At 55.9% G+C, this 393,856-nt stretch carries 351 protein-coding genes, 3 tRNA genes and 1 other annotated feature; of the genes, 187 read left to right on the top strand and 167 right to left on the bottom strand.

Features of this window, described 5'->3' with window-relative positions:
• The first annotated feature begins 413 nt into the window (after positions 1–413).
• Together PGR29_RS18995 and PGR29_RS19000 are read left to right on the top strand one after the other, a co-directional pair.
• Entirely contained in the window at positions 414–689 is a 276-nt protein-coding gene (locus tag PGR29_RS18995) for a DUF2574 family protein (RefSeq protein WP_020079736.1), read from the top strand.
• 324 nt (positions 690–1,013) lie between these two features.
• Positions 1,014–1,331, top strand: a complete 318-nt coding sequence (locus tag PGR29_RS19000; RefSeq protein WP_020079735.1) for a hypothetical protein — start codon at positions 1,014–1,016, stop codon at positions 1,329–1,331.
• A gap of 28 nt (positions 1,332–1,359) precedes the next feature.
• On the opposite strand, the gene PGR29_RS19005 is transcribed toward PGR29_RS19000, so the two are convergent.
• From PGR29_RS19005 to PGR29_RS19015, 3 genes are read right to left on the bottom strand one after another with little or no spacing between them, the layout of a single operon-like run.
• Positions 1,360–2,484 carry an ABC transporter permease gene (locus tag PGR29_RS19005; RefSeq protein WP_316425111.1) on the bottom strand — a complete coding sequence of 375 codons (1,125 nt, stop codon included), beginning with the start codon at positions 2,482–2,484 and terminating at the stop codon, positions 1,360–1,362.
• A complete protein-coding gene (gene rbbA / locus PGR29_RS19010) occupies positions 2,484–5,243 on the bottom strand; it encodes a ribosome-associated ATPase/putative transporter RbbA (RefSeq protein ID WP_316425112.1) in 2,760 nt (919 codons plus the stop codon). The genes PGR29_RS19005 and rbbA overlap by 1 nt, the downstream gene beginning before the upstream one ends.
• Positions 5,240–6,304: an HlyD family secretion protein gene (locus PGR29_RS19015; protein WP_113374576.1), complete on the bottom strand. Its 1,065-nt coding sequence runs from the start codon at positions 6,302–6,304 to the stop codon at positions 5,240–5,242. The genes rbbA and PGR29_RS19015 overlap by 4 nt, the downstream gene beginning before the upstream one ends.
• 371 nt (positions 6,305–6,675) lie before the next feature.
• Here PGR29_RS19015 and PGR29_RS19020 point away from each other — a divergent pair, with 371 nt between their 5' ends.
• Complete coding sequence (locus PGR29_RS19020; RefSeq protein WP_113374513.1) at positions 6,676–8,070, top strand: diguanylate cyclase; 1,395 nt, start codon at positions 6,676–6,678, stop codon at positions 8,068–8,070.
• 46 nt (positions 8,071–8,116) lie between these two features.
• On the opposite strand, the gene trpS is transcribed toward PGR29_RS19020, so the two are convergent.
• The 24 genes from trpS to dagR all read right to left on the bottom strand — a co-directional run bounded on the left by trpS (position 8,117) and on the right by dagR (position 30,112).
• Entirely contained in the window at positions 8,117–9,124 is a 1,008-nt protein-coding gene (gene trpS, locus PGR29_RS19025) for a tryptophan--tRNA ligase (RefSeq protein ID WP_316425113.1), read from the bottom strand.
• A 200-nt stretch (positions 9,125–9,324) separates the two neighbouring features.
• Positions 9,325–9,654, bottom strand: coding sequence for a DMT family transporter (locus PGR29_RS19030; protein ID WP_004204123.1), 330 nt, complete (start codon positions 9,652–9,654; stop codon positions 9,325–9,327).
• Positions 9,655–9,671: 17 nt separating this feature from the next.
• Positions 9,672–10,085 (bottom strand): DMT family transporter, encoded by a 414-nt coding sequence (locus tag PGR29_RS19035; RefSeq protein ID WP_316425114.1) that lies wholly within the window; start codon positions 10,083–10,085, stop codon positions 9,672–9,674.
• Positions 10,086–10,116: 31 nt separating this feature from the next.
• Positions 10,117–10,785 carry a hypothetical protein gene (locus PGR29_RS19040; RefSeq protein WP_316425115.1) on the bottom strand — a complete coding sequence of 223 codons (669 nt, stop codon included), beginning with the start codon at positions 10,783–10,785 and terminating at the stop codon, positions 10,117–10,119.
• Positions 10,786–10,797: 12 nt separating this feature from the next.
• Positions 10,798–11,418, bottom strand: coding sequence for a phosphate propanoyltransferase (locus PGR29_RS19045; RefSeq protein WP_015368476.1), 621 nt, complete (start codon positions 11,416–11,418; stop codon positions 10,798–10,800).
• Entirely contained in the window at positions 11,415–11,813 is a 399-nt protein-coding gene (locus PGR29_RS19050) for a BMC domain-containing protein (RefSeq protein ID WP_316425116.1), read from the bottom strand. The genes PGR29_RS19045 and PGR29_RS19050 overlap by 4 nt, the downstream gene beginning before the upstream one ends.
• 12 nt (positions 11,814–11,825) lie before the next feature.
• Complete coding sequence (cutD, locus tag PGR29_RS19055) at positions 11,826–12,773, bottom strand: choline TMA-lyase-activating enzyme (RefSeq protein WP_045395444.1); 948 nt, start codon at positions 12,771–12,773, stop codon at positions 11,826–11,828.
• A gap of 85 nt (positions 12,774–12,858) precedes the next feature.
• Complete coding sequence (cutC, locus tag PGR29_RS19060) at positions 12,859–16,245, bottom strand: choline trimethylamine-lyase (protein WP_316425117.1); 3,387 nt, start codon at positions 16,243–16,245, stop codon at positions 12,859–12,861.
• Between the two features lie 25 nt (positions 16,246–16,270).
• Positions 16,271–17,425, bottom strand: coding sequence for a 1-propanol dehydrogenase PduQ (locus PGR29_RS19065; RefSeq protein ID WP_316425118.1), 1,155 nt, complete (start codon positions 17,423–17,425; stop codon positions 16,271–16,273).
• 17 nt (positions 17,426–17,442) lie between these two features.
• Positions 17,443–17,700 carry a EutN/CcmL family microcompartment protein gene (locus tag PGR29_RS19070; RefSeq protein ID WP_015368471.1) on the bottom strand — a complete coding sequence of 86 codons (258 nt, stop codon included), beginning with the start codon at positions 17,698–17,700 and terminating at the stop codon, positions 17,443–17,445.
• Between the two features lie 24 nt (positions 17,701–17,724).
• Positions 17,725–19,326: an acetaldehyde dehydrogenase (acetylating) gene (locus tag PGR29_RS19075; protein ID WP_042896103.1), complete on the bottom strand. Its 1,602-nt coding sequence runs from the start codon at positions 19,324–19,326 to the stop codon at positions 17,725–17,727.
• Between the two features lie 53 nt (positions 19,327–19,379).
• Positions 19,380–19,658, bottom strand: coding sequence for a BMC domain-containing protein (locus PGR29_RS19080; protein WP_004146125.1), 279 nt, complete (start codon positions 19,656–19,658; stop codon positions 19,380–19,382).
• A 12-nt stretch (positions 19,659–19,670) separates the two neighbouring features.
• Entirely contained in the window at positions 19,671–19,955 is a 285-nt protein-coding gene (locus tag PGR29_RS19085; RefSeq protein ID WP_002442227.1) for a BMC domain-containing protein, read from the bottom strand.
• Between the two features lie 17 nt (positions 19,956–19,972).
• The gene (locus tag PGR29_RS19090) at positions 19,973–20,251 is read right to left on the bottom strand and encodes a BMC domain-containing protein (protein ID WP_012542984.1); all 279 of its coding nucleotides are present in this window, start codon (positions 20,249–20,251) and stop codon (positions 19,973–19,975) included.
• 446 nt (positions 20,252–20,697) lie between these two features.
• The gene (locus PGR29_RS19095; RefSeq protein ID WP_015368469.1) at positions 20,698–21,216 is read right to left on the bottom strand and encodes a FidL-like protein; all 519 of its coding nucleotides are present in this window, start codon (positions 21,214–21,216) and stop codon (positions 20,698–20,700) included.
• A complete protein-coding gene (locus PGR29_RS19100) occupies positions 21,213–22,016 on the bottom strand; it encodes a winged helix-turn-helix domain-containing protein (protein WP_015368468.1) in 804 nt (267 codons plus the stop codon). Before PGR29_RS19100 ends, PGR29_RS19095 begins: the two co-directional genes overlap by 4 nt.
• Before the next feature lie 21 nt (positions 22,017–22,037).
• Positions 22,038–22,622: a TetR/AcrR family transcriptional regulator gene (locus PGR29_RS19105; RefSeq protein ID WP_015704263.1), complete on the bottom strand. Its 585-nt coding sequence runs from the start codon at positions 22,620–22,622 to the stop codon at positions 22,038–22,040.
• A gap of 166 nt (positions 22,623–22,788) precedes the next feature.
• On the bottom strand, positions 22,789–23,535 hold the full coding sequence (dagF, locus tag PGR29_RS19110) for a 2-dehydro-3-deoxy-phosphogluconate aldolase (protein ID WP_316425119.1): 747 nt from the start codon (positions 23,533–23,535) through the stop codon (positions 22,789–22,791).
• Positions 23,522–24,631, bottom strand: a complete 1,110-nt coding sequence (gene dgaE / locus PGR29_RS19115) for a D-glucosaminate-6-phosphate ammonia lyase (protein WP_316425120.1) — start codon at positions 24,629–24,631, stop codon at positions 23,522–23,524. The genes dagF and dgaE overlap by 14 nt, the downstream gene beginning before the upstream one ends.
• Positions 24,632–24,634: 3 nt before the next feature.
• Positions 24,635–25,495 (bottom strand): PTS system mannose/fructose/sorbose family transporter subunit IID, encoded by an 861-nt coding sequence (locus PGR29_RS19120; protein ID WP_316425121.1) that lies wholly within the window; start codon positions 25,493–25,495, stop codon positions 24,635–24,637.
• A complete protein-coding gene (locus PGR29_RS19125; protein ID WP_015368463.1) occupies positions 25,492–26,241 on the bottom strand; it encodes a PTS mannose/fructose/sorbose/N-acetylgalactosamine transporter subunit IIC in 750 nt (249 codons plus the stop codon). Before PGR29_RS19125 ends, PGR29_RS19120 begins: the two co-directional genes overlap by 4 nt.
• Positions 26,242–26,266: 25 nt before the next feature.
• Positions 26,267–26,752, bottom strand: coding sequence for a PTS system mannose/fructose/N-acetylgalactosamine-transporter subunit IIB (locus PGR29_RS19130; protein WP_015368462.1), 486 nt, complete (start codon positions 26,750–26,752; stop codon positions 26,267–26,269).
• 10 nt (positions 26,753–26,762) lie between these two features.
• Entirely contained in the window at positions 26,763–27,191 is a 429-nt protein-coding gene (locus PGR29_RS19135; protein ID WP_316425122.1) for a PTS sugar transporter subunit IIA, read from the bottom strand.
• A 119-nt stretch (positions 27,192–27,310) separates the two neighbouring features.
• Positions 27,311–30,112: a transcriptional regulator DagR gene (gene dagR / locus PGR29_RS19140; protein ID WP_316425217.1), complete on the bottom strand. Its 2,802-nt coding sequence runs from the start codon at positions 30,110–30,112 to the stop codon at positions 27,311–27,313.
• 179 nt (positions 30,113–30,291) lie between these two features.
• Here dagR and PGR29_RS19145 point away from each other — a divergent pair, with 179 nt between their 5' ends.
• Positions 30,292–30,714, top strand: a complete 423-nt coding sequence (locus PGR29_RS19145; RefSeq protein ID WP_316425123.1) for a FosA family fosfomycin resistance glutathione transferase — start codon at positions 30,292–30,294, stop codon at positions 30,712–30,714.
• A gap of 226 nt (positions 30,715–30,940) precedes the next feature.
• Positions 30,941–32,794, top strand: a complete 1,854-nt coding sequence (locus tag PGR29_RS19150; protein ID WP_087858270.1) for a GmrSD restriction endonuclease domain-containing protein — start codon at positions 30,941–30,943, stop codon at positions 32,792–32,794.
• 41 nt (positions 32,795–32,835) lie between these two features.
• Here the strand turns inward: PGR29_RS19150 and symE are convergent, their stop codons facing one another.
• The 4 genes from symE to hsdR form a co-directional block, all read right to left on the bottom strand.
• Positions 32,836–33,156 (bottom strand): endoribonuclease SymE, encoded by a 321-nt coding sequence (symE, locus tag PGR29_RS19155; protein ID WP_316425125.1) that lies wholly within the window; start codon positions 33,154–33,156, stop codon positions 32,836–32,838.
• Positions 33,157–33,371: 215 nt separating this feature from the next.
• Positions 33,372–35,105: a restriction endonuclease subunit S gene (locus PGR29_RS19160; protein ID WP_316425126.1), complete on the bottom strand. Its 1,734-nt coding sequence runs from the start codon at positions 35,103–35,105 to the stop codon at positions 33,372–33,374.
• A complete protein-coding gene (locus PGR29_RS19165; RefSeq protein ID WP_316425127.1) occupies positions 35,105–36,574 on the bottom strand; it encodes an N-6 DNA methylase in 1,470 nt (489 codons plus the stop codon). The genes PGR29_RS19160 and PGR29_RS19165 overlap by 1 nt, the downstream gene beginning before the upstream one ends.
• A gap of 74 nt (positions 36,575–36,648) precedes the next feature.
• Entirely contained in the window at positions 36,649–39,072 is a 2,424-nt protein-coding gene (gene hsdR / locus PGR29_RS19170; protein WP_316425128.1) for an EcoAI/FtnUII family type I restriction enzme subunit R, read from the bottom strand.
• A 142-nt stretch (positions 39,073–39,214) separates the two neighbouring features.
• Here hsdR and PGR29_RS19175 point away from each other — a divergent pair, with 142 nt between their 5' ends.
• The gene (locus PGR29_RS19175) at positions 39,215–40,183 is read left to right on the top strand and encodes a hypothetical protein (RefSeq protein WP_316425129.1); all 969 of its coding nucleotides are present in this window, start codon (positions 39,215–39,217) and stop codon (positions 40,181–40,183) included.
• An 80-nt stretch (positions 40,184–40,263) separates the two neighbouring features.
• Here the strand turns inward: PGR29_RS19175 and PGR29_RS19180 are convergent, their stop codons facing one another.
• Positions 40,264–41,676: a PLP-dependent aminotransferase family protein gene (locus PGR29_RS19180; protein WP_047063727.1), complete on the bottom strand. Its 1,413-nt coding sequence runs from the start codon at positions 41,674–41,676 to the stop codon at positions 40,264–40,266.
• 177 nt (positions 41,677–41,853) lie between these two features.
• On the opposite strand from PGR29_RS19180, the gene PGR29_RS19185 reads away from it, so the two are divergent.
• The 4 genes from PGR29_RS19185 (at position 41,854) to PGR29_RS19200 (ending at position 44,759) form a co-directional block, all read left to right on the top strand.
• Positions 41,854–42,018: a DUF1127 domain-containing protein gene (locus tag PGR29_RS19185; protein ID WP_064571553.1), complete on the top strand. Its 165-nt coding sequence runs from the start codon at positions 41,854–41,856 to the stop codon at positions 42,016–42,018.
• Positions 42,019–42,166: 148 nt separating this feature from the next.
• A complete protein-coding gene (locus PGR29_RS19190) occupies positions 42,167–42,631 on the top strand; it encodes a MarR family winged helix-turn-helix transcriptional regulator (RefSeq protein ID WP_049047305.1) in 465 nt (154 codons plus the stop codon).
• Between the two features lie 6 nt (positions 42,632–42,637).
• Positions 42,638–43,705, top strand: coding sequence for an HlyD family secretion protein (locus tag PGR29_RS19195; RefSeq protein WP_015368453.1), 1,068 nt, complete (start codon positions 42,638–42,640; stop codon positions 43,703–43,705).
• Complete coding sequence (locus tag PGR29_RS19200) at positions 43,695–44,759, top strand: DUF2955 domain-containing protein (protein ID WP_213317802.1); 1,065 nt, start codon at positions 43,695–43,697, stop codon at positions 44,757–44,759. Before PGR29_RS19195 ends, PGR29_RS19200 begins: the two co-directional genes overlap by 11 nt.
• Here the strand turns inward: PGR29_RS19200 and PGR29_RS19205 are convergent.
• From PGR29_RS19205 to PGR29_RS19230, 6 genes are all read right to left on the bottom strand, one after another.
• A complete protein-coding gene (locus tag PGR29_RS19205; RefSeq protein WP_049053086.1) occupies positions 44,756–45,010 on the bottom strand; it encodes a DUF3343 domain-containing protein in 255 nt (84 codons plus the stop codon). The genes PGR29_RS19200 and PGR29_RS19205 overlap by 4 nt on opposite strands.
• Positions 45,007–45,774, bottom strand: coding sequence for a putative 2-hydroxyacyl-CoA dehydratase activator YjiL (yjiL, locus tag PGR29_RS19210; protein WP_316425131.1), 768 nt, complete (start codon positions 45,772–45,774; stop codon positions 45,007–45,009). The genes PGR29_RS19205 and yjiL overlap by 4 nt, the downstream gene beginning before the upstream one ends.
• A gap of 9 nt (positions 45,775–45,783) precedes the next feature.
• The gene (locus PGR29_RS19215; protein WP_316425132.1) at positions 45,784–46,935 is read right to left on the bottom strand and encodes a double-cubane-cluster-containing anaerobic reductase; all 1,152 of its coding nucleotides are present in this window, start codon (positions 46,933–46,935) and stop codon (positions 45,784–45,786) included.
• A gap of 97 nt (positions 46,936–47,032) precedes the next feature.
• Positions 47,033–47,272 (bottom strand): DUF2164 domain-containing protein, encoded by a 240-nt coding sequence (locus PGR29_RS19220; RefSeq protein ID WP_015704280.1) that lies wholly within the window; start codon positions 47,270–47,272, stop codon positions 47,033–47,035.
• Positions 47,273–47,296: 24 nt separating this feature from the next.
• Positions 47,297–48,541, bottom strand: coding sequence for a multidrug efflux MFS transporter MdtM (gene mdtM / locus PGR29_RS19225; RefSeq protein ID WP_316425133.1), 1,245 nt, complete (start codon positions 48,539–48,541; stop codon positions 47,297–47,299).
• 56 nt (positions 48,542–48,597) lie between these two features.
• Positions 48,598–49,890, bottom strand: coding sequence for a DUF445 domain-containing protein (locus PGR29_RS19230; protein WP_316425134.1), 1,293 nt, complete (start codon positions 49,888–49,890; stop codon positions 48,598–48,600).
• 205 nt (positions 49,891–50,095) lie between these two features.
• Here PGR29_RS19230 and PGR29_RS19235 point away from each other — a divergent pair, with 205 nt between their 5' ends.
• Positions 50,096–51,046, top strand: a complete 951-nt coding sequence (locus PGR29_RS19235; protein ID WP_316425135.1) for an Rpn family recombination-promoting nuclease/putative transposase — start codon at positions 50,096–50,098, stop codon at positions 51,044–51,046.
• Positions 51,047–51,213: 167 nt separating this feature from the next.
• Complete coding sequence (locus PGR29_RS19240) at positions 51,214–52,584, top strand: NAD-dependent succinate-semialdehyde dehydrogenase (protein WP_316425136.1); 1,371 nt, start codon at positions 51,214–51,216, stop codon at positions 52,582–52,584.
• 57 nt (positions 52,585–52,641) lie between these two features.
• Here PGR29_RS19240 and yjiA read toward each other — a convergent pair whose 3' ends face one another.
• From yjiA to PGR29_RS19310, 14 genes are all read right to left on the bottom strand, one after another.
• Positions 52,642–53,598 (bottom strand): GTPase, encoded by a 957-nt coding sequence (gene yjiA, locus PGR29_RS19245; RefSeq protein WP_087858253.1) that lies wholly within the window; start codon positions 53,596–53,598, stop codon positions 52,642–52,644.
• Positions 53,599–53,609: 11 nt separating this feature from the next.
• Positions 53,610–53,813: a YbdD/YjiX family protein gene (locus tag PGR29_RS19250; RefSeq protein ID WP_002887451.1), complete on the bottom strand. Its 204-nt coding sequence runs from the start codon at positions 53,811–53,813 to the stop codon at positions 53,610–53,612.
• A gap of 109 nt (positions 53,814–53,922) precedes the next feature.
• Positions 53,923–56,073 (bottom strand): carbon starvation CstA family protein, encoded by a 2,151-nt coding sequence (locus tag PGR29_RS19255; protein ID WP_045395482.1) that lies wholly within the window; start codon positions 56,071–56,073, stop codon positions 53,923–53,925.
• 300 nt (positions 56,074–56,373) lie between these two features.
• Positions 56,374–56,886, bottom strand: coding sequence for a 4-hydroxyphenylacetate 3-monooxygenase reductase subunit (locus PGR29_RS19260; protein ID WP_002887467.1), 513 nt, complete (start codon positions 56,884–56,886; stop codon positions 56,374–56,376).
• A 19-nt stretch (positions 56,887–56,905) separates the two neighbouring features.
• Entirely contained in the window at positions 56,906–58,468 is a 1,563-nt protein-coding gene (gene hpaB, locus PGR29_RS19265; RefSeq protein WP_002887473.1) for a 4-hydroxyphenylacetate 3-monooxygenase, oxygenase component, read from the bottom strand.
• 225 nt (positions 58,469–58,693) lie between these two features.
• Positions 58,694–59,584 (bottom strand): 4-hydroxyphenylacetate catabolism regulatory protein HpaA, encoded by an 891-nt coding sequence (gene hpaA / locus PGR29_RS19270; RefSeq protein WP_004182836.1) that lies wholly within the window; start codon positions 59,582–59,584, stop codon positions 58,694–58,696.
• Between the two features lie 9 nt (positions 59,585–59,593).
• Complete coding sequence (gene hpaX, locus PGR29_RS19275) at positions 59,594–60,952, bottom strand: 4-hydroxyphenylacetate permease (protein WP_316425137.1); 1,359 nt, start codon at positions 60,950–60,952, stop codon at positions 59,594–59,596.
• Between the two features lie 21 nt (positions 60,953–60,973).
• Positions 60,974–61,771 (bottom strand): 4-hydroxy-2-oxoheptanedioate aldolase, encoded by a 798-nt coding sequence (hpaI, locus tag PGR29_RS19280; RefSeq protein WP_271031603.1) that lies wholly within the window; start codon positions 61,769–61,771, stop codon positions 60,974–60,976.
• Positions 61,772–61,781: 10 nt separating this feature from the next.
• On the bottom strand, positions 61,782–62,585 hold the full coding sequence (gene hpaH / locus PGR29_RS19285; RefSeq protein ID WP_002887487.1) for a 2-oxo-hept-4-ene-1,7-dioate hydratase: 804 nt from the start codon (positions 62,583–62,585) through the stop codon (positions 61,782–61,784).
• A 108-nt stretch (positions 62,586–62,693) separates the two neighbouring features.
• Entirely contained in the window at positions 62,694–63,074 is a 381-nt protein-coding gene (locus tag PGR29_RS19290) for a 5-carboxymethyl-2-hydroxymuconate Delta-isomerase (protein ID WP_015368431.1), read from the bottom strand.
• A 9-nt stretch (positions 63,075–63,083) separates the two neighbouring features.
• Positions 63,084–63,941: a 3,4-dihydroxyphenylacetate 2,3-dioxygenase gene (gene hpaD / locus PGR29_RS19295; protein ID WP_009485358.1), complete on the bottom strand. Its 858-nt coding sequence runs from the start codon at positions 63,939–63,941 to the stop codon at positions 63,084–63,086.
• Position 63,942: 1 nt separating this feature from the next.
• Positions 63,943–65,409, bottom strand: coding sequence for a 5-carboxymethyl-2-hydroxymuconate semialdehyde dehydrogenase (gene hpaE, locus PGR29_RS19300; protein WP_009485357.1), 1,467 nt, complete (start codon positions 65,407–65,409; stop codon positions 63,943–63,945).
• Positions 65,406–66,170 carry a fumarylacetoacetate hydrolase family protein gene (locus tag PGR29_RS19305; RefSeq protein ID WP_316425139.1) on the bottom strand — a complete coding sequence of 255 codons (765 nt, stop codon included), beginning with the start codon at positions 66,168–66,170 and terminating at the stop codon, positions 65,406–65,408. Before PGR29_RS19305 ends, hpaE begins: the two co-directional genes overlap by 4 nt.
• Positions 66,167–66,799, bottom strand: coding sequence for a fumarylacetoacetate hydrolase family protein (locus tag PGR29_RS19310; protein ID WP_015704295.1), 633 nt, complete (start codon positions 66,797–66,799; stop codon positions 66,167–66,169). Before PGR29_RS19310 ends, PGR29_RS19305 begins: the two co-directional genes overlap by 4 nt.
• A 287-nt stretch (positions 66,800–67,086) precedes the next feature.
• On the opposite strand from PGR29_RS19310, the gene hpaR reads away from it, so the two are divergent.
• Positions 67,087–67,527 carry a homoprotocatechuate degradation operon regulator HpaR gene (hpaR, locus tag PGR29_RS19315; RefSeq protein WP_316425140.1) on the top strand — a complete coding sequence of 147 codons (441 nt, stop codon included), beginning with the start codon at positions 67,087–67,089 and terminating at the stop codon, positions 67,525–67,527.
• Between the two features lie 3 nt (positions 67,528–67,530).
• On the opposite strand, the gene PGR29_RS19320 is transcribed toward hpaR, so the two are convergent.
• From PGR29_RS19320 to PGR29_RS19335, 4 genes are read right to left on the bottom strand one after another with little or no spacing between them, the layout of a single operon-like run.
• Positions 67,531–68,793 (bottom strand): FAD/NAD(P)-binding oxidoreductase, encoded by a 1,263-nt coding sequence (locus tag PGR29_RS19320; protein WP_316425141.1) that lies wholly within the window; start codon positions 68,791–68,793, stop codon positions 67,531–67,533.
• Positions 68,774–69,037: a (2Fe-2S)-binding protein gene (locus tag PGR29_RS19325; protein ID WP_316425142.1), complete on the bottom strand. Its 264-nt coding sequence runs from the start codon at positions 69,035–69,037 to the stop codon at positions 68,774–68,776. The genes PGR29_RS19320 and PGR29_RS19325 overlap by 20 nt, the downstream gene beginning before the upstream one ends.
• On the bottom strand, positions 69,034–70,143 hold the full coding sequence (locus tag PGR29_RS19330; protein ID WP_316425143.1) for an NAD(P)/FAD-dependent oxidoreductase: 1,110 nt from the start codon (positions 70,141–70,143) through the stop codon (positions 69,034–69,036). Before PGR29_RS19330 ends, PGR29_RS19325 begins: the two co-directional genes overlap by 4 nt.
• Positions 70,140–71,087 (bottom strand): 4-hydroxyproline epimerase, encoded by a 948-nt coding sequence (locus tag PGR29_RS19335; RefSeq protein WP_316425144.1) that lies wholly within the window; start codon positions 71,085–71,087, stop codon positions 70,140–70,142. The genes PGR29_RS19330 and PGR29_RS19335 overlap by 4 nt, the downstream gene beginning before the upstream one ends.
• A gap of 310 nt (positions 71,088–71,397) precedes the next feature.
• Here PGR29_RS19335 and PGR29_RS19340 point away from each other — a divergent pair, with 310 nt between their 5' ends.
• The 5 genes from PGR29_RS19340 to PGR29_RS19360 all read left to right on the top strand — a co-directional run bounded on the left by PGR29_RS19340 (position 71,398) and on the right by PGR29_RS19360 (position 77,558).
• Positions 71,398–72,222, top strand: a complete 825-nt coding sequence (locus tag PGR29_RS19340; protein WP_023288209.1) for an AraC family transcriptional regulator — start codon at positions 71,398–71,400, stop codon at positions 72,220–72,222.
• A 151-nt stretch (positions 72,223–72,373) separates the two neighbouring features.
• Complete coding sequence (locus PGR29_RS19345; RefSeq protein WP_008807565.1) at positions 72,374–73,294, top strand: dihydrodipicolinate synthase family protein; 921 nt, start codon at positions 72,374–72,376, stop codon at positions 73,292–73,294.
• 14 nt (positions 73,295–73,308) lie between these two features.
• On the top strand, positions 73,309–74,913 hold the full coding sequence (locus PGR29_RS19350; RefSeq protein WP_316425145.1) for an aldehyde dehydrogenase (NADP(+)): 1,605 nt from the start codon (positions 73,309–73,311) through the stop codon (positions 74,911–74,913).
• A gap of 15 nt (positions 74,914–74,928) precedes the next feature.
• Positions 74,929–76,530 (top strand): APC family permease, encoded by a 1,602-nt coding sequence (locus PGR29_RS19355; RefSeq protein ID WP_316425146.1) that lies wholly within the window; start codon positions 74,929–74,931, stop codon positions 76,528–76,530.
• An 11-nt stretch (positions 76,531–76,541) separates the two neighbouring features.
• Positions 76,542–77,558 (top strand): Ldh family oxidoreductase, encoded by a 1,017-nt coding sequence (locus PGR29_RS19360; protein ID WP_316425147.1) that lies wholly within the window; start codon positions 76,542–76,544, stop codon positions 77,556–77,558.
• A gap of 30 nt (positions 77,559–77,588) precedes the next feature.
• Here the strand turns inward: PGR29_RS19360 and PGR29_RS19365 are convergent, their stop codons facing one another.
• Together PGR29_RS19365 and PGR29_RS19370 are read right to left on the bottom strand one after the other, a co-directional pair.
• Entirely contained in the window at positions 77,589–78,809 is a 1,221-nt protein-coding gene (locus PGR29_RS19365; RefSeq protein ID WP_316425148.1) for an amino acid deaminase, read from the bottom strand.
• A gap of 43 nt (positions 78,810–78,852) precedes the next feature.
• Positions 78,853–79,032, bottom strand: coding sequence for a hypothetical protein (locus tag PGR29_RS19370; protein ID WP_042929906.1), 180 nt, complete (start codon positions 79,030–79,032; stop codon positions 78,853–78,855).
• On the opposite strand from PGR29_RS19370, the gene PGR29_RS19375 reads away from it, so the two are divergent.
• From PGR29_RS19375 to PGR29_RS19395, 5 genes are all read left to right on the top strand, one after another.
• Positions 79,010–80,449 carry an N-acyl-D-amino-acid deacylase family protein gene (locus tag PGR29_RS19375; protein WP_316425149.1) on the top strand — a complete coding sequence of 480 codons (1,440 nt, stop codon included), beginning with the start codon at positions 79,010–79,012 and terminating at the stop codon, positions 80,447–80,449. The genes PGR29_RS19370 and PGR29_RS19375 overlap by 23 nt on opposite strands.
• Before the next feature lie 10 nt (positions 80,450–80,459).
• Positions 80,460–80,852 (top strand): RidA family protein, encoded by a 393-nt coding sequence (locus PGR29_RS19380; RefSeq protein WP_015368415.1) that lies wholly within the window; start codon positions 80,460–80,462, stop codon positions 80,850–80,852.
• Positions 80,853–81,037: 185 nt separating this feature from the next.
• A complete protein-coding gene (locus PGR29_RS19385; protein WP_045358907.1) occupies positions 81,038–82,525 on the top strand; it encodes a sodium:solute symporter family protein in 1,488 nt (495 codons plus the stop codon).
• 9 nt (positions 82,526–82,534) lie between these two features.
• Positions 82,535–83,407, top strand: coding sequence for a 2-dehydro-3-deoxygalactonokinase (locus PGR29_RS19390; RefSeq protein ID WP_087858231.1), 873 nt, complete (start codon positions 82,535–82,537; stop codon positions 83,405–83,407).
• On the top strand, positions 83,394–83,993 hold the full coding sequence (locus PGR29_RS19395) for a 2-dehydro-3-deoxy-6-phosphogalactonate aldolase (RefSeq protein ID WP_032713256.1): 600 nt from the start codon (positions 83,394–83,396) through the stop codon (positions 83,991–83,993). Before PGR29_RS19390 ends, PGR29_RS19395 begins: the two co-directional genes overlap by 14 nt.
• Here PGR29_RS19395 and PGR29_RS19400 read toward each other — a convergent pair.
• Together PGR29_RS19400 and PGR29_RS19405 are read right to left on the bottom strand one after the other, a co-directional pair.
• Positions 83,990–84,853, bottom strand: coding sequence for a MurR/RpiR family transcriptional regulator (locus tag PGR29_RS19400; protein ID WP_015368411.1), 864 nt, complete (start codon positions 84,851–84,853; stop codon positions 83,990–83,992). The two genes, PGR29_RS19395 and PGR29_RS19400, sit on opposite strands and share 4 nt — an antisense overlap.
• Positions 84,854–84,934: 81 nt before the next feature.
• Positions 84,935–85,468, bottom strand: coding sequence for a GNAT family N-acetyltransferase (locus tag PGR29_RS19405; RefSeq protein WP_316425152.1), 534 nt, complete (start codon positions 85,466–85,468; stop codon positions 84,935–84,937).
• 32 nt (positions 85,469–85,500) lie between these two features.
• Here PGR29_RS19405 and PGR29_RS19410 point away from each other — a divergent pair, with 32 nt between their 5' ends.
• Positions 85,501–86,316, top strand: a complete 816-nt coding sequence (locus PGR29_RS19410) for a GNAT family N-acetyltransferase (RefSeq protein ID WP_316425153.1) — start codon at positions 85,501–85,503, stop codon at positions 86,314–86,316.
• Positions 86,317–86,343: 27 nt separating this feature from the next.
• Here PGR29_RS19410 and opgB read toward each other — a convergent pair whose 3' ends face one another.
• The 6 genes from opgB to PGR29_RS19440 all read right to left on the bottom strand — a co-directional run bounded on the left by opgB (position 86,344) and on the right by PGR29_RS19440 (position 92,054).
• Entirely contained in the window at positions 86,344–88,635 is a 2,292-nt protein-coding gene (gene opgB, locus PGR29_RS19415; protein WP_316425154.1) for a phosphatidylglycerol--membrane-oligosaccharide glycerophosphotransferase, read from the bottom strand.
• 256 nt (positions 88,636–88,891) lie between these two features.
• Positions 88,892–89,383, bottom strand: coding sequence for a DUF2501 domain-containing protein (locus PGR29_RS19420; RefSeq protein ID WP_015368407.1), 492 nt, complete (start codon positions 89,381–89,383; stop codon positions 88,892–88,894).
• Between the two features lie 65 nt (positions 89,384–89,448).
• Positions 89,449–90,186, bottom strand: coding sequence for a DNA replication protein DnaC (gene dnaC, locus PGR29_RS19425; RefSeq protein WP_026612409.1), 738 nt, complete (start codon positions 90,184–90,186; stop codon positions 89,449–89,451).
• A 2-nt stretch (positions 90,187–90,188) separates the two neighbouring features.
• On the bottom strand, positions 90,189–90,728 hold the full coding sequence (gene dnaT / locus PGR29_RS19430; protein WP_087858226.1) for a primosomal protein DnaT: 540 nt from the start codon (positions 90,726–90,728) through the stop codon (positions 90,189–90,191).
• An 85-nt stretch (positions 90,729–90,813) separates the two neighbouring features.
• A complete protein-coding gene (locus tag PGR29_RS19435; protein WP_015704312.1) occupies positions 90,814–91,287 on the bottom strand; it encodes a threonine/serine exporter in 474 nt (157 codons plus the stop codon).
• Positions 91,278–92,054 carry a threonine/serine ThrE exporter family protein gene (locus tag PGR29_RS19440; protein ID WP_087858225.1) on the bottom strand — a complete coding sequence of 259 codons (777 nt, stop codon included), beginning with the start codon at positions 92,052–92,054 and terminating at the stop codon, positions 91,278–91,280. The genes PGR29_RS19435 and PGR29_RS19440 overlap by 10 nt, the downstream gene beginning before the upstream one ends.
• Positions 92,055–92,324: 270 nt before the next feature.
• Here PGR29_RS19440 and pobA point away from each other — a divergent pair, with 270 nt between their 5' ends.
• The 4 genes from pobA (at position 92,325) to bglJ (ending at position 96,026) form a co-directional block, all read left to right on the top strand.
• Complete coding sequence (pobA, locus tag PGR29_RS19445) at positions 92,325–93,509, top strand: 4-hydroxybenzoate 3-monooxygenase (RefSeq protein ID WP_316425155.1); 1,185 nt, start codon at positions 92,325–92,327, stop codon at positions 93,507–93,509.
• Positions 93,510–93,533: 24 nt separating this feature from the next.
• Positions 93,534–94,403, top strand: a complete 870-nt coding sequence (locus PGR29_RS19450) for a helix-turn-helix domain-containing protein (protein ID WP_087858223.1) — start codon at positions 93,534–93,536, stop codon at positions 94,401–94,403.
• 259 nt (positions 94,404–94,662) lie between these two features.
• Positions 94,663–95,385: a helix-turn-helix transcriptional regulator gene (locus PGR29_RS19455; RefSeq protein ID WP_271031590.1), complete on the top strand. Its 723-nt coding sequence runs from the start codon at positions 94,663–94,665 to the stop codon at positions 95,383–95,385.
• On the top strand, positions 95,346–96,026 hold the full coding sequence (bglJ, locus tag PGR29_RS19460; RefSeq protein WP_316425156.1) for a DNA-binding transcriptional activator BglJ: 681 nt from the start codon (positions 95,346–95,348) through the stop codon (positions 96,024–96,026). Before PGR29_RS19455 ends, bglJ begins: the two co-directional genes overlap by 40 nt.
• A gap of 8 nt (positions 96,027–96,034) precedes the next feature.
• On the opposite strand, the gene PGR29_RS19465 is transcribed toward bglJ, so the two are convergent.
• Entirely contained in the window at positions 96,035–96,493 is a 459-nt protein-coding gene (locus PGR29_RS19465; RefSeq protein ID WP_087858220.1) for a YbaK/EbsC family protein, read from the bottom strand.
• A 336-nt stretch (positions 96,494–96,829) separates the two neighbouring features.
• On the opposite strand from PGR29_RS19465, the gene PGR29_RS19470 reads away from it, so the two are divergent.
• Positions 96,830–98,173, top strand: a complete 1,344-nt coding sequence (locus PGR29_RS19470) for a PTS sugar transporter subunit IIC (RefSeq protein WP_113374547.1) — start codon at positions 96,830–96,832, stop codon at positions 98,171–98,173.
• Positions 98,174–98,210: 37 nt separating this feature from the next.
• Here PGR29_RS19470 and fhuF read toward each other — a convergent pair whose 3' ends face one another.
• Together fhuF and PGR29_RS19480 are read right to left on the bottom strand one after the other, a co-directional pair.
• The gene (gene fhuF, locus PGR29_RS19475) at positions 98,211–98,999 is read right to left on the bottom strand and encodes a siderophore-iron reductase FhuF (protein WP_316425157.1); all 789 of its coding nucleotides are present in this window, start codon (positions 98,997–98,999) and stop codon (positions 98,211–98,213) included.
• Positions 99,000–99,111: 112 nt separating this feature from the next.
• The gene (locus tag PGR29_RS19480; protein ID WP_113374549.1) at positions 99,112–100,158 is read right to left on the bottom strand and encodes a GGDEF domain-containing protein; all 1,047 of its coding nucleotides are present in this window, start codon (positions 100,156–100,158) and stop codon (positions 99,112–99,114) included.
• Positions 100,159–100,423: 265 nt separating this feature from the next.
• Here PGR29_RS19480 and PGR29_RS19485 point away from each other — a divergent pair, with 265 nt between their 5' ends.
• A complete protein-coding gene (locus tag PGR29_RS19485) occupies positions 100,424–100,663 on the top strand; it encodes a DUF1435 domain-containing protein (RefSeq protein WP_123273287.1) in 240 nt (79 codons plus the stop codon).
• Positions 100,664–100,684: 21 nt separating this feature from the next.
• Here PGR29_RS19485 and PGR29_RS19490 read toward each other — a convergent pair.
• The 4 genes from PGR29_RS19490 to rsmC form a co-directional block, all read right to left on the bottom strand.
• Positions 100,685–100,771: transfer RNA gene (locus PGR29_RS19490), tRNA-Leu, on the bottom strand.
• Between the two features lie 29 nt (positions 100,772–100,800).
• Positions 100,801–100,887 (bottom strand) — tRNA-Leu (locus PGR29_RS19495).
• Positions 100,888–100,915: 28 nt separating this feature from the next.
• Positions 100,916–101,002 (bottom strand) — tRNA-Leu (locus tag PGR29_RS19500).
• A gap of 173 nt (positions 101,003–101,175) precedes the next feature.
• On the bottom strand, positions 101,176–102,204 hold the full coding sequence (gene rsmC / locus PGR29_RS19505) for a 16S rRNA (guanine(1207)-N(2))-methyltransferase RsmC (RefSeq protein WP_045395931.1): 1,029 nt from the start codon (positions 102,202–102,204) through the stop codon (positions 101,176–101,178).
• Between the two features lie 102 nt (positions 102,205–102,306).
• Here rsmC and PGR29_RS19510 point away from each other — a divergent pair, with 102 nt between their 5' ends.
• The 12 genes from PGR29_RS19510 to deoD all read left to right on the top strand — a co-directional run bounded on the left by PGR29_RS19510 (position 102,307) and on the right by deoD (position 113,446).
• The gene (locus PGR29_RS19510; protein ID WP_015368390.1) at positions 102,307–102,720 is read left to right on the top strand and encodes a DNA polymerase III subunit psi; all 414 of its coding nucleotides are present in this window, start codon (positions 102,307–102,309) and stop codon (positions 102,718–102,720) included.
• Entirely contained in the window at positions 102,689–103,135 is a 447-nt protein-coding gene (rimI, locus tag PGR29_RS19515; protein WP_087858214.1) for a ribosomal protein S18-alanine N-acetyltransferase, read from the top strand. The genes PGR29_RS19510 and rimI overlap by 32 nt, the downstream gene beginning before the upstream one ends.
• Before the next feature lie 14 nt (positions 103,136–103,149).
• The gene (gene yjjG / locus PGR29_RS19520; RefSeq protein WP_045395924.1) at positions 103,150–103,827 is read left to right on the top strand and encodes a pyrimidine 5'-nucleotidase; all 678 of its coding nucleotides are present in this window, start codon (positions 103,150–103,152) and stop codon (positions 103,825–103,827) included.
• Between the two features lie 91 nt (positions 103,828–103,918).
• Entirely contained in the window at positions 103,919–105,508 is a 1,590-nt protein-coding gene (gene prfC, locus PGR29_RS19525) for a peptide chain release factor 3 (RefSeq protein WP_045395922.1), read from the top strand.
• 217 nt (positions 105,509–105,725) lie between these two features.
• Positions 105,726–106,337 carry a molecular chaperone OsmY gene (osmY, locus tag PGR29_RS19530; RefSeq protein WP_045395920.1) on the top strand — a complete coding sequence of 204 codons (612 nt, stop codon included), beginning with the start codon at positions 105,726–105,728 and terminating at the stop codon, positions 106,335–106,337.
• A 123-nt stretch (positions 106,338–106,460) separates the two neighbouring features.
• Complete coding sequence (locus PGR29_RS19535) at positions 106,461–106,622, top strand: DUF1328 domain-containing protein (protein ID WP_015368384.1); 162 nt, start codon at positions 106,461–106,463, stop codon at positions 106,620–106,622.
• Positions 106,623–106,773: 151 nt separating this feature from the next.
• Entirely contained in the window at positions 106,774–107,847 is a 1,074-nt protein-coding gene (locus PGR29_RS19540; protein WP_045395919.1) for a patatin-like phospholipase family protein, read from the top strand.
• Positions 107,844–108,629 carry a metal-dependent hydrolase gene (locus PGR29_RS19545; protein ID WP_289578337.1) on the top strand — a complete coding sequence of 262 codons (786 nt, stop codon included), beginning with the start codon at positions 107,844–107,846 and terminating at the stop codon, positions 108,627–108,629. The genes PGR29_RS19540 and PGR29_RS19545 overlap by 4 nt, the downstream gene beginning before the upstream one ends.
• 408 nt (positions 108,630–109,037) lie before the next feature.
• Positions 109,038–109,817, top strand: coding sequence for a deoxyribose-phosphate aldolase (gene deoC / locus PGR29_RS19550; RefSeq protein ID WP_015368381.1), 780 nt, complete (start codon positions 109,038–109,040; stop codon positions 109,815–109,817).
• A 113-nt stretch (positions 109,818–109,930) separates the two neighbouring features.
• The gene (gene deoA, locus PGR29_RS19555; protein ID WP_087858282.1) at positions 109,931–111,253 is read left to right on the top strand and encodes a thymidine phosphorylase; all 1,323 of its coding nucleotides are present in this window, start codon (positions 109,931–109,933) and stop codon (positions 111,251–111,253) included.
• A gap of 52 nt (positions 111,254–111,305) precedes the next feature.
• Positions 111,306–112,529: a phosphopentomutase gene (gene deoB / locus PGR29_RS19560; RefSeq protein ID WP_045395913.1), complete on the top strand. Its 1,224-nt coding sequence runs from the start codon at positions 111,306–111,308 to the stop codon at positions 112,527–112,529.
• A 197-nt stretch (positions 112,530–112,726) separates the two neighbouring features.
• The gene (gene deoD / locus PGR29_RS19565; protein ID WP_002887789.1) at positions 112,727–113,446 is read left to right on the top strand and encodes a purine-nucleoside phosphorylase; all 720 of its coding nucleotides are present in this window, start codon (positions 112,727–112,729) and stop codon (positions 113,444–113,446) included.
• Between the two features lie 79 nt (positions 113,447–113,525).
• On the opposite strand, the gene lplA is transcribed toward deoD, so the two are convergent.
• Positions 113,526–114,542, bottom strand: a complete 1,017-nt coding sequence (lplA, locus tag PGR29_RS19570) for a lipoate--protein ligase LplA (protein WP_316425158.1) — start codon at positions 114,540–114,542, stop codon at positions 113,526–113,528.
• A gap of 17 nt (positions 114,543–114,559) precedes the next feature.
• Entirely contained in the window at positions 114,560–115,192 is a 633-nt protein-coding gene (locus tag PGR29_RS19575) for a YtjB family periplasmic protein (protein WP_015368377.1), read from the bottom strand.
• Positions 115,193–115,296: 104 nt separating this feature from the next.
• Between PGR29_RS19575 and serB the strand changes: the two genes are divergently transcribed.
• The 3 genes from serB to nadR all read left to right on the top strand — a co-directional run bounded on the left by serB (position 115,297) and on the right by nadR (position 118,960).
• Entirely contained in the window at positions 115,297–116,268 is a 972-nt protein-coding gene (gene serB, locus PGR29_RS19580; RefSeq protein WP_316425159.1) for a phosphoserine phosphatase, read from the top strand.
• A gap of 9 nt (positions 116,269–116,277) precedes the next feature.
• On the top strand, positions 116,278–117,660 hold the full coding sequence (gene radA / locus PGR29_RS19585; RefSeq protein WP_015368375.1) for a DNA repair protein RadA: 1,383 nt from the start codon (positions 116,278–116,280) through the stop codon (positions 117,658–117,660).
• 67 nt (positions 117,661–117,727) lie between these two features.
• Entirely contained in the window at positions 117,728–118,960 is a 1,233-nt protein-coding gene (gene nadR, locus PGR29_RS19590) for a multifunctional transcriptional regulator/nicotinamide-nucleotide adenylyltransferase/ribosylnicotinamide kinase NadR (RefSeq protein ID WP_020079664.1), read from the top strand.
• 93 nt (positions 118,961–119,053) lie between these two features.
• On the opposite strand, the gene ettA is transcribed toward nadR, so the two are convergent.
• Positions 119,054–120,721 (bottom strand): energy-dependent translational throttle protein EttA, encoded by a 1,668-nt coding sequence (gene ettA, locus PGR29_RS19595; RefSeq protein WP_113374553.1) that lies wholly within the window; start codon positions 120,719–120,721, stop codon positions 119,054–119,056.
• Positions 120,722–120,940: 219 nt separating this feature from the next.
• Here ettA and sltY point away from each other — a divergent pair, with 219 nt between their 5' ends.
• Positions 120,941–122,878, top strand: coding sequence for a murein transglycosylase (sltY, locus tag PGR29_RS19600; RefSeq protein ID WP_316425160.1), 1,938 nt, complete (start codon positions 120,941–120,943; stop codon positions 122,876–122,878).
• Positions 122,879–122,965: 87 nt separating this feature from the next.
• The gene (trpR, locus tag PGR29_RS19605) at positions 122,966–123,292 is read left to right on the top strand and encodes a trp operon repressor (RefSeq protein ID WP_015368371.1); all 327 of its coding nucleotides are present in this window, start codon (positions 122,966–122,968) and stop codon (positions 123,290–123,292) included.
• Here the strand turns inward: trpR and yjjX are convergent.
• Positions 123,279–123,794, bottom strand: a complete 516-nt coding sequence (gene yjjX, locus PGR29_RS19610; RefSeq protein WP_113374555.1) for an inosine/xanthosine triphosphatase — start codon at positions 123,792–123,794, stop codon at positions 123,279–123,281. The two genes, trpR and yjjX, sit on opposite strands and share 14 nt — an antisense overlap.
• A gap of 113 nt (positions 123,795–123,907) precedes the next feature.
• Between yjjX and gpmB the strand changes: the two genes are divergently transcribed.
• Positions 123,908–124,555 carry a 2,3-diphosphoglycerate-dependent phosphoglycerate mutase GpmB gene (gpmB, locus tag PGR29_RS19615; RefSeq protein WP_015368369.1) on the top strand — a complete coding sequence of 216 codons (648 nt, stop codon included), beginning with the start codon at positions 123,908–123,910 and terminating at the stop codon, positions 124,553–124,555.
• On the opposite strand, the gene robA is transcribed toward gpmB, so the two are convergent.
• Positions 124,552–125,421: an MDR efflux pump AcrAB transcriptional activator RobA gene (robA, locus tag PGR29_RS19620; RefSeq protein ID WP_087858208.1), complete on the bottom strand. Its 870-nt coding sequence runs from the start codon at positions 125,419–125,421 to the stop codon at positions 124,552–124,554. The genes gpmB and robA overlap by 4 nt on opposite strands.
• A 208-nt stretch (positions 125,422–125,629) precedes the next feature.
• Between robA and creA the strand changes: the two genes are divergently transcribed.
• The 4 genes from creA (at position 125,630) to creD (ending at position 129,647) form a co-directional block, all read left to right on the top strand.
• Entirely contained in the window at positions 125,630–126,103 is a 474-nt protein-coding gene (gene creA, locus PGR29_RS19625; protein ID WP_045378970.1) for a protein CreA, read from the top strand.
• A gap of 12 nt (positions 126,104–126,115) precedes the next feature.
• Positions 126,116–126,805: a two-component system response regulator CreB gene (creB, locus tag PGR29_RS19630; RefSeq protein ID WP_316425161.1), complete on the top strand. Its 690-nt coding sequence runs from the start codon at positions 126,116–126,118 to the stop codon at positions 126,803–126,805.
• Positions 126,805–128,229: a two-component system sensor histidine kinase CreC gene (creC, locus tag PGR29_RS19635; protein ID WP_213795013.1), complete on the top strand. Its 1,425-nt coding sequence runs from the start codon at positions 126,805–126,807 to the stop codon at positions 128,227–128,229. The genes creB and creC overlap by 1 nt, the downstream gene beginning before the upstream one ends.
• A 62-nt stretch (positions 128,230–128,291) precedes the next feature.
• Entirely contained in the window at positions 128,292–129,647 is a 1,356-nt protein-coding gene (gene creD, locus PGR29_RS19640; RefSeq protein ID WP_271031583.1) for a cell envelope integrity protein CreD, read from the top strand.
• 64 nt (positions 129,648–129,711) lie between these two features.
• On the opposite strand, the gene arcA is transcribed toward creD, so the two are convergent.
• Positions 129,712–130,428 carry a two-component system response regulator ArcA gene (gene arcA, locus PGR29_RS19645; protein WP_002887843.1) on the bottom strand — a complete coding sequence of 239 codons (717 nt, stop codon included), beginning with the start codon at positions 130,426–130,428 and terminating at the stop codon, positions 129,712–129,714.
• A 95-nt stretch (positions 130,429–130,523) separates the two neighbouring features.
• Between arcA and yjjY the strand changes: the two genes are divergently transcribed.
• From yjjY to PGR29_RS19680, 7 genes are all read left to right on the top strand, one after another.
• On the top strand, positions 130,524–130,664 hold the full coding sequence (yjjY, locus tag PGR29_RS19650; RefSeq protein ID WP_001541509.1) for a protein YjjY: 141 nt from the start codon (positions 130,524–130,526) through the stop codon (positions 130,662–130,664).
• 395 nt (positions 130,665–131,059) lie between these two features.
• Positions 131,060–131,746, top strand: a complete 687-nt coding sequence (locus PGR29_RS19655) for a tRNA/rRNA methyltransferase (protein ID WP_316425162.1) — start codon at positions 131,060–131,062, stop codon at positions 131,744–131,746.
• 210 nt (positions 131,747–131,956) lie between these two features.
• Positions 131,957–132,025 (top strand): thr operon leader peptide, encoded by a 69-nt coding sequence (gene thrL, locus PGR29_RS19660; protein ID WP_004222578.1) that lies wholly within the window; start codon positions 131,957–131,959, stop codon positions 132,023–132,025.
• Positions 131,964–132,082, top strand: a sequence feature (Thr leader region). Its footprint overlaps the gene before it by 62 nt.
• Before the next feature lie 25 nt (positions 132,083–132,107).
• A complete protein-coding gene (gene thrA, locus PGR29_RS19665) occupies positions 132,108–134,570 on the top strand; it encodes a bifunctional aspartate kinase/homoserine dehydrogenase I (protein WP_087858203.1) in 2,463 nt (820 codons plus the stop codon).
• A 1-nt stretch (position 134,571) separates the two neighbouring features.
• Positions 134,572–135,501 carry a homoserine kinase gene (gene thrB, locus PGR29_RS19670; RefSeq protein WP_020079659.1) on the top strand — a complete coding sequence of 310 codons (930 nt, stop codon included), beginning with the start codon at positions 134,572–134,574 and terminating at the stop codon, positions 135,499–135,501.
• 3 nt (positions 135,502–135,504) lie between these two features.
• Positions 135,505–136,785 carry a threonine synthase gene (gene thrC / locus PGR29_RS19675; RefSeq protein WP_113374560.1) on the top strand — a complete coding sequence of 427 codons (1,281 nt, stop codon included), beginning with the start codon at positions 135,505–135,507 and terminating at the stop codon, positions 136,783–136,785.
• A gap of 194 nt (positions 136,786–136,979) precedes the next feature.
• Complete coding sequence (locus PGR29_RS19680; RefSeq protein ID WP_316425163.1) at positions 136,980–137,285, top strand: DUF2502 domain-containing protein; 306 nt, start codon at positions 136,980–136,982, stop codon at positions 137,283–137,285.
• A gap of 39 nt (positions 137,286–137,324) precedes the next feature.
• Here PGR29_RS19680 and yaaA read toward each other — a convergent pair whose 3' ends face one another.
• Both yaaA and PGR29_RS19690 read right to left on the bottom strand, forming a co-directional pair.
• Positions 137,325–138,098, bottom strand: coding sequence for a peroxide stress protein YaaA (gene yaaA / locus PGR29_RS19685; RefSeq protein WP_316425164.1), 774 nt, complete (start codon positions 138,096–138,098; stop codon positions 137,325–137,327).
• 77 nt (positions 138,099–138,175) lie between these two features.
• On the bottom strand, positions 138,176–139,606 hold the full coding sequence (locus tag PGR29_RS19690) for an alanine/glycine:cation symporter family protein (RefSeq protein ID WP_316425165.1): 1,431 nt from the start codon (positions 139,604–139,606) through the stop codon (positions 138,176–138,178).
• A gap of 202 nt (positions 139,607–139,808) precedes the next feature.
• Here PGR29_RS19690 and tal point away from each other — a divergent pair, with 202 nt between their 5' ends.
• From tal to PGR29_RS19705, 3 genes are all read left to right on the top strand, one after another.
• Positions 139,809–140,762, top strand: coding sequence for a transaldolase (gene tal / locus PGR29_RS19695; RefSeq protein WP_316425166.1), 954 nt, complete (start codon positions 139,809–139,811; stop codon positions 140,760–140,762).
• Positions 140,763–140,872: 110 nt separating this feature from the next.
• The gene (gene mog, locus PGR29_RS19700; protein ID WP_047078005.1) at positions 140,873–141,460 is read left to right on the top strand and encodes a molybdopterin adenylyltransferase; all 588 of its coding nucleotides are present in this window, start codon (positions 140,873–140,875) and stop codon (positions 141,458–141,460) included.
• Between the two features lie 113 nt (positions 141,461–141,573).
• Positions 141,574–142,878, top strand: a complete 1,305-nt coding sequence (locus PGR29_RS19705; RefSeq protein WP_087858197.1) for an MFS transporter — start codon at positions 141,574–141,576, stop codon at positions 142,876–142,878.
• A gap of 40 nt (positions 142,879–142,918) precedes the next feature.
• Here the strand turns inward: PGR29_RS19705 and satP are convergent, their stop codons facing one another.
• Positions 142,919–143,485 carry an acetate uptake transporter gene (satP, locus tag PGR29_RS19710; RefSeq protein WP_045395854.1) on the bottom strand — a complete coding sequence of 189 codons (567 nt, stop codon included), beginning with the start codon at positions 143,483–143,485 and terminating at the stop codon, positions 142,919–142,921.
• A gap of 442 nt (positions 143,486–143,927) precedes the next feature.
• On the opposite strand from satP, the gene dnaK reads away from it, so the two are divergent.
• The 4 genes from dnaK (at position 143,928) to PGR29_RS19730 (ending at position 148,657) form a co-directional block, all read left to right on the top strand.
• Complete coding sequence (gene dnaK, locus PGR29_RS19715; protein ID WP_045395850.1) at positions 143,928–145,844, top strand: molecular chaperone DnaK; 1,917 nt, start codon at positions 143,928–143,930, stop codon at positions 145,842–145,844.
• 87 nt (positions 145,845–145,931) lie between these two features.
• Positions 145,932–147,074 (top strand): molecular chaperone DnaJ, encoded by a 1,143-nt coding sequence (gene dnaJ / locus PGR29_RS19720; protein WP_020079653.1) that lies wholly within the window; start codon positions 145,932–145,934, stop codon positions 147,072–147,074.
• A gap of 168 nt (positions 147,075–147,242) precedes the next feature.
• Positions 147,243–148,187 carry a LysR family transcriptional regulator gene (locus tag PGR29_RS19725; protein WP_087858196.1) on the top strand — a complete coding sequence of 315 codons (945 nt, stop codon included), beginning with the start codon at positions 147,243–147,245 and terminating at the stop codon, positions 148,185–148,187.
• Between the two features lie 125 nt (positions 148,188–148,312).
• A complete protein-coding gene (locus PGR29_RS19730) occupies positions 148,313–148,657 on the top strand; it encodes a phage holin family protein (RefSeq protein ID WP_087858195.1) in 345 nt (114 codons plus the stop codon).
• Between the two features lie 60 nt (positions 148,658–148,717).
• Here the strand turns inward: PGR29_RS19730 and PGR29_RS19735 are convergent, their stop codons facing one another.
• A complete protein-coding gene (locus PGR29_RS19735) occupies positions 148,718–149,251 on the bottom strand; it encodes a glycoside hydrolase family 108 protein (protein WP_087858194.1) in 534 nt (177 codons plus the stop codon).
• A gap of 15 nt (positions 149,252–149,266) precedes the next feature.
• Positions 149,267–149,710, bottom strand: a complete 444-nt coding sequence (locus tag PGR29_RS19740; RefSeq protein ID WP_087858193.1) for a winged helix-turn-helix domain-containing protein — start codon at positions 149,708–149,710, stop codon at positions 149,267–149,269.
• Between the two features lie 390 nt (positions 149,711–150,100).
• Between PGR29_RS19740 and PGR29_RS19745 the strand changes: the two genes are divergently transcribed.
• From PGR29_RS19745 to nhaR, 14 genes are all read left to right on the top strand, one after another.
• A complete protein-coding gene (locus PGR29_RS19745) occupies positions 150,101–152,212 on the top strand; it encodes a glycosyl hydrolase family 18 protein (RefSeq protein WP_213795045.1) in 2,112 nt (703 codons plus the stop codon).
• Positions 152,213–152,302: 90 nt separating this feature from the next.
• Complete coding sequence (locus tag PGR29_RS19750) at positions 152,303–155,386, top strand: chitinase (protein ID WP_316425167.1); 3,084 nt, start codon at positions 152,303–152,305, stop codon at positions 155,384–155,386.
• Between the two features lie 319 nt (positions 155,387–155,705).
• Entirely contained in the window at positions 155,706–156,398 is a 693-nt protein-coding gene (locus PGR29_RS19755; RefSeq protein WP_087858190.1) for a winged helix-turn-helix transcriptional regulator, read from the top strand.
• Between the two features lie 316 nt (positions 156,399–156,714).
• Entirely contained in the window at positions 156,715–157,257 is a 543-nt protein-coding gene (locus PGR29_RS19760) for a fimbrial protein BcfA (protein WP_087858189.1), read from the top strand.
• A 71-nt stretch (positions 157,258–157,328) separates the two neighbouring features.
• Positions 157,329–158,015, top strand: a complete 687-nt coding sequence (locus PGR29_RS19765) for a fimbria/pilus periplasmic chaperone (protein ID WP_183269095.1) — start codon at positions 157,329–157,331, stop codon at positions 158,013–158,015.
• Positions 158,016–158,022: 7 nt separating this feature from the next.
• Positions 158,023–160,626 (top strand): fimbrial biogenesis usher protein, encoded by a 2,604-nt coding sequence (locus tag PGR29_RS19770; RefSeq protein ID WP_410477039.1) that lies wholly within the window; start codon positions 158,023–158,025, stop codon positions 160,624–160,626.
• Positions 160,627–161,634, top strand: coding sequence for a fimbrial protein BcfD (locus PGR29_RS19775; RefSeq protein WP_316425168.1), 1,008 nt, complete (start codon positions 160,627–160,629; stop codon positions 161,632–161,634). It abuts the gene before it with no gap.
• A complete protein-coding gene (locus PGR29_RS19780; protein WP_113374567.1) occupies positions 161,634–162,170 on the top strand; it encodes a fimbrial protein BcfE in 537 nt (178 codons plus the stop codon). The genes PGR29_RS19775 and PGR29_RS19780 overlap by 1 nt, the downstream gene beginning before the upstream one ends.
• A 10-nt stretch (positions 162,171–162,180) precedes the next feature.
• A complete protein-coding gene (locus PGR29_RS19785) occupies positions 162,181–162,699 on the top strand; it encodes a fimbrial protein BcfF (RefSeq protein WP_113374579.1) in 519 nt (172 codons plus the stop codon).
• Positions 162,692–163,393, top strand: coding sequence for a pili/flagellar-assembly chaperone (locus PGR29_RS19790; protein ID WP_316425169.1), 702 nt, complete (start codon positions 162,692–162,694; stop codon positions 163,391–163,393). The genes PGR29_RS19785 and PGR29_RS19790 overlap by 8 nt, the downstream gene beginning before the upstream one ends.
• Before the next feature lie 55 nt (positions 163,394–163,448).
• The gene (locus PGR29_RS19795) at positions 163,449–164,288 is read left to right on the top strand and encodes a DsbA family protein (RefSeq protein ID WP_213317887.1); all 840 of its coding nucleotides are present in this window, start codon (positions 163,449–163,451) and stop codon (positions 164,286–164,288) included.
• 60 nt (positions 164,289–164,348) lie between these two features.
• Positions 164,349–164,639 carry a hypothetical protein gene (locus tag PGR29_RS19800; RefSeq protein WP_316425170.1) on the top strand — a complete coding sequence of 97 codons (291 nt, stop codon included), beginning with the start codon at positions 164,349–164,351 and terminating at the stop codon, positions 164,637–164,639.
• Between the two features lie 121 nt (positions 164,640–164,760).
• The gene (gene nhaA / locus PGR29_RS19805; RefSeq protein ID WP_087858182.1) at positions 164,761–165,936 is read left to right on the top strand and encodes a Na+/H+ antiporter NhaA; all 1,176 of its coding nucleotides are present in this window, start codon (positions 164,761–164,763) and stop codon (positions 165,934–165,936) included.
• 50 nt (positions 165,937–165,986) lie between these two features.
• A complete protein-coding gene (gene nhaR / locus PGR29_RS19810) occupies positions 165,987–166,886 on the top strand; it encodes a transcriptional activator NhaR (RefSeq protein WP_045395806.1) in 900 nt (299 codons plus the stop codon).
• Between the two features lie 72 nt (positions 166,887–166,958).
• On the opposite strand, the gene rpsT is transcribed toward nhaR, so the two are convergent.
• Complete coding sequence (gene rpsT, locus PGR29_RS19815) at positions 166,959–167,222, bottom strand: 30S ribosomal protein S20 (RefSeq protein ID WP_001518655.1); 264 nt, start codon at positions 167,220–167,222, stop codon at positions 166,959–166,961.
• Positions 167,223–167,552: 330 nt separating this feature from the next.
• Here rpsT and ribF point away from each other — a divergent pair, with 330 nt between their 5' ends.
• From ribF to rihC, 6 genes are all read left to right on the top strand, one after another.
• On the top strand, positions 167,553–168,491 hold the full coding sequence (gene ribF / locus PGR29_RS19820) for a bifunctional riboflavin kinase/FAD synthetase (protein ID WP_087858180.1): 939 nt from the start codon (positions 167,553–167,555) through the stop codon (positions 168,489–168,491).
• Positions 168,492–168,536: 45 nt separating this feature from the next.
• Positions 168,537–171,353, top strand: a complete 2,817-nt coding sequence (gene ileS / locus PGR29_RS19825) for an isoleucine--tRNA ligase (RefSeq protein ID WP_087858179.1) — start codon at positions 168,537–168,539, stop codon at positions 171,351–171,353.
• Complete coding sequence (lspA, locus tag PGR29_RS19830; RefSeq protein ID WP_087858178.1) at positions 171,353–171,850, top strand: signal peptidase II; 498 nt, start codon at positions 171,353–171,355, stop codon at positions 171,848–171,850. The genes ileS and lspA overlap by 1 nt, the downstream gene beginning before the upstream one ends.
• Positions 171,851–171,974: 124 nt before the next feature.
• Entirely contained in the window at positions 171,975–172,424 is a 450-nt protein-coding gene (fkpB, locus tag PGR29_RS19835; RefSeq protein WP_047043962.1) for an FKBP-type peptidyl-prolyl cis-trans isomerase, read from the top strand.
• A 1-nt stretch (position 172,425) separates the two neighbouring features.
• The gene (ispH, locus tag PGR29_RS19840; protein WP_015368325.1) at positions 172,426–173,376 is read left to right on the top strand and encodes a 4-hydroxy-3-methylbut-2-enyl diphosphate reductase; all 951 of its coding nucleotides are present in this window, start codon (positions 172,426–172,428) and stop codon (positions 173,374–173,376) included.
• A gap of 67 nt (positions 173,377–173,443) precedes the next feature.
• Entirely contained in the window at positions 173,444–174,358 is a 915-nt protein-coding gene (gene rihC / locus PGR29_RS19845) for a ribonucleoside hydrolase RihC (protein ID WP_316425171.1), read from the top strand.
• A gap of 3 nt (positions 174,359–174,361) precedes the next feature.
• Here the strand turns inward: rihC and PGR29_RS19850 are convergent, their stop codons facing one another.
• A complete protein-coding gene (locus PGR29_RS19850) occupies positions 174,362–175,300 on the bottom strand; it encodes a LysR family transcriptional regulator (protein WP_087858176.1) in 939 nt (312 codons plus the stop codon).
• 272 nt (positions 175,301–175,572) lie between these two features.
• On the opposite strand from PGR29_RS19850, the gene PGR29_RS19855 reads away from it, so the two are divergent.
• The 4 genes from PGR29_RS19855 to PGR29_RS19870 all read left to right on the top strand — a co-directional run bounded on the left by PGR29_RS19855 (position 175,573) and on the right by PGR29_RS19870 (position 181,792).
• Entirely contained in the window at positions 175,573–176,628 is a 1,056-nt protein-coding gene (locus tag PGR29_RS19855) for a 4-oxalomesaconate tautomerase (protein ID WP_087858175.1), read from the top strand.
• A 44-nt stretch (positions 176,629–176,672) separates the two neighbouring features.
• Positions 176,673–178,106, top strand: a complete 1,434-nt coding sequence (locus PGR29_RS19860; RefSeq protein ID WP_113374572.1) for an anion permease — start codon at positions 176,673–176,675, stop codon at positions 178,104–178,106.
• An 83-nt stretch (positions 178,107–178,189) separates the two neighbouring features.
• On the top strand, positions 178,190–179,452 hold the full coding sequence (locus PGR29_RS19865; protein WP_087858173.1) for an SLC13 family permease: 1,263 nt from the start codon (positions 178,190–178,192) through the stop codon (positions 179,450–179,452).
• Positions 179,453–179,506: 54 nt separating this feature from the next.
• Entirely contained in the window at positions 179,507–181,792 is a 2,286-nt protein-coding gene (locus tag PGR29_RS19870) for a hydratase (RefSeq protein WP_087858172.1), read from the top strand.
• A gap of 47 nt (positions 181,793–181,839) precedes the next feature.
• Here PGR29_RS19870 and PGR29_RS19875 read toward each other — a convergent pair whose 3' ends face one another.
• Positions 181,840–182,772, bottom strand: coding sequence for a LysR family transcriptional regulator (locus tag PGR29_RS19875; RefSeq protein ID WP_316425173.1), 933 nt, complete (start codon positions 182,770–182,772; stop codon positions 181,840–181,842).
• Between the two features lie 92 nt (positions 182,773–182,864).
• Here PGR29_RS19875 and PGR29_RS19880 point away from each other — a divergent pair, with 92 nt between their 5' ends.
• Positions 182,865–183,494, top strand: a complete 630-nt coding sequence (locus tag PGR29_RS19880) for an alanyl-tRNA editing protein (protein WP_316425174.1) — start codon at positions 182,865–182,867, stop codon at positions 183,492–183,494.
• A gap of 5 nt (positions 183,495–183,499) precedes the next feature.
• Here PGR29_RS19880 and citB read toward each other — a convergent pair whose 3' ends face one another.
• The 6 genes from citB to citS all read right to left on the bottom strand — a co-directional run bounded on the left by citB (position 183,500) and on the right by citS (position 191,005).
• Positions 183,500–184,204 (bottom strand): citrate response regulator transcription factor CitB, encoded by a 705-nt coding sequence (citB, locus tag PGR29_RS19885; protein WP_087858169.1) that lies wholly within the window; start codon positions 184,202–184,204, stop codon positions 183,500–183,502.
• On the bottom strand, positions 184,197–185,825 hold the full coding sequence (citA, locus tag PGR29_RS19890) for a citrate sensor histidine kinase CitA (RefSeq protein ID WP_087858279.1): 1,629 nt from the start codon (positions 185,823–185,825) through the stop codon (positions 184,197–184,199). The genes citB and citA overlap by 8 nt, the downstream gene beginning before the upstream one ends.
• A gap of 340 nt (positions 185,826–186,165) precedes the next feature.
• Positions 186,166–187,467, bottom strand: a complete 1,302-nt coding sequence (locus tag PGR29_RS19895; protein WP_087859668.1) for an oxaloacetate decarboxylase subunit beta — start codon at positions 187,465–187,467, stop codon at positions 186,166–186,168.
• A 15-nt stretch (positions 187,468–187,482) separates the two neighbouring features.
• Positions 187,483–189,243: a sodium-extruding oxaloacetate decarboxylase subunit alpha gene (gene oadA, locus PGR29_RS19900; RefSeq protein ID WP_316425175.1), complete on the bottom strand. Its 1,761-nt coding sequence runs from the start codon at positions 189,241–189,243 to the stop codon at positions 187,483–187,485.
• A 15-nt stretch (positions 189,244–189,258) separates the two neighbouring features.
• Positions 189,259–189,507, bottom strand: coding sequence for an oxaloacetate decarboxylase subunit gamma (locus PGR29_RS19905; protein WP_316425176.1), 249 nt, complete (start codon positions 189,505–189,507; stop codon positions 189,259–189,261).
• 157 nt (positions 189,508–189,664) lie between these two features.
• Positions 189,665–191,005 (bottom strand): citrate/sodium symporter CitS, encoded by a 1,341-nt coding sequence (citS, locus tag PGR29_RS19910; RefSeq protein WP_316425177.1) that lies wholly within the window; start codon positions 191,003–191,005, stop codon positions 189,665–189,667.
• A gap of 256 nt (positions 191,006–191,261) precedes the next feature.
• On the opposite strand from citS, the gene citC reads away from it, so the two are divergent.
• The 9 genes from citC (at position 191,262) to PGR29_RS19955 (ending at position 202,241) form a co-directional block, all read left to right on the top strand.
• Positions 191,262–192,290, top strand: a complete 1,029-nt coding sequence (citC, locus tag PGR29_RS19915; protein ID WP_316425179.1) for a [citrate (pro-3S)-lyase] ligase — start codon at positions 191,262–191,264, stop codon at positions 192,288–192,290.
• A gap of 30 nt (positions 192,291–192,320) precedes the next feature.
• Positions 192,321–192,614 (top strand): citrate lyase acyl carrier protein, encoded by a 294-nt coding sequence (gene citD / locus PGR29_RS19920; protein WP_012542888.1) that lies wholly within the window; start codon positions 192,321–192,323, stop codon positions 192,612–192,614.
• Positions 192,611–193,480 (top strand): citrate (pro-3S)-lyase subunit beta, encoded by an 870-nt coding sequence (gene citE, locus PGR29_RS19925; RefSeq protein WP_015368307.1) that lies wholly within the window; start codon positions 192,611–192,613, stop codon positions 193,478–193,480. Before citD ends, citE begins: the two co-directional genes overlap by 4 nt.
• A 10-nt stretch (positions 193,481–193,490) precedes the next feature.
• Entirely contained in the window at positions 193,491–195,017 is a 1,527-nt protein-coding gene (gene citF / locus PGR29_RS19930; RefSeq protein WP_316425180.1) for a citrate lyase subunit alpha, read from the top strand.
• 19 nt (positions 195,018–195,036) lie between these two features.
• Positions 195,037–195,945 (top strand): triphosphoribosyl-dephospho-CoA synthase CitG, encoded by a 909-nt coding sequence (citG, locus tag PGR29_RS19935; RefSeq protein ID WP_113374393.1) that lies wholly within the window; start codon positions 195,037–195,039, stop codon positions 195,943–195,945.
• Between the two features lie 225 nt (positions 195,946–196,170).
• Complete coding sequence (gene dapB / locus PGR29_RS19940) at positions 196,171–196,992, top strand: 4-hydroxy-tetrahydrodipicolinate reductase (RefSeq protein ID WP_316425181.1); 822 nt, start codon at positions 196,171–196,173, stop codon at positions 196,990–196,992.
• Between the two features lie 456 nt (positions 196,993–197,448).
• Positions 197,449–198,597, top strand: a complete 1,149-nt coding sequence (gene carA, locus PGR29_RS19945; protein WP_087860918.1) for a glutamine-hydrolyzing carbamoyl-phosphate synthase small subunit — start codon at positions 197,449–197,451, stop codon at positions 198,595–198,597.
• A 17-nt stretch (positions 198,598–198,614) separates the two neighbouring features.
• Positions 198,615–201,839 carry a carbamoyl-phosphate synthase large subunit gene (gene carB, locus PGR29_RS19950; protein WP_087860917.1) on the top strand — a complete coding sequence of 1,075 codons (3,225 nt, stop codon included), beginning with the start codon at positions 198,615–198,617 and terminating at the stop codon, positions 201,837–201,839.
• A 168-nt stretch (positions 201,840–202,007) separates the two neighbouring features.
• Positions 202,008–202,241: a YgdI/YgdR family lipoprotein gene (locus PGR29_RS19955; protein ID WP_015704368.1), complete on the top strand. Its 234-nt coding sequence runs from the start codon at positions 202,008–202,010 to the stop codon at positions 202,239–202,241.
• Between the two features lie 50 nt (positions 202,242–202,291).
• Here PGR29_RS19955 and PGR29_RS19960 read toward each other — a convergent pair whose 3' ends face one another.
• A complete protein-coding gene (locus PGR29_RS19960) occupies positions 202,292–205,162 on the bottom strand; it encodes an autotransporter outer membrane beta-barrel domain-containing protein (protein WP_316425182.1) in 2,871 nt (956 codons plus the stop codon).
• Positions 205,163–205,537: 375 nt separating this feature from the next.
• Here PGR29_RS19960 and kefF point away from each other — a divergent pair, with 375 nt between their 5' ends.
• From kefF to folA, 3 genes are all read left to right on the top strand, one after another.
• Positions 205,538–206,071, top strand: coding sequence for a glutathione-regulated potassium-efflux system oxidoreductase KefF (kefF, locus tag PGR29_RS19965; RefSeq protein ID WP_087860915.1), 534 nt, complete (start codon positions 205,538–205,540; stop codon positions 206,069–206,071).
• The gene (gene kefC / locus PGR29_RS19970; protein ID WP_015368295.1) at positions 206,064–207,929 is read left to right on the top strand and encodes a glutathione-regulated potassium-efflux system protein KefC; all 1,866 of its coding nucleotides are present in this window, start codon (positions 206,064–206,066) and stop codon (positions 207,927–207,929) included. Before kefF ends, kefC begins: the two co-directional genes overlap by 8 nt.
• A gap of 197 nt (positions 207,930–208,126) precedes the next feature.
• Entirely contained in the window at positions 208,127–208,606 is a 480-nt protein-coding gene (gene folA, locus PGR29_RS19975) for a type 3 dihydrofolate reductase (protein WP_015368294.1), read from the top strand.
• Positions 208,607–208,731: 125 nt separating this feature from the next.
• Here the strand turns inward: folA and apaH are convergent, their stop codons facing one another.
• The 6 genes from apaH to lptD all read right to left on the bottom strand — a co-directional run bounded on the left by apaH (position 208,732) and on the right by lptD (position 215,562).
• Positions 208,732–209,580 carry a bis(5'-nucleosyl)-tetraphosphatase (symmetrical) ApaH gene (apaH, locus tag PGR29_RS19980; RefSeq protein WP_045397283.1) on the bottom strand — a complete coding sequence of 283 codons (849 nt, stop codon included), beginning with the start codon at positions 209,578–209,580 and terminating at the stop codon, positions 208,732–208,734.
• Positions 209,581–209,584: 4 nt separating this feature from the next.
• Positions 209,585–209,962 (bottom strand): Co2+/Mg2+ efflux protein ApaG, encoded by a 378-nt coding sequence (gene apaG / locus PGR29_RS19985; RefSeq protein ID WP_316425184.1) that lies wholly within the window; start codon positions 209,960–209,962, stop codon positions 209,585–209,587.
• 2 nt (positions 209,963–209,964) lie between these two features.
• Positions 209,965–210,786 carry a 16S rRNA (adenine(1518)-N(6)/adenine(1519)-N(6))-dimethyltransferase RsmA gene (gene rsmA / locus PGR29_RS19990; RefSeq protein ID WP_015368291.1) on the bottom strand — a complete coding sequence of 274 codons (822 nt, stop codon included), beginning with the start codon at positions 210,784–210,786 and terminating at the stop codon, positions 209,965–209,967.
• Positions 210,783–211,763, bottom strand: a complete 981-nt coding sequence (pdxA, locus tag PGR29_RS19995) for a 4-hydroxythreonine-4-phosphate dehydrogenase PdxA (protein ID WP_316425185.1) — start codon at positions 211,761–211,763, stop codon at positions 210,783–210,785. Before pdxA ends, rsmA begins: the two co-directional genes overlap by 4 nt.
• Before the next feature lie 112 nt (positions 211,764–211,875).
• Complete coding sequence (gene surA, locus PGR29_RS20000; RefSeq protein ID WP_045397288.1) at positions 211,876–213,162, bottom strand: peptidylprolyl isomerase SurA; 1,287 nt, start codon at positions 213,160–213,162, stop codon at positions 211,876–211,878.
• Positions 213,163–213,216: 54 nt separating this feature from the next.
• Complete coding sequence (gene lptD / locus PGR29_RS20005) at positions 213,217–215,562, bottom strand: LPS assembly protein LptD (RefSeq protein ID WP_032713339.1); 2,346 nt, start codon at positions 215,560–215,562, stop codon at positions 213,217–213,219.
• 241 nt (positions 215,563–215,803) lie between these two features.
• On the opposite strand from lptD, the gene djlA reads away from it, so the two are divergent.
• The gene (gene djlA / locus PGR29_RS20010; protein ID WP_015704375.1) at positions 215,804–216,631 is read left to right on the top strand and encodes a co-chaperone DjlA; all 828 of its coding nucleotides are present in this window, start codon (positions 215,804–215,806) and stop codon (positions 216,629–216,631) included.
• A 32-nt stretch (positions 216,632–216,663) separates the two neighbouring features.
• Here the strand turns inward: djlA and PGR29_RS20015 are convergent, their stop codons facing one another.
• Positions 216,664–217,362 (bottom strand): response regulator, encoded by a 699-nt coding sequence (locus tag PGR29_RS20015; RefSeq protein WP_045397296.1) that lies wholly within the window; start codon positions 217,360–217,362, stop codon positions 216,664–216,666.
• Entirely contained in the window at positions 217,352–218,977 is a 1,626-nt protein-coding gene (locus PGR29_RS20020) for a sensor histidine kinase (protein ID WP_316425186.1), read from the bottom strand. Before PGR29_RS20020 ends, PGR29_RS20015 begins: the two co-directional genes overlap by 11 nt.
• A gap of 275 nt (positions 218,978–219,252) precedes the next feature.
• On the opposite strand from PGR29_RS20020, the gene PGR29_RS20025 reads away from it, so the two are divergent.
• Together PGR29_RS20025 and citX are read left to right on the top strand one after the other, a co-directional pair.
• Positions 219,253–220,617 carry a 2-hydroxycarboxylate transporter family protein gene (locus PGR29_RS20025; RefSeq protein WP_015368284.1) on the top strand — a complete coding sequence of 455 codons (1,365 nt, stop codon included), beginning with the start codon at positions 219,253–219,255 and terminating at the stop codon, positions 220,615–220,617.
• A gap of 169 nt (positions 220,618–220,786) precedes the next feature.
• Positions 220,787–221,326 carry a citrate lyase holo-[acyl-carrier protein] synthase gene (gene citX, locus PGR29_RS20030; protein ID WP_113374398.1) on the top strand — a complete coding sequence of 180 codons (540 nt, stop codon included), beginning with the start codon at positions 220,787–220,789 and terminating at the stop codon, positions 221,324–221,326.
• 62 nt (positions 221,327–221,388) lie between these two features.
• Here citX and rluA read toward each other — a convergent pair whose 3' ends face one another.
• From rluA to araB, 6 genes are all read right to left on the bottom strand, one after another.
• Entirely contained in the window at positions 221,389–222,048 is a 660-nt protein-coding gene (rluA, locus tag PGR29_RS20035; RefSeq protein ID WP_002888348.1) for a bifunctional tRNA pseudouridine(32) synthase/23S rRNA pseudouridine(746) synthase RluA, read from the bottom strand.
• 12 nt (positions 222,049–222,060) lie between these two features.
• Entirely contained in the window at positions 222,061–224,967 is a 2,907-nt protein-coding gene (gene rapA / locus PGR29_RS20040) for an RNA polymerase-associated protein RapA (protein WP_087860909.1), read from the bottom strand.
• Positions 224,968–225,098: 131 nt separating this feature from the next.
• On the bottom strand, positions 225,099–227,456 hold the full coding sequence (gene polB / locus PGR29_RS20045) for a DNA polymerase II (protein WP_316425187.1): 2,358 nt from the start codon (positions 227,454–227,456) through the stop codon (positions 225,099–225,101).
• 416 nt (positions 227,457–227,872) lie between these two features.
• On the bottom strand, positions 227,873–228,568 hold the full coding sequence (gene araD, locus PGR29_RS20050; protein WP_113374401.1) for an L-ribulose-5-phosphate 4-epimerase: 696 nt from the start codon (positions 228,566–228,568) through the stop codon (positions 227,873–227,875).
• 53 nt (positions 228,569–228,621) lie between these two features.
• The gene (araA, locus tag PGR29_RS20055) at positions 228,622–230,124 is read right to left on the bottom strand and encodes an L-arabinose isomerase (protein WP_047037966.1); all 1,503 of its coding nucleotides are present in this window, start codon (positions 230,122–230,124) and stop codon (positions 228,622–228,624) included.
• A 10-nt stretch (positions 230,125–230,134) separates the two neighbouring features.
• The gene (gene araB, locus PGR29_RS20060) at positions 230,135–231,844 is read right to left on the bottom strand and encodes a ribulokinase (protein ID WP_047740054.1); all 1,710 of its coding nucleotides are present in this window, start codon (positions 231,842–231,844) and stop codon (positions 230,135–230,137) included.
• 336 nt (positions 231,845–232,180) lie between these two features.
• Between araB and araC the strand changes: the two genes are divergently transcribed.
• Together araC and PGR29_RS20070 are read left to right on the top strand one after the other, a co-directional pair.
• Entirely contained in the window at positions 232,181–233,026 is an 846-nt protein-coding gene (gene araC / locus PGR29_RS20065; protein WP_015368277.1) for an arabinose operon transcriptional regulator AraC, read from the top strand.
• A gap of 128 nt (positions 233,027–233,154) precedes the next feature.
• Positions 233,155–233,922, top strand: coding sequence for a DedA family protein (locus PGR29_RS20070; RefSeq protein WP_308957712.1), 768 nt, complete (start codon positions 233,155–233,157; stop codon positions 233,920–233,922).
• Here PGR29_RS20070 and thiQ read toward each other — a convergent pair.
• The 4 genes from thiQ to sgrR form a co-directional block, all read right to left on the bottom strand.
• Positions 233,909–234,610 (bottom strand): thiamine ABC transporter ATP-binding protein ThiQ, encoded by a 702-nt coding sequence (gene thiQ, locus PGR29_RS20075; protein WP_113374404.1) that lies wholly within the window; start codon positions 234,608–234,610, stop codon positions 233,909–233,911. The genes PGR29_RS20070 and thiQ overlap by 14 nt on opposite strands.
• The gene (gene thiP / locus PGR29_RS20080; protein WP_316425189.1) at positions 234,594–236,204 is read right to left on the bottom strand and encodes a thiamine/thiamine pyrophosphate ABC transporter permease ThiP; all 1,611 of its coding nucleotides are present in this window, start codon (positions 236,202–236,204) and stop codon (positions 234,594–234,596) included. Before thiP ends, thiQ begins: the two co-directional genes overlap by 17 nt.
• Positions 236,180–237,163 (bottom strand): thiamine ABC transporter substrate binding subunit, encoded by a 984-nt coding sequence (gene thiB, locus PGR29_RS20085; RefSeq protein ID WP_045411562.1) that lies wholly within the window; start codon positions 237,161–237,163, stop codon positions 236,180–236,182. Before thiB ends, thiP begins: the two co-directional genes overlap by 25 nt.
• Before the next feature lie 288 nt (positions 237,164–237,451).
• Positions 237,452–239,107, bottom strand: coding sequence for an HTH-type transcriptional regulator SgrR (gene sgrR / locus PGR29_RS20090; protein ID WP_316425190.1), 1,656 nt, complete (start codon positions 239,105–239,107; stop codon positions 237,452–237,454).
• A gap of 87 nt (positions 239,108–239,194) precedes the next feature.
• Between sgrR and sgrT the strand changes: the two genes are divergently transcribed.
• Both sgrT and PGR29_RS20100 read left to right on the top strand, forming a co-directional pair.
• Positions 239,195–239,347, top strand: a complete 153-nt coding sequence (gene sgrT, locus PGR29_RS20095) for a glucose uptake inhibitor SgrT (RefSeq protein ID WP_015704385.1) — start codon at positions 239,195–239,197, stop codon at positions 239,345–239,347.
• A gap of 163 nt (positions 239,348–239,510) precedes the next feature.
• Positions 239,511–240,695 (top strand): sugar efflux transporter, encoded by a 1,185-nt coding sequence (locus PGR29_RS20100; protein WP_113374407.1) that lies wholly within the window; start codon positions 239,511–239,513, stop codon positions 240,693–240,695.
• Positions 240,696–240,739: 44 nt separating this feature from the next.
• Here PGR29_RS20100 and PGR29_RS20105 read toward each other — a convergent pair whose 3' ends face one another.
• Complete coding sequence (locus tag PGR29_RS20105; protein WP_113374408.1) at positions 240,740–242,050, bottom strand: MFS transporter; 1,311 nt, start codon at positions 242,048–242,050, stop codon at positions 240,740–240,742.
• A 230-nt stretch (positions 242,051–242,280) separates the two neighbouring features.
• Here PGR29_RS20105 and PGR29_RS20110 point away from each other — a divergent pair, with 230 nt between their 5' ends.
• A complete protein-coding gene (locus PGR29_RS20110; RefSeq protein ID WP_087860899.1) occupies positions 242,281–243,177 on the top strand; it encodes a LysR family transcriptional regulator in 897 nt (298 codons plus the stop codon).
• A 37-nt stretch (positions 243,178–243,214) separates the two neighbouring features.
• Here the strand turns inward: PGR29_RS20110 and aroD are convergent, their stop codons facing one another.
• The 9 genes from aroD to leuL all read right to left on the bottom strand — a co-directional run bounded on the left by aroD (position 243,215) and on the right by leuL (position 253,364).
• A complete protein-coding gene (aroD, locus tag PGR29_RS20115) occupies positions 243,215–243,970 on the bottom strand; it encodes a type I 3-dehydroquinate dehydratase (RefSeq protein WP_087860898.1) in 756 nt (251 codons plus the stop codon).
• A gap of 29 nt (positions 243,971–243,999) precedes the next feature.
• Positions 244,000–245,214, bottom strand: a complete 1,215-nt coding sequence (locus tag PGR29_RS20120) for an MFS transporter (RefSeq protein WP_213794608.1) — start codon at positions 245,212–245,214, stop codon at positions 244,000–244,002.
• Positions 245,215–245,224: 10 nt separating this feature from the next.
• The gene (locus PGR29_RS20125) at positions 245,225–246,088 is read right to left on the bottom strand and encodes a shikimate dehydrogenase (protein ID WP_045376448.1); all 864 of its coding nucleotides are present in this window, start codon (positions 246,086–246,088) and stop codon (positions 245,225–245,227) included.
• Between the two features lie 11 nt (positions 246,089–246,099).
• On the bottom strand, positions 246,100–248,133 hold the full coding sequence (locus PGR29_RS20130; RefSeq protein WP_113374411.1) for an FAD-dependent oxidoreductase: 2,034 nt from the start codon (positions 248,131–248,133) through the stop codon (positions 246,100–246,102).
• A 369-nt stretch (positions 248,134–248,502) separates the two neighbouring features.
• The gene (leuD, locus tag PGR29_RS20135) at positions 248,503–249,108 is read right to left on the bottom strand and encodes a 3-isopropylmalate dehydratase small subunit (RefSeq protein ID WP_087860895.1); all 606 of its coding nucleotides are present in this window, start codon (positions 249,106–249,108) and stop codon (positions 248,503–248,505) included.
• A 10-nt stretch (positions 249,109–249,118) separates the two neighbouring features.
• Entirely contained in the window at positions 249,119–250,519 is a 1,401-nt protein-coding gene (leuC, locus tag PGR29_RS20140) for a 3-isopropylmalate dehydratase large subunit (protein WP_316425191.1), read from the bottom strand.
• A 2-nt stretch (positions 250,520–250,521) separates the two neighbouring features.
• Positions 250,522–251,613, bottom strand: coding sequence for a 3-isopropylmalate dehydrogenase (leuB, locus tag PGR29_RS20145; protein ID WP_015368262.1), 1,092 nt, complete (start codon positions 251,611–251,613; stop codon positions 250,522–250,524).
• Complete coding sequence (gene leuA / locus PGR29_RS20150) at positions 251,613–253,184, bottom strand: 2-isopropylmalate synthase (protein ID WP_087860894.1); 1,572 nt, start codon at positions 253,182–253,184, stop codon at positions 251,613–251,615. The genes leuB and leuA overlap by 1 nt, the downstream gene beginning before the upstream one ends.
• A gap of 93 nt (positions 253,185–253,277) precedes the next feature.
• Complete coding sequence (leuL, locus tag PGR29_RS20155; RefSeq protein WP_020079614.1) at positions 253,278–253,364, bottom strand: leu operon leader peptide; 87 nt, start codon at positions 253,362–253,364, stop codon at positions 253,278–253,280.
• Between the two features lie 604 nt (positions 253,365–253,968).
• Here leuL and leuO point away from each other — a divergent pair.
• From leuO to mutT, 23 genes are all read left to right on the top strand, one after another.
• Positions 253,969–254,937 carry a transcriptional regulator LeuO gene (gene leuO / locus PGR29_RS20160; RefSeq protein ID WP_015368259.1) on the top strand — a complete coding sequence of 323 codons (969 nt, stop codon included), beginning with the start codon at positions 253,969–253,971 and terminating at the stop codon, positions 254,935–254,937.
• A gap of 390 nt (positions 254,938–255,327) precedes the next feature.
• Complete coding sequence (gene ilvI, locus PGR29_RS20165; RefSeq protein WP_087860893.1) at positions 255,328–257,052, top strand: acetolactate synthase 3 large subunit; 1,725 nt, start codon at positions 255,328–255,330, stop codon at positions 257,050–257,052.
• A gap of 2 nt (positions 257,053–257,054) precedes the next feature.
• Positions 257,055–257,546 (top strand): acetolactate synthase small subunit, encoded by a 492-nt coding sequence (ilvN, locus tag PGR29_RS20170; protein WP_015368257.1) that lies wholly within the window; start codon positions 257,055–257,057, stop codon positions 257,544–257,546.
• Between the two features lie 197 nt (positions 257,547–257,743).
• Positions 257,744–258,748, top strand: coding sequence for a catabolite repressor/activator (cra, locus tag PGR29_RS20175; protein ID WP_087860892.1), 1,005 nt, complete (start codon positions 257,744–257,746; stop codon positions 258,746–258,748).
• Positions 258,749–259,386: 638 nt separating this feature from the next.
• Positions 259,387–259,845 (top strand): division/cell wall cluster transcriptional repressor MraZ, encoded by a 459-nt coding sequence (mraZ, locus tag PGR29_RS20180; protein ID WP_015368255.1) that lies wholly within the window; start codon positions 259,387–259,389, stop codon positions 259,843–259,845.
• 1 nt (position 259,846) lies between these two features.
• Positions 259,847–260,788, top strand: a complete 942-nt coding sequence (rsmH, locus tag PGR29_RS20185; RefSeq protein ID WP_113374413.1) for a 16S rRNA (cytosine(1402)-N(4))-methyltransferase RsmH — start codon at positions 259,847–259,849, stop codon at positions 260,786–260,788.
• Entirely contained in the window at positions 260,785–261,150 is a 366-nt protein-coding gene (gene ftsL, locus PGR29_RS20190) for a cell division protein FtsL (protein ID WP_015704398.1), read from the top strand. Before rsmH ends, ftsL begins: the two co-directional genes overlap by 4 nt.
• A gap of 15 nt (positions 261,151–261,165) precedes the next feature.
• Positions 261,166–262,932, top strand: a complete 1,767-nt coding sequence (locus PGR29_RS20195; protein ID WP_087860891.1) for a peptidoglycan glycosyltransferase FtsI — start codon at positions 261,166–261,168, stop codon at positions 262,930–262,932.
• Complete coding sequence (gene murE / locus PGR29_RS20200) at positions 262,919–264,406, top strand: UDP-N-acetylmuramoyl-L-alanyl-D-glutamate--2,6-diaminopimelate ligase (RefSeq protein ID WP_015368250.1); 1,488 nt, start codon at positions 262,919–262,921, stop codon at positions 264,404–264,406. The genes PGR29_RS20195 and murE overlap by 14 nt, the downstream gene beginning before the upstream one ends.
• Entirely contained in the window at positions 264,403–265,761 is a 1,359-nt protein-coding gene (gene murF, locus PGR29_RS20205; protein ID WP_316425194.1) for a UDP-N-acetylmuramoyl-tripeptide--D-alanyl-D-alanine ligase, read from the top strand. The genes murE and murF overlap by 4 nt, the downstream gene beginning before the upstream one ends.
• Positions 265,755–266,837 carry a phospho-N-acetylmuramoyl-pentapeptide-transferase gene (gene mraY, locus PGR29_RS20210; RefSeq protein ID WP_087860888.1) on the top strand — a complete coding sequence of 361 codons (1,083 nt, stop codon included), beginning with the start codon at positions 265,755–265,757 and terminating at the stop codon, positions 266,835–266,837. Before murF ends, mraY begins: the two co-directional genes overlap by 7 nt.
• A 2-nt stretch (positions 266,838–266,839) precedes the next feature.
• Complete coding sequence (gene murD / locus PGR29_RS20215) at positions 266,840–268,156, top strand: UDP-N-acetylmuramoyl-L-alanine--D-glutamate ligase (protein ID WP_308959159.1); 1,317 nt, start codon at positions 266,840–266,842, stop codon at positions 268,154–268,156.
• The gene (gene ftsW, locus PGR29_RS20220; RefSeq protein WP_015368247.1) at positions 268,156–269,430 is read left to right on the top strand and encodes a cell division protein FtsW; all 1,275 of its coding nucleotides are present in this window, start codon (positions 268,156–268,158) and stop codon (positions 269,428–269,430) included. The genes murD and ftsW overlap by 1 nt, the downstream gene beginning before the upstream one ends.
• Positions 269,427–270,497, top strand: a complete 1,071-nt coding sequence (murG, locus tag PGR29_RS20225) for an undecaprenyldiphospho-muramoylpentapeptide beta-N-acetylglucosaminyltransferase (RefSeq protein WP_113374414.1) — start codon at positions 269,427–269,429, stop codon at positions 270,495–270,497. The genes ftsW and murG overlap by 4 nt, the downstream gene beginning before the upstream one ends.
• 47 nt (positions 270,498–270,544) lie before the next feature.
• Positions 270,545–272,020: a UDP-N-acetylmuramate--L-alanine ligase gene (gene murC, locus PGR29_RS20230; RefSeq protein ID WP_020079611.1), complete on the top strand. Its 1,476-nt coding sequence runs from the start codon at positions 270,545–270,547 to the stop codon at positions 272,018–272,020.
• Complete coding sequence (locus PGR29_RS20235; RefSeq protein ID WP_308958949.1) at positions 272,013–272,933, top strand: D-alanine--D-alanine ligase; 921 nt, start codon at positions 272,013–272,015, stop codon at positions 272,931–272,933. Before murC ends, PGR29_RS20235 begins: the two co-directional genes overlap by 8 nt.
• Position 272,934: 1 nt before the next feature.
• Entirely contained in the window at positions 272,935–273,768 is an 834-nt protein-coding gene (gene ftsQ, locus PGR29_RS20240; RefSeq protein WP_316425195.1) for a cell division protein FtsQ, read from the top strand.
• Positions 273,765–275,027, top strand: coding sequence for a cell division protein FtsA (ftsA, locus tag PGR29_RS20245; protein WP_002888625.1), 1,263 nt, complete (start codon positions 273,765–273,767; stop codon positions 275,025–275,027). The genes ftsQ and ftsA overlap by 4 nt, the downstream gene beginning before the upstream one ends.
• A gap of 62 nt (positions 275,028–275,089) precedes the next feature.
• Positions 275,090–276,241, top strand: a complete 1,152-nt coding sequence (gene ftsZ / locus PGR29_RS20250; protein WP_004857884.1) for a cell division protein FtsZ — start codon at positions 275,090–275,092, stop codon at positions 276,239–276,241.
• 100 nt (positions 276,242–276,341) lie between these two features.
• A complete protein-coding gene (gene lpxC / locus PGR29_RS20255; RefSeq protein WP_015368241.1) occupies positions 276,342–277,259 on the top strand; it encodes a UDP-3-O-acyl-N-acetylglucosamine deacetylase in 918 nt (305 codons plus the stop codon).
• Between the two features lie 322 nt (positions 277,260–277,581).
• Positions 277,582–278,079, top strand: coding sequence for a secA translation cis-regulator SecM (gene secM / locus PGR29_RS20260; protein WP_015368240.1), 498 nt, complete (start codon positions 277,582–277,584; stop codon positions 278,077–278,079).
• Between the two features lie 61 nt (positions 278,080–278,140).
• Positions 278,141–280,846, top strand: coding sequence for a preprotein translocase subunit SecA (gene secA, locus PGR29_RS20265; RefSeq protein ID WP_032709883.1), 2,706 nt, complete (start codon positions 278,141–278,143; stop codon positions 280,844–280,846).
• A 60-nt stretch (positions 280,847–280,906) separates the two neighbouring features.
• Positions 280,907–281,299: an 8-oxo-dGTP diphosphatase MutT gene (gene mutT, locus PGR29_RS20270; protein ID WP_213794604.1), complete on the top strand. Its 393-nt coding sequence runs from the start codon at positions 280,907–280,909 to the stop codon at positions 281,297–281,299.
• Between the two features lie 67 nt (positions 281,300–281,366).
• Here mutT and yacG read toward each other — a convergent pair whose 3' ends face one another.
• Genes yacG through coaE form a run of 3 tightly spaced genes read right to left on the bottom strand, consistent with a single transcriptional unit; the run spans position 281,367 to position 282,934 of the window.
• Complete coding sequence (gene yacG / locus PGR29_RS20275; RefSeq protein WP_015368237.1) at positions 281,367–281,561, bottom strand: DNA gyrase inhibitor YacG; 195 nt, start codon at positions 281,559–281,561, stop codon at positions 281,367–281,369.
• A gap of 9 nt (positions 281,562–281,570) precedes the next feature.
• Positions 281,571–282,314 carry a cell division protein ZapD gene (zapD, locus tag PGR29_RS20280; RefSeq protein ID WP_087860882.1) on the bottom strand — a complete coding sequence of 248 codons (744 nt, stop codon included), beginning with the start codon at positions 282,312–282,314 and terminating at the stop codon, positions 281,571–281,573.
• Entirely contained in the window at positions 282,314–282,934 is a 621-nt protein-coding gene (gene coaE, locus PGR29_RS20285; protein WP_087860881.1) for a dephospho-CoA kinase, read from the bottom strand. The genes zapD and coaE overlap by 1 nt, the downstream gene beginning before the upstream one ends.
• 337 nt (positions 282,935–283,271) lie before the next feature.
• Between coaE and PGR29_RS20290 the strand changes: the two genes are divergently transcribed.
• Positions 283,272–284,315 carry a GMP reductase gene (locus tag PGR29_RS20290; RefSeq protein WP_015368234.1) on the top strand — a complete coding sequence of 348 codons (1,044 nt, stop codon included), beginning with the start codon at positions 283,272–283,274 and terminating at the stop codon, positions 284,313–284,315.
• Positions 284,316–284,345: 30 nt separating this feature from the next.
• Here the strand turns inward: PGR29_RS20290 and hofC are convergent, their stop codons facing one another.
• From hofC to nadC, 4 genes are all read right to left on the bottom strand, one after another.
• The gene (hofC, locus tag PGR29_RS20295; protein WP_316425196.1) at positions 284,346–285,551 is read right to left on the bottom strand and encodes a protein transport protein HofC; all 1,206 of its coding nucleotides are present in this window, start codon (positions 285,549–285,551) and stop codon (positions 284,346–284,348) included.
• Positions 285,541–286,926 carry a type II secretion system protein GspE gene (gene gspE / locus PGR29_RS20300; RefSeq protein ID WP_087860879.1) on the bottom strand — a complete coding sequence of 462 codons (1,386 nt, stop codon included), beginning with the start codon at positions 286,924–286,926 and terminating at the stop codon, positions 285,541–285,543. The genes hofC and gspE overlap by 11 nt, the downstream gene beginning before the upstream one ends.
• Before the next feature lie 10 nt (positions 286,927–286,936).
• Positions 286,937–287,368: a prepilin peptidase-dependent pilin gene (gene ppdD, locus PGR29_RS20305; RefSeq protein WP_087860878.1), complete on the bottom strand. Its 432-nt coding sequence runs from the start codon at positions 287,366–287,368 to the stop codon at positions 286,937–286,939.
• A gap of 180 nt (positions 287,369–287,548) precedes the next feature.
• Complete coding sequence (gene nadC / locus PGR29_RS20310; protein WP_015368230.1) at positions 287,549–288,442, bottom strand: carboxylating nicotinate-nucleotide diphosphorylase; 894 nt, start codon at positions 288,440–288,442, stop codon at positions 287,549–287,551.
• Between the two features lie 137 nt (positions 288,443–288,579).
• Between nadC and ampD the strand changes: the two genes are divergently transcribed.
• Together ampD and ampE are read left to right on the top strand one after the other, a co-directional pair.
• Complete coding sequence (gene ampD, locus PGR29_RS20315; RefSeq protein WP_316425197.1) at positions 288,580–289,143, top strand: 1,6-anhydro-N-acetylmuramyl-L-alanine amidase AmpD; 564 nt, start codon at positions 288,580–288,582, stop codon at positions 289,141–289,143.
• Positions 289,140–289,994 (top strand): beta-lactamase regulator AmpE, encoded by an 855-nt coding sequence (gene ampE / locus PGR29_RS20320; protein ID WP_087860876.1) that lies wholly within the window; start codon positions 289,140–289,142, stop codon positions 289,992–289,994. Before ampD ends, ampE begins: the two co-directional genes overlap by 4 nt.
• Before the next feature lie 76 nt (positions 289,995–290,070).
• On the opposite strand, the gene PGR29_RS20325 is transcribed toward ampE, so the two are convergent.
• The 3 genes from PGR29_RS20325 to aroP form a co-directional block, all read right to left on the bottom strand.
• A complete protein-coding gene (locus PGR29_RS20325) occupies positions 290,071–291,027 on the bottom strand; it encodes a glycoside hydrolase family 43 protein (RefSeq protein ID WP_316425198.1) in 957 nt (318 codons plus the stop codon).
• Entirely contained in the window at positions 291,027–292,433 is a 1,407-nt protein-coding gene (locus PGR29_RS20330) for a glycoside-pentoside-hexuronide (GPH):cation symporter (RefSeq protein ID WP_113374420.1), read from the bottom strand. The genes PGR29_RS20325 and PGR29_RS20330 overlap by 1 nt, the downstream gene beginning before the upstream one ends.
• A gap of 171 nt (positions 292,434–292,604) precedes the next feature.
• Positions 292,605–293,978 (bottom strand): aromatic amino acid transporter AroP, encoded by a 1,374-nt coding sequence (aroP, locus tag PGR29_RS20335; RefSeq protein WP_161799840.1) that lies wholly within the window; start codon positions 293,976–293,978, stop codon positions 292,605–292,607.
• A gap of 645 nt (positions 293,979–294,623) precedes the next feature.
• Between aroP and pdhR the strand changes: the two genes are divergently transcribed.
• From pdhR to PGR29_RS20360, 5 genes are all read left to right on the top strand, one after another.
• A complete protein-coding gene (gene pdhR, locus PGR29_RS20340) occupies positions 294,624–295,403 on the top strand; it encodes a pyruvate dehydrogenase complex transcriptional repressor PdhR (RefSeq protein ID WP_015368223.1) in 780 nt (259 codons plus the stop codon).
• A 140-nt stretch (positions 295,404–295,543) separates the two neighbouring features.
• Positions 295,544–298,207 (top strand): pyruvate dehydrogenase (acetyl-transferring), homodimeric type, encoded by a 2,664-nt coding sequence (aceE, locus tag PGR29_RS20345; RefSeq protein WP_015368222.1) that lies wholly within the window; start codon positions 295,544–295,546, stop codon positions 298,205–298,207.
• Between the two features lie 14 nt (positions 298,208–298,221).
• Positions 298,222–300,096 carry a pyruvate dehydrogenase complex dihydrolipoyllysine-residue acetyltransferase gene (aceF, locus tag PGR29_RS20350; RefSeq protein WP_316425199.1) on the top strand — a complete coding sequence of 625 codons (1,875 nt, stop codon included), beginning with the start codon at positions 298,222–298,224 and terminating at the stop codon, positions 300,094–300,096.
• A gap of 206 nt (positions 300,097–300,302) precedes the next feature.
• Positions 300,303–301,727, top strand: a complete 1,425-nt coding sequence (gene lpdA, locus PGR29_RS20355; RefSeq protein WP_015368220.1) for a dihydrolipoyl dehydrogenase — start codon at positions 300,303–300,305, stop codon at positions 301,725–301,727.
• Positions 301,728–301,891: 164 nt separating this feature from the next.
• The gene (locus PGR29_RS20360) at positions 301,892–302,176 is read left to right on the top strand and encodes a hypothetical protein (RefSeq protein WP_087860872.1); all 285 of its coding nucleotides are present in this window, start codon (positions 301,892–301,894) and stop codon (positions 302,174–302,176) included.
• A gap of 44 nt (positions 302,177–302,220) precedes the next feature.
• Here PGR29_RS20360 and PGR29_RS20365 read toward each other — a convergent pair whose 3' ends face one another.
• Both PGR29_RS20365 and PGR29_RS20370 read right to left on the bottom strand, forming a co-directional pair.
• On the bottom strand, positions 302,221–303,027 hold the full coding sequence (locus PGR29_RS20365; RefSeq protein ID WP_087860871.1) for a DUF2950 family protein: 807 nt from the start codon (positions 303,025–303,027) through the stop codon (positions 302,221–302,223).
• Between the two features lie 10 nt (positions 303,028–303,037).
• Positions 303,038–304,687, bottom strand: coding sequence for a DUF3300 domain-containing protein (locus tag PGR29_RS20370; protein WP_316425200.1), 1,650 nt, complete (start codon positions 304,685–304,687; stop codon positions 303,038–303,040).
• Between the two features lie 355 nt (positions 304,688–305,042).
• Between PGR29_RS20370 and acnB the strand changes: the two genes are divergently transcribed.
• Together acnB and yacL are read left to right on the top strand one after the other, a co-directional pair.
• Complete coding sequence (acnB, locus tag PGR29_RS20375; protein WP_316425201.1) at positions 305,043–307,640, top strand: bifunctional aconitate hydratase 2/2-methylisocitrate dehydratase; 2,598 nt, start codon at positions 305,043–305,045, stop codon at positions 307,638–307,640.
• Between the two features lie 186 nt (positions 307,641–307,826).
• Positions 307,827–308,189: a protein YacL gene (gene yacL / locus PGR29_RS20380; RefSeq protein WP_015368214.1), complete on the top strand. Its 363-nt coding sequence runs from the start codon at positions 307,827–307,829 to the stop codon at positions 308,187–308,189.
• 72 nt (positions 308,190–308,261) lie between these two features.
• Here yacL and speD read toward each other — a convergent pair whose 3' ends face one another.
• From speD to PGR29_RS20405, 5 genes are all read right to left on the bottom strand, one after another.
• Positions 308,262–309,056: an adenosylmethionine decarboxylase gene (gene speD, locus PGR29_RS20385; RefSeq protein WP_015368213.1), complete on the bottom strand. Its 795-nt coding sequence runs from the start codon at positions 309,054–309,056 to the stop codon at positions 308,262–308,264.
• Positions 309,057–309,080: 24 nt separating this feature from the next.
• A complete protein-coding gene (gene speE / locus PGR29_RS20390) occupies positions 309,081–309,941 on the bottom strand; it encodes a polyamine aminopropyltransferase (RefSeq protein WP_316425202.1) in 861 nt (286 codons plus the stop codon).
• A 122-nt stretch (positions 309,942–310,063) separates the two neighbouring features.
• On the bottom strand, positions 310,064–311,347 hold the full coding sequence (locus tag PGR29_RS20395) for an FKBP-type peptidyl-prolyl cis-trans isomerase N-terminal domain-containing protein (protein WP_316425203.1): 1,284 nt from the start codon (positions 311,345–311,347) through the stop codon (positions 310,064–310,066).
• Positions 311,348–311,355: 8 nt separating this feature from the next.
• Complete coding sequence (locus tag PGR29_RS20400) at positions 311,356–311,769, bottom strand: hypothetical protein (RefSeq protein ID WP_271031942.1); 414 nt, start codon at positions 311,767–311,769, stop codon at positions 311,356–311,358.
• Positions 311,770–312,033: 264 nt separating this feature from the next.
• A complete protein-coding gene (locus PGR29_RS20405; RefSeq protein ID WP_087860926.1) occupies positions 312,034–312,381 on the bottom strand; it encodes a YacC family pilotin-like protein in 348 nt (115 codons plus the stop codon).
• 145 nt (positions 312,382–312,526) lie between these two features.
• Here PGR29_RS20405 and cueO point away from each other — a divergent pair, with 145 nt between their 5' ends.
• Positions 312,527–314,125, top strand: a complete 1,599-nt coding sequence (gene cueO, locus PGR29_RS20410) for a multicopper oxidase CueO (protein WP_316425204.1) — start codon at positions 312,527–312,529, stop codon at positions 314,123–314,125.
• A gap of 75 nt (positions 314,126–314,200) precedes the next feature.
• On the opposite strand, the gene PGR29_RS20415 is transcribed toward cueO, so the two are convergent.
• Positions 314,201–316,591: a glucose/quinate/shikimate family membrane-bound PQQ-dependent dehydrogenase gene (locus PGR29_RS20415; RefSeq protein ID WP_316425205.1), complete on the bottom strand. Its 2,391-nt coding sequence runs from the start codon at positions 316,589–316,591 to the stop codon at positions 314,201–314,203.
• A gap of 78 nt (positions 316,592–316,669) precedes the next feature.
• On the opposite strand from PGR29_RS20415, the gene PGR29_RS24950 reads away from it, so the two are divergent.
• Both PGR29_RS24950 and hpt read left to right on the top strand, forming a co-directional pair.
• Positions 316,670–316,774, top strand: coding sequence for a hypothetical protein (locus PGR29_RS24950; protein ID WP_370429761.1), 105 nt, complete (start codon positions 316,670–316,672; stop codon positions 316,772–316,774).
• 19 nt (positions 316,775–316,793) lie between these two features.
• The gene (gene hpt / locus PGR29_RS20420) at positions 316,794–317,330 is read left to right on the top strand and encodes a hypoxanthine phosphoribosyltransferase (RefSeq protein WP_015368206.1); all 537 of its coding nucleotides are present in this window, start codon (positions 316,794–316,796) and stop codon (positions 317,328–317,330) included.
• Positions 317,331–317,387: 57 nt separating this feature from the next.
• On the opposite strand, the gene can is transcribed toward hpt, so the two are convergent.
• The gene (gene can, locus PGR29_RS20425) at positions 317,388–318,050 is read right to left on the bottom strand and encodes a carbonate dehydratase (protein ID WP_045390077.1); all 663 of its coding nucleotides are present in this window, start codon (positions 318,048–318,050) and stop codon (positions 317,388–317,390) included.
• A 368-nt stretch (positions 318,051–318,418) separates the two neighbouring features.
• Here can and PGR29_RS20430 point away from each other — a divergent pair, with 368 nt between their 5' ends.
• From PGR29_RS20430 to PGR29_RS20445, 4 genes are all read left to right on the top strand, one after another.
• On the top strand, positions 318,419–319,345 hold the full coding sequence (locus PGR29_RS20430) for an ABC transporter ATP-binding protein (RefSeq protein WP_015368204.1): 927 nt from the start codon (positions 318,419–318,421) through the stop codon (positions 319,343–319,345).
• The gene (locus PGR29_RS20435; RefSeq protein WP_015368203.1) at positions 319,342–320,112 is read left to right on the top strand and encodes an ABC transporter permease; all 771 of its coding nucleotides are present in this window, start codon (positions 319,342–319,344) and stop codon (positions 320,110–320,112) included. Before PGR29_RS20430 ends, PGR29_RS20435 begins: the two co-directional genes overlap by 4 nt.
• A 123-nt stretch (positions 320,113–320,235) precedes the next feature.
• A complete protein-coding gene (locus PGR29_RS20440) occupies positions 320,236–320,676 on the top strand; it encodes a PTS sugar transporter subunit IIA (protein ID WP_015368202.1) in 441 nt (146 codons plus the stop codon).
• 56 nt (positions 320,677–320,732) lie between these two features.
• Positions 320,733–321,986, top strand: coding sequence for a polysaccharide deacetylase family protein (locus tag PGR29_RS20445; protein ID WP_316425206.1), 1,254 nt, complete (start codon positions 320,733–320,735; stop codon positions 321,984–321,986).
• Between the two features lie 34 nt (positions 321,987–322,020).
• Here PGR29_RS20445 and panD read toward each other — a convergent pair whose 3' ends face one another.
• The 9 genes from panD to thpR all read right to left on the bottom strand — a co-directional run bounded on the left by panD (position 322,021) and on the right by thpR (position 329,065).
• The gene (gene panD / locus PGR29_RS20450) at positions 322,021–322,401 is read right to left on the bottom strand and encodes an aspartate 1-decarboxylase (protein WP_087860863.1); all 381 of its coding nucleotides are present in this window, start codon (positions 322,399–322,401) and stop codon (positions 322,021–322,023) included.
• An 80-nt stretch (positions 322,402–322,481) separates the two neighbouring features.
• Entirely contained in the window at positions 322,482–323,336 is an 855-nt protein-coding gene (panC, locus tag PGR29_RS20455) for a pantoate--beta-alanine ligase (RefSeq protein WP_213317269.1), read from the bottom strand.
• An 11-nt stretch (positions 323,337–323,347) separates the two neighbouring features.
• Positions 323,348–324,139, bottom strand: coding sequence for a 3-methyl-2-oxobutanoate hydroxymethyltransferase (gene panB / locus PGR29_RS20460; protein ID WP_087860861.1), 792 nt, complete (start codon positions 324,137–324,139; stop codon positions 323,348–323,350).
• A gap of 120 nt (positions 324,140–324,259) precedes the next feature.
• Positions 324,260–324,739: a 2-amino-4-hydroxy-6-hydroxymethyldihydropteridine diphosphokinase gene (gene folK / locus PGR29_RS20465; protein ID WP_213317270.1), complete on the bottom strand. Its 480-nt coding sequence runs from the start codon at positions 324,737–324,739 to the stop codon at positions 324,260–324,262.
• Positions 324,736–326,133, bottom strand: a complete 1,398-nt coding sequence (pcnB, locus tag PGR29_RS20470; protein ID WP_087860859.1) for a polynucleotide adenylyltransferase PcnB — start codon at positions 326,131–326,133, stop codon at positions 324,736–324,738. Before pcnB ends, folK begins: the two co-directional genes overlap by 4 nt.
• A 119-nt stretch (positions 326,134–326,252) precedes the next feature.
• On the bottom strand, positions 326,253–327,134 hold the full coding sequence (gluQRS, locus tag PGR29_RS20475; RefSeq protein ID WP_087860858.1) for a tRNA glutamyl-Q(34) synthetase GluQRS: 882 nt from the start codon (positions 327,132–327,134) through the stop codon (positions 326,253–326,255).
• Positions 327,135–327,193: 59 nt separating this feature from the next.
• A complete protein-coding gene (gene dksA / locus PGR29_RS20480; RefSeq protein WP_007373199.1) occupies positions 327,194–327,649 on the bottom strand; it encodes an RNA polymerase-binding protein DksA in 456 nt (151 codons plus the stop codon).
• Between the two features lie 163 nt (positions 327,650–327,812).
• Positions 327,813–328,529, bottom strand: a complete 717-nt coding sequence (sfsA, locus tag PGR29_RS20485; RefSeq protein ID WP_045390098.1) for a DNA/RNA nuclease SfsA — start codon at positions 328,527–328,529, stop codon at positions 327,813–327,815.
• Positions 328,529–329,065 (bottom strand): RNA 2',3'-cyclic phosphodiesterase, encoded by a 537-nt coding sequence (gene thpR, locus PGR29_RS20490; protein WP_087860857.1) that lies wholly within the window; start codon positions 329,063–329,065, stop codon positions 328,529–328,531. Before thpR ends, sfsA begins: the two co-directional genes overlap by 1 nt.
• A 72-nt stretch (positions 329,066–329,137) precedes the next feature.
• On the opposite strand from thpR, the gene hrpB reads away from it, so the two are divergent.
• The 6 genes from hrpB to fhuB all read left to right on the top strand — a co-directional run bounded on the left by hrpB (position 329,138) and on the right by fhuB (position 340,655).
• Complete coding sequence (gene hrpB / locus PGR29_RS20495; RefSeq protein WP_113374430.1) at positions 329,138–331,567, top strand: ATP-dependent helicase HrpB; 2,430 nt, start codon at positions 329,138–329,140, stop codon at positions 331,565–331,567.
• 370 nt (positions 331,568–331,937) lie between these two features.
• Positions 331,938–334,490 (top strand): bifunctional glycosyl transferase/transpeptidase, encoded by a 2,553-nt coding sequence (gene mrcB / locus PGR29_RS20500; protein ID WP_113374431.1) that lies wholly within the window; start codon positions 331,938–331,940, stop codon positions 334,488–334,490.
• Positions 334,491–334,732: 242 nt separating this feature from the next.
• Positions 334,733–336,943, top strand: a complete 2,211-nt coding sequence (fhuA, locus tag PGR29_RS20505; RefSeq protein WP_087860853.1) for a ferrichrome porin FhuA — start codon at positions 334,733–334,735, stop codon at positions 336,941–336,943.
• 45 nt (positions 336,944–336,988) lie between these two features.
• Positions 336,989–337,786, top strand: a complete 798-nt coding sequence (fhuC, locus tag PGR29_RS20510) for a Fe3+-hydroxamate ABC transporter ATP-binding protein FhuC (protein WP_113374432.1) — start codon at positions 336,989–336,991, stop codon at positions 337,784–337,786.
• On the top strand, positions 337,786–338,676 hold the full coding sequence (gene fhuD, locus PGR29_RS20515; RefSeq protein ID WP_316425219.1) for a Fe(3+)-hydroxamate ABC transporter substrate-binding protein FhuD: 891 nt from the start codon (positions 337,786–337,788) through the stop codon (positions 338,674–338,676). The genes fhuC and fhuD overlap by 1 nt, the downstream gene beginning before the upstream one ends.
• Positions 338,673–340,655 carry a Fe(3+)-hydroxamate ABC transporter permease FhuB gene (gene fhuB, locus PGR29_RS20520; RefSeq protein WP_316425207.1) on the top strand — a complete coding sequence of 661 codons (1,983 nt, stop codon included), beginning with the start codon at positions 338,673–338,675 and terminating at the stop codon, positions 340,653–340,655. Before fhuD ends, fhuB begins: the two co-directional genes overlap by 4 nt.
• 117 nt (positions 340,656–340,772) lie before the next feature.
• Here fhuB and hemL read toward each other — a convergent pair whose 3' ends face one another.
• A complete protein-coding gene (hemL, locus tag PGR29_RS20525; protein ID WP_045376565.1) occupies positions 340,773–342,053 on the bottom strand; it encodes a glutamate-1-semialdehyde 2,1-aminomutase in 1,281 nt (426 codons plus the stop codon).
• Between the two features lie 179 nt (positions 342,054–342,232).
• Here hemL and clcA point away from each other — a divergent pair, with 179 nt between their 5' ends.
• Complete coding sequence (gene clcA / locus PGR29_RS20530) at positions 342,233–343,651, top strand: H(+)/Cl(-) exchange transporter ClcA (RefSeq protein WP_075052432.1); 1,419 nt, start codon at positions 342,233–342,235, stop codon at positions 343,649–343,651.
• An 81-nt stretch (positions 343,652–343,732) separates the two neighbouring features.
• On the top strand, positions 343,733–344,077 hold the full coding sequence (erpA, locus tag PGR29_RS20535) for an iron-sulfur cluster insertion protein ErpA (protein ID WP_008807363.1): 345 nt from the start codon (positions 343,733–343,735) through the stop codon (positions 344,075–344,077).
• A 79-nt stretch (positions 344,078–344,156) separates the two neighbouring features.
• Here the strand turns inward: erpA and PGR29_RS20540 are convergent, their stop codons facing one another.
• From PGR29_RS20540 to mtnN, 3 genes are read right to left on the bottom strand one after another with little or no spacing between them, the layout of a single operon-like run.
• Positions 344,157–344,780, bottom strand: coding sequence for a TRIC cation channel family protein (locus tag PGR29_RS20540; protein WP_087860849.1), 624 nt, complete (start codon positions 344,778–344,780; stop codon positions 344,157–344,159).
• A 34-nt stretch (positions 344,781–344,814) separates the two neighbouring features.
• Positions 344,815–345,615 carry a vitamin B12 ABC transporter substrate-binding protein BtuF gene (gene btuF, locus PGR29_RS20545; RefSeq protein ID WP_087860848.1) on the bottom strand — a complete coding sequence of 267 codons (801 nt, stop codon included), beginning with the start codon at positions 345,613–345,615 and terminating at the stop codon, positions 344,815–344,817.
• The gene (gene mtnN / locus PGR29_RS20550) at positions 345,608–346,306 is read right to left on the bottom strand and encodes a 5'-methylthioadenosine/S-adenosylhomocysteine nucleosidase (RefSeq protein WP_015704439.1); all 699 of its coding nucleotides are present in this window, start codon (positions 346,304–346,306) and stop codon (positions 345,608–345,610) included. The genes btuF and mtnN overlap by 8 nt, the downstream gene beginning before the upstream one ends.
• Positions 346,307–346,389: 83 nt before the next feature.
• Between mtnN and dgt the strand changes: the two genes are divergently transcribed.
• The 3 genes from dgt to PGR29_RS20565 all read left to right on the top strand — a co-directional run bounded on the left by dgt (position 346,390) and on the right by PGR29_RS20565 (position 350,812).
• Complete coding sequence (gene dgt / locus PGR29_RS20555) at positions 346,390–347,904, top strand: dGTPase (protein ID WP_308958179.1); 1,515 nt, start codon at positions 346,390–346,392, stop codon at positions 347,902–347,904.
• Positions 347,905–348,045: 141 nt separating this feature from the next.
• Positions 348,046–349,479 carry a serine endoprotease DegP gene (gene degP, locus PGR29_RS20560; RefSeq protein ID WP_316425208.1) on the top strand — a complete coding sequence of 478 codons (1,434 nt, stop codon included), beginning with the start codon at positions 348,046–348,048 and terminating at the stop codon, positions 349,477–349,479.
• Positions 349,480–349,654: 175 nt separating this feature from the next.
• A complete protein-coding gene (locus PGR29_RS20565) occupies positions 349,655–350,812 on the top strand; it encodes a CdaR family transcriptional regulator (protein WP_087860845.1) in 1,158 nt (385 codons plus the stop codon).
• A 37-nt stretch (positions 350,813–350,849) separates the two neighbouring features.
• Here PGR29_RS20565 and PGR29_RS20570 read toward each other — a convergent pair whose 3' ends face one another.
• The 5 genes from PGR29_RS20570 to map all read right to left on the bottom strand — a co-directional run bounded on the left by PGR29_RS20570 (position 350,850) and on the right by map (position 358,899).
• A complete protein-coding gene (locus PGR29_RS20570) occupies positions 350,850–353,837 on the bottom strand; it encodes a putative mucin/carbohydrate-binding domain-containing protein (RefSeq protein ID WP_316425210.1) in 2,988 nt (995 codons plus the stop codon).
• A gap of 196 nt (positions 353,838–354,033) precedes the next feature.
• Positions 354,034–354,420, bottom strand: a complete 387-nt coding sequence (locus tag PGR29_RS20575) for a DUF3461 family protein (RefSeq protein WP_015368173.1) — start codon at positions 354,418–354,420, stop codon at positions 354,034–354,036.
• Positions 354,421–354,527: 107 nt separating this feature from the next.
• Positions 354,528–355,352, bottom strand: coding sequence for a 2,3,4,5-tetrahydropyridine-2,6-dicarboxylate N-succinyltransferase (gene dapD / locus PGR29_RS20580; protein ID WP_015368172.1), 825 nt, complete (start codon positions 355,350–355,352; stop codon positions 354,528–354,530).
• 31 nt (positions 355,353–355,383) lie between these two features.
• The gene (gene glnD, locus PGR29_RS20585) at positions 355,384–358,047 is read right to left on the bottom strand and encodes a bifunctional uridylyltransferase/uridylyl-removing protein GlnD (protein ID WP_271031952.1); all 2,664 of its coding nucleotides are present in this window, start codon (positions 358,045–358,047) and stop codon (positions 355,384–355,386) included.
• Between the two features lie 57 nt (positions 358,048–358,104).
• The gene (gene map, locus PGR29_RS20590) at positions 358,105–358,899 is read right to left on the bottom strand and encodes a type I methionyl aminopeptidase (protein ID WP_045376596.1); all 795 of its coding nucleotides are present in this window, start codon (positions 358,897–358,899) and stop codon (positions 358,105–358,107) included.
• Between the two features lie 322 nt (positions 358,900–359,221).
• On the opposite strand from map, the gene rpsB reads away from it, so the two are divergent.
• The 21 genes from rpsB (at position 359,222) to tilS (ending at position 384,871) form a co-directional block, all read left to right on the top strand.
• On the top strand, positions 359,222–359,947 hold the full coding sequence (gene rpsB, locus PGR29_RS20595; protein ID WP_004858107.1) for a 30S ribosomal protein S2: 726 nt from the start codon (positions 359,222–359,224) through the stop codon (positions 359,945–359,947).
• A 119-nt stretch (positions 359,948–360,066) separates the two neighbouring features.
• Positions 360,067–360,918: a translation elongation factor Ts gene (gene tsf / locus PGR29_RS20600; RefSeq protein WP_015368168.1), complete on the top strand. Its 852-nt coding sequence runs from the start codon at positions 360,067–360,069 to the stop codon at positions 360,916–360,918.
• A gap of 150 nt (positions 360,919–361,068) precedes the next feature.
• On the top strand, positions 361,069–361,794 hold the full coding sequence (pyrH, locus tag PGR29_RS20605) for a UMP kinase (RefSeq protein WP_004098747.1): 726 nt from the start codon (positions 361,069–361,071) through the stop codon (positions 361,792–361,794).
• A gap of 150 nt (positions 361,795–361,944) precedes the next feature.
• Complete coding sequence (gene frr / locus PGR29_RS20610; protein WP_015368165.1) at positions 361,945–362,502, top strand: ribosome recycling factor; 558 nt, start codon at positions 361,945–361,947, stop codon at positions 362,500–362,502.
• Positions 362,503–362,731: 229 nt separating this feature from the next.
• Complete coding sequence (gene ispC / locus PGR29_RS20615) at positions 362,732–363,916, top strand: 1-deoxy-D-xylulose-5-phosphate reductoisomerase (RefSeq protein WP_316425211.1); 1,185 nt, start codon at positions 362,732–362,734, stop codon at positions 363,914–363,916.
• 266 nt (positions 363,917–364,182) lie between these two features.
• A complete protein-coding gene (ispU, locus tag PGR29_RS20620) occupies positions 364,183–364,944 on the top strand; it encodes a (2E,6E)-farnesyl-diphosphate-specific ditrans,polycis-undecaprenyl-diphosphate synthase (protein ID WP_087860842.1) in 762 nt (253 codons plus the stop codon).
• Between the two features lie 12 nt (positions 364,945–364,956).
• Positions 364,957–365,814 (top strand): phosphatidate cytidylyltransferase, encoded by an 858-nt coding sequence (gene cdsA / locus PGR29_RS20625; RefSeq protein WP_087860841.1) that lies wholly within the window; start codon positions 364,957–364,959, stop codon positions 365,812–365,814.
• Between the two features lie 11 nt (positions 365,815–365,825).
• Positions 365,826–367,178 carry a sigma E protease regulator RseP gene (gene rseP / locus PGR29_RS20630; protein ID WP_045390141.1) on the top strand — a complete coding sequence of 451 codons (1,353 nt, stop codon included), beginning with the start codon at positions 365,826–365,828 and terminating at the stop codon, positions 367,176–367,178.
• 31 nt (positions 367,179–367,209) lie between these two features.
• Positions 367,210–369,627, top strand: coding sequence for an outer membrane protein assembly factor BamA (bamA, locus tag PGR29_RS20635; protein WP_087860840.1), 2,418 nt, complete (start codon positions 367,210–367,212; stop codon positions 369,625–369,627).
• Positions 369,628–369,749: 122 nt separating this feature from the next.
• On the top strand, positions 369,750–370,235 hold the full coding sequence (gene skp, locus PGR29_RS20640) for a molecular chaperone Skp (RefSeq protein WP_087860839.1): 486 nt from the start codon (positions 369,750–369,752) through the stop codon (positions 370,233–370,235).
• A 3-nt stretch (positions 370,236–370,238) separates the two neighbouring features.
• Entirely contained in the window at positions 370,239–371,264 is a 1,026-nt protein-coding gene (gene lpxD / locus PGR29_RS20645; protein ID WP_045390147.1) for a UDP-3-O-(3-hydroxymyristoyl)glucosamine N-acyltransferase, read from the top strand.
• Between the two features lie 106 nt (positions 371,265–371,370).
• Complete coding sequence (gene fabZ, locus PGR29_RS20650; protein ID WP_004145858.1) at positions 371,371–371,826, top strand: 3-hydroxyacyl-ACP dehydratase FabZ; 456 nt, start codon at positions 371,371–371,373, stop codon at positions 371,824–371,826.
• A gap of 3 nt (positions 371,827–371,829) precedes the next feature.
• A complete protein-coding gene (gene lpxA, locus PGR29_RS20655) occupies positions 371,830–372,618 on the top strand; it encodes an acyl-ACP--UDP-N-acetylglucosamine O-acyltransferase (protein WP_316425212.1) in 789 nt (262 codons plus the stop codon).
• The gene (gene lpxB, locus PGR29_RS20660; RefSeq protein ID WP_015704449.1) at positions 372,618–373,766 is read left to right on the top strand and encodes a lipid-A-disaccharide synthase; all 1,149 of its coding nucleotides are present in this window, start codon (positions 372,618–372,620) and stop codon (positions 373,764–373,766) included. Before lpxA ends, lpxB begins: the two co-directional genes overlap by 1 nt.
• Entirely contained in the window at positions 373,763–374,362 is a 600-nt protein-coding gene (gene rnhB / locus PGR29_RS20665) for a ribonuclease HII (RefSeq protein WP_015368153.1), read from the top strand. Before lpxB ends, rnhB begins: the two co-directional genes overlap by 4 nt.
• A gap of 17 nt (positions 374,363–374,379) precedes the next feature.
• Positions 374,380–377,862: a DNA polymerase III subunit alpha gene (gene dnaE / locus PGR29_RS20670; RefSeq protein ID WP_087860838.1), complete on the top strand. Its 3,483-nt coding sequence runs from the start codon at positions 374,380–374,382 to the stop codon at positions 377,860–377,862.
• Between the two features lie 12 nt (positions 377,863–377,874).
• A complete protein-coding gene (gene accA / locus PGR29_RS20675) occupies positions 377,875–378,834 on the top strand; it encodes an acetyl-CoA carboxylase carboxyl transferase subunit alpha (protein WP_045390153.1) in 960 nt (319 codons plus the stop codon).
• 191 nt (positions 378,835–379,025) lie between these two features.
• Positions 379,026–380,810, top strand: a complete 1,785-nt coding sequence (locus tag PGR29_RS20680; RefSeq protein ID WP_316425213.1) for a chitinase — start codon at positions 379,026–379,028, stop codon at positions 380,808–380,810.
• A 100-nt stretch (positions 380,811–380,910) separates the two neighbouring features.
• Positions 380,911–383,049: a lysine decarboxylase LdcC gene (locus PGR29_RS20685; RefSeq protein ID WP_113374444.1), complete on the top strand. Its 2,139-nt coding sequence runs from the start codon at positions 380,911–380,913 to the stop codon at positions 383,047–383,049.
• 62 nt (positions 383,050–383,111) lie between these two features.
• On the top strand, positions 383,112–383,501 hold the full coding sequence (locus tag PGR29_RS20690) for a VOC family protein (protein ID WP_015704453.1): 390 nt from the start codon (positions 383,112–383,114) through the stop codon (positions 383,499–383,501).
• Positions 383,502–383,569: 68 nt separating this feature from the next.
• On the top strand, positions 383,570–384,871 hold the full coding sequence (tilS, locus tag PGR29_RS20695) for a tRNA lysidine(34) synthetase TilS (protein ID WP_316425214.1): 1,302 nt from the start codon (positions 383,570–383,572) through the stop codon (positions 384,869–384,871).
• Between the two features lie 15 nt (positions 384,872–384,886).
• Here the strand turns inward: tilS and rof are convergent, their stop codons facing one another.
• Both rof and PGR29_RS20705 read right to left on the bottom strand, forming a co-directional pair.
• A complete protein-coding gene (rof, locus tag PGR29_RS20700) occupies positions 384,887–385,147 on the bottom strand; it encodes a Rho-binding antiterminator (protein WP_113374446.1) in 261 nt (86 codons plus the stop codon).
• A complete protein-coding gene (locus PGR29_RS20705) occupies positions 385,134–385,334 on the bottom strand; it encodes a YaeP family protein (protein WP_087860833.1) in 201 nt (66 codons plus the stop codon). Before PGR29_RS20705 ends, rof begins: the two co-directional genes overlap by 14 nt.
• Before the next feature lie 196 nt (positions 385,335–385,530).
• Between PGR29_RS20705 and PGR29_RS20710 the strand changes: the two genes are divergently transcribed.
• From PGR29_RS20710 to nlpE, 3 genes are read left to right on the top strand one after another with little or no spacing between them, the layout of a single operon-like run.
• On the top strand, positions 385,531–386,076 hold the full coding sequence (locus tag PGR29_RS20710; protein ID WP_045376632.1) for a YaeQ family protein: 546 nt from the start codon (positions 385,531–385,533) through the stop codon (positions 386,074–386,076).
• A complete protein-coding gene (arfB, locus tag PGR29_RS20715; RefSeq protein ID WP_045390167.1) occupies positions 386,073–386,486 on the top strand; it encodes an alternative ribosome rescue aminoacyl-tRNA hydrolase ArfB in 414 nt (137 codons plus the stop codon). Before PGR29_RS20710 ends, arfB begins: the two co-directional genes overlap by 4 nt.
• A 42-nt stretch (positions 386,487–386,528) precedes the next feature.
• Positions 386,529–387,227, top strand: a complete 699-nt coding sequence (gene nlpE, locus PGR29_RS20720) for an envelope stress response activation lipoprotein NlpE (protein WP_087860832.1) — start codon at positions 386,529–386,531, stop codon at positions 387,225–387,227.
• A 62-nt stretch (positions 387,228–387,289) separates the two neighbouring features.
• On the opposite strand, the gene proS is transcribed toward nlpE, so the two are convergent.
• From proS to metN, 6 genes are all read right to left on the bottom strand, one after another.
• Complete coding sequence (gene proS, locus PGR29_RS20725) at positions 387,290–389,008, bottom strand: proline--tRNA ligase (RefSeq protein ID WP_047065175.1); 1,719 nt, start codon at positions 389,006–389,008, stop codon at positions 387,290–387,292.
• A gap of 112 nt (positions 389,009–389,120) precedes the next feature.
• Positions 389,121–389,828 carry a tRNA (N6-threonylcarbamoyladenosine(37)-N6)-methyltransferase TrmO gene (tsaA, locus tag PGR29_RS20730; protein WP_316425216.1) on the bottom strand — a complete coding sequence of 236 codons (708 nt, stop codon included), beginning with the start codon at positions 389,826–389,828 and terminating at the stop codon, positions 389,121–389,123.
• Positions 389,825–390,232: an Rcs stress response system protein RcsF gene (gene rcsF / locus PGR29_RS20735; RefSeq protein ID WP_015704458.1), complete on the bottom strand. Its 408-nt coding sequence runs from the start codon at positions 390,230–390,232 to the stop codon at positions 389,825–389,827. The genes tsaA and rcsF overlap by 4 nt, the downstream gene beginning before the upstream one ends.
• Before the next feature lie 108 nt (positions 390,233–390,340).
• Positions 390,341–391,156, bottom strand: coding sequence for a methionine ABC transporter substrate-binding lipoprotein MetQ (gene metQ / locus PGR29_RS20740; protein WP_113374448.1), 816 nt, complete (start codon positions 391,154–391,156; stop codon positions 390,341–390,343).
• A gap of 43 nt (positions 391,157–391,199) precedes the next feature.
• Positions 391,200–391,853, bottom strand: a complete 654-nt coding sequence (locus PGR29_RS20745; RefSeq protein ID WP_045390177.1) for a methionine ABC transporter permease MetI — start codon at positions 391,851–391,853, stop codon at positions 391,200–391,202.
• Positions 391,846–392,877, bottom strand: a complete 1,032-nt coding sequence (metN, locus tag PGR29_RS20750) for a methionine ABC transporter ATP-binding protein MetN (protein ID WP_087860830.1) — start codon at positions 392,875–392,877, stop codon at positions 391,846–391,848. The genes PGR29_RS20745 and metN overlap by 8 nt, the downstream gene beginning before the upstream one ends.
• Before the next feature lie 188 nt (positions 392,878–393,065).
• Between metN and gmhB the strand changes: the two genes are divergently transcribed.
• Positions 393,066–393,632 (top strand): D-glycero-beta-D-manno-heptose 1,7-bisphosphate 7-phosphatase, encoded by a 567-nt coding sequence (gene gmhB / locus PGR29_RS20755; protein WP_047044557.1) that lies wholly within the window; start codon positions 393,066–393,068, stop codon positions 393,630–393,632.
• Positions 393,633–393,856 lie beyond the last annotated feature (224 nt).

Consider the following 393,856-nt stretch of genomic DNA (forward strand, 5'->3'; position numbering starts at 1 on the left):
AGAAGTGAAACGCCGTAGCGCCGATGGTAGTGTGGGGTCTCCCCATGTGAGAGTAGGGAACTGCCAGGCATCAAATAAAACGAAAGGCTCAGTCGGAAGACTGGGCCTTTTGTTTTTGTGTTTTGCGGCCGGACGCGCCGCCATCTCCCCGGTGGCGCTGCGCTTACCGGGGCTACAAAAACCGTAGCCCGGAAAAGGTGCGCAGCACCGCCTCCGGGAAAATACCCGACCCGGCCGCCTGGTTCGTTAACATCAGTAATACCTATCGCACTAATAGCTCTCAGTATAATTGTCCTTATTGATTATATGGATTATCTTTCCTGCGTGATGACATCAACGCATCACCTCTCCTGAGGGAGAAAAATAGAAAGCAAATCGCTTATTTCTCATCCTGTTAACTGGTTATAAATTCAATGAAAAAACCGCTAATTGGGATTCTGACATTAGCTTATGGATTGAGCTTGCCTGCATTCGCTGCTGATACCGCTACATTAACGATCTCCGGGCGTGTGGCGACACCTACCTGCAGCACCAATATCATTAACGAAAAAGCTCAACAGCGTTGTGGGCAAAATACTTACCTCATTAACACGCAAAATATGGCAGTCCCTTCTCATGGGGTGGTTACCCAAACGGTGAATTTACCGAATGATGCGAACAGGAAAATAATTATCAGCAGCTACGATTAATCACCCACTTATATTTCCGCGCCATTATATTGCCCAGCGGCGAAATAATGGCGCGCTGCTATCAGCTATAAAAATCAGCCACTTGTAGACTTGAAAATTTATTCCCACCGCTTAATACTTCTCTCCCCACTTATTTCCACGATCGACAGGTGTTATCCACTCTTTTGGCGTTAATGAGAGACATCATTAACACTTTGTTAACTTGATCTGGTTTAAGTGACGGTAAATTTGATATACAAATAGGGTAGATTGCCTGTATGGATGCTGCCCGAAGTGCCTTGCGATGAATGTTGCAGGTCATCGGCTGGCAATATGAGAATATAAATGAAAATCCTGCTTAACTGGCCGCCGTTGCGCCAGATCGTTACTTACATTCAGGAGCGCTTTACCTTTCTGGTTCTGCTCTGCTGGCCGGCGATTATCTGGCTGTTCTGCCGGGTTGGCGTGTGGCTTACCGATAGCGCCTATCAACTGCTGGGGAAATCGCCTGCCCACTCTTTCACCGTTTATCTTCAGCCATTTATGACGCCCGGCACGTTGCTGCGCATTTCTATCAGCTGGATTGTGCTGTTATTCATTCTTTTCAGTATGGCGATGGCCTTCACCTGGGGTCTGCGCCGCTTTATGAATCGTCAAAAATAAGCCATCGGCGCAGCGCCAGCTCCAGGTTTTATGCCATCTCACCAATTGTCTTGCGAAAACGCAGCAGCGCAATGGTAAAGAAAGCGCTGCCGATAGCGAACAAGATTAAAAACTGCGGCCAGACGATGGCAAAGCTGGCGCCACGGTAAAGTATCGCCTGCGCGAGGCTGACGAAATGGGTGGTCGGCATGGTCAACATAATGTCCTGAACCAGCTGCGGCATACTCTCCCGTGGCGTGGATCCGCCGGAGAGCATCTGCAGCGGCAGCAGCACCAGGATCATTAGTAGCCCCAGTTGCGGCATAGAACGGGCGAGCGTGCCCATAAAAATGCCAATGGAGGTGGTGGCGAACAGGCTGAGCGCAACTCCCAGCATAAACAGCGGAATCGACCCCTCAATCGGTACCTGCAAAATTCCCTGCACCATCAGCACTAGCGACAGCACGGAGACAACCAGTACCACTAGCCCCATCGACCAGATTTTTGCCATCATTATCTCAAACGGCGTTACCGGCATCACCAGCAGGTGCTCAATGGTGCCGTGCTCTCGCTCGCGGATAAGCGCCGAGCCGGTGAGGACAATTGCCAGCATGGTGATGTTGTTAATAATCGCCATCACCGCGCCGAAGCGCTCTTGCTCAAGGTTAGGGTTAAAGCGCATCCTCACCGCCAGCTCTACAGGCAGCGCACTGTTGTCGCGATAGCGGGCGACAAAGCTGTTCACTTCACCGCTGATTATATTCTGGATATAGCCGTTGCCGGTAAAGGCCTGGCTCATTCGCGTGGCGTCGACGTTGACCTGCACTTCCGGCTGGCGACCGGCCAGCACATCGCGCTGGAAGTTTGGCGGAATATTGATGGCGAATGTGTATCGTCCCGCATCCAGCCCGGCATCCATTTCATCGGCGCTGATCAACTCCGGCGTTAAAAACCACGGCCGATAAAAGCCGTTAATGATCCGCGATGAGAGCTGTGATTTATCCATATCGGCAATGGCGATAGGCGCCAGGTGCAGTGAGCCGGGCATTACCGTGGCCGAGGAGTAAACCGATACGGTAAAAGCAAACACGATCAGCGCCAGCATCGCTTTATCGCCGAGCAGGCTGCGCAGCTCTTTGATGCCGAGGTTATAGATATTGCGTAATCCGCGCATCATCCCTCCTGTTTCTTCAACAGCAACACGCTCAGCCCGAGCACCAGCGGCACCGCAATCCATAGTGGAATGAACGAAACCCACAAATCGCTAATATTCAGCGCCTTGGAGAAGGTGCCGCGGGCGATGGTCAGGAAATGGCTGGTCGGGTAGATTTGCCCGATCCAGCGACCTGGCCCTTCCAGAGATGCCACCGGATCGATCATCCCGGAGAATTGGGTGGCCGGAATTAGCGTAATAATCGCGGTACCGAAAATAGCGGCGATTTGGCTCTTCATAAAAGTCGAAATCAGCAAACCCAGCCCGGTGGCGATGGTGACATACAGCAGCGCCGCCAGGGAGAGGGTCAGGAAACTCCCCTTATGCGCGACGCCAAATACGAAGACCGATAAAGCGCACAGTAGAAAGAAGTTAAACATGCCTAACACGATGTAAGGCAACTGTTTGCCGAGCAAGAATTCGCTGCGGGTGGTCGGCGTCACGTACAGGTTGATGATCGAACCGAGCTCTTTTTCACGCACTACGCTCAGCGCGCTGAGCATCGCCGGGATCATCATCAGCAGCAGCGGGATCACCGCCGGGACGATGGCCGGCAGGCTTTTCACGTCCGGGTTATAGCGATAGCGGGTCTCGATGGAAATGAGCGAGGTCTCACGATTCGGGCTACTTTGCCGCCCGGCCATCTCCTGCAGCCAGGCCAGATGCATCGCCTGCACGTATCCGCGCACCGTTTCCGCGCGATTCGGCATTGCGCCGTCCACCCACACACCAATCTGCACCGGCGTACCGCGAGCGATATCGCGGCCAAAGTTTGGCGGGATTTCTATTGCCACCGCCAGCTCGCCGTTACGCATTCGACGATCCAATTCGTCATAACTCTGCAGTGGCGCCTGCTCGATAAAGTAGCGTGAGCCCGCGATATTCTGCGACCAGTTCTGGCTGCTGATCGTTTGATCGCGGTCGAGGACGGCAAAGCGCAGATCTTCGACATCCATGCTGATCCCATACCCCATGATAAACATCAGGATCACCGTCCCCAGCAGCGCCAGCGTTGATCGCACCGGATCGCGGCGCAATTCCAGCGCTTCGCGGCGGCTATAGCTAAACAGGCGACGCAGGCTGAATGACTGGCGTGGGGACGCATTCTTCTGGTGTGATGCGACAGCAGGCGGCGCGGGCGTTGTAGAGACAGAAACGGTCGGTTGCGCGGCATCCGCCGCTTCCTGCAGCCAGGCGATAAACGCCTCTTCGAGGCTGGCGGAGCCACGTTGCTCAACCAGCGCCTGCGGCGTATCGCTGGCCAGCACCTTGCCGGCGTGCATCAGCGAGATGCGATCGCAGCGTTCCGCCTCATTCATAAAGTGGGTAGAAATGAAGATGGTGACGCGATCCTGCCGCGCCAGGTCGACCATCAACTGCCAGAACATGTCGCGTGCCACCGGGTCAACGCCGGAGGTGGGTTCATCCAGGATCAGCATCTCCGGGCGATGGATTACCGCTACCGCTAATGACAGACGCTGGCGGATCCCCAGCGGTAAGTCAGCGGGAAGCGCGTCTTCAACCTCGGTCAGCATAAAGCGTTTGCTCATTTCTGCGACCCGGCCAGCTATTTCATGGTCCGGAATGTGAAACAAGCGGGCGTGCAGCTCCAGGTTTTGCCGTACGCTCAGTTCGCTATAGAGCGAGAAGGCCTGCGACATATAACCCACTCGCTGTCGGGTGGCGATATCTTTCGGATCGACCGGTTGGCCAAACAGCCAGGCCTCGCCTTCGCTGGCGGGCAACAGGCCGGTTAGCATCTTCATGGTGGTGGATTTGCCGCAGCCGTTAGAGCCGAGGAAGCCAAAAATTTCGCCACGGGCGATACGAAAGTTAACGTGGTCGACGGCGACAAAGTTGCCGAAGCGCATGGTCAGGCCGCGCGCTTCAATGGCAATCTCTTCCTCACTGCTGTCGCGCGGCGGGATGACCACGTCTTTATGCGCCAGGCGCTGCGCTTCCGGCAGCAGGGCGATAAATGCCTGTTCCAGTGTCTGGCTGCCGGTCTGTTTTTTGAGCGCCGCCGCGCTACCGGTCGCCAGTATTTCGCCGGCATTCATCGCCACCAGCCAGTCGAAGCGCTCGGCCTCTTCCATGTAGGCGGTGGCGACCAGCACGCTCATTTCCGGCTGGCGCTGGCGGATGCTGTCGATCAGATCCCAGAACTGCGCGCGGGAGAGCGGGTCGACGCCGGTAGTGGGTTCATCAAGGATGAGTAGCTGCGGGTCGTGGATAAGAGCACAGCACAGGCCGAGCTTTTGTTTCATTCCACCGGAGAGTTTACCGGCGGGGCGATCGCGAAACGGCGCCAACCCGGTGCTCTGCAGCAGTTCGTTGATACGAAGTTCACGCTCGGCTTTATCGTGACCAAACAGGCGGGCGAAGAAGTCGACGTTTTCATAGACCGATAGCGTATGGTAGAGGTTTTTCCCCAGGCCCTGCGGCATCCAGGCGATTTTCGGACATACCTGCTGGCGGTGACGAACGTCGCGCATATCGCCGCCGAGCACCATCACGTTACCCTGCTCGATGGCCCGCGCCCCGGCGATAAGCGAGAGCAGGCTTGATTTGCCGACCCCATCCGGGCCAATCAGGCCAACCATGCGCCGCGCCGGAATCGCCAGGTTGATATCGCGCAACGCGATGGTAGCGCCAAACTTCTGGCCAACGTTTTCCAGCAGGGCGACGGGGGGCGAAGTATCCTGCGGCGTCAGTTTCATTGCGGCAACCTCACCGTCAGCGCTTCAGGCCAGCTTTTCTGCTTATCCAGTCGTACCCAGGCCATCCCAGGCAGGCCGGTTTTGACATATTCCAGATGCTGCTCCAGTAGTTCTGGCGGAATGCGCGCCTTGACGCGGAACATCAGCTTGAGCCGCTCGTCGCTGGTTTCTACCGTTTTCGGCGTGAATTGCGCGACGCTGGCGACAAAGCTGATATTTGCCGGGATCACTAGCTCTGGCGCGGCATCCAGGATCAAGCGCGCTTCACTGCCGAGCGCCAGGAGACCCGCCTGTTCCGTTGGCAGGAAGAAGGTCATATAGACGTCAGCCAGGTCGACCATGTTCAATACCCGCCCCCCGGCGGCCAGCACTTCGCCTGGTTCAGCAACGCGATACTGGATGCGGCCGTCGCGCGGCGCTTTCAGCTGGCTATCGTCGATATCGGCGAGGATCCGCCGCTCGGTGGCTTCGGCGGCTTCAACGCGGGTTTTGGCCTGAATGATGCTGGTACGGGCGGCTTCAATGGCGGCGCGGGCGGCAGAGACCTGCGCTTTCGCCGATTCCAGCGCCGCGCGGGCGCTTTCAGCGGCCGCGCGATCGTCATCCAGCTGCTGAGCGGAGACGGCGCCACGCTGTGAAAGGGTGCTGGAACGGACGTGGCGTTTAGCGGTGGAGTCTAGCTCCGCCTGGCGTTGCTTCACCACCGCTTCGGTGGCGCGCATTTCGCTCTGCCGCTGGTCGAGTAACGCGTTGGCGGCGGCAACCGCGCTTTGCGCTTCTTTGATTTGCGCGGCGGCTTCGAGGCGCTGCTCGTTAAGTACCCGCGTATCCATCCGCGCCAGCACATCGCCTTTATGGACGAACTGCCCCTCTTTGACCAGAATCGTCTCGATACGCCCGGCAATTTTGGTGGCGATATCGACTTCCGTCGCCTCGATGCGGCCATTACTGGCGGCGAAGCCCGGCGGTAACCCGGCCGGGCGCAACATCCACCATGCTGCGGCGATGATTACCGCTGCAACTACGATATACCCGGTCCAACGTCGTTTGTTCTTGTCCATACGCGACTCGCTCTGTTCCATATTGCTGAGTGGTGCGCGTTTCGCTATTTCGCCCGGCGGGACGATAAAAAAAGAGGAGATAAGGCCGTCCGGCGCAAAATCCTGTTACGTTGCCAACCGGTGGGGAAGATGTGCTTTTAGAGTGGTCATCATCAGCAATCCTGGCCTTAAATGAAACACGCATATTTATAATCTGGATACTAACATCGGTTGCGCCAAAGTCCATATATAAACTATGGAATTGCGAGCCCCTCACTGTAATGGCTGAGAACTACGCTATCCCTATGATTTTCTTCGTCTGGTTGACCTGCGGCAACTCATGTATGATCGGCAACCCCGAAATAGACTAACGCCCGGCGAGCGCTTTATTCATGAACGATGAAAGCAAAAAATATATCTCTGTTATTTTTAAGGAGTGGCTACCTCTGTATGACAGCCTGACGCCAGCCGTTAAGGAGGTACTTAAAAATATCGCAGAGGAGCAATCGGAAGCGTTAGCGGCCCGGTTTTATGATTTTATTTTTCAGGATCCGGATATTGCCCGCCACCTGACTTATGATTTAGTTCAGGAGCGTCTGAGCCGCTCGCTGGCGCTATGGGTGAAGGAGATCCTGACCAGCGATAAAGCGCAGTTGCCGGCGTTGGCGGAACGGCAATATCAGATTGGCAGCATCCACGCGCGGATCGGCATCCCGGCGGAGGCGGTTCTGCGCGGCGCCCGGCAGATTAAGGCCGGGCTTATCGAGTATATCCGCGGCCACGTTAGCGACCGCCAGATTGCCGTCGATGCCATTTATTACGCTATTATGGCGATTAATATGGCCGTTGAGATGATGTGCCACGCCTATACCTTATCGCACTATCGGGCGACCAAAAACGAAGAGGCTTATCGCCTGTATAGTTTGATGGACAATGTCCCGATGGAATATGGCAAACAGCAGGCGGCGCTTTCCGGTTGGGAAAATACGGCGATTTTTAATATTGTTAGCGAAAATAAAGCACATACTAACGCTACGTTATTATCTGAGTCGGAATTTGGCCTATGGTTCCGCCATAAGTGCGTGCGCTATTTTAACAAAAATAGCCAGATGGACGAAATCGCCGCATTAATTTCGCAGGTCGACGACTTATTAATAGGATGGCGGGCATCCGCCTCTGCCATGGATTATAAAAATACACAAAACCTGATTCAGGGGATCCATATTCATTGCCAGCAAATAGGCAGCCAACTGGGCGTAATTTTTAGCAGCCTGTCGCAGATGCAAAATGGCAAAGATGCGTTAACCAGCCTGCTTAACCGCCGCTATTTGCCGGTGGTGCTGAAGCATGAAGTGACGCTGGCGATGGAGCATGAGTTGCCGATGACGGTGGCGATCGTCGACATCGATCATTTCAAAGGCATTAACGATAACTGGGGCCATATGGTCGGCGACCGGGCGATTAAACATGTCGCGGAACTGCTCAGCGATAATATCCGTTCCAGCGACTATATCTTCCGCTACGGCGGGGAAGAGTTTCTGCTGGTGCTGGTGGAGACCGGCGTGTCAGAAGCGTTTACCATCCTCGACCGCCTGCGGAAGAAAATTAGCCAACTGGCGTTTAACGTTGGCGGCGATACGCAGATCCCGATCACCGCCAGCATTGGCTATGCCGTGCACTCCGGCCATCCCGATTACAACCTGCTATTGCGCGATGCCGATAATGCGCTGTACGCCGCCAAACGCGAGGGGCGCAACTGCGTGAAGATGCATAAAGGCAGGGTGTAAAACGAGCCCCGGTAAACGTAGCGCGACCGGGGCAGGGCTCTGAAGCTCAGAACAGTACCGGCAGCCCCAGCCCGCGCTTCACTTCATGCAGCGTCCGCTGCGTGAGCTGGTGGGCGCGTTCGCTGCCCTGGCGCAACAATTCCAGTAGCATTCCTTTATCCTGACTGTAAGTGGCCCGGCGTTCACGGATCGGCGCCAGTAGCTCCTGCAAGCAGGTTTCCAGTTCATTCTTACACTGGCGATCGCCCAGCCCGCCGCGTTGATAGTGGGCTTTCATCTCAGCAACCAGCGCCTTATCGCTATGGAAAGCGTCGAGATAGGTGAACACTACGTTGCCGTCGACATGCCCCGGATCGCAGACTCTCAGGTGTGTCGGGTCGGTATACATCGCGCTGACCGCGCGGTGAATCTCCTCTTCACTGGCCGATAACGTCAGCGTATTGCCCAGCGATTTCGACATTTTGGCATTACCGTCGACGCCCGGCAGGCGGCTCACTTCGCTGAGTAGCGCTTTGCAGTGGCGCAGCACCGGTTCGCCGGTGAGGCTATTCATTTTGTGGACGATTTCGTTGGTCTGCTCAATCATCGGTAGCTGATCGTCGCCCACCGGCACCAGCTCGGCCTTGAAGGCGGTGATATCGGCGGCCTGGCTAATCGGATAGGCGAGAAAGCCAACCGGCAGCGAGCGGGCGAATCCCTTCTGGGCAATCTCATTTTTTACCGTCGGATTACGTTCCACGCGAGCGACGGTGACGATATTCATATACAGCGCGCTGAGCTCAGCCAGCGCGGGCAGAGCGGACTGCAGGCAAATAGTGGTGAGCCTGGGGTCGATGCCGACGGCCAGATAATCGGCCATGACTTCGAGGATATGGTGGCTGATTTTTTGCGGGTTGCTGCCGTTATCGGTGAGCCCTTGCAGGTCGGCGATCAGGATAAACTGCTGGTGGTCGTGTTGCAGCGCGACGCGCTGGCGCAGCGAGCCGATGTAGTGGCCAAGATGTAGTTGGCCGGTCGGGCGGTCGCCGGTGAGAATGGTTTGTGGATGGTTCATCAAGGACTCCTTATCAGACTGTTCAGCCGAAAGACGTCCTGAAAATAACAAAGCCGCCTTCCGGCGGCTTTGAAAATGGAAACGTGTATCGTGCCGCCTGTTATGCAGGCAGCCACCAACGACGGGGGTAGGTAACGATAACGTTTCTGTTCATCTTTTTATCCTGCCACGAAATCACGGCGGGGTAAACCCGCCTTGTATTACATGGTCGAGAAGACGTTCATGATCACGCCGCCGGAGATAATCAGCGCCATGGCGATAATGGCCGCCAGGTCCGGTTTCTGCTTATAGAGGATCATGGAGCAGATGGTGACGCCGACGATACCGAAGCCGCACCATAGCGAGTAGGCTACGCCCACCGGAATGGTGCTCATCGCGCGGGTGAGGGCGAAGTAGCACAGGCCGTAGGCGCAGACCACCAGCACTGAAGGCGCCAGCTTGCTGAAGCCGTTGGTTTTTTTGATCATCGAGGTGCCAGTGATTTCGGAGCCGATAGACAGCGCCAGCCATAAAAATCCGAGATTAAACATAGGGTATTCCTTTCCTGTTAGTTGGCGATTTTCTTATCCATAGACGCGATTGGCGCGGTGGGCGCGGCTTCTTCGCTCTCTTCAGAACCCATTTTCGAGAACAGGTTCATGATAACGATGCCGCTGGCGATGACCGCCATGCCGATGATGGCGGCGGTATCCGGGTGCTGGCCGTAGAAGGCCATTCCCAGCGTCGAGACCACCAGGATGCCGGTACCGGACCAGGTGGCGTACGCCAGGCCTACCGGGATATCTTTCACCGCCCTTGAGAGCGAGTAATAGCAGGTGCAGTAAAGGACAATCAGCAGGCCGAGCAGCAGCATTTTTGTGCTGCCTTCGCTGCTACCGAACATTTTTAACGTCGAGGTTGCTGAGGTTTCGGAGAGGATAACCAGCAGCATCCATAACCAGCATTTTGTTTTCGAAGACATCGTTAAGCTCCAGGTTCATAGTTGGGTAAGGTCATATCTTTCTGTTTTTTAAATAATCAATGGCCGCATCGGTCAGCTGCGCGTGCGGAGCCGCCGCCAGCGCCGGATTATTCACCACGTCTGTGACGGTGAGATAACGGCGCGGTTCGCTGCTGGCGGCGGCTGGCGCGGTGGGCGCGTCCAGCGTCGCCAGCAGCTCATTCATGGTGCCGAGGAAGACGCCGCAGGCTTCCAGACGAGCCAGCGTGGCTTGCAGATGCCCGGCATAGGCGCTGTCGGCCTGAGCGCCGCACAGTTGGTTGAGTTCGCTGAGCGGATCGCAGTGATAGCGCAGCGCCAGCACGGGAATACCCTTCAGCAGCGCCTCATGCGCGCAGCGGGCGAGCGGGCTGCTGAGCGTGCCGTTCAGCAGGTCAGCAGCCAGCGGATAATCGAGAAACGGCAGCAGTACCGCCCGCCACGGCGCTGACGGAAGGGCATCCTGCCAGGCCGAAGAGGGAATTATCTCGCCGACCTCCCGCCACGCGGCGGCGTCAGCGAGGCCATCCTCCAGCGCGAGGCGTAGCGGATAGCCGCTTCCCGCCAGGCGTTGGCGGATAGCCGCGCGATAGCCATCAGCGGCGGTCACCATCACCAGTACCGGCGGGCGCAGGCGCTGCAAAACACGCGCAACTAAACCTTCAATCTGTTCGTCGGTCATGGCGAGCCTCCGTTAGCCGATGAGCGTCACCTGCGCGCCGTTTTTCAACCCGGCGGCATTGGCTTCTTCGGTGTCAATGTGAAACTCCAGCGCGAAGTCATCGCGCACCCGCACCACCACTTCATCGAAAGTCAGCTGGCGCTCGCCGTTGCTGCGCACGCTGACCTTCTGGCCATTGCTAACGTTGAGTCGGCGTGCGTCCTGCGGCGACATATGAATATGCCGCCAGGCGCAGATCACCTGCGAATGGAGTTCAACGTGGCCTGCGGGCCCAATCAGCAGCGCGCTACCGGCATTCTCCAGCTGGCCGGACTCACGAACTGGCGCCTTAATCCCGAGCGTGAAGCAGTCGGCGCGCGACACTTCCAGTTGCGAAACCGGGCGGGTCGGCCCGAGGACACGGACGTTGGTCAGCGAGCCCTTCGGCCCGACAACGGTCACGCACTCTTGGGCGGCGAACTGCCCCGGCTGGCGCAGCGGTTTAAATGGCGTCAGGCTGTAACCTTTACCGAACAACGCCTCGACGTCCTGTTGCGCGAGATGGACGTGGCGGTTGGAGATCCCCACCGGGATCGCCGGCGCCGTTGCGCTCAGGCGGGCGGCGATTTTTTCGCGAACCAGGGTGTCGATCATGACTTCTTCCCTTTCTTCAGCGCCGGATGTTTATCTTCCGTTTCGTTCGGGGCGGCAGGGGGGGCGATAGGTTCCGGGGCGGGGATAACCACCGGTTCGGCCGTTTTTTGCTCGCGCGGCGGGTTGCCTTTGAGGTTGCTTAACGCTTCAACCACGCAGCGCTCCGGGCGGGCGATCACCAACGACCTCACGGTGTGCTCGGCGCCAGCCACCGCCACGCCGCGTTCAATGGCGGTGTGGATGGCGCTGATCTCCCCTTCAAAGCAGACGCTCACCAGCCCGGAGCCTGGTTTGCGATAGCCAATGCAGGTCACTCCCGCGGCTTTACAGGCGGCGTCGACGGCCTGAATGGCGGCGACCCATCCTCGCGTTTCAATTACGCCTAAACTTTTCATGGTCGGCTCCTGTTAATGGCGGACTAAGCGAATATCAAAATCAAATTGCTGGAAGAAGGTTTCCAGCCGGTCCAGTTCGTCCGGTGAATAAGACGGGTCCTGGGTAATTGGGTAGGGCATATCCAGGCGTTCGTACTTTTTGCGTCCCAACTGGTGGTACGGCAGCATGTCGATGCGGCGGATATTTCCACGCTTCGCCAGCTTCTGTACGTAATCAATGGCGCCGGTAATGGCGTCGAATGAGTCGTTGTAGCCGCGAATGAGCGGCATACGCACAATGACGTTGGCGCCGGAATCCACCAGCCATTCGAGATTGCGGCGGATCCCTTCGTTGCCGATGCCGAGCATCGCCTTGTGGTGTTCGCTGTTAATCTGCTTTATGTCGAACAAGAAAGTGTCGGTGACCGGCGCCAGCTTCTGGTAGTTGGCAAGCGGGGTGGTGCCCTGGGTTTCGACGGCGGTGTTAATCATCATCTTTTTGCATTCGCTGAATAAGGCGACGGCAAAATCGGTCTGCAGGCTCATCTCGCCGCCGCCGATGGTGACACCGCCGCCGGAGGAGATGTAGAAGTCGTAGTCCTGCATGATGATCTCCATCAGCTCGCTAACGGTGACGTCCTTGCCCATAATGTCCAGCGCGTTCTGGGTGCAAATCTCTTCGCATTTGCGACAGCCAATGCAGTCTTTATTGCGGTCGACGAAGTGCTTCATTTCGCCGTTTTCTTCCGCCCGATAATGAATACCTGCCGGACAGACGCTGACGCAGTCGCCGCAGTTAATGCATTTGTCGTGCGAGAACATCACCTGGAACTGACTGCTCAGCCCTTCCGGGTTGGCGCACCACGGGCAGCGAATGTTGCAGCCCTTAAAAAACACCAGCGTGCGAATGCCATCGCCGTCATAGATCGAATATTTCTGGATATTGAAAATTCGGCCCGTTAATTCTTGTTTTGCGATCACGCTTGCCTCCCGCTCCGTCCCGTTACGGGACGGAGAACTTCCGGTTATTTCTCAAATACAGCTCAAATAATTCCCATTAAGAGAACTAGAACTTCTCGATCACCGTACGGCTGATGATCTCGTCCTGGACCTCTTTGCACAGCTCAACGAAGTAGGCGCTGTAGCCGGCGACGCGAACGATCAGGTCGCGGTATTTCTCCGGCTCCTGCTGCGCCTTCTTCAGCACTTCGTTATCGACGTAGCTGAACTGCATCTGGCCGTTGCCGAGAATCGAGGCGGTACGCAGCAGGGTAATCAAGCCATGGCGGCCTTCCGGGGTATCCAGCAGCCCTTTGAGGAACTTGAAGTTGTGCACCATGCCGATGTTCATGGTTTCCACGTTCATCTTGCTGACCGACTTGATAATCGCCGTCGGGCCTTGTTTATCCGCGCCCTGGGTAGGGCTGATGCCGTCGGAGAGCGGCATCCACGCCAGGCGGCCGTTCGGCGTGGCGTTGGTCAGCTCGCCGATTGGCGTGTTGTTGGAGATAGACAGGGTGCCGTGGCTGAGGGTCGAGTAGAGCATTTTGTATTTACGGCACTCTTTCTCGGTCCATTCGGTAATATCCAGCGCGTACTGGTCGACGTAGTTATCGTCGTTACCGTATTTCGGCGCGTTCAGGCAGTCGCGGCGCAGCGCTTCGTAACCTTCAAAGTTGGCAAGCAGCGCATCGCGGATCTGCTCAAGGGTGTATTTCTTCTCTTCGAACACCAGCTTGCGGATCGCCGCCATCGAGTCGACGTAGGTCGCCAGACCGGAGAAAATCAGCCCCGGACCGTGGTTGACCATCGCGCCGCCGGCGGCGACATCTTTGCCGCTCTCCATGCAGCCTTCGACCAGTAGCGACATCAGCGGCTTCGGCGCCACATCGCGATGGACGCGCTGGCTAATGACGGTGCCGATGGCCGACAGGCGCACGATATGGGCGATCTGCAGTTTTACCGCCGCGTCGAATTCGTCGAAAGTGCGCAGGTCGCGCAGGTCGCCGGTATCCAGCCCCTGATAGCTATCGAACAGCACCATCCGCCCGCGGTTGAGCACGAATTCAATCGCGATAGGCCACTGGGTGTAGCCGGTGGAGGTCCACTGATAGATGCGCCCGGATTTCTGCGGCTCAACGCAGCCCATCAGGCAGTAATCGCGGGCGTCTTCAAAATCGAAGCCTTTGCGCAGCATCATCTTGATGTGGGAGTCATCGAAGTGGCAGGCCGGGAAGCCCATTCCCGCTTTCACCACGTCGACGATTTTTTCCATGTATTTCTGCGGCGACTGGTTGTGGATACGGCAGGCCAGCGACGGCTGGTAAACCTTCACGAAGCGCACCGCGTCCATAATCAGGTAGGTCAGATCGTTACAGGCATCGCCGCCGCTACGTTTCTGGCCGCCAACGGTGAGGTTGATAAACGGCTGATAACCTGCGAAATATTTCGCTCCCAGCTCGCTCGACATCCACATCAGTTCGGCACATTTGATGATGAACGCCTGCAGCAGCTCCAGCGCGCTGTCGTGGGTCAGACGGCCTTCGCGGATATCGGCTTCGAACATCGGGTAGCAGTACTGGTCGACGCGCCCCAGTGACAGCCCGGTCTGGTTCTCTTCGATTTCAAACAGCGATTCGACGGTCCAGATGCTCTGCAGCGCTTCCTGCAAGGTCTTCGGCGGATTGGCCGGCACGTTTTCGTTCACTTCGGCGATGGTCAATAGCTCGGCGCGGCGCTGGGCGTTTTGCTCTTTAGCCGCCAGTTCGCGGGCGTGGGCGGCGATGCGGCGGGCGTAGTTGACCACCCCTTCACAGGTTTCAATCGCCGCTTTGTAGTAGTAGATACGGTCGATATCTTCCGGGTTTTCCATGCTCAGGCTGGCCAGATGCGCCTCGGCATCGGCTTTAATGCCGTTCATCCCTTTAGTGAACAGCAGCACGTCGTAGCCCGGACAGGTATCGCCGCCGCCGTTAATCTGGTGATAGGAGAGATCGCTGACGAAGGTCTCGCCGCTGAAGGCCCAGACGCCGGCCTCACGGTATTGCGCTTCGCAAATCTCATCCAGCGAACGCCCTTCCCAGAACGGGACGATCTCTTCGCGAATGGTTTTTTTATCCGCTTCGCTGATTTCAAACGGATCCTGCGGGCGGGTGCTCATGGTGTCGAGCTCATCGCGTACCCAGCGCCAGGCGATATCCGGCGAGAAGGCGCCCGCGCGCGGCTTGCCGCACGGATGGCCGACGATCAGCTCATCGTCCTGAATCAGAATCGGCGCGGTTTCACAGGCGTGGCGGAAAGCTTTGGCGCGCAGCAAAATGGTCGGCATGCCAGGGTTGGCTTTGACCACTTCGGTAAAGGCCAGCGCGCGATAGATAGAGACGCTCGGGCGTACCGTCAGGTAGTGGTTACGCAGGCGCTGCATACGCGGGGTTAAGCCTTCTATCGCCGGCGTGTCGGCGCAGGCCGCGAACGGCGCGTGGCTGACCTGTTGTGCGCCGCTAAACAGACGCACCGGCAGATTCAGCGCGCTGAGGTTGCGCTGGGCGCTGATAAACATCGCCGAGAGTTCGTTCGCTTCGGCGTTGTCAAAAGAGGCGCCGTGCAGCATGGCGTCGAGCATCGGATAGCCGTCAATGGCGCAGGCGGCGCGGACTTCGCTCAGTTCCGCCAGCTTGAACCACAGGCACTCCACGATTTCATAGGCCTGCTGGTTATTCAGCGCGCCGCTGTTGATATCGCGCTGGAAGTAAGGCAGCAGCGCTTTATCCGCCCCTTGCGGGTTAACCGCATAGCTGCCGTTATCCAGCTGTAGCGCCAGCTGGAACAGATAGAACGCCTGGCAGGCTTCTTTGAAATTACGCGCCGGATGGGCCGGAACGTGGTGCAGAATGGCCGCGCTATCGAGCAGCTCGGCTTTGCGATAAGTATTGGTTTCTGCGGCTGCCAGCTGCTCGGCGCTGTTGGCCAGATTTTGCGCCAGCGCGAGCAGGGCGTCGCAGGCGTAGATGGCGGCGCGGCAGCCGTTGACTTCATCCATCCCGCTGCGGCTAACGGCGCTACCGAGGGCGCGGGTTTTCTCTTCTAACTGGTGCTTAATCGCCAGCACGCCTTTTTCGACGACCAGGTTGTAGTCCGGTGAATCGAGATCGCTGTTGAGGTTGAGGAACTGGAATACGGATGGCCGATGCGCGGCGCTTTCATCATGGAAAATCGCCCCGTGCGGTTTACGGGTCTGGTTACCGACGATCAGTTCGTCGGCGCTAATGGTCAGCGGCAGCTGGCGCATCAGTTCATAGAAACGGCGAGCCGGTTTGACGGCGGCGGGAATGCCTGCGATATCGCTATCCAGCGCGCTGAGGATCGCGGCGTGCTCGGTGCACAGGCTGCTTGCCTGTGAGCGTAAACGGTCTGCCAGCACTTTGACGCGCGGCGTTAAGCTGTAGTGTACCATGGGTAAGGTTCTCCAAATCTTGTTATCAGTGGCCCTGTACGGGATGACCGGACCAGGCCCGGCGATAAAGCTCGGTTAACGCGTTAGCGTCCGGCGCGCGTGGGTTGGTTGGGGTACAGCTGTCGCGCAGCGCCTGGCCGACCATCTCCGGCAAACGGCGTTCGAATTCAGCCGCCTCAATGCCGGTGTCGCTAATGCCGGAGGGCATGCTCATCTCTTCTTTTAAAGCCTGAATGGCGACCAGCAGGCTGGCGACGCCCTGGCGCGGCGAGGCGGCTGGCAGATCCAGCAGATGCGCCAGACGGGCATATTTCGTTGCCGCAAGGGTGTCGCACTGGCCGTTGAAATCGGCGTTCCAGGCGACGACTTGCGCCATCAACAGGGCGTTGGCGCGGCCATGGGGTACGCGGAAGACGCCGCCGAGGGCGTGTGCCAGGCTGTGGGTTATCCCAAGCGACGCGTTGGTGAAGGCCATCCCCGCCATGCAGGAGGCGTTATGCATCTTTTCGCGCGCCTGCAGGTTGTCGCCGCTGCGCCAGCAGGTCGGCAGATAGCGGAATACCTGCTGCACCACTTTCTCCGCCAGCGCGTCGGAAAAGTCGCTGGCGGCGCGGGAGACGTAGGCTTCCAGAGCGTGACACAGTACGTCCATGCCGGTGTCGGCGGTAATTGCCGGCGGCACCGAAGCCACCAGCGCCGGGTCAAGAATGGCGATATCCGGCAGCAGCGACGCATCCACCAGTACCAGCTTCTCAGCATTGGCTTTCACCACCGAAAAGGCGGTGACTTCCGAGCCGGTGCCGCTGGTGGTGGGGATGGCGACGAAGCACGGGCGGGGACGGTTGCCCTGCGGACGGGTCTGCGCCAGGGAGAAAATAACCGCTTTGGCGGCATCGATTACCGAACCGCCGCCGAGCGCGATAACCAGATCCGGATAGTGGTTATCCATCAGCTTCATGCCGCGCACCACGGTGGCGATATCCGGATCCGCCACTACGTCGTCCCACATCTGCCAGGCGATCCCGCGCTGGCGCAACAGGGCGGTGACGCGCTCGGCGAGACCAAACTTCACCATCGCTTTATCGGTCACCAGCAGCACGCTGCGGGCGGAAAGTTCGTTCAGCACCGAGAGGGCGTCCTGACCGAAGCAAATCCGCGGTTTCAGTAAAAATTCACTCATTGGGCTATTCACTCCTGTTAGGCGTCCCGAAACACGTTCTCGACAATGGCGACCACCGACATCGCTTTGTAGCGGTCTTTATTGAGTGCGAAGTACTCTTCCGCCAGCACGATGTCGTGCATGCCGGCGCCGACGTTATCGACGGCAACCCAGGTCTGGTCTTTCATCGGCTGCTGTTTGTCATCTAAGCGGGTGATCAACAGCAGGTTGCTGCCGCGTAGCTCATCGCATTTTTGCGTGGCGACGACATGGCCGGTTACCTTTGCGAGAATCATCGTTTATCGCCTTATATCAGTGCGTTACTTAGCGAGGCGCTCCAGCACCTGGCGAATAACGCGTTCCACGTTTTGTTCGTTGATTTCACCTTCCATGCTGGCGGCGCCTGCGCTGGCGAAACGGTCATCGTTGCCTGCAGTGCGCGCTGGCGCGGCGCTGGCCGGGGCGTTGAAACGCACGTCATCAAGAATGCTGCGCTGCGGATCGCTCGCCGGAGTAACGATGGTCGGCTGGGGCTCAGGGCGGCTGCCCGGCGCGCGAAGCTCGTCAATCGAACGTACGCCATAGCCGACTTTGCGGATATTGAGCAGGTTCATCGGGCCGACGTTGTCGGAGCTGGAGCCGCCGCCGACCGCGCCGCAGCCGAGAGTCAGCGCCGGAGAGATGTTGGTGGTCGCGCCGATACCGCCGAGCGCCGCCGGAGTATTAATCAGAATGCGGTTGACCGGTTTTTCGAGGCTGAACTGGCGGATGACGTCCTGATTACGGGTGTGGATCACCAGCGTATGGCCGAGTCCTTCGTTGGTCAGCAGCTCCACCACGCGGTGGCAGGCGGCTTTCCAGTCCTCTTCCACGTACAGGCCGAGTACCGGGCACAGTTTTTCGCGCGAGTAGGGGTTTTTCGGCGATACGGTGGTCTGCTCGGCAATCAGCACTTTAGTGCTGGCCGGTACGCAGAATCCCGCCATCTGGCTGAGGTATAGCGCGGTTTTGCCGACCACTTTCGGGTTGATGGTGCCGTTCGGGCGCAGCAGCAGCGCCGCCATTTTCGCCGCCTCATCTTCATTCATGAAGTAGACGCCCTGCGCTTCCAGCTCGCGGTGAACCTCGTCATAAATGCAGCGTTCGACGATAATCGACTGCTCAGAGGCGCAGATCACGCCATTATCGAAGGTTTTGCTGGTGACGATATCTTTCACCGCGTGGTGGATATCGGCGCTGCGTTCGATAAACGCCGGGCCGTTACCCGGGCCGCCGCTGATGGTCGGGGTGCCGGAAGCGTAGGCCGCCCGCACCATGCCTTCGCCGCCGGTGGCGAGGATCAGCGACACGTCTTTGCTGTGCATCAGTTCGGAGGTGGCTTCGAGCGTTAACTGGGTGATGCCGTCAACGCTGCCTGCCGGGGCGCCGGCCGCTTCTGCCGCGCGTTTGACGATTTCAATCGCCTTCCAGCTGCACTGACGCGCGCCCGGATGCGGGGAGAAGATAATGGCGTTACCGGCCTTGAGGGCGATCAGCGCTTTGTAGATAACCGTAGAGGTTGGGTTAGTTGAGGGGACCAGCGCGCAAATCACGCCGAGCGGCACGCCCACGTCCATCACTTTTTTTACCGGGTCGTCATGAATGATGCCAACGGTCTTCATATCTTTGATGGCGTCGTAGACGCGCAGCGAGGCGAAACGGTTTTTCAGCACTTTGTCCTGCCAGTTGCCAAAACCGGTCTCTTCCGCGGCCATTTTCGCCAGCGCTTCGGCGTGGTGCGCTGCTTCCTGGGCCACGTTTTTCACGATGGCGTCGATTTGCTGTTGCGAAAAGGTGGCCAGAATCGCCTGCGCCTTTTTGGCGTTGCGCACCAGTTCCCGCGCGTTCTGCCGGGATTGCAAATCGTTATCCAGTTCAATCATGAGTCTATCCTTCATCAGACGAAAAGAGTGGAGACGGGGCGCGCCCTGTCAGGTCATGCTTTGTGCTGCGCCGCGATTTTTTCGATGTCGTTATGTGGACGCGCAATGACGCGAGAACTGACGACTTCGCCAATGCGTTTCGCCGCTTCCACGCCGGAGTCGACCGCCGCGTTGACCGCGCCGACGTCGCCTTTCACCATTGCGGTGACGAGGCCGGAACCGACGTTTTCATAGCCGATAAGCTCGACGTTGGCGGCTTTACACATCGCGTCCGCGGCTTCAATGCAGGCCACCAGACCTTTGGTTTCGATAAGACCAAGCGCTTCTTTCATCAGGTTTCTCCGTTAGTCCGCAATCTTGTAATGCGAGACGATTTTGTTGATGTCGTTATGCGGACGGGCGATAACCAGCGAGGTCACCACTTCGCCGATGCGCTGCGCCGATTCCACACCGGAATCCACCGCCGCTTTCACCGCGCCGACGTCGCCTTTCACCATCGCGGTGACAAGGCCAGAGCCGACGTTTTCATAGCCGATAAGCTCGACGTTGGCGGCTTTACACATCGCATCCGCCGCTTCAATGCAGGCCACCAGACCTTTGGTTTCAATCAGACCTAATGCATCACCCATTTGCGTTCTCCTGGCCTTCAGGCCTTGTGTTTAATGACGATTTTGTTGATGTCGTTATGCGGACGCGCGATGACCAGCGAGGTCACCACTTCGCCGATGCGCTGCGCGGATTCCACACCGGAATCCACCGCCGCTTTCACCGCGCCGACGTCGCCTTTCACCATCACGGTGACAAGGCCAGAGCCGACGTTTTCATAGCCGATCAGTTCGACGTTGGCGGCTTTACACATCGCGTCCGCTGCTTCAATACAGGCCACCAGACCTTTGGTTTCGATAAGCCCCAATGCATCACCCATCGTGATTTCCTCCAGAACAGGTTTTGTTATTCGGGAAAACCGTCCGCGTAACGGCATCAACACGCGGAAGCGGCGTTCGGGGTTCACTATAGGGAATGGGGAAAGAAGTGAAATTTAAATCCGTGGAGATGAATATTTTAGGTTTTTACTCTGTGATTTAGCCTTATTTAGCCTTCCATTTATCTTTTCGTTCTGTTTTATGCGTGTTGATTTTTATCATGATATGGCGCTTTTTTAGGCTATTTATCGGCGAGAGGTGAATGTTAATAAGATGCTAATTACTTGCCAGCAGGCGGTAATATAGCCGCGTGATAATTGTGGGTATGCGCAAGTTTTGGCGTCGAAGCTAAATGCAAAACGTGCGCTTTTAGCATCGTGGAAAGAGGGGGCAATAACGGAGCGTGAGCGAGGGCGCATTTTCCTCGCGGCGGTTCAGGGGGGACGGGTTAGTTAAGCGTGCTGCCGGACTTCAGCGTGCAGATGTAGAGCGGCGAGTTGATAGAACTCAGCAGGATAGCTTTGTCGTTAAGCTTCTGCGCGTTGAGGAACAGGCCATCGTGGCTGTCGGACATCTCGCGCATGAAGTAGTCGAAGATGACATTCGGCGATTCGTCGATGGATGAGGCGCTGGATTCCCATTTTTTAATTCGGTAGTGGCGTTCGGTTGCCGAGATGCGTTGGCTGGTGTAGCTGAATTTGACGTAGCGCTGCAGGTAGAGCCAGCCGGCGGCGGAATCGGTATAGCCTTCCACCACCATCGAACCGTTGCCGTTGGCGGCAAAATTAAAATGAATATTGCCGTTCACATTCTCTTTTTCCATGTTTTCAAAACGCATGATCGCTTTGGTGGAACAGCTCATCACGCCATCGTTGGCATCCGGCAACAGGCGCCAGGCGCTAAAACCGGCGGCGGCGATAAACGCCAGGGCGGAAAGGGCGAAAAAGGGGCGGGGCGCGAGTCTCATTGCGGCTTCCAGGAGTAGTAAAAGTAGTTATCGCAATAGCTAAATGGGTTGTCTTCGTGCATCGCGCAGTGGGCGAGAAATACCCGGCCCAGGCCGTTAGTCTCCAGCCGGTCGCCGTAGAAGAAAACGAAACGCTCCCCCGGCTTGCAGCTGAGCTTCAGCCGCTGACGCACCTCATCAAAATTCTTACCGTAGGCCGTGGCGGAAACCGAACGCAGCATTTCATCGCTGGCCAGCAGTTCGCACTGGCTGTGGCTCATCAGCGTCAGATTGATTGGCCGGGCGACGTGGGTGCCGGCGAGACTAAATGCCACCAGCAGCAGGGCGATGAGCAGCAGACAGCCGCCGGCCAGATACCAGCACATACCGCGCGCATGTAGAGATGCGGTGGGCGGCGTTGGCGCCGCAGCGGGGGCGGCTTCATCAGGCGTAGCGCATGTGAGAACGGCATCGGCGGGCGTCGGCTCGGCGTCGAGCAGTTCGATGCTGAGATCCTGATTCAGCTGCAACATGCCGCGCGACACGGTGACAATAATGTTATCGATATCGTAGTGGCGGAAGGTTTTGCGCAGCATGCTCAGGTATTGATTGAGATTGCTGTTGGATGAGGTTAAACCGTTATCGTCCCAGACCTTTTTCAACACTTCATCGCGACTGACAACGCCGGTATGGCGAAGAAAAAAATAGAGCAGCGCGTTGGCGGTAATGGATAGCTGGCTATCCGGCTCATTGCCGCCCGGTAATGTTAGGGTGCCGTCCGTTGCGTCATAAATGAGACGGGCATTGATGTTGTAGCGCATCGCGGCCTCACTCTACTCGCTTCACGCGGGAAGCGTCATTTTTGTCAGATCGTTTACCAGCGCCTGGCGGTGTTCGCTGCTCATGGTGCGCCCTTCGGTCAGTTCCGATAACCAGATGCCGTCGGCGGCATAGCGCACCAGCGTGCCGGTCGGGCCGTTATCAAGCGCATCGCCCTGCGCCAGATGATCCAGCATCCAGTCGCGCCAGCATTTTCGCAGCACCGGTTCGTCGGGCATTGCCAGCGACAGCACCATCAGTTGCCGGCTTTCGTGGGTATCCGTCAGCTCCGGGTTGGACAGATAGCGCAAATAGGCGCGGGTAAAGCGGCCGTAAGCGATGTTATCGGCGGCCATCAGCTCGCTAATCGCCTTTTCCATAATTGCCAACAGCCGGGCGAACAGAGCGAAAATCAGCGCCTGTTTATTGGGAAAGTGGTGCATGAGCCCGCCTTTGCTGACGCCAGCCTCGCGGGCGACGGCGTTCAGCGACAGGGCGGCGATACCGTCCCGGCCGGCAATCATCGCTGCGGATTCAAGCAGTTGACGATGCAGACGGACGGGGTCTTTTTTACGATGCTGGGCTTCCATGTTCATGGCCCGAATCATACCGACCAGACGGTATGATTATTCTTGATCGCTATCAATATGAGAGGGCGCTTCGGACGGCGGGATGTCGTTATTGCGTGGAGGCTCACAGATTGACAGTGACCTTCAGCAGATCAGGAAGTTAGCGCGTGCGGTAATAGTGGTCTACACCGCACGCGCGGGGGGATTAATCGACCAGTTCCTTGACGATGTTCATCAGAGCATGGACATCTTGCGGGCGGGTATTGCCGCTTTGCGGATCGATAATGGAACTATAAATATGCGGCATGACCTGCGCGACGCCGGCCTGCAGGCAGGTTTGTAGAATCAGCGCAAAGTTATCAAGATCGATGCCCCCGGTGGGCTCAATCAGCGTCATACCGTTTTCTACCGCGCTTTGGGCGAGCGCTTTCAGCTCCGCCAGCGACTTTTCGCCGCCCATCGGGAAAAATTTAGCCGCATGCGCGCCCATATCCTGCATCATTCTGACCGCCGCATCGCAGGAAACCTGGGCCGGGATGCCCTTGGCGCTGCGCACGCCGGTGGAGATACGTACTTCACCGGGCGTGCCGCTGGGGCTGACCAGCGCATTAATAAAGGTTTGCTGGCCTCCGGTCGCCGCCAGCGCCCCGGCGGCAAAGCCGCTGCCGGTGAAGGTCTGGTTGACGTGAGCGGGATGGACCTGCGCGGCGATCATTGCCGCTTTGTAAAACTGCGCCGGATCGCCGGCGCCGAGACCGACGGAAATAGAAGGCACTTCCGCCATCCAGCGGCGCACTTCTGCAACGCCTTGTTCGACGCTGGTAAATTGCGCCGAGAGTACGCCAATCACCGCGTGCCCTTCAGCGGCGTCATAGATTTCCCGGGCGTTGGCGATGTCCTTCGCCAGCACGTTAATCGCCACCCGCTGGCGATAAAAGTTAATCCGCTGCATGCTGCGTAATCTCCTGTAAGCGCGCGACGATGAGCGACATTTCTCCTTCGCCGACGGTGCGGGGGTCAAGGCTAAAATGGCCCTCATGCAGATAGTAGCGGCGGGCGTAAATGGCGATATCGCCGCCGCGTAGCTGGGCTTCAACCTCACGGGCGCTGAGTCCCAGTTCATTGGCGTCGACGCTGACCCGAATGCGCCAGATGGCGCGCCCGGCCTCATCCTGTTCGATATCGGCGCGCAGGCCGGGTAGCGCGGAAATCGCCTCGGCGAATGGACGCAGCGCGGCGGCGTCAGGCGCCGGCGCCGCCGTCCGGTAACGGTCCAGCGCGTAGACGAGACCGACCATATTCTCTTTGCCGATTTTCATCGCCCGCGCGATGCCGTGGTGCTGGGCTTTACAAGCGGCGATCCAGATGCGCTTGCCGCTAATAAAGCCTGAGGTTGGGGCGTTAAAGGCTTTCGCCCCGCTGTAGATAACCATGTCCGCGCCGCTGGCGACCCACTGGCGCAAGTCTTCTTCGGCGGCGGCATCGACGATCAGCGGCAGATTATGCTGGCGGGCGACCTGCACGAAATCGTCAATACCGAGCATCCCTTTTTGCACGCAATGGTGGGATTTCACATACAGTAGCGCCGCCGTGCGTGCGTTCACCGCGCTCTCCAGCTGCCAGCGTGCCGCCAGATTGCTGGAGCCGACTTCGACAATACGCCCGCCACCGAGGCGGATAGCGCTGGTGATTGGCGCGCCGTAATCGACATTATGCCCGCGCAGTATCACTATCTCGTTCGGCCACTGGCTGCTGTCCGGCATCTGCGCCACCTTTTCCGGCTCGCCGCGGGTGATCGCCGCCGCGACGGCGATGGCGATACCGGCAGAGGCGCAGGAGGTGATATAGCTGTCTTCCGCGCCGGTGTGGGCGGAAACCAGTTCGCCCGCGCGGTCGGTTAATTTATCGATTTCGACGAAGGCTCCCGCCGCCTGCGCGGTGGCCTGCATCACTTGCGGGTCGACGGCGGACACGCCGAGGATGGTCATTTTGCCGCAGGCGTTAATCACCCGTTTTAAGCCCAGTTGCTGGTAGATATTGCCGTTCATGATTTACAGCACTCCCAACAGCGAGCAGACGATGCTGATAGCGACTATCGACAGTAAAATGGTGGTGTAGCGCGGCCCTTTTTTCAGTAAGTAGAAATAGATAGCGAACACCGCCGCCAGCGGCAGCAGGCCGGGGGCAATTGAGTCGAGGATCTGCTGGACCACCACTTCCGAGCCTTTAAGCGCGCTGATTTTCAGCGGGGTGGTGATTTTGACGTAGCTTGCCGACAGGGCGCCCATCATGATGAGACCCAGCACGTTGGCGCCGTAAATCAATTCTTTAATTCGCCCCCCTTGCAGCAGGCCGATAATGGAGTCACGGCCCAGGGTGTAGCCTTTATGCACCAGTCCGTAGCTTATCGCCATGGTGATCGCCGGGTAGAGGATCAGCGGGGCGATACCGCCGAACGCGCTGCCGCTGGCGGCGAAGGGGATGAAAATCGCAATCAGCAACGGCATCACCGCGGCCCAGATAATCGAGTCGCCCATCCCGGCCAGCGGGCCCATCAGGCCGGTTTTGATCCCGGTGATTGAAGCATCGCTGATCGGCTCGCCGCGGGTTTTCTGCTCTTCCATGGCGATGGAGATACCCTGGATAACCGAGCCGAAAGTTTGCTCCGAGTTAAAGAAGTTCAGGTGGCGTTTGAGCGCCTCGGCCTGCTCCTCTTTTTTCGGGTACAGCTTTTTGATAATGGGCGTCATTGAGGCGCAGAAAATCAGGCTCTGCAGACGTTCGTAGGAGCTGGATACCTCCGCCCCCAGCCAGTAAATCAGCCAGGCTTTGGTGATATCGGCTTTGCTCAGCGCCTGAGTTTCGCGGGCGCGTTCAACCAGTTCATGTTCCATTACATCGCTACTCATCATGCAGCTCCTTCATTTTTGGCCAGGCCTTTAATCAGGAAGGCGACGCAGGTGCCGAAAATCGCCATCGCCATGATGTCCACCTTCAGGTAGAGCACCGCGAAAAATCCGCCGATAAACCACGGCAGCAGGCTCTTTTTGCCGATCACCATGATGGTGATGGCAAAGCCCAGCGCCGGCAGGATTCCGCCCATAATTTCAAACGAGTGGGTCAGCCAGTGCGGCATCAGTTTGAGGAATTTTTCCACTACGCTTTGGCCAAAGTAGTTGGCGGCGAAGACCACCGGGAAGCGCAGCACCAGCCCCAGCAGCGCCGGATAGATAAAGGCGCAGCGCATGATGCCCGCCATGTTGGCGCTTTCGGCGTGTTTGTCGGCCATGTGCACCCACGCGGCGTTGAGCGTACGGCGCAGCTGATCGAGGAATACCCCGATGACGCCAAACGGGATCGCCAGCGCGATCGCCAGGTTGGGCTCCATCCCGGCCTTCACGGCGATCGGAATGGCGATACAGGCGGCCAGCGCCGGGTCCGACGGCACGTTGCCGCCCGGCGTGGAGGTCACTCCAAGATAGACCAGCTGCATACCCGCGCCGATGATCATCGCGGTTTTCATATCGCCCAGCAGCAGGCCGACGAATACGGCGATCACCACGGGTTGCAGCAACATGGCGGAGAAGGTATAGCCTAAACGTAATCGGGCGAACCAGTAATACAACCCCATCAGGCTCGCAAAAAGTAAGGTATCCATAGTTTTTTACCTTTTTATCAACTGGTTAGAATTTTTTCAGGATGTCGTCCAGTGACTGTGGTTTATCTTCCGGGATGGTCTGAAAGAACACCTGAATGCCGCTATCCTTCAGAGCGCCGAGGATGCCGACATCTTTTTCATCAAGGGTGATGTTCTGGAACACGGCCTTGCGGTTCGGCCCGCCGCCCAGCCCGCCAACCTGAATCGTCTGCACGTCAAAGCCCAACTGGACGGCTTCCTGAACGGCTGACAGCGACGGGAATAGCACCAGCACATTGCCATCGCCGAGCTGATTCTCTTTCCAGGCGGCGGCGAAGCTGGCGTTGCCGTAACAGTCGACTTTGATGTTCGGCGGCGCGGCCATTAAATAGATATTTTTCATAAACGGATCGGCATCCAGCTCGTCGCTGACCACGGCGATACGATTGGCCTGCGACTGGCCGACCCATTTGGTGACGACCTGACCGTGGATCAGACGGCTATCGATACGACATAAAACGATTTTTGCCATGATGGGCTCCTTAAGAGGTTAACTGGTTCACGTGGGCGACAACGTCGCGGCAGCTGCTGCGTCCTGCTTCGACCAGCGCATTAACGCAGCCGGTGAGCGGGCCCTGCTCGCGCAGATCCAACGCCTCCAGCAGCAGCGAGGCGTTGAGCCCGCAGACGACGGCGATGGGGTAATCCGCGCTCAAGCGCGCGGCGACGTTGGAGGTAGTGCCGCCGAGAAAATCGGTCAAAATCAGCGAGCCTGCCGGCATCGCCTGCACGACCGCTTCGACGCGCTGATAAAACTCGCCGAGGGTATCGACCGGCATAAGCGCGATTTCGCTGACGCCGGCGATTTCGCCGGTCACCATGCGCAGACTGTCGCAAAGTTGCGTGCCCCAGCCGCCGTGCGTCAGCAGCAGAATCTGGGGTAACTGGGTGGTAGGTTCAGTGGATGACAAAGTGGCCTCCTGGCGCCGAATCGTTGACGCACTAATAAGAGCAAAGCGCGTGCCACAATTTGTGTCATCTACCGAAGAGGAAAAGGCTGGCGGGCCGCAAAGCCGCGCCAGAACAGGCGTTAACTAAATAATAACTCGTAGATATAAATGTACTCGGCATCGGATAAACGGATGGCATAGGCCTCTTCAACCGGATGGAAAGCCGATTTGATGACACTAAATGCCTGAGCGTCCATATCCGGCCGCGTTTCCAGCGCCATCTGTAACGGTTTACGGTTAATCACGATACGCTCGACCATACAGCAGCAGTGGATCAGAAAGCGTAGTGTCACCTGGCGGTTAGGCGCGATGGCCAACGCGTTCCTGAGCTGGTTCAGGATCCCTTCCATTTCTTTTAATATGCGCTGCGGATTGAGCACCGAAATATGGTTGATAATGCTTTCCATGGTCAGGGCGCTGATAAACCGTGAAGCGCTGCGCTCCATCTCCAGACGGCGCTCGCTGCTGGATAAATCCGGGGTCAGCAGGCTGAGCACCAGCACCGGCCCCTGCTCGGAAAACAGCTCCTCCAGCGAGATAAACGGGATATCGGGCAGCCCCGGCTGGAATGTCCCGACAATACCCGCCAGCCGTTCATGCGCCATGATTGCCTGCTGTAGGCGCTCCGGGCTGCGAACTTCGTTGTAATCGAGGATCACCATCCGGGTATCCTGCGACATCAGCTCGCCAAAGCTCTCCTCCAGCACCTTTTTGATTTTTTCCGCCGTGCCCATGCCGGTAATGCAGGAGATAACCAGCACCTTGCCGGCGTTCTCCTGCTGCGGCGTGCACAGCTGGCTGGCGATGCCTTTTTCCTGCATCAGATTGACCAACCGCGGCAGGTCGCCGGTTTCGTAGCTGAGATCGAGACCGATCTCCAGCAGGCTGGTCAGGGTGATATTCGGCATCAGCAGGACATCGATCTGGAACAGTTTGCTGATGGTGCTGCCGAAATGGACCAGCGATCCGATGTCTACCATCAGGATCAGCCGCTGCCAGCCTTTGCTGTGGATCAACTGGATCAGTTTTTCCAGCGTATCGTGCACCGATTGTTCAAACGGCATGTCGATGGCGCTGAACAGTTCGCGTTCCAGCACCCGATTGACGTACTGCGCCATGCTGGTGGCCGTGGTGGCGCCATGAGCAATGAGGATCGCCCCGCAGTCAGGGCTGGCGGTGATGCGCTGGCGGTAATGGCGGCACTCTTTGAGGAACAGGCACAGCCAGACCACTTCGGTGGCTGGACACTGGATATGCAGCAGATCGTTGATCTTCTTGCACAACAGAGTGGCGTTATCGTATTCATCTTTGCAGCGATCGAGGATCAGGCTCGAAGAGTATAACTGCGGGATCAGGCCGCGTTGTACGTAGCTGATGAGAGCGAGAAAGTGTTTACGCAGCGGGTTGACCAGGTTTTCCGGCAGGGCGAAGCCGAGTACCTGCTCAACGTAGCCGATAAGCAGGGTCACGCGCTCCTCAATCCGATCGCCATAACGTGGCGCGTGGCTGGCGCTATCGCGGCTGTAGAGGCCATATTCAAAAATCGAGCTGAGCTTATTTTTAAGAATCGCCAGCGTCTCGGCGGGCGGCACGTTGCTATTGCGCAGGTTAACGTATTCGCGGGTCAGGAAGCTGTAGAACAGATCGCTCTCCTCGACGCTGTCATCGGCCGCCGAACTTTTCAGCTGCGGAAGAGTTCGGGCATCGATGTTCAGCAGGGGACGGCCGTTAAACAGCGCATCGACCAGCTGTCGTTGCTCCGGCGTGGCATTGATCGGGCCGTCCGCCAGTTTGCTGTCCAGCAGCAGTATCTCGTTATTAGCCGCCATTCCCAACGCCCATGCCTGGGCGCACAAGAACTGGATGTCGCTTTTAAGCTGGCCGATGTTGCCTTCCAGCGGCTTGTTCAGCAGCCACAGCAGCAAGGTTTTATCGATACTCACCGTGCGCTCGATTTTGCGACTTTCGCGTTGTAAAAAACCGATGATCAGTTCGATCTGCTCTTCAACTGAACGCTGGCGGATGCCGGGTAAATCGATAGCGACCTGAATACGCCGCTGAAAGGTACGTAATAGCGATGAGCTGACGGGCTCGGTGGTGGCGCAGATCAGACGTACGGCGATATTGCGCGCCGGGCCGCTGGCGCCGAGCGGGCGATATTCGCCTTTATCCAACAGCGAAAAGAGCTTTTCCTGCCCTTCATAGGGCAGGCGATGCACTTCATCCAGCAGCAGATAGCCGCCGTCGGCCTGTTCGATCAGCCCGCTTTTGTTTTCCGTCGCCCCGGTAAAGGCGCCCTGACGGTGGCCAAAGAGATGCGATGACAGCAGCTCCGGGTTGTTGGCGTATTCCGCGCAGTTGAAGTAGACCAGCGGCGGCCGTTTTTCACCGGCATGCTCGCAGGCGTAGCGGTGCATTAGCTCGGCAAAAAAGGTTTTACCCACGCCGGAGGGACCGGTCAGCAGGACGTGCAGCCCGTGGGGATACAATACCGCGGCTTTCCCTTTTTCCACGGCATCGTGCAGGCTGCGATCGTGGCCGATCAGCGTGGCGAACGGGTCGACAGCCTCATTGTTATCTTGCGGCTGCGGCAGGAGATCGGCGAGAGTCGCCGGCTCGCGTTCGCTTTCCGTCAGCGTATGGTCGAGCAGCGTTTCCGTCGTCCGGCGATGTAAAAAGAATACCGGGCGGCCGCGCGTTTTAATCACCAGCCCGTCGCTCCATAGCTGATTGAGATCTTTACTCACCGAGTTGCGCGCCAGCCCGAGGTTAAAGCCGATTTGCTCTGCGGTGAAGGCGTTCGAGCCCCTGGCTAAATCCTCCAGCGTCACGGCCTGGCTCAGCCTCTCCAGCTCCCGCAGTACTATCTCAATACGTCTCATCTCGTTACCGGGTTGTTCAATGTCGATAGTTGAGAACATACACTATTACGCGGCGTCAGAAAGAGACCAGGGGCGAAGTTGGCGGCCTTAACGATATCTACAGGGTGTCCTTTCGCTGCCACAATGGTGGTTTAAGGTGGGATTGGGTATGGTTAGCGCATCTCACCGGAGGAACAGATATGTTGAGCGGATTGAATCATCTGACCCTGGCGGTCAGCCAGCTGGCGCCGAGCGTGGCGTTTTATCATCAGCTGCTGGGCATGACGCTGCACGCGCGGTGGGATAGCGGCGTGTATCTTTCCTGCGGCGATCTGTGGCTGTGCCTGTCGCTGGATCCGCAGCGGCGCGTCACTCCGCCGGAGGAGAGCGACTACACCCATTATGCGTTTAGCATTAGCGAGGCGGATTTTGCCAGCTTTACTGCCCGCCTTGAGGTCGCTGGCGTAGCGGTATGGAAGCTAAACCGTAGCGAAGGCGAATCGCACTATTTCCTCGACCCCGACGGCCACAAGCTGGAGCTGCACGTTGGCAGCCTCGCCAAGCGCCTGTCCGCCTGCCGTGAGCATCCTTATAAGGGGATGGTGTTTTTTGAGGATGAGTAAGTGGCAGCTGGGAACCTGTAGCCCCGGTAAGCGCAGCGCCACCGGGGGAAGGAGAGGCAGAGGACCCACAGGTCGGTAACGCGTTAGCGTTGCCGGGGTTAGTATGAAGCGTATATCCTGGCGAAAGCTTAAAAAAGCAGAGAATCGATGATTAATACTTGATAACGCATTAATCAATTGTTCTGATAGCATTTATTTCGTAAATACGCATGGCAGGAGCGCCAGGATGAGTACTTTCGACACTACAAAAATAGCTTTAAAGGACATCCTCGAACAAATTACTGATGGGCGAGTTCAATTACCTGATTTTCAACGTGGATGGGTATGGGATGATGAGCATGTTCGTTCTTTGCTGGTCAGTATTGCTCGTTCTTTCCCAGTAGGTGCTGTAATGCTACTGGATACAGGGGGAGAGGTTCGCTTCCAGGTGCGCCCTATTGAAAATTTACCGGAAAACATGCCTGAACCTGAACGGCTTATTCTTGATGGGCAACAGCGTTTAACTTCATTGACCCAAGTATTGATGTTAAATTCCCCCGTTAAAACCTTTAACGAAAAAGGGAAAGCGATAGACCGTTTTTATTACATCGACATTGAAGCTGCTCTGGATGATCGCCTTGATGAGGCATTTATTGCAGTAGAAAAATCTAAACGAGTCACAGTGAACTTTGGTCGTGATATAAAAACATTCATCAATTCAGCTGGCGAAGAAATCGAAATGGATTTTTCGACAGCAGAAAAAGAGTGCAAGGCTTTATTTTTCCCATGTAATCAGATTATCAATTCCGATAAGTGGGAGGAAAGTTTACATGAGTTTGCGCAAGACAAATTTGGCATTTATATAGAATTCCGTAAAAAAATCTTGAATGCGTTTCGTAATTATCACTTGCCGGTTATTTCACTGGGAAAATCAACAAGCAAAGAGGCCGTTTGCTTAGTATTTGAGAAGGTGAACACTGGCGGGGTGCCGCTATCCGTTTTTGAACTGGTGACGGCGAGTTTCGCGGCCGACGGATTTAACTTGCGGGATGATTGGTTTGGAAGCCAGCTTCGTAAAAAGAGCGGACGTCGTACCGCATTGAACAAAGAGCCCATTCTTGATGGGGTAGAACCGACTGATTTTTTACAAGCGATCAGTATATTAAATACACTGAAAAAAAGAAGAGCCGATATTTCTGAAGGAAAAACTGGGAAATCAGTGACCGCTGTGAGCGCCAAACGTGTTTCTGTACTAGCTCTTTCTTTAGATGACTACCATCATTGGGCTGATAATGTTGAAAAGGGTTTTCTTCTGGCTGCTAAATTCCTCCAGCAGGAGTGTTTTATGCACCCGTGGGATCTTCCTTATCGTACACAGTTGGTGCCATTGGCTGCGGTATTATCCCAATTACAAGGCAACTGGTTAGAGCCTAAAATCTACAATAAGCTCACTCGTTGGTTCTGGTGTGGCGTTTTGGGTGAACTTTACGGCGGTGCCGTAGAAACGCGCATAGCAAATGATGTAGAAGAGTTATTGAACTGGATTGAAGGTGACGGAGAAGAGCCGCGCACTATTTATGAGGCATCGTTCCAGCCTGGGCGTTTATTGACCCTGCGCTCGCGACTTAGTGCGGCCTATAAAGCGCTAAGCGTGTTAATTCTGCGTAACGGGGCGCAAGATTTCTTCTGGAAAGGGACCATCCAGAAACTGGATTTTGTTGATATTGCGCTCGATATTCACCATATATTTCCTAAAGCATGGTGTGAAGCGAATAATATTAGCCCAGCGATATATAACTCTGTAATAAATAAAACCTCGATCTCTTATAAAGCAAATAGGATGATCGGTGGAAAATCACCGGCTGAGTATCTTGCTCAAATTCAGATGCATAAACAGGTTGGTCTCGAAGACACCGAGATGGATGCTATTCTTCGTAGCCACTTCATTGAGCCATCTCTGCTACGTCAGAACGATTTCGCTGAGTTTTTTGAAGACCGCAAAAAGCAGCTATTAAGATTGATAGAGCAGGCTATGGGGAAGAAAATCACTCAGGATGAAGTTGCGGAATCTGAGAGAGAAATAGAAGAGTTTGAATCCTGATGGCGGCTTCAGGCTCGCTGCCAGGCGAGCCTGATTTTTTGCTACTTGCCGATTATTGTGTTGATTAACGCCTGTACCTGTTTTTGCTTACGCGCCGACAGCTTGCTGACCTGACGCAAAGCGGCGGTGAGCTCCGGCTCTGTTGGTTTGGCGGTAATCACGATACAGCCGTTCATCACCTTGAGATCCACTGCGGTACCGGTGGCAAAGCCCGCCGCCTCCAGCCACTGACCCTTCATGGTCAACGCCGGAATACGCTGGTAATCAGGATGACGAGTCGCATAACTCACGGTTAATTGACGACTAATTGCTGGGGAGACTTCTGGATCGGTGAATTCTGCAATAGAATGCGGGGTAGTCATGGTCTCTATTCCTTTTCAATAGGGATTGTGATTAGCAAGGCGCTCGTGTTGCAGCACGGGTGCCTTGCGAAAAATACCTGAACATATCATCAGGGAATAGAAGGAAAGTCCAGCTGAAAATCAATGAAAATAACGGTGTGGATAAAGAGAAATATTATTTTTGATGATGAGGATAAAGCGGCTATTTAGCCGCTTTATTGGTTTCTGGGGGCGGGTTAATTGATGGCGGCGTCGGTGAGGGCGTCGGCCAGGTGGAGCTGGGTTTGTTGGGCGGATTTAATTTTGGACTTAAGATTTTCGCAATACGCTGAAAAGCTTGTTATAGCTGCAACAATCTTCGTTTGCATTCTTACTGGAGGTAAATGGATTGGCATTTTATTTAATATAGAATGATTAAGATTAGTCATCGTTGAGCCAACAGAATTTCCGCCCAAATAATTTCGCACATAGACAGTTTTAAATAATTCAACTATATAGTCTTTATCTATTTCGTCACTGAATTTAAGGATGAAACTTCCGGTTCCACATAAATAACCATTTTCTTTCGTGGTTACAACGGCACATCTCCCCATTTCACCTCTACGTGCCATGACAATATTTCCTGCAATCATTTTATAAGATGACAAACTTTTTGCTAATTCTGTTGAAACAGATATTGCTGGGTCGATGACTATTTTACTATTAACAATATGCGATGGGTTGATTAAAGGCACTCCGCCAATAATATAATCACTTTGATGAATCATTGAGCCAAAAGGGCCAGTTGCTATTTCTATAGCAATATCACCAAAGTGGGCTAAGGACCATCCAGTAGGCAGTTCAAACGGTTTTTCCTTATCACTAATCGGTGGCAACGGTTTTTGCTTTTTCATTTTCCCGTCTTTTACCAACTGCGCCTTTTCCTGCGTAATACGTTTGAGCAGTTCAGAGGCCGGTTCGTCGTTCGGATCCTGCGGCACCAGTTTGCCCATCACCGCCAGTTGCAGAATGGTCTGTTTTAAGGCATCAATGCTGGCTTCGGTGGTAAAAAGCGTGTCGAAATGCTCGCTGATACGCGCCCAGTTTTCGGCCAGTTCATCGGCGTTTTGGCTGCCGGTTAGCGTGGTCAGCAGGGTTTCAACCAGCTGCTGATGGGCGTCCAGACTGGTCAGGGAGTGCTGTTCCAGTTGGTCGCAGAGAGACATTAGCTCCCTAATTTTTTGTACAATATTTTTCTGTTCATTTACTGGTGGTAATGCAATAACTTGTTGCTCCATTCTCTCCTTGGTCATGTGAAGCATTGCAATGCCATTACCTTGTGATTTTATCTTATCTGTAATTGATAAAAGAAAATCATGTATAAAGAACTTATCTGATAGTTCTTCTGCAAACAGTTTTAATTTCCATATATGATAATGGTAGATGACTTTTTTACCTGTCCAAATGAACGGGCCAAAAGATGCCGACCATGCATATAGGAGGTCACCATTATCGATGTATTTATTTTCATCTAATTCGAGATCAGAGTAATACCATTCATTTGATGTGAAGAGATTCCCTACGCGTAAGAGAGGAGTTCCTTCTTGAAGCATTTCATGTTTTTTGTATGCTCGACCGTTAATAACCTCCATGAGATCGGATAAACGCACCCACTCCCACCCCTCCGGCAGCTCAAACGGTTTCTCTTCCTCGCTAATCTCCGGCAGCGGCTTCTGCTTTTTAATTTTTCCCTGCTTCACCAGCTCGGCCTTTTCCGCCGCAATGCGTTTCAGTAATTCCGATGCTGGTTCATCGTTCGGATCCTGCGGCACCAGCTTGCCGCGCACCGCCAGCTCCAGAATCAGCTCGCGCAGCTTTTTAATCCCGTACAGGTCAATCTTGCCCGAGCTGCCGCGCCCTGCCGTGGAGCGTGTTTGCAGCGCCGTGGTCCAGGTGTCGATATGGTCGACAATCAGTTTTTCCACTGCCATCAGTTGGCCTCCTTGCCGGAGAGTGCCGCGCCGAGGATATCGCGTAGCTGGTGGCGCAGGGACTGGATTGCTTCCTGCTGTTTCGCGTACTGCGTCAGCAGTTCATCCGGATCGTGGCTGACGGTTTCCGCCTGGTGCGGGTTCTTGATATCGAGGTTAAAATTGCGGGCGATTACCTCGTCGATGCTGACCTTCCACGCCTGCTCGTTTTCGACGCGGCTGGCGAAGCCGTCGGCCTCGTTGCCCCACCAGTCGATCTCGGCCTGGAACTCTTCAAACTTCATCGGCTTGGTTTTGCTGTAGTTCTTCACCCCCGCCGGGTACGGATGCTCGTAGAACCAGATCGCTTTGGTCGGCTGGCCTTTGGTAAAGAACAGCAGGTTGGTTTTGATCCCGGTGTACGGGTTAAACACGCCGTTCGGCAAACGCACGATGGTGTGCAGATTGCACTCCTCGGTGAGCAGTTTTTTGATTTTGGTTTTCACACCTTCGCCAAACAGCGTACCGTCCGGCAGCACCACCGCCGCGCGGCCGTTCTTCGCCAGCACTTCAATAATCAGTTGCAGGAACAGATCCGCCGTTTCGCGGGTCTGCATCTCTGCCGGGAAGTTCTTCTCGATGCCGTCTTCTTCGGTGCCGCCGAACGGTGGGTTGGTGACGATCACATCCAACTGTTCATCCCACGACGACAGCGGCTTGTTGAGGGTGTTGTCGTGACGAATTTGCACCGGCACTTCGATACCGTGTAGCAGCATATTGGTGGTCGCCAGCAGGTGCGGGAGCTGCTTTTTCTCCACGCCGTGGATCTGCTGTTGCAGCGTCTGGTGATCGGCCACGCTCTTCACGTAGTTGTTTTTTACGTGATCGAACGCGCAGGCGAGGAAGCCGCCGGTACCGCAGGCCGGGTCCATAATCGACTCGCCGAGCTTCGGATCGACGCGATCGACCATAAAGCGGGTGACGGCGCGCGGGGTATAAAACTCACCGGCATTGCCCGCCGATTGCAGATCTTTGAGGATCTGTTCGTAAATGTCACCGAACAGGTGGCGCTCGCTGGCGCTGGTAAAGTCGATTTCGTTGAGCTTATTGATCACCTGACGCAGCAGGGTGCCGTTTTTCATGTAGTTATAGGCATCGCTGAACGCCTGTCTGACCACAAAGCCGCGCGGGTTTTTATCGATGGGGGCGGTGAGGTTTTTCAGCGTTGGGAACAGGTCATCGTTGACGAACTCCAGCAGGGAATCGCCGGTGATGCCTTCGGCGTTCGCCGCCCATGTGCGCCACAGGTAGCGCTGCGGAATGGGGAGTTGGTAGTTATCCTGCTCCAGTTCCAGCGCCTCTTCCTGGGCGTCAAAGATTTTCAGAAACAGCAGCCAGGAGAGCTGGCCGAGGCGCTGCGCATCGCCGTCCACGCCGGCGTCTTTGCGCATAATGTCCTGTAATGATTTGATTACTGAGCTGATTGACATGATGTGTTCCATGTTTCATTAACAATAAGGCCTTCTGCTACGCGGTGGCAGCAGAAGGCGCAAAAGGGGAGTGGTTACGCGGAGCGGGGCGGTAAGTGGTAGATTTCGCTCTCCAGCTCGCTGATGGCCTGATTATACCCGTTACGGTCGCCGAATCCGCTTTTAATGATCTCCGGCAGCGTACCCATGCTGTCGAACGGCTTGAGCTTCAGCACCTGAATACTCTCTATTTCCTGCACGCCCGCGTCGGCGTATTTATCCAGCAGCGTGTTCAGCACCGCCTGCGCGGCGTCGGAGTATTTGGTGAAGTAGTTGCGTTTACGCACGTTCTCCGCCCGCTCTTTGCGGGTTAACGGCGGCTGACCATACACCACGTGGCACAGCATGTCGAACGGGTCTAGCTCTTTACCGACCTCTTCCGCCAACACTTCCCAGATAATCCCCTGCTGCTCCAGTTCCTTGATGATGGCCTCTTTGCGTTCGGCGCCCTGCCACTTGCGGGTGAAATCATCCAGCGAGGCGTACTCTTTGAGCAGCGTTTTGCGGGTATAGTCTTTGAAGGATTCAGTGACCAGCTTGCCGTCGGCATCGTAATACTGCACGCGCTGGGCGATTACGCCGACGGCGACGCCGTTGACGTGAAACTTGCGCACTTTGTTCTCGTCCTCTTCCGGCAGCGGGCCGACATCATCTGAGCCGGTAACGGTATACGGCGCGGGATCTTCATTGGCGCCGATGACATCGTCTTCGGTCTCTTCTTCGTGCTCGTCGAACTGCTCTTCAAAATCGGAGTCCGGGTCGGCGATATCTTGCGGCGTGGTGTCCATCACCTTTTCCGGGATGCCGTCGAAGCGTTCGTCGGCGAACAGTTCGGTAGCCTTTTTGAAGTCGAGGATGGTGAACCACAGCTTGCCGTAGCGTTCATCGATGCGGGTGCCGCGGCCGATGATCTGTTTGAATTTGGTCATCGACTGAATGTTTTGGTCCAGCACCACCAGTTTGCAGGTTTTGGCGTCGACGCCGGTGGTCATCAGCTCGGAGGTGGTGGCGATAACCGGGTACTCTTTTTTGGGATTAATAAAGTTATCCAGTTGGGCTTTGCCGATATCGTCATCGCCGGTGATTTTCATCACGTACTTGTCGTTCTTTTTGACCTGTTCCGGGTTGAGATTGACCAGCGCGCGGCGCATGCGCTCCGCGTGATCGATGTCGTTACAGAAAATGATGGTTTTATCCATCGGGTTGGTGCGCTTGAGGTAATCGGTAATGGTTTTCGCCACCAGTTCGGTACGCTCATCAATCACCATCGTGCGATCAAAATCTTTCTGGTTGTAGATACGGTCGTCGATCAGCTCGCCGTTTTTATCCGTCTGGCCTTTGGTGGGACGCCAGCCCTGGAGATCGACATCGATATCGACGCGCACCACTTTATAAGGGGCAAGGAAGCCGTCTTCGATACCTTCTTTCAGCGAGTAGATATAGACCGGGTCGCCGAAGTAATCGGTGCTGGAGACTTCATGGGTCTCTTTCGGCGTGGCGGTTAAGCCAATCTGCGTGGCGGTGCTGAAATAGTCGAGGATTTCGCGCCACGCGCTGTCTTCGGAGGCGCTGCCGCGATGGCATTCGTCGATCACAATCAGGTCGAAGAAATCCGGGGCTACCTGCTTAAAGGCTTTTTGATCTTCTTCCGGGCCGGTAATGGCCTGATACAGCGCGAGATGGATTTCAAAGGCCGGATCGATAGTGCGCCCGGTGACTTTGGTCATTGCCGTGCCAAACGGCAGAAAATCGTTGTTTTTGGTCTGATCGACCAGAATATTGCGATCGGCGAGGAACAGGATCCGCTTCTTACTTTTCGCTTTCCATAAGCGCCAGATAATCTGGAAGGCGGTGTAGGTTTTCCCCGTTCCGGTCGCCATCACCAGCAGAACGCGGTTCTGCCCGGCGGAAACGGCTTCAATGGTTTTATTGATGGCCTGTAGCTGGTAATAACGCGGCGCTTTGCCGCTGCCGTCGTCGTAGTAGTCCTGGGTAATCACCGGTAGCTGGGCTGCGGTGTAGCCTTTCCAGACGCAGAATTTGTGCCAGAGTTCGGCTGGGGATGGGAACTCGTCGAGGGTGATCTCTCGTTCAATCTCGCCAGTTGCTGTTTTATCGTGGAAGATAAAGCCGTCGCCGTTGGTGGCGAAGACGAAAGGTACGTCCAGCAGGCGTGCGTACTCGATGCCCTGCTGCATCCCTTTGCCGATTTCATGCTTGTTGGCTTTGGCTTCAATCACCGCCAGCGGAATGCCCGGCTTGTGATACAGCACGATATCGGCGGATTTCACCGTTCTACGCGCTGCAACTTTACCGCGCACGATGACCTTACCGTCCCGGAGTTTGACCTCTTGTCTGATTTGCGTTGTGTCGTTCCAGCCAGCATCGAGGATGGCGGGCATAACGCGTTTGGTGATGATGTCAGCTTCCGTCAGGGTACTCAGGTTCAGCTCAGCCATTGGGTTGTCTCATCAAATTGCAATGGACAAATTCTACACAGAAAATTAGGAGAAATCATTACAGTCTGTGTGCATTATTAGTGTTAACTCAGTGTCTTAGATGCATTCGTGAATGTTATGTTCAAATAAATGAGGTTTTAATATGGAAATTATTCAAGTATGGGGGAAGTTTTTTCAGCATTTTAAACAGAAAAAATTGGATGCTGCGGTGGTTGTTTACGGCATAATCGCAATCTATTTAATTCCCTATAAGTTTCCTTTAAAAAGTTACCTGGTTGCATTTCTTTTTATATTTATTTTAATATTCTCTTGCACTCAAGAAATTCGAATTAGGGAATATATTAGTTTCTTTGTACGCACAGGCAATGATCATTTATTGACTCGGTGTGCTGGCATTCTATCACTATCCGCATGGTCAATTTTTTTGCTTTTATTGTTGTCTGCTAATGTGTTTGTCAACGCCATAACGTATTGGTTAGCAATTTTATTTTCAGTCTCTATCCTTATTAGCAGTATTTTGACTGTTTTAGATATTGCCAGAAATAATACAGCAAAAACCCTTAAAATTATCGGCTTTGCTGTTACTGTGTTTTCAGGTGTTTTTACATTTACCAGTAGTTATTCATCCAGTATTTTCTGGCAAATCAGCAATCTGGCGCTATCTTCCTCGCCATGGTTAGAATATTGCTGGAAAGCCACGGCATTCCTTATGTTCTTCCTATGGCTATCACAACCAATTTGTTATGGATTATTTATCACTTACGGTGATAAAGCGAAAGGGTATCGAATATTTACATTAACGGGTGCCTTTATTATGTCAGTTTTTTTGTTTCTACTCGTTCCTAAGTTGATTGGTGATGTTGCTTACTATGTGTTAAAAATCGCCATCAATTATGAATGGCGTGACGAAGCAAAGTGTGGCGATCTAAAAATCAATGATAAAAATGAAAAGTACTTTGGCTTTAATACTGACAAATATACTGTTTTTTATTCGGATAAAAATGATAAATGGGGTTTCTATAAGTTAACTTGTCAACAAGGGAGTAACAGGAAAGATTCTTATGCAGTCGAGTACTTACCTGAATATAATATTCCTGCGTGGTTAAAATAATAGAAACGTCTTTCCCGGAGGCGGCGCATGCCGCGCCTTTTCCGGGCTACCGGTTTGTAGACGGTGGGGACGCCAGAGCCTCACTCCATCGCCACCTTCACCGCTTCCCCCAGCTTGACCATCACCTCTTTATGCTTCTCAATCGGCGGCAGGGCGCAGTTGATCCTTAAGCAGTTGCGATATTTCCCGGATGCCGAAAACAGCGATCCTGGCGCGACCTGGATCTTCAGCCGACACAGCTGCTTGGCGACGCAGACCATATCCACCTGCTCCGGTAGCTCGACCCACAGCATAAAGCCGCCTTTCGGCCGGGTAACGCAGATCCCGCAGGGGAAAAACTCCCGCAGCCAGCAGGTATAGATCTCCATATTACGCTGATAGATCTGCCGCATCCGCCGCACGTGGCGGTGGTAATGGCCTTCGCGAATAAAGTTACAGGCCGCCAGTTGGGTTGAAGGGACGTTAGTGCCGCTGGCGGCGTACTTCATCTGCAGCAGACGATCGTAGTAGCGACCGGGGGCAATCCAGCCGATGCGCAGGCCGGGGGCGATGGTCTTGGTAAACGAGCTGCAAAGTATCACCCGACCGTCGATATCCCATGAATGAATCGTACGCGGGCGCGGGTATTCCGTCGCCAGCTCGCCGTAAATATCATCTTCGAAAATCACGATATCGTGGCGCTGGGCAAGGGACAGCACCGCGCGTTTGCGCGCGTCAGGCATGATGTATCCCAGCGGATTGTTGCAGTTAGGCACCAGGATCACCCCTTTGATTGGCCACTGATCCAGCGCCAGCTCTAAGGCCTCGATGCTGATCCCGGATTCCGGATCGGTTGGGATCTCAATGGCTTTCAGCCCCAGGCCGCGTAGTATTTGCATGGTGCCGTAGTAGCAGGGGGATTCGACGGCGACGATATCGCCGGGATGACACACCGACAGCAGCGCCAGCGATAGTGCGCTGTGGCAGCCGCTGGTGATCAGTAGATCGTCGGCGGTGACGACCGATCCGCCGTCGAGCATCAGGCGGGCGATCTGTTCGCGTAGTTCGCGACGCCCGGCCAGTTCGTCGTAGTTGAGCACTTCGCTGAGGTTGTGCTGAATTGCCCGGCTGAGTTCGCGCCAGATAGGCTTAAGGCTAGGCTGGGTGACGTCCGGCGAGCCGCCGCCGAAGGTAATGATTGATTTATCATTGCGCGCATCGAGCATGGTCAACACCTGGTCCCACTGGGTGATCTCCACCGGGCGCTGCACCGGGCGCGACATCGGCGGCACCGGCGCTTGGGCTTTGCGCGGGGCGACGAAATAGCCGGAGCGCGGCTGCGGCACGATCAGCTGTTGCTGTTCCAGCGTCTGGTAGGCCTGCTGAACTGTACTGATGCTGACGCCATGCTCCTGGCTCAGGTTGCGCACCGACGGCAGCTTTTCGCCGTGGCGATACAGCCCTTGTTCGATACGCTCGGCCAGCAGGCTGGCCAGATGTTGGTAGCGGGTCATGCTGTATCCTTAATTATCGCCATACAGATAGATAAACCAGTACAGATGGCGGTCAAAAATGGGGCATGGTGTACGTTTTAGCCAATCTGTATGTTAAAGAAAAGTGTTTTGTGAATCTGTATTGTTTGGGCCCGGATCCGTGAAGATAAAGCCTCTGGCAAGGCGAGGAGGTAGAGGATGGAATTTCACGAAAATCGGGCAAAACAGCCGTTTATCGGTTGGGTATTTCTGGCGCGAGCGATTAGAAAATGGTGGCTTCGTGGGCAAACGCGCAAAGTATTGCAGCGAATGAGCGACGAACAGCTGAAAGATGTCGGGTTGCGCCGGGATCAGATCAATTAAAAAGTGCTTTTTTGTAGCCCCGGTAAGCGTCAGCGATACCGGGGAATTACATTCACAAAATTTATCAATTGATGCTTCTACTCCCATCGTTTCTTGATACTTACCATGATAAGTATTATTTTCCCCACAGCTAAGTGAGGAAAGTAACATGACCGAAGACGAACTGTTTGCCCGCCGCCCGATGGGGATGCGCATGGCGATGGTGGTGCGCCAGTGGCGCGCGATTATCGACAGCGCCATTACCGATACCGGCCTGACCCAGTCAAGCTGGACGGTGCTGATGCAGCTGCATCAGCTGGGGTGCAACGTCTCGGTAAGCGAACTGGCGGAAGTGCAGGGTATTGAGCTGCCGCCGCTGATGCGCACTCTCACGCAGCTGGAAAAGCAGGGGTATCTACTGCGCTCAACATCGCCATATGACAAACGCATCCGCCTGCTTACGCTGACGGCGGAAGGCCGTACTATCCTGGAAAAGCTGAACCGCGTCATTGAGACCTATCAACAGCGCGTGACGGAAACCATCCCCGATGCGGATCTCGACACCTTCAGCGCCACGTTAAATCAAATCGCCTGCAACTTGCGGACAATCCGCGAAGAAGATAACAAGATCTAAAACACTATGATGACGCCAGAACAAAAATTTGCCCGCTGGGTAAGGGTAAGTATTGCCGCTTTCCTGGTGATATTCGCCTGGTTTATCGTTGCCGATATCTGGATCCCGCTAACCCCGGATTCCACCGTGATGCGCGTGGTGACTCCGGTCTCGTCGCGGGTCTCCGGCTACGTCTCGCACGTCTACGTGCACAACAATAGCCAGGTGAAAAAGGGCGACCTGCTGTATGAGCTCGATCCCACGCCATTCATTAATAAAGTTGAAGCGGCGCAAATCGCCCTTGAACAGGCCAAACTGAGTAACCAGCAGCTGGATGCGCAAATCGCCGCCGCTCGCGCCAACCTGCGCACCGCGCAGTACACCGCGCGTAATGACAAAGTCACTCTCGACCGCTACCAGCGCCTGAGCACCATGCAAAACGTGTCGCAATCGGATCTCGATAAGGTGCGCACGACATGGCAGACCAGCGAACAATCGGTCAGCGCCCTGAATGCGCAGATTCAGAACCTGCTGATCCAGCGCGGCGAGCGCGACGACAAGCGCAACGTGACGCTGCAGAAATACCGCAACGCGCTGGAAGAGGCGCAGCTCAACCTCGGCTGGACCCAGGTGCGCGCTGAGACCGACGGTATGGTCAGCAACCTGCAGCTTAATCCGGGTATTTACGCCACCGCCGCCACCGCCGTGCTGGCGCTGGTTAACAACAATACCGATATCGTCGCCGACTTTCGTGAAAAAAGCCTGCGCCATACGGCGGTGAATACCGATGCGGCGGTAGTGTTCGATGCCCTGCCGGGTAAAGTCTTCCCGGCACACGTGACCAGCAGCGATGCCGGTATTCTTGCCGGTCAGGAAGCGGTGAATGGCCAGCTGTCGCAGCCTGAGCAGTCCACCCGCTGGGTGCGCGATGCGCAGCGTATGCGGATCCACGTTGCGCTGGATCAACCGCTGGATAAGCCGCTGCCGACCGGCGCCCGCGCTACGGTGCAGTTGTACAATAGCGACGGACCTTTCGCCCGCACCTTTGCCGGCCTGCAGATCCACCTGGTGAGCTGGTTGCACTATGTCTATTAACACCCTGGCGCACGTCTTTACCCCGCACGGCAATATCGTCTATACGGCCAATGATTTTCGCCAGACGGTACGCATTGCCGTCGCCGGGACCATCGCGCTGAGTATTTCGACCTTCTACGACGTGCAGTACGGCGTGTTTTTCGTCGTTTATCCGCTGATGCTGATGTCGCTGGTGCCGGTGTTCAACCGCCACGTCGCCCGGCAGTTTGTATTCAGCGCGGCGGTTAATTGCGTCGAAATGGTGCTCATCGTCGGCTATCTGTCGCAGTGGCCGGTAATTATGACATTAGTCGTCTTTGGTCTGTACGTGATGCGTTTTCGCTTTATGAGCCAGGGGCCGCTGTTCCTGCTGGGATCGATGGGCGTGGTGTGCCAGAGCACGATGCTCAATTTTATGAGCTATCCCACCAGCAACTGGCACACGCTGATGTTCTCCAATATGGAGGCCTGCGTGATGGCGGTGGCGCTGAGCGCGCTGCTGCACTATTTGATCCCGGATGTTGAACCGCGTAAGCCGCCGCCGCGCATAGAGAAAGACGCCGCGCGGATCCGCCATGAATCGCTGCTTTCCGGCACGGTTGCGACCATTATCTTTGTGATCTTTCAGATCTGCGATCTGAGCGATTCGCTATCGGCGCTAATGGCCGGGGTGCTGATCCTGTTTCCGATGCACTATCGCGGCGCGGTGATAAGCTCGATCTGGCGTGTGGCGGGGGTCGTGCTGGCTTGTCTGTACATTCTGGTGGTGCAGCTGATTATCTATGATTTCAGCAACCATATGATCCTGATGATGCCGCTAATTGGTCTTGGCCTGGCCTTTAGCGCCCGCCTGCACGTGATGGAAAAAGTGGGCGCGGGCGTAGGTTTCGCCAGTATCACCACCATCGGTATTATGTTTGGCCAGAACCTGCATCCGAATCAGGATCTGGTGTTCAGCGACCTGTACCGTATTACTTCGGTCACGGTCTCGCTGGTGGCGACGCTGACCATGGTGTTTCTGGTCCATCGGGTACTGAACTGCTTCGCGCCGACGCGGTTTGTGATCACCGATTAATCCTCCTGCGGGAAGCGGGCGATGCAGCGCCACGCTTCCCCGTTTTGCTGATAAAGCGCCGCAGTATGCCCGGCGATTATCCAACTTCGCGCTGTTTTTTCGCTCCCCTCAATCAATACGCACAGCCCGCAGCCGCTGCGCAGCTGGCGGGGAATATCTTTTACCTCGAAGGTCATCCCTGCCGCCTGCAGGGCTTTGCGCATCCGCACGACGCCCACCGTTGAATGGAATAAGAATAGATATTTGCTCATCCGCGTCTCCGCTGGCGCTGGCCGATCAGCGCCGCGCCGATCGCCCCGGCAAACTGGGCGTCGGGATGGGTCGCGACCGGCATGCCAACATGCTTCTCCAGCATGCGGGCGAAGGCGACGCAGCGGCTGACGCCGCCGGTAAACAACAATGGCCCCTGTGCCGATAAGCGGCCAATAAAGTTCGCGCTGCGCCGCGCCATGGCGTTGATCACCCCGGCCAGAATTGACTCAGGCGCGACTCCGGCGGAACGCAGGCTGATGACTTCCGATTCGGCAAAAACCGTACACATGCTGGTGATGGCGTGCGGTTCTACGCCTTCGGTAATAGTGTCCAACTGGTCGACGCTGGCGCCGAGGGTCCGTGAAATAACTTCCAGAAAGCGCCCAGTACCAGCGGCGCATTTGTCATTCATCAGAAAGTCGCTGAGGTTGCCCTGCTCATCAAGCTGGATGACTTTGCTGTCCTGGCCGCCGATATCAATCACCGCGCGGGTTTCCGGCGCCAGCAGGCGCGCGCCGAGCCCGTGACAGGAAATCTCGGTGACTTGTTTATCGGCGAAATCGACCAACTGGCGACCATAGCCGGTGAGGGTTAAAAAAGGCGTTGTCGCGAGGTCCGCGCGCATCGTCTCCCAGGCCTCGTGAATGGCATCGGCGGGGCGAAAGGGCGTCGGAATGAGGAAACGGCGCACGATGGCGCCGTCTGCCAGTAGGATGCCTTTGGTGGCGGTGGAGCCGGAATCAATACCTACCGAGTAGATCACGCTTGCTCCTTATAGCATTTCGATAAACGCGGCGACGCGGGTACTGAGCTGGCCGAGATCCGCCGTCGAATAATCGGTCTCGATCGCGATATAAGGAATGTCGTGCCGCTGGCGAACGTGACGCTTAATCGCCAGCGATTCCACGGCGTAGGTATGGCAAGCCTGCAGAATGACATCGACCACGCCGTCGGCCTGGTATTCCTCAACCATCTGGCTTAGCAATTGCAGGCGCTGGTCGTTAGGTGAAATACAGGAGCAGCCGATGGCGAGATATTTATCGGTTAAGGCATCGTAGACGTCGCCATCTTCCGCCACGCAGCGCTCGGTGGCCTTCGCGCCGGTACAGTTCTCGTAGCCCACCACCCAGCCGCCGTTTTCTTCGATAGCGCGGACGACTTTTTCCGCCGCGCCGCCGATCGGGCAGCCGGTGATCAGAATACGCGGACGAGACGCCAGCCGTTGGCCTCCTTGCCATTGCTGATGGATACGTTCCGCCATTGCGTTCAATTCGCCAATCAGCGCGCTTTTGTCGAAGCGGAAGGTCGCGCCATAAACCACCTTCAGAATATCGCTGCCGCTAAGCGCCGGCGGATTGAGTTGCCCGAGGCGATAGAAGTTGGCCAGCGCCCGGCGTTCGCAATTTTTCAGTATGATGGCTTTACGCAGCGCTGCTTCGCTAATGGGCGTGGCGAACCGGGTTTCAACGACCTGCTGCAGGCGTTTGATTTCCGCTTTCCACAACGCGCGGGAGGTGGCGTCGCTGGCGCTGTTCGGTAGTTGCATTACGTGTACTGCCTTGAATTCGGCCATGTACTCGTACATCTTCTTTTTGCCGTCGCAGGTGGTTTCGCCGACCACCAGATCGGAGAAATAAAAGTAGGGGCATTTATCGGTTTTGCCGAAGCCGTAGCTGCTTTTAATCAGTGGGCAGAGGTTGCGCGGCAGGTCTTTCTCCGCCTCTTCAATAGTTTCATCAGAAGTGGAACACAGTGAGACGACCACGGCGCCCGCCGCCATGGCTATCTCCTGGGGCATAAAAGTGCAGTAGGTACCGACCAGCGGTACGTTCTGCTCTTTTAGTTCCATTACGCTGAGAAAGCCTTTCTGGCGAGCTTCTGAGAATTGATCGAAGAGGGCGGGTAGATTGGTGATGAGCGACATGATTTTCCTTCCCCGTACACGGGAGATGATGAAAGAGTCGCCATTATAACCATGTTATTTGTGTGTGTTTATTGATCTCTCGCCCATCCTGACGGCGTTAATAGACCTTCTTCAAATCCATCTCTTCCTGGATGCGTTCGCTCCATGCCAGGTGGGTGCGGATGGCCTCTTCAATGCCGGCGTTGTAGAACAAAGGCCCCAGCTCTTTGGCGATAAAGTCGACAAAAAACTCGGCGTCGAACTGTTCCAGCTCCAGGTTAAAGGTCTCTTCGCAGTACTTGCTTAGCCGCTCGCGCAGCAGATCGCGCTGCGCCGGGCTGAGTTCAATATCGCTCATGCGTGGTTAATCTCGGTGAGTTAGTCAGGATTGCCGGGCTTCGATGACCGCCTCTGAACGCTGGCGCAGATTGCGGAGTAGCCCCGCCAGACAGCAGGCGGCGACGATCCCGGCGGCCACTGCCAGCAGGTGGAACGGCAATCTGCCGCCATGGAACCATAACCAGCGCGCGCCTTCAATCGACAATGCGCTGACGCTAAGGATCACGATATTCAGCGAGGCGGAAACGGTCCCTTTCGGCAAGTCATTGGAAAAAAGGGTAAAGCGGAACAGCGTCGGGAAAATCAGCCCGATGCCGAAGGCGTAGAAGCAGGTGCCGAGCACCGACCACAGCCAGACGTGCGGCCACGTCAGATTACCGATAATCAGGATCGCCAGGCCAACCATCTGGATGGGGACCGCGCTTAACACAAAGCGCGGGCGAGTCGGGTCTTTCACCCAGCGCGCCACCGACAGATTAGCGATAATCACCGCGCTGAAAACCGGCACCTGGCTCCAGGCAAACTCGCTGGTGGTGAGCCCGCCGGCGTCCATTAAAATCACCGGCGACACTGCCACCCAACTCATCAGCGGAATATAGCTCAGCGCCAACGTGGCGGCGCCGAGTAAAAAGATGCGGTTGCGGAAGACGTCGCGAAAATCGCGCACCACTCCGAGCGGGCTGAACGGCACGTCGCCGCGACGCACCGTCTCCGGCATGTTAAACAGTAAACCCAGCCAGGCCACCAGCCCCATCGCGGCGATAATGCCAAACAGCGCTTTCCAGTGGATAAAGTGCATCAGCGCCGCGCCGGAAAGCGGGCCGACGATCGGCGCCACCAGCACGATGGAGGTAATTACCGCCATCAGCTTAATTGACCGCTTTTCGTCAAAGGCCTCCTGCACGGTGACGTAACCAACGGTGGCGATAAAACAGATGCTGGTGCCCTGCACAAAGCGGGCAATCAGGAACTGGATCATTGAGGTCGTCCACAGGGTGGCGAAGCAAGCGAGGGTAAAAATCAGCGCGCCGCTTAGCAGTACCGGCCGGCGGCCAATACGGTCGGAAAGCGGCCCCAGCAGCCACTGCAGCGCCATCCCGCCGGCCATATATAAACTCACCGAGGCTGGAGCCAGCGCCACATCGGCGTTGAAATCCCGCACCACGTGCAGGATCCCAGGCTGGATGAGATCGGTGGTCAGGTAGGCGGAAAAGTCATACAGGATCAGCGCCATCGGAAAGAACAGCGATGCGCCGTAGCGGGCGCTCAATCGCGAAATCCATGACATAACCTTCTCCTTGCCGTCGGGTAGTGATCGTCAGAATAGTTATGATGCTACCATTGTCAGCCAATATGCAGATGCAGCAGCGCCGGAATTTGCGATAACAGCCACAGGCCGAGGCCGATAGTGCCGCCAACCAGCGTGCCGTTGATGCGAATAAACTGCAGATCCTTGCCGATGTTGAGCTCGATCTGACGCGACATATCGCGCGCGTCCCAGCTTTTGACCGTGTCGCTGATATGGCGAGTCAGGAAGGCGGCGAATTCCGGCGCCACCCGATGCGCCGCCTGCTCCAGATGCTCATTCAGCGATTCACGCAGCGCGTCGTCGCGCACCAGGGTTTCGCCGAACCACTGACCGGCCTCGGCGATCCGCTGCTTGATGCGCGAATCGTCACTGCTGATATCGTTTTTCACCCAACCGCGCAGATCCGCCCACACCTCGCCGAGATAGCGATTAAAGGTCTCATCGTTTTTCAGATACGCTTTGATGTTATCGGCTTTTTGCGCCATTTGCGGATCCGATTTCAGATTGTCGATAAGCTTCTGCGCCGCGCGGTCGAAGGCCTGACGAATTTGATGCGTGCGGTCTTGAGTGACCTCATCGAGTAGCGTATTCACGGCGTCTGTCACCATTTCGGCGCTGTGCTCGCCAAGCCACTCGGTGGGTAACAGTTTGGCCTTCAGCGGGTGTTCGGTCTCCAGCCAGTGCACGATGCCGCGGGCGATAAAGGCGCGGGAGCTGTCGCGCTGTAGCAGGGCGATAAGCTGGCTTATCAGTGAATCCAACAGCTTCTGATGACGATTGTCGCGGGTCAGCCCCTCCAGCATCATGGCGCTGGTCTGGGTCAGGTCGACCTTATCGATAGCCTTGTGCACCGCGCGCCGCAGCAGACGCTGAATGCGGGTGTCATCGGTGAGCTCGAGAAAACCGCTCATCACCTGTAGCAGATGTTGGCCGACACGGCGGGCGTTTTCGGGCTGACTGAACCAGTTACCGAGCATCAGGGCCGGTTCGTAGCGGCGGATCAGCGCCACCAGAGATGGGGTATCAAGAAACTTCTCCTGCACGAAATGGCCAAGATTATCGGCGATCCGGTCTTTATTGCGCGGAATGATCGCCGTATGGCGGGCGACAAACGGCAGCGGAATGCGGCGAAACAGGGCCACCACCGCAAACCAGTCGGCCAGCGCCCCGACCATCGCCGCTTCGGAAATAGCCTTCAGCGCGCTGACCAACGGCGTCGGCGGTAGCAGCAGCGTAGTGATAAACAGCGCCGCCGCAATCAGCAGCAGCGACAGCGCCAGCAGTTTGGCGCGTTTTAATTCAGCGAGTTTTTCCATAGGCTTAAGCATATAACCTGACGGCGAGGACATGCAAAAATCGGCACAACTTCCTGTATGCGCGGGTCAATTTGCGAGTGGGCTGCCAGGGTAAGATAACGATTGCAGCACGCAGAAATTAGCTTTCGGCACGGCTCGAGAAAACGCTTTTATCCAGGTGTCAGAGGGAGATCTGCAGCGTAGAGTCGCAGCAGAATTGGCTGGCAGGGGCGAACACATGGAAAGGTCCACAACGTCTACGCCGCATGATGCGGTTTTCAAAAAGTTTCTTACGCAGGCTGATACCGCCCGTGATTTTCTGGCGATCCATTTACCGCCCGCGCTACATCAGATCTGCGATCTCAATTCGTTACAGCTTGAATCGGCTAGTTTTATTGAGGAGAACCTGCGAGCCTGGTATTCGGACGTGCTGTGGTCGCTAAAAACGGTTTCTGGCGAGGGCTACATCTATGTTGTTATCGAACATCAGAGTTCACCCGATGCGCAGATGGCGTTTCGCCTGATGCGTTATGCTATTGCTGCGATGCAACGTCATCTCGACGGCGGCCATAAAACCTTGCCGCTGGTGGTACCTATGTTGTTCTACCATGGTTCCGTGTCTCCGTATCCGTGGTCGCTTAACTGGCTCGATAGGTTCTCTGACCCACAACTCGCGAAGGCGCTTTATTCGTCACCCTTTCCGCTGGTGGATATTACGGTTATCCCGGATGATGAAATTGTGGGACATCGACGCGTGGCGCTATTAGAACTTATCCAAAAACATATTCGTCAGCGCGATTTAATGGGCATAGTCGAGCAGCTAACGTCAATTTTACTTAGCGGTTACGCTAATGACAGGCAGCTAAAAACGCTATTTAATTATTTACTGCAAACTGGCAACGCGCGCCGATTTGGCCGGTTTATTCGCGAAGTCGCGCATCGGGTTCCTCAACACAGGGAGAGATTGATGACCATCGCAGAAAGATTACAGGAAGTTGGCCGCAGAAAAGGCAAACGTGAAGGGCGGCTTGAAGGCAGGCAAGAAGGACGGCAAGAAGGACGGCAAGAAGGGCGGCACGCCGAGGCGCTGCGGATTGCGAGGATGATGCTTGCCGACGGTATTGCACGTGAAACCGTGCTGAAAATTACCGGTCTGGCTGCCGAAGAGATAGCCACGTTACCACATTGATAAAGCCGTTATGCCGGGGCGCCCCCAGGGGCGTCCCTGCTACCCACTCTCATGGAATATTCCGGATATACCTAACTTTACCCGCATCGCCAGCTATCTCGACTACCCTTAATATCCTTAGCGGCATTTTTGACTGCATTAATAGCGATAACAAGGAGACATGCGATATGGCTTATCAGACAGTGAATCCTGCGAATAATCAGCTTATTAAAAGCTATCCCGCACACAGCGATGCTGACGTGGAGGCAGCGCTGCAGCAGGCAAATGCGCTTTATCATTCTGCGTGGGCGAAAGGCGATATTGCGCAGCGTCTGCCGGTGCTGCATAAGCTTGCCGACCTTATCGACAGCCGGACGGAGGAGCTGGCGAAAATCGCCAGCCAGGAGATGGGCAAACTCATTAAACAGAGCCGCGGTGAGGTCAAACTCTGTGCGCAGATCGCCCGCTATTATGCCGACAACGCCGAACGGTTCCTGGCGCCGGTGAAGTATCCCTCCGAGCTTGGCGAAGCCTGGGTTGAGCATCATCCCATCGGCGTCTTGATGGCGGTGGAGCCGTGGAACTTCCCCTATTACCAGTTAATGCGCGTGCTGGCGCCAAATCTGGCGGCCGGTAACCCGGTGATTGCCAAGCATGCCAGCATCGTTCCGCACTGCGCCGAGACCTTCGCGCATCTGGTGCGCGAGGCTGGCGCGCCGGAAGGGGCGTGGACCAACTTGTTTATCTCTCAGGATCAGGTAGCGAAAATTATCGCGGATGACCGGGTGCAGGGCGTGGCGCTGACCGGCTCGGAAAAAGCGGGCGGCATCGTGGCGTCGCAGGCGGCGAAGCATATCAAGAAAGCGACGCTGGAGCTGGGCGGCAACGATGTGTTTGTGGTGCTCGAGGATGCCGATCTGGAACGCGCGGTGAAAATTGGCGTACAGGCGCGGCTGAACAACGCCGGGCAGGTTTGTACCGCCGCTAAACGCTTCATTCTGCATGAAAAAATCGCCGAGTCGTTCCTGAGCAAGTTTAGCGACGCCTTCCGCCAGGTGAAGATCGGCGATCCGCTCGATGAAAGCACTACGCTTGGCCCGCTCTCCTCGAAAGATGCGCTGGAAACCTTAAGTAAGCAGGTCGACGAGGCGGTGAAGCATGGCGCTAAATTACACCTCGGCGGCAAGCCGGTTTCGGGCGAAGGTAACTTCTACGAACCCACCATTCTGACGGGAATTACCCGTGATAACCCGGCGTACTTCGAGGAGTTCTTTGGCCCGGTGGCGCAGATTTACGTGGTGAAAGACGATGATGAGGCGATTGCGCTCGCCAACGACTCTCACTACGGCCTGGGCGGCGCGGTGTTCAGTCAGGATATTGAGCGGGCGAAGCGCATGGCCTCGGGGATTGAAACCGGCATGGTCTATATCAACTGGTTAACGGATACCGCGCCGGAACTGCCTTTTGGCGGCGTGAAGCGCTCCGGCTTTGGCCGCGAGCTTTCCGACCTCGGTATCAAAGAGTTTGTGAATCAGAAGCTGGTGGTCGTTCGCCGCTAAACCACCCATCATGAAGTATCCCTCTCCCATCGGGGGAGGGATACATCCTTGCGTCGGCTATTTACGGAGCCCGGCAAACGCGGCGCGGATTTCCTCTTCCGGCAGCTGAATGCCGATAAACACCAGCGTGCTGTGCGGCGTTTCATCGCCCCACGGGCGATCCCAGTCGGCGCTGTAGAGGCGCTGCACGCCCTGGAACAGCAGGCGATTTGGCTCGCCGTCGATCCACAGCATGCCTTTATAGCGCATCAGTTGCTCGGCGAAGGAGAGCAGCAGGTTTTCCATCACCCGTGAGACTTCACTGATATCCACCGGATAGTCGAGTTCGACCACAATCGACGAGACGTCGTTCTGTTTTTCCGCCACGAAGTGAAAGCGCGGTGTGGCGCTTACGACCTTCTCTTCCAGCATAAAACCGCTGGTATTAAAGAGCAGGCTTAAATCGATATCGCCGTGGATGACAGTATAAATTGGCGCCCGCGCGTTGATGCGCGCCAGCCGTTCGCGCAGCTTTTCGCTGTCGCCGGCGACATCGGTTTTGGTTAACAAAATCCGGTCCGCGTAGCCGACCTGCGACTGGGCAATGGTGAACTGATCCATCTGCTGGTCGGCATGGACGGCGTCAACCAGGGCGATCACGCCGTCCAGCAGATAGCGTTCGCAAAGCACCTCATGGGAGAAAAAGGTCTGAATAATCGGCCCCGGGTCGGCCATGCCGGTGCACTCAATCACCAGTCGGTCGAAGGCAATCTCGCCGCGATCGCGGCTGTCGAGCAGATCGAGCAGGGCATCTTCCAGTTCGTTGGAGCGCGTACAGCAAATACAGCCGTTGGTCAGGGTTTTAATCTGCGTGGCGCGGTCGCCGATCAGCTGATCGTCAACGGACACTTCGCCAAATTCATTTTCAATCACGGCGATTTTGAAACCGTGCTGCTCATTAAGGATGTGGCGCAACAGGGTGGTTTTTCCTGCGCCGAGGAAACCGGTTAATAGGGTGACTGCAATCGGTGCCATTATTGCCTCCATTAACAGCAGCGTACGCCGCCTTTGCCGTCGCCGCCGTAGCGGGCCTGCTGGCGTTCGCGGAAGAATTCTTCATAAGTCATGTACGGCTGATCCGGATGGTTGGTTTGCATATGGGTGACGTAGTTGTCGTAATCCGGAATGCCGATCAGCATTTTCGCCGCCTGACCGAGATATTTTTTTGCCTGACCTAAGTTACCAAACATTGTAAGTTCCAGATAACGAATAAAGCCGGATGGCGACTCGCGCCTTATCCGGCCTACGTTAATGCGTTTTTGGTAGGCCGGATAAGCGTAGCGCTATCCGGCATCAGGGTTAATGATGTGACGAGGTTTTCACGCCGCCTTCCGGTACTGGCACGTACGGAGTCTCTTTGTCGGTACGCACCTTATTGTTGCGGACATTGAGCCAGGTTTTGATGCCGTAAAAGATGATGCTGTACACCACCACCAGGAACAGGATGCTCAGGCCGGCGTTGGTGTAGTTGTTAACCACGATATGGTTCATGTTGGCGACCTGCTGCGCGGTCAGCTCGCCGCCGGCGGCAATCTTCTCTTTATACTGCTGAGCCATAAAGAAGAAGCCTTCCATCTGCGGGTTGGTGCTGAACAGTTTCAGACCCAGCGCCCAGGTTGTGCATAGCAGCAGCCACGCAGCCGGAATAACGGTGACCCAGATATATTTGGTGCGCTGCATTTTGATCAGCACCACCGTGCCGAGCACCAGCGCCACCGCGGCCAGCATCTGGTTAGAGATACCGAACAGCGGCCACAGGCTCTTCACCCCGCCTAGCGGGTCGACCACGCCCTGATACAGCAGGTAACCCCACAGGCCGACGCAGCCGGCGGTACCGATAATACCGGCGACCAGCGAGTCGGTTTTTTTCAGGAACGGCACGAAGTTACCCAACAGATCCTGCAGCATAAAGCGGCCTGCGCGGGTACCGGCATCCAGCGCGGTGAGGATAAACAGCGCTTCAAACAGAATACCGAAGTGGTACCAGAAGCCCATATCCGCCATCGGGATGATTTTGTGGAACACGTGAGCGATACCGACGGCCAGCGTCGGCGCGCCACCGGCGCGGTTCAGTACGGAAGGTTCGCCGATATCTTTCGCCGTCTGCAGGATCTGCTCAGGTGAAATCACGAAGCCCCAGGAACTGACGGTCGCCGCCGCGTGGACGGTCACTTCTTTCAGCTGTGCGGCGATCATCGCCGCGTTTTCACCGCCCATTTCATGCAGGTTCGGCATGACGATGCCAAGGCCTGCCGGCGGGGTGTTCATGGCGAAGTAGAGACCCGGTTCGATAATTGATGCTGCGACCAGCGCCATGATGGCGACGAACGACTCCATCAGCATCGCGCCGTAGCCGATAAAGCGGGCGTCGGTTTCGTTGGCCAGCAGCTTCGGCGTGGTGCCGGAGGCGATCAGCGCGTGGAAGCCGGAGACCGCGCCGCAGGCGATGGTGATAAACAGGAACGGGAACAGCGCGCCTTTCCACAGCGGGCCGGTACCATCAATGTACTGGGTCACTGCCGGCATTTTCAGGTCCGGGTTGAGGATAACGATCCCCAGCGCCAGGCCAACGATCACGCCGATTTTCAGGAAGGTGGCCAGATAGTCACGCGGCGCCAGAATCAGCCATACCGGCAGCAGCGCGGAGATAAACGCGTAGCCAATCAGAGTAAAGGTGATGGTGGTGTCTTTAAAGGTCAGCGCCGGGCCCCAGTACGGGTCGTGGGCAATGATGCCGCCAAACCAGATAGACGCCACCAGCAGCACGATACCGATAACCGAAACTTCGCCGACGCGGCCAGGGCGCAGGAAGCGCATATAAATACCCATAAACAGGGCGATAGGCACCGTCGAGCAGACGGTAAAGACGCCCCACGGGCTCTCCGCCAGCGCTTTCACTACGATGAGCGCCAGCACCGCGAGAATGATGATCATAATCAGGAAGCAGCCGAACAGGGCGATAGACCCTGGTACCGGCCCCATCTCCTGTTTAATCATCTCGCCCAGCGAAGCGCCGTTACGCCGCGAGGAGATAAACAGCACCATGAAGTCCTGTACCGCGCCCGCCAGCACCACGCCGGCCAGCAGCCAGAGGGTGCCCGGCAGATAGCCCATCTGCGCGGCTAGTACCGGGCCAACCAGCGGACCAGCGCCGGCAATAGCGGCGAAGTGGTGGCCGAACAGCACGTAGCGGTTGGTCGGCACGTAGTTCAGGCCATCGTTATTAATGACCGCCGGCGTCGCGCGCGTTGGGTCAAGCTTCATCACCTTCTGCGCGATGTACAGGCTGTAATAACGGTAGGCGACGAGGTACACGGAAACCGACGCGACGACGATCCACAGCGCACTGACGTGCTCACCGCGGCGCAACGCGACGACTGAGAGGCAAAATGCCCCGATGATTCCAAGAATCACCCAGGGTATGTGCTTGAGTAGTTTTTTGGTATCCATAGTAAAACCTGGCGTTAATTAGATTAATAATTGGCCGAAGCCGTCTGGTTTTGTGTTTGGGTTGGTGGAGGTATTGATTAGCTAGGCTAGCGTCGATCTTGCCAGAACTGCGCGCGCGTAAAGTTGGGTAAATGAGTGAGTGGTTGTATGGGGGGTTAAGCGGTCGCTAGCTGGGGTAAGCGGTTGGCTATGAAGTGAACAGGAGATAAATATGTGATTGAGATCACAGGGGATTGTGGCCGAGAAGATGGTCATGAAAGATAAGGCTCCTCCCCGGGCGGAGAGGAGCAGGCGAGGCCATTACACCGCGACTTCCATTTCCATCATCACCGGGTGGAAACGGCGTTTAAAGTAAATCAGGCCGTGCCCTTGCGGGCTCAGGGTAATATTGCGGATCTCCACCAGATACACCAGGTGGGTACCAATGGTTTGCACCTGGCTAATCTCGCCTTCGAGACTGGCCAGCGAACCCTTCAGCACCGGCTGCCCGAGCGCGCCCTGCTGCCAGCCGCTGAGGGCAAACCGCTCTTCCATCGTCACCCCGGTCATCCCGGCGAAATGACGGGCCATGATTTCCTGTTCGTGGTTCAGCACGTTGATGCACAACTTGCCGTTGCCCTGAAAGACCGGGTTCATCGCGCTGTTGGCGTTGATACAAACCATCACCGATGGCGGCGTATCCGTCACCGAGCAAACCGCCGTGGCGGTAATGCCGCAGCGGCCGGCTTCACCTGCGGTGGTGACAACGTTAACCGCCGCCGACAGGCTGGCCATGGCATCGCGAAAACGCAGGCGTTGTTCATCTAATTGCATTATGACCTCCCGCTGTGAATTACTTCAGCAGCTTATCCAACATGTTGATATCAGCGTTATTGTGCAGATGCGGCACCGTCCAGCCGTTCTGGTCGTACTCGGACAGGCAGCGGTCGACCATTGCCATCATTTTGTCCATATTGCCGGAGCTCTGCGCCTGACGCAGACACTGCAGGCGAATTTCATCCTGGCTACCGGAGTAGTTGATTTCATACAGTTCATGACGGCCGCCGAATTCGCTGCCGATGGCGTCCCACATCAGTTTGAGGATCTTGATACGTTCAACGTGATCCATACCGTTGGAGCCGCGCACGTATTTCGCCAGATACTGGTCGATCTGCGGGTTGTTCAGATCGCGGGCGCTGGACGGCAGATAAATCAGGCCGCTGGTGACGTTACGCTCGATGATGTTCTTGATCTTGGCGTAGGCCATCGGCGCCATCACGCGGTAGGTCTGCAGCGCGGCGTGATCCGGCAGCCATGCGCCGTTGACCCACGGCGTCGCTTCCGAGCACATGGAATCGCTTAACGCCCAGAACATGTTGCGCCACGCCACCACTTCTCCGAGGTCGGCCTGTACGCCGCGGAATTCGAGGGTGCCGGTACATTCCAGAGAACGCTTCAGCAGGGCAGTGATAAAGTCCAGTTTTACCGCCAGACGCACGCAGGCCTGCAGCGGGTACATGCGGGCGAAACCCCCTTCCATCGTCCAGCGGCGGCAGCGGTCAAAGTCGCGATAAATCAGCACGTTCTCCCATGGGATCAGCACTTTATCCATTACCAGAATCGCGTCATTCTCGTCGAAACGGCTGGAAAGCGGATAGTCGTACGGGGATCCGGTCGCACCGGCGACCATTTCATAGGAGGCGCGGGAGATAAGCTTGACGCCTTCGGCATCCATCGGCGCGACGAACATCAGCGCGAAGTCCGGGTTCTCGCCCATCACCTGTGCGGAGCCGAAACCGATCATGTTGTAGTGGGTCAGCGCCGAGTTGGTGGCGACCACTTTCGCGCCGCTGACGATGATCCCGGCATCGGTCTCTTTTTCCAGCTTGATGTAGACATCCTTCACTTCATCAGCCGGCTTGTGGCGGTCGATCGGCGGGTTGACGATAGCGTGGTTAAAGTACAGGCCGGTTTCCTGAATGCGGGTGTACCAGTTGCGGGCGTTCTGCTCGAACTGGCCGTAAAACGCCGGGTTGGCGCCCAGCGCGCAGCCGAAGGCGGCTTTATAGTCCGGGGTGCGGCCCATCCAGCCGTAGCTTAAGCGCGACCACTCGGCGATGGCGTCGCGCTGCTGGCGCAGGTCGTCGGCGCTTTTCGCCACGCGGAAGAATTTATGGGTGTAGCCGCCGCTACCGGTATCGGTGCCCCAGCACAGGGAATCCTGCATCTCCGGTTTGTGCAGCGCATCGTACAGCTGAGCGACAGAAGCCGCGGCATTACGGAAAGCCGGGTGCGTAGTGACATCCTTCACGCGCTCGCCGTAGATATAAATTTCGCGGCCATCCTGCAGGCTTTTTAAATACTCTTCGCCAGTTAACGGGCGCTTCGCGTCGGCGCGGAAATCTTCAGGTTTCATAGGGGCCTCTTCAGTATTTATCGGAATAATAATGTTAAATATATGTTTTGTTTTTGTTGTTTAATTGAAGCGGTTATTGCGCTTGTCGTGAAGGGACGTTTGCGACAACGGCGGGTACTTTTCAGGCGGGAGTAAATTTTGTGATCTCTGCAGCTTTTGGCGGGTGGCGCGGCGCTAACTGGCCCTATGGACCGTAGCCCCGGCAAGCGCAGCGCCACCGGGGAATTACGACACCGGTACTTTTTGCGCCCGGTAGCTGCTGGGCGAGCAGCCGACCTGGCGGCTAAAAAAGCGCGCAAAATAAGCGGGATCTTTAAACCCCAACTGCCAGGCTATCTCATTGACCGCGCTATCGGAAAACAGCAGCAGCCGCTTAGCCTCGCGTAGCTGGCGGTCGAATATCAGCCGCTTCGGCGGGCGGTTGGCGAAGCGGCGGCAGATGTCGGTCAACCGCGATTCGGTCAGATGCAGTTCGTTGGCGTAATCCGGTACCGTCCAGTGCTGATGAAAGTGGCTGTCGATCATCTGGTTAAAGCGCTGGAATAATTTCAGCTCGCCGCGCATGCCGCTGGCGGCATGATCGTCGAGCCTGGCGTTGCGCAGCAGCAGGGTAAATACCGCCTGCGCCAGCAGCGCCAGGGTATGCTCGCGCCCCGGCAGCTGGGCGGTGGATTCACGGCGAATCAGCTGCCAGTAGTGCGCCAGCGCCGCCAGCTCGTCAGGTTTATCCGCCAGCGACAGGCAGATCCCCGGCAGGCCGAAGGTCTCCCGCGTGCCGGGATAAAGCACCTCCAGCAGCGGCCAGATGAGTTCTTCGTGCACCGTCAACACGTGACCATCGCTATCGGACTCGGTAATAAAGGCGTGCGGCACCGAAGGCGGCGTTATCACAAACAGCGGCGCCTGCACCGAATAGCGGTGGTCATCAAGCTGTAGCTCAATCTGTCCGGTATCAAGAAAGTGCATCTGAAAATAACGGTCGTGGCGATGCGCCTGCATGTCGCGGCCAAAAAAGGCCGCCATGCGGGCAAACGACTGATAGTGCACCTCTTCGGTGCCCAGACTCTCGTCGTAATCTTTATTGATGTCGATGTTGGCGATTGAATGCTGGCACATACCCGCTCCTTAGTGGCCTTTTTGCGCCGCTAAGCCCGGCGCGGCGGCGGCGTCCTCGCGCAGGCTCATCGGAATGCGGGTGAGCACCAGCGCGCCGACGATCAGCAGCCCGGCGACAAACCACAGCCCGGAGCTAAAGCTGCCGGTGGTATCGCGCAAAATGCCGATCAAAAGCGGGCTGACGGCAGAGCCGACGTTGCCGATGGCGTTGATCACCGCCAGCGCCACCGCGCGCGACTGCAGGCTGATCACCCGATCCGGGGTGGTCCAGAAAATGGCCATCGCGGTAAAAGATCCCACCGAAGCCATAATAATGCCGATTAGTTGGATCAGGCTGTGGTGCGTTGCCGAAGCCAGCAGCCAACCCGCCGCGGCGAACAGGTAGGGCAGGATGGTATGCATCTTGCGCTCTTTGCGCCGGTCGGAGCGGCGGCTCCACCAGATCATGCCGAAAATGGTGCAGAACTGCGGGATCGCCGCCAGCAGGCCAATCATGATGTTGCTACTGCCGGTGTTGAAGCTCTGCAGGATCTGCGGCGTCCAGATATTAATGGCGCTGAGGGTATTGGTCAGGCAGAAGTAGGCGAGGGTATACATCAGCACCGCTGGCGTCAGTACTTCGCGCAGCGTGGAACGCGGCGAAGCCGGGACGATCGCCGCATGTTCCCGTTCGCGATCGATCATCGCCTTCAGCGCCTGTTTCTCTTCATTATCCAGCCAGTTGGCTTTATCCGGCGTGTCGTTGAGGAAGAACCAGGTGACGACGCCGAGCACCACCGACGGCAGGCCTTCCAGCAGAAACAGCCACTGCCAGCCCTTCAGGTTCCACAGGCCGTCGAGCGCCAGAATATAGCCGGAAAGTATCGAGCCGAGCATCATGGTCACCGGCATGGCGATCATAAACAGGGCGTTGGCGCGGGCGCGATGGTAGGCCGGGAACCACCAGGTCAGATAGACGAGGATCCCCGGCAGAAAACCGGCCTCGGCGATACCGACCAGCATGCGCAGGATGTATAGCGTATGCGGGCTGGTGGCGAACATGGTACAGGTCGAGGCGATCCCCCAGACCACCATGATCCCGGCAATCCAGCGGCGCGCGCCGACTTTCGCCAGCATGATATTGCTGGGGATCCCGCACAGCACGTAGGTGACGTAGAACAGCGTCGCCGCCAGGCCGAACATGGTGGAGGTCAGCCCGAGATCTTTGCCCATCGTCAGGCCGGCGAAGCCGATATTAATTCGATCCAAAAATGAGAAAACAAAGAGAACAAACAGGAAGGTAATCAGGCGGCGGAACAGCTTTTTGATCACCCGGTTTTCTACTTCAATGGCTTTATTATCATTGTGTTGCAGGGTAGAGGTAGTCATGTTGCGCTCCACATTATCCGTTCAATAGACGGATTTATTGTTATCGGTTGTGGTGGTTGCGGTGTGGGTAAAACGGGCCGCCAGCGCTTCTGCGCCGCGGGCCAGCAGGGTGGTATCGACGCCGACGGCGACGAACAGCGCGCCCAGTTCAAGATAGCGTTTCGCCAGCTGTTCATTGGCCATCAGGATCCCCGGCGCCTTACCGGCCTGACGGATTTGCTGGATGGCATCTTCAATGGCGGCCTGCACTTCCGGGTGTTGTGGGTTGCCGCCGTAGCCCATATCAGCGCTCAGATCCGCCGGGCCGATAAACACGCCATCCACCCCTTCGACATCGAGGATCTGCGGCAAATTTTTCAGCGCTTCGCGGGTCTCAATCTGTACCAGTACGCACATGGCGTCATTGGCCTGGTGGATATAATCAGGGACGCGATTCCAGCGCGAGGCGCGGGCCAACGCGCTGCCGACACCGCGGATGCCGGCAGGCGGGTAGCGGGTGGCTTTTACCGCCAGCCGCGCCTCGTCGGCATTCTGCACCATCGGCACCAGCAGGGTTTGCGCGCCGACATCCAGCAGCTGTTTGATTTGTACCGGATCGTTCCACGACGGACGCACCACCGGCTGGCTGGGGTAGGGCGCAATGGCCTGAAGCTGGGTCAGCACCGTTTGTACATTGTTGGGCGCGTGTTCGCCGTCGATCAGCAGCCAGTCGAAGCCCGCGCCGGCCAGCAGTTCGGCGCTGTAGCTGCTGCACAGCCCAAGCCACAGGCCGATTTGCGGACGCCCGGCCTTGAGCGCCTCTTTAAATGCGTTGTTCATGTTGCTCTCCTCAAACAAAGCGGCAGCTGATGGCGCCCATGTTGCCGTAGTCGACGTGGAAGGTATCGCCCTTGCGCGCCGGGACCGGGCGGGTGAAGGAGCCGCCGAGGATGATTTGCCCGGCCTCGAGCTGGACATCGTACGGCGCCAGTTTGTTGGCCAGCCAGGCCACGCCGTTGGCTGGATGATTGAGCACGCCCGCGGCGACGCCGGTCTCTTCAATCACGCCGTTGCGATACAGCAGGGCGGAGATCCAGCGCAGGTCGAGCTCATCTGGTTTAATCGGCCGGCCGCCGAGGATCACCCCGGCGTTGGCGGCGTTGTCGGAGATGGTGTCGAACACTTTGCGCGGGCGCTGGGTTTCCGGGTCGATGTTGTGGCAACGCGCGTCGATAAGTTCCAGCGCCGGGATAACGTAGTCGGTGGCGTTGTAAACATCAAACAGCGTGCAGTTCGGGCCGCGCAGCGGTTTGGCCAGCACGAAGGCCAGCTCGACTTCAATACGCGGCACGATAAAGCGGTCGGTGGGAATATCGCTGCCGTCGTGAAAGAACATATCGTCGAGCAGCGCGCCGTAGTCCGGTTCGCTGATCTGCGAACTGGCCTGCATCGCTTTAGAGGTCAGGCCAATCTTATGACCTTTGAGCACGCGGCCTTCGGCGATCTTCATTTCGACCCACTCGCGCTGGACGGCGTAGGCGTCCTCAATGGTGATCGACGGATAATCCAGCGAGATCGCGCGGATCTGTTCACGCTGTTTTTCGGCCTGGTTCAGCCGCTGGGCAATCAGGGTTCGGGTCTGTTTATCGAGCATAGTGATTCCTGTGGCATTGTATTGCCGGATGGCGCTTCGCTTATCCGGCCTACAAATTCATGGCCGTTGTAGGCCCGGTAAGCGCAGCGCCACCGGGCAATTTGCACGTTATTTAAATAACGCGTGCACGTTGTTCTGTTTGTAGTTCAGCGTCGGGTCGAGCTCTTCCATGGCGAACGACAGTGCCAGATAGCGGCTCTCCATCAGCGCGGCAAAGTGGGCTTTGATCAGCGCGAAAAGCATTTCGCCCACCTCCTGGCGGCTCTCAAGGCTGCGCCCGGCGCCGATCTTCAGGGTCATATGCACGAAGGCGTAATCATGCTTGCCGTCGGCCATCTGCCAGGTATCGAGCCAGTGGGCGCGGCTACGAATGCCGCCAATCGGAAAGATGCCGGTGGCGGCCAGCGCCTCGTTGACTTTGGCGAACAGGCCCGGTAAATCAGCCTGTTCGCGGATATTGTCGCTACACTCGGCGATAAAATGCGGCATATGGCCTCCTTACGCCTGCGCCGGCAGCGGGAACACGGCGTTCACCTGGCCGGTACCGGAACTGGCGAATAGCTCGGTGATAAACTCCACCTTGCCGTCGTATTTATCCCAACCCAGCAGGCCGAGCAGCATCACCGTGTCGTGCATGTTGCCTTCGCCGTAGCAGTAGTCGGCGTACTCCGGCAGCATGGTGCAGAACTCTTTGAATTTGCCTTCGCGCCACAGCTTCACCACGCGCTCATCCATCTGATGGTCAAACTCGCGGGTATAGCTGTTCATCCCCTCTTCGGCGCGCTGGTCGTCGATAAAGCGATGCGACAGCGAACCGCTGGCCAGCACCGCCACGGTGCCGTCATATTTGTCGATGGCCTTGAGAATGGCCTCGCCCAGCTTGCGGCTGTCGGCAAAATCGTGAACGGTACAGAAGGCGGAAATGGACACCACTTTGAAATGCTTATCGCTATTCATGTAGCGCATCGGCACCAGGGTGCCGTATTCCAGCTTCAGGCTCGGAATATTGTGCGCTTTGGCGCGTACGCCAAGCTTGACGGCCTCGTCGGCAATCAGGTGACCCAGTTCCGGGTTGCCGTCGTAGTCGTAGGTCATGTCGCGAATAAAATGCGGCAGTTCGTTACTGGTGTAGACGCCCTGGAAATGGTCGGCACAGTTGATGTGGTAGGCGCTGTTGACCAGCCAGTGGGTGTCGAACACGATAATGGTATCGACGCCCATTTCACGGCAGCGCTTGCCAATTTCTTTATGTCCGTCGATCGCGCCCTGACGGCAGCCGTGGTTTTTCCCCGGTAGCTCAGACAGATACATCGACGGCACGTGAGTGATTTTTGCTGCTAACGCTAACTTACCCATATCAGACTCCCCATTTCGGGATCGGATGGTCGCCCATCGAGATGCAGACGTTTTTCATTTCGGCGAACACTTCAAAGCTGTACTCGCCGCCTTCGCGGCCGGTGCCGGAGGCCTTCACGCCGCCGAACGGCTGACGCAGGTCGCGCACGTTCTGGGTGTTGACGAACACCATTCCGGCTTCAATACCGCGCGCCAGACGCAGCACTTTGCTGACGTCCTGGGTCCAGATGTACGACGCCAGGCCGTACTCCACATCGTTAGCCAGGCGCAGCCCTTCCGCTTCGTCTTTGAACGGCAGCAGGCAGGCGACCGGGCCAAAAATCTCTTCCTGGGCGACGCGCATGCGGTTGTCGACATCCGCCAGTACCGTCGGGCGCAGGAAGTTGCCGGATTTCAGATGCGCCGGCAGGTCGGACGGTTTATCCGCGCCGCCGGCCAGCAGGGTGGCGCCCTCTTCGATGCCGAGGCGAATGTAGCCGGACACTTTTTCCCAGTGCTGCTTGCTAATCAGCGCGCCGACCTGGGTATTCGGATCGGTCGGATCGCCTACGCGCAGGCGGTTGGCGCGCTCGGCGAAGCGCTTGACGAACTCCGGATAAATACTCTGCTGAATGAAAATGCGCGAACCGGCGGTGCAGCGTTCGCCGTTGATCGAGAAGATAGTGAACAGCGCGGCGTCGAGCGCGCGCTCAATATCGGCGTCTTCAAAAATCAGCACCGGCGATTTTCCGCCGAGCTCCATGGAGTACTTTTTCAGGCCGGCGTTCTTCATGATGTTGCGCCCGGTGGCGGTGCCGCCGGTGAAGGAGACGGCGCGCACATCATGATGGCGTACCAGCGCGTCGCCAGCGGTGGCGCCATAGCCCTGCACCACGTTGAGCACGCCTGCCGGGATCCCGGCCTCCAGCGCCAGCTCGCCCAGACGATCGGCGGTCAGCGGCGACAGTTCGGACATTTTCAGCACCGCGGTATTCCCCAGCGCCAGGCACGGCGCCACCTTCCAGGTGGCGGTCATAAACGGCACGTTCCACGGCGACACCAGTGCGCAGACGCCAACCGGCTGCACGAGGGTGTAGTTAAGCATCTTGTCGTCGACCGGATAGGTCTTGCCGTTCATCTGCTGGCACACTTCGGCGAAAAATTCGAAGTTATGCGACGCCCGCGGGATCAGCACGTTTTTGGTCTGGTGGATCGGCAGGCCGGTATCGGCGGTTTCCATCGCCGCGATCTCCGGGACGTTCTGATCGATCAGATCCCCCAGGCGGCGCATCAGGCGCGCGCGCTCTTTCATCGGCAGGTTAGCCCACTTCGGGAAGGCCTCTTTCGCCGCCGCTACCGCCTGGTTGATTTCGGCTTCACCGCCGGAGGCGACTTCAGCCAGTACCTCGCCGGTGGCCGGGTTGGTGGTATGAAAATAGTCTGCGCCGGCAACGTTTTTACCGTTGATCCAATGGTTAATCTTTTTCATGACAGTGTCTCCTCATACGCTTGCTGGCTGATGATATGGTTGACCAGGCGGCCCACGCCCTCGACTTCAACGATCACCTCGTCGCCCGGCACCACATCGGATAGCCCTTTCGGCGTGCCGGTGGCGATCATGTCGCCCGGTTGCAGGGTCATAAATTCGCTTAAATAAGCGATGAGGAACGGGATGCTGAAGATCAGATCGGCGGTGGTGCCCTGCTGGCGCAGTTCGCCGTTGACCCAGGTGCGCAGGGCCAGATTATGCGGGGCCGGGATCGCCTCTTTGGCGACGATCCACGGGCCGATCGGCGTCAGGGTATCGCGGCTTTTCACCCGCAGGTTCGGGCGGTAGTAGTTTTCCAGATAGTCGCGGATCGCGTAGTCGTTGCACACGGTATAGCCAGCGACATAATCCATAGCCTCGGCTTCGCTGACGCGGCGCGCGGTTTTCCCGATCACCACCACCAGTTCGGCTTCGTAGTGCATGTATTCGACGTTATCCGGGCGTACCGACTGCTGCTGGTGGCCAATAAAGGTGTTCGGCGCTTTGATGAACACCAAAGGTTCGGTTGGCGGTTTAAACTCCAGCTCGCTGGCGTGATCGGCGTAATTCAGCCCCAGAGCGAACAGCGTGCCGTCGGCGGGCGGCAGCCAGCGGAATTCGCCTTCTTTCAATACCGTGCCATCGGGCAGGCGCACCTGGTCGCGTTCATCGACCAGCACGTCGCGTACCTGTCCTTGCCATTCAATGCGTGCCTGTTTCATGCCAGCTCTCCTTCTGCGACAACCGGGTTTTCTAGCGCCGGGAAACCGTCGGCGAGAATACGTACGCGGTCGCCGGGGCGCAGCGTAACGCGAGAGTGGGGTGTGCCGATAAGGATCGCGTCGCCGGGATTGAGGGTGGCGAATTCGCTCAAGGCGCTAAGCAGCTGTGCGGCGTTACGCTGCAGATCGCCGGTATGCCAGCTATCCGCCTCGCGGCCGTTGATTTCGGTGATGATGGTCAGGTTATCGACGTTGCGCACCGCCGACAGCGCGCCGATGGGGCAGAAGCCATCGCGGCATTTGGCTTTGATCGCCGGGCGATAAAAACTCTCTTCCGGCAGGCTAACGTCGTTAGCCAGCGCGTAGCCGGCGATATAGTGCGCCGCCTCTTCCGCCGCCACTTTACGCGCGGTTTTGCCGACAATCAGCGCCACCGTCGCGCCGCTTTGTACGGTCTCGCCCTGCGGATGGGGAATGGCTTCGCCATCGCCAATCACGGTATTACGGGGTTTGATGAACCAGACCGCGGTTTTCGGCGGCGTCTTGTAGGGGGCCTGTTGAAACGCTTCGCGCCAGGCGTCGAGCTGGCTGCGATGATTGAGCGCAACGGCGAAGATGGTACCTTTCATTCACCACTCCTCTGGTACTGATTATCGATTCGAAGGAATTTCATTAATATGTTAATGATCATCTTTTATTCTTTGCGCGCCGGTTTGGCAAATAGAAGTGAATGTTTTGTGATCTGATTAACACAATATTTACATATTTTTTATTTATTTATTATTTATCATATAGATACATTTATTTTTAATGACGGCTGGTACTTTTCAGGTGCAGAAACCGGTTGTACATGGCAGGATTAGGGCTAATTATTAAATTGTTAATAAGTTTTGGTGAGCGTTGTTGAGGGGATACCATGCATGATTCATTAACCATTGCGCTGCTGCAGGCGCGGGAAGCGGCGATGGCCCATTTCCGGCCGATCGTCAAACGCCACAACCTGACCGAACAGCAGTGGCGTATTGTGCGTATCCTTGCGGAAAACCCATCGATGGATTTTCACGACCTGGCCTGGCGTGCTTGTATTCTGCGCCCCAGTCTGACCGGGATTCTGACGCGCATGGAGCGCGACGGTTTAGTGCTGCGCTTAAAACCGGTCAACGATCAGCGCAAGCTCTACCTGTCGCTGACGCCCGCAGGGCTGGCGCTGTATGAGAGCGCCCAGGCGCAGGTGGAAGAGGCCTACCGGCAGATAGAAGCGCAGTTTACGGCGGAGAAGATGCGCCAGTTGACCACGCTGCTGGAGGAGTTTATTGCGCTTGGCGTCCCTGCCGTGCGCGGTGATGAAGAAGAGTAGCGGTTAAGGCTCGGCGCTCGGCCGGGCGAGGGCAATAAGCGTTTCCGCGCGGGCGGGGGCCAGCGGTTCTCTTGGCTGCGGTAGCGGCCAGCCGTACAACCAGCGGGCGCTGGCGGCGCAGGTGCGCCCCTGACAGGCGCCCATTCCGCAGCGCAGGCTAAGTTTGGCCTGCGGCCAGCCTCCGGCGGCGTCAACGTCGCCGCAGCGTACATCTTCGCATCGGCACAGCAGGCTTTCCGGCGTCGCGGCGTTTTTCAAGGACTCCCTCAGCCGGAAGGTACGGTTGATTGCTTCGGCGAAGCGCTGCCAGCGGGCGCGACGGGCAAAAATCGCCTGCGCTTGATGGCTGGCCCCGGCGGCGGCAAAACCGGCGATTTCGCCCTCCAACAGCGCCAGCTCGCTGCCGCCGAAACCGGTGCACTCGCCGGCGGCGTAGATATCCGCGATGCTGGTCTGCTGCCAGCGGTTAACCTGTATCGCCTCCTGCGCCGTGGCGCAGCCGAACAGCAGCGCCGTCTCGATATTGGGTATCAGCCCGTAGCCGATAGCCAGCCGATCGCAGGCGATAGTCCGCTCGACGCCGCGCTGGCGTAACGTAATCGCTTCAAGCCGCGTTGTGCCGTGAGCGCGGATCGCCTGCGCGTTGCTGAGATAGCCTTTCGGGGCCAGCGTCGCTAACTGGCGCAGCTTCTGCGGCCAGCGCCACAGCCCGCTGGCGAAGCGCAGCAGCGCCGGGAGCGGCGCTTGCTCAATGATATTCGTCACTTCGCCTCCGGCCTTGTTCACCGTATCCGCCACCGCCAGCAGTAGCGGACCGCTGCCGGCAATCACCACTTTTTCACCCTTCAGTGACAGACCCTGTTTGATTTGCGCCTGCAGGCCGCCCGCGCCGGTCACGCCGGGTAAGGTCCAGCCGGGAAAGGGCAGCGACAGCTCGCGCGCGCCGCAGCAGAGGATCAGTTTCTGCCAGTGAACCACGCCGCCGCCGTCGGCGGTTTCAAACAGCATGCTGTGCGCGGAGGGGCGGGCAATCAGCCGCGCGCCGTTCACCACCAGGATGGCGGCAGATGCGGCGATGGCGTCACGGTAGCGCCGGGCCAGGTCGGGTAGCGTCGCCTGCGGACCGGCACGCCAGATTTGCCCGCCAGGGGCGGGGTTATCGTCGAGGATGATGACCTGTTTATCGCAGGCGGCGGCGGAGAGCGCGGCCGCCATCCCTGCGGGGCCGGCGCCGAGGATTAAAATGTCACAGCGCAGCGTGTTCATCGCGGCTCCTTTCTATTTGCATATCGGCCCGGCACAAGGTCTGGCAGGCCAGCACCCGTAGGCCATCGACGGTGACCCGGCACTCCTGGCAGACGCCCATGCCGCAAAACGGCGCGCGGAGGTCGCCGTTAACCGCCTGGCGGGTGGTGGGGTCGCCGGTCAACGCCAGCGCCGCCGCCACGCTGATCCCTTCCGGCACCGTCAGCGCTTCGCCATCAACGATGATAGTGAGCGTGGCATTCATGCGATCGCCTCCTGTTGAGCTAAACGAGCCGGGAGCCAGGCGTCGGGAGCCAATGGGCTGCGTTCATCGAGGATCTGCGCCGCCAGCAGTTCTGCCGTGCCTGGGGCGGTGGTGACGCCAAGCCCTTCATGGCCCAGCGCTAACCATACGCCATGGCGGGTGGGGTGTGGGCCGATCAGCGGATTACCATCCGGCGAGGCGGCGCGCAGGCCGCTCCAGCAGCGGATGATATTCAATGTCGCCAGCGCCGGTACGAAATGGCGGGCGCGATCGAGCATCTGCGCCAGCAGGGGCAGATCCAACTCGCGCTCGCGGTTATCAAACTGACGCGAAGAGCCAATCAGCAGCTGGCCGGTCGGTCGCGGCTGAAGATTAAACGCCACCGAGGTGCCGCCGCCGTGGGCGCTGGCGCCGTAACCCAGCTCAACCAGCTGGTGATGCACCCGCGGCCCGTAGCGATCGGTAATCGCCAGTTGGCCTTTTTTCGGTCTCAGCCAGTTTTCCGCTAACAGCACATTGGCTTCAAGGCCGCAGGCCACCACGATCGCCCGCGCCTGTAGCCGTTGGCCGCTGGCGAGCAGCACCTGCGGCTCTTCAATCGTCTGTGCGCTATCGCGCAGGCAGGTGAGATGGTCTCCGGCATCGGCTATCAGCCAGCGGGCGACGTTCGGCGCGTAGACGATACCATCGCCTGGCACCCATAGCCCGCCGGCCAGCCCGCCGCGAAGCAGCGGCTCGCGCCCGGCGATCTGCTGCGGGGTCTGGAGTTCGCTGTGGACCTGATAGCCAGCCAGCCGCCGCTGTTTGTCGTCAGCCACGGCCATCTCTTCTTCGCTTTCCGCCAGCCACAGCGTGCCGCAACCGCGCCAGGCGCAATTGTTGGGCATCCGCGGCGTGATAGCGCGCCAGCGTTCCAGCGACCACGCCGACAAGGTAAGCTCGGCGGGGTCGTCATCCATGCACACCAGATGGCCCATACCGGCCGCCGTGGCGCCGGGCTGACCGTTATCGATGAGCGTCACGCTCTGCCCCCGCTTCGCCAGCTGCCACGCGCAGGCGGCGCCGATGATCCCGGCGCCGATCACGATGACATCACACTGCTTCACGGCGCGATCCCCCAGCAGAAGGGATCGTCAGGGTTGAGGATCAATTGGTTATCGCCGCACACCCAGGCTTCGCCGCGGATCGTTGGGATGATGCCTTCAGCGGTACGCTGGTAGCTGGCGGTAAACTGGCTGCCGATGATGCTGGCCTGACGCCAAATTTCCCCCGGCTGCAGCTTGCCATCCTGCGCCAGACAGGCCAGCTTGGCGCTGGTGCCGGTACCGCATGGCGAGCGATCCCAGGCCTTTCCCGGACAGAGCACGAAGCTGCGGCTGTCGGCGGTATCGTCATCGGCGAACAGCTCGATATGGTCGATAACGCCGCCGTCGCCGCCGCGGATCCCCGCCTTCTCCAATCCCTCGCGCACCGCCCAGGCGTAGTCGGTGAGCTGTGGAATACGTTCGGGGGTAATGGCGAATGGATGGTCGTTAATCAGGAAAAACCAGTTACCGCCCCAGGCAATATCGCCGATGACGGGACCCAGCGCGGTCTCAACGCGGATCTGTTTTTTCCAGCGGCGGGCCGGGACGTTTTGCACCGATACGCTGCCATCGTCGTGCAACGTAGCGCTTACGTCGCCGACCGGCGTTTCAATCAGATGTACGCCGGGTTGGATACGTCCAAGCCAGGCCAGCGAGGCGATAAGCCCGATGGTGCCGTGGCCGCACATATTCAGAAAACCGGCGTTGTTGAAGAAAATCACGCCAGCGGTAGCCGCTGCCGAGACCGGTTTGCACAGCAGCGCGCCGACCAGTACGTCATTGCCGCGCGGTTCGAGAATGGCCGCCTGACGCCAATGGTCGAAGTCGCGGGCGAAGCGGTCGCGGCGTTCCGCCATGCTACCGCCGCCGAGATCGGGGAAGCCGTCAACGATCAGGCGGGTCGGTTCGCCGCCGGTGTGTGAATCAATAGCTCTCAGCGTAATAGGGGGGCGTGGCGCGGTCATCAGGCTCTCCGGAAGTTAACAACATGTTTCATCATGCTGGCGCAACCTTTCCCGACCTGCTTGAGCGCTTTCGTCAGAGAAAATGACGAAATCTGCATAGTACTGAGCGCGGTATATTTCTATTCCACATAGTTATTTCTTATTAATCATTTGCTTAATGCTGTGGTAAACCGAAAGTGACCATTGCGCCAGTGGCTAAATCAGGGGAAGGCGTAAAGCGGATCCAGGATCGCAAATCCAGCGCTTGACGCTTGTGGTGTTAACTAAAAGTGAATAAATATCCTTCGGTCACTTACCATGAGGAGGCCTTATGATCGGTGTTTCTGATGCGGCGCCGCCGCGCGCGGTTAACCAACCTGAGCTGGCCGTCGATGAGCTAAGCCAGATCTGCGAAGGGCTGGCGCGCCAGCGGCCGGAAAATATGCCGGCGCTGCTGAATGCGCTGGCGCTGATTGCGCCCCTGCTCAATGCCATCCCTAATGTGGTCTTTTTTATCAAAGATCGCCAGGCGCGCTATCTGCTGGCGAACCTGACGCTGGCCCGCCGCTGTGGTTTCAAAAGCGTCTCCTCGCTGCTGGGCAAAACCTCCGCCGATGTCTTTCCTTCCGCGCTGGGCCAGGGTTACACCGAGCAGGATCTTCGGGTGTTGCGGGAAGGCGTGACCCTGCGCGATCAGCTGGAAATGCATCTCTACAATGGCCGCGAGCGCGGCTGGTGCCTGACGCAGAAATTGGCGCTACGCGATATCAGCGGCCAGGTGATCGGCATGGCCGGGATCTCGCACGATCTGCAGGAGGCCCACGCCCGCCATCCGGCATGGCAGCGGCTGGCGATCGTCGACGATCATATTCGCCGCCACTATCACCGGCCGATCGCCATGGAAGAGTTAACCGCCTTAAGCGGAATGTCGATTGCGCAGATCGAACGCTACTGCAAGCGGATCTTTCATCTCACCCCGCGGCAGATGATCCACAAAGTGCGGCTGGAAAAAGCCACCGAACTGCTGGCCGGCGATACGCCGATTACCGATATCGCCTTGCAGTGCGGGTATACCGATCACAGCGCATTCAGCCGCCAGTTCAAGGCCATGACCGGCTCGACGCCGCGTGATTTTCGCCTCACGCTGCTCGGATAAACGCTGGCTCACACTTTTGTCGACTGTGCTAATTTCGTCATCGTATTGAGGGAAAACCGACAAGCCGCCGGTTCCGCGACACGTCAATCTGTCAGTGAATATTCACCATTCATTCACTTTGACTTAACAAAACGACGACAAGGAACCGAGCATGAGCAAAAAAGCGATTCACTGGAGTGGCGTATTCCCGGCGGTCAGCACGCAGTTTCGTAGCGATTACTCCCTCGATTTAGACGCTACTCACGCGGTGATGAAAAACCTGGTTAAAGACGGCGTTTCCGGGCTGGTGGTGTGCGGCAGCGTAGGTGAAAACACCTCGCTGAGCACCGATGAAAAACTGCAGATTATCGAGGTGGCGAAGGATGCCGCCGGCGGCAAAATTCCGGTCATCGCCGGGGTGGCCGAGTTCACCACCGCCTTTGCCCAGAAAATGGCGAAAGAGGCGGAGCGCGTCGGCGTCGACGGGATCATGGTGATGCCGGCGCTGGTCTACTCCTCAAAACCGCATGAAACCGCGGCCCACTTCCGCAGCGTGGCGAGCGCTACCGACCTGCCGATTATGGTCTACAACAACCCGCCGATTTACAAAAACGACGTGACGCCGGACATTCTCGCCACCCTGACCGACTGCGACAATATCGTCTGCTTTAAAGACTCCTCCGGCGATACCCGCCGCTTTATCGACCTGCGTAACACCGTTGGCGACCGCTTCGTGCTGTTTGCCGGGCTGGATGACGTGGTGGTGGAAAGCATCGCCGTCGGCGCGGAAGGCTGGATCTCCGGGATGTCCAACGCCTTCCCGCGTGAAGGGGAAACGCTGTTCCGCCTGGCGCGCCAGCAGCGTTACGAAGAGGCGATGGCGCTGTACCGCTGGTTCATGCCGCTGCTGCATCTCGATGCGCGTCCGGATCTGGTGCAGTGCATCAAGCTGTGTGAAGAGTTGCTGGGTCGCGGTAGCGCCATCACCCGTCCGCCGCGTCTGGCGCTGGAAGGCGAAACGCGCCAGCAGGTGGTGGCGATCGTTGAACAGGCGCTGGCGACTCGTCCGACGCTGCCGGATGTCGGCCTCTGAGCTCAGGAGTCAATATGAATGCATCTCAAACCACGGCGGGACGGCAGTTTATTGCCGGACGCCGTATTGCCAGCGGTGAGGCGACGCTATTGAGCCTGCGGGCGGTGGACGGCGAAGCCACCGGCCACCGCTTTTATCCGGCTTCACGCGAGGAAGCCGCTCAGGCCGCAGAAGCCGCGCAGCAGGCCTTTGCCGTCTATTCACAAACCACGCCGAAGCAGCGGGCGCGCTTTCTCAACGCCATTGCTGATGAACTGGATGCGCTGGGCGAGGCGTTTTTTGCTATCGCCGGGCAGGAGACCGCGCTACCACTGGCGCGGCTGCAGGGAGAACGGGCGCGCACCAGCGGCCAGCTGCGGATGTTTGCTGGCGTGATCCAGCGCGGCGATACCTTCGCCGCCCGTATTGATACCGCCTTAGCCGATCGCCAGCCGCTGCCGCGCCCGGATCTGCGACAGTATCAGCAGGCGTTAGGACCGGTGGCGGTGTTCGGCGCCAGCAACTTTCCGTTGGCCTTTTCCACCGCCGGCGGCGATACCGCTTCGGCGCTGGCGGCTGGCTGCCCTGTGGTGGTGAAGGCCCATCCGGGCCATATGGCCACCGCCGAGCTGACTGCTGAAGCGATCGTCCGGGCGGTAGTGCGGTGCGGTTTACCCGGCGGCGTATTCAATATGATTTTCGGGACCGATATCGGCGCCGAATTAGTCCGCCATCCGGCGATTCAGGCCGTTGGCTTTACCGGTTCTCTGGCTGGTGGTAAGGCGCTGTATCAGCTGGCGCAGCAGCGCCCGCAGCCAATCCCGCTGTTTGCTGAAATGTCGGCGATTAACCCATTGATTATTCTGCCACAGGCGCTGCAGACGCGGGCAGAGGCGCTGGCGAACGAGCTGGTGGCGTCATTCACCCTCGGCGGCGGCCAGTTCTGTACCCGTCCGGGGCTGATTCTGGCGCTGCGCGGCGCCGGGCTGGAACGCTTTAAGTCAGCGCTGTGCGAGGCGGTAGCGGGCTCTTCGCCGCAGGTGTTGCTCAATGCGCCGACCCTTCAGCACTACCGCCAGGGCGTGGCGGCGCTTGCGGCGCACCCGCGTATCGAGAAGCTGGCGAGCGGCATCGCCGCCGGCGCCGGGCAGGCGCAAACCCTGCTGTGGCAGGCTCAGGTCGAGGATCTGCTGGCGCAGGATACGCTGCTGCAGACCGAAGTTTTCGGCCCGCTATCGCTACTGGTGGAAGTGGACGACGTGGCCCAACTGCAGGCGGTGGTGAAAGCGCTGCAGGGGCAGCTTACCGCGACGCTGCATGCTGAGGCGGATGATGGCCCGCTGGCAGCGAGCCTGCTACCGCTGCTTTGCGAAAAGGCCGGACGGGTGCTGTTTAACGGTTATCCCACCGGCGTGGAAGTGTGCGATGCGATGGTCCACGGCGGCCCGTGGCCGGCGACCACCGACGCCCGCGGGACTTCGGTCGGCAGCCGGGCGATTGAGCGCTTTCTGCGCCCGGTCTGTCTGCAGAACGCGCCAGCCGCCCTGTTACCGCCGGCGCTGCAGGATGCGAACCCTTTGAACCTGCTGCGCCTGGTCAACGGCCAGTGGACCCGGGAAGCGATTTCCTCCTCTCATTGACGCAAGGGCATCACCATGACCATTCACTCTACGCATAACAGTCAAACCCGCGTTGCAGAGTCGGGTAAGTTTAAAAAACAGTTGACCCTAACCGATCTCACCTTTATCGGCCTGGGGGCGATTTTCGGCTCCGGATGGTTATTCGCCGCCAGCCACGTCGCATCCATCGCCGGTCCGGCCGGGATCGCGTCGTGGGTGATCGGCGGCTTTGCGGTATTGCTACTGGGGATTGTGTACTGCGAGCTGGGGGCGGCGCTGCCGCGCGCCGGCGGCATTATTCGCTACCCGGTCTTTTCCCATGGTGAGCTGATGGGCTATCTGCTGGGATTCATCACCCTGATCGCGTTCTCCAGCCTGATTTCGATTGAAATTGTCGCCGCCCGGCAATATGCCGCCGCCTGGTTTCCGGCGCTGACCCAACCGGGCTCCAGTTCGCCGACGCTGCTGGGGTGGGTGGTGCAGTTCTTGCTACTCTGTTTCTTCTTTGCGCTTAACTACTACAGCGTTAAGACCTTCGCCCGATCGAACAACTTCATCAGCGTGCTCAAGTTCCTGGTGCCGCTGCTGGTGGTGGTGACGTTGTTCACCTTCTTTAAACCGGAGAATCTGCACGCTCAGGGTATTGCGCCATTTGGCATGTCCGGGGTGGAAGCGGCGATCAGCGCGGGCGGAATTATCTTCGCTTATCTGGGATTGACGCCGATTATCTCGGTAGCCAGCGAAGTACAAAAGCCGCAGCGGACTATCCCTATTGCGTTGATTTTATCAGTGGTGCTGTCGACGATTATCTACGTGCTGCTGCAGCTGGCGTTCCTTGGCAGTATCCCCACCGAGATGCTGAACGGCGGTTGGGCCGAGGTGAGCAAACAGTTCTCGCTACCGTATCGCGATATCGCTATTACCCTCGGCATGGGCTGGCTGGCCTTTATGGTGATAAGCGATGCGATCATCTCCCCGAGCGGCACCGGCAATATCTATATGAACGCGACGCCGCGGGTGATCTACGGCTGGGCGAAGGCGGGTACCTTCTTTAAAGCCTTTACCCATATTGATAAAGAGTCCGGTATTCCGCGCCCGGCGCTATGGCTGACTTTTGGACTGTCGATTTTCTGGACGCTGCCGTTCCCCTCCTGGGAACAGCTCATTAGCGTGGTGTCGGCTGCCCTGGTGCTGAGCTACGCCATCGCCCCGGTGACTGCCGCCGGGCTGCGCCGCAACGCGCCGGATCTACCGCGGCCGTTCCGCGTGCGCGCCTTCGGCATCATCGGCCCGATATCGTTTATGATCTCGGCGCTGATTGTTTACTGGTCCGGCTGGAATACGCTCTCGTGGTTACTGGGGCTGCAAATCGTGATGTTTGTCGTCTACGTGATGTGCAAAGGTAAGGTGCCGGAACATACCGTGAGCCTGGCGCAGCAGGTTAAGTCTTCGCTGTGGCTGATCGTTTTTTATGCGTTGATTATCCTCTTTTCCTGGCTGGGCAGCTTCGGCGGGCTTAATGTCATCGGTCACCCCTGGGATACGGTGCTGGTGGCGGCGATGTCGTTGGGGATTTACTACTGGGGGGCGCGCAGCTGCCTGCCGCAGGCTAACTTTAGCGGAGATGAAGAAGAGTAAAGGAGAACAGTATGGAATCGGTAACTCTATCGTTACCTGAAGCTTATGACCTGGCGCTGGAGGTACTCAGCGCCAATGGATTTAGCGCCGACCACGCGGCGGCCATTGCACGTAATGTGGCCGCCGGGGAGCGCGACGGCTGCGCTTCCCACGGCCTGTGGCGGCTGTTGGGCATTGTCGATACCTTGCGTAAAGGTAAGGTATCGCCTGATGCCGAGCCGCAAATCCACGATCAGGCGCCGGCGATTGCGCGGGCGGACGCCGGCGGCGCTTTTTCGCTGCTGGCCTACGAGCGCGCGCTGCCGTTACTGCTGGAGAAGGCGCGGCACAGCGGCATTGCGGCGTTGGCGATTAACCGCTGCGTCCATTTTTCCGCGCTGTTTGCCGATATTGAGCCGTTGACCGAGGCAGGGCTGGTGGGGCTGGCCTGTACGCCAAGCCACGCCTGGGTAGCCCCGGCGGGCGGCACGCGTCCGCTGTTCGGCACCAACCCTATCGCTTTTGGCTGGCCGCGGCGGGATAAGCCGCCGTTTATTGTTGATATGGCGACCAGCGCCGCGGCGCGAGGCGAGATCCAACTGCATCAGCGCGCCGGTAAAGCGCTACCGCAAGGGTGGGGAATCGACAGTCAGGGACAGCCAACGACCGATGCAGCGGAGGTGCTGAACGGCGCGATGTTAACCTTTGGTGGACATAAGGGCTCGGCGCTGGCGGCAATGGTCGAGCTGCTGGCTGGGCCGCTTATCGGCGATATGACCAGCGCCGAATCGCTGGCGTGGGATAACGGCGCGGGCGGTCTCCCCTACGGCGGCGAGCTTATTCTGGCGCTGGATCCGCAGCGCTTTCTCGGCGCGCAGGCACCAGAGCAGCTGGCGCGCGCCGAAACGTTGTTCAATGCGATGCAGGATCAGGGGGCGCGGCTGCCGGGCGAGCGGCGTTTCGCCTGCCGCCAGCAGAGTGAGCGGCAGGGGGTCGCCATCAGCCGTTCATTGCATGATGAGATTTGCGCCTTGCGCCAGGGTGGGTAAGGCGCGAAGCGCCGCTACCCGGGATGCCTGTCAAAATAGCGTGTCGAGCTCGTCCAGCACGTTGTAGTCGTCATCGACCAGCAGCAACGTCTTCCACTTATCAAAGGTCAGACACGGGTGCGAGGTGCCGAACAGCAGAATATCGCCGACCTGCACATCGCTGCCAGGCGCCAGGCGCAGTATGCAGTGTTGATCCATGATGCCGATACTGACGATCGACTCCGCGCGCAGCGCTAACTCCTGGCCGTTACGATAATGGGCGATCGGCTGCGGCAGCCCGGCGTCGAAAGCGCAGTCGCGCTTGCCGAAGTTTACCACCGCGCGATCCGCCTCCGGCACCGATTGCACCATCGCCATCAGCTCCAGCGCTGAAGTGAGATCGCCGGCGAGATCGCAGGCAATCGGATCGCGGGCGATCAGCTCTTGTTGTGCGAGATCGTAGATCCCGCGATCGTGGGTGATATAACAGCCAGGGCGGATGACGATACGGCAGCGGCGCGGTTTTGCCGCCGCCAGCCAGATGTTGCACACCACGTCATACCAGACGGTGCCCGCGCCGGTGAGAATAAATTCGCCGTCAACCAGCGGCTCCATGCGGCAGGCAAGCGCCGCGGCCTGCTGTAATAGCGCTTCCACCTGCGGCTGCGGATCGTCGCCGTGCAGCACCCCTTCATACAATTCCAGCCCGCGTAGCCGTAACCCCGGCAGGTCGCTTACCCGCTGCGCCAGCGCTAGCGCGTCATCGACGCTACGACAGCCGCAGCGCCCGCCCGGCACGCCAAGTTCAATCAGCACATCCAGCGTTTGTCCTTGGGCGGCGAAAAACGCGGAAAGGGCGCGCACGTTGGCCTCGCTATCGACGCAGCAGATAAAATCCACTGCCCGATAGTGGGCTTTTAGCTGCGCGACCACCTGCATATTGGCCTTGCCGACCAGCTGATTGACCATCAGGACGCGTTGGATGCCGCTGGCCATCGCCGCGCTGGCCTGCCAGGCGCTGCCCACGCCGATCCCCCACGCTCCCGCTCGCTGCTGCGCCTGAAATATCCATGGCGTCATTGTCGTTTTACCATGCGGCGCCAGCGACACGCCGCGGGCGTCGGCATAGCGCTGCATCCATGAAATATTGTTTTCCAGCGCCGACTTTTTTAACAGCGCGGCGGGCAGACAGACCTCTTCCGCCAGCAGATTAGCCGGCGCGGACATGAGGGCGGATTTGTGCGGGATGAGCGGTGCTGAATGGTATTTCATAACACTATCCTTTCAGGGTTTATAATCGGTTAATCGCTGGGTATCATTTATAACTATTTGATAAATATATTTTTAATATAAAAATGTTATTCGTTTTGAATAAAAGTATCACAAAATGATCTGGGTTTTGCGTAGTTTTCCACTGTTTTTTGCGCTTGTAAATGGTTAACTTATCGGCATGTCGAAAGGGAGTAATTGCTATGAAAGTTGACTGGCTTTTCAAAAACGTCACGGTGATCGACGGGAGCGGCGGGCCGCAATACCGTGCTGATGTGGCGGTGAAGGGCGACCGAATAATGGCTATCGCCCCGGCGCTGGATGTCGCGGCGGAGCAGGTGATTGATGGCCAGGGGCGGGTACTGGCGCCGGGCTTTATTGATGTGCATACCCATGATGATATCAACGTTATCCGTATGCCTGAGTACTTGCCGAAACTCAGCCAGGGGGTGACGACGGTGATCGTCGGCAACTGCGGGATCAGCGCGGCGACCGCTACCATGCGCGGGGAAGTGCCGGACCCGATGAATCTCCTCGGCGAACAGCAGCACTTTATCTATCCCACCGTGGAGGCTTATGCCCACGCGGTGGAAGCGGCGCGACCGTCGTTGAACGTCGGCACGCTAATCGGTCACACAGCGCTGCGTAATAACCATATGGACGATCTGTTTCGTCCGGCGAGCGAGACGGAAATCGCCGGTATGCGCGTACAGCTACGCGATGCGCTGCGCCAAGGAGCATTAGGGCTCAGTACCGGGCTGGCCTATGCCAGCGCCTTCCAGTCGACTACCGAAGAGGTGATGGCGCTGGCGGAAGAGCTGGCGGCCGGGAAGGGCGTCTATACCACCCATTTACGCTCGGAGTTCGAGCCGATTCTTGAGGCGTTGGATGAAGCCTTCCGCATCGGCCGCCACGGCAACGTGCCGGTGGTGGTTTCACACCACAAGTGCGCCGGGGCGAAAAACTGGGGGCGTACCAAAGAAACGCTGGCGTTTTTCGATGAGATGCGCCAGCAGCAGGATATCGCCTGCGACTGTTATCCCTACTCCGCCAGCTCGTCGACGCTGGATATGAAACAGGTGACCGACGAGTTTGATATCGTGATCACCTGGTCCGAAGCGCAGCCGGAACAGGCCGGGAAAACGTTGCAGCAGATCGCCGATGAGTGGCAGGTGAGCCTGCACGACGCCGCGGCGCGGCTGATGCCGGCGGGCTCTATCTACTACAACATGGATGAGCAGGACGTACGGCGGGTGATGCGCTATCCGGTCACCATGATTGGCTCTGACGGGCTACCGAACGATCCGATGCCGCATCCGCGCCTGTGGGGCGCCTTCCCGCGGGTACTCGGCCACTATAGCCGCGACGAGCAGCTATTCCCACTGACTACCGCGGTACACAAGATGACCGGGCTGTCGGCGGCGCGCTTCCAGCTGGCGGATCGCGGGCTGGTGAAAATTGGCTACTTCGCCGACCTGGTGCTGTTTGACCCGCAGACGGTGCGCGATGTCGCCAGTTTCTCCGACCCGAAACGACCGGCGGACGGCATTGAGGCGGTGATGGTCAACGGCGTGATGAGCTACGGCAGTGATAAGAAAATTACCGGGCGGGCAGGGCGTTTCCTGCGCCGTCGGATGGACTAAGGAGTTGAATATGAGTATCAAACGTTATGGCGTAGAAGGCGGTACCGGAACCGGCGGTCAGCATCTGCCGTTCGCCCGCGCGGTGGAAGCCGGCGGCTGGCTGTACGTTTCCGGACAGACACCAATGAAAAATGGCGAAGTCGTAGAAGGCGGCATCGTCGAACAATCGCGGCTGGCGATCCAGAACTGCGTCGACATCATGAGCGAAGCCGGCTACGGCCTGGCGGACGTAGTGCACGTCAAAGTGATCCTCACCGACGCGCGCTATTTCCAGTCGTTCAATAAGGTATTTCGCGAGTTCTTTGGCGATAATCCGCCAGCGCGCATTTGCTGCGTGGCGGACCTGGTGGTGGATTGCAAAGTTGAAGTGGATGTGACCTGTTTTAACGCTGCGCGACAATAACGCTCGAAACCTAAAAATAAATCCCTCCCTTCCGGGAGGGAGCATCAAAAAAGTGTGATATCGGCACCAGAGTGAATAAATAAATCGGTGCCACTGGGTTCGCTATGCCTTTTTTCAGGCATGGTTCCTGTTAACTCATAATATTCAGCGGCACGAATATTATTTATTACGTCTGGATGTGAGCCATGAATAATATGTCATTTATGATTTGGTTTTCCGTTTATGCCTGCGCGATGATTACCTTAGGTTGGTACGTTTCGCGCAAACAGAAAACCGGCGAAGACTTTTTACTTGGCGGCCGTTCGCTGCCGATGATCCTCACTCTCGGCTCGACGGTCGGCACCATGGTGGGCACCGGCTCCAGCGTCGGCGCCGTCGGCTTTGGCTACAGCAACGGCTGGGCCGGGATGCTTTACGGCCTCGGCGGCGCGGTGGGGATTCTGCTGGTGGCATGGTTATTCGCTCCGGTACGCAAACTTCGCTTCATGACCATGAGTGAAGAAATGTCGTATTACACCGGCGGCAGTAAAATAATTAAAAACCTAGTCGCGATACTTATTTTTATTGCTTCTATCGGCTGGCTGGGGGCGCATATATTAGGTGGCGGATTATATCTGGCGTGGGCCAGCGGCATTGATATTAATGTCGCAAAAATTATTATTGCGCTGGCTTTTGTGGTTTATGTCGGTATTGGCGGCTATTCCGCGGTGGTGTGGATCGATACCATTCAATCGATTGTACTGTTCGTCGGCTTTATTTTAATGGCGGTGCTGGCGGTTCATCACGTTGGCGGCTGGAGCCATATTCAGCAGGCCGTCGATCCGGCGGCGCAAAGCTTGTTCGCGGTCGATAAATTAGGCGTGTTGCCGGCGCTATCATTGGCGATGGTGATCGGCGTCGGCGTGCTGGCGACGCCTTCTTATCGCCAGCGCATTTACTCGGCGAAGACCGTCTCCTCGGTACGTCAGTCCTTCACGATTACCGGCCTGCTGTATCTGGGCTTCTCCTTCCTGCCGGCGATCATCGGTATGGCGGTATGGACCATGAACCCGCAGTTGGAAAACAGCGGCTTCGCCTTCTTATTTGCCACCCAGGTGCTGCCGCCGGTGCTGGCGATGGCGATCCTGATTGCCGGCATGTCGGCCAATATGTCTTCCGGTAGCTCTGATGCCATCGCCGCGGTGTCCATCATGCTGCGCGACCTCTACACCCTGGTGACCGGCCATATGCCCGCGCCGGAGAAAGCCATTCGCCTGTCGCGGATCTTCCTGGTTCTGGTGATTGCGCTGGCGCTGCTGTTTGCCCTGACCTCCAATGACATCATCAGCTATATCACCAAAATGATCTCGATGATTATGTCCGGCATGTTTATCTGCACCATGCTTGGCCGCTTCTGGAAACGCTTTAACTGGCAGGGCGCGGTCGCCGCGCTCGCCGGCGGCGCCGGAGCATCGGTTGCGGTGCTGGTGGATAGCGACTGGCTGGCGTTCTGGGGCAACCCGTGTATTCCGGCGGTACTGACGAGCCTGGTGGCTTCGGTTGTGGTGACGTTACTGACCCCGGCCAGCAGCATGAGCCGCGAGCAGGCGCTGGAGATGATTACCCACGAACGTGAAAGCCGCCCAACGCCACCGCCGTTGCCGATTGGCAAACGTCATACCTCACGCGGGTAAGGGGTAATCATGAACGAGTATATTGCCGTCGATTGGGGCTCTACGCAGCTGCGGGCATGGCGGATGCGTGATGGCGAATGCATCGACAAGCTGAAGCTGCCCTGCGGCATCACGCGCCTGAACGGGCAGCGCCCCGAAGCGGTATTTCAGCAGCAGTTGGCGCCGTGGCGCGGCGACCCCGCGCTGCCGGTGGTGATGGCGGGGATGATCGGCAGCGATGCCGGTTGGCAACCGGTGCCATATCTGGCCTGCCCGCTGGCGCTGGAGGCGCTCAACGGTCAGTTACATGAGGTGGCGGAAAACGTGTGGATCGTGCCGGGGCTTAAAGTGGCGCAGGCCGCAGATTACGACGTGATGCGCGGTGAAGAAACGCAGCTGCTGGGCGCCTGGCAACGGATGCCCGCGGAGTGTTACGTGATGCCCGGCACCCACTGTAAATGGGTGCAGGTCCAGAACGGCGTGGTGCGCCAGTTCGCCACGGCGATGACCGGCGAACTGCATCACCTGCTGCTGAATCATTCGCTGCTCGGCCAGCAACTGCCTGTACAACAACCCGATGACGCCGCTTTCGCCCTCGGTATGGAAAAAGGGCTAAATCAGCCCGCGTTGTTGTCCGGGCTTTTTAGCGCCCGCGCCGCGCGGGTGTTAGGGGCGCTGGCGGCGACTTCGGTGAGCGATTATCTCTCCGGGCTGTTGATTGGCGCGGAGGTGGCGACCTTTAGCGAGCGCTATCGCGCCAGCCGCGTGGTGCTGGTTGGTGAGCACTCGCTTAGTGCCCGTTATCAGCAGGCGATGGCGGCGCGAGGGTTGACCGTTTCCTGTTGTTCCGGCGAGGCGGCGTTTCTTTCGGGTATAGCGAGGATGATTGATGGACAAGGTTAAACTGGTGGCGATTTTACGCGGTATTCAGCCCGGTGAAGCGGCGGAGCATATCGCCGCGCTTATCGATGCAGGTTTTCGCTATATTGAAATTCCGCTTAACTCGCCGGACTGGCAACAGAGTATTCCGGCGATGGTGCGCCAGTTTGGCGAACGGTCGGTGATTGGCGCGGGGACGGTGCTGAAGGTTGAGCAGGTTGATTTTCTGGCTGAAGCCGGGGCGAAGCTTATCGTGACGCCCAATACGGCCCCGGCGGTGATCCGCCGCGCGGTAGAAAAGGGGATGCTGGTGTGCGCCGGCTGTGCCACGGCCTCCGAGGCGTTTAGCGCGCTGGATGCCGGGGCGCAATGGCTGAAAATCTTTCCGTCATCGGCATTCGGCCCGGACTATATCCGCGCGCTGAAAGCGGTGTTGCCGCCGGAGGTGCCGGTGCTGGCGGTCGGCGGCGTGACGCCGGAAAACCTGCACAGCTGGCGTCAGGCGGGCTGCGCGGGGGCGGGGTTAGGCAGCGATCTCTACCGCGCCGGGCAGCCGTTGGCGCGTACCCGCCAGCAGGCGCAACGCTTTATCGCCGCCTGCGGCGATTAATCGCCGAGCGGCAGTCGGTCGACGCCGTCGCGGTGGTCGTCGAGCGCCAGCTTAATGCGGCGCAGACGGTCTTTCGCCTGCGGTTTATTGGCCATAGCCAGTTCGGTGGCCAGCACATCTACCATCGCCAACATCGCATAGCGTGAAGCGCTGGGCTTGAAAATATAGTCGTTTTCGCTCACCAGCAGCGGCAGCACGATATCGGCCTGCGCCGCCAGTGGCGTTTCCGGCGGGGTAATGGCGACAATTTTCGCCCCGTATTGCCGGGCGATGGCGGCGCTTTCAATCATCTCTTTGGTATAGCCGCCGAGCGACAGCACAATCACCACATCTTTCGCCGTCACCGCCGAACTCATCATGCGTACCAGAAGGCCGTCGCTCTGGCTGACTACCGGCAACCCGAGGCGGAACAGGCGATACTGGATCTCCTGCGCGCAGATGGTCGAACCGCCGCCCATACCCAGCGCAAGCACCTGACGGGCGTCGCTAATCCATTCCACCGCGCGTTTCAGCGCCGCAAGGTCCAGCGCCCGGCGGTTGGTTTCCAGCACGCTGATGATTGATTCATAAATTCCCTGTACGCCTTCCAGATCCGGCACATCGAGAATAAAGCGCTGACCAATGGCCAGCGACTGGGCGAGCTTCATTTTCAGTTCGCGCACGTCTTTACAGCCCAGAGCACGCGCAAAGCGCGTCACCGATGCCTGGCTGGTGTCGGTCAGGCGCGCCAGTTCGGCAATCGGCATTTCCGCCGCGGCGGCGACGTCGTCGAGAATAAACTGCGCAATGCGCTTTTCGGTCGCGGTCAGCGCCATAAAGCGGTCGGTGATGCAGGAGATGATATCGATCGAGTAGGCCATTCCGGGTATCAGGTTATGTATTGGGAATGGTACTTTGTACCATATGCCGGTGACAAAATCAGCGCGGCGCCTCTCGCGGCGTTAAAAATCAAGGCGCATCGCACAGCGGGTTTCCGCCGTCAGGCCATGCTCCGTTTCCAGCGCGCGTTTCGCCGCCAGCCCTTCGGGTAGGCGCAGTTCATTGAGGATGGTGAAGCCCAGCCGGGTATAAAAGGGCGCGTTCCACGGCACCTCGCGAAAGGTGGTGAGCGTCACCGCCGGGAAGCCGTCGCGGCGGGCGTTGTCGATAGTTTGGCTAAGCAGGGCGCGGCCAATACCCTGGCCCTGCCACTGCTGGTGGACGGAGATTTCTACAATAAACAGGGCATCGTCCAGCGGCTCGCTCAGCAGGAAACCAACGGGCCTGTCGTCAGCAAGCGCCAGCAGGCTATGGCCGGTTTCCAGGTATTGCCGGTGCTGTTCAACGCTCATTACCGGGCTTTCCGCCAGCCAGGCGAAAGCGGGAATGCGCGCAAAGGATTGGGCCGCCGAACGCTCCAGCGCGGGCAGCAGCGGCAGATCGCCTTCTTCGGTCAGGCGAAAAGTGAAAGTGGGGTTTATAGTGTTAGTTTTCATCGCCTCAGCATAGCAGCCTCAGGGAGAAATGCATGGAGTTCACCGCCGTACCTGCCGTCCAGTTTAGCGGCGCGCAGTTGACTACGATTTTGAATGACTGCTTTGCCGATTATCTGGTGCCGGTATCGATGTCGGTAGATCTGTTTGTACAGCGCTTTAGCACCGAAGGGTTAAACCTGTTGCAGTCTAAGGTGTGGCTGGCAGGAGATGAACCGGCGGCTATCGGGCTCATCGCCCGCCGCGGGCGCGATGCGCGACTGGCGGCTTTTGCTATTCATCCCGGATTTCGCGGCAAAGGACGAGGGCGACAATTGATGACCTCGCTTATCGCCGATTTACGGGTTCAGGGCGTACAGCGAATGTGGCTGGAGGTGATCCGCGATAATCACCGGGCGGTGGCGCTGTATCAGTCATTGGGCTTTGCGGTGCGTCACGGGTTGTGCGGCTATCTCAGCGAGACGCAAGCGGAGCCGCGTGAGTCTCCCCTGGAGGATTACGATTTGCTGAGTCTGCTGCGTCATGCAAGCCTGGAGCAGGAAGGGCAACTGCCGTGGCTGCTGGATCCACTGACCTTTATTACCTTGCCATGTCGGGCGTTGACGCTGCAGCAGCAGGCCTTCGCCGTGCTGGCAACCACTGCCAGCAAGCCGCAGCTGCAGTTTTTATGGCTGACACCGGCGGCGCGCGGACGCGGGCTGGGGCGGGAAATGCTGATCGCGCTGGCTCAACAGTTTCCGGGATTAAGCACTTCGGTGACCATCCCGGAAACCTTCACGCCGCTGTTTAAATCGGCGGGTTATGCGCCGCTGGCGCTGCAGCAGTACGAGATGTGCCTGCGCTTGAACTAGCCCGGCGCAGACGCCGGGCCGTAGGTATTAACCTTCGCGACCGACGATTTTAATATCCACCATGCCAATGCCCAACTGGCGCGGCGCGTGGCCGACAATATTGCCTTCGTTGGTGGACTGCGGCTCCGGCGGAGTGATAGTTAAGGTGTTGCTGCGCGCCGGATTGTCGAAATGCAGCGTCGTCGTGGTCACTTCATTGGCTAAAGTAAGTACTTGCTCACTTTTCCCGACGCGCACCGGTATTGGCTGGTTGGCGTTCGGGCCGAAGGCCTTGGCGGTGATCACCAGATCGAATTTTTCCGGCAGCGGTTCTTTATATTCAATCTTCACTTCGTCACCGAGCTGGGCGTTGGACCAGCGTCCCCACAGCTCAGGCCGCGAGATGCCGCTGAACTGTTTGACCTCCTCCGGCGCGCCGGCGACATTAAACACAAAGCTATCGGCTTTATAGCGAATATCGTTATCGACAATTTTCAACGTATCGACGTTGCCTTTGTAGCGCTCCATATCGATAACGGTATCTTTGAAGGCGGTTTTGCCCTGCCATTGCGGCTTGTCGACGTGCTGTACCTGCTGTTCGCCGCCCAGCTGACCTTGCGAGACGCACCAGTCGGTGGACAGCGCCAGTTCCGGCCGCCACAGTTGGCCCATCTTGTAGCAGCGGTCGACCCATACGAAATTGTCGCGTGGGGCGAAGTCCGCCAACTGGAAGCGCAGCGGCGCGGAATACTCGCTTTCCGGAATCGGCTCGACGCGCTGATCCGAGACCCGTAGCAGCAGCGGCAGACGGAAATGGCTACCGGAGAATGCGATCATGTTCTTCTGCGAGTCGATGCTGAAGCTCTTAATCTCCTTCGGGAAATTCCACAGACGAATGACGTCCGGTTTCCATGCCAGCACCTTCTCTTTCATGTTCATGAAGATAGTGGAGAGCGATTCTGCGGAAAGGCTGCTGCGGCCAAGGCCGATATAGTTATCGCCGCCGAGAATATCCAGCACCGTCGCGCCGTTATCCATGGTATTACGCTTCACGGCCAGCACATCCTGCTGAGGCTGGTCGCCGCGCAGGATAAAGAACAGATTACTGCGATCCTGTTTGTTCAGATAATCCCAGGCGCTGTTTTTCATCGCCAGATGATCGGACGAGACCACGATGACCGTATTTTTGAAGTACGGCGAGGCCTTAATCTTTTCAATTAGCGCGGCGATGTGCTCCTGGCTACAGGCCACGGCGCTGAAGGAGAGATTCTTTTTGCCATCCATGTCATAGCGTTTACGCTCGCAGGTGCGCGAAATAAAGCCGTCAGGATGGTGGGTATCGACGGTGAGGGCGAACAGCGAAAAGCGTTTGCCGGATTGGGAGAGCTCTTCGAACTTTTTCCACGTTTCGTCGAGCACGGTGTCGTCGTAGAAGCCCCAGTCGTTGCGGTAGGACGGGTCGGCCACCGTCGTTTTCAGCTCTTCCGCACCGTACAGGTGATCGAAACCGTGGGATTTGAGGAAAACGTCTTTACCGGCGAAGCGCAGGTTGGCGCCCTGTACAAAGTAGTTTTCGTAACCGGAATTTTTCAGGATATCGCCGAGGCAGATATTTTGCGGGAAGAAGCTGGATACCGCCGCGGAAGCGTTGCCTTCGAACGGCGCGAACAGCGGAATACCACACTGGGAAGCGACCATACCGGCGATGGTGTAATCGGTGCCGGGAAGCTGTGCGGTATTGCTGAAATCCAGTCCTTCGCTTTTGATTTTACCCAGTTCCGGCGTGAGCTCCGGGAAAGCCTCGTTATTGAAATAGGTGCGCTCCAGGCTCTCGCCGTAGATATAGACCAGATTCAGCTGCGGATTGTTGATGCTTTTCGACGGCTCTTTGTAGTAAGCCGTGAAGTCCGGATCGCCGTCGCGGGACTGCGATTTCACGAGTTCGGTGATTTGGCGGAACGCCGGGCTGGCGTCGACGGAGGCCAGCGCCAGTACCAGCGCTATCAGGCTGTAGCCAAAGTGATGCGGATGGTGGCGGCGACGGCGTAATATCCAACCGAGGGCGCCAAATACGGCGACCAGCGCCAGCACCAGACCGATACCCGGCAGAATATATTTACTGACGCCCGCGCCGGTCAGGCTGTTGGTCAGGGTATAGAGTACCGCGTCGTTAATACCGTCGCCGGTGAAGTAGTCGCTGGCGTAGAGGGTGATATTGAGCACAACAAACAGCCCCAGCACCGCAAGAGTGGCAGAGAACCACCAGGTATTGCGACCGGCTTTCCAGGCATAGATCACCACCGAGGCGAGAAACAAGGCGATGGATAACAACTCTGACACAGCTAACCCTCATGTGCGCCAGCGGCGGGCTGGCCGGATAGATCGATTTTCACGCTACACTGTAATGGCAGCGTCTTTCTGCTGCAATTGTAGTGTCATGAAAGTGTGCTGTGATTCAGAATTGGTTTAGAAAGCGTCTTTTTTGTACGATGTCTCATCCTGTCGTCACGGGGAAAACAGGAGCAGAAAAGTAAAAATAGCGATTGCGGCCGCGCTGGCGACGCTAAAGCGCCAAACGCGGCATCGGCGGGGAAATTTAAGACAGGAAGTTAACGCCCTGTTTCAGTACCAGGTCACAGGCCTTAGTCTTCACTTTTTCAGCCAGCGGGCTGCTGCCCAGGGTGTTCAGATTCAACTGCTGGCCGTTATTACTGCTCAGCAATCCCTGTAGCCCTTCCAGATAACCGGTATCCTGTTTCTGTTTCTCCGGCGTGCTCAGGCCAAGCTTATCCAGTACCTGGTTTTTCACGTTGTCGGCGTTGGTGACCGAGGTCAGTTTTTTTTGCGCGCAATAAGAGAGAACGCCGGCGGCATTGTTCATGCTGCTGGAGGTGAGCGCCTGGTTGCCGCCGTTGAGCAGGCTGGTTAAGGACGACATCGACATACCGCCGCCGCTTTGCTGGGAACTGCTGCTGAGCTGGCTGGCGGCGCTATTGAGTGAGTCCTGCCAGGAGGCGGCGTAGGTGGGGGCCGCCATCAACGCGCCGGCTGCGATAGCGGCGCAAAAAGCTGTCTGCAAAGATTTCATAAACGTACTCTTCGTCGTTACTTAAGAATCTCTTCAGTATAACGCCGCTTGAGCTCGGAAATCTCTCAATACTCTTTACCGGTAACGCGATCGCGGTAGCTATCCCAGGTGAAGTTTACCCACAGGCTATTACCAAGGCGCATGCGATCCATGACGCGTTCGCCGAGCAGTTTGTTCATTTCATCCATGGTACTGTTGGTCAGCATGCCGGTCGGGCGTTTCGAGGAGGAGCGACGATCGACAATCTGGTTGATGATCACTTTCTCGTAGCGCGATTCGGTTTGCATACCGATTTCGTCGATAACCAGCAGATCGACCCGGCTCAGGTCGCTTAGCAATTGCTCTTCGCTGGTTTCCCGATTACCAAAGGTATCTTTCATCGCCGACATAATATCGGCGACGGTGATGATTAATACCGATTTACCGCGCAGCAGCAGCTCGTTGCAGATAGCGGCGGCAAGATGATTTTTACCGGTGCCCGGCTTGCCGGAGAAGATAAAGCTCGCGATGTTGCCGTCAAACTCTTCAACGTACTGGCGGGCGCGAGATAGGGCTATCATCTGCCCGTCGTTTTCGACCCGGTAATTATCAAATGAACAGTTCTGATGTAATGGACGGATCCCGGAGCGGTTAAAGGTGCGCTGCATTTTCATCGCCCGATTTTCCCGCTCCAGCGCCTCTGAACGCAGCTTACCTTGCTCTTTTTGCCAGGCCAACAGCTCTTCGCCGGTTTTAAACGCCGGTTGCACGTGGGCTGGCATCATTTTTTGCAGGCGCTTCATGAGATCGCCAACGTTTTTCATGCTCATCCTCGGAAACCTCGCGGGATCTGGTTATCGGGTTCGCTAATGGTGTTCACATCGCGCTTCGGCTGCCCGCCGTTGCTGGCGCGGCCGATTTGCACGCTACGCGCCAGCTTTTGCTGCCACTGCACGTGGTGGAAAACTTTGCCTTCCGCCTGCCAGTAGGCGACAAAGGCAGCCAGTTCTTCAGGGGTGACCGGCTGCGTCAGGGCGATGCCCCACAGCGCCGCCAGACGCTGAAAATCGGTATCCGGCTGCCAGCCGGCATACATGGCGAATTTCCCCATCGGCACGGCGACGGGCGCGGCGCTCGGCTCGTCAAAGAACTGCGCATCCAGCGCGATATCGCTGGTGGGGCGCGCCAGTTTCGCTTCCAGTTCCAGCAACTGCGCCAGGCGCTCCGGCGTCAGCGCGTAAAACGCCGGGGCGTTATTGGCAAACACGGCGACGGCGCCGCTGGCTGATTTTTGCAGCCTGGCCGCGTGGTTCTCGACGAAATCGTCAAGACCGCAAAAGTCGGTGGTTAAAATTCGTGAAGACATAACGCTATCTCAACTCTGAACAGCAAAGAGTGGGGGAATTGCTGACATAGTAGCATAGTGCGAGGCCAGGAAGCAGCGCTGCCGGTTATACGCGCGGGCGTTTGCGATAGAGCCACAAACCGGGAATAGATAGCCCGATAGAGAGCGCCCCGACGATGGAGGAGGCTTTTAAAAAGTTGCTTAACAGCATAATCATCATCTCTTCGGAGTAACCAAAATGGCTGATTTTGACGGCCGAGATCATCGCCGTATAAGCCGAAATCCCAGGGAACATCGGGATCACTGCGGCGACGGTAAATATCTTCGGGTGCGCCAGATACCAGCGCGACCATTGAATGCCGATACTGCCGACCAGTAACGCGGCGAGAAAGGTGGCCCATTCTATATTGAAGCCTGCGCTCATCATTACCATCCGCGAGCCGTGGCCGATAGCCCCCAGTAATGCGCACCAGCGCAGCGCGCGCTGTGGAACGTTGAACACCATCGCAAAGCCGACGGCAGGGATGGCCGCCAGCGCCATATCCTGCGCCAGGTCGAAAAGGTAAGAGATTATGCCCATCCGCGTAGCCCCCACACGGTCATTGCCATCACCACCCCAATACAGGTCGCCAGCGTCAGCAGGCTGGCGATCGCCCAGCGGGCCAGCCCGGTATTAATATGGCCCTTGAACATATCGGCCACGGCGTTAATTAACGGAAAGCCGGGAACCAGCAACAGCACGCTGGCGGCCATGGCGATAGTCGGCGTGTCGCTAAAGGCCGGCAGACGCAGCATCAGCCCGGAAATCGTGGTAGCGACGAAGGCGGTAATGCAGAAATTAATCTGCGGATGCATGGAACGATGGGTCAGCAGCTGGCGAATATACATGGCGACGGTGCTGGCAAAGAAGGTCACCACCGCGCCATCCCAGCCGCCGTTGTTCAATTTACAAAAGCAGGCGCAGGAGAGGCCCACCATCAATACCAGCAGCCAACGCGGGTAGCGCAAGGGTTTGATCTGCGAAAAGCGCTTCTCGACATCTTTGTAATCCAACAGCTTATGTTCGGCCATGATCACGATATGCTGTACCTCCGTCACCACGTGCATGTTAATTCCGCGATCGCTGTTTTTGCGGGTAGAAGTCAGGCATTCACCATTTTTAATCGTGGTGAGCACAATCGCGTTAGAGGAGATGGCGCTCTCAACGCTATCCATACCTAACGCTCGCCCGAGGCGGGTAGAAAGCTCCTCAACCAGCGCGCTTTCCGCACCGTGCTGGAGTAAGTAAAGGGCACACTGGATGCACAACCGGGTGACGGCGCGCTGCTCTGATTTATCTGCCTGCATAAGTACCTGCTGTCCGCGTCTCTATTAATACTTGTACCTGAACTCCACCCCGTTGTGCGGCGTGCCGGATCAAACAATGTGCAAAAATTGCTCCATCAATGGCGTTGGCTGAAATTTGAACCGCGCCACACTTTCGTCACTTCGTTGGAAAGTGCAATTTTTACCGCCATTCATCCCTTCTTTTTCCCGTTTGAGTTATCAAAAATGCATCTGTGAACTTTTAATAAACAAAAAACAAACAAATAATTAACTTTCGAGAGCGAGTACCCTATGAGAACACAGGTTGCCATTATTGGCGCGGGCCCTTCGGGGCTGCTGTTAGGTCAACTGCTGCATAACGCTGGTATTCATACCGTCATCCTTGAACGTCAGAGTGCGGAATATGTGCTGGGGCGCATCCGCGCGGGGATACTTGAAAACGGTACCGTCGAACTACTGCGTGAAGCGGGAGTGGCGAAGCGCATGGACGCGGAAGGGCTGGTTCATCATGGCATGGAGTTTTTATTTGAAGGCCAGCGGGTACCGGTACCGCTCAGCGAGTTGACCGGCGGTAAAAGCGTGATGGTTTACGGTCAGACTGAAGTCACCCGTGACCTGATGGCGGCAAGACGCGACAGCGGCGCGGCGATTATCTATGGCGTTAGCGAGGTGGCAATCGAGGATGTTAAGAGCGACCGGCCGGTGGTCTCCTACGTGAGCGGCGGCGAAAAGTGTCGACTGGAGTGTGACTTTATTGCCGGTTGCGATGGTTTCCACGGCGTTTCGCGGCAAAGTATTCCACGTGACATTCTCAAAGAGTATGAAAGCGTGTGGCCGTTTGGTTGGTTAGGTTTGCTGGCGGATACGCCGCCGGTGAATCCGGAGCTGATTTACGCTCATCACGAACGCGGATTTGTATTGTGTAGTCAGCGCTCACTCACCCGCAGCCGCTATTACCTGCAGGTGCCGCTAAGCGATAGCGTCTCGGCGTGGTCTGATGAACGCTTCTGGGATGAGCTAAAACGCCGCCTGCCGGAGGATCTGGCAAATAAGTTAGTAACTGGTCACTCACTTGAGAAGAGCATTGCGCCGCTGCGCAGTTATGTCGTTGAGCCGATGCAGTACGGCAGACTGTTTCTGGTCGGCGACGCCGCGCATATCGTGCCGCCAACCGGCGCAAAGGGGCTGAATCTGGCGGCGTCGGATGTCAATTATTTATGGCGGATCCTGCGCGAATATTATCACCATGGCCGCGCGGATCTTATTGCCAGCTATTCGCGCTTTGCTCTCGACCGCGTGTGGAAAGGAGAAAGATTCAGTTGGTTTATGACTCGCCTGTTGCACGACTTTCCTGAACAGAATGAATTCGATAAAAAAATGCAGGCCGCCGACCGCCGCTACTATCTGGGTTCTCGAGCCGGGCTAACGACCATTGCCGAAAATTATGTGGGGCTGCCGATGGAGCGCGTCACGTAACGACAAACGAAAACTGGAGAGACCATGTTAACCGCGAACACGATTCCCGTTTTTACCCTGTATGGCGAAGAGCGCGGTTGGCCGACGCCGGATCTGCTGCATTGCGAATCCATTTTGCAGCGCAGCAGCCTTTATGAGTGGCATATCCGCGTACATCAACATGCCGAAATGGTGCAGCTTTTATATCTGCATAAGGGGCGCGCTGAAATTGAAATCGAAGGCGTCACCAGGGTGATGACCGAAGCCTGTATTCAGGTCGTACCGGCATTATGCATCCATGGCTTTCGTTTCTCGCCCGGCACGCAAGGGTTTGTCCTGTCGCTGTCGCAGCCGTTGCTGAGCCGCTTTGAAAGCCAGTTTGGGCGCACGCTTGATGTGCTATCGCAGCCGCAGTGCGTGGCGGTGAAACGCTCCCGCGGCCATATTCGTTCGTTGTTTACCGCCTTACGTGAAGAATATTGCGAAGAGCATGATGCGCGCGAAATGATGCTCCATTCGCTGCTGGGAGCGCTATTAGTATGGTTAAACCGCCAGTGCCGGCCGACACCCGTGACAGAAGACAAAGCCGAACGTAAGCGCAGCGTCATGCGCCATTTTTCCCGTCTGATTGAAAGCCACTACCGGGAACATCTGCCGCTGGCTGAATATGCAAAGCTAGTGGGGCTTTCCGCAACGCATTTAAATTATTTGTGTCGTGAATTTCATGGCTGCAGCGCATTAGGCGTATTACATCAACGTTTAATGTTGGAAGCGCGGCGTAACCTGCAATATACCAGCATGACTATCACCCAACTTTCTGATTATTTGGGGTTTACTGATGCTGCTTATTTTTCGAGATTCTTTCGACGATATAGTGGGGTCTCACCGAAAGCATTTAGGAAAGAAATTAAATAAATTATTTATTTAATTCTTAAGGTAATTTTTCTAATGAGGCTTTTAATTTTTTCTAATTTATTGATGGCATCATTTTGTGTTAGGGTAAATCGTTGGTGAGAGTAATGCAAAAATATCCCTCACGGTTATGGAATTAACTTCAGGGCATACGTCATGCCCACCAGGGACGATAAAGATTCAATTGGCGAAATAATATTATAGTAGCCATTCATCCGTTATTTATTTCGGGTGTGAATCTTTGACAGGAGGTGGAGGTTTTATGTTGCCAGGACAAGGTAAATTTGGCGTCATCATTAGTAGAATACCGGTTATGCAATCGGGTTTGAAGGCTATTTTAAGGGAGCATCTCCCTGATTACGATCTGAGTTTCTGTGCTTCACAGGATGAACTCACGCTGCTTCAGCTTCGCCGCGCCGTGCTGGTTCTCGTCGACCTCTCCGGTCACATTGAACGCCCGCGAGATATTTGTGAGCATTATTATTCGTTAATGAATCAATACCGGGATATTCACTGGATCTTTATGGTTGGTCACTCCTGCTTCCCACTGGCAGTTGAGTTTCTGATGCGGCCGGAAAGTTCTCTGATTTCTGATAGCGAGCCGGTCAAACGTTTCATTGAGGTTATCCGAGCTGGTAAAGCTTCTGCCGAAAGAATTAGCCAGACACTCTTTTCACCCGAGATGGACAACTTAGGTGATGATGCTAGCGATACGGTCATCTTAACCTTTTCAGAGCGCAAAGTGTTGCGGCTACTGGCAAAAGGGTGGGGAATTAACCAGATTGCTGCCTTGTTGAAAAAAAGCAATAAAACGATAAGCGCGCAGAAAAATAGCGCCATGCGCCGACTTTCGTTACGCAGTAATGCAGAAATGTATGCCTGGATCAATAGCGCTCAAGGAATGAAGGAACTGAATCTGTATTCAGCCTATGGAGATAACACGGAATGGAAAAAAATCTCACAACACGATGTGTCGCTATCGTAGAAAAATGCGCAATGACTGAGATGGCGCTTCGTTATATTTTAGATAATGAAGCAGGTAAAAAATATAGCATTCATTTTTATAAAGATACTCAGGCCTTAAAGCGTGAATTCGCTTCCAAAAACTTTATCGCCGTTATTTTTTCCCTTTCCGGTAGCCGACGTATTCGTCTGGAAAGCCTGCTTTTTTTACATGAAATAGCGCAAACGCGACCCGAAATACAGCGAATTGTACTGGCGGATAATACGGCCGAAATGCGTCTGATCAGTCATCTGACACCTTCAAGCCCGCAAACTATTCTGAATAAATCATCTTGCCTTACTCGTCTGCAGGAACGTTTACTGCAGCTGATCGAGCAGGCGCCATTGGATAAAGAAAGCATTCTGGAGCGCAGCTACAGCTCCTGTGGGCAAATTCTTAGCCCGACGGAGCATACGATACTGCGTTATATGACCTATGGCTATTCATTGCCCGAAATTGCCACCCAGCTTGATAGAAATATCAAAACCATTCGCGCACATAAATTTAACGCGATGACCAAACTGGGCGTTAACTCTGATATTGGCCTGCTTAGTGCGGCGGACATTCTGCTGTGTCTGCCGGCGAATAACGACGATGGGCCAGGAATGCGCCTGGCGCAATAACCGGCAAGTTACAGGCAGACGTCCACCCAATCGGCTTCTGTCAGTTGTGCCATGCGCTCAGGCGAAATTCGTACCGCACTATGAATTGCCCCTGCTGCCGGTAGAACTTCGGCGTACTGCTTGAGTGAAACATCGCAATAGACCGGCAGAGGGTTTTCCAGGCCAAACGGACAGACGCCGCCAACGGGGTGGCCGGTTAGCGTAACGACTTCATCACTGCTGAGCATCCGCGCTTTTGCCCCGAAGGCGTCTTTCAGCTTCTTATTATCAAGGCGAGCATCGCCTTTAGCGACGATCAATATAACCCGTTCTTTTACCTTTAAGGATAAAGTCTTAGCGATTTGCCCCGGCTCGACACGATGCGCGGCGGCGGCAAGCGCAACGGTCGCCGTACTTTGATTCAACTCGATGATTTCAATATCGGGGGCATGCTCAGCAAAAAACTGCCTCACGGACTGCAGACTCATGGGGTTCTCCTGGTAGTTATCCGCTTAAATCTGTCACAAGGCCGGAAATCTGTAAATATTGTCGATGGATAATCAGGAATTATTCTGATTTCTGGATCTTCTTCACAATCGCCGCAACCGGTTACTGTAACCGGTTGCAGGATCGCGCTCGTCGATGAATACTGACATGGTAACTCCCTGTACCAAAGATAACTAACAGCCGCGCATGAGATCCTCCTGCTGGCATTATGGCAACCGTCAGTCCCGGTCAGCCACAATCCGTCTGCAGTTAATTTCAGCATAGCGGCAAGATTACCGTTGTTGGTCCTGTTTCGATAGCCTGTCAGGAGGGCTGCTATGTCTGCAAACCATGCTGCGTTTAATCTGATATTTCGCTTTGTAGAGAACTATATAAGTCCCGTTGCCGGGCGCATTTCATCGCAGCGCCACGTCATGGCTATTCGTGACGGATTTATCTCGGCCATGCCGTTTATGATTGTAGGCTCCTTTCTCTTGGTCTTCGCCTATCCGCCGTTTTCACCGGATACCACCTGGGGCTTCGCCCGCGCCTGGCTGGATTTGGCCAAAGAGTTCGAAGGACGCATTCTGACGCCTTTTGATATGACCATGGGCATCATGTCTATTTATATCTGCGCGGCGATTTCCTACAACCTGGGCAAACATTATGAAAAGGCGTACCAGCTCGATCCTTTCATGTGCGCCATGCTGTCGATCATGGCCTTTCTACTGATCGCTGCGCCAAAAACCAATGGCAGTCTGCCGGTTGATAGCCTGGGAGGTACCGGGATCTTTACCGCGATCCTGGTGGCGATTTACTGTGTTGAGATGATGCGTTTCTTAAGGGCGCACAACATCGGGATCCGCCTACCGGATCAAGTGCCGCCGATGATCAAAAACTCTTTCGATCTGTTGATCCCGGTTCTGGTGGTGGTACTGACGCTCTATCCTCTGAGCTTGTTTATCCAGCATCATTTCGACCTGCTGATTCCGCAGGCCATTATGGCTATCTTTAAGCCGCTGGTATCCGCTGCGGATTCATTACCGGCTATTCTGCTGGCAGTGTTGATTGGCCACCTGCTGTGGTTCGCAGGGATTCACGGGGCGGCGATTGTTTCCGGTATGCTGCAGATGTTCTGGCTCACTAATCTGGGGATGAACCAGCAGGCTCTGGCGCAGGGCGCGCCGCTACCGCATATTTTCATGGAAGCGTTCTGGACGTTCTTTATTGTCGTAGGCGGTTCTGGCGCCACGATGGGCTTGGTGTTCTGTTATCTACGCAGTCGTTCTGCGCATTTGCGCTCTATTGGTCGTTTAAGCGTGGTGCCAAGCCTGTTTAACATTAACGAGCCGGTTATCTTCGGTACGCCTATCGTCATGAACCCGGTATTCTTTATTCCGTTCCTGCTGGCGCCGATGGTTAACGCGGTGATTGCCTGGGCGGCCATGAAGTTGGATCTGATAGGCCGAGTTATCTCTGTCGTACCGTGGACGGCGCCGGCGCCGATTGGCGGCGCATGGGCTCTGGGATGGGATTTCCGCGCGGCGATCCTGGTCGTTATTCTTGCTTGCGTATCGGCAATCATCTACTTCCCGTTCTTTAAGGTGTACGAAAAGCAACTGCTGGCGCAGGAAGCTGAAGAGGCGCAGCGCGCCGAGCAGGAGAACGAGCAGACCGCATAAAATAACAACGGGCGGCATATTGCCGCCCGTCAGATGATTACTTTAACGTGCAGTCGCCGCATTGCTGAACGTCCGGCAGGCGATAACGTTGACAGCAAGTTCGTCGTACCAGTAGCCCTTCGCGCACGACTACCGTCCGCCACAGCGGATTATCCTCGCCACTGGCCTGCTGTTTTGCAAAAAAGCAGTGTTGACGTAGCGCGTTAACCTGCTCGTCGCCAAGCAGATTTTTCATTTCACCGAGATACCAGTTAATCAAATAGCCGGTATTGCTCCAGATAAGCTTACCGTTAATGTCGCCGGTAGCTTCCAGCGCTTCCACCACCGGCTTCAGGGCTTTATTGACCAACATATCCATACGCGCTTGCGCGGAAAGCATTAGCGCATCATGGTCGGCATGCACGTCAATCCAGAAGCAAGCCGCGCGCCCGCTTTCATGGAACTCAACGCGAAAATGCTCCGGTTCAAGGCTAATAGCTTGTTCTTCTGTTAGTAACGCCAGCATCAGCGGCGGTACCAGCAGGCCGATATACCACTGTGCCCACAGTGACAGCAGGGGTTTTTGTTCACGCGGCTGGCCGGGCTGATGGCGATAAATATGATCGGAATAGGTGGACAACAACGAAATGAGGGTAGTGGGTTGCGACCATTCCGCGAGGGTCAGGGTAAGCGGCGGCGCTTCTTCATCCAGACGCAGGAAATCCAGCAGATGCGGGCGTACCGCCGCGATCTTTTCCCGTATCGCATTCGCCAAAGCGTGCTCGACGGGCGCAAGCGGCGCTCGCCAAATAATATCATCGCTGAAGGAGAAGGTACGGTAAGCCATCAGATTTCCAGATACAAATCTAAATGATAATGATTGCTGATACTAGTTGTTCACCGCAGGGAGCGCAAGCGATTTGTCAGCGCCGCGTATCCCTCGCGGCGGGCTGGAAGCGTTAGTTGACGAGAATGATATTACGCCCCTGATTTTTGGCTTCATATAGCGCGCTATCGGCGCGTTTTATCGCACTGTCGATATCGCCATCCACCAGCGGGGTCATACCTATACTGATGGTGACATTGGTAGCGACGCTCTCGTTAAAACGATGCGCGATTTTTAAATCGTAAACCCGCTGGCGAATGCGTTCTGCCGTCTGGAAGGCGGTTTCCGCCGTGCTACTGGTTAGCACGACCATGAACTCTTCACCGCCAAAGCGAGCGACGATATCGCGTGAGCGCACGGAATTACGAATCGCCGCCGATACCTGGATTAACGCCTGGTCGCCCATCATATGGCCATAGTTATCGTTGTAGGCTTTGAAATGGTCAATATCCAACAGCAGGATGAAATGTTCGCGCGAATCCACTGCCAGGATGTTATCCATCCGGTTTTGCAAGCCGCGACGGTTATAAAGGCCGGTCAAAGGATCAAGCATACTGAGATCGTTCAGGGTGTTACGCTCTTGCAGCAATTTATCCATTAGCCCTTGGGTAAAATTATCGCTGCGCTTTTGCATAATGTTTTGCAACGTAATCCCGGCAACAGGCAGGACAAAGCAGTAAAACATCCGCAGCCATTGTTCACCGCCAGCCAGCGCCAGACACACCATAAAAGTCGGTAGAGAATGTAGAGTAAAGGCGATGATATTGTTAGAAAAAGCGATAGTTCCAATAAACAGGATGCTTAATAAGGCAATAACCAGAAAGTTAAAATGCGGAGGGGGTAACAATGAGGATTTTATTACGATGTGCCAGGCCCATAGCACGCCAAATAACAGAGAAATAACAGGAATATTTATTTTCTGTTTTGGGAATTTCCAATTCCATAACAATAAGCCCAGGCTGGCCGCACAGATCAGCGCACTCGGCAATGTGACGGTGACAATGGTAAACAGCGGGCTGAACAGCGCCAGAGCAGCAGAAACACAATTAAGTAATAAAAAAAGTCGTAAGGAATACTGATATTTTTGCTCATAATGAGCCCGCCAGGTTTGTGCAGTCATATAGGTACTATCATTATTAGTAGTTAAGTTTCAAGATGATGGCTGCCAAAGGGGGAAAATATAAAACAATGCATAATATAAGGATATCTGCGCAAATGATCAGACAATTTAATATATAGATTTAATTTGCTTAATTTATCATCCCAATGAATGTATGTCATTACCCCTGAGTGCAAGAGTAATAAAAGTTGAACGCCCTGAGATGACAAATGATAAAAATTATCATATGATATTGGTTATCATTATCGTTGTAAGAGGCAAAACCATGTTGCAGCGAGCTTTAGGGAGTGGTTGGGGAATTCTGCTGCCGGGCGTTCTGGTGATGGTGTTAGGCATGATTGGTCTGCCGGTGGAAGCCTGGCGCGTGATGATTGCTTTGGGGTTATTACTATCGGCGGCTATGATCTGGCACCGTCAGTTGCGTCATTTCGTACTGTTGCCGTCAAGCGTAGCGTTGGTTAGTGGAATAATGCTGATAATGTTGAATTTGAAGCTGATGGGATAAAACAGAGAAGGGTAAGAATATTGGTGCGAGGGGGGGGACTTGAACCCCCACGTCCGTAAGGACACTAACACCTGAAGCTAGCGCGTCTACCAATTCCGCCACCTTCGCACAGTATTCTTAATCTGATATCGCCTCGTTGGTGCGAGGGGGGGGACTTGAACCCCCACGTCCGTAAGAACACTAACACCTGAAGCTAGCGCGTCTACCAATTCCGCCACCTTCGCACAGTGCGAGCGATATCAACGTGGATTATGGTGCGAGGGGGGGGACTTGAACCCCCACGTCCGTAAGGACACTAACACCTGAAGCTAGCGCGTCTACCAATTCCGCCACCTTCGCATACCATCGACACTATAAAAAGTATCGTTACCACGGAGGCGCATTCTAGTGGTTTTCGGCGACACGTCAATAGTTAATTATGCAGGTTTTATCGATTGCTGCAAAAATCGGCTATTCAGAGCGGAGGGAAGTACCGGCGGCGCATTGGGAGCGCCGCCGGCAAGGATCAATGATTATTTCTTCGCCTGGCGAGTCATCACCGTGCGGTAAACTTTGAAACGGCCGGTTTGGGCGATCACTTCGTGGAAGCCAAACGTCTCATCCAGGACCTGCGGATACGGCAGGAAGGCGTTGGCGACGATACGCAGTTCGCCGCCACTGTTCAGATGGCGGACCGCGCCGCGGATCAGCGCCTGCGCCGCTTCAAGACTGGTCTGCAGGCCGTCGTGGAATGGCGGATTTGAGATGATCATGTCAAAACGGCCGTTGACTTCAGAGAAGACGTTACTGGCAAAGACCTCGCCTTCAAAACCATTCGCGGCAAGCGTCGCGCGGCTGGCTTCAACCGCCGGAGCGCTGACGTCGCATAGCGTCAGGCGTACCTTCGGCGAATGGCTGGCCAGTACCGCGGCCAGCACCCCAGCGCCGCAGCCGACATCAAGCACTTTACCTTTGGTATGCGGTTGCAGGGTTGACAGCAGCAGTTGGCTGCCAACATCAAGGCCGTCGCGGCTGAACACGCCCGGCAGCGTTTTAATGGTCAGGTTATCAAGCGCGTACTCGTTCCAGTACTGTTCGGCGTTGAAGGAGGGCTGTTTTTCCAGACGGCCGTGGTAGAGACCGCAGCGGCGGGCGCTATCCACTTTATTCAGCGGCGCGTATTCGGCGAGCATTTGCTCGGCGCTACGTACGCCGCTGCGGTTTTCGCCGATCACGAAAATATCGATCCCCACCGGCAGCAAAGAGAGGAGGTTCATCAGTTGGAACTGCGCTTCCGGCTTGTTCTTCGGCCAGTAGTAGATCAGGGTGTCGCAATCGGCGACGTCGGCGGCCTCGGCCACTAAGCTAAAGCGAACGTTGTCGCCCATCTGGCGATTCAGGACCTGCCAGTGGTGGAATTGTTGGGTGTGAGCGCGGCTGGCCGCGGTATCCAGACGTGCAGGCAGGTCATCCTGCAGGTCACCGGCAAACAGAACGCGGGCGGACTCGAAATCATCACTGTGGCGCAGCAAGACTTCACTTGCCGGGGTAAAAGCTGACATGAAACACTCCTTCAATAAGACTGGCGCCGATTATAGTAGTTTGTTGGCGCAGATACGACGGATTTGCTATATTGCGCGCTTGTTTAACAGGAGTGTTTCGCTATGACTTCCCGACGAGACTGGCAATTACAGCAACTGGGAATTACCCAGTGGTCGCTGCGTCGCCCGGGGGCGTTGCAGGGCGAAATCGCTATCTCGCTTCCTGAACATATTCGTCTGGTGATGGTGGCAGAAACCCCTCCATCGCTGACTGAACCGCTCATTAGCGATATTCTGCGCGCGCTCTCGATTCGCGCCGATCAGGTACTGCAGCTTACGCCGGACCGGGTAGCGATGCTGCCGCAAAATAGCCGCTGCAACAGCTGGCGACTGGGCTGCGAGACGCCGCTGTCGCTGGCGGGCGCCCAGGTCTCGACGCCCGTTTTTGATGAACTTCAGAGCAGCGCGCCGGCTCGCATCGCGCTCTGGCAACAAATCTGCGCACATGAACACGATTTCTACCCTCAGCACGGCTGATTTATCCAAAGCCTGGCAAATCGAAAAACGCGCCCACGCTTTTCCGTGGAGCGAACAAACCTTTGCCAGCAATCAGGGTGAACGTTATCTGAATTACCAACTAGCAGTCGATGGGGAAATGGCGGCATTTGCCATTACTCAGATTGTTCTTGATGAAGCGACGCTTTTTAACATCGCCGTCGACCCCGCATACCAGCGCCGCGGCCTGGGACGGGAACTGCTGGAACATGTTATTGATGAAGTTGAAAAACTTGGCGTCGCCACGCTGTGGCTGGAGGTGCGGGCATCGAATGTCGCCGCCATCGCGCTCTACGAAAGCTTAGGCTTTAACGAGGCGACTATCCGCCGCAATTACTACCCTACGGCCGACGGGCGTGAAGACGCAATTATCATGGCTCTGCCAATCAGTATGTAAGACAAGGTGAAACGATGAAATGGGACTGGATTTTCTTTGATGCCGATGAAACGTTGTTTACGTTTGATTCTTTCAGCGGCTTACAGCGGATGTTTCTCGACTATAGCGTGACATTTACCGCCGAAGATTTTCAGGACTATCAGGCCGTTAATAAGCCGCTGTGGGTGGATTATCAAAACGGCGCCATCACCTCGCTACAATTACAGCATCAGCGTTTTGATAGCTGGGCGGAACGGTTGAACGTCCCCCCGGGCGAACTGAACGACGCTTTCATGAATGCGATGGCAGAAATCTGCGCGCCGCTGCCGGGCGCCGTATCGTTGCTGGATGCGCTGCAGGGCAAGGTAAAAATGGGCATCATCACCAACGGTTTTACCTCGTTGCAGCAGACTCGTCTGGAGCGTACCGGCCTGCGCGATCATTTTGATTTGCTGATTATTTCTGAGGAAGTCGGCGTCGCGAAGCCGGATGCGCGTATCTTCGACTATGCGCTGGCGCAGGCGGGTAATCCGTCGCGCGACAGGGTATTGATGGTCGGCGATACCGCCGAGTCGGATATCCGCGGCGGCGTCAATGCCGGGCTTGCCACCTGTTGGCTGAATGCGCACCAGCAAACGCTGCCGGCAGACCTGCAGCCCGACTGGACGGTGACCTCTTTAAGCGAACTGGAGCAACTCCTGTGTAAACACTAATTGCCTCCCCCCCATTGATGGGTAAAATAGCCGCAATTTTTCGTATTCCACATGCGCGGCCCGTTGCCGCGTTTACTTAGAAGATTGAATTATGACGTTGTCTCCTTATCTGCAAGAGGTGGCCAAACGCCGCACTTTTGCCATTATTTCTCACCCGGATGCCGGTAAGACCACCATCACTGAAAAAGTGCTGCTGTTCGGACAGGCGATTCAGACCGCCGGTACCGTGAAGGGCCGCGGCTCCAGCCAGCATGCTAAATCCGACTGGATGGAGATGGAAAAGCAGCGTGGGATCTCAATTACCACCTCGGTGATGCAGTTCCCGTACCATGACTGCCTGGTTAACCTGCTGGATACCCCGGGGCACGAAGACTTCTCCGAAGATACCTACCGTACCCTGACGGCGGTTGACTGCTGTCTGATGGTTATCGATGCGGCGAAAGGCGTCGAAGATCGTACCCGCAAGCTGATGGAAGTTACCCGTCTGCGCGATACGCCGATCCTCACCTTTATGAACAAACTCGACCGTGATATCCGCGATCCGATGGAATTGCTCGATGAAGTCGAAAATGAGCTGAAAATCGGCTGTGCGCCGATTACCTGGCCTATCGGCTGCGGCAAGCTGTTTAAAGGGGTTTATCATCTTTATAAAGATGAAACTTACCTCTATCAGACCGGTAAAGGGCACACCATTCAGGAAGTGCGAGTGGTTAAGGGGCTGAATAACCCTGAGCTGGATGCCGCGGTGGGCGACGATCTGGCGCAGCAGCTGCGCGATGAACTGGAACTGGTACAGGGCGCTTCGAACGAGTTCGATAAAGATCTGTTCCTGGCGGGCGAAATTACTCCGGTGTTCTTCGGCACCGCATTAGGCAACTTCGGCGTGGATCATATGCTGGATGGCCTGGTGGAATGGGCGCCAGCGCCGATGCCGCGTAACACTGATACCCGTGAAGTGACGGCCGCAGAAGAGAAATTCACCGGCTTCGTGTTTAAGATTCAGGCCAACATGGACCCGAAACACCGCGACCGCGTGGCCTTTATGCGCGTGGTATCCGGCAAATACGAGAAAGGCATGAAGCTGCGTCAGGTGCGTATCGGCAAGGACGTGGTGATTTCCGACGCGCTGACCTTTATGGCGGGCGACCGTTCGCACGTTGAAGAAGCCTACCCGGGCGATATCATTGGTCTGCATAACCACGGCACCATTCAGATTGGCGACACCTTTACCCAGGGCGAAATGATGAAGTTCACCGGTATTCCGAACTTCGCGCCGGAACTGTTCCGTCGTATTCGCCTCAAGGATCCGCTGAAGCAGAAACAGCTGCTGAAAGGGCTGGTACAGCTCTCTGAAGAGGGCGCGGTACAGGTCTTCCGCCCTATCGCTAATAACGATCTGATCGTTGGCGCCGTCGGCGTGCTGCAGTTTGACGTGGTAGTAGCGCGTCTGAAAAGCGAATATAACGTTGAAGCGATTTACGAATCCGTCAACGTGGCCACCGCGCGCTGGGTTGAATCAACTGACGTGAAAAAATTCGAAGAGTTCAAGCGTAAGAACGAAGTTCAGCTGGCGCTGGATGGCGGCGATAATCTGACCTATATCGCCCCGACGATGGTTAACCTGAACCTGACGCAAGAGCGTTATCCTGATGTGGTGTTCCGCAAAACGCGCGAGCACTAATGTCTCTCTGGAGCGCGGCGATGCTGCGCTCCAGCCCGTTTTGTCCGCCTTCATCCTTACCATAGAAAGTTCTTAAATCTGCGCAAATCGTAGCTTTTTTATTCAAACCCTCCGCCGCATCTCCGCTCATCTACTATATTTATTAAGCACTTTTCAGAAACCTGGCTGAATAAATAGCCATTTGTTTTACCAAAGCAGACATCGTGAGGGCATACCAATGACCAGACTAAAGAGCGCCAGGCTATTGCTGCCTCTCTTCTTAGGCTCAGCGTTGATAAGCGCCTCGACCTATGCGGAAACCACCGCAACCGATAGCGCGAAGGCTGCCGCGACCAGCGCCGGAGAAAGCGTCGATAAGTCGATCAACAAGGTTGGCGATTTTATGGATGACAGCACGATCACTGCCCGTGTTAAAGCGGCGCTGATTGATGACAAAAGTATCCGTAGCACCGATATCTCGGTGAAAACGGAAAACAAAGTCGTGACCTTAAGCGGGACCGTGGAGAGCGCTGAGCAAAAATCACAGGCCGTCAGCGCGGCGAAAGGCGTCGAAGGAGTGAGTTCGGTAAGCGATAAGCTGACCGTGGCGGGGGAAAAATCAGCCAGCCTGAAGGGCTATGCTGGCGACACCGCAATCACCAGCGAAGTCAAAGCCAAACTGCTGGCGGACGATATCGTTCCGTCGCGTAAGGTTACGGTGGAGACCAGCAACGGGGTAGTTCATCTCTCCGGGACGCTGGAATCCAGCAAGCAGGTCGATCGCGCGGCAGACATTGCCAAAGCGGTAACCGGTGTTAAGGGCGTGAAGAACGATCTTAAAGTGCAGTAAGGGTATTCATTAAAAGATATTCGCCAGCGGCGAGACCGCTGAGCGAGTTGTACGCAGGGTTGATGTATGCGCGGCCTGAGCGCGCAGAAAAGCGACCGTTAATCATATGGTAAGGAGAACAGTATGTTTAGATGGGGCATTATTTTTCTGATCATCGCGTTGATTGCCGCCGCATTGGGCTTTGGTGGTCTGGCGGGTACCGCGGCGTGGGCGGCTAAAATCGTCTTTGTTGTCGGTATTATCATTTTCCTGGTCAGCCTGTTTACCGGTCGAAAACGACCCTAGAGGCGATATGCCGAAAGGCGTGAATCAATAACCGCGCAGTGATGACATAACGTCTTACATAAAGCCAGTCAATGTGACTGGCTTTTGCGGTTTCAGGGGACGACAATTTGCGTTACTTTAATGACAGAAAATAAACAAACAGGAAAGCAGGGTGGGGCAGCGCATTCCCGTGACGTTGGGCAATATTGCCCCGTTAGCGGTAAAACCCTTCCGTCCAGGCAAACTTGCTCTGGTGTGCGAAGGCGGTGGTCAGCGAGGTATTTTCACAGCCGGGGTTCTGGACGAATTCATGCGCGCCGGATTTAACCCTTTCGACCTGATGCTTGGCACTTCCGCTGGCGCGCAAAACATCTCCGCTTATATCTGTAATCAGCAGGGCTACGCCCGCAAAGTCATTACGCGTTATACCACCTCAAGGCAGTTTTTCGACCCGATGCGCTTTGTTCGCGGCGGCAATCTTATCGATCTCGATTGGCTGGTCGATTCCACTTCGCAACAAATGCCGCTGGCGATGAACTATGCCGAGGAGCAGTTTGCGCTGGGTAAAGAGCTGTGGATGTGCGCCTGCCGCGGTGACGACTACACGGCAAACTATTTTTCCCCCACCCGCCAGACCTGGCTCGACCTGATCCGCGCCTCCAGCGCCATTCCCGGCTTCTACCGTAGCGGCGTCCTGCTGGATGGCGTGAGCTACCTCGATGGCGGCGTCAGCGATGCGATCCCGGTGCAGGAGGCGGCGCGCCGCGGCGCGCAGACTATCGTGGTGATCCGTACCGTCCCTTCGCAGATGTTCTACACCCCGCAGTGGTTTAAACGAATGGAACGCTGGCTGGGAGAAAGCAGCCTGCAGCCTTTTGTGAACCTGGTACAGCACCACGAAACCACCTATCGCGCGACGCAGCAGTTTATTGAAAAACCGCCGGGTAAACTGCGGATATTCGAAATTTATCCGCAGCGGCCGCTGCGCAGTATGGCGCTTGGCAGCCGTCTGCCGGCGCTGCTGGAAGATTATAAAACCGGGCGCCAGTGCGGCCGCTACTTCCTTGCCACGGTAGGGAAACTGCTGACTGAGCAACCGCCTCTGTTACGCCATGCGCCGCGTGTGGCAAGGCCGACGCCGGTGGTGGTGCCGCCGCTGCCGGTGGCTAACGAAACGCCGCAACAGGCGATTATCACCGCGCCGCAGGCTAATGACCCCAGCTTTAATAACGAGGATCTGGCGTGACGTTACGCTTTATTGATACCCACTGTCACTTCGATTTTCCCCCGTTTACAGAGGATGAACCCGCAAGTATCGCGAGGGCGGCGCAGGCCGGCGTTGGGCGTATTATCGTGCCGTCGATAGCCGCCGCGCGCTTTGCTCGCGTGCTGGCGCTGGCGGAGCAACACGAGCCGCTGTATGCCGCGCTAGGGATGCATCCTATTGTTATCGAACAGCATGATGACCGCGGATTAGCGCAACTGGAAAGCTATCTTGCACAGCGTCATCCGAAACTCGTGGCCGTCGGAGAGATTGGCCTCGATCTCTACCGCGACGATCCGCAATTCGATCGCCAGCAGGCGCTGCTGGAAGCGCAGCTTCGGCTGGCGAAGCGTTACGATTTGCCGGTGATCCTGCATTCGCGGCGCACCCACGATAAGCTGGCGATGTTGCTAAAAAAACATAACCTGCCGCGCGCCGGGGTGGTGCATGGTTTTGCCGGCAGCCTGCAGCAGGCGGAACGTTTTGTACAGCTGGGCTATAAGATTGGCGTCGGCGGCACCATTACCTATCCCCGCGCCAGCAAAACTCGTGATGTTATGGCGCGTCTGCCGCTTTCTTCGCTGTTGCTGGAAACCGATGCTCCGGATATGCCGCTCAATGGTTTTCAGGGGCAGCCGAACCGCCCGGAACAGGCGGCCCGCGTCTTTGACGCGCTATGTGAACTGCGCGCGGAACCGGCGCAGGAAATTGAAGCGGCGCTACTGGCGAATACCAAAAGCCTCTTTACCGCGCTCACTCTCTAACGGCCCACCTTCTGGGCAAAGTCGTCCCCGGCTCTGGCAGGGTGTGATAATCCCATCATTTTTTGTAAATATAAAATCTATTACATTTCAATTAGAAAGTATATTTATGGCCAGTGGTTGCACAATTTGTGCGCCATGGCGTCGAGATAATTCGTTTTGATATGTTAGAATAATAACATCGATAAGAACTTAGGTTTGCCGATTATGCTTAAACAGGACATGACCGGTAGATTGGCGGTAATCGATGGTTAATTGTGAGTTATGTCACGTTACAGTAATGCAAATTAGTAATTAGTTTTCATTAACTGTGATGAATGTCGAAGTGTAATGGCGAGCGGTTGTTACAATAGTAACAGGCTCGCAAGGTGAACAAACTATTGAACCGGCAATACGCCGTCGGAGTATGAAATGACTGATTTGAAAGCAAGCAGCCTGCGCGCGTTGAAACTGATGGATCTGACCACCCTGAATGATGACGACACCAATGAGAAGGTGATCGCGCTGTGTCATCAGGCGAAAACCCCGGTGGGCAATACCGCCGCTGTCTGTATCTACCCGCGTTTTATCCCGATTGCCCGTAAGACGCTGAACGAACAAGGAACGCCGGACATCCGTATCGCGACGGTGACTAACTTCCCGCATGGTAATGACGATATTGATATCGCGCTGGCGGAAACCCGCGCGGCAATCGCCTATGGCGCGGATGAAGTGGATGTGGTTTTCCCGTACCGCGCGCTGATCGCTGGTAACGAGCAGGTTGGTTTTGATCTGGTGAAAGCCTGTAAAGAAGCCTGTGCGGCGGCGAATGTGCTGCTGAAAGTGATCATCGAAACCGGCGAACTGAAAGAAGAAGCGTTGATTCGTAAAGCGTCTGAAATCTCTATTAAAGCGGGCGCGGATTTCATCAAAACTTCGACCGGTAAAGTGCCGGTAAATGCGACGCCGGAAAGCGCGCGCATCATGATGGAAGTCATCCGCGATATGGGCGTTGAGAAAACCGTTGGCTTCAAACCTGCCGGCGGCGTGCGCAGCGCGGAAGACGCGCAGCAGTTCCTGGCGATTGCCGATGAACTGTTCGGCGCCGATTGGGCTGATTCCCGTCACTACCGTTTCGGCGCATCAAGCCTGTTGGCTAGCCTGCTGAAAGCCCTGGGTCACGGCGACGGTAAGAGCGCCAGCAGCTACTAATCCCTTGATATGCCGGATGGTGCTTCGCTTATCCGGCCTACGAATTGATGCCTGTAGGCCGGATAAGGCGCTCGCGCCGCCATCCGGCGATTTATACCATTTGGGAGGTTACCGTGTTTCTCGCACAAGAAATTATTCGTAAAAAACGTGATGGTCATGCATTAAGCGATGAGGAGATTCGCTTTTTCATCAACGGCATCCGCGATAATACTATCTCTGAAGGACAGATCGCCGCGCTGGCGATGACCATCTTCTTCCATGATATGTCTATGCCGGAACGTGTTTCGCTGACCATGGCGATGCGGGATTCAGGAACCGTTCTCGACTGGAAAAGCCTTAACCTCAACGGCCCGATCGTCGATAAACACTCGACCGGCGGCGTGGGTGACGTCACCTCGCTGATGCTGGGGCCAATGGTTGCCGCCTGCGGCGGTTACGTACCGATGATCTCCGGGCGCGGTCTCGGCCATACCGGCGGTACGCTTGATAAACTGGAAGCGATCCCGGGCTTCGATATCTTCCCGGACGACGCGCGTTTCCGCGAAATTATTAAAGATGTCGGCGTGGCGATCATCGGGCAGACCAGCTCGCTCGCCCCGGCTGACAAACGTTTCTATGCCACCCGCGATATTACCGCGACGGTGGATTCCATCCCGCTGATTACCGCGTCTATTCTGGCCAAGAAACTGGCGGAAGGTCTGGATGCGCTGGTGATGGACGTCAAAGTCGGCAGCGGCGCCTTTATGCCGACGTATGAGCTTTCTGAAGCGCTTGCCGAAGCGATCGTTGGCGTCTCCAACGGCGCCGGCGTGCGCACGACCGCGCTGTTAACTGATATGAACCAGGTGCTGGCCTCCAGTGCGGGTAACGCCGTTGAAGTTCGCGAAGCGGTGCAGTTCCTGACCGGTGAATATCGTAACCCACGCCTGTACGACGTCACCATGGCGCTGTGTGTGGAAATGCTGATTTCCGGCAAGCTGGCGGCGGATGACGCCGAGGCGCGCGCGAAATTGCAGGCGGTGCTGGATAACGGTAAAGCTGCCGAAGTCTTTGGCCGTATGGTGGCGGCGCAGAAGGGGCCGAACGACTTTGTCGAAAACTATGCGAAATACCTGCCGACGGCAATGCTGAGCAAAGCCGTCTATGCTGAAGGCGCCGGATTTGTCTCTGAAATGGATACCCGCGCGCTGGGGATGGCGGTGGTGTCGATGGGCGGCGGTCGTCGTCAGGCTTCCGATACTATTGACTACAGCGTTGGCTTTACCGATATGGCGCGCCTTGGCGATAAAGTCGATGGCGAACGTCCGCTGGCGGTGATTCATGCGAAAGATGAATCCAGCTGGCAGGAAGCGGCCAAAGCCGTGAAAGCGGCAATTAAACTGGACGCTCAAGCCCCAGAAATTACACCGACGGTCTATCGCCGAATCACCAAGTAGCGATATACTGATCTGATCGCTTTTTTGCAGCGCATGATGTATGGAGAACAAGATGAAACGTGCATTTATTATGGTGCTGGACTCCTTTGGGATTGGCGCAACGGAAGATGCTGACCGCTTTGGCGATGTGGGCGCCGATACCATGGGCCACATTGCGGAAGCCTGCGCCAAAGGTGAAGCTGACAATGGTCGTAAAGGCCCGCTGAATTTACCTAACCTGACCCGTCTGGGCCTGGTGAAAGCGCATGAAGGTTCTACCGGTAAAATTGCCGCCGGTATGGACGGTAATGCCGAAGTCGTTGGCGCCTACGCCTGGGCGCATGAACTCTCTTCCGGTAAAGATACGCCGTCTGGCCACTGGGAAATCGCCGGCGTGCCGGTGCTGTTTGATTGGGGCTACTTCAGCGATCATGAAAACAGCTTCCCGCAGGAACTGCTGGATAAACTGGTTAAGCGCGCGAACCTGCCGGGCTACCTCGGCAACTGCCACTCATCCGGTACCGTGATTCTGGATCAACTGGGTGAAGAGCATATGAAAACCGGGAAACCGATTTTCTATACCTCTGCTGACTCGGTGTTCCAGATAGCCTGTCACGAAGAGACTTTCGGTCTCGACAAGCTGTATGAGCTGTGCGAAATCGCCCGTGAAGAACTGACCGAAGGCGGCTATAACATTGGCCGCGTGATTGCGCGTCCGTTCGTGGGCGACAAAGCCGGTAACTTCCAGCGTACCGGTAACCGTCACGACCTGGCGGTCGAACCGCCGGCGCCGACCGTGCTGCAAAAGCTGGTCGACGAGAAAAACGGTCACGTGGTTTCCGTGGGTAAAATCGCCGACATCTACGCCAACTGCGGCATCACTAAGAAGGTGAAAGCCACCGGGCTGGACGCGCTGTTCGACGCGACCATCAAAGAGATGAAGGAAGCGGGCGACGAGACTATCGTCTTCACTAACTTCGTCGACTTTGACTCCTCCTGGGGTCACCGTCGTGACGTCGCTGGCTACGCAGCGGGTCTGGAACTGTTTGACCGCCGTCTGCCGGAGCTGATGGAGCTGGTTGGGGAAGACGACATTCTGATCCTCACCGCCGACCACGGCTGCGACCCGACCTGGACCGGTACCGACCACACTCGCGAGCACATTCCGGTGCTGGTGTACGGTCCGAAAGTGAAGCCGGGTTCGTTAGGCCACCGCGAAACTTTCGCGGATATCGGCCAGACGCTGGCGACATACTTTGGTACGTCGCCGATGGCGTACGGTAAAAACATGCTGTAATACCCGTTGTCTTTCGCGCTGTAGATGCGTTGACTTCATTCGCTCACCCCGGTCACATAGTTAATCTATGCTCCCGGGGATTCACGAATTCGTCGCCTTCCTACAACGCGAAATCCTTAGGGTATTTGAATACGTTTTGTAGGCCTGACAAGGCGTAGCCGCCATCAGGCTCGAACAATTTATATAAGGATAAAACGATGGCTACCCCACACATTAACGCAGAAATGGGCGATTTCGCTGACGTAGTTTTGATGCCGGGCGACCCGCTGCGCGCGAAGCACATTGCAGAAACCTTCCTCGAAGACGTGCGTGAAGTAAACAACGTGCGCGGCATGCTGGGCTTCACCGGTACCTACAAAGGCCGCAAAATCTCCGTGATGGGCCACGGTATGGGTATCCCATCCTGCTCTATCTACACCAAAGAGCTGATCACCGATTTCGGCGTGAAAAAAATCATCCGTGTCGGCTCCTGCGGCGCGGTACGTGAAGATGTCAAACTGCGTGATGTGGTTATCGGCATGGGCGCGTGCACCGACTCTAAAGTCAACCGTCTGCGCTTCAAAGACCATGACTTCGCGGCGATTGCCGATTTCGGCATGGTACGTAACGCGGTAGACGCAGCCAAAGCGCTGGGCGTTGACGCGCGCGTCGGCAACATCTTCTCCGCTGACCTGTTCTATACGCCGGACCCGTCTATGTTCGACGTGATGGAAAAATACGGCATTCTGGGCGTGGAAATGGAAGCGGCCGGCATTTATGGCGTCGCGGCGGAGTTCGGCGCGAAAGCGCTGACCATTTGCACCGTTTCCGATCATATCCGTACCCACGAGCAGACCACTGCCGCTGAGCGTCAGACGACCTTCAACGATATGATCAAAATCGCGCTGGAATCCGTACTACTGGGCGATAAAGAGTAAGACCTGTTGTGCCGGGTGGCGGCTTCGCCTGACCCGGCCTACGGTTTCCCAGGCCCGCTAAGCGCAGCGGGCTTTTTTATCAGCGCACCGCGCCGGCCATCCACGCCGACAGTTCTTTTAGTTCCGCTTCCTGCTCCGGGAAATCGGCGAGCAGCGCCTCACACTGCTGCTGTAATATTTCCGCCCGATACTGACAACCGACTAATCGTGCCGCCAGCGCCTCGAGCGGCGCCGGGTTCAGGCTATCGGTAAAAGCCTGCGCGCGGGTGATATGGCCCTTCTCGACGTCAAAATGCAGCTCGACGCCGCCCCAGCTAAAGCGCTCATCCAGCAGGTGAGAGAAAGCGGGCGCCTGACCGAAGTTCCACTCCCAGCTGCTCTGGCGGGCGAAGGTCTCGGCAAAATTCGGCAGATCCGGCGTGTTGTCCGGCGAAATGACTTCCGCCGCTACCCGTTCGCCGTAATGGTTGAAGAATGCCTCCTGAATGGCTTCGCAAATCTGCTGGTGGGTAATGCCCGGTAGGAGTTCAACCAAGTTCGCTACGCGCCCGCGTACCGAGGTAATGCCCTTGGCCTGCAGCTTTTTTTTGTCCGGATTAAGATAGTTGGCGAGACGGCTTAAGTCGGCGTTTAGCAGCAGAGTGCCGTGATGAAAACCGCGGTCCATCGTTTCGCGATAGGCTGAACCAGAAACCTTGCGGTCGCCGTTGTCGGTTTTGACCACCAGATCGTTGCGCCCGGAGGCCTCCGCGGTCACGCCAAGCGAATTCAACGCCGCCAGCACGATAGCGGTAGAAACGGTTTTGTCGTATTCCGGTTTGCCCGCCATAAAGGTAAAGCAGGTATTGCCGAGGTCGTGGAAAACCGCGCCGCCGCCGCTGCTGCGACGGGCCAGCCGCACGTGATCCTCTTCCATGCGCCGGGTATTACACTCCTTCCACGGGTTCTGCGCGCGGCCAATAACCACGGTGTCGGCGTTACGCCACAGAAACAGCACCCGTTGGGTGGCCGGCATCTGGCGGAAAATACACTCTTCTACCGCCAGGTTAAACCAGGGGTCGTAGGAGTCGGAGAGCAACAGGCGGAGCGTCGGCATAGGATATCCTTGTCTGGTTAATCTTTATCTTCGTCCTGGACGGGCTTATTCGCGGTGAGCAGGAAGGGCGATTGCTGCCAGCGGGTACGTTTACCTTGCAGCAATGTGCGGGTCAGCACCACGCCGATTGCCAGCGACAACAGCAGCATCAGGCGTAAGATATTGGTGGTATTATCCACCTGTTTCGCCTCAGTGGCCAACGTGTGGGTATCCAGCGTCAGGCGCAGATAGCCGACCGGGCCGTTTTTGCCGAGGATCGGCTCGACGATTTGCTGGTTAAAGTAGCCGCCGGCTTTTTTGCCATCCAACGCCAGGCGGTCGCGCACGTCGACGCTTTCGCCGGAGCGAGCCACCAGATCGCCCTGTTCATCATATACCCCGGCATCGAGCACCCGGCTTTTATCCGTCAGCTGTTCCAGCAGGCGGGTAATGCGCTTTTCGTCGGGCGTTTCGCTACGCATCAGCGGCGCCAGGTTCAGCGTAACCTGCTGCGCCAGCGTTCGCGCCAGCTCTTCCAGCTGCGGATTACGCTGCTTTTGGCTATTCTGACTGAACCATGAGGCGCCCTGCATCAGCGCGACGAGAAGCGCGAGACAGATCAGAACAATGACGGCGCGATGCAGTCGGAATTTCAGTTTTGCTCGTACCATATTCCACCTTTGAAAATTTGCAGCTTAATGTTGCCAGAAGCGCTGGTTACAAGGTAGCCTCATGCGTTATTTTCCTCGCCTGAATGAAGAGATGTGGAGCCGTAATGCCTAACAGTTTGACCTGGTGCGACCTGCCCGAAGATGTTTCCTTGTGGCCTGGGTTGCCGCTTTCCCTGAGCGGCGACGAGGTCATGCCGCTGGATTATCACGCCGGGCGCAGCGGCTGGCTGCTGTATGGTCGCGGTCTTGATAAACGTCGGCTGACGGCGTGGCAGCGCGAGCTCGGCGCGGCGCTGGTCATCGTCTCTTCCTGGGTCGTGGAGGATTATCAGGTGATTCGCCTGGCGGGTTCGCTGACGCAGCGCGCCACGCGCCTGGCCCACGAGGCCGGGCTGGACGTCGCGCCGCTGGGAAAAATCCCGCATCTACGCACGCCGGGCCTGTTGGTGATGGATATGGACTCCACGGCGATTCAGATCGAATGTATCGATGAAATCGCTAAGCTTGCCGGCACCGGCGAGCTGGTCTCGGAAGTGACCGAACGCGCGATGCGCGGCGAGCTCGACTTCACCGCCAGCCTGCGCCAGCGCGTCGCCACTCTGAAAGACGCCGACGCGAACATCCTGCTGCAGGTGCGGGAAGCGCTGCCGCTGATGCCGGGGCTGACCCAACTGGTGCTGAAGCTGGAAACGCTGAGCTGGAAGGTGGCCATCGCCTCCGGCGGCTTTACCTTCTTTGCCGAATACCTGCGCGATAAGCTGCATCTCGACGCGGTATTCGCCAACGAGCTGGAAATTATGGACGGGAAGCTCACCGGCAACGTTATCGGCGACATTGTCGATGCCAAATATAAAGCCAACACTCTACGTAAACTGGCGGAAAAATATGAAATTCCGTCGGCGCAAACCGTGGCGATTGGCGATGGTGCCAACGATCTGCCGATGATCAAGGCGGCAGGTCTCGGCATTGCCTATCATGCGAAACCAAAAGTCAATGAACAGGCGGAAGTCACCATCCGCCACGCTGACCTGATGGGGGTATTCTGTATTCTCTCTGGCAGCATGAATCAAAAGTAAGAGGTTAACGTGGCGAAAGCTCCAAAACGCGCATTTGTCTGTAATGAATGTGGTGCGGATTATCCGCGCTGGCAGGGGCAGTGCAGCGCCTGTCATGCCTGGAACACCATCACCGAGATGCGCATCGCCGCCTCGCCGCAGGTGGCGAGAAACGAGCGTCTGTCAGGTTACGCTGGTAATGCCGGCGTGTCGAAGGTACAGAAGCTGTCGGAGATAAGCCTGGAGGCGCTGCCGCGTTTCTCCACCGGATTTAAAGAGTTCGACCGCGTGCTCGGCGGCGGCGTGGTTCCGGGTAGCGCGATTCTAATCGGCGGCAACCCCGGCGCCGGGAAATCGACGCTGCTGCTGCAAACCCTCTGCAAGCTGGCCGAAGGGATGAAAACGCTGTACGTCACCGGGGAAGAATCCCTGCAGCAGGTAGCGATGCGTGCGCATCGTCTCGGGCTGCCGACGGCGAACCTGAATATGCTCTCGGAGACCAGCATCGAGCAAATCTGCCAGATCGCCGATGAAGAAAAGCCGCAGCTGATGGTCATCGACTCCATCCAGGTGATGCATATGGCTGATGTCCAGTCGTCGCCGGGGAGCGTGGCCCAGGTACGTGAAACCGCGGCTTATCTGACGCGCTTTGCCAAAACTCGCGGCGTGGCGATCGTGATGGTCGGCCACGTCACCAAAGATGGCTCGCTGGCCGGGCCGAAAGTACTGGAACACTGTATTGACTGCTCGGTGCTGCTGGACGGCGATGCCGATTCCCGTTTCCGCACGTTGCGCAGCCATAAAAACCGCTTTGGCGCGGTCAACGAACTCGGCGTCTTCGCGATGACCGAGCAAGGCCTGCGCGAAGTCAGCAACCCCTCCGCCATTTTCCTCAGCCGCGGCGATGAAGTCACCTCCGGCAGCTCGGTCATGGTGGTATGGGAAGGTACTCGCCCGCTGCTGGTTGAGATCCAGGCGCTGGTCGATCACTCAATGATGTCTAATCCGCGTCGCGTAGCGGTAGGCCTGGAACAGAACCGTCTGGCGATCCTGCTGGCGGTGCTGCACCGCCATGGCGGCCTGCAGATGGCCGATCAGGACGTCTTCGTTAACGTGGTTGGCGGGGTTAAGGTCACTGAAACCAGCGCCGATCTGGCGCTGCTGCTGGCGATGGTTTCGAGCCTGCGCGATCGCCCGTTGCCGCAGGATCTGGTGGTCTTTGGCGAAGTCGGATTAGCCGGTGAAATTCGCCCGGTGCCAAGCGGCCAGGAACGTATTTCCGAGGCGGCGAAGCACGGGTTCCGTCGCGCCATCGTCCCGGCGGCCAATGTGCCCAAAAAAGCGCCGGAAGGGATGCAAATCTTTGGCGTGAAAAAACTGGCCGATGCGCTGAGCGTTTTTGACGACTTATAATGATACCCGTCATACTTCAGGGTATGACGGGTATCAAACCCGAGTTTGCAGGAGGCACGCATAAACTATGTCGTCATTCGACTATCTGAAAAACGCCATTAAGCAAAAGGGTTGTACGCTGCAGCAGGTGGCGGAAGCCAGCGGGATGACCAAAGGTTATCTCAGTCAGCTATTAAACGCGAAAATCAAAAGCCCGAGCGCCCAGAAGCTTGAAGCGTTACACCGCTTCCTCGGCCTTGAATTCCCGCGCAAACAGAAAAGCGTCGGGGTGGTTTTTGGTAAATTTTATCCGCTGCATACCGGGCATATTTACCTGATTCAGCGCGCCTGTAGCCAGGTCGATGAGCTTCATATCATCATGGGCTATGACGACACTCGCGACCGCGAGCTGTTCGAAGAGAGCGCCATGTCGCAACAGCCGACGGTTCCCGATCGTCTGCGCTGGCTGCTGCAAACCTTTAAATATCAAAAAAATATTCGCATCCACGCCTTCAACGAAGAAGGGATGGAGCCGTACCCGCACGGTTGGGACGTCTGGAGCCGCGGGATCCGCGCCTTCATGAGTGAAAAGGGAATCGAGCCAAACTGGATTTATACCTCAGAAGAGGCCGATGCGCCGCAGTATCTGGAACATCTGGGGATCGAAACCGTGCTTATCGATCCGAAGCGAACCTTCATGAGTATCAGCGGCGGCCAGATCCGCGAAAACCCGTTCCGCTATTGGGAATATATTCCGACTGAGGTCAAACCGTTCTTTGTGCGTACGGTGGCGATCCTCGGCGGCGAGTCGAGCGGTAAATCGACGCTGGTGAATAAGCTCGCCAATATCTTCAATACCACCAGCGCCTGGGAATATGGCCGCGATTACGTCTTTTCACACCTCGGCGGCGATGAAATGGCATTGCAGTATTCCGATTACGATAAAATCGCGCTGGGGCACGCACAGTACATTGATTTCGCGGTGAAATACGCCAATAAAGTGGCGTTTATCGATACTGACTTCGTCAGCACTCAGGCCTTCTGCCTGAAGTACGAAGGCCGCGAACATCCGTTCGTGCAGGCGTTAATCGATGAATACCGCTTTGATCTGGTGATCCTGCTGGAGAACAACACGCCGTGGGTGGCCGATGGGCTGCGTAGCCTCGGTAGTTCGGTAGATCGCAAAGAGTTTCAGACGCTGCTGGTATCGCTGTTGAAAGAAAACGACATTGAGTTCGTGCACGTGGAAGAGTCGGACTACGACGCCCGGTTCCTGCGCTGCGTTGAGCTGGTGAAGCAGCTGATGGGCGAGCAGGGGTAGAGGCTCTGCGGGCTGTAGCCCTCACCCCAACCCTCTCCCAATGGGAGAGGGAGCAAACACTAAAAAAGGCAACTTGCGTTGCCTTTTTGTATTTTATTTTGAGATACGTTTGTACTTGATACGCTTCGGTTCCAGCGCATCGGCGCCGAGGGTGCGTTTCTTGTACTCTTCGTACTCGGTAAAGTTACCTTCGAAGAACTCAACCTTACCTTCATCCTGGTAATCCAGAATGTGGGTCGCGATACGGTCAAGGAACCAACGGTCGTGCGAGATAACCATGGCGCAGCCCGGGAACTCCAGCAGGGCGTTTTCCAGCGCGCGAAGGGTTTCGATATCCAGGTCGTTGGTTGGTTCATCGAGCAGCAGTACGTTACCGCCGACCTGCAGCAGCTTCGCCAGGTGCAGACGCCCACGCTCACCGCCGGACAGCTCGCCAACGCGTTTGCCCTGGTCGACGCCTTTGAAGTTAAAGCGGCCAACGTAGGCGCGGCTCGGCATCTCGGTGTTGCCGATCTTCATGATATCCAGGCCGCCGGACACTTCTTCCCAAACGGTTTTGCTGTTGTCCATCGCGTCGCGGAACTGATCGACGGAAGCCAGTTTAACGGTTTCACCCAGCGTGATGGTGCCGGAATCAGGTTGTTCCTGGCCGGACATCATGCGGAACAGGGTGGATTTACCCGCGCCGTTCGGACCGATGATACCAACGATAGCGCCTTTCGGTACGGAGAAGCTCAGATCGTCAATCAGTACGCGGTCGCCGTAAGATTTGCGCAGATTGCTGACTTCCAGAACTTTATCGCCCAGACGCGCTCCTGGCGGAATGAACAGTTCGTTGGTCTCGTTACGTTTCTGGTATTCGACGTTGTTAAGCTCTTCAAAGCGCGCCAGACGGGCTTTGCCTTTAGACTGACGGCCTTTCGCGCCCTGACGAACCCACTCGAGTTCTTTCTCGATAGATTTGCGGCGTGCTGCTTCCTGAGAAGCTTCCTGCGCCAGACGCTGATCTTTTTGCTCCAGCCAGGAGGAGTAGTTGCCTTCCCACGGAATACCTTCACCGCGGTCAAGTTCGAGGATCCAACCAGCGACGTTATCGAGGAAGTAACGGTCGTGGGTAATCGCCACCACGGTGCCTTCGAAATCGTGCAGGAAGCGTTCCAGCCAGGCGACGGATTCGGCGTCGAGGTGGTTAGTCGGTTCGTCGAGCAGCAGCATGTCTGGTTTTTCCAGCAGCAGGCGGCATAGCGCGACGCGGCGGCGTTCACCACCGGAAAGAGTGGCGATTTTCGCATCCCAGTCCGGCAGGCGCAGGGCATCGGCCGCACGCTCCAGCTGTACGTTCAGGTTATGGCCGTCGTGCGCCTGGATGATCTCTTCGAACTTGCCCTGTTGCGCGGCAAGCTTATCGAAGTCGGCATCCGGCTCGGCGTATTTGGCATAAACTTCGTCCAGGCCTTTCAGCGCGTTAACCACTTCGGCGACCGCTTCTTCAACGGATTCGCGCACGGTGTGCTCCGGATTCAGCTGCGGCTCCTGCGGCAGGTAGCCAATTTTGATACCGGGCTGCGGGCGCGCTTCACCTTCGATCTCGGTGTCGATACCGGCCATGATGCGCAGCAGGGTAGATTTACCGGCGCCGTTCAGACCGAGAACACCGATTTTCGCGCCAGGGAAGAAACTGAGGGAGATATTTTTCAAAATATGACGTTTCGGCGGAACCACTTTGCCGACACGATGCATGGTATAAACGAATTGAGCCACGTTGGACTTCGCCTCTTTCTATTCTGATAGATAGTTCAAAGGCGAAGTGTAGCCTTTTTCGCGCGGTAATCCCAGCGAGGCGACAGGATTCACAGAAGCGTAAAAAAATGTTCAGGACATGGCATGTTTTCAGTTGTCTGATTAGCATAACTAAGCAATACCTGAATTTTTTGAAGCGGCACGATGCCGCGGTGATGCACCAAACTAGAGGAAGAGCTTGTGGAAAAAGCCAAAACTACGGCATGGCGTCTTCTGGCTGCCGGCGTGAGTCTGCTGACGCTAAGCCAGCTGGCACATGCGGATTCACTGGATGAACAGCGCAGCCGCTATGCTCAAATTAAACAAGCGTGGGACAACCGCCAGATGGATGTCGTCAATCAGTTGATGCCTACGCTCAGCAGCTATCCGCTGTATCCCTACCTGCAATATCGACAAATCACCGATGACCTGATGAACCAGCCGCCGCTGGTGGTCACTAATTTCATTGCGGCGAATCCGACGCTACCGGCGGCGCGTTCTTTGAAATCCCGCTTTGTTAATGAGCTGGCGCGGCGCACCGACTGGCGCGGCTTGCTGGCGTTCAGCCCGGATAAACCGACGACAACCGAAGCGCAGTGTAACTACTACTACGCCAAACTTAGCGTCGGCCAATCGCAGGAAGCCTGGAGCGGGGCGAAAGAGCTGTGGCTGACCGGCAAGAGCCAGCCAAATGCCTGCGATCCGCTGTTCAGCGCGTGGCGCGATTCCGGGCAGCAGGATCCGCTGGCCTATCTCGAACGAATCCGCCTGGCGATGAAGGCCGGTAATACCAGCCTGGTCCGCGTGCTTGCTCAACAGATGCCCTCAAACTATCAGAGCATCGCTTCGGCGGTGGTGGCGTTAGCCAACGATCCCAATAGCGTGATGACCTTTGCCCGTACCACCGGGGCCACTGACTTTACCCGCCAGATGGCGGCGGTCGCTTTTGCCAGCGTCGCGCGTCAGGATGTGGAAAATGCCCGTCTGATGATCCCGTCGCTGGTGCAGGCGCAGCAGTTGAATGACGATCAAACCCAGGAGCTGCGCGATATTGTCGCCTGGCGCCTGATGGGCACCGATGTGACCGAAGCGCAGGCGGAGTGGCGCGATGACGCCATCATGCGTTCACAATCGACTTCGCTGGTGGAACGCCGGGTTCGTATGGCGCTGGGTAGCGGCGATCGTCATGGGCTGAACACCTGGCTGGCGCGTCTGCCGATGGAGGCGAAAGAGAAAGACGAGTGGCGCTACTGGCAGGCGGATCTGCTGCTGGAGCGCGGACGCGATGACGAAGCGAAAGCCATCCTGCATTCGCTGATGCAGCAACGCGGCTTCTATCCGATGGTTGCCGCTCAACGTCTGGGCGAAGAGTACACCTTCCGCATTGATAAAGCCTCCGGCACTATCGACCCGGCTCTGGCCTCCGGCCCTGAGATGGCGCGCGTTCGCGAGCTGATGTACTGGAACATGGACAACACCGCGCGCAGCGAATGGGCGAATCTGGTAAGCAGCCGGACCAAATCGCAGCAGGCGCAGCTGGCGCGTTACGCTTTTGATCAACACTGGTGGGATCTCAGCGTACAGGCGACGATCGCCGGTAAATTGTGGGATCAGCTGGAAGAGCGCTTCCCGCTGGCGTACAACGATCTATTCGCGCGTTACATTAGCGGCAAAGATATTCCGCAGAGCTACGCGATGGCGATTGCGCGTCAGGAGAGCGCCTGGAACCCGAAAGTGCGTTCACCGGTCGGCGCCAGCGGCTTGATGCAGATTATGCCAGGCACCGCGACGCATACCGTTAGCATGTTCAGCATTCCTGGTTATAGCAGCCCATCGCAACTGCTGGATCCGGAAACCAATATCAACATCGGCACCAGCTACCTGCAGTACGTCTACCAGCAGTTTGGTAATAACCGTATTTACGCTTCCGCCGCCTATAACGCCGGGCCAGGACGCGTACGCACCTGGCAGGGCAATAGCGCCGGGCGCATCGATGCGGTGGCATTTATCGAGAGTATTCCGTTCTCGGAAACCCGCGGGTACGTAAAAAACGTCCTCTCTTACGATGCCTATTACCGCTACTTTATGGGCAAGCAGGATAACTTGCTGAGCGACGCCGAATGGCAACAGCGTTACTGATCGTCCGGAAGTATGTTATTCTTTGTACTCGTTGAAGAGTACATTCGACGGGCAGCCTGGCTGCCCGTCTCAACATGGCGACGTAACATGACCCAACAATCTCCCTATTCAGCGGCCGTGGCCGAACAACGTCATCAGGAGTGGCTGCGCTTCGTGGCGTTGTTGCAGCAGGCCTACGCCGAGGATCTTCACCTGCCGTTACTGCAGCTGATGCTGACGCCCGACGAGCGCGAAGCGCTGGGTACCCGGGTGCGCATTATTGAAGAGCTGCTGCGCGGCGAGATGAGCCAGCGCGAACTGAAAAACGAACTCGGCGCCGGTATCGCTACGATTACTCGCGGCTCAAATAGCCTGAAATCGGCGCCGGTAGAGCTACGGCAGTGGCTGGAACAGACGCTGCTTAACGATAAATAGCGTTATGGAATGGGCTTAGCGCCAGCACTACCGCCTGATGGTAAACGCTGCTGCGCGTCAGTTTGCCGCCGGTAAAGACGCCGATAGCGCCCTCTTTGCGGCCGATCTGGTCGATCCCGGTATGCTGCGACATGACCGGCCCCAGCGCTTCCCCGGCGCGAACCTGCGCAAGGATCGCCTCCGGCAGCGGCAGGGTTGCCGAGCGGGCTTCGCCGCGCTGCTGGCGGCTCTCAATCACTACCCAACTGAAGGTGCTGCCTTCATCGATCCCGGCTTCTATCGCCACCCAAAAATCAGCCTCCGGCTGCGCGAGCCTGGCATTAGCGACGCGATTTCGTGCGCCAGCCCGCGTTTCCTCGCTGCCGAAGGGTTGTTCCGGCACGCCGCTCTCGACGGCGACGGACTCAATATGGCAGGATCCTTCGCCGAAGATCTCGTTAAAAGCCTGCAGAATTGCCTGAATTTTGGCGGGATTAGTGGTAGCTGAGACAACATGGTGCATAATCAAAACAACTCAGAATTAATTAACGTCATCGCAGTATACTCTAAATCACTCTGGCGGCAGCCGATCGCGCAGCTCGTCGAATGATGAAGGGTTCAGAACGGAAAATAAGCATGTTACAGGTATACCTTGTTCGCCACGGTGAAACGCAGTGGAACGCCGAGCGACGTATTCAAGGCCAGTCCGATAGTCCGCTGACCGCTCACGGCGAGCGCCAGGCATGGCAGGTGGGTGAGCGCGCCAGAACGCTGGGGATTACCCATATTATCGCCAGCGACCTCGGCCGTACCCGCCGCACCGCAGAAATTATCGCTGAAGCCTGCGGCTGCGGCGTCGTTACCGATCCGCGCCTGCGCGAGCTGGATATGGGGGTGCTTGAAAAGCGCCATATCGACTCGCTTAGCGAAGAAGAAGAGGGCTGGCGTCGCCAGCTGGTCAACGGTACGCCGGATGGCCGCATTCCGCAGGGCGAATCCATGCAGGAGCTGAGCGAGCGTATGCGCGCGGCGCTATCATCCTGCCTGGAATTACCGCCAGGAAGCCGACCGCTGCTGGTGAGTCATGGGATGGCGCTGGGCTGTCTGGTGAGCACGATCCTCGGGCTGCCTGCCTATGCCGAGCGCCGTCTGCGCCTGCGCAACTGTTCGATTTCACGCGTTGATTACCAGCAGAGCCCGTGGCTGGCGTCAGGGTGGGTCGTGGAGACCGCGGGGGACGTTTCGCATCTCGATGCCCCCGCGATGGATGAACTGCAGCGTTAACGACGAATCGGAATCAGGTACTCGCAGCGCAGCTGAATTGGCGTAGCCTGGTTCCGGCTTTCATCTTCCGGATAGAAGCGCTCGATATCGAGCCCTTTGCGGCGGGTGAGGTTCAGCATCGGCATACAGGTGCCATACACCGTCAGGATAAACTCCTGTAGCCCGGTGCCTAATCCTTCGTAAGTGAACATCACATACTCGCCGCCTTCCAGAATCACCGGATGAGAGTTATGCAGGTGCCCGTTCGCCATCTCCGGCGTCAGCGCGGTGGTGTAGAACACCTCCTGTTCGTCATCTTTTTCCAGACTTGGACGCGGTTCATGCAGGCCGTACAGCGTCGGCGGAATGCTGGGCGCGTTGCCGAGGAATTCGCGCCAGAACTGAACGCGCATCTGGTTACGGAATTCAGAAATCTCTTCCAGCTTACAGGTATAGCTTTGAGTCACGCCGACCAGTTGCGTGGTGCTCAGGGTGACAAACTCATGCTTCGGCATCGTAAACTCACCGAGGCGCAGCGGCGGACGCATACCAAACGAGCTCCAGTCCGGAGAACGGCGATAGAGCGCTGGGGTCAAATTAAACTGTTTTTTAAAGGCGCGGGTGAACGTCTGTTGGGAATCGAAGCGATACTGCAGCGCGATGTCGAGGATCGGGCGTGCGGTCAGCCGTAGCGCAACAGCGGATTTGGAAAGACGGCGTGCGCGAATATAGGCACCGATAGCTTGACCCGTGACGTCTTTAAACATACGTTGCAAATGCCACTTGGAATAACCTGCCTTCGCCGCCACATTATCCAACGAGAGGGGCTGATCCAGGTGACCTTCCAGCCAGCTCAGGAGATCGCGAATAATCCCAGCTTGATCCATAAAATGTCCCCATCCTTTAAACTCAGGTACCTATATTAAGGTAGCGGATAATAGCATTTTTTGATGTTTTAGCATTCAGTGTTTTTTTTGCTTTTAAATGCGATTATCTGGTGGATATCGTTGGTAATTTTGTAAAGCTGTGATCTTTAAACCTTTTCCATAGCGTTTGTGATTATCACGCAGCGGAATTTTAAGAAATGGTAACAATATGAAATACAAGAAGTTAGTGGCAGGTTTGTTCTTACTGGCCGCAGGCCAACTGGCGCACGCCGAGCAAATCGGTTCCGTCGATACGGTATTTAAATGGCTGGGACCGGATCATAAAATCGTGGTCGAAGCCTTCGACGACCCCGATGTACAAAACGTCACCTGCTATATCAGCCGGGCAAAAACCGGCGGCATTAAAGGCGGGTTAGGGCTGGCGGAAGATACCTCTGACGCCGCCATCTCCTGTCAGCAGGTCGGGCCGATTGAGCTGACGGACAAAATCAAAAACGGCAAAAGCCAGGGCGATGTCGTGTTCCAGAAACGTACCTCGCTGGTGTTCAAAAAACTGCAGGTCGTTCGCTTCTACGACGCTAAACGCAATGCGCTGGTGTATCTGACCTATTCGGATAAAGTGGTCGACGGCTCGCCGAAGAATGCCATCAGCGCCGTGCCGATCATGCCGTGGAGTAAATAAACGGGAGTCACAATGCAACAGCCACGGATTTGGTTAGTTGAGGATGAACGGAGTATCGCCGATACCCTTGTTTACATGCTGCAACAGGAAGGATTTGACGTGACCGTCTTCGAGCGCGGGTTGCCCGCGCTTGATGCGGCGCTGCATCAGAGCCCGGATTTAGCGATCCTCGACGTCGGCTTGCCGGATATTAGCGGCTTTGAACTATGCCGACGACTGCTGGCGCGCCATCCGGCATTGCCGTTACTGTTTCTGACCGCACGCAGCGAAGAGGTTGATAAGCTGCTGGGGCTGGAAATTGGCGCTGACGACTACATCGCCAAACCGTTTTCGCCGCGCGAAGTCTGCGCGCGGGTGCGAACCGTGCTGCGTCGGCTGCAGAAATTTTCTACTCCTTCACCGGTGGTGCGCGTTGGCGAGTTTGTGTTGGATGAGCTGGCGATGGCAATTAGCTGGTGTGGCCAACCGCTGAACCTGACGCGTTACGAATTCCTGCTGTTGAAAACCCTAATCAACGCCCCCGGCCGCGTGTTCTCCCGCCAGCAGTTGATGGAGCGAGTGTGGAGCGATGCTTACGAGAGTATCGATCGCACCGTCGATACTCATATCAAGACCCTGCGCGCCAAGCTACGGGCGGTGAACCCCGATATTAACCCAATTAATACGCATCGCGGTCTGGGCTATAGCCTGGGAGGCTATTGATGCGTATCGGGATGCGCCTGCTGCTGGGGTATTTCTTGATTGTCGCCATTGCCGCGTGGTTTGTGCTCTCTATCTTCGTACAGGAAGTCAAACCGGGCGTACGTCGGGCAACGGAAGGCACGCTTAACGATACCGCAACGCTACTGGCGGCTCTGGCCCGTGAGGATCTGCTTTCGGTAAATCCACAGCAGGGGAGACTGGCGCAGGCCTTTCAGTCGCTTAATCAGCAGCCCATCAACGCCAACATCAGCGGCATCAGGAAAATGCGCAATGAGTATCGCGTCTATCTGACGGATGCGCAGGGGAAAGTGGTGTTCGATTCCAGCGGGCAGGCGGTGGGCCAGGATTATTCACGCTGGAATGACGTCTGGCTAACCCTGCGAGGCCAGTACGGCGCCCGTAGCTCGCGCAGCGACCCCGAGGATGATAATAGCTCAGTCATGTACATTGCCGCGCCGGTGATGGATAACGGCCGTATCATCGGCGTGGTGAGCGTCGGTAAACCTAATCTGGCGATGACGCCGGTGATTAAACGCAGCGAACGGCGGATCCTGTGGGCCGGTGGCGCGCTGCTGGGGATTGCTTTACTGATTGGCGGCGGGATTGTCTGGTGGATTAACTTCTCCATTGGCAAACTGGTACGTTACGCCGATTCGGTGACTGCCGATCGTCCGCTACCTCTGCCGAACGTCGGCAGTAGCGAGTTAAGCAAGCTGGCGCAGGCACTGGAGAGCATGCGCGTGAAGCTAGAAGGTAAAAACGCGATCGAAAACTATGTCTACGATCTCACCCATGAACTCAAAAGCCCGCTGGCGGCAATTCGCGGCGCGGCGGAGATCCTGCGCGAGGGGCCGCCGCCTGAGATCGCTGCGCGTTTCACCGCAAATATTCTTGCGCAGAATACGCGCATGCAGCTGTTGGTGGAAAAGTTGCTGCTGCAGGCGCGGCTGGAAAATCGGCTGGAGATAACGCCGCAGTTGGTTTCGGTTGATGCGCTTTTCCAACGTCTGGCGGAAGACCGGGACATTGCGCTGGCGGCGAAAGCCATCACCCTGCGCTGGCAGAAGAGCGGAGTAACGGTGAATGGCGATGGCGAACTACTGGCGCAGGCGCTGGGCAATCTTATCGACAATGCGATTGACTTTACCCCTCATGGCGGTGAAATCGCTCTGGCGGTGGAGATGTGCCACGAAGAAGCGCTGCTAAGCGTGACGGACAACGGTCGCGGTATTCCTGACTTTGCGCTGACGCGCGTCTTTGAACGCTTTTACTCGCTGCCGCGGGAAGACGGCCACAAGAGCAGCGGTCTGGGACTGGCGTTTGTTCGTGAGGTGGCGCGCCTGCATCAGGGCGATATCAGCCTGCGTAATCGCCCTGAAGGCGGCGTTGTCGCGACGCTACAACTTCACCGTCCCTTCACATAGCTTCAAATACACTGCACATAGCCACCCTACAGTGAACCCATCACCATTGGGAGAAGAAGGCTATGATGAAATCACCGTTATTCTGGAAAATTAGTACGCTGTTGGGCTGTATTTTGCTGTTGTCCGTGCCGCTGATGATGGTCAGAGTGCTTATCGCCGAGCGCGCGGACTATCGCAGCGATGTAGTGGATGCGATAGAGCGCAGCACCAGCGGTTCACAAAAGCTGACCGGGCCGCTGGTTGCCATCCCGGTGACCGAGACGCTGACCCGCATGGAGAATCAAAAAGAGGTCGAATATCAGCGTAGTTGGATCTACTACTGGCTACCGGAATCGCTGGCGGTCAACGGCGTGCAAAATGTGGAGTCGAGAAAAGTCGGCATATACAGTGGGCAGGTCTGGCATAACGCTCTGCAAATTCAGGCGCAGTTCGATCCCGCGCGGCTTAAGGAACTGAAAAAGGCGAATACCGCTTTAGGGAAACCTTTTTTAGTGCTTAGCGTGAGCGATGCCCGCGGCATAGGCGTCATCAACGCGCCGGTAATTGATGGTACGACGCTGACCGTTGAACCAGGGGTGGGGTTGAACGGCGGCGGTATGGGCATTCATATGCCGATGCCCGCGTTAACCGCAGACAATAAACCGCTGAATATTGCATTTTCCCTCGGCCTTAACGGTACCGGCGACTTCTCCGTTGTACCGCTGGGACGTAACAGCGAGCTGCAGTTAACCAGTAACTGGCCGCATCCTGGTTTCCTTGGCAACTTCCTGCCTACGAAACGCGAAGTGAGCGCTTCGGGTTATATCGCCCACTGGCAAAGCAGTTGGTTTGCCAACAATATGGGCAACTATTTCACCGATGACACCGATATTGAGTGGTCGCGTTTACCCGCCTTTAGCGTGGAGGTGATGTCGCAGGCCGATCAATATCAGCTGACTGACCGGGCGACCAAATATGCCATCCTGCTAATCGCATTGACTTTTATGGCCTTTTTCGTCTTCGAAAGCCTGACGCATCGTCGTCTGCATCCGATGCAGTATCTGCTGATAGGGTTATCACTGGTGATGTTCTACCTGGTGTTGCTGGCGCTCTCTGAGCATATTGGCTTTACCCAAGCCTGGACAGTGGCCAGCTTGATTGGCGCGGTGATTAACGGTGTTTATTTACAGGCGGTATTGAAAGGGTGGCGTAATAGCCTGCTGTTCGTAATGGCGTTACTGCTGCTGGACGGCGTGATGTGGCTGTTACTGCGCTCAGAAGATAGCGCGCTGCTGCTTGGCTCCGGGGTGTTACTGCTGGCGTTGTGCGCGCTAATGTTCCTGACTCGCCGCGTGGACTGGTACGCCTTATCACTACCGCAGAGCAAGCCGGAAAAGCCGCAAAGCAAGGATGACGATACGTTTCGTATCTGGAAGTAAAATAGCTATAAAAAAACGGCGCCAGAAGGCGCCGTTTTGCATTATGACAGCAGGAAAAGCGAAATTATTCCTGCAGATCGCCACAGAAACGGTAACCTTCACCGTGAATTGTAGCGATGATTTCCGGGGTATCCGGCGTGGATTCGAAATGCTTACGAATGCGACGAATGGTCACGTCCACGGTACGGTCATGCGGCTTCAGCTCGCGACCGGTCATTTTCTTCAGCAGCTCTGCGCGTGACTGGATTTTGCCCGGATTTTCGCAGAAGTGCAGCATCGCGCGGAATTCACTGCGCGGCAGCTTGTACTGCTCGCCGTTTGGGCTCACCAGCGAACGGCTGTTGATATCCAGTTCCCAACCGTTGAACTTGTAGCTCTCAACGCTGCGACGCTCTTCGCTCACGGTACCGAGGTTCATGGTACGGGAGAGCAGGTTGCGCGCGCGGATAGTCAGTTCACGCGGGTTAAACGGTTTAGTGATATAGTCATCGGCGCCGATTTCGAGGCCAAGAATTTTATCAACTTCGTTGTCGCGGCCGGTAAGGAACATCAGCGCGACGTCAGCCTGTTCACGCAGTTCACGCGCGAGCAGAAGACCATTTTTACCTGGCAGGTTGATATCCATGATCACCAGGTTGATATCATTTTCAGACAGGATCTGATGCATTTCCGCGCCATCGGTCGCTTCGAATACATCATAACCTTCTGCTTCGAAAATACTTTTTAACGTGTTGCGTGTTACCAACTCGTCTTCAACGATAAGAATGTGCGGGGTCTGCATGTTTGCTACCTAAATTGCCAACTAAATCGAAACAGGAAGTACCAAAGTCCCTGACCTGCCTGGTACATGCCACAAATTAACATGTCCGGCGTAACATGACTAAAGTACGTAATTGCGTTCTTGATGCACTTTCCATCAACGTCAACAACATCATTAGCTTGGTCGTGGGTACTTTCCCTCTGGACCCGACGGTGTCAAAAACGGCTGTCATCCTAACCATTTTAACAGCAACATAACAGGCTAAGAGAGGCCGAACACCCAATAAAACTACGCTTCGTTGACATATATCAAGTTCAATTGTAGCACGTTAACAGTCTTGTGAAATCATTGCATCGATTTGCGAATTATCGTCACATTTCTTACACAGCTCAATTAGTTGCAGCTATGAATTAATAAATGCAATGAATCCAAAGTCTGTGGACGAATGAAAACTGAAATATCATTGCCAAACATATGGATAAATGCGTTCTGTTAACATACTCCGTATTGGTGTCCAATGTGAACAGTTTAGTTTTTTTTAAGAGTAATAAAGCCCATTTTTAGTGATTTTTGTTGCAAATTTGTAAATTTTCGCCGCGTAAAATGAGGGCGACCGCAGATTAGCGCCGCGTAAGAGGATAAGAGAAGCACAATGCGTTTATCGATTATTTTGGTGGCCCCCGCGAGGGCGGAAAACGTCGGCGCAGCGGCGCGGGCGATGAAAACCATGGGATTCAGCGAATTGCGGATTGTCGATAGCGAGGCGCATCTGCAGCCCGCCGCGCGCTGGGTGGCGCATGGTTCGGGAGATATTTTAGATAATATAAAAACCTACCCGACGCTTGAGCAGGCTTTGCACGATGTCGACTTTACCATCGCTACCACCGCCCGTAACCGCGCGCGTTTTCACTACTACGCCACGCCGCAGGAGTTACTGCCGCTGCTGGAAGAAAAAGCACAATGGATGAAGCATACGGCGCTGGTCTTTGGCCGTGAGGATTCCGGATTAACTAACGATGAACTGGCGCTGGCCGATGTGCTTACCGGCGTGCCGATGGTTGCCGATTATCCCTCCCTGAATCTTGGGCAATCGGTGATGGTGTATTGCTATCAACTGAGCTCACTACAGCAGCAGAGTGCTGTTCAGGCGCCTGAAACCGACGAAAAACAATTGCAGGCGCTACGCCAGCGGACGCTTTCGCTACTTGGACAGTTGGGGGTGGAGGACGACATCAAACTGGCCGACTGGCTACAGCAGCGTATTGGCCTCTTACAGCAGCGCGACACCGCCATGTTGCATCGATTGCTGCATGATATTGAAAAAAATCTACCTGAATAAAATCCTGCGATAAGTTTTTTTTATAGTTGAATATACTAATTTCAACGGCAACCGTCCGGCAATGCGGCGGAATTATCGGGGCGTTGTGGCGTAATGACGGTGTTGGCTAAAAAGTCGCCATTTTAGAAATTCGTTGACTTAAGCAGGCAGATACTTTAACCAATATAGACAGGACACAAGACAGATAAAAATACAGAGTACACAACATCCATGAATCGCATCGGCATGATTACCACCATTATCACCACCACCATTACCACAGGTAACGGTGCGGGCTGACGCGTACAGGAAACAACAGAAAAAAGCCCGCACCTGAACAGTGCGGGCTTTTTTTTTGACAAGAGATCAAGGGGTAAGAACCATGCGAGTGTTGAAGTTCGGCGGTACATCAGTGGCAAATGCAGAACGTTTTCTGCGGGTTGCCGATATCCTGGAGAGCAATGCCAGGCAGGGGCAGGTTGCGACCGTGCTGTCTGCCCCGGCGAAAATCACCAACCATCTGGTCGCGATGATTGAAAAAACCATCAGCGGTCAGGACGCTCTGACCAATATCGCCGACGCCGAACGTATCTTTGCCGACCTGCTGCAGGGGCTGGCCGACATTCAGCCTGGCTTTCCGCTCGCACAACTGAAAACTTTCGTAGACCAGGAATTCGCGCAGATTAAACACGTGCTGCACGGTATCAGTCTGTTGGGCCAGTGCCCGGACGGCGTTAACGCCTCGCTGATCTGCCGCGGTGAAAAGCTCTCTATCGCTATCATGGCGGCGCTGCTGGAAGCGCGCGGTCACAAGGTCAGCGTCATTAACCCGGTCGAAAAACTGCTGGCCGTCGGCCACTACCTTGAATCCACTGTCGATATTGCTGAATCCACTCGCCGTATCGCCGCCAGCCAAATCCCGGCAGACCACATGGTGCTGATGGCCGGCTTTACCGCCGGCAACGAAAAGGGTGAACTGGTGGTGCTGGGGCGTAATGGCTCTGATTACTCCGCTGCCGTGCTGGCCGCCTGTATGCGCGCCGACTGCTGCGAAATCTGGACCGACGTCGATGGCGTCTATACCTGCGACCCGCGTCAGGTACCGGATGCGCGGCTGCTGAAATCCATGTCGTATCAGGAAGCGATGGAACTCTCCTATTTCGGCGCTAAGGTGCTGCATCCGCGCACTATCGCCCCTATCGCCCAGTTCCAGATCCCATGCCTGATTAAAAATACCGGTAATCCGCAGGCGCCGGGGACGCTCATCGGCGCCAGCCTTGATGAAGACGGCCTGCCGGTAAAAGGGATCTCGAACCTCAACAATATGGCGATGTTCAACGTTTCCGGTCCGGGAATGAAAGGCATGGTCGGCATGGCGGCGCGCGTTTTCGCCACCATGTCTCGCGCCGGTATCTCTGTGGTGTTGATTACCCAATCTTCATCGGAATACAGCATCAGCTTCTGCGTGCCGCAAAGTGATTGCGCGCGGGCGAAGCGGGTGATGGAAGAGGAATTCTATCTCGAATTGAAAGAAGGACTGCTGGAGCCGCTGTCAATCATGGAGCGCCTGGCAATCATTTCCGTCGTGGGAGATGGGATGCGCACGCTGCGCGGCATCTCGGCGAAATTTTTCGCCGCGCTGGCGCGCGCCAATATTAATATCGTGGCGATTGCCCAGGGTTCTTCCGAGCGTTCAATCTCGGTGGTCGTCAGCAATGATGACGCGACCACTGGCGTGCGCGTCACGCATCAAATGCTGTTTAACACCGACCAGGTCATTGAAGTCTTCGTGATCGGCGTCGGCGGCGTGGGCGGCGCGTTAATCGAGCAGATTAAACGCCAGCAGAGCTGGTTAAAGGGCAAGCATATCGATCTGCGCGTATGCGGCGTCGCCAATTCGCAGGCGCTGCTGACCAACGTCCATGGCTTGAATCTGGAAAACTGGCGTAGCGAACTCGCGGAAGCGAAAGAGCCCTTTAATCTGGGCCGTTTAATCCGCCTGGTGAAAGAGTATCACCTGCTGAACCCGGTTATCGTCGATTGTACCTCCAGCCAGGCGGTGGCCGATCAGTACGCTGACTTCCTGCGTGAAGGTTTCCATGTGGTGACGCCGAATAAAAAGGCCAACACCTCTTCGCTGGATTACTACCACCAGTTACGCCACGCCGCCAGCAGCTCACGACGTAAGTTTCTCTATGACACCAACGTTGGCGCGGGTCTGCCGGTCATTGAAAACCTGCAGAACCTGCTGAATGCCGGCGATGAACTGCTGCACTTCTCCGGTATCCTGTCTGGTTCGCTTTCATTCATTTTTGGTAAGCTGGATGAGGGTATGAGCCTCTCCGAAGCCACTAAACTGGCGCGCGAGATGGGCTATACCGAACCGGATCCGCGCGACGATCTTTCCGGCGTGGATGTGGCGCGCAAGCTGCTGATCCTTGCCCGCGAAACCGGGCGCGAGCTGGAGCTCTCGGATATTATCGTTGAGCCTGCGCTGCCTGCCGACTTCGACGCCAGCGGCGATGTCGAAAGCTTTATGGCGCGCCTGCCGACGCTTGACGATCAATTCGCCTCACGGGTTGCTAAAGCGCGCGACGAGGGTAAAGTCTTACGTTACGTCGGCAATATTGAAGAAGATGGCGTCTGCCGGGTGAAAATCGCTGAAGTGGACGGTAACGATCCGCTGTATAAGGTGAAAAACGGCGAGAACGCGCTGGCGTTTTACAGCCACTATTATCAGCCGCTGCCGCTGGTGCTGCGCGGCTATGGCGCGGGTAACGACGTCACCGCGGCTGGCGTGTTCGCCGACCTGTTGCGTACCCTGTCATGGAAGTTAGGAGTTTAAGATGGTCAAAGTATACGCCCCGGCTTCCAGTGCCAATATGAGCGTCGGGTTTGATGTGCTGGGAGCCGCGGTGACGCCGGTCGACGGCACGTTGCTTGGGGATAACGTCTCGGTAGAGGCGGCGGCAGAGTTCAGCCTGCGTAACGTAGGCCGCTTCGCCGGCAAATTACCCTCGGCGCCGCAGGAAAATATCGTCTATCAATGCTGGGAAGCCTTTTGCCGCGAGATCGGTAAAACGGTTCCGGTGGCGATGACCCTGGAAAAAAATATGCCGATTGGCTCGGGTCTTGGCTCCAGCGCCTGTTCGGTGGTCGCCGCGCTGGTGGCGATGAACGAACACTGCGGTAAGCCGCTGAACGAAAATCGGATGCTGGCGCTGATGGGCGAGATGGAAGGGCGCATTTCCGGCAGCGTTCACTATGATAACGTGGCGCCATGCTATCTTGGCGGTATGCAACTGATGATTGAAGAGCAAGGCATCATCAGCCAGCAGATCCCGGGCTTTGATGAATGGTTGTGGGTGCTGGCCTATCCGGGCATTAAGGTCTCTACCGCCGAAGCGCGCGCGATTCTTCCGGCGCAGTATCGCCGTCAGGATTGCATCGCCCACGGTCGCCATCTGGCAGGGTTTATTCACGCCTGCTATAGCCGTCAGCCGCAGCTGGCGGCAAAGTTAATGAAAGATGTTATTGCCGAACCGTACCGTACCAAACTGCTGCCGGGCTTCAGCGAAGCGCGTCAGGCGGCGATGGAAATCGGCGCGCAGGCTTGCGGTATTTCCGGCTCCGGCCCGACGCTGTTCGCGTTGTGCGATAAACCGGACACCGCGCAGCGCGTCGCCGACTGGCTGGCCGCGCATTATCTGCAAAATCAGGAAGGCTTCGTTCATATTTGCCGGCTGGACACGGCGGGCGCTCGAGTAGTGGGATAAGTGATGAAACTGTATAACTTAAAAGATCATAACGAACAGGTCAGCTTTGCGCAGGCCGTGACGCAAGGGCTTGGCAAACAACAGGGGCTGTTCTTTCCGCACGATCTGCCGGAATTCAACCTGACCGAAATCGACGAAATGCTGGAACAGGATTTCGTGACCCGCAGCGCGAAAATCCTGTCGGCCTTTATTGGCGACGAGATCCCGCAGAATGAACTGCAATCCCGCGTTGCCGCGGCGTTCGCCTTCCCGGCGCCGGTCACTCAAGTACAGGATGATATCGGCTGTCTGGAGCTGTTCCACGGCCCAACGCTGGCGTTTAAAGACTTTGGCGGCCGTTTTATGGCCCAGATGCTGACGCATATTGCGGGCGATAAGCCGGTGACGATTCTGACCGCTACCTCCGGCGACACCGGCGCGGCCGTGGCGCACGCCTTCTACGGTCTGCCAAACGTCAAAGTGGTGATTCTCTACCCGCGCGGTAAGATCAGCCCGCTGCAGGAGAAGCTGTTCTGTACCCTGGGCGGCAACATCGAAACCGTGGCGATTGACGGCGATTTCGACGCCTGTCAGGCGCTGGTTAAGCAGGCGTTTGATGATGAAGAGCTGAAGGTCGCGCTCGGTCTCAACTCCGCCAACTCTATTAACATCAGCCGCTTGTTGGCGCAGATCTGCTACTACTTCGAGGCGGTCGCGCAGCTGCCGCAGGAAGCCCGTAATCAGCTGGTGGTGTCGGTGCCAAGCGGCAACTTCGGCGATCTTACCGCCGGCCTGCTGGCGAAATCGCTGGGGCTGCCGATTAAGCGTTTTATTGCCGCTACCAACGCCAATGACACCGTGCCGCGCTTCCTGCAGGATGGCAACTGGGCGCCGAAGGCGACGCAGGCGACCCTGTCTAACGCGATGGACGTCAGCCAACCGAACAACTGGCCGCGCGTGGAAGAGCTGTTCCGCCGCAAAATCTGGCGTCTTAATGAGCTGGGATACGCCGCGGTTGATGATGAAACCACCAAAGCAACCATGCGTGAACTGAAGTCCATCGGCTACACCTCTGAACCGCATGCGGCAATTGCTTATCGCGCGTTGCGCGACCAGCTGCAGCCGGGCGAGTACGGGTTGTTCCTTGGTACCGCGCATCCGGCTAAATTCAAAGAGAGCGTAGAAGAGATTCTGCAGGAGACGCTGCCGTTGCCGAAAGAACTGGCCGACCGCGCCGACCTGCCGCTGCTGTCGCATAATCTACCGGCCGATTTCGCCGCGCTGCGTAAGCTGATGATGGGCTAGTATTGCTATTCTACCGTTCGTTGAACCGGGCTCCGCGCCCGGTTTTTTTACGCCCGAAAATGGAGAAATTGTGTATAACCGACCAATAAATGCGGAAGAGAATAAATTCGGATTGCGGAGAATAAACAGGATAGTTTTGCGGGGTTAATATTTCGTTATCGACCCATAATGGGGGCGAATAGAAGAGGTTACTTATGACGATGCTGAAACCTGTTTTGCTGGCGCTTTCTCTGCTGCTGGTCGCTCCTGCGTTGGTTCATGCAGATGAAATTACCCTGATCCCGGCGGTGAAGCTGCAAATCGGCGACCGGGATGATTATGGCCGCTACTGGGACGGCGATCGCTGGCGCGATCATGGCTGGTGGGCGAGCCATTATGACTGGCGCGACGATCGCTGGCGCCCGCATGATGATTATCGCCGCCACGATCGCGATCGCGATGACGATGACGATCAAGGCCATCATGGTCATGGCCACGAGCGGCATCACCACGACGACTAATCGTTCTTGCCCCCGGCGTCAGGCTGGGGGCATTCAGGCTTACTGCTCGTGGCGTTTAAACACCAGTTCACCTTTCTCCGATGCCTGCGCATCAAAGAAATAGCCTTCGCTATCAAACTTCTGCAGCTGTTCCGGACGGGTTAAACGATTTTCTATGATGTAGCGGCTCATCAGGCCGCGCGCTTTTTTGGCATAGAAGCTGATCACCTTGAATTTGCCGTTTTTCTCATCGAGGAATACCGGCTTAATCAACTGTCCCTGCAATTTCTTCGGTTTTACCGATTTAAAATACTCATCGGATGCCAGATTGATAATGATATCGTCGCCCTGCGCCTGCAGCGCCTGATTGATCTTATCGGTAATGACATCGCCCCAGAAATGATACAAATCCTTGCCCTGCGAATTTTCCAGCTTAATGCCCATCTCCAGACGGTAGGGCTGCATCAAATCCAGCGGGCGCAATACGCCGTAAAGTCCGGAAAGCATACGCAGATGCTGCTGGGCGAAATCGAAATCCGCTTCGCTAAAGTTTTCGGCCTGCAGGCCGGTATAGACGTCGCCTTTGAACGCCAGTATCGCCTGACGGGCATTCTGCGGGGTAAAGTCCGGATGCCAGTCGTGAAAACGGGTGGCATTGAGGTCGGCCAGCTTATCGCTGATGCTCATCAGCTTACCGATTTGCGGCGCCGTCAGCTGACGGGCGATACCGATAAGCTGTTGAGAATACTCCAGGAGTTCGGGCTGGGTATAGCGAGTCGTTGCCAGCGGGCTTTGATAATCGAGCGTTTTTGCAGGTGAAATCAGAATCAGCATATCCAGTCCTTGCAGGGAATTTCGACGAATTTTAACAAAAAAAGCGCATGGTGGGATCGATTGCTGCGATTACCGCGCTATTCGCGCGGTATCTCATCCCAGGCGCCGGGCGCCAGATGTTGCTGAATTTCCGGATAGCGAGCGGGATCGAAGACCGGCTGCACGCCGAGTTTACGCTGGCGCAGATAATCGCTGGCGAGGATGCGTACCGTTGGCGAAAGCAGCAAAATCGCCGTTAAGTTAGTGATGGCCATTAACGCCATAATAATATCCGCCAGCTGCCAGACCACCGGCAAACTCACCAGGGTGCCTGCCATCACCATTAATACGGTGATAACCCGGAGCGTCCAGATATGCAGCGGCTTATTGAGCCGCAGGAAGATCAGATTATTTTCGGCATAAATATAATTGGCGACAATCGAACTGAAAGCGAAAAGCAGCAGCACTGTGGCGACCAGACCCGGCCCCCAGCTACCAATGAGATCGCCCATCGCGTGCTGCATGGTTTGAATACCGCTGACCACATTATCGCGGTTTTCGCGCGGCGCCAGCAGGATAATTACCGCGCTGGCCGTACAGATAACAATGGTATCTATAAAGACGCCAATCATCTGTACAATGCCCTGCGCCGCCGGATGCGGAGGCCATGAGGCCGCGGCTGCGGCGGCGTTTGGCGTTGAACCCATCCCCGCTTCGTTGGAAAACATCCCGCGCTGAAACCCGCCGGTAAGCGCTTGGCTAATGGTATAGCCCACCGCGCCCGCCGCCGCTTCCTGCCAGCCGAAAGCGCAGCGGAAGATGGTTTCAAAAACCGCCGGCAGGGCAGCGAAGTGCCAGAGGCCAATCAACAGGCTGGCGCCGACCCACAGCAGGGCCATCAGCGGGACAAACCACTGCATCAATCGCGCCACGCCGCGTAAACCGCGGACGATAATCAACAGCATCGCGGCTGCCAGCGCGGCGCCGACGGCGACCATCGGTAAATCGAAAGCATAGGCCATGGCGTGCGCCACCGAGTTAGCCTGCACGGTATTGAAGATAACCCCATAGGCCAGCAGCAGCAGGATCGAGAAGACCACGCCCATCCAGCGCATCTCAAGTCCGCGGGCCATATACCACGCCGGGCCGCCGCGGAACTGGCCTGCGCTATCGCGCTCTTTGTACAGCTGGGCAAGCGAGCATTCGGCGAAGCTACTGGCCATGCCGAGTAGTGCGGAGACCCACATCCAGAGCACGGCGCCGGGGCCGCCAGCGGCAATCGCTAACGCCACGCCCGCCAGGTTACCGCTGCCGACGCGAGCCGCCAGGCTGGTGCACAGCGCCTGAAAAGACGTTAATCCGCCGGGCTGAGGACGAAGGCTTTTTTTAAGACTTTTGCCAAACTGGCGAATATAACGGAACTGAATAAACTCCGTTCGCCAGGTAAACCAAATACCGGCGCCCAGTAACAGATAAATCATTACCGAGCCCCAGAGTATTTCATTGATAAACGAGAGAAAATCAGGCATTAAACGTCCTCTTGTCCATGCCGGCGCGCGGTGTAAGCGCTACCACTCCGGTGACAATCCTTTAGCATTCAGATAATTAATATGTCGAGTTTATCACACTCTGCGCTCTTGCATTGTCGGCGGTTGCGCTGACCCTATGGCGTGTTATCATCTTGGCAGACCGGTTACATCCCCTTAACTGCTGTTTAAGAGAAACACTATCATGACGGATAAATTGACTTCTCTGCGTCAGTACACCACTGTCGTAGCTGACACCGGAGATATCGCGGCAATGAAGCTGTATCAGCCTCAGGATGCCACCACCAACCCTTCTTTGATCCTCGGCGCGGCTCAGATCCCTGAGTACCGTAAGCTGATTGACGACGCTGTTGCCTGGGCTCGCGGCCAGAGCAGCGATCGCGCGCAGCAGATTATCGATGCTTCCGACAAACTGGCGGTGAACATCGGTCTCGAAATCCTTAAACTGATCCCGGGCCGTATTTCTACCGAAGTTGATGCCCGTCTGTCCTACGACACCGACGCTTCTATCGCGAAAGCAAAACGCCTGATCAAACTGTATAACGATGCCGGTATCGGCAACGATCGCATCCTGATCAAACTGGCTTCGACCTGGCAGGGCATTCGCGCCGCTGAGCAGCTGGAAAAAGAAGGCATCAACTGTAACCTGACCCTGCTGTTCTCCTTCGCTCAGGCTCGCGCTTGCGCTGAAGCGGGCGTCTTCCTGATTTCTCCGTTCGTTGGTCGTATCCTCGACTGGTACAAAGCGAACACGGATAAGAAAGAGTACGCGCCGGCAGAAGATCCGGGCGTGATTTCCGTTAGCGAAATCTACGAGTACTACAAGCAGCACGGCTATGAAACCGTCGTGATGGGCGCAAGCTTCCGTAACGTTGGCGAAATCCTTGAGCTGGCCGGTTGTGACCGTCTGACCATCGCCCCTGCGCTGCTGAAAGAGCTGGCAGAAAGCGAAGGCGCTGTCGAACGTAAACTGGCGTTCAGCGGCGAAGTCAAAGCGCGTCCGGAACGCATTACTGAATCCCAGTTCCTGTGGCAGCACAACCAGGATCCGATGGCGGTAGACAAACTGGCGGAAGGTATCCGTAAGTTTGCCATCGACCAGGAAAAACTGGAAAAAATGATCGGCGACCTGCTGTAATCATCCCAGCGTGACCGGGCTACCGGTCACGCTACTTCTTTTGAATCCTGTCTGTAATTCTCTCCAGCGTGTATCATTCCGCTTAATTGCACTATTTGAACGGAATGAATATGAATAAATTACGCATCGGCTTAGTTTCTATTTCTGACCGCGCCTCCAGCGGCGTTTACCAGGACAAAGGTATTCCTGCGTTGGAAGAGTGGCTGTCGCGTGCGCTGACAACGCCCTTTGAACTACAGACACGCCTGATCCCTGATGAACAGCCCATCATTGAACAAACGTTGTGCGAGCTGGTTGACGAGATGGGCTGTCATCTGGTGTTAACCACCGGCGGCACCGGCCCGGCGCGCCGTGATGTGACTCCGGACGCAACTTTAGCGATTGCCGATCGCGTCATGCCCGGTTTCGGCGAGCAAATGCGTCAGGTTAGCCTACACTTTGTGCCGACGGCTATCCTATCCCGGCAGGTTGGCGTCATCCGCAAGCAGGCGCTGATCCTCAATCTGCCTGGCCAACCGAAAGCGATTCAGGAGACTCTTGAAGGAGTTAAAGACGCGGAAGGTAAGGTGCTGGTGCATGGTGTTTTTGCAAGTGTACCTTATTGTGTACAGTTGCTTGAGGGGCCGTATGTGGAGACGGAAGCCAGCGTTGTAGCAGCTTTTCGCCCGAAAAGCGCACGACGTGAAACTTTATCCTGAATTTAATGCATTGCTGATATAACCTGCATTGCCGGTGGTGTGCTGTTTTATTTACGGTATAGTGTTTTTTACTTTACACATTGCGTAATATTACTGCGGACGAAGCGCCAGTTATGTCACAACACACCCGAGCACTGAATCGACAGGATTATAAAACTCTGACGCTGGCCGCCCTCGGCGGGGCGCTGGAGTTTTATGACTTCATTATCTTTGTCTTCTTCGCCGCCGTCGTCGGCGAACTGTTCTTCCCCGCCGATATTCCGGAATGGCTACGTCAGGTACAGACCTTCGGTATTTTCGCCGCGGGTTATCTGGCGCGTCCTCTTGGCGGCATTATCATGGCCCATTTTGGCGACCTGGTCGGCCGCAAGAAAATGTTTACGCTTAGCATTCTGCTCATGGCGTTGCCGACGCTGGCGATCGGTCTGCTGCCGACTTATGCCTCAATGGGCATCGTTGCGCCGCTGCTATTACTGCTCATGCGTATTTTACAAGGAGCGGCGATTGGCGGCGAAGTGCCGGGCGCCTGGGTTTTCGTGGCCGAACATGTCCCGGAAAAACGCATCGGTATCGCCTGCGGCACCCTGACCGCGGGGTTGACCGTTGGGATCCTGTTAGGTTCGGTGGTGGCGACGCTTATCAACACCAGCATGACGCCGCAGGGTATCCACGACGGCGGCTGGCGTATTCCTTTCCTGCTGGGCGGCGTTTTTGGCTTGGTGGCGATGTATCTGCGTCGCTGGCTGCAGGAGACGCCGATATTTCTTGAGATGCAACAGCGCAAAGCGCTGGCGCAGGAGTTGCCGGTGAAGGCGGTGGCGCTTAAGCACCAGAAGGCCGTCATCGTTTCGATGTTGCTCACCTGGCTGCTTTCCGCCGGCGTGGTGGTGGTGATCCTGATGTCGCCGGTCTGGCTGCAAAAACATTATGGCTTTGCGCCGGCGATTACCCTGCAGGCCAATAGCATCGCCACGATTATGCTGTGTATCGGCTGTTTACTCGCCGGTCTGGCGGCAGACCGATTCGGCGCCAGCCGCACTTTTATTGTCGGTAGTCTGCTGTTGGCGGCCGCCAGTTGGGCCTTTTACCACCTTTCCGGCGCCAGCCCGCAGCGGCTGTTCCTGCTGTATGGCACGGTTGGATTGTGCGTCGGCGTGGTGGGGGCGGTACCTTACGTAATGGTGCGCGCCTTCCCGGCGGAAGTGCGTTTCACCGGCATCTCGTTTTCCTACAATCTGTCATACGCCATTTTCGGCGGCCTGACGCCGATTGCCGTCACCATGTTGATGGGGGTTTCGCCGATGGCGCCGGCCTGGTACGTACTGGCGCTGTCTCTGATGGGGCTGGGTTTAGGTATCTGGCTGCGTCAGGGGTTGACGACGCAGGCGGTTTTACCGCAAGGAGAACTGCAGCGTTAAATTTAACGCCGCCGCCCGGTTTGCGGGCGGCGGCAGGCCATTAGCGTGGTTCGCCAATCGGCAGAACGGTGCGCCCGAACTGCTCGTTCAACACTTCGCCCATCGCCAGGTAAATAGCGCTCGCGCCGCATACCAGGCCAATCCAGCCGGCAATTTTAACAATGCCTTCGTTATCGACCAGGTGGCCAATCGCCAGCAGCGCGAACAGCACCGTCAGGCTCAGGAAGACGAACTGCAGCATGCGCGCGGCTTTCAGCGTGCCGAAGAACATGAACAACGTAAAGATACCCCACAGGCCAAGATACATGCCCAGGAAATGCGGGTTCGGCGCATCAGCCAGACCCATTTTCGGCATCAGGAGGATCGCGACCAACGTCAGCCAGAAGGAGCCGTAGGACGTAAAAGCGGTTAAACCAAAGGTGTTGCCTTTTTTATACTCGAGCAGGCCGGCAAAAATTTGCGCAATGCCGCCGTAAAAAATGCCCATCGCCAGGATAGCTACATCGAATGCGAAAAGGCCGCTATTCGCCAGGTTAAGCAGAATAGTGGTCATGCCAAAGCCCATAAGGCCCAGCGGTGCCGGATTAGCCAACTTAGTGTTGCCCATAATTCCTCAAAATAATGATTAGAAAGGGAAGCATTACCCCGCCACTTGCGGTGGGGCGCGGCATAATAATGAGGCGCGTGGTTACTGTCTATGATCTGGCGGGGTATTTTTCAGCAATTTACCTTACGCCGCGATAATCGCGAACTCTTCGCCGAACATGTGCGATATCCGATGAATATGTTCTTATTTACTATTTATGTTTTGTATGAGTTATGGCGACTATTTTGCCCGGCTGGCGTGTTGTTTACTCTCGCGTCTGCGTTTTGCCATAAAAATTTTTTTTGGCTTGCCCCTTGATGAAAACCAGGGCGACCCCATCTTGTAGTCAACCGCAGTGAAGAACCTGAAAAAAAATGATGTCAGGGCAGTTGAAACCGCACGTTTCGCCCTTATTACAGGTTCACAACCACATGTTGATCGAATTTTTAGTGGAGACGTTTAGATGGGTAAAATTATTGGTATCGACCTGGGTACTACCAACTCTTGTGTAGCGATTATGGATGGCACTACCGCTCGCGTGCTGGAGAACGCCGAAGGCGATCGCACCACGCCTTCTATTATTGCCTATACCCAGGATGGTGAAACTCTGGTTGGTCAGCCGGCTAAACGTCAGGCAGTGACAAACCCGCAAAACACCCTGTTTGCGATTAAACGCCTGATTGGTCGCCGCTTCCAGGATGAAGAAGTTCAGCGTGACGTTTCCATCATGCCGTACAAAATCGTTGCCGCAGATAATGGCGACGCCTGGCTTGATGTGAAAGGCACCAAAACCGCACCGCCGCAGATTTCTGCTGAAGTGCTGAAGAAAATGAAGAAAACCGCTGAAGATTACCTGGGTGAGCCGGTAACTGAAGCTGTTATCACCGTACCTGCGTATTTCAACGATGCTCAGCGTCAGGCAACCAAAGATGCCGGCCGTATCGCGGGTCTGGAAGTCAAACGTATCATCAACGAACCGACTGCCGCTGCGCTGGCTTACGGTCTGGATAAAGAAGTCGGCAACCGTACTATCGCGGTATACGACCTCGGTGGCGGTACCTTCGATATCTCTATTATCGAAATCGACGAAGTTGACGGCGAAAAAACCTTCGAAGTTCTGGCAACCAACGGTGATACCCACCTGGGTGGTGAAGACTTCGATACTCGTCTGATCAACTACCTCGTTGACGAGTTTAAGAAAGAGCAGGGCATTGACCTGCGCAACGACCCGCTGGCGATGCAGCGTCTGAAAGAAGCCGCAGAAAAAGCGAAAATTGAGCTGTCTTCCGCTCAGCAGACCGACGTTAACCTGCCGTATATCACCGCAGACGCGACCGGTCCGAAACACATGAACATTAAAGTGACTCGCGCGAAACTGGAAAGCCTGGTTGAAGATCTGGTTAACCGTTCCATCGAGCCGCTGAAAGTTGCCCTGCAGGATGCCGGTCTGTCCGTTTCCGATATCAACGACGTGATCCTCGTTGGTGGTCAGACTCGTATGCCGATGGTGCAGAAGAAAGTTGCTGAGTTCTTTGGTAAAGAACCGCGTAAAGACGTTAACCCGGATGAAGCTGTGGCTATCGGCGCAGCGGTTCAGGGTGGTGTACTGACTGGTGAAGTTAAAGACGTTCTGCTGCTGGACGTTACCCCGCTGTCGCTGGGTATCGAAACCATGGGCGGCGTGATGACAGCGCTTATCAGCAAAAACACCACGATCCCGACCAAGCACAGCCAGGTGTTCTCTACTGCGGAAGACAACCAGTCCGCGGTAACCATCCATGTGCTGCAGGGTGAGCGTAAACGCGCTTCTGATAACAAATCTCTGGGTCAGTTCAACCTGGATGGTATTAACCCAGCGCCGCGCGGTATGCCGCAGATCGAAGTAACCTTCGATATCGATGCTGACGGTATCCTGCACGTTTCCGCGAAAGATAAAAACAGCGGTAAAGAGCAGAAGATCACCATCAAGGCTTCTTCCGGTCTGAATGAAGAAGAAATTCAGAAAATGGTTCGCGAAGCGGAAGCTAACGCTGAATCTGACCGTAAGTTCGAAGAGCTGGTTCAGACCCGTAACCAAGGCGACCATCTGCTGCACAGCACCCGTAAGCAGGTTGAAGAAGCAGGCGACAAACTGCCGGCTGATGACAAAACTGCAATCGAGTCTGCGCTGACCGCACTGGAAGCTTCCCTGAAAGGTGAAGACAAAGCGGACATCGAAGCGAAGATGCAGGCGCTGGCCCAGGCTTCCCAGAAGCTGATGGAAATCGCTCAGCAGCAGCACGCTCAGCAGCAGGCTGGCGGCGCTGACGCTCAAGAGAACAGCGCGAAGGACGACGATGTTGTCGACGCTGAGTTCGAAGAAGTGAAAGACAAAAAATAATCGCCCTTTGAACGGGTAAAACACTGGCACGGGCGAAGAGGTTTCCTCTCCGCCCGTGCACGCATGTTAAGGGGCTGAAAAACACCAATGGCAAAGCAAGATTATTACGAGATTTTGGGCGTTTCCAAAACAGCGGAAGAGCGTGAAATCAAAAAGGCGTATAAGCGCCTGGCCATGAAGTATCACCCGGACCGTAACCAGGGTGACAAAGAGGCCGAAGCCAAATTTAAAGAAATCAAAGAAGCGTATGAAGTCCTGACTGATGCCCAGAAACGTGCAGCCTACGATCAGTACGGCCACGCCGCGTTTGAACAAGGCGGCATGGGCGGCGGCGGCTTCGGCGGCGGCTTCGGCGGCGGCGCGGATTTCAGCGATATCTTTGGCGACGTGTTCGGCGATATCTTCGGCGGCGGTCGTGGCCGTCAACGCGCGGCGCGCGGTGCAGATTTACGTTACAACATGGAATTAACGCTGGAAGAAGCGGTCCGTGGCGTCACTAAAGAAATCCGCATCCCGACGCTGGAAGAGTGCGATGTTTGCCACGGCAGCGGCGCCAAATCCGGCACTCAGCCGCAGACCTGTCCGACCTGTCATGGTTCCGGTCAGGTTCAGATGCGCCAGGGATTCTTTGCCGTTCAGCAAACCTGTCCGCACTGTCAGGGGCGCGGTACGCTTATCAAAGATCCATGCAACAAGTGTCACGGTCACGGTCGCGTTGAAAAAACCAAAACACTGTCGGTGAAAATCCCGGCTGGCGTCGATACCGGCGATCGCATTCGTCTGGCTGGCGAAGGTGAAGCCGGCGAGCATGGCGCTCCGGCGGGCGATCTGTACGTTCAGGTTCAGGTCAAACAGCACGCGATCTTCGAGCGTGAAGGGAATAATCTGTACTGCGAAGTACCGATCAACTTCACCATGGCTGCGCTTGGCGGCGAGATTGAAGTACCGACGCTGGATGGCCGCGTTAACCTGAAAGTGCCTGGCGAAACGCAAACCGGCAAACTGTTCCGCATGCGCGGCAAGGGCGTGAAGTCCGTACGCGGCGGCGCTCAGGGCGATCTGCTGTGTCGCGTGGTGGTGGAAACGCCGGTGGGTCTTAACGATAAGCAGAAGCAATTGTTGAAAGAGCTGCAGGAAACTTTCGGTGGTCCGACGGGTGAGAAAAACAGCCCGCGTTCCAAAAGCTTCTTCGATGGCGTAAAAAAATTCTTCGATGATTTAACGCGTTAATTGCGTTAAATTACGTTATTAGCACAAGCCTGAACATCCTGTTCAGGCTTTTTTCTGCCCTAGCCTCAGCCTTGAATAGAGACGCTATACTTTGTTTAGCATGTCCGGGTTTGATTTATTTTGAGTATTATCTATATTGCTTTTTTCGATAAAAGAGGCTGACAGTGGATGGGATCGAAAGGTGCCAATAAGGGCTTTGATTATAATTTAATCAAGGTTCTTGACGCTGTCATTTCGGCAGGTAATGCCGCGAAGGCGGCGAAAAAATTGGCCATTACTCCTGCCGCGGTCTCTCTGGCATTAAGACGACTACAAAACTTCTATCATCAGGAGCTGTTTGTCAGAAGTAAAGATGGTTTACTGCCAACAGCGAAAGCACTCGAGATCCACCATAGTTTTCGCCAGGCCATGTTGCTTGTCGATAATACCTTTCTGACAGAAAACAAGGATGATGATACCCGGATTACGATCCTTGGTAGCGACTTCATCGAAAGTTATTACCTTTCCCAACTGTACGGCAGCGCGCTTTTTGAACAGGGCGTGATCAATCATTTTTCATCCCGCAATATTAGCCGCGATAAAGCTAAAGAGCTTCTACTGACGGCACAATGCGATTTATCGATTGGTTCTGAGCCGTTGGTTGAACCTGGGCTCGATAATCAAATGATTGATAGCTTCAGAAATTTCGTCTGTATTTGTGCCAAGGGTCATTTGTTCAGCGAACTGTCGCAGCTTTCTTTACATCAGTTCTACTCTTCCCGCCATGCCATGTATCAACCCGGCATTTCTTCTCCTTCCATCATCACTGATAACGGATTATTTAAAGATGATGTTTATTATGACGGTTCACGTACCATGGGCTATTGCAGCGATTCTATCACCGGACTGGTTGGCATGGTAGAAAGAACCGCGTTGATTGCATTATTGCCTTTAAAGCTGGCGCTATTTTATAAAAATCAGCGTAAATACGATATAAATTTTATCCAACCGCCACCTGAATTGATGTTTAAGTCCGTGCAGGTTTATGCTTCATGGAACAAAAATAGTAGAAATATATCAGCGATAAATGAAACAGTTTCCATGTTACATACGCTGTCATCATTCAGACGGTAAGTTCCATCATCTTACCGTCATTAATATGATGTGGTTAGTCTTGATATTCTTTGATTACCTTTCCCCAGTTACGCCACTTACACTCCTGATGAATCTTTTTTTACTTTAGTTATGCAGGAGCGATTATGTCTATACCTAATCATTTAGAAACAACGGAAGTTGTATTACTGGAAGTAGAGATACTTCTGACCATTATTTCTATCGGCGCCTGGGGGGGATTCGTCAGTTTCCTTCTCCGTAAAAATAAGGAAGACAGTGGCGAAGCACATCAGGGAATTATGAACTGCCTGACCCAGGTGGTGATATCTTGTTTTACCAGTTTTCTCCTTAGCGCTATCGCTATCGAAAAAGGATTTAGCTTTAATATGGTGCTGTTAGCCGCAGGGTTAGGCGGTGTTTTTGCCGGTCCAATTTTAAAAATACTGGGTGAGAAAGTAAAAAATACGCTTGGCGGTACTAAGCTCAAGTAGTATTACTACGTAATAAAAGGCTCATCCTTGAGTCTTTTATTACAGATTAGTGCGCCTCAACTATGTCACCCGGTTTTTAAGCCAGCCGTAAATGAACTCTTCATTTTGTCGATGATTCTCGCTGATCTCCAGGTAATAAGCCCCCTGGCTGCAGTTTAGCGCTTTGACTAACACCTGTTCTCCTTCTTTACCTCGTCGCGTTAAATAGCAATTCAGCGCATTCAGGGTTCGCGGGCCAATGTTGCCATCTGTTTTTATATCCGGGTAGTATTGCTGCTCGCGATTCATCACGTTAAGCCAGCGCTGTAGCCACATACAGGGGTGGTGAGGACCAATATTCACTGCCGCGTCGCACAGCTCAAATGCTACTGACCAGGAGAGTTGCGATACCTGCTCAAAGCCGGGTTTGATCCAGTAATCGGTCTCCAGAATCGCATAGGCCTCGTTGTGAGAAAGTTCGCTCATCTTTCCCTGGTAACCGTGCGCTCGCGCCGTTGCTTCTGTGATGCCCCAGTTAGTCTCGCCGCCTTTATCCTTAGGATTGGCGCTATAGCCGCCTTCCAGTCCGAGGATTCCATCAATAATTGGATTCATTCTATTCTCCCTGAATTAATGAATGTGCATGTACATCATTGTACCTAGCGTGACGGAAAAGACGGTGGTTAGCGCCGCCAGCGTTTTACGGAAAAACTGCTTTCTGACTTTTGGTTTCCTGGGTTCGACTTTTTCAATGGTAATGTCTTTGTTGACCTGCAGCCCCTGGCGCGGGATGGTAATGAAAAGATCGTTTATACCGAGTGCTTTGAGATCTCGTCTGATTAAATACAGTATCTGCGTTAGATTGGCATCATTCACAAAATGACTTCTGCTACCCCATAACTCATTGGTGATTTTCTGCCGTTCGATAATCTCCAGATGAGCGTTTTCAATAATGAAACTAAGACATTTAGAACGCATTGCCGTCATTCGAATAACTTGCGAATTTGAGCTCGTTCTTAGTTCATATTTCTGTTCGTTGTAGATGCAGTTGTTATTGATGAGATAAGTTTTCATAACGTCTTCCTTTAGATTTGCACATCCTGATTGTCGTCGATGAATATATTGCACAAGAAATGGCTTAATCCATTTTTTGTCATCGGTTTTATTGTAGTGTTGTTTGTTGGGGAGACCTCTGTCACATAATCTCATGTAAGTTAAATGACAATTAATTACTACCTAAATTATATTTAATATGCTGTTTGTTTTTTATCCTTCAGGTAGGTTTGATGGCCTCTCTGACCCGATGATGTCGTGCTGATGTTCCTCATTGAGGTCTCAGTGAAATAATTATTTGGCGTTGATTAATTGCTGATGCTTTGTGATTAGCCAATTTTTCATGAGTCATGGATTATTGGTCTCGCAGAACGAACTGCGATAATTTTTAAACTTAAAAGGAAATTTAAAATGGCTACCAGCAAACTGATTAAAGGCGATACTCTTACCGAAACCAGCAACGCCGCTGATGGTTTTAATCCAGCAACTGAAGTGAGCAACTATAGCTATACTTCAGCGCGTGTCGCAAAGCCGGTCTATAACAAATATAAAGCAGCAACCACGAAGCCGAAGGTATTTGGCTATTATACCGACTGGTCTCAGTATGATGGTCGTCTGGAAGGGGATGACTCTAAAGATAACCGCGGTCGCGGCTATGACCTGACCAATATCTCACCGACCGCTTACGATAAAATTATTGTCGGCTTCGTTGGCGTGACTGGTTTCCATAAAATTGATGGCCAGTATCGCGACGTGGTGGCCGAAGGCGCTGAGAAGTGCGGCAAAGTCAAATATGAACCAACCTTCCTGGATCCGTGGGGCGACTTCCAGTCCTACATTAACGTTGGCCACAGCGTCAGCGGCTGGGATGTCGATCCGAAAACCGTAACCCAGGAGAACACCAAAGGCCTGCTCGGTGGCCTGCGTGACCTGCAGGCGAAAGCCAAACAGCAGGGCCACAACCTGGTGCTGTCCATGAGCATCGGCGGCTGGACCATGAGTAACGGCTTCCATGAAACCGCGGCATCTGATTCCGCACGTAAAACCTTCGCTAAAGGCGTGGTGAAGCTGTTCAAACAGTTCCCGATGTTCAGCGAAGTGGATATCGACTGGGAATACCCGAATGCCGAAGGCGCGGGCAACCCTTGCGGCCCGGAAGATGGCGAAAACTACGCCCTGCTGATTGGCGAACTGCGTAAGCAGCTGGATTCCGCCAACCTGAGCAATGTGAAAATCTCCATTGCCAGCTCCGCGGTGGTGAAGACTTTCGATTATTCCAACGTCAAAGCGCTGATTAAAGCTGGCCTGTACGGCATCAACCTGATGACCTATGACTTCTTCGGCACCCCGTGGGCGGAAACCGTTGCTCATCACACTAACCTGAAGGCGCTGGAAGAGGGCGGCTGGGGTGTAAACACTATTGTGGAACATCTGCTGTCTGAAGGTTTCCCGGCCGAAAATATCAACATTGGTTATGCCGGCTATACCCGTAACGGCCGTAACGTTGAGCTGGAGTCGCTGTCTCCGCTGAAAGGTACCTATAACCCGGGTAACGGGGATACCACGGGTACTTTCGAGTCCGGCACTAATGAATGGTATGACGTGATCTACAACTACCTGGATCTGGAAAACCAGAAGGGCCGTAACGGCTTCAACGTTTATACCGATCAGGTTGCTGACGCTGACTATCTCTACAACCCGGAATCCAAACTGTTTATGTCGCTGGATACGCCGCGCACCGTGAAAGCCAAAGGCGAATACGCGGCGAAGCTGGGTCTGGGCGGCATGTTCACCTGGACTATCGACCAGGACAACGGCGTGTTGGTCAATGCGGCGCGTGAAGGGCTGGGTTATGAAATTGAGTCAGAAACTATCGATATGGACCCGTTCTACTTCGATGGCATCAACGTTGAAAAAGATGAATCTGCTGAAGACGATAAGAAAACGGACGTCAACCATGCGCCGAAAGCGGCTATTGAGCTGCTGGTAGTGGGCGGTTCTACCGTTCAGCTGTCCGGCGCCGGTTCTTCCGATGAAGATAAAGACGAGTTGACCTTTAGCTGGGGCGTACCGTCTGAAATTAACGTCGCGGATAAAACGGCGGAAGTGATTGAGTTCGTCGTGCCTGAGGTAAGTGCGAAGACGGCGTTCCAGTTCACTCTTTTCGTACGTGACTGCTACAACGAACCTTCAACTCAACAGCGTTTTGTACTGACTGTGGTTCCGGCTGCTGCCCAGGTTGAACCAACACCGGCTGATGAAGAAGATGAAACCGACGTGATTCCGGTTCCCGACGAGGATACCAAACCGGCTGAAGATGACTCCTCTTCCGATGAGGCGGCTGACCATGATGCGCCATATGCGCTGTGGGATGCTAACGCTGTTTATGGCGCAATCTGGGGTACCTTCGAAATTGTTAGCTGGAATGGTCACAACTACCAAGTGAAATGGTGGTCCCAGGGCGAACAGCCTGACCTGAACTGCGGTCAGAGCGGCACATGGACTGACTTAGGCGCCTACTAATACATCTCTCTTTTAATGGCGTATTGGGCTCTATAGCAAAGCCCCGGTTTACCGGGGCTTTTTTCCACCAGGGAATGAGGAATCGAGTTGATGACCGTTGTAATTAAAAATAGCCAGATTGACGTGAATAGTTGGTACCAGAAAGTCACGTTAACCTTCACAAACGAAAGTAATCGAACCGTTGATCTGAACCAGGCGGCGATTAGCTTTACTGCCTCCGGACATCCGGATCCGTGGGGGAATACGGGAGGCACGCTGAAAGGGGATCGTTCATTAACGTTGCGTGACACCGCCCAGGGAACCCTGGAATTCAATGAAATCATTATAAACAACAGCAGCGAGCTGCTACTGCCGGCTGGGGAAAGCGGTACTCTATTCTTTAGCCTGGCGGCCACCCAGGTACCGGTAAAATTATCTACCTTCGCTCTGACTCTGGCGGCTTCCGATAGCGATGACGCCGCTGATGAGCTTGAACCAGTCCCTGAAGCGCCCGTCGATGATTCAGCTGATGAGCTTGAACCAGTCCCTGAAGCGCCCGCCGATGATTCAGCTGATGAGGTTGAACCAGAACCTGAAGCGCCCGCCGATGATTCAACTGATGAGGTTGAACCAGAACCTGAAACGCCCGCCGCCGACGCGATTACCGGTACAGGACTGACCCTGGTTTCCGGAGAGGTGAACGCGTCCAGCTGGTATCAACGCATGGCCCTGACGTTGACGAATCAGTATTCGCAGTCTGTCGATATTAATCAGCTGAAATTAGGCTTCACCGCGACAGCGCATCCCGATCCGTACAGCCCATTTAGCGGTACCATGCTGGGTAACCAGGCGGTAACGCTGGCCAGCGACGGTGGCTGGCCGACAGAAAAAAATACCATCACCATCAATAACGACGGCGAGTATCTGTTGGCTGCTGGCAAATCGGCGGTACTGGAGTTTTATCTTTCGGCCACACAAACGCCCGTCGTGCTGAGTGACCTGACGGCGACGCTGGCGCATGACCCGGGACGCCAGGGACAAATTATTGTTCAATTCCCGGCGCAGGCGCAGAGCACCTCGCTGAAGCCGGAAATTGAGCTGCGGTACTCTGATGGCCGTCAGCAGCGCTTCGCCGGGGAATGGGGCGCGACGCTAACCATCGGCGATCTGAGCGCCGGAAGCTACGGTATTACGGTACTGGAACTGTGTAACGACGAGATGAGAATTTCGCCCGTGACAGAAAGCTATACGCTGGAACTTGCTTCAGGTAACGCCGTTGAGCGCTGTCAGATTGCTTATCAGCCAGCGGTGACCTTTGCCGCGATCGAGTTGCTGCTGGCGGACGATGAACTGGAAGGCGCGGAAGTCGTTGTTGAGCTATGGTCGGAGGCGGGCGTGTGCGAAAGAACACTGACGCTGATGGCGAATCAACCGCAGCGTGTTACCCAGCTCCTGGCGAATCATCAATATGCTATCTGCCTGCAGCCGACGACCATGAACAATCAGTTGCTCACGACCGCAGCGCAGCCTGCAACCATTGTGCCGAAGGTCGGCATGACGATGCAGGTGAACGTAGCATTACAAAAAGCGCCCGTTGCGAGCGACGCCTTTGTTGAGGTCGCGGTAACGGTATTAGGCTTACCACAGGGGACGGCCGCGCAGCGCTATCGTTTCTGCTGCGGCGGCTATCAGTATAGTTTCGTGCTGGAAAGCGATACTCGTCAGCAGAAACTACCGCTGCGTTTATCTGCCGGGGAATATAGCGTACAGGTAGCGGATGTATATATCGCCGGTACGCCTTGGCGTTGCGACATCAGCGCGCCATTGCGTTTACTACAAAGCGTCAATAACGTCGCGCTTGAGTTTATCCAGGGCGTTCCGCTGCAGGTAAAAGGCTGGCCGAATTATCTGGCGCACGGCGGCGTGACGGTGAATGCGGCAGAGACGACCGATCTGTATCGCAATGTGCCTTGCAGCGCGCTGTTTAAATACGATGGTTTTGATGGCGGCGGCGATCCGATTCCGGCGGCGGAAGTGGACAGCAATGGCGATGGTTTCCTGGATTATGCTTCGCTACCGATCCACAAAACCGTGCCGCTGGTTCGCGAGATAGAAGCCGAAGCGGGTCGCGCGGTGATGCCGGTGATGGTGGTCTATACCGCCAATGCCAGCGGCGGCAGCGCGGTATCGGATCTGCAGGATGAGCAGCGTTTACGCAACCACTTTGGTAACTTCATTACCCAGTGTCTGGCGGCACAATCCTGGAAAGATGAGCAGCATCCGGTTCCGGCAACCTTCGTCCTGAATCCGGACTTCCTGGGCGCTATGCAGCAGGAGCCTTATGGCTATACCGCGTTGCGTAAAGCCAATAGCGTGCAGGTGAATGTACAACTGGCGGCGGCGATCAATGCGCTCCCTGCGATTCCAGGTTTCAGCGCGCCGGCGTTGCCGACATTCAGCAACGATTTGTATGGCTACGTACAGGCGATTAACTATATCGTTCGCCAGTTCGCGCCTGATATCGCTTTTGGCTGGCAGACCAACGTTTGGGCGACGGGCACGGCAGATTGGCTGCTGCGCGCCAACGCCGCGCCGCGTGAACAAGGGGCGGCGATTGCTGAATTCATTAATGAATTGGGCGTATACAGCGGCGATTATGCGCCAGACTTTATCGCATTTGATAAATTCGAACGCGACTGCTTCAGCCCGGATGCCCTGGCCCACTACGGCTGGAACGCCAGCTGCTGGTTTAACTATCTGGGCATGGTGAAGGAGGCCGCCAGAGCGTTGCAAAAACCGGCGATGCTGTGGCAGATACCCGGCGGCCATATGCCGACGGTTGCGGAAGGGACCAGTAAAATCGCTGCGGCGCATTTTGCATCCGGCGGTACGTTCTTCATGGGGGACTCGCGGATTGGCAGCGATATCAACGCCATTACCCCGGCGCTGTTAAATACCGCGGTGAACAGCACGACGTATGGTGTTGCGACGGTGGGGGATTTTCTGCGCCAGGATGAGGGATACGATTGGAGCCAGATGCAGGCGCTAAATCTGCCGGACTATAACGTTTTTGCCGTGCTGTGGGGCGGCGGTTCGACGGTCAGTATCACCACTATTCATTCCAACGGTGAAGATGGCGGTTGGCTGGCGGAGAAAATGGCGGAGTACTACGCGGCCCCGCGATATTTTAGTTAATTGATCTTTATTTCATGTAGCGTAAAGGCGGTGATTCAGTGGAGGTACTATTCTGGATCGCCGCCTTTTCTCTTTCTTGTTATATCATAAGAAATAATTTCATTTGTTATAGTGTGTAATGTTAAAAATGCTTAATAATATTTTGAGATCTTTGTTGGTTATTTGTTTGAGGATTATCTTATTTGATTAATGATTGATTATTTGTGCTTTCATTATACATTTATTCTATATTTAGTATTTATTTATTATTAATTGCAGGCTAACTAATGTGCGTATATCTTTATTTCTCATATGATTATGGATTTTTAATGAAGATATAATGAAATTAAATGGTTTCGAAAATGATAATGAGAATGCCTTGCACTCATATATTTTCTCCCAGCAGGCTAAACCTCATGCGGCGATTGATGCTTTATTTTCTGCACTCTTGCCCTTCGGCAAGCCTTTCGTCGTGCAACCGGGTGAAGAGTTTTCGCTGTATACGAAACAAAGTAGCCGCATTGTGTTGCTGGAGTCCGGTATCTTCTCAATTTGCCGCAGCGACAGAGGGCTGAATGTGTTGTCGGTTTTTGCCCCGTCAATCGCAGGACTGATTGATAGCTACGGTCTGACTTACGATGTTCCCACTCGCCCGGAACATTTTTTGATTGCGGAAACAGAATGCTGTGGTCGCGCGGTTTCGCTAGCGGATTTTATTAAGGTGACGGACGAATGCAATCTTTGGCACGATGTGGCTCGTTTTCTCGCCTATCGTCTGATGGTGATGAACGTTCGCGATCGGGAACTGGTTGGCGTTGACTCTTATCTCAAGGTTCGTGCGTTATTAATCGAAATTGCCGCCTACAGCGACGAATATCGCCAGAGCATTAATGTCCTGAATTTTATTCAACGACGAACCGGAATATCACGAAGCCGCACCATGAAGTTACTTTCTGAATTGAGGAAGGGCGGTTATATCAATATAGATGGTGGGCGTTTGTTAGGGGTTAAGAAACTACCGTTGGCTTACTAATTGCCGCTTTAAATAACAAAGTAAATAAATTATTTGCTGCAAAAACATGTAGTTAAGATGAGTCCTATAAAAACAGCCATTGTAGATTGCAACTCCCTGGCCAATTTATAATAATTAAATAACGGCAGAAATTTACTTCCCATTAGCGCTTATAAATCAGTGCAGGGCTTGCTATTCATTGAATATAGTATTTCTGTACGCTACAACTTTTAACGTTTTTTGCGCCCGGTACCAATAAGAGATCTCTGTGAAGAGGGCTCGGTACTAAAATTCGTTATTAATTCTATTTTCGACTTGTGTATTTAAAAGGTTATTTATGAAAAAACATCTTTTAGCGATGGCAATAACCGCCATGGCGGCGGGCGGTATGACCTGCGCAGCTAATGCGGATACTTCGACGGTTTCCGGCGGTACGGTGAATTTTACGGGGCAGGTTGTGAATGCTGCATGCTCCGTTTCTGCTGACTCTATCGATCAGACCGTAATCCTGAGCCAGGTTCGCACCAGCAAACTGACGGCATCTGGAATGGTTGCCAATCAGAAAGAAGATTTCTCAATCAAACTGGAGGACTGCGACACCACGGTCAGCCAGAACGCGGCGGTTATTTTTAATGGTCAGCAGGACAGTACGCTCGCGGGTTCGCTGGCGAATACCGCTGGCGCGGGTGCGGCGACTAACGTTGCGCTGCAGTTATACGGCCCGGATGGACAGGTTCTGAATATCGGCGATACCTCCGGCACCATCACCCTGATTGATGGCGAAAACACCGTACCGCTGAGCGTGGATTATGTCGCTACCGGCGCGGCCACTGCAGGTAACGTTGCGGCGACCGCGACCTTCAGCATGGTCTATTCCTGATTGGTATCCGCATCTCCTCCGTTGCTGGCAGCGGAGGGATGCATTTCATCTCCTCCCTGGTTATCAAAAGAATGAGTACGCGAATTACCCCGATTTTATTTTCGTTATTGCTGCTGGCGGCGCTGGGAATGACTCAGTTGGCTCATGCTGGCGGTATCGCGCTGGGTTCGACCCGGGTTATTTATCCGCAGGGTGATAAGCAGGTCTCTCTGCCGGTAATTAACTCATCCAGCAATAATGTATTTTTAATTCAGTCGTGGGTGTCGAACGCCGATGGCGGCAGAAGCGCCGATTTTGTCGTGACGCCGCCGCTGTTCGTCATTCAGCCGGGAAAAGAAAACCTGCTGCGTATTATGTACGTTGGCCCTTCGTTGCCGGAAGATCGCGAAAGCGTGTTTTATCTCAACAGCAAAGCCATTCCCTCGGTTAATAAAAGCAAGTTGGCGGCGAATTCGCTGCAAATCGCCACGCAAAGCGTTATTAAACTGTTTATTCGCCCTAAACATTTGCCCATTGCCTCGGTAGACGCGCCGGCGATGTTACGCTGTCAGCGTGCCGGCGAGCGTCTGAGCATCGCCAATCCTTCACCGTATTATGTTTCGCTGGTTGATATTCATGTTGGCGGGCAGAAATTGGCCAATGCGATGGTGCCGCCGAAAAGCGAGATAACCTTGCACGGCGGGGCAGGACAGGTGACTTTCCAGTCGATTAACGATTTCGGCGCCACTACGCCGCAGCAAACCTGTCTGAGCCAGTAAGATTGTGTTGAAACTCGATGTCGCCGCTCGCCAGTTGACGGTGGGTAGACTGCCTGCGCTTATCAGCCTGGCTCTAATCTCGGCAAATGCGTTTATGCTGCCGCGCGGCTGGGCCGAAAACTATTTTAACCCTGCCTTTTTATCTGACGATCCGTCGAAAATCGCTGACCTTTCGCATTTTGAGGGTAACGGTCAGGCGCCGGGGGTTTATCGGGTCGATGTCTACCTTAATGGCGCATTATTGACGACGCGCGATATCGCTTTTCGCGCCAACAACCAGGCCGCCGATGGCTCAGGTCTGCGCGCCTGCGTAACGCCTGAAATGCTCAACGGCATGAACGTGAATCTCAGCGCCTTTCCACCGTTGGCGAAGGCCGGTGCCGGCGACTGCGTCGATCTTACGGCGGCTATCCCGGCAGCCTCTACCGCTTTTGACTTTAGTCAGCAGCGGCTAAATATCAGCATTCCGCAGGCGGCGCTGAACAACCAGGCTCGAGGCTATATTCCGCCACAAAACTGGGATGAAGGTATTAATGCATTGTTGCTCAACTATACGTTTACCGGCGCGAATAGCCGGGACCGTAGCGCTGGCGGTACTGATAGCGACAACGACTTCCTCGGCCTCAATAGCGGATTAAATCTCGGCGCCTGGCGTTTGCGTGATTACTCGACATGGAACTACAACAGCGATAATCAGCAACATAAAAGCGACTGGCAGCACATCAGTACCTATGTGGAGCGTGATGTGGCGGCGCTAAAAGGCGAATTGACGGCGGGCGATAGTTATACCCCTTCTGGCGTTTTCGATAGCCTGCCGTTTCGTGGGCTCCAGCTGGCGTCTGATGACAATATGCTACCGGACAGCATGAAAGGCTTCGCGCCGACTATCCACGGCATCGCCAAAAGCAATGCCCAGGTGACGATTCGCCAGAATGGCTACACCATCGACCAGCGCTATGTATCGCCTGGCGCCTTCACCATTGACGACCTCTATCCGACCTCCTCCAGCGGCGATCTCAACGTTGAGATCAAGGAGTCCGACGGCAGCGTCTCCAGCTATAGCGTGCCCTATGCCGCCGTACCGGTTCTGCAACGCGAGGGGCGGGTGAAATATGCCGCCACCGCGGCGAGCTATCGCGGCGATAGCAGCCAGAAGCGGGAGATGAGTTTCGGCCAGGCGACCCTGATGTGGGGGTTGCCGCACGGCTTTACGCTGTACGGCGGAACGCAGTTTTCCTCCGATTACCGCGCGCTGGCGCTGGGAACTGGAGCTAACTTCGGTGACTGGGGGGCAATTTCCGTCGATCTTACGCAAGCCTACAGTACGCTGGCGGATGACAGTGAACACCAGGGGCAATCGCTGCGCTTTTTATATGCTAAATCGTTAAACGACCTGGGCACCCATTTTCAACTGTTGGGCTATCGCTACTCGACCTCTGGTTTTTATACGCTCGATGATACCGCGTGGAAGCAGATGTCCGGCAATAGCGGCCAGCAGGAGGATGACAGCGATCGCGATGTCGGCGATGACTACAATCTGTATTACACCAAACGCGGCAAGGTACAGATCAACCTCTCTCAGCAGTTCGGTCATTTTGGCTCACTGTACGTCACCGGTAGCCAACAGAGCTATTGGCACACCGATGAAACCAATAAATTACTGCAAATTGGCTACAGCGACACGCTGGCCGGGGTCTCGTGGAGCCTGTCATATAGCAGCAGCCGCGCCCCCGGCGAGGAGGAACGCGATCGGACGCTGGCGCTCAATATCTCACTACCGCTCAGCCAGTGGCTTACCCACGGCGACGACATTACCCAACGGCGTCATAACGTTTATGCGACGTTCTCCACCAGTAGCGACGGGCACGGCGGCGTGACGCAGAATAGCGGTATCAGCGGCACGTTGTTGGATCAAAACAACCTGAGCTACAGCGTGCAGCAGGGCTATCAGAATCAGGGGGTTGGTGCGAGCGGCTCCGCCAGCCTCGAATACGACGGGGCAAAGGGCAACCTGAATGTCGGCTACAACAACAGCAACCATGGCGATTATCGGCAACTGAACTATGGCCTCAGCGGCGGCATGGTCGCGCATGCCCATGGTCTCACCCTCAGCCAGCCGTTGGGCGATACCAATGTCCTTATCGCCGTGCCGGGGGCTGGCGACGTCAATATTGAAGATCAGCCGGGGATCCACACCGATGGCCGCGGCTACGCGGTGGTGCCGTACGCCACTACTTACCGCCAGAACCGCATGGCGTTGGACGTCAATTCGCTAAAAGAAGATGTCGATATTGATGATGCGGTGATCAATGTGGTTCCCACCCAAGGAGCAATGGTGCTGGCGAACTTTACCGCACGGGTCGGCGAGCGCGCGCTGTTGACGCTAAACCATGACGGAAAACCGCTACCGTTCGGCGCCACGGTCTCTATTGCTGGCGCGGCTGAAGAAGGCATCGTTGGCGACGACGGCGAAGTATATCTCTCCGGTCTTAGCCCGCAGGGCACGCTGAAAGCGCAGTGGGGGCCACGGCCAGGCCAACAATGCCTCACCCATTATCATCTCCCTGACGTGAGCCAACCGCTGGCGCGTCAGCATCTGGAATGTCGCTAAATGAAGCTTGTCTCTTTTCTTTTTCTGTTAATGGGGCTGTTGCTGGCACGCGGTGGTCTGGCGGCCGTTTGCCAGAATACCAATGGCTCGCCTGCGACGGTCGATTATGACCTGACGACGACGCTGATGGCGGCGCAAAATCAGGCCGGTTCGACCACGCAGCTCAGCAAAAACCAGGATGTAAACGTACAGGCGATTTGTCCCGCCGGTTCTTCGGATTCCGGGCGGACGTATCGTTCGTATGTCGCTTCTTCATCGATAGTGGAAACCAACGGCGACTGGAAATATATGCAGCTGGATGGCACCTATCTTGAAGGGGCGATGCGCATCGAAGACTCGGCGGCCGGGGTGTTTTATCCTCCAATGGATTATGTCTATATGGGCTATGACGCCAACGTCAACAATGGCTCACCGTTTCCGGTACATGATTCAAATCTGGTTTTTCAACTTAAGGTTGTGAAGCCATTTATTGGCACGGTAAATATCGAGCCGAAGACCATGTTTAACGTCTATGTCACCACCACCGGGAACGATCCGCTGAGTACCGTGGTATACAGCATTGTCTACAGCGGCAGCGTGACCGTGCCGCAAAGCTGCGAGATTAATGCCGGGCAAACTATCCTCGTTGATTTTGGCTCGCTGTACAGCGGCGGTTTCAATCGCGCCGGAGAAAAACCAACCGGTGTCCGCAATAAAAGATTCACCGTGCCGGTGAAGTGCAGTGGGGGGGATTCACAGGTTAACCTGAGCCTGCGGCTGATCGCCACCGCCGATAGTCACTTAAGCCAGGCCATCGCCACCGATAATCCTGATGTTGGCGTGGTGGTCGAAAGCAGCGACGGCAAGATATTAACGCCCAATGACGCCAGCAGCGTCGAGCCTTTTACTACCGATGAAAACGGACAGGCGACCCTTTCCCTGCAAGCGTATCCGGTCAGCACCACCGGCCAGACGCCGGCGGAAGGCGCTTTTACCGCGCTGGCTAACTTACGGGTGGATTTCGATTAATGCGCCTGTTTCAGTACTTCATCTTACTTATCCTGCTGTGCGGTAACGGCTGCTACGCCGACGATAGCGGTTACAACCTGGAATTTACCGGCACGATTGTCGCGCAAACCTGCGATGTCGAAATTTCCAGCCTTAGCCAGAGTATCGATTTAGGTCAGTTCTCGGTGGCAGATTTTCCCTCCACCGGTACGACGACGAAGTTTAAACCGTTCAACATCAACCTGAAGAACTGCTCGCGCGGCATTACCGGCAGCAAAATCTGGTTTACCGGCACTGCCGACAGCGACAATCCGGCGCTGCTGGCGCTGAGCGACACCGGGATGGGTAGCGAAAAAATGCTGGCAGGCGGCGTTGGCGTGGAGATCCTTGATGAGGATCAGGATGCCGTCAGCATCAATAACACCAGTTCGGTGGTCTATCCGCTGAAAACGGGCCGCAACACCTTATCGTTTTATATTCGCTACAAATCTACCCGGCCAACCGTGACCTCCGGAAATGCGACGGCGGTGATGTATTTCGATCTGCAATATGAATAGGCGCGCGGCAATGATCAAACCACTGTTTTTCTGCTGTGGACTCCTTCTGGCGGTGAACGGCGCGCTGGCCCATGACGGTAGGGTCTATGTGACGGGCACGATTACCGACAACACCTGCACGCTATCGCCGGATTCCGAGAATATTCAGGTCGATATGGGAACCGTCAGCAACCGCCAGTTTTATCAAGCGGGGGCCGGCGCGGAGTGGCAGCCATTTTCGATCACCCTACAAAATTGCGGCAGCACCGCCAGCGGCGTGACGGTGAGCTTTAGCGGTACCAGCGACTCGCAAAGCGGCGATCTTTTCGCTTTGGATAGCGGGGCGAACGCGGCCTCCGGTATCGGGATTGCGCTATACGACAAGAACAAACAACAGGTAGCGCCGGGGGCGCAAAGCGATGTGCTCGCGCTAACCGCGGGCGCCGCGTCCGAACGTTTACAGTTTTATGCCCGCTATGTGGCTGATGGCGCTCCGGTGGCGCCGGGTGTAGCCGATGCTTCCGCGACTTTTGTGCTGAGTTATGAATAGACGACTTTTCTGCTGGTTTTGGCTCTGGCTGATGCCCTTTGGGATAGGCCATGCGGGCGTGGTGATTGGCGGCACGCGTTTTATTTATCACGCTGAGCGGACGACGCTGAGCGTTCCGCTGCGCAACACCTCGGAGAGTGACTGGCTGGTGGACAGCCACGTGCTGAGCGGTGGACGCTGGCCAGGCGCCGATGATTTATCGACCCGTAAAACACCATTCGTGGTCACGCCGCCGCTCTTCTTATTACGCGCGGGCCAGGAGAACACGCTGCGCGTCGCGTGGAGCGGCGAGGCGCTGGCGCAGGATCGTGAAAGTTTGTTCACCCTGAGTATTGCCGCTATTCCTTCGGGGAAAACCGGCGCCAATAGCGTGCAGATGGCTTTTCGCTCGGCGTTAAAGCTGATTTATCGGCCTGCAGGGCTAACCGGCGATCCGCAGCAGGCTTATCGCCAACTGGCCTGGAACTTAACGGCGGATGGGCTGACGGTACGCAATGCTGGACCCTACTACATCACCCTCTTTTCCACCCGCGTCAACGGTAAGCCTATAGACGCCGCGGGGGTGGTCGCGCCGTTTTCTACCCGCCGTACATCGTGGTGTCGACAGGCGAAAAGCTGCGCCGTGCGCTGGCAAAGCCTCAACGATGCCGGGGGCGTAATGCCGCCGGTCACGGTAACGGCGCAACGGCGATGACGATTTTACTCTGCCCCTGCGGGCATCCCCTGAACTTAATAATGAGAACTCAATAATGCGCAAACTTTCCTGTAAATCGGCGGTGTGTATGGCGGTTGGCGGCGTCATCTCTTTTTCCGCGTTGGCCGTGGATACACAACCCGTTGCCAGCGATATTGGACCGGCCGCGGAAGCCTATATCGCCAGCCATCCGGATAAAGTCGGCGAAGCGGTGGCGACGTATCTGGCGGATCATCCGGAATTCCTTATCGCCGCCAGCGAAACGCTACATCAGCGTCAGCAGGTGGCCCAGAAGCAGGCTTATGCGCAGCTGGCGCTGCAGTACCGCTCTGAGTTGCTGAGCGATAGCTCTCCCTCTGTTGGCCCGGCGGATGCTAAAGCGGCGGTGGTGATGTTTTTTGACTACCAGTGTTCCTGGTGCAGCAAGATGTCGCCCGTGGTGGAAGAGCTGGTGAAATCGAATCCTGATACGCGTTTTATCTTTAAAGAGTTTCCTATTTTTTCATCCCGCTGGCCGGTGTCAGGTTTGGCGGCGAGGATCGGCGAACAGGTGTGGTTGAACGATGGCGGCGCGAAGTATTTGGCTTGGCATAATGCCCTGTACGCCACCGGCAAAGTGGAGGGGCAGCTAACCGAGAAGGAGGTTTACGCGCTGGCGTCGCATTATCTCACCCAGCCGCAAATGACGGCGGTAAAAACCGCCCAGCAGAGCGGGGCAGTGCATGACGCGCTGCTAAGTAATCAGGCGTTGGCTCAACATATGAATTTTTCCGGTACTCCGGCTTTTGTGGTGATGCCACAGGCTGCCGCCCCGGATGCCGGGCGTATCTCGGTCGTGCCGGGCAGTACGTCGCAGGATGCGTTGCAGATGGCGATTCAGAAAGCTAAAGGTTAAGTCTCAGCGACCGGGGCGCGGACCCCGGTTACCTGCTTCCTCCGAACGAGGGTTTCGCGTATGCAGTCCAGGCACAGATGGTTAGTGTTGGCGGCCGTTCCACTGTTCGCCATCGGCGGCGTTCAGGCGCACTCTGCCGGTAATATCCATTTTTTTGGCAATGTTGTTACTGAAAGCTGCTGGAACGAAACGGAAAGTAGCGAGATTTTGTGCCAGCGCGCCGATCGTATCGAACGCCATGTGATCGTGGAAAATATCACGACATCGCTGGCCTCGGCATACGCAACGGTAGAGAAAAGCTATCTCGATGCTGACAAGCAGCTCACCCTGCTACGGGTGGTCTATGATTAATGAGCGGATAAGATAGCTCGGAAAAAATGAGTGTAATGGCAATTTAAATCTGATTTTTTCGATGTATTGTCGGCTGTATCATACTTTTATCGAGTTATTGACCAACAAGGTGAGAGTAAAAGTGAAACATCTGCAACGATTTTTCAGTAGCGATGCTTCCGGGGGCATTATCTTAATCTGCGCCGCCGCGCTGGCGATGATTATGGCCAATAGCGGCGTCACCAGCGGTCTGTATCATGCCTTTTTGGAGACGCCGGTACAGCTGCGCGTTGGCGCGCTGGAAATTAACAAAAACATGCTGTTGTGGATCAACGATGCGCTAATGGCGGTGTTTTTCCTGTTAATTGGCCTGGAAGTGAAGCGTGAGATGATCCAGGGGGCGCTTGCCAGCCGCCGTCAGGCGGTGTTCCCGGTGGTCGCCGCGATTGGCGGCATGGTGGTGCCGGCGCTTATCTATTTAGCTTTCAATGCCCAGGATCCCGTTGCGCGGGAAGGGTGGGCGATCCCGGCGGCGACTGATATCGCCTTTGCGCTTGGCGTTTTGGCGCTATTAGGCAACCGTGTACCAACAGCGCTGAAAATTTTCCTGATGGCGCTGGCTATCATTGATGACCTCGGGGCGATCGTGATTATCGCGCTCTTTTATACCAACGATCTGTCGGTGCTATCGCTGGCGGTCGCCGCTGGCGCGATTGTGGTACTGGCGGCGCTCAATCTCAGCGGCGTACGGCGCACCGGTATCTATATCCTGGTTGGCGCGGTGCTATGGACGGCGGTACTGAAATCCGGCGTACATGCGACCCTGGCGGGGGTTATCGTCGGTTTTATGATTCCTTTGAAGGAGCAGAATGGCAAATCGCCGGCGAAACAGCTTGAGCATGTGCTGCATCCGTGGGTCGCGTTTCTTATCCTACCGCTGTTTGCTTTTGCCAATGCCGGGGTTTCGCTGCAGGGCGTTACCTTCGCGGGGCTGACCTCGCTGCTGCCGCTTGGGATCATTGCCGGACTGTTTATCGGTAAGCCGCTCGGAATTAGCCTGTTCTGCTGGCTGGCGCTGAAGTTTAAGTGGGCCTCGTTGCCGCCGGGAACCCGCTTCCCGCAGATTATGGCGGTCGGCGTACTGTGCGGAATCGGCTTCACCATGTCGATTTTCATCGCCACGCTCGCTTTTAGCAGCGTGGATCCCGGATTGATCAACTGGGCTAAGCTGGGCATTCTGATAGGGTCTATCCTGTCTGCCGTCATCGGCTACATGATTCTGCGTAAGCGCGTAACGGATCTTACTCACAGCGTGTAACTTCATCGGGAGGGCCTGTGGGCCCTTCCGGACATATCAGGGAGGGATGTATGTCACACATCAATTACAACCATCTGTACTATTTCTGGCACGTCTACCGTGAGGGCTCGGTCGTCGGCGCCGCCGAGGCGCTCTATTTGACGCCGCAGACGATCACCGGGCAGATAAAAGCGCTGGAAGAGCGCTTACAGGGGAAGCTCTTTAAACGCAAAGGACGCGGCCTGGAACCCAGCGAGCTGGGAGAGTTGGTGTTTCGCTACGCGGATCGCATGTTCACCCTGAGCCAGGAGATGCTCGATATCGTCAACTACCGCAAAGAGTCGAACCTGCTATTTGATGTCGGCGTCGCCGACGCGCTTTCCAAGCGATTAGTGAGCGGCGTTCTGGATGCGGCGGTAGTGGAAGATGAGCAAATTCACCTGCGCTGCTTTGAATCCACCCACGAGATGCTGCTGGAGCAACTGAGCCAGCATAAGCTGGATATGATTATCTCGGATTGCCCGATTGACTCGACCCAGCAAGAGGGGCTGTTTTCGGTGAAAATCGGCGAGTGCGGGGTGAGCTTCTGGTGTATGAATCCGCCGCCGGAAAAAGCGTTTCCCGCCTGTCTTGAGGAGCGTCGCCTGCTCATTCCCGGTCGCCGTTCAATGCTCGGGCGCAAGCTGCTGAACTGGTTTAATTCGCAGGGGCTGCAGGTGGAAATTCTCGGCGAGTTCGACGATGCGGCGCTTATGAAAGCCTTCGGCGCGGCGCATAATGCCATTTTTGTGGCGCCAACCCTCTATGCTCACGATTTCTATGCCGATGAGTCGATTGTCGAAATTGGCCGCATGGAGAACGTCATGGAGGAGTATCACGCTATTTTTGCCGAGCGAATGATTCAGCATCCAGCGGTACAGCGTATCTGCAATCGCGATTATTCATCGCTGTTTGCGCAACCGCAAAGTTAAGTATCGGCAAACAACAGACATAAAAAAACCCGCTTTCGCGGGTTTCTTTAACAAAGTTCAGCAAGCGGGCGATTAAGCCAGTTTGTTGATCTGTGCAGTCAGGTTTGCTTTATGACGCGCAGCTTTGTTTTTGTGGATCAGACCTTTAGCAGCCTGACGGTCCACGATTGGTTGCATTTCGTTAAATGCTTTCAGTGCAGCAGCTTTGTCGCCAGCTTCGATAGCTGCGTATACTTTCTTGATGAAAGTACGCATCATAGAGCGACGGCTTGCGTTGTGCTTGCGAGCCTTTTCAGACTGAACGGCGCGCTTCTTAGCTGATTTGATATTAGCCAAGGTCCAACTCCCAAATGTGTTCTATATGGACAATTCAAAGGCCGAGGAATATGCCCGTTTAGCCTTCTTTTGTCAATGGATTTGTGCAAATAAGCGCCGTTTAAGATAACGAGGCTTCATTACGTAGTGATGGCGCAAGATTCTACCAGCTTGTTGTAGTCGAATACAGTCTTTCCACCATAAAAATCGACGGCCGCGTATAGTTTTTCCTGCATTCTTACGCTGAGTGAATGAATTAGCAGGATCTTTCGTAATCGAGGTGCAATCGCTGGTTAACGTCGCCTGTTGTACAAGGTATACTCGGACGATTTTCACTGTTTTGAGCCAGACATGAAGCTGATACGCGGCATACATAATCTCAGTCAGGCCCCGCACGGGTGCGTGCTGACCATTGGAAATTTCGACGGCGTGCATCGCGGGCATCAGGCGCTGCTGCAGCGCCTGCGCGCAGAGGGCCGCCGGCTCGGTCTGCCGGTTGTGGTGATGATTTTTGAGCCGCAGCCGCTGGAGCTGTTTGCCGCCGATAAAGCGCCGGCGCGGATCACGCGTCTGCGTGAAAAACTGGGCTATCTGGCGGAAAGCGGCGTCGACTACGTGCTGTGTGTTCGTTTTGACCGGCGTTTCGCAGCGCTGACGGCGCAAGATTTTATTAGCGAGCTGCTGGTGCGCCAGCTGGGCGTACAGTTCCTTGCCGTGGGTGATGATTTCCGCTTTGGCGCTGGTCGTCAGGGGGATTTCTTGTTATTACAGAAGGCCGGGGCGGAGTACGGTTTTGACGTCACCAGCACCCAAACCTTCTGCGAAGGCGGCGTACGTATCAGCAGCACCGCGGTGCGTCAGGCGCTGGCGGACGATGACCTCGCGCAGGCGGAAAACCTGCTGGGGCATCCGTTTACCATTTCTGGCCGCGTCGTGCACGGCGATGAGCTGGGGCGCACCATAGGTTTCCCGACGGCGAACTTACCGCTGCGTCGTCAGGTTTCCCCGGTTAAAGGGGTCTTTGCGGTAGAAGTGGCAGGGCTCGGCGATAAGCCATTACCCGGCGTCGCCAACATTGGCACGCGTCCAACGGTCTCCGGCGTGCGACAGCAGCTGGAAGTTCACCTCCTGGACGTTGTAATGGACCTCTACGGTCGCCATATAGATGTAATACTGCGTAAAAAAATACGTAACGAGCAGCGTTTTGCGTCGCTGGATGAGCTAAAAGCGCAAATCGCACGAGATGAGTTAACGGCCCGCGAGTTCTTTGGGCTCACCAGGCAGGGATAATCCTACTGGTATTTATCAAACCGAAATAACGGAACCGAGAATCTGATGAGTGACTATAAATCCACCCTGAATTTGCCGGAAACAGGGTTCCCGATGCGTGGCGATCTCGCCAAACGCGAACCGGGAATGCTGGCGCGTTGGACCGATGATGACCTGTACGGCATCATCCGTGCGGCGAAAAAAGGCAAAAAAACCTTCATTCTGCATGATGGCCCTCCTTATGCGAATGGCAGCATTCATATTGGTCACTCGGTTAACAAGATTCTGAAAGACATTATCGTTAAGTCCAAAGGACTGACGGGCTTTGACTCGCCGTACGTTCCGGGTTGGGACTGCCACGGTTTGCCGATCGAACTGAAAGTCGAGCAACAATACGGTAAGCCGGGTGAGAAATTCACCGCTGCAGAATTCCGCGCCAAGTGCCGTGAATATGCCGCCGAGCAGATCGACGGCCAGCGTAAAGACTTTATCCGCCTGGGCGTACTGGGCGACTGGTCACGTCCGTACCTGACCATGGACTTCAAAACTGAAGCCAATATCATCCGCGCGCTGGGTAAAATCATCGGCAACGGTCACCTGCATAAAGGCGCTAAGCCGGTGCACTGGTGCGTGGACTGCCGTTCCGCGCTGGCGGAAGCGGAAGTTGAGTATTATGACAAAACGTCTCCGTCTATCGATGTGGCGTTCCACGCGGTAGATAAAGCCGCGGTACTGGCCAAATTCGGCGTAGCCGACGTCACTGGCCCGGTTTCGCTGGTTATCTGGACCACGACGCCGTGGACCCTGCCGGCTAACCGCGCCATCTCTCTGTCGCCTGAGTTCGACTATGCGCTGGTGCAGGTTGACGGCCAGGCGCTGATCCTGGCGAAAGACCTGGTGGAAAGCGTGATGCAGCGCATTGGCGTGGCGGATTACACCATCCTGGCGGCGGTGCAGGGTTCCGAGCTTGAACTGATGCGCTTTAAGCATCCGTTCCTCGATTTTGACGTGCCGGCTATCCTTGGCGACCACGTGACGCTGGACGCGGGTACCGGTGCGGTGCATACCGCCGGCGGCCACGGTCCGGACGACTACACGATCAGCCAGAAATACGGTCTGGAAATCGCCAACCCGGTTGGCCCGGACGGCTCTTACCTGCCAGGTACTTATCCGTCTCTGGACGGTATTAACGTCTTCAAAGCCAACGACATCATCGTTGAGATGCTGCGCGATAGCGGCGCGCTGCTGCACGTGGAAAAAATGCAGCACAGCTATCCGTGCTGCTGGCGCCACAAATCGCCGATCATCTTCCGCGCTACTCCGCAGTGGTTCGTCAGCATGGATCAGAAAGGCCTGCGTGCCCAGTCTCTGAAAGAGATCAAAGGCGTGCAGTGGATCCCGGACTGGGGCCAGGCGCGTATCGAATCGATGGTGGCCAACCGTCCTGACTGGTGTATCTCCCGTCAGCGTACCTGGGGCGTGCCGATGTCGCTGTTCGTGCATAAAGAAACCCACGAGCTGCACCCGCGTACCCTCGAACTGATGGAAGAAGTGGCGAAACGCGTTGAAGTCGACGGCATCCAGGCGTGGTGGGATCTCGATTCCCGCGACATCCTTGGCGATGACGCTGACAGCTACGAAAAAGTGCCGGATACCCTCGACGTGTGGTTTGACTCCGGGTCTACCCACTCTTCTGTGGTTGATGTGCGTCCGGAATTCGCCGGTCACGCCGCGGATATGTATCTGGAAGGCTCCGATCAGCATCGCGGCTGGTTCATGTCTTCACTGATGATCTCCACGGCGATGAAAGGCAAAGCGCCATATCGTCAGGTACTGACCCACGGCTTCACCGTCGACGGCCAGGGCCGCAAAATGTCCAAGTCTATCGGTAACACCGTTAGCCCGCAGGACGTGATGAACAAACTGGGCGCCGATATTCTGCGCCTGTGGGTGGCTTCCACCGACTATACCGGCGAAATGGCGGTCTCCGATGAGATCCTCAAACGCGCCGCGGACAGCTATCGTCGTATCCGTAATACCGCGCGCTTCCTGCTGGCGAACCTTAACGGTTTCGATCCGGCAAAAGATATGGTTAAACCGGAAGAGATGGTCGTTCTGGACCGCTGGGCGGTCGGCTGCGCGCAGGCGGCTCAGGAAGATATTCTCAAAGCCTACGAATCCTACGACTTCCACGAAGTGGTGCAGCGCCTGATGCGCTTCTGCTCCATCGAAATGGGCTCGTTCTATCTCGACATCATCAAAGACCGCCAGTACACCGCGAAAGCGGACAGCGTGGCGCGTCGCAGCTGCCAGACCGCGCTGTTCCATATCGTGGAAGCGCTGGTGCGCTGGATGGCGCCGATCATGTCCTTCACCGCGGACGAAATCTGGGGCTATCTGCCGGGCGAGCGTGAAAAATACGTCTTCACCGGCGAGTGGTATGAAGGCCTGTTCGGCCTGGCCGACGACGAAGCGATGAACGACGGTTTCTGGGATGAACTGCTGAAAGTGCGCGGCGAAGTCAACAAGGTGATTGAGCAGGCGCGTGCGGATAAGAAAGTCGGCGGTTCTCTGGAAGCGGCGGTTACGCTGTATGCCGATGCTGACCTGGCGGCCAAGCTCAACGCGCTGGGCGAAGAATTACGATTTGTCCTGTTGACCTCCGGCGCTAACGTTGCCGATTATGCACAGGCGCCGGCTGATGCCTGGCAGAGCGATCTGCTGAAAGGGCTGAAAGTAGTCCTGAGCAAAGCCGAGGGCGAGAAGTGCCCACGCTGCTGGCATTACACCAGCGATGTCGGCAAGGTAGCGGAACACGCGGAAATCTGCGGTCGCTGTGTCAGTAACGTCGCCGGTGACGGCGAGCAACGTAAATTCGCCTGATGAGTAAATCGATCTGTTCAACGGGGCTACGCTGGCTGTGGGTCGTCGTAGCCGTGCTGATTATCGATCTGGGCAGCAAATTCCTGATCCTCCAGAACTTCGCTCTGGGGGAGACGGTTTCGCTGTTCCCGTCGCTTAATCTGCATTATGCGCGCAACTACGGCGCGGCCTTTAGCTTCCTCGCCGACAGCGGCGGCTGGCAGCGCTGGTTCTTCGCCGGGATTGCCGTCGGCATCTGCGTGGTGCTGGCGGTGCTGATGTACCGTTCGAAGGCGACGCAAAAGCTGAACAATATTGCCTACGCGCTGATTATTGGCGGCGCGCTGGGTAACCTGTTCGATCGTCTGTGGCACGGCTTTGTCGTCGATATGATCGACTTCTACGTCGGCGACTGGCATTTCGCCACCTTCAACCTAGCCGATAGCGCTATCTGCATCGGCGCGGCGCTGATCGTGCTGGAAGGCTTCTTGCCATCCAGCGATAAAAAAGCATCATAAAAAATTGCCGGATAAGACGCTAAAGCGTCTTATCCGGCCTACAGTATACATCGGCCTTTGTAGGCCCGGTAAGCGCAGCGCCACCGGGCAAACAAGCGGCGGTAATGTAAAAGAGCAAACCTGCATGTCTAACTCTGTACAGAGCAACAGCGCGGTGCTGGTGCACTTCACGCTGAAACTGGATGACGGCTCCACCGCCGAATCCACGCGCGGTAACGGTAAACCGGCGCTGTTTCGTCTTGGCGATGCCTCGCTTTCCGAAGGGCTGGAGCAGCATCTGCTGGGGCTGAAAGCCGGCGATAAAACCACGTTCTCGCTGGAACCTGATGCCGCGTTCGGGGTACCGACGCCGGACCTGATCCAGTATTTCTCTCGCCGCGAGTTTATCGACGCCGGCGAGCCGGAAATTGGCGCAATTATGCTCTTTACCGCAATGGATGGCAGCGAAATGCCCGGCGTGATCCGCGAAGTGAACGGCGATTCCATCACCGTAGACTTCAACCATCCGCTGGCCGGGCGCACCGTTCATTTTGATATTGAAGTGCTGGAAGTCGATCCGGCGCTGGAGGGGTAAGATGCAGATCCTGTTGGCTAACCCGCGCGGTTTTTGCGCCGGCGTTGACCGCGCTATCAGCATTGTAGAAAACGCGCTGACGTTGTACGGCGCGCCAATCTACGTTCGTCACGAAGTCGTCCATAACCGCTACGTCGTCGATAGCCTGCGCCAGCGTGGGGCGATTTTTATCGAACAGATTAGCGAAGTGCCGGACGGCGCGATCCTGATTTTCTCCGCCCACGGCGTTTCGCAGGCGGTACGCAACGAAGCGAAGAGTCGTGACCTGACGGTTTTCGACGCCACCTGTCCGCTGGTGACCAAAGTCCATATGGAAGTCGCCCGCGCCAGCCGCCGCGGCGAAGAGTCGATTCTGATTGGCCACGCCGGGCACCCGGAAGTTGAAGGCACCATGGGCCAGTACAATAACCCGGAAGGGGGTATGTACCTGGTGGAGTCGCCGGAAGACGTGCTGACGCTGGAAGTGAAAAACGATGCCCGACTGTCGTTCATGACCCAGACCACGCTCTCGGTCGATGATACTTCTGACGTTATCGACGCGCTGCGCGAGCGCTTCCCGAAAATCGTCGGCCCGCGTAAAGACGATATCTGCTACGCCACCACCAACCGTCAGGAAGCCGTACGCGCGCTGGCGGAGCAGGCTGACGTGGTGCTGGTGGTCGGTTCGAAAAACTCCTCTAACTCCAATCGCCTGGCTGAACTGGCGCAGCGGATGGGGAAAGCGGCCTATCTCATCGACGATGCCACCGATATCCAGGAACAATGGGTTAAGTCTGCGGCCTGCGTTGGCGTAACGGCGGGCGCGTCGGCCCCGGATATCCTGGTGCAGAACGTGATTGCCCGCCTGCAGGAGCTGGGCGGCGGCGAAGCGGTGCCGTTGGAAGGCCGTGAAGAGAATATCGTTTTCGAAGTGCCGAAAGAGCTGCGTGTGGATGTCCGTGAAGTAGAGTAAGTTCTTTCCCCCAGCAGTATGAGAAGATGCCAGACTTAACGTCTGGCATTTTTTTTGGGAGAAAACCATGCGCTTACCGATTATTCTCGACACCGATCCGGGTATTGACGACGCGGCGGCGATTGCTGCCGCGCTCTTCTCGCCGCAGCTGGATCTGCAACTAATGACGACGGTCGCGGGCAATGTCTCGGTAGAGAAGACGACCCGCAACGCGCTGCAGTTACTGCATTTCTGGAATGCAGATGTCCCGCTGGCGCAAGGGGCATCGATGCCGCTGGTGCGTCCGCTGCGCGATGCCGCCTCGGTGCATGGCGAATCCGGCATGGAGGGCTATGATTTCGTCGAACATAACCGCCAGCCGCTGGCTAAACCGGCTTTTCAGGCGATTCGCGATGCGCTGATGCACGCAGCGGAACCCGTGACCCTGGTGGCCATTGGCCCGCTAACCAATATTGCCCTACTGATTACGCAGTATCCTGAGTGCCTGTTTAATATTCGTCGACTGGTGCTGATGGGCGGCTCGGCCGGGCGCGGTAACTTCACCCCCAACGCCGAGTTCAATATCGCCATCGATCCGGAAGCTGCCGCGAAAGTCTTCCAGAGTGGGTTGGACATTGTGATGTGCGGGCTGGATGTCACCAATAAGGCGATGCTGAGCGCGGACTATCTGGCAACCCTACCGACGCTCAATCAAACCGGTAAAATGCTTCATGCGCTATTTAGCCACTATCGCAGCGGCAGCATGAGTAGCGGCCTGAGAATGCACGATCTCTGCGCTATCGCGTGGTTGGTTCGCCCGGATCTATTTACGCTCAAACCCTGCTTTGTGGCGGTGGAGACGCAGGGGAGCTGGACGGCTGGCACCACCGTGGTGGATATTGAAGGACGTCTGGGACAGCCGGCCAACGCGCAGGTAGCGCTGGATTTAGATGTCGCGGGTTTTCAACATTGGGCGGCGGAAGTTTTCGCTCTCGCGCCGTGACCGTTATAGCTGCTGGTGTGAATCGACCACATTGCACCATAACTCGCTCGCTTCATCCGTCCACATGAGTAGCAATAATGAAGCGAAGCGTTCAGCCGCAGCGGAAAGCGGGCGGTTTTTAACGCGAATCATGCCAAGCGTGCGTCTGATGACCGGTTCAACCAGCGGCACGCTGACGACTGCGCTGTTGGCGTGATGCGGCATGGCCAGGCAGGGCAGAGCCGATATGCCAAGCCCCGCCTCGACCAGCCCCAGAGAGGTGGATAAATGTCTGACTTCGTAAAACCAATCCAATTTCCATGGTTTATCCTGAAGGCAACTTTCAATAAGTTGCCGATTACCGCTTGAGCGTCTGACGCCAATTAATCTCTGCGAGACGAGCTCGCGCCATTCCACTAATTTTTTACCGGCCAGCGGATGATCCTGTCGGCAAGCCAGGACGAAGGGTTCGTTGACCAGCGGGCTAAATTCGATATCGGGATGTGTGATGAAGTTCATATTTATTCCAAAATCGACTTCGCCTTTTCTCACCGAAGCCATGCAATTTTCTATACCTTGTTCATAAATTCGAACTTTGATGTGCGGGTAGCGCTGATTAAATTGAACGATGGCGCGAGGTAAAAAATAAAATACCGCCGTCGGGATACAAGAAAGCGTTACCGTATCATGCACATTAGAAGTCAGGTTGCTGAGATTAAAAATGGCGGCATCGAGGCTGGCAATCAGTGACTTTGCCTTGGGAAGGAGTATTTGTCCTGCCTGGGTGAGCATGATTTTTCGGGTGGTTCGCTCGAACAGGGGGGTATTAAGGTTACTTTCTATTTTCTGTATTTTTCGAGTTAGTGCGGGTTGCGTCAGGTTAAGCACTTCAGCGGCTTTGCTAAACGACCCCAGTTCGGCAACAGTGACGAAGGCTTTCATTCCGGATAGTTCATTATTCATTGTTACTCCGTAATCTGAAATAAATATATTAATATGCAGAATGACCTTGTTAATTATTATTGTGCCGATAGCTATTATTAATGCTTTGTAGGTATAAGTCTTATTTTTATATTTTATCAATCACTATCCGCCTTGCAAGTAGAATCAGATGATAAACGGTTGTGCGAGCAAATGAATAATAAAGTAAATAAAAAACTTTAAATGCATTAAGTGCATTAAATTCACGCCCCGTTTATTTGTTCTTTTTCTAATATATTTGTAAGGAGGGTGTTATGAAACAAATTCCGTGTGTTCTCATGCGGGGAGGAACATCAAAAGGGGCTTTCCTTTTAGCGGATGATCTACCTGAAGATATTCAAAAACGCGATGAAGCGTTATTAACCATCATGGGTTCTGGTCATGAACTGGAAATTGATGGTATTGGCGGCGGTAGCCCGCAAACCAGTAAAGTGGCGATTGTCAGTCGCTCGGCCAGCCCACAAGCTGACATTGACTATTTATTTGTGCAGGTCATTGTCAATGAACGACGGGTTGATACCACGCCGAATTGCGGCAATATGCTGTGCGCGGTAGGTGGATTTGCTATCGAAAAAGGGCTTATCGCGGCGAATTCCCCGGTAACACGGGTGCGTATCCGAAACGTCAATACCAACACCTTTGTCGATGCTGACATTCAAACGCCGGACGGCCAGGTCGTTTATGACGGGGATACCCATATTGACGGTGTTCCCGGGCATGCTGCCCCTGTTGCGCTGACGTTTTTAAACGCCGCCGGGGCGAAATCTGGCCAGCTTTTTCCAACCGGCAACCGGGTTGATTTTTTTGATGATATTCGCGTCACGTGTATCGATATGGCGATGCCAATGGTCATTATTCCAGCGCATAGCTTGGGTAAAACCGGATATGAATCGGCCGCTGAATTAGATAAGGACAGCGCATTTTTCCAGCGCCTTGAGTCTATACGTCAACAAGCCGGCGCGGCAATGGGGTTTGGCGATGTATCCAACATGGTTATCCCTAAACCAGTACTGGTTGCTCCACCGCAACACGGCGGGACAATGAGCGTGCGTTATTTCATGCCCCACAGCTGCCATAAGTCGCTAGCGATTACGGGCGCTATCGGCCTGGCGAGTTCGTGTGTTATTGCCGACACCGTGGTTAACGAGCTTACGCGAATGTCGGGTGAAGGGTTAATTAACGTTGAACACCCAAGCGGCAGAATTGAGGTGAACTTAAGTAACGCTAACGGAAATCCTGAAAATATTCGCGCATCGGTTATTCGTACCGCGCGTAAGATTCTTTCTGGCATGGTTTATCTCCCTGAATAATTTTATTACTGCTCTTATATTATTCATTCAGGTAAGGGATCAAAATGGATAAAAAAACAGTATGCAAGCTATTAGTGCTTGTAGCCATCCCATTGCTTATTAGTTTATTCCCGGCCCCGGCTGGGCTGACTAAACTGGCATGGGTGCTATCAGGAATTTATCTGGCAGCAATCGTCGGTTTGGTGATTAAACCCTTTTCAGAACCAGTAATATTGTTAGTGGCGGTTGCCACATCAATGGTCGTTATTGGTAATTTAGGTGATGGCGTAATAAAATCATCGAGCGTATTAAGTGGCTATGCGTCGGGGACGACCTGGCTGGTTTTCTCAGCGTTTACCTTAAGTGCCGCCTTTGTTATTACTGGTTTAGGTAAACGAATTGCTTATATTCTTATCGGCAAGATAGGGAGTACCACGCTCGGCTTAGGTTATGTTACCGCCTTTCTTGATCTCATCCTTTCCCCCGCGACACCGTCGAATACGGCTCGCGCCGGTGGTATCGTCTTACCTATCATCAATAGCGTGGCCGTCGCGTTAGGCTCGGAACCGGAGCATACGGCAAAACGCGTTGGTCATTATTTGATGATTAACGTCTATATGGTCACCAAAACGACCAGTTATATGTTCTTTACCGCCATGGCTGGGAACATACTGGCGCTCAAAATGATTGAAGATATTTGTCACATCAAACTGAGCTGGGGCGGATGGGCATTAGCCGGAATATTACCTGGCATTATTATGCTATTACTGACACCGCTCATTACCTATAAATTATATCCACCTGAATTAAAAAAAGTTGATAATAAAGCGATTGCAAAGGAAGGTCTTGAGTCTTTAGGACCGATGACCTTGCGCGAAAAGATGCTCTCCTGCCTGTTTGTCATGGCATTGGCAGGTTGGGTGTTTAGTAAATCGCTTGGCGTCAACGAATCAACGGTAGCGATTTGCGTCATGGCGTTGATGCTGGTGTTAAAAATCGTCAGCTGGGATGATGTTATAAAAAATAAAGGGGGCTGGAATACCCTTATTTGGTACGGCGGTATCATTGGTTTAAGTTCTTTGCTTTCTAAAGTTGGTTTTTTCTTGTGGTTGGCCGGGTTACTGAAGGATAACATTTCATTTGGCAGTCATAGCACGCTGGCTTTCGTTGTCATCGTCGCACTGAGTATACTGGTTCGTTATTTCTTTGCCTCGGGTAGCGCCTATATTGTGGCGATGGTTCCGGTCTTTGCCATGCTGGCGAATGTTTCCGGCGCGCCGGTTATGTTAACTGCGTTAGCTCTGCTGTTTAGTAATTCCTATGGCGGCATGGTCACCCATTATGGTGGCGCGGCTGGCCCGGTTATATTTGGGGTTGGTTATAATGATATTAAATCCTGGTGGATTGTTGGCGGCATATTAGCACTGTTGACTTTTATCCTACATATCACCGTAGGAGTCTGGTGGTGGGAATTATTAATGTACTGGAAAGTTATTTAACTATAACTTGAAATTTATAAAACGCTGCATCACCTGCTTAGACTAATTATTGAACCCACACACTGAAGAGGTGTTATATATTTATGTCACCAGTAGCAATTACATTGTCACTGTTGTTATTTTCAATTGTGATGTTTGTTTGGGAAAAAATTCCTTTAGCCGCTACGGCTATGATCGTCTGTATTACTTTAGTCGTAACAGGCGTTTTTGATGTAAAAACGGCTTTCGCGGGGTTTATTAACCAGAACGTCATTTTGTTTGTCGCCATGTTTGTGGTCGGCGGCGCCTTATTTGAAACTGGCGTCACGGACAAAATTGGCGGAATAGTGACCCGCTACGCCCGCTCGGAGCGGCAACTTATCGTTATTATTATGTTGGTGTGCGGGGCCCTCTCCGGCTTTTTGTCGAATACGGGAACGGCTGCGGTACTGATTCCTGTAGTCATCGGCGCCGCTATTAAGTCGGGCTATGCGCAATCTCGTTTGCTAATGCCATTAGCGTTCGCTTCGGCGCTGGGCGGAAACTTATCGCTTATTGGTTCACCGGGTAATCTGATCGCCCAGTCGGCGCTGGAACAAGTTGGGCAACGCTTCGGTTTTTTCGAGTATGCCAAACTGGGCATCCCCATGCTGCTTTGCGGAATCATCTACTTTTTGACCATCGGTTATAAACTGCTGCCAGCGCAATCTGTCAATCTCAAAGACAAAGCTGAAAAAAGTAGCAAAAATGATTGTCCTAAATATAAGCAGGTGATTGCTGTTTTAGTGCTGGTATTTACCGTACTGGGGATGATTTTTGAGAATGTTATTGGCTTGCCGATTGCGATTATCGGTTCAATTGGCGCGTTATTTTTGGTTATTACGCGAGTGATCACAGAAAAACAGGCCTACCAGTCAATTGACTCCCAGACGATTTTTCTTTTTGGCGGCACATTAGCTTTAGCAAAAGCGCTCGAAACCACCGGCGCGGGTGCAATCATGGCCCGCTCAATTATCGATCTGCTTGGTCAACAGGCTTCACCGTTCTTATTATTAAGTGCCGTTTTAATAATTTCCTGCATATTAACCAATTTTATGTCGAATACCGCAACGGCGGCTTTACTTATTCCCATTGGCTTGTCTATTGCACATTCAATGGGCGCTGACCCGCGAGCGGTGCTGATGGCTATAGTTATTGGCTGTTCATGTGCTTATGCGACTCCGGTTGGGACGCCGGCGAATATGATGATTTTTTCCGCCGGGGGATATCGGTTTATGGATTATGTCAGGGTCGGATTACCGCTGATTATTATATCTGTGGTGGTGAGCTTTATTTTACTGCCGATATTTTTTCCTTTTTATTCGTAACGATACGGATAAAAGCATCGCCTAATTATTTAATCTATCTTAAGGACACACGTCATGATCAAATTACACGATCGTGGGATATATTTATCCCATCAGCATGGGATTATCCCAGAACAGGAATGCGCCACTCCTGTTGCCAAAGAGATTGCGCGGAAGGGAACCATCGCCTGGTCAATATTGTCATCGCATAATACTTCTGGCGATGAACGGAAATTAAAAATTAAATATGATTCCATGACCTCCCATGATATCACCTTCGTGGGCATCATCCAGACGGCCAAGGCCTCTGGAATGACGCGCTTTCCCTTGCCGTATGTTTTAACCAATTGCCACAATTCACTTTGTGCAGTGGGCGGAACCATTAACAGCGACGATCATATTTTTGGTCTTACATCAGCACAGAAATATGGCGGAATTTATGTACCGCCGCATATTTCGGTTATTCACCAGTACATGCGGGAGATGATGGCCGGCGGCGGCCAAATGATACTGGGCTCGGATAGCCATACGCGTTATGGCGCGCTGGGGACGATGGCCGTCGGTGAAGGGGGCGGTGAGCTAGTTAAACAACTATTGGGAAGCACCTGGGATATTGATTACCCCGAAGTTGTCGCCGTTTATCTAACCGGTAAACCTGCCGCTGGCGTTGGTCCTCAGGATATTGCGCTGGCATTAATTGGCGCGGTATTCAAAAACGGTTTTGTGAAGAACAAAGTGATGGAATTCGTTGGTCCCGGCGTGGCCAGTATGTCGACCGACTACAGAAACAGTATTGACGTCATGACTACTGAGACCACCTGTCTGACTTCTATCTGGCAGACCGATGAAGAGACGCGGCATTTTTTACGGCTTCATGGTAGAGAGAAAGATTATCGTGCGCTGTCAGCACAAGAGATGGCTTACTACGATGGCTGCATCGAGATCGATTTAAGCACCATCAAGCCGATGATCGCGCTACCGTTTCACCCAGCCAATGTCTATGAAATTGATACGCTTAATCAGAATTTGCCGGACATTTTACGTGAAGTTGAAATTGAATCTGAGAAAATATCGCTGGGGCGCGCGAAGCTGTCTCTGTTGGACAAAATAGAGAATGGCAAATTACGCGTTCAGCAGGGAATCATTGCGGGTTGCGCCGGGGGGAACTATGTCAACGTGGCGCAGGCGGCTAATGCCCTGCGGCATCATTCCTGTGGCGACAATATTTTCTCGCTTTCAGTTTACCCTTCCTCGCAACCGGTGCTGATGGCGTTAACGAAACAGGGAATGATCAATGATTTAATGAGCGCGGGCGCCATTATTCGTACCGCATTCTGCGGCCCTTGCTTTGGCGCCGGCGATACCCCGATGCATAACGGCTTGAGCATCCGCCATACGACGCGTAACTTTCCCAACCGTGAGGGTTCCAAGCCAGGAAATGGGCAAATGTCGGCGGTGGCATTGATGGATGCGCGTTCAATTGCCGCGACGGCCGCTAACGGGGGATTGTTAACCTCGGCGGCGGAGCTCGATTGTTGGCACGAAGCGCCGGAATATGAATTTGATGTTTCCCCCTATAAAAACCGGGTATACCAGGGGTTCGTTAAAGGCGCTACACAGCAGCCGCTAATCTATGGACCGAATATAAAAGACTGGCCGGAAATGAATGCTTTAACGGATAACATTCTGTTAGCCGTTACTTCAAAAATAATGGATCCGGTGACCACTACCGACGAACTGATACCATCAGGTGAAACATCATCGTTTCGTTCAAACCCGTTAGGCCTGGCCGAATTTACGCTCTCTCGCCGCGATCCGCAGTATGTGGAGCGGGCTAAAAAAATTGCCGCTATGGAGCAACAACGCGTTAAGGGTGAAGATCTTTGCCGTTTAAATCCACAGCTGGAAAATATATTTTCCCAGATACGGCTGCTGCCGGGTCAGGAAAATATTACCGCGGCACAGACTGAGATAGGTAGCATGATCTATGCGGTTAAACCCGGTGATGGTTCGGCGCGAGAGCAGGCCGCCAGCTGCCAGCGCGTGCTTGGCGGGCTGGCAAATATTTGCCAGGAGTTCGCGACCAAGCGTTATCGTTCTAATGTAATTAACTGGGGAATGCTGCCGCTGCAGATGAAAGAGGCGCCTGATTTTGAGGTCGGTGATTTTATCTATATCCCGGCAATAAAATCTGCGTTAGCGGGCGATCTGAGCGATATTACCGCATTTATCCTTAGCGCTAAAAAACCTATTCAGCGGATTAGCCTCTATATGGAGAAATTAACCAGCGCAGAGCAAGATATTATTAAGGCCGGGAGTCTTATTAATTATAATAAAGATCAACCAGCAGGTAGCCTTTAATTAATTTTTACTCATCTCTTGCTGGCAGTTTGAATGCTGTCAGCATTTTACCTGGTTGTTGGCAATGTGCTGCCTGCGTTCAACGCCGGCACCGTCTCGCTAAGAAAATCAATCATTGCCCGCATTCTGGCGGGCATATGCTTATGGCCTGCCCATAACAGCCACAGATTGCCGGAGTAGCTGCTGATAAACTCCCACTCCGCCAGCACCTGCACGATTTCACCCTTTGCCAGCGCTTCGCGGGCGGTAAACAGCGGCAGGCTTCCGATACCCAGATGCTGTTTAACCGCATCAAGACGCACGGCAGTGTGGTTAGCGGCGTAGCGTCCATGCGTCTGCACCGTTTCGTTTTTGCCTTCGCGACGAAATTTCCACCGCGCGTCGGCGGGCGTTTCGCCAAGGCTGATACAGCTATGCGTACGCAGATCCTGCGGAGTCCGCGGCATTCCGTGGCGCTGTAAGTACTCCCTGGTGGCGCAGATGACATGAACAATCGGCATCAACGGTTTGCCATGTAGTCCAGGGGAAGGGGTATGGGTAATACGCAGCGCGAGATCGATGCCGTCATCAATAAAGTCGAGGTCGCGATCTTCTAAGCGTAAACAGACGTCAACCTGCGGATAACGGTTGAAAAAGTCGATCATTAGCGGATGGATGACAAAGCGCCCGACGGCTTTCGGTACGCTCAGCGTGAGTTTACCTTGCGCCACCGTCTGGGTACTTCCGGCGCAGTCCATAGCCTGGCGCGCCGCTTCCAGCATTTCCAGCGCATGTTCATACACCGCTTTCCCGGCATCGCTCAGCCGCAGCTTGCGGGTGGTTCGGTGCAACAGCTTGCAGCGCATCTCCTGTTCCAGCCGCGAGACGCTGCGACTGACGGCGGATGGCGTAATCCCGCTCTGACGGGCGACGGCGGAAAAGCTGCCTTGTTCGACAATCTGTACGAAGAGGGCGAGGTCGGGGAGAAGGTTTAGATTCATTTGTGCCCTCAAGGCAAAAGTGCATTGGTTGTGGAGGCCATTATCGCGGCCAATATTATCAATATACTGTGCTGACAGAGAGGAGAACAATCATGACTGAACGTGTTTATTACGCCAGCGACGCCACCGAAGGGCGCGCGCAGATTATCAGCTGCAGTGCTGAAGCCGATGGTGGTTATGCCATTGAACTGGACCGCACGTTGTTCCATCCGCAGGGCGGCGGCCAGCCCTCCGATCGCGGCTGGATCGATGAGCAGCCCGTAATGGCGGTCACGACGCGCGGCGATAGCGTGTTGCATATCGTTGCCCAGCCGCTGCCGCTTGGCGAGGTGGGGATGAGCATTGATGCGCCTGTGCGACAGTTACATGCCCGTCTGCACTCCGCCGGTCATTTGCTGGGGTTGGCCGGCGAGCAGTTCGGCTGGCGGCCGGTGAAGGCGCATCACTGGCCGGGAGAGGGGAGGATTACGTTTGCTGCCGACGCCGGCGCCGCGTTACCGGAAGCCAGCGCCCTGCTGGCGCAGGTGAAAGCGTGGCAGATGCAAGATTTACCGCGCCAGGTCATCTTTGACAACGGTTTGCGCAGCGTGGGATTCGGCGAACTACCGGCTTATCCCTGTGGCGGTACCCATGTTGCCAGTCTGGCGATGCTGGGGAATATCGTCATCAGCCAGTTGAAAATGAAAAAAGGGCAGATGATCGTCAGCTATACCCTCGAATAAGCATTTCAGGCGTGCTCAGGGTAGGGATGTTTGCCGCGATAAATGCGCTCCGGCCTACCGACTTTGCCATAACTGATCTCTGCTTCCAGAAAATCGTTTTTAACGCCTTGTTCCAGATAGCGGCGGGCGGTGGTTTTACTGCTGCCGAGGATGCGGGCCAGAGAGTCGGCGGTATGCACCACTTCCGGGTCTGAGAATAGCTGAAGCACGCGGTGAAAGGTGCTTTCATCGATCCCGCGCAGCGGCGCGTCAGCAGGCTCAGTGTGCTCGCGAGCCTGGATATTAAACAGGGCGTCGACGTGGGTCTGGCTGGCCTGTTCACTCGAACGCAAGGAACTGCGGTAGCGGGCGAAACGCTCGAGCGTATGCTGTAAACGTTGATAGTGCACGGGCTTAATCAGGTAATCGAATACCCCCAGACGTAGGGCCTCGCTGATGGTCTCCATATGATTATCGGCGGTAATAAAAATGATTCGTCCTTTGTAGTTCGTGCTGACAGCGTGGCGAATCAGATCCAACCCCTTGCCGTCAGGGAGAAAGTTATCCAGCAGGATCAGCTGCGGCTGGTAGAGACGCATCAGTTTTTTCGCGCTTTCCAGTTTATCCGCGATGCCGATAACGTTGAACTGGGGGAACTGTTTGATGGTATCGACCAGGATTTCCGCCAGCATAGGTTCGTCTTCAACGATTAGAGTAGTAATGCTATCCATGATGTTCATCTCGGGTCAGGGGGATATAAAGGGTAAAGATGGTGCCAAAGGGAATGTTATTTTCGACGACGATAGTGCCGCCTGCTTGTTCTACGTAACTGCGCACCAGCCAGAGCCCAATACCGTGCTCGGCGCTGGCGCTACTGGTGACGCCGCGCTCGAAGATGCGGTCGCGTAGCGTCTCGTCAATGCCGCATCCCTGATCGGCGATCTCGACGATCAGTTCATGGCCGTCGCTATTTATTAAACACTCGATCTGCTTCGATCCCAGCGGCTGGCGTAACGAGGCATTGTAGGCGTTGTCGAGAAGATTCCCCACGATCGAGATCCATTCGCTGGGAGAAAGCGCGGTGGGAAGGATATCGACGAAACAGGCGGGATCGAATACCAGTTCAAGACCGAGCTCCTTGGCCCGATAATATTTACCGATCAGTAGCCCGGCAAGGTGGTTATCCTGGAAATTACGCGCAATAAAATCGAGCACCTTCTGGTGGCTTTCGGACTGTTGCTGAATCAGATCCAGCGCGTGATCGTAGCGTTTGAGAAACAGCAGCCCGGCGATGGTTGAGATCAGATTACGATGTTCATGCTGCACGGCGCGCAGGTTATCGGCGTACTGCTGTACCTGGCTCAGCTGCAGACTGAGGGTGTTGATGTCATCTTTGCTGCGAAAACTAATCACCCACCCCTGAGGCGCATTATTTAAGATCACCGCCATTCGGCTGGCGATCACTTTGATCTGATTAAAGGTGACAATGGCGTCTTTTTTGTTTTCATGCGGGGCATCGTAGAAGAAGGTCTCTTGCGCAATGACGCTACTGATCTTTTTACCGATCAGTACGGGCTCCGGCTGGCTCAGATTAAGCAGACGACGGGCGGTCTGATTAATAGCGGTTATCTTATAATTTGAGTCGATGGCGATGAGTCCTTCAAACACCGATTCAAACAGCACGCTCTGCTGGATGAGCAACTGCGATAGCTGCTGGGGCTCCATATTGAGCATCTGCTTTTTGATATGCAGCGAGAAGCGCCGAGCGCAGTACAGCAGCAATAGCAGGATAATCGCCATCGGGATCAGTAGCGAGCTTATCTGCAGGCTGAGCCAGTTTTCTAACTGTTCAATGGTATAACCGACCGACACGATGCCGATGACTTTGCCGGTGGCGTCCTGCACCGGCGATTTACCCCGTAATGATGAACCTAGCGAACCTTTGCGTACCGAGACATAGCTTTTGGCGTTATACAACGCCTCATCGCTATCGCCGCCTTCCATCGATTTACCGATTTCGTCAGGATTCACATGATAGAGGCGCTGCCCGTTGGCGTCGCCGACGGTGATATAGGTAGCGTCAGAGAAGGAACGCATGGGGTCGATAAGCTCTTTAATTCTGGCGAGATCGCGTTTCTGTACCGCTTCCACCAGCTCCGGCATCGCCGAAATCTGCATCGCCTGAATTAATGCCCGCTGCCCGACCTGGTAATGAAGACGTTCCTCGGTTATGTCTGTCAGATACCAGGACATACCCAGCATGACGACAGTAGAGGTAAATAAGATCAGCAGGAAGATACGATTCTGAAAGGATCGCCTTGCAAACCAGTGGGTTATTTTTCGGGTGTACATAGGGCCGATAGACATTAAATGGCTAGTTTCCTCGTTTGGCGGTCGGTGTACCTGCAGTTGGCGCACAGAACCAAAAATTTCAGAAAAACGCCCGATCAAAAACATTGAGTCGGGCGTTGGTTTGGTAGCCCGGATAAGGCGCCAGCCGCCATCCGGGAACCTCTCCCCGGTGGCGCTGGCTTACCGGGGCTACAAACCGGAGCGGACCGGCAGCCCGGATAAGGCGCCAGCCGCTATCCGGGAACCTCTCCCCGGTGGCGCTGCGCTTACCGGGGCTACAAACCGGAGCGGACTGGTAGCCCGGATAAGGCGCAAGCCGCCATCCGGGAAGGATGCCGGCTTACATCGCCAGCACGTACTTGAGCATCACCCCGGCGGCGATCGCCGAGCCGATCACCCCGGCCACGTTCGGGCCCATCGCGTGCATCAGCAGGAAGTTCTGCCCGTCCGCTTCCAGACCCACCTTGTTGGACACCCTCGCCGCCATCGGCACCGCCGACACCCCGGCGGAACCGATCAGCGGGTTGATCTTGTGTTTACTGAACACATTCATCAGCTTCGCCATGATCACCCCGGCCGCGGTGCCCACGCAGAAGGCGATCACCCCCAGCAGCAGGATCCCCAGCGTCTGCGGCTGCAGGAACTTGTCCGCCACCAGTTTGGCCCCCACCGACAGCCCGAGGAAGATGGTGACGATGTTGATCAGCGCGTTCTGCACCGTATCGCTCAGCCGGTCCACCACGCCGCTTTCGCGCATCAGGTTGCCGAAGCAGAACATCCCCAGCAGCGGCGCGGCGTCCGGCAGCAGCAGCGCCACCAGCAGCAACAGCACCGCCGGGAAGAGGATCTTCTCGCGTTTGCTCACCGTACGCAGCTGCACCATGCGGATCTTCCGCTCTTTGTCGCTGGTCAGCGCCTTCATGATCGGCGGCTGGATCAGCGGCACCAGCGCCATGTAGGAGTAGGCGGCCACCGCGATGGCCCCCAGTAGCTCCGGCGCCAGCTTGCTCGACAGGTAGATGGCCGTCGGGCCGTCGGCGCCGCCGATGATGCCGATGGCCGCCGCCTGCGGCAGGGTGAAGTGGATGAAGCCGAAGTAGTTCAGCGCCAGCGCCCCGAGCACGGTGGCGAAGATCCCGAACTGCGCCGCCGCCCCCAGCAGCAGGGTGCGCGGGTTGGCCAGCAGCGGGCCGAAATCGGTCATCGCCCCGACGCCCATAAAGATCACCAGCGGCGCGATACCCGAGCCAATCGCCACCTTATAGAAGATGGCCAGCACCCCGGAGGAGTAGCCCATGTCCACCGCCAGCGTCTCCATCTGCCCCTGCACCGACGGCAGGGCCAGGGCCAGCGCCTCCTTGATGGCGTGGACATCCGGCGCGCAGTTGAGCTTCGCGGCAATCACCGCCAGCTGGACCGGGTCGTGATGGGCCAGCAGGTTTTCCAGCGCGCTCAGCGCCAGCCCGGCCTCCGGAATATTGGAGAGCAGGCCGCCGAAGCCAATCGGCAGCAGCAGTAACGGCTCGAACTTTTTCGCAATCGCCAGCCACAGCAGCAGCAGGCTGACCAGCAGCATCACCGCCTGGCCGGCCCCCAGGTGCATCAGCCCCATGCCCTGAATCAGGGCGTTCAGACTTTCCATTTGCGCTCCTCGTCCTTACGCCAGCTGCAGCAGGGTGTCGCCGACCGCCACCGCATCGCCGGATTTCACCGCGATACCGCGTACGGTACCGGCCTGCGCGGCGCGGATTTCGGTTTCCATCTTCATGGCTTCCAGAATCAGCAGCACCTCGCCTGCCGCCACCGCCTGGCCTTCGCTGGCCAGCACCTTCCAGATAGTGCCCGCCAGCGGCGCGGTCACCGGGGTGCCGGCGCCTGCCGGGGCCGGGGCGGCAGCGGCTACCGGCGCAGCGGCGCTGAGCTGGCTGACGTCGCCGCCGTCGCTGACTTTGACCACGAAGGCTTTGCCTTCCACTTCGACGGTGTAGACGCCGGAGGCGGCGGCTTTTGCCGGCGCGGCAGATTTTGCTTCTTCCACCTGCGGCACGGGCTCAAAGGCCGCCGGGTTGTGGCGGTTTTCGAGGAACTTCAGGCCGACCTGCGGGAACAGCGCCACGGTGAGCACGTCGTCGATGGCGTTATCGGCAAGCGTGATGCCCTTCTCCTGCGCCTGGTGTTTCACGTCGGCTTCCAGCTCCGCCAGCTCCGGCTTGAGTAAATCCGCCGGGCGGCAGGTGACGGCGTCGGCGCCGTTGAGCACCCGCGCCTGCAGGGCGGCGTTAACCGGCGCCGGGGTGTGGCCGTATTCGCCTTTCAGGATACCGGCGGTCTCCTTCGCAATGGTTTTGTAGCGCTCGCCGCCCAGCACGTTGAGCACCGCCTGGGTGCCGACAATCTGCGAGGTCGGGGTGACCAGCGGGATGAAGCCGAGGTCCTCGCGCACGCGGGGAATTTCCGCCAGCACCTGGTCCAGCTTATCGGCGGCGTTCTGCTGCTTCAGCTGGCTTTCGAGGTTGGTGAGCATCCCGCCCGGCACCTGGGCGACGAGGATGCGGCTGTCGGTGCCTTTCAGCTGGCCTTCGAAGGCGTGGTATTTTTTGCGTACCTCGCGGAAGTACGCGGCGATGCTCTCCAGCTTGTGGATATCGAGGCCGGTGTCGTACGGCGTGCCGGCGAGGGTGGCCACCAGCGCTTCGGTAGCCGGGTGGCCGTAGGTGGCGCTCATCGAGGAGATGGCGGTATCAACGCCGTCGACGCCGGCTTCAATGGCCTTCAGCAGCGCCATTTCCGCCATGCCGGTGGTGGCGTGGCAGTGCAGGTGCAGGGTGACGTCATAGCGTTTTTTGATTTCGCTGACCAGCTCAAAGGCGGCATGCGGGGTGAGGATGCCGGACATGTCCTTGATGGCGATGGAGTCGACGCCGGTCTCCAGCAGCTGTTCGATGAGGTCGAGCCAGGTCTGCAGGGTGTGCGCCGGGCTGGTGGTGTAGCTGAGGGTGCCCTGGGCGTGGGCGCCGTGGCGGCGGACCGCCTGCAGGGCGGCCTGCATGTTGCGCGGGTCGTTCATGGCATCAAAGACGCGGAACACGTCCATGCCGTTTTTGACGGCGCGCTCCACGAAGCGCTCCACCACGTCGTCGGCGTAGTGGCGGTAGCCGAGCAGGTTCTGGCCGCGCAGCAGCATCTGCAGCGGGGTTTTCGGCATCGCTTTTTTCAGCTCGCGCAGGCGGACCCACGGGTCCTCGCCGAGGAAGCGGATGCAGGCGTCAAAGGTGGCGCCGCCCCAGCATTCCAGCGAGCGGTAGCCGACGTCGTCGAGCGCGGCCGCAACGGGCAACATGTCGTCGAGACGCAGACGGGTGGCGAACAGGGACTGGTGGGCGTCGCGCAGGACGACATCGGTAATGGCAACGGTCATGAATTCCTCCGTGAATTAAGGATTAAGGCGGCGATGGTGGTGAATGGCGGCGACAATCGCCGGCTTTAAACGGGCGAAGTCGTCAGCGGGCGCGACGGCCGCCGGCGCCGGTTTGGGCGCGGCAGGTGGCTCAGGGAACAGACGGGTAACGGCGAGAGACATTCCCCGGATGGCGAAAATGAGCAGCAGCAGGAACAGCAGCACGAAGCCCATGCCAAGAAACATCAGGGTGAAGCCTTCGCCTAACAGCGCAGCATCAGTCATACAAAGTCTCGTATAAGGGCACGATGGCGCGTTGGTTGGCGAGCTTGTCGACGCTTCCGGCTAAGGAGCAGGGTGGATTTCCCGCAGCCGCCCCCGGCGCTGGTCCCTGACTGGGTCAACTTCTTCGGCCGCTCAACGGCGCCATCGTGCGTATGGGTTAAATCATCATGCCGAACACGATGCTGGCGATGACCAGCACAATACCGCCGCCCAAACGAGAGGAGATTTGCGCATAAGAGATAAGGCTCATACGGTTACAGGCGGAAAGAACTTCCAGGTCTCCGGAACCGCCGCGGTTAGCCATACACAGGCCTGCGGTGATCGCCGATTCAATCGGGAAGAAGCCCATCATCCAGCCGCCGATCGCCGCGCCGAGCACTGCGCCGATAACGATGACGGCGGCGATAACGACGTTATAGACAGTAATGGCATTGATGATTTCCTGCAGGTCGGTGTAGCAGACGCCGACGCCGACCATCAGTACCCACAGCAGCTGTTTAGAGAAGAAATCAGACAGACGCTTGGCGCCGGCTTTGATTTCCGGTGAGCACAGGCCGGAGGCGTTCAGCGCCGCAACGATCAGTACCATCCACGCGAAGTAGTGAATCGAAACGCCGCCAATGCTTGGCAGGATTTTCTTCGCGACGACGTATGCCAGCAGGAAACAGGTCGTGGAAAGCACCAGACCGACGGCGGTTTCACGATGCGTGATTTGTCCCGCTTTCTCGTCATCTTCGACTTTGAACGAGGCTTTACGCACCAGTTCGCCTTCGCCGCTCATCCAGGTGTGTTTTTTGCCGATGATATCGAGGACGGCGGCAAAGACGATGGCGAAGATGTTAGCGATGGTCAGAATAGCGATAGCGGTTGAGTAATACTCTTCGCGAGAACGACCGGTGACGGAGTGATAGATCTCCGACAGCGGAACCGCGCCCGCGCCGTTGCCGCCGCCCATGATCGGCAGGACGTACAGCATCATGATGCGATCTACCGGAATGCCGAACACCAGACCGATAGCGATGCCGAAAATCGACGCGCCGACAATGCCCATCAGGATAGTTGGAATATAGCCGAGCAGCGATTTCAGCAGCAGACGGCGGTTTACCGACAGAATCGCCCCGGTAATTAATACCGCGATGAATAAGTTAAGGAAGTTACTTTCATCCATAACGTTGCTGATAGCATCGATTTCTTTTTGCGTGAAAATACCGGCGTAAACGAAATAAGCGGCAACCAGGAAAATCATTACCGGGGCGCCACCTATATATTTGTTGAATATCGGTAGGCGTTTACCTATTTCGCCGAATATGGCGCCGATAATAAACATGATGGCAAAGCCGCCAACGATGTCGGTGGGTAAAGCGTTATAAAAATGTGAAAGTAATAGCGTAATTAACGCAAACGCGTAAAGGGGGAGCGGCATGCCGAAGATTTTAAATCCCAGCAGGTCGCTAACGCCCTTTTTCTCCGTCGCCGGAGCCTGACTCATGTTGGTCATAAACGTTTTCCTGTTTATTGATGGAGTAGTAATACCGGCGCATAGTAATAAATAGACTTAGTGCTAAGGTGTGATTGCCTTCACTGAATATTCGTGTTTTTTATTAATTTAATTATTTTTATTATTCTGAATTAATTAACAACATAAAAACCATAAAGCTAATTAAGCCACGGGGAAAACTGTGACTTAAATACAAGTATCAATAGTCGAACGCTGGCGAAATACAGTTCGTTTTAGAATAACGAAGCGCTAAAAAATGACTCTGATATTAAAACGCGTTCAGCTATTTAAGGATCAACCGCGGCGAGAGGCGATCGATCGGTTTCTTCATCAGCATCAGTTGTCGTTAGAAGCCGATTGCGAGATGGCAATCGTTGCGGAGTATCGGCAGCGGCTGGTCGGCTGCGGCGCCATTGCCGGTAATGTACTGAAATGCATCGCCGTCGATCCCTCGCTACAGGGGGAGGGGCTGAGCCTCAAATTACTGACCGAACTCCTGACGCTGGCCTATGAACTGGGGCGCAGCGAACTGTTCTTATTTACTAAACCGAGCAATGCCGCGCTGTTCTCCGGCGCCGGCTTCTGGCCGATAGCCCAGGCGGGCGACCGCGCCGTATTGATGGAAAACAGCCGCGAACGTCTGACTCGTTACTGCCGTCAGCTGGCAATGTACCGTCAACCGGGAAAAAAAATCGGCGCTATTGTGATGAACGCCAATCCCTTCACCCTTGGTCACCGCTGGCTGGTGGAACAGGCGGCACGGCAGTGCGACTGGCTGCATCTGTTTGTGGTCAAGGAAGATGCATCCTGCTTTTCCTATCACGATCGCTTCACGCTGATCGAACAGGGGATTACCGGCATCGACAAAGTGACGCTGCACCCCGGTTCGGCGTATCTGATCTCGCGGGCGACGTTCCCCGGTTACTTCCTGAAAGAGCAGGGCGTGGTCGATGACTGCCACAGCCAGATTGACCTGCAGCTCTTTCGCGAACGTCTGGCCCCGGCGCTGCAGATTACCCATCGTTTTGTCGGCACCGAGCCGCTGTGTCCCCTGACCCGTAATTACAACCAGCGCATGAAGTCACTGCTGGAAGCGCCAGGCGAGGCGCCGCCCATTGAAGTGGTTGAGCTGGCGCGAATCGAAAAAAATGGCGGGCCCGTGTCGGCCTCCCGAGTGCGCGAACTTTATCGGCAGCGCAACTGGCAGGCGGTCGCGGCGCTGGTGCCGCCGGGAACCCTCTCTTTTCTGATGCAACTGGCGAAAAGCGAACATCAAACCGCCTGATTTTTATGCCCTAACTAAGGATTTTCCCCTATGGAAATGAAGATTGACGCCCTGGCCGGCACGCTGGAATCCAGCGATGTGATGGTCAGGATTGGACCGGCGGCGCAGCCGGGCATTCAGCTGGAAATCGACAGCATTGTGAAACAGCAGTTTGGCGCCGCGATTGAGCAGGTGGTCAGAGAAACGCTGGCGCAGCTTGGCGTGAAGCAGGCCAACGTGGTGGTCGATGATAAAGGCGCGCTGGAGTGCGTACTGCGTGCCCGCGTACAGGCAGCGGCGCTGCGGGCGGCGCAACAGTCCCAATTACAATGGAGCCAGCTATGAAACCACGTCGCAGTATGCTGTTCATCCCTGGCGCCAATGCCGCCATGTTAAGCACTTCATTCGTGTACGGCGCCGATGCGGTGATGTTCGACCTTGAAGATGCCGTTTCGCTACGCGAAAAAGATACCGCCCGCCTGTTGGTGCATCAGGCGCTGCAGCATCCGCTATATCAGGATATCGAAACCGTGGTACGCATTAACCCGCTGAATACGCCGTTCGGTCTCGCCGACCTTGAAGCGGTAGTCCGCGCGGGCGTGGATATGGTGCGTCTGCCGAAAACCGACAGCAAAGAAGATATCCATGAGCTGGAAGCGCATGTTGAGCGGATTGAGCGCGAATGCGGCCGGGAAGTGGGCAGCACCAAACTGATGGCGGCTATCGAGTCGGCGCTGGGGGTGGTGAACGCGGTGGAGATCGCCCGCGCCAGCCCGCGTCTGGCGGCGATTGCGCTGGCGGCCTTCGATTACGTTATGGATATGGGCACTTCCCGCGGCGACGGTACTGAACTGTTCTATGCCCGCTGCGCCGTACTGCATGCGGCGCGCGTTGCCGGCATCGCCGCTTATGACGTGGTGTGGTCGGATATCAATAACGAAGAGGGCTTCCTGGCGGAAGCGAATCTGGCCAAAAACCTCGGCTTTAACGGCAAATCGTTGGTTAACCCACGACAAATAGAGCTCCTGCATCAGGTCTATGCTCCGACGCGCAAAGAGGTCGACCACGCGCTGGAAGTGATTGCCGCGGCGGAAGAAGCCGAAACGCGCGGTCTTGGCGTGGTATCGCTGAACGGCAAGATGATCGATGGACCGATTATCGACCACGCTCGCAAAGTGGTGGCGCTCTCGGCTTCCGGTATTCGTGATTAAGGGGAATAAGATGAAAGAGACAGTAGCAATGCTTAATCAGCAGTACGTGATGCCGGAAGGGTTAGCGCCTTATGCGGGCGTGACGGTGAAAAGTCCGTGGTTGGCCAGCGAAAGCGAAAAACGTCAGCGTAAAATCTGTGATTCGCTGGAAACGGCAATCCGTCGCTCCGGCTTGCAAAACGGCATGACCATTTCGTTCCACCACGCGTTTCGCGGCGGTGACAAAGTCGTCAATATGGTGGTGGCGAAGCTGGCGGAAATGGGCTTTCGCGATCTGACGCTGGCATCCAGTTCGCTGATCGACGCCCACTGGCCGCTGATCGAGCATATTAAAAATGGCGTGATCCGCCAGATCTACACCTCCGGACTGCGCGGCAAGCTCGGCGAGGAGATCTCCGCCGGCTTGATGGAAAACCCGGTACAGATCCACTCCCATGGCGGTCGCGTACAGCTGATTCAAAGCGGCGAGCTGTCGATTGATGTCGCGTTTCTCGGCGTCCCCTGCTGCGATGAGTTTGGTAATGCCAACGGCTTTAGCGGAAAATCACGTTGCGGTTCGCTGGGCTATGCGCGCGTTGATGCGGAACATGCCAAATGCGTGGTGCTGCTGACCGAAGAGTGGGTGGCTTACCCTAACTACCCGGCCAGCATCGCTCAGGATCAGGTAGATCTGATTGTTCAGGTGGACGAAGTCGGCGATCCGGAAAAAATCACCGCTGGCGCGATCCGTCTGACCAGCAACCCGCGTGAGCTGCTAATCGCCCGTCAGGCGGCGAAAGTCGTTGAGCATTCCGGTTACTTTAAAGACGGTTTCTCGCTGCAGACCGGTACCGGCGGCGCCTCGCTGGCGGTGAGCCGCTTCCTCGAAGACAAAATGCGCCGTAACGGTATTACCGCCAGCTTTGGCCTTGGCGGGATCACCGGGACGATGGTTGACCTGCACGAAAAAGGGTTGATTAAAACGCTGCTCGATACTCAATCGTTCGATGGCGACGCGGCGCGTTCATTAGCGCAGAACCCGAACCACGTAGAGATTTCCACCAACCAGTATGCCAGCCCGGGCTCTAAAGGCGCCTCCTGCGAGCGCTTAAATGTGGTGATGCTCAGCGCGCTGGAAATTGATACCGATTTTAACGTCAACGTGATGACCGGCTCCAATGGCGTACTGCGCGGCGCATCCGGCGGCCACAGCGATACCGCCGCCGGCGCGGATCTGACCATCATTACCGCGCCGTTAGTTCGCGGCCGTATTCCTTGCGTCGTGGAAAAAGTGCTGACTCGCGTCACGCCGGGAGCCAGCGTAGATGTGCTGGTCACCGACCACGGCATTGCGGTAAATCCGGCGCGCCAGGATCTGATCGACAATTTGCGCAATGCGGGCATTGCGCTGATGACTATTGAGGAACTGCAGCAGCGTGCGGAACTGTTAACCGGCAAACCACATCCGATCGAGTTTACCGATCGCGTGGTGGCGGTGGTGCGCTATCGCGATGGCTCCGTGCTTGATGTTATTCGTCAGGTGAAAAACAGCGACTAAACGCAGAGGGGGAAGGGCAATGAGCGAAGTGTTAATCAATCCGCCGCGTTCGCTGCGCGTGAAACCGCTGAACGCTGAAGAGGTGGTCAGCGCGGTAGAGCGCGCGCTGTTGACCGAAGTTCGCCTGACCCCAAAGCCCGGGTTGGTGGATATTCGTAACGCTGGCGCCCATCACGATATGGACCTGGCCTCGTTTGAGGCCAGTACCGCGGTGGTGGCGCCGTGGATGGAGAAATTTTTCATCATGGGCCACGATACCGCGGCGATTGTCCCGGAGCAGGTACTAATGATGCTGCGTCCGGTGGGGATGGCCTGTGAGAACGATATGCTGGAGGCCACCGGCGGAGTAAATACCCATCGTGGGGCGATCTTCGCTTTTGGTTTGCTGAGCGCGGCGGCGGGAAGGCTGGTGTCGAAAGGCGAGCCGATTGAACAGCATCGGCTTTGCGACCAGGTGGCGCGATTCTGTCGCGGCATGGTTATGCAAGAACTCTCCGCTTCCAGCGGCGAACCGTTAAGCAAAGGCGAAGCCCATTTTCTACGTTATGGTCTCTCCGGCGCCCGCGGCGAGGCTGAGAGCGGCTTTCGTACCGTGCGTACCCAGGCGCTACCGGTGTTCAACCGCATGATGGAAGAGACTGGCGATAGCAACCTGGCGTTGCTGCAAACCTTGCTGCATCTGATGGCATGGAATGATGACACCAATCTGGTTTCGCGCGGCGGGCTTGCCGGCCTGAACTTTGTGCAGCAGGAGGCGCAGCGGCTGTTGTGGCAGGGCGGCGTCATGGCTGACGGTGGGCTGGAGGCGCTACGCCAACTCGACGACGAGCTGATTGCTCGCCATCTCAGCCCCGGCGGCAGCGCAGATTTATTGGCGGTAACCTGGTTTTTATCCGCTTTCCCCGCAGGCGCGCTTTTCCCCCTTTGATTGCGTACAACAACGCCTTAGCCCGCCTCGCGCGGGCGGGGCGCTACGTGCCCCTCCCGAATTTCACTACTTAAACGCCGAATCGCGGCACAATCATATAGTTTTTACTGATATCGACCGCCGTTTGTCATAAATTTCTAATTATCGGCGTTTTTGAGTAGCGGCTATGCAATGGGCTGGTTACTCTGAAAACAATTCACGTGAAGTTAACAAAAGAGAATAGCTATGCAAGATGCACAAATCCGCGTGGCCATCGCCGGCGCGGGCGGCCGGATGGGACGCCAGTTAATTCAGGCTGCGCTGCAAATGGACGGCGTGGCGCTTGGCGCGGCGCTGGAGCGCGAAGGTTCGAGCCTGGTGGGCAGCGATGCGGGCGAGCTGGCGGGCGTTGGTAAATCAGGCGTTACCGTCCAAAGCAGCCTGGCGGCGGTAAGCAATGATTTCGATGTTTTAATCGATTTTACCCGCCCGGAAGGCACGCTCAACCATCTGGCTTTCTGCCGTCAGTACGGCAAAGGGATGGTGATCGGCACTACCGGTTTTGATGATGCCGGAAAGCAGGCGATTAGCGATGCCGCACAGGACATCGCTATCGTCTTTGCCGCTAACTTTAGCGTTGGCGTCAACGTGTTGTTAAAGCTGCTGGAGAAGGCGGCGAAGGTGATGGGCGATTATACCGATATCGAAATCATCGAAGCGCACCATAGGCATAAAGTGGACGCCCCGTCAGGCACCGCGCTGGCGATGGGTGAGGCGATCGCCGGGGCACTGAACAAAGATCTAAAGGACTGCGCCGTCTACAGCCGTGAGGGCCATACCGGTGAACGTGTTCCGGGTACTATTGGTTTCGCTACCGTTCGCGCGGGCGACATCGTCGGCGAACATACGGCGATGTTCGCTGATATCGGCGAACGTATCGAAATTACCCATAAGGCCTCCAGCCGGATGACATTTGCCAATGGCGCCGTTCGTTCTGCTTTGTGGCTGAAAGGCAAAAAAAATGGTCTATTTGACATGAAAGATGTGCTTGATCTGAATGCTTTATAATGATTATTACCCATCGTGATGTGGTTATTGCATTCAATATGTAATTGATTGCAAAGGGCAATATTTTATTGCCCTTTTTTATTTTGAGTGCTTTTATCTTTTTTTCTTCTTAAATCTTCAAAAAACTATATCTTACTAATGTTTTTAGTTATTGAATTGTAAATTTTGACCATCTGGTCCACTTTTTCCCCCTCCGTCGAGTGATTTTACAGTTTTCCTCGCCCGCAAGCGTTTTCTCAACCAGGTTAGTTGATCTTTTTACCGTGAAAAACGCCCGTTACGCGCCAGTGGCGTAAAATAAGATTAAAAATATCCGCTTTAAGTTGACTTTTACCCGACATCTCTCCAGAATGCCGCCGTTTGCCAAAATTCTGCGGGCAAAAATTTGCATTGATTCAGATCTACGTTCTGCATTAATATGCAAATAAAGTGAGTGAATATTCTCTGGAGGGTGTTTTGATTAAGTCAGCGCTTTTGGTTCTGGAAGACGGAACCCAGTTTCACGGTCGGGCCATTGGGGCAACCGGCACGGCGGTTGGGGAAGTCGTTTTCAATACTTCAATGACCGGTTATCAAGAAATCCTCACTGATCCTTCCTATTCCCGCCAAATCGTCACTCTTACTTATCCCCATATTGGTAATGTCGGCACCAACGCCGCCGATGAAGAATCTTCCCAGGTACACGCACAAGGTCTGGTGATCCGCGACCTGCCGCTGATTGCCAGCAACTTCCGCAATACCGAAGACCTTTCTTCTTACCTCAAGCGCCATAACATTGTGGCCATTGCCGATATCGATACCCGTAAGCTGACGCGTTTACTGCGTGAGAAAGGGGCGCAGAATGGCTGCATCATCGCGGGCGATAACCTTGATGCCCAGCTGGCGCTGGAAAAAGCTCAGGCGTTCCCTGGCCTGAACGGTATGGATCTGGCGAAAGAGGTCACTACCGCAGAAACCTACGCCTGGACCCAGGGGAGCTGGACACTGGCGGGCGACCTGCCGGAAGCGAAGGCGGAAAGCGAGCTGCCGTTCCACGTCGTGGCTTATGACTTCGGCGCCAAGCGCAACATCCTGCGGATGCTGGTTGACCGCGGTTGTCGCCTGACTATCGTTCCGGCGCAAACGTCGGCTGAAGACGTGCTTAAGCTGAATCCGGACGGTATTTTCCTCTCCAACGGCCCAGGCGACCCGGCGCCGTGCGATTACGCCATCACGGCGATTGAAAAATTCCTCACCACCGATATTCCGGTCTTTGGCATCTGTCTCGGCCATCAGCTGCTGGCGCTGGCGAGCGGTGCGAAGACCATTAAGATGAAATTCGGCCACCACGGCGGCAACCACCCGGTTAAAGATATCGATAACAACGTCGTGATGATTACCGCCCAGAACCATGGCTTTGCCGTTGATGAAGCGACGCTGCCTGCCAACCTGCGCGTGACCCATAAGTCACTGTTCGACGGCACCCTGCAGGGGATCCATCGTACCGACAAGCCGGCGTTTAGCTTCCAGGGGCACCCTGAAGCGAGCCCGGGCCCGCACGATGCCGCGCCGCTGTTCGACCACTTTATCGAGTTAATTGAGCAATACCGTCAGTCCGCGAAATAATCAGGAGTAAAAGAGCCATGCCAAAACGTACAGACATAAAAAGTATCCTGATTCTGGGCGCGGGCCCGATTGTTATCGGTCAGGCGTGTGAGTTTGACTACTCTGGCGCCCAGGCCTGTAAAGCCCTGCGCGAAGAGGGTTACCGCGTTATTCTGGTGAACTCCAACCCGGCGACCATCATGACCGACCCGGAAATGGCCGATGCGACCTATATCGAGCCGATTCACTGGGAAGTGGTGCGTAAAATTATCGAAAAAGAGCGTCCGGACGCGGTGCTGCCGACCATGGGCGGCCAGACCGCGCTGAACTGCGCGCTGGAGCTGGAGCGTCAGGGCGTGCTGGCAGAGTTCGGCGTGACCATGATTGGCGCGACCGCCGATGCGATCGATAAAGCGGAAGATCGCCGTCGCTTCGACGTGGCGATGAAGAAAATCGGCCTCGACACCGCGCGTTCCGGCATTGCGCACACCATGGAAGAAGCGCTGGCGGTGGCCGCTGACGTTGGCTTCCCATGCATCATCCGTCCGTCCTTTACTATGGGCGGCACCGGCGGCGGTATTGCCTATAACCGCGAAGAGTTCGAAGAAATCTGCGAACGCGGCCTGGATCTCTCTCCGACCAACGAACTGCTGATTGATGAATCGCTGATCGGCTGGAAAGAGTACGAGATGGAAGTGGTGCGCGATAAGAACGATAACTGCATTATCGTCTGCTCGATTGAAAACTTCGATGCCATGGGGATTCACACCGGCGACTCCATCACCGTCGCCCCGGCGCAGACCCTGACCGACAAAGAATACCAAATCATGCGTAACGCCTCGATGGCGGTACTGCGTGAAATCGGCGTGGAAACCGGCGGCTCTAACGTACAGTTCTCGGTGAACCCGAAAGATGGTCGCCTGATCGTCATCGAAATGAACCCGCGCGTCTCCCGCTCTTCGGCGCTGGCTTCGAAAGCGACCGGCTTCCCGATTGCCAAAGTGGCGGCGAAGCTGGCGGTGGGTTACACCCTCGACGAACTGATGAACGATATCACCGGCGGCCGTACTCCGGCCTCCTTCGAACCGTCCATCGATTACGTTGTGACCAAAATTCCACGCTTTAACTTCGAAAAATTCGCTGGCGCTAACGACCGTCTGACAACGCAGATGAAATCCGTCGGCGAAGTGATGGCGATTGGCCGCACGCAGCAGGAATCGCTGCAGAAAGCACTGCGTGGCCTGGAAGTGGGCGCCACCGGCTTCGACCCGAAAGTCAGCCTCGACGATCCGGAAGCGCTGACCAAAATCCGCCGCGAGCTGAAAGATGCGGGCGCCGAGCGTATCTGGTACATCGCTGATGCCTTCCGCGCCGGTCTCTCCGTCGACGGCGTCTTCAACCTGACCAACATCGACCGCTGGTTCCTGGTACAAATCGAAGAACTGGTGCGCCTGGAAGAGAAAGTGGCGGCAGTGGGCATCAACGGCCTCGACGCTGATTTCCTGCGTCACCTGAAGCGTAAAGGCTTTGCCGATGCGCGTCTGGCGAAGCTGGCGGGCGTGCGCGAAGCGGAAATCCGCAAGCTGCGCGACCAGTACAACCTGCACCCGGTCTACAAGCGCGTGGATACCTGCGCGGCGGAATTCGCCACCGATACCGCCTACATGTATTCCACCTATGAAGACGAGTGCGAATCCAACCCGTCCGTAGACCGCGATAAAATCATGGTTCTCGGCGGCGGCCCGAACCGTATCGGCCAGGGTATCGAATTTGACTACTGCTGCGTACACGCCTCGCTGGCGCTGCGCGAAGACGGTTACGAGACCATCATGGTTAACTGTAACCCGGAAACCGTTTCGACCGACTACGACACCTCCGACCGTCTGTACTTCGAGCCGGTAACGCTTGAGGACGTACTGGAAATCGTGCGCATCGAGAAGCCGAAAGGCGTTATCGTGCAGTACGGCGGCCAGACCCCGCTGAAGCTGGCGCGTGAACTGGAAGCCGCAGGCGTACCGGTTATCGGCACCAGCCCGGATGCTATCGACCGTGCTGAAGACCGCGAGCGCTTCCAGCATGCGGTTGACCGCCTGAAGCTGAAGCAGCCGGCGAACGCCACCGTGACCGCGCTTGAGCAAGCGGTTGAGAAGGCAAAAGAGATCGGTTATCCGCTGGTGGTGCGTCCGTCCTACGTACTGGGCGGCCGCGCGATGGAAATCGTCTACGACGAGGCTGACCTGCGCCGTTACTTCCAGACCGCGGTGAGCGTCTCCAACGATGCGCCGGTACTGCTGGACCGCTTCCTCGACGACGCGGTTGAAGTTGACGTCGACGCTATCTGCGATGGCGAAATGGTGCTGATTGGCGGCATCATGGAGCACATCGAACAAGCGGGCGTACACTCCGGCGACTCCGCCTGTTCTCTGCCTGCCTACACTCTGAGCAAAGAGATTCAGGATGTGATGCGCGAGCAGGTGCAGAAGCTGGCCTTCGAGCTGCAGGTTCGCGGCTTGATGAACGTACAGTTCGCGGTGAAGAACAACGAAGTGTACCTGATTGAAGTCAACCCGCGCGCGGCGCGTACCGTACCGTTCGTGTCGAAAGCCACCGGCGTACCGCTGGCGAAAGTGGCGGCGCGCGTGATGGCTGGTAAAACGCTGGCGCAGCAGGGCGTCACCAAAGAAATCATCCCGCCGTACTATTCGGTCAAAGAAGTGGTGCTGCCGTTCAACAAATTCCCGGGCGTTGACCCGCTGTTAGGGCCGGAAATGCGCTCTACCGGGGAAGTGATGGGCGTGGGCCGCACCTTCGCGGAAGCGTTCGCCAAAGCGCAGCTGGGCAGCAACTCCACGATGAAGAAACAGGGCCGCGCGCTGCTCTCCGTTCGCGAAGGCGACAAAGAGCGCGTTGTCGACCTGGCGGCAAAACTGCTGAAACAGGGCTTCGAGCTGGATGCAACCCACGGTACTGCGATTGTTCTGGGCGAAGCCGGTATCAACCCGCGTTTGGTGAACAAGGTGCATGAAGGTCGTCCGCACATTCAGGACCGTATCAAGAATGGCGAGTATACCTACATCATCAATACCACCGCAGGACGTCAGGCGATTGAAGACTCCAAGCTGATTCGCCGCAGCGCGCTGCAGTACAAGGTGCATTATGACACCACCCTGAACGGCGGTTTCGCCACCGCGATGGCGCTGAATGCCGATGCGACCGAGAAGGTCATTTCGGTGCAGGAAATGCACGCGCAAATCACCAAATAAGCGCACCGGCCGGGCCGGAAAGCGAAACACGGGGGCTGACGATATCGTCAGCCCCATTTTTTTACGGCACTCATCTTCGGAGAGTTCTGCTTTTATCTATCTGCCAGGTCAGGCTAACTATAGTTAGCACGATAACGATACCAATTGATGAAAAGACAGGAGGATACAATGCGGAACAAAATTCTGGTGGCATCCGCGCTGGCGGCAACGGCGATGGTATTTGTGGCAGGTTGCTCATCAAATCAGTCGCTCAAAACGACAGATGGCAAAACAATTGTGACCAGCGGTAAGCCGCAGGTCGATGATGATACTGGCCTGGTATCCTACAAAAATGCGGAAACCGGTCGCGTGGAGCAGATTAATCGCGACCAGGTGAAGTCTATGGACGAGCTGGATAACTAAAAAAAAGCAGTGGCTTCGGCCACTGCTTTTTACCTTTCATTGTACGGCGATTACCAACGGTGATTCAGCAGAATGTGGCCGCCATAAGCGGCGTAGCTGTTTTCACCCCATTCGCCGCTGGCGCGCAGCGAGATAGTGGTCGTCTCGTTCACATTGCCGGTCACGCCCAGCTCTAACTGACCGCGGTCGTCCGGCGTATCGTTGCTGACTTTTTCACCATTGAACGCCAGATCGTTTTGACCCGCGCCTTTCAACCAGTTCACCGCGATATACGGCTGCCATGCTTTAACATCGTGCTGCTCGAAGTAGCTGCTCTTCACGCCGAGACGGCCAAACAGGCTATTGTTGTCCAGGGTGGTTACCCGCACGCCATCCGGGTCGGTATGATTTTCCTGATCGAGATAGCTGTAGATCACCTGCGCCTGAGGCTCAATCTTCCACGTACGCGCGCTTTCTGAAGGGATCACCCACGCATGGCCGACTTCAACAGAGGCGGCAAAACCTTTACTGTCATACTTTTCATTGTTGCGATTGCTGGTGACGGTGTTGTTATACCAGCTGTATGACGCCCAGGTATCGATGTAGCTGCCGAGACGTAATTTCGGATCTTCCTGCCAGGTGGCGTACAGGCCAACGTTGAAACCGTCGACTTTACCCTGCGCATCACGCACGTTGTGTTTCGCATCCGAATCCGTTTTCGCCTGGCCTGCGCCAAACATGCCGCCCGCACGCAGCATTCCTTTGTCCATCGGCTTGCTCATGAAATCACTGCCGAGCTGGAGCACGGTGGTGGTGGTGTCGTAGCTGACTTTATCGCCGCCGGCGTCGTTCTCATGATAGCGGCCCTTCACGTACATCCAGGTGTTCAGATTGTCTTCGTTGCGGAAAGTGAGCTGGTCGCGATCGTCACGTTTATGCAGGAACATACTCTGTGCCGCAAGATAGTTGCCCAGATAAGCACCGACTTCCGGGGCCATTACTTCTGGCGCGGATTGATCGCCATTATCGGTATTGTTGCCGCCATCGGTATTGCTGCCGCCATCGGTATTGCTGCCGCCATCGGTGCTGCTGCCGCCATCGGTGCCGCTGCCGCCATCGGTGCCGCTGTCATCATCGTCGGTATCATCCGACGGATCGTCAGACGGGGTCGCTTTGGATTCCAGATACCAGTTGCCGTTGTTGTGCTGATAAAGATCGTATTCATAAGCTCCGGCGACAACTGGTTTTGACAAGGTTAGCTGTGCTTCAGAACTGCCGCCGACGCTGACAATCTCCATGCCATTAACGGTTTGCGCGCCCACTCCGCCGATGTTGGCGATACTGATGCCGGATTGACCGTAGCTGCTGCCGGTGATCGACAAATGGTCGGTCGGTGAACTGTCTTCGCCAACCTGACTGTTCATCACGATTTGGCTGCCGGCAGAACCGCTATAGTCGCCGTTAATCGTAAAATTGTTGCCAACGCTATTATCCGCGGCGCTAAGCAACAGCGTGCCGCTGTTGCTCACATTGCCATTGATGGTGTCGACGCCGGATGTTCTTAACGTGGCGTTTCCTTCAATTGCATTCCACGCCGCGAGGACACCTCCGCTGAGGATATCAATGTTGTTATTGACTTCGCCTGAGCTGGCAAATTGCGCGCCATTGTTGATAGTGAGGGTGGCATCGCTACCGGATGCTCCGAGGGTCGCGCCTTCTGCGACCAGAGTCGTGCCGCTTTTGAGCACGGTATCGCCGGTATAGCTATTGGCGCCGGTGAGCGTCAGCGTGTTGGTATCGACTTTTTCCACGTTACCGCTACCGATGATGCCGGTGGCAAAAGTAGAGTCGCTTCCCTGATTGAAGATCAGCGTGCCGTTATTGGTCAGGCTACCGGTGAGGGTTGCGGTTTTCTGCCCGTCGCCCAACTGCAGCGTGGCCGCTTCCGCGACCAGCGTGTTGCCGCTATTAGCGACAGCGCCCGCCAGCGTCAACTGGCCGCTATTAACCTGGAGGGAATCGCCGCTGCCGATGATGTCGAGGTTGCCGGTGAGCGTCCAGTCTTCACCGTTCATTTTCACGGAGGCAAAACCGTCGCCATCGTTAAGGCCGACAAAGTTACTGTCTTCCGTTCCGGTACCGACCAGCGAGACGGTGTTACCCGTTGAGCCCGTGGAGATGACATCGCCGATGAGGGAAGAGCCGGTATTGAGTACCAGGCTGTTATTTTTGCTGCTGGCAAACATAACGGCCGCATCGCGGCCGCCAAGTAAACCGCTGTTGATGATATCGGCTTTCGCGCTATCAACGATGTTGATCCCGTTCTGGCTGCCCTGCACGGTGCCGCTGTTGTTAATTTTGCTGTTGCCGTTGCTTAACGCAACACCATCGCCTGCGGTACCGGTGATGGCGCCGCTGTTATCTAACCCGAGGCCAATTTGCGAACTCAGGCCGTTTTTCCCGGTGATCACGCCGGTATCGGTATTGGTGATACTAATTGCCGATGACTCTTCGCTAACGAAAATACCGTTGTTAGCGCCAGTAATGATTCCGCTATTATTAAAATCACCTGCCATTGATTGTACGTTAACGGCATTATCAGTTGCAGATGAAATAATTGCATTTTCATTATTATTAATTTCAACGGATTGACCTTCAATATTAATATCCAGTCCGATTCCCGTTCCGGCAATATTGCCTTCATTGGTAACTTTTTTGACGTTCATTCCGCTAACGGATACTGCTGGGGTGTTATCTGCGGAGGAGACGGTGACGTCTCTACTGATGGCGTATTCCGTGTCGGTGGAGAAGTTTTGCGGTACTGAAGTTGACTGGTCAATCGTGCCTGCGCTGACAACAATTGGCGTAAACATTAATAAGGCGGGAAATATTCTCGCCAGTGTTTTGGTTGTTCTGTTTAGTTCAAAGTGTTTGTTGCTCATATACACGTCCATTTGCGTAAATAGCGCTTCCGGTTAACGCTATATATTAGAATTTCGTTTTTAGATTGAAAATTTTTGGGCTCAAGATGAAGAGCGTAAAATTATTGGTTGTACATTGTGGAGTGTATAGGTTTATTTATTAAAGAATGATTTAATCTCGTCTTAAAATATGCATTGACTGTATTATTTGTAATAATAAATTCGTATGGGGAATTGAATGGGACGACGATTGCCCCCTGGAGCGTCTGCAATTCTTTCGTGATGGAAGGATTATCATTGGCTGTATTCGACTTCTCCTCAGGCATTCCCCCCTTTCAGTGAGCGAGTTAACTGTCTACACTCACTGCTACAAGAATACAAAAGACAGGCCCATTCATGATTCTGATAATTTACTCGCATCCTTATCCGCATCACTCGCATGCGAATAAGCGGATGCTTGAGCAAGCAGGGACGCTTGATGGCGTAGAGATACGCTCCCTCTATGAGCTATATCCCGACTTCAATATCGATATCGCTGCCGAGCAGGCGGCGCTGGCGCGCGCCGATCTGGTTATCTGGCAGCATCCGATGCAGTGGTACAGCGTTCCACCGCTGTTAAAACTGTGGATGGATAAAGTACTGTCCCACGGCTGGGCGTACGGCCACAACGGTATTGCGTTACACGGTAAATCGCTGATGTGGGCGGTTACCACCGGCGGCGGCGAAAGCCATTTCGATATTGGTTCATTCCCCGGCTTTGACGTGCTGGCGCAGCCTCTGCAGGCGACGGCGCTGTACTGCGGCATGAAATGGCTGCCGCCGTTTGCGATGCACTGTACCTTTATCTGCGATGACGAAACGCTGCAGGCGCAGGCCCGTCATTATCGTCAACGCTTAATCGAATGGCAGGAGACGCATAACAATGGATAGCCATACGCTAATACAGGCGCTGATTTACCTCGGCTCCGCTGCGCTTATCGTGCCGATCGCCGTGCGTCTGGGACTGGGATCGGTGCTGGGATATCTGATTGCCGGCTGCGTTATCGGCCCGTGGGGACTGCGACTGGTCACTGACGCTGAGGCGATTCTGCATTTCGCCGAAATCGGCGTGGTGCTGATGCTGTTTGTTATAGGCCTTGAGTTGGATCCGCAGCGCCTATGGAAACTGCGCGCCTCGGTATTTGGCGGCGGTGCGCTGCAAATGGTGGTGTGCGGCGCGTTTATCGGGCTGTTCTGCATGCTGCTTGGCTTGCGCTGGCAGGTGGCGGAGCTTATCGGGATGACGTTGGCGCTGTCGTCGACGGCGATTGCCATGCAGGCGATGAACGAACGTAACCTGACGGTGACGCAACTAGGGCGGAGCGCCTTTGCCGTGCTGTTGTTCCAGGATATCGCCGCTATTCCTTTGGTCGCGATGATTCCGCTGCTGGCGGCCAGCGGCGGTTCAACGACCCTGGCCGCGTTTGCGCTGTCGGCGTTGAAAGTGGCCGGCGCGCTGGCGCTGGTGGTGCTATTAGGGCGCTATCTGACCCGGCCGGTGCTGCGCTTTGTTGCCCGTTCCGGTCTGCGCGAAGTATTCAGCGCCGTGGCCCTGTTCCTGGTCTTTGGCTTCGGATTGCTGCTTGAGGAAGTCGGGCTGTCGATGGCGATGGGCGCGTTTCTTGCTGGGGTGCTTCTGGCAAGTTCGGAATACCGCCATGCGCTGGAGAGCGATATTGAACCGTTTAAAGGGTTGCTGTTGGGGCTGTTCTTTATCGGCGTCGGTATGTCTATCGACTTCGGTACCCTGGTCACCCATCCGCTACGTATCCTGATCCTGCTGGTGGGTTTCCTGGCGATTAAGGCTCTGATGCTATGGCTGATTGCTAAACCACTGGGTGTACCGCGCGCGCAGCGCCGCTGGTTTGCCGTACTGCTGGGGCAGGGAAGTGAGTTCGCTTTCGTGGTCTTCGGCGCCGCGCAGATGGCCGATGTGTTGGATAGCGAGTGGGCGAAGGCGCTGACGCTGGCGGTGGCGCTATCAATGGCGGCAACGCCCATTCTGCTGGTGCTGCTGACGCGGATGGAGAAATCCGCCAGCGGCCAGGAGCGCGAAGCGGATGAGATTGACGAAGAGCAGCCGCGGGTGATTATCGCCGGTTTTGGCCGCTATGGGCAGATTGCCGGGCGTGTGCTGCTTTCCAGCGGCGTGAAAATGGTTATCCTCGATCACGACCCGGACCACGTTGATACCCTGCGCAAGTTCGATATGAAGGTGTTTTACGGCGATGCCACGCGGGTGGATCTGCTGGAATCGGCGGGGGCGGCAAAGGCTGAAGTGCTGATTAACGCCATCGACGATCCGCAGGCCAGCCTGCAGCTGGTGGAGTTGGCGAAAGAGCACTTCCCACATCTGCAGATCATTTCGCGCGCCCGCGATGTCGATCACTACATTCAGCTGCGCCAGGCCGGAGTGGAAGCGCCGGAGCGTGAAACCTTCGAATCGGCGCTGAAAAGCGGCCGTATGACGCTGGAGGCCTTAGGTCTGGGCGCTTATGAGGCCCGCGAGCGCGCCGATCTGTTCCGCCGTTTCAACCAGCAGATGGTGGAAGAGATGGTGGCGATGGCGGAAAATGATGCCGCCTCTCGCGTGGCGGTGTTCAAGCGAACCAGCGATATGCTTACCGGTATCATCAATGAGGACCGTAATCATCTGTCGTTGGTGCAGCGTCACGGTTGGCAAGGTACCGAAGAAGGACGGCACACCGGAGACGTTCGCGATGAGCCGGAGAATAAGCCTTCAACCTGAGGTGGTAAGCAGATGTTGCGTTAACTTTACAGCTAACATTTTGTTTTCAATTTAGTTCCTGATCTGGCGGCTCATGAGGGTTACGTGGGCTCGCCAGCAAATCTAAAAATTTTCTTATTCTTTACTCTTCGTTCAGTCGACGAAGTATTACGCTTTCCGTATAGTGGCGGCAATTTTTTGCATTCGGGATATTTTCAATGATTAGTCTGATTGCGGCGTTAGCTGTAGATCGCGTAATTGGCATGGAGAACGCTATGCCATGGGACTTGCCTGCCGATCTCGCCTGGTTTAAACGTAATACCTTAAACAAGCCGGTGGTAATGGGGCGTTTGACCTGGGAATCCATCGGTCGCCCGTTGCCAGGACGTAAAAATATCGTTATCAGCAGCAAGCCAGGCAGCGACGATCGCGTGCAGTGGGTGAAGTCTGTTGATGAAGCGATTGCCGCCTGCGGCGACGCGGAAGAGATTATGGTGATTGGCGGTGGCCGCGTTTACGAGCAGTTCCTGCCGAAAGCGCACAAACTCTACCTGACCCATATTGATGCGGAAGTGGAAGGCGATACCCATTTCCCGGATTACGATCCGGACGAGTGGGAATCGGTGTTCAGTGAGTTCCACGATGCCGACGCGCAAAATTCCCATAGCTACTGCTTCGAGATCCTCGAGCGTCGTTAAGCTAACATAGCGTGGATTAAAAAACCCCGGTCGCGTCAGGCGTGGCCGGGGTTTTGTTTTATCAGGAATCTTCCGTACCGGAGGTAGCCCGGATAAGGCGCAGCGCGCCGCCATCCGGGATCGACTCAGGAGGCGACCGCTTCGCCTTCGTCGAGGCTTTTCTGGCGGTTGGAACGCTGGGTGAAATACGTTTTATCTTCCCAGCGCAGGCAGGTCAGGTCCCCTCCCCAGCAGCAGCCGGTATCCAGCGCGTAGATGCCTTCCGGGGTACCGCGGCCTTCCAGCGACGCCCAATGACCAAAGGCGATACTGTACTCGCGGGCAACCGGGCCCGGAATGGCAAACCATGGCTTAAGCGGGGCAGGCGCGTCTTCCGGCGCCTCTTTGCTGTACATATCCAACTGGCCGTTCGGGAAGCAATAGCGCATGCGGGTGAAGGCGTTGGTGATAAAGCGCAGGCGCGCCAGGCCGCTGAGCTCGTTGCTCCAGTGGTTCGGCATATCGCCATACATCGCGTCGAGGAAGAACGGATAGGAGTCGCTCGCCAGCACGGCTTCGACATCGCGCGCGCACTGTTTGGCGGTTTCCAGATCCCACTGCGGCGTGATGCCGGCATGAGCCATCACCAGCTTTTTCTCTTCGTCGACCTGCATCAGCGGCTGGCGACGCAGCCAGTTGAGCAGTTCGTCAGCGTCCGGTGCTTCCAGCAGCGGCGTCAGGCGGTCTTTGGGCTTGTTGCGGCTAATGCCGGCAAACACCGCCAGCAGATGCAGGTCATGGTTGCCCAGCACGATGCGCACGCTATCGCCGAGCGTTTTCACGAACCGCAGCACTTCCAGAGAGCCGGGGCCGCGCGCGACCAGGTCGCCGGTGAGCCACAGCGTGTCCGTATCAGGGTTAAACTCCACCTGCTCCAGCAATGCGATCAGTTCATCGTAGCAACCATGAATGTCGCCAATAAGGTATGTAGCCATTGTTTTAATGTATAAGCGTTGGAACTGCGAGACGGAAGACAGGGATCTCGATAGTGAACGGTACGCCGTTGTTATCAATCATCTCATAATGACCCTGCATGGTGCCCAGCGGCGTTTCGATAACCGCGCCGCTGGTGTATTGATACTCTTCGCCGGCAGGGATGTGCGGCTGTTCTCCGACGACCCCTTCACCCTGGACTTCCGTCTCGCGACCGTGTCCATTGGTGATAAGCCAGTAGCGGCCGAGAAGCTGAACCTGACTCCGCCCCAGGTTGCGAATGGTGACGGTGTAAGCGAAGACGTAGCGCTCTTCTTCCGGAGAAGATTGCGATTCGATATAGACGCTTTGCACCTGGACGCAAACACGAGGCGAATTAATCATGGTTAGCTCTCCTTCGAAGGCAGATTGTTGGATAACCAGTTGGCCATCTTACAGTACTGCTCTACAGAAATATTTTCCGCACGTACCGCCGGGTCGACGCCCAGCTCCGTCAGCACTTCAACGCTAAACAGATTGCCGAGACTATTGCGAATGGTCTTACGGCGCTGGTTGAAGGCTTCGGTAGTGATACGGCTCAGCACGCGGACATCCTTCACCGGGTACGGCATGGTGCGATGCGGCACCAGGCGCACGACGGCGGAATCCACTTTTGGCGGCGGCGTAAAAGCGGTCGGCGGGACTTCAAGTACCGGGATCACCTGGCAGTAGTACTGCGCCATTACGCTTAATCGACCATACGCTTTACTATTCGGCCCGGCAACCAGACGATTAACCACTTCCTTCTGCAGCATAAAGTGCATATCGGCAATGGCATCAGTATAGCTGAAGAGGTGGAACATCAGCGGCGTAGAGATGTTGTACGGCAGGTTGCCGAAGACGCGCAGCGGCTGGCCCATTTTCTCCGACAGTTCGCCGAAGTTCATGGTCATCGCATCCTGCTGGTAAATGGTCAGCTTAGGTCCGAGGAACGGATGGGTCTGCAGGCGGGCCGCCAGATCGCGGTCCAGCTCGATAACGGTTAACTGGTCGAGGCGTTCGCCGACCGGTTCGGTCAGCGCGGCGAGACCCGGGCCGATTTCGACCATCGCCTGGCCTTTCTGAGGATTGATGGCCGAAACAATGCTGTCGATCACGAACTGATCGTTGAGAAAGTTTTGCCCGAAGCGTTTACGGGCTAAATGGCCCTGATGGACTCGATTATTCATTGGGTATTAACAATCATTTTGATGGCGAGATTAAGCGCCGTGATAAAACTGCCGACGTCCGCTTTTCCCTGACCGGCTAATTCCAGCGCGGTACCGTGGTCAACGGAGGTACGAATAAAAGGTAAACCGAGCGTAATATTCACGCCGCGGCCAAAGCCCTGGTATTTTAGCACGGGCAGGCCCTGATCGTGGTACATCGCGAGTACCGCATCGGCATTATCGAGATATTTTGGCTGAAAAAGGGTATCCGCAGGCAGCGGACCGCTTAAATTCATGCCCTTCGCCCGCATCTCTTCGAGCACCGGAATAATGGTATCGATCTCTTCCGTCCCCATATGACCGCCTTCGCCGGCGTGGGGATTCAGGCCGCAAACCAGCACGTGCGGCTGAGCGATACCGAATTTATGCCGCAGATCGGCATCCAGGATGGTTATCACTTCACGCAGCAGCTCCGGCGTGATCGCCTCGCTTATCGCTTTTAACGGCAGGTGGGTGGTGGCCAGTGCGACCCGCAGTTCTTCGGTCGCCAGCATCATGACCACTTTGCTGGCGTGAGCGCGTTCTTCAAAGAACTCGGTATGGCCGGTGAAGGCAATACCGGCGTCGTTGATGTTGCCTTTGTGCACCGGCCCGGTAATCAACGCGGCGAATTCACCCTTAAGGCAGCCATCGCAGGCGCGCGCCAGGGTTTCCACCACATAGCTGCCGTTAGCGACATTAAGCACGCCCGGCTGTACCGGCGCGTTGAGGGCAACGGGAAGTAGCGTAAGCGTGCCCGCCCGCTGCGGCTGTGGAGGACGGGTTGGATCGTAAGGGAAGAGCGATAAAGGAAGACCGAGCTGGCGGGCTCGGTCAGTTAACAGGGCGCCATCGGCGCAAATAACCAGTTCAACCGGCCAGTCGCGCTGCGCAAGCTCGGCGACAAGATCGGGACCAATCCCTGCGGGTTCGCCGGGAGTGATAACAACACGTTGCATAGAAACGTTCCTTCGGGCCAGGAAGGCCCAGCTGCGCAGTCGACCCCAGCCGTAGCTGGGGCGACCGGTCTACCCTCCCGATACGCCTTTAAGGCGTGGAGAGGGCAGAGCTTTAGTTGCTCAGAATTTTGACGTAAGCGCTGGCGCGCTGTTCCTGCATCCAGGTGGCCGCTTCTTCAGAGAATTTACGGTTCATCAGCATGCGGTAAGCACGGTCCTTCTGCGCGGCGTCGGTTCTGTCGACGTTGCGGGTATCCATCAGTTGGATCAGGTGCCAGCCGAAGGAGGAGTGAACCGGGCCGCTAGTCTGGCCTTTGTTGAGGCGCATCAGCGCATCGCGGAACGCGGGATCGAAGATATCCGGCGTCGCCCAGCCTAAGTCGCCGCCCTGATTGGCGGAACCCGGATCCTGGGAAAACTCTTTCGCCGCTTTATCGAAAGTGGTCTTACCGCTCTTAATGTCAGCCGCAATCTGTTCCAGCTTCGCCTGGGCCTGCGCGTCGTTCATGATCGGCGACGGCTTCAGCAGGATGTGGCGGGCATGGACTTCGGTGACGGAGATGTTCTGGCTGCCGCCGCGCATATCGTTAACTTTCAGGATATGGAAGCCGACGCCGGAACGAATCGGACCGACAACATCGCCTTTCTTCGCGGTGCTCAGCGCCTGAGCGAAGATACCCGGCAGCTCCTGAATACGGCCCCAGCCCATCTGGCCGCCTTTCAGCGCCTGCTGGTCAGCGGAATAGGTGATAGCCAGTTTGCCGAAGTTAGCGCCGTTACGGGCTTGTTCAACGACGGACTTCGCCTGCTCTTCCGCTGCCGCAACCTGATCGGAGGTCGGGTTTTCCGGCAGCGCGATCAGAATGTGGCTCAGGTTGAGTTCGGTGCTGGCATCGTTCTGATCGCCAATCTGCTTGGCCAGCGCTTCAACTTCCTGCGGCAGCACGGTGATGCGGCGGCGCACTTCGTTGTTACGTACTTCCGAAATCAGCATCTCTTTACGGATCTGATTACGGTAGGTGTTGTAGTTGATGCCTTCATAGGCCAGACGGCTACGCATCTGATCCATCGACATGTTGTTCTGTTTGGCGATGTTGGCAATGGCCTGGTCAAGCTGATCGTCGCTGACTTTCACGCCCATCTTCTGACCCATTTGCAGAACGATCTGGTCCATGATCAATCTTTCGAGGATCTGATGACGCAGGGTCGCGTCATCCGGCAGCTGCTGTCCCGCCTGACCAGCGTTGAGCTTTACCGACTGCATCAGACCATCGACGTCGCTTTCCAGAACAACGCCATTATTGACGACAGCCGCTACTTTATCGACCACCTGCGGGGCGGCGAAACTGGTATTCGCGATCATGGCGATACCGAGAAGCAGCGTTTTCCAGTTCTTCATACTTTTTCCATTTCAATTAACCGCAAATGCGGATTACGTTTTAAACCAGATGCCTTACAGCGAGCTCTGGTACGGCAAAATGTTCGAGCGCAGCATCTGCTGGGTGCCAAGACCATAGTTGGAGCTCAGACCACGCAGTTCGATGTTGATACCGAAGGTGTTGTCGTATTTGCTTTCGCCGCCGTTGTTGTTATCCCAGCCGTTGATCTTACGTTCGTAGCCAAGGCGGATAGCGTAGCAGCAAGAGTTATACTGCACCCCTAACATCTGGTTAGCCGCTTTTTTGGTATTGGTATCGAAGTAGTACGCGCCGACCACTGACCAACGATCGACAATCGGCCAGCTTGCGGTCATTCCCACCTGAGAAATACCCTCTTTATACTGCTGAGCGGTGGAATACGAAGGCAGCGTCGCCTGAATATATTCCGGACTCGCGTAACGGTAGTTCAGTTGCACTAAGCGGTTTTCGTCGCGGCGGTATTCAATGGTTCCGTTGCCGGTTGCGACGTTATCCAGACGCGTATCGTACTGGATCCCCCCGCGTAAACCCCAGTTATCGGTGATGCGCCAGTAAGTATCGCCGGCCCAGACCAGTGAACCCGTGGTGTCGTTATTCTCCCAGTTGATGTTGTCCGCACCGGTACGAGACTCGGTGAAATAGTAGATTTGACCAACGGAAATATTAAAACGTTCAACGGCCGCGTCATCATATACGCGAGATGTGACGCCGGTGGTGACCTGGTTGGCTGACGCGATACGGTCAAGGCCGCTGTAGGAGCGGTCGCGGAACAGGCCGCTATAGTCGGACTGCAGCAGGGTCGAGTCGTAGACGCCAATGTGGCTCTGGTCGCGATACGGGATATACAGATACTGCATGCGCGGTTCCAGGGTCTGGGTATACCCTTCCTGCATATCGCGTTCGAAGACCATTTTGCCGTCGATTTTGAACTGCGGCATCACGCGGTTAACCGAATCTTTGTAATCGGTACCGTTAGCGGTGTTGTACTGATCGAGGTTACTCTGCTGATAGTGGGTCGCCAGCAGCTTCGCCTCGGTATTGATGCTTCCCCAGCCGTTAGACAGCGGCAGGTTGATCGTCGGCTCCATGTGCAGGCGCGTCGCTTCCGGCATATCGCCGTTGGTGTTGACGAAGTGCACCGCCTGCGCATACAGATGGGTATCGAACGGACCGACGTCATTCTGGTAGGCGTTAATATCGAGCTGAGGCTCAGCAGCGTAGGAGTTGCTTGAGCTACGGTCGAAGACCTGGAACTGCTTGGTCGACACGGTGGCGTCAAAGTTCTGGTTAACGTAACCGGCGCTGAATTTCTGCGTCGCGTAGCCGTCGGTACTGGAGCCGTACTTAGAGCTGAAGTCGTTAAAGTAATCCGGGTCGCTGACTTTGGTGTAGTCGGCGTTCAGACGCCACACCTGATCGATAACCGCGTTGTGGTTCCAGTAGAACATCCAGCGGCGGCTGTTGCTGTCGTTGGAGTGATCGTCTTCATACACTTTATCGGAAGGCAGGTAATCGAATTCGAATAAACCTGCGCCCGCCTGGGTCAGATAGCGGAATTCGTTTTCCCACATTACGCCGCCGCGTTTATTCATATAGTGCGGCGTAATGGTGGCGTCGAAGTTCGGCGCGATATTCCAGTAATAGGGCAGCGAGAACTCAACGCCATTTTTAGTGCTGTATTTGGCGTTGGGGATCAGGAAGCCGGAGCGGCGCTTATCGCCGACAGGCAGCTGCAGATACGGGCTATAAAAAATAGGGACGGAACCCAGCTTAAAGCGCGCGTTCCAGATTTCGGCAACCTGCTCTTCGCGGTCATGGATAACTTCGCTGCCGACGACGCTCCAGGTATCAGAACCCGGCAGACAGGAGGTGAAGCTGCCGTTTTCCAGAATGGTATAGCGGTTTTCGCCGCGCTGCTTCATCAGGTCGGCGGTACCGCGCCCCTGACGGCCAACCATCTGATAGTCGCCTTTCCAGACGTTAGTATCTTTGGTGTTCAGGTTCGACCACGCCTTCGGCCCCTTCAGAATGACCTGGTTGTCGTCATAGTGAACGTTGCCAAGCGCATCAACGGTACGCACCGGCTGCGGTTGGCCCGCCGGCTGCTGCTGATGCAACTGCACCTCGTCGGCCTGCAGGCGACTATTCCCCTGATTAATATCAACGTTGCCGGTAAACACGGCATTATCAGGGTAGTTGCCTTTCGCATGATCGGCGTCAATCGTTACCGGTTGATCGTTAGGCTTTCCTTCAACGAGAGGACGATTATAGCTTGGCACGCCAAGCATACATTGCGTGGCGAGATCGGCGGCCATGCCCTGTTGGCTATACAAGGCGCTGGCGATCATGGTGGCCAGGAGGCTGGGGATACGTTTTTTCATACGTTTTATTTGTTGTTCCGTCATCTTGTGGCAGCGGCTTGCAAACGGTCAGAGCCTAACGTACTCATCTTAATCGCGCTAGTCTTAATCCGCTCGTTTCGTTTCTGAGCGTTAGGCACCGTGTAGAATGGCGAGTATGATAAAGCAAATTATAGGCGATGTCCCACATGACCGTGGCGTCAACGCTTGGTAACGTGCGGTCATATATAGCTTAACTGGTAGCAGAAAGATTGGGGAGTCTATGCAGTATTTGGGTAAAGTGATTGGTGTCGCGGTTGCATTATTGATGGGCGGCGGCTTCTGGGGCGTGGTGCTTGGCTTTTTAGTCGGGCATATGTTTGACCGGGCCCGTAGCCGTCGACTGAATTTATTTGCCAACCAGCAGGAACGGCAGTCGCTGTTCTTTTCCACCACGTTTGAAGTGATGGGACATTTGACCAAATCGAAAGGGCGCGTGACGGAAGCCGATATTCATGTGGCGAATGTGCTGATGGATCGTATGAACCTGCACGGCGAGTCGCGCACCGCGGCGCAGCAGGCATTTCGCGCCGGAAAGGCCGATAATTACCCGCTGCGCGAGAAAATGCGCCAGCTGCGAAGCGTCTGTTTCGGTCGCTTCGATTTAATTAGGATGTTTCTGGAAATTCAGCTGCAGGCAGCCTTCGCCGACGGCGAATTACATCCCAATGAACGCGAAGTGTTGTTTGTTATCGCCGACGAGCTTGGTATCTCGCGTGCGCAGTTTGAGCAGTTCCTGCGCATGATGCAGGGCGGCGCGCAGTTCGGCGGCGGCTCGCAGCAGCAATCCTATGGTCAGCGCGGCGGCAATGGCGGCTGGCAGCAGGCACAGCGCGGCCCGACGCTTGAAGACGCTTGTAATGTTCTCGGCGTCAAGCCGACCGATGATGCTACAACCGTCAAGCGCGCTTACCGTAAACTAATGAGCGAACATCACCCGGACAAGCTGGTGGCCAAAGGGCTGCCGCCGGAGATGATGGAAATGGCGAAACAGAAAGCACAGGAAATCCAGAAAGCCTGGGAGCTTATCAAAGAGCAGCGCGGCTTCTGAATCCCGTAAGGCTTCTCCTTCATGGAGAAGCCTTAGTTCGCGCCCTGCGCGCGGCGATACATCCGCCGCGGGTGGCCAATTTTTCCGTACAGCATTTCCACTTCCAGAAAACTCACTTCCACGCAGTGCTCGAGATAACGACGAGCGGTGGTCTTGCTCAGTCCGGTTTCGCTGACCACTTCGTCCACTGAAAAGCAGTGCGTTTCGCGGCCATGAAATAAATTCTGCACCAGCGCCAGGGTCTTTTCCTCGATGCCTTTGCTGCCGTTATCGGCGCGAAAATTTTTAGCCTGCAGCTGATACAGGGAATCAACGTTTTGCTGATCGACGATTTTCCATTCCCGCTGCTGGTCGTAAAACTGAATAAAGCGCTCCAGCGACTGGCTCAGGCGTTTCCACGAAACCGGTTTGAGAATGTAGTCGAAGGCGCCGTTGCGTATCGCCTGGCTGCAGGTTTCCATATCGCTGGCGGCGGTGATGAAAATGACCGAACAATTGGCGTTGGCCAGAATCGGGTCGGTCATCAGCGTGACGCCTTTGCCGTCCGGCAGATAGTTATCCAGCAGGACCAGCTGCGGCGGCCTGGCGTTGAGCATCTGCCGCGCCTGAGAAAGCGAGGCAGCCATTCCCGCCAGCCGCATGCGCGGGTGTTTCTGAATGAGCTCGGCGTGCAGTCGGGCCAGCTCGTTTTCATCTTCGATGATCAGCACATCGACCAAATCATGATGCATCGTTGGCCTCCGGTTGCGGATGGGCTGGCGGGTCAGCGGGAATAAACAGGGTAAATATCGTTCCGCGCGGCGCGTTATCGGCGACTTCAATCGTGCCGCCAGCCTGAGTCACATAATGTTCAATAAGATACAGACCAATACCGTGATCGCCACGGGTTTTTGTCGTCACTCCGCGCTCAAAAATACGCTCGCGAATATCCGGGCGGATACCGACACCGCGGTCGGCCACCTCAATCATCAGCTCGCGGGCGTTGAGTTGAATCAGCACCTCGACCGGTTCGTGCGGTAGTTCGGCGCGTTGCGTGGCTTCAATGGCGTTATCCAGCAGATTGCCGATGATCGAAATAAGTTCCGACTCCATCAGCGACGACAGCGGGCGATCGATACGACAGGCCGGATCAAAGCTCAGTTCAACGCCTTTTTCATAGGCGCGGGTGGCTTTACCCAGCAGCAGGCCGCACAGCGTCGGCGAACGAAATCGCGAGGAGATGAAGTCCAGTAGCTCCTGGGCATGCTCCGATTGCGCTTGTATATAGCGAATGGCTTCGTCGTAGTGGCCCATATGCAGCAGGCCGGAGAGCGTGGTCATGCGGTTGAGCTGTTCGTGGCGCATAATGCGCAGGTTATCGACATAGCGTTTCACCTGGCTGAGCTGAGCGGTGAGGGCGTTGATTTCATCGCGGTCGCGGAAGGTGATCACCCAGCCCTGTAGCGAGTTTTCCAGCATGATGCGCACCCGGCTGGCGAGTACCGTCAACTGGTTAAAGCGACACAGTTCATCGTGCGTATCATTCGCCAGCATTGCGCCGCTGGCGAAGAACGGCTGCGGGGCGATCACGCTATCAATCGATTTGCCGCGCAGCAGATGCGCGGGCTGCTTAAGCCCCAGCAGGCTGCGGGCGGCGTGGTTAATCACCTCAATCCGTCGCTGGCTGTCGATAACGATAACTCCTTCGAAAATCGATTCCATCATCGCTTTTTGCTGGCGTACCAGCAGGCCAATTTCGCGCGGCTCCAGCGAAAAAATCTGTTTTTTAATACTGCGGGTAAAATACCAGGAGAAGATAAACAGGGCGATCAGCAACAGGATGGCGGCGACAAAAATATTCACCACCTTTTGCACGGTGATGCTGTCGAGATAGCTGGTCAGATAGCCGACGGAGACAATGCCGATCACCCTCCCGTTATCATCGACAATGGGCGTTTTACTGCGTAGCGAGACGCCTAAACCACCTTTACGGATGGTGGTGATAGTTTTGCCTTCCAGCACCGCCTGGTTATCGCCGCCCACTAAGCGCGTGCCGACCCATTCCGGGTGTACGGAATGAAACAGGTGTACGCCTTTATCATCGCCGATGACGATAAAGCTGGCGTCGCTGTGGGCGGCGATTTGCTTCATGAAGGCGCCGATAGCCTGCGGGTCGTGCAGGCTGACCTGCTGGCGCAGATTGGGCATCAGCGCAATCTCTTCGGCCTGAATTTTCGCCCTGGCGCTCATTTCCTGATACAGCTGGCGGCTGGCGTCGAGATAATAATAAACGCCAAGCAGAGCGAATAAGATGGAGAAAAAGGCCACCAGGGAGATGAATAGCTTAAATTGAAATGAAACTTTCATAGTTATGCGCACAGTATTTGAGATGCGGTAACGATATCGTCAGCGGCCAGAAGGACAATTTATCTACTGGCGCCTATTTATAAAGGGTAATTATCCGGTTAATAAAAAAACCATAAAAACCACGCTAAGAAATTAGATATATATCACTAGAGTCAATAGAAACCATAAAAACCATAACGACCATTAAAACTTCTTTTTTAATCTGCCCCCTCTCACATTAACCGCGCGCCCGGCCCTCTACCCTGAACAGGAATAATAACTACAGGGCTGAATTTATGAGCACCACAGACAACGCATTCTCTGCAACCCTTGAACCTATTAACAAACCGAAAGCCTCGTTGAAGCAGCGCTGGTGGCACGTGATGGATAGCTGGAAAGTGGGGATTATCCCGCTGCCGCTATTTTTGCTGGCCGGTGGTCTTATCGCGCTGGATTGCCTTGGCGGCAAGCTGCCGAGCGATATCGTGGTGATGGTGGCGACGCTGGCCTTCTTCGGTTTCGCCTGCGGCGAGTTCGGCAAGCGCCTGCCGGTACTCGGCAAGCTTGGCGCGGCGGCGATTTGCGCCACCTTTATTCCTTCCGCGCTGGTCCATTACGGCCTGCTGCCGGATGTGGTGGTTGAATCCACCACCAAATTCTATAAATCGACCAATATTCTTTATCTCTACATCTGCTGCATTATCGTTGGCAGCATTATGAGCATGAACCGCACCACGCTGATTCAGGGGTTCCTGAAGATCTTCCTGCCGATGCTGTGCGGCGAGGTCGTCGGTATGTTGGTCGGCGTGGGAGTTGGCAGCCTGTTGGGGATGGATCCCTTCCAGGTCTTCTTCTTTATCGTGCTGCCGATTATGGCCGGCGGCGTGGGCGAAGGGGCGATCCCGCTGTCGATTGGCTATGCGGCGCTGATGCATATGGATCAGGGCGTTGCGCTGGGACGCGTGCTGCCGATGGTGATGCTGGGCAGCCTGACGGCGATCGTCATTGCCGGCTGTTTGAACCAGCTCGGTAAGCGCTTCCCACATTTGACCGGCGAAGGCCAGCTAATGCCTAACCGCAGTAATGAAACCCGCAGCCTGAGCGAAAGCGAAGGATTTGGCGGTAAAACGGATGTGGCGACGCTGGCCTCCGGCGCGCTGCTGGCGGTGCTGCTGTATATGATGGGCATGCTGGGACACAAATTGATTGGCCTGCCGGCGCCGGTTGGCATGCTGTTCCTCGCGGTGCTACTGAAGCTGGCGAATGTGGTTTCGCCGCGCCTGCAGGAGGGCTCGCAGGTGGTGTATAAATTCTTCCGCACCGCGGTGACTTACCCGATTCTGTTTGCCGTTGGCGTGGCGATTACCCCGTGGCAGGAGCTGGTAAACGCCTTCACGCTGACCAACCTGCTGGTCATTGTCTGCACCGTGTCGGCGCTGGTGGCCACCGGGTTCTTCGTCGGCAAGAAAATGGGGATGCATCCGGTCGATGTGGCGATTGTCTCCTGTTGCCAGAGCGGGCAGGGCGGCACCGGCGACGTCGCTATCCTGACTTCCGGCAACCGTATGAACCTGATGCCGTTTGCTCAGATAGCTACCCGTATCGGCGGCGCGATTAATGTGTCGTTAGGGCTGCTGTTCTTAAGTCATTTCTTATCGTGATTTAGTTCTGCGCTAATAGCAAAAACTGCCATTTCCCTCCGCAGGACGAAGAAAATTTCTTTGTCCTGCGTCCTAAATTCTGTGCAATTAGCGATACAATAGGCGGCGTTATCCGCGATAGCGACGGCAGCTCCGAGCTGCCTTTTTGATCATTAAAGGAGAGGAAAGAATGTCAGTGCATACTCCCGCCCGGGCGGGCGTCAGCATGGAAAATCTGCTGGCGGCGAAAGAGCAGCGCGCAGCCCGTCAACAAGACTGGCTCAACCATTATCAACAACCGGTCATTTCTCTCACCCTGGTAACGCCAGGGGCGGTAAAAGACAGTATTCGCTATCGCAATATGATGGGTGTTGCGCTGCAGGCCTGTGACCAACTTCTGTGGCAGCAGCGCTGGAAAACGCTCGACCGCCAGGTGTTGTGGCTGCCTACCGGCCCGGAAGCGATGTGGTGCGTTGAGCACTCCGCGGAAGAGATCAAAGCGCTATGCAGCGAACTGGAACAGAATCATCCGCTGGGTCGCCTGTGGGATATCGATGTCATTTGTCCGCAAGCGGGGCTGATTAGCCGCCAGGCACAGGGCGAATCGATGCGCCGCTGCTTGCTGTGCGATGAGCCGGCCCACGCTTGCGCGCGCAGCCGTCGTCACGACACCGAGCTGGTGGTCGCTCGCGTCGAGCAGATGATTGATGCGTGGTTCGCCCGCGATTAATCGCGTTTGCGTTAGAGATTTCCCCGGCGGCGAAGCGCAACCGGGGGCGTCCGGATAACGACTTAAAAGTCGATCGGCGCGCGGAAGGTCATTGCGTTGCCGTAAGCGGGATGGGTGATGGTTAACGTTTCGGCGTGCAGTAGCAGGCGCGGGGCCATCGCCAGCGCCTCCGGCGTGGCGTAAAAGCGATCGCCGAGGATCGGATGTCCCAACGCCAGCATATGCACGCGAAGCTGATGCGAGCGCCCGGTAATCGGCTTCAGGCGCACGCGGGCGGTGTTGTCCTCCGCGTACTCCAGCACTTCATATTCGGTTTGCGCCGCTTTGCCGGTTTCATAACACACCTTCTGCTTTGGCCGGTTCGGCCAGTCGCAAATCAGCGGTAAATCCACCAGGCCTTCCGCAGGCTGCGGATGACCCCAGACGCGGGCGACGTACTGCTTCTTCGGCTCGCGTTCGCGGAACTGACGTTTCAGTTCACGCTCGGCGGCCTTATTCAGCGCCACCACAATCACGCCGCTGGTGGCCATATCCAGGCGATGCACCGATTCGGCCTGCGGGAAATCGCGCTGGATACGCGTCATCACGCTATCCTTATGCTCCTCCAGCCTGCCGGGCACGGACAACAAGCCGCTCGGCTTGTTGACCACCATAATGTGCTCATCCTGATACAAAATCACCAGCCAGGGATCCTGCGGCGGATTGTAGTTTTCCATCGCCATTTTCGCGTTCCGTTACTGGTGAGTGACGACGATCAGACGCAGCGCGTCCAGACGCCATCCTGCCTGCGCCAGCGCATCCATCACCTGCTGGCGGTTGCTTTCGATCGCCGCCAGTTCGTCGTCACGGATGTTCGGGTTCACCGCTTTCAGCGCTTCGAGACGCGACAGTTCCGCCGTCAGTTTATCATCGGCTTCGTTACGCGCCGCGTCGATCAGCGCCTGCGCCGCTTTGGCTATCTGCGCTTCGCCCTGTTGCAGAATCGCGTGAACGTCCTGCTGCACCGCATTGACCAGCTTGCTGCCAGTGTGGCGATTGACCGCGCTCAGCTGGCGGTTGAAGCTTTCGAACTCCACCTGCGCGGCGAGGTTGTTGCCGTTTTTATCCAGCAGCATGCGAACCGGGGTCGCCGGCAGGAAGCGGTTAAGCTGTAATTGCTTCGGCGCCTGCGCTTCGACGACGTAGATTAGCTCCAGCAGCAGCGTGCCGACCGGCAGGGCCTTGTTCTTCAGCAGAGAAATGGTGCTGCTGCCGGTATCGCCGGAGAGGATCAGATCCAGACCGTTGCGAATCAGCGGGTGTTCCCAGGTGATGAACTGCGCATCTTCACGCGACAGCGCCACGTCACGCTCGAAAGTGATGGTGCAGCCATCTTCCGGCAGGCCCGGGAAATCCGGCACCAGCATATGATCGGATGGAGTCAGGACGATCAGATTTTCGCCGCGGTCATCCTGGTTGATGCCGACGATATCGAACAGGTTCATCGAGAAGGCGATCAGGCTGGTATCGTCATCCTGCTCTTCGATGCTCTCCGCCAGGGCCTGCGCTTTTTCGCCGCCGTTGGAGTGGATCTCCAGCAGACGGTCGCGGCCCTGTTCCAGCTGCGCTTTCAGCGCTTCATGCTGCTGGCGGCAGGATTTGATCAGATCGTCAAAACCATCGGTGGATTCCGGCGCGGCAAGGTAGTTAATCAGGTCGTCGTGAACGCTATCGTAGACGGTACGACCGGTCGGGCAGGTATGTTCGAAGGCGTCGAGCCCTTCGTGATACCAGCGCACCAGCACCGACTGCGCGGTTTTTTCCAGATACGGCACGTGGATCTGGATATCGTGCGCCTGGCCGATACGGTCGAGACGGCCAATACGCTGCTCCAGCAGATCCGGGTTAAACGGCAGATCGAACATCACCAGGTTGCTGGCGAACTGGAAGTTACGCCCTTCGGAGCCGATTTCGGAACACAGCAACACCTGCGCGCCGGTGTCTTCTTCGGCAAACCACGCCGCGGCGCGGTCGCGTTCGATAATCGACATCCCTTCATGGAATACCGCGGCGCGAATACCTTCGCGCTCGCGCAGTACCTGCTCCAGCTGCAGCGCGGTGGCGGCCTTGGCGCAAATCACCAGCACCTTCTGCGAACGGTGGCTGGTCAGGTAACCCATCAGCCACTCGACGCGCGGATCGAAGTTCCACCAGGTGCCGGTATCGCCTTCAAACTCCTGATAGATCTGCTCCGGATAGAGCATGTCGCGCGCGCGCTCTTCCGCGGTTTTGCGCGCGCCCATGATGCCGGAGACCTTGATGGCCGTCTGGTACTGGGTCGGCAGCGGCAGGCGAATAGTGTGCAGCTCGCGTTTCGGGAAACCTTTCACGCCGTTACGGGTGTTACGGAACAGTACGCGGCTGGTGCCGTGGCGGTCCATCAGCATCGAAACCAGCTCCTGGCGCGCGGCCTGAGCATCTTCACGATCGCTGTTGGCGGCCTGCAGCAGCGGCTCGATGTCCTGTTCGCCGATCAGATCGCCAAGGGTGTTGAGTTCATTATCGTTCAGCTTGTTGCCTGCCAGCAGCAGGGCGACGGCGTCGGCGACCGGGCGATAGTTTTGCTGTTCTTCAACAAACTGTTCAAAATCGTGGAAGCGGTTTGGATCCAGCAGACGCAGGCGCGCAAAGTGGCTCTCCATGCCCAGCTGTTCCGGCGTCGCGGTCAGCAACAGAATGCCCGGCACGCGTTCGGCCAGCTGTTCAATAGCCTGATATTCACGGCTCGGCGCCTCTTCGCTCCACACCAGGTGGTGCGCTTCATCGACCACCATCAGGTCCCACTCGGCGTCGCACAGGTGCTCCAGGCGTTGCTTGCTGCGGCGCACGAAGTCTAAGGAACAGATAACCAGCTGTTCGGTTTCGAACGGGTTGTAGGCGTCGTGCTGCGCTTCGGCATAGCGTTCGTCGTCAAACAGCGAGAAACGCAGGTTGAAGCGGCGCAGCATTTCCACCAGCCACTGGTGCTGGAGGGTTTCCGGGACCACGATCAGCACGCGCTCGGCGGCGCCGGAGAGCAGCTGCTGGTGCAGGATCATCCCGGCTTCGATGGTTTTACCTAAGCCCACTTCATCGGCCAGCAGAACGCGCGGCGCGTGACGACGGCCTACGTCGTGGGCGATGTTCAACTGATGCGGGATCAGGCTGGTGCGCTGGCCGCGCAGGCCGCTCCACGGCATGCGGTACTGTTCGCTCTGGAACTTACGCGCGCGGTAGCGCAGGGCAAAGCGGTCCATCCGGTCGATTTGCCCTGCGAACAGGCGGTCCTGCGGCTTGCTGAAGGCCAGCTTGCTGTCGAGCAGGACTTCGCGCAGGGTAACATTTTCTTCTTGCGTATCCAGGCGGGTGCCGGTGTAGGACAGCAGCCCGTTTTCTTCATTTACTTCGTCAACGTGGAGCTGCCAGCCTTCGTGGCTGGTAATGGTATCGCCCGGGTTAAACATTACGCGGGTGATCGGGGAATCGTTGCGAGAGTACAGACGGTTTTCGCCGATGGCGGGGAAAAGGAGAGTGACCATTCGCGCATCCAGCGCTACCACTGTCCCTAGTCCTAGTTCGCTCTCTGTATCGCTAATCCAGCGTTGACCAAGTGTAAAAGGCATATGTGTTCGGCTCTTTGTTCTTTAATTGCAGGCAATAGTGCATCCTCAGCATAGTTACGCTGAGGAATCAAAATTGGGTCCAGGAATGGAAAGGGCGCTATGGTACTGGATGCCGCGGTGTTAGTCACCTGTCAAAATAGCCCCAGTTGCCCTGTCACTATTGTAGCAAAGTCGTCGTTGACGAAGGGAAGGATTCCTTCCGCCACCGGCTGCAATTGCTTTGACAGATAGTGATCGTAATCGAGCGGCGACTGCTGGTAATCCACCGGCTCCGGGCCGCCGGTAGTCCAGACGTATTTAATGGTGCCGCGCTGCTGATACTGCTGCGCCCGCCCAAGCTTCACGTTGTGTTCATCGGCAAGCCTCGCGGCGCGCACGTGCGGCGGCACGTTGCGTTGATACTCCGCCAGCGGTCGGCGCAGGCGCTTGCGATAAACCAGCTGCTCATCGAGCTCGCCGTTCATCAGCCTGGCGATAGTCTCCCGTACATATTCCTGATACGGCTGATGGCGGAAGATGCGCAGGTACAGCTCCTGTTGAAACTGCTGGGCCAGCGGCGTCCAGTCGGTGCGTACCGTCTCCAGCCCCTTGAACACCATGCGCTGGGCATCGCCTTCCTGAATCATCCCTGCATAACGCTTTTTACTGCCGGTATCGGCGCCGCGGATCGTCGGCATTAAAAAGCGGCAAAAGTGGGTTTCATACTCCAGCTCCAGCGCGCTGGTCAGCTGGCTTTTGCTCAGTTCCTGCGCCCACCAGTCGTTGACATAGGCAACCAGTTTGCGGCCGATTTCCGCCGCCTGCGCTTCGCTATGCGGGCGCTTGAGCCAGACGAAGGTGGAGTCGGTATCGCCGTAGATAACGTCATAGCCCTGGGCTTCAATCAGCGCTTTGGTCTGGCGCATGATCGCGTGGCCGCGCATGGTGATCGACGACGCCAGCCGTGGATCGAAAAAGCGGCAGGCGCTGGTCCCCAGCACGCCGTAAAAGGCGTTCATGATGATCTTCAGCGCCTGCGACAGCGGCTTATTGTGCTGACGCTTGGCTTCATCGCGGCCGTGCCAGATCTGCCCGACGATGCCTGGCAGGCAGTGCTTTTCGCGCGAGAAGCGGGCGCCGAGAAACCCTTCGGTGCTGTGGCGGTCATCGGGCTGCGCCAGTCCCTCAACCAGGCCGACTGGGTCGATTAAAAAGGTGCGGATGATCGACGGATACAGGCTTTTGTAGTCCAGCACCAGCACTGAGTCATACAGGCCGGGGCGGGAGTCCATGACGTAGCCGCCGGGACTGGCCTGCGGGGGAACTTCGCCGAGATTCGGCGCCACGTAGCCCAGCCGGTGCATGCGCGGGAAATAGAGATGACTGAAGGCGGCGACCGATCCGCCGTGGCGATCGGCGGGCAGACCGTTGACCGTCGCCCGTTCGAGCAGAAACGGCATGATCTCCGTTTTGTGGAAGATCCGCGTCACCAGCTCGCAATCCTGTAGGTTATAGGTCGCCAGCGCCGGTTTATCTTCATGGAAGCGGCGATCGATTTCGTCCATCCGATCCCACGGATTGTCGATAGCTTTGCCTTCGCCCAGCAGCTCACGGGCGACGGCCTCGAGTGAAAATGAGGAGAAGTTCCAGAACGCCGATTTTAGCGCTTCGATACCGTCGATAATCAGCCGGCCGTTGGCCTGGGCGAAAAAGACGCCGTTCTTAAAACCGTGCTCGCGCCACTCCAGCTCGCTATTGCCGCGGCCGAGCAGCAGCGGGATGCGGTAGCGCTCGGCGTGTTTTTGCAGGACCCGCAGATCGAACTGCACCACATTCCAGCCGATCAGCACGTCGGGATCGTGTTCGGCAAACCAGGCGTTGAGCTTTTCCAGCAGCAGCGGGCGGCTGGCGACATAGACCAGGCTGAAGCCCACATCCGGCGGCGTGGCGGGCTCGGGGCCTAACATGTAGACCACCCGCTGGCCGCAGCCTTCCAGGCCGATGCAGTAGAGCTCGCCGTGGCGGCTGGTTTCGATATCCAGCGAGACCCATTTCAGCGGCGGGCGGTAATCCGGATTAGGTTTCATGCGCGCGTTAACCAGCTGCGAACCGCGCGTTTCGCCTTCTACCCACACCGGGGCGGTGATAAAGCGCTCCATCAGGTAACGCTCCGGCGGGCGGATATCGCCTTCGTAAACGGTGACGCCGTTTTCACGCAGCTTTTTTTCCAGCCGCATCAGCTGGCGATGCGCGCGGCAGTACAGGCCGAAAACCGGCTGGCGGTGGAAATCTTTTAGCGCAAGCGGGGCCAGACGGTAGCCGTTTTCACCCTGCAACAGGCTTTCAGCCTGCGACCGCTGCGCTTCAGGAATAAACGCGACGGATTCCTGCGGCGGCAGCGTGACCTGCAGCGGGCCGTTATCGGTCGCCAGCCAGAAGGCCAGTTCCGTTCCCTGCGGGGTATCCCGCCAGTGACGGGTGAGTAAAAATCCTGCTTGCGGCTGCGTCACGCGTGCTCTCAACGATAAAAAACCAGGCCTGATTATAGCCTGGTTTCATGATGGGTGCTGGGGTTTTATACAGGCATTCAGCGCCGCGGTTGCCCCGGATTTCGGCTTGCGCCTCATCCGGGCTACGCCCGGCATGTGATCTGTAGGCCCGCGCAAGCGCAGCGCCGCCGGGCAATATCCGCGGATCAGGTGCCGCTTTGCGCCGGATGGCGGCTGCGCCTTATCCGGCCTACGGTTCGTGCCATTGTGAGCTTAAGGTCTCTACCTTGTACCTGTGGCTACTGAAACTGCCGGTGCTGGTGGCCAGAGCCTGGGAGCGCAATGTGCTCTGAATTAACACAAAACACACATTTTTCCCGGACCAAAACAGTTGTAAACCGACAACAGTTTCTACAACACGGCCCAACCAGCGGTCGTTACTGGCCGTAGTAGGCTTTAGCCCCGTGTTTACGCAGATAGTGCTTATCGAGCAGCGTCTGCTGCATATCCGGCAGTTGCGGCGCCAGCTGGCGGCAGAAAATTCCCATATAGGCGATCTCCTCCAGCACGATGGCATTGTGCACCGCGTCTTCGGCGTTTTTACCCCAGGCGAACGGGCCGTGGGAATGCACCAGCACGCCGGGCATTTGCGCCGGGTCGATGCCCTGCTGACGGAAGGTTTCGACAATCACGTTGCCGGTTTCCCACTCATATTCGCCGTTGATCTCCGCATCGGTCATCAACCGGGTGCAGGGGACCGGGCCATAAAAATAGTCAGCGTGGGTGGTGCCGGTCGCCGGAATAGATTGCCCGGCCTGCGCCCAGATGGTGGCGTGGCGCGAATGGGTATGCACAATCCCCCCAAGCGACGGAAACGCCTGGTATAGCAGGCGATGGGTCGGCGTATCGGAAGAGGGTTTCTTGTTGCCTTCCACCACGTCACCGGTCTCCAGACTGACGACGACCATGTCGTCAGCGGTCATCAGGCCGTAATCCACGCCGGAGGGTTTAATAACCAATACCCCTTTGTCACGATCGACGGCGCTGACGTTACCCCAGGTTAAGGTCACCAGATTATGCTGCGGTAGCGCTAAGTTGGCCTCCAGCACCTGGCGTTTGAGATCTTCTAACATCTTGTTCTCCCTGCCCGATGAGCGGATTGTCATCGGGCATTCTGCTTGTGCGCTTAGCGTTTGCTACCGTAATAGACTTCATTCCAGCGCAGCGCGTCTTTGAACGACGGCAGGCGGGTATCGTTGTCGATGACGGCCAGCTCAATATCCTGCAGCTCGGCAAACTGGCGCATATCGTCGAGGGTTAACGCATGGCTGAAGACGGTATGGTGCGCGCCGCCGGCGATGATCCAGGCTTCCGACGCGGTGCGCAGATCCGGCTGCGCCTGCCACAGGGCGTTGGCCACCGGCAGCTTCGGCAGATCGTGCGGCGTCGCGACGGTTTCGATGGTGTTGACCAGCAGGCGGAAGCGATCGCCTAAATCAATCAGGCTGGCGACGATCGCCGGGCCGGTTTGGGTGTTGAAGATCAGACGGGCCGGATCGGCCTTACCGCCAATTCCCAGCGGCTGGACGTCGAGGATCGGTTTCTCGGCGGTAGCGATAGTCGGGCACACTTCCAGCATGTGCGAGCCCAGCACCAGATCGTTGCCGTTGTCGAAGTGATAGGTGTAATCCTCCATAAAGGAGGTGCCGCCCTGCAGACCGGTCGACATCACTTTCATGATGCGTAGCAGAGCGGCGGTTTTCCAGTCGCCTTCGCCGGCAAAGCCGTAGCCCTGCTGCATCAGGCGCTGTACGGCGAGACCCGGCAGCTGTTTCAGGCCGTGAAGGTCTTCAAAGGTGGTGGTAAAGGCGTGGAAACCGCCTTGTTCAAGGAAGCGTTTCATCCCCAGTTCGATGCGCGCGGCGTCCAGCACATTCTGGCGCTTATCGCCGTGCACCTGCGCTGCTGGCGTCAGGCGGTAGCTGCTTTCGTATTCATCGACCAGCGCGTTGATATCGCCGTCGCTGATGCTATTCACCACCTGCACCAGATCGCCTACCGCCCAGGTGTTGACCGAGAAGCCGAACTTAATCTGCGCCGCCACTTTATCACCGTCGGTTACCGCCACTTCTCGCATGTTATCGCCGAAGCGGCACACTTTCAGATGGCGGGTATCCTGCTTCGAAACCGCCTGACGCATCCACGCGCCGATGCGCTGGTGCGCTTCTTTATCCTGCCAGTGGCCGGTGACGACGCTGTGCTGCTGGCGCATGCGCGCGCCGATAAAGCCGAATTCGCGGCCGCCGTGAGCGGTCTGGTTAAGGTTCATAAAGTCCATATCAATGCTGTCCCACGGCAGGGAGGCGTTGAATTGGGTATGGAATTGCAGCAGCGGCTTGTTGAGGAGCGTCAGGCCGTTGATCCACATTTTCGCCGGTGAGAAGGTGTGCAACCAGACCACTAATCCGGCGCATTTATCATCGTAGTTGGCGTCGCGGCAAATATGCGTGATTTCATCCGGCGTGGTGCCGAGTGGTTTCAGCACCAGCTTGCACGGCAGTTTTGCTTCCGCATTCAGGCTATTCACCACATGTTCGGCATGTTTCGTTACCTGGCGCAGGGTCTCCTGGCCATACAGGTGCTGGCTGCCAATTACGAACCATACTTCATAGTTATCAAAAATCGTCATTTTCGTATCCTTAATGGGTGAGCGCTGCCGGAGATTGCGGGGCGTTTTCCGCCTTTGCAGCCGAAGGGAGATAGTGTTGTTCCGCGCTAGCCGACCACTGCTGGTAGCGCTGATACAGTTGTTCGAAACGCTGCGCCTGTTGCGCGCGCGGCTGCAGGGTGTTTTCCACCTCGCTTGCCATGTTGCGCTGCGCGGCGGGGATATCCGGATAGACGCCCGCGGCGACGGCGGCGAAGATGGCGGCGCCCAACGCGCAGCACTGATCGGAGGCGACAATCTGCAGCGGACGGTTCAGGACGTCGCAGCAGGCCTGCATGATGACCTGGTTCTTGCGCGCGATGCCGCCGAGTGCCATCACGTTATTCACCGGAATGCCCTGCTCGGTGAAGCACTCCATAATGGCGCGAGCGCCGAAGGCGGTGGCGGCAATCAATCCGCCGAACAATGCCGGGGCGTCGGTGGCCAGATTTAAATCGGTAATAACGCCTTTCAGCCGCTGGTTGGCGTTCGGCGTGCGGCGGCCGTTGAACCAGTCCAGCACCACCGGCAGGTGATCGAGGGACGGATTATTGGCCCAGGCTTCGGTGAGCGCCGGCAGCAACTGTTTTTGACTGGCTTTGATTGGCTCGCGCAATTCAGGGTGCTGTTGGGCAAGCTGTTCCAGCGGCCAGCCGAGAATGCGGCCAAACCAGGCATAGATATCGCCGAATGCCGACTGACCGGCCTCCATACCGATGAAATCCGGCACCACGCTGCCGTCCACCTGGCCGCAGATACCTTTCACCGTGCGGTTGCCCACGCTCTGTTTATCGGCGATCAGAATGTCGCAGGTGGAGGTGCCGATCACTTTAACCAATGCGTTAGGCTGCGCGCCGGCGCCGACCGCGCCCATATGGCAATCGAAGGCGCCGCCGGAAATGACCACCGTCTCCGGCAGGCCGAGGCGCTGCGCCCATTCGGCGGTCAGATTGCCGACGGGGAGATCCGCAGTCCAGGTGTCGCGGAACAGCGGCCAGGCAAGGTGGCGGTTAATAATCGGGTCGAGTTCGTCGAAGAAGCTGGCGGGCGGCAGTCCGCCCCAGCTCTCGTGCCACAACGATTTGTGTCCGGCGCTACAGCGACCGCGACGGATATCCTGCGGGCGGGTGGTGCCGGAAAGCAGGGCGGGCACCCAGTCACAAAGTTCAATCCACGACGCCGCGGCCTGCGCGACGGCGCTATCTTCGCGCGTGACGTGGAGGATCTTGGCCCAGAACCATTCGCTGGAGTAGATGCCGCCGATATAGCGCGAGTAATCTTCTTTACCCGGCGCGTGGCACAGGCGGGTGATGGCCTCCGCCTCTTCCACCGCGGTATGATCTTTCCACAGCACGAACATGGCGTTCGGGTTGTCAGCGAATTCTTCGCGCAGCGCCAGCACGTTTCCGTCCGCATCAATCGGCGCCGGGGTTGAGCCGGTGCTGTCGACGCCGATACCGACCACCGTCGCCCGTTGTTCAGCGCTTAATGCCGCCAGGACGCTTTTCAGCGCTGATTCCATGGATTCAATGTAATCACGCGGGTGATGGCGGAAGCGGTTATTCGGCCCATCGCAGAACAGCCCTTCCTGCCAGCGTGGATACCACTCTACGCTCGCGGCCAGTTCCGCGCCGGTAGCGCATTCCACCGCCAGCGCGCGTACTGAGTCACTACCAAAATCGAGGCCAATCGCAATTGCCATCTTGTTACTCCATGCTGAAATCATTCATGCAGCAACAGTAGATATCCCCGGATAAATCCGTCAGGCCGTATTCGCTAATCTTATGGACTATATTGCTGTCACCACGCAAAGTGTGACGCCGTGCAAATATTCGATGTGGACTTTCCTGCCGTATTTATAGACACTTTTGTTATGCGCTGGATCAACGCGAAATGCGTGCTGGTAGCGCTTTTTTCGCTCGCCGTGCGGGTTTTTGTCTAAATTCCCACCGGTATCGCAGTCGCAACGGCGCGGATGGCGATAAAATGATGAATATGGACAATTGGTGTCAAAAATACCTCGTGGAGAACGACGCTTATGGCCGAAACGCAAAACGATCCGCTGCTTCCGGGCTATTCCTTTAACGCCCATCTGGTCACCGGCCTGACGCCGATTGAGGCGCAGGGATATCTCGATTTCTTTATCGACCGTCCGCTGGGCATGAAAGGCTATATTCTCAACCTGACGATCCGCGGCGAGGGGGTGATCAACAACCACGGCGAACAGTTCGTTTGTCGCCCCGGCGATATGCTGCTGTTTCCGCCGGGGGAGATTCATCACTATGGCCGCCATCCCGACGCCAGCGAGTGGTATCACCAGTGGGTCTATTTCCGCCCACGCGCCTACTGGCATGAATGGCTCAACTGGCCGACGATCTTCGCCCATACCGGTTTCTTCCGCCCGGATGAACAATGGCAGGCGCGGTTTGGCGAACTATTCGGGCAGATTGTCGATGCCGGACAGGGGGCGGGGCGTTATTCCGAACTGCTGGCGATTAACCTGCTGGAACAGCTGCTACTGCGGCGCATGGAGGCGATTAACGAATCGCTGCATCCGCCGCTGGATAACCGGGTGCGCGACGCCTGCCAGTACATCAGCGACCATCTGGCGGACAGCCATTTCGATATCGCCAGCGTCGCCCAGCACGTCTGTTTGTCACCTTCTCGTTTGTCGCATCTGTTTCGCCAGCAGTTGGGGATAAGCGTACTTGGCTGGCGGGAAGATCAGCGAATTAGCCAGGCTAAACTGCTGTTGAGTACTACCCGGATGCCGATTGCCAGCGTCGGCCGCAACGTTGGCTTCGAAGATCAGCTCTATTTTTCGCGGGTCTTTAAAAAATGCACCGGCGCCAGCCCCAGTGAATTCCGCGCAGGATGTGAATAAAAAGTAAAGAAAGTGAAATGATGACCCGCTTAAATGTCACAGCCAGTAAACTATTAAGACAATTGGTGGCTTGACGACGACGTGACGGCTCCGGAGAATCCGGGCTTCGTTTTTTAACCGGGTACATTATGCAGGCATTGCTGGAACACTTTATCACCCAATCCACGATCTACTCGTTGATAGCCGTGATGCTGGTGGCATTTCTTGAGTCGCTGGCGCTGGTGGGGCTTATCTTACCCGGCACGGTTATGATGGCTGGTCTGGGGGCGCTCATCGGCAGCGGCGAAGTTAACTTCTGGCAGGCGTGGCTGGCGGGGATTGTCGGCTGCCTGTTGGGAGACTGGATCTCATTCTGGCTCGGCTGGCGCTTTAAAAAGCCGTTACACCGCTGGTCGTTTATGAAAAAAAATCGCGCGCTGCTGGAGAAAACCGAACACGCGCTGCACCAGCACAGCATGGTGACGATTCTGATTGGCCGCTTTGTCGGGCCGACGCGGCCGCTGGTGCCGATGGTGGCCGGGATGCTCGACCTGCCGGTGGCGAAGTTCGTGCTGCCGAATATTATTGGCTGCCTGCTCTGGCCGCCGCTCTATTTCCTCCCCGGTATTCTGGCGGGGGCGGCGATTGATATTCCTGCCGATGAAAACAGCGCCAGCTTCAAATGGCTGCTGCTGGGCGCGGCGCTGCTGGCGTGGCTGGCGGGCTGGCTGTGCTGGCGGCTGTGGCGGAGCGCGAAAACCTCCGGCGATCGCCTGACCCGTTGGCTACCGCGCGGACGCCTGCTGTGGCTGGCGCCGTTGATGGCGGCGCTGGCGGTAGCGGCGCTAACATTTGTTTTCCGCCATCCCCTGATGCCGGTCTATCTTGAGATCCTGCATAAGGTCATTTCGCGCTAATTCCCAACAGCGCCGAGGCACTGCTGTTGCCGCTTAACAGATCGTCAGTGGCGCCGTCCCAGGCAATGCGCCCTTCGGCGACCACGATGGAACGAGGCGCAATGCGCGCCGCATCCTCCACGCTGTGCGATACCATCAACAGCGTCAACTGCTGCCGCTGACAGACATCGGCGACCAGCGTCAGCATCTCCTGACGCAGCGCCGGATCGAGCGCCGAGAAGGGTTCATCAAGCAGCAGCACCGGCTGTTGGCGTACCAGACAGCGGGCCAGCGCCGCCCGCTGCCGCTGGCCGCCGGATAGCTCGCCAGGCAAGCGATCCAGCAATGTATCCATTCCCATCTGCCCGGCTATCGCCATGACCTGCGCGTGCTGCTCGCGGTTCAGCTTAAGGCCGGGGTGGATGCCGAGGCCAATATTCTGCCGGACGGTGAGATGGTTAAACAGGTTGTTCTCCTGAAACAGCATAGAAACCGGGCGTTGCGCCGGCGGCGTGGCGTTATGCTTCTCGCCGTCGATCAGCAGGCTACCGCTGGCGGGGGGCAGAAACCCGGCAATCAGATTCAGCAGCGTGCTCTTTCCGGCGCCGCTGGGACCGAGCACGGCGATGCGCTCTCCGCGCTCGACGCTGAGCGTAAATCGCATCGGCAAATGCTGATACAGCCAGGTGACATCATTGAGTTTTAGCATCGCGTCCCGGTAGTTTCTCGATCAAAGTAAAAAGGATAAAGCACAGCAGCAGGAGCAGGAGCGCGGTGACCGCGCCGTCCTGGCTGCGGTAGGAGCCGATCTGCTGATACAGATAGAAAGGCAGCGTGCGGAAGGATTCATTGCCGAACAGCGCCACCACGCCGAAGTCGCCAATCGACAGCACGCAGGCGAAAGCCAGGGCCTGCGCCAGCGGCCGTTTCAGCGCCCGCAGCTCCACCACCCGCAGCCGGTTAAAACCTCGTAGCCCCAACGACTGACACAGGGCGCCATAGCGGACGGCAATATCGCGCATTGGGTTTTCCAGCACCTTCAGGGCATAGGGGATTGCCATCAGCGCGTTGGTAAAGATGACAATCCCGTCGGCGGATTCCGGCAGGCCGATACTGTTATTGAGCAGCAGGAAGAAGCCGGTCGCCAGCACAATCCCCGGCATGGCAAGAATAAGCATACCGCTGAGTTCCAGCGTCTGCCCGGCCAGCGGCAGGTTACGGGCGCGCAGTTCGCGACTGCTCCACAGCAGCATCATGGTCAGAATGACGCTGAGCACACCGGCGGCGAGGGCGATACGCAGCGAGGTCCACAGCGCCTGCCACAGTGCGGCTTGGCCCAGCACCTTCGGCAGATTGACGTTGAGCCCATCGACGATCACCGCCAGTAGCGGCGGTAGCAGCAACAGCAGAGCGACGGCGATCAGCGCGTAATCACACAGGCGACTATGCAGACGGTCGTCGGGGTCGCGCCAGCCTTGCACCTGACTGGCGCCGATCGCCACGGCTTTGCTCAGGCGCTGGCTCAGCAGCACCAGCCCAAGGCAGCAGATCATTTGAATAATCGCTAACAGCGCCGCCCGCGCCGGGTCGTAATCAAAGCTTAGCGCTTGATAGATAGCCAGCTCAATGGTGGTGGCCCGCGGCCCGCCGCCGAGCGACAGCACGGTGGCGAAACTTGCGAAGCACAGCATAAAAATCAGCGCGGCCACCGGCGGGATCTGCCGACGCAGCCACGGCCATTCCACAAGACGGAAGAAGACGAAACCGCGCATCCCGAGCTGAGCGGCGATCTGCCGCTGTTCGCCGGGAATGTTTTCCAGCGCCTGCAGCAGCAGGCGGGTCGCCATCGGCATATTAAAGAACACATGGGCCAACAGGATACCCTGTAAGCCGTATGGCGAGAAATCCCACTGCCAGCCGAGCGCGTGGAACAGCGCGGCGAGCCACCCCTGGCGGCCATAGACGCTGAGGATGCCGAACACCGCCACCAGTACCGGCAGGATCAACGTCATCGCGCACAGGCGCAGCAGCAGCGTGCGCCCCGGAAAGCGGCGGCGATACAGGGCGCGGGCGAGGAATATCGCCGGCACCACGGAAAATAGCGCCGACAAAAACGCCTGCCAGAAAGAGAAGCGTACGACGTGCCAGAGATAGCTATCGCTGAGGATCGTCTGCCAGGGCGCCTGCGGCGCTTCCAGCCACAGCGCCAGAAACGCCGCCAGCGCTACGATGACCAGTAAGAAAGCCGCCGCGGCGCCGGGGATCAGCCAGCCGAAACTTAGCGGCTGACGGCGCGTTGCCATGAACCGATCCAGTTTTGACGTTCAGCAGCGACCTGCTGCGGGGTGAACTGCAGCGTGGTTTGCGGTTTGGTTAGCGTATTGAAGCCGGCCGGCAGCGCGACCTGGGTTACCGGGTACATCCAGTTGCCGGTGGGAATGGCGTTCTGGAAGCCTGGTGAGACCATAAATTTCAGGAACTTCTCCGCCAGTTCCGGTTGCTTGCTGGCGGCGGTACGCGCGGCGACTTCAACCTGCAGATAGTGGCCTTCGGTAAAGTCCGCCGCGGCATAATTATCTTTTTTCTCTTCGATGAGGTGATAAGCCGGCGAGGTGGTGTAGCTCAACACCAGGTCGCTTTCGCCTTTCAGGAACAGGCCGTAGGCTTCGCTCCAGCCCTTGGTGACGGTGACGGTTTTGGCCGCCAGCTTCTGCCAGGCTTCCGGCGCCTTATCGCCATACACTTTTTGCATCCACAGCAGCAGACCGAGCCCCGGCGTACTGGTGCGCGGGTCTTCGTAGATCACGCGCCATTTCTGCGGGCTCTCGACCAGCTCTTTCAGGCTTTTCGGCGGGTTTTTCAGCTTGTTTTTGTCATATACGAAGGCGAAGTAGCCGTAGTCGTAAGGCACGAAGGTGTCATTATCCCAGCCGCCGGGTACGGAGACTGCGCTGGCCGGCACGCCGCTTTTGGCAAACAGTTTGCTCTGCGCCGCGGCTGCCAGCAGATTGTTATCAAGGCCGAGCACGACATCGGCTTTACTGTTTTTGCCTTCCATTCGCAGCCGGTTCAGCAGCGAGACGCCATCTTCGAGGGCGACATATTTCAGTTCGCAGCCGCAGTCGGCCTCAAATGCCTTTTTAACCGCTGGGCCAGGACCCCAGTCGGCAGAGAATGAATCATAGGTGTAAACGGTCAGGACCGGTTTAGCAAAGACCGGGGCGGCGACCAGCGCCAGCAGGGGAAGCAGTTTTTTCAACACTTTGCACCTCAATATATGGGGAGGCAAAGGATTTTGAGTAGGCCTCAAATCCCTTCGCCGGCGTTATCCGGATCAGGTTCGACGGGTATTTTCTCAGCCCATACGCTTCATCCTTCAAGCCGCATCTGCGTTAGCTTCGCGCGCTCACCCCAGCCACATAGTTATCTATGCTCCAGGGGATTCACCCGCTTGCTGCCTTGATGCAACTTGAATGATATTGCGTATGTTTATTAGCACCCCGTTGAGAACGGCGATAGTGTAATGATTTTGTTAGATGACGCAAAGCATTCAGGGCTCCGGCGGGGCGAACCACGCCGATTTAAAGTCAAACCAGCCGAGGGTGTTCATGCGCACGCCGCGCATACTGCGCTGGCCCTGAATCATAAGCCAGTGGTGAATCAGCGGAACAATATGCTGTTTCTCCAGCAGTTGCTGGCTCCAGGTCGCCGGGTTGAATTCGCCCGCGCGCCAGCGGTTGGCGTCTGCCTCCCAGTCGATGGGAATGCAGTGATGCATGAGCGGCACTTCATATAAATAGGCGAACAGGGAAAAATCGATCGGCAGCGTGAAATTGACGCTGTTGAGCCAGATATCGCTCACCGTTTCGCCGCGATGCCAGTCATCATACTCCAGCTCCTGAATGTTCAGCTTCACCTGATGTTCCGCCAGCAGCGCCCGCATGATCCCGCCAATGACCCGATGTTCCACATGATCGCGATAGTAGGTGAGGGTGACTGACTCCAGACCGGCTGGTTTTTCGCAGGCGTGGCTGCGGGCGTGGTGCCAGCGCGGCAGCAGGCCGTAGGCCGGGAACCAGTTACCTTGATAGTGCTCGCCGGCGTGATACAGCAGATTGGCTGGCTGGAACAGATAACTTAACCAGCGGCGCACGTCATCATTGCCGCCCAGCGGGCTGCGACTATCAAAGAGCAGGTAATAGCACCCCTCTTCCAGGCGGCTCTCTACGGCTTTTTCGCTTTCAGTATTACCCTGCAGGGTTAAGCCGCCGTTGGGTTCTTCGCTAATTTCCGGCAGCACCCAGACGTTAACCTCATCGATCAGCGCCCGGTAGCCGAAGTACTCTTCAAAGGCATGGATTTTCAACTGGTTTTGATTATTGCGCGCGACCGCGTAAGGGCCGGTACCGATAGGCATACTGGAAAAGTTCTCCATCGTCCGCCATTCCCGCGGCAGCACCATTGCCGGGACCTGGCCTAACAGCCAGGGCAGCCAACGGTCCGGCTGGCTGAGGTGAATATCCAGCGTCCAGGCGGTCGGCGAGACGATGCGCTCGATATGGGAAAATAGCGGCAGTTCGCTGCTGCGCTGTAGCGAGGAGATAACGTCGGCCATCTCCAGCTCCCGGCCATGATGGAAATGAATGCCGGGACGCAGGAAAAAGCGCCAGTGGTTAGGCGAAATTTGCTGCCAGTGGTGGGCGATATCGGCCTCCAGTTCCCCATTTTCCTCATTTACCCGCGTCAGGGCGCTAAAAATTTGCCGCGCGATGTGGGTCTCCGAACGGCGCAAGGCGCTGCCGGGCAGTAGATTCTTCATCGGCCGATAGTAGAGCACGCGCAGAATGTGCCTCCCCTGGCGGAAACTGCGGCCAAGATGGGAGATCAACATTTGCCTGACCGCCGTTTTATCGCCAACCAGTTGCACCAGCTGATCGATGCGATCCTGCTCCAGTAAATCTTCGGCACGCTGCTGCTGCAGCGCCAGACCGGTATAAAGGAAGGTCAACCTGGAACGCTTGCCGCGCCCGGCTTCGGATTCCCACGCCAGCCAGCCGCGCGCTTCCATCAGGTTGAGCAAGGTGCGCATATGGCGGCGCGAACAGCTAAGCATTTCCGCCAGTTCGTTGAGGGTGGTCTGCTGCGACCTGCCGTCGCAGCATTGCCACAGGCGGATGAACTGTTGTTGCAGACGGCTGGAAGGCATAAAAGAGGAACTCCTGACGAAAACTCAGCAATTTATGAGTTCCTATATTAAGCCAATAATGAACCTCGATGAAGTAAGGAGATGAATATGACGAGGTCAACCACTAAGCAGTTCTATCAACGGTACTTTTCTGCGACGCAGGGCGCGTCCTGGCTGGCCCGCCAGTTAGCAGGAAGGCAGCAGAAAATGCTGGAGGAATTGATGCAGTGGGGAGTTACGTCGCCGACCTCCGATCGTTGACTTGCCGACATCATGTGTGACTGAGTATTGGTGTTATACTCGCCGTCTTTCAGGCTGCAAGCGTATTGGCTGCAACTCGAAATCCACAGAGTATAGAATCACCCGCCAGCAGATTGCTTCTGCTGGCTTTTTTCGTTTACTTCGCGTGTGTTAAGGACATTTCATGCTGTGGTTGATGACGATGGGGCGACGGTTAAACGGCGTCTATGCCGCCTTTATGCTGGTGGCTTTTATGATGGGCGTGGCCGGGGCGCTGCAGGCGCCGACGCTTAGTCTGTTTCTCAGCCGTGAAGTCGGCGCACAGCCGTTCTGGGTCGGCCTGTTTTATACGGTGAATGCGATTGCCGGTATCCTGGTGAGCCTGGCGCTGGCCAAACGATCCGATAGCCGCGGCGATCGTCGGCGGTTAATTATGTTCTGCTGCCTGATGGCGGTGGGTAACGCGCTGTTATTCGCTTTCAACCGCCATTATCTGACGCTTATCACCTGTGGCGTCATGCTGGCGTCGGTCGCTAATGCGGCAATGCCGCAGCTGTTTGCCCTCGCCCGCGAATACGCCGATAGCTCTGCCCGCGAAGTGGTCATGTTCAGCTCGGTGATGCGCGCTCAGCTGTCGCTGGCGTGGGTCATTGGCCCACCGTTGGCTTTTATGCTGGCGTTGAATTATGGCTTTATGACCATGTTCTCCATCGCCGCCGGGATTTTTGTCATCAGCCTGGCGCTGATTGCCTTTAAGCTGCCTTCGGTGGCGCGAGTGACGCAACTGCAGGAAGGCAGCAGCCTGCCGGAGCTGGAAGGCGGCTGGCGCGATAAAAACGTGCGCATGCTGTTTATCGCTTCTACGTTGATGTGGACCTGCAACACGATGTATATCATCGATATGCCGTTGTGGATCAGTAGCGATCTTGGCCTGCCGGATAGCCTGGCGGGGATACTGATGGGAACGGCTGCCGGTCTTGAAATTCCGGCGATGATCCTGGCCGGCTACTACGTTAAGCATTGGGGGAAACGCAAAATGATGGTGGCGGCAGTCGCCGCTGGCGTGCTGTTCTATGTGGGGCTGATTATGTTCCATGGCCGCACGGCGCTGCTGGCGCTACAGTTATTCAACGCCATCTTCATCGGTATCATCGCCGGGATCGGCATGTTGTGGTTCCAGGACCTGATGCCGGGGCGCGCCGGGGCGGCGACCACGCTGTTTACCAACAGTATCTCCACCGGGGTGATTCTGGCCGGGGTGATTCAGGGAGCGCTGTCGCAAAGCTATGGTCATGCCAGCGTTTACTGGACAATCGCGGCGATTTCGCTGCTGACGCTGTTTTTGACCAGTAGGGTTAAAGATATTTAAGTCATTCTCCCGCGCCGGCCATGCTGGCCCGGCGCGGGATAGCGTTATTTCAGCACGATTTGCTTGATGTCGCCGATGATAAAGATGTAGGCAATCACCCCGATCAGTGCGGTCACCCCAACGTAAATGAGGGCATAAAAGAAGTTACCGGTGGCTGATATAATCACGCCAATGATGAGTGGTGCGATAATTGAGGCCAGATTGGCACAGAAGTTAAATATACCGCCGGTCAACCCAGCCATATTATCCGGGGCAATATCAGATATTAACGTCCAGCCCAAACCGACCATTCCCTGACCAAAGAAAGCGATCGACATGATAATAATCACCGTCGAATTCGCACTGACCCAATTAGCGGCGATAATGCAGCTAGAAAGGAGCAGTCCGGAAATTATTGGAAGTTTTCGGCTTATGTTTGCCGAACCGGTACGCTTAAGTAGCCTGTCGGAAAGCCAGCCGCCGAAGATGATGCCAACCGCGGCGGCCAGGAATGGCCAGGTGGCGAAAAATCCCACGTGAAGCCACGGCAGATGGCGTTCGTTGGCCAGGTAAGTGGGGAACCAGGTAAGGAAAAAGACTAGCGTAGTGTTACCGGCAAACTGCCCCAGACTGGCGCCGATAATTTGTCGGCAGCAGAGTAGCCGTTTGGCATCGCGCCAGTTAAATGGAATATTTTCACTCGTATTGGTAATCTGGTTGGCGCCAATATAATCCAGCTCTGCTTTATTTGCCGTTTTTGATTCATGTGGCTCATGATAAAAACGCCACCATACGAAAGTGAATAAAATACCCAGCCCGCCGGTCAGGAAAAATAAGGTTCGCCAGCCGTGATGTTCAAGAATTAAATATAGCAATGGCGAGAAGGCGGCTAATCCAATATATTCCCCAACTGTATAAGTGGCGGTGGCTCTGGCGCGTTCATGCTGGGGAAACCATTTGCTGACGATGCGGCTATTGGCCGGAAAGCAGGGGGCCTCGCTGACACCTAGCCCCAGACGCAGAAGGAGCAAAGATTTCAGCCCCAGAGAGAAACTTTGCAGTAGGGTAAATAGTGACCAAAAGAAGATGGACAGGGCGTAGGTCAATTTATTACCGAAACGGTCTAAAAACATGCCGCCAGGAATTTGCGCCAGCGCATAAGTCCAGGCAAAAGCGGAAAAAACAATGCCCATCATTGCCGGGTCAATGTGGATTTCAGTGGTTAATTTTGGAGCGACGATTCCAAGAATGGTACGATCGAGATAATTGATCATCGTACCCAGCGATAACAGCGTTAAAATAAAAATACGCGTTCTGCTTCTTTTTAGCGTGCCGGGCGATGACGCCAGGCTTCCTTGAGAGCCAGGTATAGACATAAAGATTTCCTTTAAAGTTTAAAATATTTTTGCATGTATTTATGCATGCAGAAATATTTTAATGATTCATAGACTGGGTCTATGAATGGCAACGCTTTGTTACGCACAAAAGAAAATATCAAATAATATTTGATGTGAATCTGATATTGACTCGTTGTAGCGTATTATCAACCTGCCGCATGGTATATTAAGCGCAGTGATCTTATTCTTATATTATACGGACAAAAATAATGAACCTGAAGCAACTTTATTATTTTAAGCGATTGAGCGAGACGGAACATTACACCGAAGCTGCCTCCAGCCTGTTCATCACGCAACCTTCGCTAAGCCACGCCATATCTGAGTTGGAGAAAGAACTTGGCGTGGCGCTGTTCGCCAGAAAAGGGCGCAACGTCAAAATTACGCAAAACGGTAAACGTTTTTTACCCTATGTGGAAGATGCGCTCGCTTCTTTAGAGAATGGGCGGCTGACGCTGCAAAACAATGATAGCGAAAAGAAAGAGAATATTCGTATCGCCTTTATTTATACGATGGGTGAATTTGTTGTTCCGCAGTTAATTAATAAATACACTAATTCACCATCCAGTCACAAGGTGACTTTTTCCTTTACGCAAGGCACTTCGCTTTCGTTATTACAAGCGTTAAAGGCAGGAAAAACCGATCTGGCGATTTGTTCATATATTGCCGATGAACCAGACATCGATTTTATTCCCATCATTCAGCAGGAACTGGTGGTGGTGACGGCGAAAGATCATCCGCTTGCCAGATTGTATGAAAATGAGGTCGATCTGGTTGAGACGATTCACTATCCCTATATCTACTTCTCAGAGAACAGCGGTTTGCGGCCTTTTATTGATAATGTCTTTATGCAGCAAAAACTGGTGCCGGATATCGCCTGCTACGTCGATGAAGATACCGCGATGGCGGGGTTGGTTAGCATCGATTATGGTATTGCGATTATGCCGAGGATCTCCGCACTGGCAAATTATAACGTGCACATTCTGAAAATAAAAAATGAGCTCCCCCCGCGTTATATCTACCTTGCAACGATGAAGGAAAGGGTACTTTCTTCAGCAATTCAATCGTTTAAAAACGTCATTATTAACGATAGCCAGAGAATCAACTGAGCAAGCGCCCGGAGAGTGGCTCCGGGCAGCCTGTTTATCAGGACAGGATGTCCATTAGCTCGCGCAGCTTAGCGATGGCAATCTGACCCGGCGCGGAGGCCTGGCCGACGGTGCCAAAGGTCATCGCTGAACCGAACAAGCGTCCGGTTACCCGGCTAACGCCGCCGGATTTGCCCATCGACATGGTGATCAGCGGGCGCGTCGCGTACTTCTCTTTCATGGTCAGCGTGGCGGAAAGCAGAGTGAGAACGTCCTGAGGCGTCTGCGGCATCACCGCGATCTTTGGTAGATCGGCACCCAACTCCTGCATTCGACGCAGTCGATAGATGATATCTTCCTGCGCCGGCGTTTTATGGAAATCATGATTGCTCATGATCACTTTTACGCCGGCTTGATGCGCATCGTTCACCAGCGCGCGGATTTGCGCTTCGTCGTTAAACAGCTCGATGTCGATAACATCGGCTAATCCGCTTAGCGCCGCCTGACGGTTAAGTTCAAAATACGCTTCGTCGCTGATTTCCGTTTCGCCGCCCTCTTTCTTACTGCGAAAGGTGAACAGCAGCGGTAGAGCCTTCAGCGTATGACGGATTTCCGCCAGCGCGGCCAGCACCTGGGGGATTTCCCGGACGTGGGTAAAATGGTCAACTCGCCATTCGATAATATCAGCGCCAGCGTCAACCAGGCCCTGCGCATTAGTCAGCAGTTCATCCAGCGTTTTCCCGATCAGCGGTACGCAAATTAAGGTTTCGCCTTCCTTGAAGGTGATGTTCTTTACGGTTACTGCAGTTGTCATGTAGGTATCCATTATTGTTGTCGTGAACCTCAGGCGGTGACGGTGGTGCGAGACACTCTTTGCGCCGCGCGCGCCTGAAGTTGACGATAGCCGATGTACAGGGCGATCACAAAGCCGATAACGGCGATCAGGAAATCAAACCACATAATGCTGGCAATACTAATCTGTGAAAGCCTGGCGGTGATAAGCGGGATCGTGAAGCTCGCGATACTGCCTGCGGTGTAGAAGATCCCGGTCGCCTTGCCTTTGCCATTCGGAAAGCTCATTGCCATGATGGTCGCTCCCAGCTGCAATACCCCGCCGGCAGCGGCAAAGCCGATGACGAAGGCGAAACCGGTAACCATCAGCGGGGTGGGGAACAGGCACACTAACAGCAGTGAGACCATCGACAGGCAGGTATAGATGATCATCGCTACCGCAGAGCTGAATACCTCTTTGACGAAAGCGGCGGTCACGAAGACGCAGACCAGCGAACCGACGGTGTAGATGCTCAGGAGCTTGATCGCCGATGCATAAGGCATACCGACCACGAACTGACCATATTGCGCCAGCCACTGGCTTACCAGGTAAAAAGTTGCCATGCCGATATAGCCGTACAGGGTAAAGACAACCATATCCAGTTTGTTGGCTTGCGGCTTAGCTGAAGCCGCTGCCTGCGCCGCTGGAGCCTCTTCCTTTTTGGCCGCCTGGCTATCGGGGAACGGCATCTTGAGCAGATAGATTGCGCTCAGTACAAACAGAGCCGCCGCGATCACGAACGACCAGCCAAACCACAGATTTGCCCATATCAGCAGGCTGATAATGAACGGCAGCAGAAATTGCCCTGCGGAAACGAAGGCTTTGATGAGTACATTAGCGCGGCTGGCGGAGTGCGGGAAAGACTCCATCAGCGCCGGATAGGTTCCGGAGTCGAGGAAGCTGTTCGCCAGACCAGCCATGATGCCAAACACGTAGGCCAGATAAATATTTTTAGTCAGCAGAATGCCGACGAAGAAGATCAGATAACTCAGGATCCCGAGATAAATAAAAGGCTTGCGACCAAAGCGATCCGACAAAAAACCGGTCACGATCGTCGCCAGTTTACCGATACCTAATGAGGAGATAACGATCGATACGCCAGCAGCATCTGTTCCCCACTGTTCCTGAAGATGGGCCATGTTGAGGGTGATTAAAAGCACCCCCATGCCGTGGATCAGGTAGTTGAGATACAGCCCTGCCGCAGTAGGGATGTATTTGTTTTTCATCTCTTGCCTCTTAGAACAGAATGCTCTTGACGTAGTCAACCGGCATCTCTTTGCCCGTCCAGATTTCGAACGCGCGCGCGCCTTGCCACAGCATCATTCCCAGGCCGTTAAGGGTGCGGCAGCCTTTTTTCTCCGCCACTTCCAGCAGATGGGTTTTACGCGGGTTATAGACGACGTCGGAGACAATCAGGTCCGGGCGCAGGAAGCTGTCGTTTGGCAGCAGCATCTGGCCTTCGAATGGTTTCATACCGACGCCGGTGGCGTTGGTGAGGATCACGCTGCTGTCGATTTCGGCGCGCAGCTTGTCATGATCGTCGAGATCGAAAAGGTGGATCTCGCAGTCGGTGTTATCGCGGATCTTGGCGACGGTCTGCTCGGCATTGGCGAAGAACTTGTCTTTACGGTTGAAGATCGAGATGGCCTTCACGCCGTCGAGCGCGGCCTGTACGCTGATGGCGGTAGCCGCGCCGCCCGCGCCGAGGATGGTCATCTTTTTGCCGATGATATCGATACCGGCTTCTGACAGCGCGCGCATATAGCCGGTGCCGTCGGTAATGTGACCGGTCAGGACGCCATTATCGTTGACGACGGTATTGACCGCGCCGACCAGCTGCGCCGCCGGCGAAAGCTTGTCGAGATACTGACAAATCTCGGTTTTATTCGGCATTGAGACGTTGTAACCGCGCAGTTTCAGCGCGCGGAAGCCCTGCACGACATCTTTTAGCTCCTGGTTATCGACTTCGAACGCCAGGTAGGCGTAATCGAGACCAAGATGCGCAAAGGCTTCGTTGTGCATGGTCGGCGACATGCTGTGTCTAATCGGGGTAGCGATTAAGCCAATCAGCTCGGTATGACCGGTAAGACGTTCTGCCATGATAAATATCCTCAATATGTTAAAAATGGAATCTGTTGCGCTTCGCGATTGCCGAGTACGCCCATGTCTTCGAGTATTTCCAGCACGTTGCGGCCTTCGCGCACGCCGTCAATAATTCGCCGGGCCGACAGGCTGTCGCCGATATTCATGATTTTTACGTTGTTGGCGGCGGCCCACTGGGCGATGTCGTCGAGACCTGCGCGGTTGGCGCGCATTCCCAGGCACACAAAGCCGTAGTCGAAGGGAATATCGAACGTGCCGCTGGCGGTATTAACGGTGAAATGGTCTGGAGCGACAGCGGTCAATCGGGTCTGCATGTGTTGCTCCACCTGGTGTTCTTCCAGCATGGTCAACATCGCGTTTTTGGTAATAATGTCGAGGTCCTGTCCCGGGGCGTCCTGCATTTCAATCAGCACCGTTTCGGCGCCGCGCGCGGAGAAGTATTCGATGACGTCCAGGCCGACGGCGCCGCCGCCAACCACCACGATGCGTTTACCTGCGGCATCGGCAAAGGCGTCAAGGTGTTCAATCATGCCGGTTATTGAGAACAGGCGGCCACCCTTGGCGTCAATGTTCTCGCGCAGGCCGTCGATCGGCGGCAGTAGGGGAACCGAGCCGGTGGCGTTAACGATGAGCTGTGGATGCAGCGCGGCGACTGAAGCGACGTCGGCGCGTTTACCGACCTGCAGCATCAGATTACTGAGCCCGGAAAGGCGGTTTTTCATAAACTGCGGGAAATCGGCGATGCGCTTTTTCTCCGGCAGCAGCGCAATGGTGCTGGCCAGGCCGCCGACGTGGCTTTTCTCTTCCAGCAGCCAGGTGTTGCAGCCGACTTCCGCGGCGGTGCAGGCAGCTTCCATTCCGGCCGTGCCGGCGCCGATTACCACGACGTTGGTTTCGCGCGAAACACGCTGCTGTTTGTAAGCGTCGCCGTGGATGATGTCCGGGTTGATCGAGCAGCGCAGCGGGCGAGAGCGGGCGATGCGGTGATCCGCGCAGCCGATATTACAGGAGATGCATTTGCGCATCAGACGCTCATTGCCGCTTTGTACTTTCTGCACCCATTCAGGCTCGGCAATCAACCCACGACCAATGGCGATCAGATCGGCATCGCCGGTCGCGAGGATATCTTCGGCGATTTTTGGCGAACGAATGTTGCCGGCGATCACCGTCGGCTTATGGAATTTGTCGCGTACCGCGCGGGAGAGATAGCGCTTCCAGCCATCTTCCAGCGACATCTGGTCGATTTGCAGGTTCAGGTTATCGTTCTGTGCGGCAGAGACGTTAATGATGTCGACTTTGTCCTGACACAGTTCGAGGATGCGCAGCGAATCTTCCAGCGTGTTGCCGCCCTTTAAGAAATCGTCGGCGCTGATGCGTAGACTTATTGGGAAACGCGGCCCGACGCAGGCGCGAACCTTATCGATAATCAGGCTTAATATGCGGGTGCGGTTTTCGATACTACCGCCGAATTCGTCGGTACGTTTATTAAATAGCGGCGATAAAAACTGGCTAATTAAATAGGAGTGGCCGCCATGAATTTCTACACAGTCAAAACCGGCGCGGCGTACGCGCTCCGCGGCGTCGCCAAATTTGTCTACCGCGTGATAAATTTCTTCATGGGTCATTGGCCGCGGAATATTACCGTGCTTTTTCGACGGCGTGCTGGATGCGGAAAGCGGCGTCTGCCCATTCAGGCGATAAGCATAAGCCGAAGCGCCAGCGTGGTTCAGCTGAATCGCTACGCAGGCGCCGTGTTTATGAAGGGTTTCGGTTAATTTAAACAGACGCGGAATATATTGATCGTTATCGATACGTAACTGCGTTGTACCATTGGAGGCGAAGGGAAAATCGATGCAGATATTTTCCACGGTAATGAGCCCGGTACCGCCTTTCGCCCGCAGTTCGTAGTATTCAAGCTGTTCCTGCGAGACTTCGCCATTCAGGGTGGCCATATTGGTACCCATCGGCGGCATGATAATGCGATTTTTTATGGTCATCCCGTTGATAGTTAGCGGGCTGAATAGATGAGGATAGTGGCTCATTTAGGCTCTCCACAAGAACGGCAGGCGGCCCACGTTGTGAAGCAGGCGTCGTGACGTATCTAAAGTTAATATTTCTCTGTCAGGAAAGATAACGAGCCGGGGAGGGGAAAAATAATGCTTTTTTTTGTGCTGAGCTATAGGGGTTTTCTATGGAGTTAACCGTTAATTCACATATTGGACGGTTTGTTTTAAATACTTCTGCTGATTATTTACTTGTCATTGTGGATCTATACAAAAATAGCCCGGCAACGCCGGTATAAATGCACGATGAGGTACGGGAAGGATAAATTTATCTATAAATTATACGTAATAATAGGCGCCGGAGAGAAACACAAAGAGAAAGCCCGGCTTGTTCGCCGGGCTTGAAGGTTAGTTCATAAAGGCGGGTTGTTGGCGCTCGTAGGCGGAAATCGCCTCTTCATGCTGCAGCGTCAGGCCGATGCTATCCAGGCCGTTGAGCATGCAGTGGCGGCGGAAGTCGTCGATTTTAAAGCTGTAGGTTTTATCCCCGGCTTTAACCACCTGCGCTTCAAGATCCACTTCAAAGCGGATGCCCGGGCTCGCCTGTACCAGCTTGAACAGCTCATCCACCTGCTCATCGCTGAGCGTCACCGGCAGCAGTTGGTTATTGAAGCTGTTACCGTAAAAGATATCGGCAAAGCTTGGCGCAATCACCACTTTGAAACCGTAATCGGTCAACGCCCACGGCGCGTGCTCGCGCGAGGAGCCGCAGCCGAAGTTTTCACGCGCCAGCAGGATAGACGCCCCTTTATATTGCGGGAAGTTCAGTACGAACTCCGGGTTTGGTTGCTGCCCCTGGTCGTCGAGAAAACGCCAGTCGTTAAACAGGTGCGCGCCAAAGCCGGTACGCGTTACTTTCTGCAGGAACTGCTTAGGAATGATCGCATCGGTATCGACGTTTGCGGCATCCAGCGGAACCACCAGGCCAGTATGTTGGGTAAATTTCTCTGCCATGATGGTCTCCTTATTTCAAGTTACGAATATCGGCGAAATGGCCGGTCACCGCTGCCGCCGCGGCCATTGCCGGACTGACTAAATGAGTGCGTCCGCCGCGGCCTTGACGGCCTTCAAAGTTACGGTTGCTGGTAGAGGCGCAACGTTCGCCGGGATTCAGGCGGTCGTTGTTCATCGCCAGGCACATGGAGCAGCCCGGTAAGCGCCACTCAAAACCGGCGTCGATGAAAATCTTATCCAGACCTTCGGCTTCCGCCTGCGCTTTCACTGGGCCGGAGCCGGGAACCACCAGCGCCTGTACACCCGGCGCCACTTTACGCCCTTTGGCGATTTCCGCCGCCGCGCGTAAATCTTCGATTCGCGAGTTAGTGCAGGAACCGATAAAGACTTTATCGATCGCGACCTCGGTCAACGGCACGCCGGATTTCAGCCCCATATAGGCCAGCGCTTTTTCGGCGCTGGCGCGCTCGACCGGATCGCTGAACGATGCCGGATCCGGGATAATATCGGTGACGGAGATGACCTGGCCGGGATTGGTACCCCAGGTGACCTGCGGCGCAATCTCTTCTGCCTGCAGCGTCACCACGGTATCGAAGGTGGCGTCATCGTCGGTTTTCAGCGTTTTCCAGTATTCCACCGCGTCGGCGAAATCCTGGCCCTTCGGCGCGTGCAGGCGGCCCTGCACGTAATTGAAGGTGGTCTCGTCCGGCGCGACCAGACCCGCTTTGGCGCCCATTTCGATTGCCATATTGCACAGAGTCATACGGCCTTCCATGCTCAGGTCGCGAATGGCTTCGCCGCAGAATTCGACCACGTGACCGGTACCACCGGCGCTACCGGTTTTGCGGATGATCGCCAGCACGATGTCTTTCGCGGTAATGCCCGGCGCCGCTTTGCCACGAACTTCGATTTTCATCGTCTTCGCGCGACCCTGTTTCAGGGTCTGGGTCGCCAGTACATGTTCAACTTCAGAGGTGCCGATACCGAATGCCAGCGCGCCGAATGCGCCGTGAGTGGCGGTATGGGAATCGCCGCATACGATGGTCATCCCCGGCAGGGTGACGCCCTGTTCCGGGCCCATGACGTGTACGATGCCCTGGAATGGGTGATTTAAGTCATACAGCTCAACGCCAAACTCTTTGCAATTCTTAATCAGCTCCTGCATCTGAATACGGGCCATTTCGCCGGAGGCGTTGATATCTTTAGTCTGCGTTGAGACGTTGTGATCCATGGTGGCGAACGTTTTGCCCGGCTGACGCACCGGACGACCGTGCGCGCGCAGCCCGTCAAACGCCTGCGGAGAGGTGACTTCGTGCACCAGATGGCGGTCGATATACAGCAGTGGGGTTTCGTTCTGCGCTTCGTACACCACGTGCGCATCAAACAATTTTTCGTATAAGGTCTTCGCCATGATTACACCCCTTCCGCGACATAGCGGGCAATGATATCGCCCATTTCATCTGTACTGACAGCCGCCGTACCGCGCGCTAAGTCGCCGGTACGAATGCCTTCTTCTAATGCGCGGTTGATAGCGCGTTCAATGGCGCTCGCCGCGTCGCCCGCATCCAGGCTGTAGCGCAGCAGCAGCGCCAGCGACAGGATTTGCGCAATCGGGTTGGCGATATTTTTGCCCGCGATGTCCGGCGCCGAGCCGCCCGCCGGTTCATACAGGCCAAAACCTTGCTCGTTGAGGCTGGCGGACGGCAACATGCCCATAGAGCCGGTGATCATCGCGCACTCGTCGGACAGGATGTCGCCAAACAGGTTGGAGCACAGCAGGACATCGAACTGCGACGGATCTTTGATGAGCTGCATAGTGGCATTATCGATATACATATGCGCCAGCTCGACGTCCGGATACTCTTTGCCAATCTCGTTGACGATTTCGCGCCACAGGATAGAAGACTGCAGGACGTTGGCTTTATCGATTGACGTCACTTTGTGACGACGCTTGCGCGCCGATTCAAAGGCAATACGCGCGATACGCTCGATTTCAAAGCGGTGGTATACCTCGGTGTCGAAGGCTTTTTCATGCTGGCCGCTGCCTTCACGGCCTTTCGGCTGACCGAAGTAAATGCCGCCGGTCAGTTCGCGCACGCACAGAATGTCGAAGCCGTTGGCGGCGATATCGGCGCGCAGCGGGCAGAACGCTTCCAGCCCCTGATACAGTTTAGCCGGGCGCAGGTTGCTGAATAATTTGAAGTGCTTACGCAGCGGCAGCAGCGCGCCGCGCTCCGGCTGCTCGGCCGGCGGCAGATGTTCCCACTTCGGGCCGCCGACGGATCCGAACAGAATCGCGTCAGCCTGCTCGCAGCCATCAACGGTGGCTTGCGGCAGCGGCATGCCCTGACGGTCGATGGCGATGCCGCCAACGTCGTACTGGCTGGTGGTGATACGCATTGAAAAACGGTTACGAACGGCTTCCAGTACTTTCATCGCCTGGTTCATCACTTCCGGGCCAATTCCATCACCCGGCAAAACGGCAATATGATAATTCTTCGACATTACACGGTTTCCTTGTTGTTCTCTTTATTCTGAGCTTGGCGTTGCAATTCTTTTTCGACTTCGGCGGCGCGCCAGATATTGTTCAGCACGTGTACCATCGCTTTTGCTGACGATTCGACGATATCGGTCGCCAGACCGACGCCATGGAAGCGGCGACCGTTGTATTCCACAACAATGTCCACCTGACCCAGCGCATCTTTGCCGTGGCCTTTGGCGCTTAAGCCATACTTCACTAAGTCGATGTTGTAGTCCGTCACGCGGTTGATCGCCTGGTAGATAGCGTCAACCGGGCCGTTGCCATTGGCGGCTTCGGTTTTGATTTCATCACCGCAGGCCAGCTTGATAGAGGCGGTAGCGATATCGCTGGAGCCAGACTGGACGCTGAAGTAGTCGAGACGGAAATGCTCTGGTTCTTCCTGCTGTTTGTTAATGAAGGCCAGCGCCTCCAGGTCGTAGTCGAAGACCTGGCCCTTTTTATCCGCCAGCTTCAGGAAGGCGTCATACAGATGATCCAGGTTGTAGTCGCTCTCTTTGTAGCCCATCTCTTCCATACGGTGTTTCACCGCCGCGCGGCCGGAGCGTGAAGTCAGGTTCAGCTGTACCTGGTTCAGGCCGATGGATTCCGGGGTCATGATTTCGTAGTTTTCGCGGTTCTTCAGCACGCCATCCTGATGAATACCGGAAGAGTGGGCGAAGGCGCCGGTACCGACGATAGCTTTGTTAGCCGGGATCGGCATATTGCAGATTTGGCTGACGGTCTGGCTGGTACGCCAGATTTCGTGGTGATTGATGTTGGTGTGCACGTTCATAATGTCTTTGCGCACTTTGATCGCCATGATCACCTCTTCCAGCGCGCAGTTACCGGCGCGTTCGCCGATACCGTTCATCGCGCCTTCTACCTGACGCGCGCCAGCGTGGACGGCGGCGAGGGCGTTGCCGACGGCGATGCCTAAATCATCATGGGTGTGGACTGAAATAATCGCTTTATCAATGTTTGGTACGCGTTCGTACAGGCCGCTGATGATGTTGGCGTATTCAAACGGCATGGTGTAGCCGACGGTATCCGGGATATTAATGGTCGTGGCGCCAGCGCGGATAGCCGCTTCGACAACGCGAGCCAGATCGTCGATCGGCGTACGGCCTGCGTCTTCACAGGAAAATTCGACGTCATCGGTATAGTTACGCGCGCGTTTCACCATGTAAATAGCGCGCTCGATGACTTCATCCAGCGTACTGCGCAACTTGGTGGCGATGTGCATCGGTGAGGTGGCGATGAAGGTGTGAATACGGAATGCTTCCGCCACTTTTAAGGATTCCGCCGCCACGTCGATATCTTTCTCAACGCAGCGCGCCAGCGCGCACACGCGGCTATTTTTGATGGTGCGAGCGATGGTCTGCACCGATTCAAAATCGCCTGGGGAAGAAACCGGGAAACCGACTTCCATCACATCGACGCCCATACGTTCAAGGGCCATGGCTATTTGCAGCTTCTCTTTCACGCTCAGGCTGGCCTGTAACGCTTGTTCCCCATCACGTAAGGTCGTATCGAAAATAATGACTTGCTGGCTCATGGTTTAGATCCTTAATCTGTTGCCTGGCGCCTTGCTTCGAGCATAAAAAAACCCGCGCAATGGCGCGGGTTTAGTGTCTTGCTGGAAGATGACTTAACGCTGAACGTCGCCCAACAGCCTACCGCGCACAATGGATGCGTTTAGTAGTAGTAGGCTGGTGAAGCGAGTAGTGCGAATCATGCGTCATACTCCAGTTGAAATCGATATGCTTTTAGAGTTACTGGATAGCGGTTTTGATGTCAACCCCAGGCAAGATAAAAACTGTTTTTCACAAGCCTGGTGAATTAGCTAATTGTGCTGGATTATCCCTTGTTTCGCCGACGATCCTATTTGAGACATTTATCTGCCTCTGGAAAAATAAAACAATTAGAAAAAATTTTTATCATAAAGGGGGGCGATAAAGACAGGAGGGAGGAATGTGCTTATCTTAATGAAACATAAGGGATTAGTGGTGTTGTCGTTGCTGGTTTTGAGAATTACAGGCGAGAGGAAGGATAACAAAGTGTTAATTAATAGCAGAGGGAAAATAGATAGTTAATTGATACTTAAATTGCAATTAACTAATAGTGGTGTTGTTTATTCCTGTGATCTATGGGTACACTTTATATCATCAAGTAAATGATATGTTTTAGGCGGGTTCCGGTGATGTCCTGTGAGGTTTTTCGTCGCTACTCATAACCTTGATATATTCCTAAAATTCAACTTTACCCTTTTGCAGATTTAATATGCATGATAAATGATATTGTCTTAATTAATTACTGCACTTTGGTAAAAGGAATTTAGCGTGACGGTGGAGTTAGATATGTTAATTGAAAATACTGAATATAAATCAGCCCCGGGACAGGAAGTCGTTAAACCACAACTGCGGATGGTGGATCTCAACCTGCTGACCGTCTTTGATGCGGTGATGCAGGAACAAAATATTACCCGCGCGGCCCATACTCTCGGCATGTCCCAACCGGCGGTAAGTAACGCGGTATCTCGTCTTAAGGTGATGTTTAATGATGAACTGTTTGTTCGCTATGGGCGCGGCATTCAGCCAACGGCGCGGGCATATCAGCTGTTTGGCTCGGTACGCCAGGCATTGCAACTGGTGCAAAATGAGCTGCCGGGTTCCGGTTTTGAACCGCTGAGTAGCGAACGCGTATTTAACCTCTGCGTTTGTAGCCCATTGGATAATTACTTAACCTCGCTAATATTTAATAAAGTTGGTGAAATCGCGCCAAATATTCATCTGGTCTTTAAATCAGCGCTACATCAAAACACCGAACATCAGCTGCGTTATCAGGAAATTGAATTTGTTATCGGCTATGAAGAGTTTCGTCGTCCTGAGTTCGCCTGCATACCTTTATTCAAAGATGAAATGGTTCTGGTTGCCAGCCGTAAACATCCGCGTATTTCCGGGCCGTTAACGGAAGCGGATATTTATCAGGAAGAGCACGCGGTCGTCGCATTGGATCGTTATGCGTCATTTAGCCAGCCGTGGTATGACTCCGTAGATAAACAATCCTGTATTGCTTATCAGGGCAATGCCATGGTCAGCGTATTAAATGTAGTTTCGCAAACCCACATGGTGGCGATAGCGCCACGCTGGTTAGCCAATGAATTCGCGGATAAATTAGACCTGCAGATATTACCGCTGCCGCTGAAGGTAAATAGCCGCACCTGCTTCCTCTCCTGGCACGAAGCGGCCGGTCGCGATAAAGGCCATCAATGGATGGAAGAGTTACTGGCGAATATCTGCCAGCGCTAATTGCCGTTATCTACAAAGGGGAGCGAAAGCTCCAGCTTATCTGAATAAATAGCCAAAAAGCAGAATATTATTCTGTTTATCACCGCGGGTTCTCGCAACCCGACGGTGAAAAATGGATGATTTTCTGCCGTAAGCCATTTTCCCCGAGTATTGGCTGTCTCATTTTGCTATTCATGAAGCAATCCTCCATATATTTCTCCAGATGCTTTCTTTTCTGCTTTTGAGACCCGCTGCAGACCCCGGCAGGCGAATTGCCTGCCTGTTGGCGAGCAGTTATGGTAATGCACAGCAAGTCGTTCACCTCAATGCGCTGCCGCTGGCGGCGCATCATACGACGCGCGCGGAAAATGACTTCCGCCGTCGTGAAAACAATAAGCCTGGAGGCAAACCATGGAGATGTTGTCAGGAGCCGAGATGGTCGTCCAATCGCTTGTCGATCAGGGCGTCAAGCAAGTATTCGGCTATCCCGGAGGCGCAGTCCTCGATATCTATGATGCATTACATACCCTCGGCGGCATTGACCATGTGCTGGTGCGCCATGAGCAGGCGGCGGTGCATATGGCCGACGGGCTGGCGCGCGCGACTGGCGAAGTCGGGGTGGTGCTGGTGACCTCCGGCCCGGGAGCGACAAACGCTATTACCGGTATTGCAACGGCTTACATGGATTCTATTCCGCTGGTCATTCTTTCCGGGCAGGTTGCGACCTCGCTGATTGGCTACGATGCCTTCCAGGAGTGCGATATGGTGGGGATCTCGCGGCCGGTGGTCAAACACAGCTTCCTGGTGAAACAGACTGAAGATATTCCAGGTATTCTAAAGAAAGCGTTCTGGCTGGCCGCCAGCGGCCGTCCAGGGCCCGTGGTGGTCGATTTGCCGAAGGATATTCTTAATCCGGCGAAGAAGCTGCCTTACGTTTGGCCGGATGCGGTTAGCATGCGTTCCTATAACCCGACGACCAGCGGCCATAAAGGGCAAATTAAACGCGCGCTGCAAACGCTGGTGGCGGCGAAAAAACCGGTCGTGTACGTTGGCGGCGGTGCAATCAATTCGCAGTGCGAAGCGCAGCTGCGTACGTTGGTCGAAAAGCTGAAGCTACCGGTGGTCTCTTCATTAATGGGTTTAGGCGCTTTTCCGGCGACTCATCAGCAGGCGCTGGGGATGTTGGGGATGCACGGTACCTATGAAGCCAACATGACTATGCATCATTCTGACGTTATTTTTGCAGTTGGCGTCCGCTTTGACGATCGCACCACCAACAATTTGGCTAAGTATTGCCCGAACGCCACTGTGCTGCATATTGATATCGATCCCACGTCGATCTCCAAGACCGTCCCGGCGGATGTGCCGATCGTCGGCGACGCGCGTCAGGTGCTTGACCAGATGTTTGATCTGCTTGAACAGGAAGAGAGCCAGCAGCCGCTGGATGAGATCCGCGACTGGTGGCAGCAGATCGAACAGTGGCGTTCCCGCCATTGCCTGCAATACGACACGCAAAGCGGCAAGATCAAACCGCAGGCGGTGATTGAAGCCATCTGGCGCCTGACCAACGGCGACGCTTACGTGACTTCCGACGTCGGCCAGCATCAGATGTTCGCCGCGCTCTATTATCCATTTGATAAACCAAGACGTTGGATTAACTCCGGCGGCCTCGGCACGATGGGCTTTGGCCTGCCTGCGGCGCTGGGCGTGAAGATGGCGCTACCGCATGAAACCGTTATCTGCGTGACCGGGGACGGCAGCATCCAGATGAACATTCAGGAGCTTTCCACCGCCCTGCAGTACGAACTGCCGGTACTGGTATTGAACCTGAATAACCGTTACCTCGGGATGGTGAAGCAGTGGCAGGATATGCTCTATTCCGGCCGCCATTCGCAGTCCTATATGGAATCGCTGCCGGACTTCGTGCGCGTCGCTGAGGCTTATGGCCACGTCGGTATTCGCATCAGCGAGCCGCAAGAGCTGGAGGCTAAACTGGCGGAAGCGCTGGAGCAGGTGCGTAATAACCGTCTGGTGTTCGTTGATGTAACGGTTGATGGTAGCGAGCATGTTTACCCCATGCAGATCCGCGGCGGCGGCATGGACGAAATGTGGTTGAGCAAAACGGAGAGAACCTGATTATGCGCCGGATATTATCTGTATTACTGGAGAACGAATCGGGGGCATTATCCCGGGTGATCGGCCTGTTTTCCCAACGCGGCTACAATATTGAAAGCCTGACGGTAGCGCCAACCGACGATCCGACGTTGTCCCGCATGACCATCCAGACGGTGGGCGACGAAAAAGCCATTGAGCAGATCGAAAAGCAATTACATAAGCTGGTGGACGTGCTGCGGGTTAGCGAACTGGGCCAGGGCTCCCACGTCGAGCGTGAAATCATGCTGGTGAAAGTGCAGGCCAGCGGTTATGGCCGCGAAGAGGTGAAACGCAACACCGAGATATTTCGCGGGCAGATTATTGATGTCACGCCTTCTATCTATACCGTGCAGCTTGCCGGAACCAGCGATAAGCTGGATGCCTTCCTGGCCTCCTTGCGCGACGTCGCGCGCATTGTTGAAGTGGCGCGCTCCGGAGTGGTCGGCCTGTCGCGCGGCGATAAAATCATGCGCTAAACGCTGAAAAAATGACGTAAAAATAGCCCGACACAAACTGTCGGGTTATTTTTTTGCGAATTCCGTAGGAACTGTGGACGAAAGCGGTTGCCGCGCTAACTATTCTGCGTTTAGATGTTATAAAAATGGATCTCTATACTCTAATGAGTATATCTATTTAATGGTTGTTTTTTGTACTTCTTACCCAAGGGGCAATTGTGAAACTGGATGAAATCGCCCGGCTGGCCGGTGTTTCAAGAACCACCGCGAGCTATGTGATTAATGGCAAAGCGAAGCAGTATCGCGTCAGCGATAAAACGGTCGAGAAGGTGATGGCGGTGGTGCGCGAGCATAACTACCACCCGAATGCGGTCGCTGCTGGCCTGCGCGCAGGACGCACGCGTTCAATTGGTCTGGTGATCCCGGATCTCGAGAATACCAGTTATACCCGTATTGCGAACTATCTGGAGCGTCAGGCGCGTCAGCGCGGCTACCAGCTGCTGATCGCCTGCTCGGAAGATCAGCCGGATAACGAAATGCGCTGTATTGAGCATCTGCTGCAGCGCCAGGTGGATGCCATTATCGTTTCGACTTCACTGCCGCCGGAGCATCCATTCTATCAGCGCTGGGCGAACGATCCTTTCCCGATTGTCGCGCTCGACCGCGCGCTCGATCGTGAACACTTTACCAGCGTCGTCGGCGCGGACCAGGACGACGCTGAAATGCTCGCCGCCGAGCTGCGCAAATTCCCCGGTGACAATGTGCTGTATCTGGGAGCGCTGCCGGAGCTGTCGGTAAGCTTCCTGCGCGAGCAGGGGTTCCGTTCGGCGTGGAAGGATGACCCGCGGGAAGTGAACTTCCTCTATGCCAACAGCTATGAACGCGAAGCCGCGGCCCAGCTGTTTGAAAAGTGGCTGGAAACGCATCCGATGCCGCAACTGCTGTTCACCACCTCTTTCCCGCTGTTGCAGGGCGTGATGGACGTCACGCTGCGCCGTGAAGGCAAACTGCCATCCGAACTCGCCATCGCCACCTTCGGTGATAACGAACTGCTCGATTTCCTGCAGTGTCCGGTGCTGGCAGTTGCGCAGCGTCACCGCGACGTTGCCGAGCGTGTTTTAGAGATTGTACTGGCAAGCCTGGATGAACCGCGTAAGCCAAAACCAGGCTTAAGCCGTATTCGTCGTAACCTTTATCATCGCGGAAGTTTGAATCGCCGCTGATCCATTAGCGAAAAAAGGTTAAGATTCTTCGTAGGTTATTCGCCAGATGGATTAGCATCTGGCGATAATCCATACAATTTACGTAGAGATTCGTAAATCTATTCGCTTTCAGACAAATCCCTAAACTTCTTTACGCCTTATTTTGTTTTATTCCTGAGAAAGATTTTTTTGTATCCAAATGGTGCAAGAAAATGCGCAATGCCATCTGTTAGTATTATTTTGTTACATTCATCGGAATAATTGCTGAATTAACAATCGCTTTATCCTACCTTCATCGCCGTTGAGAGCGTCAGGCCGCGGCACAAGTGCTTCTCCGTCCACAACAGGCACTGTTAACGGACATCAGAATGGCCTAAAATGCCGCTCGCGTCGCAAACTGACACTTTATATTTTCCCGCTGAAGATATTTTGTCGCTTTTAACTGTTACGAGTTTGTTGGTTATTTTCTTACACGTATTCATAACGTTAATTTGCCTCATTTGTTGGTGATTTATTCATCAGGGCTAATATCGGCTGTAAATAATGGGTTTTTGCGCTCCGTTGGCATTAGTGCTGGCTTGACAAGCTTTTCCTCCGCTCCGTAAACTCCTTTAGGTGGGAATTTGTGGGGTAAAGTGGCGAAAAGGGGTGAGGCTGGCATGTTCCGTGGAGCAACGTTAGTCAATCTCGACAGTAAAGGCCGTTTGGCCGTACCGACGCGCTACCGCGACGGGCTGATCGAGGATGCTTCTGGTCAAATGGTGTGCACCATTGACATTCATCACCCGTGCCTGCTGCTTTATCCTTTGCCTGAATGGGAAATCATCGAGCAAAAATTGTCGCGTTTGTCGAGCATGAATCCCGTTGAGCGGCGCGTACAGCGCCTGCTTTTGGGGCATGCCAGCGAATGTCAGATGGATAGCGCCGGACGATTGCTAATCGCGCCGGTGCTGCGGCAACATGCCGGGCTGACAAAAGAAGTGATGCTGGTCGGACAGTTTAATAAATTTGAACTGTGGGATGAAACGACCTGGTATCAACGGGTCAAGGAAGATATCGACGCTGAGCAGTCCGCTACCGGTGAACTGTCGGAGCGCCTGCAGGATTTGTCTTTATAAAATGATGGAAAATTTTAAACATACTACGGTACTTCTGGATGAAGCCGTTAACGGCCTGAATATTCGTCCAAATGGTATCTACATTGATGGAACCTTTGGCCGCGGTGGTCACTCGCGTCTGATCCTCTCCCAACTGGGGGCGGAAGGGCGCCTGCTGGCAATCGATCGCGACCCAACGGCTATTGCCGTTGCGAAAACCATCGATGACCCACGCTTTTCCATCGTACATGGTCCTTTCTCGCAGCTGGCTGACTACGTCGCCGAGCGCAATCTTACCGGCAAGATCGACGGTATTCTTCTCGATCTTGGCGTTTCTTCACCGCAGCTGGACGACGCGGAACGCGGATTCTCCTTTATGCGCGATGGTCCGCTGGACATGCGCATGGATCCGACTCGCGGTCAGTCCGCCGCCGAATGGTTACAGACCGCCGAAGAAGCCGACATCGCCTGGGTAATCAAAACCTTTGGCGAGGAGCGTTTCGGTAAACGTATCGCGCGCGCGATCGTTGAGCGTAACCGCATTGAGCCGATGACCCGTACCAAAGAGCTGGCGGAAGTTATCGCGGCGGCGACGCCGGTGAAAGATAAGCACAAACATCCCGCGACCCGTACCTTCCAGGCGGTGCGCATTTGGGTGAACAGTGAACTGGAGGAGATAGAGCAGGCGCTAAAAAGCTCGCTCGGCGTGCTGGCCCCCGGCGGCCGGCTGTCGATTATCAGTTTCCATTCGCTGGAAGACCGCATTGTGAAGCGCTTTATGCGTGAACAAAGTCGCGGTCCGCAGGTTCCAGCGGGGATCCCGATGACTGAAGAGCAACTCAGGAAACTGGGCGGCCGTCAGTTGCGAGCACTAGGCAAGTTGATGCCGGGCGAAGAAGAGGTGGCAGAGAATCCACGCGCTCGTAGTTCAGTGCTGCGTATCGCAGAGAGGACGAACGCATGATCGGCAGAGTGACAGTAGCCTTAAGCAAAGTTAAAGGATCGTTAGGAAGCAACGAGCGCCATGCCTTGCCTGGCGTTATCGGGGACGATCTTCTGCGGTTTGGGAAGCTGCCACTCTGCCTGTTCATTTGCATCATCATAACGGCAGTGACCGTGGTGACGACGGCGCACCATACCCGTCTGTTAACCGCGCAGCGTGAACAATTAGTTCTGGAGCGTGACGCTCTGGATATTGAATGGCGCAACCTGATCCTCGAAGAGAACGCCCTTGGCGATCACAGTCGGGTTGAGCGGATCGCGACAGAGAAGTTGCAGATGCAACACGTTGATCCATCACAAGAAAATATAGTGGTACAGAAATAAGGATTATTGCGACGCATGAAAGCAGCGCCGAAAACGCCAAAAGCAAAACGTCAGGAAGAACAGGCCAACTTTATCAGTTGGCGTTTTGCGTTGCTGTGCGGATGTATTTTAATCGCTCTCGCCTTCCTGCTTGGCCGCGTCGCGTGGCTGCAGGTGGTGAGTCCGGATATGCTGGTGCGTCAGGGAGATATGCGTTCCCTGCGTGTGCAGGAAGTGTCAACCGCGCGCGGCATGATTACCGACCGCTCCGGCCGCCCGCTGGCGGTCAGCGTGCCGGTAAAAGCCATCTGGGCCGACCCGAAAGAGCTGCATGATGCGGGCGGCGTGACGCTCGATAACCGCTGGAAAGCGTTAGCCGATGCGCTGAATATGCCGCTGGACCAGCTGGCATCGCGTATCAACAGCAACCCGCGGATGCGTTTTATCTATCTGGCGCGTCAGGTGAACCCTGACATGGCCGACTACATCAAAAAACTGAAGCTGCCGGGGATACATCTGCGCGAGGAGTCTCGCCGTTATTATCCGTCAGGCGAAGTAACCGCTCACCTCATTGGCTTTACCAACGTCGATAGCCAGGGGATCGAGGGGGTTGAGAAAAGCTTCGATAAGTGGCTAACCGGCCAGCCGGGCGAGCGTATCGTGCGTAAAGACCGCTATGGCCGCGTGATTGAAGACATTTCTTCCACCGACAGCCAGGCGGCGCATAACCTCGCGCTGAGCATCGACGAGCGCCTACAGGCGCTGGTGTATCGTGAACTGAATAATGCGGTGGCGTTCAACAAAGCGGAATCAGGCACTGCCGTTTTGGTCGACGTCAACACCGGTGAAGTGCTGGCGATGGCCAACAGCCCGTCGTACAACCCAAATAATTTCGCGGGTACGTCCAAAGATACCATGCGTAACCGCGCCATCACCGACGTATTTGAACCGGGTTCAACGGTGAAGCCGATGGTGGTGATGACGGCGCTGCAGCGCGGCATCGTCAATGAAAATACCGTGCTGAATACCATTCCATATCGAATTAACGGCCACGAAATTAAAGACGTGGCGCGCTACAGCGAATTGACCCTGACCGGGGTGCTACAGAAGTCGAGTAACGTCGGCGTTTCTAAGCTGGCGTTAGCGATGCCGTCCTCAGCGTTAGTAGATACTTACTCACGTTTTGGGCTTGGAAAGGCGACCAATTTGGGGTTGGTCGGAGAACGCAGTGGCTTATATCCTCAAAAACAACGGTGGTCTGACATAGAGAGGGCCACCTTTTCTTTCGGCTACGGGCTAATGGTAACTCCGTTACAGTTAGCGCGAGTCTACGCAACGATTGGCAGCTACGGCATCTATCGCCCGCTGTCGATTACCAAAGTTGATCCACCGGTGCCGGGCGAGCGCGTATTCCCGGACTCACTGGTACGTACCGTCGTTCACATGATGGAAAGCGTGGCGCTTCCCGGCGGCGGCGGCGTGAAAGCAGCGATCAAAGGCTATCGTATCGCGATTAAAACCGGTACGGCGAAAAAAGTGGGGCCGGATGGCCGCTACATCAACAAATATATTGCTTACACCGCAGGCGTTGCGCCCGCCAGCCACCCGCGTTTCGCGTTGGTGGTGGTGATCAACGACCCGCAGGCAGGTAAATACTACGGTGGCGCCGTTTCCGCGCCGGTGTTCGGTGCCATCATGGGCGGCGTATTGCGCACCATGAACATCGAACCGGATGCGCTGGCAACGGGCGAAAAAAGTGAATTTGTGATTAATCAAGGCGAGGGAACAGGTGGCAGATCGTAATTTGCGCGACCTTCTCGCTCCGTGGGTGCCAAATGCGCCGGAGCGAATTCTGCGAGAGATGACGCTGGACAGCCGCGTGGCGGCGTCCGGCGACCTCTTTGTCGCGGTACAGGGTCATCAGGCGGACGGGCGTCGTTATATCCCGCAGGCGATAGCGCAAGGTGTTGCTGCCATTATTGCTGAGGCGCAGGGCGAGGCCGCAGACGGCGAAGTTCGCGAGATGCACGGCGTGCCGGTCATCTACCTGAGCCAACTGAACGAGCGGTTATCCGCGCTGGCCGGGCGTTTTTACCAACAACCTTCGCAGCAGATGCGTCTGGTGGGCGTCACCGGTACTAACGGTAAAACCACGACTACGCAGCTGTTGGCGCAGTGGGCTAAACTGCTCGGCGAAACCAGCGCGGTGATGGGGACCGTCGGTAACGGCCTGCTGGATAAAGTAGTGCCGACCGAGAACACCACCGGCTCTGCGGTTGATGTTCAGCACGTGCTTTCCGGCCTGGTAGGGCAGGGGGCGACTTTCGGCGCGATGGAAGTCTCTTCTCACGGCCTGGTGCAGCACCGCGTGGCGGCGCTGCAGTTTGCCGCCTCGGTGTTTACCAACCTGAGCCGTGACCACCTCGACTACCATGGCGACATGGAACATTACGAAGCGGCGAAATGGCTGCTCTATTCCACCCACCATTGCGGCCAGGCCATCGTCAACGCTGACGATGAAGTCGGGCGCCGCTGGCTGGCGAAACTGCCGGATGCGGTGGCGGTGTCGATGGAAGATCATATCAATCCGAACTGCCACGGCCGCTGGCTGAAGGCGACCGCGGTCAACTATCACGACAGCGGCGCGACCATTCAGTTTGACTCGAGCTGGGGCAAAGGCGAAATCGAAAGCCGCCTGATGGGCGCCTTTAACGTCAGCAACCTGCTGCTGGCGCTGGCGACGCTGCTGGCGCTGGGCTATCCGCTGGCGGATCTGCTGAAAACCTCTTCGCGCTTACAGCCGGTGTGCGGCCGTATGGAAGTGTTCAGCGCGCCGGGCAAACCGACCGTGGTGGTCGATTACGCCCATACGCCTGACGCGCTGGAAAAAGCGCTGCAGGCCGCGCGTCTGCACTGTAGCGGCAAGCTGTGGTGTGTCTTCGGCTGCGGCGGCGACCGCGACAAGGGCAAACGCCCGCTGATGGGCGCTATCGCGGAAGAGTTTGCCGATATCGTGGTCGTGACTGACGATAACCCGCGTACCGAAGAGCCGCGGGCGATTATCAACGACATTCTGGCTGGCATGCTTGATGCCGGGCAGGTGAAGGTGATGGAAGGCCGCGCGGAAGCGGTGACCGGCGCGGTGATGCAGGCGAAAGCGAACGACGTTGTGCTGGTAGCGGGCAAAGGCCACGAAGACTATCAGATCGTCGGTAACCGCCGTCTGGATTACTCCGACCGCGTGACCGTCGCGCGTCTGCTGGGAGCGGTAGCATGATTCGCTTTACATTAAGCCAGCTCGCCGATATCACCCGCGGCGAACTGCAGGGTAGCGATATCGCTATCGATGACGTGACGTCCGATACCCGCAAAGTCACGGCGGGTTGCCTGTTTGTGGCGCTGAAGGGCGAGCGATTCGACGCGCATGATTTTGCCGAACAAGCGAAAGCGGCGGGCGCAGGCGCGCTGCTGGTAAGTCGCCAACTGGCCTGCGATTTACCGCAGGTGGTAGTGAAAGATACCCGTCTGGCTTTTGGCGAGTTAGCGGCCTGGGCGCGTCAGCAGGTGCCGACCCGCGTGGTGGCGCTGACTGGTTCGTCCGGTAAGACCTCGGTCAAAGAGATGACCGCGGCGATCCTCAGCCAGTGCGGTAATACGCTGTATACCGCCGGTAACCTGAATAATGATATCGGGGTACCGATGACGCTGCTGCGTCTGAACAAAGATCACCAGTATGCGGTGATTGAACTTGGCGCCAACCACCAGGGCGAAATCGCCTGGACCGTCAGCCTGACGCGTCCGGAAGCGGCGCTGGTCAACAACCTCGCCGCCGCGCACCTCGAAGGCTTCGGCTCGCTGGCGGGCGTGGCGAAGGCCAAGGGTGAAATCTTTACCGGCCTGCCGCAAAACGGCATCGCGATTTTGAATGCCGACAACAATGACTGGCTGAACTGGCAGAGCGTGATTGGCGATCGCAAAGTGTGGCGCTTCTCGCCGAACGCGGCGAACAGCGACTTCACGGCGACCAACGTACATATCACCAGTCATGGCACCGAATTTACGCTGCAGACCCCGTTCGGCAACGTCGACGTACTGCTGCCGCTACCGGGGCGCCATAACATCGCTAACGCGCTGGCGGCAACTTCGCTGGCGATGGCGGTAGGCGCCGATCTGGCCGCGGTGAAAACCGGGCTGGCGCAGCTGCAAGCGGTGCCGGGACGTCTGTTCCCGATCCAACTGGCGGAAAACCAGCTGCTGCTGGATGACTCCTACAACGCCAACGTCGGTTCGATGACCGCCGCGGTACAGGTACTGGCGGAAATGCCGGGCTTCCGGGCGATGGTGGTCGGCGATATGGCTGAACTCGGTGCGGAAAGCGCGGCGTGTCATCGCGAAGTTGGCGAAGCGGCGAAAGCGGCGGGGCTGGATTGCGTCCTCAGCGTCGGTTCCCTGAGCGCGGATATCAGCAGCGCCAGCGGCGTGGGCGAACATTTTAACGATAAAGCCGCCGTCGTAGCTCGCCTGCGCGAGCTGCTGGCAGAGCATAAAATCATGACCATTTTAGTGAAGGGTTCACGTAGTGCCGCTATGGAAGAGGTAGTACGCGCATTACAGGAGATTGCGACATGTTAGTATGGCTGGCCGAACATCTGGTCAAATATTATTCCGGCTTTAACGTCTTTTCTTATTTGACGTTTCGCGCCATCGTCAGCCTGCTGACCGCGCTGTTCATCTCTCTGTGGATGGGCCCGCGCATGATCGCCCGTCTGCAAAAAATGTCCTTCGGCCAGGTCGTTCGTAACGATGGTCCGGAGTCCCACTTCAGCAAACGCGGTACCCCGACCATGGGCGGGATCATGATCCTTACCGCGATTACCGTTTCCGTCCTGCTGTGGGCTTATCCGTCAAATCCATACGTCTGGTGCGTACTGACGGTATTAATCGGCTACGGCATCATCGGGTTTGTTGATGATTATCGTAAAGTCGTGCGCAAAGACACCAAGGGTCTGATTGCCCGCTGGAAGTATTTCTGGATGTCGGTGATTGCGCTGGGCGTGGCGTTCGCGCTGTATCTGGCGGGGAAAGATACCCCGGCGACCGAACTGGTTGTGCCGTTCTTTAAAGACGTGATGCCGCAGTTAGGACTGTTTTACATCCTGTTGGCTTACTTCGTTATCGTTGGTACCGGCAACGCGGTCAACCTGACCGACGGCCTCGACGGCCTGGCGATTATGCCGACCGTCTTCGTCGCCGCCGGTTTTGCGCTGGTGGCGTGGGCCACCGGGAACATGAACTTCGCCAACTACCTGCACATTCCTTATCTGCGTCACGCCGGGGAACTGGTTATCGTCTGTACGGCGATTGTCGGCGCAGGTCTGGGCTTCCTGTGGTTCAACACCTACCCGGCGCAGGTCTTTATGGGCGACGTCGGTTCACTGGCGCTCGGCGGCGCGCTGGGCATTATCGCCGTACTGCTGCGCCAGGAGTTCCTGCTGGTGATTATGGGCGGCGTTTTCGTCGTGGAAACCCTGTCGGTTATCCTGCAGGTCGGCTCGTTCAAGCTGCGCGGTCAGCGCATCTTCCGTATGGCGCCGATTCACCACCACTATGAACTGAAAGGCTGGCCGGAACCGCGCGTTATCGTGCGCTTCTGGATTATTTCGCTGATGCTGGTGCTGATTGGCCTGGCGACGCTGAAGGTACGTTAATCATGGCAGATTATCAGGGTAAAAAAGTCGTCATTATTGGGCTGGGCATGACCGGCCTGTCATGCGTGGACTTTTTCATGGCGCGCGGCGTAACCCCGCGCGTGATGGATACCCGCGTCGCCCCTGCCGGGCTTGAGAAGCTACCGGAAGCCGTTGAGCGCCACGTTGGCGGCCTTAACGACGACTGGCTGCTGGCGGCGGATCTGATTGTCGCAAGCCCGGGGATTGCTCTGGCGCACCCTTCACTGAGCGCGGCGGCCGACGCTGGCGTGGAAATCGTCGGTGATATCGAGCTGTTTTGCCGCGAGGCGCAGGCGCCGATTATCGCCATTACCGGCTCTAACGGAAAAAGCACCGTCACTACCCTGGTGGGCGAGATGGCGAAGGCGGCGGGTGTGAACGTCGGCGTTGGCGGCAATATCGGCCTGCCGGCGCTGATGCTGCTGGATCCGGCGCGTGAACTGTACGTGCTTGAACTTTCCAGTTTCCAGCTGGAGACCACCTCCAGTTTGAAAGCCGTCGCGGCCACCATCCTCAACGTGACTGAGGATCATATGGACCGCTATCCGCTGGGGCTGCAGCAGTACCGCGCGGCGAAGCTGCGGGTCTATGAAAATGCTAAAACCTGCGTGGTGAATGCCGATGACGCGCTGACCATGCCGGTACGCGGCGCTGACGAACGCTGCGTCAGCTTCGGCGTCGATGTTGGCGACTATCACCTTAATCGCCAGCAGGGCGAAACCTGGCTGCGGGTGAAGGGTGAGAAAGTGCTGAACGTGAAAGAAATGACCATCAGCGGCCAGCACAACTACAGCAATGCCCTGGCGGCGCTGGCGCTGGCGGATGCCGCGGGCTTACCGCGCGCCAGTAGCCTGAAGGCGCTCACCACCTTCACCGGCCTGGCGCACCGTTTCCAGCTGGCGCTGGAGCATAACGGCGTGCGTTGGATCAATGACTCCAAGGCGACCAACGTCGGCAGTACCGAGGCGGCGCTGAACGGCCTGCATCTCGACGGCACGCTGTATCTGCTGTTGGGCGGCGACGGTAAATCCGCCGACTTTACGCCGCTGAAACGCTATCTTGGCGGCGAGAACGTTCGTCTGTACTGCTTCGGCCGCGACGGCGCTCAACTGGCGGCGCTGCGTCCGGAAATTGCGGTACAAACCGAAACCATGGAACAGGCGATGCGGCAGATCGCTTCGCAGGTCAAATCAGGCGATATGGTCTTACTGTCGCCAGCCTGCGCGAGCCTGGACCAGTTTAAAAACTTTGAACAACGGGGCGATATCTTTACCCGTCTGGCGAAGGAGTTAGGTTGATGCGTTTCTCTCTCCCACGCCTGAAAATGCCACAGCTGGGCTTGCCCCGGTTGAAGCTGCCGCGACTGCCGGGGATGTTTATTTTTGCCTGGCTCTTCGCCGCGCTGAAAGGTTGGGTGATGGGCTCGCGCCCGAAAGATAACGATAGCCTGGTCATGTATGACCGGATGCTGTTGTGGCTGACCTTCGGCCTGGCGGCGATCGGTTTTATCATGGTGACTTCGGCATCGATGCCGGTCGGACAGCGTCTGGCGAACGATCCGTTCCTGTTTGCTAAGCGTGATGGGCTGTACATTGTACTGGCCTTCGCGCTGGCGATGATTACGCTCCGTCTACCGATGGAGTTCTGGCAGCGCCACAGCACCGCAATGCTGATCGCCTCGATTGTGATGCTGCTAATCGTCCTGGTGGTGGGGAGTTCGGTTAACGGCGCCTCGCGTTGGATCGCGCTCGGGCCGCTGCGTATTCAGCCGGCGGAGTTTACCAAGCTATCGCTGTTCTGCTACATCGCCAACTATCTGGTGCGTAAAGCGGATGAGGTGCGTAACAACCTGCGCGGCTTCTTAAAACCGATGGGCGTGATTTTCGTACTGGCGATTTTGCTGCTGGCGCAGCCTGACCTCGGTACGGTAGTCGTACTGTTCGTGACCACGCTGGCGATGTTGTTCCTGGCCGGCGCGAAACTCTGGCAGTTCATCGCCATTATCGGCATGGGGATCTCGGCGGTGGTGCTGCTGATCCTCGCCGAACCGTATCGTATTCGCCGTGTCACCTCCTTCTGGAACCCGTGGGAAGACCCGTTTGGCAGCGGCTATCAGCTGACCCAGTCGCTGATGGCCTTTGGCCGCGGCGAGATGTGGGGACAGGGTCTCGGCAACTCGGTACAGAAACTGGAGTATTTGCCGGAAGCGCATACCGACTTCATCTTCGCGATTATCGGCGAAGAACTCGGTTATATCGGTGTGGTACTCGCGCTTTTAATGGTATTCTTCGTCGCCTTTCGCGCCATGTCGATTGGCCGTAAAGCGCTGGAGATTGACCACCGCTTCTCCGGCTTTTTGGCCTGTGCTATCGGCGTGTGGTTTAGCTTCCAGGCGTTGGTTAACGTCGGGGCGGCGGCGGGAATGCTGCCGACCAAAGGTCTGACCCTGCCATTGATTAGTTATGGTGGTTCCAGTCTGCTGATTATGTCGACGGCCATTATGTTTTTATTGCGAATAGATTATGAAACGCGCCTCGAGAAAGCGCAGGCGTTTACACGGGGTGTTCGATGAGCGGTCAGGAAAAGCGGTTAATGGTGATGGCGGGCGGCACTGGCGGACACGTGTTCCCGGGGCTGGCGGTCGCGCACCATTTAATGGACCAGGGCTGGCAGGTTCGCTGGCTGGGCACCGCCGATCGTATGGAAGCGGATTTAGTGCCGAAACACGGCATTGATATCGATTTTATTCGCATCTCCGGCCTGCGTGGCAAAGGGATAAAAGCGCAATTGTTAGCGCCGGTGCGGATCTTCAACGCCTGGCGACAGGCGCGGACGATCATGAAGCGTTTCCAGCCGGATGTGGTGCTGGGCATGGGCGGTTATGTTTCCGGGCCTGGCGGTCTGGCGGCATGGTCGCTCGGGATCCCTGTGGTGCTGCATGAACAAAACGGGATTGCCGGCCTGACCAATAAATGGCTGGCGAAGATTGCGAAGAAAGTGATGCAGGCGTTTCCCGGCGCCTTCCCGCACGCAGATGTCGTCGGGAATCCGGTGCGTACTGACGTTCTCGCACTACCGCTGCCGGGACAGCGTCTGGTGGGGCGGCAGGGGCCGATTCGCGTGCTGGTGGTCGGCGGCTCTCAGGGCGCGCGCGTACTGAACCAGACTATGCCGCAGGTGGCCGCGAAGCTCGGCGATACGGTGACTATCTGGCATCAGAGCGGGAAAGGCGGCATGGATACCGTGCGCCAGGCGTACGCCGCCGCCGGTCAGCCGCAGCATAAAGTGACTGAGTTTATTGATGATATGGCGGCAGCCTATGCCTGGGCCGATGTGGTTGTTTGTCGTTCCGGCGCGCTGACGGTCAGCGAAATTGCCGCCGCAGGTTTACCGGCGTTGTTCGTCCCGTTCCAGCACAAAGATCGTCAGCAGTACTGGAATGCGCTGCCGCTGGAAAAAGCCGGCGCAGCGAAAATTCTCGAACAACCCGAGTTCACGGCGGATGCCGTGGCGGCCACCCTGGCCGGTTGGGATCGGGAAACCCTGATGGATATGGCGGAACGAGCGCGTGGCGCTTCGATTCCGGATGCTACCGAGCGGGTAGCGGAAGAGGTCAGCGCCGTAGCTTTGGCGCGCTAATCGCGGTGATTTTCACCGCCCGAATAAAGAAGTTGATGGCGTAAAGAATGAATACACAAGATTTGGCAAAACTGCGTTCCATAGTGCCCGAGATGCGTCGCGTTCGGCACATTCACTTTGTCGGCATCGGCGGTGCCGGTATGGGCGGTATTGCCGAAGTGTTGGCGAATGAAGGCTACCAGATTAGCGGCTCCGATCTCGCGCCGAATCCGGTGACTCAGCAATTGTCGCAGCTTGGCGCCACCATTTATTTCAACCATCGCCCGGAAAACGTGCGCGATGCCAGCGTTGTCGTGGTGTCCAGCGCGATCTCCGCGGATAACCCGGAAATCGTCGCCGCGCACGAAGCCCGCATTCCGGTGATCCGCCGCGCGGAAATGCTGGCGGAACTCATGCGTTTCCGTCACGGGATTGCGATTGCCGGTACGCACGGCAAAACCACGACCACCGCGATGGTATCCAGCATTTACGCCGAGGCCGGCCTCGATCCGACCTTCGTCAACGGCGGGCTGGTGAAGGCGGCGGGCGTGCATGCTCGTCTTGGCCATAGCCGCTATCTGATTGCGGAAGCGGATGAGAGCGATGCGTCGTTCCTGCATCTGCAGCCGATGGTCGCCATTGTGACCAACATCGAAGCTGACCATATGGATACTTACCATGGCGACTTCGAGAACCTGAAGCAGACCTTTATTAACTTCCTGCACAACCTGCCGTTCTACGGGCGTGCGGTGATGTGCGTGGATGACCCGGTGATTCGTGAACTGCTGCCGCGCGTTGGCCGCCAAATCACCACCTACGGTTTTAGCGATGACGCCGACGTACGCATTGAAGAGTATCGCCAGGTCGGCGCGCAGGGCCATTTCCGCCTGGTACGCCAGGATAAAGAGGTCATGCAGGTGACGCTGAACGCGCCGGGTCGCCATAACGCGCTCAACGCTGCCGCGGCCGTTGCCGTCGCGACGGAAGAAGGCATTGAAGATGAGGCGATTCTGCGCGCGCTGGAAAGTTTCCAGGGCACCGGCCGCCGCTTCGACTTCCTTGGCGAATATCCGCTGGCGGAAGTCAACGGCAAGAGCGGTAGCGCGATGCTAATCGACGATTACGGTCATCACCCGACGGAAGTTGACGCTACCATCAAAGCGGCGCGTGCCGGCTGGCCGGATAAAAATCTGGTGATGGTATTCCAGCCGCACCGTTATACCCGTACTCGCGATCTGTACGATGATTTCGCCAACGTGCTGACCCAGGTTGATGCGCTGCTGATGCTGGATGTGTATCCGGCGGGCGAAGCGCCGATCCCTGGCGCCGATAGCCGCTCGCTGTGCCGTACGATCCGCGGTCGCGGCAAAGTTGACCCGATTCTGGTTTCCGATCCGGCGCAGGCCGCGGAGATGCTGGCGTCGGTATTGACCGGCGACGATCTGGTGCTGGTGCAGGGCGCCGGTAACATAGGAAAAATCGCACGTCACCTGGCTGAAATCAAACTGGTACCGCAAAAAACGGAGGAGGACCGACATGGCTGATAAAATCGCGGTTCTCTTCGGCGGAACCTCCGCTGAACGTGAAGTCTCGCTGAACTCAGGCGCGGCGGTGTTGGCCGGACTGCGTGAAGGCGGGGTGGATGCCCACCCGGTCGATCCGCGCGACGTTGATATCACCCAGTTGAAAAGCATGGGCTTTCAGAAAGCGTTTATTGCCCTGCACGGGCGCGGCGGCGAAGATGGCACGCTGCAAGGCCTTCTGGAACTCATTCAACTGCCGTACACCGGCAGCGGCGTAATGGCTTCCGCTATTTCGATGGATAAACTGCGCAGCAAATTACTGTGGCAGGGGGCGGGATTACCGGTCGCGCCGTGGGTTGCATTGACTCGTGCCCAGTTCAACGCAGGACTTTCTGCTGGCGTTTCTGAGCAGATTGCGGCGCTGGGGCTGCCGGTTATCATCAAGCCGAGCCGCGAAGGGTCCAGCGTCGGCATGTCGAAAGTTAGCGAAAGTTGTGCAATGCAGGATGCATTGGCGCTGGCTTTTCAGCATGATGATGAAGTTCTGATTGAGAAATGGCTCAGTGGCCCGGAATTTACCGTCGCTATCGTCGGTGAAGAAATTTTACCGTCAATTCGTATCCAGGCGGCTGGAACCTTCTATGATTATGAGGCGAAGTATCTCTCTGATGAGACGCAATATTTCTGCCCTGGTTTTGAGGAACCCGCCCGCGAGACAGAAATCCAGAGCCTGGTGCTTAAAGCCTGGAATGTTCTGGGTTGCAAAGGATGGGGACGTATTGACGTGATGCTGGACAGCGATGGCCAGTTTTATCTGCTGGAAGCGAACACCTCACCGGGCATGACTAGTCATAGTCTGGTGCCGATGGCGGCCCGCCAGGCGGGGATGAGCTTCTCGCAGCTTGTTGTACGAATTCTGGACCTGGCGGGGTGATATGTCGCAGGCGGCGCTGAATACGCGGAACCAGGAAGAAGAATCGATTGCTTCTTCGCGTCGGAATAATGGAACCCGGCTGGCAGGGATCGTTTTCCTGCTGGCGGTGTTGTGTACCGTGTTGGTCAGCGGATGGATGGTTCTTGGTTGGATGGAAGATGCGCAGCGTCTGCCGTTGTCGAAAATGGTCGTCACCGGCGAACGTCACTACACGCGTAACGATGATATCCGTCAGGCGATTTTGGCGTTGGGCTCGCCGGGCACCTTTATGACTCAGGATGTCAATATCATCCAGAGCCAAATTGAGCGCCTGCCGTGGATTAAACAGGCGAGCGTAAGAAAACAGTGGCCCGATGAATTGAAGATTCATCTGGTTGAATATGTGCCGATTGCGCGCTGGAATGATCAACATATGGTAGACGTGGAAGGAAATTCTTTCAGCGTGCCGGCGGATCGCACCAGCAAACAGAACTTACCGATGTTATACGGCCCTGAAGGCAGCGAAAATGAAGTGCTACAGGGATACCGCAACATGGGGCAGGTGGTGGCAAAGGATAAGTTCACGTTGAAAGTGGCGGCAATGACCGCGCGTCGCTCCTGGCAGTTGACGCTTAATAACGATATTAAGCTCAACCTTGGCCGCGGCGACACCATGAAACGGCTTCAGCGCTTTATGGAACTCTACCCGGTTCTTCAGCAGCAGGCACAGACCGACGGCAAACGGATAAGCTACGTTGATTTGCGCTATGACTCGGGTGCGGCGGTAGGTTGGGTACCTGCTCCCGTAGAGGAAAATAATCAACAACAGAATCAGGCACAGGCAGAACAACGATGATCAAGGCGACGGACAGAAAACTGGTAGTTGGACTGGAGATTGGCACCGCGAAGGTTGCCGCTTTAGTAGGGGAAGTTCTGCCCGACGGTATGATTAATATCATTGGCGTGGGCAGTTGCCCATCGCGCGGCATGGATAAAGGCGGGGTGAATGACCTCGAGTCGGTAGTGAAATGCGTACAGCGCGCTATCGACCAGGCTGAACTGATGGCCGATTGCCAGATCTCATCAGTGTATCTGGCGCTTTCAGGTAAGCATATTAGCTGTCAAAATGAGATTGGCATGGTGCCTATCTCCGAAGAAGAGGTGACGCAGGATGACGTGGAAAACGTCGTTCATACCGCGAAATCGGTACGCGTACGCGACGAACATCGCGTACTGCACGTCATCCCGCAGGAATACGCCATCGACTACCAGGAAGGTATTAAAAACCCGGTAGGGTTATCCGGCGTGCGTATGCAAGCGAAGGTACATCTGATTACCTGCCATAACGATATGGCGAAAAACATTGTTAAAGCGGTTGAACGTTGTGGTCTGAAAGTTGACCAACTTATTTTCGCCGGTTTAGCGGCCAGTTATTCCGTATTAACGGAAGACGAACGTGAGCTGGGTGTCTGCGTAGTGGACATCGGCGGTGGTACAATGGATATCGCCGTGTATACCGGCGGCGCGCTGCGTCACACCAAAGTGATCCCTTACGCGGGCAACGTGGTGACCAGCGACATCGCCTATGCCTTCGGTACGCCGCCGAGCGACGCCGAAGCCATCAAGGTTCGTCACGGTTGCGCATTAGGTTCAATCGTCGGTAAAGACGAAAACGTGGAAGTACCGAGCGTAGGCGGACGTCCGCCGCGCAGCCTGCAGCGTCAGACGCTGGCAGAGGTGATTGAACCGCGTTATACCGAACTGCTCAATCTGGTTAACGAAGAAATCCTGCAACTGCAGGAACAGCTCCGTCAGCAAGGGGTCAAACACCATCTGGCGGCGGGGATTGTATTAACCGGCGGCGCCGCGCAAATTGAAGGCCTGGCGGCCTGCGCGCAGCGCGTGTTCCATACGCAGGTGCGCATTGGCGCGCCGCTGAACATCACCGGTTTAACGGATTACGCTCAGGAGCCGTACTATTCGACGGCGGTTGGGCTGCTGCACTACGGAAAAGAGTCACATCTCAGTGGTGAAGCAGAAGTAGAAAAACGCGTGACGGCGTCAGTGGGCTCGTGGATTAAGCGACTCAACAGCTGGCTGCGAAAAGAGTTTTAATTTTTTAAGAGAACGCAGACAATTAGCGTTCTCAGGCGACAGGCACAAGACGGAGAGAAACTATGTTTGAACCTATGGAACTGACCAACGACGCGGTGATTAAAGTCATCGGCGTCGGTGGCGGCGGCGGTAATGCCGTTGAACACATGGTGCGCGAGCGCATTGAGGGTGTTGAATTCTTCGCGGTGAACACCGATGCGCAGGCGCTGCGTAAAACGGCTGTTGGCCAGACTATCCAGATCGGTAGCGGTATTACCAAAGGTCTGGGTGCAGGCGCGAACCCGGAAGTTGGCCGTAATGCGGCTGACGAAGACCGTGAAGCGCTGCGCGCTGCGCTTGATGGCGCGGACATGGTCTTTATCGCGGCGGGTATGGGCGGCGGTACCGGTACCGGTGCGGCGCCAGTGGTCGCGGAAGTGGCGAAGGATCTGGGTATCCTGACCGTTGCGGTCGTCACTAAGCCATTTAATTTCGAAGGCAAGAAGCGCATGGCGTTTGCTGAGCAGGGGATCACCGAGCTGTCCAAGCACGTTGACTCACTGATCACCATCCCGAACGACAAGCTGCTGAAAGTACTGGGCCGCGGTATCTCTCTGCTCGACGCTTTCGGCGCGGCGAACGACGTACTGAAAGGCGCGGTGCAGGGTATTGCCGAACTGATTACCCGTCCGGGTCTGATGAACGTCGACTTCGCGGACGTCCGTACCGTGATGTCGGAAATGGGCTACGCGATGATGGGCTCCGGCGTGGCGAGCGGTGAAGACCGTGCGGAAGAAGCGGCTGAAATGGCTATCTCTTCTCCGCTGCTGGAAGATATCGATCTGTCCGGCGCGCGCGGCGTACTGGTCAATATCACCGCTGGCTTCGACCTGCGTCTGGATGAGTTCGAGACCGTTGGTAACACTATCCGCGCCTTTGCTTCGGATAACGCGACCGTGGTTATCGGTACCTCTCTGGACCCGGATATGAACGACGAACTGCGTGTAACCGTTGTTGCCACCGGTATCGGTATGGACAAGCGTCCGGAAATTACCCTGGTGACCAACAAACAGGTACAGCAGCCGGTAATGGATCGCTACCAGCAGCACGGTATGGCTCCATTGACTCAAGAGCAGAAACCGGTGGCCAAAGTGGTGAACGACAATACGCCGCAAACCGCGAAAGAGCCGGATTATCTGGATATTCCAGCTTTCCTGCGTAAGCAAGCTGATTAAGAATTGGCTGGAAGTTGGGCATCTGCGCTCTTTGTGCTAAACTGCCCTGCCGAATGTATAGTACACTTCGGTTGGATAGGTAACTTGGCGAGATTATACGATGATCAAACAAAGGACTCTTAAACGTATTGTTCAGGCGACTGGTGTCGGTTTGCATACCGGCAAGAAAGTCACGCTGACTTTACGCCCTGCGCCGGCAAATACCGGGGTCATCTATCGTCGCACCGACTTGAATCCACCGGTTGATTTTCCGGCTGATGCCAAATCTGTGCGTGATACCATGCTCTGTACTTGCCTGGTGAACGAGCATGACGTGCGGATTTCTACAGTCGAGCACTTAAATGCCGCACTGGCTGGCCTGGGTATCGACAACATTATTGTTGAAGTCGATGCGCCGGAAATCCCGATTATGGACGGTAGCGCCGCTCCGTTCGTTTATCTGTTGCTGGATGCCGGCATCGATGAACTGAACAGCGCCAAGAAATTTGTGCGTATCAAAGAGACGGTTCGCGTTGAAGATGGCGACAAATGGGCTGAGTTTAAGCCGTACAATGGTTTTTCGTTGGACTTTACCATCGACTTTAACCATCCGGCGATCGACTCCAGCACCCAACGCTATGCGCTGAACTTCTCGGCCGATGCGTTCATGCGTCAGATTAGCCGTGCTCGTACTTTCGGTTTCATGCGTGATATCGAATATCTGCAGTCCCGTGGCCTGTGCCTGGGCGGCAGCTTCGATTGTGCCATCGTTGTTGACGATTATCGCGTACTGAACGAAGACGGTCTGCGCTTTGAAGATGAATTTGTTCGCCACAAAATGCTGGATGCGATCGGTGACCTGTTTATGTGTGGTCACAACATTATCGGCGCATTCACGGCGTTCAAATCCGGTCACGCGTTAAATAACAAACTGCTGCAGGCTGTTCTGGCAAAACAGGAAGCCTGGGAGTATGTGACCTTCGAAGACGACGCAAAACTGCCGCTGGCATTCCGCGCACCGTCAATGGTTCTGGCGTAAGCCTGACCATTCAGTAAATTCGACTGGTAACCTGGTACTCTCTCCGTCCAGGGAACCAGTCGTTTTTCTTTTTAGCCTCCCCAAACCGCTTTTGACTGTGTTTCGCTGGCAATAACCTGTGCGCGTTCGCTGCTTTATTAAGCGTTTTCCCGCAGCATTAGCGTTCATTCCTGCTGTCTCGGCGCGGTATTAATGTTAGTATTTGGGCGCAAAATTTTTCTCTGGGTTGCTTTATCCTGTCGATTTCAGGCTGTACTGCGAAGACCGCCAATAAAATGGACCGCCTGAAAGGACGCAGGAATACCAACTAAAGGTAAAGAAAGTGAGTGGATTGCTGACGCGTTGGCGACAGTTTGGCAGACGGTATTTTTGGCCGCATCTCCTGTTGGGGATGGTCGCGGCTAGCCTCGGCCTGCCTGCGCTTAACAACAGCCACGAAACCACTACGCCGGCGAAAGCCACGGCCAGCAACCATAACCCGAATAAAGTTAACTTCTCCCAGCTGGCGCTGCTGGAGGCCAACCGTCGGCCGAACTTTACCGTCGATTACTGGCATCAGCATGCGATTCGCACCGTCATTCGCCATCTGTCGTTTGCGATGGCGCCGCAGGCTTTGCCGGTGGCGGAAGAATCATCGCCGCTTCAGGCCCAGCATCTGGCCCTGCTCGATACGCTCAGCGCGCTGCTTACCCAGGACAGCAAACCGCCGGTGGTTATCCGCCAGGCGGCGTATATCCCTTCCTCTTATTCTGCCTTCCGCGTCAGCGCCTGGATAAGCCAGGTGGCGGGGATACGCGCAGGGCCTCAACGTCTCAGCTGAAAATAAACACGGACCATCCTATTTTTTTGACTCCGCACCGCGGGGCGTTTGAGATTTTATTATGCTAATTAAAATGTTAACTAAAGTGTTCGGTAGCCGTAACGACCGTACGCTGCGTCGTATGCGCAAAGTCGTCAATATCATCAACGGTATGGAACCGGCGATGGAAAAGCTCTCTGATGATGAGCTGAAAGCCAAAACCGGAGAATTCCGCGCGCGTCTGGAGAAAGGTGAAAGCCTGGAAAGCCTGATCCCGGAAGCTTTTGCCGTAGTGCGCGAAGCGAGTAAACGCGTCTTCGGTATGCGCCACTTCGACGTGCAGCTGCTGGGCGGTATGGTACTGAACGACCGCTGCATCGCGGAAATGCGTACCGGTGAAGGTAAAACCTTGACCGCGACCCTGCCGGCCTACCTTAACGCGCTGACCGGTAAAGGCGTTCACGTCGTTACCGTCAACGACTATCTGGCGCAGCGTGACGCCGAAAACAACCGTCCGCTGTTCGAATTCCTCGGCATGAGCGTGGGCATCAATATGTCAGGCCTGCCTGCGCCGGCGAAGCGTGAAGCCTACGCAGCCGACATCACCTACGGTACCAACAACGAATACGGCTTCGACTATCTGCGCGATAACATGGCGTTCAGCCCGGAAGAGCGCGTACAGCGTAAACTGCACTATGCGCTGGTGGATGAGGTGGACTCCATCCTGATCGACGAAGCGCGTACGCCGCTTATCATTTCCGGCCCGGCTGAAGACAGCTCCGAAATGTATCGCAAGGTGAACAAAATTATTCCGCACCTGATCCGCCAGGAAAAGGAAGACTCCGACACCTTTACCGGTGAAGGCCACTTCTCCGTGGATGAGAAAGCTCGCCAGGTTAACCTGACCGAACGCGGTCTGGTACTGATCGAAGAGCTGCTGGTGCAGGAAGGCATCATGGAGGAAGGCGAATCGCTGTATTCTCCGACCAACATCATGCTGATGCACCACGTTACCGCCGCGCTGCGCGCCCACGCGCTGTTTACCCGCGACGTTGACTACATCGTGAAAGATGGCGAAGTCATCATCGTTGATGAACACACCGGCCGTACGATGCAGGGGCGTCGCTGGTCCGATGGCCTGCACCAGGCGGTAGAAGCCAAAGAAGGCGTGGAGATCCAGAACGAGAACCAGACTCTGGCATCCATCACCTTCCAGAACTACTTCCGTCTGTACGAGAAGCTGGCGGGGATGACCGGTACCGCGGATACCGAAGCCTTTGAATTCAGCTCCATCTATAAACTGGATACCGTTGTCGTTCCGACTAACCGTCCGATGATCCGTAAGGATATGGCGGATCTGGTCTACATGACCGAAGCGGAAAAAATTCAGGCGATTATCGAGGATATTAAAGATCGTACCGCTGCCGGTCAGCCGGTGCTGGTCGGTACTATCTCAATCGAAAAATCTGAAGTGGTTTCCCGTGAACTGACGAAAGCCGGCATCAAGCACAACGTCCTGAACGCCAAGTTCCACGCCAGTGAAGCGGATATCGTCGCCCAGGCGGGTTATCCGGCTGCGGTCACCATCGCCACCAACATGGCGGGCCGTGGTACCGATATTATGCTCGGCGGTAGCTGGCAGGCGGAAGTCGCCGCGCTGGAAAATCCAACGCCGGAGCAGATTGAAAAAATCAAAGCTGACTGGCAGGTGCGCCACGATGCGGTCCTGGCCGCAGGCGGTCTGCACATCATCGGTACCGAGCGTCATGAATCCCGCCGTATCGATAACCAGCTACGTGGCCGTGCTGGCCGTCAGGGTGATGCCGGTTCTTCCCGCTTCTACCTGTCGATGGAAGATGCCCTGATGCGTATCTTCGCCTCCGATCGCGTATCCGGCATGATGCGTAAACTGGGGATGAAGCCGGGCGAAGCTATCGAGCACCCGTGGGTGACCAAAGCGATTGCCAACGCTCAGCGTAAAGTGGAAAGCCGCAACTTCGATATTCGTAAACAGCTGCTGGAATATGATGACGTCGCCAACGATCAGCGTCGCGCTATTTACACCCAGCGTAACGAGCTGCTGGATATCTCCGACGTGAGCGAAACCATCAACAGCATCCGCGAAGATGTCTTCAAAGCCACTATCGATGCGCACATTCCGCCGCAGTCGCTGGAAGAAATGTGGGATATCGAAGGCCTGCAGGAACGTCTGAAAAACGACTTCGACCTTGATCTGCCAATCAAAGAGTGGCTGGATAAAGAGCCGGAGCTGCATGAAGAGACCCTGCGCGAACGTATTCTGCAGAGCGCGGTAGAAACCTACCAGCGTAAAGAAGAAGTGGTCGGCGCCGAAATGATGCGTCACTTCGAGAAAGGCGTCATGCTGCAAACGCTGGATTCCCTGTGGAAAGAGCACCTGGCGGCGATGGACTACCTGCGCCAGGGTATTCATCTGCGCGGCTATGCGCAGAAAGATCCGAAGCAGGAGTACAAGCGCGAATCCTTCTCAATGTTCGCAGCTATGCTCGAATCGCTGAAGTATGAAGTCATCAGCACCCTGAGCAAGGTGCAGGTGCGGATGCCGGAAGAAGTCGAAGAGATGGAACAGCAACGTCGTGAAGAGGCGGAGCGTCTCGCGCAGATGCAGCAGCTGAGCCATCAGGATGACGATACTCTGGCTGCCGCCTCGCTGGCTGAGCAGACCGGCGACCGTAAGGTTGGCCGTAACGATCCGTGCCCGTGCGGTTCCGGTAAAAAATATAAACAGTGCCACGGCCGTCTAAGCTAAGGGCTGATAAAAAGCAAACCAGGGCGCAGATTTCTGCGCCTTTTTTATGGAGCTGATTCAATGAAAAAACTGCAAATCGCCGTCGGGATAATTCGCAATCCGCAAGGCGAAATATTTATTACCCAGCGTGCCGCAGACGCGCATATGGCTAATAAACTGGAATTCCCCGGCGGCAAAATAGAATCAGGTGAAACGCCGGAACAGGCGCTGATACGTGAACTGCAGGAAGAGGTCGGGATTACGGTGACGACGTCTGCGTTGTTCGACAAACTGGAGTATCAGTTCCCTGACCGCCATATCACGCTATGGTTCTTCCTGGTGGAAAACTGGCAAGGCGAGCCGTGGGGCAAAGAAGGACAACCGGGGCAGTGGATGGCGCAGCAGGCGCTGGATCCGCAGGCATTTCCGCCGGCGAACGAGCCGATAATCAATAAACTTATTACGCTTGCCTGAGCGCCGGGCAACCCGGCGCCTGCCTGAAACGCTAATCCGGATCGTCCCGGGTTAGCGATAGGGAAGGTTACTGCTGCGGCTCGCTCCAGTCATCGCTGTCGGACAAGTCGCCGGAACTGGGTATACGTTTCTCTTCCGCCGCCCACTCGCCAAGATCGATAAGCTGGCAGCGTTTCGAGCAAAACGGGCGAAACGGGCTTTGCTCGCTCCAGACGACGTTTTTACCGCAGGTTGGGCAGTTAACGATAGTCTCTTCTGACATAGTGTCTCCTTAGCAACAAGCCAGTTCAAAATCAAAGCGTTCCGGCACGATGCCATGCTCGCTGTCCAGTGGCAGGAAACGGATAGCAAAGCGGCTTTTATGGCCGGAAATTTGCGGATACAGCTGGCTTGCGAGATCCAGGCGCAGGCGCAGCAGATCGGCATCGTCGCCGTTATCCTGATAAAAACCATTGAGGCTGGTTTGCTTACGGAAAGGCGCGGAGTTACGAATCAAATCAAGGATCAGCTCCAGCGACTGCATCAGCGGCGTCAGGCTCGCTAACCATCTCGCCACCTGCTCATCACGATACTCTTGCGGCATATGCAGCCAGATATGCAGCGTTGGTAAATCAAAGCCGCAACAGCCTCCAGGGATGCTCAGACGCTGGCGCACCAGGCCAATCAGCCGATCTTCACGAAGAAACTGGCCAATGCGCGGAGCGGAGATCAAGGTGCTGCCGGACTGTTTAAGCTGCTGACGTAGGGCTTCAATACGCTGCTGGTCGACGCCGGGTACTTCGGCCCAGGTTTGTAATTTCCGCTGTTGTCGCTCCAGCTCTTTCAGCAGATCGGTACGCACTTCACCGCGTTCCAGCACATCCAGTAGATCGCCGGTATTGCGGAAAAAATGGAGGGCGTCCGCATAGCTGGCGATGGTGGGGCGAGAAGAGAGCTGCTGAAATAAAAATTCAATGCGCAGCCAGGTGCGCATTTTCTCATTGAGCGGGTGTTCGAAGAGAACAGGGGTATGCATTACGGTTTTTCCTGTGAGGCGGCCTGCGATGCCAGCATTAAATACTTTTCGTGCAGGCGGGCGACGTGGGATGCGACGGCATCCGCGGAGCCCATGTTTTCAATAACATCATCCGCTGCGGCAAGACGCTGTTCGCGTGTCGCCTGGGCGGCAAGAATATGTTCAGCGTGTTCGCGACTGACCCCATCGCGGCGCATGGTGCGCTCGATTTGCGTCTCTTTCGGCACATCGACAACCAGTACGCGATCGGCTTTATCGGTCAGGCGGTTTTCGACCAGCAAGGGTACGACCCAGAGGAGATAAGGTGAGGTTGAGGCCTGCATCTGACGGCGCGTTTCTTGCTGAATCAGCGGATGCAGCAGCGCGTTAAGCCAGGCCTTGTCCTCGCTATAAGCGAAAATGCGTTCGCGTAAGCGGCGGCGATTCAGGCTGCCATCGTCGTTGATCATCTGCGGACCAAATCTTTCGGCAATGGCGAGCAGGGCAGGTGTACCGGGCTCTACAACCTGACGCGCAATAATATCGGCGTCGATGACGGTTACGCCCAGGTGAGCAAACTCGTCGGCGACGGTACTTTTACCGCTACCGATGCCGCCTGTTAACGCTACCGTATACCCCATACACTTCAATCCCGATGTCACATTATTGTTCAAAACCCTGGCGATTCACCGCGCCCGTCAGGCGCCGGGGATAGCTTAATCGAGATTTTGCTAAATCGAAAAAGTATCCATTATGTGAATCGTTACTTTCTTTATATATGAAAATCAATTGGTTAAAAATGATGCACTGGTAAGGAAAGCACACGAGCGTGTTTTTCGCTATTCACCAGGTAAATTTAAACGATTGTAGCGTAAAAAAAGTGAAAATCGCAGTCTTGCGCGGCTATGATTCGTGCGTATGATAGCGTCACTGGAGTTGTGCTCTCACATTAATGCAATTAACCCCAGGAATTCGCACATGCGTATTGAAGAAGATCTGAAGCTAGGTTTTAAAGACGTTCTTATCCGCCCGAAGCGCTCTACCCTCAAAAGCCGTTCTGATGTTCAGCTGGAACGTGAATTCACCTTTAAGCATTCAGGCCAGACCTGGTCCGGCGTACCGATTATTGCTGCTAACATGGATACCGTCGGCACCTTCAGCATGGCGAAAGCCCTGTCCGCTTTTGGAATTCTGACCGCCGTGCACAAGCACTACAGTGTTGAAGAATGGCAGGCGTTTGTGCAGAGCGAATCCGCAGAAGTGCTGCAGCATGTGATGGTGTCCACCGGCACCTCTGACGCGGACTTTGAAAAAACTCAGCAGATCCTGACCCAGAATCCACAGCTGAACTTTGTCTGCATCGACGTGGCTAACGGCTACTCTGAACACTTTGTTCAGTTCGTGGCGAAAGCACGCGCCGCCTGGCCGCAAAAAACCATTATTGCCGGCAACGTAGTGACCGGTGAGATGTGTGAAGAACTGATTCTTTCCGGCGCTGATATCGTTAAAGTCGGCATCGGCCCAGGTTCCGTCTGTACTACCCGCGTGAAAACCGGCGTTGGCTATCCGCAGCTGTCTGCGGTGATTGAGTGCGCTGATGCCGCGCACGGTCTCGGCGGCCAGATCATCAGCGATGGCGGCTGCACCATGCCGGGCGATGTCGCGAAAGCTTTTGGCGGCGGCGCCGATTTCGTGATGCTCGGCGGGATGCTGGCGGGCCACGAGGAGAGCGGCGGTACCGTGGTTGAAGAGAACGGTGAAAAATTCATGCTGTTTTACGGTATGAGCTCTGAGTCGGCGATGACACGCCACGTCGGCGGCGTCGCGAAGTACCGCGCGGCGGAAGGTAAAACCGTCAAGCTGCCGCTGCGCGGCCCGGTGGATAATACCGCGCGTGATATCCTCGGCGGCCTGCGTTCAGCATGCACCTATGTCGGGGCTTCTCGCCTGAAAGAGCTGACTAAACGTACAACCTTTATCCGCGTACAGGAACAAGAGAACCGCGTGTTCAACAGCCTGTAATGACGTTGGCTGGCGCTCTGGCGCCAGCCATTAACTCCCCATTGTGCCCAGCGCATCCCCCAGATGAAAAACAGGTAGGTACATCGCTACCACCAGCACGCCGACGATCGTTCCGGTCACCACCAGCAGTATTGGCTCCAGCAGCGTCGCCAGATTATCCGCCTGTTGATGAGTTTGCTCGCTATGATGGCGCGCCAGGTTATCGAGCATCGTATCCAACGCTCCCGATGCCTCGCCGGTACGAATGAGCTGCAGGCACAGCGAGGTGAATCCGCCGCAATTCGTCAGCGCCTGCCAGATTGGATTGCCGTGGATGATATCTGCGCGCGCCTGTGCAATCCGCTTCCGCCATAGCGGGCAGCTCACAGTTTCCTCGACGCTCTCCAGCCCCTGGACAAAGCTTATGCCCGCGCTTTGGGTCAGTGAAAGAATGGTAAATATCTGGCTCAATTGCTGGCCGTTGATCAGCCGACCGGCAATCGGAATCTCGTGTAATAATTTTTGCCTTAACAGCAGCCAGCGAGGCCGACGCCGGGCCAATCGGTTGAGAAATAGCGGAATAGCAAAAAGAGGCGGCAGCAACGGCCAGTAGCGGGCCAACGCATTGCCGATGTGAATGACCATTTGCGTCAGCAGAGGAAGCGGCGTGTTGAAGGTCCGATAGATGGCGGTAAATTCCGGCAGAACGAAAAACAGCATCGCCACGACCAGCGTCAGCGCTAATATCAGGATAATGAACGGATAGCGCAGCGCCTTCTTTACCTTTTCTGTCAGACGCTGCTGTTCCTGCTGCTGTCGCGCGAGCTGAAAGCAGCAGCGTTCCAGCTTACCGGTGAGCTCGCCGGTGCGGATCATCGCCAGATAGAGCGGAGGGAAGACCTGCGGCCATTGCGCCAGGGCGCTGGAAAGAGATACGCCCTGCGCCAGTTCCTGCGCCAGCATTCGCAGCAGCGCCTGCCACTGTTTGTGCGGCTGTTGTTGGGCCAGCAGCTCCAGCCCTTCGGCCAGCGGTAAACCAGCCTGCAGCAGCGTGGCAAGCTGGCGGATAACCTCACCGCTGTAGCGCGGGCGCCAGAGCGAATTCTGTACCGTTTTACGCCGTAGCGCCAGCGGCAGGATCCGCTGCTGTTCCAGTGATGCCAGCGCCTGCCCACGCGTTTCTTGCCACAGGGCGCCCTCGCACGGCATTCCTTGCTTATCCATCCCGCGCCACTGCCAAAGCTGCTTAGTCGCCATGCTGGATCCCCAGCACTCGGATAATCTCTTCAAGAGTGGTTAATCCACGCTCCACCGCTTCACAACCGCTTTCAAACAGCGTCATCATGCCGGCTTCGCGGGCCAGCGTTTCGATTTCCGCCGCGCTGAGATCGCGATTAATAGCCTGACGCAGCGCGCTATCCACCGGCAGCAGTTCGAATAAGGCCAGGCGGCCGTAGTAACCGTGGTAACACTGTGGGCAGCCAACCGCCAGCCAGCCGGGCAATGGGCGTGGCCAAAGACTGTGCGGCACCTCGGTAGGGCGGCCGCCATCGCGCCGGCAGTGGGGGCACAGTTTTCGCACCAGCCGCTGGGCGACCACCAGCGAGAGCGCCGAGGAGATCATCCAGCGCGCTACGCCCATTTGTTGCAGGCGAATCAACGTTTCGCTGGTGGAGTTAGTATGCAATGTAGAGAGCACCAGATGCCCGGTCTGTGCGGCCTTAATGGCGATTTCCGCGGTTTCGGCATCGCGAATTTCTCCGACCATGACGATGTCCGGATCCTGACGCAGCAGCGCCCGCAGGACGCTCTGGAAGGTAAGCCCGGATCGCGGGTTGATCTGCGTTTGGTTGAGCCCGGTAAGCGGGATCTCCAGCGGATCTTCCACGCTGCAGATATTGACCTCTTCGCGGTTTCGCGCCTGCAGCGCGCTATACAGAGTGACGGTTTTGCCACTCCCCGTAGGCCCGGTGACCAGTAGCAACCCCTGCGGCTGGTTCAATGCGGCGCGGAAAAAAGCAAGCTGACGAGAGGAGAGCCCCAGAGCTTCCAGATCCAGCGCCTGCTCCACCTGGTGTAATAAACGCAGGACGATTTTCTCCCCGCCGCGGCAGGGGAGGGTTGCAATGCGAAAGGAGACCGTGCGCCCGGCCAGTGTCAGAGTGAACTGTCCATCCTGCGGCAGACGATGCTCGGCAATATCAAGGTTGCCCAGCACCTTAAGCCGTGCTGTCATTGGCGCAGCCAGCGCGGCCTCAAGTCTCGGTAGGGCATGCAACACGCCATCGACGCGCAGGCGTATCCGCAGCTGATTTTCCGCCGGCTCAATATGGATATCAGAGGCACGCTGGCGCAGCGCCTGCTCCAGAATTTGATTCAGTAGATCGGTTACGCCCTGGGTGTTACCCGTGGCGGACTTTGATGCTGACTGTTGCGCCTCATGCTGACGCTTATCCATCCGCTCCTGGCTCCAGCATTCAATATCGATGCGCTTTTGGGTAGCGAAGCGCAGCGCTTCCATCAGTTCTGGCGCCGGCGCATCCACGACGGCGATAACAATGGTCTGCTCGTCGCTCTTCAACAACAGCGCGTGATGGCGCTGACAGAGTGAGAGTAGCTGTTCGGTTTTCATGGCTGTCACCTCAGTTAAAGCGGAAGACATCTTCGCAGGCCTGCTTTAACGCGCTGTCATCGCTGATGGCGCAGACGCGCTGCCAGCCGGTGATACCGTTGGCGTTATCCCAGGAAGGGGTCAGGGTGACGGCCAGCCCGTTCAGGCTCTCCTGGCCGGTCAGGGTGACCACGCCTTGGGCGACGCTCATCGCCGATACATAGCGGGTGGTCGTTGGTGAGGGGATACCGTTGCTGCCGCCATCGCAGCTGGATAGCCCGCCGTGGTCCAACGCGCACAGCTCTATTGCCGTGCGGTAGGGCACAAAGGTTTGCAGCATATCGGTGAGGGCGGCTTTGCGCAGGTAATTCTGGTAGGCGGGGATGCCGATGGCGCTGAGGATGGCGATAATGCCGATAACCACCATTAATTCGATCAGGGTAAAACCACGTTGCTTATCCATAAGTCACTCCTTGTTCGTTGTGGGGTGACTTTGGCGCGATTACGTCGCGGCGGCGAGGAGGAAAAATACGCTTAGGATGCAGGCATCCAGCTTTTCGGTAGCGCTTTCAAAGATGCACGGTAAGCGTGCGAGGCGTCTCGCAAAAATAGCCCCGATACCCGGCGGATATCGGGGAGAGAATTAACGAAAACGCATGGACAGGTCGAGGGCCCGTACGTGCTTAGTGAGTGCGCCGACGGAAATATAGTCAACCCCAGTTTCCGCGAATTCGCGAATGGTATCGAAGGTAACGTTGCCGGAGACTTCCAGCGCCGCCTGGCCGTTGGTGCGTTTTACCGCCTCGCGCATCAGGTCGGTGGTGAAATTGTCGAGCATGATGATATCAGCGCCGGCTTTTAACGCTTCGTCCAGTTCATCCAGCGTTTCGACTTCGACTTCCACCGGTACGTCCGGGTGCAGCCAGAAGGCTTTTTCCACCGCCTGACGTACCGAACCGGAGGCAATGATGTGGTTTTCTTTGATCAGGAAGGCGTCGAAAAGGCCCAGACGGTGGTTCGCGCCGCCGCCGCACAGTACCGCGTACTTCAACGCGGTGCGCAGGCCGGGTAACGTTTTACGCGTATCAAGCAGTTGCGTTTTGGTGCCTTTGAGCAGGTCGACGTAGCGGCGCACTTCGCTTGCTACCCCGGAGAGGGTCTGCACGAAATTTAGCGCGGTGCGTTCGCCGGTTAGCAGCACCCGCGACGGCCCGTCCAGTTCGAACAGCGGCTGATCGGCTTTTACCGTATCGCCGTCAGCCACGTGCCAGGTGATGCTGACATCGTCGCCGGCAAGCTGAATGAAAACTTCTTCTACCCAACGCTTACCGCAGAATACCCCATCTTCGCGGGTGATAACGACGGCGTGAGAGCGCGCGTCCGACGGCAATAGTTGCGCGCTAATATCGTTGTTAGCGTCAACTTCGCCGCCCAGATCTTCGCGTAGTGATTGCGCGACGGCGTCGGTAATATCGAGATTAATACGTTCCAGCAGCGCGTCACGGCGGCGGTCGGGGCTGTAGCGACGAGGCGTCATGATAAAGCTCCAGATAGATAAGATTCAGAAGTGGGAAACATGCTAACCTGAACCACGTTTCTGTACCACACATACCCAATGGATTTCGCGTCGCCTGTGGGGCCGCCGGGATCTACGTTTGCGAAAGGAGATTCCCCATGCAGTTGAATGGCGGATGGCTGGTGGGCGCGCGTCGGGTGCCTTCGCCGCATCACGATTGCCGCCCGGACGATGAAAACCCTTCTTTACTGGTGGTACACAATATCAGCCTGCCGCCGGGGGAGTTTGGCGGCCCGTGGATTGACGCGCTATTTACCGGTACGTTGGATGCCGACGCGCATCCTTACTTCGCCGGGATTGCTCATCTGCGCGTTTCGGCGCATTGTCTGATTCGCCGCGATGGCGAAATAGTCCAATATGTGCCCTTTGATAAGCGCGCATGGCATGCGGGCGTCTCCAGCTATCACGGCCGCGAGCGCTGCAATGATTTTTCGATCGGCATTGAGCTGGAAGGGACGGATACTCAGGCCTACACCGAGGCGCAGTACCAGCAGCTAGTGGCGATTACCCAAGCGCTTATCCAGCGTTATCCTGGTATTGCTGATAATATTACCGACCATTGCGATATCGCGCCGGTACGCAAAACGGATCCCGGCCCGGCCTTTGATTGGGCAAAATATCGCGGTATGTTGGCCGCATCGTCACATAAGGAGATACCATGACGTTGTTTACTACGCTGCTGGTTCTCATCGCCGAGCGTCTGTTCAAGCTTGGCGAGCACTGGCAGCTCGATCATCGCCTGGAGGTACTGTTCCGCCGCGTGAAGCATTTCTCGCTGTTCGGCACCGTGCTGATGACCGTCGTCGCGGTGGCGGTGGTATATGTTATTCAACGCCTGCTACAGGGGCAGCTATTTAACGTACCGCTGCTGGTGTTCTGGATTTTGCTTGGCCTGCTGTGTATCGGCGCGGGTAAGGTGCGCCTGCATTATCATGCCTATCTGAAGGCGGCGGCGAACAACGATAGCCACGCCTGCGATTCGATGGCCAGCGAGCTAACGCTTATTCACGGCGTGCCGCCGGGCTGCGATCGTCAGGAGTATCTTCGCGAGCTGCAAAACGCGCTGCTATGGATTAACTATCGCTACTATCTGGCGCCGTTGTTCTGGCTGGTGGTCGGCGGCCCGTGGGGGTTATTGACGCTGACGGCCTATTGCGTCCTGCGCGCCTGGCAGACCTGGCTTGCGCGCTATCAGACGCCGCGCCATCGTTTACAGTCCGGCATTGACGGTATTCTGCATATTGTCGATTGGGTGCCGGTGCGGTTGGTTGGCGTAGTATACGCGCTGCTGGGGCACGGCGAAAAAGCGCTGCCGGCGTGGTTTGCCTCGCTAGGCGACCGTCACTCTTCGCAGTATCAGGTATTAACTCGTCTGGCCCAGTTCTCGCTGGCCCGCGAGCCGCACGTCGATGCGGTTGAGACGCCAAAAGCGGCGGTTTCCATGGCGAAGAAAACCTCGCTGGTGGTGGTGGTAATTATGGCGCTGCTGACCATCTACGGGACTTTGATTTAACAGCCCGAAGCCAGGCGCTGCTGGGCTTGGCGCACTCATGTCGCCGGATGGCGCTGCGCTTATCCGGCCTACGGTCCTATAACCGTAGCGAGTCAGCGGGCGGGATGCCGAAGTCGGGCATCCCGTTTTCTTGCCAGCGTACCAGCTTTAGCCGGGTGTGACGGTTAGGATCGTACAGCGGGTCGCCTTCAATTTCGGTGTAGTTGCGCGCGTGGTACACCAGCACATCTTCCCCCTGCGGCGTTTGCGTAAAGCTATTGTGGCCGGGACCATACTGGCGGTTTTCATAGCTGGTGCGAAATACCGGCTGCGGGGATTTATGCCAGTTTTCAGCCACCAGCGGGTCGGCTTCACGGTCGATCCATAATAATCCCATGCAGTAGTTTTCATCGGTCGCGCTGGCGGAATAGCTGATAAATAGCTTATCGCCGTGTACCAGCACCGCAGGCCCCTCATTGACCATAAATCCCCGGCATTCCCAGGCGAACTCCGGCTTGCTCAGCATGAGCGGCGCGCCTTTTAGCGTCCACGGGTTTTCCAGCTCCGCCAGATAGAGATTGCTATTGCCGGCGATCTGCGGGTCTTTCTGCGCCCATAAATACCAGCGTTTCCCTTGATGGCTGAAGGTGGTGGCGTCGAGGGCAAAGGTATCGAACGGGGTGATAATTTGCCCTTTTTCATGCCAACGGCCGCTGAGAGGATCGCTGTCGGTACACTCAAGGGCAAACATCCGGTGCTGGAACATCCCCTGGGCGTCGAGGTCATGGGTCGGGGCGGCGGCGAAATAGATATACCACTTGCCGTCGATGTGGTGGAGCTCCGGCGCCCAAATCAGCTGGCTCATCGGCCCGTTTTGCGGCTTGCGCCAGACGGTCACCGGCTCGGCTTCACGCAGGCCTTCCAGCGTGGCGGCGCGGCGAATCTCCAGCCGATCGTATTCCGGCACGGAGGCAATAAAATAGTAGTGGTCGTGATGGCGCAGGATAAAAGGGTCCGCGCGTTGTTCAATAAAGGGGTTAGGCCAGTTGTTCATCAGGCTTTCCTTATGTGTTCACTGGTTTTCAATTCCTGGAGTTCATTCAGTTCGCTGTAGTTACTGCGGCGCTTTTCCAAATCACTCTGGATTTGGCGCATCAGATTGCGGTCAACTTTCAGCAGGCGTACGACGCCTGCGGTAATCAGGTAGCCAACGCCGGGGATCACTGAGAACAGCAGCACGATACCATTTAGCGCCGAGGCGCTTTGCTCCTTCGCGCCGGCATCGTAGCCGTACCACGACAGCAGGAAACCCACCATAGCCCCGGCGACCGCCAGCCCAACTTTCAGGAAGAACAGGTTGCCGGAGAAGCTGATGCCGGTGATCCGTTTACCGGTTTTCCACTCGCCGTAGTCATCAACGTCGGACATCAGCGACCAGTGCAGCGGCGACGGGATTTGATGCAGGATATTGAGCAGGAAGTAGAGCACCAGAATCAGCGTCGTGGCATGCGGATTAAAGAAGTAGAACGCGCAGGAGAAGACCGCCAGTACAATGTTGGTCCAGAAAAAGACCTGCAGTTTACACCAACGGTCGGTCAGCACTTTCGCCAGCATGCTGCCGATCATCATGCCGACGACGCCAAGGCTGATAAACAGGGTGGCGAAATGGGTACTTTGCCCCATGACCCAGGTGACGTAGTACATGGTGGCGGCCATACGGATAAAGCCGGGGCAAACGTTGCACAGGGTTAAGAGCAAAATGCGAACCCACTGGTCGTTTTTCCACACATCTTTGAGGTCTTTTTTCAGCTCGTCGTTGGTTTGGACCGCCGGGCGGATGCGCTCGCGTACGGTGGCGAAGCAGAACAAAAACATACACATGCCGATGAACGCCAATACGGTCATCGCCATTTGATAACCTTTGGCTTTATCAGCGCCGCCGAACCACTCCGCCATAGGCAGCAGAGTCAGCGAGAGCAGAAGCGTCGCGATACCGACCAGCACAAAGCGGTATGACTGGCAGGCGACACGTTCTTGTGGGTCGGATGTCATCACTGTCCCCAAAGAGCAGTAGGGGATATTTATCGCGGTATAGGTTATCGACAGCAGGAAGTAGGTGACGAAGGCATAGATAACCTTGCTGTTGTAGGTCCATTCCGGGGTGGTGAACATCAGTACGCTGAACAGGGCGTAGGGGAAGGCCATCCACAGCAGCCATGGGCGAAAGCGGCCATATTTACTGCGGGTGCGGTCGGCCATCGCTCCCATGATCGGGTCGGTGACGGCATCGATGACGCGCACCGAAAGCAGCAGCACCCCAACCAGCGCCGGCGCAAGACCAAAAATATCCGTATAAAAGTAGTTAACGAACAACATGATGGCGCCAAAGATAATGTTACATCCGGCGTCGCCCATCCCGTAGCCAATCTTTTCTTTCAGCGAAAGTGTATTGCCTGTCATCCTGGAACTCTCCATTGCAGTCTGGAGAGAATTATTGGTCTTAGCGTCGGGAATTACGTTGCAGTAATCCGTCATCGATATGGAGAAAACTGTTACAGGAAGGAAAGTGTGAAGCAGATAACAATGCGCCGTGCCCGTCGGTAAAGGACGGACACGGCGTGACGAGATGTATTATTGTGCTTTTACGACGCCGGCGCTTTTCTGTTTAAACAGATAGCCAACGCCGAGAACGGCAATCCATACCGGTATCAGCCACACCGAAATCGCCATCCCCGGGGTCATCAGCATGATGGCCAGTACCGCGACCATAAATAGCAGGCATACCCAGTTACCCAGCGGGTAGAACAGCGCTGGGAAACGCGTTTTCACGCCTTCCTGCTGCTTAGCGCGACGGAATTTGATGTGCGCGAGGCTAATCATCGCCCAGTTAATTACCAGCGCGGAGACCACCAGCGCCATCAGCAGTCCGAACGCCGATTCCGGCGCCAGGTAGTTGATCAGCACGCACAGCGCGGTGACTACGGCGGACACCAGAATGGTGTTGACCGGTACGCCGCGTTTATCGAGAGTCAGCAGCGCTTTCGGCGCATTACCCTGCTGCGCCAGGCCGAACAGCATACGGCTGTTACAGTACACGCAGCTGTTGTAAACCGAGAGCGCGGCGGTCAGCACCACGATGTTGAGGGCGTTTGCCACCAGCGTGTCGCCGAGTTCGTGGAAGATCAGCACGAACGGGCTGGTATCGGCGGTGACGCGCGTCCACGGCAGCAGCGAGAGCAGCACGGCCAGGGAGCCTACATAGAAAATAAGGATACGGTAGATAACCTGGTTGGTGGCTTTCGGGATGCTCTTTTCCGGGTTGTCCGCTTCTGCCGCGGTGATGCCCACCAGTTCCAGACCGCCGAAGGAGAACATAATGATCGCCATCATCATCACCAGCCCGGTGAAGCCGTGCGGCAGGAAACCGCCCTGATCCCACAGGTTACTGACCGTCGCCTGCGGGCCGCCGTTGCCGCTGAACAACAACCAGGCGCCGAACAGAATCATGGCCACTACCGCGACGACTTTAATAATCGCGAACCAGAATTCCATTTCGCCGAACACTTTTACGTTGGTCAGGTTAATGGCGTTAATGGCGATGAAGAAGACTGCTGCCGAAGCCCAGGTAGGGATTTCCGGCCACCAGAACTGGATATATTTGCCGACGGCGGTCAGCTCCGCCATGGCGACAAGCACATACAGCACCCAATAGTTCCAGCCGGAGGCAAAGCCGGCAAAGCCGCCCCAGTATTTATAAGCAAAATGGCTGAATGAACCGGCTACCGGTTCTTCGACGACCATTTCGCCGAGTTGGCGCATGATCAGGAAGGCGATAAACCCGGCGATAGCGTAGCCGAGAATAATACCAGGACCTGCAGATTGAATCACTGACGCACTTCCCAGGAATAAGCCCGTACCGATAGCGCCTCCTAGCGCAATGAGCTGTATATGGCGGTTCTTCAAGCCGCGCTTGAGTCGATCGCCATGCTGTTGACCTTCCATCATGAAACCTCGTGTGTGGTTATTATGTTTATACGCTTCATCCTTCAGGTTGCTGCTTTGCTGTCCGTCTCTGCCAAATAGCATAGTTAGCTAATTTCAAGGCGTTTGAGGCCAGTTTTTACCCGAGTGACGCAACGCACACATTGTTGTGTTTGTGTAATTATGAAATTCCATTTTTGTATTGATTTCTTTACGGAAAGCAAAGCGGAAATTCCCTCAAAGACCTTTCGCCTGATGCAGAATAATGGTAAGGGCGTGCGAATGCACCTGCTTTATGAAGGGATGATGACGGAACGAACAAAAAGACACCGTTTGTCATTTTTTCTTACCACCGTCGCCGCTACCCTTTATTGGTTATCTATTCACTTTATTGGTTTATAAATGCACTTTTTCGCTTCTTGAATCGGTTCAGAAAGCGTAATTTTTCGTTTATATAAAGTTAATGCTACCCCTTGCTGGGTAAATGTAAGTTTTGTGCAAGGTTACATTTCTGAAACGTTATTTCTGTAAGGTTGTTAAAAAAGGCCGGGTTTACTGATTTCAATCAAAACCTGTATGGACAGGAGGTGAATACTTTGTTACTTTAGCGCTACGAACTTTAAATTGGTAAGACCAATTGACTCCGGGCGAATGGCAGAGACAGGGAATATGGCCTACAGCAAGATCCGCCAACCAAAACTTTCTGATGTGATAGAGCAGCAGCTGGAGTTTCTGATTCTTGAGGGGACGTTGCGCCCCGGTGAAAAACTCCCGCCTGAACGCGAACTGGCAAAACAGTTCGACGTTTCCCGTCCCTCGCTCCGTGAGGCGATTCAACGCCTCGAAGCCAAGGGCCTGTTGCTTCGTCGCCAGGGCGGTGGAACCTTTGTACAAAGCAGCCTGTGGCAGAGCTTTAGCGACCCGTTGGTCGAGCTCCTGTCCGACCATCCTGAATCCCAATTCGATTTGCTGGAAACCCGTCACGCGCTGGAAGGCATCGCGGCTTATTACGCGGCGCTGCGCAGCAATGATGAAGATCGCGACCGTATTCGCGAACTGCATCAAGCCATTGAACGGGCCCAACAGTCCGGCGATCTCGACGCCGAATCCGGCGCTGTCGTCCAGTACCAAATCGCCGTCACCGAAGCGGCGCACAATGTGGTGTTGCTCCATCTGCTAAGGTGTATGGAGCCGATGCTGGCACAGAACGTTCGTCAGAACTTTGAATTGCTGTATGCCCGCCGGGAAATGCTCCCGTTGGTCAGCAACCATCGTACTCGCATTTTCGAGGCGATAATGGCCGGGGAGCCGGAGCAGGCGCGTGAGGCGTCGCACCGTCACCTGGCGTTCATTGAGGAAATTTTGCTGGATCGTAGCCGTGAACAGAGTCGTAGAGAACGTTCATTGCGTCGTTTACAGCAACGAAAGGACGAGAACTCCGGTTCTTAAGCGCCATTTTTTAGAGCGCGGCAACTAAACGCAGAACCTGTCTTATTGAATTTTTGGTTGTTCATCAGAGTGAAACGCTAAAGAGTTCAATGGGACAGGTTCCAGTTAAATCAACGATTAGATAGATAAGGAATACCCCCATGTCAGAACGTTTCCAGAATGACGTGGATCCGATCGAAACTCGCGACTGGCAACAGGCGATCGAATCGGTCATCCGTGAAGAAGGTGTTGAGCGTGCTCAGTATCTGATCGACCAGCTTCTTTCTGAGGCCCGCAAAGGCGGCGTGAAAGTAGCGGCCGGTGCGGCAGCGCATAATTACGTCAACACTATTGCCGTTGAAGATGAACCGGAATACCCGGGCAATCTGGAGCTGGAACGCCGTATTCGTTCAGCGATCCGTTGGAACGCCATCATGACCGTTCTGCGCGCATCGAAGAAAGATCTGGAACTGGGTGGCCACATGGCATCCTACCAGTCTTCCGCTACCTTCTACGAAGTCTGCTTCAACCACTTCTTCCGTGCGCGCACTGAGAAAGACGGCGGCGATCTGGTTTACTTCCAGGGCCACATCTCTCCGGGCGTATATGCACGTGCCTTCCTGGAAGGTCGTCTGACTGAAGAGCAGATGAACAACTTCCGTCAGGAAGTTCACGGTAATGGTCTGTCCTCTTATCCGCACCCGAAACTGATGCCGGAATTCTGGCAGTTCCCGACCGTATCGATGGGTCTGGGGCCGTTGGGCGCTATCTATCAGGCTAAATTCCTGAAATATCTGGAACACCGTGGTCTGAAAGACACCTCTGCGCAAACCGTTTACGCCTTCCTGGGCGATGGCGAGATGGATGAGCCGGAATCTAAAGGCGCTATCACCATCGCGACCCGTGAAAAACTGGATAACCTGGTCTTCGTCATCAACTGCAACCTGCAGCGTCTGGACGGCCCGGTCACCGGTAACGGTAAAATCATTAACGAACTGGAAGGCATCTTCGGTGGTGCTGGCTGGAACGTTATCAAGGTTATCTGGGGCGGTCGTTGGGATGAGCTGCTGCGTAAAGACACCAGCGGTAAGCTGATTCAGCTGATGAACGAAACCGTTGACGGCGACTACCAGACCTTCAAATCCAAAGACGGCGCCTACGTTCGTGAGCACTTCTTCGGTAAATATCCGGAAACCGCCGCGCTGGTTGCCGACTGGACTGACGAGCAGATCTGGGCCCTGAACCGTGGCGGTCACGATCCGAAGAAAGTCTACGCTGCACTGAAAAAAGCGCAGGAAACCAAAGGCCAGCCGACCGTGATTCTGGCGCATACCATTAAAGGTTATGGTATGGGCGACACCGCGGAAGGTAAAAACATCGCGCACCAGGTTAAGAAAATGAACATGGACGGCGTTCGCTACGTCCGCGATCGTTTCAACGTGCCGGTGGCTGATGCCGATATCGAAAAACTGCCGTACGTGACCTTCCCGGAAGGTTCCGAAGAGCACACTTACCTGCATGCTCAACGTGAAAAGCTGAACGGCTACCTGCCGACTCGTCAGCCGAAATTCACTGAGAAACTGGAGCTGCCGACCCTGGCCGACTTCAGCGCGCTGCTGGAAGAGCAAAACAAAGAAATCTCTACCACTATCGCTTTCGTTCGTGCCCTGAACGTGATGCTGAAGAACAAGTCGATCAAAGATCGTCTGGTGCCGATCATCGCCGATGAAGCGCGTACTTTCGGTATGGAAGGTCTGTTCCGTCAGATCGGTATCTACAGCCCGAACGGCCAGCAGTACACCCCGCAGGACCGTGAGCAGGTTGCATACTACAAAGAAGACGAGAAAGGCCAGATTCTGCAGGAAGGTATTAACGAGCTGGGCGCAGGCGCATCCTGGCTGGCTGCTGCGACCTCCTACAGCACCAACGACCTGCCGATGATTCCGTTCTACATCTACTACTCGATGTTCGGCTTCCAGCGTATCGGCGATCTGTGCTGGGCGGCAGGCGATCAGCAGGCTCGCGGCTTCCTGATCGGCGGTACTTCCGGTCGTACTACGCTGAACGGCGAAGGTCTGCAGCACGAAGATGGTCACAGCCACATTCAGTCGCTGACTATCCCGAACTGTATCTCCTACGACCCGTCTTACGCGTACGAAGTCGCTGTCATCATGCATGACGGTCTGGTACGTATGTACGGCGAAGCGCAAGAGAACGTTTACTACTACATCACTACGCTGAACGAAAACTACCACATGCCGGCCATGCCGGAAGGCGCCGAGGAAGGTATCCGTAAAGGTATCTACAAACTCGAAACCCTCGAAGGTAGCAAAGGTAAAGTTCAGCTGCTGGGCTCCGGTTCTATCCTGCGTCACGTTCGTGAAGCAGCGCAGATCCTGGCGAAAGACTACGGCGTGGGTTCTGACGTGTATAGCGTCACCTCCTTCACCGAACTGGCGCGTGATGGCCAGGATTGCGAACGCTGGAACATGCTGCACCCGCTGGAAACTCCGCGCGTACCGTACATCGCTCAGGTGATGAACGACGCTCCGGCTGTGGCATCCACTGACTATATGAAACTGTTCGCCGAGCAGGTTCGTACTTACGTACCGGCTGATGATTACCGCGTACTGGGTACCGATGGCTTCGGTCGTTCCGACAGCCGTGAAAACCTGCGTCACCACTTCGAAGTCGATGCTTCCTATGTGGTCGTTGCGGCGCTGGGCGAACTGGCTAAACGTGGTGAAATCGATAAGAAAGTCGTGGCTGACGCCATTGCTAAATTCGACATCGATGCAGAAAAAGTTAACCCGCGTCTGGCGTAAGAGGTAAGAGAATAATGGCTATCGAAATCAAAGTACCGGACATCGGGGCTGATGAAGTTGAAATCACCGAGATCCTGGTCAAAGTTGGCGACAAAGTTGAAGCTGAACAGTCGCTGATCACCGTAGAAGGCGACAAGGCCTCTATGGAAGTTCCGTCTCCGCAGGCTGGCGTCGTGAAAGAGATTAAAGTCTCCGTCGGCGACAAAACCGAGACTGGCAAACTGATCATGATTTTCGATTCCGCCGAGGGTGCAGCAGCCGCTGCACCTGCGCAGGAAGAGAAAGCAGCTGCTCCGGCACCGGCAGCAGCGCCGGCGGCAAGCGCAGCGAAAGAAGTTCACGTACCGGATATCGGCGGCGATGAAGTTGAAGTCACCGAGATCATGGTTAAAGTGGGCGACACCATCGCCGCTGAGCAATCCCTGATCACTGTCGAAGGCGACAAAGCTTCTATGGAAGTTCCGGCGCCGTTCGCGGGTACCGTAAAAGAGATCAAAATCAACACCGGCGACAAAGTGTCCACCGGCTCCCTGATCATGATCTTCGAAGTGGCGGGCGCTGCGCCTGCAGCCGCTCCGGCACAGGCTGCCGCTCCGGCTGCAGCGGCACCGGCTGCTGCAGCCGGCGTGAAGGATGTTAACGTACCGGATATCGGCGGCGACGAAGTTGAAGTCACCGAAGTGATGGTAAAAGTCGGCGATAAAGTTGCCGCTGAGCAGTCACTGATCACCGTCGAAGGCGACAAAGCTTCTATGGAAGTTCCGGCGCCGTTCGCGGGTACCGTAAAAGAGATCAAAATCAGCACCGGCGACAAAGTGTCTACCGGCTCTCTGATCATGGTCTTCGAAGTGGAAGGCGCCGCGCCTGCTGCTGCTCCGGCACCGGCTGCTGCACCGGCACCGGCTCAGAAAGCTGCCGCGCCGGCTGCGAAAGCAGAAGGTAAAACCGAATTCGCTGAAAACGAAGCTTACGTTCACGCGACTCCGCTGATTCGCCGCCTGGCGCGCGAGTTCGGCGTAAACCTGGCGAAAGTGAAAGGGACTGGCCGTAAAGGTCGTATCCTGCGCGAAGACGTTCAGGCTTACGTGAAAGAAGCGGTTAAACGCGCTGAATCCGCACCGGCTGCTGCCGCAGGCGGCGGTCTGCCGGGCATGCTGCCATGGCCGAAAGTTGACTTCAGCAAGTTTGGCGAAATCGAAGAAGTGGAACTGGGTCGTATCCAGAAAATCTCTGGCGCTAACCTGAGCCGTAACTGGGTGATGATCCCGCACGTTACGCACTTCGACAAAACCGATATCACCGATCTGGAAGCGTTCCGTAAGCAGCAGAATGCCGAAGCTGAGAAGCGCAAACTGGATGTGAAATTCACCCCAGTGGTCTTCATCATGAAAGCCGTTGCCGCTGCGCTTGAGCAGATGCCGCGCTTCAACAGCTCGCTGTCCGAAGACGGTCAGCGTCTGACGCTGAAGAAATACATCAACATCGGTGTGGCGGTTGATACTCCGAACGGTCTGGTGGTTCCGGTCTTTAAAGACGTGAACAAGAAGAGCATCACCGAGCTGTCTCGCGAACTGACCACCATCTCGAAGAAAGCGCGCGATGGCAAGCTGACTGCTGGCGAAATGCAGGGCGGTTGCTTCACCATCTCCAGCATCGGCGGCCTGGGTACCACCCACTTCGCGCCGATTGTTAACGCGCCGGAAGTGGCCATCCTGGGCGTGTCTAAGTCCGCGATGGAGCCGGTATGGAATGGTAAAGAGTTCGTTCCGCGTCTGATGATGCCGATCTCTCTGTCCTTCGACCACCGCGTCATCGACGGTGCTGATGGTGCCCGTTTCATTACCATCATCAACAACACCTTGAGCGACATTCGCCGCCTGGTGATGTAAGCGAAAAAGCCGGCCTGACGGCCGGCTTTTTTCTGATAACCTCAGGCTGTTGAGGATTATCAGCAACAAAGGACAAAATCGTTTGCCGTTTGTTGTTTAAAAATTGTTAACAATTTTGTAAAATACACGCGGATAGAACGTCCCGGTGGACTTGGGCGTAATAATAAAAGCGTCAGACCCGCCGGATATAAATTACAGAGGTCATGATGAGTACTGAAATCAAAACTCAGGTCGTGGTACTTGGGGCAGGTCCTGCAGGCTACTCTGCAGCCTTCCGTTGCGCTGATTTAGGTCTGGAAACCGTCATCGTAGAACGTTACAGCTCCCTGGGCGGCGTTTGCCTGAACGTGGGTTGTATCCCTTCTAAAGCACTGCTGCACGTTGCTAAAGTTATCGAAGAAGCGAAAGCGCTGGCCGAACACGGCATCGTTTTCGGCGAACCGAAAACCGACATTGACAAGATCCGCACCTGGAAAGAAAAAGTCATCACTCAGCTGACCGGTGGTCTGGCTGGCATGGCCAAAGGTCGTAAAGTGAAGGTGGTTAACGGTCTGGGTAAATTCACCGGCGCTAACACCCTGGAAGTTGAAGGCGAAAACGGCAAAACCGTGATTAACTTCGACAACGCGATCATCGCGGCGGGCTCCCGTCCGATTCAACTGCCGTTTATCCCGCATGAAGACCCGCGCGTTTGGGATTCCACCGACGCTCTGGAACTGAAATCTGTACCGAAACGCATGCTGGTTATGGGCGGCGGTATCATCGGTCTGGAAATGGGTACCGTATACCATGCGCTGGGTTCAGAGATTGACGTGGTTGAAATGTTCGACCAGGTTATCCCGGCTGCCGACAAAGACGTGGTTAAAGTCTTCACCAAACGTATCAGCAAGAAATTCAACCTGATGCTGGAAACCAAAGTAACCGCCGTTGAAGCAAAAGAAGACGGTATTTACGTTTCCATGGAAGGCAAAAAAGCCCCGGCGGAAGCGCAGCGTTACGACGCGGTGCTGGTGGCTATCGGCCGCGTGCCGAACGGTAAAAACCTCGACGCAGGCAAAGCCGGCGTGGAAGTTGACGATCGCGGCTTCATTCGCGTTGACAAACAAATGCGCACCAACGTGCCGCACATCTTTGCTATCGGCGATATCGTCGGCCAGCCGATGCTGGCGCACAAAGGCGTACACGAAGGTCACGTTGCCGCAGAAGTTATCTCCGGCCTGAAACATTACTTCGATCCGAAAGTTATCCCGTCTATCGCCTACACCGAGCCAGAAGTGGCATGGGTTGGCCTGACTGAGAAAGAAGCGAAAGAGAAGGGCATCAGCTACGAAACCGCCACCTTCCCGTGGGCTGCTTCCGGCCGTGCTATCGCTTCCGACTGCGCAGACGGTATGACCAAACTGATCTTCGACAAAGAGACCCACCGTGTTATCGGCGGCGCGATTGTCGGCACCAACGGCGGCGAGCTGCTGGGTGAAATCGGTCTGGCTATCGAAATGGGCTGCGACGCGGAAGACATCGCGCTGACTATCCACGCTCACCCGACTCTGCACGAGTCCGTTGGCCTGGCGGCAGAAGTCTTCGAAGGTAGCATTACCGACCTGCCAAACGCGAAAGCGAAGAAAAAGTAACTTTTTCTTTCGGGTAAAATGCATAAGCGGCTCTCAGAGCCGCTTTTTTTATCGCTAATGTTTAGAACTATGTCCGTGTTCACAAACCGCTACACCTCATACATACTTTGAAAATAGTCACTCAGTAAACTAATAGGTAGTTAATTATGTATCTGAGGTGTGAGATGAAACGCTTGTTAACCACGGCGCTGTTAGCGACGACATTAGTTTCCGGTATGGCCTGTGCGGCCGATGCGGTCATTCCCTGGGCTGCGAACAGCGGCGGCACTGAAAATAGCCATATTGCGGCGATGGGCCAGGATCTGAATGCGCAGCATCAGTTGGTGACGAAAACTACTGAAGGGGTGTGGGCGGCGAATTCCGGGAGCATCAGCTCGGATGAAGCGGCGCTGACCAGTCAGAAACCTGCTTTTGCCGGTTATCCGGAGCTGATGCCGCACCAGGGCTAAGCACCAGAGAGTGCCCGGTTGCTATCGCGCAACCGGGCATTTTTTTATTGATTGACCGCCTGCCATCCCGCTGCAGAATCGGGGGCAAAATGCGTGATTGCCTGCGCTTTCGTCGCGCTCTCTTCGCCCAGGTTCGCCTGCCAGACCTTATCGTTCTGATCGATCATAAAGCTCATCACCCCGGTTTCTCCCCACTCTACCGGCCATGCCAGTAAAGCGACGCCTTGATTATCGTTATCGGCGATAATGCGGAAGCGGTAGCCATGATACCCGGCGCCGGGCTCCGTCGGGCTGAATGCCGGCCCCAGCGGGCTTGGCGTTTCACCCGGCGAGGTAGGCCAGTACAGGCCATCTTTTTTGCCTTCGCTGCTGATGATTTTTTGTGCCCAGCGATGATTCATTTGATAGTAATCCTGCTGGGCATCAACGTAGGCGTGCATGGCGGCAATTGCCGACAGTTCATTGCGGCCGATGGCGCGTGTGAGAATTTCATCTTCCCCGGCCGCCATATCAAAACGCCAGCCCTGTTCATCTTTGACAATGGGAATCGGCAACCGCCACGCTTCGCTACCGACATCGAGCCAGGCGCTGTTACCCTGCTGGACAATGACGTGTTTCACCTGCCAGTCGCGCTGAAAGCGGTCGACGGCATTGGGATCAATACCATCGGTGGGTAAAAACTGCTGCCAGTTATCGCCGAGCAGATTATTGAGCGCGGCTTTATCACGATGATTGAGCGCATCGGCCAGCGCGCTTGCCGCTTTCTCCGGCGTGGGGAACGGTTGCTGGGCGAAGGCGGCGAGCGGCGACAGCATTAGCGTGAATAGGGCGATCTGTAATGGTTTTCTCATCTGCTCATCCTCAGCGACGACGCAATTCATGATGTTCGGAAAGACGCTCTCTGGCGGCGCCGCGCTGTTCGCTGCTCAAGCCGGAAATATTGCGGCTTTGCAGCCCGCGCGCCTGCTGCGATTGCCAGGAGGGGGAGCGACTTTCGTTGCCGCTTAAGGCATTGGCGCGCGCCGTGCTTACCGCTTGCTGACGCTGGGCCGGCGTCGCGGAGTGAATCTGCTGACGGCGCTGTTGTTGCTGAGGCGTAGGATTTTGCACGTGGTTCTTCACGGCCTCGCGATGCTGTTGCTGCTGCGGCGTCGGATGTTGCAACTGCGTTTTCGCCGCTTCGCGACGCTGCTGTTTGGCAGGTGTCGGCGTGCTGTCGTAGCCACGGTAGCTGCTGCGCTGGGTGGCCTGCTTCAATTGTTGAGAAGCCGCCTGACGCTGCGCATCGCGAGAGGCGTTATTAGCCGCAAGCTTGCCTGCGCTGGCGGCAGGCGCGTTGGGATGCTGGAGCTGCGTCATCGCCGCTTGCCGTTGAGCGTTGCGATCGACCGGCGCGTGTTGGGTCGCGCTGAGTCCGCCGGGCACATTGGTCTGATGATAGCGCTGGGCGACATTATTATTCGGATAAGGCACGTTGCCGCGATAGGCGGGGTTATGCTGCCAGTTAACATGGTTACCCGGCAGATTCTGCCCGGTAATGCGGTTGAAATTATTCACATTAATATTGATGTTATCGCCATTGTGCTGGTAGCCGCCGTGATGGTAATCGTCATCATGATGATGGTCATCATCATCCCAGTCGATGCTGCTGAAAAGTGCCCAGGTGGTGGCGACGCCAAGGCTGTAACCAAAACCTTTGACGAAGCTATCGGTGAACTGCTCTCCCGGAGGCGGCGGCAGATAGACCGGGGGATAGGCGCTATTCGGCCAACTGCCGTAGACGGTCGAAGGGTTATAGCTCGGAACGTATACCACTTGCGGGTTAGTCGGTTCAATTTTGATAATCTGCGAAGGCGCTGGCGATGCCGTTGAGCTTGTCGAGGATGATACCGTGCTACTGCTATTCGATGACCTCGAAGAGGCGGGTGCCGAGGCCGTGACGGTCACTTTCTGTTGCGGCGTGGATTTCAATGTCCCGGTTTGTTGGGCAATGACGCGCAGACGCTGTACGGAATCCATCACATCGTGCGGCTGGGCTAAAAATGCGTCGCCAAGGTTTTCCACCCACGGCGGATTTTCGCCCATCATTGCCAGCAGGGCGGGAAAAGCGACGAGGGATTTGACGCTCGGATCCCACGGTTGGCTGGCAACGGCCTGAACGGCCGCGTCGCCTTTCATCGATGGGTTATCCTGCGACCACTGCACCGCCTGCATAACGTTGTCCGGATAGGTGGAGGCCATCAATACCTGCGAGAGCAAACTGTCCGGGTAGAGCGCAATAGGCGCGACCCATTGGTCGATTTGCGCCTGGGTATAGGTGGCCGCGACCGGTTGTCCCGCCGCCGGTGCAGTCGGGGATGCTGGTGCTGGTTCCGTTGTGGGCTGCGCCGTCACCGGCGCTTCAGCGATAGTCTCTGGGGTACGGCTTTTAACATATAGCGTTCCCGCCGCCGCGAGTAAGCCTGCGCTGCAGAGCAGGGCGATAATATGGGGTTTGAACGGTAGTGACATGGAAGCTCCTGACACAGAAATGTTACCCATCTCGCTAAAGTATCGGCGAAAACGGTACGTTACGGGAGTATATGAAGACGATATTGTTTTTTTTGATTTTTGTTGGGATCCTGACATTAAATCTGTAACAGAAATAAATTTATCTACCAGCATTTGGACAGAAAGCCTGCAATATCCTGCCCTTAACGATTCAGCTAAATTTTAATGTTGCTTTTTTGTAAACAGATTAACACCCTTCAAAAATCCTGCTATGCTGCCGTCGCGGTATCGGGCATTTACCCTACAAACTGCTGTCTCACAGGAGCGTGAAGAAAATCGCCTACCGCATTTTACAATGAGAGCGAGGAGAACCGTCGTGCTAGAAGAATACCGTAAGCACGTAGCTGAGCGTGCAGCCATGGGGATTGTTGCCAAACCCTTAGACGCAACCCAAATGGCCGCGCTGGTAGAACTGCTGAAAAACCCGCCAGCGGGTGAAGATGAATTCCTGTTAGATCTGCTTACCAACCGTGTACCGCCGGGCGTCGATGAAGCCGCCTATGTTAAAGCCGGATTCCTTGCCGCTATCGCCAAAGGCGAAGCGACCTCCCCACTGGTTACCCCTGAAAAAGCCGTTGAACTGCTGGGCACCATGCAGGGCGGTTACAATATTCACCCCCTGATTGAAGCGCTGGACGATGCCAAACTGGCGCCGATTGCCGCGAAAGCGCTGTCCCATACCCTGCTGATGTTCGATAACTTCTATGACGTAGAAGAGAAAGCCAAAGCGGGTAATGAGTACGCTAAACAGGTTATGCAATCCTGGGCTGATGCCGAGTGGTTCCTGAACCGTCCGCAACTGGCGGAAAAAATCACCGTTACCGTCTTCAAAGTTACCGGCGAAACCAATACCGATGACTTGTCTCCGGCGCCTGATGCCTGGTCCCGTCCGGATATCCCACTGCACGCTCTGGCGATGCTGAAGAACGCTCGCGAAGGAATTGAACCGGATCAGCCGGGCGCGGTCGGTCCGATTAAACAAATTGAAGCGCTGCAGCAGAAAGGCTTCCCCCTGGCCTACGTTGGCGACGTTGTCGGTACCGGTTCTTCGCGTAAATCCGCCACCAACTCGGTGCTGTGGTTCATGGGCGACGATATCCCGAACGTACCGAACAAGCGCGGCGGCGGCCTGTGCCTGGGCGGCAAAATCGCGCCTATCTTCTTCAACACCATGGAAGATGCGGGCGCGCTGCCTATTGAAGTGGACGTGAGCAACCTCAACATGGGCGACGTCATTGACGTTTACCCGTTCAAAGGTGAAGTGCGTAACCACGAATCCAACGAGCTGTTGGCAAGCTTCGAACTGAAAACCGATGTACTGATCGACGAAGTGCGCGCCGGTGGCCGTATTCCGCTGATCATCGGTCGCGGCCTGACGACCAAAGCGCGCGAAGCGCTGGGTCTGCCGCACAGCGATGTCTTCCGTCATGCGAAAGACGTAGCGGAAAGCAACCGCGGCTTCTCTCTGGCGCAGAAAATGGTTGGCCGCGCCTGCGGCGTTGCCGGTATCCGTCCGGGCGCTTATTGCGAGCCGAAAATGACCTCCGTCGGTTCTCAGGACACCACCGGTCCAATGACCCGTGATGAGCTGAAAGACCTGGCGTGCCTGGGCTTCTCCGCTGACCTGGTGATGCAGTCCTTCTGTCACACCGCAGCTTATCCGAAGCCGGTTGACGTCACCACGCACCACACTCTGCCGGACTTCATCATGAACCGCGGCGGTGTTTCACTGCGTCCGGGCGATGGCGTTATCCACTCCTGGTTGAACCGTATGCTGCTGCCGGATACCGTCGGTACCGGCGGTGATTCCCATACCCGTTTCCCTATTGGTATCTCCTTCCCGGCGGGCTCTGGTCTGGTGGCCTTCGCCGCCGCGACCGGCGTGATGCCGCTGGATATGCCGGAATCGGTACTGGTGCGCTTCAAAGGTAAAATGCAACCGGGCATTACCCTGCGCGATCTGGTTCACGCCATCCCGCTGTATGCTATCAAGCAGGGCCTGCTGACCGTTGAGAAGAAAGGTAAGAAAAACATCTTCTCTGGCCGCATCCTTGAAATCGAAGGTCTGCCGGATCTGAAAGTCGAGCAGGCATTTGAACTGACCGATGCTTCCGCCGAGCGTTCTGCTGCTGGTTGTACCATCAAGCTGAACAAAGAGCCGATCGTTGAGTATCTGAACTCCAACATCGTCCTGCTGAAGTGGATGATCGCAGAAGGTTACGGCGATCGTCGTACGCTGGAGCGCCGTATCCAGGGCATGGAAAAATGGCTGGCGGATCCGCAACTGCTGGAAGCCGACGCTGATGCGGAATACGCGGCAGTGATCGACATCGATCTGGCGGATATCAAAGAGCCAATCCTGTGTGCGCCGAACGATCCGGACGATGCGCGTCTGCTGTCAGACGTGCAGGGTGAGAAGATCGACGAAGTGTTTATCGGTTCCTGCATGACCAACATTGGCCACTTCCGTGCCGCAGGTAAGCTGCTGGACAGCCATAAAGGCCAACTGCCTACTCGCCTGTGGGTGGCGCCGCCAACCCGTATGGATGCCGCGCAGCTGACTGAAGAAGGCTACTACAGCGTGTTTGGTAAGAGCGGCGCGCGTATCGAAATCCCTGGCTGTTCCCTGTGTATGGGCAACCAGGCGCGCGTGGCTGACGGCGCGACGGTCGTGTCGACCTCTACCCGTAACTTCCCGAACCGTTTAGGTACCGGCGCCAACGTCTATCTGGCATCTGCCGAACTAGCGGCGGTCGCTTCTCTGCTGGGCAAACTGCCGACGCCGGAAGAGTACCAGACCTTCGTCGCTCAGGTTGATAAGACGGCGGAAGATACCTATCGCTATCTGAACTTTAACCAGCTGGATCAGTACACTGAAAAAGCTGACGGCGTGATTTTCCAGACCGCTGTGTAATCCGTTCGGTCAGCCTTGCTGACCGTTTGGCTACAAACTCTCCAATGCCCGCTGAACATTGCATCAGCGGGCATTTTTATTTTTAAACCTCCCACCCGTTGCGCTTTTTTTCTTCCTGTCTGCTGCGATAATTAGGTTATGGGTACAGTGCAGCGGTGACGCATTGCCCTTGCAGAGGAAAAGATTATGGATTACGAATTTCTGCGCGATATTACCGGTGTGGTAAAGGTGCGAATGTCGATGGACCACGAGGCGATTGGTCACTGGTTCAACGAAGAGGTGAAAGATAACCTGGCCCTTCTGGATGAAGTGGAACAGGCAGCGCGCACCGTGAAAGGCAGTGAACGTTCCTGGCAGCGGGCCGGCCATGAATATACGTTGTGGCTGGATGGCGAAGAAGTGATGATCCGCGCCAACCAACTGGAATTTTCCGGCGATGAAATGGAAGAGGGGATGAACTACTACGACGAAGAGAGCCTCTCTCTTTGCGGCGTGGAGGATTTCCTGCAGGTGGTTGCCGCATACCGTGAATTTATGCAGCAGCGTTAATGATTCGTTTTGTGCCGGGCGGCGCGCAACCGTAGGCCCGGCAAGCAAAAGCGCCGCCGGGCATTTCAGGCATTACACCGCAGGTATATTGCGGGCGTAATAAATTTCCCGCATCTCTTTCCACAGCAGGTCGGTAATCACCTTGCGCTCTTGCTCGCTTAACTCTTCCGGTTTGGTGTGGAACATGTAGTGTTTCAGATCGAACTCTTTCAGCATCATTTTGGTATGGAACATATTTTCCTGATAGACGTTCACGTCCACCATGTCATACAGCGACTTCATATCTTCTGACATGAAGTTCTGAATAGAGTTGATTTCATGATCGATAAAATGCTTCATGCCATTGATATCACGGGTGAAACCACGCACGCGATAATCAATGGTTACGATATCGGATTCCAGTTGGTGAATCAGGTAGTTCAGCGCCTTCAGCGGTGAAATCACGCCGCAGGTGGAGACTTCAATATCGGCGCGGAAGGTGCACAGACCGCCTTCCGGATGGCTTTCCGGATAGGTATGCACGCAGATGTGGCTTTTATCGAGATGTGCGACCACGGTCTCAGGCAGCGGGCCCGGATGCTCGCTCTGATCGATAAGCTGCGGGTCGATAGGCTCTTCGCTAACCAAAATGGTGACGCTTGCGCCCTGCGGTTCATAATCCTGGCGTGCGATGTTGAGTATGTTGGCGCCAATGATTGAACAGGTCTCGGAGAGGATTTCCGTCAGGCGATTGGCATTATAGAGTTCGTCGATATAGGCGATATAGCCATCGCGCTCTTCGGCGGTTTTAGCGTAGCAGATATCGTAAATACAAAAACTCAGGCTTTTAGTCAGGTTGTTGAAGCCGTGCAGCTTAAGCTTTTTCAATTTGGTTCACCTCCTCGTTTCAGGTTAGCTGGCGGACAGCGCATCCAGCAGGTACTGCGGTAGCGCGAAAGCCGCGGTATGAATTGCCGGGTTGTAATAACGGCATTTCAGCCCGGCGCTATGGAAGCGGGCCTGAATAATTTCCGTCGACAAATGACGCAGGGCTTCATTATCGGTCGCCCAGGCAAAGGTCATGATGCCGCCATAGTAGGTCGGGATCGCCGCCTGATAGAAGCTGACATCGTTGAAGTAATGGCTGAGTTTGCGATGACTACCGACCGCTTCATCCTGCTGCAGGAAGCTTACGCCGTTCTGAGCAACGAAAATTCCGCCGGGGTTCAGGCAACGTTTACAACCGGCATAAAACGCCGAGGTAAACAGGCTCTCACCGGGGCCAATCGGGTCGGTACAGTCGGAGATAATGACATCAAAGGTTTGTGACGTTTGGTTGACGAAGTTCACGCCGTCATCGATCACCAGCGTAAAGCGCGGGTCGTCATAGGCGCCGGCGTTATGGTTTGGGAGATACTGACGGCAGAACGAGACCACCCCGGCGTCGATTTCCACCATGGTAATGGTTTCGATATGTTGATGGCGGGAGACTTCGCGCAGCATCGCGCCATCGCCGCCGCCAATGATCAGCACGTGCTTTGCGTGACCATGGGCCAGCAGCGGAACGTGGGTCATCATTTCATGATAAATAAACTCATCGCGCTCGGTGGTTTGCACCACGCCATCAAGCGCCATCACGCGGCCAAATGCCTCATTTTCGAAGATGATTAAATCCTGATGATCGGTCTTCTCATGGTACAGCACGTTATCAACGGTAAAATATTGACCAAAATGGTCGTGCAGCGTCTCATGCCACTGATTACTCTCGGCCATGGCTTACTCCTCCTTTGTTAACTTCTGTCGCGCCCGCAAAGCGGGCACCACATCATAGCCAACTATAGGTAGAGATTGATATGGCGAATAGTAAACCATCTGAAGTTTGGCGGAACTCTCGCTTAGCGTGAGGCTTTCGGCGCAGATGCTTTAGGCTGTTGGTCGCTGTTAGGCCTGGCGTCAACAATTCGCACGGTATACACCATCGTCGAGCCAGGCGGAATTTTTCCAGGGATTCCTTTGCTGCCGTAGGCCCGCTCCGGTGGAACAACAATAGTGATGGCGCCATGGTTATTCAGGCGTTTAAGCGGTTCGCGGAAGGTCGCGGGATACTGACTTAGCGCCTGTGACCAGACCTTATCTTCGGCTTCCATATCGTTTATCACGGTACCGTCGATCAAGCTTTCTTTGATAACGACGGTGACGATATCGTTTTCACCGATCTTACCTTTGCCGGGGTAGTCTATACGGCTGTAAATACCCGCTTTAAGCGCTACGCCTTTCTGCGCGGCAAATTGCTGTTGATACTTTTTGCCTTCGCGTAGAGTGTGTTGCTCAAGCTTATCAATGTTCTTGTATAACCGCTGCGAGACGTCGAAAAGCGCCTTATTGCGCGCTTGTTCATCCAGCGCCGGCTTACCGGCAAAAACATCGTTAATGCCCTTAAGAACGGTTTCCTGTTGCAGGTTTAACCCCTTAGCGGCCTGGCTGGACAGCGTTTTAAGCGCATCTTGCCCTATCGACACGCCAACCGAATATGCCTGCTGCTGTGGAGCGCTGCTGAGGTTTAGCGTGGGTGCTTTGGCTGTCGTGGCGGCGGTGGTTTTTACGCCGGCGAGTTCGGCGCTCAGTTTCTGCTGCTCCGCCATTGCCGTAGCCAGCTTATCGCTCAGCGCCTGCTTGTCTGTCTCCAGCGCGTTGAGCTTTACCTTTTGCGCCTGCAGAGCGGCGGCAGAGCGTTTGAGATTATCCGCGGCGTCGACTTTTTCCTGCTGGACGGTATGGACTTGCTGAACAAGCCGTTTGTTTTCCGTGTCCAAAGCAGCGATCCGGCGCTGGAGCTGTTCGATAGTGTTATTCAACGCTGCATTATCTACCGTCGCTGGCATCCTGGCGGGAGGTGGCGATTTGAGCTGTGCCTGCAGTTGGCGGATGGTCTTATCTTTGTCGGCGATGAGAATTTTTTGCGCGGCCAGTTTTTTGTGCAGCGCTGCCGTGTTGTTCTCGCGGGCTCGGGAGGGTTTACTGACCTCCGGTGCCGGAGGTATCTCTTTCTTCTCTTTTTTCTCCTGCTGCTGGACATAGTTGAGAAACGCAGGCGCGCCGTCATCCGCGTGCGCATGACTAATAAAAAGGGACGCCAGCAAAATGAAGGCCAGCGTCAATATATTAAGGCGATTTATCATGGCGCCTGTCACTTCACCGCATTATCGCCGCGCATGACCAGGCTATCGATCAGCGACTTTTCAATATCGGCGCAAAGCTTAATGGATTTAAATTGATACATGGAATCGATGCCCTGACGGGTTGGGTCGGCGACTTTCGTACGCACCGAGTTATATTGCGACGCCGCGCCTATCAGGGCGGTGAATTCACTACCCAGTCTTGAAGCTTCTTTCGGATTGACTTCTTTTAACGAATCCAACGCCTGGCGGCAGGCATTAAGTCGCTCCTGCTCAGCGGCCAGCCGCAGCTTTTCATTCTGCTGCGCGTCGTTGGCGATGGCGATTGGCGGCGTTATGGGAGCGTTAGCCTGACGATGCGCCTGGCAGCCAGCTAACATGAGAACAGTGAACGGAAGTAAGCGAAAAACAGGTGAGATATTCAAAATGTCATTCCATTGCAATAAGAGAGGTTGCAGGCGATTTTAATTAGCCAGCAGGTCTTTGCAATAAACGATGAGTTGAATTGTTTACTCTCGAATGTGATTTTTACTGATAAATTAAGCTTACAGTTAATTAATAAAAACAGAGAATAACCGAGAGCATGAAATAAAAATATTGTTTAATGAATTCATGTTTAGTCAATATTAACGGAGATGGGAAGTCAGAAATCTACAGAGACAGCCGCATCGCCGCGGCTGCAGATAGGCTTACTTCACATAGGCCAGCAGGCTAAGGGAGTCACGCGCCAGAGCTTTGCACTTTTTGGCGGTCGGGATTTTGATACCGCTGAGATCGCGATAGCTGTCCTCACCTAATGCTTTCATATTAAAGCTATCGTAGTTGCTGAGATCCCATTGGTTTTGCTGGGCAAAAAAGACCAGCGCGCGGCGAATTTGCGTATTTGGCAAATTTTGATAGCCGCAATCGTTTTTCAGGAATACAAATACCGCCGTTAAATCAGCCATATCTTCCGCTTCGGACTCGTTTAATGCATAGCTATTGGCGGAGAGGGCGAGCAGGCTGCCAAACAGCATTGTTCTGAAAAACGTCTTCATTTTTTCTACCATTGAAACACGGACAATCAAAGTTAGCATACTTCTTTACACCACGCAGAGCTTTATTCACAAGCTTCTGCTTGACCTTCCCGTTGCGGGAGGGTTTAAGCTTAAATATTCACCAGCAGAATAAAAGGATGTGAAAATGCAACGTCGTGAGTTTATCAAATTAGGCGCCGCGCTTGGCGCGGTCAGCGCCTTACCGCTCTGGAGCCGTTCGGTATTCGCTGCCGGCCGTCCGGCTTTGCCGGTTCCGGATTTATTGACCGCCGACGCGCGCAATCGCATTACGCTGACGATTCAAGCCGGAAAGACGCAGTTTGGCCCGCATCTTGCGACGACCTGGGGCTATAACGGCAACCTCCTCGGCCCCGCGTTGAAGCTGAAGCAAGGTGAAGCGGTAACGGTAGATATTCATAACCGCCTGGCGGAGGAGACCACGGTCCACTGGCACGGACTGGAAGTGCCTGGCGAAGTCGATGGCGGTCCGCAGGGCGTCATCGCCGCAGGAGCCTCAAGGACGGTGAAATTTACGCCGACGCAGCGAGCGGCAACCTGCTGGTTCCATCCTCATCAGCATGGTAAAACCGGCCGTCAGGTCGCGATGGGGCTGGCGGGTTTGGTGCTGATTGAAGATGTCGAAAGCGGGCAATTACTGCTACCGAAGCAGTGGGGAATTGATGATATTCCGGTGATCGTGCAGGACAAAAGATTCAATGCCAATGGCGAAATAGATTATCAGCTCGATATCATGAGCGCCGCCGTTGGCTGGTTTGGCGATACCCTGTTGACGAACGGCGCGCTGTATCCCGAACACGCTCCGCCGCGCGGTTGGCTGCGTCTGCGTCTGCTTAATGGCTGTAATGCCCGCTCGCTGAATTTCGCTACCAGCGATCGCCGCCCAATGTACGTAGTAGCAAGCGACGGCGGCCTGTTGGCGGAACCGGTCAAAGTGAGCGAACTGTCGGTGCTGATGGGTGAACGATTTGAGGTGTTGATTGATACCCGCGATGGGAAGGCATTTGATCTGCTGACGCTGCCGGTGAGCCAGATGGGGATGGCGATTGCGCCATTTGATAAACCGCAACCGGTGCTCCGTATACAGCCGCTATTGATCCCGGCCTCCGGTAAGTTACCCGATACTTTGGCGGCGATGCCTGCGCTGCCCTCACTGGAGGGGCTGACGCAGCGCACGCTGCAGCTGTCGATGGATCCTATGCTCGACATGATGGGAATGCAGGCGTTGATGAAGAAATATGGCGACCAGGCGATGTCCGGTATGAACCATGGGATGATGATGGATCATGGTGACATGGGCAATATGAATCATGGCCAGATGGAGACTATGAACCACGGCGGCGGCGGCATGGCGCATGGAACCTCATCAGGAAAGGGCTTCGATTTCCATAACGCCAACCGCATCAACGGCAAAGCCTTTGATATGAATGTGCCGATGTTTGCCGCGGCCCGAGGTCAGTACGAGCGCTGGCTGATCTCCGGCAAGGGCGACATGATGTTGCATCCTTTCCATATTCATGGCACGCAATTCCGTATTCTGAGTGAAAATGGCCAGGCGCCGGCGGCGCATCGTCGCGGCTGGAAGGATACGGTAAGAGTGGAGGGCGGGGTGAGTGAAGTGCTGGTGAAGTTCGATCATCAGGCGCCAAAGGAGTTTGCCTATATGGCGCACTGTCATCTGCTGGAGCATGAAGATACCGGGATGATGTTGGGGTTCACCGTTTAGGGCTGTGCGACCTGCCGCCTTCTCCTGTGAGGGGGGCAAATAAAAAAACGGCAACTTTCGTTGCCGTTTTGCATTTTACTTCGCATCATCCGGTAGCGCGTAGGCAACGATGTAGTCACCCATCTTGGTACCGAACGAGCCATGACCGCCGGCAGAGATGACAACGTACTGCTTGCCATTCACTTCATAGGTCATCGGCGTCGCCTGGCCACCTGCCGGCAGACGCGCCTGCCACAGTTTTTCGCCATTGCTCATGTTGTAAGCGCGCAGGTAGTTATCGGCGGTGGCGGCGATAAACAGCACGTTACCGGCGGTTGAGATCGGACCGCCCAGCATCGGCATACCCATATTGAACGGCAGCGGGACAGGCAGCGGGAACGGCAGACTATCCTGCGGCGTCCCGATGCGTTTTTTCCACACCACTTCATTGGTCTTCAGATCCAGCGCCGAGATATAACCCCATGCCGGTTGTTTACACGGCAGGCCAAACGGCGACAGGAACGGGTTCAGGGTGACGCCGAACGGGACGCCATACTGCGGCTGAACGCCGGACTCGGTACCAGAGCCTTTCGCGTCTTTTGGCGGCTCCATCGGGTTGCCCGGGCCGCGCGGGATTAATTTAGAGACGAAAGGCAGCGCCATCGGGTTGGCGATAGCCACCTGACGGTTTGGATCGACGGAGATACCGCCCCATTCAAACATCCCCAGGTTACCAGGGAACACCAGCGTGCCCTGTTCAGACGGCGGAGTGAAGATACCTTCATAGCGCATCTGATGGAAGATAACGCGGCACACCAGCTGGTCAAACATGGTGGCGCCCCACATGTCTGCGCCGGTCAGGTCTTTCTTCGGACGGAAACTCAGCTCGGAGAACGGCTGGGTTTTAGCGACATAATCGCCTTTCGCCGCACCTTGCGGAACCGGTTTTTCCGGCGCCGGGACCACCAGTTCGCCATTACGGCGATCCAGCACGAAGATGTTGCCGGTCTTGGCCGGAGCGTAAATCACCGGTACGGTTTTACCGTTCACATCAATGTCGGCCAGCGTCGGCTGCGACGGCATATCCATATCCCACAGATCGTGGTGTACGGTTTGGTAGCTCCACGCCAGTTTCCCGGTGGTTGCGTTCAGCGCCACGATAGAGCTGGCGTAACGTTCCTGTTCCGGCGTGCGGTTGCCGCCCCAGATATCCGGGGTGGTAACGCCCATCGGCAGATAGACTAAATCCAGCTTCGCGTCATAGGCGGCAGGCGCCCAGGAGTTAGGTGAATTGAGTGTGAAGTGATGCTCATCGCTCGGGATCGCATTAGGGTCTTTCGCGCCCGGGTCAAAGGCCCACAGCAGTTTACCGGTATTCACATCAAAGCCGCGGATCACGCCTGATGGCTCGCGGGTTGAGAAGTTATCGGTTACCGCGCCGGCAATGACGATAGTCTTATCAGTGATAATCGGCGGCGACGTCGGTTCATACATACCCGGCGTGGTTACCGGCATATTGGTTTGCAGGTTGAGAATGCCTTTGTTGGCAAAGGTTTCGCACAGCTTACCGTTGTCGGCGTTCACCGCGAACAGACGGCCATCGTTGACCGGCAGAATAATACGGCGCGGGCAGTCGGCGACGACGTCGGCAGGGGCGTTATCTGCTTTGGCTTCATGATAGGAAACGCCACGGCAGGTCACGTGCTGGAACGACGGATCGGCGTTCAGCTGCGGGTCAAAATGCCACTTCTCTTTACCGCTGGCCGCGTCAAGCGCGAACAGACGCTGGTGCGCGGTACACAGATACAGCATGTCGCCAACTTTAATCGGCGTCACTTCGTTAGTGATTTCACCCGGATCGTTCGGCTGCTTCAGGTCGCCGGTGCGGAATACCCAGGCTTCCTTCAGGTTCTTCACGTTATCGGCGTTAATTTGCTTCAGCGGTGAATAACGCTGGCCTTCCTGGTTGCGGCCATAGGCCGGCCAGTCGCTATCGGCGACGGTAGAAATCGGCGCAGCCGGCGTCGCGTCAGCGCTCAGCGTACCGTTCACTTCCTGCGGGTCGTTGAAACCGGCCCAGGTCAGGATCCCGCCGCTAATCAGCAGGGCGATAACCAGACCGCCAACGGCGCCGGCGGAAGGGATCGGTAGACGGCGCCAGACAAATGGCAGAATCAGCCAGATGCCGAAGAAGACCAGGATGTCGCTACGCGGCGTCAGCGCCCAGAAGTCGAAACCGACTTCCCATACCCCCCAAATCATGGTTGCCAGCAGCAGGGCGGCGTACAGCCACAGCGCAGCGCGCTTGCCGCGGAACAGCATAACGGTGACGGCCAGCATCACCAGACCTGCGATAGGGTAGTACCAGGAACCGCCGATAGCGGCCAGCCATACCCCACCGATTAACAGATACAGGCCACAGAATGCGGCAAACAGCGCCGTCAGCGTGACAAGTAACCGTGATTGTTGAGATTTTGTTTCTGCCATAGAAAGACACTCTTCAGTTGTTAATTTTTTAACTGCAATTAATTATAGGATTTAACAACTGTGATCGGAATCACAAATATGGCTTTATTATTCACTGCACCGAAGATTTCGTTTTGCTGGTATACTGTATCGCTTGCCGGTCAACGTCGATGTGAAAGCAACGGCTTTGAAGATTTATCCTAAGAATCAAATGGTTAGTTTAATGAAACATACTGTAGAAGTGATGATCCCGGAAGCCGAGATCAAAGCGCGTATCGCCGAACTGGGTCGTCAAATTAATGAACGCTACAAAGACAGCGGCAGCGAAATGGTGCTGGTGGGTCTGCTGCGCGGTTCATTTATGTTTATGGCTGACCTGTGCCGTGAGGTTCAGGTGCCGCATGAAGTCGATTTTATGACCGCCTCCAGCTATGGCAGCGGCATGTCCACCACCCGCGATGTCAAAATCCTTAAAGACCTGGATGAAGATATTCGCGGTAAAGACGTATTGATCGTCGAAGACATCATCGATTCCGGCAATACCCTGTCTAAAGTGCGCGAAATCCTCAGCCTGCGCGAGCCGAAATCACTGGCTATCTGTACGCTGCTGGATAAACCAAGCCGTCGTGAAGTGAACGTCCCGGTGGAGTTTGTCGGTTTTGCGATTCCGGATGAGTTCGTGGTGGGCTACGGCATCGACTACGCTCAGCGCTATCGCCACCTGCCGTACGTCGGTAAAGTTATCCTGCTGGACGAGTAATTATTGTTGCGGTCCCGGATAGGGTGAGCGCCTTATCCGGGGCGGTGAGCGCGGCGGCTATTTATGGTTGGCGTGCTTGCTCTTGAGATTGGAAATCCCGTGGCGATAGCGCTGCTCGAGGGTTTCCCGGCTGACGGCGGTGACATCAAGATCGCGCAGTAGTCCGTCGTGAATACCATAAGCCCAGCCATGGATCGTCACCTTTTGGCCACGTTTCCACGCCGATTGCATGATCGTCGAGTGTCCCAGGTTGTATACCTGCTCCATCACGTTCAGTTCGCAAAGCGTATCCAGACGCCGATCTTCCGGCATTTCACCGAGCAGCGAGCTGTGTTTAAACCAGATATCGCGAATGTGCAGCAGCCAGTTATCAATAAGCCCCAGTTCCGGGTTTTCGACCGCCGCCTGTACGCCGCCGCAGCCGTAGTGGCCGCAGATAATAATGTGTTCGACTTCCAGTACGTCAACGGCGTATTGCACCACCGACAGGCAGTTCAGGTCGGTGTGGATCACCAGATTGGCGACGTTACGATGTACGAATAGCTCACCGGGTTCCAGGCCGGTTAAGCGCTCCGCGGGGACGCGGCTATCGGAACAGCCAATCCACAGAAAGCGCGGTTTCTGCGCCTGCGACAATTTCGCAAAGAAGCCGGGGTCCTCTTCCACCAGCATTTTTGACCATAGTGCATTATTGCTGATGAGTGTATCTATATCATTCATGGACGTTTACGGCCTGTAACCAAGTAAGTGCGTTGCGCTAATATAGGGTAAGCTCACCTTTTTGAAAACAATCTTTACCCGTCATACTTCATGCTGCAGGTGCGTTGGCTGCACTCGTTCACCCCAGTCACTTACTTATGTAAGCTCCTGGGGATTAATGAGGGACATCCTTGTCCCTCACTCGAGGCCAGCCTTGGGCTGGGCAAATTCGTTCCTGACGAATTTGTCGCTCATTTGCCGCGTTACTCGGCCAGTGGCCTCGCCCCTACGGGGCCAGCGCAAGCGCTGTTCAAAACGAGTAATCGTTTTGTCCTGCAACATGAATTATTTGGGTAAATTAGATGTGAAGACACGAGAAGAGACATTTAATGACCATTGCTCTGGAATTAAAACAGCTCAAGAAAACCTATCCCGGCGGGGTTCAGGCGCTGAAAGGCATTGACCTGCAGGTTGAAGCCGGCGACTTTTATGCGCTGCTGGGCCCGAACGGCGCGGGGAAATCCACGACTATCGGTATCATTAGTTCGCTGGTTAATAAAACCTCCGGCCAGGTTAATGTATTTGGCTACGACCTGGAAAAAGATGTGGTGAACGCCAAGCGCCAGCTCGGGCTGGTGCCGCAGGAGTTCAACTTCAACCCATTCGAAACCGTACAGCAAATCGTGGTTAACCAGGCGGGTTACTACGGCGTTGAGCGTAAAGAAGCAATTTTGCGTAGCGAAAAGTATTTGAAACAGCTCGATCTGTGGGAAAAGCGCAATGAACGCGCGCGTATGCTCTCCGGCGGGATGAAGCGCCGCCTGATGATTGCCCGCGCGCTGATGCATGAGCCGAAGCTGCTCATTCTTGATGAACCCACCGCTGGCGTTGATATCGAACTACGTCGCTCAATGTGGGGGTTCCTCAAAGATCTCAACGATAAAGGCACCACCATTATCCTCACGACCCACTATCTGGAAGAAGCGGAAATGCTGTGTCGTAATATCGGCATTATCCAGAGCGGCGAGCTGGTGGAAAATACCTCGATGAAGGCGCTGCTGGCTAAGCTGAAATCGGAAACCTTTATCCTCGATCTGGCGCCGAAAAGCCCGCTGCCAACCCTCGACGGGTATCAGTACCGACTGGTTGATACCTCGACGCTGGAAGTTGAAGTGCTGCGCGAGCAGGGGATTAACAGCGTTTTCGCCCAGCTAAGCGCCCAGGGCGTGCAGGTATTAAGTATGCGTAACAAGGCCAACCGTCTGGAAGAGCTGTTTGTCACGCTGGTGCACGACAAAAAAGGAGAATCAGCATGATGCAGCTGTACTGGGTCGCGCTGAAAAGCATCTGGACCAAAGAGATCCACCGGTTTATGCGTATCTGGGTTCAGACGCTGGTGCCGCCGGTGATCACCATGACCCTCTATTTCGTCATCTTTGGCAATCTGATCGGCTCGCGGATCGGCGAGATGCACGGTTTTACCTATATGCAGTTTATCGTGCCGGGGCTAATTATGATGGCGGTGATCACCAACGCCTACGCCAACGTCGCTTCGTCGTTCTTTAGCGCCAAGTTCCAGCGCAACATTGAGGAACTGCTGGTGGCGCCAGTGCCAACCCACGTGGTGATCGCCGGTTACGTCGGCGGCGGGGTGGCGCGTGGGCTGTGTGTCGGCATTCTGGTGACGGCTATCTCGCTGTTCTTCGTCCCGTTCCAGGTTCATTCCTGGCTGTTTGTCGCCCTGACGCTGATTTTGACGGCAATTCTGTTCTCGCTGGCGGGCCTGCTCAATGCGGTGTTTGCGAAAACCTTCGACGACATCAGCCTGATCCCGACTTTCGTGCTGACGCCGCTGACCTACCTGGGCGGGGTGTTCTATTCGCTGACGTTGCTGCCGCCGTTCTGGCAGGCGCTGTCGCATCTCAACCCTATCGTCTACATGATTAGCGGCTTCCGTTTTGGCTTCCTCGGCATTCATGACGTCCCGCTGGCGACCACCTTTGGTGTGCTGGTGGTGTTTATCGTGGCCTTCTATATTCTGTGCTGGTACCTGATCCAGCGTGGGCGCGGCCTGCGTAGCTAATCCTCTCTACAAGCGCCCCCGCTAATTTCACCTTGCCGGGGCGCTAAGCGGTAATTTTTGATACCCATCACCCCACCTCAACGCTTGCCCTGCTAAATTGTTTGCCTGCTAAGGAGGTAGGCGATGTTAGGTTGGGTAATTACCTGCCATGATGAGCTGGCGCAGGAGATGCTGGATCGTCTGGAGAAAAAGTTTGGCCCGCTGGCGCAGTGCCGGGCGGTGAATTACTGGCGTAATCTGAGCGTCAATATGCTGAGCCGCATGATGTGCGATGCGCTACATGCCACGGACTGCGGCGATGGCGTGATTTTTCTCACCGATAAAACCGGTGCCGCGCCATATCGCGCCGCCGCGCTGATGAGTCACAAACACACCCACTGTGAAGTTATTTCCGGCATTCGCTATCCATTGCTGGAGGAAATGTATTTACAGCGCTATACCCTCAGCAGTGATGCCTTCCGTAATGCTATCGTTAGCGCTGGAGGCCCGACGGTGAGCAGTCTTTGGCATCAACAGCAAAAGAATCCGCCTTTTCGTCTACTGCATGATACGTTCGGAAATTAGGCATTAGCATTGATGCCGCTTTTGTTACAATGGCGGCATTCAGGTTTACCGGTTCGATGCGCATGTTTGCCCGAGTCATAACATTATTCCTTTTGCTGACGTCAGTCAGCGTTTCCGCTAGCCTGCTCAGCCAACAGGGCGTCCCCGCACGCTATATGCAAGTCACGGAAGATGCCGATATCTGGGCGCAGGTCGGCAACCATGTAGTGAGCGTCGGCAACGTTCGCGCCGGGCAGATCCTCGCCGTGGTGCCGACCACGGCAGACTATTATGAATTCAATTTCGGCTTCGGTACTGGCTTTATTGATAAAGGACACCTGGGGCCGGTGCAGGGCGCGAAACGGGTTGAGGATAATCTGGGTGATTTACATCAGCCGTTGAGCAATCAGAACCTGCTGACCTGGAAAGACACGCCGGTTTACGATGCGCCGTCAGTGGGCAGCCCGCCGTTTGGCACCCTGGCCAATAACCTGCGCTATCCCATTATCAGCAAGCTGAAAGACCGCCTTAATCAAACCTGGTATCAGATTCGTATCGGTAACCGGCTGGCGTGGGTAAGCAGCCTGGACGCGCAGGAGGATAACGGCATTCCGCTACTGACTTATCACCATATTCTGCGTGATGAAGAAAATAGCCGTTTCCGCCATACCTCGACCACCACCTCGGTGCGCGCTTTCAGTAACCAGATGACCTGGCTGCGTGACCAGGGCTATACCACGCTGACGATGTATCAACTGGAAGGGTATTTACGTAACAAGGTTAATCTGCCTGCGCGCTCGGTGGTGATTACCTTTGATGACGGCCTCAAGTCGGTGAATCGCTACGCTTATCCGATCCTCAAGCAGTACGGCTTCCACGCTACGGCATTTATTATCTCATCGCGGATCAAACGTCATCCGCAAAAGTGGGATCCGAAATCGCTGCAGTTTATGAGTATCTCTGAGCTCAGACAGATTCAGGACGTGTTTGATGTGCAGTCGCATACCCATTTTCTGCACCGGGTCGATGCCGCCCGTCACCCGATATTACTCAGCCGGAATTATCACAACATTCTCTTTGATTTCGAGCGTTCCCGGCGAGCGCTGAGCCAGTTTAATCCGCACGTGCTGTATCTTTCGTATCCGTTCGGCGGCTATAACGCCACGGCGGTCAAGGCGGCGAACGATGCCGGTTTTCATCTGGCGGTAACGACGGTGAGAGGGAAGGTGAAACCGGGGGATAATCCGTTCCTGCTGAAGCGGTTGTATATCCTGCGTACCGATTCGCTGGAGACGATGTCGCGGCTTATCAGCAATCAGCCGCAAGGGTAAACCGGCGCTGCGGCTGAGCGCAGCGCCGTAAGAATCAGGCGACCTGCACCGGAATAGCTTTCGCCTGGCGCTTCATTTCGTTATCGCCTTCGAAATAGGCGATCTTCGGCTGCCAGGTGCGGGCTTCTTCGTCAGACATGGTCACGAAGCTGGCGATAATGAGGATATCGCCGACGCTTGCGCAGTGCGCCGCAGCGCCGTTGACGGAGATAATCTTCGAACCACGCTCGGCGGCGATCGCATAAGTCGAGAAACGGTTACCGTTGGTCACGTTCCACAAATGAATGGCTTCATTTTCCAGAATACCGGCCGCTTCGAGGAAATCCTGGTCAATGGCGCAGGACCCTTCGTAATGCAGGTCAGCCTGCGTGACTTTAACGCGGTGGAGCTTGCCCTGCAGCATATTACGCATCATAACTTCTACCTTCCAACCTTTATGTAGCAAAGCGGACACGGCATCCGCTTTGAGAAAATAACCCGATTTTTCGTTCCGGACTACTGGCCCAGCTCGACGATTTTGTTATCAATCAGACGCGCCTGGCCCAGCCATGCCGCCATCAGGATCACCGCGCGTTTGCTGGCATCAGTGAGCTCCAGCAGGGTGTCGGCATCACGGATCTGGATATCGTCGGCGCGAAAACCTGATTCGTTGAGCTCCTGCTCGGCGATGGCAATGATTTCCTCGAGGTTACGCTCGCCAGCGGCAAGTTTATCCGCCACCGAACTCAGCACTTTGTACAGACCCGGGGCGATTTTGCGCTGTTCGGCGGTCAGATAACCGTTGCGCGAACTTAGCGCCAGGCCGTCTTTCGCGCGGATAATCGGCACGCCGACGATCTCGATGTCGTAGCCCATATCGGCGACCATTTTGCGGATCAGCGCCAGCTGCTGGAAATCTTTCTCGCCGAAGCAGGCGACATCCGGCTGCACCAGGTTGAACAGCTTGCTGACAATGGTCGAGACGCCGCGGAAGTGGCCAGGGCGGCTGGCGCCTTCCAGCATGGTCGACAGGCCAGGAACGTCAACGAAAGTCTGTCCTTCAGTACCCTGCGGATAAATTTCCGCCGGCGCCGGTGCAAAGACAAAATCGACCTTGCGCTTGTTCAGCTTTTCGCAATCTTCCTGCAACGTACGCGGGTAGCGCGCCAGATCGTCCGGGCGGTCAAATTGCATCGGATTCACGAAGATACTGACCACCACGACATCCGCGCAGGCTTTGGCTTCATCGACCAGCTTCATATGGCCATCGTGCAGGTTGCCCATGGTGGGAACCAGCGCAATGCGCTTGCCTTCCTGGCGTAAACGACGGATATGCTGGCGCAGCAGCGGCAGGGTTTCAATTATCAGCACAACAAGACTCCTTAATGGAAACTATGTTCTTCGCCCGGATAGGCCCCGGATTCGACTTCGGCAATATACTGCCGTACCGCGGCGCGGATGTCGCCCGCTTCTGCGAGGAAATTCTTCGCGAATTTAGGAATATGGCCGCCGGTGATCCCGAAAGCGTCATGCATCACCAGGATTTGCCCGTCGGTGACGTTACCTGCGCCGATGCCGATAACCGGGATCGTCAGCGCTTCGGTAATGCGTTTTGCCAGCTCTACCGGCACGCACTCCAGCACCAGCAGCTGCGCGCCAGCCGCTTCCAGGGCTAACGCGTCATCGAACAGCGCCTGCGCCGCATCGCCGCGCCCCTGAACTTTATAGCCGCCAAAAACGTTCACCGACTGCGGCGTCAGGCCGAGGTGACCACAAACCGGTACCGCGCGTTCCGCCAGCATCCTGACGGTATCAGCCAGCCACGCGCCGCCTTCAAGTTTGACCATATTGGCGCCGGCGCGCATCACGACGGCGGCATTTTCGAAAGTTTGCTGCGGCGTGGCGTAGGCCATAAACGGCAGGTCGGCGAGCAACAGACTGTTCGGCGCGCCGCGACGAACCGCGCGGGTGTGGTAAGCGATATCGTCAACGGTCACCGGCAGCGTGGAGTCGTGGCCCTGTACCGTCATCCCCAGCGAATCGCCCACCAGCAGGACGTTAATGCCTTCATCGGCAAAAAGCTTAGCGAAGCTGTAGTCGTAGGCGGTGATAGTGGCGAAGCGCTTTTTCTCCTGTTTGCATTTCTGCAGCAGGGCAATGGTGGTCGGTTTCATAACGTTTCCTGATGATGAAAGTCATATTAACCGGCATTCTAACAGCAGCATTCAGGGGGGCAATGATTTTGGGCAACCGATTACCACTATCGCCGTAAATGCTAAAAAAGGGAGTAGAGGTTACCAGAGAGCGGGTTTTTCGGCGCCCAGATTTTCCAGCGCGGCGCGAAGGGCGAGGCCATCGGGGAAGTAGAGCTGTGGGGCGATTTCAAACAGCGGCCAGAGCATAAAACCGCGATTTTTCATATCGTAGTGCGGCACCGTCAGACGCTCGCTGTTAATGACCGCATCGCCAAACAGCATGATGTCGAGGTCCAGCGTACGCGGCCCCCAGCGTTCGGCTTTGCGCTCCCGTCCCTGCTGCAGCTCAATGCGCTGAGTGTGATCGAGCAGCGCTTCTGGCGCGAGCGAGGTTTCAAGCGCGACGGCGGCATTGAGATAGTCGGGCTGATCCTGCGGCCCCAGCGGCGGCGTACGGTAGAGCGAAGACACGCTCGCCACGCGGCTGTCCGGAATGTCGGCCAGCGCGCGGATAGCGGCATTCACCTGCTCGAGCGGCGAGGCGAGATTACTGCCAATGGCGATATAGACCAGGGTCATGCGTTACCCTGACGCGGCGCGCGTTTACGCGGGCGGCGATGGCGGCGGCGCGGAGCCGGATCGTCGCCGAGATCGTTGAGCATATCTTTCTGTTCCGGCGGCGCGGCCACCTGGAACTCACCCCACCATTTGGTCAGGCGCTGCAGTTCGTGGTTGTTCTCGGCGCCTGCGCGCAGTTCAAGCAGGTCATAGGCGGCGCGGAACTTCGGATGCTCCATGAGTTTCCACGCGCGTTTGCCCTGACGGCGGGACATACGTAGCTGCAACTGCCAGATGTCGCGCACCAGGGTGGTGATGCGTTTAGGGATTGCCAGCGTCCGGCAGGCTTCATCCAGTACATCGTTCATCGCCAGCGCGAAGGCGTCGTAATAGGCCAGTCCGCTCTCCTGCGCGATTTTCTGCGCCATTTCCAGTAACGGATACCAGAACATGACCGCGAACAGGAACGCTGGATTGACGCGCATATCGTTATGCAGGCGGTTATCGGTATTCTTCAGCACCTGGATAATGATACGTTCCATCGGGCTATCGCCGCGCTCGGTGAAGTAGCGGGTGATTGTCGGGAACAGCGGCTGGAACAGGCTGTATTCGCGCAGCAGTTGATAGGTTTCATAACCATAACCTGCCTGCAGCAACTTCAGCACTTCTTCAAACAGACGCGCTGGCGGTACGTCGTGTAGCAGGGCGGCCAGACGTGGAATTGGCTCGGCGCTTTCGGCGCTGATGCGCATATGGAGTTTGGCGGCGAAGCGTACCGCGCGCAGCATGCGCACCGGATCCTCACGGTAACGGGTTTCCGGGTCGCCAATCAGGCGAATTACCCCTTCCTGCAGATCGCGCATTCCACCAACGTAGTCACGTACGGTGAAATCCGCCACGCTGTAATAAAGGCTGTTGATGGTGAAGTCGCGGCGCTGGGCATCTTCTTCGATAGAGCCGAAGATGTTATCGCGCAGCAGCATGCCGTTCTGGCCGCGCTGGGAGGTGACGCGGTCGTTGGTGTGGCCTTCGTGATGGCCGCGGAAGGTGGCGACTTCAATGATTTCCGGCCCGAACATCACGTGCGCCAGGCGGAAGCGACGGCCGACCAGGCGGCAGTTGCGGAACAGTTTACGTACCTGATCCGGGGTCGCGCTGGTGGTGACGTCAAAATCTTTTGGCTTCTTGCCCAGCAGCAGGTCGCGAACGCCGCCGCCGACCAGGTAAGCTTCGTAGCCCGCCTTGTTCAGTCGATAGAGCACCTTGAGCGCGTTTTCACTGATATCTTTGCGGGAAATTGCATGCTGTTCACGCGGGATCACCGTCATATGCGTTTGTTCGACGGCGGCAGCCTCTGCCTCGCGCTCTTCACGGCTTAGCACCTTGCGGCAAAAATTAGCGACTCGGGTAAAAATGGTGCACCTCGTAGTGTCAGACGAACTTCGGATAAAACATTACTCTATAGGCTTCAGGTTGCATTTAAACGGCAAATTCAGGGGCAACCTGAAGGGCGACGAGCAAAAATAGCGGCTAATCATAGCTCAGCGGGAGCCATTTGAGAATGCTGGATTTTTGCAGGTTGCCAGTTGGCTACCGCTTGTTTGAGTAAATCTTCAATACTCAGCGCTTGCCAATCCTCGACGACATCCTGATTCAAAAATGTTAATGCCCGCACAATTTCCGGGCGCGGATCGCCCTCCGGCAGGGCCGGGGCGTGGTTCTGTTTTGAGAGCTTATTACCTTCAGCATTCAGCGCCAGCGGCAGGTGCACGTAGTCTGGTACAGGCCAGCCAAAGTGTTGATACAGCGAAATTTGTCGTACCGTTGGCTCGATAAGATCGGCGCCGCGAACGATTTCGCTGACCCCCTGAAAATGGTCGTCAACCACTACCGCCAGGTTATAGGCGAACAGCCCGTCGCGACGATGGATGATGAAATCTTCCCGCGCCAGCGGTTCGTCGGCGACGAGGGTCCCGCGCAACTGGTCATAAAATTCCAGTACCGGACGGGTCTGGCGCAGGCGCAGCGCGGCGTTTTCGGCGCCAAGGCGCAAATCGCGACAGTGACCGTCGTAGATCCCCCCGACGCTGTGAATGCGCGCGCGGGTGCAGGTGCAGTAGTAGCAAAGATCCCGATCGCGCAGCCAGGCGAGGCGTTCGCGATAAGCATCGTGCCGCTGGGATTGCCACAGTACTTCGCCGTCCCAGTGCAGACCGTAGCGATCGAGCTGTCGCAAAATGGTGTCGGCGGCGCCAGGAACTTCCCGCGGCGGGTCGATATCTTCAATGCGTACGCGCCAGATACCGCCTTTCGCCCGCGCTTGTAGATAGCTGCCAAGGGCGGCGATTAATGAGCCGAAGTGGAGTTCGCCGGAAGGTGAGGGAGCAAAGCGCCCTATATAGTCTGAGTCGGTCATGTTAAACACAAGGGGAATCAGGCGGGAGAAACTCCCGCCAGAGAGTGAGGTAGCTGGGATTAACCCGCCATCTGTTTTTCGCGAATTTCCGCCAGCGTCTTGCAGTCGATGCACAGGTCAGCTGTTGGACGCGCTTCCAGACGGCGAATGCCAATCTCCACGCCACAGGATTCGCAGAAGCCGAAGTCTTCGTCTTCGACTTTTTTCAGTGTTTTCTCAATCTTCTTGATGAGTTTACGTTCGCGGTCGCGGTTACGCAGCTCCAGGCTGAACTCTTCTTCCTGCGCGGCACGGTCGACCGGGTCCGGGAAGTTGGCAGCTTCATCCTGCATATGCGTTACGGTGCGATCCACTTCATCCCTGAGTTGATTACGCCATGCTTCAAGAATGCGCTTGAAGTGCGCCAGCTGGGCTTCGTTCATATACTCTTCGCCCGGCTTCTCTTGGTACGGCTCCACCCCAGCGATGGCGAGAATACTCAGGGACGATGTTTTACGGTTTTGCCCTTCTTGCATGTTGCTTCTCCTTAACACGCACTATCGATCCCCATGTGGGGGAAAAATCAGGCCGCTATAAATAGCAGATGCTTTTCCGGATAGCAATTATCTAAACGTTACACTTGACAACGCTGTGAAGAAAAGCGTATTTGCGCTCGCGAACCGGACACAATTTAGCCTTTTAATTACCGGGGGTTAACGCCACGGCAATCGGCTTATTCAGAGTCATCATTTTGGTAGAAAGTTCCGCTTTCCAGGCGAGAATTTCTACCCCCTTTTCCTGCGCCTCTATCAACAGCTGTGCGTATTTGGCATCAATATGATGCGCGGGTGAGAAACGGTCTATCGCCGAATGCAGCACGGCGAATAAAATCACGGCCCGATGGCCTGCGGCCGCGACGCTCATTAGCTCCCGCAGGTGCTTCTGGCCGCGTGCGGTAACGGCATCGGGAAAATAACCGTACTCTTTTTCCGCCAACGTAACCGATTTCACTTCAATATAGCAGTTACGGCGGCCTTCTGCCTGTAACATAAGGTCGATTCGGCTATTTTCTTCGCCATATTTTACTTCGCTTTTCAGAATGTTATACCCGGCAAGCTCAGGGATATTTCCGGCGAGTACCGCCTCCTTCGCCAGAGTATTGGCCCGCAGCGTGTTGACGCAGATCACCGCGCCCTGTTGGGTTTCAGTTAATTCCCAGGTATGTGCATATTTACGTTTAGGATTATCGGAAGTGGAATACCAGACGGTATCGCCCGGCGCAGCGCAGCCGGTCATGGCGCCGGTATTCGGGCAGTGCAGCGTCAGCTCCTGGCCCTCTGGCGTGACGACATCGGCCAGAAACCGTTTGTAACGTTTAATTAAAGTGGCGGACTGCAAAGGCGGAGTGAACAGCATCAGAGTTCCCTGGTAAATGGATAACGTTCCAGCACGTTGTAGCGGGTGCGACCGCGGAGAAAGCTGGACTCATAAAGCACGAATTCGTTGACCGGCACCTGCCAGCAAAAACCCGGCGGCGGGATCGGCACCGCGTGGCGGGCGTCGCGCAGGAGGGTGATATGCGGATGAAACGGCTGCGGGCTTTGATAGCAGCCGCTTCGCGCCGCCTGAGCGCGCAGCATATTTGCCAGCTGCAGCATGCCGCGCGGCGGCTGGCGGGTACCGAGCCAGACTACGCGAGAGCGCAGCCACTGGCCGGCGTCGTCGAGCGTCAGGGTAAATGGCGGTTGTTGAATGCGTCCGGCCATTGCCGACAGCGCGCGCTGTTTTTCAGCGCTGACGTCGCCGAGAAACGCCAGCGTCAGATGTAGGTTATCGGCGGCGACCGGCCTTCCGGCATCGTCGGAAAAATGGGCGGCGCGCCAGTGAATAATCTGTTTCTGTATCGCTTTCGGCAGTTCAAGAGCGAAAAACAGCCGTTTCGGCTCGGACATGATAGAGACTCGGTAATGAATTACGGGGATGCTACAATGCTTGCCCTCGAATGTTAACCTCCGGAGCCTTTCGTGTCCTCATTGCCGGTTGCCGCAATTCTTCCCGAACTTCTTTCCGCCCTGCAGCAGGCGCCGCAGGTGCTGCTTAATGCCCCTACCGGCGCGGGTAAATCAACCTGGCTGCCGCTACAGATCCTCGCCGACGGCAACATCGACGGCCGGATAATTCTGCTGGAGCCGCGGCGGCTGGCGGCGCGTAACGTCGCCCAGCGCCTGGCGGAGCTGCTGGGAGAAAAACCGGGAGAAACGGTAGGCTACCGGATGCGCGCCGAAAGCTGCATAGGGCCAAATACCCGTCTGGAAGTGGTCACTGAAGGGATCTTAACCCGCACTTTGCAGCACGATCCGGAACTTTCCGGCGTGGGGCTGGTGATCCTCGATGAATTTCATGAACGTAGCCTGCAGGCCGATCTGGCGCTGGCGTTGTTGCTGGATGTCCAGCAGGGGCTGCGTGACGATCTCAAGTTATTGATCATGTCGGCGACGTTGGATAACGATCGTCTGCAGCGCCTGTTGCCGGAAGCGCCGGTGGTAGTTTCCGAAGGGCGTGCGTTTCCGGTTGAACGTCGCTTTGCGCCGCTAGCGACCCATCAGCGTTTTGCCGAAGCGGTAGCGATCGCCGCCGCGGATCTGCTGCGTGAGGAGCAGGGCTCGATGCTATTATTCCTGCCGGGCGTTGGCGAAATTCAGCGCGTACAGGAACAATTAAGCGAGCGCGTAGCCAGCGATGTGCTGTTATGCCCGTTGTACGGCGCGCTGCCGCTGAGCGAACAGCGCAAAGCGATTCTCCCGGCGCCTGCCGGAATGCGCAAAGTGGTGCTGGCGACCAATATCGCTGAAACCAGTTTGACGATCGAAGGCATTCGTCTGGTGGTCGACAGCGCTCAGGAACGGGTCGCGCGCTTCGATCCGCGCACCGGCCTGACCCGGCTAATCACCCAGCGGATAAGCCAGGCGTCAATGACCCAGCGCGCCGGTCGCGCCGGGCGTCTGGAGCCGGGGATCTGCCTGCATTTGCTGGCGAAAGAGCAGGCGGAGCGCGCGGCGGCGCAGAGCGATCCGGAAATTCTGCAAAGCGATCTGTCGGGTCTGCTGCTGGAGTTGCTGCAGTGGGGCTGCCGCGATCCGGCCGAGCTTCGCTGGCTGGATCTACCGCCGGCGATAAATCTGGCGGCGGCGCGGCGTCTGTTGACGGCGTTATCGGCGCTGGAGGGCGAACGCCTTTCTGCTCACGGGCGCAAAATGGCGATGCTGGGTAATGACCCGCGTCTGGCGGCCATGTTGACGGCGGCCGATTCCGCGGATGACGCGGCGACGGCGGCGAAACTGGCGGCTATTCTTGAGGAGCCGCCGCGCGGCGGCAGCAGCGATTTAGGCGCCGCGTTTGCCCGCCAGCAGGGCAACTGGCAGCAGCGGGCGCAGCAGTTATTGAAGCGGCTGGCCAGCCGAGGCGGTCAGCCTGATGCTGAGCGGATGGCGGCGTTGCTGGCTCCAGCCTTTGCCGACCGTATCGCCCGTCGACGCGGCCAGGAGGGACGCTATCAGTTGGCTAACGGCATGGGCGCGATGCTGGATGCCGATGATGCGCTCGGGCGTCACGAATGGTTAATTGCGCCGCTGCTGCTGCAGGGCAGTTCGGCGCCCGATGCGCGAATTTTGCTGGCGCTGCCGCTGAACATTGACCAACTCGTCGCGCAGCGCCCTGAGCTGATACAGCGCTCCGATACCGTGGAATGGGATGAAGCGCAGGGGACGTTAAAAGCCTGGCGGCGTAACTGTATTGGCCAACTGGTGATAAAAACCCAGCCGTTGGCGAAGCCGTCGGAAGCGGAGCTGCATCAGGCAATGCTCAACGGTATTCGCGATAAAGGGCTCAGGGTGTTGAACTGGACGCCGGAGGCTGAACAACTGCGCCTGCGTCTGCACTGCGCCGCGCAGTGGTTGCCGGAAGCAGGCTGGCCAGCCGTTGATGACGCATCGCTGTTGGCTGCGCTGGAGGCATGGCTGTTGCCGCAGATGACCGGCGTGCATTCGCTTCGGGCGCTTAACGCGGTGGACCTGCGGCAGGCGCTGCAAAACTGGCTGCCGTGGACGTTACGCCAGAAGCTGGATAGCGAGCTGCCGACCCATTACACGGTGCCGACCGGTAGTCGTATCGCCATTCGCTATCATGAAGATAACCCGCCGGCGCTGGCAGTACGAATGCAGGAGATGTTTGGCGAGGCGACGACGCCGCGCATTGCCGAAGGACGGGTTCCCCTGGTGCTGGAGTTACTCTCGCCGGCGCAGCGACCATTACAAATTACCCGCGATTTAAGCGCCTTCTGGCAGGGGGCATACCGCGAGGTGCAAAAAGAGATGAAGGGGCGCTATCCGAAACATGTCTGGCCGGATGACCCGGCGAATACCGCGCCGACCCGGCGGACGAAAAAATACAGCTGAGGCGCCGCACCCTTGCTGTGGGCGCGGTTCCGAAAATCGCTGGCCGCAGTCACACGGCGCAATATTTATGTTATTAAAAAACATCATATTTTACCGTTTATCGCGTTTTGCGGTTGTAAAATGCTGGTTAAGAATGTCGCGGATTAGTGCTATTCTCTGTGGCCTGGACAATTCGTGCTATGTCCGGAGATATTCTTCAGCTTAAACAGATAATTATATGATTTGTTTAATGAATTATTCTTCGAAGATGATATGAAAGACGTCGGCCGCGGCAGCGCGGCGGGTGTGAAATTGAGAGATATCTTCTTCCTCCTAAAGGGGGAAGTATTGAGAATCAGGCCTTTACGCCTGAAAGTTGCGGAGAAAAAGCATGGCGGGAGATGACCGCGAGCCTATCGGACGTAAAGGGAGACCTTCACGCCCGGCAAAACAAAAAGTCACCCGTCGCCGGGTCCGGGATGAGGACTACGACGATGATTACGATGACGATTATGAGGATGAACGACCGATGCCGAAGAAAGGAAAGGGCAAAGGCAATAAGCCTCGTCGTAAGCGCAGCTGGCTGTGGCTGCTGGTCAAGCTGGGGATTGTCTTTGCGGTAATTATCGCCGCCTATGGCGTCTACCTCGACCAGAAAATTCGCAGCCGCATTGACGGTAAAGTCTGGGAACTGCCGGCGGCAGTGTATGGCCGGATGGTCAACCTTGAGCCGGATATGCAGATCAGCAAAAACGAGATGGTGCGCCTGCTTAATGCGACCCAGTACCGTCAGGTCAGCGCAATGACGCGTCCTGGCGAATACACCGTACAGGCTAACAGCATCGAGATGATCCGTCGTCCGTTCGATTTCCCGGATAGCAAAGAGGGGCAGGTACGCGCGCGTCTGACCTTTGATGGCGATCATCTGGATACCATCGAGAATATGGATAACAACCGTCAGTTCGGTTTCTTCCGTCTCGATCCGCGCCTGATCACCATGCTGCAGTCGGCGAACGGCGAGCAGCGCCTGTTCGTTAAGCGTAGCGGTTTCCCGGATCTGCTGGTGGATACCCTGCTGGCGACCGAAGACCGCCACTTCTACGAGCATGACGGCATCAGCCTGTACTCAATGGGCCGCGCGGTGCTGGCGAACCTGACGGCGGGGCGTACGGTGCAGGGGGCGAGTACCCTGACCCAGCAGCTGGTGAAGAACTTGTTCCTTTCCAGCGAGCGTTCCTACTGGCGTAAAGCCAACGAAGCCTATATGGCGCTGATCGTCGATGCCCGCTACAGCAAGGATCGTATCCTTGAGCTGTATATGAACGAAGTGTATCTCGGCCAGAGCGGCGATAACGAAATCCGCGGTTTCCCACTGGCGAGCCTTTACTACTTTGGCCGCCCGGTGGAAGAACTGAGCCTTGACCAGCAGGCGCTGCTGGTCGGGATGGTCAAAGGCGCGTCAATCTACAACCCGTGGCGTAACCCGAAACTGGCGCTGGAGCGGCGTAACCTGGTGCTGCGTCTGCTGCAGCAGCAGAATGTTATCGACCAGGAGCTGTACGATATGCTGAGCGCGCGTCCGCTGGGCGTGCAGCCGCGCGGCGGGGTGATTTCTCCGCAGCCGGCGTTCATGCAGATGGTGCGTCAGGAGCTGCAGGCGAAACTGGGCGATAAAGTGAAAGATCTCTCCGGCGTGAAGATCTTTACCACCTTTGACCCGGTGGCTCAGGAGGCGGCGGAAAAAGCGGCCATTGAAGGGATCCCGGTACTGAAGAAACAGCGTAAGCTGCCGGATCTGGAAACCGCCATGGTGGTGGTCGACCGCTTTACCGGCGAAGTCCGGGCGATGGTCGGCGGCGCGGAGCCGCAGTTTGCCGGCTACAACCGCGCGATGCAGGCGCGTCGTTCGATTGGTTCGTTAGCGAAACCGGCCACTTATCTGACCGCGCTGAGCCAGCCGAATCAGTACCGCCTGAATACATGGATTGCCGATGCGCCGGTGACGATCCGCCTGGCTAACGGCCAGACCTGGTCGCCGCAGAACGACGATCGTCGCTTTAGCGGTCAGGTGATGCTGGTGGATGCGCTGACCCGTTCGATGAACGTGCCGACGGTTAACCTCGGGATGTCGCTGGGTCTGCCGGCGATCACCGATACCTGGCAGAAGCTGGGCGTACCGAAAGACCAGCTGAATGCGGTTCCAGCGATGATCCTTGGCGCCCTTAACCTGACGCCAATCGAAGTGGCGCAGGCATTCCAGACCATCGCCAGTGGCGGTAACCGCGCGACGCTGTCGGCGCTGCGTTCCGTGATTGCTGAAGATGGTACGGTGCTGTACCAGAGCTACCCGCAGGCGGAACGCGCCGTTCCGGCGCAGGCGGCCTATATGACCCTGTGGACCATGCAGCAGGTGGTGCAGCGCGGTACCGGCCGTCAGCTTGGCGCCAAGTATCCTGGCCTGCATCTGGCGGGTAAAACCGGGACCACCAACAACAACGTGGATACCTGGTTTGCCGGTATCGATGGCAGCCAGGTGACGATTACCTGGGTTGGCCGCGATAACAACCAGCCAACCAAGCTGTACGGGGCCAGCGGCGCGATGTCGATTTATCAGCGCTATCTGGCTAACCAGACCCCGACGCCGCTGGCGCTGACGCCGCCGGAAGACGTGGTGGATATGGGCGTGGACAGTAATGGTTACTTCCAGTGCAGCGGCGGTATGCGTACCCTGCCGGTGTGGACCACCTCGCCGGATGCGCTGTGCCGTCAGGGCGAAGCCCTGCAGCAGCAACAGCAGCAACAACAGGAAGCCAATAACCCGTTCAACCAGTCCGGGCAGCAGCAGCCTGCTAACCAACCGCAGCAGCAACAGCAGCAACCTGCGAAGCAGGAGAAGAGCGATGGCGTGGCCGGCTGGATTAAAGATATGTTTGGCGGCAACTAAAACCGTTTAAGCTGAACGTCTGAACAGCCCCTTAATACGAAAGTATTAAGGGGCTTTTTTATTGTGGGCATCTGCGTAACACCGTGATAACTCCCTAATAACCGTCTGGTTATTTATTAATCCCTTGGCATTTCGTTCCCGGCATAGCGCTTGCCTTAGATTCCGCGTTTCGCCTATTATGTCACCCGTCATAATAATAATTCTCGTTTACGTTATCATTCACTTTCATCAGAGATATACCAATGGCGCGTCTTAAAACTGCTCAGCCAAATCACTCGCTGCGTAAAATCGCAGTCGTAGTAGCCACGGCGGTTAGCGGCATGTCTGTCTATGCACAGGCTGCGGAACAACCGAAAGAAGAAACCCTCGTCGTTACCGCGGCGCCCGCCAGCCAGGAAAGCGCCTGGGGACCGGCTCCGACTATCGCGGCGAAGCGTTCCGCCACGGCGACCAAAACCGATACTCCCATTGAAAAAACGCCGCAGTCTATCTCCGTGGTGACCCGCGAAGAGATGGACATGAAGCAGCCGACAACGGTTAAAGAAGCGCTCTCATACACCCCGAGCGTATTCTCTACCCGCGGTAGCTCGACCACCTATGATGTAGTCACCATTCGTGGATTCACCACATCCAGCACGGTGAACACCAACCAGTATCTGGATGGCATGAAGCTGCAGGGTAACAACTACTCTGAAGTCTCCATGGATCCGTATTTCCTGGAACGCGTGGAAGTGATGCGCGGGCCAACTTCGGTGCTGTACGGCAACAGCAACCCGGGCGGTATCGTCAGCATGGTCAGCAAGCGTCCGACCACCGAGCCGCTGAAAGAAGTACAGTTTAAGATGGGCACCGATAACCTGTGGCAAACCGGTTTCGACTTCAGCGACGCCATCGATGATGACGGCGTGTGGTCTTACCGCCTGACCGGATTAGGCCGCAGCCAGGATGCGCAGCAGCAGATGGCGAAATCGACCCGTTACGCCGTCGCTCCGTCTTTCAGCTGGCGTCCGGATGATAAAACCGATTTCACCTTCCTCAGCAACTTCCAGAATGACCCGTATGCCGGCTATTACGGTTGGCTGCCGCGTGAAGGCACCGTGGTGCCGTATTACGATGCCAACGGTAAGGCCCACAAGCTGCCGACCGATTTCAACGAAGGCGAGTCCGATAACAAGATGGCGCGTCGCCAGCAGATGGTTGGCTATAGTTTCTCCCACCAGTTCGATGACACCTTTACCGTGCGTCAGAACCTGCGCTATGCCGACGTGCATACGCTGTATCGTTCGGTCTACGGCAATGGTTACCAGGAGCCGGGGAAAATCAATCGTGCCTACGTGCGTTCCGATGAGCACCTGAATACCTTTACCGTTGATACGCAACTGCAGTCTGATTTCGCCACCGGCGCGGTGAATCACACGCTGCTGACCGGCGTCGACTACTCGCGGATGCGTAACGACGTTGATGCAGATTACGGTACGGCCGATGCCATTAGCATGACCAATCCGCAGTACGGCAATCCAAACGTGAACGTCAACTTCCCGTATGCGGTCCTTAACCGTATGGAGCAGACGGGGCTGTACGCGCAGGATCAGATGGAGTGGGATAAGTGGGTGATGACCTTAGGCGGTCGTTACGATTACGCCACCACGTCTACCTTCACCCGTTCCACCAGCAGCATGGCGGAGAATCACGACCAGCAGTTCAGCTGGCGCGGCGGTATCAACTATCTATTTGATAACGGCATCTCCCCGTACTTCAGCTACAGCGAATCGTTCGAACCGGTATCGGGTTCCAATAGCACCGGCAAGCCGTTCGATCCGTCGCGCGGAAAGCAGTATGAAGCCGGCGTGAAGTATGTGCCGAAAGATATGCCGGTGGTGGTAACCGCGGCGGTCTATCAGCTGACTAAAGATAAGAACCTGACGGCAGACCCGAACGATCCGACCGGACTGTTCAGCGTACAAACCGGTGAAATCCGCTCCCGCGGCTTTGAGCTGGAGGCGAAAGCGGCGGTCAATGCCAATATCAACCTGACCGCGGCGTATAGCTACACCGATGCCGAGTACACCCACGACACCGTTTTCGAAGGCAAGCGCCCGGCGGAAGTGCCGCGTAATATGGCCTCGCTGTGGGCGGATTACACCTTCCACGAAACTGCGCTCAGCGGGTTGACCATTGGCGCGGGCGCGCGTTATATCGGTTCTACAGTCAGCTACTACAAAAATGACACCAGCACCGGTAAGAAAAATGACTCCTTCAATGTGGCCGGTTATGCGCTGATGGATGCGACGGTGAAATACGATCTGGCGCGCTTTGGTCTGCCGGGGTCTTCGGTCGGCGTCAACGTCAACAACCTGTTTGACCGCGAATATGTCTCCAGCTGCTATAGCGAGTACGCATGCTACTGGGGAGCGGAACGTCAGGTTGTTGCTACCGCAACCTTCCGCTTCTAACTACTCACGGGCGCGGTTCGCCGCGCCCAATATCAGGTTGTTGCTATGCAGGAACAGACTCCGCACTCTGAGACGACGTTTGCGTTAAATCGCGTGACCTTTCGCGTGCCTGGCCGCACGCTGCTTCATCCCCTTTCGTTGACCTTCCCGGCAGGAAAAGTCACTGGCCTGATTGGCCATAACGGTTCCGGCAAATCCACGTTACTCAAAATGCTTGGCCGCCATCAGCCGCCTTCCGAAGGCGATGTGCTGCTGGACGGCCAGCCGCTGGACAGCTGGAGCAGCAAGGCGTTTGCCCGCAAAGTGGCCTATCTGCCGCAACAACTGCCGGCGGCGGAAGGGATGACGGTGCGCGAACTGGTGGCGATTGGCCGCTATCCGTGGCACGGCGCGCTGGGGCGCTTCGGCGTGGCGGATCGCCAAAAAGTAGAAGAGGCGATTGCGCTGGTGGGGCTGAAACCGCTGGCGCATCGGCTGGTGGACAGTCTTTCCGGCGGCGAGCGCCAGCGCGCGTGGATCGCCATGCTGGTGGCGCAGGACAGCCGCTGTTTGCTGCTTGATGAACCGACGTCGGCGCTGGATATCGCCCACCAGGTCGATGTGCTGGCGCTGGTGCATCGTCTCAGCCAGCAGCGTGGCCTGACGGTAATCGCGGTCCTGCACGATATTAATATGGCCGCCCGCTATTGCGATTATCTGGTCGCGCTGCGCGGCGGTGAAATGATCGCCCAGGGGACGCCCGCGGAGCTGATGCGCAGCGAAACGCTCGAGCAAATCTACGGCATCCCGATGGGGATCCTGCCGCACCCGGCGGGCGCAGCGCCGGTAAGTTTTGTCTATTGATGGAAAATTCGAACTTCTTCTCACGCCGGCGCCTGTTGACGGCAATGGCGCTGTCGCCGCTGCTGTGGCAGATGCGTGGCGCGCTGGCGGCGAACGTTGACCCGCAGCGCGTCGTCGCGCTGGAGTGGCTGCCGGCCGAACTGCTGCTGGCGCTCGGCGTTACGCCCTACGGCGTGGCAGACATTCCCAACTATAACCTGTGGGTCAATGAGCCGGCGTTACCCGCCTCGGTGATTGATGTCGGCCTGCGCACTGAACCCAATCTTGAATTACTGACGCAGATGAAACCGTCGTTTATCGTCTGGTCGGCAGGCTATGGCCCGTCGTCGGAAAAGCTGGCGCGTATCGCGCCCGGTCGCGGTTTCACCTTCAGCGACGGCAAACGGCCGCTGGCGATGGCTCAGCGTTCGCTGCTGGAAATGGCCGATCTGCTGGGTAAACAGCAGCAGGCGAAGCGCCATCTGGCGGAGTTCGACGCGTTGATGGAAAGCCTGCGTCCGCGATTTGCCGACCGTGGCGATCGCCCGCTGCTGATGATTTCGCTACTTGATGCCCGACATGTGCTGGTATTCGGCGAGAACTGCCTGTTCCAGGAAGTGCTCGATCGTTTTGGCATCAAAAACGCCTGGCGCGGTGAAGCGGCATTCTGGGGCAGTATCACCGTAGGCATCGATCGGCTGGCGGAATTTAAAGAGGCTGATGTTATCTGTTTCGATCACGGCAACGAACGGGAGATGGCCCAACTGATGGCGACCCCGCTGTGGCAGGCGATGCCTTTCGTGCGCGCGGGGCGTTTCCAGCGTCTTCCAGCGGTGTGGTTCTATGGCGCGACGCTGTCGGCGATGCATTTCGCCCGCGTACTGGCCGATGCGCAGGGGAGGGCGGTATGAAGGCGCGTTTCTCGCCGTTAGCCATTATCCTGCTGGTCGTGTTGCTGGTTGCCGCTTTCGCGCTGAGCATCATCAACCTTCAGGTTGCTTTACCTTACGCGCAGTGGCGTCAGGCGCTGTGGCAGCCGGATAGCGATAATATCGCCCAGATGCTGTTCCATTACAGCTTGCTGCCGAGGCTGGCTGTATCGTTGCTGGTCGGCGCCGGACTGGGGCTCGTTGGCGTACTGTTCCAGCAGGTGCTGCGTAACCCGCTGGCGGAGCCGACCACGCTCGGCGTCGCCACCGGCGCGCAGCTTGGAATGACGGTGACGACGTTATGGGCGATCCCAGGCGTGCTGGCGTCGCAGTTTGCCGCGCTGGCAGGCGCTTGCCTGGTCGGCGCGCTGGTGTTCGGCGTCTCGTGGGGCAAACGTCTGTCGCCGGTGACGCTGATTCTGGCCGGCCTGGTGGTGAGTCTCTATTGCGGCGCGGTCAATCAGCTGATGGTGATTTTCCATCACGACCAGCTGCAAAGCATGTTCCTGTGGAGTACCGGTACGCTGACGCAGACCGACTGGAGCGTGGCGCAGCGCCTGTGGCCGCAGCTGCTTGGCGGCGCGATGTTGACGCTGCTGTTGCTACGCCCGTTAACGTTGATGGGGCTGGATGATGGCGTGGCGCGGAATCTCGGGCTGGCGCTCTCTCTGGCGCGCCTTGGCGTCTTGACCCTGGCGATAGTAATAAGCGCGCTGCTGGTCAACGCGGTCGGTATTATCGGCTTTATCGGTCTGTTCGCGCCGCTGCTGGCGAAAATGCTCGGCGCCCGCCGCCTGCTATCGCGGCTGGTGCTGGCGGCGCTACTTGGCGCGTTGATCCTGTGGCTTTCCGACCAAATTATTCTCTGGCTCAGCCGGGTATGGCGGGAGGTGTCGACCGGGTCAGTCACCGCGCTGATTGGCGCGCCTTTATTACTGTGGCTGCTGCCGCGGCTGCGTAGCATCAGCGCGCCGGTGATGAATGGCGGCGATAAAGCGCTGATTGAGCGCCGCAACGTGCAGTGGTTCGCGCTGGGCGGATTGGCGCTGATGCTGTTGGCGGTAACCGCCGCGCTGACCTTTGGCCGCGATGCGCAGGAGTGGCAATGGGCCAGCGGCGATCTGCTGGAGCAATTGATGCCCTGGCGCTGGCCGCGGGTGTTCTCGGCGCTGTTCGCCGGGGTGATGCTTGCCGTCGCGGGTTGTATTATTCAACGCCTGACCGGTAACCCGATGGCCAGCCCGGAAGTGCTGGGTATCAGCTCTGGCGCGGCGTTCGGCGTGGTATTGATGCTATTCTTCGTGCCGGGCAACGCTTTTGTCTGGCTGCTGCCAGCCGGCAGTCTTGGCGCGGCGGCGACGCTGCTGGTCATCCTGGTCGCCGCCGGGCGCGGCGGATTCTCGCCGCACCGGATGCTGCTGGCGGGGATGGCGCTAAGTACCGCCTTCACCATGCTATTGATGATGCTACAGGCCAGCGGCGATCCGCGAATGGCGCAGATCCTGACGTGGATGTCCGGTTCGACCTATAGCGCGACGCCGGAGATGGTGCTGCGTAGCGGGGTGGTAATGCTGGCGCTATTGGCGCTGACGCCGCTCTGCCGCCGCTGGCTGACCATCCTGCCGCTCGGCGGCGAGGCGGCGCGAGCGGTGGGAATGGCGTTGACGCCATCGCGTATTGGGTTGCTGCTGCTGGCGGCGAGCCTGACGGCGACGGCGACGCTAACCATTGGGCCGTTAAGTTTCGTTGGTTTAATGGCGCCGCACATTGCGAGGATGATGGGATTCCGCCGGACGATGCCGCATATGGTGATTTCCGGGCTGATTGGCGGGATGCTGCTGGTGTTCGCCGACTGGTGCGGGCGAATGATCATGTTCCCTTACCAAATCCCGGCAGGTTTGTTATCGACGTTTATCGGCGCGCCGTATTTTATCTATTTGTTGAGAAAGCAGAGCCGCTAACGATCCCGATAGCCTCAACATCCCCGGTGGCTACAGTACCGCTCGATTTGGTAGCCCGGAGAAGGCGCAATGCGCCGCCTCCGGGAAAATCCCTGCGCCACCAGGCATTCAAGAACCTTACAGCTTGGCAAACACCCGACGCGCGGCGTCGATAGTGTTGTTGATATCCTCTTCGCTATGGGCGACGGACATAAAGCCGGCTTCAAACGCCGACGGGGCGAGGTAAACCCCTTCTTCCAGCATCAGGTGGAAGAAACGCTTGAAACGTTCAACATCGCACTTCACCACGTCCTGATAGCAGGTGACGGTTTCGGCATCGGTAAAGAAGATACCGAACATGCCGCCGACATTATTCACCACCAGCGGGATCCCGGTTTCGCGCGCCGCGTTCAGCAGGCCATCCGCCAGTTGATTGGTCAGCTCGGTCAGGGTTTCATGCACGCCCGGCTGCGCCACTTCGCTTAAGCAGGCGAAGCCTGCGGCCATGGCGATAGGGTTGCCTGACAGCGTACCTGCCTGGTATACCGGACCGGTCGGCGCCAGCGCGTCCATGACCTCGCGGCGGCCGCCGAAAGCGCCCACCGGCATACCGCCGCCGATGATTTTACCCAGACAGGTCAGATCCGGCTCCACGCCGTAATAAGACTGGGCGCCGGCCAGCGCGACGCGGAAGCCGGTCATCACTTCGTCAATAATCAGCAACGCGCCGAATTCGTCACACAGCGCGCGCAGGCCTGGCAGGAACTCCGGCTGCGGCGGAATGCAGTTCATATTACCGGCCACCGGTTCGACGATAATACAGGCGATATCCTGCGGATACTGCTCAAACGCCGCGCGAACCGAAGCAAGATCGTTATAGGTGCAGGTCAGGGTATGCTTCGCGAAATCGGCCGGTACGCCCGGCGAGTTCGGCTGGCCGAGGGTCAGCGCACCGGAGCCGGCTTTCACCAGCAGGCAGTCGGCATGGCCGTGGTAGCATCCTTCAAACTTGATGATTTTGTCGCGGCCGGTGAAGCCGCGCGCCAGGCGAATGGCGCTCATGGTGGCTTCGGTGCCGGAGTTTACCATGCGCACCATATCCATGGTCGGTACCAGTTCAGTAACCAGTTCCGCCATTTTGACTTCCATTTCGGTTGGCGCGCCGAAGCTTAACCCGCGCTCTGCCGCTTCAATCACCGCGTTACGAATGGCCGGGTGGTTGTGACCCAGCACCATTGGGCCCCAGGAACCGACATAATCGATATAAGCTTTACCATCGACATCGTACAGGTAGGCGCCATCCGCACGTTCAATAAACAGCGGGGTGCCGCCGACGCCAGTAAAGGCGCGGACCGGCGAGTTGACGCCGCCGGGGATAAGTTCGCGGGCGGCGTTATACAGATTTTCAGATTTGCTCATGGCCAGGATCCTGGTTCGTGAATAAAGTTATCGGGCTATTCTAAGTTATTCCATGAAGGTTATGAAAGTTTTGCCCAATTGAAACATTAAGTAGACGAAACAATTTTTTGGCGACGCGCGGCGCGGAGGCGGCTAGAATGCCTCTCTTCTCATTTGTATTACCAATAAATGATAATGGCATGAAAGCAGAAACTCCCTCTTTTGAAGCACATCAGTTTGTTCGCGTGCGCCGTAGCGATGCGGTCCGCCGGTTAATTCAACGCGACAAAACGCCGCTGGCGGTATTGTTGATGGCGGCGGTAGTCGGCACGCTGGCCGGGCTGGTGGGCGTGGCGTTTGAAAAGAGCGTGAACTGGGTACAGAACCAGCGAATTGGCGCCCTGGTGCAGGTGGCGGACCACTGGTACCTCGTCTGGCCGCTGGCCTTTATCCTGTCGGCGCTGCTGGCGATGGTCGGTTATTTTCTGGTGCGCCGCTTTGCGCCGGAAGCCGGCGGTTCCGGGATTCCGGAAATCGAAGGCGCGCTGGAAGAGCTGCGCCCGGTACGCTGGTGGCGCGTGCTGCCGGTAAAATTCATCGGCGGCATGGGAACCCTGGGCGCCGGGATGGTGCTGGGGCGCGAAGGGCCGATGGTGCAGCTTGGCGGTAATATTGGGCGCATGGTGGTGGATGTGTTTCGTCTGCGCAGCCCGGAAGCGCGGCACACGCTGTTGGCTACCGGTGCGGCATCGGGCCTCTCCGCGGCCTTCAACGCGCCGCTGGCGGGGATCCTGTTTATCATCGAAGAGATGCGCCCGCAGTTCCGCTACAATCTGATTTCGATTAAAGCCGTGTTTACCGGCGTGATCATGTCGAGCATTGTATTTCGCATTTTTAACGGCGAAGGGGCGATTATCGAAGTCGGCAAACTGAGCAATGCGCCGGTGAATACCCTGTGGCTGTATCTGGTGCTGGGCATGATTTTCGGCTGTTTCGGGCCATTGTTTAATACCCTGGTGCTGCGAACGCAGGATATGTTCCAGCGCCTCCATGGCGGCAATATCAAAAAATGGGTGTTGATTGGCGGGCTTATCGGCGGGCTGTGCGGTCTGCTGGGCCTGATGCAGCCGACCGCGGTGGGCGGCGGTTTTAACCTTATCCCGATCGCCGCTGCCGGCAACTTCTCGGTTGGGCTGCTGCTGTTCATTTTTATTGCGCGCGTCATCACCACGTTGCTGTGCTTCTCTTCCGGCGCGCCGGGGGGGATTTTCGCTCCGATGCTGGCGCTCGGCACGCTGCTGGGGACGGCATTCGGCATGGCTGCCATCCCGCTGTTTCCGTCCTATCATCTGGATGCCGGTACCTTCGCTATCGCCGGGATGGGGGCGCTGCTGGCGGCTTCGGTGCGCGCACCGCTCACCGGGATTGTGCTGGTGCTGGAGATGACCGATAACTATCAGCTCATTTTGCCAATGATTATTACCTGCCTTGGGGCAACACTATTGGCGCAGTTCCTCGGCGGTAAACCTTTGTATTCGACCATTCTGCAGCGTACTCTGGCGAAACAGAAGGCCGAAGAGGCGGCGAAAGCGCAGCAGGTACCCCGGGAGAATACTTGAACGATTTACCAGGGTATTAGATAATGGCTCAAAAGGTCCGGTTATTCTTTAATCGGCCGGAAGTATTAATGGGAGCAAAAAATGAGTGATGACGTAGCGTTGCCGCTGGAGTTCACCGAAGCCGCAGCGAACAAAGTAAAACATCTGATTGCGGATGAAGACAATCCGAACCTGAAACTGCGCGTGTACATCACCGGCGGCGGTTGCAGCGGTTTCCAGTATGGCTTCACCTTTGACGATCAGGTCAACGAAGGCGATATGACTATCGAGAAACAGGGTGTCGGCCTGGTGGTTGACCCAATGAGCCTGCAGTATCTGGTTGGCGGCGCCGTCGACTATACCGAAGGTCTGGAAGGTTCGCGTTTCATCGTGACCAACCCGAATGCGAAAAGCACCTGCGGCTGCGGCTCCTCGTTCAGCGTTTAAAGGTAGTCACACTAGCTCTTTGCCACAGAGAGCAACGAATACGAAAAACGGTAACCATGAGGTTACCGTTTTGCTTTTATTACCGTCCGTTATCATCCAACGCAAAGGTCGGCAGCTTGAGGTGCCAGCGAATCGCCGCCAGGCGTATTACCAGCGTCACCACCATGCCTAACATCGCCGAGTTTTCCAGCGACAGCTGAAAGGTGTAGTGCGCCGTCGCGTGCACGATACCGCCGACAATGCAGGCGGTGGCATAGATTTCGGTGCGCAGAATCATCGGAATTTCTCGCGCCAGCACGTCGCGGATAATCCCGCCGCCGACGCCGGTGACCACGCCCATGCAAATAGCTACCAGCGGGCCGGTATGGGCAATAAAGGCTTTATTCACGCCGATGCCGACAAACACCGCCAGGCCGACGGCATCTAATACCGGCAGTACCCATTTCGGCATGCGCCGCGGCTGGCGTACCAGCAGAATCGTTAACATACTGGTGACCATCGCCACGACCAGATCGGTAGGGTCCTTAACCCAGAACACCGGGCCATTGGCCAGCGCCATATCGCGGATCGTCCCGCCGCCCACGGCGGTAACCACGCCTAATACCAGCACGCCGAAAGGGTCCATGCGTAATTTTCCCGCCAGCAATACGCCGGAGATAGCAAATACGGCTGTGCCAATAATATCCAGCCAATAGACAAGCATCGTCAGTTCCCGCTATAAGCCTGCTGCCAGGCGGTTATTTTACCTGCTCAAGCGCAGTACAGAGTTGTTTTGCGGCAAGGATAATACGTGGGCCCGCGCGTTCAAACCAGTCGCTATGTAAGGCGATGAGCGAAATTGTGAGCTGATTTTGCCAATAGCGATCCACGGCGGGGATTTTACTGGCGTCGCCGGTGATGACGATAGCCTGCGGATGCCGTGACAGCACCTGTTCGCGGCTGACCTGCGGCCAGGGAACGCGGCTGGCGGCAAAAATATTTTCTCCGCCGCACAGGCTCAATACTTGATTCTGGATCGAGGCGCTGTTGCTGGTGAACAGCGGGTTGGCGCCGAACTGCAAAAATACGCGCTTTTTCGGCACGGTGGCATAGCGGGCTTTTAGCGCCTGGTAATCGTCTTGCATCGCCTGCGCGGCCTGACGGGCCTTTTCCGGCTGCGGGCTCCACGGCGCCAGCATCCGCAGAGCGCTAATGATTTGCTCAATCGAACCCGTTTCGACCCAGATAACCTTGATTCCCAGCGAACTGAGCTGATTGACCTGGCGTTCGGCATTGCCGCCGCGCCACGCCAGCACCAGATCGGGCTTCAGAGCGACAATACGTTCAAGGTTCATTCCCTGCCAGCTGGCGACTTGTTCGATTTTAGCCGCGGCGGGAGGGTAGTCGGAATAACTGCTGACGCCGACCGGCGTAATGCCGGCAGCAAAGGCCAATTCGGTGTTGGCCGGGGAGAGCGTCACCACCCGCGGCGCGGCGAAAAGCCACGCCGGGGCGAGTAACAGCAGGGCGGTTAACGCCTTCTGTAGCGACTTAGCCACGCGCCAGGTTCTGCACCAGATTTTCCACCATCAGGGTGGACTGCTTGGCGGCAACGGCGAGGAACTCGTCGAAGCTGAGATGCGACTGCTGGTCAGCGACGTCAGAGATTGCTCGTACCACCACAAATGGAATACTGAAGTTATGGCAGACGTGGGCGATGGCGGTCGCTTCCATCTCTACGGCAACGGCCTGCGGGAAGTTGTGGCGGATTTTCGCCAGCCCTACCGAGCCGTTGATGAATGCGTCACCGCTGACGATCAGCCCGCGAACGGCGTTGAGATTCAGCGCTTTGATGCAGGTTTCCGCGGCGGCAATCAGTTTGTCATCAGCTTTGAAACCCGCCGGACAGCCCGGCAGTTGGCCGTATTCATAGCCAAACGCGGTGACGTCGGCATCGTGATAACGCGCTTCGTCAGAGACCACGATGTCGCCGACTTTCAGCGTCGGCGCCAGACCGCCCGCGGAACCGGTATTGATAATCACATCCGGCTTGCAGCGCTCCAGCAACAGGGTCGCGCCCATGGCGGCTGCCACTTTACCAATGCCGGATTTCAGCAGAGCAACCTCGGTACCGTGAAGTTGGCCGGTGTAGATTTCGCTACCGCCGATAGAGATAGTCTGGCGGTTCTCGATTTTGTCGCGCAGAAGAGTAACTTCCTCTTCCATGGCGCCAATAATGCCAATTTTCATAGATTTACTCGCGATATGTCAGGATTAGCTGCATAGTCTATCATGCGCTTAAGGGGAAGCGTATTGCTCGCGCGGGAGAGGCTATGGCAAATATTGATTTTCGCAACAAGATTCACTGGCGTCGGCGCTACCGTTCGCCGCAGGGGGTAGAGACGGAACGCGAGATCCTGCGGGTGTTTGAAAGCGATCGCGGGCGCATTATCAATTCTCCGGCTATCCGGCGGCTGCAGCAAAAAACCCAGGTCTTTCCACTTGAGCGCAACGCGGCGGTCCGCACACGTCTCACCCATTCGCTCGAAGTCCAGCAGGTCGGGCGCTACATCGCCAAAGAGGTGCTAAGCCGCCTGAAGGAGCAAAAGCTGCTGGAACGCTACGGTCTGGATGAACTGAGCGGCCCGTTTGAAAGCGTGGTGGAGATGGCCTGCCTGATGCACGATATCGGCAATCCACCATTTGGCCATTTTGGCGAAGCGGCAATTAACGATTGGTTCAGCAAACGGCTAGCGCCGAAAGATGCCGCCAGCCAGCCGTTAAGCCAGGATCGCTGCCAGGTTGACGCGCTGCGTCTGCACGACGGCGAAGGGTTGCTCAACGAACTGCGGCGTAAAGTGCGTCAGGATTTGTGCTGCTTTGAAGGTAATGCGCAGGGGATCCGGCTGGTGCACACGCTGATGCGTATGAATCTGACCTGGACCCAGGTCGGCTGCATTCTGAAATATACGCGACCGGCGTGGTGGCGGGGAGAGACGCCAGCCAGCCATAGCTATTTAATGAAAAAGCCTGGTTATTATTTAGCCGAAGAAGAGTATATCGCGCGGCTGCGTAAAGAATTGGATCTGGCGCCTTACAATCGTTTCCCATTAACGTGGATTATGGAAGCTGCCGATGATATCTCATATTGTGTTGCTGACCTCGAAGATGCGGTGGAAAAAAGGATATTCAGCGTGGAGCAATTGTATCAGCATCTGTATGACGCATGGGGCGTTCATGAAAAAGGATCGCTGTTCGCACAAGTCGTAGAAAACGCGTGGGAGAAATCGCGCGCTAATTCACTCAGCCGCAGCACTGAAGATCAGTTCTTTATGTATTTACGGGTTAATACGCTGAATAAACTGGTGCCTTATGCGGCGCATCGATTTATCGAAAACTTACCGGCCATTTTTAGCGGCGACTTTAATCATGCGCTGTTAGAGGACGATAGTGATTGTAGTCAGCTACTTGAACTTTATAAAAACGTCGCCATAAAACAGGTGTTTAGCCATCCTGATGTTGAACAGCTGGAATTACAGGGCTACCGCGTTATCAGCGGGCTGTTGGATATCTACGAGCCACTGCTGAAATTATCGCTGGAGGAGTTCAGCCAATTGGTGGAACAAGAGCGGGTACGCAGTTTGCCTATTGCTTCGAGATTGTTCCAGAAACTCTCAACCCGACATCGGTTGGCTTATGTGGAGGCGGTAAATAAGCTTTCGCGCGATACCGAAGAATATCCCGTGCTGGAGTATTATTACCGTTGTCGATTGATTCAGGACTATATCAGCGGAATGACGGATTTGTATGCGTGGGATGAATATCGTCGTCTGATGGCGGTGGAATAAGTCTGAGTTTTGTAAAGACGGACAATAAATTTTTACTTTTACCGAAACTTAACTCTGGAACTTCGCGCTATAAAATGACTCTGAGAGTGCGTACACAGCAACTTTTTCGTTATCCGAAATTTGAAATTGAGATTGAAACCTATGAAAAAAACCACGTTAGCAATGAGTGCTCTGGCTCTGAGTTTAGGTCTGGCGTTGTCCCCGCTCTCTGCGAGCGCGGCTGAAACGGCTTCCTCGGCGACCACTGTGCAGCAGATGCCGAGCCTGGCGCCGATGCTGGAAAAAGTGATGCCGTCTGTGGTGAGCATCAACGTTGAAGGCAGCACGACTGTTAACACGCCGCGGATGCCGCGTAACTTCCAGCAGTTCTTCGGTGACAACTCGCCGTTCTGCCAGGACGGTTCGCCATTCCAGAGCTCCCCATTCTGTCAGGGCGGCGGCCAGGGCGCGCCTGGCGATAACGCGCAGCAGCAGAAATTTATGGCGCTCGGTTCCGGGGTCATCATTGATGCGGCCAAAGGCTACGTGGTGACCAACAACCATGTGGTCGATAATGCCACCACGATTAAAGTTCAGTTGAGCGATGGCCGTAAATTCGACGCGAAAGTCGTTGGTAAAGATCCGCGCTCCGACATCGCGCTGATTCAAATTCAGGATCCGAAGAACCTGACGGCGATTAAGCTTGCCGACTCTGACGCGCTGCGCGTCGGCGATTACACCGTGGCTATCGGTAACCCGTTTGGCCTCGGCGAAACCGTGACCTCCGGTATCGTCTCCGCATTGGGCCGTAGCGGCCTGAACGTGGAAAACTATGAAAACTTCATCCAGACCGATGCGGCTATTAACCGCGGTAACTCCGGCGGCGCGCTGGTGAATCTCAACGGTGAGCTAATCGGTATCAACACCGCGATCCTTGCACCGGACGGCGGCAACATCGGTATCGGCTTTGCTATCCCGAGCAACATGGTGAAAAACCTGACCGAGCAGATGGTCAAGTTTGGCCAGGTGAAACGCGGCGAACTGGGGATCATGGGTACCGAGCTGAACTCCGAGCTGGCGAAGGCGATGAAAGTCGATGCCCAGCGCGGCGCGTTCGTAAGCCAGGTGATGCCGGGCTCTGCGGCGGCGAAAGCGGGTATTAAAGCCGGCGACGTGATTACTACCCTGAACGGCAAGCCGATCAGTAGCTTCGCGGCGCTGCGTGCGCAGGTCGGTACGATGCCTATCGGCAGCAAAGTCGAGCTGGGCCTGCTGCGCGACGGCAAGCCGGTCAACGTTACCGTTGAACTCCAGCAGAGCAACCAGAACCAGGTTGACTCCAGCAGCATCTTTAACGGTATTGAAGGCGCGGAAATGAGCAACAAGGGCCAGGATAAAGGCGTGGTGGTGAGCAACGTGAAAGCGGGCACCCCGGCGGCGCAGATTGGTCTGAAGAAAGGCGACATCATTGTCGGCGCTAACCAGCAGCCGGTGAAAAACATCGCCGACCTGCGCAAAATCTTCGACGCGAAACCGTCTGTTCTGGCGCTCAATATTCAGCGTGGTGATACCTCTATCTACCTGCTGATGCAGTAACTGATACTAGCGTGAATGCCCCTTTCCCGGTATGGGAAGGGGGCTTTTTTATTCTACCCGCCGGTTCTGTGATTCCCGCCACAACTCCATACTTCTTTGTCATGCTTTGTGCATATGCACAGTGCGTCCTCTTCGTCACTCTTTTATGCTGATGCCCTGCTCAGGGGAGGGTTACATGGCTGGCTGGCATCTTGATACCAAAATGGCGCAGGATATCGTGGCGCGAACGATGCGCATCATTGATACCAATATTAACGTAATGGATGCCCGCGGGCGCATTATCGGCAGCGGCGATCGCGAGCGTATTGGTGAATTGCACGAAGGCGCGCTGCTGGTGCTATCGCAGGGACGGGTGGTTGATATTGATGATGCGGTCGCTCGCCATCTGCACGGCGTACGTCAGGGGATTAATTTGCCGCTGCGTCTTGAAGGGGAGATCGTCGGCGTAATTGGATTAACCGGCGAGCCCGAATCGCTGCGCAAGTATGGTGAGCTGGTGTGTATGACCGCGGAGATGATGCTCGAACAGTCGCGACTGATGCATTTGCTGGCGCAGGACAGCCGCCTGCGTGAAGAACTGGTCATGAACCTGATTCAGGCGGAAGAAAATACCCCGGCGCTCAACGAGTGGGCGCAGCGACTGGGCATCGACCTCAATCAGCCGCGGGTGGTGGCGATGATTGAGGTCGATAGCGGCCAGCTTGGCGTCGATAGCGCGATGGCGGAATTGCAGCAGCTGCAGACGGCGCTGACCACGCCGGATCGCAACAACCTGGTGGCGATTGTCTCGCTGACCGAGATGGTGGTATTGAAACCAGCGTTAAATGCCTTTGGCCGCTGGGACGCCGATGACCACTGCAGGCGCGTTGAGCAACTGATTGCCCGTATGAAAGAGAACGGCCAGCTGCAGTTCCGCGTTGCGTTAGGTAATTTCTTTACCGGACCCGGCAGTATCGCACGTTCTTATCGGACCGCGCGCACGACGATGATGGTGGGTAAGCAGCGAATGCCGGAGAGCCGCAGCTATTTTTATCAGGATCTGATGCTGCCGGTGCTGCTGGATAGCCTGCGCGGCGGCTGGCAGGCCAATGAGCTGGCGCGCCCGCTGACGCGGCTGAAGGCGATGGATAACAACGGCCTGCTGCGCCGCACCCTGCAGGCATGGTTTCGTCATAACGTGCAGCCGCTGGCCACGTCAAAGGCGCTGTTTATTCATCGTAATACCCTGGAATATCGGCTCAATCGGATTTCGGAATTGACCGGGTTGGATCTCGGGAGTTTTGACGACCGTCTGCTGTTGTACATTGCATTGCAGCTGGATGAACAACGCTAAAAACACTCCCGCCTGAGGCGGGAGTGGAAATGACGGACTACAGGCGCTGTAGCCCGCGAGCGGTCACTTGCCAGGTGACGGTATTGGACTGTTGCCAGCTATTGCCATTGAGCGGGTTAATAATAACGGAACGATTTCCCGCTTCGGCATGGAAGACTTCAATGGTATAGCCTTCCTCCAGCATAGCGGTATCAACATAGTCGCCCAGCTGCGACGATCCTTTGATCGACTGACGATACACCACCGAACCGCGCGTATTGTAGACATTGACCGTGGCGTATGTGGTCGTAAAGTGCTTGTTCGGCACCACTGGACTCGCGGTAAAGGTCAGCAGACTGTTACCAATATCCAGCTCCATCGCGGCAAAGCACACGTCATCATCGCCAAGCAGCTGCCAGCTGAAGCAATCGCCATACAGCGCGGTGGCCTCCTGAGTTTCCTCTTCTGTACCAGCGGCTTCCTCATCCGGCACATCATGTGCGAGCGCAAAGGCTTCGAGACCCGTTTTCACCACGCGCCAGCGGTTATGTTGCTTAAGGGGGACGGCGTTTTGGGTTGTGCCATTCGTGGCGCTGGAGCGGAATGCTTCATCATGGAAAATATCGATGATCATCCCTTCCGCGAGAGCGATAGTTTCACTGTTTGCCAGATTGTTAGTTGCGCCGGCATAGCTGCGTTGATAAACGACCGTATCGTTCTCGTCGCTGACCGTAATGCTGGCATAAGTATGGGCGACGTAATACGAGTGCGGCGTACCGGCCCGCGTGGCGACCGTCATCGCGCGCTGTTTATTATCAATAACGATCTGGCAAAACTCGTTATTGCCCTGACCGCGGAGATTGAGCGTCACGCTTTTGCCCGTCAGCTCGCCAGGATCGTCATTAGCCAGGGGCAGGACATCGGCATAGGCTTTCAGCAAGCGGCTGCGTTGGGGTTCTTCAATATGAGGGAGCATCAGCCAGAGGTCGTTTTTACAGACGCACTCTTCCTGCGCTAGCAGCGAGGGCTGGCTCCGGATCGCCTGGGCGTTGTGCTCGAAAATAGCCTGTAAATCATCCGCCGGATTATTATTGAGGATAAAGTTATACAGACCATTATCATCAATGCGTATCAGCTGGTATTTTTCGCGTGCGACCAGCGTTAAATATCCGAGAGAAGCTTTCAGCCGCCCAGGTTCCACGTGAGTAATGTACAGGTGATAGTGAGGACTGAATGGAATAACGACTTTTCCGGTGGCGCAATTGGTACCGGTCATGTTGCGTTCGAATACTTTTTCCCCACTGGCGGAAAGTACGTTTACCGCAGCATACAATGCCCCAGGGTAGTAGCTGTGCGGCGTAGAGCTGGTGACATTAAGAATAAGCTGCTGATTTTCGTAATCGATATCAAGGCGGGCGAAAGGCGCGTCACTAAGCCCTAAAAAGGTTATTCTCACGTTACGTTCGCTGGTATCGTTTTGTGGAATGTAGTTAACGGTAACCGCGTTGGCGCCTTCTTTTACGGTGAGATAGCTGATGTCCGGGCGATATTTTTGTGACCGACCTTTTGGAAGCTCAATCTGATACACGCCAATTGGCATCTCTTTCAGGGTCAGGGCGTCCCCATTAATAACCAGTGAATAATGGTTACCGCAATTATCCTTGATAGTCAGCGTCTGACCGTAAATTTGCTCCGGATGATCGATATTCAGCGTCAGGGTTAGCGTCCCCGTTTTACCTAATATTGCCAGCTCGCTGTTATCCACCAGCCAGAAGAAGGAATCCAGCCCTAACTGCTGGCGCGCGCTATCCCACTCGCTTTGCGGCAGAAAACGATACAGTGGATAGAGCGGTTTTGTCGCCAGTGAAACGATATTTTCCCGGGTGGCGTGCTTCAGCGTTAAACCGCAGAGATCGATAAACGGCGTCACATCATATCCCGCAGAGGTAGCAATGGCGGTTGCCAGCATATCGGCAAGCTGATGATCGGTCGGCTGGAAGCCATCGCTGTTGGCGAGTTGGCGATAATTCTGGTTAAAGACGCGGAAAGCGTTGGCGCCTGCTTTGAATAACATCAGCATCAGGAATTGCAGGCGAGGACGCAAACCCCAACTGGTGACTGGCGTCTTATCGGTAATATAGTTTCTCAGCTGTGCTTCCTGCACGGCCAGCTGCCCATAGTTGTATAACCAGCCATCGGTATAGAGATGATTATCCTGACTCAGCGTGAGCTGTTGATAAAAGGAGGCGTAAATATTGTTCCACACTTCGCTGACGGACAGCGTGGGATCTTGCATAAATTTACCCTGATAGCCGTGGCCAATTTCATGCAGGATAACCCACTGTGTGGCGACGTTATCCAGCCAGCCTTCGCCCACCGTTGCGGCGGTTTGCGCGCACCAGCTGCTATTATAATAGGCCGCGCCGACGCCATGTTTATCCGCCCGCAGAAAATAGCGGTTAGCAACATCCTGATTCCATTGTGAATCTGGATTATTGCTTAGCCCGGCCCACTCGTTATAGCAGGTGAAAAGGTGATTATAGAAACGGTGTAATGTCGCTAATCCCGCTTTCAGCGCATTATCGCGGTCGGCATAGGGTAGCAGCAGGTTGATAACATCCAAATCAATCAGCGCGAACGATGATTTATTATTCTCCCAGCCAAGGAAAAACGCCTCTTCAGATTGCCCTGATTTCCAGCTGGGGAGCGGTTTCGTCGTCGCGGGTTGCTGGTAAACCACGGAGAACTCGCAGGGGCTGTCGGTATATAATGTATCGATAAAAGGGACGGAATCGACGGTGGTGCTGATCGTTTTCCAATTGGTGGTCAGGGCGCAGGTTTTCTCCAGCGCGGTATCGTCGCAGAGCAGGCGCAGGGTCGAGATGCCGTTGCTGAGATCGGTTTGTCGAATTTGCAGTACGGTATTGGCGGGTAGAATAAACCCCAGCGCCTGACGATCGTGCTGCCGCCCTTTTTCAAAACCGGCTTTATCCAGCCAGGGGGCCGATGGCAGGGTATAACATTTTTGTTCAATTTCCTGTGTCATAGAGCTATCTCCTTTTAAGCGGAAACTGAACATAAACGAAATGAAATTTTAAGTAATTCATATGGATAGGGTTGTGATGTGAAATGATGTCAGTGAGGGATAACTGAGGTTTGCTGATGGCGAAGATGATCTACGGCTAAGGAAACAGGGGATGGGGCAGGGGAAGAGGGCCAGTCGCTGGCCCTATCAGGCTGATTTATTTACGCGTCAGCTTTTCCAGATCGGCTTCAATTTCGCTGATCTTATTGGTGACCACGCTTTCCAGATGGCGTAAATCGTCAAGGATCTTACGCTTGAGGTCGATTTCTGTGCGATCGCGCTGGCAGAGTTGGTCCAGCTCGTCGATCACATAGCGCAGGTTCGGGCTTATCTCCTGCACCTCTTTGTAGCCCTGACCGACGCCGTCGGCGACCACGGTTTTACGCTGGCGTGGGTATTTAAACTTCACGCTTTTGGCGAAGAATTCGCCTTTATCTTTCTGGAAATAGATCTTCAGGATGTCGTTGTTAGCTTCCTGGCGCAGGCTATAGCGATCGATTTCATCAGGATTGGTAATGCCAAGACTTTTCAGATTATCGTACATAACGGTACCTTTGATATCATCATAACCATTGAATAATTAACGAAAAAATCCATCTTCGCCAGCGTCAGATATAAAAAAAGCGGGATATCTCCCGCTTTTTGTTCTGCTTAGTCGATGGTGCGCAGCAGTTCGTTGATGCCGACCTTACCGCGGGTCTTCGCATCAACCTTTTTCACGATCACCGCACAGTACAGGCTGTATTTGCCATCTTTCGACGGCAGGTTGCCGGAAACGACAACCGAGCCCGCCGGCACGCGGCCGTAATGGACTTCACCGGTTTCGCGGTCGTAGATTTTGGTGCTCTGGCCGATGTACACGCCCATGGAGATTACCGCGCCTTCTTCAACGATAACGCCTTCAACGATTTCAGAACGCGCGCCGATGAAGCAGTTATCTTCGATGATGGTCGGGTTAGCCTGCAGCGGTTCGAGAACGCCGCCGATGCCAACGCCGCCGGACAGGTGAACGTTTTTACCGATCTGCGCGCAAGAGCCGACGGTGGCCCAGGTATCAACCATGGTGCCTTCATCAACGTAAGCGCCGATGTTGACGTAGGACGGCATCAGCACGGTATTGCGTGCGATGAACGCGCCCTGGCGGACGGCCGCTGGCGGCACTACGCGGAAGCCTTCTTTCTGGAAGCGCGCTTCGTCGTAGTCGGCGAATTTCATCGGAACTTTATCGAAGTAGCGGCTTTCCGCACCATCGATAACCTGGTTATCGTTAATACGGAAAGAGAGCAGTACCGCTTTCTTCAGCCATTGATGCGTTACCCACTGACCATCGATCTTCTCAGCGACGCGTAGCGCACCGGAATCCAGCAGGGCAATAACCTGGTTAACCGCTTCGCGGGTTACGGTATCCACATTTGCCGGCGTGATGTCGGCGCGACGCTCAAAGGCGGACTCAATAACGTTCTGTAACTGCTGCATTGTTTCTTTCCATTCACTTAAAAAAAATACGTTACCCTTTATCGTTTGGATTGAGGGCCTCTGTCAACCGTTGTTGCACTTCTTGTTGCAGCTCATTATTAAGGGCACGCCGGTCGGCGGTGGCGATTATAAATAAATCTTCTACTCGCTCACCAATTGTCGTAATTCGGGCTCCGTGAAGCGATATTCCGAGGTCGGCAAACACCTGGCCGACGCGGGCGAGCAACCCTGGCTGATCGAGCGCAATGAGCTCAAGAAATGATTTTCTGTCGGTATGGGTCGGCAGAAAATTCACTTCAGTGGCGACGGAAAAGTGGCGTAGTTTCGCCGCCTGACGACGCGGGGCCGGCGGCTCCCAGCTGCGTTGGGTTATCGTCTGCTCCAGACCGTGACGAATCGCTTCGTGGCGATCGGCGGAAAGCGGGCTGCCGTCGGGTTCAAGGACGATAAAGGTATCCATCGCCATGCCATCGCGGGTGGTGAAGATCTGCGCATCGTGAACGCTGAGGTTGCGCCGATCCAGCTCGCCGCAGACGGCGGCGAACAGGTAAGGGCGGTCCGGACTCCAGATGAAGATCTCGGTGCCGCCGCGGGTGGCCCGTGAACTCAGCAGGATCATCGGCTTACTGAGATCGTGCTTCAGCAGGTTGCGGGCGTGCCAGGCGAGCTGATTCGGCGTGTGCCGCACAAAGTAGTTCGCCCGGCAGCGGTTCCAGATTTGGTGTAGCGCCTCTTCATTGATATTGTCCATGCGCAACAGCGCCAGCGCCTGCAGCTGATGGTGGCGTACGCGTTCGCGCATATCCGGCGTACTTTGCATACCGCGGCGCAGCTGTTTTTCGGTGGCGAAATAGAGTTCGCGCAGCAGGCTTTGCTTCCAGCTATTCCACAGCGTTTCGTTGGTGGCGCAGATATCGGCGACGGTCAGGCATACCAGATAGCGCAGTCGGTTTTCTGTCTGCACTTCTTCGGCAAACTGTTTAATGACCTCCGGGTCCTGAATATCGCGGCGCTGGGCGGTTACCGACATCAAGAGATGCTGGCGTACCAGCCAGGCGACCAGTTGCGTCTCCCGTGAATTGAGCCCGTGGAGCTCGGCGAATTTCAGCACGTCTTCGGCGCCGAGAATCGAATGGTCGCCGCCGCGGCCTTTAGCGATATCGTGAAACAGGGCGGCGATGAGGATAAGTTCAGGATGGGCCAGCCGCGGCCACAGCTCTACGCACAGCGGATGGCGGCTGCGGGTCTCTTCTTTCGCGAAGCTTTCCAGCTTTAACAAGACGCGTATGGTGTGCTCGTCGACGGTATAGGCGTGAAACAGGTCGAACTGCATCTGGCCGACAATATGCGACCACTGCGGCATATAGGCCCACAGCACGCTGTGGCGATGCATCGGCAGCAGGCCGCGACTCACCGCGCCCTGGTGGCGCAGCATGCTGAGAAAGAGGGTTCGCGCCTCCGGGATATAGCACAGCGGCTGCGTCAGGTGGCGGCGCGCGTGGCGCAGATGACGCAAGGTGGTGGAGTAAATACCGGTGATGCTGCTGTTACGCACCATAATAAAGAACATCCGCAGAATCGCCTGCGGCTCGCGCATAAACAGGGTATCGTCACGCAGGTCTATCAGGGTGCCGCGCAGTTGGAAATCATCATCAATAGGCCGCGGCTTTTCGTTCTCGGTTAGCGCGAGGATCGCCTCGTCAAACAGCTGCAGCAGCATGTTGTTGAGTTCGCTCACCCGGCGCGTAACGCGGAAGAAATCTTTCATCATGTGTTCGATCGGCTGATTACCTTCGCCTTCATAGCCGAGGCGGTGGGCGACATTCAGCTGGCGATCGAAAAGCAGGCGGTTATCGTAGCGATTCACTTCAAGGTGCAAAGCAAAACGGATGCGCCAGAGCTGGTGCAGGCACTCGTTAAGCTCGTTGCGCTCGGCTTCGGTGAGGAAGCCGAAACCGACCATTTCATCAAGCGAGGTAGCGCCGAAGTGGCGGCGGGCCACCCACTGCAGGGTATGTATATCGCGCAGGCCGCCGGGGCTGCTTTTGACGTCAGGCTCCAGGTTGTAACTGGTGCCGTGGTAGCGCTGATGACGGACATTCTGCTCGTCAACCTTGGCGGCGAAGAACTTTTCCGACGGCCAGAAGCCGTCGCTAAAAATATGTTTTTGCAGTTCAAGGAACAGCGCGACGTCGCCGATCAGCAGGCGGGATTCAATTAAATTGGTGGCGACGGTGAGATCCGAAAGTCCTTCCAGCAAACACTCTTCGAGGGTGCGCACGCTGTGACCCACCTCCAGCTTGACGTCCCACAATAGCGTCAGCAGTTCGCCGACCTTTTGCGCCTGGTCGTCCGGTAGCTTTTTACGGCTGAGGATCAGTAGATCGACGTCGGAGAGCGGATGCAACTCGCCGCGACCATAGCCGCCGACGGCCACCAGCGCCAGGTCGCAGACGGAGTCAAAACCGTAGTCGACCCACAGCCGCTGCAGCAACTGGTCGATAAACTCGGTGCGCGCCGCGATGAGCCGCTCTGCGGCGATGCCGTTATCAAACGCCTCTCCGAGCCAGTGCTGGAAGGTATCGATGTGCGCCTTGATTGCGGCACAGTTCAGATCGCCCTGCGGCCAGCTCACGGGATGTTCCGGCGGGATGGGCAGAAGGGGGGAAGCTGTGTCAGGGAAAGAGTTGCTCATCGCGTCACCATAAGAAAAAGCTATCTAATAAAAAAGCCGGCGGGCGCCGGCTTTTCATTATGCATCGTGCGAGATTATCGCCGGGATGGTGTCATCCTTGCGTAGCGTCAGAATTTCGCAGCCGTTATCGGTTACCACAATAGTATGCTCGTACTGCGCAGACAAGCTACGGTCTTTGGTTTTCACCGTCCAGCCGTCCTTCATGCTGCGGATCTCTTTCTTACCGGCGTTGACCATCGGTTCGATGGTGAAGGTCATACCCGGCTTGAGCACCACGTCGGTTTCCGGCGAGTCATAGTGCAGTACCTGTGGTTCCTCGTGGAAGCCGCGGCCGATACCGTGCCCGCAGTATTCACGTACCACGGAGAAACCTTCCGCTTCGACGAATTTCTGGATCGCCGCGCCGATCGCGCGCAGGTTAATACCCGGTTTGACCATCTTCAGCGCCAGATAGAGGCTTTCCTGAGTGATGCGGCACAGGCGCTCGCCGAGGATAGTCGGTTTGCCGACGATGAACATTTTTGAGGTATCGCCGTGGAACTCATCTTTAATCACGGTCACGTCGATATTGACGATGTCGCCGTCTTTCAGCAGCTTGCCGTCATCCGGGATGCCGTGGCACACCACTTCATTAATAGAGATACAGACCGATTTCGGGAAGCCGTGATAGCCGAGGCAGGCGGAGACCGCTTTCTGCTCATTAACAATGTAGTCGTTGCAGATGCGATCCAGCTCGCCGGTGCTGACGCCCGGTTTGACGTAGGGTTCGATCATTTCCAGCACTTCGGCGGCCAGACGGCCGGCAACGCGCATTTTTTCGATGTCTTCAGATGTCTTGATAGAGATAGCCATGGAATATGTCCAGCAGTGTCGATTTTTTCGACAATAATAGATTAAGTCCTGTCAATGGTAACAGTCCGGGTACGTTGGTGCCAAATTGAGAATCATTAACAGCACGCGACGTCAACAAGAGTTGGTGTCTGGCCAGGTTTTGTGGTATAAAGCGCGCCGGACTTCCGTTCCATCTCAGATACACAAGGATGGGCGTAAGCGACATACTCATATTGTGTAAATAACACACACGTATCGGCACATATTCCGGGGTGCCCTTTGGGGTCGGTAATATGGGATACGTGGAGGCATAACCCCAATTTAATCTATAGAGGTTTTAAACATGGCAACTGTTTCCATGCGCGACATGCTCAAGGCTGGTGTTCACTTTGGTCACCAGACCCGTTACTGGAACCCGAAAATGAAGCCTTTCATCTTCGGCGCGCGTAACAAAGTTCACATCATCAACCTTGAGAAAACTGTACCGATGTTCAACGAAGCTCTGGCTGAGCTGAACAAAATCTCTGCCCGTAAAGGCAAGATCCTGTTCGTTGGTACTAAGCGCGCTGCAAGCGAAGCGGTAAAAGAAGCTGCTAACAGCTGCGACCAGTTCTTCGTGAACCATCGCTGGCTGGGCGGTATGCTGACTAACTGGAAAACCGTTCGTCAGTCCATCAAACGTCTGAAAGACCTGGAAACTCAGTCCCAGGACGGTACTTTCGAGAAGCTGACCAAGAAAGAAGCGCTGATGCGCACTCGTGAGCTGGACAAGCTGGAAAACAGCCTGGGCGGTATCAAAGACATGGGCGGCCTGCCGGACGCACTGTTCGTTATCGACGCTGACCACGAGCACATCGCTATCAAAGAAGCAAACAACCTGGGTATCCCGGTATTTGCTATCGTTGATACCAACTCTGATCCGGACGGCGTAGACTTCGTTATCCCGGGTAACGACGATGCAATCCGCGCAGTTAGCCTGTACCTGGGCGCTGTTGCAGCTACCGTTCGTGAAGGTCGCTCTCAGGACCTGGCTTCTCAGGCGGAAGAAAGCTTCGTAGAAGCTGAATAATAAGGTTTAAGCCCTTATTAGTACCGTGTATGAATAGGGGCCAATTTTAGGCCCCTTTTTTCAATTTATGCTGTTTGGCCGCAGGCCGGGCAGTTTCCACATCTCCCGAGGATTTTAGAATGGCTGAAATTACCGCTTCCCTGGTAAAAGAGCTGCGCGAACGTACTGGCGCAGGCATGATGGATTGCAAAAAAGCACTGACTGAAGCTAATGGCGACATCGAGCTGGCAATCGAAAACATGCGTAAATCCGGCGCGATCAAAGCGGCGAAAAAAGCAGGCAACGTTGCTGCTGACGGCGTGATCAAAACCAAAATCGACGGCAACTACGGTTACATTCTGGAAGTTAACTGCCAGACTGACTTCGTTGCTAAAGATGGTGGTTTCCAGGCATTTGCTGACAAAGTACTGGACGCCGCTGTTGCTGGTAAAATCTCCGACGTTGAAGTTCTGAAAGCGCAGTTCGAAGAAGAACGTGTTGCCCTGGTTGCTAAAATCGGCGAGAACATCAACATCCGTCGTATCGCTATCCTGGAAGGCGACGTTCTGGGCAGCTACCAGCACGGTGCTCGCATCGGCGTTCTGGTTGCCGCTAAAGGCGCTGACGAAGAGCTGGTTAAGCAGCTGGCAATGCACGTTGCTGCAAGCAAGCCGGAATTCGTTAAGCCGGAAGACGTTTCTGCTGAAGTAGTAGAAAAAGAGTACCAGGTTCAGCTGGACATCGCGATGCAGTCCGGTAAGCCGAAAGAAATCGCAGAGAAAATGGTTGAAGGCCGCATGAAGAAATTCACCGGCGAAGTTTCTCTGACTGGTCAGCCTTTCGTTATGGAACCGAGCAAATCTGTTGGTCAGCTGCTGAAAGAGCACAACGCCGACGTTACTGGCTTCATCCGCTTTGAAGTGGGCGAAGGCATCGAGAAAGTTGAGACTGACTTTGCAGCAGAAGTTGCTGCGATGTCCAAGCAGTCTTAATTTTTAAAAAAAGGAGCCGCCTGAGGGCGGCTTCTTTTTGCGCCTCTCTTGTAAAATCAGCCAATCGCTTATAGTGACTGCGCTGAACGATGGCATACAATGTCGTCAGAATTAACTCATCTCAATCGTTGACAGTCTCAGGAAAGAAACATGGCTACCAATGCAAAACCCGTCTACAAACGTATTCTGCTGAAGTTAAGTGGCGAAGCTCTGCAGGGTTCAGAAGGCTTCGGTATTGATGCAAGCATACTTGACCGTATGGCTCAGGAAATCAAAGAACTGGTTGAACTGGGTATTCAGGTTGGCGTAGTGATTGGTGGCGGTAACCTGTTCCGTGGTGCTGGTCTGGCGAAAGCGGGTATGAACCGCGTTGTGGGCGACCACATGGGCATGCTGGCAACGGTCATGAACGGCCTGGCAATGCGTGATGCGCTCCATCGCGCCTATGTGAACGCTCGCCTGATGTCCGCAATCCCGCTGAACGGCGTGTGCGACAACTACAGCTGGGCGGAAGCGATTAGCCTGCTGCGTAACAATCGCGTGGTGATCCTCTCCGCGGGTACCGGCAACCCATTCTTTACCACCGACTCCGCAGCCTGCCTGCGCGGTATTGAAATCGAAGCCGACGTGGTTCTGAAAGCGACCAAGGTTGACGGCGTGTTTACCGCTGACCCGGCGAAAGATCCTTCCGCTACCATGTACGATCAGCTGACCTATAGCGAAGTGCTGGATAAAGAGCTGAAAGTGATGGATCTTGCCGCCTTCACCCTGGCGCGCGACCACAAACTGCCAATTCGCGTATTTAACATGAACAAACCAGGCGCGCTGCGTCGCGTGGTCATGGGCGAAAAAGAAGGCACGTTGATTACGGAATAATTCCCGTCGGCGCTAATTCCGGGTAATATTCCGCTTTACTTTAGCGGGGAAGTTGCCCGGTTAATTGAATTAATCAGGACTATACTTAGCTCACTTTCGCAGTGGGCGACCGTGTGGTCTGTCTGAGACAAGTTTTCAAGGATTCGTAACGTGATTAGCGATATCAGAAAAGATGCTGAAGTACGCATGGAAAAATGCGTTGAAGCATTCAAAAACCAAATCAGCAAAATCCGCACGGGCCGTGCTTCTCCAAGCCTGCTGGATGGCATCATCGTGGAATACTACGGCACGCCGACCCCGCTGCGCCAGCTGGCAAGCGTTACGGTGGAAGATTCCCGTACGCTGAAAATCAACGTCTTCGACCGCTCTATGAGCCCGGCCGTTGAAAAAGCGATTATGGCGTCTGACCTGGGTCTGAACCCAAGTTCTGCGGGTAGCGATATCCGCGTTCCGCTGCCGCCGCTGACTGAAGAACGTCGTAAAGATCTGACTAAGATCGTGCGTGGCGAAGCTGAGCAGGCGCGTGTCGCCGTGCGTAACGTTCGCCGTGACGCGAACGACAAAGTTAAAGCTCTGCTCAAAGAGAAAGAGATCAGCGAAGATGACGATCGCCGCTCTCAGGACGACGTGCAGAAAATGACTGACGCCGCCATTAAGAAAGTTGATGCGGCGCTGGCAGAGAAAGAAGCGGAACTGATGCAGTTCTGATTTTCTGCCGCTACGCAGGCCCGGGGCATTCGGGGCTGCGTAAAGTCTGAAACGCCGTACAGAAGACCGTACGCTCAATATTTGGGATTGCGTTAAAATCGCTGGCCTTGTAGCCTTCCTTTTTATACCGAAGGTCATTCGCCGCCGTTTTAGCCCCGAGGATTGATGCGTAAAGGGCTTGCTGGCGGCGTTTTGCTTTTTATCCTGTCACAATTCTTCTGGACGTCTCATGAAGCAATTAACCGTTCTCGGTTCGACCGGTTCAATCGGCTGCAGCACGTTGGACGTGGTGCGTCATAATCCCGAAAGCTTTTCCGTCGCCGCGCTGGTCGCGGGGAAAAATGTCGACCGTATGGTTGAACAATGTCTGGAATTTTCTCCCCGATTCGCGGTGATGGATGATGCGCAAAGCGCTGAGCGTTTGCGTACGCTGCTGCGTGATCAGGGCTGCCGCACCGAAGTGCTGAGCGGCAAGCAGGCGGCGGCTGATGTCGCGGCGCTGGATGAGGTCGATCAGGTGATGGCGGCCATCGTTGGCGCGGCCGGCCTGGCGCCGACGCTGGCGGCAATTCGCGCCGGCAAAACGGTACTGCTGGCGAACAAAGAGTCTCTGGTGACCTGCGGCCGCCTGTTTATGGACGCGGTTCAGCAGTATGGCGCTCGACTGTTGCCGGTTGATAGCGAACATAACGCGATTTTTCAGAGTTTGCCGGAAACAATTCAAAACCATCTGGGATACGCTGACCTGACGCAGAACGGCGTCTCGTCGATTCTGCTGACCGGTTCCGGTGGTCCTTTCCGGGAAACGGCGATTTCTGAGCTGGCGGCAATGACGCCGGATCAGGCTTGCCGCCACCCGAACTGGTCAATGGGACGCAAAATTTCCGTTGATTCCGCCACGATGATGAATAAAGGGCTGGAGTACATCGAAGCCCGCTGGCTGTTTAATGCCTCTGCGCAGCAGATGGAAGTCATTATTCATCCGCAATCGGTGATTCACTCCATGGTTCGCTATCAGGACGGTAGCGTATTGGCGCAATTAGGCGAGCCGGATATGCGCACGCCGATCGCCCATACCATGGGCTGGCCGCAGCGCCTGAACTCCGGCGTTAAACCGTTGGACTTCTGTCAATTGAGCAACCTGAGCTTCTCGGCGCCGGATTACGATCGCTATCCGTGCCTCAAGTTGGCGATGGACGCTTTTGATGTCGGCCAGGCGGCGACGACGGCGTTGAATGCCGCTAACGAAGTCTCGGTGGCGGCGTTTCTGAATAGTGAAATCCGCTTTACCGATATTGCGGCAGTGAACCAGGCGGTGCTGGATAATATGGCGCTCAATGAACCGCAAAGCATTGATGAAGTGGTTGCAATTGATGCCGAAGCACGCGTCGCCGCACAGCGACAACTTCGATAACACATGGCGCAGGGGAGTCCCTACAACGCGTTGTGATATTTGTGGGCGCTGGGCTTCAGTGATATAGTCTGCGCCACCCGATCGTTGCATTTTGTTGTGAAAGATTACGGTGGCCGTGGCAAGACACGGCTTTTTTGCGTAAAGCTTTTGGTTGTTCTCTGCGATTGGCTGTAGCTCCGGCGCCGGATAAAAATGCGTATTCAGCGCTGCCCGGCGGCGTGTGTGTTGTGGCTAAGCTAATCCTTATTATGGACTTAAAACGCGTTATGTTGTCTGCTAATCAAACTGTCAGCAAAATGTCGCCTGCACATGGTTGTCGCCATGTCGCCATTATCATGGACGGCAACGGTCGTTGGGCGAAACAACAAGGTAAAATTCGCGCCTTTGGCCATAAAGCTGGAGCGAAATCTGTTCGTCGCGCGGTCTCCTTCGCGGCGAATAATGGTATTGAAGCATTAACGCTTTACGCATTCAGTAGTGAAAACTGGAACCGTCCGGCGCAGGAAGTGAGCGCGCTGATGGAGCTGTTTGTCTGGGCGCTGGATAGCGAAGTAAAAAGCCTGCATCGTCACAATGTCCGCCTGCGGATTATCGGCGAGACGACGCGTTTTAATGCCCGGCTGCAGGAGCGCATCCGTAAGGCGGAGGCGCTAACGGCAAACAATACGGGGTTAACGCTGAATATCGCCGCTAATTACGGCGGCCGCTGGGATATTGTCCAGGGCGCGCGTCAACTGGCCGAACAGGTACAAAAAGGGTTGTTAAAACCTGAAGAGATCACGGAAGAGATGCTTAGCCAGCAGGTGTGTATGCATGAACTGGCTCCCGTTGATTTAGTTATTAGGACCGGGGGAGAGCACCGAATAAGTAACTTTTTGATTTGGCAAATTGCCTATGCCGAACTTTACTTTACGGATGTTCTTTGGCCCGATTTTGCTGAACAGGACTTTGAAGGTGCACTCCATGCATTCGTTAGTCGAGAGCGTCGTTTTGGCGGCACAGAAGAGCCGGGTGGCAGTCATGCCTGATGGGGGTCACTTTTGCTGAAGTATCGCCTGATTTCCGCTTTCGTTTTAATTCCCGTCGTTATTGCGGCGCTTTTTCTATTGCCGCCCGCGGGCTTTGCTATCGTCACCCTGGTCGTTTGTATGCTCGCCGCGTGGGAGTGGGGGCAATTAAGCGGTTTTACCTCAACGACGCAGCGCGTGTGGCTCGCGGTGCTTTGCGGCCTGCTGTTGGCGCTGATGCTCTTTATGTTGCCCGAATACCACTATGACGCGCATCAACCGATGGTTGAGGGATCGTTATGGGCCTCGTTTGGCTGGTGGATTGTCGCGCTGGTGCTGGTTCTCTCTTATCCGGCCTCGGCGGCGTTGTGGCGCCATTCAAAAGCGTTGCGTCTGATCTTCGGCTTGCTGACTATCGTCCCGTTTTTTTGGGGCATGCTGGCGCTGCGCGCATGGCATTATGCCGATAACCACTATAGCGGCGCGGTGTGGCTGCTGTACGTCATGATTCTGGTGTGGGGCGCGGATTCCGGCGCCTACATGTTCGGTAAAATGTTCGGAAAGCATAAGCTGGCGCCGAAGGTTTCTCCGGGTAAAACCTGGCAGGGCTTCTTCGGCGGCCTGTTGACGGCAGCCGTTATCTCTTGGGTTTATGGCGTATGGGCTCATCTGGATGTCACCCCAACCGTGTTGCTGATTTGCTCGGTGGTGGCGGCGCTGGCTTCAGTGCTGGGCGATTTGACGGAAAGTATGTTTAAACGTGAAGCCGGCATCAAGGATAGCGGGCATCTGATCCCTGGACATGGCGGTATTTTAGATCGCATTGATAGCCTGACGGCTGCGGTGCCGGTGTTCGCTTGTCTGCTGTTGTTAGTCTTCAGGACGATTTGACGGAAGGTTTTATGCTGAGCGTTCTCTGGAATTTGGCCGCTTTTATTATTGCGCTTGGCGTACTGATCACCGTGCACGAGTTCGGCCATTTCTGGGTGGCTCGTCGATGCGGCGTGCGCGTTGAACGTTTTTCCATTGGTTTTGGTAAAGCGCTGTGGCGCCGCGTGGATAAGCAGGGGACCGAGTTTGTTATCGCGCTGATCCCGCTCGGCGGTTATGTGAAGATGCTCGACGAACGCGTCGAACCGGTGGCGCCGGAAATGCGTCACTACGCTTTCAATAATAAAACCGTTGGTCAGCGCGCGGCCATCATTGCCGCAGGCCCTATCGCCAACTTCATTTTTGCCATCTTTGCCTACTGGCTGGTGTTTATCATCGGCGTCCCTGGCGTGCGTCCGGTTGTTGATGAAATATCGCCCAATTCCATCGCTGCGCAAGCACAAATTGCAAAAGGAATGGAACTTAAAGCGATAGATGGCATCGAAACGCCTGATTGGGATGCAGTACGTATGGCGTTAGTCGCGAAGATTGGCGACCAACAAACAATACTTACCGTCGCCCCTTTCGGGACGAACCAACGTCAGGATAAAATCCTCGACCTGCGGCACTGGGCGTTTGAGCCGGATAAGCAAGATCCGGTGGCCTCGCTGGGCATCAAGCCGCGTAGTGCGCAGATTGATACCGCGCTGGCTGAGGTACAATCTCAGTCGGCCGCGCAGAAAGCAGGTTTGCAAGCGGGAGACAGGATCGTTAAAGTCGATGGTCAACCGTTAACGCAGTGGATGACGTTTGTTAATCTGGTGCGTGACAATCCGGGCAAGGCGCTGGCTCTGGAGGTCGACAGACAAGGTACGCCGCTGTCGTTGACCCTGACTCCGGATACGAAGTCGGTAAAAGGCAAGGCTGAAGGGTTTGCAGGGGTAGTGCCAAAAGTTATCCCGCTGCCTGATGAATACAAGACAGTGCGTCAGTACGGGCCGTTTGCCGCCATCGCCGAAGCCACGGATAAAACCTGGCAACTGATGTCGTTAACGGTCAGGATGCTGGGCAAATTGATAACCGGTGATGTCAAACTGAACAACCTCAGTGGGCCGATCTCTATCGCTCAGGGGGCTGGAATGTCAGCGGAATTTGGGTTGATTTACTATCTGATGTTCCTTGCGCTGATTAGCGTGAACCTCGGAATAATCAACTTGTTCCCGCTACCCGTCCTCGACGGGGGGCATCTGCTGTTTTTAGCGATTGAAAAGCTGAAGGGCGGGCCGGTATCCGAGCGAGTTCAAGACTTTAGTTATCGCATTGGCTCAATACTGCTGGTGCTGTTAATGGGGCTTGCACTTTTCAATGATTTCTCTCGGTTGTAAGAGAGTTTGTTAGGAAGAACGCATAATAACGATGGCGATGAAAAAGTTGCTCATAGCGTCGCTGCTGTTTAGCAGCGCGACTGTATACGGTGCTGAAGGGTTCGTGGTGAAGGACATTCATTTCGAAGGCTTGCAGCGTGTCGCTGTTGGTGCGGCCCTCCTCAGCATGCCAGTGCGTCCTGGCGATACGGTGACCGATGATGATATCAGTAACACCATTCGCGCTCTGTTTGCCACTGGCAACTTTGAGGACGTCCGCGTCCTGCGCGATGGTGATACCCTGCTGGTGCAGGTGAAAGAGCGCCCAACAATTGCGAGCATTACCTTCTCCGGCAACAAGTCGGTGAAGGATGACATGCTCAAGCAAAACCTTGAGGCATCCGGCGTTCGCGTTGGGGAATCTCTCGATCGCACCAAGCTTGCCGATATCGAAAAAGGGCTGGAAGATTTCTACTACAGCGTCGGTAAATATAGCGCCAGCGTAAAAGCTGTCGTGACGCCGCTGCCGCGTAACCGCGTCGACCTGAAACTGGTTTTCCAGGAAGGCGTCTCGGCGAAAATCCAGCAGATTAACATTGTCGGTAACCACGCATTCACCACTGACGAACTGATCTCTCACTTCCAACTGCGCGATGAAGTACCGTGGTGGAACGTCGTCGGCGATCGTAAATACCAGAAACAGAAACTGGCGGGCGACCTTGAAACCCTGCGCAGCTACTATCTGGATCGCGGTTACGCGCGTTTCAACATCGATTCGACGCAGGTTAGCCTGACGCCGGACAAGAAAGGCATCTATATCACCGTTAACATCACCGAAGGCGAGCAATACAAGCTCTCCGGCGTGCAGATAACGGGCGATCTGGCGGGCCATTCGGCGGAAATCGAATCGCTGACCAAAATTGAGCCGGGCGAGCTGTATAACGGCACCAAAGTGACCAAAATGGAGAATGATATTAAGAAACTCCTCGGTCGCTATGGCTACGCCTATCCGCGCGTTCAGTCGCAGCCCGAAATCAACGACACGGATAAAACCGTGAAGCTGCATATTAACGTTGATGCCGGCAACCGTTACTACGTGCGTAAAATACGCTTCGAAGGTAACGACACCTCCAAAGATTCCGTACTGCGCCGCGAAATGCGCCAGATGGAAGGGGCGTGGCTGGGCAGCGACCTGGTTGACCAGGGTAAAGACCGTCTTAACCGTTTAGGTTATTTCGAAACCGTCGATACCGATACCCAGCGCGTGCCGGGTAGCCCGGATCAGGTCGATGTCGTTTACAAGGTGAAAGAGCGTAACACCGGTAGCCTGAACTTCGGTATCGGTTACGGTACCGAAAGCGGCGTCAGCTTCCAGGCGGGCGTACAGCAGGATAACTGGTTAGGTACCGGCTACTCCGTTGGCATCAACGGGACCAAAAACGACTACCAGACCTACGCTGAACTGTCGGTCACTAACCCGTACTTCACCGTAGACGGCGTGAGCCTCGGCGGCCGCCTCTTCTATAACGACTTTGATGCGAATGACGCGGATCTGTCTGACTATACCAACAAAAGCTATGGTACGGACGTCACCCTCGGCTTCCCGATCAACGAATACAACTCGCTGCGTGCAGGTTTAGGTTATGTTCATAACTCCCTGTCCAACATGCAGCCGCAGGTGGCGATGGATCGTTACCTTGACTCTGTAGGGTCAGACAGCACTGGCAGCTTTACCGCGAATGACTTCACCTTTAACTACGGCTGGACCTATAACAAGCTGGACCGTGGTTACTTCCCAACGGAAGGTTCGCGCGTCAACCTGAACGGTAAAGTGACCATTCCGGGGTCAGACAACGAATACTACAAAGCGACGTTGGATACCGCGACGTACGTGCCGATCGATGACGATCACCAGTGGGTTGTGCTGGGTCGTACCCGCCTGGGTTATGGCGACGGTATCGGCAGCAAAGAGATGCCGTTCTATGAGAACTTCTACGCCGGTGGTTCAAGTACCGTGCGTGGCTTCCAGTCGAACACCATCGGTCCGAAAGCGGTCTATAAATCCGGGGCTTATGCCGGAGATAATAGCGACTACGAAGAATGTTCCAACTCTGATGGTTCATACTGTAAATCAGACGATGCGGTCGGCGGTAACGCCATGGCGGTCGCCAGCCTGGAGCTGATTACCCCGACGCCGTTTATCAGCGATAAATATGCGAACTCGGTACGTACCTCCATTTTCTGGGATATGGGTACCGTGTGGGATACTAACTGGGAAAATACCGCGGCGACTCGAGCAGCAGGCGTGCCTGACTACAGCGATCCGAACAACATTCGTATGTCTGCGGGTATCGCGGTACAGTGGATGTCGCCGTTGGGGCCGTTGGTCTTCTCCTACGCCCAACCGTTTAAAAAGTACGATGGAGACAAAGCCGAGCAGTTCCAGTTTAACATTGGTAAAACCTGGTAATTGTTGGCAACAACGGAATGTAAGTGCAGTATAGCGCTGACTGTAGGCGATAGCGGATGCTATCGCCTGGCCACGCAAATAACGGTACCCCTGGGTACTCATGGGATGGTAAGGAGTCAATTGTGAAAAAGTGGTTATTAGCTGCAGGTCTGGGTTTAGCAATGGTAACTTCCGCTCAGGCGGCAGATAAAATTGCAATGGTTAACATGAACAACCTGTTCCAACAGGTAGCCCAGAAAACTGGCGTTTCCAACACGCTGGAAAATGAGTTCAAAGGCCGCGCTAGCGAACTGCAGCGTTTGGAAGGCGATCTGCAGTCCAAAATGCAGCGTCTGCAGTCTATGAAACCGGGCGCAGATCGTAGCAAGCTGGAAAAAGACGTGATGTCTCAGCGTCAGTCCTTCGCGCAGAAAGCACAGGCTTTTGAGCAGGATCGCGCACGTCGTTCCAACGAAGAACGTGGCAAACTGGTTACCCGTATCCAGACCGCCGTTCAGAGCGTAGCGAAAGATCAGAGCATCGATCTGGTTGTTGACTCTAATGCCGTCGCATACAACAGCAGCGATGTGAAAGACATCACCGCTGATGTACTGAAACAGGTTAAATAAGTAATGCCTTCAATTCGACTGGCTGACTTAGCACAGCAGTTGGATGCAGAGTTACACGGTGATGGCGATATCGTCATCACCGGCGTTGCGTCCATGCAGAGCGCTAAAGCAGGCCAAATTACTTTCATGGTAAATCCTAAATACCGTGAACACCTGGCCGCTTGCCAGGCCTCCGCCGTTGTGATGACGCCGGACGATTTACCCTTTGCCCATAGCGCCGCGCTGGTAGTGCGTAATCCCTACCTGACCTACGCGCGCATGGCTCAAATTTTAGATACCACGCCGCAGCCGGCGAAAGACATCGCGCCAAGCGCGGTGATCGATCCCACGGCGAAGCTGGGTAACAACGTCTCCGTTGGCGCGAACGCCGTTATCGAATCCGGCGTGGTGCTGGGCGATAACGTGGTTATCGGCGCGGGCTGCTTCGTTGGCAAAAATAGTAAAATCGGCGCCGGCTCGCGTTTGTGGGCTAACGTTGCCGTTTACCATGAGATTGAGATCGGTGAAAATTGCCTGATCCAGTCCAGTACGGTGATCGGCGCGGACGGTTTCGGTTACGCTAACGATCGCGGTAATTGGGTGAAGATCCCGCAGCTTGGTCGCGTTATTATTGGCGATCGCGTGGAGATCGGCGCCTGTACTACCATCGATCGCGGCGCGCTGGACGATACCGTGATCGGCAATGGCGTTATCATTGATAACCAGTGCCAGATTGCGCACAACGTGGTGATTGGCGACAATACCGCCGTCGCTGGCGGCGTGATTATGGCCGGCAGCCTGAAAATTGGCCGTTACTGCATGATTGGCGGCGCCAGCGTGATTAACGGCCATATGGAAATCTGCGATAAAGTCACCGTTACCGGGATGGGGATGGTTATGCGTCCTATCTCTGAACCTGGCGTCTATTCCTCAGGTATTCCGCTACAGCCGAACAAGGCGTGGCGTAAAACTGCGGCGCTGGTGATGAATATTGACGAGATGAGCAAGCGCCTGAAAGCGGTTGAGCGCAAGGTTAATCAACAAGACTAATTCATCATTCGGTCACGTTACATTCCCGGCCTGTTGCATTCGTTAATAAGATTGCCGCAGGCCGTGTTATTATTGCCTTTTAGTATATTTAGACAGGAAGAGTATTTTGACTACTGACACTCATACTCTGCACATTGAAGAGATTCTGGAACTTCTGCCTCACCGTTACCCGTTCCTGCTGGTAGACCGCGTGCTGGATTTTGAAGAAGGTCGTTTTCTGCGCGCAGTAAAAAATGTTTCCGTAAACGAGCCGTTTTTCCAGGGGCATTTCCCTGGTAAGCCGATTTTACCTGGCGTTCTGATTCTGGAAGCGATGGCGCAGGCCACCGGTATTCTGGCATTTAAAAGCGTTGGAAAACTTGAGCCGGGCGAGCTGTATTACTTCGCGGGTATCGATGAAGCGCGTTTCAAACGTCCGGTAGTACCAGGCGATCAGATGATTATGGAAGTCACTTTTGAGAAAACCCGTCGCGGCCTGACCCGTTTCAAAGGCGTTGCGCTGGTTGACGGTAAAGTGGTTTGCGAAGCGACGATGATGTGTGCGCGTAGCCGGGAGGCCTGATACGTGATTGATAAAACCGCCTTTATTCATCCTACCGCCATTGTAGAAGAAGGCGCCGTCATTGGCGCTAACGTTCACATTGGTCCGTTTTGTATTGTGGGCGCCAACGTCGAAATTGGCGAGGGCACCGTACTGAAGTCTCATGTTGTCGTGAATGGCCACACAAAAATTGGTCGCGACAATGAGATCTATCAGTTCGCATCTATCGGTGAAGTCAACCAGGATCTGAAATATGCTGGCGAGCCGACCCGAGTGGAAATTGGCGATCGCAACCGCATTCGCGAAAGCGTCACCATTCATCGCGGTACAGTACAGGGCGGTGGATTAACGAAGGTGGGCAGCGATAACCTGCTGATGATCAACGCCCACGTGGCGCATGATTGTACGCTTGGCGACCGCTGCATTCTGGCCAACAACGCGACGCTGGCCGGTCACGTATCTCTGGATGATTTCGTCATCATTGGCGGCATGACTGCAGTACATCAGTTCTGCATCATCGGCGCGCACGTTATGGTAGGCGGCTGCTCCGGCGTCGCTCAGGACGTTCCGCCGTTCGTGATTGCCCAGGGCAACCACGCCACGCCGTTTGGCGTCAACATCGAAGGACTGAAACGCCGCGGCTTTAGCCGTGAAGCGATTACCGCGATTCGTAACGCCTATAAACTGCTGTACCGTAGCGGCAAAACGCTGGACGAAGCCAAGCCGGAAATCGCCGAACTGGCGACTCAGCATCCCGAAGTTCAGCCGTTTGTCGATTTCTTCGCCCGTTCAACTCGCGGCTTGATTCGTTAATGGCCGAACAGCGTCCCCTGACGATTGCCCTGGTCGCCGGAGAAACCTCCGGCGATATTCTTGGCGCCGGTCTCATCCGCGCCCTCAAAGCACGCGTCCCTGATGCGCGCTTTGTCGGCGTGGCGGGGCCGCTGATGCAGGCGGAAGGATGCGAAGCCTGGTATGAAATGGAAGAGCTGGCGGTGATGGGCATTGTTGAAGTGCTTGGTCGTCTGCGCCGCTTACTGCATATTCGCGCCGATTTAACGCGCCGCTTCGGCGAACTGCGTCCCGATGTCTTCGTTGGCATCGACGCCCCTGATTTCAATATTACCCTCGAAGGTAACCTGAAAAAGCAGGGCATCAAAACCATTCATTACGTCAGCCCGTCCGTTTGGGCATGGCGACAAAAACGCGTTTTCAAAATTGGCAGATCCACCGATCTGGTTCTGGCATTCCTGCCTTTCGAAAAAGCGTTTTACGACAGATTTAACGTTCCCTGCCGTTTCATCGGCCACACCATGGCGGATGCCATGCCGCTGGATCCTGACAAGGGCGCGGCACGTGACCGTCTGGGTATCCCGCATGATGTTCACTGCCTGGCGCTGCTGCCCGGTAGCCGCGGCGCGGAGGTCGAAATGCTCAGCGCCGACTTCCTGAAAACCGCGCAGCTTCTGCGTAATGCTTATCCCGACCTGCAGGTTGTGGTGCCGCTGGTCAATGCCAAACGGCGGGAACAGTTTGAGCGAATCAAAGCTGAGACGGCGCCGGATATGACGGTACATATGCTGGATGGTCAGGCGCGCGATGCGATGATCGCCAGTGATGCCGCGCTGTTGGCCTCGGGGACGGCGGCGCTGGAGTGCATGCTGGCGAAATGCCCGATGGTCGTTGGCTACCGCATGAAGCCGTTTACCTTCTGGCTGGCGAAGCGGTTGGTGAAAACCGATTATGTCTCTTTGCCAAATCTGCTGGCCGGGCGCGAGCTGGTGAAAGAGCTGCTGCAGGATGAATGCGAGCCGCAGGCGCTGGCCGCCGCCTTGAAGCCGCTGTTGGCCGACGGCAAAACCAGCCACGATATGCATGATACTTTCCGCGCGCTGCATCAGCAGATCCGCTGCAACGCGGACGAGCAGGCGGCGGACGCAGTACTGGAGTTAGCAAAATGATGGAGTTCGTTTATCCACATACCCATCTGGTCGCCGGTGTCGATGAGGTTGGCCGCGGGCCGCTGGTCGGCGCGGTGGTCACTGCCGCGGTAATCCTGGACCCACGCAAGCCGATCGTAGGCCTCAACGACTCTAAAAAATTAAGCGAAAAGCGCCGCCTGGCGCTGTTCGATGAAATCAAAGACAAAGCGCTGTGCTGGAGCCTGGGTCGCGCCGAGCCGCATGAAATCGACGAGCTGAACATCCTACACGCCACGATGCTGGCGATGCAGCGCGCCGTCGCTGGTCTGAGTATTACCCCTGAGTTCGTGCTTATCGACGGCAACCGCTGTCCATCGCTACCGATGCCGTCGCAGGCGGTAGTGAAAGGCGATAGCCGGGTGGCGGAAATCAGCGCAGCGTCTATTCTGGCTAAAGTCACTCGCGACGCCGAAATGGCTACGCTGGATATTGCATTTCCGCAATACGGTTTTGCCCAGCACAAAGGCTATCCTACCGTTGTACATCTGCAAAAACTGCAGGAACACGGCGCAACAGAGCACCACCGGCGTAGTTTCGGCCCGGTGAAACGCGCGCTGGGCCTGGCGTCCAACTAAGTCACTGGGATCTAAAGATGTCTGAACCACGTTTCGTACACCTCCGGGTGCACAGCGACTATTCCATGATCGATGGGCTGGCGAAAACCGGGCCGCTGGTGAAAAAGGCGGCCGCTTTGGGCATGCCTGCGCTGGCGATCACCGATTTCACCAACCTCTGCGGTCTGGTTAAGTTCTACGGAACGGGCCATGGCGCCGGGATTAAACCCATTGTCGGCGCTGACTTCCATGTTCAGTGCGATCTGCTTGGCGATGAATTCAGCGAGCTGACGGTTTTAGCGGCCAACAATACCGGCTATCAGAACCTGACTCTGCTCATTTCTCGCGCCTATCAGCGCGGCTATGGCGCGCTCGGACCCTGGATCGATCGCGACTGGCTGGTTGAGCATCAGGAAGGGCTGATTTTGCTATCCGGCGGGCGTAAAGGCGACGTTGGCGTCAGCCTGATCCGCGGAAACATGCCGCTGGTAGAGCAGTGTCTCTCCTTCTATCAACAACATTTCCCGGATCGCTACTATCTGGAGCTGATCCGTACCGGTCGTCAGGACGAAGAAAGCTATCTTCATGCCGCGGTTCAACTGGCGGAGGAGCATGGTTTGCCGGTAGTGGCGACCAACGATGTGCGATTCCTGGAAACCGGCGACTTCGACGCTCATGAAATTCGCGTCGCCATTCACGATGGCTTCACCCTCGACGATCCGAAGCGTCCGCGCAACTACTCGCCGCAGCAATATATGCGCAGCGAGGAGGAGATGTGCGAGCTATTTGCCGATATCCCGGAAGCGCTGGAAAACACCGTTGAGATCGCCAAACGCTGCAACGTTACCGTGCGCCTTGGCGAATACTTCCTGCCGCAGTTCCCGACCGGCGACATGACCACCGAAGATTTCCTGGTAATGAAGTCGAAAGAGGGGCTGGAGGAACGTCTCGAATTCCTGTTCCCGGATCCCGAAGAGCGCGCTAAGCGTCGCCCGGAATATGACCAACGTCTGGATGTCGAACTGCAGGTTATCAACCAGATGGGGTTCCCGGGCTACTTCCTGATCGTCATGGAATTTATCCAGTGGTCGAAAGATAACGGCGTGCCGGTAGGGCCGGGACGCGGTTCCGGCGCCGGCTCGCTGGTAGCCTACGCGCTGAAAATTACCGACCTTGACCCGCTGGAGTTTGACCTACTGTTCGAACGTTTCCTTAACCCGGAACGTGTTTCGATGCCCGACTTCGACGTCGATTTCTGCATGGAGAAACGCGACCAGGTGATTGAGCACGTTGCGGATATGTATGGCCGCGACGCGGTATCGCAGATCATCACCTTCGGCACCATGGCGGCGAAGGCGGTTATTCGCGACGTGGGCCGCGTGCTGGGCCATCCGTATGGCTTTGTTGACCGAATCTCTAAGCTGGTGCCGCCGGATCCTGGCATGACGCTGGCGAAAGCCTTTGAAGCGGAACCGCAGCTGCCGGAAATCTACGAAGCGGACGAAGAAGTTAAAGCGCTGATTGATATGGCGCGTAAGCTTGAAGGCGTGACGCGTAACGCCGGTAAGCACGCGGGCGGCGTGGTTATCGCGCCGACCAAAATCACCGATTTCGCGCCGCTGTACTGTGATGAGCAGGGGCTGCACCCGGTTACCCAGTTTGATAAGAACGACGTTGAATACGCCGGGCTGGTAAAATTCGACTTCCTCGGCCTGCGTACGCTGACCATCATCAACTGGGCGCTGGAGATGATCAATAAGCGCCGGGCGAAGAACGGCGAAGGGCCGCTGGACATCGCCGCGATTCCGCTGGATGACAAGAAAAGCTTCGACATGCTGCAGCGCTCGGAAACCACCGCGGTCTTCCAGCTTGAATCGCGCGGCATGAAAGATCTGATTAAACGTCTGCAGCCTGACTGCTTCGAAGACATGATCGCACTGGTGGCCCTGTTCCGTCCGGGCCCGCTGCAGTCGGGGATGGTAGATAACTTTATCGACCGTAAGCACGGCCGCGAAGAGATTTCCTATCCGGACGTCCAGTGGCAGCATGAATGTCTGAAACCTGTGCTGGAGCCGACTTACGGCATCATCCTGTACCAGGAACAGGTCATGCAGATAGCCCAGGAGCTCTCCGGTTATACCCTCGGCGGCGCGGATATGCTGCGTCGTGCGATGGGTAAGAAAAAGCCGGAAGAGATGGCCAAGCAGCGCGGCACCTTTGAAGAAGGGGCGAAAAAGCGCGGCGTGGACGGCGAACTGGCGATGAAAATCTTTGACCTGGTGGAGAAATTCGCCGGTTATGGATTTAACAAATCCCACTCCGCCGCCTATGCGCTGGTTTCCTACCAGACGCTGTGGCTGAAAGCCCACTATCCGGCCGAGTTTATGGCGGCGGTAATGACCGCCGATATGGACAACACCGAGAAGGTGGTGGGCCTGGTCGATGAATGCTGGCGCATGGGGCTTAAAATCCTGCCGCCGGACATCAACTCCGGTCTGTATCATTTCCACGTCAACGACGACGGGGAAATCGTGTATGGTATCGGCGCCATTAAGGGCGTCGGCGAAGGCCCGATTGAAGCCATCATCGAAGCGCGTAACAATGGCGGCTACTTCCGCGAGCTGTTTGACCTGTGCGCCCGTACCGATATCAAAAAGCTCAATCGCCGGGTACTGGAAAAACTGATTATGTCCGGGGCGTTCGACCGCCTCGGCCCACATCGCGCGGCGCTGATGAACTCGCTGAACGATGCGCTGAAAGCCGCCGATCAGCACGCCAAAGCCGAAGCGATTGGTCAGGCGGATATGTTCGGCGTGCTGGCGGAAGAGCCGGAGCAAATCGAGCAATCCTACGCCAGCTGCCAGCCGTGGCCGGAGCAGGTGGTGCTGGATGGTGAAAGGGAAACGCTGGGGCTGTATCTGACCGGCCACCCGATTAACCAATACCTGAAAGAGATCGAACGCTACGTTGGCGGCGTGAGACTCAAAGACATGCACCCGACCGATCGTGGTAAAGTGACCACGGCGGCGGGTCTGGTTATTGCTGCGCGGGTAATGGTCACCAAGCGCGGCAATCGTATCGGCATCTGTACGTTGGATGACCGTTCCGGGCGTCTGGAGGTGATGTTATTCACCGACGCTCTGGATAAATACCAGCAGTTGCTGGAAAAAGACCGCATACTTATCGTCAGCGGACAGGTCAGCTTTGATGACTTCAGCGGGGGCCTTAAAATGACCGCCCGTGAAGTCATGGATATTGACGAAGCCCGGGAAAAATATGCTCGCGGGCTTGCTATCTCGCTGACGGACAGGCAAATTGATGACCAGCTTTTAAACCGACTCCGTCAGTCTCTGGAACCCCACCGTTCGGGAACCATTCCAGTACACCTCTATTATCAGAGGGCGGATGCGCGCGCGCGGTTGCGTTTTGGCGCAACATGGCGCGTCTCTCCGAGCGATCGTTTACTTAACGATCTGCGTGGCCTTATCGGCTCGGAGCAGGTGGAACTGGAGTTTGACTAATACAGGAATACTATGAGTCTGAATTTCCTAGATTTTGAACAGCCTATCGCAGAGCTGGAAGCGAAAATCGATTCCCTGACTGCAGTAAGCCGTCAGGATGAGAAACTGGATATTAACATCGATGAAGAAGTGCATCGTCTGCGCGAAAAAAGCGTAGAGCTGACGCGCAAAATCTTCGCCGATCTTGGCGCATGGCAGGTAGCCCAACTGGCGCGCCATCCACGTCGTCCCTATACCCTGGATTATGTCCGCCTGGCTTTCGACGAATTTGACGAGCTGGCAGGCGATCGCGCCTACGCTGACGATAAAGCTATCGTTGGCGGTATTGCGCGTCTTGATGGTCGCCCGGTGATGATCATCGGTCATCAGAAAGGCCGTGAAACCAAAGAAAAGATCCGTCGTAACTTTGGTATGCCGGCGCCGGAAGGCTACCGCAAAGCGCTGCGCCTGATGGAAATGGCTGAGCGTTTCAAAATGCCGATCATTACCTTCATCGACACCCCTGGCGCCTATCCGGGCGTTGGCGCGGAAGAGCGCGGCCAGTCGGAAGCGATTGCCCGCAACCTGCGTGAAATGTCGCGTCTGAGCGTGCCGGTTATCTGCACCGTGATTGGCGAAGGCGGCTCCGGCGGCGCGCTGGCGATTGGCGTAGGTGATAAGGTCAACATGCTGCAATACAGCACCTATTCGGTTATCTCGCCGGAAGGCTGCGCATCTATTCTGTGGAAAAGCGCGGATAAAGCGCCGCTGGCCGCGGAAGCGATGGGTATCGTTGCCCCGCGACTCAAAGAGCTGAAGCTGATTGATTCCATCATTCCAGAACCGCTGGGCGGCGCCCACCGTAACCCGGAAGCGATGGCGGCGAGCCTGAAGGCACAGCTGTTGGCCGACCTGGCTGACCTGGATACCCTCAGCGAAGAAGAGCTGCGTAACCGCCGCTATCAGCGTCTGATGAGCTACGGCTACGCCTGATTATTCAGCACATTATTTTCTCTAAGGGGCCGCATTTCCGGCCCCTTTTTTTATCATTTTTCTACTGAGGCAAGATGATGCGCCAATGAGGTGATGTGATTAGCCGATGATGTCCTTCTCCCGTGACACTGCGCTAACTGCCGGGGACAACGCCTGGGCAGACCGTTCACAAGGAAAAGGAGAATAATATTATGGCAATTCATAAAACTGTCGCCTTGAGCGCCGTGGCCGCAGGGATCATGTTAAGTCTGAGCACCGCACAGGCTGCGCCGCTGCTCAGCGCCACTGAAGCCACCACCATGACAGCCAGCGAGCTGGCGGCGAAAGAAAAAGCATTAACCGATTTTCCTCTAATGGACGCGGTGAAGTCTTCTATTCGTACCCTCGATAACGCTTCAGTCGAAAAGATTGAGCCCGGTCGGGCGGCTAACCCGGAGAACGTTAAACGCGTTGAAGGCATGCTCAGCGAGCAGGATTGGGATTATCTGTTCCCGATGCGCGCGCCGGAATATACCTACAGCAACTTCCTGAAGGCGATTGGTAAATTCCCGGCGGTCTGCGGCACCTACACCGACGGTCGTGATAGCGACGCAATCTGCCGTAAATCGCTGGCTACCATGTTTGCCCACTTCGCCCAGGAAACCGGCGGTCACGAGAGCTGGCGCGATATTCCGGAATGGCGCCAGGCGCTGGTCTATCTGCGCGAAGTTGGCTGGACCGAAGGGCAAAAGGGCGGCTATAACGGCGAATGTAACCCGGATGTCTGGCAGGGGCAGACCTGGCCTTGCGGTAAAGATGCCGATGGCGATTTCCTCAGCTACTTTGGTCGCGGTGCTAAACAGCTTTCCTATAACTACAACTACGGACCGTTCTCCGAGGCGATGTATGGCGACGTCCGTCCGCTGTTGGATAAACCACAGCTGGTGGCGGACTCATGGATGAACCTCGCCAGCGCGGTCTTCTTCTTTGTTTACCCGCAGCCGCCAAAACCCTCCATGCTGCACGTTATCGACGGCACCTGGCAGCCAAACGATCGTGATAAGAGCAATGGCCTGGTGCCGGGGTTTGGCGTGAGCATCCAGATCATCAACGGCGGCGTCGAATGCGGCGGCGCCACGGAAAATGCCCAGTCGCTTAACCGTATTGCCTATTACAAAGAGTTCGCCAACTACCTCAAAGTGCCTATTGCTGATGATGAAGTGCTGGGCTGTAAGAACATGAAGCAGTTTGATGAAGGCGGTGCCGGCGCGCTGCCAATCTACTGGGAACAGGATTGGGGATGGGATCCGAACAGCGCAGACGGCAAAACCAATGCCTGCCAGCTGGTGAGTTATCAGACGCCGTACAGCGCGTTCAAAGAGGGGGATTACAGCAAATGCGTGCAGCACTACTTCAACGTAACCGTGGTTGATGATGCGGGTAGCGATGGCGCGTCTGATAAGACGGATGACGTTACGCCTGCCCCACAGGTAAACGTGGCGCCGGTGGCGCGTATTGCCGGCCCGGTGGGCGCTGTTGAAGCCGGTAGCCTGGTGTCGCTGAGTGCGGAAGGCTCTACCGATGCTAACGGCGATAAGCTGAGCTATAGCTGGATGTCGCAGGATGGGCAGACGTTAAGCGGTGCGGATAAAGCGGTTATCAATTTCAGCGCGCCGCAGAGCGACAAAGATGCTCAGTATGTGGTTAGCCTGACCGTCAGCGATGGTAGTCTGTCCAGTACCGCAACCTACACTCTCAATGTGAAGGCGAAAACGCCGGCAGAGGAAGCGAAGGATGAGCCGGCAGGCGATAGCGGCGTCATCAGCTATCCAGCGTGGAGCGCCAGCCAGAGCTGGAAGCCGGGTGACATCGTCAATAACCACGGCGCGCTTTTCCAGTGCAAGCCCTTCCCGGAAGGAGCCTGGTGCAACGTGGCGCCAACTTACTACGAACCGGGCGCAGGTCTGGCCTGGGGGGATGCGTGGAAGGCGCTGTAATCATCGCTTTGCTATGATTCAGGACTAAGATAAATCCGCCAGTGCTAAGCACTGGCGCGATTGATATTATGCTTACCTTAGGTAAATCCAGGAGGAAAGCGTGAATATCATCGCCATCATGGGGCCCCACGGCGTCTACCATAAAGACGAACCGATCAAAGAGCTGGAAGCCGCTCTGCAGAAGCAAGGATTCCAGACCATCTGGCCGCAAAACAGCGCCGACCTGCTGCAGTTTATCGAACACAACCCGCGTATCTGCGGCGTTATCTTCGACTGGGACGAGTACAGCGTTGATTTATGCAGCGATATCAATCGCCTGAACGAATATCTGCCGCTGTATGCTTTTATCAATACGCACTCGACGATGGACGTCAGCAGCCAGGACCTGCGCATGGCGCTATGGTTCTTCGAATATGCGCTGGGTCTGGCGGAAGATATCGCTACCCGCATTCGCCAGTATACCAATGAATATCTGGACAACATCACGCCGCCATTTACCAAAGCGTTATTTAACTATGTGCAGGAGGGGAAATATACCTTTTGTACCCCCGGACACATGGCGGGAACCGCCTACCAGAAAAGCCCGGTCGGCTGCCTGTTTTATGATTTCTTCGGCGGTAATACGCTGAAGGCCGATGTTTCTATCTCCGTTACCGAACTGGGGTCGCTGTTGGACCATACCGGCCCGCATCTGGAAGCGGAAGAGTATATTGCCCGCGCCTTTGGCGCCGAGCAGAGCTACATGGTGACCAACGGTACCTCGACTTCAAATAAAATTGTCGGCATGTATTCGGCGCCCGCTGGCAGTACGTTGCTTATCGATCGCAACTGCCATAAATCGCTGGCGCATCTGCTGATGATGAGCGATATCGTACCGCTATGGCTAAAACCGACCCGTAACGCGCTGGGGATCCTCGGCGGCATCCCGAAACGGGAATTTACCCGCGACAGCGTCCAGCACAAAGTCGAGACAACTCGCGGCGCGCAGTGGCCGGTGCATGCGGTGATCACCAACTCCACCTATGATGGGCTGTTGTATAACACCACCTGGATTAAACAAACCCTTGACGTGCCGTCGATCCACTTCGATTCCGCCTGGGTGCCTTATACCCACTTCCACCCGATTTATCAGGGGAAAAGCGGTATGAGCGGCGACCGCGTACCGGGGAAAGTGATCTTCGAAACCCAGTCGACGCATAAAATGCTGGCGGCGTTGTCACAGGCTTCGCTTATCCATATTAAAGGCAGCTACGATGAAGATACCTTCAATGAAGCCTTTATGATGCATACCTCTACCTCGCCAAGCTATCCGATCGTCGCCTCGATAGAGACCGCGGCGGCGATGCTGCGCGGTAACTCCGGAAAACGCCTGATTCAGCGCTCCATCGAACGCGCGCTACATTTCCGTAAGGAGGTTCAGCGCCTGCGTGAGGAGGCTGACGGCTGGTTCTTCGATATCTGGCAGCCGGAAGAGGTCGAAGAAGCGCAATGCTGGCCTGTTTCCCCTGGAGAAACGTGGCATGGATTCCAGGACGCCGATGCCGACCATATGTTCCTCGATCCGGTCAAAGTCACGATTCTCACGCCGGGTATGGACGAGCAGGGCAATATGGCGGAAGAGGGGATACCGGCGGCGCTGGTGGCGAAATTCCTCGACGAGCGCGGCGTGGTGGTGGAGAAAACCGGGCCGTACAATCTGCTGTTCTTGTTCAGTATCGGTATTGATAAAACTCGAGCGATGGGCCTGCTGCGCGGTCTGACCGAGTTTAAACGCGCCTACGATCTTAACCTGAGGGTGAAAAACATGTTGCCGGATCTCTACGCTGAGGATCCGGACTTCTACCGCAATATGCGCATCCAGGATCTGGCGCAGGGGATCCACCGCCTGATCCGTCAGCACCAGCTCTCACAGCTGATGCTGCGGGCGTTCGACGTGTTGCCGGAGATGAAAATGACCCCGCATCAGGCCTGGCAGCGACAGATTAAGGGCGAAGTAGAAACCATCGAACTGGAGAAACTGGTGGGGCGTATTTCGGCAAATATGATCCTGCCGTATCCGCCTGGCGTGCCGTTGCTGATGCCGGGAGAGATGATCACCGAAGAGAGCCGCGCGGTGCTCGATTTCCTGTTGATGCTCTGTTCGATCGGCCGCCACTACCCAGGTTTTGAAACCGATATCCACGGGGCCAAACGTGATGAAGACGGCGTCTACCGTGTACGAGTCTTAAAAAATAATTAGGGGCTTGCGCGGCGGCGGGCGGCGCGAGTAACGTGTTGGGCTTCAACAGGAGGAGAACAACCATGCTGGGTTTAAAACGAGTTCACCATATTGCCATCATCGCGACAGACTACGCGAAGAGCAAAGCGTTCTATTGCGACATCCTCGGGTTTACGCTGCAAAGCGAGTTCTACCGCGCCGAGCGTGATTCGTGGAAGGGCGACCTGGCGCTGAACGGCGAGTATGTCATCGAGCTGTTTTCGTTCCCGTTCCCTCCTGCGCGTCCAAGCCGCCCGGAAGCCTGTGGTCTGCGCCACCTGGCGTTTAGCGTCGACGATATTGATGCCGCGGTTGCGCATTTGCAGGCGCACGGCGTCGCCTGTGAAGCTATCCGCATCGATCCGTTTACCGATAAGCGTTTTACCTTTTTCAACGATCCCGACGGCCTGCCGCTGGAGATTTACCAACAGTAATACTTGCCAGAACCAGCCCTGGCGCGTAACGTGCCGGGCTATCTCTTCTTAGCTGCATACGCACGATCATGACGCCGGATATTGCCTCATCGCTTCGACCACATCGTCAGTTTCTGCTGGCCTTCAGCGGCGGCCTGGACTCAACCGTCCTGCTGCACCGGCTGGTACGCTGGCGCCAGCGCGAGCCAGCGGTTCAACTGCGCGCGATTCACATTCACCACGGCCTGAGCGCCAACGCTGACCATTGGGTTGAGCATTGCGAACATATTTGCCAGCAGTGGCAGGTGCCGCTACAGGTGGTGCGCGTAACGCTGGCGGATGAGGGGTTGGGGATCGAAGCGCATGCTCGTCAGGCGCGCTATCAGGTCTTCCGTGAAGCGCTTTTGCCAGGTGAAGCGTTATTGACGGCACAACATCTCGACGACCAATGCGAGACTTTCCTGCTGGCGCTCAAACGCGGTAGCGGCCCGACCGGCTTATCGGCGATGGCGGCCTGTAGCGAGTTCGCTGGTGGCAAATTGCTGCGTCCGCTGCTCAATGAGAGCCGTGATTCCCTACATCAGTGGGCGCTGACTTATCAGCTGCGTTGGATTGAAGATGAAAGTAATCAGGATGATGCCTACGATCGCAACTTTCTGCGCCTGCGGGTGGTACCGCTACTGAGCGAGCGCTGGCCGCATTTTGCCGAGGCCGTTGCCCGCAGCGCCAGCTTATGTGGCGAACAGGAACAGTTGCTCGATGAAATGCTGTCGGCGGAGCTCGCCGCGCTGGTCGATGAGCGCGGTTCGCTGGCGATAGAACCGCTAAGTGCGATGAGCGCGGCGCGTCGTGCGGCGCTGCTGCGCCGCTGGCTGGCTTCCCAACAGGCGCCGATGCCGTCGCGCGAAATGCCGGAGCGCATCTGGCAGGAAGTGGCGCTGGCGCGTGAAGACGCCGCGCCTTGCCTACGGTTAGGCGGTTTTGCCGTCCGGCGCTACCAGCAGCGCCTGTATTGGGTAAAGCATCTGCCTGGCCTGACCGAGCGTGAGTTGCCATGGGAGGACCCCACTACATCGCTAATATTGCCGGAAACGCTGGGAGAACTGGCGTTGCAGTCCGGCGGGCCGTTACGCATGCCGCGCGCGGATGAGCCGGTATCGATACGTTTTCGCGCCAGTGGTAATCTGCACATCGTCGGGCGTCCGGGCGGGCGTAAGCTTAAGAAAATCTGGCAGGAAATGGCGGTCGCCCCCTGGCGTCGGGATACTACGCCGCTGCTATTTTATGGCGAAACGTTGATTGCGGCGGCCGATGGACTGTTTGTCACCAGAGAGGGGCAAGTGCAGGAAGGCGAGGGGTTACAGCTGGTATGGCGGAAAACGGGCGGCTAAGCCGCCCGATGGGCTTCAGGATTCGCTGACCACTACGGTGCCAATTTCCGGGTGGCTGAAACTGGCGATTTTATCCAGGCGTAGCTCGCGGACGTTACCGGCAAGTTCTACCACCAGATACTCGACATTTTTACGCGAGATAAGATCGTTCGCTTTGGCCTGCAGCTGTTCACCATCTTTCAGGGCCAGCGCCAGCACCAGGTGATGCTGGCAGGCAAGCTCGAGGTTGTCATAATCATCGCAGTTAATGGGTTGATAAGTATCATTCATTGACATAATCGCTCACCAATAAGTTTGCCGCCGCATAAGCGGCCTTTTCCCTGACTGACTCCGAAAGGGCCTGATCCGCCGCAACCTCATTTAATACTTTCAACGCGCAGCCCAGCGCATCCGGGATATACCCTAAGTCTCCGCTGGCTATTTCCGCATACCGCTTGCGTATTAACTCACAATATTGATCCACATGCCCTCCTGTCAGCGTTCTGACTTAACCGTGGGATGCAAGTTTAAGCCTACGAAGATAAACTCTGTTTAGCAAGGTGACTATACCATAGTCATCTAAGCAATATCAGCAGGATGAAAGGAGTACCTGCGATTGCCGACAGCCTTTTGTCGCCAGTTTCGCTACAATGTACGCCATTTTTTTCAGGAGTTTATTCATGGCGCTGAAAGCGACGATTTATAAAGCTGTGGTGAATGTTGCCGATTTGGATCGCAACCAGTTTCTGGATGCTAACCTGACGCTGGCGCAACATCCCTCAGAAACCCAGGAGCGTATGATGCTGCGCCTGCTGGCGTGGATCAAATATGCTAACGAACGCTTGCAGTTCACCCGCGGGTTGTCCTCGGATGATGAACCGGAGCTGTGGCAATTAAACGACCATTTGGGCGTCGATCTGTGGATTGAGCTGGGGTTACCGGACGAGAAACGCCTCAAGAAAGCCTGCTCGCGGGCGCAGGAGGTGGCGCTGTTTGCCTATAATAGCCGAGCGGCTGAAATCTGGTGGCAGCAGAATCAGAACAAGCTTGCGGCGTATCCGAAGCTGACCATCTGGTATCTTGATGATGCGCAACTGGCGCAGCTGAGCGCTTTTGCCGATCGCACCATGACGCTGCAGGCAACCCTGCAGGACGGCGGTATCTGGTTATCTGACGATCGGAATAATCTGGAAATTCATTTAACGGCCTGGCAGCAGCCGGCATGATAACGATTAGCCGCAGCGTTTCCATCCCGGATGAGGAGATCTCGCTTACCGGGGTCCGCGCACAGGGGGCGGGCGGTCAGCATGTGAATAAGGCCTCGACGGCGATTCACTTACGTTTTGATATTAAAGCATCGAGCCTGCCTGAGTTTTATAAAGAACGCCTGCTCGCCGCCAGTCACCACTTAATTTCTGCTGACGGTGTGGTTATCATTAAGGCTCAGGAATATCGCAGCCAGGAGATGAATCGCGAAGCGGCGATCTCGCGACTGGTTACGCTGATAAAAGAATTAACCGCAGTGCAAAAAAGCCGCCGGGAGACGCGACCGACTCGGGCGTCAAAAGAGCGACGACTTGCCTCCAAGGCGCAAAAGTCCTCAGTCAAAGCGCTGCGTGGGAAAGTTCGCCATTAAGAGGCGTGGCGGACGGGTGGAATGGATTATAAGGAATTCACAGTGAAGAAAATTGTATTTTCGCTCGCAGCGGCCTGTTCGCTCTTTGCGCTGTTTGGCTGCAATCATCGCGCTGAGGTGGAGACGGTTCAGCCGGCCGCGATGGAAGAGCTGAAACCGATGCAGCAAAGCTGGCGCGGTATTTTGCCTTGCGCGGATTGCGAAGGGATTGAAACCTCTTTGTTCCTTGAGAAAGATGGCACCTGGGTAATGAATGAACGTTATCAGGGCGTTAGCCGCGAGCCGTCATCTTTCGCTTCATATGGGACCTGGGCGCGTACCGCCGATAAACTGGTCTTGACCAATAGCAAAGGCGAGAAATCCTACTATCGGGCGAAAGGCGACAAGCTGGAAATGCTCGATCGTGACGGCAACCCGATTCAGTCAACGCTTAACTATACGCTGGAGTCGGTGAAAGCCAGCCTGCCGACGACACCGATGGCAATGCGCGGGATGTATTTCTATATGGCGGATGCGGCAACCTTTACCGATTGCGTCACAGGTAAAACGGTGGCCGTTGCCAATAACGCTCAGCTTGAACGTGATTACGCCGCCGCGCGCGGGACCGATACTCGTCCGGTACTGCTGGTGGTAGAAGGGCACTTCACTCTCGAAGCGAACCCGGATACCGGCGAGATGATGAAAACGCTAATGACGGATAAAGACAGTAAATTTATTCCAGGTAAAGATTGCGGTAAGTAATCCGTGCAGTTGTAATTAAAAAGGCCTCGCTATTGCGAGGCCTTTTAGCTTTAAAGGGGAAATTAACCTTTAATTTGCTGCACCAGGTAATTCACAATATCCCCGGTCTTAATCAGCTGTTTCTCGCCGTTGCGACGATGTTTGTATTCAATATCATCGTTGTCGAGGTTACGATCGCCAAGCACGATGGTATGAGGGATGCCGATCAGCTCCATATCGGCGAACATCACGCCCGGACGCTCTTTACGATCGTCCATCAGCACGTCGATGCCATGCGCACGCAGTTCAGCATAGAGTTTCTCGGCCAGCTCCTGCACGCGATAGGACTTGTGCATGTTCATCGGCAGAATAGCGACCTGGAACGGCGCGATAGCGTCCGGCCAGATAATCCCGCGATCGTCAAAGTTCTGCTCAATAGCGGCGGCCACCACGCGGGTGACCCCAATGCCGTAGCAGCCCATGGTCAGGATCTGGTTGCGGCCATCTTCGCCCTGCACCGCGGCATTCATTGCCTGAGAGTACTTGGTGCCCAGCTGGAAGATGTGGCCCACTTCGATACCGCGTTTGATAAGCAGAGTGCCTTTTCCATCCGGGCTCGGATCGCCGGCAACGACGTTACGAATATCAGCAACTTCCGGAGTCGCGACATCGCGATCCCAGTTGATGCCGAAGTAATGTTTGCCATCGATGTTGGCGCCGGCGGCGAAATCGCTCATGGCCGCGACGGTACGGTCGATAACTACCGGAATCGGCATGTTAACCGGACCGAGAGAACCCGGGCCCGCGTTAACGATAGCGCGGATCTCTTCTTCGCTGGCGAAGGTCAGCGGGCTCGCGACCTGCGGCAGTTTTTCCGCTTTTACTTCGTTGAGTTCGTGATCGCCGCGTACCAGCAGGGCGACCAGCGGGTAGCTGCTATCTTCTACCGCTTTCACCAGCAGGGTCTTCACGGTTTTTTCGATTGGCAGATTGAACTGCTCAACCAGCTCGGCGATGGTTTTCGCGTTCGGCGTATCCACCAGCGTCATCTCTTGCGTCGCTGCTGCGCGCGGTTCTTTCGGCGCGACGGCTTCGGCAAATTCAATGTTCGCCGCGTAGTCGGAGCTGTCAGAGAAGATCACGTCATCTTCGCCGCTCTGCGCCAGTACCTGGAACTCATGGGAAGCGCTGCCGCCGATCGAACCGGTGTCAGCCTGCACCGCGCGGAAATCCAGCCCCATACGGCTGAAGATTTTGCTGTAAGCGGTATACATCGCGTCGTAGGTTTCCTGCAGCGATTCCTGAGAGGTATGGAAAGAGTAAGCATCTTTCATCAGGAACTCACGGGAGCGCATCACGCCGAAACGCGGGCGGACTTCATCGCGGAACTTGGTCTGAATCTGGTAGAAGTTCAGCGGCAGCTGTTTGTACGAGTTCAGCTCATTGCGAATCAGGTCGGTAATGACCTCTTCGTGAGTCGGCCCGAGGACGAATGGGCGATCGCCACGATCGGCAATGCGCAGCAGCTCAGGGCCATATTGCTCCCAGCGACCGCTCTCCTGCCACAGTTCAGAAGGCTGAACTACCGGCATTAACACCTCGATAGCACCGGCGTTGTTCATTTCTTCACGCACGATGTTCTCGACTTTTTTCAGAACGCGCACGCCGGTCGGCAGCCAGGTGTACAACCCTGAGGCCAGCTTGCGGATCATCCCGGCGCGCAGCATCAGCTGATGGCTGATGACTTCGGCGTCGGCAGGTGTCTCCTTCAGAGTGGAGAGCAGATATTGGCTAGTACGCATGTTGTTACGGTTCCATTTGGACGATCGGAACAGGCTGGAGAGCCAGCCTGAAACAAAAAAAGTGGTTTAGTTTACCAGTGTGGCAAAGATGCCAAAAGAGAGGAAAATAAAATTAGCGCGGTTCGAGAGAAAAGACTTCAAAACCGGAGGGGATTACCCGCCAGCGCACGTTGAAATCGAGCAGCCAGACGGCGTAGGTTTTCCCTGCTTCTTCCTCTTTGCGATAAGCCGGGCGCGGATCCTGGGCCAGTACTTCTCGGATAAACGCTTTGATATGCGGGTAGCGTTTTTCAAGCGTCAGTAGCTGTGCTTCTATTTCCGGCGTAAAGCTGACATTCATTCCAGCCAGCGGCGCCTGTTGCGCATAGCTGGCGCTGGCATCCGGCAGGGCCTCGGCGAAGGGAAGATAAGGTTTGATATCAACCACCGGCGTGCCGTCAACGAGATCGAGGCTGCCAAGTTCCAGTATCACCTGATCCTTATGGCAGCGAACGCCTTTTAGTTCAACCAGCGACATGCCGATAGGGTTAGGTCGAAACGTCGAACGGGTCGCAAAGACGCCCATACGCGCGTTGCCGCCAAGGCGGGGAGGGCGCACGGTCGGGCGCCAGCCGCCAGCCATGGTCTGATGAAAGACAAACAGCACCCACAGATGGCTGAAGTTTTCCAGTCCACGCACGGCGTCCGCCTGGTTATAAGGCGCTAATAGATGCAGTTCTCCGCCGCCGTGTTCAACCAGCCCTGGCTGGCGAGGAACGGCAAACTTCTCTTTATACGGCGAGCGGATGACGCCTATCTGCGCGAACTGAAATGCACTCATTGTGCCGAGACGTTAAGCGCTGAACCCAGGCAAACGGCCTGACGGTAGCAGCCTGGCGTACCGCTGGTCACTTCGCAGCTGTGCAGCAGCACGGCGTTGGCCTTCATTTTGGCCGCGTTGATTTGCATGCGCTTACGGGCGGTCGGGATGTTCGGCGGGGAGTCCTGGTTTGAAGCCTGGCATGATTCGCCGCTCACTTCACCCAGATCGCGGAAAGGTTTCCCTACCAGCGCGGCGGCATCGGTATAGATTCTAACCGGTGCGGGACGTGAGACTTTTGGTTTAGCCGTTTCCGTCTGGACTGGCGTGGTTGCGGTGCTTTTAACAGGCTCAACGGGGGATCTGCTTAGCATAGAACAACCGCTTAACATGAGTGCTAACAAACAGACCGGTAAAGCACGCATAGTATTTCCTCAATGAATTATAAAACAGGGCGCTATTGAATCAGGTGCTTGCATAAATGACAAGACGGGCATAAAGCCCGTCCTGAATGATATTACGCTGAAAGCAGATTACCAGCCTTTCACTGCGCCACCGTTAAAGATTTTGTTAGCGGCTTCGTAAACTTCATCGCTTTGGTAAGCCTGAACAAATTTCTTAACATTTTCCGCGTCTTTATTATCTTCGCGGGCGACGATCAGGTTTACGTATGGCGAGTTTTTATCTTCAACGAAGATACCGTCTTTCGCCGGCGTCAGGCCAATCTGGCTGGCGTAGGTGGTGTTGATGACCGCCAGAGCGATCTGCGCGTCGTCCAGAGAACGCGGCAGCTGTGGCGCTTCCAGCTCAACAATCTTCAGGTTTTTCGGGTTTTCAACCACGTCCAGAGACGTCGGCAGCAGGCCTACGCCTTCTTTCAGTTTAATCAGACCCACTTGCTGCAGCAGCAGCAGAGAACGGCCGAGGTTGGTCGGGTCATTCGGTACGGCAATCTGTGAGCCCGGCTGCAGTTCGTCCAGAGATTTGATTTTCTTCGAGTAGCCAGCGATCGGATAGACGAAGGTGTTACCGACGGAAACCAGTTTATAACCGCGATCTTTAATCTGCTGGTCGAGATACGGTTTGTGCTGGAAGGCGTTAACGTCGATGTCGCCTTTGCTCAGCGCTTCGTTCGGCAACACGTAGTCGTTGAAGGTTACCAGCTCAACGTCGAGGCCATACTTCTCTTTTGCCACTTTCTGCGCGACTTCAGCAACCTGCTGTTCCGCGCCGACGATCACGCCGACTTTAATATGGTTAGGATCTTTTTCATCCTGACCGCAACCCACCAGAGCCAGAGAACCGATTAATGCGCCAACTGCCGCAAAGGTTTTTAAATTAAAGGCCATGTTATTTCCTTCCTGTAAGAATTAGTGTTGTGTGTCAATAACGTTATTTGTGAGTCACAGCCCGGACGATACGATCGCCAGAGAATTGAATTAAATAAACCAGAATAACCAGCAATACCAGTACGGTATTCATTACCGTCGCGTTATAGCCGATGTAGCCGTACTGATAGCCAATCTGACCCAGACCACCGGCACCGACCGCACCGCCCATCGCGGAATAACCCACCAGGGTGATGAGTGTGATGGTGGCGGCGTTCACCAGACCCGGCAGCGCTTCAGGGAGCAGAACTTTACGCACGATCTGCAGCGGCGTTGCGCCCATCGCGCGTGAGGCTTCGATAAGCCCGGTTGGGATCTCCAACAGCGCGTTTTCCACCATACGCGCGATAAACGGCGCGGCGCCAACCGTTAATGGCACAATCGCTGCCTGCAGGCCGATCGAGGTACCGACGATCACGCGGGTAAACGGAATCATCCACACCAGCAAAATAATGAATGGAATCGAGCGGAAGATATTCACCAGCGCCGATAGCGTACGATACAGTCGGGCGTTGGCGGCAATCTGCCCCGGACGGGTAACGTACAGCAGTACGCCGACCGGCAAGCCGAGCACAAAGCCAAAGAAGCCGGAGACAAACGTCATAGCCAGCGTTTCCCACACGCCGCGAACCAGCAGCCAGATCATTGGTTCAGACATATCCCAGTACCTCTACTTTTACATGATGTTCCTGCAGCCAGGCGATCGCCGCCTGGGTATCTTCTGGTGTGCCGTGCATTTCAGTCAGCATGATGCCGAACTTCACTCCGCCGGCGTAATCCATCTGCGCGCTAATAATGTTGTTATTCACATTAAAGCGGCGGGCGGTTTCCGACAGCAGCGGCGCATCGACGGAATGGCCGGTGAACTCCATACGCAGCATCGGCACGCTGTCAGGCAGCGGCGTGGGCTTCAGGCGCGCCTGATAGTCATCCGGAATATCCAGATGCAGGGTAGATTGAATGAACTGTTGGGCGAGCGGCGTCTTAGGATGGGAGAAGACTTCGCTCACGGTGTCCTGCTCGATCAGTTGACCATTGCTAATGACCGCCACGCAGTCGCAGATACGTTTAACCACGTCCATTTCATGGGTGATCAACAGAATGGTCAGCCCCAGACGACGGTTAATGTCTTTTAACAGTTCGAGGATCGAACGGGTCGTTGCCGGGTCGAGCGCGCTGGTGGCTTCATCGCACAGCAGCACCTTTGGATTGCTGGCCAGAGCACGGGCAATCGCCACGCGTTGTTTCTGGCCGCCGGAGAGGTTTGCCGGATAGCTGTCGTGCTTATCGCCAAGACCAACCAGGTCAAGCAGTTCATTAACGCGGCGTTTGATTTCCGCCGGCGGCGTGTTGTCCAGCTCAAGCGGCAGCGCCACGTTGCCGAAAACGGTACGTGAAGCAAGCAAATTAAAGTGCTGGAAGATCATGCCAATCTGACGGCGCGCGCGAGTCAGTTCTTTTTCAGTCAGCGCGGTGAGTTCCTGGTTATCAACCTGCACGCTACCTTCGGTTGGGCGTTCCAGCAGGTTAACGCAGCGAATCAGCGTACTTTTACCTGCGCCGGAAGCGCCGATCACGCCGTAAATTTGCCCGGCAGGGACATGCAGGCTGACATCGTTCAGCGCCTGTATGGTGCGGTTCCCCTGCTGGAACACTTTGGTAATATTCGAAAGTTTAATCATCAGTTATTTATTATCGTTTAGCCGTTTGCCGTGGCATTTTCTTCTGCCGTGTCCAGGCGATGCCTGTCAATGAAATGGATGTTAAGGCATCCAGACGTCTAAATCAATCTGACTCTTTATAATGAGCACTTTCTTGCATGCCGAAACATGCGATACTAACGGCATTAGCCTTTATCAGGAGCAAACCGGTGGCAAAGTCTGTACCCGCAATTTTTCTCGACCGTGACGGCACGATTAATATCGATCATGGTTATGTCCACGAAATCGACAACTTTGAGTTTATCGACGGCGTCATTGATGCCATGCGTGAACTAAAGGCAATGGGATTTGCGTTAGTGCTGGTGACCAACCAGTCAGGCATCGCGCGCGGTAAATTCACGGAAGCGCAATTTGAGACCCTCACCGAATGGATGGATTGGTCGCTGGCAGACCGCGGCGTGGATCTCGACGGTATCTATTATTGTCCGCATCACCCGCAGGGAAGCGTTGAAGAGTTCCGCCAGACCTGCGATTGCCGTAAGCCGCATCCAGGGATGCTCATTTCCGCACGCGATTTCCTGCATATTGATATGGCCGCTTCTTATATGGTGGGCGATAAACTCGAAGACATGCAGGCGGCTGCGGCGGCGAATGTCGGAACGAAAGTGCTGGTGCGTACCGGTAAGCCGGTTACCGAAGAAGCGGAAAGCGCCGCAGATTGGGTGCTAAATAGCCTGGCGGACCTGCCTGCGGCTATCAAAAAGCAGCAAAAATAAGCGTTACGTATAAAAGATGAGCGGTTGAAATAAAAATGTATTTTTCCGCTTGTCATTCCCGGCGGGCTCCCTATAATGCGCCTCCATCGACACGGCGGATGTGAATCACTTCACACAAACAGCCGGTTCGGTTGAAGAGAAAAATTCTGAAATTCAGGGTTGACTCTGAAAGAGGAAAGCGTAATATACGCCACCTCGCGACAGAGCGCTAAAGCGCGTCGCAA

The organism is Klebsiella sp. 141203 (genome assembly GCF_032601985.1).
GTDB lineage: Bacteria > Pseudomonadota > Gammaproteobacteria > Enterobacterales > Enterobacteriaceae > Klebsiella > Klebsiella aerogenes.

Coding starts and splice junctions, on each gene's coding strand:
- PGR29_RS18995 (WP_020079736.1), top strand. CDS start 414: ATGAAAAAACCGCTAATTGGGATTCTGACATTAGCTTATGGATTGAGC.
- PGR29_RS19000 (WP_020079735.1), top strand. CDS start 1,014: ATGAAAATCCTGCTTAACTGGCCGCCGTTGCGCCAGATCGTTACTTAC.
- PGR29_RS19005 (WP_316425111.1), bottom strand. CDS start 2,484: ATGCGCGGATTACGCAATATCTATAACCTCGGCATCAAAGAGCTGCGC.
- rbbA (WP_316425112.1), bottom strand. CDS start 5,243: ATGAAACTGACGCCGCAGGATACTTCGCCCCCCGTCGCCCTGCTGGAA.
- PGR29_RS19015 (WP_113374576.1), bottom strand. CDS start 6,304: ATGGACAAGAACAAACGACGTTGGACCGGGTATATCGTAGTTGCAGCG.
- PGR29_RS19020 (WP_113374513.1), top strand. CDS start 6,676: ATGAACGATGAAAGCAAAAAATATATCTCTGTTATTTTTAAGGAGTGG.
- trpS (WP_316425113.1), bottom strand. CDS start 9,124: ATGAACCATCCACAAACCATTCTCACCGGCGACCGCCCGACCGGCCAA.
- PGR29_RS19030 (WP_004204123.1), bottom strand. CDS start 9,654: ATGTTTAATCTCGGATTTTTATGGCTGGCGCTGTCTATCGGCTCCGAA.
- PGR29_RS19035 (WP_316425114.1), bottom strand. CDS start 10,085: ATGTCTTCGAAAACAAAATGCTGGTTATGGATGCTGCTGGTTATCCTC.
- PGR29_RS19040 (WP_316425115.1), bottom strand. CDS start 10,785: ATGACCGACGAACAGATTGAAGGTTTAGTTGCGCGTGTTTTGCAGCGC.
- PGR29_RS19045 (WP_015368476.1), bottom strand. CDS start 11,418: ATGATCGACACCCTGGTTCGCGAAAAAATCGCCGCCCGCCTGAGCGCA.
- PGR29_RS19050 (WP_316425116.1), bottom strand. CDS start 11,813: ATGAAAAGTTTAGGCGTAATTGAAACGCGAGGATGGGTCGCCGCCATT.
- cutC (WP_316425117.1), bottom strand. CDS start 16,245: ATGGTACACTACAGCTTAACGCCGCGCGTCAAAGTGCTGGCAGACCGT.
- PGR29_RS19065 (WP_316425118.1), bottom strand. CDS start 17,425: ATGAGTGAATTTTTACTGAAACCGCGGATTTGCTTCGGTCAGGACGCC.
- PGR29_RS19070 (WP_015368471.1), bottom strand. CDS start 17,700: ATGATTCTCGCAAAGGTAACCGGCCATGTCGTCGCCACGCAAAAATGC.
- PGR29_RS19075 (WP_042896103.1), bottom strand. CDS start 19,326: ATGATTGAACTGGATAACGATTTGCAATCCCGGCAGAACGCGCGGGAA.
- PGR29_RS19080 (WP_004146125.1), bottom strand. CDS start 19,658: ATGAAAGAAGCGCTTGGTCTTATCGAAACCAAAGGTCTGGTGGCCTGC.
- PGR29_RS19085 (WP_002442227.1), bottom strand. CDS start 19,955: ATGGGTGATGCATTAGGTCTGATTGAAACCAAAGGTCTGGTGGCCTGC.
- PGR29_RS19090 (WP_012542984.1), bottom strand. CDS start 20,251: ATGGGTGATGCATTGGGGCTTATCGAAACCAAAGGTCTGGTGGCCTGT.
- PGR29_RS19095 (WP_015368469.1), bottom strand. CDS start 21,216: ATGAGACTCGCGCCCCGCCCCTTTTTCGCCCTTTCCGCCCTGGCGTTT.
- PGR29_RS19100 (WP_015368468.1), bottom strand. CDS start 22,016: ATGCGCTACAACATCAATGCCCGTCTCATTTATGACGCAACGGACGGC.
- PGR29_RS19105 (WP_015704263.1), bottom strand. CDS start 22,622: ATGATTCGGGCCATGAACATGGAAGCCCAGCATCGTAAAAAAGACCCC.
- dagF (WP_316425119.1), bottom strand. CDS start 23,535: ATGCAGCGGATTAACTTTTATCGCCAGCGGGTGGCGATTAACGTGCTG.
- dgaE (WP_316425120.1), bottom strand. CDS start 24,631: ATGAACGGCAATATCTACCAGCAACTGGGCTTAAAACGGGTGATTAAC.
- PGR29_RS19120 (WP_316425121.1), bottom strand. CDS start 25,495: ATGATGAGTAGCGATGTAATGGAACATGAACTGGTTGAACGCGCCCGC.
- PGR29_RS19125 (WP_015368463.1), bottom strand. CDS start 26,241: ATGGATACCTTACTTTTTGCGAGCCTGATGGGGTTGTATTACTGGTTC.
- PGR29_RS19130 (WP_015368462.1), bottom strand. CDS start 26,752: ATGGCAAAAATCGTTTTATGTCGTATCGATAGCCGTCTGATCCACGGT.
- dagR (WP_316425217.1), bottom strand. CDS start 30,112: ATGAGACGTATTGAGATAGTACTGCGGGAGCTGGAGAGGCTGAGCCAG.
- PGR29_RS19145 (WP_316425123.1), top strand. CDS start 30,292: ATGTTGAGCGGATTGAATCATCTGACCCTGGCGGTCAGCCAGCTGGCG.
- PGR29_RS19150 (WP_087858270.1), top strand. CDS start 30,941: ATGAGTACTTTCGACACTACAAAAATAGCTTTAAAGGACATCCTCGAA.
- symE (WP_316425125.1), bottom strand. CDS start 33,156: ATGACTACCCCGCATTCTATTGCAGAATTCACCGATCCAGAAGTCTCC.
- PGR29_RS19160 (WP_316425126.1), bottom strand. CDS start 35,105: ATGGCAGTGGAAAAACTGATTGTCGACCATATCGACACCTGGACCACG.
- PGR29_RS19165 (WP_316425127.1), bottom strand. CDS start 36,574: ATGTCAATCAGCTCAGTAATCAAATCATTACAGGACATTATGCGCAAA.
- hsdR (WP_316425128.1), bottom strand. CDS start 39,072: ATGGCTGAGCTGAACCTGAGTACCCTGACGGAAGCTGACATCATCACC.
- PGR29_RS19175 (WP_316425129.1), top strand. CDS start 39,215: ATGGAAATTATTCAAGTATGGGGGAAGTTTTTTCAGCATTTTAAACAG.
- PGR29_RS19180 (WP_047063727.1), bottom strand. CDS start 41,676: ATGACCCGCTACCAACATCTGGCCAGCCTGCTGGCCGAGCGTATCGAA.
- PGR29_RS19185 (WP_064571553.1), top strand. CDS start 41,854: ATGGAATTTCACGAAAATCGGGCAAAACAGCCGTTTATCGGTTGGGTA.
- PGR29_RS19190 (WP_049047305.1), top strand. CDS start 42,167: ATGACCGAAGACGAACTGTTTGCCCGCCGCCCGATGGGGATGCGCATG.
- PGR29_RS19195 (WP_015368453.1), top strand. CDS start 42,638: ATGATGACGCCAGAACAAAAATTTGCCCGCTGGGTAAGGGTAAGTATT.
- PGR29_RS19200 (WP_213317802.1), top strand. CDS start 43,695: ATGTCTATTAACACCCTGGCGCACGTCTTTACCCCGCACGGCAATATC.
- PGR29_RS19205 (WP_049053086.1), bottom strand. CDS start 45,010: ATGAGCAAATATCTATTCTTATTCCATTCAACGGTGGGCGTCGTGCGG.
- PGR29_RS19215 (WP_316425132.1), bottom strand. CDS start 46,935: ATGTCGCTCATCACCAATCTACCCGCCCTCTTCGATCAATTCTCAGAA.
- PGR29_RS19220 (WP_015704280.1), bottom strand. CDS start 47,272: ATGAGCGATATTGAACTCAGCCCGGCGCAGCGCGATCTGCTGCGCGAG.
- mdtM (WP_316425133.1), bottom strand. CDS start 48,541: ATGTCATGGATTTCGCGATTGAGCGCCCGCTACGGCGCATCGCTGTTC.
- PGR29_RS19230 (WP_316425134.1), bottom strand. CDS start 49,890: ATGCTTAAGCCTATGGAAAAACTCGCTGAATTAAAACGCGCCAAACTG.
- PGR29_RS19235 (WP_316425135.1), top strand. CDS start 50,096: ATGGAAAGGTCCACAACGTCTACGCCGCATGATGCGGTTTTCAAAAAG.
- PGR29_RS19240 (WP_316425136.1), top strand. CDS start 51,214: ATGGCTTATCAGACAGTGAATCCTGCGAATAATCAGCTTATTAAAAGC.
- yjiA (WP_087858253.1), bottom strand. CDS start 53,598: ATGGCACCGATTGCAGTCACCCTATTAACCGGTTTCCTCGGCGCAGGA.
- PGR29_RS19250 (WP_002887451.1), bottom strand. CDS start 53,813: ATGTTTGGTAACTTAGGTCAGGCAAAAAAATATCTCGGTCAGGCGGCG.
- PGR29_RS19255 (WP_045395482.1), bottom strand. CDS start 56,073: ATGGATACCAAAAAACTACTCAAGCACATACCCTGGGTGATTCTTGGA.
- PGR29_RS19260 (WP_002887467.1), bottom strand. CDS start 56,886: ATGCAATTAGATGAACAACGCCTGCGTTTTCGCGATGCCATGGCCAGC.
- hpaB (WP_002887473.1), bottom strand. CDS start 58,468: ATGAAACCTGAAGATTTCCGCGCCGACGCGAAGCGCCCGTTAACTGGC.
- hpaA (WP_004182836.1), bottom strand. CDS start 59,584: ATGTGCCAGCATTCAATCGCCAACATCGACATCAATAAAGATTACGAC.
- hpaX (WP_316425137.1), bottom strand. CDS start 60,952: ATGACTACCTCTACCCTGCAACACAATGATAATAAAGCCATTGAAGTA.
- hpaI (WP_271031603.1), bottom strand. CDS start 61,771: ATGAACAACGCATTTAAAGAGGCGCTCAAGGCCGGGCGTCCGCAAATC.
- hpaH (WP_002887487.1), bottom strand. CDS start 62,585: ATGCTCGATAAACAGACCCGAACCCTGATTGCCCAGCGGCTGAACCAG.
- PGR29_RS19290 (WP_015368431.1), bottom strand. CDS start 63,074: ATGCCGCATTTTATCGCCGAGTGTAGCGACAATATCCGCGAACAGGCT.
- hpaD (WP_009485358.1), bottom strand. CDS start 63,941: ATGGGTAAGTTAGCGTTAGCAGCAAAAATCACTCACGTGCCGTCGATG.
- hpaE (WP_009485357.1), bottom strand. CDS start 65,409: ATGAAAAAGATTAACCATTGGATCAACGGTAAAAACGTTGCCGGCGCA.
- PGR29_RS19305 (WP_316425139.1), bottom strand. CDS start 66,170: ATGAAACAGGCACGCATTGAATGGCAAGGACAGGTACGCGACGTGCTG.
- PGR29_RS19310 (WP_015704295.1), bottom strand. CDS start 66,799: ATGAAAGGTACCATCTTCGCCGTTGCGCTCAATCATCGCAGCCAGCTC.
- hpaR (WP_316425140.1), top strand. CDS start 67,087: ATGCATGATTCATTAACCATTGCGCTGCTGCAGGCGCGGGAAGCGGCG.
- PGR29_RS19320 (WP_316425141.1), bottom strand. CDS start 68,793: ATGAACACGCTGCGCTGTGACATTTTAATCCTCGGCGCCGGCCCCGCA.
- PGR29_RS19325 (WP_316425142.1), bottom strand. CDS start 69,037: ATGAATGCCACGCTCACTATCATCGTTGATGGCGAAGCGCTGACGGTG.
- PGR29_RS19335 (WP_316425144.1), bottom strand. CDS start 71,087: ATGACCGCGCCACGCCCCCCTATTACGCTGAGAGCTATTGATTCACAC.
- PGR29_RS19340 (WP_023288209.1), top strand. CDS start 71,398: ATGATCGGTGTTTCTGATGCGGCGCCGCCGCGCGCGGTTAACCAACCT.
- PGR29_RS19345 (WP_008807565.1), top strand. CDS start 72,374: ATGAGCAAAAAAGCGATTCACTGGAGTGGCGTATTCCCGGCGGTCAGC.
- PGR29_RS19350 (WP_316425145.1), top strand. CDS start 73,309: ATGAATGCATCTCAAACCACGGCGGGACGGCAGTTTATTGCCGGACGC.
- PGR29_RS19355 (WP_316425146.1), top strand. CDS start 74,929: ATGACCATTCACTCTACGCATAACAGTCAAACCCGCGTTGCAGAGTCG.
- PGR29_RS19360 (WP_316425147.1), top strand. CDS start 76,542: ATGGAATCGGTAACTCTATCGTTACCTGAAGCTTATGACCTGGCGCTG.
- PGR29_RS19365 (WP_316425148.1), bottom strand. CDS start 78,809: ATGAAATACCATTCAGCACCGCTCATCCCGCACAAATCCGCCCTCATG.
- PGR29_RS19375 (WP_316425149.1), top strand. CDS start 79,010: ATGAAAGTTGACTGGCTTTTCAAAAACGTCACGGTGATCGACGGGAGC.
- PGR29_RS19380 (WP_015368415.1), top strand. CDS start 80,460: ATGAGTATCAAACGTTATGGCGTAGAAGGCGGTACCGGAACCGGCGGT.
- PGR29_RS19385 (WP_045358907.1), top strand. CDS start 81,038: ATGAATAATATGTCATTTATGATTTGGTTTTCCGTTTATGCCTGCGCG.
- PGR29_RS19390 (WP_087858231.1), top strand. CDS start 82,535: ATGAACGAGTATATTGCCGTCGATTGGGGCTCTACGCAGCTGCGGGCA.
- PGR29_RS19395 (WP_032713256.1), top strand. CDS start 83,394: ATGGACAAGGTTAAACTGGTGGCGATTTTACGCGGTATTCAGCCCGGT.
- PGR29_RS19400 (WP_015368411.1), bottom strand. CDS start 84,853: ATGGCCTACTCGATCGATATCATCTCCTGCATCACCGACCGCTTTATG.
- PGR29_RS19405 (WP_316425152.1), bottom strand. CDS start 85,468: ATGAAAACTAACACTATAAACCCCACTTTCACTTTTCGCCTGACCGAA.
- PGR29_RS19410 (WP_316425153.1), top strand. CDS start 85,501: ATGGAGTTCACCGCCGTACCTGCCGTCCAGTTTAGCGGCGCGCAGTTG.
- PGR29_RS19420 (WP_015368407.1), bottom strand. CDS start 89,383: ATGAAATCTTTGCAGACAGCTTTTTGCGCCGCTATCGCAGCCGGCGCG.
- dnaC (WP_026612409.1), bottom strand. CDS start 90,186: ATGAAAAACGTTGGCGATCTCATGAAGCGCCTGCAAAAAATGATGCCA.
- dnaT (WP_087858226.1), bottom strand. CDS start 90,728: ATGTCTTCACGAATTTTAACCACCGACTTTTGCGGTCTTGACGATTTC.
- PGR29_RS19435 (WP_015704312.1), bottom strand. CDS start 91,287: ATGGGCATAATCTCTTACCTTTTCGACCTGGCGCAGGATATGGCGCTG.
- PGR29_RS19440 (WP_087858225.1), bottom strand. CDS start 92,054: ATGCAGGCAGATAAATCAGAGCAGCGCGCCGTCACCCGGTTGTGCATC.
- pobA (WP_316425155.1), top strand. CDS start 92,325: ATGAGAACACAGGTTGCCATTATTGGCGCGGGCCCTTCGGGGCTGCTG.
- PGR29_RS19450 (WP_087858223.1), top strand. CDS start 93,534: ATGTTAACCGCGAACACGATTCCCGTTTTTACCCTGTATGGCGAAGAG.
- PGR29_RS19455 (WP_271031590.1), top strand. CDS start 94,663: ATGTTGCCAGGACAAGGTAAATTTGGCGTCATCATTAGTAGAATACCG.
- bglJ (WP_316425156.1), top strand. CDS start 95,346: ATGGAAAAAAATCTCACAACACGATGTGTCGCTATCGTAGAAAAATGC.
- PGR29_RS19465 (WP_087858220.1), bottom strand. CDS start 96,493: ATGAGTCTGCAGTCCGTGAGGCAGTTTTTTGCTGAGCATGCCCCCGAT.
- PGR29_RS19470 (WP_113374547.1), top strand. CDS start 96,830: ATGTCTGCAAACCATGCTGCGTTTAATCTGATATTTCGCTTTGTAGAG.
- fhuF (WP_316425157.1), bottom strand. CDS start 98,999: ATGGCTTACCGTACCTTCTCCTTCAGCGATGATATTATTTGGCGAGCG.
- PGR29_RS19480 (WP_113374549.1), bottom strand. CDS start 100,158: ATGACTGCACAAACCTGGCGGGCTCATTATGAGCAAAAATATCAGTAT.
- PGR29_RS19485 (WP_123273287.1), top strand. CDS start 100,424: ATGTTGCAGCGAGCTTTAGGGAGTGGTTGGGGAATTCTGCTGCCGGGC.
- rsmC (WP_045395931.1), bottom strand. CDS start 102,204: ATGTCAGCTTTTACCCCGGCAAGTGAAGTCTTGCTGCGCCACAGTGAT.
- PGR29_RS19510 (WP_015368390.1), top strand. CDS start 102,307: ATGACTTCCCGACGAGACTGGCAATTACAGCAACTGGGAATTACCCAG.
- rimI (WP_087858214.1), top strand. CDS start 102,689: ATGAACACGATTTCTACCCTCAGCACGGCTGATTTATCCAAAGCCTGG.
- yjjG (WP_045395924.1), top strand. CDS start 103,150: ATGAAATGGGACTGGATTTTCTTTGATGCCGATGAAACGTTGTTTACG.
- prfC (WP_045395922.1), top strand. CDS start 103,919: ATGACGTTGTCTCCTTATCTGCAAGAGGTGGCCAAACGCCGCACTTTT.
- osmY (WP_045395920.1), top strand. CDS start 105,726: ATGACCAGACTAAAGAGCGCCAGGCTATTGCTGCCTCTCTTCTTAGGC.
- PGR29_RS19535 (WP_015368384.1), top strand. CDS start 106,461: ATGTTTAGATGGGGCATTATTTTTCTGATCATCGCGTTGATTGCCGCC.
- deoC (WP_015368381.1), top strand. CDS start 109,038: ATGACTGATTTGAAAGCAAGCAGCCTGCGCGCGTTGAAACTGATGGAT.
- deoB (WP_045395913.1), top strand. CDS start 111,306: ATGAAACGTGCATTTATTATGGTGCTGGACTCCTTTGGGATTGGCGCA.
- deoD (WP_002887789.1), top strand. CDS start 112,727: ATGGCTACCCCACACATTAACGCAGAAATGGGCGATTTCGCTGACGTA.
- lplA (WP_316425158.1), bottom strand. CDS start 114,542: ATGCCGACGCTCCGCCTGTTGCTCTCCGACTCCTACGACCCCTGGTTT.
- PGR29_RS19575 (WP_015368377.1), bottom strand. CDS start 115,192: ATGGTACGAGCAAAACTGAAATTCCGACTGCATCGCGCCGTCATTGTT.
- serB (WP_316425159.1), top strand. CDS start 115,297: ATGCCTAACAGTTTGACCTGGTGCGACCTGCCCGAAGATGTTTCCTTG.
- nadR (WP_020079664.1), top strand. CDS start 117,728: ATGTCGTCATTCGACTATCTGAAAAACGCCATTAAGCAAAAGGGTTGT.
- trpR (WP_015368371.1), top strand. CDS start 122,966: ATGACCCAACAATCTCCCTATTCAGCGGCCGTGGCCGAACAACGTCAT.
- yjjX (WP_113374555.1), bottom strand. CDS start 123,794: ATGCACCATGTTGTCTCAGCTACCACTAATCCCGCCAAAATTCAGGCA.
- gpmB (WP_015368369.1), top strand. CDS start 123,908: ATGTTACAGGTATACCTTGTTCGCCACGGTGAAACGCAGTGGAACGCC.
- robA (WP_087858208.1), bottom strand. CDS start 125,421: ATGGATCAAGCTGGGATTATTCGCGATCTCCTGAGCTGGCTGGAAGGT.
- creA (WP_045378970.1), top strand. CDS start 125,630: ATGAAATACAAGAAGTTAGTGGCAGGTTTGTTCTTACTGGCCGCAGGC.
- creB (WP_316425161.1), top strand. CDS start 126,116: ATGCAACAGCCACGGATTTGGTTAGTTGAGGATGAACGGAGTATCGCC.
- creC (WP_213795013.1), top strand. CDS start 126,805: ATGCGTATCGGGATGCGCCTGCTGCTGGGGTATTTCTTGATTGTCGCC.
- creD (WP_271031583.1), top strand. CDS start 128,292: ATGATGAAATCACCGTTATTCTGGAAAATTAGTACGCTGTTGGGCTGT.
- arcA (WP_002887843.1), bottom strand. CDS start 130,428: ATGCAGACCCCGCACATTCTTATCGTTGAAGACGAGTTGGTAACACGC.
- yjjY (WP_001541509.1), top strand. CDS start 130,524: ATGACTAAAGTACGTAATTGCGTTCTTGATGCACTTTCCATCAACGTC.
- PGR29_RS19655 (WP_316425162.1), top strand. CDS start 131,060: ATGCGTTTATCGATTATTTTGGTGGCCCCCGCGAGGGCGGAAAACGTC.
- thrA (WP_087858203.1), top strand. CDS start 132,108: ATGCGAGTGTTGAAGTTCGGCGGTACATCAGTGGCAAATGCAGAACGT.
- thrB (WP_020079659.1), top strand. CDS start 134,572: ATGGTCAAAGTATACGCCCCGGCTTCCAGTGCCAATATGAGCGTCGGG.
- thrC (WP_113374560.1), top strand. CDS start 135,505: ATGAAACTGTATAACTTAAAAGATCATAACGAACAGGTCAGCTTTGCG.
- PGR29_RS19680 (WP_316425163.1), top strand. CDS start 136,980: ATGACGATGCTGAAACCTGTTTTGCTGGCGCTTTCTCTGCTGCTGGTC.
- yaaA (WP_316425164.1), bottom strand. CDS start 138,098: ATGCTGATTCTGATTTCACCTGCAAAAACGCTCGATTATCAAAGCCCG.
- PGR29_RS19690 (WP_316425165.1), bottom strand. CDS start 139,606: ATGCCTGATTTTCTCTCGTTTATCAATGAAATACTCTGGGGCTCGGTA.
- tal (WP_316425166.1), top strand. CDS start 139,809: ATGACGGATAAATTGACTTCTCTGCGTCAGTACACCACTGTCGTAGCT.
- mog (WP_047078005.1), top strand. CDS start 140,873: ATGAATAAATTACGCATCGGCTTAGTTTCTATTTCTGACCGCGCCTCC.
- PGR29_RS19705 (WP_087858197.1), top strand. CDS start 141,574: ATGTCACAACACACCCGAGCACTGAATCGACAGGATTATAAAACTCTG.
- satP (WP_045395854.1), bottom strand. CDS start 143,485: ATGGGCAACACTAAGTTGGCTAATCCGGCACCGCTGGGCCTTATGGGC.
- dnaK (WP_045395850.1), top strand. CDS start 143,928: ATGGGTAAAATTATTGGTATCGACCTGGGTACTACCAACTCTTGTGTA.
- dnaJ (WP_020079653.1), top strand. CDS start 145,932: ATGGCAAAGCAAGATTATTACGAGATTTTGGGCGTTTCCAAAACAGCG.
- PGR29_RS19725 (WP_087858196.1), top strand. CDS start 147,243: ATGGGATCGAAAGGTGCCAATAAGGGCTTTGATTATAATTTAATCAAG.
- PGR29_RS19730 (WP_087858195.1), top strand. CDS start 148,313: ATGTCTATACCTAATCATTTAGAAACAACGGAAGTTGTATTACTGGAA.
- PGR29_RS19735 (WP_087858194.1), bottom strand. CDS start 149,251: ATGAATCCAATTATTGATGGAATCCTCGGACTGGAAGGCGGCTATAGC.
- PGR29_RS19740 (WP_087858193.1), bottom strand. CDS start 149,710: ATGAAAACTTATCTCATCAATAACAACTGCATCTACAACGAACAGAAA.
- PGR29_RS19745 (WP_213795045.1), top strand. CDS start 150,101: ATGGCTACCAGCAAACTGATTAAAGGCGATACTCTTACCGAAACCAGC.
- PGR29_RS19750 (WP_316425167.1), top strand. CDS start 152,303: ATGACCGTTGTAATTAAAAATAGCCAGATTGACGTGAATAGTTGGTAC.
- PGR29_RS19755 (WP_087858190.1), top strand. CDS start 155,706: ATGAAATTAAATGGTTTCGAAAATGATAATGAGAATGCCTTGCACTCA.
- PGR29_RS19760 (WP_087858189.1), top strand. CDS start 156,715: ATGAAAAAACATCTTTTAGCGATGGCAATAACCGCCATGGCGGCGGGC.
- PGR29_RS19765 (WP_183269095.1), top strand. CDS start 157,329: ATGAGTACGCGAATTACCCCGATTTTATTTTCGTTATTGCTGCTGGCG.
- PGR29_RS19775 (WP_316425168.1), top strand. CDS start 160,627: ATGAAGCTTGTCTCTTTTCTTTTTCTGTTAATGGGGCTGTTGCTGGCA.
- PGR29_RS19780 (WP_113374567.1), top strand. CDS start 161,634: ATGCGCCTGTTTCAGTACTTCATCTTACTTATCCTGCTGTGCGGTAAC.
- PGR29_RS19785 (WP_113374579.1), top strand. CDS start 162,181: ATGATCAAACCACTGTTTTTCTGCTGTGGACTCCTTCTGGCGGTGAAC.
- PGR29_RS19790 (WP_316425169.1), top strand. CDS start 162,692: ATGAATAGACGACTTTTCTGCTGGTTTTGGCTCTGGCTGATGCCCTTT.
- PGR29_RS19795 (WP_213317887.1), top strand. CDS start 163,449: ATGCGCAAACTTTCCTGTAAATCGGCGGTGTGTATGGCGGTTGGCGGC.
- PGR29_RS19800 (WP_316425170.1), top strand. CDS start 164,349: ATGCAGTCCAGGCACAGATGGTTAGTGTTGGCGGCCGTTCCACTGTTC.
- nhaR (WP_045395806.1), top strand. CDS start 165,987: ATGTCACACATCAATTACAACCATCTGTACTATTTCTGGCACGTCTAC.
- ribF (WP_087858180.1), top strand. CDS start 167,553: ATGAAGCTGATACGCGGCATACATAATCTCAGTCAGGCCCCGCACGGG.
- ileS (WP_087858179.1), top strand. CDS start 168,537: ATGAGTGACTATAAATCCACCCTGAATTTGCCGGAAACAGGGTTCCCG.
- lspA (WP_087858178.1), top strand. CDS start 171,353: ATGAGTAAATCGATCTGTTCAACGGGGCTACGCTGGCTGTGGGTCGTC.
- fkpB (WP_047043962.1), top strand. CDS start 171,975: ATGTCTAACTCTGTACAGAGCAACAGCGCGGTGCTGGTGCACTTCACG.
- ispH (WP_015368325.1), top strand. CDS start 172,426: ATGCAGATCCTGTTGGCTAACCCGCGCGGTTTTTGCGCCGGCGTTGAC.
- rihC (WP_316425171.1), top strand. CDS start 173,444: ATGCGCTTACCGATTATTCTCGACACCGATCCGGGTATTGACGACGCG.
- PGR29_RS19850 (WP_087858176.1), bottom strand. CDS start 175,300: ATGAATAATGAACTATCCGGAATGAAAGCCTTCGTCACTGTTGCCGAA.
- PGR29_RS19855 (WP_087858175.1), top strand. CDS start 175,573: ATGAAACAAATTCCGTGTGTTCTCATGCGGGGAGGAACATCAAAAGGG.
- PGR29_RS19860 (WP_113374572.1), top strand. CDS start 176,673: ATGGATAAAAAAACAGTATGCAAGCTATTAGTGCTTGTAGCCATCCCA.
- PGR29_RS19865 (WP_087858173.1), top strand. CDS start 178,190: ATGTCACCAGTAGCAATTACATTGTCACTGTTGTTATTTTCAATTGTG.
- PGR29_RS19870 (WP_087858172.1), top strand. CDS start 179,507: ATGATCAAATTACACGATCGTGGGATATATTTATCCCATCAGCATGGG.
- PGR29_RS19875 (WP_316425173.1), bottom strand. CDS start 182,772: ATGAATCTAAACCTTCTCCCCGACCTCGCCCTCTTCGTACAGATTGTC.
- PGR29_RS19880 (WP_316425174.1), top strand. CDS start 182,865: ATGACTGAACGTGTTTATTACGCCAGCGACGCCACCGAAGGGCGCGCG.
- citB (WP_087858169.1), bottom strand. CDS start 184,204: ATGGATAGCATTACTACTCTAATCGTTGAAGACGAACCTATGCTGGCG.
- citA (WP_087858279.1), bottom strand. CDS start 185,825: ATGTACACCCGAAAAATAACCCACTGGTTTGCAAGGCGATCCTTTCAG.
- PGR29_RS19895 (WP_087859668.1), bottom strand. CDS start 187,467: ATGGAAAGTCTGAACGCCCTGATTCAGGGCATGGGGCTGATGCACCTG.
- oadA (WP_316425175.1), bottom strand. CDS start 189,243: ATGACCGTTGCCATTACCGATGTCGTCCTGCGCGACGCCCACCAGTCC.
- PGR29_RS19905 (WP_316425176.1), bottom strand. CDS start 189,507: ATGACTGATGCTGCGCTGTTAGGCGAAGGCTTCACCCTGATGTTTCTT.
- citS (WP_316425177.1), bottom strand. CDS start 191,005: ATGACCAACATGAGTCAGGCTCCGGCGACGGAGAAAAAGGGCGTTAGC.
- citC (WP_316425179.1), top strand. CDS start 191,262: ATGACTCTGATATTAAAACGCGTTCAGCTATTTAAGGATCAACCGCGG.
- citD (WP_012542888.1), top strand. CDS start 192,321: ATGGAAATGAAGATTGACGCCCTGGCCGGCACGCTGGAATCCAGCGAT.
- citE (WP_015368307.1), top strand. CDS start 192,611: ATGAAACCACGTCGCAGTATGCTGTTCATCCCTGGCGCCAATGCCGCC.
- citF (WP_316425180.1), top strand. CDS start 193,491: ATGAAAGAGACAGTAGCAATGCTTAATCAGCAGTACGTGATGCCGGAA.
- citG (WP_113374393.1), top strand. CDS start 195,037: ATGAGCGAAGTGTTAATCAATCCGCCGCGTTCGCTGCGCGTGAAACCG.
- dapB (WP_316425181.1), top strand. CDS start 196,171: ATGCAAGATGCACAAATCCGCGTGGCCATCGCCGGCGCGGGCGGCCGG.
- carB (WP_087860917.1), top strand. CDS start 198,615: ATGCCAAAACGTACAGACATAAAAAGTATCCTGATTCTGGGCGCGGGC.
- PGR29_RS19955 (WP_015704368.1), top strand. CDS start 202,008: ATGCGGAACAAAATTCTGGTGGCATCCGCGCTGGCGGCAACGGCGATG.
- PGR29_RS19960 (WP_316425182.1), bottom strand. CDS start 205,162: ATGAGCAACAAACACTTTGAACTAAACAGAACAACCAAAACACTGGCG.
- kefF (WP_087860915.1), top strand. CDS start 205,538: ATGATTCTGATAATTTACTCGCATCCTTATCCGCATCACTCGCATGCG.
- kefC (WP_015368295.1), top strand. CDS start 206,064: ATGGATAGCCATACGCTAATACAGGCGCTGATTTACCTCGGCTCCGCT.
- folA (WP_015368294.1), top strand. CDS start 208,127: ATGATTAGTCTGATTGCGGCGTTAGCTGTAGATCGCGTAATTGGCATG.
- apaH (WP_045397283.1), bottom strand. CDS start 209,580: ATGGCTACATACCTTATTGGCGACATTCATGGTTGCTACGATGAACTG.
- apaG (WP_316425184.1), bottom strand. CDS start 209,962: ATGATTAATTCGCCTCGTGTTTGCGTCCAGGTGCAAAGCGTCTATATC.
- rsmA (WP_015368291.1), bottom strand. CDS start 210,786: ATGAATAATCGAGTCCATCAGGGCCATTTAGCCCGTAAACGCTTCGGG.
- pdxA (WP_316425185.1), bottom strand. CDS start 211,763: ATGCAACGTGTTGTTATCACTCCCGGCGAACCCGCAGGGATTGGTCCC.
- surA (WP_045397288.1), bottom strand. CDS start 213,162: ATGAAGAACTGGAAAACGCTGCTTCTCGGTATCGCCATGATCGCGAAT.
- lptD (WP_032713339.1), bottom strand. CDS start 215,562: ATGAAAAAACGTATCCCCAGCCTCCTGGCCACCATGATCGCCAGCGCC.
- djlA (WP_015704375.1), top strand. CDS start 215,804: ATGCAGTATTTGGGTAAAGTGATTGGTGTCGCGGTTGCATTATTGATG.
- PGR29_RS20015 (WP_045397296.1), bottom strand. CDS start 217,362: ATGCATCATGATTTGGTCGATGTGCTGATCATCGAAGATGAAAACGAG.
- PGR29_RS20020 (WP_316425186.1), bottom strand. CDS start 218,977: ATGAAAGTTTCATTTCAATTTAAGCTATTCATCTCCCTGGTGGCCTTT.
- PGR29_RS20025 (WP_015368284.1), top strand. CDS start 219,253: ATGAGCACCACAGACAACGCATTCTCTGCAACCCTTGAACCTATTAAC.
- citX (WP_113374398.1), top strand. CDS start 220,787: ATGTCAGTGCATACTCCCGCCCGGGCGGGCGTCAGCATGGAAAATCTG.
- rluA (WP_002888348.1), bottom strand. CDS start 222,048: ATGGCGATGGAAAACTACAATCCGCCGCAGGATCCCTGGCTGGTGATT.
- rapA (WP_087860909.1), bottom strand. CDS start 224,967: ATGCCTTTTACACTTGGTCAACGCTGGATTAGCGATACAGAGAGCGAA.
- araD (WP_113374401.1), bottom strand. CDS start 228,568: ATGTTAGAAGATCTCAAACGCCAGGTGCTGGAGGCCAACTTAGCGCTA.
- araA (WP_047037966.1), bottom strand. CDS start 230,124: ATGACGATTTTTGATAACTATGAAGTATGGTTCGTAATTGGCAGCCAG.
- araB (WP_047740054.1), bottom strand. CDS start 231,844: ATGGCAATTGCGATTGGCCTCGATTTTGGTAGTGACTCAGTACGCGCG.
- araC (WP_015368277.1), top strand. CDS start 232,181: ATGGCCGAAACGCAAAACGATCCGCTGCTTCCGGGCTATTCCTTTAAC.
- PGR29_RS20070 (WP_308957712.1), top strand. CDS start 233,155: ATGCAGGCATTGCTGGAACACTTTATCACCCAATCCACGATCTACTCG.
- thiQ (WP_113374404.1), bottom strand. CDS start 234,610: ATGCTAAAACTCAATGATGTCACCTGGCTGTATCAGCATTTGCCGATG.
- thiP (WP_316425189.1), bottom strand. CDS start 236,204: ATGGCAACGCGCCGTCAGCCGCTAAGTTTCGGCTGGCTGATCCCCGGC.
- sgrR (WP_316425190.1), bottom strand. CDS start 239,107: ATGCCTTCCAGCCGTCTGCAACAACAGTTCATCCGCCTGTGGCAATGC.
- sgrT (WP_015704385.1), top strand. CDS start 239,195: ATGACGAGGTCAACCACTAAGCAGTTCTATCAACGGTACTTTTCTGCG.
- PGR29_RS20100 (WP_113374407.1), top strand. CDS start 239,511: ATGCTGTGGTTGATGACGATGGGGCGACGGTTAAACGGCGTCTATGCC.
- PGR29_RS20105 (WP_113374408.1), bottom strand. CDS start 242,050: ATGTCTATACCTGGCTCTCAAGGAAGCCTGGCGTCATCGCCCGGCACG.
- PGR29_RS20110 (WP_087860899.1), top strand. CDS start 242,281: ATGAACCTGAAGCAACTTTATTATTTTAAGCGATTGAGCGAGACGGAA.
- aroD (WP_087860898.1), bottom strand. CDS start 243,970: ATGACAACTGCAGTAACCGTAAAGAACATCACCTTCAAGGAAGGCGAA.
- PGR29_RS20120 (WP_213794608.1), bottom strand. CDS start 245,214: ATGAAAAACAAATACATCCCTACTGCGGCAGGGCTGTATCTCAACTAC.
- PGR29_RS20125 (WP_045376448.1), bottom strand. CDS start 246,088: ATGGCAGAACGTCTTACCGGTCATACCGAGCTGATTGGCTTAATCGCT.
- PGR29_RS20130 (WP_113374411.1), bottom strand. CDS start 248,133: ATGAGCCACTATCCTCATCTATTCAGCCCGCTAACTATCAACGGGATG.
- leuD (WP_087860895.1), bottom strand. CDS start 249,108: ATGGCAGAGAAATTTACCCAACATACTGGCCTGGTGGTTCCGCTGGAT.
- leuC (WP_316425191.1), bottom strand. CDS start 250,519: ATGGCGAAGACCTTATACGAAAAATTGTTTGATGCGCACGTGGTGTAC.
- leuB (WP_015368262.1), bottom strand. CDS start 251,613: ATGTCGAAGAATTATCATATTGCCGTTTTGCCGGGTGATGGAATTGGC.
- leuA (WP_087860894.1), bottom strand. CDS start 253,184: ATGAGCCAGCAAGTCATTATTTTCGATACGACCTTACGTGATGGGGAA.
- leuL (WP_020079614.1), bottom strand. CDS start 253,364: ATGATTCGCACTACTCGCTTCACCAGCCTACTACTACTAAACGCATCC.
- ilvI (WP_087860893.1), top strand. CDS start 255,328: ATGGAGATGTTGTCAGGAGCCGAGATGGTCGTCCAATCGCTTGTCGAT.
- ilvN (WP_015368257.1), top strand. CDS start 257,055: ATGCGCCGGATATTATCTGTATTACTGGAGAACGAATCGGGGGCATTA.
- mraZ (WP_015368255.1), top strand. CDS start 259,387: ATGTTCCGTGGAGCAACGTTAGTCAATCTCGACAGTAAAGGCCGTTTG.
- rsmH (WP_113374413.1), top strand. CDS start 259,847: ATGATGGAAAATTTTAAACATACTACGGTACTTCTGGATGAAGCCGTT.
- ftsL (WP_015704398.1), top strand. CDS start 260,785: ATGATCGGCAGAGTGACAGTAGCCTTAAGCAAAGTTAAAGGATCGTTA.
- PGR29_RS20195 (WP_087860891.1), top strand. CDS start 261,166: ATGAAAGCAGCGCCGAAAACGCCAAAAGCAAAACGTCAGGAAGAACAG.
- murF (WP_316425194.1), top strand. CDS start 264,403: ATGATTCGCTTTACATTAAGCCAGCTCGCCGATATCACCCGCGGCGAA.
- mraY (WP_087860888.1), top strand. CDS start 265,755: ATGTTAGTATGGCTGGCCGAACATCTGGTCAAATATTATTCCGGCTTT.
- murD (WP_308959159.1), top strand. CDS start 266,840: ATGGCAGATTATCAGGGTAAAAAAGTCGTCATTATTGGGCTGGGCATG.
- ftsW (WP_015368247.1), top strand. CDS start 268,156: ATGCGTTTCTCTCTCCCACGCCTGAAAATGCCACAGCTGGGCTTGCCC.
- murG (WP_113374414.1), top strand. CDS start 269,427: ATGAGCGGTCAGGAAAAGCGGTTAATGGTGATGGCGGGCGGCACTGGC.
- murC (WP_020079611.1), top strand. CDS start 270,545: ATGAATACACAAGATTTGGCAAAACTGCGTTCCATAGTGCCCGAGATG.
- PGR29_RS20235 (WP_308958949.1), top strand. CDS start 272,013: ATGGCTGATAAAATCGCGGTTCTCTTCGGCGGAACCTCCGCTGAACGT.
- ftsQ (WP_316425195.1), top strand. CDS start 272,935: ATGTCGCAGGCGGCGCTGAATACGCGGAACCAGGAAGAAGAATCGATT.
- ftsA (WP_002888625.1), top strand. CDS start 273,765: ATGATCAAGGCGACGGACAGAAAACTGGTAGTTGGACTGGAGATTGGC.
- ftsZ (WP_004857884.1), top strand. CDS start 275,090: ATGTTTGAACCTATGGAACTGACCAACGACGCGGTGATTAAAGTCATC.
- lpxC (WP_015368241.1), top strand. CDS start 276,342: ATGATCAAACAAAGGACTCTTAAACGTATTGTTCAGGCGACTGGTGTC.
- secA (WP_032709883.1), top strand. CDS start 278,141: ATGCTAATTAAAATGTTAACTAAAGTGTTCGGTAGCCGTAACGACCGT.
- mutT (WP_213794604.1), top strand. CDS start 280,907: ATGAAAAAACTGCAAATCGCCGTCGGGATAATTCGCAATCCGCAAGGC.
- yacG (WP_015368237.1), bottom strand. CDS start 281,561: ATGTCAGAAGAGACTATCGTTAACTGCCCAACCTGCGGTAAAAACGTC.
- zapD (WP_087860882.1), bottom strand. CDS start 282,314: ATGCATACCCCTGTTCTCTTCGAACACCCGCTCAATGAGAAAATGCGC.
- coaE (WP_087860881.1), bottom strand. CDS start 282,934: ATGGGGTATACGGTAGCGTTAACAGGCGGCATCGGTAGCGGTAAAAGT.
- PGR29_RS20290 (WP_015368234.1), top strand. CDS start 283,272: ATGCGTATTGAAGAAGATCTGAAGCTAGGTTTTAAAGACGTTCTTATC.
- hofC (WP_316425196.1), bottom strand. CDS start 285,551: ATGGCGACTAAGCAGCTTTGGCAGTGGCGCGGGATGGATAAGCAAGGA.
- gspE (WP_087860879.1), bottom strand. CDS start 286,926: ATGAAAACCGAACAGCTACTCTCACTCTGTCAGCGCCATCACGCGCTG.
- ppdD (WP_087860878.1), bottom strand. CDS start 287,368: ATGGATAAGCAACGTGGTTTTACCCTGATCGAATTAATGGTGGTTATC.
- nadC (WP_015368230.1), bottom strand. CDS start 288,442: ATGACGCCTCGTCGCTACAGCCCCGACCGCCGCCGTGACGCGCTGCTG.
- ampD (WP_316425197.1), top strand. CDS start 288,580: ATGCAGTTGAATGGCGGATGGCTGGTGGGCGCGCGTCGGGTGCCTTCG.
- ampE (WP_087860876.1), top strand. CDS start 289,140: ATGACGTTGTTTACTACGCTGCTGGTTCTCATCGCCGAGCGTCTGTTC.
- PGR29_RS20325 (WP_316425198.1), bottom strand. CDS start 291,027: ATGAACAACTGGCCTAACCCCTTTATTGAACAACGCGCGGACCCTTTT.
- PGR29_RS20330 (WP_113374420.1), bottom strand. CDS start 292,433: ATGACAGGCAATACACTTTCGCTGAAAGAAAAGATTGGCTACGGGATG.
- aroP (WP_161799840.1), bottom strand. CDS start 293,978: ATGATGGAAGGTCAACAGCATGGCGATCGACTCAAGCGCGGCTTGAAG.
- pdhR (WP_015368223.1), top strand. CDS start 294,624: ATGGCCTACAGCAAGATCCGCCAACCAAAACTTTCTGATGTGATAGAG.
- aceE (WP_015368222.1), top strand. CDS start 295,544: ATGTCAGAACGTTTCCAGAATGACGTGGATCCGATCGAAACTCGCGAC.
- aceF (WP_316425199.1), top strand. CDS start 298,222: ATGGCTATCGAAATCAAAGTACCGGACATCGGGGCTGATGAAGTTGAA.
- lpdA (WP_015368220.1), top strand. CDS start 300,303: ATGAGTACTGAAATCAAAACTCAGGTCGTGGTACTTGGGGCAGGTCCT.
- PGR29_RS20360 (WP_087860872.1), top strand. CDS start 301,892: ATGAAACGCTTGTTAACCACGGCGCTGTTAGCGACGACATTAGTTTCC.
- PGR29_RS20365 (WP_087860871.1), bottom strand. CDS start 303,027: ATGAGAAAACCATTACAGATCGCCCTATTCACGCTAATGCTGTCGCCG.
- PGR29_RS20370 (WP_316425200.1), bottom strand. CDS start 304,687: ATGTCACTACCGTTCAAACCCCATATTATCGCCCTGCTCTGCAGCGCA.
- yacL (WP_015368214.1), top strand. CDS start 307,827: ATGGATTACGAATTTCTGCGCGATATTACCGGTGTGGTAAAGGTGCGA.
- speE (WP_316425202.1), bottom strand. CDS start 309,941: ATGGCCGAGAGTAATCAGTGGCATGAGACGCTGCACGACCATTTTGGT.
- PGR29_RS20395 (WP_316425203.1), bottom strand. CDS start 311,347: ATGATAAATCGCCTTAATATATTGACGCTGGCCTTCATTTTGCTGGCG.
- PGR29_RS20405 (WP_087860926.1), bottom strand. CDS start 312,381: ATGAAGACGTTTTTCAGAACAATGCTGTTTGGCAGCCTGCTCGCCCTC.
- cueO (WP_316425204.1), top strand. CDS start 312,527: ATGCAACGTCGTGAGTTTATCAAATTAGGCGCCGCGCTTGGCGCGGTC.
- PGR29_RS20415 (WP_316425205.1), bottom strand. CDS start 316,591: ATGGCAGAAACAAAATCTCAACAATCACGGTTACTTGTCACGCTGACG.
- PGR29_RS24950 (WP_370429761.1), top strand. CDS start 316,670: ATGGCTTTATTATTCACTGCACCGAAGATTTCGTTTTGCTGGTATACT.
- hpt (WP_015368206.1), top strand. CDS start 316,794: ATGAAACATACTGTAGAAGTGATGATCCCGGAAGCCGAGATCAAAGCG.
- can (WP_045390077.1), bottom strand. CDS start 318,050: ATGAATGATATAGATACACTCATCAGCAATAATGCACTATGGTCAAAA.
- PGR29_RS20430 (WP_015368204.1), top strand. CDS start 318,419: ATGACCATTGCTCTGGAATTAAAACAGCTCAAGAAAACCTATCCCGGC.
- PGR29_RS20435 (WP_015368203.1), top strand. CDS start 319,342: ATGATGCAGCTGTACTGGGTCGCGCTGAAAAGCATCTGGACCAAAGAG.
- PGR29_RS20440 (WP_015368202.1), top strand. CDS start 320,236: ATGTTAGGTTGGGTAATTACCTGCCATGATGAGCTGGCGCAGGAGATG.
- PGR29_RS20445 (WP_316425206.1), top strand. CDS start 320,733: ATGCGCATGTTTGCCCGAGTCATAACATTATTCCTTTTGCTGACGTCA.
- panD (WP_087860863.1), bottom strand. CDS start 322,401: ATGATGCGTAATATGCTGCAGGGCAAGCTCCACCGCGTTAAAGTCACG.
- panB (WP_087860861.1), bottom strand. CDS start 324,139: ATGAAACCGACCACCATTGCCCTGCTGCAGAAATGCAAACAGGAGAAA.
- folK (WP_213317270.1), bottom strand. CDS start 324,739: ATGACCCTGGTCTATATCGCCATTGGCAGTAATCTCGCCTCGCCGCTC.
- gluQRS (WP_087860858.1), bottom strand. CDS start 327,134: ATGACCGACTCAGACTATATAGGGCGCTTTGCTCCCTCACCTTCCGGC.
- dksA (WP_007373199.1), bottom strand. CDS start 327,649: ATGCAAGAAGGGCAAAACCGTAAAACATCGTCCCTGAGTATTCTCGCC.
- sfsA (WP_045390098.1), bottom strand. CDS start 328,529: ATGCTGTTCACTCCGCCTTTGCAGTCCGCCACTTTAATTAAACGTTAC.
- thpR (WP_087860857.1), bottom strand. CDS start 329,065: ATGTCCGAGCCGAAACGGCTGTTTTTCGCTCTTGAACTGCCGAAAGCG.
- mrcB (WP_113374431.1), top strand. CDS start 331,938: ATGGCGGGAGATGACCGCGAGCCTATCGGACGTAAAGGGAGACCTTCA.
- fhuA (WP_087860853.1), top strand. CDS start 334,733: ATGGCGCGTCTTAAAACTGCTCAGCCAAATCACTCGCTGCGTAAAATC.
- fhuC (WP_113374432.1), top strand. CDS start 336,989: ATGCAGGAACAGACTCCGCACTCTGAGACGACGTTTGCGTTAAATCGC.
- fhuD (WP_316425219.1), top strand. CDS start 337,786: ATGGAAAATTCGAACTTCTTCTCACGCCGGCGCCTGTTGACGGCAATG.
- fhuB (WP_316425207.1), top strand. CDS start 338,673: ATGAAGGCGCGTTTCTCGCCGTTAGCCATTATCCTGCTGGTCGTGTTG.
- hemL (WP_045376565.1), bottom strand. CDS start 342,053: ATGAGCAAATCTGAAAATCTGTATAACGCCGCCCGCGAACTTATCCCC.
- clcA (WP_075052432.1), top strand. CDS start 342,233: ATGAAAGCAGAAACTCCCTCTTTTGAAGCACATCAGTTTGTTCGCGTG.
- erpA (WP_008807363.1), top strand. CDS start 343,733: ATGAGTGATGACGTAGCGTTGCCGCTGGAGTTCACCGAAGCCGCAGCG.
- PGR29_RS20540 (WP_087860849.1), bottom strand. CDS start 344,780: ATGCTTGTCTATTGGCTGGATATTATTGGCACAGCCGTATTTGCTATC.
- mtnN (WP_015704439.1), bottom strand. CDS start 346,306: ATGAAAATTGGCATTATTGGCGCCATGGAAGAGGAAGTTACTCTTCTG.
- dgt (WP_308958179.1), top strand. CDS start 346,390: ATGGCAAATATTGATTTTCGCAACAAGATTCACTGGCGTCGGCGCTAC.
- degP (WP_316425208.1), top strand. CDS start 348,046: ATGAAAAAAACCACGTTAGCAATGAGTGCTCTGGCTCTGAGTTTAGGT.
- PGR29_RS20565 (WP_087860845.1), top strand. CDS start 349,655: ATGGCTGGCTGGCATCTTGATACCAAAATGGCGCAGGATATCGTGGCG.
- PGR29_RS20570 (WP_316425210.1), bottom strand. CDS start 353,837: ATGACACAGGAAATTGAACAAAAATGTTATACCCTGCCATCGGCCCCC.
- PGR29_RS20575 (WP_015368173.1), bottom strand. CDS start 354,420: ATGTACGATAATCTGAAAAGTCTTGGCATTACCAATCCTGATGAAATC.
- dapD (WP_015368172.1), bottom strand. CDS start 355,352: ATGCAGCAGTTACAGAACGTTATTGAGTCCGCCTTTGAGCGTCGCGCC.
- glnD (WP_271031952.1), bottom strand. CDS start 358,047: ATGAGCAACTCTTTCCCTGACACAGCTTCCCCCCTTCTGCCCATCCCG.
- map (WP_045376596.1), bottom strand. CDS start 358,899: ATGGCTATCTCTATCAAGACATCTGAAGACATCGAAAAAATGCGCGTT.
- rpsB (WP_004858107.1), top strand. CDS start 359,222: ATGGCAACTGTTTCCATGCGCGACATGCTCAAGGCTGGTGTTCACTTT.
- tsf (WP_015368168.1), top strand. CDS start 360,067: ATGGCTGAAATTACCGCTTCCCTGGTAAAAGAGCTGCGCGAACGTACT.
- pyrH (WP_004098747.1), top strand. CDS start 361,069: ATGGCTACCAATGCAAAACCCGTCTACAAACGTATTCTGCTGAAGTTA.
- ispC (WP_316425211.1), top strand. CDS start 362,732: ATGAAGCAATTAACCGTTCTCGGTTCGACCGGTTCAATCGGCTGCAGC.
- ispU (WP_087860842.1), top strand. CDS start 364,183: ATGTTGTCTGCTAATCAAACTGTCAGCAAAATGTCGCCTGCACATGGT.
- rseP (WP_045390141.1), top strand. CDS start 365,826: ATGCTGAGCGTTCTCTGGAATTTGGCCGCTTTTATTATTGCGCTTGGC.
- bamA (WP_087860840.1), top strand. CDS start 367,210: ATGGCGATGAAAAAGTTGCTCATAGCGTCGCTGCTGTTTAGCAGCGCG.
- lpxD (WP_045390147.1), top strand. CDS start 370,239: ATGCCTTCAATTCGACTGGCTGACTTAGCACAGCAGTTGGATGCAGAG.
- lpxB (WP_015704449.1), top strand. CDS start 372,618: ATGGCCGAACAGCGTCCCCTGACGATTGCCCTGGTCGCCGGAGAAACC.
- rnhB (WP_015368153.1), top strand. CDS start 373,763: ATGATGGAGTTCGTTTATCCACATACCCATCTGGTCGCCGGTGTCGAT.
- dnaE (WP_087860838.1), top strand. CDS start 374,380: ATGTCTGAACCACGTTTCGTACACCTCCGGGTGCACAGCGACTATTCC.
- accA (WP_045390153.1), top strand. CDS start 377,875: ATGAGTCTGAATTTCCTAGATTTTGAACAGCCTATCGCAGAGCTGGAA.
- PGR29_RS20680 (WP_316425213.1), top strand. CDS start 379,026: ATGGCAATTCATAAAACTGTCGCCTTGAGCGCCGTGGCCGCAGGGATC.
- PGR29_RS20690 (WP_015704453.1), top strand. CDS start 383,112: ATGCTGGGTTTAAAACGAGTTCACCATATTGCCATCATCGCGACAGAC.
- tilS (WP_316425214.1), top strand. CDS start 383,570: ATGACGCCGGATATTGCCTCATCGCTTCGACCACATCGTCAGTTTCTG.
- rof (WP_113374446.1), bottom strand. CDS start 385,147: ATGTCAATGAATGATACTTATCAACCCATTAACTGCGATGATTATGAC.
- PGR29_RS20710 (WP_045376632.1), top strand. CDS start 385,531: ATGGCGCTGAAAGCGACGATTTATAAAGCTGTGGTGAATGTTGCCGAT.
- arfB (WP_045390167.1), top strand. CDS start 386,073: ATGATAACGATTAGCCGCAGCGTTTCCATCCCGGATGAGGAGATCTCG.
- proS (WP_047065175.1), bottom strand. CDS start 389,008: ATGCGTACTAGCCAATATCTGCTCTCCACTCTGAAGGAGACACCTGCC.
- tsaA (WP_316425216.1), bottom strand. CDS start 389,828: ATGAGTGCATTTCAGTTCGCGCAGATAGGCGTCATCCGCTCGCCGTAT.
- rcsF (WP_015704458.1), bottom strand. CDS start 390,232: ATGCGTGCTTTACCGGTCTGTTTGTTAGCACTCATGTTAAGCGGTTGT.
- metQ (WP_113374448.1), bottom strand. CDS start 391,156: ATGGCCTTTAATTTAAAAACCTTTGCGGCAGTTGGCGCATTAATCGGT.
- PGR29_RS20745 (WP_045390177.1), bottom strand. CDS start 391,853: ATGTCTGAACCAATGATCTGGCTGCTGGTTCGCGGCGTGTGGGAAACG.
- metN (WP_087860830.1), bottom strand. CDS start 392,877: ATGATTAAACTTTCGAATATTACCAAAGTGTTCCAGCAGGGGAACCGC.